We start from the raw sequence: 458251 nt of genomic DNA on the forward strand, positions 1-458251 counted from the left end.
TCAAGCCGCGAAAGGCGATATAGACAAGTGGTGGCAGGCAGGCGGCGAGAACCGGCAGGACATAACGCACGGCATTGACGCCATACCCCCAGCGCAGGCCGACAAGAACCGATTGCGCCGCACAAAGCGCGATCAGGGCCAGAAAGGCGCGGTTCGTCCGCACATCGTCTCCGCTTCGGAAAAAGACGATGAACATGACGACCAGCAGAAGCGCCACGACGAATGGCAGGGGAATGAAAAGCACGAAAGAATATCCCGGATCGACGATCTATTGCCCTGTCATGGACCAAATCGCGTTTCGGTACGACCTCAAACGTGATCAAGGACGCATTTATACGTCCAAAAGAGAGAACGGGAGCATCCACCTTGTCAAACGGAGAAGCTCTCATGACACTGAAAAACACCCTCGTCGCACTTCTGGTATGCGCGGCGTTTTCCTCGCAGGCATTGGCTGCTGATGACGTTGGACTTCTGAACGTCCCGGTGTCCTCCAAGGCGCGCAACACGGACCTTGATGTGACAATTTGGTATCCGGCCAAAAGCGGGACCGGCACGCCCGCTCTTTCTGGCGATAACCGCATATTTCAGGGGATGGCAGTGCGGAAGGACGCGTCCATCAAGGACGGACATTTCCCACTCGTGCTGATCTCCCATGGTTCCGGCTCGCGCGCGGAGGCCATGGCGTGGATTGCGGCGAAGCTCGCTAGCGAAGGCTTCATCGTTGCTGGAACCAACCATCCCGGCACGACCAGCGGCTATTCCACACCTGCGGACACGCCGAAAATCTGGGAACGGACAGACGATCTTTCCTCGATTCTCACGGCGCTGACGACGCAAGGCAAATGGTCGAGCGTCATTGATGCGCAGAGGATCGGCGTCCTTGGGTTTTCGCTGGGCGGCAGCGCGGCAATGGAGATTTCGGGCGCACGCGCCGATCTCAACGCGTATAGGCGCTACTGCGAGGATTATGCGGCGATGATGGATTGCCAATGGTTCGCCGGCGGCCGGGGTTATGTCAATAACGAGCCGGTCAGCGTGCCGAAGCTCGACTTCAGAACCATCGATAAGACGCAGTTCGAGCAGCAGAACCGCGATCCCCGCATCCGTTCCGCAGTGCTCGTCGATCCCGGCCTGGCGCTCGCCTTCCAGCTGGAGGGCCTGAAACAAATCGATATTCCACTGACCTTCATTAATCTCGGCGGCAAAGGGAAAATACCGCCGGCTGTGCTGGCTGACAAACTCGCAGCCGAGGTGCCCGGTTCAACCTATCAGCAGGTGGATGAGGCAAACCATTTCAGCTTTCTGCCCCTTTGCAAGCCGGAAGCCGATGCGTTTCTCAAATCCGTCGGTGAGCGCGATCCGATCTGCGAACCGGCCGGGGCGCGCGACCGTGCAGATATTCATGCTGAACTGGAAAAGATGATTGTTGCCGCCTTCAACCGCACGCTGAAGCCAGGGCAATAGGCAGCCTAAACGCTCTGGCCGATCCGCTTGTAAAAAAGGGTCGTGCCGCAATAACGCCCATCGGGAAACAGGGCGTAGTCAGGAATGACGCCGACCCGCTCCCACCCGAGACGGGGATAGATCGCCTCCGCATCGCTGCCCGTGGCCGTATCCAGCACCAGAAGGGTGCGGCCACGCTTCGCCGCCTCTTCTTCCACCTTCTGCATGAGTTCGCGGGCAAGTCCGAGACCGCGCGCCGAGGGATGCACGAGAAGCTTCATCAGATCGCCGCGATGCGGCTGGTTGGGTTTGGAAGCGAGGCCCACCTGTACGGTGCCCACCACCATGCCATCCACTTCCGCCACCACATGAATTGTGCCGCCTAGTCCCACGGCAGCTGCCACATCCCGCCAAAATGACTCGGCGTCCCGTGGGGAAAAGGGCAACATGAAACCAACGGATGCGCCGCCGTTCACGCAGGTGGAGAGGACTTCGCAGAGTTCCGGCAGGACGTCGAGCGTCTCTTGCCCGTTCAACACGCGGATTGTGGCCATAAAAACTCCTGTCAGGAAAAATCAGCGCTGTCTTTGATCCAGCACGACGGCATAACGGGCGGGTTTTTCGGAAGGATTGTGAAAGACATGCCCTTCTCCAACCGGCATGAAAAGGCAATCTCCGGGTTCCATCAGATGCACGACACCGCCGCTCGTCATCTCCAGAACGCCTTCGAAGAGCCAGACATATTGCGTCATGCCCCGGCTTGCCGCATGCGGCGGAAAACCGACACGCGTGCCTGCTGGAAATTCGACTTCAACGATATCAACGTCAGACCCCATACGTGGCGGGGAGATGGCGCGGCGTACATAGCCCGTCTCCGGATCTTTCCAGAGCTGCTGATCGCGCTTTCTCACCAGGGGGGAAACAACCTCTTCGTCTTCGGCGAAGAAACCGGAGAGCGACAGGCCAAGTGCTGCGCAGATGCGGGCGAGCAGCGACGCCGTGGGGCTCGCCTCTCCACGTTCGATACGGGAAATCATGGCTCGGCTGACGCCGGATTCGGACGCTAGCCTGTCCAGCGTCAGGCCGTTTTCAGCCCGCAACGTTTTGATCCGCTCGCCGATCGAGCGGTCGAGAATATGATCTTCGTTTTCCATCATATGAGAATTGCATTCTCATATGATGGAGTCAATATCCATGATAGTGGAAATTGTGACCGTCTTCGCCGCCGGTTGCTCCGCGACAAATAGACGTGTCAAGCGCCGACCTGGGCAATCCAATCGTTGAGGTTATAGTAGTTCGTTACTCGGCTAACTTTTCCGTCCTTCAGGTCGAAAAAGGCACCGGCTGGCAGGACGTATTTTTGGCCATTAGCCTCGGGCAACCCTTCGTCGGTCTTGAGATATTGGCCGTTCACGACGAATTCGGCGGATGCGCGTTTGCCGTCATCGCTCGCCATGATCACCATATCGGTGAGGTTTTCCCTATAGCAGCGGTTCATGTGGTCCATGAAGGAGGCAAAGGCGGCCTTGCCGGTCTGGCGCTCGCCCTGATTGATGTCATGCACCACTTCATCGTGAAGCAGCGCCAGGAAGGCATCCATGTCCTGACGGTTGAAGGCATCGTAGTAGGCGCGGATGGTCTCGGCAGCGGTCATCGTCTTCTCCGTTCATGCTTGCGCGGGTGTTCCATGACGGTATAACCAGTGCAACCGAGAGTGAAAATGCCCATGACCGTCGAAATCAAGTCTCTTTCCGGCATCGACGCCGCGCATCATTTCGATGACCTCGCGCGCCTGCGGATCACCGTCTTCCGTGCCTTCCCCTATCTCTATGACGGCTCGCTGGACTATGAGCGAAAATATCTCGCGACCTATGCCGATACGGACGGCGCGGTCTTCGTGCTGGCGCTCGATGACGGCAATGTGGTCGGCATGTCGACCGGCATGCCGATGGCGGCAGAGACCGAAGAGGTGAAGGCGCCCTTCGTCAAGGCGGGTTACGATCCGGACCGGATATTTTACTTCGGTGAAAGCGTGCTGCTGCCCGGCTATCGTGGTCACGGGATAGGAGTGCGCTTCTTCGGGGAGCGGGAGGCGCATGCAAAGAGGCTCGGCTTTGATCGCTGCACCTTCTGTGCGGTCGAGCGGCCCGCCGACCATCCGCGTCGCCCAGCGGATTACGTGCCGCTCAATGCCTTCTGGGAAAAGCGCGGCTATCGCCATCACCCAGAATTGCGCACCAGCTTCACATGGCAGGACCTCGACGAGGGCAGCGAAAGCGCAAAACCGCTGTCCTTCTGGATGAAGAACATTGCCGGAGACGGAAACGAATGACCCGGTTAGCCGCCAGCCAATATGCCATCGAACTGATCGAAACATGGGAGGCCTATGCCGCGCATCTTTCCGCCATCGTCCGCGAGGCCAAGGGTAAGCGCGCGGAACTGCTGCTGCTGCCGGAATATTCGGCGATGGCGCTGACCGGGCAATTGTCACCCGATGCGCGCTCCGATCTGCACCGTTCCATCGAAGACATACAGCCGCTCATCCCCTCCTGGGTGGAGCTTTGCGAAGAGCTGGCGCGGCAACATCAAATCCTCTTCCAGCCGGGCAGCGCCCCCGTGAAGGATCCGGACGGCAAGTTCCGCAACCGCGCATGGCTGTTTGGCCCGGATGGCCTGATCGGATATCAGGACAAGCAGATCATGACCCGCTTCGAGCGGGAGCAATGGAACATTCATGCCGGCGTGGAGGGCCTGAAAGCCTTCGAGACCCCGATCGGCAGGCTCGGCATCCTTATCTGTTACGACAATGAGTTTCCGATGCTGGGCCGCAGGCTGGCGGAGCTCGGCGTCGAACTTGTTCTCGCCCCCAGCTGCACCGACACGCTGGCGGGCGCCTACCGGGTTCGCATCGGCGCGCAGGCACGGGCGCTGGAAAATCAATATGCCATCCTCTCCTCCCCTACTGCGGGCGAGGCCCCATGGTCTCCCGCCGTCGATGAAAATTGCGGCCGCGCCGCCCTTTATGTGCCGTCAGACTATGGCATGCCGGCATCCGGCATCATTGCGGAAAGCGAGTACGATGCGGTCACACAAAGCACGTTGCTGATCGCAGATATCGATCTTGCCGCCGTTGCAAGGCTGCGCACCGAAGGACAGGTGGCCACCCGGCGTGACTGGCCGGAGCAATTTGCGATCTGAAAGCCCATTTTAAAGGGCTTTTAACCAAATTCCCGCTTTGCGGCATGACAAGCCCCTGCTATAGCGCGGGACATGAGCACAAATTCGACCCGCACGCCCCTGGACCATATCCGCAACTTCTCGATCGTTGCCCACATCGATCATGGCAAATCGACGCTGGCCGACCGGTTGATCCAGTCGACGGGCGGCCTTGCCGAACGCGACATGTCGGAACAGGTTCTCGATTCGATGGATATCGAGCGCGAGCGCGGCATCACCATCAAGGCACAGACCGTGCGCCTGCATTACAAGGCGAATGATGGCGAAACCTATGTGCTGAACCTCATCGACACGCCCGGCCACGTCGATTTTGCCTACGAAGTGTCCCGCTCGCTCTCGGCCTGCGAAGGCTCGCTGCTGGTGGTCGATGCGTCGCAGGGCGTGGAAGCCCAGACGCTCGCCAACGTCTATCAGGCGATCGACAATAATCACGAACTGGTCACGGTGCTCAACAAGATCGACCTGCCGGCGGCCGAACCCGACCGTATCAAGGAGCAGATCGAGGAAGTGATCGGCATCGATGCTTCCGACGCCGTGATGATTTCAGCCAAGACCGGCCTTGGCATTCCCGATGTTCTGGAAGCCATCGTCCACCGCCTGCCGCCGCCGAAGAGCGATGTCGGCGAAAACGGGCCGCTGAAGGCACTGCTGGTGGACAGCTGGTACGACACCTATCTCGGCGTCATGGTTCTGGTGCGTGTCATCGATGGCGTGCTGAGCAAGGGCCAGCAGATCCGCATGATGGGCTCCGGCGCGAAATACGGCATTGAGCGCGTCGGTGTGCTGACCCCGAAGATGGTCACTGTCGATAGCCTCGGCCCCGGCGAGATCGGCTTTATTACCGCGTCGATCAAGGAAGTGGCCGATACGCGCGTCGGCGATACCATCACCGACGACAAGCGCCCGACAGCGCAGGCCCTGCCCGGCTTCAAGCCCGCGCAGCCCGTGGTGTTCTGCGGTCTCTTCCCGGTCGATGCAGCCGACTTCGAGGATTTGCGCGCGGCAGTGGGCAAGCTCCGCCTCAACGACGCCTCCTTCTCCTTCGAAATGGAATCGTCGGCCGCTCTCGGTTTCGGTTTCCGCTGCGGCTTCCTCGGCCTGCTGCATCTCGAAATCATTCAGGAACGCCTCGAGCGCGAGTTCAATCTCGATCTCGTCGCCACCGCCCCTTCGGTTGTCTATGAAATGACGCTGACCGATGGCACGGAAAAGGAACTGCACAACCCGGCCGACATGCCCGACGTTGTGAAGATCAAGGAAATCCGCGAGCCGTGGATCAAGGCGACGATCATGACGCCGGACGAATATCTCGGCGGCATCCTGAAACTCTGTCAGGACCGGCGCGGCCTGCAGACGGAGCTGACCTATGTCGGCAACCGTGCAATGATCACCTATGAACTGCCGCTCAACGAAGTGGTGTTCGATTTCTACGACCGGCTGAAATCCATCTCCAAGGGTTACGCTTCGTTCGATTACAACATCATCGACTATCGCGCTGGCGATCTCGTCAAGATGTCGATCCTCGTCAATGGCGATCCGGTGGATGCGCTCTCCATGCTGGTGCACCGTTCGGCGGCCGACCGGCGCGGGCGCGGCATGTGCGAAAAGCTGAAGGAACTCATTCCGCCGCACATGTTCCAGATTCCGATCCAGGCGGCCATTGGCGGCAAGGTCATCGCCCGCGAAACCGTGCGCGCGCTGCGCAAGGACGTGACGGCGAAATGCTATGGCGGCGACGCGACGCGCAAACGCAAGCTTCTGGACAAGCAGAAGGAAGGCAAGAAGCGCATGCGCCAGTTCGGCAAGGTGGAAATTCCGCAGGAAGCCTTTATCGCCGCGCTGAAGATGAACGACGAATAAGCGGCAAAATCATATTGCCATCGCTATTGAAGGGAGGCCCATAGCCTCCCTTTTGCGTTTAGGGTCACGCGTGCAACTTGGCACCCTTGGTGATCTTGTCGACGATCTTCCTGTCGGCCCTCAGCGCCATGCCGACCACCTTGGCATCATCAGGAGAAAATTCCGAAAATATCTGGCGGTTGGCGACATCGTGCCCGGTGGCGAACATTTCCTCGATATAAAGCGATGTCGTGACGTCGCGCTCGAGGGATCGCTGGTGGATTTTGCGCAACGCCTCCTGATCCGTAGCCATGACGACAATCGGCTGAATGGACAGGGGATTATAGACGTTGCCCGCCCCGTCGCGGTATGGTTCGCCGATGATCTCTCGTGCCTGGGCGACGATCCCGGACATGAGAAATGCGGTAACGTTCAGTTTTTGCCACACGGCAAGGTCATCGCGAAGGATGACGGCGATCTTGGTATCAAACATGCGAACTCAATCTGGCTGTGGTTACGAAAGAGAAACGATCCTAGCGCCTCGGGGCGTCGGCGATCTTGAACGTTCGTGCAAATTCGAAGGGATCGTGCAGGCGCCCTCCAGCGAAGGCATAGAACGCATCGAAGCGCGCTTTCATGGCAACGCCTATGCGCCGCACCGTCATGATACCTATGCGCTGGGTGTCACGCTTTCCGGCGTCCAGACCTTTTCCTATCGGGGGAAATCGCATTTCAGCATGCCCGGAAAGGTAATCGTGCTGCATCCGGACGAAGTTCACGATGGCGGCGCAGGCACCGATGAAGGGCTGCGCTACCGTATGCTTTATCTTCCGCCCGAAAAAACGACTGAGGCGGGATATAATGCGCTGCCCTTCGCCCAAAATCCCGTCATCGAAGATGAGGAATTCCGGCGATGCCTCATTGAGGCGCTTGGCAATCTGGAAGGCGAGCCGGACAATCTGCTTCTTACCGACTGGCAGTCAAGACTGGCGGACTTGCTCTGGAAACATTCAAACGGAAGCGCCAGAACCATCAAACGGATCGACCGTATCGCCGTTTTACGGTGCCGGGACTATCTGCTGGAGAATAGCGCCGGCACCGTCGGCTCTGAAGAGCTGGAACGGATAAGTGGGCTCGACCGCTTCACGCTCTTTCGGCACTTTCGTTTCCTGTTCGGCACAAGCCCGCACCGCTATCTCATCATGCGCCGACTGCAAAAATGCAAGGACATGATGCGTGCGGGTGCGGGGCTTGCGGAAACGGCATTTGCCTGCGGTTTTGCGGATCAGGCGCATTTTACCCGACACTTCAAAAATGCCTTTGGCATGCCGCCGGGACGCTGGCTCAACCTTGTTTCGAATTGATTACTCCGGAAACAGGATCGACCGGTGAGCCGCAGCACCCGCCATGGCGCCGTCTCCCACCGAAAGGGCGACCGAGCCGGCAGGCCTTGCCACGTCACCGCAGGCGAAAATACCGGGGGCGGTGGTCTGTTTCATCGGGTCTGTCACGATGCTTGATCCCATGGGCCCTTCCTCCACAGCGCAGCCAAGTTTTTCCAGCCAGTTCGAGGCGATACGCAATTTCGGCTGGGTGAAAAGGCCAGCCAATGCGATGCTGCGTCCATCCGCCAGAACGACATCCGCATGCCCCGTAATTTCCCGGATGCGGGTTGTTTCCACCCGCACGCCGCGCTTTGACAACAATGCGTTCTGGTCCGCATCCGGCTCGAAGACACCGTTGGTGAAAAAGGTCGTCTCGCCCCAGTCGGGCAGCATCAATGCGTGGTGAATGGCCAAAGGTGAAGCGGCGATGACGCCGATCTTTCCCTGATTGAGCTCGTAACCATGGCAATAGGGGCAATGGAAGACCGAAGAGCCCCAACGCTCTTTCAGCCCGGCAATTGCAGGCAATTCATCGGCGACGCCCATAGCGAGGATGAGCCGGTCCGCAGTCTCACGACGGCCGCCATCGATCTCGATTACAAAATCGCCGAAGGAGCCTTCGGCATCGGTCACCCTGCCCTCAGCCCAATCTATGGTCGGGTAACGTTCGATCTGGCGGCGCGCCTCGGTGATAATTTCACCCGGCGCCTTGCCATCCTGACCGAGAAAACCGTGGGAATGGCTGGCGAAACGGTTTCTCCGTTCACCTGCGTCCACCACCAGAATGTTTTTTCTGGCGCGTCCAAGCTGCAGGGCGGCTGAGAGGCCGGCATAGCTGCCGCCGATAATGATGACGTCGAATTTCATGATGCACCCATCGTTTCAGGAGGGAGGCGGAAGTGCCCGTTCATTTCACGATACTTATATTGTTACGTGATTTTTCGGAGTCAATAGTCACGCAACTTATATTGTTACGTCACATCGAAAATGATATCGTCGTTGTAAACAAGCGGGTTTGGACAATGAGACACGACACGCGCCTTTCACGGGTGCTGCATATTCTGATCCATATGGAAAATCACAAGGGTGCAGCGACTTCCGAGAGCATCGCAGCGATGCTTCAGACCAATCCGGTGGTGGTGCGCAGGACAATGGCGGGCTTGCGAGAGCATGGTTATGTCTCGTCGGAAAAAGGCCATGGCGGTGGGTGGGTGCTGGCGCGGCCGCTCAGCGAAATCACGCTGCTCGATATTTACCGGGCGCTTGGCGCGCCGGAACTGTTCTCGATCGGGTTGGCTGGCGACAACCCGAACTGCGTTATCGAACAGGCTGTCAATGCAGCACTTTTTGATGCCATGAAAGAAGCGGAAAACATTCTGCTGTCCCGTTTCGGAGGCATTGCCCTTTCGCAGCTGGCGCAAGAGTCCATCAGCCGCTGGTCCAGGGTTTCCAACCTCCCTTCCGCGATGGAACAGCTTTAGGGGGCGGGAAAGGGGCCATCTCGCAAAGAAAAACCGCCTGCCCTGAGGCAGACGGTTTTATTGTATGAGTAGGCTCGTTACGGCTGGGTCTGCGTGCCGCCCGTATTCGGGCTTGCCGGTGCAGTATCGTTCGCAGGCGGTGTTGCCGGAGCGGTCGGAGCCATGGGGGCCGGTGCCTGATCCGTTGCCGCAGGCGGCGTGGTGGAGGATGTCGTGGCCGGATCGGTGGTCGGGCCGCTCATCTGCGACCAGGCGAAAACGCCCACCAATACGACGACGATGATCGCCAACCACGGCACCCAGGACGACGACGTGCGGGCACGCGGTTCATTGCTGATATTCACTTCCGGACGAAGATCGCGGTCCGGACGCGGGTTGTTGGGATCGAATGTCATGGTGTTTCCTCCTCTTCATTCTGCGGAGAAAACGGCGTTCACGAGATTTTGTTCCGATTTGGCCCAGAGCGCTTACGACAGACGAGGCTCAACCGCCTGCTGAAGCGCCTCCGCCAGCACCGTCATGACCTGCGGACCTGCCATTTGCGACACGTTGAAACGCATGAAACCGGACGCGCTCTGCGAGGAACTGAACACATTGCCGGGGGCCAGCACCACCTGCCGCGAAAGGGCGCGGCGCGCCACATCGGCGGCATCAACCCCGTCCGGCAGGCGGCACCACAAAAACATGCCCGCCTGCGGTTCGATCCACGGCACACATCCAACCGACCTGAGACGCGCCGCCACCTCCGGCATCGCCGCTGCAAGACGCTGCCTGAGCGCCTCGACATGTTTGCGGTAGCTGCCATCGGTCAAAAGCGAGAGGATGAGCGCCGCCGAAAAATGCGTTCCGCCAAAAGTGGTGGCGATCTTGAGATCGGTTAGAGGGTCTACCCATGCCATGGGTGCTGCGATGAAACCGCACCGTACGGAGGCCGACAGGGTTTTTGAAAAACTGCCTATCTGGACGACGCGGTTCAGACCGTCAAAGGCAGCCAGCCGGGGCGCTGCCTGGGTTTCGAAATCGGCAAAAATATCATCCTCGATGATGGTCAGCCCCACCTGCTCTGCGAGCATCAGCAGGCGATGGGCGGAAACGGCGGAAAGCCTTGCGCCTGTCGGATTATGAATTGCGGAATTGGTGATATAAAGCCGGGGCTGATGGTCTTTCAGCGCCTGCTCGAAGAGTTCCAGGTCCGGTCCGGTCGGCGTATAGGGAACACCGACGATCTTTACCCTGTGCGCCCGCAAGAGGGCGTGGAAATTGAAATAACACGGGTCGTCGACAACAACCGTATCGCCCGGTTGCAGCAGGAAACGGCACAAAAGATCGATCGCCTGCGTGCCGGAGTCGGTGAGCATGATCTGGTTGAGGCCCGCCTGTACCCCGTGTTCGGCCAACCTGCGCGAGAGAAGCTGGCGCAGCGGCAACAGCCCCATCGGGCCGCCATAATCCGTCAACAGGGCTGCGTCGGCGCGGGTAAGCCCGCGCATGGCTCGCCTCAACGCCTCCTGCGGCATCCACGATGTGGGAAGCCAGCCGCAACCGGGTTTGGCGAGAACGGAACTTTCATCCAGCGCCTGCCGTGAAACCCACAAAGGATCCACAGCCCTGTCCAGCTGCGGTTCGATATCGGCAAGCGACAGGGGCGCAAGCGGACCCGAAACGAAAAAACCGGAGCCGGGGCGCGAGCTTATCGTGCCATCGGCCACCAGCCGATCGTAGGCCTCGACAATGGTGGAGGTGGAAACCTGCATGGTCTTCGCCAGCGCCCTGACCGATGGCAGGCGCGCGCCCGGCACGAGGCTGCGCGAGGCGATGCGTTGCCGCACACTTGCCATCACCTTTTCTATGCGCGTGCCCGCAGCAATCGGTCCGTCCACACTTCCTCCAACTGTACCGCTTGCGATACCATAACAGTTTATTGAAATTGTATATGATTGTCGCTGTTCCCGCCAGCCATTCCGGATCAAGAAAGGCAAAACGCAGGAGTTGACGATGGACAAGACGACGAGCGGCTGGCTGAGCGGCCTGACAGGCGTGGTGATATTCAGCGGTTCGCTGCCCGCGACGCGCATTGCGGTAACGGGTTTCGATCCGGTTTTCCTGACTGTCGCCCGCGCCAGCATTGCCGGCCTGCTGGCGCTGGCGCTGCTGTTTCTGTTCCGGCAAAGGCGCCCGGCGCGCGATGACCTGACATCGCTTTTCATCGTCTCACTGGGTGTTGTGGTGGGCTTCCCGCTACTGACAGCGCTGGCGCTACGGCATGTTACCTCGGCGCATTCCATCGTTTTTGTGGGGCTCTTGCCGCTCGCAACGGCAATCTTCGCGGTGCTGCGCGGCGGAGAACGCCCACGCCCGGTGTTTTGGCTCTTTTCCTGCCTTGGAAGCGCGCTTGTTGCGGGGTTTTCCCTGTCGAATTCGTTGGCCGCCGGTGTCGAGGCCTCGCTTGCCGGCGACCTGCTGATGCTCGGGGCAATCATCGTCTGCGGGCTTGGCTATGCGGAAGGTGCTGCCCTTTCCCGCAAGCTGGGCGGCTGGCAGGTCATTTCCTGGGCGCTGGTTCTTTCCCTGCCGGTCATGCTGCCGCTTGCTTTCTTTACCGGGCCGGAAACGCTTGCCGGCATCGAGCCGCAGGCCTGGGCCGGCCTTGCCTATGTTTCCCTGTTCAGCATGCTGATCGGCTTCATCTTCTGGTATCGCGGACTGGCGCTTGGCGGCATCGCCGCCGTGGGCCAGCTGCAATTGCTTCAGCCCTTCTTCGGGCTGGCACTTGCCGCAACCCTGCTGCATGAGGAGGTGAGCCCGGCCATGATCGCCATTACGCTTGTGGTGGTTCTCTGTGTTGCAGGCGCGCGGAAATTCGCACGCTGACGGCTACCATCGTCAGCTCGAACGATGTCAGCTCGAACGACGCTCCACCCAGCGATGCCACGCGTCCTCGCTGCCGTTGAAGACGTTGAGATCGATGCGGCCATCGACGCCATGCGACAGGCCGGAACCGGAATATTGCCAGAACAGCCACTTGCGGCCGGGATACACCACGGACGGATGCTGGGCAACGGCGCGCAGCCAGAAGGGATAATCCTGGAATTCGCCCTTGAGGTTGTCCTTGTAAAAATCGGGCGCCGTATAAATGATCGGCCGCTGGCCGTAATGGCGCTCGAGCTTGTCCATGAAGACGCGCATCTTTTCCAGAACGCGCTCACGCGAATGGCGCATCTTGCAGCTCGATTCGCCGTTATATTCCACATCAATGACAGGCGGCAGCGCATCTGGATCGCGCGGTACATTACGAATGAACCAGTCCGCCTGTTCGCTGGCGCTACGGCACCAGTAGAAGAAGTGGTAAGCACCGCGGCGAATACCCGCTTCCTTCGCGCGCTGCCAGTTGGTGCGGAACATCGGATCGAGATGATCGCCGCCATCCGTCGCCTTGATGAAGGCGAAATTGGCGCCGCGCGTGCGCAGCTGTGGCCAATTAATATTGGCCTGCCAACGGGATACGTCCACCCCGTGGACCTGAAAATGACGCGGCTGGACCCTGCCGAAATTGATCGGCTTGGCATCGCTGAAGCTGGAGCGGAAAATGCGTGAACGAACCTGCGCGCCGGCGCTCGCCGCCGGCGCCGCAGCCATGGCCAACTGGACCGGACGCTCCATCTGGTTGATCGTGGGGCGCTCCGCCGGCCGCACCATTCCCGCCGCCTGTGACGGAACCGGCAAACGGATTTCAGGTGCATTCTGCGTTAACGACGCCCTGGGGGTGACAGCGGAAAAGGCCTTGGGTTCGTCAGGCACCGGCCCGCCCCATGCCAGAACTTCCTGCCGTGGCTGGGCGGCGATGGCCTGGGTACCGACGCCTGCCTGCGGCACCGGCGCGGATGGCGTGACCGAACTCGTCGTTTCCTTTGAAGGCAAGCCCGCCATCAGGCTTTCCGGCCCGGAACTGGACGTGCAGCCTCCAAGCAGGAAGCAACCGAAGAAGAGTGCTGGCACAGCCGATGAACGCATGAGAACCCGTACGCAAAACAAATCGGGGGCGCTCTGATGCCGCCCGGAGACCTCGAAATACAAATGCTAACGGAAGATTATCAAAAAAGACTGAATCTTATCTTTACGTCGGCACCCGCCAATGCGCCCGTCATTTCTGGCAGGCGAAACGGATCGAATTCTCGCGCGGCGGCGCGGTTCAGGCCGTCATGGCGGTCAGATCGACAGTGTCGGCGCCGGGGGAATTTCTCTTGATCGATTCGATCGCATGGATGGCCGAAGCTTTTGCCTTGTATCCTTCCGACGAGAACATTGTTTCCCCGTTGGATGCCTTGAAGCGGAACCGGTATTCGCCGGCCTTGTCCTGGTAGATTTCAAATTTGTACATGATGTTTGCGTCTCCTTTCGCGCCGTAGTCCATCAGCCGCAACTCTGTTCGGCCTCGATCACTTTCGCAACGGAAAATCGGCGATCTGAATGAGCCGTACCCAGGCTCGAGCGATTTCCAGTCCGGCTGCATCCGCCATTTCTGCGCGCGGGCCACGATGGTCACGATAATTCCCCAGCCAGCCCGGGGACATTCTTTCGACGGAAGCAGGAAACGCCTGGCACCAGCCATCAACCACGGTAGTCGAGGCCTCGAAATGGAATTGCGTGCCATAGACTGCCCGGCCGATGCGAAAGGCCTGATTTCGTGTCGCGCCATTGGTCGCAAGCCGCGTGGCGTCCGGCGGAAGCGTAAATGTATCGCAATGCCACTGAAAAATAGGGAAGGTCTTTTCCAGCCCGGCCAATAGCGGATCGGACACGCCCTCTTCCGTCAGGGAGACATCCTGCCAGCCGAATTCCGGCGGACCTGAGAGAATATTCTCTCCGCCATAGGCGCGCGCCAGCAACTGGCTGCCGAGGCACACACCCAAGACCGCCTTGCCAGCATCGCCAAAGGCTTTCATGAGAAGGGCGAGATCGGCAAGATAGGGATAAAGCGCATCGTCAAGCGCGTTCTGTTCGCCGCCCAGAACGACAAGCGCATCATGGTCGGCGGCATCCCTTGGGAGAGGCTCACCCGCATAGGCGCGGATGACATGGATTTCCGCCGCCGCTTCTTGCAGCGCGACACCGAGCTGCCCATGCGGCGTACCCGCCATATTTTCTATAATTGCGACGCGCATGAAACCTCGTGGAGACGGCATGGATTCAACCGGCCAAAAGTGCCGATCAAATCCAGCTTCACCACGAGAAAAATCGATTTTCAAGAGCCGCAGCAACGTCCTTGTGACAATAGGTGGATTCTGAAGCGATACGCCCTAGAATTCACGCGCCAGCTTGGCGTCTACCGAATGCCGGTTGCCGCCGCGAACGGCGAAGAACAGGAAAATCGCGGCCCACAGAATCGATTTTTCCGCGCCGCCCAGACCTTCCGCCTTTACGATGCCGTGAAAATAAACCGTTACCAGAAGAACGATCATGGCAGCAAAGGACGCAGGCCGTGTAAACAGGCCGATAGCGACCAGAATTCCTCCGAAAAATTCCGTGGCAGCAAGCAGCGGCGACCAGAAGACGCCTGGATAAAAGCCGAGGCTCTCCACCATGCCGACTGCGCCAAAAGGATTGACGATCTTGCCGAACCCATGGGTAACGAGAAGAAGTCCTGCCGTGACGCGCAGGATCGTCTCCACCAGATCATGCGTCGCATTATAAAGCGGTGCGACCGCCGGAACGAAAAGACGCTGACGATTATTCTCGAACTGGGCCATAGGATCTCCACGTTGCAGCCTTCGACAGCTTCTCTGTTCGCAAAGCCGCATGGTAAGAACAAGGGTGCACCCGATAAAAACATGAGTGCTATAGTTGACATTATCGTGAGCATTTTTCCTGCCGGGCAGCGAAGGAGACGTGAGGATGACCGAAACCAAACCCCGCATAACCATCCGCTATTGCACACAATGCAACTGGCTGCTTCGGGCAGGGTGGATGGCGCAGGAAATCCTGCAGACCTTCGCTTCTGATGTCGGCGAAGTCAGCCTCGTTCCCTCAACCGGCGGTCTGTTCGAGATCACCGTTAACGGCACGACCATATGGGAACGCAAACGCGATGGCGGTTTTCCCGGCCCAAAAGAACTCAAACAAAGAATCCGTGACATCATCGACCCGGAACGCGACCTCGGCCATGTGGACAGAACGAAGCACGAAGGCCTCGACACCTGACCCGGCGACATGTTTCAACAAGGCCAACCAAGTTTTTTCCCTTTAAAATCAATGATCATCATAAAAGTTCAAAAAGTCTGTTGACACCGGGCGGCTGCCCTCGTACATCGCTCTCCGTCGCCCAGATGGCGGAATTGGTAGACGCGCCAGCTTCAGGTGCTGGTACTCGCAAGGGTGTGGAGGTTCGAGTCCTCTTCTGGGCACCATTCCATTTTTGATCTTAGCCAGATCAAATACTTAGCCGAAAAATAGCAACATATAGCCGACCGGAAAACGCCGGGAAGCGTGTTGCTTTTTCGCCTTCCCACCGATGGGAAAACCCGAAAGAAGGCCGCTCCCGTGTTACCGGAAGGCTGCCATACTGTCAGAATCTATGATTGATGTTACGGCGTTACGGCTGAGCGTCCTTGTCGCCGCTATTTTGCGAATGCTGTTCGCAATTCGGCGTACAGGACAGAACGGTTCGCTCCGTCTGGCGGAAAACACGCACCGTATTGCCCTCGTCGATGGAGACGAGAATCCGTTCGTCCACGATAGGATTGCCATCGGCATCCAGAAGCACGAGATTGGTCGTGCCAAAACTGCGGCCTGTCAGAACAATCGTGGTGGAATCGGCAACCGTGGCGTCTGCGACCTTGGAATTGCCGACGATAACCTTGCTCACGGGACGATCGAGGCGGAGGACGCGGGCGTGATTCATCGACACGCGTAATGAATCTTCCTGAGCGAAAACAGGCAGCGCCGCTGCTCCAAGAATAGCGGACAAGCCGACCACGATTTTCGCCAGTTTTCCGGATGTCACGCTTTTGGCCCTTGCTCATTATCCGCACAATTTCTTGCGCTAGAGAATGCGTGGTTTTAGTGAATGAAGCGTTAAATGGCTGAAATCCTCTAAGCAGACGATGGCCGTGTGTAACAAGATGATATTTTCATGTCTCTTGACACGCTCCAAAAATGAACATGTGCGCCCCTGTGAAACGACACTTTCAGGGAAGGGATAACCGGACAGGCTCAAAATACATTTGTTTATCAGTAAATATAAAAATACAGAAATTACTTTTCTTGTTTGTTTACCAAGAGAAACTCATCCTGCCGTTTACTTTGAATTAATCGTTTTTTTTAAGCGCTTGGAAATCGCTCGGCTGTAGTTTGAAGGCAACCGAACAACGGAAAACAGTTGTCGGCGTGCTGAACCAAACAAGATTTAGGAGAGACCTCATGACCAAGATTTTCGCTCGTTTCCTCAAGGACGAATCCGGTGCGACCGCCATCGAATACGGCTTGATCGCTGCCCTCATTTCTGTTGCCATTATTGGCGGCGCCAAGACCTTGGGCACCAGCCTCAGCACCCAGTTCACGAACCTCGGCAGCTACATGAACGTGGCGAAAAACCCGTAACTTTAGCTAGCGATTGAATTTGATTGTGTTGCGCCGGCAATCGCTGACGCAACACAATTTTTACTCATAGGTAGATTTAAGAACTATGACGGTTGCGGCGATATTCCTCATTCTTCCTCTTTGTCTCAGCTTCGCCGCGCTGAACGACCTCCTCACCATGACGATCCCGAACAGGATACCGCTCATCCTGTTCTTTTCGTTTATGATCGTCGCGCCCCTTTCAGGCATGGACTGGCAAACTTTTGCCCTCAGTCTCGTCGCTGGCGCTGCAGTTTTTTTCGCCTGTTTTGCACTCTTCGCCGCCAATGTCATGGGCGGGGGGGATGCCAAGCTTTTGACTGCCGCGGCGGTCTGGTATGGCTTTAATACTTACGTCATCGAATTTCTGCTCGCGGTTACCTTTATGGGTGGCGCGTTGACGATAGGCATTCTTCTCTTGCGGACACGCTCCCAGGAAATCATGGCGGCAGGAATTCCGGTACCGGATTCTCTGCTTGTGGCAAAAAAAATCCCTTACGGTATTGGTATAGCAATCGCCGGACTTCTAACCTACGGCGAAACGCCACTGGTTAAGGCCGCCATTGCAAGCCTTTCCTAAATAACCTCTTGCATTAAGCATCTATTAACCACACACTTCAGTACAATATTAACCATAAATATACCAATCGCGCGCCATCCTGACGGGAGCAGAATCTGATTCCTTCAAGGATCGAGCATGAAACCGTCGCGTATTGTCATTCTTTCCGTTGCCCTGGTGGCCGCCGGTCTGGCCGGCCTTGTCGCCATGCAGATTTCCGGCGCAAAACAGGTCATCGAAAAAGCGGAAACGATCATCCAGAAAGAACCGACGGTCAACGTTCTCGTCTCTTCGGTCAACCTGCCCGTCGGCAGCCGCCTGAACGACAGCTCCGTGCGCTGGACACCCTGGCCACAGGGCAATGTGGTCGACAGTTTCATCACGGAAGCGAAAAGGCCTGACGCCATCACCGAACTCGCGGGCGCTGTCGTCCGGCTGCCTCTCTTCGAAGGCGAACCGATCCGGCCGGAAAAAGTGGTCGATTCCAGCACGCGCATCATGTCCTCCCTTCTGCCGGCCGGAAAACGCGCCGTCGCCACCGAGATTTCCGTCTCGACAGGTGCAGGCGGTTTCGTGCTGCCGAACGACCGGGTCGATGTGATCATGGTCCGCAAGGGCGAAAACAATAACTTTCTGACCGAAAATGTTTTGAACAATGTTCGTGTCCTGGCGATCGATCAGCAGATCAAGGAAGGCGAGGACGGAACGTCGGCGGTTGTCGGCGCAACCGCTACACTCGAACTGACCCCTGAACAGGCGAAGATCATCACAGTGGCGCAACAGATGGCGGATCGTCTCACGCTCGCCTTGCGCTCCGTCGCCGATGCACAGGAAAACGATACGCTTTCGGCCGGCCATCTTCTCAGCGGAAGCTCCGGGCAGCCGGAAATTCAGGTAATCAAATCCGGCTCGATCGTGAAGAGCGGTCAAGGAGCTTCACAATGACCGGGGGGCTCATGACAAACCGTCTCAAACAACACCTGCGTTCATCGATGGCGGGTGGGCTCGCATTCTGCCTTGCCTTTTCAGGCATCCCCGGCCAGCACTCCCCCAAATTTCTGCGTTTCAGCGAAGCAGAGGCGCAAAGCGCAAGCGTCGTGCGGATCACCGAAAGCGGTGCTGGCACTCGCAAACGCTTGAAACTGGGTTTAAACAAGGCCCTGGTTATCGACCTGCCTGAAGATGCTCACGATATCCTTGTTGCCGATCCGAGCCTTGCCGATGCCGTGACCCGCACGTCCAGACGAATCTATCTCTTCGGTAAAACGGTCGGTCAGACCAATATTTTCATTTTCGGTGACGGCGGCAGGGAAATCGTCAGCCTCGATCTGGAGGTGGAGCGCGATATTTCCGGGCTTGAGGCCAATATTCGCCGCTTCATTCCCGAGTCTGACATCAAGGTGGAAATCGTTTCGGACAATATCGTTCTGACGGGATCGGTGCGCACACCGCAGGACTCCGCACGCGCCGTGCAACTGGCGGACGCCTTTCTAAAGGGCGGTGAGGCCACCACACGCAACATATCGCTGACGGGCGGCGACAATGGTGGCGATGCGGCGATTTTTGCCGAGCGCCGGCAAGTATCGCAAATCGTCAATATGTTGACGATTGAGGGTGAAGATCAGGTGACGCTGAAGGTCACCGTTGCCGAAGTCAGCAGACAGGTTCTGAAGCAACTCGGCTTCAGTGGCAGCGCGTTCGACGGCACAAACGGCATTACATTCCAGAACCCATCGAACTTGGGGAATGCCGCTGGCTTGACAAATAGTCTTGGCGGCGTCCTTCCGCTCGCTTCGAAATCGATCGGCGGAATGGTCTTGAGCACATATATCAATGCCATGGAGCAGGCTGGCGTCATGCGCACGCTTGCAGAACCCAGCCTTACAGCCATTTCCGGAGAGCAGGCAAAGTTCTACGTGGGCGGAGAGTTCCGTCTCGCTGGCGTGCAAGAAGTTGATGTTGACAAAGACACCGGGCGTCCAACGGTGACTCGGGAAACAAGTAGTGTCGACTACGGGATTGAACTTAATTTCAAACCAGTGGTGCTTTCTCCCGGGCGCATCAGTCTAAAAATAGAGACGAATGTGTCGGAACCGACTTATGAAGGCAATGCCGTCACCGGCAATAGCACGCGCGGCATTCCAGGCAGCACCTATATGTCGATCCGGAAGCGCGAGGCGTCCACGAGCGTCGAGCTACCATCCGGTGGCTCGATCGTCATCGCCGGCCTCGTTCAAGATAACATCCGTCAGGCGATGTCCGGGCTACCTGGAATGTCTAAAATTCCTATCTTCGGTACGCTTTTCCGCAGCAAGGACTTCCTGCGCAACGAAACGGAACTGGTCATCATCGCGACGCCCTATCTGGTACGGCCCGTCGCGCGCAACCAGATCGCCCGGCCGGATGACAACTTCAACCCGGAAAACGATGCCGCCATGTATTTCATGAACCGCGTCAACAAGGTCTATGGCCGCAAGGACCAGGTCCAGGCGGCGCCATACCAAGGCTCCGTGGGGTTCATCTACAAATGACGACGAGTTCCGCCAATTCCCAACCCGATCTCGCAGCAAGTCCGGACCGCGCAGGTGACATCATGCACGCAAACACTCACCGCCCTTTCGCAAAACAGATCGGCCTTGCGGCTGTCGTCGCTGTTGTCGCGGGGTTGCTACAGGGCTGCGCCCGTGACCCCATGACGACCAACGCGATCCCCGATGACTATCGCACCCGCCACCCGATTACGCTGTCCGAAGCCGAGCACTCGCTCGACATACCCGTTTCTGCCGGCGATAGCCGCTTGACCACTGCGATGGCAGACAATGTTCGTGGCTTTGCCCAGAATTATGCATCCATGTCGACGGGCATAGTCAATATTCAAATACCTTCCGGCTCCGCCAACTCCGCGGCGGCATCACGAATGGCAAAACAGATTCGCTCAGCGCTTTCGGGTGCGGGTGTGGCGCCAGGAAAAATCATGCAGACGAACTATGCCGCCTCCCCGAATGGCGACGCCGCGCCCATCCGCCTGAGCTATGTTGCGGTTACCGCCATGACTGGCCAGTGCGGCCAATGGCCCGAGGACCTCTCGGATAATACCTTCGCCAACAAGAACTGGTACAATTTCGGATGCGCGTCCCAGAGCAATCTCGCAGCGCAGATCGCCAATCCCATGGATCTCGTCGGCCCGCGCGGCATGAGCCCGATTGATGCCGAACGCCGGGCGGTGGTCATCGATACCTATCGCAGCGGTACTTCGACGGCACCGACAAACTGATGCAGATCCACGATTTCTCACGGCAGGAAAGACGATGAGCGCTGTAGAATACGATATCAAGCCAAGCGGCGGCACAGAAGCCGAACCGCCCGTGCGCGCTTCGGATATGGACCACCTGCGGCCCCTGCCCCGCATTTCCGTTCACGCTTTCTGCGTCAGCGACAATATGCAAGGTGTCATGGACGCATTGTCCAGCGACCGGCGCATGAGCAAGGTAACCCTGCGGGTGACCAAAGGTGACATCAATGCGGCAGCCACGATGTTTTCCACGTCACCCACACCCAATCTCATCATTCTCGAAACAGCAAGCTCACCCGCCTCACTGCTGGACGATCTCGCGCCTTTGGCGGAGGTTTGCGATCCCTCCACGCGTGTCATCATCGTCGGCCGGCACAATGACATAACGCTCTATCGCGATCTCATCCGCAACGGCATCTCCGAATATCTCGTCGCTCCAATCAATATGGCCGATCTCCTGGGTTCGATCGCCGCGATCTTCGTCGATCCGGAAGCGGAGCCGCTTGGCCGTAACATCGCCTTCATTGGCGCCAAGGGCGGTGTGGGCTCGTCCACCATCGCGCACAATTGCGCCTTTGGTATTTCCAGTCTTTTTTCCACGGAAACCATTCTGGCTGATATGGACCTTGCCTACGGAACGGCGAATATCGATTTCGATCAGGACCCTGCCCAAGGCATGGCTGAAGCGGTCTTTTCGCCGGAGCGGCTGGACGAGGTTTTTCTCGACCGTCTCTTGACGAAATGTTCCGATCATCTGTCGCTTCTGGCAGCGCCGTCTCTTCTCGACCGCACCTACGATCTCGATCGTCAAGCCTTTCTGCCGATCCTCGAGGTTTTGCAGCGCAGCGCCCCGGTTGCGGTTCTCGATCTTCCCCACCAATGGTGCGACTGGACGCGGGCAGTCCTTGCGGAAGCCGATGAGGTGGTCATAACGGCCGTTCCCGATCTCGCAAACCTGCGCAATACGAAAAATCTCTTCGACGCGCTGATAAAGCTGAGACCCAACGATAAATTGCCGCATCTCGTTCTCAATCAGGTCGGCATGCCCAAACGTCCGGAAATCGCGCCGGCGGATTTCCTTGAGCCGCTTGAAATCGAACCGATCGCGATCATCCCGTTCGACGCATCATTATTCGGAAATGCCGCCAATAGCGGCCGAATGATCAGCGAGATGGATGAAAAATCGCAAATAGCGGAAACCTTCTCGCAAATCGCCCACACCATCACAGGCCGCTCCGTGCTGCGCAAAAGCAGGCGCGGCGGTCTCGAAAAACTGAAGAATATTCTCAAGCGCAAGTAGGTCTTTTGCCTGCGCCCTTAGACGGAAACGCCGATGTTCGGAAAACGCGGGCCTGAGGGCCCAGCCAGAAGCACGAAGCCGGAACCTGTTGCACCTGTACATATGCAGGCGGTGACGGCGCCTGAACCTCGTTCTGCTGCGATTGACACTCTTGAACCCGGCCAATCGCCGGCAATGCGTCAGGCGACCGCAAGCGTACCGCCGGCACAGAAAAAACGCGCCCGCACGGAAGATTACTACAATACCAAGAGCCAGGTATTTTCCGCACTTATCGATACGATCGACCTTTCGCAACTCGCCAAGCTCGACGCGGAGAGCGCACGCGAGGAAATTCGCGATATCGTCAACGATATTATCACGATCAAGAATTTCGCCATGTCGATCGCCGAGCAGGAAGAGCTGCTCGAAGATATCTGCAATGACGTTCTTGGTTACGGGCCGCTGGAGCCTCTCCTCGCTCGCGATGATATCGCCGATATCATGGTCAACGGTTCCGGCCAGACCTTCATCGAAGTCGGCGGTAAAACCATCGAATCCGATATTCGTTTTCGTGACAATGCGCAGTTGCTTTCCATCTGCCAGCGCATCGTCAGCCAGGTCGGCCGACGGGTGGATGAGTCGAGCCCGATATGCGACGCGCGCCTACCGGACGGATCGCGTGTCAACGTCATCGCGCCGCCGCTCGCCATCGACGGTCCGGCGTTGACGATCCGAAAATTCAAGAAGGACAAGCTGACACTCGACCAGCTGGTGCGTTTCGGAGCGATTACGCCGGAAGGCGCGACATTGCTCAAAATTATCGGTCGCGTCCGCTGTAATGTCGTCATTTCGGGCGGCACCGGCTCGGGCAAGACCACGCTTCTCAATTGCCTGACGAGCTTCATCGACAGGGATGAACGTGTCATCACCTGCGAAGACACCGCCGAACTGCAGCTGCAGCAACCGCATGTGGTGAGGCTCGAAACACGTCCGCCGAATATCGAAGGAGAAGGCGAGATCACCATGCGCGATCTCGTCAAGAACTGCCTTCGCATGCGGCCCGAACGCATCATCGTCGGCGAAGTGCGCGGACCGGAAGTTTTCGACCTTCTCCAGGCCATGAACACCGGTCACGACGGTTCGATGGGAACGCTGCACGCCAATACGCCGCGCGAATGCCTCAGCCGTATCGAATCGATGATCGCCATGGGCGGCTTCACCCTGCCGGCCAAGACCGTGCGTGAAATCATCTCAGGCTCGATCAATGTCGTCATTCAGGCGGCGCGTCTGCGCGACGGCTCGCGCCGGATAACGCAGATCACGGAAGTGATCGGCATGGAAGGCGATGTCATCGTCACCCAGGATCTGATGCGATACGAGATCGAAGGCGAGGATGCGCAGGGCAGGCTGATCGGCAGACACGTATCGACCGGTATCAGCAAGCCCAACTTCTGGGATCGTGCACGCTATTACGGCGAAGAAAAACGCCTGGCGGCCGCGCTCGATGAGATGGAAAAGACATCCTAAGGGAAAGCGACTGCCATGGACCCGACAATAGTGTTACTGGCCGTACTCGTCGCCATCTCGGCAGGAGCACTCGCTTATGCGTTTCTTTTCCAGCAGATAGAGGTCGAAAAAAAGACCACCAGTCGTTTCAAGCGGGTGCGGGCCGCAGAGACGGATCACGCAAATATCAAAGCTGCGCGCGATCGGGTTCAGGAGCTCAGCAAGCGCCGCAAGTCCATGCAGGACAGCCTGCGGGACATGGAGAAGAAACAAAATGAAAAGGCGAAAAAAACAAAGAATGTCAGCCTGCGCGATAAACTGATGCAGGCTGGGCTGGTAATTTCCGTTCGGCAGTTCCACCTTCTGAGCCTTGGCGCGGCAGCTTGCGCCGCTTTTATTGCACTTATCTACGGTCTGTCGTTAATGACAGTTCTCTTCGTCGCCGCTGTTGCGGCCTTGGGATTGCCACGCTGGGTATTGGCTTTTCTCCTCAAGCGACGGCAGAAAAAATTCCTCGAGGAATTCCCCAATGCGCTTGATGTCATGTGCCGCTCGATCAAGTCGGGTTTGCCGTTGAACGACGCGGTACGCCTGATCGCGTCAGATGGTCAGGAGCCGGTAAAGACAGAGTTTCAGCGAGTTGTCGATGCGCAGCAGGTTGGCATCGGGATTCCCCAAGGGATAGAGCGTATGATGCTGACCATGCCGCTTTTCGAAGTGAGTTTCTTCAGCATTGTCATCAATATCCAGGCACAGGCAGGCGGCAATCTGTCGGAGGCGTTATCCAACCTTTCGAAGGTGTTGCGCGACCGAAAAAAAATGCGCGCAAAAGTGAACGCCCTATCCATGGAGGCAAAAGCGTCTGCCGTCATTATCGGCGCATTGCCTTTCATCGTTATGCTGCTGGTGCACTTTACGTCACCTGACTATCTTTCAGTCCTATTCACGGATATGCGCGGGCACATCATTCTGGGTGCATCTGGACTATGGATGCTCATAGGAATTTTCATCATGCGTCAAATGATCAATTTCGATATTTGAGGGTCATCAATGACAAGGAATCTCCTTTCAGACCTGACAAATCCGCAGACCATTATTGCGATTCTGGTAACAGTGGCAGTTTTCGCCACTCTTTATACGCTCATTACGCCTTTCTTCGAGCGAAAAGACTTTGCCAAGCGCATGAAAGCCGTATCGTCGGAGCGAGAACTCATTCGCAGCCGCGAGCGCGAGCGACTTGCGACAGCAACCAGAGACGGCAAGACCTCCCTGCGAGGCAACAACAATAAGTCCGCACGTCGAATCGTCGAAAAATTCAACCTCCGGGAAGCACTTGCCGACAAGAACACAATGAACAAGCTGCGAGCAGCCGGTTTTCGTTCGCAAAATGCGCTTAATACATTTCTCGCCGCCCGGTTCATCTTTCCGTTCATTTTCCTGGCCGTGGCATTCACCTGGGTTTTTATTCTTGGAAACCTGGCTGATCAGGCTTTTGTCGTTCGGCTGATGGCGGTGCTTCTTTTCGGCTATGTCGGCTTTTACGCCCCCAATATCTATGTTTCGAACCGCATGACCAAGCGACAGGCATCGATCAAACGGGCATGGCCGGATGCGCTTGACCTGATGCTGATCTGCATCGAATCCGGTGTATCGATGGAAGCCGCCATGCGCCGCGTAGCGGAAGAGATGGGCGAGCAGTCACCTGAACTCGCAGAAGAAATGATTCTGACGACAGCGGAACTGTCCTTCCTTCAGGACAGGCGTGTCGCTCTTGAGAATTTTGGTATGCGCACACAACTGGACGGTGTCAAAAGCGTGGTGCAGGCCCTTATCCAGGCGGAGCGATACGGCACCCCCCTCGCCCAGGCCCTGCGCGTTCTCGCGCAGGAAGGCCGGGACGAGCGAATGAATGAAGCCGAGAAAAAGGCCGCAGCGTTGCCGCCCAAACTGACTGTACCGATGATAATATTCTTCCTGCCGGTTCTCATCGCCGTCATCCTCGGGCCTGCCGGCATTCGTGTCGCCGACACATTCTGACGACGAAACATCAGGGCGCGGCCCCTCTATGACTGCAAAAGCGTATCAACCGGCCGGCTTACCGTCCTTTTTCGCCAGTTGCTGCCAGGAGTTCTGCTGTGAAAGCATTGCGCGCAGATAGGTGAGATTTGCCTGCGCCTGTTGTGGCGAGAGTTCCTGAACCGCGATGCGCTCGGCTTCGGCAAAGCGGCCCTGTAGACCGACCACGAGCGCGAGGTTCTGGCGAACGCGGCTATCGGCGCCCGGCTGGGCGATGGCGGATTGCAGATATGTTTCGGCAGTGCGCGGATCGCTCGACAGGACGTAAGACATGCCGAGGTTGGACAATACACTCGGGTCGTTCGGCTTCAGGTCAAGCGCCTGCCTGTAGCGGGAACGCGCCTCGTTCGAGCGTCCAAGCTGATCGAGCACGGCGCCCTCGGCGGAATAAAGCCGCCAGTCGGGCCGGTCCGGCGTCTGTGCCCGCTGGATGGTCGAAAGCGCCTGTTCCAGCTGGCCGGCAGCCGCCTGCGATTTGCCATAGGCGGCAAGCACATCACGGTCGGCCGGATTGGCGATGGCGATCTGCTGCATGACGGCGAGAGCCTGTGTGTTCTTGCCGGTCATCATCAGCACGCTGGCGTAATTCATGCCCACCGATTTGTCCTTGGGATTGCGTTCATAGGCTTTGCCGGCGGTCTCTTCCGCCTGCCGAAGCTGCTCCATGTTCAGATGGTCGTAAGAACGCGTGGCCGCGGGAATGGAGCCGGTGGACATGCGATCGGGCTTGTTGGCGCCCGCGCATCCTGAAACCGCAAGAACCAATGCGGCAAGACATGCTCCCCGCAGCAACCCTGTCCGGCCTGTCTCGCCCAAAGAAAATGCAGTCATGGCAGCGCCCCCGCCCGAGAATGATCGATCTTGCGCCCGACACACGACAGACTCACATGACGCAACTTTCGCTTAAGCAATAATCTGTTAACCCTAACAGAGCGTTAATCGCACCGATTCTCGACATTTACGGAAGCATATAATGGCGCCCTATCAGTTCATCGAACGCCCGACCCCCTTCAGCTCCAAGGCCGGCAGCACATTGCCGGTTTTCGCCGTCACGCCGGCCCATATCGAACAGGGCGCCATCGACCCTGTCGCTCTGGATTGGGCGAAGAAGGCGGGGTTCAAGGCGGAGGCGGGCGCTATCCTCCTCGTTCCTTCCGCCGATGGTTCGCTGGGCGGCGTGCTTCTCGGCCTCGGCGGCAATCCCTCGGAAATCCCCTTCATCACCGGGAAACTCGCCCGTGAACTGCCGGAAGGCGAATGGCACATCGAAACCGCACCCCTGACGGCCAATCGGCTCGCTCTCGGTTTCGGCCTCGGCAGCTACCGCTTCGACAAATACAAGACCACCAAGGCGAACGGGGCAAAGCTCCTTATTCCGCAGGATGCGGAAGACGGCGAGATCAAGCGCGTTCTGGCCGGCGTTTTCCTTGCGCGCGATCTCATCAATGTTCCGGCCAACGATATGGGACCGGATGAGCTCGAGATTGCCTTCCGCGCGCTTGCCGCCCATTACAAGGCAAAGGTGAAGGTCACTACCGGCGATGATCTGCTCAAGGAAAACTTACCCCTGATCCATGCTGTCGGTCGGGCCAGCGAAAGCGCGCCGCGGCTTCTGGAAATGAACTGGGGCAAGAAGGGCAATCCGCGCCTCACCTTTGTCGGCAAAGGCGTCTGCTTCGATACCGGCGGCCTCGATATCAAACCCGCCGCCTCCATGGCGCTGATGAAGAAGGATATGGGAGGCGCCGCCAATGTCCTCGGCCTTGCGCTGATGATCATGGATGCGAAACTGCCTGTCGATCTGCGCGTTCTCGTGCCGGCGGTCGAGAACTCCATTTCCGCCAATGCCTTCCGCCCCGGCGATATCTATAAGAGCCGCAAGGGGCTGACGGTACAGATCGACAATACCGACGCCGAAGGTCGTCTCGTTCTGGCGGATGCGCTCGCTTATGCGGACGAAGATGCGCCGGACCTGATGATCGACATGGCGACGCTGACGGGTGCGGCGCGTGTGGCGCTCGGCCCGGATCTGCCGCCCTTCTACACCGATGACGAGGATCTGGCGCATGATATCGCGGAAGCCAGCATCGATACGGACGATCCGTTGTGGCGCATGCCGCTCTACATGGGCTACGACAAGGATATACGCTCGCGCGCAGCCGATATCACCAATGCGCCTTCGGGCGGCATGGGCGGATCGATCACCGCCGCCCTGTTCCTGAAACGTTTTGTCACCAATACCAGGCGCTGGGCGCATTTCGATATTTACGGCTGGTCTCTGAGCGAAAGGCATCACTCATCGATCGGCGGCGAGGCGCAGGGCATCCGCGCACTCTTCCATTATATTGCACACCAGTTTGCGAAGTAATCTGCTGATAGGTCAGGCTTCCACGGGCGCTTCCTCAACCGGAGCGCCCGTTTTCAATTCGGAGCATTCCGGACGGAAAACCGGGCTCCAAGTTTCCTGGAAAAGCTTTAAACCAGCACCTTCTGTTCCTTATGGTCCTCTTCACCGAAGAACTTCAGGTACCGTTGCACCTCGCCCGGATCACCGGTCGCCTTTTGCGGGTTGTCCGAGAGCTTCACCGCCGGCCGGCCATTGGCGTCGCTGACCTTGCAGACGATGGAAATCGGCTTGAGGCTGGCGATGGTTTTTGGCGCGCAACCGGCAAAATCATTGGTGAGGTTGGTGCCCCAGCCGAAGCTCATGCGAACCCGGCCTTCGAAATGCCTGTAGGTATCGATGATGGCGTCGACATCGAGACCGTCGGAGAAGATCAACATCTTCTTGCGCGGATCGCGGCCCATCTTCTGCCACCACTCGATGATCTTTTCGCCGCCTTCGATCGGCGGGGCGCTGTCGGGACGGAAACCCGTCCAGTCTGCCACCCATTCCGGCGCGTTGCGCAGGAAAGCCGCCGTGCCGAACGCATCCGGCAGCACGATCAGCAGGTTGCCGCCATAAAGCCGGTTCCAGTCCTTCAGGACCTGATAGGGAGCGGCGGCCAGTTCCTCATTCGTCTGCGCCAGCGCCGCGACGACCATCGGTAGTTCATGCGCGTTCGTGCCAACGGCTTCGAGATCGGAATCCATGGCGAGCAGGACATTGCTCGTACCGGTAAAGGCAGGACCGATGCCTTCCTTCAGCGCTTCCACGCACCAGCGTTGCCAAAGGAAACTGTGGCGGCGGCGAGTACCGAAATCGGAAATGCGCAGGCCCGGCAGTTCCCGCAGCCGCTCGACCTTCTCCCACATCTTGGCCTTGGCGCGGGCATAGAGCACATCGAGCGTGAAATAACCGAGCGAACGCATGGCGCTGCGCGAGCGCAACTCGTTGATGATGGCGAGCGCCGGGATTTCCCAGAGCGTCGTGTCCATCCAGCGGCCATGAAAATTCAGCTCATATTGCCCGTCGCGCTTGAAAAGCTCGTATTCCGGCAATTGATAGCTCGACAGCCAGGAGAGGAATTCCGGCTCGAAAATCTGCGAGCGGCCGTAAAACGTATTACCCGCAAGCCAGATATTTTCCTTCTTGGAGAGACGCAGGGTACGCGCATGATCGAGCTGCTCGCGCAGTTCCATCTCGTCGATCTCTTCCGCCAGCCGTACCGTCTTCGTGCGGTTGATCAGGGAAAACGTCGCGTCGACTTCCGGATAGAGTTTCCAGATCATCTGCAACATCAATAGCTTGTAAAAATCCGTGTCGATCAGGCTGCGGACGATCGGGTCTAGCTTCCAGGTATGATTGTGGACACGGGTGGCTATATCGGTCTTCGTCATACTTGCATTCCCCAATATCGGCCAAAGGTCAGAATAGCCGATGTCACTCCGCACCCTGGCAGGTATCAACCTGTCATGCGGAAGATTTATCTGAAAAAGCGACAACAAGTCCAGAGCACCCGCCTGGCAAATGCCTGCCACCACAGCTCACGCATCGATTTTCCGAAGACCACAAAGGGGTTTTCGGTCCGGCGTTCAAACCATGCGGCTTCAGAAGGTCGGGTCGACGGGGTTTATGCCGGGATACCAGTCCTTGGAGACCGGATTTCTGCCGCCGAAACTGGAAATGCCGTTTTCGTCGGTACAGCGATACCCCTGAACGGGAAGCCCACGGCTGCCGAAAACATCCCGGTAAGGACCTCGGGAATATCCGGTCACACCCAATGCGCTATGGCAGTTGTAACGGACCTTTGGCTGCAGCGTTCGCGGGTCCTTGACGCCCGGCAGGTTTGCATAGGCATCCGGTGCGGGGGCAAAACCATTCTGAAAAACGGTCTGCGCCTGCGCAGGGGCGCTCAGCAAAATCGCTGTGACGATCGTTGCCAGTCGTGTTGCCGTTCTCGTCTTCATCGTTGCCAGTCCCATACCATCATCCAACCGATGTAGGCGTCGGAAACTCTCCCACAAAGGGCCCGGCAGGCACAATTTCGTGAAAGCCGCCTTCTCAATCCTCCAGCCGGCGGAAAGCCGTCGGCTTTTCGTAAAGCCAGCCGATGCGCTGGATGGCCGCATCGAGATTTTCGCGTGCAACATTCATCGTATGGCCATTGGCATGCAGCAAGGTTTCCTCGCTTTCCATGAGGCCGACATGGCCCTTCCAGAAGACGAGATCGCCGCGGCGCAATTCATCCCGCTCGATTTCCACACCGAGCGACTTCACCTGCATGTCGGTATCGCGCAGAACCCGCCGGCCCGTCATGGCCATGGAAAGCTGCACGAGGCCGGAACAATCGATACCGAAGCCGGAGCGTCCGCCCCAGAGATAGGGCGTTTCGATAAAGCGCAGCGCCACCGCCACATAATCTTCGTCAAGCGCCGCGTCGACGGCCTGGCAATGAGCGGCGATGATGCCTTCGCCTTTTTCGGTCAGCAGGTAACGGGTACCGCGTGTCTCCGCCTCGCCTACAATCTGGATCAGGCTACCCATGGACAGTGCTGCGACCGGCGGTTTGCGCAACTCAGCGGCTGGATAGAGAAAAGTGCGCGGCGCAGTCACCCGATGGGTGGCGACAACGACATCGCCAATCGCCTTTTCCGGCACATAGCCGGCATAACCATCCGCATCCGCCTGCACCCATGCCCAGCCGTTCGCCCGGTCGAAAACACGGATGGTTTCGCCAGACAGCAGCTCGGTATCGATGCCGACGGCAAGGTCCGGCGTCGGCCGCAGGCCAATAACCGGCACCGCGATCTGGGCAGGCGAGCCGCTGACAAAACGTTCGGCCTGCACCACGCCCCGCAGCTTTTCATCGGCGAGATCGGAGCGGAAGACATTCAGGCGGCGGTCGAGCATCATGGGTTTCACATCCAGGGGTTAGATCTTGCGTGCCTGATCAATAATCAGGTCGCCGAATTTTTCCAGATAAAGCGCACCAGCCACCGTACGTTTTATCACGACATTGCGCTTGTCCCGCTCATCCCGAACCCGATCGACGAGTCCGAGAGCGCCGAGGCTGTCGAGCGCGCGGGTAATGACCGGTTTGGTGACTCCCATCGTTGCCGCAAGACCCCTGACGGTGTGTGGTGGCGTGACGAGATAAATCTGCAGCAGGATGGCGGTTTGACGCAAGGTCAAATCCGGCTGATCGTCAATGACCTGCGTCGTGGACACACGATGCCAGAGGCCAAGCGCCTCCGAGGGCGACAATTGTGCAGGCAAACCTTGCCCCTCCAGTCGTTTTCTTACCTTTTTCATTCAAGAGAACGGAAAACTCAAGAACCATCCCGCACAAACAGAACCGCCGCACGGCGCAGATCAGAAAGATCGCGCGGCGCGGCGGTATTTGTTGACCCGTTTTCGGGCCATGATGTCCCCTCTGGACTTGCAGGATAAGAAGCAGGAAGCGTGCCAGTTTTGATGCAACGCACAAATATTCGTAAAAACAGCAACTTAAGGGAAAAATTCGTCTTTTGGCGAAATTTTCCGCAAAGGATAAACAGCAATAAAAATAGGCAAAAATAACTCAATGCATAAAAATTGCCTTCCGCCGCGACAGCGGAAGGCAAGGATACGCGGATCAGATCTCCGCGCCACGCGCGGCATCGACCGCATCGGCATTCTGTCGCCGGTTATAGCGGATCGACGACCAGAGCGAGATGCCGATCAGGCCCGCGCCGCCAAGGCCCGTGATGACCTCCGGAATATGCACCATGGTCTGCACGTACATGATGACGGACAGGATGAGGATCGCATAAAAGGCGCCGTGCTCCAGATAGCGATATTCGGCCAGGGTTCCCTTCTCGACCAGCATAATGGTCATCGAGCGCACATACATGGCACCGATGCCGAGGCCGATGGCGATAATGAAGAGGTTCTGCGTCAGCGCGAAAGCGCCGATCACGCCGTCGAAGGAGAAGCTGGCATCCAGCACTTCGAGGTAAAGAAACGCACCGAAGCCGCCTTTTGCAGCGCCCTCCAGCATTTCCTGGCTGCGGTCGAGAATACCGCCGACAACTTCCACCAGCAGGAAGGTCAGAAGACCCCAGATCGCCGAATGGAAGAAGGTGTTGGCGGCGACCGGACCAAGTTCAGGATTGTCGCTTGCGCCGATGATGCGGGAAAAGATCAGCATGACGACCAGCACGAAGGCAATCTCGATGCCCTTGACGGAGGAATAGATTGCAGCCTTTTCCTCGATCCAGCGTACCCAGTGCACATCCTTTTCGTGGTCGAAGAAGAAGTTGAGGCCGACCATCATCAGGAAGGTGCCGCCGAAAGCAGCAATCGGCAGATGGGCGTCACGCATGATTTCCGCATAACGTTCCGGCTGTGTGGCCGCCATGACGAGAGCTGTCCAGGGGCCGACATTGGCCGCGACGACCACGATGAGCAGCGGGAAGACGATACGCATGCCGAAAACGGCAATCAGAATACCCCATGTCAGGAAGCGATGCTGCCAGACCGGTGTCATATCCTTCAGCTTGTTGGCGTTAACGATGGCGTTGTCGAAGGAAAGTGAGATTTCAAGCACCGCCAGAACGACACAGATGAAAAAGATCGTCGCCGTGCCGCCCACCGTTCCCGTCATTTCCCAACCGAGATAACCGCCGAGGATCAGGCCGACAATGGTGACGATAAAAGCCCACTTGAAGTAGGTAAGCGTGTTTTTCTGGGCAGCGCTCATGTCCGGTCGCCTCCAATGACGAGGACGTTCACGGACCGACGAGAGGCGTCAGGCCGCACGCAGAAAGCACGCGCGCGAAGCACATTCAGGTTTTTCATAGTTTTTAATCCGCCGGCCAATTTTTGCAGGCGGTACCGACATCGCGAGAGCGCCGTAAAACTCTCGCCAGAGGGGCCCGGCACCTTTGTTTCCTCTGCCCTTGCGAGACAAATCATCGCAGGGCCCCTTCTTACTTCCTGAAGATCACGCCTTCGTCAAGTCCCGTGATTGTGACCACGGCGAACTGGAAAGATCAAACCTGCTCCGCAGCCAGTCCTTCGGCGGTTTCACGGCGTCGCTTGAGTGTATTTTCGCGGAAGAAAATATAAAGTCCGGAAAGAACAATCAGGCCTGCACCGACAACGATACTGGTCTGCGGCACATCGTTGAAGAACAGCCAGCCGAAGATCACCGCCCAGAGCAGCAGCGTATATTGCAGCGGTGCGACGGTTGCAGCATCGGCGAGTTTAAGTGCCCGGTTGACCAGCACATGCGCTGTCATGGCGACGACGCCAAGCAGGCCGAGGAAGGCGAGATCGAAACCGGACTGAACCGGCAGCCACCCCGATGGCGTAAGGAATACCGCGACAATGCCCGCAAGCGCCGCACCGATGATCTGCCAGAAGGCAAGCACGGTATCCGGCGTATTGCGCAGCTGGCGGCCAGACAACATCATGAAAGCGAAAGCGGCGCTGCCGAGGATCGAAAACAATGCTGCGGAGGTGAGGCTTGCCGAACTGGGCTTGAGCGCGATGAGAACGCCGACAAAACCGATGGCGATGGCCGTCCAGCGACGCCAGCCCACTTTTTCTCCGAGCAGAAACGGTGAGAGCGCCGCCACATAAATGGGGGCGGCCAGCCAATAGGTCATGACATCGGCGAGCGGCAGGGCCGCGACCGCGAAATAGAAACAGAAAAGCTCTGCGGTGGAAAAGAAAACGCGCGCAAACTGAAGGCCGGGACGCTCAATTCTGACAAGGCCGGAGAGGCCGGCACGCCAGACGATCGGAACGAGGATAATAAGCGCCGCCGCGCTGCGAATAAGGATCACCTGACCCTGGCTATAGGTGGCGACGAGCCACTTCCCCATGGCGTCGTTCAGTGCGAAAAGCAGCATTCCAAGCAGCATGACGGCCACGCCGAGGCCAGTCGGCGAAAGCTTACGTAGTATAGACATGTCAGTTCCGATCTCTCCCAATGGCTGCATTGGTCGTCCAGCCAGCTATCCTTTGTCAAGCCCCGAACAGCCAGGCCCGAACAATTAATAGTACTAATAATATCGACATGTGGGATGTCAGGTGAATATCCGCCGTTCTTCGGCCACGAGTTCCTGGAGAAAATCGACCACTGTGCGGACGCGGACAAGTTGACGGGCGGATTCGTGATAGGCTGTCCAATAGGACCGGCTGATGGTGAGTTGCGGCATGATGCGCAAAAGCTCGGGATATTGCCCCGCGATGTAATTATGCAGGATACCGATACCCGCACCGGAGCGCACTGCCTCGGTCTGACCGGTGGCGCTCGATATTTCAAAGGCGGCGTCCCAGTCGCGCATGATCTCACCGGTAAAGTTCAGTGAAGGCGAAAAGATCAGGTCCTCTACATAACCGATCCGCCGGTGGCGCTTCAGTGCCTCGACATCATCAGGCGTTCCGTAATCGGCCAGATAATCCGCCGAGGCATAGAGGCCCAGCGAATAATCGGTGAGCTTCGAAAACATCAGCCTGCCCTGCTCCGGCCTTTCGATGGTGATGGCTATATCGGCCTCGCGCTGCGACAGGGAGAAAGAGCGCGGCACCGGCACGAGCTGGATTTTAAGATCGGGATAACGCGCCGTCAGCCGGCCGAGCCGCGGCGCGAGGAAGGAAACGCCGAGACCATCCGGCGCGCCGATGCGCACCGTTCCCGCCACCGCCGTATCGACGCGGCCGAGATTTGCCTGGGCATTCAGCATTTCGGTTTCCATGCGCTCGGCCCCGGCAAGAAGGCGCTGGCCCTCTTCCGTCAACTCGCAGCCATTGGTGCTTCTCAGGAAGAGCTGTGTGCCGATGGCCGCTTCCAACGCGGAAATACGGCGGCTGAGGGTGGCGTGGTTCACACCGAGCTTTCTCGCCGCCGAAAGAAACTGGCCGCTTCGCGCCACGCTTAGAAACAAACGCACATCATCCCAGTTCATGGCACCCTCCTTATGTCTATTTTTGCACAATGGATGCTTATTTCAGGCGATTGATTTGTGCAAATCGAAAGGTAATGCTGCGCCATCACATTCTGGAGGAAAACCCATGAAGGAAATCGGTCATTTCATTAATGGCAAGCATGTGCCCGGCACCAGCGGTCGCACATCGAATGTCTACAACCCGGCCACCGGCGAAGTCCAGGCGACTGTCGCGCTTGCGAGCGATGCCGAGCTTCGCGCCGCCGTCGAAAGCGCCAAGGCGGCACAGCCAAAATGGGCCGCCACCAATCCGCAGCGCCGCGCCCGCGTTTTCTTTAAATTCGTCGAGCTTCTGAACCGCGACATGAATGAGCTGGCGGTGCTGCTTTCCAGCGAGCACGGCAAGACCGTCGAGGATTCCAAGGGCGATATCGTCCGCGGCCTCGAAGTGTGCGAATTCGTCTGCGGCATTCCGCATCTGCAGAAGGGTGAATTCACCGAAGGTGCTGGCCCTGCGATTGACATGTATTCGATCCGCCAGCCGGTCGGCATCGGTGCGGGCATCACCCCGTTCAACTTCCCCGGCATGATCCCGATGTGGATGTTCGCCCCGGCGATCGCCTGCGGCAACGCCTTCATCCTCAAGCCTTCCGAGCGCGACCCGTCCCTGCCAATCCGCCTTGCCGAACTGATGATCGAAGCCGGTCTTCCGGCTGGCATCCTGAACGTCGTCAACGGCGACAAGGGCGCGGTCGACGCCATCCTGACCGATCCCGATATCGGCGCGGTCTCCTTCGTCGGTTCGACGCCGATCGCCCGCTATGTTTACGGCACTGCCGCCATGAACGGCAAGCGCGCGCAGTGCTTCGGCGGTGCGAAGAACCACATGATCATCATGCCGGATGCCGATCTCGACCAGGCGGTAAACGCCTTGATGGGCGCAGGTTACGGTTCCGCCGGCGAGCGTTGCATGGCGGTTTCCGTTGCGGTTCCGGTTGGCGAAGAAACGGCAAATCGCCTCGTTGAAAAGCTCATCCCGCAGATCGAGGCGCTGAAGATCGGTCCCTATACCGATGACAAGGCCGATATGGGTCCGCTCGTCACCAAGGAAGCCCAGACGCGCGTCAAGGGTCTGATCGACAGCGGTGTCGAACAGGGCGCAAAGCTACTGGTCGATGGCCGCGACTTCAAGCTGCAGGGTTATGAAGACGGCTATTTCGTCGGTGGCTGCCTGTTCGACCATGTCACTCCTGACATGGACATCTACAAGACGGAAATCTTCGGACCGGTTCTCTCCGTCGTGCGCGCCAAGAACTACGAAGACGCGCTGGAATTGCCGATGAAGCACGAATATGGCAACGGCGTCGCGATCTACACCCGTGACGGCGATGCCGCCCGCGACTTCGCAAGCCGCATCAATATCGGCATGATCGGCATCAACGTTCCGATCCCCGTTCCGCTCGCCTATCATTCCTTCGGCGGCTGGAAGGCTTCGAGCTTCGGCGACCTCAACCAGCACGGCACGGATTCGATCAAGTTCTGGACGAAAACCAAGACGATCACCTCACGCTGGCCGTCGGGTATCAAGTCGGGCGCAGAATTCGTCATGCCGACAATGAAGTAACCCGAGAAGCAGGTAGACAAACAAAGCCCCGCTGCAAAAACAGCGGGGCTTTTTATTAGATTTCGGCAGAACGGTAAGGGTTGCGCCGGGATTAGTTGGTCGGGCCGTCGTTGAAACCCACTTCATCAACCAGTTCGGACGCCTGCTTGCGATGGGCGGCTATGTCCGTCAGCGGCAGCTTGTCCGGATTGATGGGGCCGAAGCCCTTCACAACATCGGATGGCTCCGCACCGGGCAGCACCGGATATTCAAAGACCTGCCTGGCGTAGATTTCCTGCGCCTCCCGCGAGGCCAGGAATTCCATCAGCTTCAGCGCATTGTCTTTGTTGGGGGCGTATTTCGTCAGAGCCATGCCGGAGATATTCACATGCGTGCCGCGATCGCCCGCATTTGGGAAAATCACCCGCACCGATCCGGCCCATTCCTTTTCTTCCGGCTCGCGATCATTGGTCAGCATCAGGCCGACATAATAGGTGTTGCCGAGCGCGATATCGCATTCACCGGAAAAGATCGATTTCGCCTGGCTGCGGTCGGTTCCATCAGGCTTGCGAGCAAGATTGTTCTTCAGGCCGGTCAGCCATGTGCGGGTATAATCGACGCCGTGATGGGCGATCATCGAGGCGATCAGCGCGATATTATAGGAATGCTGGCCGTCGCGAATGCAGATCTTGCCCTTCCATTTCGGATCGGCAAGCTCCTCATAGGTAATCTCCTTCTGGGTCACCCTTTCCTTCGACGCATAGACCACCCGGCCGCGCGTGGTGAGCCCAAACCATTCGCCCTCGGGATCGCGCAGATTGGCGGGGATATCCTTTTCGATGACGGGATCGTTGAGGACCGGCTGGGTAACCTTGCCCTCCTTCGCCTCGACGAGACGGGCGATATCGACCGTCAGCAACACATCCGCAGGTGAATTGACGCCCTCGGCCTGAATGCGTTCCACCAGCCCCTTGTCGAGAAAAAGCACATTCGCCTCTATCCCGGTTTCCTTCGTGAAAGCATCGAGCAGCGGCTGGATCAATTCAGGCTGGCGATAGGAATAGACGTTAACCTCCCCCTCCGCCAAAGCGCCGGGCGCGGCGACAAGGATCGTCAACCCTGAAAAAACGGCAGCGGAAAAGTATGATTTCAAGCTTGCCATTATGAACGCCTCCATTACATTCGGATTCTTGACTTGTTTGTTCATGAATCATCCGGACGGTCAACAACGCTGTTCGAGAAATATCGGATGGGTACCAGTTTTTTCAGTTTCTGGAATTGTTCTAAACTGAAAAAGAGACTATATAACTCCACATTGAGAGTTAGGAGACCAGCATGCGCTTGACCAAACAGACCAACTATGCCGTTCGCATGTTGATGTATTGCGCCGCAAATGACGGCCATCTGAGCCGCATTCCCGAGATTGCCAGGGCCTATGGCGTTTCGGAGCTGTTCCTGTTCAAAATCCTGCAGCCGCTCAACAAGGCAGGTCTGGTGGAGACCGTGCGCGGCCGCAACGGCGGCGTGCGTCTTGGCAAACCCGCCGACAAGATCAGCCTGTTCGACGTGGTGAAGGTTACTGAAGACAGCTTCGCCATGGCCGAGTGCTTTGAGGATGGTGCGGTGGAATGTCCGCTTGTAGATAGCTGCGGCCTCAACTCGGCGCTTCGCAAGGCACTTAATGCCTTTTTTGACGTTCTGGCGGAATACTCAATCGATGATCTCGTCAAGGCGCGGCCCCAGATCAACTTCCTCCTGGGCCTGGACACGGAAATGCCGAAGGTCGCTCCCCTTCCGGCTGCCTAATCATCCCATTGTCCCATCGGGAATCGCCATAGCCCGTGCCCTATAGGCCACGGGCTTTTCTTATGTAAATAAGCAAGAAATGTAATATTTCTGGTCCTGCGTGTTGACGTCATGAACGGAAGCGGCGCATTTGGTCGCGAGCTTTTTCAAGCAAACACTCAGCGTCGCAATGATCATCAAGCCTGAACTCCATACATTCGCGCTCACCGCGCTCGTCGGCAGCATTGGTGCGCTGCTCGCCAGTCTCATCGATATCCCGGCGCCTTTTCTTTCCGGCCCGGCGCTTGCCGTGACGATTACGGGACTGGCCGGTGTAAGGCTTGGTATTCCCGCCTTTATCCGCAACGCCTGTTTCGTCGTCGTCGGCATTTCGATGGGAACGAGCGTGACGCCGTCCGTGATCGACGCCGCAAAGACCTGGCCCCTGAGTTTCGTCGTCGTGCTCGCCGCCGTCGTCATCATGCTCTATGTCGCCTACTGGATTCTGCATTACGGCTTCGGTTACGACCGGACGACAGCGATGCTAGGCGCCTCTCCCGGTCATCTCAGCTATATCATCAGCCTCGGCGCCGAAACGAAAAGCGACCTTGCGACCGTCAGCATCGTGCAAAGCGTGCGGGTGCTGGCGCTGACGCTTTCCGTGCCGCTGATCGTCGAATATTTCGATCTTGTCAGCAGGGAACCGCTCGTGGCCAACCCGCCAATGGGCCTTTTTACGCTGGCGCTGACCATCGGTGCATCGCTTCTGACCGGCTGGCTCTTCCTGCGCTGGAAGTTTCCGGCCGCCCTGCTGCTTGGCGGTGTCGCCATTTCCATAGGCACCCATATTACCGGCCTTACCGAAGGCGGTGTTCCCACCTGGCTCAGCCTGCCCGTCTATGTGCTTATCGGCTGCCTGATCGGCACGCGCTTTTCGAATGTCTCACTGATGGACGTGCGGAAAGGCTTTCTGGCGGGCTTCGTCGTCACCATCGCCGTGATGGTTATCGCTGGCAGCATTGCCTGGATGATTTCCGGTGTGACCGGCGTTCCTCTCAATGCCGTCATGATCGCCTATTCGCCGGGCGGTCTGGAAACCATGGCGGCGATGGCGGTGATGATGCATGCCGATACCGCCTATGTCGGTTCCCATCACGTCATCCGGCTCTTGTTTCTGTCCGTTCTCATGCCGCTCGTCATGGGCAGGGATGCGCGCAAACGTGACGGCGAAACCTGACTATCGGCGTCCAGCCGCAGCCATTGACGCAAAAAAAGCAGATGGCATGCAACCATTTTTCCTTCCGGCTGTTTATGTTGGGCCGCAATTGCGGCGGCGATCTTTTCGCCTGTTCGCAGGCTGACCCACCGGAGGAACATTCATGAACCGCTTGATGACGTTGACGGGCGCCGGACTTGCGCTTGCCCTTTCTGTTTCCATCGCGCAGGCGCAGGTGGTCGTGTCGTCCAAGATCGACACGGAAGGCGGTGTTCTCGGAAACATCATCCTCGCCGTCCTCAATCAGAACAAGATCGAAACGACGGATCGCATCCAGCTCGGCGCGACGCCGGTTGTGCGAAAAGCGATCACAGCCGGCGAGATCGACATTTATCCGGAATATACCGGCAACGCCGCCTTCTTTTTCTCCAAGGCGGACGATCCGCTCTGGAAAGATGCAGCCAAGGCCTATGAAGAAGCAAAAACACTCGACTTCGACGCCAACAAGATCGTCTGGCTGACACCATCTCCGGCCAACAACACCTGGGCTATTGCGCTGCGCAAGGATGTCGCCGACAAGAACAATCTCAAGACGCTTTCCGACTTCGGCAAATATGTTGCCGATGGTGGCGAGGTGGTCCTTGCCGCTTCTTCCGAATTCGTCAATTCCGCCGCTGCGCTGCCTGCATTTCAGACCACCTATGGCTTCACCATGAAGCCTGACCAGTTGATCACGCTTTCCGGCGGCGACACTGCGGCCACGATCGCCGCCGCCGCCAACCAGACGAACAACGCCAATGCTGCCATGGTCTATGGCACGGATGGCGGCATCGCGCCTTCAGGTCTCGTGGTGCTGGAGGATGACAAACATGTGCAGCCGGTCTATCAGCCAGCGCCGATCATTCGCGAAGAGGCTTTGAAAAAGCACCCGAATATCGAAGAGTTGCTGAAACCCGTGTTCGAAAAACTCGATCTGGCAACCCTGCAGGACCTGAATGCGCGCGTGCAGGTGGGGGGTGAACAGGCCAAGACCGTAGCCATCGACTTCCTGACAAAGAACGGCTTCGTCAAGTAACCGCTCGCGACGCCGGAGCGGGTTGCGGGAGCCGGTACGTTCCCATGATCCGGTCCGAATCCAGAGTAGGCGAGACAAAAGGCAGGGGAGCAGGATTTGACGAAGTGGCCTGACAAAGTGGGCGTGGTGATTTCGTCCCTGCTTCTTTATGCTCTTTTTGCGTCGCCTTTCATGACATTGCGTGCCAACCGGATCGTTCAGGGCGAGACACGCACGGTCTTCGAAGCGCTTCCGGGTTCAGCTGCAACTCTTCTCGTCACCATCGTTCTTGTTACAGTCTTCATCGCCTTTTTCCGCTTTCCCACGCGATTGAAACTCGCAGCCGCGCTGGTCGGTCTTGCGGCACTGGCGGTTTTCATCGGGCAGGCGGCATCTTTTCTCACGCCAGAGGGTAACAGTTTTGCCCGCGTTTCGCCCGCAAGCGGCTTCTGGTTGATGTTTGCCGGTCTGGCTCTGCTCGCTACGGATTGTATTGCGCGTCTTGAGCCGAAGCCCGCTGCCCGGATTTTGTTGCTGCTGGCGGCCATCGCCGCACTCGCGGCCGTGCTGACAAGCGGCCTCTGGAACGACCTCTCCATCATAAAGGAATATACCGGCCGGGCCGATACGTTCTGGACCGAGGCTTTGCGGCACGTGGAACTTGCCATAGGCTCGCTGATCGCGGCGACCGTAGTGGGTATTCCCCTGGGGATACTCTGTTACAGGGTCGAGTGGTTGCGCGCGGGTGTACTGAATGGCCTCAATATCGTCCAGACCATCCCTTCCATCGCCCTTTTCGGCCTTTTGATCGCCCCGCTGGGGTGGATCGCAGCCACTGTGCCGGGCGCCGCGAAAATCGGCATCGCCGGCATCGGCATGGCGCCCGCTTTCGTGGCGTTGTTTCTCTATTCGCTGCTGCCGGTCGTTTCCAACACTGTGGTCGGTCTTTCCGGCGTTTCGCAGGCGGTCCGGGAAGCGGCGCGCGGGCTTGGCATGACGTCGGTGCAACGGCTGCTGCGGGTGGAATTTCCGCTGGCCATGCCGGTCATCCTCACCGGCATCCGCATCGTACTGGTGCAGAATATCGGCCTGGCGACGATAGCCGCCCTGATCGGCGGCGGCGGTTTTGGCGTTTTCGTATTTCAGGGCATCGGGCAGACAGCGATGGACCTCGTGCTGCTCGGCACCGTACCGACCGTCCTTCTTGGCTTTGCCGCAGCAATAACACTCGACGCCCTCATCGACAGCAATCTCTTCAGCGCAGGCGGAAGGCAAAAGGCATGATCGAAATCGACACCATCACGAAACGATATAGCGATGCAGCCGTCGTTGATCAGGTATCGTTGACTGTCGCGCCGCGCACCGTCACCGTCATCGTCGGCACCTCCGGCTCGGGAAAAACCACCCTGCTGCGCATGATAAACCGGCTGGTGGAGCCCACCTCCGGCACGATCCGTATCGACGGTGAGGATGTCAGCGCCATACCCGGCTTCAAGCTGCGCCGCCAGATCGGCTACGCCATTCAGGGCCATGGCCTTTTTCCGCACCGGACGGTGGCCGAAAATATTGCGACTGTTCCGCAGTTGATCGGCTGGGATCGCAAGCGGATCGATGCGAAGATCGACGCGCTGATGCAGCTCTTCCAGCTCGATCCCGCGCTTTATGCCAACCGTTTCCCGCATGAACTCTCAGGCGGTCAGCAGCAGCGTGTCGGCGTCGCGCGTGCGCTGGCCGCCGAACCGAACATTCTCCTGATGGACGAACCCTTCGGCGCGCTGGACCCGGTGATCCGCGCCAAGGCCCAGAACGATCTTCTCGACATCCAGAAAAAGCTCGGCGTGACCGTCGTTCTCGTCACACACGATATGGACGAGGCTTTTCATCTGGCGGATCGTATCGCCGTGATGGACAAAGGCCGTATCGTCCAAGACTGCCCGCCGGCCGAATTGGTGCTGAAACCGGCGACGGATTTCGTGCGCACCATGATCGGTGAAAACGAACGGGCGCTGAAACTGCTATCCGTTCTCTCCGTTGCCGATGTCGTGGAGCCGGGAAATGCTAAGGGCGAACCGCTCACCGAACATACAAGCCAGCGCGACGCCCTGTCGGCGATGTTATGGGCGGGTTGCGATGCCTTGCCGGTCGTCGGGGACGATGGGCAACCCGCCGGCCGGGTGCGGCGTGACGTTCTCCTCCAGCGCGCCGCCGGAGCCTTATGAAAAACGCATTATCCTTCTTTGCTCTCGGGCTACTGCTACTGGCGCTGATCATCTTTCTGGCAGCGCCGCAGGTCTTCGCACCGGTGTTCCGCCCTCTCGTGCAGGCCAATGCACCCGCAATCTACACGCAGGCCAATCTGCTTTCCCTCACCCTGTCGCATCTAACTATCGTGGCGATTGCCACGGGCTTGGCCACGCTCACGGCGGGGGCCCTTGCGGTTCTCGTCACCCGGCCTTTCGGGGCGGATTTCCTGCCGCTGTCGCGCAGCATCGTTAATATCGGCCAGACCTTTCCGCCCGTGGCGGTGCTGGCGCTGGCCGTGCCGATGATCGGTTTTGGCGAAAAACCGACGCTCATTGCCCTGTTTCTCTACGCGCTTTTGCCGGTATTCGAAAATTCGCTGACGGGTCTTACGACCCTGCCCGCCACGGTGATGGACGCCGCGAGAGGAAGCGGCATGACCGGCTGGCAACGCCTTGTCAAAGTGGAGTTGCCGCTTGCCCTTCCAGCCATTCTCGCCGGCATCCGGCTTTCGGCGGTCATCAGCCTTTCGACCGCGACCATCGGCTCGACAGTCGCGGCGCGCACCCTCGGCGAAGTGATCATTGCTGGCCTGCAATCCAACAATCTGGCCTTCATTCTTCAGGGCGGGCTGATCGTTGCGGCGCTGGCGATCCTGATTCACGCGGCCTTTTCCGCCATGGAAAAGACTGCGGCGCGCAAAACCGGGCACTGACACAGTGCAAGCCCCCGCATTTTTATATTCCCGATGCCTGCCGCACATGATAGGGGCTGACGGTCGAAACAGAAACATTCGAGGTGCGGGTGACACAGGCAATTGTCGTGATGGGAGTGAGCGGCTCCGGCAAGTCCACAGTCGCGGAAGCAGTGGCGGAGAAACTGGGCATTGCCTTCATAGAGGGCGACAAGCTGCACCCGAAATCCAATGTCGAAAAAATGTCCGAAGGTATTCCGCTGACGGACGAAGACCGTTGGCCCTGGCTCGATCTGATCGGCGCGGAACTGCGCAAGGGCAGCGAAAGCGACGGTGTCGTCGTTTCCTGCTCGGCGCTTAAGAAAATCTATCGCGACCGCCTTCGCAAGGCCACCGGCGGCCCGCTGGCTTTCGTTTATCTGGATGGCAGCCTGGAGCTTCTCAGCCAGCGCATGGGTGAGCGCAAGGGCCATTTCATGCCGCTTTCGCTGCTGCAGACCCAGCTTGCCACGCTGGAAGTGCCGACCGGCGAACCGGGCGTCGTGACCGTCAGCATCGATGCCACACCGGAGGATATTGCGAATGACGCACTTTCCGGTTTGAAGACGGTAACGTTCTAAAATCCGAGCCTGTCGCGCAGGCCGTACCACCATGCGCCAAGCACGGTCAGCGGCACCCGGAATGTCTTACCCCCGGGGAACGGATAGTTCGGCAGCGAGCTCCAGACATCGAAACGTTCGGCGTGGCCGGCAACGGCCTCGCCCAATATCTTGCCGAGCAGATGGGTTGTCGTAACACCGTGGCCGCTATCGCCATGCGAAAAATAGATATTGTCGGACAGCCTGCCCATATGCGGGATGCGCGTGAGCGTCAGCGCAAAATTGCCGCTCCAGGCAAAGTCGATCTTCGTCTTTTCCAGTTGCGGAAAGGTCTTCAGCATATTCGGCCGGATCACACCCGTCAGATCGGCAGGATCGCTGCCGCCATAGCCGATGCCGCCGCCATAGAGCAGGCGATTGTCGGAGGTGCGGCGGTAATAATCGAGAATGTAATTGGCGTCCTCGACGCAATAATTGGCGGGCAGAAGCTCCTCGATCAGATCGGCATCAAGCGGCTCCGTTGCCATGACCTGGCTTGAGACGGGCATCATCCGCTCGCCGATTTCCGGCAGCAAGGTGCCGAGATAGGCGTTGCCGCAGACGAGAACATATTTCGCCTTCACGCTGCCCGTTGCCGTGCGCACGATGGGATTGACGCCCTGCTCTACCGCGATGACACGCGAATTTTCGAATATGCGGGCTCCAAGGCTTTCGGCAGCCGCCGCCTCGCCCTGCACCAGATTGAGCGGGTGGATATGGCCACCGAAGCGGTCGATCATGCCGCCAGCATAACGGTCGGTCTTCACATAGTGGCCGACATCCGCCCTGGAGACCATTTCGAGACCGCCATGACCGTGTTTTTCCCAATGGGCTTTGTGAGCTTCCATCTCGCGGATTTGTTTCGGTGTGAAGGCGGCGAAGAAACCGCCATCGACGAGATCGCAATCGATGGCGTAGTTGGCGATGCGGTTGCGGATGATCGCGCCGCCTTCAAGCGACATTTCGCCGAGTTTCACCGCCTTGTCATGCCCATAGCGACCGGCAATGGTTTCGAGATCGCGACTATAGCCGTTGACGATCTGACCGCCATTGCGCCCCGAAGCGCCGAAGCCGACGCGGACACCTTCCAGGACGATGACGGAATAGCCGCGTTCACTGAGTTCCAGCGCGGCGGAAATGCCGGTGAAGCCGCCACCGATGATGCAGACATCGGCGTCCAGCGCGCCTTCGAGTGTCGGCCGCACGGTTTTGACATTGGCGGAGGCCGCATACCATGACGATGTGTGGCCGGGATTGGGAATATTCGTTACCTCAGCCATTTCACACCGTCCTGATATAGGCGTCATATTCGACGTCGGTTACACGCAGGGAAAATTCGGAAAGCTCCTGCTGTTTGCAGGCGGAAAACAGCGTGCGGTACTTCTGGCCGAGCGTCGCATAGGCAAAGCTCGAGCGCGTGAAGCGCTGCAACGCGTAGTCCCAGTTGGTGGGCAGCGGCTCGTGATTGATCGCGTGGCTGTCGCCGGCAATCGCGCCGCCCGGCTGGCGCTTCTCCTTCATGCCTGCCAATGCGGCGCTCAGGATCATCGCGACAACGAGATAGGGGTTGGTATCAGCGCCCGCGACCCGATGTTCGATACGCGTCGCCGTCTTGCTGGCAACGATGACACGCACCGCCGCCGAGCGGTTGTCGATGCCCCAGGAGGCGTAGGTCGGCGCATGTTCGCTGGGGGTCAGGCGGCGGTAGGAATTGGCATGGGGGGCGAAGATCGCCATGCTTTCACCCATGTTTTCCAAGAGGCCGCCGACCGAATGCATCAAAGCATCCGACGGGCCGTTCTCCCCGGCGTATATGTTCCTGCCGTCCCTGTCGAGAACGGAAAAATGCACGTGCATGCCGTTGCCGGCCTGCAACCCGTAAGGCTTGGCCATGAAGGTGGCGTCGAGGTCATGCCGCCGCGCCACGCCCTTGACGATGCGTTTCAGGAAGACGGCGAAATCGGCCGCCTGCAATGCATCAGGCACATGGTTGAGGTTGATCTCATATTGCCCGGGGCCGTTTTCCCGCAGCGTCGTATCGGCAAGGACGCCCTGTGCGCGGCAGGCCGTGGCAATATCATGGAAAACATCCTCGAAATCCTGTAATTCGGAAATCGACAGAACCTGTGTCTGGCCCGTGTGCCATCGGCCCTCGCGGCTGCGCGGCGGGCGGACAGGATCGAGCGCGGAGCGGACAGGATCGATCAGGTAAAATTCAAGTTCGGTCGCCACGACCGGCGTGAGGCCCGCCTTTTTATAGGCGCTTAGAACCTGCGCCAGAACATGGCGCGGATCGCCATAAAAGCCGGTCCCATCCGGATTTTTCATTGCCAGCAGAACCTGTGCCGTTGGTCGGCCAAGCCATGTTACCCGCGACAGCGTGCCTGGAACGGGGAAACAAAAACCGTCTGGATCGCCCGTGCCTTCCGCAAGACCTGCAGCATGCACATCTCGACCCCAGATATCCAGCGCATAGACCGACCGGGGAATGGCCATTCCTTTCTCAAGAACGTCAATTGCCCGTTCGCGCGGAATCCACTTGCCGCGCGGCACGCCGTTCGCATCTATGACGAAAGCTTCGAGAATTTCGATATCGGGATTATCGGCGAAAAATTTCTTTGCGTTTTCAATATCATCCATCATGCACCAGCAAGCCGTTTCCATCTCGTTTCATGCGCAGCGAGTTGCGCTAACGAAAGTCGTCCTGCTGCTGATAGATGAGAAACCTCGCCACCATGATGACGTTTCGCCCCTTTTCCCTTTGCACGCGACCATGTTACGTGGCCTGTCCCCGGAAGGCCAGCGGATTTAGCTATCAGGGATTGAACCTTTCCGGGCGATAGGCGTCGATGGCGATAACCGACGTTTCGCCAAGCATGGTTTCCGCCAGCACACGGCCGGTGATCGGCCCAAGTGTGAGGCCATGGTGGGCGTGCCCGAAAGCAAACCACAATGTTTTATGGCGCGGCGCCTTGCCGATGATCGGCATCATATCCGGCGTACAGGGCCGCGCTCCCATCCACGGTTCCGCATCCAGCCGGCCGCCGAGAGGAAAGACGGTACGTGCCACCCGCTCCGCCCGCTCGATCTGCACGGGAGATTTCTGCGCATCGCGTTCGGCGAATTCCGCGCCCGTCGTCAGGCGGATACCCTTGCGCATCGGCGCGAGGAAATAACCGCGCTCGGCGTCGATCAGCCAGTTATTGAGCTTCGCGCCCTCCTGTGGCGCATAATGCATGTGGTAACCGCGTTTCACACCGAGTGGAAAGCGGTAACCCAGCCGTTCCGTAACGGTATCCGCCCAGGGGCCTAGCGCCACCACGGCATGTTCGGCCTCGACCGCGCCGGTTTCGGTGCGCACCGTCCAACCGCTCACCGTCTGGCTGAGGGTGGAGGCATCACCACGGACGAAACTTCCGCCAAGGCTCTCGAACAGCCGAACATAAGCGAGCGTCAGCGCATGCGGATCACGCACCGACCAGGGATCGTTCCATTTCAGGCCGCCGACGAAATCATGGCTGAGATGCGGTTCGGCTGCGGCAAGCTCCTCGGCGTCGAGTTTCGTATGGGAAATACCGTGGTCGCGCGCCAGACGCTCGGCGAAAGCAAAATCTGCATCCCGCCTTACGGCGGTCCTGTAGGCCTCCATCCAGCCGTTCTTGACGATCAGATCACCGGCTTTCGCTTCCTCGATCAGGATGTTGTGTTCCGAAACCGAATGCTCGATCAGCGGCGCATAGGCGCGGGCAATTGCCGCGTGGCGCGAGGCTGCGGAATTATACCAGTAGCGGCCGAGAAACGGCACGATCTTCGGCAGGGCGGAGAGGTGATAGCGAGCATCGATGCTGTTGTTCAGGGAATAGCGCAGCAGAAGGGCGAGATCCTGCGGGAAGGCATAAGGTACGACGCCTTCTCTCTGGATCAGCCCGGCATTGCCGAAGGAGGTCTCCTCACCCGGCCCGCGCCGGTCGACCAGCACCACCGACTTACCCCTGCGGGCCAGTTGCAGGGCGATGGAGACCCCGATGATCCCCGCACCCAAAACGATCACATCCGCTGCCATGGCAATCAATCCGTTTCCGCGTCACTGCCCCTCAACATGGGTCGGCATTTTCCGCGAAGCAACAGAAAAATCATCGTCTTAATGGAAAGGTGACGCGTCTTACTGGCTGACCGCTTTCGTTTTCACCGCCTCAATGTTGAAGGCGGCAGCCAGCAGCGCTTTGGTGTAGTCCTGCTGCGGATTGGCGAAAATCTCCGCCGCCGGGCCGCTCTCCACCACCTTGCCGTGGCGCATGACGATCAGGTCGTTGGCGAGCGCCTTCACCACCTTCAGGTCGTGGCTGATGAAAAGGTAGGCGAGTTCGTGCTTCGCCTGCAGATCGCGCAGCAGATCGACCACCTGCGCCTGCACGCTCATGTCGAGCGCGGAGGTCGGCTCGTCCAGCATGACGAAACGCGGTTTCAGCACCATGGCGCGGGCAATGGCGATACGCTGGCGCTGGCCGCCGGAAAATTCATGCGGATACCGCCAGCGGGTGGCCGGATCGAGACCGACCTCTTCCAGCGCTGTGGCGACACGCTTATCGCGCTCATCGGCAGACAGAGACCGTTCATGCACCTTCAAGCCCTCGGCGACGATCTCGCCGACAGACATGCGCGGGCTGAGAGACCCATAAGGATCCTGAAACACCACCTGCAACCGGTTTCTGAGCGGTTTCATCATTTCATAGGAATAGTGGTCGATCGACTGGCCGATGAAGCTGATACGACCCTCAGATGCGATCAACCGCGAGAGCGCCAGCCCGAGCGTCGTCTTGCCGGAGCCGGATTCGCCCACAACGCCCACAGTCTGGCCGGCGCGAAGGGTGATATCTATGCCGTCCACCGCCTTCACATGATCCACCACCCGGCGCATCAGCCCCGCCTTGATGGGGAACCAGACCTTGATACCGTCACCCTGCATGACCACCGGTTTGGTTGCGTCAGAATGGGGAGGCTCGCCCTTTGGCTCTGCCGCCAGAAGATGGCGCGTATAGGCGTGTTGCGGATCGGTAAACACCTGCTCCACCGTACCGGTCTCGACGATCTTGCCCTTGGTCATGACGCAGACGCGATCGGCAAATTTGCGGACGATGCCGAGATCGTGGGTGATGAACAGCATGGACATGCCGTGCTGCGTTTTCAGATCACCAAGCAGTTCCAATATCTGCGCCTGCACCGTCACATCGAGCGCAGTGGTCGGCTCGTCGGCGATCAGCAGTTTCGGCCGGTTGGCGAGCGCCATGGCAATCATCACGCGCTGTCGCTGACCACCGGACAATTCATGCGGATAAGCCTTCAGGCGCTTTTCCGGTTCGCGGATGCCGACCTGTAATAACAGTTCCAGCGTGCGCGCCCGCGCCTCCGCCCCGGTGATCGCCTGATGCAGTTCCAGTATCTCGCCGATCTGCCGCTCGATGGTGTGGAGCGGGTTGAGCGAGGTCATCGGCTCCTGAAAAATCATGGTGACGTCGTTGCCGCGCACGGCGCGCAGCGCGCGCTCCGGCAAAGTCAGCATATCCTTGCCGTCGAACAGGATTTTTCCCGAAGGATGGCTCGCTGCCGGATAGGGCAGCAATTTGAGAATGGAATTTGCCGTGACCGATTTGCCGGAACCGGACTCGCCGACGAGGGCGACGACCTCGCCCGGCATCAGATCGAAAGAGACATGATCGACGGCGATGCTCGTCGCGCCGCCCTGATGGAAGGCAACGGAGAGATCACGGACGGAGAGAAGCGGCTGGATATTTGTTTCCGTCATGGCGATCACCGGAACGTCTTGCGTGGATCGAAAGCGTCGCGCACCGCTTCACCCACGAAGATCAACAGCGAGAGCATGATGGACATGGTGAAAAACGCAGTAAGGCCGAGCCAGGGGGCCTGAAGGTTGTTCTTGCCTTGCGCGATCATCTCGCCCAGCGACGGCGACCCCGGCGGCATACCGAAGCCGAGGAAGTCGAGCGAGGTGAGCGTCGTGATCGACCCTGAGAGAATGAATGGCAGGAATGTCAGCGTCGCTACCATGGCGTTGGGCAGAAGATGGCGGAACATGATCGTCCAGTTGCCGACCCCAAGCGCGCGGGCGGCGCGGACATATTCGAAGTTTCTGGCGCGCAGGAATTCCGCGCGCACGATGCCGACGAAGCCGACCCATGAGAAGAGCAGCATGATGCCGAGCAGCACGAAGAAGCCCGGCGGCAGAATGGCTGCGATAATCAGCAGGATGTAGAGCACCGGCATGGACGACCAGATTTCAATGAAACGCTGCAAAAGCAGGTCCGTCCAGCCGCCGAAATAGCCTTGAATAGCGCCGGCGGTGACGCCGACAATGGCGGAAGCGATGGTCAGCGTCAGACCGAACAGCACGGAAATGCGGAACCCGTAGATCATTCGCGCGGTGACGTCGCGCGCCTGATTGTCGGTTCCGAGCCAGTTGAGATTGCCAAGCGTGCAGCCGGGATCGGCATCGCCCTGCGGGTAAGCCGAGCAGCGATCCTTTTTATCCATCAGCCAGAAGGGCGCAGTCGGCGCCGAATGGGGAATATTGGAATTGACCGTCTGATAGGAATAGCGAATCGGCGGCCAGATCATCCAGCCATTGGCGTTGATCTCATCCTGAATGAAGGAGGATTTGTAATCGGTCTGAGCCAGGAACCCGCCGAATTTTTCTTCCGGATAATCGACCATGACCGGCACCAGCAACTCGCCCTTGTAGGAAGCGAGAATGGGTTTGTCATTGGCGATGAATTCCGCAATGAGGCTCAGAAAAAACAGGACCAGGAACAGCCAGAAGGACCAGTAACCGCGCCGGTTTGCCTTGAAATTCTGCCAGCGGCGCTTGGTCGTGGGCGAAAACCACGGGCGCTTCGGCTTTGCCCGCATTTCCGCTTCGGCGGTATGGACAAGTGTCATCACACATCCCTCCGCTCGAAATCGATGCGCGGATCGATCCATGTATAGATCAGGTCGGAAATGAGGCCGACGACGAGGCCCATCAGCGAGAAGATGAAGAGCGTGCCGAAGACGATCGGGTAATCGCGATTGACGACCGAGAGATAACCGAGGCGACCGAGACCGTCGAGCGAGAAGATATTCTCGATCAGCAGCGATCCGGTGAAGAAGGCCGAGATGAAGGCGCCCGGAAAACCGGCGATCACGATCAGCATCGCATTGCGGAAGACATGCCCATAAAGAACCCTGCGTTCGGTGAGGCCCTTGGCGCGAGCGGTGATGACATATTGCTTCTTGATCTCGTCGATGAAGGAGTTCTTGGTCAGCAACGTCGTTGTCGCGAATGCCGAGAGCGACAGCGCGATCAGCGGCAGGGTCAGGTGCCAGAAATAGTCGATGATCTTCTGCCACCAGTTCAGTTCAGCAAAATTATCGGACACAAGGCCGCGCAGTGGGAACCAGTCGAAGAAGGACCCGCCGGCGAAGAGGACGATGAGCAGGATGCCGAAGAGGAAGCTTGGCACGGCATAACCGACGATGACAACGCCTGACGTCCAGACGTCGAAGGTCGAGCCGTCGGATACGGCCTTCTTGATGCCGAGCGGAATGGATATCATGTAAGAAATGATCAGAATCCAGAAGCCGAGCGAGGCCGAGACCGGCAGCTTGTCAATGATGAGATCGATCACCGAGGAATTGCGGAAGAAGCTGTCGCCGAAATCGAAGCGGATATAGTTCCACATCATTTCGAGGAAACGGGTGAGCGGCGGCTTGTCGAAGCCGAACTGTTTTTCGAGCTTGGCGATCAGTTCCGGATCGAGACCCTGCGCACCACGGTATTTCGAACCGCTGTCATCGAAACCGCCGGACTGGCCCATAAGATCGCCGCCGCCCGATAGCCGGTCGGAGGCGCTGTCGCCCTGCCCCGTCAATTGCGCGACGACCTGCTCCACCGGCCCGCCCGGCGCGAACTGGATGACGAGAAACGAAATGCCCATGATGCCGATGATGGTCGGGATCATCAGCGCCAGACGTCTGAGGATATAGGCGCCCATCAGCCTCTGCTCCCGGCCGATACGTCAGCGGTTTTCGTTTCTTTCAAAACCTGTCCCTTCCTGAAAGCGCTGCCTGCGCTTTGAGCGATTCGTCTCGCCCTATGTGAATCAAGCCTTCGCCATGAAAGCAAGGCCGGCGTCAGTTTCCGGCCTGGCTGGACCACCATGCCTCGGGAAAACCGACGCCATATTGGGGCAGGTTTTCCGGACGGACGAGCGTGTTCCAATAAGCGATGAACATCTCGCCGCGGTAAAATTGCGGGATGACGTAACTGTTTGCCAGAAGCACCCGGTCGAGCGCGCGTGCGGCGGCCACCTGTTCATCCCGGTTGGGCGCGAATATGACCTTCCTGACCAACGCATCGACGGCCGGGTTCTTGATGCCAGCAATATTGTTGGACCCTTGCCGGTCGGCGGCCGCCGAGCCCCAGAAATCCGCCTGTTCGTTTCCGGGGTTGGCCGAGGTCGCCCAGAGCTTGACGATGACGTCATAATCGAAGCTGCGGGTGCGGTTGGTATATTGCGAGGCGTCGACCGTGCGGATCGTCGCATTGATACCGATTTTCTTCAGATTCTGGACATAGGGAAGAATGGTTCTTTCCATGCCGGAGGAATCGATCAGAAACTCCATATCGAGCGGCTGTCCGGTTTTCGCATTGACCATGCGGTTGCCGCGCAGCTCGTAGCCGGCTTCCTTCATCAGCTTGACCGCCTCGCGCAGATTGTCGCGCTGCTTGGCCGGATCACCCGCGACCGGATTGCGATATTCGGTTGTGAAAACCTCCGGCGGAACCTGATCCTTCAGTTCCTGAAGAATTTCCAGCTCGCGACCGGTCGGCAGGCCGGAAGAGGCCAGTTCACTGCCCATGAAGAAGCTGTTGATGCGCTGGAACTGGCCGTAAGCCAGCGTCCGGTTCAACTCCTCGAAATCGAAAGCATAATTGAGCGCCTTGCGCAGTTTCGGGTTCTGGAACTTCTCCCTGCGCATGTTCGGCACGAAGGCCTGCATGATACCGACGGAGCGATAGATGTTCGGCAGCTCTTCCTTCTTGACGCGGCCTTCCTTGACGGCCGGAAAATCATAACCCGTAACCCATCGGCTGGAGGAAGCTTCCTGACGGAAATCGACGGTGCCGGACTTGAAGGCCTGGAATTCCACATCCTGATCGGCAAAGAAGGTGTAGGCGATGGTTTTGAAATTGTTCATCCCCACATTCACATTGACGTCCTTGCCCCAGTAGTCGTCGCGGCGTTCATAAGCGATTGTCGAACCGGGAGAGACTGAGGCAATCTTGTAGGGGCCGGAACCCATCACCGGTTCCAGCGTGCCGCGCGATATGTCGCGCGGCTTGCCATCCGCGCCGACGGCTTCCCACCAGTGCTTGGGAACGATCAGCAATTGCCCGACGATCTGCGGCAATTCGCGATTGTTCTTCTCGTCGAAAGTGAAGGTAATGTCCCTTTCGCCGCTCACCTCCGCCTTGGTGACATGGGTGTAATAGGTCGCGAGCTGCGGGCTCAAATCCTTGGCTTTTTCGAAGCTGAAGACGACATCCTCCGGCGTCACCGGCTTGCCATCGGCCCATTTGGCCTCTGCACGCAGCCGGAAGGTGGCTTTCGAAATATCGTCTGGATAGCTTACTCCCTCGGCAAGAAGACCGTAGGAGGCCGACAGCTCCTCTTCGGTCGACTTCATCAATGTATCGAAAACCAGCGAAAGGCCGGTCGCCGCCTCGCCCTTGGCGAGCAGCGGATTGAGGGTATCGAAGGTGCCCGCCGTCGACAGGCGAAGGGTGCCGCCTTTCGGCGCCTTGGTATTCACATAGTCGAAATGATCGAAGCCATCGGGATGTTTCAGTTCCCCGACCGTCGAAATCCCCTTCCGCCATACATCGGTCGATTGTGCGGAGGCCGCCGCCGGTATCAGCAGGGCGGATGCCGCAAGAGCAATGAGGAGACGGGATTTCAGTGGTGCCAATATCATTGGGGGAATGTCCCTGTTTTCGCGTTTGTTGAAGAGAGCATAAAACAAAGATTGGCAAAAAACAGATGTACTGGCTCACAAGCTCTTTATCGGCGTCTTTATCCTTCCGCTTTGCAAGATGCAGGGCGAAACATGGTTTCAACAAAATCCCGTTCCAGTTTATCTTGAGGGGAAGAGAATCATCTGATCGGACGGGCAAGACTTTATGACGGCGGGATCATCGAGAGTTTTCAAGGCGGCCTTGCTGGCGATTTCGGTCGTCTCCGCGTTGCAGTTGCAGATCGAAACTGCAGCGGCCGAGGACAGGCCGGCGAAAGAGGTGTTCGGGCACATGGCCCTGCCTTCCGCCACAGGCTCGCAGCCGATCGGCTCCTATGCCAAGGGCTGTCAGTCCGGCGCCATCGCCATGCCGACGGACGGTCCCGGCTGGCAGGCCATGCGCCTTTCCCGCAACCGGCGCTGGGGCCAGCCGCAGATGATTTCGTTCCTCGAGCAATTTTCGCAGGACGCCCAGAAGATCGGCTGGCCGGGCCTGCTGCTGGGCGATATTTCCCAGCCGCGCGGCGGGCCGATGCTGACCGGCCATGCGTCGCACCAGATCGGCCTCGATGTCGACATCTGGTGGCGGCCGATGCCGACCCCGCGGCTGAGCGTGGAGCAGCGCGAAACGGTGCCTTTCATCTCCATGCTGGACAAGAGCAAGTTCCTGACGGTCGATGACCGCAAGTGGTCACCCCTCAATGCCCGGTTGGTGATGATGGCGGCAAGCTATCCGCAGGTGGAGCGTGTCTTCGTCAACCCGGCCATCAAGCAGAAACTCTGCCAGACATGGACCGGCGACCGCACCTTCATGGGCAAGATCAGGCCGATCTACGGCCATGACGAGCATTTCCACATCCGTCTCGAATGCCCGCCCGGCGCGCCCAACTGCAAGCCGCAGGCGGCCGTGGGCAAAGGCGACGGCTGCGACAAGTCGCTTGCCTGGTGGTTCAGCAAGGAACCATGGGCGCCGCCGAAAAAGGACCCCAACGCCAAGCCGGTGAAACCGCGCCCGGTCTTGGTTTCCGATCTGCCCTCGGCCTGCGCCGCCGTGGCTGCCGCTCCTTCCGCCAACCCCGAAGGCATTGCGGCTCAGGTCTATTCGCCTGCTCCAGCAACGCGCCAGCAAAGCGTGGAACAGGTCATTCAGGCAGCCCCCGCCCTACAGCCGCCTTCGGATATTCCGCTTCCTACCCAGCGCCCGACATTGAACTGAAACAGAAATGAGGCATTCAACAGCTTCCCTTTTCAAATGGCGGCAAGCTGTTATAGAAGGCTTCAAATCGATTTAATTCTTGATTGAACGGGCTGGGACCATGGAAGAACAACGCTGTATCGCGCTCATCGCTCACGACGAGAAAAAAGACGATATGGCGGATTTCGCCCGTCATCACCAGAAAGCGCTTGCCGGTTTCAGGATCGTCGCCACCGGCACCACCGGCGGAAGGGTACAGGAAGCGTGTCCGGGTCTTGAAGTCATCCGCCTCAAGAGCGGTCCGCTTGGCGGCGACCAGCAGATCGGCGCGATGATCGCCACAGGCGAGGTGGATATGCTGATCTTCTTCACCGACCCGCTGACGGCCATGCCGCATGATGTTGACGTGAAGGCGCTGACGCGGCTTGCTACGGTTTACGATATTCCCATGGCGCTCAACCGCGCTACCGCAGAAAATCTCATCGACTTCCACGTCGCCAACTGAACCTCCCAACATGGAACAGGCAATGCCGAAGACGTCCGATACCGAATATCTGTCCTTTCCAATCCTTCTTGGCGACATCGGCGGCACCAATGCCCGCTTTTCCATCCTGATCGATTCCTTTGCCGAACCGGTGCACCTCACCACGGTAAAGACGGCGGAATATCCTGCTATCGACGACGCCATCCAGCAGGCGGTTCTGGACAAGACCTCGCTTCAGCCGGTCTCGACGATTCTCGCGATTGCCGGCCCCATCGAAGGTGACGAGATTCCCCTCACCAACTGCCATTGGGTCGTCAAGCCGAAGGACATGCTCGCCAATCTCGGCCTGAAGGATGTCATCGTCATCAATGATTTCGAGGCGCAGGCTCTGGCGATCGCGGCCCTTGACGACGATAACCGCGACGCCATCGGCTCCGGCAAGGAAGACGTTTTGGCGTCGAGGGTCGTTCTTGGACCGGGAACGGGGCTCGGCGTTGCCGGGCTGGTCTATGCCCGCCACATGTGGTTCCCGGTGCCTGGCGAAGGCGGGCATATCGATATCGGCCCGAGAAGCGCGCGCGACTATGCGGTTTTCCCGCATATCGAAACCATCGAGGGCCGCGTCGCCGGCGAACAGATCCTGTGCGGACGCGGGCTGGTCAATCTTTATCGCGCCATCTGCAAAGCCGATGGCATCGAGCCTGTCTTTTCCGATCCGGCCGACATTACCTCGCAGGGGCTTTCGGGTCAGAACGCGCAGGCAAAAGAAACGCTGTCGCTGTTCAGCACCTACCTCGGCCGCGTGGCGGGCGACCTTGCGCTGATCTTCATGGCCAAGGGCGGCGTCTATCTGGCCGGCGGCATTTCGCAGAAGATCATTCCTGCGCTGAAGAGTCCGGAATTCCGGGCGGCCTTCCAAGACAAGGCGCCGCACAGCGCCCTGATGCGGACCATTCCGACATTCGTCGTCACCCATCCCCAAGCGGCCCTTTCCGGCCTCGCCACCTATGCGAGAACGCCTGCCGATTTCGGTCTGGCGCTGGACGGGCGGCGCTGGAGAGCCTGATCGGCTCTTCCCATGTGATGCTTGCGAAGCGGGCGGGCGATCTTTAACGTCGCTGCTGCAAACATCAATCGACCGATACCGGCGGGTTCCGATCCGCCTGACATGAAAAGCGAGTGAAAACATGGGCAGCAGCGGCATGAAACTGGTGGTGGTCGGCGCGGCGGGCCGCATGGGACAGGCACTGATCCGCCTCATTCACCAGACACCCGGCGTTCAGCTGCATGCCGCAGTGGCGCGTGAAGGTTCGGCTTTTGTTGGCCGCGATGCCGGTGAGATCTCCGGTCTCGGCCCCATCGGCGTCGAAATCACCAGCGATCCCTTACAGGCATTTCTGCATGCCGAAGGGGTGATCGATTTCACCTCACCGGCAACCAGCGTCACCTTTGCCGGCCTCGCCGCGCAGGCCCGCATCGTGCACGTCATCGGCACGACCGGCTGCTCGCCGCAAGACGAGGAAAAGTTCAAGGCAGCGTCGCGCCATGCGCGCATCGTCAAGTCGGGGAATATGAGCCTCGGCGTCAACCTGCTCAGCGTTCTCACCCAGCAGGCGGCGCAGGCGCTGGATGCGCAGAACTGGGATATCGAGATTCTGGAAATGCACCACAAGCACAAGGTGGATGCGCCTTCGGGCACCGCACTTCTGCTTGGCGAAGCGGCGGCGGCCGGCCGCAAGGTCGATCTTACCGCCTCTTCCGTGCGCGTGCGCGACGGACACACGGGCGCGCGTGAGACCGGCACCATCGGTTTTGCCACGTTGCGTGGCGGCTCGGTGATCGGTGAACATTCGGTGATTTTTGCTGGCGAAGGCGAGCGCGTCGAGCTTTCCCATTATGCCGGCGACCGCTCCATTTTCGCGCGCGGTGCGATTACGGCGGCTGTCTGGGCCTTCGACAGGAAGCCCGGTTTCTATTCCATGCTGGATGTGCTCGGCCTTTCGCAGGCGGAATAAAACCGTACCCTAATTCTCCACCGTGAATTCGACCGTATCCGCAGAAAATCGGCTGACGGCATATTGCACAGGTACGCCATCCATATCGGCATTCAATGCCTGAGTGACAAGCAGGATGGCCCCGGGCGACAGTTCGAGATCGACCAGATCCTGCGTATCCGCGTGGATAGCAGAAATGACGGTGGAGATGCGCACATAGTCCGCCACGCCAAGTATCTTGAAAGCGGCGGTGATCGATCCGCTTTGCTGGTATGCTTCGCCTATTCCGGCAAAACGATCAGCCGGGAACCATGTGGTCGAACGGGATACAGGGCGGGTGTCCGCCTTGCGCAGGGTTTCCAGACGTATGAGCGGCGTACCGGCAGTCAGTTGCAGCCGCGCTGCCAGATCGGCACTGGCCGGTTCGGTCGTGTGGGAAAGAAGTAGCGCCTCCATTTCCTTCACCTGATCGCCGATGCCTGCCGTGAAGCGCGTGCGCAGCGAAATCGGAAAACTCAGACGCTCCTTGCGGGCGATCATCGTGCCGCGCCCCTGCATCGGCTCGAGAATGCCTTCGCTCGCCAGTGCGGCGATCGCACTCCGGACGGTATGGCGGTTGACGCCGAATTTTTCGGCCAGCGTCATCTCCGGCGGCAACATGCCGGTTTCGTCGTGATCGCCGGCCGCAATCTCGCCCCTGATCCGGTCGGCGATCTGCCGCCAGAGCGCTACGCCGTTCTTTCTTTTCATCGCTGCTGCAGGGCTCATGTCACACGCTTGTCATTCATCGACGTTAATTGTAACTTATATTGTATAGTTGTCTATATCAATAGACATTAGAGGTCAAGCGATGAATAACGAAGCTGCGAATATACATGCGGAGAGGAAGCGAGTGGCGGCGCTTCTTGCCCGCGCCACCGTTCAGGAACTTGAAACGGTCTGGAGCCGGCAGAATGCCAGCCCGCAGACGGAAAACGTGCGGGGGCCGGAAACCGGGCTCGTCATGGTCAAGGGCCGTATCGGCGGCGGCGGTGCGCCTTTTAATCTCGGCGAAACCACCGTCACCCGCGCAACCGTCAAGCTTGCCTCGGGAACCGTCGGTCATGCGCATGTTCTCGGCACCGGCCGCAAGAAGGCCTGGTATGCGGCCGTTTTCGACGCGCTCTGGCAGGAAAGCCCAACCCGGGACTTCATCGAGACCGAGCTTCTTTCACCGGTCGAAAAAAGACTGAGCGAGGAAAAGGAACGGAAAACAAGGGAAACCGCCGCCACGCGGGTCGATTTCTTCACCATGGTTAGAGGAGAGGATTGATGGGTGTGAAAGCCGAAGCATTGACGGGCGGCTTTTCCAGCGCCGTGTTCGATTCCCAGCGTATTTTCAAGAAGCTGATGGACGGCATGGCCCGTCCCGGCACACCGCAGACAATCGAAACGGCTGTCGCCCCGCCACTGCCGCTTGCCGCTGCCACCGGTGCGGTTCTGCTGGCGCTTTGCGACCACGATACGCCGGTCTGGCTGAGCGGCGCGTTGCGCAAGACCGCGGTGCCGGGCTGGATCGGATTTCATACCGGCGCAGTTGCGACAGACGAAAAGAGCGTGGCGCATTTCGCCGTCATCGAAGCGGGCAGCGCCGTCGCGTCCTTCGGCCTTTTTGCCCAGGGCAGCCAGGAGTATCCCGACCGCTCCACGACGCTCATCATCGAGTTGCCTGATCTGGATGGAGGGCGGAAACTGCTGCTCTCCGGCCCCGGTATTCGCCACGTCAACATCATCAGCCCCACTGGCCTGCCGGACATATTCCCGAGGCTGTGGGCGGAGAACAACGCCGTCTTCCCGCGCGGCGTCGACGTCATCCTGACATCCGCCGACAGATTTGTCTGCCTGCCGCGCACGACGCGCATTCAACCTGTGGAGGCATAAGATGTATGTTGCTGTCAAAGGCGGGGAAACCGCCATCGCCAACGCCCACCGGCTTCTGGCCGACAAGCGGCGCGGAGACCGCGCCCTGCCCGCCATGACCGTTGCGCAGATCGTTTCGCAGCTATCGCTCGCCGTCGACCGGGTGATGGCGGAAGCCTCGCTCTACGATCCGTCGCTTGCAGCCCTTGCCGTCAAGCAGGCGCGCGGTGACATGATCGAAGCCATCTTCCTGCTGCGCGCCTATCGCACCACGCTGCCGCGCTTCGGCTATTCGGTGCCGGTGGATACCGCTGACATGACGGTGCAGCGGCGCGTTTCCGCCACCTACAAGGATCTGCCCGGCGGGCAATTGCTGGGGCCGACCTTCGATTACACCCACCGGCTGCTTGATCCCTCCCTCCTCGAAGACGGGGTCGTCGAAACCGCTACCCAGCGTGAAGGCGAGCCGGAATATGTCATGCGCGTTTCCGATATCCTCGCTCAGGAGGGGCTGATCGAAAGCGACGGCGACATGCCGGACGATCATATTGCCGGCGACCTGACACGGGAACCGATGGAGTTTCCGATGCCGCGTGACCTGCGCCTGCAATCGCTGGCGCGTGGCGATGAGGGTTTCCTTCTGGCGCTCGCCTATTCGACCCAGCGCGGGTACGGCCGCACACACCCCTTCGTCGGCGAAATCCGTATTGGCGAAGTAGAGGTCGAGCTTGATGTGCCGGAACTCGGCTTCTCCGTCTCGCTTGGCGATATCCAGGTCACCGAATGCCAGATGGTCAATCAGTTCAAGGGATCGGCGAAGGCACCGCCGCAATTCACCCGCGGCTACGGTCTGGTCTTCGGTCAGAGCGAACGCAAGGCGATGGCAATGTCGCTGGTTGATCGCGCGCTGCGCGCCGGCGAATTCGGCGAAGATGTCGTCGCGCCGGCACAGGACGAGGAGTTCGTCATTTCACACGCCGACAATGTGCAGGCGACGGGTTTCGTCGAGCATCTGAAATTGCCGCACTACGTGGATTTTCAGGCCGAACTCGGTCTGGTGCGAAAGATGCGCGCCGATTTCGAGGCGATCAACGCCAATGGCGCGGAATGGATGAGCGATGCGGCCGAATAGCTCAGCGGCTGCGCTGCTCGCCAAACCAGTAGGCGCAAAAGACGGTCGATGCTGCAAACACAGCAAAGAACACGGCTGCAAGAATTCCAATCTCCATGAGCTTGTACTCCTTTTTTCACAAGGCTAACGCGCAATGCTTGAAGAAGTTTCATTTGACGACGGGCTGGCTGCCTACAACTTCGCCTATCTGGACGAACAGACCAAGCGAATGATCCGCCGGGCGATCCTGAAGGCCATCGCCATTCCCGGTTATCAGGTTCCCTTCGCTTCCCGCGAAATGCCCATGCCTTATGGCTGGGGCACCGGCGGTGTGCAGGTGACCGCCTCTATCCTCGGTCCTGATGATGTGCTGAAGGTGATCGACCAGGGCGCGGACGACACGACCAACGCCGTTTCCATCCGTGCCTTCTTCCAGAAGGTCGCGAATGTGGCGGTCACTACCCGCACGAAGGATGCAACGATCATCCAGACGCGGCACCGCATTCCGGAAGAGGAGCTGCATTCGGGCCAGGTGCTCGTTTATCAGGTTCCGATCCCCGAGCCCCTGCGCTTTCTCGAACCGCGCGAGACAGAAACCCGTGTCATGCACGCGCTCGAAGAATATGGCCTGATGCACGTCAAGCTTTACGAGGATATTGCCCGCAACGGCCGCATCTCCACCACCTATGCCTATCCGGTGAAGGTGGCCGGGCGTTACGTGATGGATCCGTCGCCGACCCCTAAATTCGACAATCCGAAAATGCATCTCTCGGACGCCCTGCAGCTGTTCGGCGCAGGGCGCGAAAAGCGCATCTATGCCGTGCCGCCCTATACCGATGTCGTCAGCCTCGATTTCGAAGATCACCCTTTTGAAATCCAGCGTTTCGACAAGCCCTGCGCGCTGTGCGGGGCGGAGAATGTCTATCTGGACGAGGTGGTGCTGGACGACAGGGGCGGACGCATGTTCGTCTGCTCCGATACCGACCATTGCGAGGACCGCCGCGCCCATGGCCACAAGGGCCATCTGCTGGCAGAAGTGAAGGAGGCCGCAGAATGAGCGACGCATCGCTTCTGAAAGTCCGGGACGTTTCCAAATATTATGGCGACCGCGCCGGCTGCCGCAACGTGTCCTTCGACCTCTATCCGGGCGAGGTTCTGGCAATCGTCGGTGAGTCCGGTTCCGGCAAGACCACCCTCCTCAACTGCATTTCCACCCGGCTGATGCCGACGGCGGGCAGCGTGGAATATCGCATGCGCGACGGCACGGTGCGTGACCTCTATCATATGGGTGAGGCCGAACGGCGTTTCCTGATGCGGACGGACTGGGGTTTCGTGCACCAGAACCCGGCAGATGGGCTGCGCATGGCGGTTTCCGCCGGCGCCAATGTCGGCGAGCGGCTGATGGCCGTCGGCAACAGGCATTATGGCAATATAAGGCAATCGGCCAGCGAATGGCTGGAGCGGGTGGAAATCGGCACCGACCGTATCGACGATCAGCCGCGCGCCTTTTCCGGCGGCATGCGCCAGCGCCTGCAGATCGCCCGCAACCTCGTCACATCGCCGCGCCTCGTCTTCATGGACGAACCGACCGGCGGCCTCGATGTCTCGGTACAGGCACGTCTGCTCGATCTGGTTCGCGGCCTCGTCAACGATCTCGGTCTTGCGGTCGTCGTCGTCACCCATGATCTCGCGGTGGCGCGACTTCTCTCTCACCGCATGATGGTGATGAAGGGCGGCGACGTCATCGAACATGGCCTCACCGACCGGGTGCTGGACGATCCGCGCGAGCCCTACACGCAATTGCTTGTTTCCTCCATCTTGCAGGTTTGATGCCATGACGACGCCTCTCATCGTTTCGGAAGTCTTCAAAAGCTTCACCATGCATCTTCGCGACGGTATCGAGCTGCCAGTCGTTCGCGATGTCAATTTCTCCGTCTCTAGCGGCGAATGCGTCGTGCTCGGCGGCCCTTCGGGCATCGGCAAAAGCTCGATCCTGAAAATGCTCTATGGCAACTACGCCATCGACAGCGGACAGATTCTCGTTCGTCATGAGGGCCAGGTCGTCGATATCGGCAATGCCTCGCCGCGCACGATCCTCGATATCCGCCACCGCACGATTGGTTATGTCAGCCAGTTCCTGCGCACCGTGCCGCGCGTTCCAGCGATAGACGTCGTCGCCGAGCCGCTTTTTGCCCGCAAGGTTGCGGTCGAGGAGGCGCGAGAGCAGGCAGCGGCGCTGCTTTCGAAGCTCAACCTGCCGAAGGAATTATGGTCGCTGCCGCCGGCAACCTTTTCCGGCGGTGAGCAGCAGCGTGTGAATATCGCACGCGGTTTCATCACCGATCACGCCATCCTGCTTCTCGACGAACCCACCGCCTCACTGGATGCCGCCAATCGGCGGGTCGTCGTTGAGATGATCGCCGAAAAGAAGCGCAAGGGGACCGCCTTGCTTGGCATTTTCCATGACGAAGAAGTGCGCGAAGCCGTGGCCGACCGCATTCTCGACGTTTCGCGATTCTCGCCCCGGAAGGCAGCGGCATGAGCGTCAAGGTCGGTCTCGAACCCGTCATCCACGAAAGTGCCCGCGTCACCAATTCCTCGATCGGCCGCTATACCGAAATTTCGGAGCGCTGCCGCCTTGAGGAGGTCGAGATGGGCGATTACTCCTATGTCATGCAGGATGGCGCGATCTAGTGCGCCACCATCGGCAAATTCGTCAACATCGCCGCTTCCGTCCGCATCAACGCCACCAATCATCCGATGCAGCGGGCGACATTGCACCATTTCACCTATCGCGCCCGCAGCTACTGGGACGACGCCGAAGATGAAACGGATTTCTTCGCCGCCCGGCGTGCCAAACGGGTGGTGATCGGCCACGATGTCTGGATCGGCCACGGTGCGACCATCCTGCCCGGCGTCACGGTGGGGAACGGTGCAGTCGTCGGGGCCGGGGCGGTCGTTTCCAAAGATGTTGCGCCCTACACCATCGTCGGCGGCGTGCCCGCCCGGCTGATCCGCGAGCGTTTTACCGCGGAGCTTGGCAAGCGCATGGATGAACTGAATTGGTGGGATTGGGACCATGCGAGGCTGCGCAGCGCGCTGGATGATTTCCGCACACTCGCCGCCGAGGATTTCGTGGCGAAATATGGCGGGTAAACTCCCGCCTATACCGAAGCAATTGCAGTCCCGGGGTCATGTCCCGGGATTTCTGTTTGTCGGCTCCCGATATGCCACGCGGGATTTCCACCGCATGACAAGCCAGAAGAAAGGTTTGTCGGCGAACCCACGGGTGTCGTATCTGCGAATTATGTAATATTTTCTTCATCAAACTGACACTCACGCTTCACGCACCGCTGTTACGTCGAACCCCGTCAAAAGAAGATTGGACGGGGAAATGAGCTTTCACCTGAAGCAAGTCACGCGCCGTTTCGGCAACCACACTGCGGTCGATTCCGTAAATGTCGAGATACCGCAGGGTCAGATGGTCGGCGTGATAGGGCGCTCGGGTGCGGGAAAATCGACGCTGCTGCGCATGATCAACCGTCTCATCGATCCCTCCTCCGGTTCCATTCATTTCAACGACACGGAAGTCTCGTCATTGAAGGGTGCGGCGCTCCGCAACTGGCAGCGCGACTGCGCCATGATCTTCCAGCAGTTCAATCTGGTGCCCCGCCTCGATGTGCTCACCAACGTCATGCTCGGCCGCCTCAACCACCGTTCAACGGCGCTCAGCCTTTTTAACATCTTCACCCATGAGGAGCGGCTGATGGCTATCGCCGCGCTCGAGCGGCTCGGCATCGAACATGTGGCCATGCAGGCGGCAGGCACGCTTTCCGGCGGCCAGCAGCAGCGCGTCGCCATTGCGCGTGCGTTGATGCAGTCTCCAAAGATGGTCCTGGCCGATGAACCGATCGCCTCCCTCGACCCCCTCAATGCCAAGATCGTGATGGACGCGCTGCGCGACATCAACGAGCGCGAAGGCATCACCGTCATCACCAACCTTCACACGCTGGATACGGCGCGCAATTATTGCGAACGCATCATCGGCATGTCGCAGGGCCGCGTCGTCTTCGATGGAACGCCCGCCGAGCTCACTGCTGCCGCCGTCACCGAAATCTACGGAACCGATTCGCAAGGCTCCGGCATCGACGAGACCATGACCTCGACCAGCATCAATATTCCCGGCGCGCAGCTTGCCGCGCGTCCGGTGCAGCAATCTGCCGGTCCCGAACCGCTCGCTCTCGCCGGGCTCTGAGGAACCGCTCAGCATCGTTTGCGCCCGCGTCAAGGGCCAATATTTCACAACAAACTCCGGCTCGCCGGGAAACAGGAGAAAGTCCATGTTGAAGAAAGTCCTTCTTTCGGCAGTCGCCCTTGGCGTTCTGGCCGGTTCCGCCATGGCTCAGGACGTCAAGGTTCTGCGCATCGGTCTCGACGGCTCCGAAAACGAAGCCGACCAAATCCGCAACACCAAGTGCGTTGCCGATGGCCTCAAGGCTGCAACCGGCGTTTCCGAAGTTCAGGTTTTCCCGTCGCCGGACTATAACGGCGTTATCCAGGGCCTGCTCGGCGGCACCATCGACATCGCTTCCATGGGCGCATCCTCCTACGCCAAGATCGCTCTGGCCGACCCGAAGGCTGTCGACCCGATCCTGACCACGGCCGGCGCTGACGGTTCGACCGGTTATTACACGATCATGGTTGCCCGTAAGGACAGCGGCATCAAGACGCTGGCAGACGCCAAGGGCAAGAAGATCGGCTTCGCCGACCCGGACTCCACCTCCGGCTTCCTCGTTCCGAACGTGGCCATCCCGAAGGAAACCGGTGTTCCGGTCAAGGAATACTTCTCCGAAACCGGCTTCGGCGGCGGCCATGAGAACCTCGTTCTCGCCGTTCTCGACAAGAAGTTCGACGTTGGCACCACCTTCGGTTCGGGCGTTGGCAAGTGGGAAGAAGGCTACACCGCCGGCAATCTCTACCAGATGGTCAAGAAGGGCAACCTCGACATGGACGATATCGTCGAAGTCTGGAAGTCGCCGCTGATCCCGAACGGTCCGCTGATGGTTACGAACAAGCTCGGCGACGCGATGAAGCAGAAGGTCGAAGACTTCTTCATGGAACTGCCGAAGAAGGATCTCGCATGCTTCCAGGGCTTCACCCAGGGCAAGAACACCGCCTACATCAAGGTCGATCCGTCCTTCTACCAGACGATCATCGACGCCCGTAAGTCCGTTATCGGCGGCTGATCCTGCGATCATATCCGGAAGCGGCGGTGCCCCACGGCGCCGCCGCTTTTGCCAATAAAGGAAAAGCGGCATGGCGACCACACTGCACAATGGTACCCTCTCACCCGAGGGGTTGAGCGCATCGTCCAGGACGGTCATGCGCCATTATCAACAGCAGCTTGCGACACGACGAATCTATACCGTCATTTCGCTCGTGATCTTTCTCGTCATCCTCGCCGCCTCCCTGAATTTCGCCAATGCGGCCAATTCAGGCAAGTTTTTCGAGCGCCTGCCCTATTTCTTCGATTTCATGAAGACCTTCGTGCCTGACAGTCCGCTGGAAATCTTCCGGGCGATGTTCGACCTGCCGTCGCCCTATGCGGATGGTTCGCTGAAATATAACTACGTCGCGGATCGCGTTTACATCACCGATGGTTTCTACATCCCGCACTTCATCTACCAGCTGATCATCACGCTCAATATTGCGCTGGTCTCGACAATCATCGGCACGAGTTTCGCCTTCGTGCTCTGCTTCTTCGCCTCCACCAATCTCGTCGGCGCCGGGCTCGTGCGCTGGGTGGTTCGCCGGATTATGGAAGTGCTGCGCGCCTTTCCGGAAATCGTCGTCGCCGGGCTGCTGACCGCCATCCTCTCGATCGGACCGATCGCCGCCATCATTGCGATTTCGGTCCATACGATCGGTGCGCTGGGCAAGCTCTTCTTCGAAGTGGTGGAAAATGCCGACATGAAGCCGGATGAAGGCTTGCGTGCCGCCGGTGCCAACTGGCTGGAACGGGTGCGTTTCGCCATCGTGCCGCAGGTTCTGCCCAATTTCGTCTCCTATGCGCTGCTGCGCGCCGAAATCAACGTGCGCGCTTCCACCATCATCGGCGCTGTCGGCGGCGGTGGCATCGGCGAAGTCTTCCGCCTGTCGATCGGTAACGATCACGCGTCAAAGACCTATGCCATCATCATCCTTCTGCTGATCACCATCATTGCCGTCGACCAGTTTTCCAGCTGGCTGCGCCGCAGGCTGATCGGCCAACAATCCTTCGAATTCGGACGGGGAGCGGCCTGATGTCGTCCAGCTTCATTCTCAACACCGCCGACCGCGAAAGGCTGACGGCTGCATATCCCGGCGTATTCAACCGCAGTTTCATGCAACGGTATGGCCTGCTCGTCGGCCTTGTTGCCGTCACCGCCTATCTCATTGGCTGCTTTTTCTTCTTCAATGTCGGACCGGCCTTCATGCAGGGGCGGTGGGATCGCGCTTCGAGCTATATTCAGGACTGGTACTCCTGGCGCGCCCAGCCGCGCCTGCGTTTCGAAGACGGCAAGGTTGAACCGCAATGGTCGAGCCGCGGACAATATCCGGTTGATGCAAAGATCGACTGGCTGCAGCCCCTGCCGGGTGGCGGTTACAGCGTCGTTTATAGGGGTATGGAAAACCGCCTCGACGTGACCCCGACTCAAGTGGATGTCTATATCGACGGCAGGAACTATCCAATTGTCATCAACGACGACGGGGCTGTCGCACCACAGGGGATACCCGACGAAATCCAGCAGGACGGCAAGAAGGTTCTCGTGCATTACGGTTTTGCCGGTCAGGCGGAAATCCGTACCAGCCAGGTCTATGTGCAGCGCCGTTTCCTTGGATGGGCGAATTTCCTGTTCGACACCAAATCGGAATTCTGGGGCAAGGGTTATGGTGAGCTTGCCGCCCTTGCGCTCTGGGGAGAGCGGCTCGATCCCGCACGCTCCAATATCGGACATATGGTCGATGATTTCCTCGACAACAGCGTCTGGCAGCATGCCGATATTCTGTCCAAGCTGATGCAGACGCTGGTCATGGCCTTTGTGGGCACGCTGTTCGGCACGCTCGTCGCCCTGCCGCTCGCCTTCATCGCCGCCCGCAACATCACCGCCAACAGGGCAGCAAACTGGGGCATGAAGCGTCTGTTCGACTTCCTGCGTTCCATCGACATGCTGATCTGGGCGCTGTTCTTCACCCGCAGCTTCGGTCCCGGACCGATCCCCGGCATTGCCGCGATCTTCTTCACCGATACCGGAGCGCTCGGCAAGGTCTATGCCGAGGCACTGGAAAATGTCGACGACAAGCAGCGCGAGGGCGTCAAGTCGGTCGGCGCATCCCCGATTGCAGTTAACCGCTTCGGTGTGTTGCCGCAGGTGTTACCGGTCTTTATTTCCCAATCACTGTATTTCTGGGAGAGCAACACCCGCTCCGCCACGATCATCGGCGCCGTGGGCGCCGGCGGCATCGGCCTGAAACTGCTAGAGGCGATGGGTACGAATGCCGACTGGGACAAGGTCGCTTATATGGTCCTGCTCATCCTCTTTGTCGTTTTCCTCTTCGACCACATCTCCAATTCTCTACGTTCGCGGCTGATCGGCAAAACACAACACTAAGTCTGAAGGGATGGAATGGCGAACGTCGTAACGATGTTCGTCCTCTCCGCGGAACACCCGCACAGTCCCGATTTATGCCAGTCGTCATCATCTCCGTCTGTGTCTTCAGCACATTCCGAAGCCTGCCGCATTTCCAATACGCTTTTTTCCCTCCGCATCATCATTCTGTCACGGAAACCAATTACCTCGCACTCCTGACCTTGCGGGAAGCTGGCGAGTCACGCCAAATAGCTTCTCATCCCTGGTCTCCCATGACACTAAAGAGTGCTTGCCGTGCGCTATGCCATCTATTTCTCTCCGGCTAAAGATCACCCGCTGACTGAGACAGCATCACGTTGGCTTGGCCGCAATGCATTTTCCGGCACGTTGCATGACGACAACGACGACTATGCCGACATGACGGAAGAGCCCCGCCGTTACGGTTTCCACGCGACCCTGAAGGCTCCTTTCGAACTTGCCGAAAAATATAGCGAGGCGGATCTGCTCTCGGCCTTCGGAGATTTCGCAGCCAGCCAGTCCGCCTTCGAAATTCCGCGCGTCGTCGTCGGTGCGCTTGGCCCCTTTTTCGCATTGGTCCCGGACCGCACCTATCAACCGCTGCAGGATTTTGCCGCCGAGATCGTCGATTATTTCGACCGGTTTCGCGCGCCCCTGTCCGAGACAGATATTGCCCGTCGGCGGCCACAGATGCTGACTGAGAGCCAGCGGCAAAATCTGTCTCTTTGGGGTTATCCGCATGTCATGGATGATTTCCGTTTTCACATGACGCTGACCGGCCGCATCGGCGAGAGCGAGCAGCCCGCCATGCGCGAGGTGCTTTCGGCGCGGTTTTCCGAATTCACCGATCGACCTCTCAGCATTTCCGGCCTTGCCTTGTTCATTGAAGAAACGCGCGGCGCGCCATTTACCGTTCATAGCTGGCGCCCCCTTGGCCAGCCTCCAAAGAAAGATGCGACCCCATGACCGAGCACGCCCTTTCCAATGCCCGTATCGTTCTGGAAGACGATATTATTCTGGGCTCCGTCCTGATCCGTGACGGCAAGATCGCCGATATCAGCGCAGGCGCCTCCAAAACCGGCGAAGACCTGGAAGGTGATTATTTGATCCCGGGTCTGGTGGAACTGCATACCGACCATCTCGAGCAACATTATTCGCCGCGCCCCGGGGTAATCTGGGACAAAATCGCCGCCATTCAGGCCCATGATGCACAGGTGGCAGCTTCCGGCATCACCACCGTATTCGACTGCCTGCGGCTCGGTTCAGATGAAGACGGCGGCTTCAAGAAGGGTGAAATGCGCGAAATGGCTGACGCCATCGAGGCCGCGGCCGATCAGAATCGCCTTCGTTCGGATCATCTGCTGCATCTGCGCTGTGAGGTCGCCTCCTCGGATGTACTAGAACATTTCGAAGACTTCGAAACCGATCCGCGCGTGCGGCTGATTTCCCTGATGGACCATTCCCCGGGGCAGCGCCAGTTCCAGTCGATGGATCAATATATATTCTATTACCAGAAGAAGCGCGGGCTGAGCGACGAGGCTTTCGCCGAGTTCGTGCGGCGTCGGCAGGCGGCGTCGGCCGAATATTCCGCCAAGCACCGCGATTATCTGGCCGCCCGCTGCGCCGAGCGCGGCATTACCGTAGCAAGCCATGACGACGCCACCGAAGCGCATGTCGGCGAGGCTATCGGCCACGGCGTGAAACTGGCGGAATTCCCCACCAGCGTCGAAGCCGCAAAAGCCTCGCACAGCGCCGGCATGAGCGTGCTGATGGGCGCCCCGAACATCGTTCGCGGTAAGTCCCACTCCGGCAACATAGCCGCCCGCGATCTTGCCGAGATCGGCGTTCTGGATGTTCTTTCTTCCGACTACGTGCCCTTCAGCCTACTCTTTGCGCCATTCCTGCTCGCCGATCAGGTGGAAGCCATCAGCCTGCCGGAAGCGCTGCGCATGGTCACCGCCACGCCGGCGCGCACCGTCGGCCTTCTTGATCGCGGTCGTATCGCGACGGGATTGCGGGCCGATCTGGTCCGGGTTCACCGCGAGGACGGTGTGCCGGTCGCCCGTTCCGTCTGGCGTCAGGGCAAGCGCGTGGCATGAACAATGATGGGCAGGATAATCGGCGCGAGCAATCGCCGGGTACGATGATCGTGGTTGTCGGCCCCAGTGGGGCCGGCAAGGATACGCTGATGGAGTACGCGGCAGCGCGATTGTGTGGACGGCCGGGCTTTCATTTCACCCGCCGCGTCATTACCCGCAGCGGCGATGCCGGAGGTGAAAACCACGATGCCGTTTCGATGCACGAGTTCAACCGGTTGGAAGATGCGGGCGCCTTCGCGGTATCCTGGCAGGCGCATGGGCTGAAATATGGCATCCCGGCCGCTGTCTACCATCATCTCAATGTGGGAGACGTGGTCATCGCCAACGGTTCACGTTCCGCCCTGCCGCAATTCGGAACCGCCTTTTCCCGTCTTAAGGTCGTGAATATCGTTGCCCGGCCGGATGTGCTGGCAAGGCGGCTGGAGCAGCGCGGGCGGGAAAGCCGGGACGATATTCTCCGGCGGCTGGAACGCAGCTCGCTGAACGTCAATGGAGATTTCGACGTTACGACCGTCGATAATAGCGGCGCTATCGAAGATGCCGGCCAAGCCATCATGCAGGTGCTGGAGCAAAGCGCAGACACCAATCGCACTTAAAATCCCGAAGCCGGGCTGCTCGACAAACGCTCTCTCAAAGCTTACCATCAGGCGACAATTTCCAAACATGGTACGCCAAGGCGAGGGATGCCCGAAAAGAGGGTCAGTGACGAGATAACTGTGGTGGCCGGTCTGGCTGCCGGCGTCAGCAATTATGCCCGGTCCCGGGGCATCGATATCGTGCCGATATGTGCGGCTTTGGACATTGATCCAGCCACATTCAGCAGCCTGACGGAACGCATCAGCCTCGATAGATTTTCCCGCCTGCTCGAAACCTGCGCACTGATTTCCGGCGACGACGCCTTCGGTCTGCAATGCGCCTCCACCTTTCCGGCGGGTGCATCCGGCGCGTTCGGATATGGGCTGATCAGCGCACCGACGGTACGAGCGTTCCTGCGTTTTCTTCAGGACCATGTTTATTACGCCACCAACAACAGCAATTTCACCATGGTAACGGATGCCACGCAGGTAACCCTGTCATGGTCTTTCGCGCCGGTTATCGCCAAACGCGATCAATATGTGGATTTGTCCCTTGCCATCCTGGTGCAGCGTCTGCGTGATATTCTCGGAGACCGTATCAACCAGATAGAGATCGGTCTGGAGCGGCCGAAACCGAATAATATTCAGCTATTTAAAGAAAGAATGACCAGGCGCGTCAGTTTTTCCCAACCGATCCATACCATGCGTCTTCCGATATCGCTTCTCGATGTGGTCAATCCGGCTGCGGATGAGCGGCTGTTCGAGTTGATGAACCTGCAATGCCGCATGTTGCGACCGGAAACATCGGCGGATGCGACCCATTTCATTGATCAGGTAAAGCGGTACATGCAGATGCGCCTCTCGGATACCGAGCTTTCACTCGGTGAGATCGCTCCTTATTTCAACCTGTCGGAACGCAGTTTTCAACGGCGGCTCGCAGAGCTCGGCACCAATCTCAACGAGATAAAGGACGCCATTCGCAAAAATGCCGGTTTCAAGCTTCTCGTGGAAAGCGATCTTCCCGTCTCCGACATTAGTTACAGGCTCGGTTATTCGACGCCCGGTGCGTTTTCGCGTTCCGTCTCCCGCTGGTTCGGGGCGACCCCGACGGATATTCGCAAGAAACACGCGCATCATTCCGCCGGATAATACATGTTGACGGCATCAATATTTCGCAATGACGCATTAAGTTTAAGAAATATTTCGGCGACCATCGCAATATGTGCCGAAACATAACAGTAAAACGGAAAACTTGGCGCGCGATGTTATTCTATCGGTGAGGCATATCACCTATTAGAGCGCCGCATATCCCCAAGGCGTGACGAAAACATTCCAGGGCCTTGAAGCTGCATTTTCCGCAAGATCGATTTTGTCTCTGGCGATATCGGTGTCGCAGTTCCTCTCAATGCTCAAAAATAGAGCGTCCGCGCCGGGATCGGCTGGCTGGGAAGCCAGCTTTTACTGCGTAATTCCCAATTCCGGATGAAACCTATTGGCGAATTTAGCGTTTCTGTTCGCGTGTAGACAGAGCGGTAAACGAGCTGGTTTCGGGGAATGAATCATTGCCTGATCGTGCGCCGGAAAGGCCAATCTATTTTGAGGCTGAAAGAAAATGTCTTCAAATACACCGCATGAACATCGCCAAACGCGTGAAATTATCCTTTCGGAGCGTGAGCGGCATTATCTGGGTCTGGTCGCGAGGGGCAAGCATCCCTCCCATGTCGCCTTGATGACGGGTGCTGACGAGGCGGACGTAAAGGATACTCTTGAGCGCGTGCGACACAGGCTGGGTGCGGCCAATCTGCTGAACGCCGTCAGCATCGCATTGCTGCGCGGCCTGATCGAGCAAGAGGCATAGTCGCCGTTTATATTCAAGCTTACGCGAAACGTCTCCTTCCGTAAGCTGAAAACCGAATGAGCAGCTTTCTGCGTCAAAATCCTTCCATATCAGTGGCGGGATGGCGGACCAAAGCGGACCGGACATGATGCCCGGCCCTATCGACGCGAATGTAAAGCAGCCATGTACGGTTTGCCCGGCGGGTCATATTCGACCCGCCGGGTTTTTATCATCACATCAGAGCGATTGAATTTCGGCCAGAATATCGCTTTCGATCACGATGCCGCTTTCCAGTGCCTGTTTGCGAATCCCCTGACTGCGGCGGCCGGGCAGACGCACATTTTCCTGCTTTTCTATCTCGCCGGCGATAAGCGCCAGCCGCTCGGTAAAGGTCGCGCCGCCTGACGATACCGGGTCTATGGCGATGATCGTGTGGCCAAGAGAGGGTGGCGCTCCCTTGTCGTCCAGAAGCGAAGAAGCCTGGAATGCGAAGTTCCCGCCGGTAATCGCGGCGGCCATGATCTCCACCATCAATGCCAGCGCAGCGCCCTTGGCCTCGCCCGCGGGCACCATGGTTCCCTCTATTGCCTCTTCGGGATCGGTCGTCGGCCGGCCGTTTCGGTCGAGCGCCCAGTCGCCGGGTATCGTTTCACCCTTCTGGCGGGCGGCCATGATCTTCCCGCGAGCGACCTTGGAGAGCGCGAGATCGATGACCAGCGGATCGGCGCCGCTGACGGGCGTGGCGAAGGCGATTGGATTGGTTCCATAAAGCGGTTTGTTGCCGCCCCAGGGCGCCATGGATGCCGGCGCGTTGGCGAACATGAGTGCAACAAGGCCCATTTCGGCGATCCGCTCGACGGTCAGCGCCATAACGCCTGCATGATGGGAGCGGTGGATTGCGGCAAGCGCAATGCCCTGCTGCCGGGCCATTTCAGGCAATTCCTCGAGAGCGCAATCGATCGCCGGATAGGCATAACCGTGGTTGGCGTCAACCGAGAGTACGCCCGGCTTCACGCGGGTCGCTGCCGGACGCGCCTCGCCATCGACCTTTCCAACCCGCGCCTGCCGGACATAAACGGGGATGCGGCGAAAACCGTGACCACCTTGACCGGCCGCCTCGGAGGCGACGAGTGCCATTGCCACCGAACGGGCGTTTTGCGGCAGAACGCCGTTGCGCTCAAAGATAGAGGATACGAGATCCTCCGCCTCTGCGATTGAGAATTTCATTCCGGAATGCCTCTGCTCGTAAAGTCTCCAAGACCTACACCATCGAAAACATTCGCGAAATGTTATTCGCGCGCAAACCGCGCCGTACGCGCGGAATAGCGGGTGCGCCCCAAGCGGGACGGCCTAGCGGATGCTGATCGGCAGTGTGATCGTTTTGTTTGCGTCCGGAGGTGGAGCAGGCACAGGTGATGCGCTCTGAATCCATGCCGCAATCTGCTGGTCGATAGAGGAATCTCCCGTAGACTGCACAACGCTGACACCGCTGATGGCGCCAGCATCGTTGACCCGGAAGCGAACCGTCGCGGTCATAGCATCACTACGCAGAGACCGGGGCTTGCGCCGTTGAATATGCGAGCGGACCTTCGACCCCCATTTCGCCGGTGAGGCGGACGATGACGAGAAGAAGCCGGCGTTGCTGCGCGATGCCGCCGTCCGGTCGGACTGCTGCGCTTCAGCTTTTGCCGTTTCGCGAAAGTCCGAGGCCTGCTGCCGTTTGGGACGCTGGCGCTCGACCTTCTTTTTCTCTTCCGGCTCTTTCTTTTCCACCTTCTTTTCAACAGGTGACGGCGGAGGACGCATGACGGGCAGAGGAACCTCGATATTGTCGAGTTCCGCCATCATCTGCTCCTGAACGGGATCGACCGGCTCGACGGGTTCGGGAATTTCCTGCGGTTCGACGATCTCCTCGACGGGCGGTTCGGGCAACTGCACCGGCTCTGGCGGCGGCGTTTCCGCAACCGGCTCCGGTGGCGGCGGCTCTTCCGGAGCGGCTTCCTCCACCGGTTCGATGCTGTCGCTCTTTACCTCTTCGGCGTCTTCGACATCCTGCGCCTGCGTCGTTTCTTCGGTGTGGACGGCTTCCGGTATCGCCGCCATTTCGATCATGATTGCGGCAGGCGGTGGCCCACCGGCATCCACCTCCTCGGGCTCCTGCATCAGATAATAGGCAAAACCGGCGTGAACGCCCAGCATGAGCAGCGCCGCGGCGGACCACAGCGTCACTTCCCCGAGACGGGAATGGCGGGCCTGCGGGTAGCCGTTTTCACTCATGGCGCGGTTCCCGGCGCTGCGGGTTGGCCAACGGTAGCGGGCTGCGATGCGGCAGCCGCGTTTTCCAGCCCTACAAGGGCGATCTTCAGATAGCCGGCATCTCTCAGCAGGTTCATGATTTCCATGAAGTGGCCGTAGTCGACGGCCTTGTCGGCCCGCAGAAAGATGCGCGTATCCTTCTTGCCGCCCGTCTGCCGGTCGATGGCGGCGGCCAATTCTTCGCGGGCAACCGCATCATTTCCCAGATTGAGCGACAGATCGTCCTTGACGGTCAGATAAAGCGGCTCTTCCGGGCGCTCCGCCGGTTTGGCAGTGGATGCCGGCAGATCGACATTCACATCGACGGTGGCGAGCGGCGCCGCCACCATGAAGATGATGAGCAAAACCAGCATCACGTCAATAAAGGGCGTGACATTGATCTCGTGGTTTTCGGAGAGATCGTCTCCGTTATTTTCGCGAATACCGCCAGCCATGGCTGATCACCGTCCAACCAGCGATACTGCAGGCTTGCTGGCGCTGCCCGGCGGAATGCGGCGGAAATCGAGGTCGCGGCTGACAAGGCGCTCCACGCCGGCTGCGGCATCCGCCAGCAGGTGGCGGTAACCGGTGATCGAGCGGGCGAAGACATTGTAGATGACGACAGCCGGAATAGCGGCGACAAGGCCGATGGCGGTGGCGAGCAGCGCTTCGGCAATGCCCGGCGCGACGACGGCAAGATTGGTCGTCTGCGATTCCGAAATGCTGATGAAGGAGTTCATGATGCCCCAGACGGTGCCGAACAGACCGACGAAGGGAGCAGTTGAACCGATGGTCGCCAGAACACCCGTCCCGCGCGACATGCGGCGGCCCGCATGGGTTTCGATACGCGAGAGCGCCGAAGAGACACGTTCCTTGATACCGCCGCCATCAGTATGGTCGACCACCGCATCGGAAAGCTGCATTTCATGGGTTGCCATGCGCAGCATCAAGGCTGCCGGACCGCCCTTCTTTTCAACCGCTTCGGTGGCCTCAGTCAGGGTTTTTGCCTTGCGAATGACCTTGAGCGTCGAGCCGGCGCGCACCCGCGCACCCGCAAGCTCGATAGACTTCGCGACCCAGACCGTCCAGGTGACCAGCGATGCGAAGGCAAGACCGATCATGACACCCTTCACGACCCAGTCGGCCGCCATAAACATGCCCCAGGGAGAAAGGTTGTGCGGGATATCCGCTCGATGTTCAGCGCTCGCGGGTTCGGTGCCGAGAGGCTCTATCGGGGTCGCGGCTTCATTCGGCGCGGTCGTCTGGCCCGTCTGTGCGGGTTGCTCGGTTTGCGCCGGCTGCGGCGCTAGGCCTTCGGCTCCCGGTGCGGTATTCGTCGCAGGCTGAGCGGGTGCAGACTGGACTGCTGCGGGCTGAGTTGACTGAGGCTGCGAGGGTGCGGTGACAGCCGGCTGTCCCGGCGCCGTCGCGGAAGGCTGGACTGGCGCGGCGGCCGGAGCGCTCGGCGTTACAGGAGTTGTCGGCTGAACCGCTTCTGTATGCGGTGCGGGCTGTGCCTGGGTTTCCGATGCCGTCTGAGCGAAAACCGCGCCGGCATTCAAGCCGGCCAGCAAGGTGACAGCCATGGCAAGCGAGATATGCCTAGTTGTGTTTGCCTTGTTGAAGGATGCGGAAGAAGTTGAGGTCTCAGCTGACATAATTTTATCCCGGATTTCCGTCGATGAACTCATCCGCAGATTGACCGGTTGTTGAAAACCGGGGCCTTGAACGGATGCCGTCGTGAAAGCTTGACGTTCCGATAATAAACCTGAGTTCCTTTGACAACTATTATATTGTCAAAAGACGACTCGTAAACTCTTCTTTACAAAAAATTGACCGATCGACGGCTTTCAGCTGTTCTGCGAGGGCGAAAACTGTGCGACGAGCGCATGGCGGTCACCAGGATAGGTGACACGGACGCGGGTGACATAATCCGCCCCATGCCACGTCCGTCGATCGATGACCAGACAGGCAGCACCGGAGGCAATACCAAGCGCCGCCGCATTTTTACGGTCGGCCGAAACAGCGCTGATACGGTGTTCGGCAGCGCTCCAGGGCACCATTTTCAGCAGCCACGTCCCCGGCCCGATCTGTGAAAAATCCGCAGCTTCCGCATCCGGAACGGCGGTAACATTGATGATGCGTTCCTCAAGGCAAAAGGGAACGCCGCCAGCGAAATGCGTGCAGGTGAGTTCCAGGATCTGGGCGTCGGCAGCAAGCGCCATGGCCGCACCGTCTTTTTCCCCCGCAGGACGCAGCCGTCGTTTGTCGAGATGGTAACTGTAGACGAGACCCAGCGCCTGCACCTCCCGTTCAATATCGTGGATTTCCAGAACGGCGGATTGCGCATGGGGTTGGCGAACGAAAGTGCCAAGCCGGCGACGTCTTTCGATGAGTCCGCGCTGCACCAATTCACCGAGAGCCTTGTTCACCGTCATGCGTGAACAGGCATATTGCCGGGTCATCTCATGTTCGAAGGGAATGCGATAACCCGGCGGCCATTCGCCCGACATGATGTGGCGCTCGACATCATTGCGGATGCGCTCATGCAACGATTTTTCTTGAAGATCGGCGCCAGCACTTCTCATCCCGATGCCTTTATCCTCCCCTTTCGCCTATCCATGGGCCGCAGCGGCAATCGCCTCACTGCGGATTTCCTCCGTAAGCTTCGCGCGCAGCTGCGAAAATTCCGGACTGGCCTTGATGGTGTAGTGACGCGGATGCGGCAGGTCGACCGGCGTGATCGACTTGATGCGACCCGGCCTTGCGGACATGGTCACCACACGCGACGCCATGAAGACCGCCTCTTCGATATCATGGGTGACGAAAATGACTGTCTTCTGCTCACGCTCCCATATGCCGAGCAGCAACTCCTGCATCAGGCCGCGTGTCTGGTTGTCGAGAGCGCCGAAAGGCTCATCGAGCAGCAGAATTTTCGGGCCGTTCGCGAGCGCACGGGCAATGGCCGTTCTTTGCTGCATGCCGCCAGACAATTGTTTCGGCCAATGATTTTCGAAACCGCGCAGGCCGACCTTGTCGATATAGCTATCGACGATCTCCCATTTTTCCGTCTCGGCCACGCCGCGTTCGCGCAGGCCGAAGGCGACGTTTTCGCGGATCGTCAGCCAGGGAAACAGGGTGTAGGACTGGAACACCATGCCGCGATCCGCCCCCGGGCCCGTCACCGCCTTGCCGGACAGCAGGACTTCGCCGGTTGTCGGACGGTCGAGACCGGCGATGATGCGCAGCAAGGTGGATTTTCCGCATCCCGACGGGCCGAGGATGGTGACGAAATCATTGCGGGGGATTTCCAGATCGGTGGGCTGCAAGGCCAGTGTCGGCTGCCCGCCCTGCACGCCCGGAAAGGTGCGGCTGACGCCCTTGATAACGAGCTCGTTCATCAGGCAAGCCTCCAGGCGAAAAGCTTCCGGTTCAACGATTTGAACGCGAAATCCGAAATAAGACCGATAATGCCGATGACGATGATGCCGAAGATGATCTGCCCGGTCGCCATCAGCGCCTGGCTGTTGATGATCATATAACCGATGCCCGAGGAGGCGCCGATCAGTTCCGCGACAATGACATAGGTCCAGGCCCAGCCGAGAACGAGACGGAGGATTTCCGCGATATCGGGCGCGTTGGCAGGAATGAGAACACGGCGAACAACACCCCGATCCTTCGCACCCAGCGTATAGGCGGCCTCCACCAGATCACGCCGCGTGCCGGCGACAGCCACGGCCACCATCAGGATGATCTGGAAAACCGCGCCAATGAAGATCACCAGCAGCTTCTGCATCTCGCCGATGCCGGCCCAGAGAATGAGGAGCGGCACGAAAGCGGAAGCAGGCAGATAGCGCGCGAAGGAGACGAAAGGTTCCAGTAGCGCCTCAATAGGCTTATAGGCCCCCATGGCGATGCCGACCGGCACCGCGACGACCGAGGCCAGCACAAAACCGCCCACCACGCGCCAGATCGTCATGCCTATATCACTGGCAAACCCCTGGTCGGTGAGGAGGTAGATGCCGTCCTTCAGCATGGTGATGGGGTCAGCCAGAAAGGTCGGCGATACGAAACCGCCCAGCGTGGCAAAGCCCCAGGCGAAAAAAAAAGCACGAAGAACAGGATGCCGAGAGCAATTCTCGTGCTGTTCCTGATGGGTTGAAGAGGTTGCATCTGTCGCCTGTCCGGAAAACCGGCGCGGCACCTTTGCCGCGCCATTAGAACGCCATGCGCGTTTCGTGACGCACAATCGACGCACTCGCCTGTCTTTGGCTGCTATATTCCCTGCAGGGAATGCGGCCGCCTTTTCTGTTACTTGATGAAGGACGTATCCGCGAGTGTCGAAAGATCGGGTTTCGACTTTATCACGCCGATTTCCAGCAGCAGATCCGCCGATTTTTCCGAGAATGTCTTGAATTCACCCTCGAAAAACTTCTGGTTGGCGGCCTTGTCCTGCCATTCCAGGAACTTTGCCGAAGCGGCAAAGGCCTCGCCGGTCTGCTTCACATCCGCCCCCATCGTCGCATAGGACTTTTCGGGATCGGCCTTGATGAGCTCGAGGGCCTGGAAATAGCTGTCCGCCAGGGCTTTCGCCGCCTGCGGATTGGCCTTCAAGAAATCCGGGGTGCAACCGAACGTATCCATGACGGCGGGATAATCCAGCGTCGTGGCAAGGATTTTACCCTTGTCAGGGGCGGCGCGGACAGTGGACAGATAGGGCTCGTAGGTCATGGCCGCGTCATTTTGACCGGCAACGAACGCCTGCGCGGCCGGCCCCGGTTCGAGGTTGACGACCTTGACGTCCTTCAGGGTGAGGCCGTTTTCCTTGAGGATCCAGGCAAGGAAGAAATAAGGCGAAGTGCCCGGCGCGGAAGCGGCAACCGTCTTGCCTTTCAGGTCTTCGACCTTTGCCACATCACTGCGCACGGCGATGCCATCGGCGCCATGCGATTTATCCATCTGGAAAATCTGGGTAGATTTCACGCCATTGGCGTTCCAGGCAATCCATGTTTCCACTGTGGTGGCTGCGCACTGGATGTCACCGGAAGCAAGAGCAAGATGGCGGCTCGCCTGCGGTATTTTCTTGATATCGACCTTGAGGCCATTCTTTTCGAAAATGCCGGCCTGTTTAGCGAGCGTCAGCGGCGCAAAACCGGTCCAGCCGGACATCCCGATCGTTACCGACGTCTCGGCATAGGCGGAAGCGGATGAAAAGAGCGCGGCGACTGTGGCGAGAACCCATGTTTTCTTCATGATCTGAACCCCTTTTGATTTATTTTTGTGCGATGTTGTTTTTCGCTTTATTTGAGGCATGGTAGGCAGGGATTTTGTATTTGTCTAGACAAAATAGAGGTTCCCGAGCGCCTCCAGAACGATTGCAAATGTACCGTCCGGCATTTTAGACATAGGATAACACGGCCCCACCCACAGGCCCGCCGTTTTTCCATATCGAGCTCTCCATGACCAGACAAAGACGCCGCAGTATCATCAGGGCAAGGCGAACCGGAACCGGAATTGCGCTGGTTGCCGCCATTTCCTTCATCGCGGGCATGACGGATGCGGTGGGCCTGCATATTTCAGGTGACTTCGTGTCGTTCATGACCGGTAACACCACGCGCGCCGCAGTCTCGATGGAGGCTGGCCTCTATTCTCATGCCGCGAAGCTGCTTTTCGCAATCGTTGCCTTCGTGGCGGGCAATGCCGGCGGCATCGTGGTGGCGCATAAGTTCGACCGGCGCATCTTCGCCGTTCTGATGGCGGTGGGATTGCTGGTAACAATTGCCGCGCTGCTCGGCGGCGAGACGTCCGCTCTTGCGCAGTTTTACCTCGTCGTTTTCGCCATGGGCATGGTCAACGCCGCCGTTGAGCACATTGAGGGACTGCCGATCGGGCTCACCTATGTGACCGGCGCGCTTTCCCGCTTCGGCCGCGGCATCGGCCGTTTTCTTCTCGGCGAGCGGAGCCTCGACTGGGGCATTCAGATCGTGCCATGGCTTGGCATGATATGCGGCGCGATCTGCGGCGCCGTTCTCGCCGCCACGCTGCAATCGAATGCCCTTTGGGTGGTTGCGGCCACGGTTTTCACCGTCGCCATCGCCACCTTCATCATTCCGCGCTCGCTTCGCCAGCGCTACAATCAAAGGGTCAAAATCCGGCGAATTACGCCCTGAAAATCGTCGTCGTCACTTTCGCGAGATGGTGACGAATTTCGTGCCGCGGACCCGCACCGTCATCAGGCAGGGTTCCTTGTCGGTACGCTCGCAATAACGCGGATGCATCTTCAGCACGAAAACCATGTTGCCGAACCGCTTGATGAAATCATAACCGTAAATCCGGGCCGTCGCGATCATCAGATAGCCGCCCTCTTTCACCTGGACATAGAAATTATAGGGGCATCCCTCGTCGTCGCAGGCGCGGCCTTTTTCGCCGTCGCAATCCAGGACGCCGTGATTGACGACGGCGTCCATCAGGCCGTCATTGTTGATATCCAGCCGCGTGACGAAGTCATCACCGAAGGCCGCCGCCTTGCATTCGTTGCGGAAATGATCTTTCTCGTAAATCTCCGGATCGTTCACCAGCTGCTGCTGCGCCGCGAGCGCCACCGGGAACATCAAGAGAACCAGCGCCTGAAGAGCGGCAACGAGAGCGATTCGCACGGCATTTTCCTTTGCATCCGTTTGAGTTATGGATGTTGCGATCATCCGGGCGGCCAGCCTAGAGTTTAGTGCTTGCGCGACACTGACGTGTTCGCTGCCCGTGTTCCGGGAGGAACCTTTTCATGACACTTCTCGGTTTTCTCGATTATGCCGGCGTCGCCGTGTTTGCCGCAACCGGCGCACTCGCCGCCTCGCGCAAACAGCTGGACCTGATCGGCTTCCTGTTTTTCGCAGCAGCAACCGGCATCGGCGGCGGTACGGTGCGCGATCTGGTACTGGGCAGAACGCCAGTATTCTGGGTGATAAACCCCACCTATATTCTCGTCTGCGTCTCGGTCGCGGTTCTGCTGTTCTTCACCGCGCATCTTTTCGAATCCCGTTATCGCGTACTGATCTGGCTCGATGCCCTCGGCCTGTCCGCCTATTGCGTCATGGGAGCAGCCAAGGGCCTTGCCGCGAGCGGCTCGGCAACCGTCGCCATCGTCACAGGCGTGCTGACGGCGACATTCGGAGGGGTGCTGCGCGATATTATGGCCGGGGAGCCTTCCGTTCTGTTGCGCCCGGAAATCTATATCACCTGCGCGCTTCTGGGTTCCTCCACCTTCATTATCGTCTATTTCTTCGGCGCACCGCTTTATGCCGCATCCGCCGCGGGTTTCCTGACAGCCTTATCCGTGCGCTCCGGTGCGTTGCTGTTCGGCTGGACTTTCCCACCCTATAAGGCCAAGCCCGGCAGACGGCCGGAAGACGTGATGAAGTGACCTGTCGAAAGAGACGCTGAAAACAGAAATGGCGCCCTTCGGCGCCATTTTCATATCCGTCATCAGATAGAAGCGTCAGCCGCGCTTGCGGCGAAGGCGGATCACCACGTCCACATGGGCGATTTCCATGCCCGCGGGCGCTTCCGGCAGATTGTCGATCTGAAGATTGTTGACGGGAATATCGAGAACCTCGTTCTCACCTTCCACGAAGAAGTGATGGTGATCCGAGACGTTAGTATCGAAGTAGGTGCGCGCACCTTCGACGGCCAGAACTCGGATCAGGCCGGCTTCGGTAAACTGGTGCAGCGTGTTGTAGACCGTGGCGAGAGAAACGGGCACGCCAGCGGTGACCGCCTCGTCATGCAGCTCCTCGACCGTCAGATGGCGATCACCCTTTGCGAAGAGAAGATCGCCCAAAGCAACGCGCTGGCGCGTGGGCCGCAGCCCCGAGCGCCGCAGCCTCGTTCCGATATCCAATGTGGCGTCAAATGCCATGCCATCCCATTCCAAACAGGGGTATGAAACCCGTCAATTGCAATAGCATATATCTTTTGCAGGGATTGCTTTCAATAGTTTCAGCGCCGCTGCGTGTCGCAAATGGCTGCAAACCGGCCATTCCTGCAAATTTCCTCTGGTTCCAGCCGGATGGTTCCTGTATGCGGACGGCATATTGAGGTAATGACTTCGGCAAAGAAGGTTCTGAAGACAAAGAATGGGGGCGAAACCGCCTCTGCCCTTGCAGCGCTTCATTTTGAACCTAACTTGCTCTAGTGAAGTCGATCAACACCAGTGATTGGGGAAGTGAAAGCGGTATGGCAACGAGGCAATCAAGTTACAATTACGAGGAGATCCTGTCCTGCGGTCGCGGCGAATTGTTCGGCCCGGGAAATGCACAGCTCCCATTGCCCCCCATGCTCATGGTCCATCGCATCACCGAAATTTCCGAAACCGGTGGCGCGTTCGATAAAGGTTTCATCCGCGCCGAATACGATGTCAGCCCCGACGACTGGTATTTCCCCTGCCATTTCCAGGGCAACCCGATCATGCCGGGCTGCCTCGGCCTTGACGGCATGTGGCAGCTGACCGGCTTCTTCCTCGGCTGGCTTGGCGAAGAAGGCCGCGGCATGGCGCTTTCCACCGGCGAAGTGAAATTCAAGGGCATGGTTCGCCCTCACACCAAGCTCCTGCAATATGGTATTGATTTCAAGCGCGTGATGCGCGGCCGTCTGGTGCTTGGCACCGCCGATGGCTGGCTGAAGGCGGATGGTGAAACCATTTATCAGGCATCGGATCTGCGGGTCGGCCTGTCCAAGGAAAAGTCTGCCTGAGGCAGACGAAATAATCGAGACAAACGCCGGACGGCCTTAAGTCGCCCAGCCGAAATCTAAAGAAAAGGTCCCTTTGATGAGACGAGTTGTTGTCACCGGCCTCGGTATTGTTTCCTCCATCGGCGGTGATGCCGCTGAGGTCACCGCGTCGCTGCGCAATGCCAAATCCGGCATTTCTTTTTCGCCGGATTTTGCCGAACACGGTTTCAAGTGCCAGGTCTGGGGCAAGCCGTCTCTAGACCCCACCGATCTGGTCGATCGTCGCGCCATGCGCTTCCTGTCGCAAGGCGGCGCTTGGAACCACGTCGCCATGAAGCAGGCAATCGCCGATTCCGGTCTCGAGGAGAGCGACATCAGCGGCAATGAGCGCACCGGCATCATCATGGGTTCGGGCGGTCCTTCCACCCGCACCATCGTTGAGGCCGCCGATATCACGCTGAAGAACAACAGCCCGAAGCGCATCGGTCCCTTTGCCGTGCCGAAGGCCATGTCCTCCACCGCTTCGGCCACGCTCGCGACCTGGTTCAAGATCCACGGTGTCAACTACTCCATCTCTTCGGCCTGCTCCACCTCGGCGCACTGCATCGGCAACGCCGCCGAAATGATCCAGTGGGGCAAGCAGGACGTGATGTTCGCCGGCGGCCACGAGGATCTCGACTGGTCGATGTCGAACCTTTTCGACGCCATGGGCGCGATGTCGTCCAAATACAACGAAACACCCGACGTCGCCTCGCGCGCCTATGACGTCAACCGCGACGGCTTCGTCATCGCCGGCGGTGCGGGCGTTCTGGTTCTGGAAGAGCTGGAGCATGCGAAGGCACGCGGTGCAAAAATCTATGCCGAAATTGTCGGTTATGGCGCGACCTCGGACGGTTACGACATGGTTGCCCCGTCAGGCGAAGGTGCGATCCGCTGCATGCGGCAGGCGCTTGCCACCGTGAAGGGCGACATTGACTACATCAATACCCACGGCACCTCGACGCCGGTCGGCGACAGCAAGGAAATCGGCGCGATCCGCGAAGTTTTCGGCGACAAGATCCCCCACATCCAGTCGACCAAGTCTCTCACCGGCCATTCGCTGGGTGCGGCCGGCGTGCAGGAATCGATCTACGGCCTCTTGATGATGCAGGAACGCTTCATCGGCGAGAGCGCGCATATTTCCGAGCTCGATCCGGAATTTGCGGGCGTTCCGATCGTTCGCAGCCGCATCGACAACGCCAAGATCGACACCATCCTCTCCAATTCCTTCGGCTTCGGCGGCACCAACGCCACGCTCGTCTTCCAGCGTCATAACGGATAATTGCCCATGAACGGCATCATGCAGGGTAAACGCGGCCTCATCATGGGCGTCGCAAACAATCATTCGATCGCCTGGGGTATCTCCAAGGCGCTTGCAGCACAGGGCGCGGAGCTGGCTTTCACCTATCAGGGGGAAGCGCTCGGCAAGCGTGTGAAACCGCTCGCCGCCGAACTCGGTTCCGATTTCATCGTGCCATGCGATGTCGAGGATATCGCCTCGGTCGACGCCTTGTTCGCGACCATCCGCGAAAAATGGGGCTCGCTGGATTTCATCGTCCATGCCATCGGCTTTTCCGACAAGAACGAGCTGAAAGGCCTCTACGCGGATACGACGCGCGAGAATTTCAGCCGCACCATGGTCATCTCCTGCTTCTCCTTCACGGAAATCGCCAAGCGCGCTGCTGAGTTGATGACCAATGGTGGCTCCATGCTGACGCTGACCTATAATGGTTCGCAGCGCGTCATTCCGAACTACAATGTCATGGGCGTCGCCAAGGCGGCTCTCGAGGCGTCCGTGCGTTATCTCGCCGCCGATTACGGCCCGCGCGATATCCGCGTCAACGCCATTTCGGCCGGCCCGGTCCGCACGCTGGCAGGTGCCGGCATCTCGGATGCACGCGCTATCTACGCGTGGAACCAGAAAAATGCACCGCTGCGGCGGACGGCTGACATCGACGATATCGGCGGGTCCGCACTTTATCTGCTGTCCAGCCTGTCGCGCGGCGTGACCGGCGAATGTCATTACGTGGATTGCGGTTACAATATCACCTCGACACCCACGCTTGAGGTTCTCTCCAAGGCAGACGCGGAATAAGCCTACCTTTCGCAATCAACAAAGCCCGGCCCTGTGCCGGGCTTTTTATGCGCCGTATCGATTTTGGAAATCACTAAAGTATAGTTTATCGAAGTAACTGATTTTAAACATCGGGTGGTTATGGTCCGCAACAAATTCAACGGTTGCGCTCGCCGCATATTCTTAGAGATCGATATCGCCTCATGCGACTGGCCAGACTGAAGCCATTGCTGGAAAAATTGGGAGTCTCGCGCGACGGGACAGCGGCTATCGAATTCGCGATACTCGCAATACCCTATTTCCTCGTCGTCTTTGCGATCATCGAGACCTTCGTCGCCTTGATGGCGGAACAGGTCGTCGCCAACGCCACCGAGACCATGGCGCGGCGTTTGCGCACAGGGCAAATCAGCAGCTCGATTTCGAAAGAGGATTTCCGCAAGAGTTTCTGCGACGAAGTTTCAGTGATGATTACCTGCTCGGATGAGATCGATAAAGAACAGAAGCTCTATATCGACCTTCGCTCCTTTGCCGCCTTCAAGGATATTCCGACCACGATACCGCTGAAGGCCTATGGCGAATATTACGATCTCGATACCGCTCAATTCGGCTTCACGCCGGGCGGGCCGGAAACCATCAACATGTTGCGTGTCTATTATCGCTGGCGTGTCGTTGCCGATATCATCCGGCCATATCTCACAAAAATACGTCCGGCCGATGGATCGATGCCCTCACATTTCCTCATCGTCGCGACAAATGCGTTCATGAATGAGAAATACATCACAGGCGGGGGCTCATGATTGCAGGGCTGGTGTCCGTTGCGGCAAACGGCAAACGACGCCTGGTGGCGCTCGTTTCACGCTTTGCCAAAGATCGCCGTGGCGTGGGCGCGGTGGAGTTCGCGATCCTCTTTCCGATATTGCTTGCGCTTTATCTAACCTCTTTCGAATTAACGATCGGATACAATACCTACAAGCGGGCAAGCACCGCCGCAGCCTCCATCAATGATCTGATATCGAAAACAGGTTCCGTCGATAAGACCTATCTCACGGGCATGCAGGACGTCGCAGCCGCCGTGTTTGCGCCCTACAGCACCAAGGGTCTGCAGCTGAAGATCAGCGGCATCAAGATCGACGCGCAAAAACAGGCGAAAATCACCTGGTCCTGGGATGAGAAAAATCAGAGACCCTATGCGGTGGGTTCACCGGTCGCCGTTCCGACGCGCCTGCTGGTGGAAAACAGCTTTCTCATCCACGTCGAACTTTCCATACCGCATGAATTGTTGATGTTCATGCCCGACATTGCCTCGTCCGGAGTAAAGTCGATCACGATCGGGCGGGAGTATTTCTTCAAGCAGCGCGACGCCGAGACCGTCTGCACCAATTGCTGAACCAATCGGTGCGTCAAGGCGGTCCCGTCATGGCAGTAGTCAGTAGACGTCGCGCAGATAACGTTTTTCGCGCTTCAGCCGGTTCACATACTCGCTTGCCGCCTCGGCGGAGATGCCGGCCTCTTCGCTGACGATGCCACGCAAGGCATCGTCGACATCCTTCGCCATACGGGTCGCGTCGCCACAGACATAGAAAAAAGCACCCTCTTCAAGCCATTGATAGAGCGCCTTACCGTTCTGCCGCATGCGGGTCTGGACATAGATCTTTTCCGCCTGATCTCGTGAAAAGGCGAGGTCGAGACGGGTCAGAACGCCATCGCGACTCATGTCGCCAAGCTCGTTTTCATAGACGAAATCCGACTGCCGGTGCTGATCACCGAAAAACAGCCAGTTTTTGCCCTTTGCGCCTCTGGCTTGCCGTTCCTGCAAAAATGCCCGGAATGGCGCGATGCCCGTGCCCGGCCCTACCATGATAACAGGCGCATCATTGTCCTGCGGCACACGAAACGCCTTGTTCGGCGAGACGAAAATCCCGGCACTCTGCCCGGCCTCCACGCGGTCGGCGAGATAGGTGGAGCACACGCCCCCACGCTCACGGCCCTCGGCGCGATAACGCACGCTGGCGATGGTCAGATGCACGCTGTTTTTTGCAACCAGCGGGCTGGAGGAGATGGAATAGGCGCGATGTTGCAGCGGCTTCAGGAATGTCACGAATTCAGCAACATCAAATAGCGGCTTTTCGGCGAGATTGATGAGGTCGAGAATATCCTTGCTCCAGAGAAAGGCGGCGAGCTGCTCCCTATCTCCGTTTGCAAGAACATGGCTGAGTTCGTCATGCCCAGCCCGCTTGCCGATCTCGGCGACGAGTTCGCGCGAGGGCGTCGATATCTCGAACCTGTTGAGAAGCGCATCGCCGACCGGACCGTCCAGCCCGGCGATTTGGCTGTCCGCAGCCGCTTCGAAGTGTTGCAGCAGCGCGCCGACCAGTTTCGGATCGTTCAGGGGCACGACGCCAAGAGCGTCACCCGCCTCATAGTCCAGACCGCTTTCGCCGAGGTCGAATTCGTAGTGGCGAATTTCCTTGGACGAGCCGGTACCGGACAGGCGACGATTGACGCTTACTTCAGCCGAATAGGGATTTTTGCGGCTCCAGCCCTGTTTTGCCCGCACGGGCGGCTCGGCGACATCGGGCATGGTGACAGATGCCGCATTGCCGCCATCGACAGCAACCGCGAGCGGCAGCGTCTCGCCGATCCATGCGGCGGCGGCGTCCTCGAAGTCGATATCGCAGTCGATACGCGTCTTCATACGCTTGCCACCGAGTTGTTCGAACCGCGTATCGATCAGCTTGCCCGCCTGGCAGAAGCCGTCATAGCCGGTATCGCCGAGCGCGAGGACGGCAAAATTCATCCCGTCCAGACGCGGCGCGCTGTCAGCGGTGAGCGCTTCCCAGAAAAGCTGAGCATTGTCAGGCATTTCACCTTCGCCATATGTCGAGGTGACGACAATGACGCGCTTCATGGCGCCGAGACCGTCCATCGAGACATCGTCCAACGCCGTCACCACCGGCTGCATGCCCTGCGCGCGGGCGGCGGCGGCGATATCCATCGCCAGCGCCTCAGCATTGCCGGTCTGGGTGCCGAAAAGAATATTCAGCATATTGGCCTTGGCATTCGGAGCGGCCGCAGCAACAGATGTCTCCATGCCGATGGCTGCACGGGAATGGAGCCCCGCCAGAAAACCGGAAAGCCATGCGCGCTGATCACCGTTGAAGGGCGCGTCTTCGGGAATATAAGGTATCTTCATCATGCTGCCCTATGGCTGGATGCGATGGCGAGGTCGGGAATGGCGCGGGCTGCGAAAAGCTCCTCAAAGCCCGGCAGACGGCCGATCTTCTCGATGTTTTTTCGGTTCTGCTGAATGATCCAGCCATAGGTGCCGGGGCTGTCCACCGACAAGGTGTTCCTGCGCGCCAGCGCCTGCTTGTAATCGTCGAGACGTTTGGCGGCGATCATCACCGCGAGCTGTTCATCGTTATGGTCTGAAAGCGCCTCGCGGGCATATTTCAGCAGCCGCTGCATCAGCGCATAGTCTTCCGTAAGAATGAGATTGCGCACGGCTTTTTCAATAGCCGGGTCGGAAGGACCCGGCGCCGTCGGCACCCGCTGGAGGGCGATGGCCTGCGCCATGCTCAACACCGTGTAGTTATTGAGAAGCGCATACATCTCCTCCGTATCCGTCTCGCCATAACCCGGCACCCTTCCGTTCAGGACGGCCTTGCGGTCGCGATAGGCGAGCTTGAACTTGCGCAGTTGATGGGCGGTAAGCGCGGATGCCAATTCCTCCAGCAGTTCCTTGCGGGGCTTCGCCTTCAGAATTTCGTCGCTATCCTGATAAAGCAGCAGGGCGCGTGGCATGCCATAGACGAAATTATGCTGTTCGCTTTCCCAGTTTTCCAGAAGCCATGCCACCTTGGCCGAGCCGGTCTCCGCGACATGCCAGGCCAGAAGCTGGTGCACAGCCTGATGATGGATCGCGGCCTGCTCATCCTCACCGGTGATCGAGCCGAGCAGGATGGAATCATGGCTGATCTTCTTTGGCAGATCGCCATAGGGATCATATTGATAAACGAAACCGCCGCTCATGCCGTTGCCGAAACCCTTGCCGAAGCTGCCAAGGTTCAGCACCGCGCCGTTGGTCATATATTCGCAGGCGAAATCACCCACGCCTTCGACGACAGCGGTGGCGCCGGAGTTACGCACTGCGAAACGGTCTCCCGCCTGCCCTTCCACGAAGGTGCGGCCGCCGGTGGCGCCGAACAACGCGAAATTGCCGACCAGCACATTACCGCCCGCCTCTTCGGATCCGCCGCCGGGTGAGCGCACGACGATGGTGCCGCCGCAGGCGCTTTTGCCGACACCGTCATTGCAGGTGCCGGTATGAACCATGACCATGCCGTCATTGCAGAAGGCGCCGAAGGACTGACCGGCCGAACCCGACGTCTCGATACGCACCGAACCCGCCTCCAGGAACCGGCGGCCACGGCTGTCCCGCTTCACGGCCGGAAGCGCATCCGCCTCTTCGTCGGAAAGCTCGTGGTTCAGCATGCGTTCAATATCGACGGCGAGCTGGCCGCCGACGCTCTTGTTGCAATTATTCAGGAAGCGATTGCCGCCCAGCTCGATTTTTTCCCGCTTGCTGTCCACCAGAGCCGAGCGCACGAGTTCGATGAAGGCATCGTCCAGCCCAAAATCCTTTTCCATATAGACAGGGCTGTCGATCTTCACCTCTTCGACCACGGCAAGCATTGCCCGGAGGTCAAGCTGGCCGACGCTTGCCGGGTGATCGAGGAGGTGAAGAAGATCGGAACGTCCGCGTGCTTCCCGCAGCGAGCGCAGCCCGAGTGCGGCCAGAATCTCACGCGTTTCATGGGCGATATTCATGAGATATTGCGCCAGCGCGCGCGGATCGCCGTTGAAAGCCTCCTGATTGGTGGTGAGACCGGCCGGGCACTTGATGTTGCAGTTCTTCGCCATGACGCATTTCAGCATCATCAGCGCCGTCGTGCCGAACTCGAAACTGTCACCGCCGAGCAGCGCCGATTTTACCACGTCGCTCGCCGTCTGGTGCGCGCCGGAGCAACGCAGCAGCACCTTGGCGCGAAGACCCGTGGCGCAAAGCGCCTGATGAACTTCCGCGATACCGATTTCCGCCGCGCGGCCGGTATATTTGAGGCTGGTGACGGCCGCCGCCCCCGTGCCGCCGGTATTGCCGGCGACATTGATGACATCGGCCCCAGCCTTGGCGACGCCGACCGCGATAGTGCCTATCCCTTCCGACGAGACGAGCTTGACGATGACGCGCACGCGCGCCGCCTTGGCGTCATGGATGAGCTGGGCCAGATCCTCGATGGAATAGGTATCGTGATGCGGCGGCGGCGAGACAAGCTCGACGCCCGGCGTGCCGCCACGCGCGGCGGCGATTTCCACCGTCACCTTGGGAGACGGCAACTGCCCGCCCTCGCCTGGCTTTGCGCCCTGACCGATCTTGATCTCGATCTCTTCCAGCATCGGATCGGCAAGATAACCGGCCCAGACACCGAAGCGGCCGGAGGCGAACTGCTTGATGCGCGAGGCACGGATGGTGCCGTAACGGGAAATATGCTCACCGCCTTCACCCGAATTCGACATACCGCCGACCATGTTGGTGCCATGGGCGACCGCCTCATGGGCGGCTGCGACCAGCGCGCCGTGACTCATGGCGCCCGATGCCAGCGTCCTGGTGATCTCGCTCGCCTTTTGCACTGCCTCGAGCGCAATGCTGTCAGGTGCGGTGCGGATCAGCGACAGATAGGTGAAAGCTTCGCCCTTCGCCTGAACCAGAAGCGCGCCGCCCTCCAGCCAATGGCCGGCAATATCCTCACCGAAACGGTCGAGCAGCGACTGACCGAGTGCGGCAAGCCGGGCAAGCTCATGACCGTGCGGGCCGGTCAATTGCAGCCGGAACGCACCTTCGCCTGCATTTTCGCAGAGCAATCCGCGCACCATGAAGCTGTTGTTGCCACGTCTGGAAAAGCGCCCCATTTCGCGGCGGAAGTCCTCGGCCGAACCGGCAAAGGTCACATCGGCCGGCAATTCAAGAACATCACGAAGGGCTGCCGGACGGCGGGCCCTTTCTTCCGCCATCATGCGGGCAAACGCGCGGTAACCGGGCGTTACCTCGAATGCGTCGATCGCCTCCGGGGTCAGCCGGTCGAAGCTGTTGTGATAATAGGCCGCATCGTTGAGACCGAAGGCATCTTCCAGCCGGTTAAGCGGCAGCAGACGCAAGGCGTCCTCATTTTCGGTTCCCTTGTCGAAACCGATCTTTTCCTCGGTCATATCCACGAAACCGCGTACCGCCGTCGTGCCATAGGAATGGCCAGCACCTTCCGCACGCTCCTTGAAGAGACCGAGCAGCGGAATGTCGTTTTCACCCTTCACCGACAATGCTTTTCGATGCCAGTCGGCCACCGCCTGCGCGATGACGGCGAAGGTGACGCCGCCGACCGGGGTCTTCACATTGGGGAAATAACGCTTCAGGACGGGATCGTTGGTATCGAGGAAATTCGGCTCGAAGAACTCACCGCCGATGTAGCTTTCCGCCGTGCACAGGCCGACTTTGCCCATGGTCTTCATCAGCGACTTTTCAGCCGCCTTGGCGAAGCGCTTGAACGCCTTGTCAGCCTCGGCGCCGAATTTTTCTTCCGCACGGAACTGCACGCCGAGCGGATAGACCGCCGAAGCACCGAAACCGAGGCCGGCTGCGATATGATGGGAGGACGAAAACTGCCCGCTTTCGACGATCAGGGAAACGCGCAGCCGCAGGCCTTCCTCAATCAGCCGCTGGTTGATGGCGGAGACGACCATAATCATCGGCAAAGCTGCGCGGCCCGCCGAAACATGCCGGTCGGTGATGATGGCGATGCCGCCTTCCTCCGCCGCGAAAGCCACAACTTCAGCGCAGAGCCCGTCGATTGCCTGCCGTAGCGCGGCTTCGTTGGCCTCCGCAACATCCAAGACCGGCGAATAGAGCATTTCGAAACGGCGAAGAGGGGTCTCCGACTGCTCGCGGATGCGCAACATATCGAGATGGGTCAGGATCGGGGAGTGCACGACGATCTGGCGGGCCTTCTTCGCACCGCTGTTCGGCTTCGCACCGAGGGCGACACGCAACGTCATGCCATCGGCCTCACGAATACTGTCGAGCGGCGGATTGGTGACCTGCGCGAAACGCTGTGAAAAATACTTCGCGACGCCGCCTTCCTGATCGGACAGCGCGTTGATGGCATTGCCATATCCCATCGCCGAAATTTTTTCCGCGCCGGAGGCCAGCATCGGGTCCATCAGGAACTTGAAGCTTTCTTGATTATGCGAATAGGCGACATAACGCTGGTGCCGTTCCAGATCGCCATTGTAACGTAGTGGCGAGCCCTGCTTTTCGGCGGGCACTTCCGGCAGATCGTCCAGCAAGACACGGGCTTCGCGCAGCAGAGATGAATAATCGCGGCGTGAGGCGAGAAGCTCCAACGCCTCGACGGTGGAAAAGGCACGCCGCTCGGCGTGGTCGTAATAAAGCATGCCGCCCGCCTCGATACGACCGCGGCGGATGACGCTTTCCGCCGGAAAGGCGATCTGCCCCGCCTCCGACATGACGCAGAGATAATCTTCCGTCTCGACGGTGCGTAAAGGGCGCAGGCCGAGGCGATCGAGACGGGCGCCGATGATGTTGCCGTCGCCGAAGATCAGCGCGGCCGGACCGTCATTCTTCTCCTCATAGAGCGAGAAATATTCCAGCATCGCCTTGACTCCCGGCGAGAGAGTATCGTCGTTTTCCCACGCCGGCGGCATCATCGAGACCACGGCAGTGACGAGGTCTAGACCATCCTCCATCACCCGCGCCTGCAATGTCTGGTCCAGACGGCAGCTGTCCGACTGGCCCTTCGGCCTGACGATGCTGGCATTCTTCGCCAGCGCCACGGCCGCTTCAGACAGCCGGTTCTTCTTGTCGGTGTTGAGCTCACCATTATGCGCCATCAGGCGAAAGGGCTGCGCCATGGAGGGATGCGGATCGGTATTGGTGGAAAACCGCGTGTGGAAATACATCGTATGCACTTCATGGCGCGGATCGGTGAGGTCGCAGAAATAAGGCATGACCTCGTGCGAGTTCAGACGCCCTTTGAGCACCTGCGTGCGCGCGCTGAGCGACAGTGGGTAAAAACCGGCGAGATCAGGCACGGTATAGGCCAGCGCTTCGATGGCGAGCAGCGCCTTGTGGATACGCCAGTCGAATTCGGCAGGGGTGCCGCATTCGGCCGGAGCCGAAAAGACCCATTGCCGGATCGGCAACTGGTAACGGATGGCGGCAGGGCGGATGGCCGCGTCATTCACCGGCACGTCGCGGACGATGAGATTCGAAAACCCCTGCTGCTGCAGGGCGCTGCCGATAATGCCAACCGCCTGTTCATGGAAAGACGGGTTCTGCGGCAGGAAAAAATTGCCGACGCCAAACCGGCCGGCCTGCAAGGTATCGTTGCCCGTCAGCTTCTGGAAAAAGGAGAGCGACAGATCCATCGACACGCCCGCACCGTCACCGACTCCTTCCGCCGACATGCCGCCGCGATGCGGCACGGCACAGAGAGCCTCGTGGCCGCGCTTCAGCACCTCATGTGTCTGCACGCCGTCCTTGCGGGTGATGAAACCGACGCCACAGCTGCTTTTTTCAAAAGCCGCATCGTAAAGGCCGAATTTTTGCTCCGTCACGCTCAAGGCACTCTCCTCTCGTTGCGCGTTTCGCGCGGCATCGCCGTCTTTCCCGAAACCCGGCGCGTCAGCCGGCACTCTGCGGGCGGAGCCGCAGGCGACCTGGCTGCTCCTCTTCTTCTGCTTATCGGCGCTTAATGGCGCGAACGGTCGTTTTGCGGCCGACAAACGGCGTGGCGGCGTTGGCCGCTTTCTCGCAAATAATGATCGTCGTCGTTCGCATCGCGTTCCCTGATGGCCGGCTTTCCGGCGGTGAGGCACACTGAATTACGTCAGTATTGCTTACATAATATTTCATGATCGACTGAGTCAAGATTAAAATCGACCTGGCGCAATAAAAAAACAAAAACGCCGCGAAATCCGACAGGATTCCGCGGCGCGATGGGTGCAGGGATTTTTAAATTGCCCAGATCACTCCGATGGCATGTCCAGCGTGCGGCTGAACCAGAGGGCGATCAGCGTGCAGAGCGCACCCGACATCAGGTAAATGCCGACGGCGAAAAGACCGAATTTGGACGAAAATCCGAGCGCGACGAGCGGTGCGAAACCGGCGCCGATCAGCCAGGAAATATCCGAGGTGAGCGATGCGCCGGTATAGCGGTACTCACGGCTGAAGCGGGAAGCAAGCGCGCCGCCCGCCTGACCGAAGGACAGGCCAAGCAGAGAAAAGCCGATCAGGACGAAGAGATAGCGGCCAATATCGCCCGAACTCAGGAGAACGGGTGCCACGAGGCTGAAGAGCCCGATCAGCACGGCCGCAACAGCCAGAAGCTTCCGCCGGCCGATCCGGTCGGCCAGAATGCCCGAAACCACGATCATGCCGCCGGCGATGATGGCGCTGACGAATTGCACGAACAGGAAGTCCGACACACGCTGGCTGGTGTTGAGCGAAACCCAGCTCAGCGGAAAGACCGTGACGAGATGGAAGAGCGCAAAGCTCGCCAGCGGCACGAAGGCACCCGTGACCACCACCGGAAACTGTGAACGTAGCATCTTGAACATGGGGCGCGGTTCCAGTTCGTGCTGCTCCAGCATGGCCTGGAATTCCGGCGTCACGATCATGCGAAGGCGGGCAAAGAGCGCGAGAACATTCAGCGCTAGCGCCACGAAGAACGGGAAACGCCAGCCCCAGGCGAGGAATTCCGCATTGGAAAGCTGCGTCACGAAGACGATGAAGAAGGCGCTGGCGAGACCGAACCCCATGGCCGCACCGATCTGCGGCATCATGGCGTACCATCCGCGCTGCTTCTGCGGTGCATTCATGGCGAGCAACGAGACGAGACCGTCCCATGCGCCGCCCAGACCAAGACCCTGGCCGATTCGGAATACAGCCAGCATGACCGGCGCGAGCATGCCCGCTTCCGCATAGGACGGAAGAAAGCTGATCGCCATCGTGGAACCACAGAGAGTGAAGAGGGCAGCCATCAACTTAACGGCGCGCCCGAACTTTCGGTCTATCTGGAGGAAGATCAGCGAACCGATCGGCCTTGCGATAAAGGCCAATGAGAAAACCGCGAAGGAATAGAGCGTGGCCGTTAGCGGATCGACGAAGGAAAAGAAGACGTGGGGGAAAACGAGCGCGGAGGCGATGGCGTAGATGAAAAAGTCAAAAAACTCCGTCATTCTCGCGAGAATGACTGCAATCGTGATGCGATCCGGATCGACCTTGACGGGACCGGCCCCGTGTCCGTTCGCTTCCGGCGCCTGCCCAAAGGATGGAGCAGCATTCGTATAACTCATAATATCCCTCCTGCGTCATGGACGAACCATTTCCTGTAACGCGCCGGCTCCTCATCCGTTACGTTACGATGCGACGGATTGTCACACGCACCCTACGTAACGTCAATTGAAGTTTGGCAATAAAGGGTTGCCCAGTCAGCCGACCATGCGATAATGCACGGGCTCCGTCCTAAACGCAGCACTGCCCGAGACATGGTGCATCGCGAAGGTTTCGCTGCACCGCGACAATATACCTCATTCTAAAAATGATGTTCGGCAATTATTCGCGGCATAATCCAAACTGTACGAGTTCAAAGAACGTGCGCACGATCAAAAAAATCCTATCCGCCCTTCTGGCAATCCCGGCTCTGCTGCTGCTCAGCGGCTGCAACCTCGTCGTCATGAACCCTTCGGGCGACATCGCGATCCAGCAGCGCGATCTTATCATCACGTCCACGGTTCTGATGCTGCTGATCATCGTCCCGGTCATTGCCCTGACGCTGTTCTTCGCATGGAAGTATCGCGAATCAGGGAAGGCTGAGGATTACGATCCCGAGTGGCACCACTCCACCCGCCTGGAAATGGTGATCTGGTCGGCTCCGGTCGCCATCATCCTGATGCTCGGCACCGTGACCTGGATTTCCACGCACCGTCTCGACCCCTATCGCCCGCTGGAGCGTATCGACGAGAACCGCCAGGTGACCGCCGAAACCAAGCCTATCACGGTAGAAGTGGTGGCCATGGACTGGAAGTGGCTGTTCTTCTATCCCGAACTCGGCATTGGCAGCGTCAATGAATTCGCCGCTCCGGTCGATGTTCCCATCAATTTCAAGATCACCGGCACGACGGCGATGAACTCCTTCTTCGTTCCCGCGCTCGCCGGCCAGATCTACGCCATGGGCGGCATGCAGACGAAGCTGCACGCGGTCATCAACAAGGAAGGCGTTTATGACGGCTTCTCGGCCAATTTCTCGGGCCCAGGTTTCTCGCACATGCGCTTCAAATTCCATGGCCTGAGCCAGCAGGGCTTCGATCAGTGGGTGGCGAAGGCGAAAGAAAGCGGCAAGGGCTTCGGCCGTCAGGAATATCTGGAATTCGCCAAGCCTTCCGAACGCGAACCAGTACAATATTTCGCTTCGGTCGATCCCGAACTCTACAGCGCCATCCTCAACCGCTGCGTCGAGCCGAACAAGCTCTGCATGCGTGACATGATGCATATCGACGCCAATGGCGGCGGCGGCAAGGAAGGCATCGACATCGCCAAGGCGCTGAATTCCGTCGTCTGCACGCCGCTTGCGCCCTTTGGCGTCGCCAGCGGCCCCCAATCCACTCCGGCTGCGCTCGAAGGCCAGACTTTCGAACCTGCGGCGCTGCCGGAAACGAAACAAGTCGCTGGCTGACGGATACGTCCCGGCATTATGCGGCGCGGCCAATGGCTGCGCCGATCTTATGTCTTAGAATCGCAAGAGGCTAAAAATGATCGTCAATTCCGATCAAACGTCGTTCCTGTTCGGGAAGCTGACATGGGAGTCCATCCCGCTTCACGAGCCCATTCTTGTCGCGACCTTCGCGGCCGTGGCTCTGGGCGGTATCGCCGTCGTCGGCGCCCTCACCTATTTCCGCCTCTGGGGCTATCTCTGGAACGAATGGTTCACGAGCATCGATCACAAGAAGATCGGTATCATGTACATCATTCTGGCGCTGGTCATGCTGCTGCGCGGTTTCGCCGATGCGATCATGATGCGCGTCCAGCAGGCGATCGCGTCGGGCGGATCGGAGGGTTACCTTCCGCCGCACCATTACGATCAGATCTTCACGGCCCACGGCGTCATCATGATCTTCTTCATGGCCATGCCGATGATCACGGGTCTGATGAACTTCGTCGTACCGCTACAGATCGGCGCCCGCGACGTTTCGTTCCCCTTCCTCAACAACTTCTCCTTCTGGATGACCACGGCCGGCGCCGTCATCACCATGATCTCGCTGTTCATCGGTGAATATGCGCAGACCGGCTGGCTGGCCTATCCGCCGCTCTCCGGCATCGATGGAAGCCCCGGGGTCGGGGTCGATTATTATATCTGGGGTCTGCAGATCGCCGGTGTGGGAACGACGCTATCGGGCATCAACCTGATCGTGACGATCATCAAGATGCGCGCGCCTGGCATGACCATGATGCGCCTGCCGATCTTCGTGTGGACATCGCTGTGTTCGAACATCCTGATCGTGGCCTCCTTCCCGATCCTGACCGGCACGCTGGCACTTCTCACCCTCGACCGTTACGTTGGCACGAATTTCTTCACCAACGATCTCGGCGGCAATCCGATGATGTATGTCAATCTCATCTGGATCTGGGGCCATCCCGAAGTCTATATTCTGGTGCTGCCCGCCTTCGGCGTCTTCTCGGAAATCGTCTCGACCTTCTCCAACAAGCGCCTTTTCGGTTATGCCTCGATGGTCTACGCCACGGGCGTCATCACCATCCTCGCTTATATCGTGTGGCTGCACCACTTCTTCACAATGGGTTCCGGTGCAAGCGTCAACGCTTTCTTCGGCATCACCACGATGATCATCTCGATCCCGACGGGCGCGAAGATTTTCAACTGGCTCTTCACCATGTATAAGGGCCGCATCAAGTTCGACGTTCCGATGCTCTGGACGATCGGCTTCATGATCACCTTCGTCATCGGCGGCATGACCGGCGTTCTTCTTGCCGTTCCGCCGGCGGATTTCGTCCTGCACAACTCGCTGTTCCTCATCGCCCACTTCCACAACACCATCATCGGTGGCGTCGTGTTCGGTGTGCTTGCGGGCATCGTTTACTGGTTCCCGAAAGCCTTCGGTTACCGGCTCGATCCGTTCTGGGGCAAGCTGTCCTTCTGGTTCTGGTTCATCGGCTTCTATTTCGCCTTCATGCCGCTCTACATTCTCGGCCTGATGGGCATCACCCGCCGTCTCAGCCAGTTCGAGGACAATTCGCTACAGATCTGGTTCGTCATCGCCGCCTTCGGCGCCTTCCTGATCGCGCTCGGCATCGCCTCCTTCGTCATCCAGCTCATCGTCAGCTTCCTCAATCGCGAAAAGCTGCGTGACGTGACCGGCGACCCCTATAACGGCCGTACGCTGGAATGGTCGACGTCTTCGCCGCCGCCCGCCTACAACTTCGCCTTCACGCCGGTCATTCACGACGTGGATGCCTGGGCGGATATGAAGAAGCGCGGTTACAGCCGTCCCAAGGAAGGTTTCATTCCGATCCATATGCCGAAGAACACCGGCGCGGGCGTCATCATCAGCGCCATCAGCGTCGTCCTCGGCTTCGCCCTGGTGTGGCATATCTGGTGGCTTGCCGCGCTTTCGATGCTCGCCATCATTGCAGTCTCGATTGCCCACACCTTCAACTACAACCGCGAATACTACATTCCGGCTTCCGACGTTTCGACTGTCGAGGCTGAGCGTACAAAGCTGCTTGCAGAACAGGCGTAACGAATATGGCTCATGCACCTGCACAAAGCGCCAGCGGCGCTGAACCACCGGTCTTTTACCTGAAGGAAGACCACCACCCGGAGAACGGCACGTCGCTGGGCTTCTGGCTCTACCTGATGAGCGACTGCCTCATCTTCGCGACGCTGTTTGCCACCTATGCCGTTGTCGGCCGCAGCTATGCGGCCGGTCCTTCGGGTGCGGACCTGTTTGATCTCAAGCTGGTCGCCATCAATACCGGCTTCCTGCTTTTCTCCTCCATCACCTATGGCTTTGCCATGCTGGAAATGGAAAAGCAGAAGGTAAAAACAACGCTGATATGGCTTGGCGTGACCGGCCTGTTCGGCCTCGCCTTCCTTGCCGTCGAACTTTACGAGTTCCACCACCTGATCGCGGAAGGTGCGGGCCCGCAGCGTTCGGCGTTCCTGTCGGCCTTCTTCGCGCTGGTCGGCACGCACGGCCTGCACGTCACCTTCGGCATCATCTGGCTCGTCACGCTGATGTTCCAGGTCGGCAAACATGGCCTCATCGCGGCGAACAAGCGCCGCCTGATGTGCCTGTCGATGTTCTGGCACTTCCTTGACGTCATCTGGATCGGCGTCTTCTCCTTCGTTTACCTCATGGGAGTTCTTTGATGAGTTCCGAAGCACAGGCACATCACGACGCGCATGGCGACGACCATCATCACCATGATGGTGCGAGCCACGGCACCTTCAAGAGCTACATGATCGGCTTCGTGCTGTCGGTCATCCTGACGGCGATCCCCTTCTGGCTGGTCATGGGCGACGTTCTTGAAAACAAGACCCTGCTGGTCATCGCCATCATGGGTCTCGGCGTCATCCAGATCTTCGTTCACATGATCTACTTCCTGCACATGGACACCAAGTCAGAAGGCGGCTGGACCTTCATGGCGCTGATCTTCACCGTCGTGGTGCTCCTGATCACGCTCTCCGGCTCGCTCTGGGTCATGTACAACATGAACAAGAACATGATGCCGCTGCACATTGAGGATGTGAAGAACCTGCCCTGAGCTGCCATAAATCAGCGGCCTGCCGGAAGCCCGGCAGGCCGCTTTCCGCGCCAACACATAACCCCATGAATCGGCGCGATTTATGGGGTTATTTGCTGGAGCAAGCGCATGCGGGTGCAAAGAGCCCCGCCGGAGCAGACGATCTCTCTGCCGGTGACGCTTTGCAAGGACCGTGACATGAGTGAAATCGCACCCCAAAATCGGCGCATCCGCCCTGCGGCAATTGTCGTCCTGTTTTTGACCATTGCCCTGACGGGCTGCCTGCTGGCGCTTGGAACATGGCAGGTTCAGCGCCTTTTCTGGAAACTCGACCTGATCCAACGCGTTGACGCCCGCGCCCATGCCGAGCCCGTCGATGCCCCTGCCGCCAGCGAGTGGCCAGCCCTCGGTAACCCCTCGGATTACGAATATCGTCGTGTGAAACTGACCGGCACCCTGCTGAATGATAGGGAAGTCCAGGTCTACACGGTCACCGATCTCGGGCCCGGTTACTGGGTGATGACCCCGCTTCGGCGCGACGATGGTTCAAGCATCATCATCAATCGTGGTTTCGTGCCGTCCGACCGGCGCGATCCATCTTCACGCACGGAAGGCGAACCCACCGGAAACGTCGAGATCGTCGGGCTGATGCGCGCGCCGGAAACCGGCGGGCTTTTCCTGAGAACCAACGACCCGGCAAATGGCCGCTGGTATTCCCGCAATATTCCAGAGATCACACAGGCTTCCGGGCTGTCAGACGTTGCGCCCTTTTATGTCGATGCGGATGCGACACCCAATCCTGGTGGCCTGCCGGTTGGTGGCAAGACCATGCTGACTTTCCCCAACAACCACCTCTCTTACGCCATCACGTGGTATATTCTGGCGGCGATGGTGGTTGCTGCGGGCTGGTATGTGATGCGCAACCTCAACGCACCGAAATCGAAAGGGGATGCTGATTGAACCGCTGTTTTACCGGATGGTTCATAAAAGCGCTTCCTTCTTCACGTTTTGCTGATCTATAACGACAGTTCGGCCTGACATTGCCCGTCGGCGCATTTTGTTTCGGTGAGTTATGGCAAGAGCATTTCTTCTCGTTCTGGATTCCTTCGGTGTCGGCGGCGCGCCTGACGCGGAGCGTTATGGCGATCTTGGTGCAAATACGCTCGGTCATATCGCGGAATTCTGCGCGGCAGGTGCGGCGGATAGAGCCGGGCTTCGGGCCGGTCCGCTGAAGCTGCCGAACATGTGTTCGCTCGGCCTCCTGGAGATCGCAAGGCAGGCAAGCGGCGACATTCCCGCCGGCATGGAACCGCCGGAGCGGATTTTCGGGCTGCACGGCTCGGCCAGCGAAATCTCCAAGGGCAAGGACACACCTTCAGGCCATTGGGAGATCGCCGGTACACCCGTGACGTTCGACTGGGGTTATTTCCCGACGGAGGGCGACGCCTTTTCCCCGGAGCTGGTTGAGGCGATCTGCAAGGAGGCCGATATTCCCGGAATCCTCGGCAATTGCCATGCGTCCGGTACCGAGATCATCGCTGCGCTCGGTGACGAACATATCAGAGGCGGCAAGCCGATCTGCTACACCTCTTCCGATTCCGTGTTCCAGATTGCCGCGCATGAAACCCACTTTGGTCTGGATCGGCTTATCTCGCTCTGCGTGACGGTGCGCAAACTGCTCGATCCGCTGAATATAGGCCGCGTCATCGCCCGCCCCTTCATCGGCGAGACGGTCGCCACCTTCGAACGCACCGGCAACCGCCGCGACTTCTCGGTCCTGCCGCCGGAGCCGACCCTGCTCGACCGGCTGGTGGACGCGGGGCGCAAGGTGCATGCGATCGGCAAGATCGGCGACATCTATGCCCATCAGGGTGTGACGCGCGTCATCAAGGCGAATGGCAACGCCGCCTTGATGGATGCGACGCTGCAGGCCATCGACGAGGCTGAAAACGGCGATCTCGTCTTCACCAATTTCGTCGATTTCGACATGCTTTACGGCCACCGCCGAGACGTTGCCGGTTATGCGGCGGCGCTTGAGGCCTTCGATGCGCGTATTCCGGAAATCCATCGCAAGATGGCACCTGGCGATATAGCGCTTCTCACTGCCGACCATGGCTGCGATCCCACCTGGCGGGGCACGGACCATACACGCGAAAGGGTGCCGATCATGGCATTCGGACCTGGCATCCGATCCCGCGATGTCGGTATTCGTTCAAGCTACGCGGATATCGGCGAGAGTATCGCCCACCATCTTGGCATAGAGGCCGGTTCACACGGCAGGAGCTTCATTTGACATCGCATTTGCTGAAAGCGGAAATTCACTGCCACCTCGAAGGTGCGGCACCGCCTGCCCTTGTTGCGAAACAGGCGGAAAAATACGGCATAGACACCAGCGGCTTTTTGCGCGACGGCCAATATGTATGGTCGGATTTTGCGGAATTCATCCAGTGCTACGATGCGGTGGCGCAGGTGTTCAAGTCCGACGAGGACTATGCGGTCCTGACGGAAACCTATCTGACGGAACTGGCACAAGCCAATACGATCTACAGCGAATTGATCATCTCGCCGGATCATGGCGACCGCATCGGTCTTGGCGCCGACGCCTATCTTGCCGGCATTGCCGAGGGCATCCGTATCGCCAAGGAAAAGACCGGCATCGAAACCCGCATCATCGTCACCGGGGAGCGGCATTTCGGCCCGGAGCGGGTGATCGCAGCAGCCGAATATGCGGCGCGCGCCCGACATCCGCTGGTAACCGGCTTCAACATGGCGGGCGAAGAGCGTATGGGCCGGGTTGCCGACTACGCCCGCGCCTTCGATATCGCCCGTGATGCCGGACTTGGGCTGACGATCCACGCCGGTGAGGTCTGCGGTCCGGAAAGCGTTGCCGACGCACTCGATCTCGTCAAACCGTCGCGTATCGGCCACGGCGTGCGTGCCATCGAAGATACCGCACTCATCTACCGGCTCGTCGAGACGGGAACGGTTCTCGAAGTCTGCCCCGGCTCGAATATCGCGCTCGGCGTCTATCCCGATTTCGCCAGCCACCCGTTGAAAGCCCTGAGCGATGCCGGAGTGCGCGTCTGCATCAGTTCCGACGATCCGCCGTTCTTCTTCACCTCGCTTGCGCGAGAATATGCGCTCGCTGCGGAGGCTTTCGGGTTCAGCGATAGCGAGATCAACCGCATGACCCGTACCGCGCTGGAATGCGCCTTCGTGGACGAGGCAACGCGCGAGCGACTGCTTGCTAGACTGGGTAATGCCTGAGACGGTTGTTGGCAGGGTAAAACCGCGAAGAAGGCTTGCGAAAAACGTGCTTTCGGTGAATTACAGGGCATAAGATAAAAAGGAAGGCCAGTTTCATGGACGGCGTCACAGTCATCGAACATCCGCTGGTGCGGCACAAACTTACCATCATGCGCAAGAAGGAAACTTCCACGGCCGGCTTCCGCCGTCTGCTGAGGGAAATTTCGACGCTGCTCTGCTATGAAGTGACGCGTGATCTTGAAATGACGATGGAGACCATCGATACGCCGCTCGAGACCATTCAGGCACCCGTTCTCGAAGGCAAGAAGCTGGTTTTCGCTTCCATCCTGCGCGCCGGCAACGGGCTTCTGGAAGGCATGCTGGAGCTGGTTCCATCTGCGCGCGTTGCCCATGTCGGCGTCTATCGTGACCACGATACGCTCGAAGCCGTCGAATATTATTTCAAGGCACCCGAAAGCCTCGATGCCCGTCTGGTCATCGTTGTCGATCCGATGCTGGCGACCGGCAACTCTTCCATCGCAGCCGTTGAAAAACTCAAAGAGCGTGGCGCGAAGAACATCCGCTTCCTGTGTCTGCTGGCGGCTCCCGAAGGCATCAAGAATTTCCGCGAAGCGCATCCCGATGTGCCGATCTATACCGCCGCCATCGACAGGCATCTGAACGAAAAAGGCTATATCGTTCCCGGCCTCGGCGATGCCGGCGACCGCATGTACGGTACCAAATAACACCGTTCATCATTACTTAACCGTTTGAGCCATTCGCCGCACGCAACGCGGCGGATGGCTTTTTCTTTTAAGATTTCAGCATGTTTTGCGTCTATTCTCGGCAAGGATAACCCCGCCCTTTGAGGAGAAACGACTTGCTGGCGCGCGCGATTTTCCTGCTTGTTGGCATTTCCCTCGGCGCAACGCAAATTCCGGCGCTGGTGGAAAAATTTCAGCCGCGCCCGGAAGCAGGCGTCGAGAAAGCGGAAGCCAGACCCGAGGCGGCCAAACCGGAGTCCGTTTCCCTTGGCGGCGTCAATCTGAAAGCCGATGCTCGCGGCCACTTCAATGCCGCCTTCCGCATCAACGGCAAATCCTTTGACGGCCTTGTCGATACCGGCGCTTCCATGGTCGCCATCAACGAGACGATTGCGCGCCGACTCGGTTACGGGGTCAATAGCCTCGATTTTAAGTATGCGATTTCAACGGCCAACGGCCAGACCATGGCCGCCTATGTGAAGCTCGACCGGGTGGAAATCGGCGCTATCCGGGTTCAGAATGTCGACGCCATGGTGCTGAAGGACAATGCGCTTAGCAACATGCTGATCGGCATGAGCTTCCTCAAGCAATTGTCATCATTCAAGGTATCGGGCGGCGAAATGCGGCTGGTCAGGTGATCCTCTCAAGAACCACGTTGCCGATCTCTGTCGCAGCGTCATCAATCCCGTAACAAACCGCAATCATTTCGGCGGCGTGTTCCGCTTCTTCTTTCGAGGCAGCATGGACTATCGCGACAGGCTCGCCCTTTTCCACTTTTGTGCCGAGCGGCAGGATGTCAGAAATACCGACCGCAGCGTCAACGGTATCCGACGGCTTTCTTCTACCGCCGCCAAGCTCCACAACCACCATACCGAGATCGCGGGTCGCGCAGGATGAGAGCCAACCGCTGCGCGGAGCCGAGACCGGGAGAGTGACCGGCGCGGACGGCAGGTAATGGGACGGGCGTACAACGAAATCCGAAGGCCCGCCGAGTGCTGAAACCATCCGCGCAAAGACCTCCATGGCCCGGCCGGAGGAAAGAGCGGCCAGCGCCAGCGCCTCGCCTTCATCAAGCGTAGCCGCGCTCCCGGCCTGCGCCAGCATTTCCGCCGCGAAGGCGAGCACGACCTTTTCGAGACGGGTTCCCGCTTTGCGACCAGCCAGAAAATCCAGGCAATTAACGATCTCGACCGCATTACCGGCTGCATCGCCAAGCGGCTGGTTCATGTCGGTTACCAGCGCCGTCGTCGGCAGGCCCGCGCCATTCGCCACATCGACCAACGCGCGAGCCAGATTGCGGGCATCCTCCACATTCTGCATGAAGGCGCCGTTGCCCACCTTCACATCCAGAACCAGCGTCTGCAACCCGGCCGCAAGCTTTTTCGACAGGATGGAGGCCGTGATCAGCGGTATGGAATCCACCGTCGCGGTCACATCGCGAATGGCGTAAAGACGTTTGTCGGCGGGAGCGAGATCACCCGTTTGGCCGATGATGGCGCAGCCGGCCGTCTTTACCGTCCGGCGAAACAACATCTCGTCCGGCGTGACGTTGTAACCGGGGATCGCTTCCAGCTTGTCCAGCGTGCCGCCGGTATGGCCAAGGCCCCTGCCGGAAATCATCGGCACGGCAAGACCGCAGGCGGCAACGATGGGCGCGAGCATCAGGGAGACATTATCGCCGATGCCGCCGGTGGAGTGCTTGTCCGCCACCGGCCTGCCGAGATCGCTCCAGGACAGGACCTCACCGCTGTCGCGCATCGCCAGTGTCAGCGCCACCATCTCATCCCGGCTCATGCCGCGGAAGAACACCGCCATGGCAAAGGCAGCCGCCTGCCCTTCCGAGATGCCGTCTTTTGAAAGCGCCTCTATGAAAGCGGCAATCTCCCGAGGCTCAAGTAACAGGCCATCGCGTTTGCGCCGGATGATTTCCTGCGGGATCAAGCTCAATACCCGCTGGCGGCCCTGGCGGGCTCGCCGCCGGCCAGCACGTTCAGCACATCATCGAGGACACCCGACGCGCCGAAACGGAAGGTGGACGGCATGGCCCAGTTGGGCGCCATGATGGTTTCCGCAAGCCTCAAGTAAAGCGTGGCGTCCTCCACCGTGCCGATGCCGCCGGCGGGCTTGAAACCCACCTTCTGCCGGCTGTCGCGGATCGCCTGCAACATGATGTCGGCGGCCTCCAGCGTGGCATTGATGGCAACCTTGCCAGTCGAGGTCTTGATGAAATCGGCCCCTTCGGCAATGGCGAGTTCGGATGCGCGACGGATCAGCGCCTTGTCCTTCAACTCGCCGGTTTCAAGAATAACCTTGAGCAACACAGGTGCCGCGCAGGCCTTGCGAACGGCAGCCACCATGTTCGAAACCGCCGTTTCATCGCCTGCTATGAACTTTCGATAGGGAATGACCAGATCGATTTCGTCAGCGCCGTCGCGGATCGCCGCCTCGGTTTCCGCAACCACAGCCGCGATGTCGAGATCGCCCGAAGGAAAATTGACGACCGTGGCGATGCGGATCGCATGGTCTTTTCCGAAAGCAGCACGGGCCTGCGCCACGAAGCGCGGCCAGATGCAGATTGCGGCCGTATTGCCGTATTCCGTATGGGCCCGCTGGCACAGAGCGGCGATCTGCTCGGGCGTGCAATCTTCCTTGAGATTGGTCAGGTCCAGCAAGGACAAAGTGAGGGCAGCCGCTTCGCGCGGACGCTGGAGTTCCATGGTCACGCTCCTCCTGCGATCATTTCCTTTAGGATGGCGGCAAGCCTCTTGCCACCCACGGGAGCCATATCCTTCGTTTCTTCATGGCTCAGTTCCGCACCGGTCATGCCGGCACCGTAATTGGTAATAACCGATGCGGCGGCAACGCGCATCCCGAAAAAGCGGGCAAGGATGACTTCCGGCACGGTGGACATGCCGACGGCATCAGCCCCCAGCAGCCGCGCCATGCGGATTTCCGCCGGCGTTTCGAAGCTCGGGCCGGAAAACCACATATAGACGCCGCCAAACAATGGCACCGTCGCGCGGATGGCGGCGTTGCGCATGGCAAGCATCAGATCAGGATCGTAAGCAGTGGTCATGCCGACGAAGCGACGGTCGCTTTCTTCACCGATCAGCGGGTTCATGCCGGAATAATTGATGTGATCGGTGATCTGCATGACTGAACCGGGCGGCATATCCTGCCTGACCGAGCCTGCCGAATTGGTGAGGATGAGCGACTGCACGCCGAGACCAGCCAGCGCTTCGATGACAACCCGCATCGCGGACGGATCGCCCTTTTCGTAAAAGTGCACCCGACCGGAGAGCATCATGACCGGCTCACCACCGAGATAACCGGCCACCAGCTCACCCGCATGGCCGGAAACACCGCTTGCGGGAAAACCGGGAAGCTCGGCATAGGGCACGCGGATCGGATCGCTGACCTCTTCCACCAAAGAACCCAAACCCGAGCCGAGGACGATGGCTACGCGCGGCATTAGGCCGTTCAGGCGCTCCACCAGAATATCGATCAGCGTATCCGGCATCAGGGCAGCTCTGTCTTGAAGCTGAAGGGCAAAAGCTCTTCCATGGTCATGACCTTCTGGACGCCAGTTTCGTCGCACAGATAGACTCGCGTTTCCGGCGTGGCAAATTCGGCGATCTTCTGCCGGCATCCGCCGCAAGGCGGGCAGAGAGCCAGCTTTTCAGCAATGACAGCGATCTCGCTGATCTTCTTTGCCCCACCCATGATCATGGCGCTGATCGCAGAAGGTTCGGCGCACCAGCCCTGCGGAAAAGAGAGGTTCTCGATATTGGCGCCCTTGTAAATCTTCCCGTCCTCCGCGCGGATCGCCGCGCCGACCGGAAATTTGGAATAAGGCGCGTGCGCAAAGGCCATGGCCTCCACCGCCGCCTCGAACAGCGCATGGGATTTTGGATCGGAGGACATGGATTTAACGCTCCTTTGCATAGGCAACGCCACCGGCCTTGGGGGGCTTGGCGACGCCGATGAAACCGGCAAGCAGAATGCAGGTCAGAATATAGGGCATGGCCTGGAAAATCTGCACCGGCACTTCGCCGATACCGGGCACGGATTTGCCCTGCATGAAGTTAGCGAAGGCGTCCAGAAAACCGAACAGCAGGCAGGCGAACATGACCGGCACCGGCTTCCATTTCGCGAAGATCAGCGCTGCCAGCGCGATATAGCCCTTGCCCGCCGACATGTTGGCGATGAAGGCCGCCGATTGCGCAACGGCAAGATAGGCACCTGAGAAACCGCAGAGAAAGCCGGCGACGATGACCGCGCGGTAACGCATCCACGTCACCGAAATGCCCGCCGTATCGACGGCACCCGGGTTTTCACCGACAGCGCGCAGTCGCAGGCCGAAACGGGTGCGGTAAAGCACCCACCAGGACAGCGGTACCGCCAGAAATGCCAGATAGGTGAGGATATTGTTGCCGGAAATGACATTGGCATAAAGCGGGCCGATGAAGGGCACCTCACGCATCGCATCCGCGCCGGGCAGGATGATCGGCGCAAAACGGCCCTCTGCCGACAATTGCGGCGTGCGGCCGCCCTGCCCGAACCAGGCCTGCCCCAGAACAACCGTCAGGCCGGCTGCGATGAAATTCAGCGCCACGCCGGATACGATCTGGTTGCCACGGTTAGTGATGACGGCAAAACCATGGGTCAGCGAGAACAGAATGGAGATGGTGATGCCCGCCAGCAGACCGGCCCAGGGATTGGCCGTGATATAGGCCACACAGGCGGAAGCGAAGGCCGCCGCCAGCATCTTGCCTTCAAGGCCGATATCGAACACGCCGGCGCGCTCGGAAAAGAGCCCGGCGAGCGCGGTGAAGAGAAGCGGGATAGTGAGACGGACGGTCGAGCCGAGGATGCTGACCAGCATATCGAAAAAATCCATATCAACTCACCCCTTTGCCAAACGCTGGTAGATGCGCACAACCGCCGGCCGGTACATATATTCCAATGCGCCTGCGAAAAGGATCACCAGACCCTGGATGACAACGATCATCTCACGGGTGATGTTCGGCATCTCGAAAGAAAGATCCGCACCGCCCTGATAGAGAATACCGAACAGCAATGCCGAAAAGATGATGCCAAGCGGATGGCTTCGCCCCATCAGCGACACAGCGATACCGACGAAACCCGCACCGCCGACGAATTCCACCTGCAGGCGGGCGGAAGCGCCCATGACCGGGTTCAGCGCCATCATGCCCGCCAGACCGCCGGAAATCAGCATGGCGATGATGACAGTGCGCGCATAGGGAATGCCGGCATAGACAGCGGCCGACGGGCTGATGCCGAGCGTGCGCATCTCATAACCGAGCTTGGTGCGCCAGATCAGAACCCAGACAAGGAAACACATGACCAGCGCGATGATGAAGGAGACGTTGAATGGCGCCGGCCCGAGCTTGAGGCCGAACAGCGCCATCAGCCAGTCAAGCTTCGGCAATTGCCCGCCCGGCAGAAAGGTGCGTGTTTCCGGCGCCATTTTGCCCGGCACGATCAGCACATTCACCAGCAGATAGACCATCAGCGCAGCCGCGATGAAGTTGAACATGATGGTGGTGATGACAACGTGGCTGCCGCGTTTCGCCTGCAGCCAAGCCGGAATGAAGGCCCAGGCCGCGCCGAAAACCGCAGCGCCGATGACGGCGAAAGGCATCGTCACATACCACGGCACGTAACGATCAAGCGCCAGAGCCACCAGCGCAGCGCCCAGCCCGCCAATATAGGCCTGACCTTCGGAGCCGATATTGAACAGGCCGGCATGGAAAGCCACGGCGACGGAGAGACCGGTGAAGATGAAGCTCGTCGTGTAGAACAGCGTGAAGCCGATGGCGTCGCCGCGGCCGAGCGCTCCTTCGATGAGAAGGCGGAGCGCCGCCAGCGGGTTTTCCCCGATCGACCAGACAACGAGGCCGGAAATCAGGAAGGCGGTGACGACGTTCAGCAACGGCAACAGGCCATAGCTGATCCAGTTTGGTAAGGGAACGGAAGCGGTGCTCATTCATGCCTCATGCGGCGATGCCGGCCATCATCAGGCCCAGCGTCTGTTCTTCGGCTTCCGCCGTTTTCTCTCCAACGATACGGCCGGCGAACATGACCATGATCCGGTCCGAAAGGGAACGGATTTCATCGAGTTCGACCGAAACCAGCAAAATCGCCTTGCCGGCATCGCGCATTTCGATAATGCGGCGATGGATGAACTCGATGGCGCCAATGTCCACGCCGCGGGTCGGCTGGCCGATGATCAGCATCTTCGGGTCGCGTTCGATTTCGCGGGCGACGACGATCTTCTGCTGATTGCCGCCGGAAAAATTGGCGGTCTTCAGCTGCGGGTTCGGCGGGCGGATATCGTATTTCTCGATCTTTTCGACCGCATCCTTGCGGATCGCCTCGGGGTTGAGGAAGGGCCCTTTGCCGTATCGCTCATCATGGTGATAACCGAGGATGGAGTTTTCATATTCCTCGAATTTCAGCACCAGCCCCATATGGTGGCGGTCCTCCGGGATATGCGCGAGGCCGAGCCTGCGCAAAATTGCCGGATCGGGGCGGTCCACCTTCCGGCCATCCACCCATATCTCGCCCGAATAGGGCTTGCGGATCCCGGCTATGGCTTCGAGCAATTCCGACTGACCATTGCCCGCCACACCGGCAATGCCGACGATTTCACCGGCGCGGACATCAAGAGAGACATCATCCACCATGGTGACGCCACGGTTGTCCTTGACAGTCAGATTGCGGATGGAGAGCAGAACATCGCCCGGCGTCGTCTCACCCTTCTCCACCCGGAGCAGCACGCGGCGACCGACCATCAGCTCAGCCAGTTCCTCGACGCTGGTTTCGGACGTCTTGCGGGTTGCCACCATTTCGCCGCGGCGCATGACGGAGACGGAATCCGTGATCGCCATGATCTCGCGCAGCTTGTGGGTGATGAGAATGACGGTCTTGCCCTGCTCACGCAGAACGCCGAGGATCTTGAACAGGTGATCCGCCTCAGCCGGCGTCAGAACGCCGGTCGGCTCATCGAGGATCAGGATTTCGGCGCCGCGATACATGGCCTTGAGGATTTCGACGCGCTGTTGCAGGCCGACCGGCAGTTCCTCGATCACCGCATCCGGATCGACTTCCAGCCCGTAATCGTCCTCGAGGCGCTTTAGCTCCCTGCGGGCCGCCGCCCGCCCCTTGGCAAGCGATGCGCCGCCTTCTGCACCGAGCATGACGTTTTCCAGCACGGTGAAATTTTCCACGAGCATGAAGTGCTGATGCACCATGCCGATGCCGGCATTGATGGCCGCCTGGCTGTCACGGATCGCGACGGGCGCGCCATTCACCCGGATTTCACCGGCATCCGCCTGGTAAAAACCGTAAAGGATCGACATCAGGGTCGACTTCCCGGCACCGTTTTCCCCGATGATGCCGTGTATCGTACCCTTGGCAACGGTCAGGTTGATATTCTTATTGGCGTGAACGGCACCGAATTTCTTGTCGATGCCCACGAGTTCGATTGCTGGGTCCATACTCAAACCGAAACCTCTCCGAAGGCTGGATATGAAAAGGGCGCAAGGTGAAAAAACACCATGCGCCCCAGACACATATCATATCATTTCGGGCAGGAATTGTCCGCCATATAGTCATGGACCTTGACGGCGCCGGAGATGATATCGGCCTTCGCCTTGTCCACGGCGGCGGTCATTTCCGGCGTGATGAGCGCCTTGTTGTTGTCGTCGAGGGCATAGGCCACGCCATCTTCCTTGACGCCGAGCGCAACTATGCCGGGGGTGAACTTGTCGTCCTTGGCATCCTTGTAGGCGTTATAGACAGCCAGATCGACCCGCTTGACCATCGAGGTCAGAACGGAACCCGGATGCAGATGGTTCTGGTTGGAGTCAACGCCGATGGAGAGCTTCTTGTTATCGGCGGCAGTCTGCAGAACGCCGAGACCAGTCGCACCGGCTGCCGCATAGATCACGTCAGCGCCCTGATCGATCTGGTTCTTGGTGAGTTCACCGCCGCGCACCGGATCGTTCCAGGCTGCACCTGTCGTTCCGGTCATGTTCTGGAAGACTTCGATCTTGTCGTTTGCCGCCTTGGCACCCTGGGCGTAACCACAGGCGAACTTGCGGATCAGCGGAATATCCATGCCGCCGATGAAGCCGACCTTGCCGGTCTTGGAGGCCATGCCGGCCAGAAGACCGACGAGGTAGGAACCTTCATGCTCCTTGTAGACCACGGAGCGGACATTCGGCAGCTCAACGACGGAATCGACGATCACGAACTTGGTGTCGGGGAATTCGGCTGCGACCTTTTCCATGGCCGAGGTCCAGGCGAAAGAAACGGCCACGACCGGGTTGAAGCCCTTGCTGGCGAAGTTGCGGATGGCCTGTTCGCCCTGCGTGTCGCTGGTCGGTTCGAAGTCACGGAAATCGATGCCCGTTTCCGCCTTGAACTTTTCAGCGCCGGCCGCAGCGGCCTCGTTGAACGACTTGTCGAACTTGCCGCCCGTGCCATAGACCAGCGCCGGCTTGATATCGGCAGCCAGCGCGGAAGCCGACATTGCGGCAAGCGCAAAAAGCGTCAGAAGGGATTTTTTCATTGTGCAGCCCTGTTGTTGCAATTGATATTTTAAGGGTCCTCCCGCAATCCCGTTTACCGGGAATGTCTGCGGAACCGCCAGCCGTTATCCCGGCTGTGCTTGCCTCATATCCTTGCATGGCTCAATGAAAAATTCATCCGGTTTTTTTGACCCGGTGGAAAAACTTTATTCTGGCGCTTTTTTGGTCTTTCCACCGGAGCGACTTGCAAAAAAACTAGTCGATATTGCAGCTTACGCCGGTTCCCCTCAGGCCGCAGTAGCCACCGGGGTTCTTGGCAAGATATTGCTGGTGATAGTCCTCGGCGTAATAAAACGTTTCAAGCGGCCCGATCTCGGTGGTGATGGTAGCGCCATGACCGGCATCGTTGAGGGCCTCCTGAAAGGCATCCCGCCCCTTCTGTGCCTGCTGCAACTGCCCTTCCGTCGTCGCGTAGATGGCGGAACGGTAGGTCGTGCCGACATCGTTGCCCTGCCGCATCCCTTGAGTCGGATCATGCTCCTCGAAGAATATCTTCAGCAGGCCCGAAAGCGAGATAACCGCCGGATCGTATACAACCTTGACCACTTCGGCGTGGCCCGTCTGGCCGGTCGTCGTCTCCTGATAGGTGGGGTTGCGGGTGAAGCCGCCGGCATAACCAACCGCCGTCACCCAGACACCCGGCGTTTTCCAAAACAACCGTTCCGCACCCCAAAAGCAGCCCATGCCGAGATAAATGGTTTCAAGTCCCTCAGGATAAGGCCCCTTCAAGGGCCGGCCATTGACGAAATGGGCTTCCGGCACCGCAAGCGCCTCTTCACGGCCGGGCAAGGCGGTTTCTTCTGTCGGCATCGTGGTTTTTTTTGAAAGCGTATCGAACAGGAACATTCGGTCCTCCATGCGGCAAGTCCGCCGCTTTTCGTGGTTCACGTCTGCGGGCGCATCCTTTCGACAGACACAAAGTCAGGCCGATAAACGCCTCATCGCCTTGTGTTTCCTGTAACCCGCCATCCAGCAGAGCAGCGAAAGCGCCAGGGAAACGGCAAATGCGGGCACCGCCGACAGGGCATTTTCAATGAAGCGCCACGCTTCAGGGTGAATATAGTGAGCCATGGCCGCTTCCACCATGGTGCGGGAAGCAGGAAGAAGATAGTTCCAGACGGACAGGACGCCAGCGATGTTGACCGAGGATGTGGAAACCGAACGGATCGAATCGAGCACGCCCAGAAAAACCGCCGCAACGAGGAAAAGAAAGCTCAAAAACCGCAAAAAAGCTTTCATCAGAGACACCTCGCTTACGATCTGTCGGTCAGACAGACATATTTTCAAATCTATAATGCATCGATAAAGGCGGGAAAACCGGTTTGCAATCGCATCGGAACACAGGAAATTGCCGACATTTCAAAAAACTGTCAGATTCGTGTTGATCCCTGCGAATTCATCGGTATATATCGCGCCGTTCCAGTGATTTGCATTCTTCAAAACATGCAGATTTGAAAAAGGACAGGTGGCCGAGTGGTTTAAGGCGCACGCCTGGAACGCGTGTGTGCGTGAAAGCGTACCGTGGGTTCGAATCCCACCCTGTCCGCCATTTCACCCCATGTCCAGACCGGAGACATAGGTAACAGTTTGTACCTAAGACATAGGTGACAATCTCGTGCCGAACGGATTGTCGATTGTTTGCAGCGTTCTCTGTTCCAGGTCGATATATCCTAGATCGTAATGCATGAAGCTGACGAGCCAAATGCCGTCTTCCACCTCCTTTAATCCCAGTTTCTGTCCGGCCAGTACGGTCGATATATTGATCTTCTTGCGAAAGAGGCAGGCGCGTCCGCAATTGGTGACGATGATGTCTCGATCATGGAAGGGATAATCGATCTCCGGCAGGCCAAGGTAGGGGCGCAAAGAGGCGGTATAGAGATCAGCAGGCACTTTCATGCTGATCGCCTCATGCGGCCTCTCGCCATTGAATTCGCTGACGAATGCATCAAAGCGTACCTGTTGCTGGAGAAGGCTACGTTCGGGTGGGCGAGTTGCCTCCTTCTTCAATGTCAGATGCATACGCTCATGCCGGCCGTTCTGCTGTGGATGGCCCGGTTTGATGCGCTCGATCGCTATCCCAAGCCTCAACCAGAAAACCGACAGCTTCGACAGATTGTACAGCCCGTTTGGTGAGGCAAAAGGTAGCCCGTTGTCCGAGCGTATCGCCTGAGGCAGGCCATGTTCGGCAAACAGGCGGCGGAAGGCTTCGATCACGGCTTGCTCTCGTGTCGATTCGAAGGCTTCGCAAGCCAATAGATAGCGGGATGCCTGATCGGTTACGGTCAAAGGGTAACAATAACGGCCATCCCCAAGTTTGAACTCGCCCTTGAAGTCGGCGCACCACAGATCGTTGGCATTGACGGCTTGCGACAGCGTGGTGCCCATGGCCTTGTTTGCCCGGTTCCTCTTGCGGGCCTGGCGCACAAGGCCATGGCGGTCGAGCACCGCATGTACGGTGCTGCTCGCCGGAATACGGACGTCGCCAGCGAGCTTTTTCACCAGCAGTTCGCGGATCTTGCGCGCACCCCAATGAGGCTTCTCCTTTTTGAGGCGCACGATCATTGCCTCGACGGGATCGGGGAGTTGGTTGGCGTAGCGCACCGGACGCCGGGAGCGGTCCGTCAGAGCTTCAAGCCCGTCGTCCTTGTAGCGATAGAATATCTTGTAGCCGGTCTTGCGCGATATGCCGAAGTCCCGGCACACCTCGCTCATTCCTTCGCCCTCCAGCAAACGGGCGACAAAGCGTAGACGTTCTTCCATAACCGAAGTCTCTCTCCACGGCATCAACACCTCCCGCAAAGCGAAAAGTGTTACCCATGTCTCCGGTACAAAACGTCACCTATCTCTCAAGTCGGACAACAAGCACTTACCGTTGAAAATCAGCCCAAAATCAGTAAAACAACCCTCACACATGTTTCGCACAGTTTGAGAGGGTAAGATGACCTCGCATACCGTCTTCGGTGACAAGGTTCGCGTCTAACGCCGCGCCAACAGTTCACTGTGGCAATGCTCCATTTGCCTTGAGGGCAAGGAGTGGCGAGTCAGCACCAAAACCGACAGTTTGTCTCTGGCCAAAGAGTTTGCCGAGGACTGGTATCTGGCCTGCCGCACTCTGGATGACTATCCCTACCGATAGACGTAGATGTACCGGGCGATATTGTCGTAAAAGCTGAAAAGATAAGCGGGAACCCGACTGAAACGGCGGAACTTGCTGCCTCTGTATTCGTCGCGCGTGCCGACCAGCGTATCCGGGTCGCCAAATGGCAGGAAATCCTTATCGGTGATGTAAACCTTGGTGCCGTAACCCCAGCCGCATTCGAGAGCCCGGTCGAATGGCAGCGTCATCCTCCGCGCCGTCTTGAGGAAACGCTCCGCAGCCCTGCGGGAGATGATGTAGCAGGCAGATGAGCCCTGCGGACCATAGATGCATCGGCCAAACACATCACCAAGGGCACTGCTTTTGCGGCCCTTGAAGCCCTTTCTACGGTGGTTGGTCAGCTTTATGATCGCGTCGTCAGGCATCACCGCAACCATGGCCTTGACCCGTTCCGAGAAATCCGGCGTGAAAGCGACATCATCTTCGACGATCACGGCGACGGGCGCATCGGTCGCGAGGAAGATTTCAAGGGCTTTGATATGGCTGGCGTAACAGCCATATTCTCCCGGCAGGGCGTGACGGCCGTTGCGCAGCTCGAAGCCGCGCCGGTCGAAATCCCGCCAGTCATCAGGGGAAATGGTCTTACCGTCCACCCCTTCCACCGGCCGCAGGTCGAGACCGAGGCCGGAGGCGCCTTCCAGCATCTTCTCTAGCCGCGCCCAGGCGCGGGCAATCGAAACAATATAGATCGGGAAAGTCGAGGCAGGCTGCATTTGCAAGGCACCATAAGCGGGACAGAACGAACCGCCTCCTACAGCAAGCCGTACCGTCCGTCCATGCGGCTGCGATCTCTAGTCTTATCGGAAGGTGCGCCGAATGGCCGTATTGCCGAAAAAACGAGCGGGATTATTTGCGCGCGGCAGTACGGCGGCAACGCCAGTTCCAGTCTCTCGGCTCACCCGTGTCCATATGGACCGACTCGGTGTGGCAATAGGTGCCGACGCCGCCGCGTTCCGGCAGGGAACGCAGATAGGTCGCAAGCTCCCATTTGGAGACGCCCTTGATCTGGATATCGGCGGCATCGCAGGTATAGTGCTTGGAGCCCCGCCTTATGCCCTTCGGCGGACGATAACCCGAGGTGACGATCGCCGGTCTGTTGTAGTGGCGCTCCACATCCTTGATCATCCGCACCAGTTCCGGCTTGAAACAGCCGACTTCGACACGGTCCGTCTGCAGGAAAAGCCCGTTCGGGGCGACGCGGGTGAGGCCGGAGAGTGAAGCGAGTTTCATCAGGCCTGTCGGCTGGTCATCCTCTTCATCGAGATGGGCATCGTCGAATTCGTCGGACATCACCGAGCGGCCGGAAAGCGCAATGCCCATCGTCCCGTCCGTAGCTCCGGGAAGCGCAGCGACCTGCGTATTGCCCGCAGTCCCGCTTTCAATCATTTTCGGCAGACGTTTCTTGGCCGCACCGGCAAAAAATGCCGCAAGCGTCATGCCCTGCCCATCGGCTCCCTGCTTCTCGCCGGTCGCTCCGGCGCTGGCGGCTGGTTGCGCGGCAGCCGCCGCGAGCTGTCCAGATGCCGATTGCGGAAGGGGTACGGGAGCCGGCTGAAGATTTTCGCTGTGCTGCTCCGCCGACGCCTGTCCGGCTGGCGGGACCTGAGCCGGCGCCGCCGCCGGTTGCGGCTGTGCGGCCTGCACCGGCGCCGAATAGACGCTGCTGACGGCGGGAGTGATTCTCTGGGAAGGAACACCCGTAGCGACGGCGACGCCCGGTGCCCCTGCGGCACCGGCGGGCGCTGCTGCGGCGGAGGCGGTCGAATAAATGCTTGCCGTACCTGCCGAGATCGCCGTTGGCTGCGTCGTCAACCCGGCGATATCGGGGGCGGCGCCATAGGCCTGCGCCGGGCCGCCCGCTGCCTGAGGCTGGACCGGCGCGGCCGCTCCAGCCGCCGACGCCACGGCCGGATCCACATAATGTCCCGGTTGCGCGCCGGCCGCCGCAGCTGAAGCGGCGGTCTGCGGCTTCTGTTGTGTGGAAATTTCCGGCTTTTTGGTCGTGCCGGCCATCTCGTCGTCGGTCACCGCCGAAACGCATCCGGAAAGCCCAAACAGTGAAACCGCGATGACAAGACGCTGACGAAGCAGACGTCCTTTCGCGCTCTCGACAGTTTTCATGGGTGGCCTCCGTATCTTGCATTTCCAACAGCAACACGGGAACGGGCGCGTGTGCTTCCCCAAAACGGGACTGGCCGTTTTGATTCGCGGACTATGCCTCATCCCCTCGGGACAAGGCAAGAGCACCCGAAAACGCCGCTGCTCACCGGAAAATCCCTACCAGGAACCGGTATTCTGCATAGATATCCAGGGCTCAGCTGGTGCGAGGCTTTCGCCCTTCTGCAAAATCTCGAACGAAATACCATCCGGCGAGCGCACGAAGGCCATGTGCCCGTCACGCGGCGGCCGGTTGATGACGATGCCGTTCTGCTGCAGATGCGCGCAGAAATCGTAGATATTGTCGACCTCGTAAGCCAGATGGCCGAAGTTGCGGCCGCCGGTATAATCTTCGGTATCCCAATTATAGGTGAGTTCTAGGCAGGGAGCCTTGTTTTCCTTCGCCGCAGCAATGTCATCGCGCGCCGCAAGAAACACCAGAGTGAACCGACCTTTTTCGTTCTCGATTCGGCGTATTTCCGTAAGGCCGAGCAGACCGACATAGAATTTCAGTGATTCGCCAAGGTCTTTGACGCGAACCATTGTGTGCAGATACCGCATTTTCTTCCTCTCCATTACACGGGTCCGGAGCCGTCAAACGCGTGACGGCAAGCCCCGGACAAGGACGGCGACATAAAAGCAGCTGCGTAAATCAAAAACTAGGGCTTGCGTGAAACCGTTACCAAGATGTTAATCTGGCGCACAGGAATCAGTTGACCGATGTATGGCGCGTAATTGAGGGGTTGGCAGGATATGGCTGATAGGATGTCATCGAAAACGATAGTCGATGTCGAGGACCTTTCGGGCGATGCCGTGGACCTGACCGAAATTACCGGCGTGGTGAAGTGGTTCGACGTCGCCAAGGGTTTCGGCTTCATCGTGCCCGACAATGGCACACAGGATGTGCTGCTGCACGTCTCCTGCCTACGCCGTGACGGTTACCAGACAATTCTTGAAGGCACGCGCATCGTTGCCCTCATACAGCGGCGCGACCGCGGTTTTCAGGCATTCCGTATTCTCTCCATGGACCAGTCGACCGCTGTCCATCCCTCGCAGATGCCGCCGGTGCGCACCCATGTGCAGGTAACGCCGTCCAGCGGGCTGGAGCGCGCCATCGTCAAGTGGTTCAATCGCACCAAGGGCTTCGGCTTCCTGACGCGCGGCGAAGGAACGGAAGATATTTTCGTGCATATGGAAACGCTGCGCCGTTTCGGCCTGACGGAGCTTCGCCCCGGCCAGGTGGTGCTGGTGCGTTACGGCGATGGCGACAAGGGCCTGATGGCGGCGGAAATCCACCCCGACAACCCGGTTTCCATCGGGATGTCGCATTGATGTCCGCCCTGCCCCATATGGTGAAAAGCGCCGTTATGGCGCTTCTTTTTTTTACGCTGGCCGCCGCAGCGCAGGCCCAGCAACAGCAGACATTCACGTCCGAACCGCTGCAGATTGAGACCGCCGGGGGAAAGAGCCACGATTTCACTGCCGAACTGGCGCTGAACAATGCCCAGCGCGAACAGGGGCTGATGTTCCGCAAGAGCATGCCGCTTGAAAACGGAATGTTGTTCGATTTCGGCGAAGCGCGTGATGTGGCCATGTGGATGCGGAACACGCTTATTCCGCTCGACATGCTTTTTATCGGCCGTGACGGCCGTATTACCCATATTCACGAAAACGCGGTTCCGCATTCGGAGGCAATCATCAGCTCCCGCGGGCCAGTAAAATTTGTGCTTGAACTCAATGGCGGCACTGCGAAGCACTATGGCATCAAGCCGGGTGATATGGTTCGCAGCGCGCAAATCGGCAACCGGAAATGACATTGCCACGTCATTGCGTTAGAATGAGCCGGACGAGGTTTCGCCCGGCTGGCGCAATGGTCAGTAGACCGGCTCGATATGGCTCAGAATCCGGCAATTGGAAATGGAAGAGGCAAGGTTGATGGCGATGTCGATTGCCTCTACCGAATCGGCCGTACCTTCCAGATAGATCACATCATTTTCGACAGTTGCCGAAATCCGCGACTTCTCTAACCCGGATTCGAAAGCCAGAGCCGACGTGATTGCCTGACATACGCCGGCCATGCGGTCCCCGAAGAAGCTTTCCTGAATGCCTGACAAATTGAACATATGCGTTCTCCTTCTTATGGACATAACAACGCCCTGATGGCGGTTTTGTTCATCTCCGGTTCATCTGTTTGTTCATCTTCCATTCATCTTGGAAAATTGGAACCCCCTGACCGATCACATTTTTGGTGATCGGGAACCATTTCGTGAGGCAGGCATTTCGCGCATAGGAGAGAGAACGACCTCCAAGACAGCTAAAACAGGGAGGAAAATGATATGCTGATTAACAGAACAGAGCCGTGTCACCACGCCTCGTGGATGAAACCGGTGGCGATTCACCTGCCGCTGTGCGTCGCCGTAGAAATCTACAGCCCGCTGGTGGCGCTGGACATGCTGATGTACCGCTGGCCCGAGGAACACGGGCCGGAATATGAAGAGGCGCGCAGGAACTGCCTCGATGCCATCGCGGGCAGATGCGACATCGAGAAAGCACGGGAATCGTTTCTCGTCGCAAGCAGTCATGCTCATATCCTGAACGTCCACTAAAATTTATCGACTGTCATGACGATTGCGCCCTTCCATGCGGAGGGCTTTTCTTTTGCGCACGCCGCTTCTGCGGCGCCTTGATGCACGGCGTTGCCTCCGCACAAGCCGACGATGACATGTAACTGTCACGCAAACGTTATAATCGGCAGAGACGAATTCCATGGAATCGATTGGCGCGCAGACCGCCGAAGCTTGGGAGTGGAACTGGCCAGCATGGAAACTGTCTTTGCCCTTTGCGCAATTCTGCTCCTCGGCTTCAATCTTCTCAGCATCGTTCTGGCCGGCTGGCGACTGACGAGACCCGACGCGGAAAACGATCTTGTCCGGCAAACACCGGCTGTCTCGCTTGTGGTGCCGCTGCGCGGTGTGGAAAACTTCACGTCGCTGACCCTGTCGCGCGCCTTCGAACTCAACTGGCCCAATTATGAGCTGCTGTTTTGCGTCGCCGATGAATTCGATCCCGTGATCGAGGAAGTTCGCACCGCGCAAGCCGCCTTTCCATCGGTTTCCATGCAATTGCTCATTGGCGATGACCGTATCAGCGCCAATCCGAAACTGAACAATTGCGTCAAGGGCTGGCGCGCCGCCAAACATGAATGGGTGATTCTCGCCGATTCGAACGTGCTGATGCCAAAATCCTATATAGCCACCATGATGTCGGCCTGGCGGCCGGACAGCGGGCTGGTCTGCTCGCCGCCGCTCGGCTCCCGTCCGGCCGGTTTCTGGGCCAATGTGGAATGCGCCTTCCTGAATGGCTCGCAGGGACGCTGGCAATATGCGGCGGAAGCGATCGGCATGGGTTTCGCGCAGGGCAAATCGATGTTGTGGAACAAGCCGTTTCTCGAAGACCACGGCGGCATTCGCGCCCTTGCCGCAGAAATCGCCGAGGACGCCGCCTCGACGAAGCTGGTGCGAAACGCCGGCCGCAAGGTGCATCTGGTCAGCGCCCCGTTCGAGCAGCCGCTCGGCCAGCGCCATGCCGGCGAGATCTGGTCGCGCCAGACCCGCTGGGCTCGGTTGCGACGCGTGACCTTCCCGCAATATTTCGCGCCGGAAATCTTCACCGGGGCGCTTCCCCCGCTCCTCTTCGCGCTTGCCGCCGCGGCGATGATGGATGTAAACCTCGCCGCAACTGCCTTTGCCGTCCTCGCCCTCATGTACGTGCCGGAACTTGCGCTCGCGGCCCTAAACCGATGGCCGGTATCGCTCCACACACTGCCGGCGATGATCGCCCGCGACATGATCATGCCCATCGTCTGGGCGCGAAGCTGGATCGGCAGCGCGGTGGCATGGCGCGGCAATGTCATGACAATCGGCACGGCAGAAAGCACCCTGGCCGGTCCGTCAACGGAATAAATCACAGCTATTTGGAAGACGTTACGCCGGAAAGCTGATGTTTTGCTTTAAAATGGTCGGAGTGGAGAGATTCGAACTCCCGACCCTCTGGTCCCAAACCAGATGCGCTACCAGACTGCGCTACACTCCGCCGAGGCGATGGCTGGGGGAATACACGGTTCACCCAGACTGCGCAACAGGGAAATTCATCTTTGTTCACTCTCGGCTTTGGCGAGCAAAACGTAACATCGAAACGACAGAGTGCGATCTGGCTGCTGGGGGATAATCGTCTTGACTCTCACCTGAAGTCAGTCCATTTCAAATTCAACGTTCCTGACACGATTTGGTTATTCTATTCAGGTACGTGATGAACAATTCGGGGTGTTGCGCCCCACTGTCCAACCGGAGCAGTTTCGACATGTCTGCGAAGATTTACCGCCCTGCAAAAACCGCCATGCAATCCGGCAAGGCGAAGACCAATGTCTGGGTTCTGGAATTCGACGCCGAGGTTCCGCGCAAGATCGATCCGATCATGGGTTATACCTCCAGTTCCGACATGAAGCAGCAGGTGAAGCTGAATTTCGAGACGCAGGAACAGGCCGAAGCCTATGCACAGCGCAAGGGCATCGAATACCGCGTCATCCAGCCGAAGGAAGCGACCCGCAAGGTGGTTTCCTACACCGACAATTTCCGTTTCAACCGCACCCAGCCCTGGACGCACTGAAACACGACGATCAAAGTTTTTTTGCCGGAGTATCGATTGCCCGGCATAACGGCCCCTTAGCTCAACTGGATAGAGCAACTGCCTTCTAAGCAGTAGGTCGCAGGTTCGAGTCCTGCAGGGGTCGCCACCTTCCATTTGTCCAGACCGGAGACATAGGTAACAGTTTGTACCTAAGACATAGGTGACAATCTCGTGCCGAACGGATTGTCGATTGTTTGCAGCGTTCTCTGTTCCAGGTCGATATATCCTAGATCGTAATGCATGAAGCTGACGAGCCAAATGCCGTCTTCCACCTCCTTTAATCCCAGTTTCTGTCCGGCCAGTACGGTCGATATATTGATCTTCTTGCGAAAGAGGCAGGCGCGTCCGCAATTGGTGACGATGATGTCTCGATCATGGAAGGGATAATCGATCTCCGGCAGGCCAAGGTAGGGGCGCAAAGAGGCGGTATAGAGATCAGCAGGCACTTTCATGCTGATCGCCTCATGCGGCCTCTCGCCATTGAATTCGCTGACGAATGCATCAAAGCGTACCTGTTGCTGGAGAAGGCTACGTTCGGGTGGGCGAGTTGCCTCCTTCTTCAATGTCAGATGCATACGCTCATGCCGGCCGTTCTGCTGTGGATGGCCCGGTTTGATGCGCTCGATCGCTATCCCAAGCCTCAACCAGAAAACCGACAGCTTCGACAGATTGTACAGCCCGTTTGGTGAGGCAAAAGGTAGCCCGTTGTCCGAGCGTATCGCCTGAGGCAGGCCATGTTCGGCAAACAGGCGGCGGAAGGCTTCGATCACGGCTTGCTCTCGTGTCGATTCGAAGGCTTCGCAAGCCAATAGATAGCGGGATGCCTGATCGGTTACGGTCAAAGGGTAACAATAACGGCCATCCCCAAGTTTGAACTCGCCCTTGAAGTCGGCGCACCACAGATCGTTGGCATTGACGGCTTGCGACAGCGTGGTGCCCATGGCCTTGTTTGCCCGGTTCCTCTTGCGGGCCTGGCGCACAAGGCCATGGCGGTCGAGCACCGCATGTACGGTGCTGCTCGCCGGAATACGGACGTCGCCAGCGAGCTTTTTCACCAGCAGTTCGCGGATCTTGCGCGCACCCCAATGAGGCTTCTCCTTTTTGAGGCGCACGATCATTGCCTCGACGGGATCGGGGAGTTGGTTGGCGTAGCGCACCGGACGCCGGGAGCGGTCCGTCAGAGCTTCAAGCCCGTCGTCCTTGTAGCGATAGAATATCTTGTAGCCGGTCTTGCGCGATATGCCGAAGTCCCGGCACACCTCGCTCATTCCTTCGCCCTCCAGCAAACGGGCGACAAAGCGTAGACGTTCTTCCATAACCGAAGTCTCTCTCCACGGCATCAACACCTCCCGCAAAGCGAAAAGTGTTACCCATGTCTCCGGTACAAAACGTCACCTATCTCTCAAGTCGGACATTTGACGATTGCGGCTCAGCCAGCCGAGGGAATCCAGATCGCGGAGCTGTCGTCGCCGTAAGGTATCGCATCGCCCTCCAGCGCGCAGATGCCGATCCAGGCGCACACCACGGCGTCCATCATGTCTTCGAAGGCCTTCATCTCCCAAGCGCGAGCATTCGCCTGCGGAACGATCAATGCATCGGCAACGCCCGCGATACGCTCATCGAGATGAGCGACAATGAAACGCCATACGTCGATGAGTTTGGCGCGCCGGACAGGAATGGGATCTGATCGCCAGTAGTTACCGATTTTCGAGTGTTTATAGGGAAGCCGCTTCTCGGATTTCGTTAATTCGACCAGTGCCGGGTGTGGATAGACCTCGAGCAGTCCCCGCCCGGAAATTTCCCTAGTCAACAATGGATAACCCGCGCTTTCAAATGCGAGCTTGAGATCGTCGCTGATCTTGCCCGGCCTCAGTGCATTTGGGGTGTGGGTGCTGCAATAACGCGCGCCGTAAGCCGATGACACACGATTATCCGACACTCTGCGGGCCCTGATCGGGGCATTGGAGAGCGGCATATCAATCGCGATGAGATTGACGTTGCATCCGGCAAGCGATTCCGCGGCATTCAGAAGCGCTGTCGCCTGCGCAACCGAACCCCGGGGACGATCAGTGCGGGCGGATGTTTCCAGTAGAAGTGCGAGAAAATGATCATAGGACGAGGCGGCAGCCCGCAGGCGCCAGTGAAGGCCGTCCTTGATGACCAGCGCCACGCCGCTCGGCTCGGTCGCCGTCCATGCGGCGTCAATCCCCAATATGGCGCTCACACCATCGCCCCCAGCGTACCCGCCGCAAGCAGCCGAGCCCTACCCCCGCCCCATCAGCGTAAAATACCCCCAAGCAGCCACAAAAAACGCGATGACAACAACAATCGTCAGCGTCTTCTTCGTTTTCGGCCCCATCGGCTGACGCGGTTTTTTCGGCGGCGCCGGTTTGCGGAACTTCACCACGTTGTCGTTCATTCTATCATCGTCCTGAATGTCGCTGCTGAAACCTTTGCCGTCTCTGTGGCATCGGTCTTTTCAATACCTATCTCTAGCAGACCAGAACTATCATAAATATTACCAAGTTTTCACTTCACCCTAGAGGCAAGCTATGTCACTTCCCACAATCGGAAGAATACACAGCGACGGACGGATGGACAAACCGCAGAGTGGAAACAACCCTCTGTGGTATTTTGAATTTTGCGGGTGACGAGAATGAATGACGCCAACGGCAATGGCCGCGATACACCAGACACCCAGCCCGATCTGCGTGAGATTCTGGGAACGAACAGAAACGGCCGAAAGAAGAAATCGCGCCGGTTTCTTTATATCGCGGCGGCCATCGTGCTGATTGGCGGCGGTCTTGGTTATTATTACCAGTCGCGCGCGGCGGGTGTTGCCTATAACTACACCACGGAACCTGCGCGTCAGGGCGATCTGTCCGTCATCGTCACCTCCACCGGCTCGGTTCAGCCGACGGATCAGGTCGATATATCGAGTGAATTGTCGGGCACGGTGCGCAAGGTCAATGTCACCTATAATAGCCCGGTAAAGGCAGGAGACGTTCTGGCGGAGCTGGATACCAACAAGCTGGAGGCCGACGTCCAGAGCGCCCGCGCCAAGCTGGCCTCCGCCAAGGCCAATGTGCTGAAGGCGCGCGCCGATCTCGGCTCGGCCAAGACATCCATGGAGCGCCTGCGGTCGCTGGTGCAGAATCGGGTGTCCAGCCAGCAGGATCTGGATGCCGCACAATTCACCCACGATGCCGCCGCTGCCACGCTGGAGGTGAACGAGGCAACCGTGCTTTCGGCGGAAGCCGATCTGCGGCTCGCCGAGGTCAATCTCGGCAAGGCCAAGATCGTCTCGCCCATCGATGGCGTGATCCTCACCCGCAGTGTCGATCCCGGCGCCACCGTCGCCTCCTCGCTCAACGCCCCTGTGCTCTTCACCATCGCCGGCGATCTGCGTCATATGGAATTGCAGGTTTCGGTGGATGAGGCCGATGTCGGCAAGGTGGAGACCGGGCAGAAAGCCACCTTCAATGTCGATGCCTATCCCGACCGCAGCTTCCCGGCCGAGATCGAGACTGTCCGCTTCGCCTCTGAAACCGTTTCCAACGTGGTGACATACAAGGGCATATTGACGGTCGATAATGAAGAACTGCTGCTGCGCCCGGGCATGACGGCGACCGCCAATATCGTCGTCGAAGAGATCAAGGATGCGCTGCTGGTGCCGAATTCAGCGCTGCGTTATACCCCGCCGCGCGAATCCGCCTCCCGTGGCGGCGGGTTGATGGGCCTGTTCCGCCCGCCCCGCATGGGCCGTTCGCAGAACCGCGACGCCGGCCAGGCGGCGCGGGGCAAAAGAACCGTCTGGGTGCTGCGCAACAACGCGCCCGTCTCCGTCGCCATTGAAACCGGCTCCACCGATGGCCAGCATACGGTTGTAAAATCGGGTGAGCTGAAAGCCGATGACCAGGTGATTACCGACGCTACGGCCCGCAACGCCGGCTGACGGGGAGAACCGCATGCAACAGCCGCCGCTCATCGAATTCCGTGATGTCGTCAAGCAATATGGCCGGGGCGAAGCGACCATCCGCGCGCTCGATGGTGTCAGCCTTTCCATTCGTGAAAGGGAATTCGTCGCCATCATGGGGCCGTCAGGCTCGGGCAAATCCACCTCGATGAACATCATCGGCTGTCTGGATGTGCCCACGGCTGGCGAATATCTGTTTCAGGGCGTGCCGACCAGCGGCTTCGACAATGAACATCTGACGCTGCTGCGCCGGCACATGCTGGGTTTCGTCTTTCAGGGCTTCAATCTTCTCTCCCGCACCTCGGCGGTGGAAAATGTCGAGCTGCCGCTGGTTTATCGCGGCATGAAGGCCTCAGAGCGGCGCGCCCGCGCCATGGAGGCGCTGGCGCAGGTGGGTCTTAAGGGTCGCGAGGATCACACCACGCAGGAGCTTTCCGGCGGCCAGCAGCAGCGTGTGGCCATTGCGCGCGCCATCGTCACCCGCCCTGCCCTGCTTCTGGCCGACGAACCGACAGGTAACCTCGACACGAAGACCAGCAACGAGATCATGGAGCTGATCACCGCGCTCAATCGCGACAGGGGTATCACGGTCGTCATGGTCACCCATGAAGAGGACATCGCCGCCCACGCCGGACGCCTGCTGCGCTTCGTTGATGGCCACCTCGCCTCCGACAGCGCGGTCGACAACAAGGAGACCGCCGATGTTCTTTGAAACGTCGCGTCTTGCGCTGCGCGCCATCAGCCGCAACCTGCTTCGCTCCTTCCTCACCGTGCTCGGCGTCGTCATCGGTGTCGCCGCCGTCATCGCCATGGTCACCATCGGCAACGGCACCACGGAACAGGTGAAATCGGAACTGTCGCGGCTCGGCACCAACATGCTGTTCGTCCGCCCTGGCCAGTTCGGCCCCGGCCGCGCCAGCACCGAGGCCAAGCGCTTCGATGACCGCGATGTCGAAGCCATCCGCAATCAGATATCGGGCATCCGCGCCGTTGCCCCGCAGAACCGCAGTTCCGCCGCAACCGTCATTTTCGGCGGCAAGAACCACCAGACGAGCGTCATCGGCACCACCAATGACTATCTGATCGCGCAGGACTGGACCATCGCGCTCGGCCGCGACTTCCAGCCGGCCGAAGATCGAGGCGGCCAGATCGGCTGCATCATCGGCGAAACGGTGCGTCAGGAACTCTTCGGCGCGGAAAACCCTGTCGGGCAGACGATCCGCGTCAGCAACATCTCCTGCCCCGTCATCGGTGTTCTCGCCCGAAAAGGCCAGTCCGGCCTCGGAGACGATCAGGACGACACCATCATCATGCCGCTGAAAATCCACCAGCGGCGCATCGGCGGCACCACCACCATTTCCTCGATCATGGTTTCGGCGCAGGATGGCGTTTCCACCGCCAAGGTGCAGAGCGACCTGCAGAACCTGCTACGCGAGCGCCGCCGCATCAGCATCGGCCGCGAAGATGACTTCACCGTCAACGACATGACGCAGATCGCCTCGGCCATGACAGGCACGACGACGCTGCTGACCGGGCTTCTGGGTGCAGTCGCCGCCGTCAGCCTGCTGGTCGGCGGAATCGGCATCATGAACATCATGCTGGTGTCGGTAACCGAGCGCACCCGCGAAATCGGCATTCGTCTCGCCATCGGCGCGCTGGAAAAACAGGTGCTGACGCAGTTTCTGGTGGAAGCCGTCATGCTCTCGGCCTTCGGCGGCCTTGTCGGCATTCTCACGGGTCTCGGCCTTGCTTATGGCGTCGTCAGCTTCCTCAACGTGCCCTTCGTTACCAGCCCGTCGATCATCTTCCTCGCCTTCGCTTTTTCAGCGGCCATCGGGGTGATTTTCGGCTATTTCCCGGCGCGGCGGGCAGCGAGTTTGAGCCCGATCGAGGCGCTGCGGCACGAGTGAGACGAGCCGTCGAGACTGCAACGGCCTCTACGGAAAAGGTTCATGATTGACGGAGAGTTTCGATGTTCAAATCGGTATCGGACAGCGCCGCTGCCGCAGACGGCGGTTCGCTTGCGCTCTTCGTGGAACGAATTGACGGACAAACGGAACTGTTTGTGATCAATCGCTCCCTCGCATCACGCGGAACACCCGACTACAACAAAGTCAGTTCCAGCCTTCGACCACTTGCCGAGGAAGATTGCGGGAAGATCGCAGCAGCTCTCGAGCCGCTTTTGACAACGACGCTGTCGATTCATCCGCTGGCGGATTTTATCGATACGCTGAAACAGCAATCATCCCAATGATTGGAAAAATGGCGCAGCCAATCAAACGCTGGCCTCGGCCTCGCGCTGCTTCGCCAGAGCCGCGAGATCCGCGGGCTTCAGTTCCACCGATTCGCCGCAGCCGCAGGCGGAAGTCTGGTTCGGGTTGTTGAAAGTGAAGCCGGATCGCATCTTGGTCACCTCGAAGTCCATCTGGGTGCCGAGCAGATAAAGCACGGCGGAAGGCTGAACCCACACCTTTGCCCCGTCGAATTCGACCAGATCGTCCTTCGCATCCGCTTCGGTCACGAGGTCGATGGTATATTCCATGCCTGCGCAGCCGCCCTTCTTGATGCCGACTCGCACGCCCTTGGCGTCCGGGCCGGAATTTTCGACGATTGCTTTAACGCGCGAGGCGGCAGCCCCGGTCATGGTCATAACTGCGAAGCCCATGGGCCCATTCTCCTTCGACAATCGAGTTCAAGGCTCGATGCTTATGGAATTCAATTTAAGTTCGCCTGACGATGTCATCAAGGGATGACTTCAGTCAAAATCAAATCAGTACCAGCCGACAGCAACCTGCGCTTCTTCCGACATCCGGTCCGGCGTCCACGGCGGGTCAAAGGTCATTTCGACCGTAACGCCGGAAACACCCTCGACGGCGCCGACCGCGTTTTCCACCCAACCGGGCATTTCGCCCGCCACCGGGCAACCGGGTGCCGTCAGCGTCATGACGATCTTGACCATCCGGTCGTCCTCGATGTCGATCTTGTAGATCAGGCCGAGTTCGAAAATATCGGCTGGAATTTCCGGGTCGTAGACGGTTTTCAACGCCGAGATCACGTCGTCGCTGAGACGCGCCAGCTCGTCAGGCGGAATGGAAGACGGCTTTGCCGCTTCTTCGGTCGCATCGGATGTCTTTGCAGTGGCTTCCGCAGTCATGGTCTGATCCTCAATCCTGATCTCATTCATGCCGATATCAGGCGAAAAATTTGCGCGCATATTCCAGCGCCTCAACAAGAGAGTCTACTTCGGCGCGGGTATTGTAAAGGCCGAACGACGCCCGGCATGTGGAGGTGACGCCGAAGCGTTTCAAGAGCGGCATGGCGCAATGCGTGCCGGCACGCACGGCAACGCCGCGCCGGTCGATCACCATCGAGACATCATGGGCGTGAATGCCCTCTAGCTCGAAAGAGAAGATACCGCCCTTGTCAGGCGCATTGCCGATGATGCGCAGAGAGTTGACCTCGCGCAACCGCTCGGCGGCGTAGGCGGCAAGATCGGCCTCGTGGGCCGCAATCGCGGCGCGGCCGAGATTATCCATATAATCGAGCGCATAACCGAGCCCGATCGCCTGCACGATGGGCGGCGTGCCGGCTTCGAAACGATGCGGCGGCTCGTTATAGGTGACATTTTCTTCGGAAACGTCGAGGATCATCTCGCCGCCGCCCTGGAAAGGCCGCATCTCGCGCAAGCGGTCGGCCTTGCCATAGAGCACGCCGATGCCTGAGGGACCGTAGAGCTTGTGGCCGGTCATCACATACCAGTCGCAATCGATGTCACGAACATCGACCGGCATGTGAACGGCACCCTGCGAACCATCGATCAACACCGGAATGCCGCGCTCATGGGCGATGCGGCAGATTTCCTTGACCGGCATGATGGTGCCGAGCGCATTTGACATATGCGTGATAGCGACGAGCTTGGTGCGCTCCGTCAGGCTTTTTTCGAAAGCCTCGATATGAAACGCGCCATCATCGTCAACAGGCACCCACACGAGCTTGGCGCCTTGCCGCTCGCGAATGAAGTGCCACGGCACGATATTGGAGTGGTGCTCCATGATCGAGATGACGATCTCGTCGCCCTCGCCGATCTTGGGCATGCCGTAGCCATAGGCAACCGTATTGATCGCCTCGGTGGAGGATTTGGTGAAGACGATCTCGTCCACCGAACCGGCATTGAGGAACCGGCGCACCTTTTCGCGCGCCGCCTCATAGGCGTCGGTTGCGGCATTGGAGAGAAAATGCAGGCCGCGATGCACATTGGCGTATTCGTTCGCATAAGCATGCGAAACGGCGTCGATCACCACCTGCGGTTTTTGAGCGGACGCGCCGTTGTCGAGATAGGTGAGCGGCTTGCCATAGACCTCGCGCGACAGGATCGGGAAATCCTTCCGCACGGCTTCGATGTCATAAGGGGCCGCCAATGCGGCGCGTTCGCTCTCAGGCATGATGTTCCAGCCAGCCGGAGATGATCGTCTCCAGCGCCTCTACCAGATTTTCTTCTTCCAGTTCCTCGACGATCTCGGCAACGAAGGCGTTGACGAGCATCGCCCGTGCCTTCGCCCGCGGCACGCCGCGCGCCATCAGGTAATAGAGATGATTGTCGCTGATATCGGCAACCGTCGCGCCATGGCCGCACTGAACGTCATCGGCAAAGATTTCCAGTTCCGGCTTTGCCGAGAACTCGCCATCGTCGGACATCAGCAGCGTATTGCAGGCCATCTTCGCGTCGGTCTTCTGGGCATCGGGCGCCACCCGGATCATGCCCTGGAAAATGCCCTTGGCACGGTCGAACACCACGTTGCGGAATACTTCCGTCGAGGTCGTGTTCGGCACGTTGTGGCCGAGAACCATCGTCACGTCGGTATGGGTTTCGCCGCCCAGGAGGTTGACGCCGCGAACGATGAGGTCAGTGCCCTCGCCTTCCACATCGATGCGCAGTTCCTGGCGCACCAGCTTGCCACCGGCATTGACAATGAACAGGCGAATCTTGGCGTCCGCGCCGATTTTCATGCGCAGCTGGCCAAGATGGATATCGGCCGCCCCCTGTTGCTGCAGGATGATCCAGGTCACTTCCGCGCCATCCTCGACAACGATATCGCTGACCGAGGACACGAGAGCCGCATCAGAAGTCACCGAAAGGTGACGCTCGATGACGGTTGCCTTGGAACCCTTGCCGAAACGGACCGGGAAGCGGCTGTGAACCTGGCCTGCGCCATGGACCGCCTGCAATTCGATCGGCTTCTCGATATCGGCATCGGCCGGTATATCGAGCACCAGGCCATCGCGCACGAAGCTGCCATTGATGCGGCCAATCGCGTCATCCTTGCTGGCTTCAGCAAGGCCGGCGGCGGCGGAACCATCGAGCAGGCTTTCGGCAAAGCGCGACACGCGAACATCTTCAATCTTGCCGATATCGGCCGTGCCATGCTGCACATAGGCAACCAGCGAGCCGGCAACCGTCGGCGCCAGCTTCTCGATAACAGGCGCCGGCTGGTCTTCCGGAACGGCGCGCAGCAGGCTCTTCAGATCGGTATAGTGCCACGCCTCGATGCGGCGGGTCGGAAGACCGCCGGTTTTGAGATCATCGAACAGCACGTCACGCGCGGCAACCACGGCACCATCGCCCGGCAATTCGCTGAACTTGGCGGTGTAGGCGTCGACCAGCGCGGTTTCCGCTGGCGTCAGCCGGTTGGTAGCTTGAATGTTCATGGACATCACCTCCTGGCCTTTGACTTAGGCCGCTTCACCGATGATGTCGGCGTAACCGTTGTTTTCCAGCTCCAGCGCCAGCGCCTTGTCACCCGAGCGGATGATCTTGCCCTTGTAGAGAACGTGAACGCTGTCAGGCACGATGTAATCGAGCAGGCGCTGATAGTGGGTGATGACGACGGTGGCGCGATCCGGCGACTTCAGCGCGTTGACGCCATCAGCCACGATCTTCAGCGCGTCGATGTCGAGACCGCTATCGGTTTCGTCGAGAACGCAGAGTTTCGGCTCAAGCAGCGCCATCTGCAGGATTTCGGCGCGCTTCTTCTCACCACCAGAGAAACCGACATTCAGCGGACGCTTCAGCATCTCCATGTCGATCTTCAGGTCGCCGGCCGCTTCCTTGACGCGGCGGATGAAGTCCGGCGTCGTCAACTCGGACTCGCCACGCGCCTTGCGCTGCTCGTTCATCGCAACCTTCAGGAACTGCATGGTGGCGACGCCGGGAATTTCGACCGGATACTGGAAGGCCAGGAAAATGCCCTTGGCGGCGCGCTCGGCGGCGTCCAGTTCCAGAATGCTCTCGCCGTTATAGAGAATGTCACCGGAGGTGACTTCGTAATCTTCGCGGCCCGACAGGATGTAGGACAGCGTCGACTTGCCGGAACCGTTCGGCCCCATTATGGCGGCGACTTCACCGGCGGCAACCTTCAGGTTGAGGCCCTTGATGATCTCGGTTTCGGTATCGGCGATCTTTGCGTGCAGGTCGATGATTTCAAGCATGTTCAATTCTCTCGATCTTGTTTTCTCTCTCTGGAAGAGAAACGTTCAAATGTCTCAGGTCTCAGCGCATCGGTCAGCCAAAATATTACCGCCAAACCGATACCGCTGCCTATCAGAAGAGGCCCGGCGAAAGTCCAACCCGCCAGCAGCCCGCCAACTCCCACAAAGATGCCGCACATCGCTACGAACATGCAAAGCAGTATGAAGAGCGCAAGACCGCCAAGCCGGGCTGTCCCCATCAGCCGACCGAACCTTCCAGCGAAATGCCGATCAGCTTCTGCGCTTCCACGGCAAATTCCATCGGCAGTTCCTGAATGACTTCCTTCACGAAGCCGTTGACGATCAGCGCGATGGCCGCTTCCTCAGGAATGCCGCGCTGCAGGCAATAGAACAGCTGGTCTTCGGAAATCTTCGACGTCGTCGCCTCGTGCTCGAAATGCGCAGACGAGTTCTTCGCCTCGATGTAAGGCACGGTGTGTGCGCCGCACTTGTCGCCGATCAAAAGCGAGTCGCACTGCGTGAAGTTGCGCGTGTTGGTCGCCTTGCGGTGGGCAGAGACCTGACCGCGATAGACGTTTTCCGAAAAACCGGCGGCGATACCCTTGGCGATGATGCGGCTCGACGTGTTCTTGCCGAGATGGATCATCTTGGTGCCACTATCGATCTGCTGATGGCCGTTGGAGACCGCGATCGAATAGAATTCGCCACGGCTGTCATCGCCGCGCAGGATGCAGGACGGATATTTCCAGGTGATGGCCGAACCGGTTTCCACCTGCGTCCACGAAATCTTCGAGCGGTCGCCACGGCAATCGCCGCGCTTGGTCACGAAGTTGTAGATGCCGCCCTTGCCTTCCTTGTCGCCCGGATACCAGTTCTGGACGGTGGAATATTTGATTTCGGCATCGTCGAGCGCCACCAGTTCGACAACGGCAGCGTGAAGCTGGTTCTCGTCGCGCTGGGGAGCCGTGCAGCCTTCCAGATAGGAGACGTAAGCCCCCTCTTCAGCGATGATCAGCGTGCGCTCGAACTGGCCGGTGTTCTTCTCATTGATGCGGAAATAGGTGGAAAGCTCCATCGGGCACCGCACGCCCTTCGGCACGAACACGAAGGAACCGTCGGTGAAGACAGCCGAGTTCAGCGTGGCGTAGAAATTGTCCGTCGTGGGAACAACCGAACCGAGATATTTCTTCACCAGTTCCGGATGCTCGCGCACGGCCTCGGAAATCGACATGAAGATCACGCCGGCCTTCGCCAGTTCCGCCTTGAAGGTGGTGACGACGGAGACACTGTCGAACACGGCATCCACGGCAACCTGACGCTTTTCGACGCCAGCGAGGATTTCCTGTTCTTTCAGCGGAATACCGAGCTTTTCATAGACCTTCAGCAGCTCCGGGTCGACTTCATCGAGCGACTTCGGGCCGGGGGTGCTTTTCGGCGCGGCATAATAATAGAGATCGTTGAAGTCGATCTTGGGGTAGCTGACGCGCGCCCAGGTCGGCTCTTCCATCGTCAGCCAGCGCTTGTAAGCCTCAAGACGCCATTCCAGCATCCATTCCGGCTCCTGCTTCTTGGCCGAGATGAAACGGATCACCTCTTCCGAAAGGCCCTTCGGGGCCTTGTCGACTTCGATTTCGGTTTCGAAGCCGTATTTATACTGGTCCACATCGATCTGGCGGACCTGATCGATCGTTTCCTGAACCGCTGCCATGTCGTTCTCCAATCTCGCCGGAGCCAAGGTCCGGTGGCTTGTCAACGTATCAAGGCGGAAAGCCGCCTTATTCATCTTCGGGCAAATCGTTCCGAGCCGTTAAACGGGGCGGAGCTTATACCCATGTAAGTGCGGGATGGCGCTTTTCACACATCCCGGCAAGCGGAAAATTGCTATTCCGCAATTCTTTGCCGCATTTTAAGCGGCCTGACCGGAAAGCCTGCGCCGCCCGGCAATTTTCGTGAACGCCGCAAGCGTTCTGTCTATATCCGCCTCGTCAGTCGCGTGACCGAGGGAAATCCTGAGCGCGCCGAGCTTGGGATCATGCCCCATCGCGCTCAGCACATGGCTTTCGCCCACCTTGCCGGAGGAGCAGGCCGAACCGGCAGAGAGCGCGATGCCTTCTATGTCGAAGGCGATCTGTCCCGTTTCCGCTTTGAGGCCCGGCAGGGTGAAGAAGGTCGTATTCCCCACGCGGGCGACATCGGCACCATGGATGATGACGTCGGGCGCATTGACCCGCATGCCGTTTTCCAGCTTTGCCCGCAGCGCGCCAAGACGCGCCGCTTCGTCCGCCAGCTTCTCGGCAGCCACGACGGCCGCTGCACCAAAACCGATGACCGACAGGGTATTTTCCGTACCCGAGCGATGGCCCTTCTCCTGACCGCCGCCATGGATCAGCGGTTTCGGCATCATCACCTCGCCGCGCGAAATGAGAGCGCCGGCACCCTTCGGGCCACCGAGCTTGTGAGACGAGAGAACGAGGAAATCCGCATCGAGAGCATTGATATCGAGCGGAATGCGGCCCGCCGCCTGCACGGCATCGACCACCATCAATCCGCCTGCCGCATGCACAAGCCGCGCGGCTTCCGCCACAGGCTGGAGAATGCCGGTCTCATTATTGACCAGCATGCAGGCGACCATCGGCAGACCAGTGGACTTGTCATGCGACGACAGCAGCACCTCAAGCGCCGCGAGATCGACGACACCCGCTGACGTGACGGGAATTTCCGTAACGTCAGCCTTGCCGAACCGGCCGCCTTCCCGGAAAGCGGGATGCTCGATGGCAGACGCGTAAAGGCGGCCATAACGCACAGGCGCGCGCCCCATTTTGAAATCCGGCGTCAAAACCAGATTGGCCGCTTCTGTCGCACCGCTGGTGAAGGTGGCATGCGACGCCTGCGCGCCGGCAAGGGCGGCAACATCGCGACGGGCAGCCTCCACGGCGGCGCGGGCAGCGCGCCCTTCCCGATGCACGGAAGACGGGTTGCCGGCAATTTCCAGCGCAGAGACAAGAACATCCCGCACGGCGGGCAGAAGCGGCGCCGTGGCGTTCCAGTCCATATATGTGCGCGTTAAACCCGTCATAGCGGAAAAGCTTCGCTCAATCTTATATGCGCCAAAACGCATTTTTCTTGAAATTACAGTTGCGCTTGCCTTATGACACGACCCGAGTGCTTAAGCACACGCAAAGTTTCGAATTATTCTAAACTGCGTTCTAGAAAAGATGACACAGTTCGTCAAGTCTTCTCATCGGAAGAATGCGGTTGGAGAATGAAAAAACACGACCGGAGTACCAATGCCCGAAGTCATTTTTAACGGCCCTGCGGGTCGCCTCGAAGGCCGTTATCAACCATCCAAGGAAAAGAGCGCGCCGATTGCGATCATCCTTCATCCGCACCCGCAGTTCGGCGGCACGATGAACAACCAGATCGTCTATCAGCTCTTCTATCTTTTCCAGAAGCGCGGCTTCACGACGCTCCGGTTCAACTTCCGTTCCATCGGTCGCAGCCAGGGCGAATTCGACCACGGTGCCGGCGAGCTGTCTGACGCCGCCTCGGCGCTCGACTGGGTGCAGAGCCTGCATCCCGATTCCAAGAGCTGCTGGGTTGCCGGTTATTCCTTCGGCGCCTGGATCGGCATGCAGCTTTTGATGCGCCGCCCGGAAATCGAAGGCTTCATGTCGATTGCGCCGCAGCCCAATACCTACGACTTCTCCTTCCTCGCCCCCTGCCCGTCTTCGGGCCTCATCATCAATGGCGACGCCGACAAGGTCGCGCCTGAGAAAGATGTGAACGGCCTGGTCGAAAAACTGAAGACCCAGAAGGGCATCCTCATCACCCACCGCACGCTTCCCGGAGCCAACCACTTCTTCAACGGCAAGGTGGATGAGCTGATGGGCGAATGCGAGGACTATCTTGATCGTCGCCTCAACGGCGAACTGGTGCCGGAGCCGGCGGCGAAGCGCATTCGGTGATTGGCGGCGCATTTCTAGCGCACGTCTTGATTTATCGCTAATGATCGACGGTGGGTGTGGCTCCCCCCCTCTGCCCTGCCGGGCATCTCCCCCTCAAGGGGGGAGATCAGCCAGACGCCTGCTCCTCGCCCAAGCTTATACGTTAAAGATGGCCGGAAGGTCGCCACGATTCTATCTCCCCCTTGAGGGGGAGATGCCCGGCAGGGCAGAGGGGGGTAAGCCACACCCGCCGTCGATCACTACGCCCGCACCCAAACCCCACCCGTCACCGGCTCGCTCACCCCCGTAGTCCCGGGATATGTCAGCGGCAAACCCTTGAGCGAACGCACGGCCAGATAGGCCCAGGCCTCCGCCTCCATCGCCCCGCCATCAAAACCCGCCTCCTCCGCCGCGATCACCCGCGCACCCGACTTTGCTGCAAGCTCGGCAAATTCTCCCATGATCACCGGGTTGAGCCGTCCACCACCGCAAACCACATAGGTTTTCGCCGCCTCCGGCAGATAGCTCGCCGATTTCAGAATGGCAGCACCTGTCAGATGCGCCAGCGTCCGTGCCCCATCCGCCAAGGAGACCTCCCCCTTTTGCGGCGGCACAAAATCACCGCGATCAAGCGAACGACGGATATTGGCCGAAAAAAACGGGCTTTCCATATAACGCGCCACCAACGAGCCAACGACGCTGCCACCCGCCGCCGTCCTGCCGCCCTTGTCGAAGGCTTTGCCGGTATGCGCCTCGATCCACTGGTCGATCAGCATATTGCCCGGACCGCTGTCGAAGGCCGCAAGCCGCCTACCCTCGCCAATATAGGTCAGATTGGAGATCCCCCCAATATTGACGAAGACGGCGGGCGTTTCGAAGCCTTCAGGCAGGTTGGCGGAAAGTGCCATATGGTAGGCAGGGATCAGCGGCGCACCCTGCCCGCCATGCACCATGTCGTTGGCACGCATGTCATAAACCACATCGATACCGGTTTCCTCAGCCAGAAGCGCGCCGTCGCCGATCTGCACGGTCAGCGCCTCATCCGGCCGGTGCAGCACCGTCTGGCCATGAAAACCGATGACATCGATATCACCGGGCTGGAGCCGGTGACGATGGAGAAAGGATTTCACCGCCGCCGCATGGGCAAGCGTCAGCTTGCGCTCAGCCTCCGCCAGATCGCCGGGACGTTCGCGCCGCTCGCGAATGGATTTGGCCGTCGTGAGTGCCTTCTGCCAGATGGCACGCAGGCCCGGATCATAAGGGAAATAACCGCTCGGCCCATGCCGCACCACGCTCTCGCCATCCGTGCGCAAAAGGGCGATATCGATGCCGTCCATCGATGTGCCGCTCATCAGCCCGATTGCCGTTTTGACCTCGCCCACCTGCCGCTCCCCTGCAATCTCGAATCATGCTTACCTTGAATCCCGATATTCATGGCCGAAACGGGTGCACATTTCAAAAAACAATGATAAAGCCGCGACGTTCATTGGTTCTCGATGACGACAAAGATCAAACCAGAAAGTCAAAGGTTATGTCCAGGTTCAAGTCCGATTTCCTCCGCACGCTCGATGAGCGCGGCTTCATTCACCAGATCTCCGATGAGGCAGGTCTCGACGAACTGTTCGCCAAGGAAACCGTGACCGCCTATATCGGCTATGACCCGACGGCTTCCAGTTTGCATGTCGGCCACCTTACCCAGATCATGATGCTGCACTGGATGCAGAAGACCGGCCATCAGCCGATTTCCCTGATGGGCGGCGGCACCGGCATGGTGGGTGATCCGTCTTTCAAGGAAGAGGCCCGCAAGCTGATGACGATCGACATGATCGAGGACAACATCACCTCGCTCAAGCATGTCTTCGCCAATTACCTCGACTACGACCGCGCCAATAATCCGGCGCTGATGATCAACAATGCCGACTGGCTGCGTGGTCTGAACTATCTCGAATTCCTGCGCGATGTCGGTCGCCACTTCTCGGTCAACCGCATGCTGTCCTTCGACAGCGTGAAGACGCGTCTCGACCGCGAGCAGTCGCTGTCCTTCCTCGAATTCAACTACATGATCCTGCAGGCCTACGACTTTGTGGAGCTGAACCAGCGCACCGGCTGCCGCCTGCAGATGGGCGGCTCTGACCAGTGGGGCAACATTATCAACGGCATCGACCTCGGTCACCGCATGGGAACACCGCAGCTTTACGCGCTGACCTCGCCGCTGCTCACCACCTCTTCGGGTGCCAAGATGGGCAAGTCGGCCTCGGGCGCCGTGTGGCTGAACAAGGACCTGCTGCCGGTCTATGATTTCTGGCAATACTGGCGCAACACGGAAGATGCGGATGTCGTGCGCTTCGCCAAGCTGTTCACCACCCTGCCGATGGACGAAATCGCTCGCATCGCGGCGCTTGGCGGGTCTGAGATCAACGAAGCGAAGAAGATCCTCGCAACCGAGGTGACGGCGATCCTGCATGGCCGCGCCGCTGCGGAAGAAGCGGCCGAAACGGCGCGCAAGACCTTCGAGGAAGGCGCGCTCGCCGAAAACCTGCCCTCCATCGAGGTTCCGGCATCCGAACTCGAAGCCGGCGTTGGCGTCCTCTCCCTCATCGTCCGTGCCGGCCTTGCCGGCTCGAATGGCGAAGCTCGCCGCCACGTTCAGGGCGGTGCGGTGAAGATCAACGATCAGGGCATTTCCGACGAGCGTCAGATGGTCGGCACCGGCGAAGTGACCGGCGACGGCGTCATCAAGCTATCGGTTGGCAAGAAAAAGCACGTTCTGGTTCGCCCGGCGTAAACCAGCACCAAACCCGCATCAAGGGCCGCGAAAGCGGCCCTTTTTATTGGAACTCGAAGATTTGCCGGAAGACGCCCGGTGCAATCAGCGACAGCGGATTGATCGTCAGCTTCGGCTGGTCCGTCTGGCCGGAAAGCTTGAAGGTGATGCCGAGCAGGCCGCGGTCGCGGCCGTTGCCGAGGAAGATGCCGATGAAGGGCAACTCGCCGAACAGCCGGTTCAGCCCATAGGCGGGCATGAAGGTGCCGGTCATGTCCATGCGGCCATTCTGATCCTTCAGCAACCCCTGGAAGGTTGCGCCGATCTGCTCGCCGCGCACGACGCCGTTTTCCACCGCCACCGAACCGTTGACATAAACGAGCCGGGCAAACCCGCGCTGGAACTTTTCCGAGCTCACGTCGATATTGCGGCGCACTGCATTGTTGAGGCTCCTGCCGTCCTCGCCCGTCGGCGTGGCGACGATGTCCTGAAGCTTGGCTTCGTTGACGACGGCAAAATTGCGCAGGTCGAGCGATCCGCTCCAGTCGCTGCCATTGGAGGTCGTCAGCGCAAGGTTGAGAAGGCCGCCGCGAATGCGGCTGTAGATATTGGCGAAACGGGCGAGCGACCCCGCGTCGCTGCTGGTCAGCGTCACGGTTCCCGTCGCCCCGCGATTGACGGTCTGCGCCACGACCGCCTGGCCGTTGCCGGTGACGCCACGGAAATCGATGGAGCGGACCTTGCCGTCCCGCACGCTGACATCGGAACTGACATTGGCAAGAATTTCGTCGTTGAACCCGTAGACCTTGTCGAATTGCGTCTTGATGGCAAGGGATGGCTGTGCACGCGACGTTCCGTCGCCGCCACCGGAAGAGCTGCGAAGCTTCGAGAGGAAAGGCCTGAGATCGGCGGATTTTCCCGAGGCATTGATGATATAGCCGTTCTTCGAAGCGGCGACCGAAACGGCGTAATTATCCGAGGGCGAGAGCTGCACGCGGCTGAGATCGGCCGAAATCAGCCCGTTCTTGCTAAAGGCGATATCGCCGGCGGCGCCGAAGCCGTCGCCATCGAGCGAGAAGTCGCTGATCGTCGTGCGCCCGTCTCCCGTTTCCATGGTGAAGGCGGCGCTGGCGGGAATGCCGATGCCCTTGCTCCAGCCGAGCCCGGGCAGAATGATCGACGCCTTGGTCAGATCGAGCCGGATATCCTGGCGTTTCGGGTCGGCGCCGTCGATTTCAATCGCCGTTGTGCCGCCAAGAACCGTGGAGAGTTCCGGAGCGAGCTTGGCAACCTGCGTTTCGTTCAGGCTAGCCTTCAACGACAGCGTCGGCGCGATATCGCTGTTCTTGCGCACCGGCTCCGTCATCACGATGTCCATCGGCACATCGTCCACCCGACCCTTGCCCTCCAGTTTGAGCTGGTGGTCGTTCAGCGACATGAAACCATCAAGCGCGGTCACCTTGTGGCCGGCGAAGGGCTTGGTCAGCGCCAGGTTCTTCAGGTCGAGATCGGCCGTCCACACTGGCGGGGGCGGGTTCTGGCTGGAGAGCATGCCAACGGTCAGCTTCGCACTGACCTTGACGTCGCCGGTGAAATCCTCTGGCTTGAACTGCGTATCCTTGAGCGCATTGATGGGCTTGAGCGTCGCAAGCTCCGCCACGGCATCGGCCGCACCGGACACGTTCAGTTCAAGATTTCCGAGCAGCGGCTTCTCATACACATCTGAAATGAGAAAGCGGCTGTTCTCCAATGAAAGCGTCCGGTTGGAGGGGAAATAGGATGTACCCTCCTTGATATCGACGACCATCTTGCCGCCGACGAGGTCGAAATGCGCATCGACATCCCGCAGCGGCGGAATGTCGCCCGTCGTGTTGAGGCGCGTCTCGTCAATATCGAAGCGGATTTGCATTTCGCTTTCGCCAAGCACCAGCGGGCAGCCGGGGCCGCACATCCGTCCCTGCGGGATGAAGATTGCGATTGACCCATTGGTGACGGTGCCGCCGTAAAGATTGGAGACCACCCAGTCGCGCGGCTTGTGCGCCATCCAGAACGGCCAAAGCTGCTTGACGGCCGTCGCCTCCATCTTCGGAATCTGGCCGCCAAAGCTGATTTCCGGCGACCCCTCGCCAAACCGGATTTTCAGCGACCCCGCCATATCTCCGAGCGGGCCGCTGACGTAAAGCGAGGGAACGTCAAGCTGCTTCGCGGCCGTTGTAAAATGACCGTCCGCTTTCAGGTTGAAAGAAACGGGTGCTTCACCCGAGGCTTCGGAGGAAGCGACGCCGTTGTCTACTCTCAGTGAAAGGCCGAAACCCTCTTCCGTATCGCTGATTTCACCGCTGACGGGAATAATCGTCCGCCCGAGTTCCAACCGCGAATTGTCGATGACCACGCTGTTTTTTGCAAAATCATAACGCGCATGCACCGTGCCGGTTGTGAACGGCTGGGACTCGCCGCCAATCATAAGCGTTCCATTGCCAAGGCCGAGCGAAACGTCCAGACGTGGTTCCTGGGCCGCCGTGGCACGCCGCGCGACGATATTCACGCCTGTCTTGACGTTCAGGCCCTCATGGAGATTTCCTTCCGGATCGAATTTTTCCAGGAACGGGCCGATATCGAAACCATCGATGCGGGCGTCAAAACCGTAGATCACGCCGCCCGCGCCTGAGGTTCTGAGCGACACGCTGGCGATTTCCCCGTTAAACAGGGTTTCTCCATCAAGCGTATATCCGCCCTGCTGATCCGGTGTCAGCGACAGTTCCCGCACCTCGATGGTGCGCGGCTTGCCCTGTTCGCTGGGCGGCAGGTGAACCGAAACGCTGGAAATATCGATTTCCTCGGTGCCGCTGCTGAGAAACGCCTGGGCAAGCTTGTCGAGTTGCCCGAACGCCATCTGCAATTGTTGCGGCACGGCGTCGAGCTTGATGCTGGCGAGATCGAAACCGTTGCCTTTCGGCAAAAGCGCCGTATCGAGTTCCATCCCGTCGGCCTCGAGGCTCTGCACCGACACATGGCCCGCCAGAAGCGCAAGCGGGTCGAGCGCCATGCCAATCGCCCGCGCCCGGCTCAGATGCTGGCCGGATTCCTTCTCGATGATATCCACGTCCTCGGCCACCAGCGCCAGCCTCAGCCCGGTGGAAAACCGGATCGCCGAGGAGCCGATCCGCGCGCTGTAATGGGGACCGAGTGCCTTTTCCAGCGCCTGCTGCGCCTGGCTCGAAAGCGTCTTATCGATGGAACCGGTCTCGACCGACAGAATGATGCCGCCGATGGACAGGAAAGCCAGCACGAAAAGGGCCGCAAAAATCTTGCAGAAAGCGCGCGCCATGGAGCGCGGCGGCGGGCAATGCACGATGATCGGGTCTTCGGCCTGAGCCGAAGGAAGCTCGTGCAGCGCAACCATATCGCGCTTGCCGAACGTAACCTTTTCACCCCTTATTTCAGCCATACGCCCGTGTTTGCCTCTAAGTAGCTTTTGTTTCGCCGCAACACTGGACGACGCGCGGTTTCGCTATATATCGAATGTGGCGACTTTCCCTCAACATCCCGGCGAAAGAAAGGTAGAATATGACAGACTTGACGATTGGCAGCCCCGCCCCCGACTTCACCTTGCCCCGTAACGGTGAAGGGACGGTGACATTGTCGAAACTGCAAGGCAAGGCGGTCATTCTTTATTTCTACCCGAAGGACGATACTTCCGGCTGCACCGCAGAAGCCATCGACTTCAGCGCGCTGGGCGGCGAATTCGAGGCCGCCAACGCCGTCGTTATCGGCATTTCGCCCGACAGCGTCAAAAGCCACGACAAGTTCGCGGCAAAACATTCCCTTTCCGTCATGCTCGCTTCCGACGAGGAGAGGAAGGTTCTGGAGGCCTACGGCGTCTGGAAGGAAAAAAGCATGTATGGGAAAAAATACATGGGTGTCGAACGCACCACCTTCCTTGTGGCTCCGGATGGAAAAATCGCGGAAATCTGGAACAAGGTGAAGGTCGCGGGCCATGCACAGGCCGTTCTCGAGGCTGCAAAAAAGCTCTGAGGGCCGTCCAGCCGTGACGCTCCGGGCCAGAATCATCTCCCTGCGCGGCGGCGCCACGGAAGCTATCGTCAGTGCCGATCTCGACCGAAAAACCGAACTCGCGCAGGAAACGGCAACGCGCTGGTTCGAGCGCCGGCTGTCATTGCGCTCCCCGCTCGATCCGCCGCTGCCCGAGCGGCCGGGAAGGCCTGCGAAGCCGGAACTCGTTCCACCGACCGCGGTGGAGCGCCGTTCGCTGCACAGCGTCAAGGGTCGCATCGCCCTCTTGCACGCCATCGCCCATATCGAACTCAATGCCGTCGATCTCGCGCTCGATATCGTCGCCCGTTATGCCGGCGAGCCGGTGCCGCACTCCTTTTTCGACGGCTGGATGCAGGTCGCCTTCGAGGAAGCGAAGCATTTCCGGCTGGTTCGGGACCGGTTACGAAGCCTCGGGGCCGATTATGGTGACTTGCCCGCCCATGACGGGCTGTGGCAGGCTGCGCATTCCACCCGCAACGATCTGACCGCGAGGCTTGCGGTCGTGCCGCTCATCCTGGAGGCGCGTGGGCTTGATGTCACCCCTTCCCTGCAGGCCAAGATGCGCGAGACCGGCGATCTAGAAAGCGCTGCGGTTCTTGACGTGATCTACAATGACGAGAAGGGCCACGTCGCCATCGGCGCGAAATGGTTCCGTTTCTTGTGCGCGCGTGAAAAGAAGGACCCGGCGGCAACCTTCAGGCAACTGGTCCGCGCCAATTTCCGCGGCCCCCTGAAACCGCCTTTCAACGACCTCGCCCGCGCCGAGGCCGGCCTGACGCCATCCTTTTACCGCTCGCTGACATCCGTCAGCCGATAGCCGACACGGCTAAAACCTCTCCGGCAAAACTTCGTTAACCTTAACGAATTATGATTTCCGTTAAGAAATCGGCCAGTCCGGAGAGAGATTGTGACTGATACGGCGGAAAACCGGGTATTCGGCAAAAAGCGTGAGCCCCACGTGCTCATTCTCGCGCGCGGCGAAAGCGTGCGGCACATGACCATTCGGCCGTGGATGGCGGCGCTTGCCGGCTGCGCGATCGGGCTTTTTTCGCTCGGATATCTCGGCGCCACAGGCTATCTCATTTTGCGTGACGACCTGATCGGCGCGACCATGGCGCGCCAGACCCGCATGCAAAACGACTATGAAGACCGCATCGCGGCGCTCAGAGCCCAGGTGGACCGTGTCACCTCCCGGCAATTGCTCGATCAGCAGGTTGTTGAAAAGAAAGTGGAAAAGCTGCTGGAGCAGCAGGCGGCGCTGGCCTCGCGGCACGGTCGCATGAGCGAATTGCTTGAGCGCGCCGAAAATTCCGGCATTGCCGCCTCCCCTATCGCGCCCTCGTCTCTTTCGAACGCCATGGCGCCGGAAAAACGCGCCGACCTCTCCGGCGGCCTCTCGGCCATTGAAAAGCTGATGACCCCACGCAGGCCGCAGGCGGAAAAGCCGGCCACATCCGACAGACACGCCGCCTATGTGCCGGAAGCCGGCGAAACGCCATCCGACCGGGCCGACCGGGTGTTTTCCAAGGTGACGCTGTCGCTGAAGAATATCGAACACCAGCAGATATCGCGGATCGCCAGACTGACCAGCGACGCCGAGGACAAGGCGAATGCGATGCAGGACATCATCCGGCAGGCGGGCCTGAAAATCGAAGAAAACGGCAACGACGACATTGGCGGCCCCTATGCGGATCCCGAGCGCGGCGAAACCGATCCCTTCAACCTGTCGCTTACCAATCTCGACAATGCGCTGAACCGGCTCGACATCGTCAAGGAAACCGCGACCAACCTGCCCTTCGGCAACCCGGCCCCCGGCCGGGCGATCACCAGCCGATTCGGCAACAGGATGGATCCGTTTCTCGGCCGCCCGGCCCTTCATACCGGCATCGATTTTCGTGCAGAAACCGGCGCTGACGTCAAATCCACCGGCGCGGGCAGGGTGACGGTGGCGGAAAATTCCGGCGGCTATGGTAATATGGTCGAGATCGATCACGGCCAGGGCGTCTCGACGCGATTCGGCCATCTTTCCGCAATTCTGGTGAAAGTCGGCGACAGGGTCGAAACCGGCGATATCATCGGCCGCGCCGGCAGCACCGGCCGCTCCACCGGCCCGCATGTACATTATGAGGTACGCCGCAACGATGTGCCCGTTGATCCCATGCGGTTCCTGATCGCGGGAACGGAACTCAAAACCTACCTGAAATAGCAGCCCGATTTTAACGCTTCTTTTGCTATTTTAACGATAAACCGCACAAATATGCGCCCAAGGCTTAAAAGCCCAGCCCGAGGCATCACGTTTCGCGTGCTTTTCCCGTTGTTTCCTTGACTTTCCGGCAATTTGGGCCTATCCCCGCGCCAAGTCTTTGCAAGTGCCAGAGCGCACGCAGGTATATCGTACCGAACCAGAACGGAAAAAGTTCTTCCTTTGACAACATTCTCTGATCTTGGCCTGAGCCAAAAAGTTCTTTCCGCTATTGCAGATGCCGGCTACACGACGCCGACACCCATTCAGGCTGGCGCCATTCCGCCGGCGCTGGAAAAGCGTGATATCTGCGGTATCGCACAGACCGGCACGGGCAAAACCGCGTCCTTCGTTCTGCCGATGCTTACCCTGCTCGAGAAGGGCCGCGCCCGCGCAAGAATGCCGCGCACGCTGATCCTCGAGCCGACCCGTGAGCTTGCAGCACAGGTGGCGGAGAACTTCGAGAAATACGGCAAGAATCACAAGCTGAACGTGGCCCTTCTCATCGGCGGCGTTTCCTTCGAAGACCAGGACCGCAAGCTTGAGCGCGGCGCCGATGTTCTCATCTGCACCCCCGGCCGTCTTCTCGACCATTGCGAACGCGGCAAGCTTTTGATGACCGGCGTGGAAATCCTCGTCATCGATGAAGCCGACCGCATGCTGGACATGGGCTTCATTCCCGATATCGAGCGCATCGCCAAGATGATCCCCTTTACCCGGCAGACGCTGTTCTTTTCGGCCACCATGCCCCCGGAAATCCAGAAGCTGGCTGATCGCTTCCTGCAGAACCCCGTCCGTGTCGAGGTTGCCAAGCCCTCCTCCACGGCAAAGACCGTTGCCCAGCGCATCGTCGCCGCGCACAACAAGGACTATGAAAAGCGCGCTGTGCTGCGCGATCTCGTCCGCGCCGAAGAAGCCGAACTGAAGAACGCCATCATCTTCTGCAACCGCAAGAAGGATGTGGCCGACCTGTTCCGCTCGCTCGACCGTCACGGCTTTTCCGTCGGCGCGCTGCATGGCGACATGGACCAGCGTTCGCGCACCACGATGCTGCAGAGCTTCAAGGACGGCAACCTGAAGCTGCTCGTCGCCTCTGACGTCGCCGCACGCGGCCTCGACATCCCCGATGTCAGCCACGTCTTCAACTTCGATATTCCCATTCATTCGGAAGACTATGTCCACCGCATCGGCCGCACCGGTCGCGCCGGCCGCTCGGGCAAGGCCTTCACCATCGTCACCAGAAACGACACCAAATATCTCGACGCGATCGAAAAGCTGATCGGCGAAAAGATCGAGTGGCAGAACGGTGACCTCTCCACCCTTCCCGCGCCGATGGAAAGCTTTGAAAGCAACTCCGGCCGCCGGGGCAAGGAACGGGGCGGCAGGGGCCGCGACCGCAACCGTCGCGACGCAGCGCCGGTCGACAACATCAATCAGGGTGCACAATCCGCTGCGGACGCTGATGTCGCGGCTCATGGAGACGACAAGGTGAGAGCAGAACGTAAATCGGAAAAGACCCCGCGCAATTCCGACCGCAACAGCCGCAACCCGTTGCACGCCAATGACGACAACCGCGACCGCCGCCGCCATTATCGCGACCACGACGATGGCCCGACACCGGTTGGTTTCGGCGACGACATCCCCGCTTTCATGCTGATTGTCGCCAACGCCAAGGGCTGACCGCGGGAATGGGCAGCATGACATCGACCACCAGGCCCGGCCTTGATTTTCCGGGCGTCGGCGTCGGCCTTGTCATATTGCGCGACGAACGCATACTTTTATGCCGGCGCTTGAAGGCGCCGGAAGCCGGATACTGGAACATTCCGGGCGGCAAGGTCGATCACCTTGAAACATCCCTCGCCGCTGCACGCCGCGAGGCCGAAGAAGAGACCGGGCTCAAGATCGGCGACGTCGAACTCCTCTGCCATAGCGAATTCATCGATACGGAAGACCGTCACCACTGGGTTTCGCTGATCTTCGTCACCCGCGATGCGCAGGGTGAGCCGGCACTGACCGAACCCGACAAGCTTTCCGCCATCGGCTGGTTCGATCCGGATAAGCTTCCCGAACCCATCTCCGCCTTCGCCAGGGACGCCTTGGCCGCCCTGAAAAAAGGCCAGCCAGAAAACTGAGCCCGCCGCCTGTTGGGCGAGGCCAGTCAAAGCGCATCGTCAAACAGCCGCGCGAATGACGCGCGAGAGCCGGTATCGCCGTCTCCGCGCTATATTTTTTCAACAAACGGCAGACGGAAGCACGCCTTGGCGTAAGGCTTTCCGAATTCAATTTAAAATTGCTGAATTTAGCCCCACATAAAAAACCGCCCCAGTTTCCTGAAGCGGTTTATACGTAATGAAAAAAATACAATATATGAAGCAATATAGTCTGGCAGTGCTTACAATCGGAACACTTTCCGAGGCCGGTTAAGGCCAATTTCAGTCGTCCCCTGAAACAATTACATTTAAGCTAATCATTTACTTTGCGTCAAGCAAATCTTCTCGCAATTGCGAAAAAACCGGAAAAACAAACCTGCCAATGAGGTGAAGCTTTATATATTTCTAATATATATCAGATATTTACGGAGATGAGAACAAAATGTGCATTTTTGTGGGCTGCACTATAAAAGGCACAACCAAGATGCACAGGTTCTAAATTTCATATCTACTCCACAAATATGATAGTTTTATAAAGTAAAACGGTCGCTCCTCCGCACAGAGTTTATTCCTGTAGCAATCAGAGTAAATCGAGGATGATCCACGGAAAATTAACGACTATGGCTGCTTCGGTTTGCAAGACGCAGAACAACTAAAACTTGATATTTCTATAGGTGACTAAAACATGAAGGTTCACGCTGAAATCCACGACCAGACTTCAGGCGATTTTCTGCTGTTGAGTGGGCATTTCACGATGCAATAAAATCATACTAAGCGCATACCTTGCTGCACCTAATACGGCGACATGATGAATCGGGCAAAAAAAATGATAATCCCCCACATGACGATAGAGACGACTAAAACCAGCAAATGAGGCCTGCGCGTAAAGTAAAGTACGAATGCTTTTGCAATTTTCTCCATATTTTCCGATGACGACACATTCATATTAGTGCGCGGCCACCCCTCCTTCGCGACAGAAAACCTGATCAGTCACGCCTTTCTTCTCGCGGCTTTATCTCAGGAGAGATCGCCACCATTGCCATCATGATTATCGCGAACAACAATATGAATGGGCACAAAACGAGCACCGCAAGGCCCTTGACGATCATACCGGGCACCTTGAGAATTTGCTTCGGCCTCTCAACGCACATCGTGACCGCCTTTTTGGAAATTTATATATTTAAATATTGTCATCGCCCCCCTCAAAACCGCATCGCCTTCAAGACCGCTGAGGAGTCATGAAGCATCTATGGCGCGATATGTGGGTCAGTGCAGGGAGCACGAAGCATGCGCCTATCTTGCTGATACCTTTAACACAGTGCTAAATAACCTTCTAAAACAGGTGCGTCCCGGCAGACGCCCTTCAAACTGGTGATATACGAACACAGAGAGGATTAAATCACATTTGGATTTTTGTAAACTCCATTTGTGATTTAATTTGAGAGAATTTGGCTAGGAAAGAAGTCGAGTCCAAGACAGACCTTGGAAGACGCCTCAGAGCTGTGAGGGCAGCTTTCGATATCGATGACCGGAATGTCTTTGCGAGCCGGCTTTCGATCAGTAAAAGCGGACTGGCTCATTATGAGCGGGGCGAACGCGTGCCCGACGCCGAACTGCTTAGCGCCTATCACCGTGAATTCGGCGTCAACATATCCTGGCTCGTCACGGGGCAAGGCGATATGTTCGAGACCGGGCAATCAACAAACACGGAGCATGGCTCACATCAGCTTCTGGTCGATCTGATCAATCCGCTCGGGAGGCTGATAAACAAAGTTTACCGTGACCAGCAAGTCAGGATAACCGACGATCAGCGCTTCGCGGAGCTGACGAGATGGCATAACAATCTGACGAGCCGCGCCGGCCCCTCTTTCGAATGGAACGATCTGATGTCGCAGTTGCCCTGGGTGGAGCAAAGCCTTGCGGAGGAACTGCGTTCGAAACGAGCGGACGCCGAAGGCAATAAAAGATCGACAGGTTGATTTATTGGTGGCAGGGCGCGACGCGCGTGCAATGTGATAGTTTTCCGGGAATGACCGTGAAGCGCATATTTTTCCTTTGGAAAACCGGTTGTTGCCGATAAACATCAAGCCGAGACAACAGGATTTCCATCGCGTCATGCTTTCACTTCGCCTGCTAACGATCATCGCCGGTTTTGCCCTTGCGGGCTCAGCAAGCGCGGCATCGATTGGCATCGTTGCTCCCCAGAGCGGTCCTTACGAACTTCTGGGACAGCAGATACGGCAGGGGGCGAAAGCGGCGGCCGCCAAGCTCGGCCTTGATGTCGTCGAAATCCATGAAAGCTGCGAAGACGGCAGCGGCGGCGCTATTGCCGACGGCCTTGTAGCCGCCAAGGTCAGCACCGCGATTGGGTTTTTATGCACGGAAACGCTTCAGGGCGTTCTGCCGCCCTTGAAGGCGGCCGCCATACCCGCCATCACGCTTTCCAGCCGCGCACCGATCCTGATGGAAGACGCCCTGAAATACGGCTGGCCGCTCTTTCGTCTCGCCCCGTCCGACAGGGCCGAATCGGACAGGATCGCGGAGATCATGCTGCGCGACTGGAAGGGACATTCCATCGGGCTTGTGGATGACGGCACGATCTACAGCCGCGAGCTGGTCGACCGCATCCGCTCTTCGCTCGAGGAAAACGGTCTCAAACCCACCTTTGCCGACACGATGCGACCCAATCAGGAACAGCAGGTGGCGCTGGTGCGCCGACTGGCGCGCACTGGCGTCTCCCATGTCTTCGTCGGTGCTGAGCGCAACGACGTGGCCATCATCGCCAGAGATGCCGGGTCGGAAAACCTTCCTTTGACAATCATGGGCGGCGACGCCATGAACGCCGCCAACAACCCGGTTCCCCTCGCCGCGAATGTGTTGGCGGTCACCCGCCCGGCCTATGATACCCTGCCATCGGCTCAGGCCGTCGCCGGCGAACTGCGCGGCGCCGGCATCGAGCCGGAAGGTTATGTCCTGCCGGCCTATGCGGCTGCGGAACTGACTGCCGCCCTTGCGGAAGCCACGCAGGCGCAGTCGAAACCCGCGCCGGAGATACTGGCGGGCGGCGCCGTGTTCAGGACAGTCATCGGCGAGCTCGGCTTCAACCCCTCGCATGACCTTTCGGACAATCCTTACCGCCTGCAGCGATGGAACGGCCAGCGCTTCGAACCGGCGGACAAGGCGGAAAGACCATAGGCGAAACCCGCGCGGCCGAAATTTCGAGGAAACGTAGCTTAAAACCCCCGGCAACCGCGATGCCAGCCGTTCCAAACCCGGATACTTGGTGTTAAAGGCAGCTTACGCAACGCGTCGAGAGGAGTTTGCCCCATGTCCCTGCCCATCCGCATAGCCCCGTCCATTCTGGCTGCAAATTTCGCCAAGCTCGGACAGGAAGTCGCCGATGTCACGGAAGCGGGCGCGGACTGGATTCATCTCGATGTCATGGACGGCCACTTCGTCCCCAACATCTCCTTTGGCCCTGACGTCATCAAGGCGCTTCGCCCGCACAGCAATGCCTTCTTCGATTGCCACCTGATGATTGCGCCCGTCGATCCTTATCTCGAAGCCTTCGCCAAGGCGGGCTGCGATAGCATCACCGTGCATGCGGAGGCCGGGCCACATCTTCACCGTTCTCTCCAGACCATTCGCGGACTTGGCCTGAAGGCCGGCGTCACGCTCAATCCGGCAACGCCGCTTTCCGTCATCGAAAACGTGCTGGATGATGTCGACCTCGTGCTGATCATGAGCGTCAATCCCGGCTTCGGCGGTCAGAAATTCATTCCCGCCATGCTCGACAAGATTCGTGCAGCAAAGGCGATGATCGGTGAACGGCCGATCGAACTGGAGGTGGATGGCGGCGTGACAGCGCAGACAGCAGGTGACATCATCGCCGCCGGCGCCAATGCGCTCGTCGCCGGCTCGGCGGTCTTCAAAGGCGATGGCGTCGATGACTATCGCAAAACGGTCGCCCTGCTGCGCACGGCAGCCGAAGCCGGACGGACGTAAACCACCACGGCTGAATGCGGCACAACGAGGCATCGGGGGATTGTCATGGAAAGCGGCATGAAGAGCTTCCGTGGCAAGGCTCTTCCAACTCTGTTGATTTTGCTCGGCGCGCTTGGCTGGGGCGTCTGCTCGACCGCTTCCGCCGGCATTGGCCTCTATGTCCGAAACAGGCTGGAAACGGACCACGCCGCCGATATCATCACGCTTTTTTTCGTGGGCGGCTTTTTCGGCTGGCTACTGGCGCTCGCCGCATTGCGCTTTCTCCCCGCCTCGACATCCCGGCCATTACGTTTTGCGGCCGCTTGTCTCGCCATCGTTTTTTTCACGCTGGCCGTTGCGGCAGGATTGTTCGCATTCGAATACCGCATCTTTTATGCGCAATGGCACGCACCGGCTTTTTCACGCATCTGGTTTTTCCAACAACTCTTCACGTCGCTCGGCGCGGTCTATCAATTCGCAATTCTCGGTCTTGGGCTTTATTTTCCTTTTTCCATTGTTCCGCTCTTGGCCGCTGGCGCAATCCTCTGCCGGCCTGCGCGACGAGCGGCATAGCCATGCAGCTTGATAGATTGAGATTAGCGGAACACTTTGCTAAACGGGCAGCAAATTTCCTCCACTAAGAAAGTCATTGCCATGATCCCTCGTTACTCCCGGCCGGAAATGGTCGCCATCTGGTCGCCGGAAACAAAGTTCCGCATCTGGTTCGAGATCGAGGCACATGCCTGTGACGCGCTGGCCGAACTCGGCGTTATCCCGAAATCGGCGGCCCAGACCATTTGGGAAAAGGGCGGCAGCGCGACCTTCGATGTCGCGCGCATCGACGAGATCGAGGCCGTGACCAAACACGACGTCATCGCCTTCCTCACCCATCTTGCTGAATTTGTCGGCCCCGACAGCCGTTTCGTGCATCAGGGCATGACCTCGTCGGACGTGCTTGACACCACGCTCAACATCCAGCTCGTGCGCGCCGCCGATCTGCTGCTCGCTGACATGGACCGGGTGCTCACAGCGCTGAAGACCCGCGCCTTCGAACACAAGAACACGGTGCGCATCGGCCGCAGCCACGGCATCCATGCCGAGCCGACCACCATGGGCCTGACCTTCGCGCGTTTCTACGCCGAGATGCACCGCAATCGCGAGCGCCTCGTCAACGCCCGTGCGGAAATCGCCACCGGCGCAATCTCCGGCGCCGTCGGTACTTTCGCCAATATCGACCCGCGCGTCGAAGAACATGTCTGCGAAAAGCTCGGCCTCATCCCCGAGCCGGTCTCCACGCAGGTCATCCCGCGCGATCGCCACGCCATGTTCTTCGCGACGCTCGGTGTCATCGCCTCGTCGATCGAAAACGTCGCCATCGAAATCCGCCACATGCAGCGCACCGAAGTTCTGGAAGCGGAAGAGTTTTTCTCGCCCGGCCAGAAGGGTTCCTCGGCCATGCCGCACAAGCGCAACCCGGTTCTGACCGAAAACCTCACCGGCCTTGCCCGTCTGGTGCGCATGTCGGTCGTCCCGGCCATGGAAAACGTGGCGCTGTGGCACGAACGCGACATCAGCCACTCCTCTGTGGAGCGCGCCATCGGCCCAGACACGACCGTCACGCTGGATTTCGCGCTGAACCGTCTCGCCGGCGTCATCGAAAAGCTGGTGATCTACCCGGACAACATGTTGAAGAACATGAACAAGTTCCGCGGCCTCGTGCATTCGCAGCGCGTTCTGCTGGCGCTGACGCAGGCTGGCGTCTCCCGTGAAGACGCTTACCGTCTGGTGCAGCGCAACGCCATGAAGGTGTGGGAACAGGGTGCCGACTTCCTTGAGGAACTGCTGGGCGACGAGGAGGTGCGCGCCGCACTGTCCGAAGAGGTGATCCGCGAAAAGTTCGACCTCGGCTACCACACCAAACACGTCGACACGATCTTCACCCGTGTCTTCGGCGAGGCCTGAGAGAACTCCCTGAAGTTAATGCCGCCGCGGCCTTGATCGCGGCGGCATCACAACACAGATATGGGCGCATGAAAGTTTCAGAAACAGATATCCTGATCGTCCCCGGTTATACCAATTCCGGCCCCGACCACTGGCAGAGCCGCTGGGAGCGCAAGCTTTCCACCGCCCGCCGCGTCGAGCAGGCCGAATGGTCCAAACCCGTGAAGGAAGACTGGGTCGCCCGGCTGGTGGAAGAGGTCAACGCTTCCACCAAGCCCGTTGTGCTCGTCGCCCATTCGCTCGGCGTACCGACCGTGATCCACGCCTTGCCGGAAATCGGCAAGAAGGTGTCCGGCGCGCTGTTTGTCGCGCCGCCCGATGTCGCCAATCCCGATATCCGGCCAAAACACCTGATGACCTTCGGGCCTTACCCGCGCGACCCGCTGCCTTTCCCGGCGATCACCATCGCCAGCCGCAACGACCCTTTCGGCTCCTATGAACATGCCGATGACATCGCCGCCGCCTGGGGCTCGCTTTTGATCGACGCCGGCATGTCCGGCCACATCAACGCGGAGTCCGGCCATGGTCCGTGGCCGGAAGGCGGCATGGTCTTCGCGCAGTTCCTGAGCCGGCTGAAGGCAGTCGAGCCCTGATTGGTGGCAGCCATGCAGGCCGCCGCCTTCTCTATCGGCTCCGCAAGCCGATTTTTCAGGCAAAGCCGTTTCCCGGCCTGTCACAAGAATTGAAGGGAAATATGCGAGCCGCATTGTAGAATGCACGCTTTTCCTTTATGGGACCGCTTCAAAGACCAAACGCAACGCCACCAGAATCGGCGTCAACCAAGAGACCTGCAATTATGAACCGTCGCCGCCGTATTTACGAAGGCAAGGCCAAGATCCTCTACGAGGGTCCGGAGCCAGGCACGCTTATCCAGTTCTTCAAGGACGATGCGACCGCCTTCAACAAGAAGAAGCATGAAGTCATCGACGGCAAGGGTGTGCTGAACAACCGTATCTGCGAATACGTCTTCACGCATCTGAACAAGATCGGCATTCCCACGCACTTCATCCGCCGCCTCAACATGCGCGAGCAGCTGATCAAGGAAGTGGAGATGATCCCGCTCGAAGTCGTCGTGCGCAATGTCGCCGCCGGCTCTCTGTCGAAGCGCCTCGGCATTGAGGAAGGCGTGGTTCTGCCGCGCTCCATCATCGAATTCTATTACAAGTCGGATGAGCTTGAAGACCCGATGGTCTCCGAAGAGCACATCACGGCTTTCGGATGGGCCAACCCTGCCGAGCTCGACGATATCATGGCGCTCGCCATCCGCGTCAACGACTTCCTCTCCGGTCTCTTCCTGGGCGTCGGCATCCAGCTCGTCGATTTCAAGATCGAATGCGGTCGGCTGTTTGAAGGCGACATGATGCGCATCATCCTCGCCGACGAGATTTCGCCGGACAGCTGCCGCCTGTGGGACATCGAGACCCAGAAAAAGATGGACAAGGACCTGTTCCGCCGCGATATGGGCGGGCTTGTGGAAGCCTATTCCGAGGTCGCGCGCCGTCTCGGCATCATCAATGAAAACGAACCGATCCGCGGCACCGGCCCCGTTCTGGTAAAGTAGTATCGGCCTCGTAAAGTTATATTGGCCTCGTAGGGTAAATCAGGAGAAGATCAGGTGATCAAGGCACGGGTGACTGTTACGCTGAAGAACGGCGTTCTCGATCCGCAGGGCAAGGCAATCGAAGGCGCGCTCGGCAGCCTCGGTTTCGGTGGCGTCGGCCATGTCCGTCAGGGCAAGGTCTTCGATCTGGAGCTGGAAGGCGCCGATAAGGCCAAGGCCGAAACCGACCTGAAGGCAATGTGCGAAAAGCTTCTGGCCAATACGGTCATCGAAAACTACGCCATCGCCATTCTCTAAGCTCCAGGAGCCGCCGTCCATGAAATCCGCTGTCGTCCAACTTCCCGGCCTCAATCGCGACCGCGACATGATCGCGGCTCTGACGAAAATCTCCGGTCAGGCGCCCGTCACCATCTGGCAGACGGAAACGGATATTCCCGATGTCGACCTGATCGTCATTCCGGGCGGCTTCTCCTACGGCGACTATCTGCGCTGCGGCGCGATTGCCGCCCGCATGCCGGTCATGCAGGCCATTCGCGAAAAAGCGGAAAAGGGCGTGAAGGTTCTAGGCGTCTGCAACGGCTTCCAGATTCTGGTCGAGGCGGGCATGCTGCCGGGTGCTTTGATGCGCAACGCCTCGCTGAAATTCGTCTGCCGTGAAGTGAAGCTCGAAGTCGCCAATAACGACACGGACTTCACCCGCGCCTACGACAAGGGCCAGATCCTGCGCTGCCCCGTCGCCCATCACGATGGCAACTACTTCCTTGATGCGGATGAGCTGAAGTCCGTAGAAGGCAATGGTCAGGTCGTGTTCCGTTATGCCGAGGGCACCAACCCCAACGGTTCGCTGAACGACATTGCCGGCGTCATCAATACCAAGGGCAATGTCCTCGGCATGATGCCGCATCCAGAAAACCTGATCGAAGCCGCCCATGGCGGCAATGACGGCCGCGGCCTCTTCGCTTCGGCGCTGGGCGTCATCGCAGCCTGATAGACAAAGGCGGGTTTCAAGCCCGCCTTTTTTGATGCCGGTTTCCGGCTATGTTTCGGCTTCTCTTCTGGATGACCTGATGCCCCGTCTTTTTCCACACGATGCCTGCAAAGCCGCCGGATTGATCCTTGCGGCAGTGGCGCTTGCCGCCTGCCAGCCGAAACCGCAACCTTCCTCCTCCATCTCCCGCGCGGCCCTGCCGACCATGGAACGCATTGCGCTTGGCGCGAATGTCTGCTGGTTCAAATCGGGCGACGCGGCCTTCAAGGCCTATCGACTGGCGCCGGAACTCAACTCCTTCTCCGGCCGTCCGCGCATCCTGCTCGTGCCGCGCAACAGCCCGGAATCGCGCCCCATGCTGGTGGTTCAGGCCGAAGGTAACCCGGCAAAGCTCGATGCATTCGGCCCTGTCATGAACGAACCCATGTCCGGCCGCATCGCAACCGACGTCAAACGCTGGGCGAACGGCGGCAAGGGCTGCTGATCGGCAAGCGCGGAAACGGGCCCTCGGCAATCCACTAAAAAAACCCGCCAACGCCGGTTGGGATTGGCGTGGCGGGCTGCCGAATGGCTGCTTGGCACCGGGGAAAGAAGGCGCCGCTCTCCGACAAAATCAAAGCGGCCGCGGCGGCCAGGAAAGGAGTCGGGATTTCGCTGCTTCCGTCAAGGCTTCATCACGCGTAACGCCAATATCCTCCAGCAGATCGTCCGACAGTTCGCGCAAGGCGAGCCGTCCCCGTCGTTTCTGCTGCCAACGGGCCATGCCCGCAATCAGACGACCAATAAGCGTGCGGGCGATCTTGGCCGGAAAGGGCGCCGGTGCGACCATGTCGCCGGCATCGCGGAACACGCGTTCCCGTTCGTAGCCATCAGGATAGAGTGTATCCGCTGTCGAAAGGTATTGATTCATCTTGCGCATATTGCACCTATTGTCTCCGTGCGTTTAAGGTCATTCAATGCAGACAATAAATACAATTGACTTGGCGACAGATACAATGCATAAATTGTCACCATGACAAATTGGCTTCCCGACATTACCGAGGGCGACGGCCCGATTTACCTGCGCCTCGCCGACAGTATTGAAGGCGCGATTTCCGATGGCACCTTGCAGGCCGGCTCGAAATTGCCACCGCAGCGCAATCTTGCCTACGATCTCGGCGTGACAATCGGCACAATCAGCCGCGCCTATGCGCTCATCCACGAGCGAGGCCTCGTCAGCGGCGAAGTCGGCCGCGGCACTTATGTCAATGAGCGGAAGACGCCGGCACCCTCCTCGCCAATGGAACAGGCTGCCCCAGCCTTCGGCGGCACCCGGCATGCCATTGAGGCCACCGGCGAATATCGCCTGAACACCACAGCTGCCCCGGATGTCGGCCAGAGCGTGGTGATCGCTCGTCATATAGAGGCGCTGACGCGCGAGCATGGCTATGACATCACCAATTATGCCCGGACCTTCCCGGATAACTGGTGTAAAGCGGGGGCTCGCTGGCTTTCACAGAATGGCTGGTCGCCGCAACCGGAAAACATCGTCTCGACGCTCGGCGCCCATGCGGCGGTGATGAGTGTTGTAACGGCGATGACCGCGCCGGGCGACCGTATCGTCTTCGAACAGGTCACCTATTCCCATATCAGCCGTAGCGCCGCCCTTGCAGGACGACGGGTAACGTTGGTCGATGCGGATGAAAACGGCATCATTCCCGAGGATTTTGAGCGGGTCTGCGCCCAGCAGCATCCCAAGATGATCTTTCTGATGTCGGCCGGCCAGAACCCGACCTGCGCCACCCTTCCGGAAGACCGCCGCCGCGCGATTGCGGACATCGCCCGCCGATATGGTGTCTGGATCGTCGAGGACAATCTTTATGGCGCGATGACGCGCGAGGCGATCCCGCTGATCGCCGAGTTCGCACCCGATATCACCTTTGTGGTTGGCGGCCTGTCGAAATCCGTCGCCGCCGGCGTGCGCGGCGGCTGGGTCGCCTGTCCCGCACAATATTCCTCACGCATCCGCATTTCCCACTCGATGCTGACCGGCGGCCTGCCCTTCATGCTGGCCGAACTGAATGCACGCCTCGTCAATAGCGGCGACGCAGACGATATCCGCAAAGATTGTATAACCGAGATCAATCAACGCGAGGCAATCGCCAGACAGGTATTTACCGGGCTGGATTTCAACTCCCTGCCCGATATCGCCTTCCTGTGGCTGAGGCTGCCCGAACCCTGGCTTTCCGGCACCTTCCGCAATGCGGCGATGAAGGAAGGGGTGCTGATCGATGACGAGGACGAATTCAAGGCCGGGCGGACGGACAAGGTTTTCCACCGCGTTCGCATCAGTTTTTCCGGGCCTTCCACCCGCAAGGAGCTGACCCATGCCTTCGGCATCCTCCGCCATCTGCTGGATAACGGCTCCGCCGGCTATGAAAGCGTGGCGTAAACACCGGCGCACAGAGTCTTTCCTGCAACACCCTGCCTAATTCAGTAACTGATCATTTACCGCACCGCCAAACCTGCCATCCTTTGCAGAATTCACAGCGAGGAATGATTCGATGGCAGCAGTCGGATTGAAAAATGCCAGGGTGTTCTTCTTGCTAGCGACGATGTTTGCAGCATACCTCCTCCTCAGCGTAGTGCCGGCCACCGCCGCGGACGGCGCTGTCTTTGATGAATTGCGGTTTGGGATTACCACTTCACTCTCAAATCGTGATGGCGGCGGCGAAGATGGCGTATTCCCGGCCTTCACCGCCTATTTTGATCCCTTCGCCGGCGCCTCGGCCGTCACACTTGGTGAAAAGCTTGCCCGGCCCCGCCTGCATCTGGGCGCGGAAATCAGCACAGAGGGTGAAGCGAACACCGTTTATGGCGGCGTCAACTGGACCTTCGACCTCAATCCGAAAATTTTCGTCGACCTCGGCTTTGGCGGCCTGTGGCACGATGGCAAACTGAGAAACGGCCCGGGCGAAACGGGAGCGGAATTCGGTTGCCACCTGCTTTTCCATGAATATGCCGCCATCGGATATCGCTTCGACAACAGCTGGAATATTTCGACCCAGATCGAACACGCCTCCCACGCCAATCTATGCGACGGCCCCAATGACGGGCTCACCCGCGTCGGCCTGATTGTCGGATACAAGTTCTGAAGAAGCCAACAAAGCGGCGTTTTGCGGGTAAAACAGCGCATTTTCCTGTCGCACCTTTGAGCCTCTTGCGCTAAAGAACCGGAAACTTTCCTCGGCTCGAACCGCGTGAGACCTATGTCGATTTCAAACTCCATCAAGATCACCCCGGAACTCGTTGCATCCCACGGGCTGAAGCCCGACGAATACCAGCGTATCCTCGACCTGATCGGACGGGAGCCTAGCTTTACCGAGCTTGGCATCTTCTCGGCCATGTGGAACGAGCACTGCTCCTACAAGTCCTCCAAGAAGTGGCTGAAGACCCTGCCGACCAAGGGACCGCGCGTCATTCAGGGTCCGGGTGAAAATGCCGGCGTTGTCGATATCGACGATGGCGACTGCGTCGTCTTCAAGATGGAAAGCCACAACCACCCGTCCTACATCGAGCCCTATCAGGGCGCAGCGACCGGCGTCGGCGGTATCCTGCGTGACGTCTTCACCATGGGCGCCCGCCCGATTGCCGCCATGAACGCCCTGCGTTTCGGCGCGCCGGATCATCCGAAGACCCGCCACCTCGTGGCCGGCGTCGTCGCCGGTGTCGGCGGTTACGGTAATTCCTTCGGCGTGCCGACGGTTGGCGGCGAAGTGGAATTCGATCCGCGTTATAACGGCAACATCCTCGTCAATGCCTTTGCCGCCGGTCTTGCCAAATCCAACGCGATCTTCCTCTCGGAAGCCAAGGGCGTCGGCCTGCCGGTCGTTTATCTTGGTGCAAAAACCGGCCGCGACGGCGTCGGCGGTGCGACCATGGCGTCCGCCGAATTCGACGAATCCATCGAAGAAAAGCGCCCGACCGTTCAGGTCGGCGATCCCTTCACCGAAAAGTGCCTGCTGGAAGCCTGCCTTGAGCTGATGAAAACAGGTGCGGTCATCGCCATTCAGGACATGGGCGCCGCCGGCCTCACCTGCTCGGCCGTCGAGATGGGCGCCAAGGGCGATCTCGGCATCGAGCTTGACTTGAACGCCGTACCGGTGCGCGAAGAGCGCATGACGGCTTACGAAATGATGCTCTCGGAAAGCCAGGAGCGCATGCTCATGGTTCTCGAACCTTCCAAGGAAGAAGTCGCCAAGGCGATCTTCGTCAAGTGGGGTCTGGACTTCGCCATCGTCGGCAAGACTACCGACGACCTGCGCTTCCGCGTGCTGCACAATGGTGAGGAAGTCGCCAACCTGCCGATCAAGGAACTGGGCGATCAGGCTCCGGAATATGACCGCCCGTGGACGCCTGCCAAGGTGCCTGCGCCGCTTTCGGAAAACGACGTCCCCGCCGCCGATATCGCCGATGCGCTGGTATCGCTGGTCGGTTCGGCCAACAACTCCTCGCGCCGCTGGGTCTACGAACAGTATGACACGCTGATCCAGGGCAATTCCCTGCAGCTTCCCGGCGGCGACGCGGGCGTGGTTCGCGTCGAAGGTCACGATAAGAAGGCGCTCGCCTTCTCCTCCGACGTCACACCGCGTTATGTCGAGGCCGATCCCTTCGAAGGCGGCAAGCAGGCCGTTGCCGAATGCTGGCGCAACATCACCGCAACCGGCGCTCTGCCGCTCGCGGCCACCGACAACCTGAACTTCGGCAACCCGGAAAAGCCCGAGATCATGAGCCAGCTGGTCCATGCTATCAAGGGCATCGGCGAAGCCTGCCGGGTACTGGAATTCCCGATCGTTTCCGGCAACGTCTCGCTCTATAACGAAACCAACGGTCAGGCGATCCTGCCCACCCCCACCATCGGCGGCGTTGGCCTCCTGAAGGATTGGGGCCGCATGGCGCGCATCCGTTTCGCCGCCGCTGACGAAGTGGTGCTGCTTGTCGGCGCTCCTGCCGGCCTCGGCACCCACATCGCCCAGTCGGTTTATATGCGTGACGTCCACGGCCGCATCGATGGCCCTGCGCCGCATGTCGATCTGGCCGCCGAAAAGAGGAACGGCGATTTCGTTCGCAGCCTGATCACCGATGGTCTTGCCACCGCCGTTCACGATTGCTCCTCGGGCGGTCTCGCGCTTGCGGTTGCCGAAATGGCGATCTCGTCGGGCATCGGCGCGACCATCGACGCGGTCGAAGGTCACAATCCGGTTCTCACCTTCTATGGTGAAGATCAGGGCCGCTACGTCATGACGGTCAAAAAGGCCGATCTCGACGAGGTGCAGACAGCGGCGAAGGCAGCGGGCGTTTCCTGCCCGGTCATCGGTGTTACCGGCGGTGCGAGCGTAAAGCTGGGCACGGCGCGGGCAGTCGAGATTAAAGAATTGCACTTGGCCTATGAATCGTGGTTCCCTCAATTCATGGATGGCGAAACTTTGCTCGCCGCAGAATGAATTAAGGAGAAACACCATGCCCATGAAACCCGGCGACATTGAAGACATGATTAAGGCGGGAATTCCCGGGGCAAAGGTCACGATCCGCGATCTGGCCGGTGACGGCGACCACTACGCGGCAGAAGTCGTTGCGGATGCGTTCAAGGGCAAGACCCGCGTGCAGCAGCACCAGATGGTCTATGACGCACTGAAGGGCAATATGGGCGGCGTTCTGCATGCCCTTGCCCTGCAGACCTCCGCTCCCGAATGATTGCGCCCGTGAAAGCGGCTCCGGTAACAATCCGTCTCTGTCCCATCTGCGGCAGGGCGTGAAATCTGCTGAATAAATCAAAGGCCCGCGTGAGACTCTCACGCGGGCCTTTTTCATGTCCGATATAAGGATCGGATGCCGCTTACAGAACAGGCGGCGTCTGCGAATCCAGATCGGCGAAGGAGGCGGCCGGCAAAGGGCCTGCCGTCAGCAGGGTAAAATCGTAACCGGATCTGCGATCCGGCCCCAGAACATATTGCCGGTGCATGCGCAGGAAGTTGCGCTTGTTCTTCTTATAGCGCTCCGGCGAAAGCGAATGCTTGAAGCGGATCGGCACGATCTTCGGCTGCGGCGCATCGCCATGACCGGTCAGGGTAACCGTATTGCAGCGATAAAGATGGATCGGATCGGTGAGACACTGGATGTCGAACCATGTCACCTCGGCGTGACGCGCTATTATGCCTACGCTTTGACGAAGACGTTCAGCGCTCGCCAGGAACGCGCATTGCAAAGCCGCGCCGCCCAGCGTCGCGAAAGACAGTGTCCGGCCATCCAGCGCATCCGGTTTCTGCTCCAGCACGCGGCCGATCGTGGCAAGCGCAAGGCTGGCGCCCATGCTATGGGAAACCACCAGAACCTCATCCGAAGGCTGCTCCAGCGCCGTCAGAACAAGTGCTGCCCTCTCCTCGATCCAGTCGCGGGCAATCGGCTCATCACGGCCGACCGCAAGCGCGAATCGCCAGTCTGCATAAAGATGCAGCGTGTGAAACCGCTCCGCAAACGGCAGGAAAGCCTTCACGAAAAACAGGGCGGCGGCGGGAAGGCTGATCGCAAAGAGCCAGAGCGGTAAAGCGAAAAGCCAGGGCGAAAGGGCGATAGTCGCCGCAAGCGCGCCACCGACAAGCATCAGCAGGAACGGGAAGATGAAGAACAGGCCAAAACGCCAGGCATGGCGGAAATAACGCGCCGCACCGCCCTCACTGACAATGCCCGCCCCGGCCTTGAAGCCCAGCCAGATCTGCCGCCAGACCGGCGCATCGCGCAATTGCGATATAACCGCATTATGGTCGTAAACGAAAATGTCGGAGCGCGTCCGCCAGTCGCCCGCCGCGGCCTCCACCGTGAAAGTCTCGCCCCCGGGCGCATTTTCCAGCGGCCCCACCGTGTAATCCACATCCCAGGTTTTGCCGGCGAGCGCCGCCGCCCGCTGGTAACGCAGATGATGGGCGGCCGCATCGAGCGGATCGAAACCGGGAAAATAAAGAACAAGTCGTGACTTGACGGCTGGCATGCATAGACCTTCAGGCTGGAGACACCCGAAAGGATCGCTTGATACAGTGGGCGATGCACGTATAGTAAAAAACGCGACAGAAATATGATTTATTTATCGGTGAGGGAAATTTGTCTGGCATCGTCGATCAATTGCTCAACGGCGTCGTCAAAGGCGCTCTCGCCGAAGCGCTGACCAAATCCGGCATCCGCAAGACACGCCGCACGCGCCGGACGAAAAGTACCGGCTCTGCGGCCGGCGGTATCCTCGGTTCCGTGCTGGAAGCCGCAATCAAGGCCGCCGTCAAACCGAAACCCGCCCGGAAACAGGTCAGCAAAAAGCGCACCGCGGCTGCCCGCAGCCGGCAGCGGTATAAATAAAAAGCCGCAGCCCGGATTTCCCCCGTCACGCCATGCCATCGAGACGCATTTTTTACGCTCCCCCGGGTGGAAATCACGGCGCGACATGTTATTTAGAGGCTAACAGAAAGCAGCGGCCTTGAACCGCATGTGAAAGGAATAGGCCTATGAGCGGCATTCACGACATGATCGACAGCGAAGTGAAGAGCAACGACATCGTTCTTTTCATGAAGGGCACCCCGCAATTTCCGCAATGCGGTTTTTCCGGCCAGGTGGTACAGATTCTCGATTATCTCGGCGTCGACTACAAGGGCGTCAACGTGCTTGCCGATGCGGACATCCGTCAGGGCATCAAGGACTATTCCAACTGGCCGACCATCCCGCAGCTCTACGTCAAGGGCGAATTCGTCGGCGGCTGTGACATCGTAAGAGAGATGTTCCAGTCGGGCGAGTTGCAGAGCCACTTCCAAGAACAGGGTATCAGCGTCCGCGGCGCGGCCTGATTTCGGCCGGTTCATCCGGCCCACCCTGATTGTCAGAAATTTATGCCAGGCGTTGCTTCATGCAACGCCTTTGCCGTTCTTTTTGGGGCAATCCTGTGACAGAACTTTCACAATCCACCGCTTCGCGCGCAGGCTCGATGGGGCGTACGGAATTCATTGCGCTGGCAGCCATGCTGATGGCAATGAATGCGCTCGCCATCGACATCATGCTACCCGGTCTTCAGGAAATCGGCGCCTCGCTGGGCGTGGAAAATGAGAACCATCGCCAGTACGTCATCTCCACCTATCTTCTCGGCTTGGGCATAGCCCAGCTCGTCTACGGACCGATCTCGGACCGTTTCGGACGTCGCAAGCCAATGCTTTTCGGCCTTGCGATCTACATCGTTTCAGCCGTTGCCGTCGTCTTCGTGCCGTCCTTTGCGGGCCTGCTGTTCCTGCGCTTCATTCAGGGCATCGGTTCGGCAGCAACGCGCGTCATCACCATCTCGATCGTGCGCGATATCTATGGCGGCCGCCAGATGGCGGAAGTCATGTCGCTGATCATGATGGTCTTCATGGTTGTTCCGGTCATCGCGCCCGGCACCGGTCAGATCGTGCTTTTTTTCGGCAACTGGCACCTGATCTTCGCCTTCATGGCCGGAATTGCTGCCATCGTGACGGCCTGGATGTATTTCCGCCTGCCGGAAACCCTGCATCCTGATGACGTCAGGCCTTTCACGGCTCGTTCGATCCTTGGCGGCTTCAAGATCGTGCTCACCAACCGTATCGCGCTCTGTTATACGCTTTCCAGCACCTTCATCTTCGGCGCGCTGTTCGGCTTCATCAACTCGGCTGAGCAGGTCTACAAGGGCATATACGGCCTTGGCGCATGGTTTGCGGCGGCCTTTGCGGGCGTTGCCCTGTTCATGGCCTTCTCATCCTTCATCAACGCCAGGCTGGTCGGCCGGTTCGGCATGCGCAAGCTGTCGCACGGCTCGCTGCTGGGCTTCATCGCCATCACCTTCGTCTGGCTGGTGGTGCAGGTGCTGGGGCCGGAGCCGATGCCTTTCGCCATCTTCATCGTGTTCTTTGCGCTTGCCATGTTCCAGTTCGGCTGGATCGGCTCGAACTTCAACTCGCTCGCCATGGAGCCGCTCGGCCATGTCGCCGGCACCGCCTCTTCCGTTATCGGTTTCATGGGAACCGTGGGCGGTTCGCTGATCGGTGCGGCCATCGGCCAGGCGTTTAACGGCACTGCGCTGCCCATGGTGGCAGGCTTTTTCGTGGTCTCCATCATCGGCCTGATCTTCGTGCTGATCGGCGAAAAGGGCATGCTGTTTCAGGCGCATAACAAGCCGACACGGTAACACCGGTTGAAAAAGAAAAGGGCGCGGAATTCTGTTCCGCGCCCTTTTTATTTGATTGACGGCTGGCGTAACACTCAGCGTCGGCCAGTTTCAGCACCCATTCCCCACTCTTGGCGTCATCCTCGGGCCTGACCCGAGGATCCATCGCTTCAACCGCCTGTGGATCCTCGCCTCAAGGGCGAGGATGACGGAGGTGAGGTAGATGATGTCCACCATCAAGCCGCAACCTTGTCACGCCACCTCAAACCGTAAAAATCTTCTCCCGCAGCAGCTCCCATGTCTGCTGGTCAGGCGCAAGCAGCAGCCCGCCATCCACATGGCTCGGCAGATAGGGCGAGCCGTCGAGGCGCGCCGCATAGGCGCCCGCTTCCTGCGACAGCAGCGTGCCGGCCAGATGGTCCCAGGGCATCAGCTTGTTGTACATCAGGAAATGCATGTGGCCGCCGCAGAACAGGCGATATTCGTGCGCAGCACAACGGTAGCTGGTGAAGAGCCGCACATCCGCCAGATTCATCAGGATCTTGCGCCGTGTTTCCACCTCGAAATAGCCGGTATTGGCGATGCCGACCATCTGCGACAGTTCCGGCGCCGGCACGACCGACATCTGCGTCTGCGAACCATCGGCGCTGCACAGCCATGCGCCGGAGCCCTTTTCGGCAATCGCCCAGTCGTTGCCCATGGGGTCGAAGATCAGCCCCGCAACGGTCTCGCCCTTGGAAATGACGCTCATCATCACGCCGAAGAGCGGCAGGCCGGAAGCGAAGTTATAGGTGCCGTCGATGGGATCGACCACCACGGCAAGATCGGCATCGGCAAGCTTGCCGAGCAGCGAGGCATCCGCCGCCACCGCCTCTTCACCGATGAACAGGGCGTCAGGCATGATCTCCTGAACGCGGGCGCGGATCAACCGCTCGGCGGCCTCGTCGCCCTCGGTGACGAGGTCTATCGCCTCGGTCTTCATCCGTACATCGCCTTCGCCCAGATTGCGGAACCTTGGTAAGATTTCCACTGCCGCCGCCTCCTGAAGCGCATTGGCAAGAGAGGCGATGTCGAGTTCGAGAGCCATGGGCGATATCCTTCTATTTGGGCGTGATGTTATAAGGCGACGATTTCCCGTCGCAGCATCTTCCAGCTTTCCTTGTCGGGGGCGGATAGGATGCCGCCCTCCATTTGTCCCGGCCGATAAGGCGTATTGTCGAAACGGGCCGTGTAGCCACCCGCCTCCTGATGAATGAGCACGCCGGCGAGATGATCCCACGGCATCAGCTTTTCATGGCCGATGAAATGCAGCTTGCCGGCCGAGGCGAGCCAATATTCATGTGCCGAGCAGTTGAGCGACAGTGCCATCTTGATCTTGGCCATATTGGCGGCAATCACCGGCCGGCGATCCTGATGGCTGTGGCCCCAGGAAAAGATGCCGACCATATCGGACAATGGCGCGGGATCGGCAACACTGAGCTTCGCCTGCGAACCGTTCCTGCGGTTGAGAAACGCGCCCTCGCCTTTCAGGGCAACGATGGTATCGCCCATGACAGGATCGTGGATGATGCCCGCCACCGTCTCGCCCTTGACGGTGACCGCAAGCAGCGTGCCGAAAGCGGGAAAACCGGAAGCGTAATTGAAAGTGCCGTCGATGGGATCGATCACGAAGGCAAGCGGCGCATCGGCAAGGGCTGGAATGACGGATTGGTCCGTCTCATAGGCCTCTTCGCCGACGATATGGGCCTTCGGAAATCGCTGAAGGAGAGCAGCGGTGATCGCCTTTTCCGCCAGAACATCGGCCTCGGTGACCAGATCGACGGCCGAGGTCTTTTCGGAGATCGCACCGGCGCTCAGGTTTCGGAAGCGGGGAAGAATTTCATTTGCGCCGGCAGCGGCAACGGTGGAAATAAGAAAATCGATATCTTTGTCGGAAAGGGTCATCGGGCGGGGCGCTTCTTCATAAGGGGGAGTTGGCCTCCCTACGCTCTTCAGGTGACGCCCCGGTGACAGAAAGCGCCGAAAAATCAAAAAGCTTGGGATCGAGCAGATGCGACGGATTGACATGGGCAAGCGCCCTCAGCATCACGTCCTTGCGGCCCGGCATACGCCGCTCGATGTCGGCCAGCATCTCCTTCATGGCATTGCGCTGAAGCCCGTCCTGCGAGCCGCAGAGGTCGCAGGGAATAATCGGGAATTCCATCGCCGCCGCGAATTTCGCCATATCTTCCTCGGCGCAATAGGCGAGCGGGCGCATGACCATCAGGTCGCCCTCGTCATTCAAAAGCTTCGCCGGCATGCCGGCCAGACGGCCGCCATGGAAGAAGTTCATGAAGAAGGTTTCGAGAATATCCTCGCGGTGATGGCCGAGCAGCAGCGCGTCGCAGCCCTCCTCCCGCGCGATGCGGTAGAGATTGCCGCGCCTGAGCCGCGAACAGAGCGAACAGTAGGTACCGCCGGACGGCACCTTTTCCTTCACCACGGAATAGGTGTCGCGATATTCGATGCGATGGGGCACACCGATCTTCGCCAGATATTCCGGCAGGACATGCTTTGGAAAATTCGGCTGGCCCTGATCGAGATTGCAGGCGACCAGTTCCACCGGCAAAAGGCCGCGCCATTTGAGATCGAGCAGCAGCGCCAGAAGACCGTAACTGTCCTTGCCGCCGGAAAGGCCGACCAGCCAGCGCGTCTGGCCCTTCAGCATGTCAAAATCTTCAAAGGCCTGGCGCACATTACGCAGCAGCCGTTTGCGCAGCTTGTTGAACGAGACCGAGCGCGGCGCATTGTCGAACAGCGGGTGCGAGTTACCGCTCTCTTCCGGCGGTTCCTGATCTGCCCCGACCTTCTCCGCGATGTCATCGATCCTGGTGAGAATGTTCATCATCCGCTCGCTCCGGCACGACTGCCGTTCTTCATGTTGGCAATGCCCCCATCCGCTGGCAATATCAAGCCCCGAATACCGACCAGCCGGTTTTCGTTGCCAGCAATTCCAGCGCCTGTGACCCGAGCGCCGAGTTTCCGACCTTGTTGAGACCCGGCGACCAGACGGCGATCGACGCCTTGCCCGGCGCCACCGCCATGATGCCGCCGCCGACACCGCTCTTGCCCGGCAGGCCGACGTGATAGGCGAAATCGCCCGATCCGTCATAGTGGCCGCAGGTCAGCATCAGCGCATTGATACGCCGCGCCCGCCGGTCCGACACGACTGTATGCCCCGTCAGCGGGTTGCGGCCACGATTGGCAAGAAACAGCCCGGCGCGGGAAAGCTGAGCGCAGGTCATGGAAAGCGCGCACTGGTGGAAATAAACGCCGAGCGTATATTCCACGGGATGGTGCAGATTGCCGAAGGAGCGCATGAAATTGGCGAGCGCAAAATTGCGGAACCCCGTCGCCTGCTCGGATTTCGCCACCGTGTCGTCAATGCTGATCGTATCGTCATCTGCGAGGTAACGAACGAAACGCAGAAGCTCGCCGATAGCCTCGCGCGGCTGGTGGCCGGCAAGCACGATATCGGTCACCACGATGGCGCCGGCATTGACGAAGGGATTGCGTGGGATTCCGTGCTCGTGCTCCAGCTGGACGATGGAGTTGAAGGAAGAGCCTGAAGGCTCGCGCCCTACCCGGTTCCACACCGTCTCACCGGCCTTGCCGAGCGCCAGCGTCAGCATGAAGACCTTGGAGATACTCTGGATCGAAAACGGCGTTAGCGCATTGCCGGCCGTATAGGTCGTCCCATCGACGGTGGTGATGGCGATGCCGAACTGGTTGGGATCGACCTTGGCGAGCTCGGGAATGTAATCGGCTACCTTCCCCTCGCCCAGTCTCGGCAGCATATTGTCATAGATGGAATCGACGATAGCCTGAATGTCCTGCATGCAAAGCCTTCCCCAGCCAACAAAAAAGCCGCCCCGAAGGGCGGCTTTCTCAATACTGAAACGCGTCGATTAACGCGAGTAGAATTCGACGACCAGATGCGGTTCCATGACGACCGGGTACGGAACGTCGGAGAGCGAAGGAACGCGAGCATAGGTCGCAACCATCTTGTTGTGATCAACTTCGATGTAGTCCGGAACGTCGCGCTCTGCGAGCTGAACGGCTTCGAGAACCGTAACCAGCTGCTTGGACTTCTGGCGAACTTCGATGACGTCGCCCGGCTTGCAGCGGTAGGAACCGATGTTGACGCGAACGCCGTTAACCGTGACGTGGCCATGGTTGATGAACTGGCGCGATGCGAAAACGGTCGGAACGAACTTGGCGCGGTAGACGATGGCGTCCAGACGCGACTCGAGCAGGCCGATCAGGTTTTCGGAAGTGTCACCCTTGCGACGGTTTGCTTCGTCGAAAGTGGCGCGGAACTGCTTTTCGCGCAGTTCGCCGTAATAGCCCTTGAGCTTCTGCTTGGCGCGCAGCTGCGTGCCGAAGTCGCTCATCTTGCCCTTGCGGCGCTGGCCGTGCTGGCCCGGGCCGTATTCGCGGCGGTTAACCGGGGACTTCGGACGGCCCCAGATGTTTTCGCCCATGCGGCGGTCAATTTTATACTTAGCCGATTCGCGCTTGCTCATCGTATTTCCTTCTCAAAAGGTTATACCGATCTGTTGCCAGACCGGTTTAAGGAAACACGCCCTCCTCTGAGGCCCGTTTCAGGGCCTCTGACAGGCTTCTCACATGCAAATGGAGAAACCACGGGACATGTCGGTGATATTGACCGCCGAACGTCAGTTCTTAAACTGCAGGGCAGTCAACAAAACACACCGGACATCACTGCCCGGCGTTGGGGCGGCTTCTACAGAGCTTTCACGGTTTTGTCAAACAAGCCCTTTCGCTTTTTTATGAAGTCTCCTCTTGAAAAGCGACAGTGCCCACCCATCTCTTCGTCGTGATCAGAACTCGGGCCCCTCTGGCGTGTTACCGGACAACACGTGATGTCGAGTTTGTTAAGGTTGGGGCCACGTATATTTTTGACGCACGTTCCCCATCCGTAAAGCCAACCTCGTCCGGCTAAAGGTTGACTGATGGACTTTCTTCTATCGGATTTTCTCGGCACCCCCACATGGATGTGGGCGGTCTTCATTTCTCTCGTGCTTGGCCTGCTCGCGCTCGATCTCGGCGTGCTGCACAAGAACTCCAAGGAAATCGGCGTTCGTGAAAGCCTGCTGATGTCGGGCTTTTATATCGTCATCGGCTTGGCCTTTGGCGGCTGGATCTGGTATCAATCCGGCGAACAGTCGGCGATGGAATATGTCACCGGCTTCGTTGTCGAAAAAAGCCTGGCGATGGACAATATCTTCATCATTGCCATGATCTTCTCCTATTTCGCCATTCCCCGCCAATATCAGCACCGCGTGCTGCTCTGGGGCATCCTCGGCGTCATCATCCTGCGCGGCATCATGATTGCCGGCGGTGCTGCCATCGTCGAAAACTTCCACTGGGTGCTTTATCTCTTTGCGGCCTTCCTCGTCTTCACGGGCCTCAAGATGCTGTTTTCGTCCGACCATGATGAATCGGATATCGGCAATAACCGCATCCTGAAATTCCTGCGCAGCCACCTTCCGGTGACAAACAGGCTGCATGGCGAGAAATTCTTCGTCAAGGAAACCGATGAGGCCACCGGCAAGCTGAAAACCTTCGTGACGCCGCTCTTCCTGGCGCTCATCATGGTCGAAATCGCCGACCTCATCTTCGCGGTCGATTCGATCCCGGCGATCTTCGCGATCACCACCGATCCGTTTATCGTCTATACCTCGAACATCTTCGCGATCCTCGGCCTGCGCGCGCTCTATTTCGCACTCGCCGCCCTGATCCACCGCTTCGCTTATCTGAAATACGCGCTGGCTGCGGTTCTGGTCTTTGTCGGTTCGAAGATTTTCGTGGCAGACATGCTCGGCATCGCCAAGATCCCGCCCGCCCTCTCTCTCGGCGTCACCGTCGCCATCCTCGCAACCGGCATTATCGGTTCGCTGATCGCGACGCGGAAGGAAGAAAAGGCCATCGAGTAAAGCTTCCAACGGCAAGCGGCAGGGAAACCTGCCGCAACCTCACTCTGCTGCCAGTCTGGCATCATCCTCAGCCGCATCCGCATCGCCGGGTGCGGTCTTCGCGTCGAGATCGGGAAATGCCACGATGCGCTTGCCGGAAAAATCGGCATGCACCACCACAAGCTCCTTCTCCTCGAAATAACCGAGGAGCCGCCTTGCGCGGCGGGCGGAATGGGTGCCGTAGGCGCGAGCGATGCGGGCATCCGATGGGCAAGGCTCTTCACCCAGTGCCGCCTTGACCAGCAGCAGGAAGACCCCCTGCAGATCGTCGGAGACCGACATCGACAATTCCAGCGCTTTCTCCCAGCCTTCGCTTGCCGCCATCGCCGCATCCACGCCGGAGCGGGCAATCGCCACCTGTCGGCGGAATTCGGGAAGCGTCATCGGCGTGCCGGGAATGCGGCGCATGCGGGCGCGAACTAGAAAATCCTGATAAAGCACGGCATCCGTGCGATAGGCCGATTGCGGATCATCGAGAATTTCGACGAGAACCGCCCCGATCTTTTCCTCGCGCTCCTCCGGTGTCATCTCCGGCTGGCCTGCACGCGGCGACTGCTCCGGTGAAGGGCCAACGGCAGCGGGCGTGGAGCGGGAGAGCTCTGCCAGAATATCCGTGGTCGGACGCGGCGCGGGGGGTGTACGGCGCACGGCTGCGCGCGTGAACTCTTCCGGATCAGGCGTGAAGATAAGGTCTTCGACATCCTGCGGGGCATCCGGTAGCGGCATCAGCTTCGGTGAAGAGGACCGCGCCGAGGTTTCCACCGCCCCGATGACGATTGGCAGCGGACGGCGCGACAGCGCCGGCCCGAGCGCCACGAAATTGCCACGCTGGAGATCACGGAACATTTCCGCCTGGCGACGGTCCATGCCGAGCAGATCGGCGGCACGCGCCATGTCGATATCGAGGAAGGTTCGGCCCATCAGGAAGTTCGAGGCTTCCGCCGCGACGTTCTTGGCGAGCTTCGCCAGACGCTGCGTGGCAATGACGCCGGCAAGCCCGCGTTTACGCCCACGGCACATCAGATTGGTCATGGCGCCCAGCGACGCCTTGCGCGCATCCTCGGTCACCTCGCCCGCGACGGAGGGCGCAAACATCTGCGCCTCGTCTACCACGACAAGCACGGGATACCAGAATTCACGGTCCGCATCGAACAGGCCATTGAGGAAGGCGGCGGCGGCCCGCATCTGTTGCTCGATATCCAGCCCTTCCAGTGTCAGCACGCAGGAGACACGGTGCTGGCGGATGCGGTTGGCAATACCTGCCAGCTCGGCTTCCGTGCGCTCGCCATCGACCACCACATGGCCGAACCTGTCGGAAAGCGTGACGAAATCGCCCTCGGGATCGATAATGACCTGCTGCACCCATGGCGCCGATTGCTCCAGCAGCCGCCGCAGCAGATGCGACTTGCCGGAACCGGAATTGCCCTGCACCAGCAAACGCGTCGCAAGCAATTCCTCGATATCGAGCTTGGCCTGCTGCCCGCCCGATAGGGTCCCCATGTCGATACCGACCTGCAATGTTCCATTCCTCGTGCTGCATCTCAACCGGCCGATTCCCTGAAGGACGGCCGAACGTACTCTTTACCAAAAAATCGGCTCTTGCGTCTCATCCGTGCCGATAATGCACAGGCAATTCACGCTCAGCCCTGCGGAGACCTGACCCAGAAGCGTGCAATGCCGATGCGCCGACCGAAGACGTTAAGTGCCAGCCCGAGAATGACCAGCGCCGCACCGATGATTTCGAAAACGGTGATATGTTCTGCAAAAGCCAGATAGGCGCTGATGAACCCGACAACAGGCACCAGCAGCGAAAACGGCGCCACCGTTCCGGCGGGATACCGCAGAAGCAGATAACTCCAGATGCCCGCGCCGACGATGGTTGCACCATAGGCCATATAGATCACCACGAGAGCCATGGTCGGCGTCGCATTGATCACTCCTTCGGCAATCGCTTCCGGCCCTTCCACGACCAGTGAAAGCAGGATCAGCGGCAGAACGGGCACAAGGCTGGTCCAGGCAATGAAGGACACCGCATTGACTTGCCCGATGCGGCGATTGACGATGTTACCGCAGGCCCACGCAATCGCGGAACCGACGCCCATCAGAAGCGGCACCAACCCTGCCGCCGTCATGCGCTCCACACCGATGACCGCCAGCCCGCCAAAAGCGATGAGTGCGCCAAGAATCTGCGACGGCAACGGCCGTTCGCCCAGAAACACCACGGCAAGCGCCAGCGTGAAGAAAGCCTGCGACTGCATGACCAGCGACGCAAGACCGGCCGGCAGGCCGAGCTTGATGGCGGGATAAAGCAGGCCGAATTGCACGAAACCCATCGCCATGCCGTAAACGACCATATGTCGCCACGGCACATTGGGTTTCGGCAGGAAGAACACCAGAGGCACCGCCGCAACAAGATAACGCACCCCCGTCAGAAACAGGGGCGGCATGTCCGTAACCCCGATCTTGATGGCAACGAAGTTGAAGCCCCACAAAAACACGGTGATCAGGGCGAGGAATATATGCGGCAATGCCATTTTGTTATGTCCGAATGTCAGGCGATCAGCAGGCGTCAGGCCGAAACCGCCCTCTTCCAGCCGAAGGTAATAAGGCCGGCGCCGATCAGGAGCCCGCCGCCCGTACGGTTGACGATACGCTGAACCTTCGGCTTGCGGATCGTATTACGAGCGGCGCTTGCCAGAAGTCCATAAAGCGCTGCATTGACAGTAGCAAGCACCAGGAATGTGACTTCAAAAATCAGTACCTGCGGCCAGAAGGGTAATGTCGGCACCAGAAACTGCGGCAGGAAGGCCACGAAAAACACGATGCTCTTCGGGTTCAAGGCCGTGACGATATAGGCGTGCAGGAAGATTTTAAGCGGCCTTTCGCGTCCCGTCACGCCCGTGTTTTCCGCCGCGTCACCAACCGGCGAACGCCACAGCTTGATGCCGAGATAGATGAGGTAAGCCGCACCGATCCATTTCAGACCGGTGAAAAGTGCAGCCGACGTGGCAAGCAGCGCGCCAAGGCCCAGCATCGAGGCCGTCATGGCGGTGAAATCGCCGAGCGCCACGCCCGTCACCGTCGCCGTGCTGGCCTTGCGGCCGTGGCCCAGCGCATAAGAAATCACCAAAAGGATCGTCGGTCCCGGAATGGCGAGCATGATGGCAGATGCGGCCACGAAGGCCAGCCAGTTTTCTATCGGCATGATGAGTCTCCTGTCTCATATTGGGGGAGCAAGCCACGGAAAAAACTCCGCATCAAGCAGGATTTTTCGCAGATCGCGCCGCGGCCGCCTGCATTTCGTGGTTTGCCAGCGGGCGTAATTCGACGACGAAGCCTCCCCGACATTTCTTTGCCGGAGAGGCCTTTGCCAATCAAAACCGGGGCGCCCAGTAAGGAACCTCCCAATCCCGCCGCCGCTTCACCCGCGACGGGTCAAGGCCGATATCGACCAGAAGGCGCTCTGGCAGATCGGCAGGATCGTTTGGCGGCGCGCGTGGCACGACGGCCGCGAAGACGACCGTCTTCAGGGTCTTCCAGACACCGAATGTGGCAAACAGACGGTCCACCGCATCCGGCAGCGCGTGTGCTACCAATGGTTGATCATTTTGCATGGGAAATCCATCCCGGCGCGGCAAGGCGGCCAGGTCCTTTATCGATGGAAAACGACAGGACGAAACGACGGACGCAGCACGCATGCCACGCGGACGCGCAAGTCACATGTCGGACGAAGTGAAAATGCCAAACGGCTGGGGAATCAGGCCATAAGCCTTATCGGAGGGAGATGCCTCGCACCACATAACCGCCGACAATCACGCCAAGGAGGCCTGACATGCCATTAAGGCGCATATTCATGTCATTGCTCATTCCACGCCTCCAGTTCTTGCGGTTACAGACAAGATGCATCTTACACAGGAAAACAGACGCGACAAGAGGTCGCAATCTCGAATTGCAAAAGACGAATAGTGGCGATGCAAAAATGCAACAGGCGATCAGGTAGCGGAAACGCTGAGACCGAAACCCTGCATTAGCCGCCGCGTGGCGAAATCCGGCTTGCCTGACGTGAAGACGGCAAAGTCGAAACCGTCGGGATGCTCGGCATCCTGTGGCAGCGGCACCAGATGGCGGGCCCGCCTCGCAATCGCCTCGGCAGGATCAAGCCAGTCCACCGGCCATGGCGCAAGCCGGCGAAACACATTGGCCATGAAGGGATAATGCGTGCAGGCAAGAACGACGATATCGGTGCGCTTGCCATCGCTGGCAATGAAGCAGGGTTCGATTTCGGCCAGCACCGCCTCGTCGGACACGGGTTCACCCCTGATCCAGCTTTCCGCCATGCGCGCCAGATTTTCCGACCCCACAAGACGCACATGGCATTGGGTGGCAAAGGACTGGATGAGATCGCGCGTATAGGCCCGTTTGACGGTGCCGGGCGTCGCCAGCACGGAGACGAGGCCGGAGCGGGTCCGCTCCGCCGCCGGCTTGATGGCGGGAACGGTGCCGACGAAGGTCATGTCCGGAAAGCGGGCGCGAAGATCGGCACCCGCAAGCGTGAAGGCGGTGTTGCAGGCGATGATGCAGACTTCGGGGCTGTAATCCTGCAGCAGCGTCTCGAAGAGCGAGAGAATACGGGCTTTCAGCGCCTCCTCTTCCCAGCCGCCATAGGGAAAACCCGCATCGTCAGCCACATAGATGAAGCCGCGCTCGGGCATCAGCACCCGCGCCTCGCGCAGAACCGTCAGCCCACCAATGCCGGAATCGAATACCAGCACCGGTTTCAGCACATCGGCTGGCACCTCACTCGTCTTCAGCATTCTCCCCTGCCCCCTCGGCCGACGGCCGCGCTGCCCGGCCTCCCTGCTTTGGCCACTGCCGGGGGAAGCGATCGAGCGAATTGATCACGCCGCGGAAAACGCTGATCTCCTGCTCGGAAAAACCGCGTCGCGACAGCACGGCGCGCAGATTGTCGACCATTTTCGGCTTTTTTTCAGCCGGATGGAAATAACCCCGCGCATCCAGCGCTTCCTCGATATGTTCGAACAGGCCGAAAACCTGCTCCTTGGTCGAAGGCCGCTGCTCGACGGACTGGAACAGCGTCTCTCCCAGATCGTCCATGCCTGACTTCATCCACTCATAGGACATCAGAAGCACAGCCTGCGCGATGTTCAGCGAGGCGAAGGCGGGATTGACCGGGAAGGTCACGATCTCGTCGGCCAGCGCCACTTCCTCGTTCGTCAGCCCCCAGCGCTCGCGCCCGAACAGGATGCCTGTCTTTTCGCCAGCCTTGAATTTTGCCCTGAGCGTGTCGGCGGCAGTAACGGGCGCACGCACCGGCTTGAACCCGTAACGCTCGCGCGCCGTTGTGGCATAAACGAAATTCAGATCCTTGATCGCCTCTTCCAGCGTCTCGAACACCTTGGTGCCGTCAATGACGTGATCGGCCTTGGAGGCCGCGGCGCGCGCCTTCTCGCTCGGCCAGCCGTCACGCGGATTGACCAGCCGCAATTCGGCCAGGCCGAAATTGGCCATAGCCCGCGCCACCATGCCGATATTTTCGCCAAGCTGCGGTTCGACGAGAATGATCGCCGGGCCTTCCGCCACAAGTTCGAGATCGCTGTTTGTGCCTGCCATCGTCTTTTGTCCGTTTGTTGAAGCGTCGCATCGATTTTCAGCCCGACGCGCTAAAGCGCGCTTCACTGGCACAGATCGACGCCAAAATCAAAGCCGGCGCGGAGAAAGCCCGGACCCGCCCCGCTGGCAAAGACGCCCCTTATTGCTCTCCCTTGATGATCGTTGCCATCTCTTCGCGCAGCGAATCCCTGCCCTCATCGCCAACGCGATGAATATCGCTGATAACAGGACGGCCGTCCTCCTCGACGACGTCGAAATGAACTTCGTCAACCGTCGCCTTCATCTCCGCCTCATCCATGCAGGCCCAGAGCTTGAATTTCGCCGTCACGTCCGTCACGCCGTCCTTGACCGCGCCCGGCGTCACGGAAACATCGGCCAGCGGGCAGCCATCCTGCGAGTTCGTCACGACATCGTAACCGAAGGGATCGCCGGTCTCACCGCTTTCGGCCTCGTAAGCCGGCTTTTTGGACGCTTCGCGATATTGCGCGACGAAATCCTTGCTGAACAGGCTGGTCAGCATGTCCTCGTCGAAAATGTATTTCCAGTTTTCCGCATCGCCGGACCAGTTCTTCACGGTGATATCCATCACCTTCTGAACGGGATCGGCCGGCCCGGCGGCGAGCGCGCTGTGCGAAAAGAGGACGGCGGCAGTCAGAAGCAGAATTTTCCGCATGGTGTTATCCCGGTAGAGGCCCAGAGACGGGCGAAGCGATTCGCCTGACTGTATTCCGGCGTTATGGTTTGGCAATGCGTAAAGCGTTATTGCGCTGCGCCAAAAAAGCGCCCCCAATGGCTTTGCCTCAGGCGCGCGCGATGCTATAGCCGCACCGGATATTTTTCCGGATACCGGCGCCATCCGGCGCCACAGCTTCGAAGGTGAGGAATTCATGGCAAAGATCAAGGTAGCCAATCCGGTCGTCGATCTCGACGGCGACGAAATGACCCGTATCATCTGGCAGCTGATCAAGGACAAGCTGATCCTGCCTTACCTCGATCTCGACATCGAATATTACGATCTCTCGGTTGAAAACCGCGACGCCACCAACGACCAGGTCACCGTTGATGCGGCACACGCCATCAAGAAGCATGGCGTCGGCATCAAATGCGCCACCATCACCCCCGATGAGCAGCGCGTCGAGGAATTCGGCCTGAAGCAGATGTGGAAGAGCCCGAACGGCACCATCCGCAACATTCTGGGCGGCGTCATCTTCCGCGAGCCGATCATCTGCAAGAACGTTCCGCGCCTCGTTCCCGGCTGGACGAAGCCGATCGTGGTCGGTCGTCACGCTTTCGGCGACCAGTACAAGGCAACCGATTTCAAGTTCCCCGGCAAGGGCAAGCTGACCATCAAGTTCGTCGGTGAAGACGGCCAGGTCATCGAAAAAGACGTCTTCGACGCGCCGAGCGCCGGCGTGGCGCTTGCCATGTACAACCTCGACGAATCCATCCGCGAATTCGCCCGCGCCTCCATGAACTATGGCCTGATGCGCAAGTGGCCGGTTTACCTCTCCACGAAGAACACCATCCTCAAGGCCTATGACGGCCGCTTCAAGGATATCTTCGAGGAAGTGTACCAGACCGAGTTCAAGGCGCAGTTCGACGAAGCCGGCATCACCTATGAGCACCGCCTCATCGACGACATGGTCGCTTCCGCGCTGAAGTGGTCCGGCGGCTACATCTGGGCCTGCAAGAACTATGACGGCGACGTTCAGTCCGACACGGTCGCGCAGGGCTTCGGCTCGCTCGGCCTGATGACCTCGGTTCTGCTGTCGCCTGATGGCCGCACGGTCGAAGCCGAAGCTGCGCACGGCACTGTCACGCGCCACTACCGCCAGCACCAGAAGGGTCAGGAAACCTCCACCAACTCGATCGCTTCGATCTTCGCCTGGACCCGTGGCCTCGCCCACCGCGCCAAGCTGGACGACAATGCGGAACTGGCAAAGTTCGCGGCAACGCTCGAAACCGTCTGCGTCGATACCGTCGAAAGCGGCTTCATGACCAAGGACCTGGCGCTGCTCATCGGACCGGACCAGCCCTGGCTTTCCACCACCGCTTTCCTCGACAAGATCGACGAAAACCTCAAGAAGGCGATGGCGGTTTAAGCCTGCTTTCCCCCAGACTTCAAAACCCGGCCTCAGCGCCGGGTTTTTTATTTGCACGGTATAGAAGAAACGTCAGTCCAGTAGAAACGAAATGGACAACTAGATAGCGAACAAACATCATCGAGTGCCAGAGGCGCCGAAATAGGAGAAAGAAGTCCGGCGCAATACCAGGTTTCTTTTTTGTTCACGGCACCTTGATTAGCCGTTGCACTAGGCGCAAAATTTGATTCCGCGTGCTTAGGGCCAGCACAACAATAAAACTAAGATAAACAGCATCTACTTGCACATAACTTGCCCGGCACAGTCAACCATTCACAGTAACATCCATGCGGCCCCAGGGAACATGCGAGGGATGTTGCGGACATAAAATGCGAAGCGCAGGCATGAAATTCTGTTGGGTTTTACACGATGCTTCGACGATTTTGCTTGGGGAGGCAAAAGCATGAGTGAACTGATCTTCTACACCAATCCCATGTCGCGCGGGCGCATTGCGCGATGGATGCTCGAGGAAGTGGGCGTTCCCTATAAGACCGAAATACTTGGGTTCGAAACCTCGATGAAATCGCCCGCCTACCGGCTGATAAACCCGATGGCGAAGGTGCCGGCGATCAAGCACGGCGATACCATCGTCACCGAGGCGGCGGCGATCTGCGCTTATCTGGCTGACGCCTTTCCGGGCGCAAACCTTGCCCCGACGCCGAAGGCGCGCGGCCTTTATTACCGCTGGATGTTTTTCGCCGCCGGCCCCCTGGAAATGGCGGCAAGCATGAAGGCCATGGGTTTTGAAGTGTCCAAGGAGAAGTTGCGCATGGCCGGCTGCGGCAGCTATGCGGATGTGATGAATACGCTCGAACGCGCGGTCAGTGAAAACCGCTTCATCGCCGGCGATCTCTTTACCGCCGCGGATGTCTATGTCGGCGCGCATGTCGGTTGGGGGCTGCATTTCGGCACGATCGAAAAACGCCCGGCCTTTCTGGAATACATGGCGCATCTCACTGACCGACCGGCCTTCAAGCGCGCCGCCCAGCTTGACGAAGAGGCAGCGAAGGACTTGCAGGCGACGGGATAAGACGGGAAAGCCCGCATAGGCCACTATTGTGCGCCGGACGGCTTGACACCGTAATTAAAAAGGCGGGGTAAAAGCCCCGCCCTCTTCAATTTTCTCGCATCAGGCAGCCAGTGCCGCCGCCACCGCTTCGATGGCCTCCTGCGCCTTGGCGCCGTCAGGGCCGCCGGCTTGCGCCATATCCGGGCGTCCGCCGCCACCCTTGCCGCCGAGGGCGGCGGAAGCGGTGCGGACGATATCAACAGCGCTGAAACGGCCCGTCAGATCTTCGGTCACGGCCGCAACAGCACTTGCCTTGCCGTCTTCGGAAACGGCAATCAGCAGCACGACGCCGGAGCCGAGATTAGCCTTGGCCTCATCGGCAAGACCCTTCAAATCCTTGGCATCGATGCCGGACATGGATTTTGCCAAGAAGTTGACGCCCGCGACCTGCTTGACGTCGCTTGCGCCGGCATCCGCCGAGCCGCCGCCCATGGCGAGTTTGCGGCGGGCATCGGCAAGCTCACGCTCAAGCTTCTTGCGCTCGTCCAGCAGGCCTTCAACGCGCGACAGAACATCGCCCGGCTGAACTTTCAGCGATGAGGCCAGCGCCTTCACTCGCTCATCCTGTTCAGAAAGATAGGCAAGCGCGCCCTGCCCCGTGACAGCCTCGAGACGACGAACGCCAGCACCGACGGCGCTTTCACCGAGGATGCGGATGAGACCGATCTGGCCGGTCGCGCCCACATGCGTACCGCCGCAGAGTTCGACCGAATAAGGACGGTTGGCTTTTGCGCCATGCAGGCCAGTGCCCATCGAAACGACACGAACTTCATCACCGTATTTCTCGCCGAACAACGCCATAGCGCCCTCGGCAATGGCGTCATCGACGCTCATCAGACGGGTGACGACTGGCGAGTTCTGCAACACGATTTCGTTGGCCATTTCTTCGACGACCTTCAACTCCTCGGCCGACATCGGCTTCGGATGCGAGACGTCAAAGCGCAGGCGCTCGGGCGCGACCAGCGACCCCTTCTGCGCAACATGGGTGCCGAGCACTTCGCGCAGCGCCTCATGCAGCAGGTGAGTGGCGGAATGGTTGGCACGCAAGCGCGAGCGGCGATCATGATCGACCGTCAGCTGAACGGCGTCGCCCACTTTCAGGCCACCCTTGGAAACGGTGCCCATGTGGACGAAGAGGCCTTCGCCCCGCTTCTGGGTATCGGAAACGGCAAAGGCGCCAGTATCGCCGGTGATAACGCCGGTATCGCCCATCTGGCCGCCGGACTCGCCATAAAACGGCGTCTGGTTGACGACGACCTGAACGGCCTCACCATCCGCAGCGCTTTCGACAGCCTTGCCGTCCTTGACGATCGCCTGCACAACACCCTCTGCCGTTTCCGTGTCGTAACCGAGAAACTCGGTGGCGCCGAGCTTTTCCTTGAGCTCGAACCAGATTGTCTCAGTCGCCTTGTCGCCGGAGCCGGCCCAATGCGAGCGGGCTTCCGCTTTCTGACGCTCCATCGCATCCGTGAAGCCGGAAATATCGACGCCGATTTCGCGGGCGCGCAGCGCGTCCTGCGTCAGATCGAGCGGGAAGCCGTAGGTGTCATAGAGCTTGAAGGCGGTTTCGCCATCCAGCATGTCGCCCTTGTGCAACGTCGAAGTGGCATCGGACAGCAGCGACAGGCCGCGCTCCAGCGTCTTGCGGAAACGGGTTTCCTCAAGCTTCAGCGTTTCGGAGATCAGCGCCTCGGCGCGAACCAGTTCCGGGTAGGCGCGGCCCATCTGCTGCACCAGCGACGGCAGCAACCTGTAGATCAGCGGCTCGCGCGCGCCGAGAAGTTCGGCATGGCGCATGGCGCGGCGCATGATACGGCGCAGAACATAACCGCGCCCTTCATTGGACGGCAGCACGCCATCGGCAATAAGGAAGGCGGACGAGCGCAGATGGTCGGCGATGACGCGGTGGCTGGCGCGCTTTTCGCCTTCGGCGGGAACGCCGGTCGCTTCGACGGAAGCGGCGATCAGTGCACGGAACAGGTCCGTATCGTAATTGTCATGCTTGCCCTGCAGCAGCGCAGAAATACGCTCCAGCCCCATGCCGGTGTCGATCGACGGGCGCGGCAGGTCGATGCGCTCTTCCTTCGTCACCTGCTCATATTGCATGAAGACGAGGTTCCAGATTTCGATGAAGCGATCGCCATCCTCATCCGGCGAGCCGGGCGGGCCGCCCCAGATATGATCGCCGTGATCATAGAAGATTTCCGAACAGGGGCCGCACGGACCGGTATCGCCCATCGCCCAGAAATTGTCGCTGGTCGGGATGCGGATGATGCGGTCGTCGGAGAAACCGGCAATCTTCTTCCAGAGGTTAAAGGCCTCGTCGTCGGTGTGATAGACCGTGACCAGCAGACGGTTGCGGTCGATGCCGTATTCCTTGGTGATCAGGTTCCAGGCATGCGTGATCGCCTCTTCCTTGAAATAATCGCCGAAGGAGAAATTGCCGAGCATTTCGAAGAAAGTGTGGTGGCGGGCAGTATAACCGACATTGTCGAGGTCATTATGCTTGCCGCCAGCGCGCACGCATTTCTGCGCGGATGCCGCGGTGGAATAGGGACGGCTTTCAAGACCGGTAAAGACGTTCTTGAACTGCACCATGCCGGCATTGGTGAACATCAGCGTCGGATCGTTGCGCGGCACCAGCGGGCTGGAGGGCACAATCTCATGTCCGTTCTTCTTGAAGTAGTCGAGGAAGGTCGACCGAATTTCATTTACACCGCTCATGCCCACACACCGCTCACAACTGGAGTCCATCACCGCCATCGGCAACGATGGCTATATTGCAAAATCAATGGCTTTTATCGTCCGTATCCAGCCCTGTCCAGCCATGGAGACCGGTGAAGGCGCACCGACAAACAAAAAGGGCCACACGACAGAAATCGCACGGCCCATTTTGTTCAATCAATTCACATCAAGACAGGCGAACCTGCATCGGATTCCTGAAACTCAACGACAGGATCAACCCTCGTCACCGTCGCCGTCATCGCCGGCATCAGGACCGCCATTCTGCAGGAAACGATCCGCAATCAGGCCGGCATTCTGGCGCAGCGCCAGTTCGATCTCGTTTGCCGTATCCGGATTGTCGCGCAGGAAGGTTTTGGCGTTTTCACGCCCCTGCCCCAGACGCTGGCTGTTATAGGAGAACCATGCGCCGGATTTCTCAACGATGCCGGCCTTCACGCCGAGATCGACCAACTCACCGGTCTTGGAAACGCCTTCGCCATACATGATGTCGAATTCCACCTGCTTGAAGGGCGGCGCCATCTTGTTCTTGACGACCTTGACGCGCGTCTGGTTGCCGACAACCTCTTCACGTTCCTTGACCGCGCCGATACGGCGGATGTCGAGACGCACCGAGGCGTAGAACTTGAGAGCGTTACCGCCGGTCGTCGTTTCCGGCGAACCGAACATGACGCCGATCTTCATACGGATCTGGTTGATGAAGATGACCATGCACTTCGACTTGGAGATCGAAGCCGTCAGCTTGCGCAGCGCCTGGCTCATCAGACGCGCCTGAAGACCCGGCAGGCTGTCGCCCATCTCGCCTTCGATTTCCGCCCGCGGCGTCAGCGCCGCAACGGAGTCGACCACAAGAACGTCCACCGCGCCGGAGCGCACCAGCGTATCGGTGATCTCAAGCGCCTGCTCGCCCGTATCCGGCTGCGAGATCAACAGGCTCTGCAAATCCACGCCAAGCTTGCGGGCATAGACCGGATCGAGCGCATGTTCGGCATCGACGAAGGCGCAGATGCCGCCCTTCTTCTGGGCTTCCGCGATTGTCTGCAACGCCAGCGTCGTTTTACCCGAGCTTTCCGGACCGTAAATTTCAACGATGCGCCCCTTCGGCAGACCGCCGATGCCGAGCGCGATATCCAGGCTGAGCGAACCCGTCGAAACGGTCTCCACCTCAACCACATTTTCATTGGAACCGAGCTTCATGATCGATCCCTTGCCGAACGACCGTTCGATCTGGGAGAGCGCCGCTTCCAGTGCCTTACTTTTATCCACCGATTTATCCTCTACGAGACGCAAAGAATTTTGTGCCATCCGAACCACCTTTAGGTTATTGAAGCCGCACAGGCAATGAAGCAGTATGGAAACGGTATGTACTCTATTTGTTCTCATTTCACAAGGCTGAGCCAGCATATTGAAAACAAATAGTGATAAGTCGTTTGTTCTGCTTTCGTTTTTCTGTGCGCGGCCCATAGCCGCAAACCGGAGGCGAGGTCAGGAAGACGTCAGTTTAGGCCGAATCGTCCGGTCTTTCCATCCGCCAGAGAGGGAAACGCAAGCGTGAAGAAAATACTCGTTCTGGGCGGCGCGCATATCGACAGACGCGGCATGATCGAGACTGAAACGGCACCGGGCGCCAGCAACCCCGGCTCGTGGATGGAAGAGGCGGGCGGCGGCGGTTTAAACGCCGCGCGCAATCTTTCCCGGCTCGGCTTTCAGGTCCGCATCATCGCGCCGCGCGGCGGCGACGTGACGGGCGAAGCGGTGGCGGAGGCCGCACGTCAGGCGGGCGTGGAAGACACGCCGTTCACCTTCCTCGACCGGCGCACGCCGAGCTACACAGCCATTCTGGAGCGCGATGGCAACCTCGTCATCGCGCTTGCCGATATGGATCTCTACAAACTCTTCACCCCGCGCCGCCTCAAGATACGCGCCGTGCGCGAGGCGATAACGACGAGCGATATCCTGCTTTGCGACGCCAACCTGCCCGAGGATACGCTGACGGCGCTTGGCCTCATCGCTCGCACCTGTGAGAAGCCGCTGGCGGCCATAGCCATTTCGCCGGCCAAGGCTGTGAAGCTGAAGGCGGCGCTCGGCGATATCGACATCCTCTTCATGAACGAAGCGGAAGCCCGCGCGCTGACCGGCGAGACGGCACAGAATGTCCGTGACTGGCCGGATATATTGCGCAAGGCCGGGCTTTCCGGCGGTGTCGTCACCCGCGGCGCAAGCGAAGTCGTGGCCTTCAACGGGACGGGAAAAGCAATCCTCCACCCACCCCTTATCCGCGAGGTGAAGGATGTCACCGGCGCCGGTGATGCCATGGCCTCCGGTTATCTCGCCGCCATTGCCGAGGGAGAAACAATCTCGGAGGCATTGAGACGGGGGGCCGCGGCAGCCGCCATTACCGTGCAGTCACCCTTCGCCACCTCGCAGGACCTATCAAAAGACAGTGTGGACGCCATGTTAGGGCTTGTTCCCCAGGCTGAAATGCTGGCATGAACCCGCTTTTAAAAACTGGAACAGATGAAATGACCCGCCCCATCTCCCCGCTCCTGCCCATCGTCTATTCTCAGGAAGTCGCCGCCGCCAAGCAGCGCGGCGCGCCGATCGTCGCGCTCGAATCGACCATCATCACCCACGGCATGCCTTACCCCGGCAATATCGAAATGGCGGAAAGCGTCGAACAGATCATCCGCGATCAGGGTGCGGTTCCGGCCACCATCGCCGTCATTCACGGCACCCTCCATATCGGCCTTGAGAAAGACCAGCTCGAGGCGCTGGCGAAGACCACCGACGCCATGAAGGTCTCGCGCGCCGATATCGCCTTTGCGATCGCCGAGCGCCGGACAGGCGCGACCACGGTTGCAGCGACCATGATCGCCGCCGCTCGCGCCGGCATTCGCGTTTTTGCCACCGGCGGCATCGGCGGCGTGCACAAGGGTGCTGAAGAGACCTTCGACATCTCCGCCGACCTGACCGAGCTTGCCAAGACCGGCGTGATCGTCGTGTGCGCTGGTGCCAAGGCTATCCTCGACATCCCGAAGACGCTTGAAGTCCTCGAAACCAACGGCGTGCCGGTCGTAACCTTCGGCTCGGAAGAATTCCCGGCTTTCTGGTCGCGCTCCTCCGGCCTGCCGAGCCCGCTCTCGCTCAACAGCCCCGCAGCCATTGCCAATTTCCAGGCGACCCGCGAACAGCTGGGTATCGATGGCGGAATGCTGGTGGCCAATCCCGTGCCGGAAGAGGATGAAATTCCGCGCGAGGAGATGGAAATCTACATCAACCGTGCCATATCCCACGCCGAACGCGACGAAGTGACCGGCAAGGAAGTTACCCCCTACCTGCTTGGCGACATCTTCCGCCTGACGGATGGCCGCAGCCTGGAAACCAATATCGCGCTGGTGCGCAACAATGCGCAGCTTGCTGCGGAAATCGCCGTGGCGTTGAGCTGAGGCCATTTCTGCCCTCTTCGTTCCGTTTGACAGCAGAGAGGCTTCGTCAAAATAAAGAAGAGTCGCGAGCTTTTGACTTCCCGGAAGTCGCAGGTCGCAAACTTCCCCTCCGTCATGCTCGGGCCTGTCCCGGGCATCTGCGACGCCTCGCCCGGTGAGACGTGATTGGATCCTCGGGACGAGCCCGAGGATGACGTCGAGTTGCAGGAAAGACCCGTCACGACAACAAAAAGGCCCGGAGAGCTTACGCCTTCCGGGCCCTTTTTTTCATCAGAACCCAATCAGTTCTGAGCGACCGGCTTCACCAGCGGCGTCACGCGGCGGATGGTGACGCGGCGGTTCTGCTGTTCCGGGCCGAGCGTCTGGACCTTCAGGTAGCGCTCGCCGTAGCCCTGCGTCGCGAGGTTTTCCGGCGGAATGCCGTAGACATCGGTCAGCACATTGGCGACGGAGGCGGCGCGCTCGTCGGACAGAACGAGGTTGCTTTCATCCGAACCGACGGCATCGGTATGACCTTCGATCAGGAAGGTTTCACCCGGATTTTTATCCAGCGCCTTGTTGATTGCATCCGCCACCTTGCGCAGCGAACGGGCTTGCGCCATCGGAATTTCGGCGCTGCCGGTGGCGAAGGTGATGGTATCGAGGTCGATACGGCGCACCTTGTCGCGGATACGGGCCGAGTATCGCACTTCATCCAGCGAATAGACCCGCTCCACCGGCTCGACCGGCGGCTGTTCCAGGAAGCGATAATAATCGCGGTCCGGATCGCTCGAGGTGTCGATGATGTAGTCCGTCACGGGAATGCGCAGGCGCATCGGCGGCAGGTCGAGGCCCGGATCGCGATAGACGTAGTCGCGGTCGGGATCTTCCATCAGTTCCGGCGCATAGAACAGCACATATTCGCGGCCGCGATCGTCGATGCGCGAGCGCTGGATCACGTCACCATAACGGTTGCGGATCGTCACCACCTGCGTTCCGTCACGGCGCTCCACGGTTTCGCGGACACGGCCGCCAGGCAGACGCTCGTAATAGGGCTCGCCACCATCGCGGATGAAGCGCTGGTTGTCGTCGCCGCGCACCACGACGCGGTCGCCGAATTGCAGGATGATCGGCGCATTGCGGTCGCGATCACGCGGGCGGCCTTCGCGTGGCTGCCATTCGCGCACGCCTTCCGGCCGCTCATATTGCGGGCGACGGTCGACACGCTCGCCCTGCTGCGAGGTGATGGCCTCCATCTTGACGGGCGGCGGCGGAGCCTTGCCTTCAGCCGCGCCGGCGCGCTGCGCCTCCGCGTCGGAGGTCGGAACCTTCACGTCACCCGCCTGTTCGCGTTCACGGCGGCGCTCCTCGCGGGTCTGGCGATTGCCGGAACGTTCCACTTCCTTGTCGCTGTCGAGAACGGCGGCGCCCTTATCGACCGGCAGAATGACGGTATCGGCGGTCTTGGACGGGTCCTTGGCGATTGCCTTGGCCTTGTCCAGCTCTTCCTTCGTCATCGGCGGCGCTTCCGTTTGTGGAATAGCGACCTGATTGGGAACGGCTTCTCCGGCCGGCGCCTGTCCGGTTGTCGCACCGCTTGGCGGCGGCGTCGGTGTGCCCGGCAGTGGGGCTGCGGGTTCACCCTTAACCGGTGGCTGCTCTGAAGGCTGCTGGCCGGGAGCGGGGTTGGGCTGTGCTTCGGGAGCAGGCGGGCGTGCGGGCGTGGGCGCCTCTGTCGGAACCGGTGCTTCTTTCGCAGCCGGCTCGGGCGCTGCGGGTTTCTTCTCGGGCACGGGTTTTTCGGCCGGTGCCGCTTTCTGCTCCGGTGCTTTTTCTTCTACCGGCTTCTTCTCGGGCGCGGGCTTGGCAGGCTGCTCGGAATTTTCAGGCCGCGCGGCAGGCTGCTGCTCGGCGGCCGGTTCCTTCGCTGGCTCCCTGCGCGGGCGCTCGGGTCGCTGCTCGCCATCTGCCGCCGGCTGTTCAGCGCGGGCGGGCTTGCGCGGGCGTTCCTGCGGCTGCTGTTCGGCAGGCGCTGCTTCCGGGGCTGCTTCGCGCTGGCGGGCCGGGCGCTGTTCGCCCTCGCCCTGCGGTTCCTTCGCGCGCTCAGGCGTGCGGGGACGCTCCTGCGGCTGCTCGGCAGGTGCCGGTTCGGGACGCGCCTCACGCTGCTGCGGTTCTGGAGGCGCCTCGCGCTTGGGCTCGGGGCGAGGTTCGGCCGGGGCCGCCTCGCGCTTTGGTTCCGGCTCGCGCTGGGGCTCCGGGGCGCGTTCCTCACGCTTGGGCTCGGCCTGGGGCTGCGCCTCCTCCGCCTGCTGACGCTTCTTCTTGAGTTCCTCTTCCGGGTTTTCCTGTGCCGGCTCCGCCTGCGCCAGAATGATCTGTCCGGGCGCTACCTGCGAGATCGGCGCCTGCGCGCGGGACGCACCGGCAAAGCCCGCCGCTGCTGGCTCGACCGCGATCGCGAGAGACATGAGCGGAAAAACCACCCCGGTCAGCAATGTGTTTTTCTTCTTCAGCATCAGTGCTTCCTCATCTGCCGTCATTTATGGGTCGCAAATTATGCGACGTCGTGGGCCCGGCTTGGCACGCAGGCGCTGTTCAACGCCTAACACACGCTCCGGTTCCCATGATGACCAGATGCTTCTGTACCGGAAATGAACAGATCAAGGCCTTTTCGTGGAAGCTCTGCGGCACAAACGCGATCACTAATATTGCAGTTGCATTTTTTGACCAACCGGATGAATAATCCCAATCGCGCTCAGGCGGCAGGCGGTACACCGCTGCGCCCGGCGCCCATGGCGTCCGCACTGAAAACAACAACAGACCGCGGATGAACGACCAAAAGAGAGGATCGAAATGCCTATTTCCACCCGTCTGCTCGCAGCCGTATCGATTGCCGCCATCTCGCTGTTTTCGGGCGCTGCGCTTGCGCAGGACAAGATCGTCATCGGCACGGAAGGCGCCTACCCGCCCTTCAACAATCTCGAAGCCGACGGCACACTGACCGGCTTCGACATCGACATCGCCAAGGCTCTGTGTGAGCAAATGAAGGCCGAGTGCACCTTCGTCACCAATGACTGGGACGGCATCATTCCCGCCCTTCAGGCCAAGAAGTTCGACGCCATCATCGCGTCCATGTCGATCACGCCCGAGCGTCTCGAGAAGGTCGACTTCTCCAAGAAATATTACAACACCCCGCCGGCCATCGCCGTGCCGAAGGATTCTCCGATCAAGTCCGTCGATGATCTGAAGGGCAAGGCGCTCGGCGCGCAGGGTTCCACCACCCACTCCAACTATGCAGAAAAGCATTTCCCGGATGCCGACGTGAAGATGTATCCGACCGCCGACGAATATAAGCTCGACATCGCCAATGGCCGTATCGACGCCGTCATCGACGATATCGTCGTGCTGTCGGAATGGCTGAAGACGGATGCGGGCGCCTGCTGCAAAATCCTGACGCCGCTTCCGGTCGATGTCGAGATCAACGGCAATGGTGCGGGCGTCGCCGTCCGCAAGGGTGACACGGCGCTCGCCGACAAGTTCACCGCCGCCATCGCCGCCATTCGTGCCAGCGGCAAGTATCAGGAGATCAACAAAAAATACTTCGATTTCGACGTTTACGGCGAGTAAGCCCGTCCGGCCTGTTGAAATCTCGTGGCGGAAGGGTTGCCCTTCCGCCATTTTTGTTTGAAAACGTCACAATAACAATCACGGCGGCTTAAGACCGCAGGGGAAAATTGGCATGAGCGGAGCATTTTCCGCCATAGGTGCGTTCTGGACCTATGTCTCAACACTTCTCGATCCCTTTTGCGGGCCGGTCGGTCTCTTCTCGCTTTTCGGAAACGGCACTCTAGTCGCCTGCGGCGATGCGGGCTGGGGCGATGAAATCGCCTTCGGCGTCAAGGTCACCATCTCGCTGGCGCTTGCCACCCTGCCCGTGGGGCTGCTGATCGGTTTTCTCATCGCGCTCGCCGCACAATCGGAAGAAAAATCGCTGCGGCTGGCGACCGGCATCTACACCACCATCTTCCGCGGCCTGCCGGAACTGCTGACGCTCTTCATCGTCTATTACGGCATCCAGATGCTGCTGCAATCGGCGGCCGGTTATGTCGGCTTCACCGGTCCGATCGAGATCAACGCCTTCGTGGCCGGCATGGTGGCGCTCTCGGTGGTGTTTTCGTCCTATGCGTCTGAAGTGCTGCTCTCCGCCTTCAAGGCCATACCGAAGGGACAATATGAGGCGGGTGCGGCGCTGGGGCTTTCGCGGGGCCGCACAATGGTGCTCATCATCATTCCGCAACTTGTCCGCATCGCCCTGCCCGGCATGACCAATCTCTGGGTCATCCTGCTCAAAGACACGTCCTACGTGTCGATCATCGGCCTTGCCGATATCGTTCGCCAGACGGGCATCGCCGCCCGCGTCAGCAAGGAAGCCTTCTTCTTCTACAGCATCGCCTGCCTGCTCTACCTCATCCTCGCGCTGCTATCCTCCATTGGCATAGGCTTCATCGATCGCTGGTCGCGCAAGTCGGAGGCGAGCAGATGAGCCATATTCAGGAACTCATCCCGCCCCGCCCCGCCCCGGCCGTCGCGGACAAGCCGCTCAATATTTCGCGCATCGTCGGCGTCGCCGTCATCACGCTCTGGCTGTTGCTCGCCGCCGCGCTGATCTTCGCCATGATCGAGGGCTGGGACTGGGACAAATTCCAGCGCTACGGACCGCGCTATATCGACGGTCTCATCACCACCATCACCCTCGTCGGCAGCTCGATCATTCTCGGCGCCATTCTTTCCGTGCCGATCGCCTTCGGCCGCATGTCGGAAAACCGCATCGTCGGCGCACTGGCCTATGCCTATGTCTATGTCTTCCGCAGCACGCCGCTACTGGCGCAGCTTTTCCTGATCTATTACGGCCTCGGCAGTTTCCGCCAGGGGCTGGAAACCGTCGGCCTGTGGTGGTTCTTCCGGGAGGCCTGGTATTGCGGCCTGTTGTCGCTCACACTCAATACCGCCGCCTATCAGGCGGAAATCCTGCGCGGCGCGATCTGCAGCGTACCGCGCGGCCAGCATGAGGGCGCCGCCTCGCTCGGCCTGTCGAAACTCGTCACTTTCCGCAAGATCATCCTGCCGCAGGCGCTCATCGTGGCGCTGCGTCCCTATGGCAACGAGATCATCCTGATGATCAAGGGTTCGGCCGTGGTCTCGATCGTCACGGTCTTCGACCTGATGGGCCAGACCCGTTACGCCTTCTCCCGCACCTTCGACTATCAGGCCTACCTCTGGGCCGCGATCTTCTACCTGGCGATCGTCGAAACGCTGCGGCATGTCTGGGCATGGCTGGAAGCACGCCTGACCCGTCACCTCAAGCGCTAGCCGCAAAGTTGGCAGCACTCATCAGGAGAGGCTGCCAACACTCTGAAAAATATAACAAATTTGTGACGTATCCATGTCTTTGGCAAGCTTGGGTTAACCATGACGTGTTCCCATATTCGATACAGCGACAACGCTGTGATCGGCAATCATGGAAACGGGAACCGCCGTCATGAACAAGGACATGGAAATGATGCTGAGGGGCTACGGCCTCACCACCGCCCAGATATTTTATCGCCTGCCGGATCATCCGCTGGTTCTCCAGACCTATGTCTGGCAGGACTATGATCTTGCCCCAGATTTCCCCGAAATGCATGGCTTCCTCCAATTCTGGAAGGAAAAGCTCGACGGACCGCTGCACTCCGTCCGCTACGTGCACCGGCAGGTAATCTCGGCGCAGGAATGGCGCGCGCTCAAAGGGGAGTTCATCATCCACTGAGCCGTCGCACCACATAAACATTGCGCCCGTCCCCGATGCGGCTTACAGCAAACCTCAACTGAAGATGCTGACGGATAAGGCACGATGACGAAGAACCAGAAAATCGACGAAGAGGCGCTTGCCGAGGCCTATAACCGTGCGCTCGCGCTTGAAAAAGCCGGCGATGTGGACGCGGCGGTCAAGGCCTATGAAGAGGTTCTGGCCATCGATCCGGACGATCACGGCGGCGCGGCCGTGCGCATCGCCGCCATGGGCCGGGGCGAAACCCCGCCGAAAGCGCCTGACGCCTATGTCGAAACCCTGTTCGACCAGCACGCCGAAGCTTTCGAGGACATTCTTGTCGAGCAGCTCGGTTACGCCGTGCCGATGATGGTGCGCCAGCGGCTGCAGACGCTGAACCTCGGTCCCTTCAAGCGCCTGCTCGATCTCGGCTGCGGCACCGGCCTCACCGGCGAAGCGTTGCGCGATATGGCAGACGACATCACCGGCATCGATATTTCCGAAAACATGGTCGAAATCGCCCACGAGAAAGACCTCTACGAGACGCTCTACGTCGCCGAAGCCGAGGATTTTCTTGAAGACAATGACGACGAACCTTTCGACATCATCACTGCCACCGATGTGCTGCCCTATCTCGGCGCGCTGGAGCCACTGTTTTTCGGCGCCGCCGAAAACCTCAACGCCGGTGGCCTGCTGATCTTCTCGTCGGAAACCCTGCCCGAAGATACCCTGGCCGGACGTCCCTATATGGTCGGCCCGCACCAGCGTTTCGCCCATGCGGAAACCTATGTTCGGGAAAGACTGGCCGCGACCGGTTTCGAGGTCGTTGAAGTGACCGACATCAACGTGCGCATGCAGGACGGCAATCCGACGCCCGGCCATCTGATTATCGCCAAGCTCAAAGGCTGAGGCAGCGTCGCGGCATCTTTCTTCTCTCCGCCGGGGAGAAGAAACAAGCGGCGGACGCTTGTTTCAACGCCACGTCTGCTTCTTTGCTGAATCAATATCTCATCAAGACCACCCAGCGGCTTGAAGAGATTCGATTTTCCGTCACCGAAACCCGCAAAACAAAAAATGCCCTCCCCGACTACCGGAAAGGGCATTGCTCCAAAACCGGATTGGCGGCGGATCACTCCTCGCCGGATTTTGGATTGTCCAGCAGCATGTAATCGAGCGGCAGCTCGGTCGTATATTTGATCTGCTCCATCGCGAAGGCGGAGGAGACATCGCGAATTTCGATCTTGGCGATCATGCGCTTATAGAAGGCGTCATAGGCCGCAATATCGGGCACTACCACGCGCAGCAGATAATCGACATCGCCGCTCATGCGGTAAAATTCGACGACTTCCGGAAACTCGGAAACCACCTCGGAGAAACGCTTCAGCCACTCAATGGAATGGGAGGCTGTGCGGATGGAAACAAATACCGTGACCTTGGTGTTGACCTTGACCGGATCGAGCAAGGCCACGCGCCGGCGGATGACGCCGTCTTCCTCCATCTTCTGGATACGCCGCCAACAGGGCGTCGTGGAAAGACCGACCTTTTTCGCCAGATCGGCAACGGCCAGCGTGGAATCCTCTTGCAGAATGCGCAAAATCTTACGGTCAAGGCGATCCAATGCGTCTATCCTCCTGAATTAATTTCCTTTCAATACACTAATTTTCGCAAAAAAACAGAAAATTGTTTCACTAAAGCCGCATTTCCACATATTGCCGCAGAACTGGCAGCAGTTCCGACGTGAACCACGGGTTCTTCTTCAGCCAGCCGGTATTGCGCCAGCTTGGATGCGGCAAGGGAAGAATTCCGGGACCGGAATTCGCGTGGAGATAGCTGCGCCAGTCCTGCACCGTTTCCGTCATGGTCTTGCGCCGCCTTTCCCCCAGGTGAAACGCCTGCGCATATTGGCCGACAGCGAGGATCAGCTCCACCTGCGGCATCGCCGCCATTACCCGCTCACGCCATTGCGGCGCACATTCGCGCCGGGGCGGCAGGTCGCTGCCCTTCTCGTCATAACCGGGAAAACAAAAGCCCATGGGCACGATGGCGAAACGATCCGGATCGTAGAACGTCTGCCGATCGACGTTCAGCCACAGGCGCAGCCTGTCGCCCGAGGCGTCGTTGAACGGCAGCCCTGTTTCATGTACGCGAAGCCCCGGCGCCTGCCCTGCAATCAGGATGCGCGCCTTGGTCGACATGACGACCACCGGCCTGGGTTCGTGCGGCAGGCGATCGGCCATTCCCTTGAGCGGCTTGTCGCGACAGAGCCGACAGCGCGCGATTTCGCCGCGTAATCCGTCCAGCCCGTCATCACGCACCGGCGCCAGCTCAACCATGATCCCACCCCAGAAGATGACGGACAATTGTGAGAAAACCCCAAGGCGGCGTTTCCAGATCCGCGCCGCGATGCTCCCGTCGCCATTGCGACGGTTTTTCGAATTCTCCCGCCCAGATTCCGCGTTCCCGCCTGCGCGCCGCCGCCTGCTCGCTGGAGAACTGGAAATAACCGGATGCGACGGCAAAACCCGCCGACACCATTTCCGACGAGACATCCCTGCCGCCGGCGGAACAATAAACCAGCCGCCGCCCGTAACTGTCCCTGGAACTGCCGGAACAGGAAAAGTCGGCCACCCCGGCCAGCCTTTGCAGGACACGACGCGCCTCCTCGCCGCACGGCCAGCTTTCGCTGCCACGCAGGCATGTCTGCGCAAGCTCGGGCGCATCGATGCCAAGCAGCCGGAAACGTTCCTCACCCATCGAGAGCGTATCGCCGTCGATCACGAAGAAGCGGCCGTTATAGGTCTCGCTGTTGATCTGGTCGAGCTTGGCGGCAATCAGAATGCCGAGAAAAACCGTGGCGACAAAAAGTCCGCCATCGCGAAATGCAGAAAAACGCCTGCTCTTGCCTCCATTTCGTCTCATGTAACAACAAACCCTTGTCAGAAATGGCAAACAAATCCTTTCCCAGCAGCATCTTCTTAAGATTTTGCGCGTAGTCTGCAAGGGTTCATGTCACCCTGCGTTGTAACAATGAGTAAAAGCGTCAGCACGTCCACCGACAAGATCATCGTCGACCGGTCGAAAAAACACCGCAACAAGGCGGTTTTCGACACGGTGAAGACGACGCGTGAACGCCTGCAACAAGGGGCCGGCGCAAGCGACGCCTATGAACGCGAAATGCTGACCATGCACATCGCCGAAACCCTGCAGGGCGCGATGATCATGCCGCTTTTCATCGTGCTCGCCTCCATCATCGGCCTTTACATCACCCGCGACATCAGTCTGATCATCTGGTCGTTGATGGCGCTGAGCTTCCACGCTTTCTCTCTACTCTTGGCCAAGCGTGCGGCAAAACAGGAAATCACGGCCGACAATCTTAAGCGCTGGAAAAGCCTCTTCCTCGGCATGCAGATCCTCATCGGCTGCGCCTGGGCGATGTTTGCGCTGACCGAACCGGTTCGCAACGACCCGACGCTCGTCCTTTTCTTCAAGGGCTCGACGCTGCTGATCGCGCTTTCGCTCACCGCCATGGCCAATTTCATGCTGCGGCGGGCGACCTTCATGACCTTTTTGCCGGTGCTTGCGGCTCTCTGCATGACTTCGGCAATCTCGCGCAATCCTTTCGATGTCGGTCTCGCGCTGATGTTCGGCATGGCCATCCTCTTCTGTCATCGCATCACCAGCCGGCTTTACCAGACCAGCATCAAGCTCCTGTCGTCTCAGACGGAGAAAGACGACCTGATCGCCGAACTCGAAGTCGCCAATTCGATGTCCGACGAGGCGCGACGACGTGCGGAAGAAGCCAATCTGGCGAAATCGCGCTTTCTCGCCTCCATGTCGCATGAGCTCAGAACCCCGCTCAACGCCATTCTCGGCTTCTCCGAGGTCATGTCTTCAGAGGTGCTCGGTCCGCTCAACAATCCGCTCTACAAGGAATATTCCGGCGATATCCACCGCTCCGGCCAGCATCTGCTCGACCTCATCAACGAAATCCTCGACCTGTCGCGCATAGAGGCCGGCCGTTACGATCTCAACGAAGAGTCCATCTCCATGCTGGAAATCGCCGAGGACTGCATCGGCATGATCCAGCTGCGCGCCCGCGCCAAGAATATCCGGATTTCCCAGCAGTTCGAAAGCAGCCTGCCGCAGGTCTGGGCCGACGAGAAATCCATCCGTCAGGTCATTCTCAACCTGCTCTCCAATGCGGTGAAATTCACCCCGCAGGGCGGCGAGATTCTGGTGAAGGCCGGCTGGACGGCGGGCGGCGGGCAATATGTTTCGATCAGGGATAACGGCCCCGGCATTCCCGAAGATGAAATTCCGGTGGTGCTGTCCGCCTTCGGTCAAGGATCGATTGCGATCAAGAGCGCGGAACAGGGAACCGGCCTTGGCCTGCCCATCGTCCAGGCCATCCTCGCCAAGCATGATGGCCAGTTCATCCTGAAATCGAAGTTGCGCGAAGGCACCGAAGGGATCGCCATCCTGCCGGCAAAACGTGTGTTGCAGAGCCTGCCGGCCGTGGAAGAAACCCACGCCATCCAGCCGCGCCGCCGGTCCTTCGCATAAGGCTGAAGAGACCTTAGAAGAACAGCGTCGTCACCAGCGAATACAGCACGAAAAATCCGTTCGCCATCAACAGGCAGAAGACGGCAAAGGAGCCAAGGTCCTTGGCATGCCGTCCAACGGAGGAGATTTCCGGCGAAATGCGGTCCACCAGCTCCTCGATCGCCGTATTCAACGCCTCCACCGAAAACAGCAGCAGCATCAGCACCGTGAAAACAAGAAGATGCGCAAAGGGTGAGCCGACCGCAAGAAGCAGGGCAAGCCCGACGCCGAAGGCGAGAACCTCATGGCGAAACGCTGCCTCCTGCCACAGACGGCCAAGCCCCTGCACGGAATAACGCGCGGCGGCAAAAAGATGCCGCCAGCCTTTTTCCTTGCGAAAGACGGGTTCCGGTTTCGGGCTTTGCGGCGTCGCGTCCATCTTCGGCCTCAGTGGTCGGTGCGGGAGCTGATACGGGTGTCCACACCCGCCGCTTCGAACGTCGCCATGCCGGAATGGCAGGCGGCGGCGGCCTTGACGATACCGGCGGCAAGCGCTGCCCCCGTGCCTTCACCGAGACGCATACCAAGCGCCAGGAGCGGCGTCTTGCCGAGCTTTTCGACGGCGGCCAGATGGCCGGGCTCGCCCGAGACATGGCCGATCAGGCAATGGTCGAGCGCCGAAGAATTGGCCGCCTTCAGGAGAGCGGCAGCGGCCGTCGCCACATAACCGTCGATCAGCACGGGAATGCGCTGCACGCGGGCGGCAAGGATCGCGCCGGCAATCGCCGCAATCTCACGCCCGCCGAGGCGGCGCATGATTTCGAGCGGATCGGACAGATGGTCCTTGTGGAACTCCACCGCTGCCTTCACCGCCGCGATCTTGCGGGCCATGACTTCGCCTTCCGAGCCGGTGCCGGGGCCGGTCCATTCTTCCGCCGTGCCGCCGTAGAGCGCCAGATTGATGGCGGCGGCAATCGTCGTGTTGCCGATACCCATTTCGCCGACGCAGAGAAGATCGGTGCCGCCGGCAATCGCCTCCATGCCAAAGGCCATGGTGGCGGCACAGTCGCGCTCCGAAAGCGCCGGCTCGCAGGTAATGTCGCCGGTCGGATAATCCAGCGCCAGATCGAAAATCTTCAGGCCAAGATCGTTTGCAACGCAGATCTGGTTGATTGCCGCACCGCCTGCCGCAAAATTCTCCACCATCTGCTGGGTGACGGATGTCGGATAGGGCGTAACGCCGTGCCGGGTCACGCCATGATTGCCGGCGAAAATCGCCACCAGCGGACGGGTGACGGCTGGCGAACGGCCGGACCATGCCGCGAGCCACATGGCGATTTCTTCCAGACGTCCGAGCGAACCGGCAGGCTTGGTCAGCTGCGCATTGCGCTCCTTGGCCGCCACAAGCGCATGGGTATCCGGGCCGGGAAGCTCGCGCAGCAGCGCGCGAAAATCGTCGAAGGGCAATCCGCTCATGCTCATGATATCTGTCTCTCTCATCGCCGGGTTGGCTTTCGCATCGGCTCATGCGTCCGGAACTTGTGTTTTCCGGCAAATCGGTCTTTGTTGCGCCTCTCATAATCGCGGATGCGCCGCGGAACAACCGGAAATGCAGCGCGACTGCAACGGAGAGAGCATGAAGGCCGGGGATTTTATAACAGATGTCATGCATTCCGTTGCCTTTCTCAGCCGCCTGCCGGTTCCCTCGCGGTTTTTCGACAATGCCGACGGCGTGTCGATGCGCCGCACCGCCCGCGCCTTTCCCGCCGCCGGCCTGCTGATCGCCCTGCCCGCCGCTTTCCTGGTGGTGGTTTTCGCCGGTTTCGACGCGTCACCGCAGCTCACGGGCTGGCTTGCCATCGGCCTGACAGCGCTCATCACAGGCGCATTGCATGAGGACGGGCTGGCCGACACGGCTGACGGTTTCGGCAGCGGCAAGGACAAGGCCCGCACACTTGAGATCATGAAAGACAGCCGCATTGGCAGCTATGGCACCATCGCCATGGTCCTGTCCTTCGCGCTGCGCGCCACGGCACTCGCATCGCTGGTCGAGACCCTGCCGGGAAAAACCGCCGCCGCCTGCCTGATTGCCGCACTCGTCCTCAGCCGCGCCCCGATGGTGTGGCACTGGCAGTCCCTGCCCGCTGCCAAAACCTCCGGCATCGCCGTCGGTGCCGGCCAGCCGGGAACAAACGAGCGCAACATTGCGCTTGTGATCGGGCTGCTGCTTTTCACACTCTTCACGCTGCACGCCCTGCCTCTTCTGTCGATTGCCCTTGTGCTGGCGGCAGCCTTTCTGGCGGCGGCGTTTTTCGGCAGGCTCTGCGACAGCAAGATCGGCGGCCATACCGGCGACACCATCGGCGCCTGCCAGCAGATCACGGAGATCGTGATTCTCGTCGCCCTTGCCCTTGCAGCGTGACGGCCTGATATAAATCATCATGGAAACACCCTGCATTCATATCTGCCGCCTCGATGAAACCGTGAGCCTCTGCATCGGCTGCGGCCGTACGCTGGATGAAATCGGCGGCTGGGCGGGATATAGCGATGAGAAGAGGCGCGAAATCATGGCGTTGCTGCCGCAAAGACTGGCAAACCTGCCCAAGACCGCCAAGGAGACACATACCGCATGAACAGGCTGACCATCGTTCTCATTCTGCTGGCCGTCGGCCTTGGCCTGCTTCTCATCAATCACGACGGCGGCCGGACACTCGGCATCGACAATGATCAATTCGCCCACGTGCTTTATCTTCTGCCGATTGCCGGCCTGTTATCCGCCGGCATTCTGGCGGGAAGACGCGGCAGCCTCAGTACCGTCATCCGCCAGCTCGCTGTCTGGCTCGTCATCATTCTCGGCCTCGTCTCGCTCTATCTCTATCGCTACGATCTGCAATCCTTCGGCGACCGGCTGCTCGGCGGCCTGATGCCCGGTCGTGCCGTGGTGGTGACGACATCAGGCGGTGAACAGGAGATCGTGCTGCATAAATCGATGAGCGGCCATTTCGAGGCGAATGTCACCGTCGAGGGCAAGACGATCCATATGCTGGTCGATACCGGCGCAAGCTCGGTGGTCCTCGCCAATGCGGATGCGGCAGCAATCGGCATCGACACCACAAACCTCCGCTATACCGTACCTGTCATGACCGCGAATGGCCGCACGGCGGCTGCCCCCGTTACGCTCTCCGAAATCGGCATAGGCCCCATAGCCAGACGCAACATCCCCGCCCTCGTCGCGCAGGATGGCCAATTGGGCCAGAGCCTGCTCGGCATGAGCTTCCTGTCGACGCTCGGCTCACTGCAGATGCAGACCGATGAATTGCGTTTGCGGGATCGGTAAGCTTCTCTCGGAGAAGGCTCTTATCTTGCGATCAAACGCTTTCATCACAATATATGTGAAGTAACGAGGAAAAGGTTGGCCGACACTGACCCGCTGAAACCGGCGGCTTACTCGCAAATTTTGTCACTTCGGCAAATTATTGACATGCCACACTGATCATGAGACAAGATTACATATTCAACGCGGGAGTTCTCAACATGATCGGTCCAGATCCTATCCTACTTTGATCTAAGCGTGCTTCCACTGTAAGAAGCGAAGCGTCGAACTATGGTTTCGGCGCTTTTTGTTTTTTTGAGATGCCCGGCGAACGGATTTTTCGCTTTAGTTTGTATCCCCTGTATTTTCCTTCCATCGTCTGCAAAAGATTCTCGCCGGTTTTCTTTGCCTCTTCCGCGTGTTCGTAGAGGCTGCGAATGGCACTTTCTCGACCTTCGAGTGAAATATTGGTGAAACTCTTCCGGTATATTCCATCTATCTTGGCGCGAATTTTATCCAGAACACCATAGAAATAGACGACATCGCCAATATACTCTCTTCCAGTGGCCGATATTGAATCGATATTCTTCAGATAGAAATGGGTGTGTCGTGCATCTGTAATGTGCGGAACGAAATCTTTGTTTTCCATGATACGCTCCCTGAAAGTCACATAGGAAATAGGCGCGGCAAGGAAGATCGCCATATCGGCTGTATTAAAGTCGAGCTCAGCATAGAGAGACCTAATAAATTTCTCTTTTTCTCGGAACTTTTTCCAGAATCCTACCCCCACCGCTACAAACTGTCCAAGTATCCACAGTGTAAAAGCAGTGGACGCCGCGACCACCGCGGCGAGCAATTGCGGACTTTCAGATATTTGCTGCGTTGCTGACATGCAACAATCCTTTTAAATATAAATTATATTTACTTTTAATAAACGAAATATAAAAATCACAAACATCAAAATTAACAATATAAATATAACAATTCAAATGGCGGGCAACGATTTTTTAAACCAATATCGGGCCTGTTTCGACGGAAATATTGGCCAGGAACTCGACCTGAACCACGCTGAAATAAAATGCTCGCAGGAACCATTTTCCGAGAGATTTCTTTCTGTGCGATTCTTGTTCGACGAACCATCGCCCCTTGATTCTTCCCCATTGGATAAATTATGTTGGTTCCGTTCTCAGGGCGGGGTGCAATTCCCCACCGGCGGTATCGGGATTTTTCCCGGAGCCCGCGAGCGCTTCCGGTCTCCAAAGCCGGAAGGTCAGCAGATCCGGTGAGAGGCCGGAGCCGACGGTATAGTCCGGATGGAAGAGGACAAGGCATAGGACGCACGCGCGTGAGCGGGCTTCGCATTGCATTGTTCGCCCAAGGGATATTTGGCGCTTCTCGAAGCGCGAAAATGCCGCAAAACGGCATAACCCTTGAAAGGCTTGAAAGAAAATGACCATTGCTAGAATTGAAGACGCCATCGAAGCCATTTCCCGTGGCGAGATGGTGATTGTCGTTGACGACGAAGACCGCGAAAATGAAGGCGATATCATCGCCGCCTCCGACAGCATCACCCCACAACAGATCGCCTTCATGATGAACCATGCGCGCGGGTTGATCTGCGTCGCCATGCCGGGCGAGCGTCTCGATGCGCTCGACATTCCGCTGATGGTGTCGCGCAATACCGAATCCCTCAAGACGGCCTTCACCGTCTCGGTGGACTATATTCCAGGCACCACGACCGGCATTTCCGCCGCCGACCGGGCAAAGACTGTTCGCGCGCTGGTCTCCGAGGAATCGCGCCCGGAAGATTTCGCCCGTCCCGGCCACATCTTCCCGCTGCGTGCCAACCCTCAGGGCGTCCTTGGCCGCACCGGTCATACCGAAGCCGCCGTGGACCTCTGCCGCCTCGCCGGAAAATACCCCTCCGGCACCATCTGCGAAGTCGCCAATGACGACGGAACGATGGCCCGCCTCCCCCAGCTCAAGGTTTTCGCCGAACGCCACGGCCTGCTCGTCGTGACCATCAAGGACCTTGTCTCTTACCTCAAGGGCGAGGTTGTCGAGGAAGTGGCGCAGAAGCAGGTTGCGTGAGCTGCTGCTCGTGTTGTGGGTACGAAAACGCCCGGCGCAAGCCGGGCGTGAAATGGGTAACTGAAGTGCTGAAACCTCCCAGCTCCGTCATCCTCGGGCTTGACCCGAGGATGACGTGGAGTGTGGTGAACCGTCGGTTGGCACGGACGTCAATGTTTATCAGACCAGGAAGCTCAATACTTCCGCGTCGAAAACCCTACCAGCAGCAGAAACCGCCATCCACCAGCAGATCCACGCCCGTCACGAAACTAGCCGCATCTGACAGCAGGAAGATCGCCGGACCGACCATCTCATCCACGCCCGCCATGCGCTGCATTGGCGTTTGCTCTTCGAACAGCTTGGTCTGGTGCACCATTTCCGGCCGCGTGTTCATCGGCGTCGCCGTGTAGCCCGGCGAGATGGTGTTGACGCGGATGCCGCGCCCCACCCACTCCATCGCCATTGATTTCGACATGTGGATGACGCCTGCCTTCGAGGCATTGTAATGGCACTGCATCAGCCCGCGATTGACGATGACGCCCGACATGGAGGCAATGTTGACGATTGCGCCGCGGCCGTTTTTCAGCATGGCATTGGCTTCCGCCTGGCAGGAGAGGAAAACGCCCTTCAGGTTGATATCCATCATCGTCTGGAACTGGCTTTCTTCCATCTCCTCGGCCGGATTGGCATTGGCGATGCCGGCCGCATTGACGGCGAGCGAAAGTGCGCCGAGTTCTGCCTCCGTGCGGGCAACCGCTTCAGTCAGCGCCTGCTTGCTGGTGACATCGGCAGCAATCTGGATCGACTTGCGCCCGGCCTTGGCGATGAAATCAGCCGTCTGCGCCAGACCGTCATCGGTACGGCGATCGAGCAGCGCGACATTGGCGCCCGACTGGGCAAGCCCCATGGCAATACGCTGGCCGATGCCCGAGCCGGCGCCGGTGACAAGCGCCACCTGACCGGAAAGATCGAACAATTTCGGCGCGTTGAGGGTGATGGTGGACATTTTTATTTCCTTCTTCAGATCGTCGCCAGTTCCATGACCGAGACATCGTTTGCTTCGTCGCGGTTGAGGATGCCGGCCTGTTTTCCCTGCGCGAGCACGAGAATGCGGTTCGAAACGCCCAGCACCTCTTCCAGATCGGAGCTGACGACGATGACGGCCACGCCGTCTTTCGCCAGACCGACAATGATATCGTAGATTCCCGCGCGCGCGCCGACATCGATCCCGCGCGTCGGCTCGTCCAGCACCACCACGCGCGGATTTCGGGCAAGCCATTTGGCGATGACCACCTTCTGCTGGTTGCCGCCGGAAAGATCGGAGGCAGGCTGTTCGCTACGGCCCTTGACCCCAAATCTGGCGATGGCCTCTTTTGTAAAGGCGCGCTTGATGCGCGGCGTGATCCAGCCGGTGCCGACACGGTCGAGATTGGCATAGATCAGGTTTTCACCGATCTCGTGCTCCACCACCAGCCCCTGCAACTTGCGGTCTTCGGGCACCATGACGATGCCCTTGGCGATAGCGTCTGCCGGGCTTTTCAGCGTCAGCACCTTTCCGTCAAGCAGGACCTCACCTGCAAAAGTCGGATCGGCACCGGAAATGGCCCGCACCAACTCGGTGCGTCCCGCGCCGATCAAACCGGCAATACCAAGGATTTCACCGGCGCGGACGCTGAAGCTGATGTCGCGGAAAGCATTGTCCGCGCCAGTCAACCGTTTCACTTCCAGCACCGTCTTGTCCTGCGGCTCCGGCAGCGCCGGGAACAGGCGTTCCAGCGAGCGGCCGACCATGCTTTCAACAATGGTGCGCACCGGCGTCGCGCTGTCGGCAAATTCATGCACCCGCTCGCCGTCGCGCAACACGACGATACGGTCGGTAATCTGTTTGATCTCTTCCATGCGGTGGGAAATATAGATGATGCCCACGCCCTCGGCGCGCAGCTTGCGCACCTGCTCGAACAGCGCCTGCGTTTCCGCACCGCCAAGTGCGGCCGTCGGCTCGTCGAGGATCAGGAGTTTAGCATCCAGCGCCAGCGCCTTGGCGATTTCGATCAGTTGCTGGTTCGCGGTCGAGAGACCCGCCACCTTGCGGGTTGCGGGAATGTGGAGGTTGAGGCGCGCCAGCTGCTGCTGGGCTCTGCGCACCATCTCGGCGCGGTCGACAACCCCGTTTTTCATCGGCCAGCGGCCAATGAAGACGTTTTCGGCGATGGAAAGCTCCGGCAGAAGCTTCAATTCCTGATGAATGAGGACGACACCCTTGTCGATCGCCTCGCGTGGCGACGACGGCGCAAAGGGCTCACCGAGCCACGTCATCTTGCCCTCGGACGGCTCGCGCGAACCGGCGATGATGCCGGACAGCGTGGACTTGCCCGCACCGTTTTCACCCAGCAACGCGACCACCTCGCCCGGATAGACGTCGAGATCGACGGCTTTCAGAACCTCGAGCGGACCGTAACGTTTGCTGATGCCACGGAGCGAAAGAACCGGCTCGCGCATGACGGGACCTCCCAGGACATAATCGCAGTGGCGATACACCACGGCTCCGTGTCCGAAATTGCGTAAAGACAAACCAATGAATGCCCCGCGCATCCAGTCGGACGCGCGGGGCATAGGGATCAAGGATGGTTGGCGATGAAGCCTTCGACATTTTCCTTGGTGGTCAGCGTCGCATCGGAGAGCTGCACCGCCGGAACCTTCTCGCCGCCGACGATCTTGACCGCCATGTCAACAGCCATGCGGCCCATCTTCTGGGTCTGCTGTGTCGCGGTCACGTCGAACACACCGTTCTTCAGCGCCTCAAGCGCGGCCGTGTCACCATCGAAGCCACCGACGACGATCTTCTGCGAAGGGTTGGCGACCTTGATCGCCTGTGCCGCGCCGAGCGCCAGACCGTCCGCCTGCGCAAAGACGATCGAGACATCAGGATTGGCCTGCAGCATGTTCTGCATGATCTGGAAGCCTTCGTCCTGGCTCCACATGTTGGACCACTGTTCGGCAACGATCTTCACGCCGGAATTGGCCTTTACCGATTCCATGCAGCCCTTGGTGCGGTCGACTTCCGGTGTCGTGCCCTTCTGGCCGTGAATGATGACCATCTTGCCCGAACCGCCAGCCTGCTTGATGATGTAATCGCAAACCGCCTTGGCGGAAGCGACGGAATCGGTGGCGAGGAAGGTATCGCCCGGCGCGCCATCGGCATTGCGGTCGATATTGATGACCGGAACGCCGGCGGCTTTGGCAAGCTTCACCGGAACGGTCGCGGCGGCGGCACCGGCCGGGATATAGATCAGCGCGTCGATATTCTGGGTCAGCAGATCCTGGATCTGGTTGACCTGCGTCGGGCCGTCGCCCTTGGCGTCGACGGTAACGACGGCAATGCCGCGCGTCTTGGCTTCGGCTTCGACGGCCTGCTTGATCTGGTTGAAGAAGTTCGCCTGCAGATTGGCGACGGCAAGGCCGATCTTCTTGACTTCTGCGGCATTGGCAGAGCCGAGCGACAGGGCGAGAAGTGCGGCGGATGTCAGCAGAATGCGTGAAAATTTCATGATTATTCCTCCATTTGTTGATTTTTGACCTTCGGGCAGATCAAACCTCCTCCCCTCCGGCCGTTTTTTCACGCCTCCCATGCCGGGAGGGTCGTTTATTGCGCGGACGGCTCAGCACCGTCCGCAGGCAAATTCAGCTTCTGCGGCGACGCAATGTTTCAGCACCCACGGCCAGCACGATGACCACACCGATGATGACCTGCTGGAGAAAGGGAGAGACGTTGAGCAGGTTGAGGCCGTTGCGCAGCACGCCGATGATCAGCACGCCGATCAGAGTTCCGCCGATGCCGCCCGCACCGCCCGAAAGCGAGGTTCCACCGATGACAACGGCCGCAATCGTATCCAGCTCGTAACCGAAGCCGCTGGAGGGCTGAACCGAGTCGAGACGTGCGGCAAGAACGATGCCGGCAAGACCGGCAAGAACCGCGCAGGCGACATAAACGCAGATCGTCACTAGCGGCACGTTGATGCCGGCAAGACGCGCCACTTCCGGATTACCGCCCACCGCATAGACGGTACGGCCCTCGGAGCGAAAACGCAGGAAAGCCCAGGAAACCAGCACCACGATCAGCATCAGTAGCACGGTCGCGGTCAGCACGCCGAAATGGCGCTCAATCGCCAGCATCATGAACCAGTCGGGAAACCCGACGATCTGCTGTCCGTCCGTGATCATGTTGGCGAGACCGCGCGCCACAGACATCATGGCCAGCGTGGCAATGAACGCCGGCACCCGAAAGGCCGTAACCAGAATACCGACAACAAGGCCGCAGGCGGCAGAGGCGATCAGCGCCAGCACGATGGCCATGCCCATCGGCATGCCCGCGACATTGGCCGTCCAGCCCATGATCATCATCGACAGCGCCAGCACCGAGCCGACGGACAGATCGATGCCGCCGAGCAGGATCACGAAGGTCATGCCAACGGCCATGATGCCGAGAACGGTGATCTGGTCGAGAATGTTGAGACCATTTCTGAGCGAGAGGAAATTCTCGCTGGCGAAGGTCAGAAACACGCAGAGCAGCAGCAGGCCCAAAAGAGGTCCGGTCGCGCCGCTCAGCCAGGCAAGCGGGCTCCTAGTATGCGTGACCCCCTCGTTGCGTTCAATCGCGGACATGGCTCCTCCCGGTGACTGCCTTGCACTTTTTAAACCGATTAGAATAATTATTCATGACCGGTGAAACATGCATAAGCCAGTTCCGCGAAGCTTGTCAATAGGGTGTTAATGGCAGAAGGGACCCTGCGGAGGATGGCAAGGCGGTCGACTTACGTTCCTGTCCTCATTCCTGTGCCTGTCACAGGAAACCAGCCGACGCGCGTCTACGCGGCGGAAGGAGTCCTTTCGACCCCAGGACTTTGGCTGGCGGAATCCCTGTTACAAATACGGGGATGAGGACGCCGCGAATATCCTTCCGTAAGAAAAATTCTGCGACACCGGAACAGAACGGCTCGACCGAAACAAGACAATCCACAATTCCGGCTTGACAGAAACGTCATCTCTGCAATTATATAAACATCTGTATAAATATTCACACGCATGTTTTGAAGAGGATTCCATGCAGCCCCAGGAGCTAGAGCGCATTGCGCGCCAGATTCGCCTTCGCGACGTACAGGCTGTTTTTGAAGCGGGTGCGGGCCATGTCGGCGGCGAAATGTCGGCTATCGACATCATGACAGCCCTTTATTTCCGCGTCCTGCGCATCTGGCCGGATGATCCGAAGAACCCTACCCGCGACCGTTTCGTGCTTTCCAAGGGCCATACGGCCTGTGCGCTTTATGTGACACTGGCCAAGCGCGGCTTCATTCCGGAAGAGGAAATTTCGACCTTCCTGCAGCCGAATTCGCGCCTCAACGGCCATCCGAACTGCAACAAGGTGCCGGGTGTGGAAACCAATACCGGCCCGCTCGGCCATGGATTGCCTGTTGCCGTCGGCATGGCCAAGGCGGCCAAGCTTTCCGGTGCGGACTATCACACCTATGTCATGACCGGCGACGGCGAGATGCAGGAAGGCTCCAACTGGGAAGCCATCATGTCCGCAGCGCAGTTCGGCCTGAACAATCTGACGCTGATCGTCGACCACAACCGCTTCCAGCAGGGTGCGGCGCTCTCGGAAACCAATGATGTCGCGCCGCTCCGCCCGAAGCTCGAGGCTTTCGGCTGGGAAGTGAGCGAAATCAACGGCAACGCCATGGCGGACGTCGTGCCGGCGCTGGAGCATCGCGGCGACCGCCCGCATTGCATCGTCGCCCACACCAACAAGGGTCACGGCATTTCCTTCATGCAGGACCGCGTCGACTGGCACCATAAGGTTCCGAGCAGGGAACAATATGAAATCGCCGTCAAAGAACTTTCGGAGACATTGTGATGAACGCGCCCGTAACCGCCGCCAAGCTTTATGACTGCCGCGACGCTTTCGCCGAGACACTGGAAGCGCTGGCTACCAACAATGACAAGGTCGTCGCCGTTTGCAACGATTCGGTCGGCTCTTCGAAGCTCGGCGGCTTCAAGTCGAAATTCCCCGAACGCCTCGTCAATGTCGGCATTGCCGAACAGAATATGGTCGGCGTTGGCGCCGGCCTCGCCAATGGCGGCCAGCTGCCCTTCGTCTGCGGCGCATCCTGCTTCCTCACCGGCCGCGCGCTGGAGCAAATCAAGGCGGACCTTGCCTATTCGAACGCTAATGTGAAGCTGGTCGGCATCTCCTCCGGCATGGCCTATGGCGAACTCGGCCCGACGCATCATTCCATCGAGGACTTCGCCTGGACCCGCGTTCTGCCGAACCTGCCGGTAATCGCCCCCTGCGACCGTATCGAAACGGCAGCCGCCGTCAAATGGGCGGCGGACTATGCCGGCCCCTGCTTCCTGCGCCTGTCGCGTGTCGGCGTGCCGGACCTGCTGCCGGAAGGTCACGTCTTCGAACTCGGCCGCGCCAACCTGTTGCGCGAGGGTTCCGACCTGACGCTGATTGCCAACGGCACGCTGACGCACCGTATCGTCAAGGCCGCCGACATTCTGGCCAGCCGCGGTGTCAAGGTGCGCGTACTGAACATGGCAACGGTGCGTCCCATTGATGAGGCGGCCATCGTAGCAGCAGCAAAGGAAACCGGCGCGATCCTGACGGCCGAGGAACATTCGATCTTCGGCGGCCTCGGTTCAGCCGTCGCCGAAGTCGTGGTCGATCATGCACCTGTGCCGATGAAGCGTCTCGGCGTTCCCGGCGTCTTCGCCCATACCGGTTCAGCCGAATGGCTGCTCGATGAATTCGGCATGGCACCGTCCGCCATTGCCGATGCCGCTGAAGCGCTGATCAAGAGAAAATAAGGTCTCCTCCCAGAGTCGTCGCGTGTCTTCGGATGCGCGGCGACGCCCTTTCTGCAATATCGTCGTTGAATCGCCGCAAGGCAGAAACGAAAAACTGCCGACGAAAGACCCATCATGCGCGCTATTTTGTCCATCGATCAGGGCACCACCAATTCCAAGGCCATTCTTGTTTCAGAAACCGGCGAATTGCTGGCGCGCGGCTCATCGCCCGTCGGCATCACCTATCCGCAGCCCGGCTGGGTGGAACAGGAACCGCAGCGCATCTGGGCCTCGGTCTGTGAAGCGATCTCCGCCTGCCTTGCCGCCGCACACTCTGGCGTCGATGTCGTAGCCATCGCCATTTCCAACCAGCGCGAATCCGTGACCATCTGGGACGGCGAAACCGGCGAGCCGCTCGGACCAGTGCTCAGCTGGCAATGCCGCCGCACGGCGCAGGACTGCGCCGAACTGATCGAAAAGGGCCATTCCAAGCGTGTGATGGCGCTGACCGGCCTGCCGATTGACCCGATGTTTCCGGGCGCAAAAATGCGCTGGCTGCTGGAGCGCGCGCCGCAAGGCCGCCAGCTCCGCCTCGGCACCATCGATAGCTGGCTCATCCATCGCTTCACAGGCGGCAAGGTCCATGCCTGCGATGCCTCCAACGCCGCCCGCAGCCAGGTGCTCGATCTCAACCGCCAGGTCTGGAGCGAGGAGCTTTGCGAGCTCTTTGGCATCGACATCAACACACTGCCAGACCTGCGCGACAGCAGCGGCGATTTTGGCGTCACATCAGGCGTTCCCGGCATCAAGGACGGTACGCCGATCCTCGCCGCCATCGGTGACAGCCACGCCGCCCTCTTCGGCCATGGCGCGTTTAACCCCGGCGACGGCAAGGTGACCTTCGGCACCGGCTCCTCCGTCATGACGACGCTTCCGCATTTCATCGCGCCCGAACGCGGCATCACCACGACCGTCGCATGGCGGCTTGGCGGCAAACCAACCTTCGCCTTCGAAGGCAATATTCTCGTCTCGGCCGCCTCCTTGCCCTGGATGACGGATATCCTCGGCCTGCCCGATGTCGCGGCCCTTGTCGAGCTTGCCGCCACTGCCGAGCCAAACGGCCCCGGTTTCGTGCCGGCCTTCGTGGGTCTCGGTGCGCCCTATTGGGATACGAATGCACGTGGGCTTTTCTCTCAGATCAATTTCAGCACCACCCGCGCCCAGATGGCCCGCGCCGTCACCGATTCCATCGCCTTTCAGGTCCACGACGTATTCGCCGCCATGCGCGCGCAATCGCCTTCGGGCTTTGGACGGCTGTTCGTGGATGGCGGGCCGAGCCAGAACCGTTTCCTGATGCAGTGCGTCGCCAATATGCTGGAACACCCGGTCATCCAGCGCGATGCGCCGGAAGCCTCCGCGCTGGGTGCGGCCTATCTCGCCGGCCTCGCCCTCGGTTTCTGGAGCGATCTTACGGCCATCGCCGCCCTTGCCAGCCAAGGCAACACGCTCGCGCCGGCAAACGGCGAAAGCCGGCAGCGGCTTGGTATCTGGCGCGATGCGATTGCCCGCTCGACCTTGCCTGTAACCTCGGGTAATGGTGAATAAAAATTCACCCTGGAGGGCTTATGGGCAGGCTAAACGAACTTCGAATGATTTCCCGCGTGGCGCAGATGTATTTCAGCGAGCATAAACGTCAGGCGGAAATCGCCCAGCATCTCAACCTTTCCCAAGCCACCGTCTCGCGCATGCTGAAGCGTGCGGAGGCGGAAGGCATCGTCCGCACCAGCATCATTCCCCCACCCGGCACCTATAGCGATCTGGAGGCGCAGCTGCGCGAACGTTTCGACCTGCCGGAGGCCATCGTTGTCGATTGCAGCGAGGATCGTGACGGCGCCATCATGGCCCGCATCGGTGAAGCGGCCGCGCACTTTCTCGAAGTGACGCTGTCGCAGAACGAGATCATCGGCGTTTCCAGCTGGAGCCAGACGATCTTCAAGATGGTGGAAAACATCCACCCGCTTAAAGGCGCCAAGGCGCGTTATATCGTCCAGACGCTGGGCGGCATGGGCGATCCCTCGGTCCAGACTCATGCGACCCAGATCACCACCCGGCTGGCGCGGCTGACGGAGGCCGAACCAAAGCTGCTGCCAGTACCCGGCGTCGCCACTTCGCGGGAAGCCAAGCTTCTGATGCTCGCAGACCCCTTCGTGCGCGAAACCATCGATCTCTTCGGGTCCATCACTCTCGCCATCGTCGGCGTCGGCGCGGTGGAGCCATCGGAACTTCTCGCCCGCTCCGGCAACATCTTTTCCGCCAAGGAACTGGCCGATCTCGCCCAGGCAGGCGCCGTGGGCGACATATCTCTACGATTCTTCGACAGGCAAGGCAAACCGGTAAAGACGCCGCTCGATGACCGGGTCATCGGCCTGCCGCTGGAAAACCTCTCGAACGTCGACCGTGTCATTGCGCTCGCCGGCGGCTCGAAGAAGACAGAGGCCATTGCCGGGGCGCTCAGAACCGGTGTGATCGATGTGCTCGTCACCGACAAATTCACTGCCGAACGACTGGTCGGTCAGGAAACATAGCCAAGTTCCCATAAAGGAGGAGACATGAGGCGCTTTGAAGGTCAATCCGTATTCGTGACCGGAGGCAACAAGGGCATCGGTTACGGCATAGCCCGCCGTTTTGCCGATGAAGGCGCAAAAGTCGCCATCGCCTCAGTCGACAAGGACACGCATGACGCCGCCAGAAAACTGGCGGACGAAACCGGCACCGTTACCCATGGCGTCATCCTCGATGTGCGCGACGCGGCAGCGGTGCGCGAGGCCTATGGCGCCGCCGAAGAGGCGATCGGCCCGCTTTCCATTTCCGTCCAGAATGCCGGCGTCATCACCATTTCGAAAATCGAAGAGCTGACGCAGGAACAGTGGGACTTCAATCTTGACGTCAACACCAAGGGCGCGTTCCTCTGCTGCCAGGAAGCGATCCGCCGCTTCCGCGCAAGCGGCACCAAAGGCCGCCTCGTCAACACCGCCTCGGGCCAGGCGCGTCAGGGATTCATCTATACACCGCACTATGCCGCCTCAAAATTCGGCGTTGTGGGCCTGACGCAAAGTCTTGCCAAGGAGCTCGCGCCTGAGGGCATTACCGTCAACGCCATCTGCCCCGGCATCATCCACACCGAAATGTGGGACTATAACGACCGCGTCTGGGGCCAGATGCTGGGTGAGTACAAGCCCGGCGAACTGATGGCCGAATGGGTGCGCAACATCCCCATGCGCCGCGCTGGAACGCCCGCCGAAGTGGCCGCACTGGTGGCGTTTCTGGCTTCCGACGATGCGGCTTATATCACCGGCCAGACGATCAATGTCGATGGTGGGTTGATTATGTCGTAAAGGGGCTTGCTAAAGCCTCTCCTCCGTCATCCTCGGGCTTGTCCCGAGGATCTAATCACGTCCAATAAAATCAATCGGTTGCAGATCCTCGGGACAAGCCCGAGGATGACGTAGCGTGTGAGGGGAAGCTTTCCGCTATCTCTAACGATTGAGCCGTCAGTTGCGCAGCCTATACCCCGTCTTGAACATCCAGCTAACAACACCGAGGCACAGCGCCAGAAACAGCGTGATCATCGCAAGGCTGATGGCGGGATTGACGTCGGCGATCTCATAAAAACTCCAGCGGAAACCGCTGATGAGATAAAGCACCGGATTGAAATGGCTGACCGTCTGCCAGAAGGGCGGCAGCATGTCGATGGAATAGAAGCTGCCGCCAAGGAAAGTCAAAGGCGGCACCACCAGCATGGGAATAAGGTTCAGCTGCTCGAAATTCGTCGCCCAGATGCCGATGATGAAGCCGAACAGGCTGAAACTGACAGCCGTCAGCACGAAAAACAGCACCATCATGAACGGATGAGCAATCGTGATATCCACGAAGAAGGTGGCTGTTATCAGAATGATCGTCCCGATCATCAGGCCCTTGGTCGCCGCCGCCCCGACATAGCCGGCGACAATTTCCGTCATCGATACGGGCGCGGACAATATCTCATAGACCGTGCCGGTGAATTTCGGGAAATAAATGCCGAAGGACCCGTTGCCGATACATTGCGTCAGCAACGTCAGCATGATGAGACCGGGCGTTATGAAGGCGCCATAGGAAACTCCGCCAACTTCCTGAATCCGCGAACCGATCGCGGTTCCGAAGACGATGAAATAAAGGGAGGTGGAAATGACGGGCGAGACCACGCTTTGCAGCAGGGTGCGACGCGTGCGCGCCATTTCGAACAGATAGATGGCCTTGATGGCTTCGAAATTCATTTCTGGCCTCCCACCAGCGAAACGAAAATATCCTCAAGCGAACTCTGCCGCGTGGAAATATCCCTGAAATGGATGTTGGCGGCGAAAAGGGCATTCAGAACATCCGCGATGCGGACCTGCTCGCCATTATCCTCGATTTCATAGGTGATGGTGGAGCGGTCATCGGAAAGCGTCAGACCGAAGGGCGCAAGACTGTCAGGCAATTGCTCCACGGGCTGGGCAAGCTCCAGGAAAAGCTGCTTGCGGCCGAGCTTTTTCATCAGCGCCGTCTTTTCTTCCACCAGCAGCAATTCGCCGCCATTGATGACGCCCACCCGGTCGGCGATTTCTTCCGCCTCTTCGATGTAATGTGTGGTGAGGATGATGGTGACGCCTTTGGCGCGCAGCTCGGAAACCACATTCCACATGTCGCGGCGCAGCGCCACATCCACACCGGCCGTCGGCTCGTCAAGGAACAGAACCTTCGGCTCATGCGCCAGCGCCTTGGCGATCAGCACGCGCCGTTTCATACCGCCGGAAAGCTCCCGCAGCATATTGTCCTTCTTGTTCCAGAGCGACAAGGATTTCAGGATACGCTCGATCAGCTCCGGGTTCTTCTTCTGCCCGTGCAGGCCGCGCGAGAAGCTGACGGTGTTCCACACCGTCTCGAACTGGTCTGTGGTCAGCTCCTGCGGCACGAGGCCGATCAGGGCGCGAGTCTGGCGAAAATCCTTCACCACATCGTGCCCGCCGACAAGCACCGAACCTTCACCCGGATTGACGAGACCGCAGACAATCGAGATCAATGTCGTCTTGCCAGCACCGTTCGGACCGAGAAGAGCGAGGATTTCCCCCTGTTTGATATCGAGGCTGACACCTTTGAGCGCCTGAAAGCCGTTTGCGTAGGATTTTGTCAGATTCCGTATCGAAACAATGGCATTCATGGCGAATTCTTTCGAAAAACCGAGTAAGATGATCGCCATATAGACCGCAGAGGTTGCAAATGCCACCCCAGCGGACCGAACACTGCGTTCGGCAGAGACGGAAAATCAGCTGTAGATGCTATAGAAAAACTGCGCTGCGACGAAGACCAGAAATACCCCGAAGGCCCGCTCCAGCTGCTTTTTGCTGAGCGCATGGGCGAGCCTAGCGCCATAGGGCGCAACGACAAGCGTGATGGGGATCAGCAGCACCACGGCGATCCAGTTGATGAAACCGGTGGAAAACGGCGGCAGGCCCGCATCACCCCAGCCAGCCCAGATGTAACCCAGAAGCCCCGGCAGCGAAATCAGCACGCCGACACCGGAAGAGGTGGCGACCGCCTGATGGATCGTGCGTCCGTAAAGCGTCATGAAGGTATTGTTCATCACCCCGCCGCCCACGCCCATCAGGCCGGAAAAGAGCCCGATGCCGGTTCCAACAAGAAAACGGCCCGGATTTTTCGGCAGGTCGGAGCCGAGATGCCAGCTCGCCCGGTTGAAGATCATCCGGAAGGCGAGCACCAGCGCGATGAAGGCGAAGATCAGCCGCAGCGCGACGCTCGAGGCATGGGCAGCAACCACGGATGCGAGGATGGCGCCGAGCGGCACGGCGACAATCCAGCCCTTCAGCAGATCGACATCGACCGCGCCCTTTTGACGATGCGCCAGGAACGAACGAATGGAAGTGGGCACGATGATGGCAAGCGACGTGCCAAGCGACAGATGCATGCGCACCGCCTCCGGCACATCCAGCAGCCCAAAGACCTGGTAGAAGACGGGCACCAGCACCGCGCCGCCACCAATGCCGAATAGCCCCGCCAGAAGACCGGCGACCACACCCGCTGCCGCAAGCGCCGCAGCAAAGACCATCAGCTCTGAAACAGGGGGCATAAAGGCAGGCTCCCGAAGGCCATTGTCACAAACATGTGACCCTCATAGCGTATCTGAAAGGTGCGGCAAGCCATGTTGGCCGCAGGTCAGTACGGTGCGATGTCTTTTGCCGCTATCCGCGCCGGATGGACCACTCTATGGGATCGTTTTCCCATTGCATGCCTTTGCAAAGACGCCGATATCCCCCCCCCGATAAGGCTGTCTTTTTCAACCGGCCTTCGGGCCGGTCTTTTTTTGGGGTGTGACGGGCGATTATCGAGTTAGCGGGCAGAGAAGCATCCTCAACCGTCGTCATTACGGCCTTATCCAAAAATCCGCCGCCTATGTCATCGGCGGCAGCCCGATAACAAGCCGCATTCCGTATTCGACGTCATCCTCGGCCTTGTGCCAAGGATCTGCCAACATATCGCCAATAACGACGTTGCAGTTACTCGGTACAGGCCCGAGCATGACGGCGGAGACGCTTTCAAACTCAGCCGTTAACGTCCACCAGCGCGGCCTAATCGCAATGCCTGTAACCTGACTTGCGCGTGCGCAAGTCGAAATGAAAATGGTTCCAGTGGTTGGGATCGCTGCCCGGTCCGAGAACGGTGGAGAAATATTTGCAGCTATCGGACCTCACCGCCTTCAGCAGCGCTTTTTCGCGGAAGGCGAAGAAGCTTTTCTTGCGAACATCGATTTCCTTGCCGTTCTTCAGCGTGATGGTGCCGATATCGATGGCATTACCGCGTGCATGTTCTGACCACGGGTTGCTGGAGCGCGAATTCATCTTGCGGCAGGAATAACCGCCCATCGGCGTGATGCGGCCGACACCGGAGAGGTAACGGAAGCGCGAGGACGGCACGAGCTCGAACTTCACCCATTTCGCAAAGGCAAGCGTGACCTGGCAATTGAGCTTTACTGCCGGCCGGACGGCGACACCACTGGCGAGGCCACTGAGTTCGATCGGATAGTCGATACCGCAGGTCGGACCGTCAGCAATACGCGCGACATCACGGAAAGCGACGCCGAGACGGCGAAGTTCGGAGCGGCAGGCAACTTCGGAAGGCGGCATGACGCCGGGCGGCATGGACCGGTTGCTTTGCAGCCCGCCGCCCGCCATCGGATTATCAGGCATCAGCATGGCCACTTCTTCCACCGGCTGGCGACGGGAAGAGGAGCCGAGCGGCGGCGGTGGGACGAGCCGCGATTGGCTGGCCCGTTGCGTCTGGCGGGCCGGAGAGACGGCCACGGGATTATCCGTACCGATACCATCCACCACCGGCTGCGCTGAAGCGCCTTCGGCGATATCCGCATCCTGTTCTTCGGCAAGTCCGCGAACCGGCTCCACGCCCAGCATGGAATCCATATTCACGCCGCCTTCACCTTCGGCGATCTGGTTGCTGGCCATCTGCTGCGCCGGCATCGCCTGGTCCTGCATGGTCTGCGCCGGCGCAGTTGTATGGCCGCTGGCCGCCATGCGCGCCTGATGCTGGGAATCGAGTGTGGAATAACCCTGCCCACCCTGCGGCGATTGCAGCAGGGGATCCTGCGAAGCGTAAGGCTCCGGCATCGGCTGTGAGACGGCGGCAGGATAATCGGTACCCTGCCCGGCCCGCTGGGCCTGATACACCGCACCAGCCGGCGCGCTGTAACCTTGCTGCCGCGAGGAACGGATGGCGCTGACGCGCGTGGTACCGTCCACCTCCGCCGGCGGCACGAGGCCCTCCGCCGAACACGACACCATGACCGTGGAAATCATCAGCAACGTCACAAGACGACGCGGAAGGGAAACATACGCCATACGAGAACCTGTACCTTCAGCGGCCGCAATTCGCGGCAATACAGGACAAATTTTAAAGAAATGAGGTAAACGAAACCTTATTGGTTGCCGGAAATAACGAATGGCTGGTTCTGAAGGCTCAAAACAAAAAGGCGCGGCCAGGACCGCGCCTTTCAATCAGATCTAGATGCCTGACATTACGCGGCCCGCGAAACCTCCCGCCCCGCACCATGTCCAAGTTCGAAACGCGAAAGCAGCGAGCGCAGCTGGCGGCTTTCCTCGGCGAGCGTCTGGCTGGCCGCCGTCGTTTCTTCCACCATGGCGGCATTCTGCTGTGTCATCTGGTCCATGTGGTTGACGGAGGTGTTGATCTCCTGCAGGCCCGTTGCCTGCTCGCGCGCGGCCGTGGCTATGGAGTTCACATGGCCGTCGACACGGTTGACCAGCGCCACGATCTCCTCTAGCGCATCGCCCGTCGAGCGCACGAGTGCGACACCGCCGCCGACTTCTTCGGCCGAACGGTTGATAAGGGTCTTGATTTCCTTCGCCGCATTGGCGGAGCGTTGCGCCAGTTCGCGAACCTCCTGCGCCACCACGGCAAAACCACGCCCGGCCTCGCCGGCACGCGCCGCCTCCACACCGGCATTCAGCGCCAGAAGATTGGTCTGAAAGGCTATTTCGTCGATGACCGAGATGATCTGGCCGATGCGTTTCGAAGATTCCTCGATACGGCCCATGGCGTCGACGGCATTGCGCACGATCTCGCCCGAGCGGCCGGCGCTGGTTTTCGTGTCCTGCACCATTTGCCGGGCCTCGTTGGCACGCTCGGAAGCGGTGCGCACCGTGGCGGTGATCTCGTCCAGAGCCGCCGCTGTCTCCTCCAGCGCCGCCGCCTGCTGTTCGGTCCGGCGGGAAAGATTGCCGGTCGCACCGCTGATGTCGGAGGCGCTGTCATTGACCACATGCCCGGTTCTGGCGATCGCCTCGATCGCACCGTGCAACGCACCGACGGCACGATTGAAGTCCATGCGCAGCTTTTCGTAATCCTCGCCAATATCTCTGAGTGAGACGGTCAGATCGCCATTGGCAAGCGCTTCGAGCGCATTGCCCAATTGCTCCATGGCATGCGCCTGCCGTTCGGATGCGGAGCGCAGAACCATCTCGTTACCATGCCGCTCCTCCTCCAGCGCCCGCTGCTGATCCGCCTCCCGCGCCTGCAGCGCGCTGCGCTCATTGACGCTGTCGCGCAGTACCAGCAGCGTCTTGGCAATCGCGCCGATTTCATTGCGACGGTCGGCGAACTGGATATCCGCCGCGCCGTCACCGTCGGCAATCCGCCGCATGCTTTGGCGGATGAGGTCGATCGGCCGCATTACGCTCCGCACGACGGCTGCGGCCACGCCGACAACCAGAAGGCCGGCCACGACACAAAGACCGCCATTAAAATAGAGGTCGCGCCAGAACACCGCTTCAAGATCATCAACATAAACACCGGTGCCGACAATCCAGCCCCAGGGAGCAAAACCGGCGACATGGGAAAATTTCTCGACCGGCTCCGGCGCACCGGGCTTCGGCCAGTAATAATCGACAAAGCCCTTGCCGCCCGCCTTGACCGTGTTCACGAACTCGACAAACAGCGCCTTGCCGTTCGGGTCCTTGTTGGCGGTAAGGTCCGTGCCGTTCATCTCGGGTTTGATCGGATGCATCACCATTTTGGGATGCATGTCGTTGATCCAGAAATAGCCGCTGCCATTGCCATAGCGCATCGCTGCAATGGTCGTCTTGGCCTGCTGTTGCGCCGCCTCCCGCGTCAGGCTTCCGGCCTGCTCCAGCCGATAATATTGATCGAGAATGGCAACAGCGGTTTCGTTCATCGCCGCAAGCCCAGCTTTCCGTTCGCCCTCCATTTTGTGGTAGCTTTCAAACAGGCTGAATGTCAGGGCCGTAGCCAATATTGCCAGAAACAATGCGACGAGCGCATAAAGGCGCGCAGATATTGTTACGTTTTTCATGTTCCCCCTCAACGTCGCTGATGCACTTCGACCAGTCGATGTTAAAGGCGAAAAATTTATTATTATTAAACACACACATTATACGTCGGTATTATTCTTATAGTCACATAATCCTTGGCGCCATCATGCCGGACAGGCACAGCAAGCGTGAATTTTCAAACCAGCTGGCGGCATTTAAAGACACCGTTAACCGTGTAACTCCTATCCTCTTTGACCGAAATTACTTTACAGAGAGGCGCGCGATGGCCCGGCCGAATTTTCGCTATACGCATTATGACCTGAAGGAATTGCGGGCAGGCACCATCCTTGAAATATCCCTGTCCGCCGTCAACAATGTCCGGCTGATGACGGGCGCCAATTTTCAGCGTTTCACCGAATTGCTCGATTTCAAATATCTCGGCGGCGTCGCGAAAAAATCGCCGATCCGCATCGCCGTTCCCGAGACATTGCACTGGCATCTGGTGATCGATGCCGAAGGCCATAGCGGCCTGGCGGAATCCTCGGTCAAGATGCTGCCCGCGCAGCCCCAGGCGGCGCCACATCGCAAGGCGTCCTGATCGCATTTACAAACAATCAGTTACGTCCATTTTCCGACTCAATCTACCAGCGACTTGAATCTCTTTCTCAAGATCGCCCGCGGCGCACTTTCCGGCCGGGACGCCGCAAACCCTAGCGCGTCGCGCGCTCGCGACGCAGCTTCGCCCACCAGTCGAGGCGCTTGCGGATTTCCCTTTCGAAGCCTCGATCCGGCGGATCGTAAAAGGTCGTGCGCCCCATCTTCTCCGGGAAGTAATCCTGCCCCGAAAAAGCATCCGGCTCATCATGGTCGTAACGGTAACCATCGCCATAACCCTCGCCCTTCATGAGCTTGGTTGGCGCGTTCAGAATATGTTTCGGCGGCACCAGCGAGCCGTTTTCCTTGGCCGCCCGCATGGCCGACTTGAAGGCGGTATAAACGGCGTTCGATTTCGGCGCGGTCGCGAGATAGACGCAAGCCTGCGCCAGCGCCAACTCACCCTCGGGTGAGCCGAGATAGTCATAGGCGTCCTTGGCGGCGTTGCAGACGGTCAAAGCCTGCGGATCGGCAAGGCCGATATCCTCAACGGCCATACGGACCAGCCGCCGCCCAAGATAAAGCGGGTCCTCGCCGGCATCGAACATGCGCGCGAGATAATAAAGTGCCGCATCCGGATCCGAACCGCGCACCGACTTATGCAGCGCGGAGATGAGATTGTAATGGCCGTCCTGGCTCTTGTCGTAAACGGGCGCACGGCGCTGCACGATGCGCGTCAGCCCTTCGGTATCGAAGGTCTCGTCCTTGCGCGCCGCGCGCCAGACCTCCTCGGCAAGCGTCAGCACGGCGCGGCCATCGCCGTCGGCCATGCGGATCAGGCTGGCCCGTGCCTCTTCCGTCAACGGCAGGGACTTGCCCTCCGCCTCCTCGGCGCGCTTGAGAAGCTCGCTCAGGCTATCCTCGTCATGCGAGCGGAATGTCAACACACGCGCCCGCGACAACAGAGCGGCATTGAGTTCGAAAGACGGGTTTTCGGTGGTGGCGCCCACCAGAATAATGGTACCGTCCTCCATGACAGGCAGAAAACTGTCCTGCTGGGCGCGGTTGAAGCGATGAATCTCGTCTACGAAAAGCAGCGTCTGCCGGCCATTCATCCGCCGTGTGCGCGCCGCCTCGAAAACCTTCTTGAGATCGGCGACACCGGAAAAGATCGCCGAGATTTGCTCGAAAGCCAGCCCCGCTTCGCCGGAAAGCAACCGGGCAACCGTGGTCTTGCCGGTGCCGGGCGGCCCCCAGAAGATCATCGACCCCAGTGAGCCGCTATCGATCATGCGGCGCAGCACGCCCTCCTCACCCGTCAGATGCGGCTGCCCGCTCACCTCCGCCAGCGTCTTGGGACGCAGACGATCGGCAAGAGGCCGCCGGTTGGCGACCTCGACGGGCACTTGCGGGGCGAAGAGATCGTCGCTCATCGCAGGAACTGCCGGATGCGCTGCCCGTCACGCAGGATTTCCACCCGCCAGAAGCCGGGATTGTCGTCCAGCGCCTTCTCGACAGCGGCGGTGGTGCCGATATCCGCGCCGTTCAGCGACAGGATCACGTCTTTCGGCTGGAAACCGACACGATAAGCCGGGGAACCGCGCTTCACATCGGTAATGACAACGCCGGTCACCTGCGACGGCATACGCAATTCATCGGCAAGCTTTGGCGAAAGATTGGCGACAGTCGCGCCGGCGAAGGGATTGCGCCCCTCAATCAGCCGTTCATCGCGCGGTGCGGTTTCCGGCGCGGTATCGAGCGCGATGGTCACCTTCTTCTCTTTCCCCTTGTCCATGACGGTCAGTTCGGCGGATTTGCCGATGCCGGCGGTCGTCAGGCGATAACCCAGCGCATCCGGATGCTCCACCTCGAAGCCGTTGACGGCGGTAACCACCTGCCCCGGCTCAATGCCCGCCTTCTCCGCCGGCCCACCCTTGATGACGCTGACGACCAGCGCGCCACGGGCGCGATGCAGACCAAGCGCCTCGGCGACATCCGATGTCACCGGATCGAAAGTTGCGCCGATATAGGGCCGCTGGAAGCTTGCATCGCCACGCTCGGCGGCAGCGACGAAAACTCGGACAAGATTGGCGGGAATGGCGAAACCGATGCCGTTCGAGCCGCCGCCCTTGGAGAAGATGGCCGTGTTGATGCCAATCAGCTCACCCGCCATGTTCATCAACGCACCGCCGGAGTTGCCGGGGTTGATGGAGGCGTCGGTCTGAATGAAGAAACCGAAATCGCCCTGCGTCACCTGGTTACGCGCAAGGCCGGAAACGATGCCGCTCGTCACCGTCTGGCCGACACCGAAGGGATTGCCGATGGCGAGCACCAGATCACCGACCTCGATCTTGTCAGAATTTCCGAGCGACAGTACCGGGAACTGCTCCTTCGCATCGATCTGCAGAACGGCGAGATCGACGCGATCATCCTTTAGCAGCACCTTTGACGAAAATTCACGCCCATCCGCCAGCGCCACCTTGATGTCATCGGCGCCGTCGATGACGTGATTGTTGGTCACCACGAGGCCGCTGGCGGTCACGATGACGCCGGAGCCGAGCGATGACTGCTTCTCCGTACGGTTCGGCATCTGCTGGCCGAAGAACTGTTCGAAGAAAGGATCACCAGCAAACGGCGACAGACGCCGTTGCACGACGCGTTCGGCATAAACATTCACCACCGCGCCTGCGGTGCGCTTGACCAGCGGCGCGAAAGAAAGCTGCATTTCCGTGTGGCTCGACGGCACGGTCCTGTTATCCTGCGCCGCAGCACCCACGGGCAGGAGAATGAGCGCGGCGAGAAAGCCGGTGGACAGATACTTCAACACGCTTCGCATGTGATTCCTCATCGTCATCAGTATGATGGAGTTATAACGTCAAAGCCTGTAAAGCAAAGAGCGGCAAGATGATGGCCGTCCCTTTTCAGGCATGGTATCGGCGGGCGACATTGGAACCAACAGCGCCCCTTTTCGGTTTCACCGGCACCTGACTGCCCTTTAAAAGAGACGACCCATGCATCTGAAACCGATCCTCCTTGCCTGCGGCATCCTTTTCACTTCCTCCCTCGTTTCACCGGCCAGCGCGGCAAGCTTCGATTGCGCCAAGCCCGATCTGGCGGCGGATGAAAAAGCGATCTGTGACAACCGCGCGCTGAACGACCAGGATGTGAAGATGGCCACCACCTTCGACATTCTGACCCAGTTGATGGCGATGGGCGCGCGCGACACTTTGCGCGACGAGCAGAGCCAATGGCTGAAGAAACGCCAGGAATGCGCAGCCGATGTGGCCTGCCTGACGCGTTCTTACGAGGAACGTATGAAGCGCCTCGGGGAAGCCTTCCAGAGCATCAATCGACCGCTCTAACCGTTAGCCTGCCTTCAGACCGCACGAATGATGTTTTCCAGGAGGCCATGCAGCTGGTCGCGATAGCCGGTTCTGGCGGAAGGCGCGTCCTCCCGCGAGGTCATGACCACGGAAAGTCGTCTGGCGGGCACGATATAGAGCATCTGCCCGCCATAACCCCAGGCGTAATAGACAATCTCCCCCGCCATCTCCTTGATGAACCAGCAATACCCATAACCATCGCCATTGAAGACGGAATTGGTGCGCTGCTGCCAGGACTGGCTGATCCATTCGTGTGAGATGAGCCGCTCACCATCAGGCGTCACGCCGCCAAGACGATAAAGCTCGCCAAAGGCCAGCAGGGAACGCGCCGTCATCGCCATCTGGTTGCCACCGAGATAGATGCCCTGCGGATCGCGCTCCCACCCGCCGATCGCGAACCCCTCAAGTGGCCGGAACCAGTCTCGGGCGAGAGAAAGCGTCGAGCGGCCGGAAGCCTTGGTCAATATCGCCGAGAGCAGATGTGTTGATGCCGTGGAATAGAGCATGCCGCCGCCGGGCTCCCCGGCAAAACCGGAACCCAGCGCCATCCTCACCCAGTTGCGGCTGGCGACCCAGCGGCCGTAATTCGGACCGGACATGCGCTCCAGACCGGATTGCATGGACAGGAGATGACCAATGGTGATCCGCTCCAGCCGTGGATCGGGGTTAGGAGGAAAATCTCCGCGCAGTATGGTCGCGACCGGCTGATCGGCGCCCGACAGAATCTTGCGGTCGATCGCCATGCCGACCAGCGCCGAGATCACCGATTTCGAGGCCGACTTGATATTGGTGGAGCCGTTGAGGCTGGCGCCGTGATAGGCACGGCTTGCCACCTCCTCGCCATCGATGCTGACGATGACCGCCTTGAGGCTGGAAAGCGCACCCGCATCCCGTAGCAATGGGTCGAATCGGCCGGCATTGCCAGAGGTTTGCGCGCGGGTAAGCCGGGCAAAAGGAAGAGAAGCAATAAGGGTGAGTGCGGTTCGTCTTTTCATAGGTCTGATTTAAGGTCTGCGGAAAGGTCGACCAGACCTGTCACCACATTGTGACCCGGACTGCCGCGCAGCGTTACCGCGCCATGGCGTCAACACGATAATTCTTTTGATTGTCATCGACTTGGCCATCTTTCCGGAATCGGTCTGGCAAAGACTTGAATCGATATGTGAGACAGAGACGCTATCGGCGGATGCAACACCTATCCTTTTTGTTTCCCGGCGTTTTTCATGATGTGACATATCCGCCTCCATGGGTGCTAGGTTGACGCAAAATCAAACGCGAATTTGCTCCGCCATGAAAATTACGCAACACCACATCTCTTCCCTTTTCGATGAGCGATATATCGAACGCGGAAATCAGTATTTTGAAGCCGGGATGGTCGAATTCGTCTCGATCAAACATGATGAGATCATAGCCCGCTGCATGGGAACGCGGCGCTACAAGGTGGAATTGTGGTTCGACGGAACGCGTCTCTCCGGCAAGTGCTGGTGCCCGGCCTTTGCAGAATTCGGTCCCTGCAAGCACATGGCCGCTGTGGCATTGGCGGTTCAACGGGGGAGCAAAAGTTATGCACCAAGCCCGATCTATCAGGCGCAAACCGCTGAACTCGACGCTGTTGAGCGGCGGCTAAACCGAATGCGTAAAGCAGAATTGATCGAACTCATCTGGCATCTTGCGAACGACGAGAACGAGATCTTGTATTTTCTCGATGGTGATGAAACGAAGCGAATTTGAATTGCGGGTAGCGAACGTATCGGCACTTCGTGCAAAATAGAAAACCGCCCGGCATCACCGGACGGTTTTGTTTCCTTCACAATCAGTCTGTTACTCCGGCAGAATCCGCACTGCACCTTTGTCCGCGCTCGACGCAAAGGCCGCATAGGCCTTCAGTGCAGTCGTGACATTGCGCTTGCGTGGTGCTTCCGGCTTCCAGCCCTTTTCTTCCTGCTCGGCACGGCGCGATGCCAGTTCGGCATCCGGTACGCTGAGGTTGATCGTGCGGTTCGGAATGTCGATCTCGATCAGGTCGCCCTGACGCACGAGGCCGATGGCGCCGCCCTGTGCCGCTTCCGGCGAGGCATGGCCGATGGAGAGGCCCGAAGTACCGCCGGAGAAACGACCGTCGGTGATGAGCGCGCAGGCTTTGCCGAGGCCTTTGGATTTCAGGTAGCTGGTCGGATAGAGCATTTCCTGCATGCCCGGCCCGCCCTTCGGCCCTTCATAGCGGATGACAACGACGTCGCCCGCCTTGACCTCGTTGCCGAGAATGCCCTTCACGGCCGCGTCCTGGCTCTCGTAAACGACCGCCGGACCGGTGAATTTCAGAATGGATTCGTCCACACCCGCCGTCTTTACGATGCAGCCGTCGAGCGCGATGTTGCCGTAAAGCACGGCAAGGCCGCCATCCTTGGAGAAGGGCTTCTCGACCGAGCGGATGACGCCGTTGTCGCTGTCGGTATCCAGATCGTCCCAGCGAGAGGACTGGCTGAAGGCAACCTGCGTCGGTACGCCGCCGGGGGCAGCCTTGAAGAATTCACGCACCGTCTCGCTGTTGGTGCGGGTAATGTCCCAGCGGTCGATGGCGTCGCCCAGCGTCGCTTCGTGCACCGTATAGGTATCGCGATTGATGAGACCGCCGCGCTCCAGCTCACCGAGAATACGCATGATGCCGCCGGCGCGGTGTACGTCTTCCATGTGCACGTCCTGCTTGGCGGGCGCGACCTTGGAAAGGCAGGGAACCTTGCGGGAAAGACGGTCGATGTCTTCCATGCCGAAATCGACGCCGCCTTCATGGGCAGCCGCCAGAATATGCAGAACCGTATTGGTGGAGCCGCCCATGGCGATATCAAGCGACATGGCGTTCTCAAACGCCGCCTTGTTGGCGATGGTGCGCGGCAGAACGGTCTCGTCCTCCTGCTCGTAGTAACGGCGCGCCAGATCGACGATCAGATGGCCGGCTTCGACGAACAGGCGCTTGCGATCCGAGTGAGTGGCAAGCGTCGAACCGTTGCCTGGCAATGACAGGCCGAGCGCCTCGGTCAGACAGTTCATCGAGTTGGCGGTGAACATGCCGGAGCAGGAACCACAGGTCGGGCAGGCAGAGCGCTCGATGACCTTGACGTCCTCATCGGAAATCTTGTCGTCGGCAGCCGCCACCATCGCATCGACCAGATCGAGCGCGACCGTCTTGCCGTGCAGAACGACCTTGCCCGCTTCCATCGGGCCGCCGGACACGAAAACGGCGGGGATGTTGAGGCGCATGGCAGCATTCAGCATGCCGGGGGTGATCTTGTCGCAGTTGGAAATGCACACCATCGCATCGGCGCAATGGGCATTGACCATATATTCCACCGAGTCGGCGATGATCTCGCGCGACGGCAGCGAGTAGAGCATGCCGTCATGGCCCATGGCGATACCGTCATCGACCGCGATGGTGTTGAATTCCTTGGCGACACCGCCCGCCGCCTCGATTTCGCGGGCGACGAGCTGGCCGAGATCCTTCAGATGCACATGGCCCGGCACGAACTGCGTGAAGGAATTGACGACAGCAATGATCGGCTTGCCGAAATCGCTGTCCTTCATGCCGGTGGCGCGCCAAAGGCCGCGCGCGCCCGCCATGTTGCGGCCGTGGGTTGTCGTTCTGGAGCGATAGGCTGGCATGGTGTTTTCCTCGATCTCTTGGGCAAAGACGCGTCTTCCGCAGCGCGGTCAAAACGGCCTCTGCCCTAATTTGCGGTTTTTCTAGCGCAAACCGTGAGCCCTGTCACTGTCACCTTGAGGCAAAACAGTACGGTTCGGTACGGTACGCCTTCTCTTCAGCGTGCTATCGGGCCGCGCCTTTCATCACAAATGCGCGATTTTCGCCGCTCCACCGTTGTTTTTCCGCAGATCGCTGAAACATAACTGTGCAGCGGCCGTATTGGCTATCATAGTCGATTTATCGCCGATGCACCCGGCTTTTGTGGAGGTTCCAATGCCCGCCTATCGTCCGCCCATCATCTCGGCAAATGAAATCACGCCGAAGAATATCTACCTGTCCAGACGTGGCTTCCTCGGCACGGCGGCGGGGCTGGCGGCAATCGGGCTGGCCGGGCGTGAGGCTGTTGCCGCGCCGCTTTCCGCAAAACCCGGCGCCTACAAGCTCGATGAGAAGCTCACCCCGCTCGACGCCGTCACCAGCTATAATAATTTCTACGAGTTCGGCGTCGGAAAATCCGACCCGAAGGAAAATTCCGGCAAGTTCAAGCCGACCCCCTGGACTGTGAAGGTGGATGGCCTCGTTTCCAAACCGCAGGAATTCGGCATTGAAGACCTCATGAAATATCCTCTCGAAGAGCGCACCTATCGCATGCGCTGTGTCGAGGGCTGGTCGATGGTCATTCCGTGGATCGGCTTCCCGCTCGCCGCCCTTCTCGACAAGGTGGAGCCGCTTGGCAGCGCGAAATACGTGTCCTTCGAGACGGTTGTGCGGCCGGAGGAAATGCCCGGCCAGAGCGGCTTGTTCCAGCCTCTTTCATGGCCCTATGTCGAGGGCCTGCGTCTCGATGAAGCGCGCCATCCGCTCACCATCCTCGCCGTTGGGCTTTATGGCGAAACCCTGCCGAACCAGAACGGCGCGCCGATCCGCCTCGTGGTCCCGTGGAAATATGGTTTCAAGGGCATCAAATCCATCGTCCGTATTTCGCTTGTCGAGAAACAGCCGGAAACGACGTGGAAAAACTCCAATGCCCGCGAATATGGCTTCTATTCCAACGTCAATCCGCATGTGGACCATCCCCGCTGGAGCCAGGCGACGGAACAACGCATCGGCGAAGGCGGCTTTTTCGGCACGCAGAACCGCCCGACCCTGATGTTCAACGGTTACGACGAGGTGGCAAGCCTCTATGCCGGCATGGACCTGAAAGCGAATTACTGACCATGGCCTTAGCGCTGCCTCTTCCCTCGCTGCCGAAGCGTTACCAACCGGCAGCCATCTGGGCGCTGTATATCGCCGGCCTTTCTCCCGGTGTCTGGTATTTCTATCTCGCCGCAACCGGCGGCCTCGGCTTTAATCCGGTCAAGGAATTCGAGCACCTGCTCGGCATCTGGGCGCTGCGCTTCCTGTGTATCGGCTTACTGGTGACGCCGATGCGCGATCTCTTCAACATCAACCTCATCGCCTATCGTCGCGCTCTGGGGCTGATCGCCTTTTATTATGTGCTCGCCCATTTCACCGTCTATCTGGTGCTGGATCGCGGCTTGATCCTCAGCTCCATCGCAGGCGATATCCTGAAACGCCCCTATATCATGCTCGGCATGGCCGGCCTTCTCATGCTCATTCCTCTGGCGCTCACCTCCAACCGCTGGTCGATCCGCAAACTCGGCAGCCGCTGGAACACGCTGCACAAGCTTGTCTACCTCGTCCTCATCGTCGGCGTGCTGCATTTCGTGCTGGCGCGAAAATCGATCACGCTGGAGCCGGTGTTTTATATCACGACGATGGTGGTGCTGTTGGGGTATCGGCTGGTGCGGCCGACGATCATGGCTCGGAAACGCAGCAGGAAGGCCGCTGGTAGGCCCGTGCATCAATAGTCCAAAATTTAAGGGGGCTCATGGCGAATGGAGTTGCGTGGGGCCTGCCCCCCTCTGCCCTGCCGGGCATCTCCCCCTCAAGGGGGGAGATCCGCAAGACGCTCTACCGCCACTTCATCCGTAACGGTTGAGATACTAGAGACTTTGCGGTGTCTCGATCTCCCCCTTGAGGGGGAGATGCCCGGCAGGGCAGAGGGGGGTCAGCCGCACGCACCGCCCTCAATGCAAAAAACCGCAAAACAAAAAAAGCCGGGCGATCTCTCGCCCGGCTTTTTAACTCGCGACGCCGGAAAGGCGTCAGATATTATGCAGCTTCGGCAGCAGCAGCTTCTGCAGCAACGCGAGCCTTGTCGGCTGCGCCCTTGGCGTCAACGTCGCGCTCGACGAATTCGATGACGGCGAGAGCGGCATTGTCGCCCTGGCGGAAGCCGGCTTTCATGATACGCAGGTAGCCGCCATTGCGGTTTGCGTAGCGAGCTGCGATCGCGTCGAACAGCTTGCGAACAGCGTCCTGATCCTTGATCTGCGAGATCGCCTGACGACGAGCGTGCAGGTCGCCGCGCTTGCCGAGAGTGACGAGCTTCTCAACGATCGGGCGAATTTCCTTCGCCTTCGGAAGCGTGGTGACGATCTGCTCATGGGTGATGAGCGAAGCAGCCATGTTGGCAAACATTGCCTTGCGGTGGCTGGCGGTTCTATTGAGCTTGCGGCCTGAATTACCGTGGCGCATTGCTATTCTCCTTCTACGCAGGTTCCTTCTCTAAGGCCTGCCGTTTCCTGGCACATGCAGATGACTTATCTGCTGTTTGACGGGGAAAGGCAGTCTTTGAGGTCTGCCTTCTTGTTTGTTAGTACTGGTCTTCGTAACGCTTTGCGAGATCTTCGATGTTCTCAGGCGGCCATGCCGGCACTTCCATACCGAGGTGCAGACCCATGGAAGCGAGAACTTCCTTGATTTCGTTAAGCGACTTGCGACCGAAGTTCGGCGTGCGAAGCATTTCGGCCTCGGTCTTCTGGATCAGGTCGCCGATATAAACGATGTTGTCGTTCTTCAGGCAATTTGCCGAACGAACCGACAGCTCGAGCTCGTCGACCTTCTTGAGAAGCGCCGGGTTGAACGCAAGTTCGGTAACCGATTCTTCTTCTGCTTCCTTCTGCGGCTCGTCGAAGTTGACGAAGACGCCCAGCTGGTCCTGAAGAATGCGAGCGGCGAAGGCAACGGCGTCTTCGCCGGAAACCGAACCGTTGGTCTCGATCGTCATGATCAGCTTGTCGTAGTCGAGAACCTGACCTTCACGGGTGTTTTCCACCTTGTAGGACACTTTCTTGACCGGAGAATAGAGGCTGTCCACCGGAATGAGGCCGATAGGGGCATCTTCCGCGCGGTTGCGCTCAGCCGGTACGTAACCTTTGCCGTTGTTGACGGTGAATTCCATGCGGATTTCAGCGCCATCGTCCAGCGTGCAGATCACGTGGTCGGGGTTCAGGATTTCGATGTCGCCAACCGTCTGGATGTCACCAGCGGTAACGGCACCCGGACCCTGCTTGCGCACGACCATGCGCTTGGAATCATCGCCGTCCATCTTGATGGCGATTTCCTTGATGTTGAGCACGATATCCGTCACATCTTCCCGAACACCGGGGATGGAGGAGAATTCGTGCAGGACACCGTCGATCTGCACGGCCGTTACAGCGGCGCCACGCAGAGAAGACAACAGAACGCGACGCAGCGCGTTGCCGAGGGTAAGACCGAAACCACGCTCCAGCGGCTCGGCAACCAGCGTTGCCTTGGTGCGGCTGGACGAGGTGAACTCGACCTTGTTCGGCTTGATAAGTTCCTGCCAGTTCTTCTGAATCATCTTTAAACCTTCCGTTCGCCGCCACCATCCAATCGTGACGGACCGAGCATGAAAACACCGAGAGGAACCAAATTCAGGGGTTCATCGGTGGGTTCTTGAGCGCAAGTCCGTCGATCGAAATCGACGCGCACACGCCAGATACACGAAAATTCCGCCAGACCGAAGGAAAGGCGGAATTTCCGAACCACGGTCGCGTCAGACGCGGCGCTTCTTGCGCGGACGGCAACCGTTGTGCGGGATCGGCGTCACGTCGCGAATGGAGGTGATCATGAAACCGGCAGCCTGCAGAGCGCGAAGTGCCGATTCACGGCCGGAACCCGGACCGCAAACTTCAACTTCAAGCGACTTCATGCCGTGTTCCTGAGCCTTCTTCGCGCAATCTTCAGCAGCGATCTGGGCAGCGAACGGGGTCGACTTGCGCGAACCCTTGAAGCCCTTGGCACCAGCGGACGACCAGGCAATAGCATTGCCCTGTGCGTCGGTGATGGTGATCATCGTGTTGTTGAAGGTCGAGTTGACGTGCGCGACGCCAGACGTGATATTTTTGCGTTCGCGACGACGGACGCGTGCGGCTTCCTTGGCCATTTTATACCTTTCATTGATCTCTTCACCGCCGTAACACCAGCGGCTACACCGGCGATCAGCCCTTCTGGAGCCTTACGCCAAACTCAGAAAGGCTGGCGCGGACTGCACCAGCCTCCCCTTTCCGGAGAACCGGAAAATTACTTCTTCTTACCAGCGATAGCCTTCGCCGGACCCTTGCGGGTGCGGGCGTTGGTGTGCGTGCGCTGACCGCGGACCGGAAGGCCACGACGGTGACGCAGGCCGCGGTAGCAACCGAGGTCCATCAGACGCTTGATGTTCATCGAGGTCTCACGACGCAGGTCGCCTTCGACCTGGTAGTCGCGGTCGATGGCTTCACGGATCTGAAGAACTTCAGCATCCGTCAGCTGATGAACGCGCTTCTCAGCCGGAAGACCGACCTTGTCCATGATTTCCTGCGCGAATTTCGGACCGATCCCGTGAATGTAGGTCAGCGCAATAACAACGCGCTTCGCAGTCGGGATGTTGACGCCAGCGATACGTGCCACGTCTCTTCTCCTTGGTTCCAGTTGCCATCCGGCAAGTGGTGATTCCATTTGAGCGGCCGAAAGACCGCCAGTTCAAATTGGTGTCCGTGACAAGTCAAAACGACTGAACCCGGATCTCCCTTCCCTAAGGGAAATCCGCGCCAGTCGCTTGGGATGTCGCGAGTTGGCGCGGTGTTTAACGGAATCAGCGCAAAAAAGCAACCGGCTCCGCCAAGATTCTTTTACGATCCAGAGGATCAGCCGCCTTTCGGAAATGGAAGATGGGCAAGAACGTAACGGCCCTCACCCATTCATTCTCTCGATCAGGCAGAGGCTTTCTCGAGAACGCGCTCGATGGCCTCAGTGACGGCATCGACATCAGCCATCCCATCCAGCGCCACAAGCTCGCCCTGCTCGCTGTAATAGGCAGACAGCGGCGCGGTCTTCTCGCGATATTCCGTAAGACGCTTGCGGAAAGCTTCCGGATTGTCATCCGAACGGACAGTGCCGCCAGCCGCGATGGTCTCAGCGACGCGGTTTTCGATTCGGCGAATCAACGCCTCTTCGTCCACCTTGAGTTCGATGACGGCGTCGAGAACCAGGTTCTTCTTGCGCATGTTGTCGGCAAGCGCCTTCGCCTGCGGAACGGTGCGCGGATAACCGTCGAGAATGAAACCCTTGGCACAGTCAGCAGCTTCGATACGTTCGGAAACGATCTGATTGACGATATCGTCGGATACCAGCCCGCCGGCGTCCATAACGGCCTTGGCGCGCTTACCGATTTCGGTGCCCGCGCTGACCGCAGCGCGCAGCATGTCACCGGTTGAAAGCTGCGGGATCCCGTACTTGTCAGTCAGCCGCTTGGCCTGGGTTCCCTTGCCCGCACCCGGCGGACCCAAAAATATCAGTCTCATCGTCCCCTCTTTCCTCCACGCAACTTCGACTTCTTGATCAGACCTTCATACTGCTGGGCGATCAGGTGACCCTGAATCTGCGCAACAGTATCCAGAGTTACACTGACAACGATCAAAAGCGAAGTACCACCAAGGGCTAATGGAATGCCCGTACGTGCTATAAGTGTCTCAGGAAGGATACAGACGAAGACCAGATAAATCGCGCCGACCACAGTGATGCGGGTCAGAACGTAATCAATGTACTCCGCGGTGCGCTCGCCCGGACGGATGCCCGGAATGAAGCCGCCATGCTTCTTGAGATTGTCAGCCGTATCCTTCGGATTGAACACGATCGCCGTGTAGAAGAAGGCGAAGAAAGCAATCAGCAAGCCATAGAGCGCCATGAACAGCGGCTGGCCATGCTGCAGCGACGCGATGATCGCGGTCGCCCAGGTCGGTAGGTTGGTGTTACCGGCAAAGCCTGCAGCCGTCGCCGGCAGGAGCAGCAGCGACGATGCGAAGATCGCGGGAATGACGCCGGCGGTGTTGAGCTTCAGCGGCAGATGCGAGGTATCGCCCTGGAACATCCGGTTGCCGACCTGGCGCTTCGGATATTGTATCAGCAGGCGACGCTGGGCGCGCTCCACGAAGACGATCAGCGCGATGACGCCGATGGCGACGATGACGACCATGAGAATGAGCGGCGTCGACAGCGCACCGGTACGGCCAAGTTCAAGCGTGCCGGCAAGCGCCTTGGGCAGACCCGCGGCAATACCCGCGAAGATGATCAGCGAAATACCGTTGCCGATACCGCGCGACGTGATCTGCTCGCCAAGCCACATCAGGAACATCGTGCCGCCGAGCAGCGTGATGACGGTGGAAATGCGGAAGAACATGCCCGGATCGACCACGAGGCCATTGCCGCTTTCAAGGCCGACCGCAATGCCATAGGCCTGCAGCGTACCGAGCAGCACCGTGCCGTAGCGGGTATACTGGTTGATGATCTTGCGGCCGGCTTCGCCTTCCTTCTTCAACGCTTCGAGCGAGGGCACGACCGAGGTCATGAGCTGCACGATGATCGAAGCGGAGATGTAAGGCATGATGCCGAGGGCGAAAATCGCCATGCGCTCGACAGCGCCACCCGCAAACATGTTGAAAAGACCGAGAATACCGTTGGCTTGGCCACGGAAGGCCTGCGCATAGGCTTCGGGGTTCAGGCCCGGAAGCGGAATATGGGTGCCGAGACGGTAGACGAGAAGTGCGGCAAGAGTAAACCAGAGACGCTTTTTCAGATCCTCCGCCTTAGCGAAGGTCGAAAAATTCAGGTTCGAAGCCAGTTGTTCCGCTGCTGAAGCCATAAATTTCTCCGAATGACCCTTGCCAGCCAGCAATACCGGCCAATGCGGAAAGGTCTAAAAGATACTGGTCAAAACCGGGCTTCGGACGAATGCAGCTCTTGGCCGCCATCATGCCTCACCCTGTTTTTTATGTCCTATCCCCTCCCCTACGGAAGTTCAAGAACTGTGAGGCTCTCCCTGCGGCACTTTCTGCCGCAAGCGGGGCCTAGAAAGCACACCGCGAGAGATTGCCCTGATGCTCTATAAATCGATTTAGATCGAAAGCAACAGCGGCCAGGGAGCGCAAACGCCCGGAGCGACATGCGCACCGGGCGTCTGAAGTTTATATATTACTCGGCGGCTTCCGCTGCAACAGCGAGAAGCTTGATCGAGCCGCCAGCCTTTTCGATCTTTTCGATCGCAGGCTTGGAAGCGCCGGCAACTTCGAAAGCGACCTTTGCCTTCAGCTCGCCGTCGGCGAGAATGCGTACGCCGTCCTTGGCGCGGCGGATAACGCCAGCAGCCTTGAGAGCAGCGGCATCGATCGTTGCGGAAGCGTCAAGCTTCTTGGCGTCGATGGCGGTCTGAATGCGGCCGAGCGACACAACAGCATATTCGGAACCGAAAATGTTGTTAAAGCCGCGCTTCGGCAGACGACGGTAGATGGGCATCTGACCGCCTTCGAAGCCGTTGATCGCGACGCCCGAACGAGCCTTCTGACCCTTCACACCGCGACCACCGGTCTTGCCCTTGCCGGAACCGATACCGCGACCTACGCGGATACGATCCTTGGAGGCGCCTTCGTTGTCTCTGATTTCATTGAGTTTCATGATAGGTTACTCCGTCTCACTTCTCGTCAACGACGCGAACGAGATGCTGGACCGCACGGATCATGCCGCGAACCGCAGGAGTGTCTTCCAGGGTGCGCTGACGATGCATCTTGTTGAGACCCAGACCGACCAGCGTCTGACGCTGGATTGCCGGGCGGCGAATAGGGCTGCCGATCTGTTCGACCGTAACAGTCTTCTTGGCTTCAGTAGTCTTCTTGGCCATGATCCAGCTCCTTATTCTTCAGAAGCGTTGCCGGAAGCGGCACGGCGAGCCTGAAGGGTCGCATACTTCAGACCGCGCTGTGCAGCGATGTCCTTCGGATGAACCTGATGCTTCAGAGCGTCGAACGTAGCGCGAACCATGTTGTACGGGTTCGACGAACCGGTCGACTTTGCAACAACGTCATGAACGCCGAGCGTTTCGAAAACGGCGCGCATCGGACCACCGGCGATGATACCGGTACCGGCCTTGGCCGAACGCAGCAGAACCTTGCCTGCGCCGTGACGGCCATTGACGTCGTGATGCAGCGTGCGGCCATCCCGCAGCGGAACGAAGATCAGATCGCGCTTTGCGCTTTCCGTTGCCTTGCGGATCGCTTCCGGAACTTCACGAGCCTTGCCGTGACCGAAGCCAACGCGGCCCTTCTGGTCGCCAACGACGACGAGAGCGGCGAAGCCGAAGCGACGGCCACCCTTAACAACCTTTGCAACGCGGTTGATCGCGACCAGCTTGTCGACGAATTCGCTATCGCGCTCTTCACGGTTCTGGCGGTCGTCGCGAGAACCTCTTTTTTCCTGTGCCATTGTCCTTGTCCTTTTTCTTTTACGGGTGGAACGGCAAACGAAAAGACCAGCGGCCTCGAGAACGAGATCCGCATGGTCCGGTGAAATTCCGCCCGGATCGATGCCCGGGCGGAAAAAACTTAGAAGTTCAGACCGCCTTCGCGGGCAGCTTCAGCCACGGCCTTGATGCGGCCATGATAGATGAACGCGCCACGGTCGAATACGACATCCTTGACGCCAGCCTTGACGCCACGCTCGGCAACCAGCTTGCCGACAACAGCCGCTGCTGCAACGTCGGCGCCGGTCTTGAGCGAACCGCGCAGATCAGCTTCGAGCGTGGAGGCAGACGCAAGCGTCTTGCCAGCAACGTCATCGATGATCTGGGCATAGATGTTCTTCGACGAGCGATGAACCGACAGGCGCGGACGGCCGTTGGCAACCGCCTTGATCTGGCGGCGCACACGGCTCGCGCGACGTGCAAGTGCTTCTTTCCTGCTAGCCATTTCGCGTGATCCTTACTTCTTCTTGCCTTCTTTGCGGACAATACGCTCTTCAGCGTACTTCACGCCCTTGCCCTTGTAGGGCTCGGGACCGCGGTATTCACGGATTTCCGCGGCTACCTGGCCAACCTGCTGCTTGTTGATGCCGGAAACGATGATTTCCGTCGGCTTCGGGACGGCAATGGTGATGCCGACCGGAGGCTCGTAAACAACGTCATGGGAAAAGCCGAGAGCCAGCTGCAGGTTCTTGCCCTGCATGGCGGCACGGTAACCAACGCCGTTGATTTCGAGCTTGCGCTCATAGCCGTCCTTAACACCCTTGAAGATGTTCTCGATCATCGTGCGGGACATGCCCCACTTCGAACGAGCTTCCTTGGTGCCGTTAGCCGGCGTTACGGAAACGCCGTTATCTTCGAGCTTCAGCTGAATGTCGTCGTTAGCGACGAAAAACAGTTCACCCTTCGGGCCCTTAGCAGTAACCTTCTGGCCGTCGACATTGGCCGTCACACCTGCTGGAACCGGAACGGGCTTTTTACCGATACGAGACATTATTCAATCCTGTCTGTTCGTTATGGAGATCCTGCTCGGGTCTTAGAAGACCGAGCAAAGAACCTCGCCACCAACGTTCTGTTCGCGAGCCTGGTGATCGGCCATCACGCCCTTCGGGGTCGAAAGGATGGTGATGCCGAGGCCGTTCGCGACCTGCGGAATGGACTTTACCGAGACATAAACCCGGCGGCCCGGCTTGGAAACGCGGCCGATCTCACGGATCACCGACGCACCTTCGTAGTACTTCAGCTCGATGGTGAACTCGGACTTGCCGTTTTCAAAATCGACCTTGGAATAACCGCGAATGTAGCCTTCAGACTGCAGCACGTCGAGAACGCGTGCGCGCAGGCTGGAAGCAGGCGTGCTTACCGAAGACTTACGGCGAGCAGCACCATTGCGGATGCGGGTGAGCATATCACCCAAAGGATCAGTCATGGTCATGTGCCCGTCTCCTTACCAGCTCGACTTGACAATGCCCGGCACCTTGCCGGAATTGCCCAGCTCACGAAGCGCGATACGCGACATCTTGAGCTTGCGATAGAACGCGCGCGGACGGCCCGTTACTTCGCAGCGGTTGCGGATACGCGTCTTCGAGCCGTCACGCGGCAGCGAAGCGAGCTTCAGAGTGGCCTTGAACCGGTCTTCGATCGGAAGGGACTGGTTCATCACGATCGCCTTGAGAGCAGCGCGCTTGGCAGCCTGCTGGGCGACCGACTTGCGGCGGCGCTTGTTCTTTTCAACTGCGCTTGTTTTCGCCATATCGGAGTTCCTTTTCTACGCTCGTCGTTACGGTTAGTGACGGAACGGGAAGTTGAACTCTGTCAGCAGAGCCCGAGCTTCGTCGTCCGACGTCGCCGTCGTGCAAACGATGATGTCCATGCCCCACATCTGATCAACCTTATCGTAGTTGATCTCAGGGAACACAATGTGTTCCTTGATGCCCATGGCGAAGTTGCCACGGCCGTCAAAGCTCTTCGGGTTCAGACCCCGGAAGTCGCGAACGCGCGGCAGCGCGATGTTGACCAGACGATCAAGGAATTCGTACATGCGGGCGCCACGAAGGGTAACCTTCGCACCGATCGGCATGCCTTCGCGAACCTTGAAACCAGCGATCGAGTTGCGAGCGCGGGTAACGACCGGCTTCTGGCCGGCAATCGCAGCCAGATCACCGGCAGCGATCGTGGGCTTCTTGGAATCGGCAGTCGCTTCGCCAACGCCCATGTTGATCACGATCTTTTCAAGCTTCGGGATCATCATGACGTTTGCGTAGGAGAACTTCTCCTGCATGGCGCCACGGATACGGGAAACGTATTCCGTCTTGAGACGCGGCTCGTACTTATCAGCCATCGATCACTTCTCCCGAACGCTTGGCCACGCGGACCTTCTTGCCATCCACAACAGAGAAGCCAACGCGGGTCGGCTTGCCATCCTTGTCGACGATGGCGATGTTGGAGATGTGCAAGGATGCTTCCTTGTTGATGATGCCGGCTTCCTGAGCCTGGGTCTGGCGCTGGTGACGCTTCACCATGTTCACGCCACGCACAACGGCACGGTCTTCTTTCGGCATTACCTGGATTACTTCGCCGGTACGGCCCTTGTCCTTACCGGTCAATACGACAACCTTGTCGCCTTTACGAATTTTCTGCATCGCATACGCTCCTTACAGTACTTCCGGAGCCAGCGAGATGATCTTCATGTGGTTCTTGGCGCGAAGTTCGCGCGGAACCGGTCCGAAGATACGGGTGCCGATGGGCTCTTTCTTGTTGTCGATAAGAACGGCTGCGTTGTTATCGAAACGGATGACGCTGCCGTCAGCGCGGCGGATGTCCTTGGCGGTGCGCACGACAACCGCCTTCATCACGTCGCCCTTCTTGACGCGGCCGCGCGGAATAGCTTCCTTGATGGAAACGACAATAATGTCGCCAACAGAAGCATATTTGCGCTTCGAGCCGCCCAGCACCTTGATGCACATGACACGACGTGCGCCGGAATTATCCGCCACGTCGAGGTTTGTTTGCATCTGAATCATGTCAGGTCGCCTTCTTGTTGTTACCGGAACGGTTGGGCAAACTCTCCCGAGCGAGCCCCCTGCCCCAGCTTATGAATGTCTCTTTTTTTGCGCGGAAAAATCGTGACAGGGTGGTTTCCCGAAGGACCTTCCGTGCGCATCAAAGCAAAAGACGCCCGGGTCACGAGCGTCCTTGCGCTGCTTCATACAGGAATTCGCGCCAAGTGCAAGACACAAGGCGCGATTCTGATGAAATTAAGCCTGGGCGGAAACGACCGTCCAGCGCTTGTCCTTGGAGATCGGTGCGCATTCCTCGATGGAAACGACATCGCCGACCTTATACTGATTGTTTTCGTCGTGTGCCTTGTACTTCTTCGAACGACGAACGGTCTTTTGCATGAGCGGGTGAGCGAATCGACGCTCAACCCGGACCACGACAGTCTTCTCGTTCTTGTCGGACACAACGACGCCCTGCAGAATGCGTTTCGGCATATTATTCTTCCTTAGGCCTTGGCTTCTGCCGCCTTCTGGCGGGCAATGGTTTTGACGCGGGCGATGTCCTTGCGGACTTCGTTGATGCGCGAGGACTTCTCCAGCTGGCCAGTCGCCTTCTGGAAGCGCAGGTTGAACTGCTCCTTCTTCAGATCGGCGAGCTTGTCCTTGAGCTGGTCGGCGCTGAGGCCGCGAACTTCATCGGCTTTCATGTGCCTTGCTCCTTACTCTGCGATGCGCTGTACGAAGCGCGTCTTGACCGAGAGCTTGGCAGCGCCGAGACGAAGCGCCTCGCGGGCGATCTCCTCGGTAACACCGTCGATCTCGAACATCATACGACCGGGCTTGACCTTGCATGCCCAGTAATCGACCGAACCCTTGCCCTTACCCATACGAACTTCGGTCGGCTTTGCCGTAACCGGAACGTCGGGGAATACGCGGATCCACACGCGACCTGCGCGCTTCATGTAACGCGTGATCGCGCGGCGGGCCGCTTCGATCTCGCGTGCATTCACGCGGTTCGGTTCCTGCGACTTCAAGCCGAATTCACCGAATGCCAGGTCAAAGCCGCCCTTGGCGACGCCCTTGATGCGTCCCTTGAACTGCTTACGGTACTTAGTACGCTTTGGCTGCAACATTTTCTTACTTCTCCGAGCTTATCTTTCGCCAGCGTCAATCAAGCGTTTTCGCGACGACGATCGCCACGATCGCCACGCTCACGGCTTGCAGGGCCCTGTGCGTCGCCTTCGAGACCGCGACGCTCAGAAGCCATCGGATCGTGCTCAAGGATTTCGCCCTTGAAGATCCAGACCTTGATGCCGCAAATGCCGAATGCGGTTTCAGCTTCAGCCGTGCCGTAGTCGATGTCTGCACGCAGCGTGTGCAGCGGAACGCGACCTTCGCGGTACCATTCGGTACGAGCGATTTCAGCACCGCCGAGACGGCCGCCGCAGGTGATCTTGATGCCTTCGGCGCCAAGACGCATTGCGGACTGAACAGCACGCTTCATCGCACGGCGGAAAGCCACGCGGCGCTCGAGCTGCTGAGCGATCGACTGGGCAACCAGCGTCGCATCGATTTCCGGCTTGCGCACTTCAACGATGTTGAGGTGCGTTTCGGAGTTGGTCATCTCGGAAAGCTTCTTGCGAAGCTTCTCGATGTCTGCACCCTTCTTGCCGATGATCAGACCCGGACGAGCCGAGTGGATCGTGACGCGGCACTTCTTGTGCGGACGCTCGATGACGACCTTTGCGATACCGGCCTGCTTGAGTTCCTTGATCAGGTAAGCCCGGATCTTGAGGTCTTCATGCAGCAGCTTGCCGTATTCTGCGGTGTCAGCGTACCAGCGGCTATCCCAGGTACGGTTGATGCCGAGGCGGAAGCCGATCGGATTGATTTTCTGACCCATTATGCGGCCTCCCCTTTTTCCTCGACTTCACGAACAACGATCGTGAGGTGAGAGAACGGCTTTTCGATGCGGGAAGCACGACCACGGCCACGAGCGTGGAAACGCTTCATGGTGATGGACTTGCCAACATAGGCCTCGGCGACGACGAGAGCGTCGACGTCGAGGTCGTGGTTGTTTTCCGCATTGGCAATTGCAGATTCCAGCGTCTTCTTGACGGTGCCTGCAATGCGCTTGCGGGAGAATTCGAGCTCGGCGAGAGCGCGATCAACCTTCTTGCCACGGATAAGAGCGGCAACCAGGTTCAGTTTCTGGGGGCTGACGCGGAGCGTACGGGCAACGGCCTGAGCCTCGTTGTCCTTCAGCCGGCGTTCGGTCTTAGCCTTCGCCATGATTACTTCCTCTTTGCCTTCTTGTCCGCGCCGTGACCGTAATAGGTACGGGTCGGAGAGAATTCACCGAACTTGTGTCCGACCATGTCTTCGTTGACCGAGACGGGCACATGCTTGCTGCCGTTGTAGACGCCAAACGTCAGACCGACGAACTGCGGCAGGATCGTGGAGCGACGGCTCCAGATCTTGATTACTTCATTACGTCCGCTCTCGCGCACCTTCTCAGCCTTGGTGAGAAGATAGCCGTCAACAAACGGACCTTTCCATACTGAACGAGCCATGAGTGACTACCTCTCTTACTTCTTACGCTGATGGCGCGAGCGCATGATGAACTTGTCGGTCGACTTGTTCGAACGGGTGCGCTTGCCCTTCGTGGGCTTGCCCCACGGAGTAACCGGGTGGCGACCACCCGACGTGCGACCTTCACCACCACCGTGCGGGTGGTCGACCGGGTTCATAACGACGCCGCGAACGTGCGGACGCTTGCCGCGCCAACGCGAACGACCGGCCTTGCCGTCGTTGATGTTGCCGTGGTCTGCGTTCGAAACAGCACCGATCGATGCGAGGCAGGAGCCGTGCACCAGGCGCTGTTCGCCCGAGTTGAGACGCAGGATGGCCATACCGGCATCGCGGCCGACGAGCTGGACATACGTACCGGCGGAGCGGGCGATCTGACCGCCCTTGCCCGGCTTCATCTCGACGTTGTGGATGATCGAACCGACCGGAATGTACTGAAGCGGCATGGTGTTGCCGGGCTTCACGTCCACTGCCTTGTCGGAGGCGATCACCTTGTCACCAGCAGCAAGACGCTGTGGCGCGAGAATGTAAGCCTGTTCGCCGTCGGTATACGTAACCAGCGCGATGAACGCGGTGCGGTTGGGGTCGTATTCCAAACGTTCAACGGTGCCTTCAACGTCAAACTTGCGACGCTTGAAGTCAACCAGACGGTAGGTCCGCTTGTGACCGCCACCCTGGAAACGGACGGTGATCCGGCCCTGGTTGTTACGGCCACCCTTGGAGCTGAGGCCCTGGGTGAGAGCCTTTACCGGCTTGCCCTTGTAGAGCGAAGCGCGGTCCACGATAACCAGCTGACGCTGGCTCGGCGTGGTCGGATTGAAACTTTTCAATGCCATATTCTTGTTCCCTTTTGGGTCTTTGCCCGCTTGGGCCTAACCTTTAGAGTCCGGTGGACACGTCGATGGATTGACCTTCGGCGAGCGTAACGACGGCTTTCTTGACGTCCTTCAGCTTACCGGCGAACCCACGGAAACGACGGGTCTTACCCTTGCGGATAAGCGTGTTCACAGCCGTGACTTTGACGCCGAAGAGAGCTTCCACGGCAGCCTTGATTTCAGGCTTGGAAGCATCCTTGGCGACGTTGAATACGACCTGGTTCTGTTCGGATACCAGCGTCGACTTTTCCGTGATCGAAGGAGATACGATCACATCGTAGTGGCGAAGATCCGTCATTTGAACCGCTCCTCCAGAGCCTCTACAGCAGCCTTGGAAAGCACCAGCTTGCCACGGCGCAGGATGTCGTAAACATTGATGCCCTGCACCGGCAGAACGTCCACATTCGGGATGTTCTGAGCAGCGAGCTTGAAGTTGCCATCAAGTTCGGCGCCGCCGATTACGAGAGCGTTGGTCAGGCCAAGCGAAGCGAAGCTGCCCAGCAGAGCCTTGGTCTTTGCTTCGGACGCGACGAGCTGATCGACGATGATCAGTTCTTCAGCCTTCAGCTTTGCAGACAGGGCGTGACGCAGGGCGAGCGCACGAACCTTCTTGGGAAGGTCATGTGCGTGGCTGCGAACGACCGGGCCGTGGGCCTTGCCGCCGCCGCGGAACTGCGGTGCGCGAGCCGAATGGTGACGAGCGCGGCCCGTACCCTTCTGCTTGTACATCTTCGCGCCGGTGCGGGAAACTTCCGACCGGTTCTTGGATTTGTGCGTTCCCTGCTGCTTCTTTGCAAGCTGCCAGCGAACCATGCGGGCCAGGATGTCCTGGCGGGGGTCGAGGCCGAAGATCTCATCCGACAGAGAAACCTTGCCGGCGTCTTTTCCCTCGAGGGTCTTGACGTTCAATTCCATGATAAGGCTCCCTTACTTCGCAGCCGACTTGACGGCGTCGCGGACGATGATCCAGGAACCCTTCGAGCCGGGAACTGCACCCTTCACGAGGATGAGGCCACGGTCTTCATCAGTCGAAACGACTTCGAGGTTCTGGGTCGTAACGCGGGTCTGGCCCATATGACCAGCCATGCGCTTGCCCTTCCAGACGCGGCCCGGATCCTGGTTGGAACCGGTCGAACCGTGTGCACGGTGCGAGATCGAGTTACCGTGCGAAGCGCGACCACCACCGAAGTTGTGACGCTTCATAGCACCGGCGAAACCCTTACCGATCGTGGTTCCGGTGACATCGACCAACTGGCCGGACTGAAAATGATTTGCGGTCAGTGTTGCACCGATGTCGATCAGGTTCTCGGGGGAAACCCGGAACTCGACGAGCTTTGCTTTCGGTTCGACATTGGCAGCGGCAAAGTGACCGCGAAGAGCCTTCGTCGTGTTCTTGACCTTGGACTGGCCGGCACCGAGCTGAACTGCGGTGTAGCCATTCTTGTCTTCCGTGCGCTGGGCAACGACTTGTACGTTATCCAGTCGCAATACTGTTACAGGGATATGTTCACCTGCGTCGTTATAGACGCGTGTCATACCCACTTTCTGTGCAATCACACCTGAACGCATTGGTTCATCCTCTTGCGAGCCTTGAAGGGAAAACCCTCTCTGGCCTTTGTTAAGGAGTGCCCTTCGACATCTCACGATGTTTCCGGTCTCCGGTTTGGAAGTCGTTGGATTGCTCCACGTACCTTCCTTGTTATTGGCCCTCACCCAAGAGTGAGGTCCGGCCTTGTTATTTCAGCCCTCACCTTAGACGGTTCGGGCCGGGTCTTAGAGCTTGATTTCCACGTCAACGCCAGCAGCGAGGTCGAGCTTCATCAGAGCATCGACAGTCTGCGGGGTGGGATCAACGATATCGAGAAGACGCTTGTGCGTCCGCATTTCGAACTGTTCACGGCTCTTCTTGTCAACGTGAGGAGAGCGGTTGACGGTAAACTTTTCGATGCGGGTGGGGAGCGGAACCGGGCCGCGAACGCTGGCGCCGGTGCGCTTTGCGGTCGACACGATTTCACGGGTAGAGGCATCGAGGATCCGGTGATCGAACGCCTTGAGGCGGATACGGATATTCTGGCCGTTCATTCGTCTTGTCCTTGTTCTTTGTTATTCGTTTCCGCACGCGGAAACACATGAACTTCTATTGATCGTGGCGCCGCAGATTTTCAAAAATCGAGAGGGATGCGCGTCACACCCCAATCATTTCGGTAGTCTGTATTGCTAAAAAAACCGCGTTTCGCAATCGCTTACGAATCCAGCGGTGATTGTGAGTGCGCGTTTACGCGCTTTCACCGAATTTTTCAAGCACTAAAAATGCAACGCCGCCAGGCTTTTTACCAAAAGTCCGGCGGCGGTGTTGTTCACACCGCCGCCAGTCAGAATTTCAAAGGTCGAAATTACTCGACGATCGAGGCAACGATGCCGGCGCCAACGGTACGGCCGCCTTCGCGGATAGCGAAGCGCAGCTTTTCTTCCATCGCGATCGGAACGATCAGCTCGACGTCAACGGTGACGTTGTCGCCAGGCATAACCATTTCCGTGCCTTCAGGAAGCGTAACGATGCCCGTCACGTCCGTCGTGCGGAAGTAGAACTGCGGACGGTAGTTCGTGAAGAACGGCGTATGACGGCCGCCCTCTTCCTTCGTCAGGATGTAGGCTTCAGCCTTGAACTTCTTGTGCGGCTTGACCGAACCCGGCTTGCACAGGATCTGACCACGCTCGACGCCGTCACGGTTAACACCGCGAACCAGTGCGCCGATGTTGTCGCCGGCCTGGCCCTGGTCGAGCAGCTTGCGGAACATTTCAACGCCGGTAACCGTCGTCTTCGACGTCGGACGGATGCCGACGATTTCGACTTCTTCACCAACCTTGACGATACCGCGCTCAACGCGACCCGTCACAACCGTACCACGACCCGAGATCGAGAACACGTCTTCGATCGGCATCAGGAACGGCTGGTCGATCGGACGCTCAGGCGTCGGGATGTAGGCGTCAACCGCTGCCATCAGCTCGCGGATCGCGTCTTCACCGATCTTCTTGTCGCTGTCTTCAAGAGCAGCAAGCGCCGAACCCTTGATGATCGGGATATCGTCGCCCGGGAAGTCGTAGGACGACAGAAGTTCACGAACTTCAAGCTCGACGAGCTCCAGAAGCTCGGCGTCGTCAACCTGGTCGACCTTGTTCAGGAACACGACGATCGCAGGAACGCCAACCTGACGGGCAAGCAGGATGTGCTCGCGGGTCTGCGGCATCGGGCCGTCAGCAGCCGAGCAAACCAGGATCGCGCCGTCCATCTGCGCTGCACCCGTGATCATGTTCTTCACGTAGTCGGCGTGGCCGGGGCAGTCAACGTGAGCGTAGTGACGGTTCGGCGTCTCATACTCAACGTGCGCCGTCGAAATCGTGATACCACGCGCCTTTTCTTCAGGAGCGGCGTCGATCTGGTCATACGCCTTGAACTCGCCGAAGAACTTCGTGATTGCCGCCGTCAGCGACGTCTTGCCATGGTCAACGTGACCGATCGTGCCAATGTTGACGTGCGGCTTCGTCCGCTCAAACTTGCTCTTTGCCATTAGTGGCTCTCCATTCTTGTCCCTTGACGGGAATAATCTTCAAAATTCGGTGGGGCGTACCCCGATCACTTCTGACCGGAGTACTTAGCCTGGATTTCCTGCGCCACGTTCGACGGAACCGGCGAATAGTGGTCGAACGTCATCGAGTACTGCGCGCGACCCTGCGACATGGAGCGCAGGTTGTCGACGTACTTGAACATGTTCGCGAGCGGAACATGCGCGTTGATGACGACGGCGATACCACGGCTTTCCTGGCCCTGGATCTGACCACGACGGGAGTTCAGGTCGCCGATAACGTCGCCGACATAGTCTTCCGGCGTTACGACTTCGACCTTCATCATCGGCTCGAGAAGCTGTGCGCCAGCCTTCTTCGCTGCTTCACGGAAGCAGGCGCGCGATGCGATTTCGAAGGCGAGAACCGACGAGTCGACATCGTGGAATGCACCGTCAACCAGCGTCGCCTTGACGCCGAGCATCGGGAAGCCAGCCAGCGGACCGGAAGACAGAACGCTTTCGATACCCTTCTGAACGCCCGGGATGTATTCCTTCGGAACAGCACCGCCGACGATCTTCGACTCGAACTTGAAGTCTTCGCCTTCGGGGTTCGGTTCGAAGATGATCTTCACGCGGGCGAACTGGCCGGTACCACCGGACTGCTTCTTGTGCGTGTAGTCTTCTTCGTGCTGACGGGTGATCGTTTCGCGGTAGGCAACCTGCGGCGCACCGACGGTAGCTTCAACCTTGAACTCGCGACGCATACGGTCGACGATGATGTCGAGGTGAAGCTCGCCCATGCCGGCAATGATGGTCTGGCCGGATTCGTCGTCGGTCTTGACGCGGAAGGACGGATCTTCTGCAGCCAGACGGTTGAGCGCGAGGCCCATCTTTTCCTGGTCGCCCTTGGTCTTCGGCTCGATCGCGATCTGGATGACCGGCTCGGGGAATTCCATGCGCTCGAGGATAACCGGCTTCAGCGGATCGCAGAGCGTGTCACCCGTGGTGGTTTCCTTCAGACCGGCCAGAGCAACGATGTCGCCTGCATAGGCTTCTTCGATGTCTTCACGGCTGTTGGAGTGCATCTGCAGCATACGGCCGACGCGCTCGCGCTTGTCCTTGACCGTGTTCATGACCGACGTGCCCTTTTCGAGCTTGCCGGAGTAGATGCGTGCGAAGGTGAGCGAACCGACGAAGGGGTCGTTCATGATCTTGAAGGCCAGCATGGACAGCGGCTCGGAATCGTCAGCGTGACGCTCGATTTCGGCTTCCGTCTTGGCGTCGATGCCCTTGATCGCCGGAATATCCAGCGGCGAAGGCAGGTAGTCGACGACGGCGTCGAGCAGCGGCTGAACGCCCTTGTTCTTGAACGCGGTACCGCAGAACATCGGGTGGAACTTCACGTCGATGGTGCCGCGGCGAACCAGTTCACGAATCTTGTCGTTATCCGGATAGTTACCTTCGAGGTAGGCTTCCATCGCTTCTTCGTCGATCTCAACAACAGTTTCGATCAGCTTTTCGCGATATTCTTCCGCCTTGGCCTTCATGTCCTCGGGGATTTCGACGACGTCCCACTGAGCGCCGAGCGATTCGTCGCGCCATACGAGAGCATTCATTTCGACCAGGTCGATGACGCCCTTGAACTCGGTCTCAGCGCCGATCGGCAGCTGCATGACGACGGCGGTAGCGCCGAGACGGGTCTTGATCATTTCTACCGAGCGGTAGAAGTCAGCACCGGTCTTGTCCATCTTGTTGCAGAAGATCATGCGCGGAACATGATACTTCTCAGCCTGACGCCAGACGGTTTCCGTCTGCGGCTCAACACCGGCGTTGGCGTCGAGCAGAGCGATCGCGCCGTCGAGAACGCGCAGCGAACGCTCGACTTCGATGGTGAAGTCAACGTGGCCGGGGGTGTCGATGATGTTGAAGCGGCGGGTCTTGCCGTCACGGCCCTTCCAGAAGGTCGTGGTCGCAGCAGACGTGATGGTGATACCACGCTCCTGCTCCTGCTCCATCCAGTCCATCGTGGCTGCGCCATCGTGAACTTCGCCGATCTTGTGCGACTTACCGGTGTAATAAAGAATACGCTCGGTGGTCGTCGTCTTGCCGGCGTCGATATGCGCCATGATACCGAAATTGCGGTAGTCTTCGATTTTATATTCGCGAGCCATAATGGACTGCCTTTCGATATGCGACCGGTTAAGATTACCAGCGGTAATGCGAGAATGCGCGGTTGGCGTCGGCCATCTTGTGCGTGTCTTCGCGCTTCTTGACAGCGGAACCGCGGTTGTTCGCAGCGTCCATGAGTTCGCCGGAAAGGCGATCGACCATGGTCGTTTCGTTGCGCTTGCGGGCAGCCGTGATCAGCCAGCGGATAGCGAGGGCCTGACGGCGCTCGGGGCGAACGTCGACCGGGACCTGGTAGGTTGCACCACCAACGCGGCGCGAACGCACTTCAACGTGCGGAGCGACGTTGTCGAGGGCGGAGTGGAACACGCCGAGCGGCTCCTGCTTCGTCTTGCCCTGAACGACGTCGAATGCGCCGTAAACGATGCTTTCTGCGACCGACTTCTTGCCGTGAAGCATGATGGCGTTCATGAACTTGGTGACGACCAGATCGCCGAACTTCGGGTCCGGGTTGATCTCACGCTTTTCTGCACTGTGGCGACGGGACATATTCTTTGTCTCTCAATGTTATTGACGCTAAACCACGCGGAGAACCTCGCGCAGCGCCGGAATTTGTTTAAACCGAATTACTTCGGACGCTTCGCACCGTACTTGGAGCGGCGCTGCTTGCGGTTCTTGACGCCCTGGGTATCGAGAACACCGCGGATGATGTGGTAACGCACACCCGGCAAGTCCTTTACGCGGCCGCCGCGGATCATGACCACGGAGTGTTCCTGAAGGTTGTGACCTTCGCCCGGAATGTAGCCGATAACTTCAAAGCCGTTGGTGAGACGGATCTTGGCAACCTTACGCAGAGCCGAGTTCGGCTTCTTCGGGGTCGTCGTGTAAACGCGGGTGCAAACACCACGCTTCTGCGGGTTTTCCTGAAGAGCAGGAACCTTGTTGCGCTTTACCTGTGCCTGGCGAGGCTTGCGGATCAGCTGGTTTACGGTAGGCATATAACCATCCCTTGCAAAAACTACTTTAGCCACCCTCACGGGTGGCGGCTATGCCGTTGCCGGCGACGATGCACGCATATATCCTCATGCGCAAAACGTGGCCCGATCCGTTTTCACGGATGGACCACCAAGAGCAGAGGACACCGGATGAGGCGTCTTGCGTGCAACATTCGTGTCTTCTACGTGCAATGGAGACCCGTTTGAGATGATGTTCGGGAAAAAGCTTACCGAACGGCCAGCACCCACAGAGGCTCCGATGGCGGGCGTACTACTGTTTTAGCCAGCTTTCGTCAAGGGTGAATCCACATTTTGCGCCGCCACCCCTGGCCGCAAAGCCCACGCCCGGGGCATTTCCAACGCGCTTTAACATAAGTCTGCGCAGAAGGCAGCGATTTTAACCTCCGCGCTTTGGCTTTTCATAAAATCCGTCTATTGATTCCCTCAGGGCGGGCCGGATCGGTCTCGCCACCCGCGGGACCGATTCCATCGGCCCGCATGACAGCAACGATAGATCAAGGAACGCGTCATGAGCACCCTCCCCGACAACGACAACGGACGCGACGAGCCGATGGTCTTCATCGTCATCGGCAAGGCATATGAGACCGACAACTCCGAGGGTATCGACATTCACGTCATCCTCAGGGCGCCGGACGACGATACCGCCGTGCGCGAAACGCTGAACGCGCTTTCCGAGGAAGGCTTCATCGAAGCCGATCTCGACCAGATCGGCATGCTGACCGATATCCCGGATGAAGAGCCGCACGCCTCCGCCTATCAGGGAGCTCTCGAAGGCGAAGTCGCCATCATCCGCTTCGCCTGAGGTTCAAGCCATGGCGGTTAGACGTATCGTCGCCAATATAGCAACGCCAGAGCCCGCGCGGGCTCAGGCGTTCTACGGTGACATTCTCGGCATGCCCGTCGCCATGGATCATGGCTGGATCGTCACCCATACGAGCCCACTCGAAGCGCGGGCTCAGGTGAGTTTCGCACGCGAAGGTGGCTCCGGCACGGATGTGCCGGACCTCTCCATCGAGGTCGACGATTTCGACGAGGTCCACGCCCGAATCCTGACGGCCGAGTTGCCGATCGAATACGGCCCCGCAGTCGAGGCGTGGGGTGTACGGCGCCTGTTCGTGCGCGATCCCTTCGGCAAGCTCATCAATATATTAAGTCACTCATAGATTATATACTTTGGATACAATAGTATTAATTCTTTATACATTGAACATCTGGCCCGCATCAGCCTAGAATAGTTCCGACGCAAATTTTCGGTGGCGGGTTGGATACTATATCGTCGGCAGACATCATCGATAACATTTATGAAGCGGCGCTTTTTCCTGACCGCTGGATGCAGGTTCTGGTAGCTGTTTGCCGCCATCTGAATTTCTGGGGCGGCGCGATTACCTGGGGCAAGGGAGAAGACCAGGTCTGGCTTTACACGCCCAGCTTTCAGGAACTGATGAAGGACTTCGTGGCGGGCGGCTGGAACCATCGCAATGATCGCCTCAGCCGCATCGCGCGGGAAGGCCAATTCTCTTTCGCGCAGGATTTGGACGTCTTCAACCATGAGGAATGGGCCGAGTTGCCGATCGTTCGTGACTTTCTCGTGCCCCGCGGTCTGGGCTACGGCGCAGCAACGCAGGTCGCTCCACCCGGCCATCCGGAAATGACAGTGCTGTTTGAACGCAGGCTCGACGCAGGCGTCATCACGCCTGAGACCATGGCTGCACTCGGCGGACTGAGGCCGCATATCGCCCGCAGCCTCACCCTCGCAACACAGTTGCAGCGTCAGAAGGCTGATGCGATGACCTTTGGTCTCAACGCCATTGGCGCGCCGGCCGCCGTGCTGCAGACGAGCGGCCGCATCCTCTCGGCCAACGATCTGTTCCTGTCATTACAGAAATGCTTTTCCGCCCGCACGCGCGAGAGGATCTCCATTGCCGATGAGGGAGTGAACCGACTGCTCTACAAGGCACTCTCCGGGCAAGACGCCGGCTCCTTCCCTCTCCCCGCCAGCGCTGACGGCGCCTGCATTCTTCACCTCATACCGCTGCGCAAGAGCGCACTGGATTTTTCACCCAACGGCAACGCCATCGTGCTCGTATCGCAACCGACGGGTGCCATTGCCGATGCTAACACATTGCTGAAGGGTCTCTACGATCTCACCAATGGCGAAGCGCGGGTAGCGCTGGAAATCATGAAGGGGCTTTCGCTTCCAGCCGTGGCGAAGCAACTGAAAGTCTCCCACGAAACCGTTCGAAGCAACGCCAAGTCGATCTATGCAAAGACCGGCAGCACCGGCAAGACCGATCTCGTTCGCCGGCTTTCCGTTCTCACCCGCTATAACATCCCCGGGCAGGGCTAACCCATCGCGCCGGGATGAATATCCGAGTTCACTGACGAGGGATGACCAACCCCGAATTCCGCAAAACAAAAAACGCCCGGATTGCTCCGGGCGTCTTGCTCTGAATTTCGGAGGGGCTTCGCAAAGCCCCTGCCCTTCCCGCCTTATTCGGCGGCCGGAGCCTGGTCCGTCATGTCCTGCAGCATCTGGTTCGCAGAGCCTGCGCCCGTACCCTTGCGGCGTTCCTCGAGAATGAGGTCGTCGCGCGAGGTGGCGATGCGGCGGATCTGCGTCATGGTGCCGCCGGTACCGGCCGGGATGAGACGGCCGACGATGACGTTTTCCTTGAGGCCCTGCAGCGTGTCCGTCTTGCCGGCAATCGCAGCTTCCGTGAGAACCTTGGTGGTCTCCTGGAAGGATGCGGCCGAGATGAAGGACGGCGTCTGCAGCGAAGCCTTGGTGATGCCGAGCAGAACCGGCTCGCCATACGCAGGCTTCTTGCCCTCTTCGATCAGACGGTCGTTCATGTCTTCCATCTCGATACGGTCGACATTGTCGCCAACGATATACTGGCTGTCACCAGCATCGGTGATCTCAACCTTCTGCAGCATCTGGCGAACGATCACCTCGATGTGCTTGTCGTTGATCACAACGCCCTGCAGTCGGTAGACTTCCTGGATTTCGTTCACGAGGTAGGAAGCCAGAGCCTCCACACCCTTGATCGCCAGAATGTCGTGCGGTGCCGGGTTACCGTCGAGGATGTATTCACCCTTTTCGATATAGTCGCCTTCCTGAAGGTGGAAGGGCTTGCCCTTCGGGATCAGGTATTCGACTGGCTCGACGCCGTCTTCCGCAGGTTCGATCATCACGCGACGCTTGTTCTTGTAGTCGCGGCCGAGGCGGATCGTACCATCGATCTCTGCGATGATGGCGTGGTCCTTCGGACGACGGGCTTCGAACAGTTCGGCAACGCGCGGCAGACCACCGGTGATGTCCTTCGTCTTGGCGCTTTCCAGCGGCGAACGTGCAAGCACGTCGCCCTGGGAGACCTTCGCACCCGGCTCGACCGACAGGATGGCGTCAACCGAAAGCTGGAAGCGGGCTTCGCCACCACGGGCAAGCTTCGCAACAGCACCGGACGCGTCCTTGATGACGATCGCAGGCTTGAGATCCGAACCGCGCGGCGTCGAACGCCAGTCAATGACCTGACGCTTGGTGATGCCGGTGGATTCGTCGGTCGCTTCCAGAACGGAGAGGCCGTCGACGAGGTCTTCGAAGTGAACGGTACCTTCCACTTCCGTCATCATCGGACGGGTATAGGGGTCCCACTCTGCAAGACGCTGGCCACGCTTTACCTTGTCGCCATCGTCCACGAAGATCTTCGAACCGTAAGCGACACGCTGCGTGGACCGTTCCGCGCCGCGCTCGTCAAGGATCGTAACGGACATGTTACGGCCCATGGCGATGAGAACGCCTTCGGAGTTCCGCAGGATGTTGCGGTTCTTGATCTGGATCGTGCCTTCATACGACGCTTCGAGGAACGACTGGTCGACCACGTTTGCCGTACCGCCAAGGTGGAAGGTACGCATGGTGAGCTGCGTGCCCGGTTCACCGATCGACTGCGCGGCGATGACGCCAACGGCTTCGCCCATGTTGACAGGCGTACCGCGTGCAAGGTCACGACCGTAGCAGACGCCGCAGACGCCGATCTGCACTTCGCAGGTAAGCGCAGAGCGGATGCGGACGGACTGGATGCCGGCCTTTTCGATGGTCGCAACGTCCGCTTCGTCGATCAGAGTCCCAGCCTTGACGATGTTTTCGCCGGTGACCGGGTTGTCGATATCGTCCAGAGCCGTACGACCGAGGATACGTGCGCCGAGCGAAGCAACGACCTGACCGGCATCGACGATGGCCGTCATGGTGAGGCCCTTGTCGGTGCCGCAATCCCTGGAGTTGACGATGCAATCCTGCGCGACATCGACGAGACGACGGGTAAGGTAACCCGAGTTCGCCGTCTTCAAGGCGGTGTCTGCGAGACCCTTACGGGCACCGTGGGTCGAGTTGAAGTACTCGTTAACGGTCAGACCTTCCTTAAAGTTCGAGATGATCGGCGTCTCGATGATTTCACCCGAGGGCTTGGCCATCAGGCCGCGCATGCCGCCCAGCTGACGCATCTGGTTCGGAGAACCACGAGCACCCGAGTGGGACATCATGTAGATGGAGTTCATCGGCTTCTGGCGGCCCGTTTCCGGATCGAACTCGACAGCCTTGATGCGCGCCATCATTTCTTCAGCGACCTTTTCGGTCGCCTTGCCCCAGGCGTCGACAACCTTGTTGTACTTTTCGCCCTGGGTGATGAGACCATCATTGTACTGCTGTTCGTATTCCTTCACGAGAGCTTCGGTGTCACCGACGATCTTCACCTTGCTGTCCGGAATGACCATGTCGTCCTTGCCGAACGAAATGCCGGCGCGGCAGGCGTGGCTGAAGCCGAGCTGCATGATGCGGTCGCAGAAGATGACCGTGTCTTTCTGGCCGCAATGACGGTAGACCGTGTCGATCATCTTGGAGATGTTCTTCTTGGTCATTTCCTGGTTGCAGACGTCGAAAGGCACGTTGACGTTCTTCGGCAGAAGTTCGCCGATGAGCATACGGCCAGGGGTCGTCTCATGGATCTTCGAAACCGGCTTGCCATCGGCATCCACGGTCTTGAAGCGTCCACGAATCTTGGCATGCAACGTCACGACCTTGTTTTCAAGCGCGTGATGCAGCTCACCGATGTCGGAGAAGGCCATGCCTTCGCCCGGCTCGTTCTGGTTCATGATCGACAGGTAGTACAGGCCGAGAACCATGTCCTGCGAAGGAACGATGATCGGGTGGCCGTTTGCCGGATGCAGGATGTTGTTGGTCGACATCATCAGCACGCGCGCTTCCAGCTGGGCTTCCAGCGAAAGCGGAACGTGAACAGCCATCTGGTCACCGTCGAAGTCGGCGTTGAAGGCCGTGCAGACGAGCGGGTGCAGCTGGATGGCCTTGCCTTCGACCAGCATCGGTTCGAAAGCCTGGATGCCCAGACGGTGCAGCGTCGGTGCGCGGTTCAGCAGAACCGGATGTTCGCGGATCACCTCGTCGAGGATATCCCAGACCTCGGGCTTTTCCTTTTCAACCAGCTTCTTGGCCTGCTTGACGGTCGAGGAGTAACCCTTGGCGTCGAGGCGGGCGTAGATGAACGGCTTGAACAGTTCGAGCGCCATCTTCTTCGGCAGGCCGCACTGGTGCAGCTTCAGTTCCGGACCGGTCACGATGACCGAACGGCCGGAATAGTCGACGCGCTTGCCGAGAAGGTTCTGGCGGAAGCGGCCCTGCTTGCCCTTGAGCATGTCGGAGAGCGACTTCAGCGGACGCTTGTTGGCACCCGTGATGACGCGACCGCGACGGCCGTTATCGAACAACGCATCGACGGATTCCTGCAACATACGCTTTTCGTTGCGGATGATGATGCCAGGCGCACGAAGCTCGATCAGGCGCTTCAGACGGTTGTTACGGTTGATGACGCGGCGATAGAGATCGTTGAGGTCGGACGTCGCGAAACGGCCGCCATCCAGCGGAACCAGCGGACGCAGGTCCGGCGGGATCACGGGAACGACCTTCATGATCATCCATTCCGGGCGGTTGCCGGATTCCATGAAGTTCTCGACGATCTTCAGGCGCTTCATCAGCTTCTTCTGCTTGAGATCGGACGTGGTCTCAGCAAGTTCGGCACGCAGGTCGCCGGCGATCTTTTCCAGATTCATCGAAGCCAGCATCTCGTAGATGGCTTCAGCGCCGATCATGGCGGTGAACTGGTCTTCGCCGAACTCGTCGACGGCAATCATGTACTCTTCTTCAGACAGAAGCTGGTTCTGCTTGAGCGAGGTAAGACCGGGTTCGGTGACGATGTAGTTCTCGAAATAGAGAACGCGTTCGACATCCTTCAGCGTCATGTCGAGCAGGGTCGAGATACGCGAAGGAAGCGACTTCAGAAACCAGATGTGGGCAACCGGCGCTGCGAGCTCGATATGGCCCATGCGCTCACGGCGAACGCGCGACAGCGTCACTTCGACGCCGCACTTTTCGCAGATGATGCCCTTGTACTTCATGCGCTTGTACTTGCCGCACAGGCACTCATAGTCCTTGATCGGTCCGAAGATACGCGCACAGAAAAGACCGTCACGCTCAGGCTTGAACGTACGGTAGTTGATGGTTTCCGGCTTCTTGATCTCGCCGTAGGACCACGACAGGATTTTTTCCGGCGAAGCGATCGAAATCCGGATGGAATCGAAATGCTGCGCAGGCACCTGAGGATTGAAAAGATTCATGACCTCTTGGTTCATGCCTTGTCTCCTTGAGAGGCTAGCTGCTGCCCCTGTTTGCATCCGGACCGGCTTCTTCCCGGGTCGCCGTCCAGAGCTTTAAATACGGATTAACCGCATAATGCGGCGAAAGTGTCCCGAACCGGCCAATACCGTCCGGGAAACCGGCAGGCGCCCTTGCAGGCGCCCGCCTCTATCGTCTTATTCCGCCGCGTCGGGCAGCTGGTCTTCGGGCTGGTTCTCGATCTTCGAGTTTTCCAGTTCGACCGAAAGACCCAGCGACCGCATTTCCTTGACGAGAACGTTGAAGCTCTCCGGAATACCGGCCTCGAAGGTGTCGTCGCCACGGACGATCGCTTCGTAGACCTTGGTGCGGCCCGCCACGTCGTCCGACTTGACGGTGAGCATTTCCTGCAGCGTGTAAGCCGCGCCGTATGCTTCCAGAGCCCAGACTTCCATTTCCCCGAAGCGCTGACCGCCGAACTGCGCCTTTCCGCCCAGCGGCTGCTGGGTAACGAGCGAGTAAGGACCGATCGAACGAGCGTGGATCTTGTCGTCAACAAGGTGGTTCAGCTTGATCATGTACATGTAGCCGACGGTGACCTTACGGTCGAACGGCTCACCGGTACGACCGTCATAAAGAACGGACTGACCGGATTCATGCAGACCTGCCTTCTTCAGCATCGCGGCGACGTCAGGCTCATGCGCACCGTCGAAGACCGGGGTCGCGATGGAAACACCGCGCTTGGCTTCTTCGGCAAGCTTGACAAGCGAGTCGTCATCGAAACTCTGAACCTCGTCATTGGCTTCAGACGCGTAGATTTCCGTCAGCTCGCTGCGAAGCTCGCTGATGTCCATCGTCTTGCGATACTCTTCGAGCATCTCGCCGATCTTCTTGCCCATGCCTGCGCATGCCCATGCGAGATGGGTTTCGAGGATCTGGCCGACGTTCATGCGCGAAGGCACGCCGAGCGGGTTCAAGCAGATGTCGACATGCGTGCCGTCTTCGAGGAACGGCATGTCCTCGACCGGAACGATGCGCGAGACAACGCCCTTGTTGCCGTGACGGCCGGCCATCTTGTCGCCCGGCTGGATCTTGCGCTTAACGGCAACGAAGACCTTGACCATCTTCATGACGCCCGGAGGCATTTCATCGCCACGCTGGACCTTTTCGACCTTGTCCATGAAGCGCTGTTCAAGGCGCGACTTGGATTCGTCGTACTGGCCGCGAAGCGCTTCCAGCTCGGACTGAGCCTTCTCGTCTTCGACAGCGAACATCCACCACTGCGAGCGGGGATATTCGGAGACGACGGCGTTGGAGAGCTCGACGCCCTTCTTGAAGCCCTTCGGACCGGCAATCGAAACCTGACCACGCAGCATGTCGATCAGACGGCCATAGACGTTACGGTCGAGGATCGCCTGCTCGTCGTCGCGGTCCTTCGCCAGACGCTCGATCTCTTCGCGCTCGATAGCCATCGCGCGCTCGTCCTTCTCCACACCGTGACGGTTGAAGACGCGGACTTCCACGACCGTACCGAACGTGCCCGGAGGCATGCGCATGGAGGTGTCGCGAACGTCGGAAGCCTTTTCACCGAAGATGGCGCGCAGAAGCTTTTCTTCCGGCGTCATCGGGCTTTCGCCCTTCGGCGTGATCTTGCCGACGAGGATGTCGCCCGGCTGAACTTCCGCACCGATGTACACGATACCGGCTTCGTCGAGGTTCTTCAGCGCTTCTTCCGAAACGTTCGGAATGTCGCGCGTGATTTCTTCCGGACCAAGCTTCGTGTCGCGCGCCATCACTTCGAATTCTTCGATGTGGATGGAGGTGAACACGTCGTCGGAAACGATACGCTCCGACATCAGGATCGAGTCTTCGTAGTTGTAGCCGTTCCAGGGCATGAACGCGACGAGCGCGTTGCGGCCGAGAGCCAGATCGCCGAGGTCGGTCGACGGACCGTCCGCGATGATATCGCCCTTGGAGATGATGTCGCCGACGGAAACCAGCGGACGCTGGTTGACGCAGGTGTTCTGGTTCGAACGCTGGAACTTCTGCAGACGATAGATGTCAACACCGGACTTGCCGGCATCGAGGTCTTCCGTGGCGCGGATAACGATACGGGTCGCATCCACCTGATCGACGACACCGCCGCGACGGGACGCAATGGCAGCGCCGGAGTCACGGGCGACGATCGGCTCCATGCCGGTACCGACGAACGGCGCCTCGGCGCGCAGAAGCGGAACGGCCTGACGCTGCATGTTCGAGCCCATGAGAGCGCGGTTGGCGTCGTCGTTTTCCAGGAACGGAATGAGCGCCGCTGCGACCGAAACGAGCTGCTTCGGCGAAACGTCCATCAGGTTGATGTTGTCACGCGGTGCGAGCATAACTTCGCCCGAGTGACGGCAGACGACGAACTCTTCCGAGAACGAACCGTCTTCATTGAGCGGCGCGTTGGCCTGCGCGACGTAATACTTGGCCTCTTCCATCGCGGAGAGGTAGATCACGTCATTGGTCACCTTACCTTCGACGATCTTGCGGTACGGGCTTTCGATGAAGCCGTACTTGTTGACGCGGGCGAAGGTTGCAAGCGAGTTGATCAGACCGATGTTCGGGCCTTCCGGCGTTTCGATCGGGCAAATACGGCCGTAATGGGTCGGGTGAACGTCGCGGACTTCGAAGCCAGCGCGCTCGCGGGTCAGACCACCCGGTCCAAGAGCCGAAAGACGGCGCTTGTGGGTGATTTCCGAAAGCGGGTTCACCTGGTCCATGAACTGCGAAAGCTGCGAGGAACCGAAGAATTCGCGAACAGCGGCGGCAGCCGGCTTCGCGTTGATCAGGTCCTGCGGCATCACGGTGTCGATTTCGATCGAGGACATACGTTCCTTGATCGCACGTTCCATGCGCAGAAGGCCCAGACGATACTGGTTTTCCATCAGTTCGCCGACAGAGCGAACACGGCGGTTGCCGAGGTTGTCGATGTCGTCGATTTCGCCCTTGCCGTCGCGCAGTTCGACCAGCATCTTGACAACCGCGAGGATGTCTTCCTTGCGCAGCGTGCGCACGGTGTCTTCCGCATCGAGGTCGAGGCGCATGTTCATCTTGACGCGGCCAACGGCCGACAGATCGTAACGTTCAGCATCGAAGAACAGCGAGTTGAACATCGCTTCGGCCGATTCCATGGTCGGCGGCTCACCCGGACGCATGACGCGGTAGATGTCGAACAGGGCTTCCTGACGGTTCTCGTTCTTGTCGGCAGACAGCGTGTTGCGGATATAGGCACCAACATTGACGTGGTCGATGTTGAGGACTGGAATCTCGTCGAAGCCCGACTGCAGGATGAGACCGAGGGTCTTCTCGTCGATTTCGTCGCCGGCTTCGAGATAGATTTCACCCGTCTCGTAGTTGACGATGTCTTCGGCCAGATAGTTGCCATAAAGGTCTTCGTCGGTCGCCTTCAGCGCCTTGAGGCCCTTCTCCGTCAGCTGGCGGATCAGGCGCGGGGTCAGCTTCTTGCCGCCTTCGACCACGACTTCGCCGGTATCGGCGTCGATCATGTCGGTAATGACCTTGGCGTTCTTCAGCGTCTCGGGCTGGAAGGGAATGCGCCAGCCGTCGCCGTCGCGCTCATAGGAAGCCTTGGTGTAGAAGGTCGACAGAATGTCTTCGCCGTCCATGCCAAGCGCCATCAGCAGCGAGGTCGCGGGGATCTTGCGGCGGCGGTCGATACGCGCATAGACGATGTCCTTGGCGTCGAACTCGATGTCGAGCCAGGAACCGCGATACGGGATGACGCGGGCAGCAAACAGCAGCTTGCCGGAAGAATGGCTCTTGCCCTTGTCGTGATCGAAGAACACGCCCGGCGAACGGTGCATCTGCGAAACGATGACGCGCTCGGTGCCGTTGACGATGAACGTACCGTTATTGGTCATGAGCGGCATATCGCCCATGTAGACGGACTGTTCCTTGATGTCCTTGATGGACTTCGCGCCCGTATCTTCATCGATATCGAACACGATGAGACGCAGCGTCACCTTGAGCGGCGCTGCATAGGTCAGATCGCGCTGACGGCATTCCTCGACGTCGAACTTCGGCGCTTCGAATTCGTAGGACACGAATTCAAGCATGGACGCGCCCGAGAAATCGGTGATCGGGAATACGGATTTGAATACGGCATTCAATCCCTCGTCGGGACGGCCACCCTTGGGCTCGTCAACCATGAGAAACTGGTCATACGAAGCCTTCTGAACCTCGATGAGGTTCGGCATTTCCGCTACTTCTGGAATTTTGCCGAAAAACTTGCGTACGCGCCTGCGACCGTTAAACGAAAGGGTCTGAGCCATCGTCGCTCCTTTAAAATTGCATCCGGGCCTGCAACGGACGGGAACCGATGGCCAGTCGATCCCGTCAAGCAATGGGTATCATCAATCTCGTTCCACATCCCGGATCGATCAGGCCGGATTGCCTAGATGAGCCGGTTCGGAACCATTCTCTTGAAGAACCCATTACCCAAAAGCCATTTTCACGCGGCTTTTGGGTAATGAGTTTTAAAAACGATGACGACGGAAAGGGACATAAAGCCCCTTCCCGCCAGCAATCGCAAGATTACTTAACGTCAACCTTGGCGCCTGCGTCCTCAAGCTTCTTCTTGAGATCAGCAGCTTCAGCCTTGGAAACAGCTTCCTTGACCGGCTTCGGAGCGCCTTCGACGAGGTCCTTGGCTTCCTTGAGGCCGAGGCCGGTGATGCCGCGAACTTCCTTGATGACGTTGATCTTGTTGGCGCCAGCGTCAACCAGGATAACGTCGAACTCGGTCTTTTCTTCTTCAACAGCAGCAGCAACGCCAGCACCGCCAGCAGCAGCAACAGCTACCGGAGCAGCAGCGGAAACGCCCCACTTTTCTTCAAGAAGCTTCGACAGTTCTGCAGCTTCCAGAACGGTCAGCGAGGAGAGGTCTTCTACGATCTTTGCGAGATCAGCCATTTTGATAGTTCCTTTTGTTCAGTTCGAACCAGTTTGAATATTTACAGCGAAAAACCGCCTTAAGCGGCTTCGTCCTTCTTGGCGTAAGCCGAGAACACGCGGGCAAGCTGGCTTGCCGGTGCTGCAACAACCGTTGCGACGCGAGTTGCCGGGGCATTGAGAAGGCCCAGCAGCTTTGCACGCAGCTCGTCGAGCGAAGGCAGGGTCGCAAGCGACTTGACTGCTTCGGCGTTGAGCGTGGTTGCGCCCATGGCGCCGCCCAAAACAACGACCTTGTCGTTGGTCTTGGCGAAATCCATGACGACTTTCGGAGCGATCATCGGGTCAGTGCTGTATGCAATCAGCGTCTGTCCCTTGAAGAGATTGGTCATCCCTTCCGACTCCGTACCCTGAAGAGCGATCTTGGCCAGGCGGTTCTTCGCGACCTTGACGGTGCCTCCGGCAGCGCGCATCTTCGAACGGAAGTCGTTCATCTGCGCAACGGTGACACCAGCATAGTGGGCCACGACAACCGAACCGGAAGCCTTGAAGACTTCGTTCAGCTCCGTGACGAATTCGCGTTTTTCCGCTCTTTCCACTGTCTGTCTCCAGTAGACGGGACCACATGATTGTGAACCCGTCGGGTTTGCCTTTGCCCCAAGGGACCTTTTTACAAAGATCCCGAGCGACGCTCGAGGATCCTGTCCCCCGCTCTGTCGCCGCAAACGGCTTCAGGCACAGGCACACCAGGTTCGAACCGGACAGTCAGGCATCGAAAGATGCCTCAAATCCAGCCTCACCCGTCTCATGCAGGCTAAATGATTAAGGCCAAATCCCGAAAGACAAGGCCACCCGCAATCTCGGACAGGAGTTCCGGGTTTCCCCGGAAATCTCCGGCTCCCTGGGAGCCGGAAATTCTTTTATTCACACTCCCCTGGGGAGCGCGAGAATTTATTAAGCGGTGACCGACGAAGGGTCGATCTTGACGCCCGGACCCATGGTCGAGGAAATCGCCACGCGCTTGACGTAGTTACCCTTGGCACCAGCCGGCTTTGCCTTGATGACGGCATCGGCAAAAGCCTTGATGTTTTCTTCAAGAGCCTTGGCGTCGAACGAAGCCTTGCCAACGCCAGCGTGTACGATACCGGCCTTTTCTACGCGGAATTCGACAGCGCCGCCCTTGGATGCCTTGACGGCACCGGCAACGTCCATGGTCACGGTTCCGACCTTCGGGTTCGGCATCATGCCACGCGGGCCGAGTACCTTGCCGAGACGGCCGACGAGCGGCATCATGTCCGGGGTCGCGATGCAGCGATCGAAGTCGATCTTGCCGCCCTGAACGATTTCAACCAGCTCTTCTGCACCAACAACGTCAGCACCAGCAGCCGTAGCTTCATCGGCCTTGGCGCCACGTGCGAAGACGGCGACGCGAACGTCACGGCCGGTGCCGTTCGGCAGGTTGACAACGCCACGAACCATCTGGTCCGCATGGCGCGGGTCAACGCCGAGGTTCATCGAAACTTCAACGGTTTCGTCGAACTTGGCGACTGCACGTTCCTTGACCATCGAAATGGCGTCGGTGAGAACGTAGAGCTTGTTGGAATCCACGCCTTCGCGGATCTTCTGAATGCGCTTTGCTACCTTGGCCATGATCAACCTACCACTTCCAGGCCCATGGCGCGGGCAGAGCCCTCAACCATCGCCATTGCGCCTTCGATGTCGGCTGCGTTCAGATCCTTCATCTTGGCTTCAGCGATCGTCTTGACCTGAGCCTTGGTGATGGAGCCGACCTTGGCGCCCTTGCCGGGCGTCTTGGAACCGGAGGTGATCTTAGCTTCCTTCTTCAGCCAATACGTCATCGGCGGCTGCTTCATAACGAAGGTGAAGGACTTGTCCTGGTAGTAGGTGATGACGACCGGAATCGGCATACCCTTTTCCATTTCCTGCGTGGCGGCATTGAACGCCTTGCAGAATTCCATGATGTTAATGCCACGCTGACCAAGTGCCGGACCGATCGGCGGGGACGGATTGGCCGCCCCGGCCTTTACCTGCAACTTGAGCTGGCCTGCAACTTTCTTAGCCATATCTCTCTGCCTTTCAATTCAAACCGGTTACCCGGCTTCTCTCAAGCCGGATTGCTCCGGCGGCTGCGGTTGCGTGGTGCGGCGCCCTGCCCCGGCTTAAAGAGCCAGTTAGCCTTCCACGCGCTTGGGGCTTCACCCCGCCAATCAGACCTTTTCGACCTGATTGTATTCCAGCTCGACCGGTGTCGCGCGGCCGAAAATCGAAACTTCCACCTTCAGGCGCGAACGCTCTTCGTCGACATCCTGCACCACGCCGTTGAACGACGCGAAAGGACCGTCGGAAACGCGAACCTGCTCGCCGATCTCGAACGAAACCGAAGACTTCGGACGCTCGACACCTTCCTGAACCTGACCGAGGATACGCTCGGCTTCATAATCGGGAATCGGAACAGGCTTGCTGTCCGAACCGAGGAAACCGGTAACCTTCGGCGTGTTCTTGATGAGGTGATAGGCCTCATCCGTCAGGTTGGCGCGCACAAGCACGTAACCTGGAAAAAACTTGCGCTCGCTATCGACTTTGCGGCCGCGACGCACCTCGACCACCTTTTCGGTCGGCACGAGGATTTTCTCGAAAAGATGATCCAGACCCTTCTGACGGGCTTTTTCCTCGATCGACTCCGCGACCTTCTTTTCAAAATTCGAATATGCGTGAACGATATACCAGCGCGCTGCCATTTTTATTCTCCGTTCGATCCTTCTACCGGGCCCTTGAGCGTGCCGTTACCGGCCCACACTCAGCACCAGGCTGAGCAGCCAGCCGATGAGCTGGTCCGCAGCAAAGAAGAACAGAGCCGCAAAAATGACCATCACCAGCACCATAGCCGTCGAAATCATGGTCTCGCGGCGCGACGGCCAAGTGATCTTTGACGCTTCGGCGCGAACCTGCTGCAGAAACGTAAACGGATTGGTTTTGGATGCCATTGACTGCCCACGCAATTACGGCGCGTAAAGCCGATACTAATCAGCCCCACGCACCGCGTGTCTGTTTTGACCCTACATAAACACCGATTCCACTTTTAACAAGAGGAAATCGACATTCGGCGAAATTCGCCGGTAAACCGGCCCCATCTGCCATGCAGCGAAAACCGCGCTTGCGAATGGAAAGTGGCAGGGGCAGAGGGGCTCGAACCCCCGACCTGCGGTTTTGGAGACCGCCGCTCTACCAACTGAGCTATACCCCTTCATCACCTGAACCGGCCGCGAAATCGCTTGGCCAATTCGGTATGCGCTCCTTTAAGGTGCAGGGGAAAGAATGGCAAGTGTGTTTTTTGTTTTTTCCACTCCGCCCCCGAAAATCGTGCACCCGTCAGGGTTTGACGTATTTCCGCCAGTCATGTTCTTCCCTGAAACCCAGAACTTCGCGAATCTTGCGGTTGGAGATCAATCCCTCATGGTCCCCGATATCGCGACGAAATTGCACGCCAGGGAAATATGTCCGCGCAAGCTCTCGCGTGGGAACCGTCGCCGTCGCACTATCATTGACGGCGTTGAAGACCTGATAGCCGAGACCGTCCTTCTCGACGCACAAATGACAGATCTGACCGAGATCACGCGCGTCGATGTAACCCCAGGCATTGCGTTTACGCGTCTCAGGACGGGCAAAGAAGTCGGGAAATTTCTCATATTCATGGGGTTCGATGACATTACCGATTCGCAGCGCGTAAATGTCGTATCCGCTTCGCTCTGCAAAGGCCCGCGCGGTCTTTTCATTCACCACTTTCGACAGTCCGTATGAATCCATCGGATCGACGTCGTAGTCCTCCTCAAGCGGGAAATGATGGAAATCCTTATCGCCTTCGGCAAAGCAGACGCCATAGGTGGTCTCGCTCGATGCGATGACGATCTTGCGAATACCAAGCTTCACCGCGGCTTCGATAACATTGTAGGTTCCCATCGTATTGATGCGGAACGTCTCGTTATCAGGCTTTATCAAAATGCGGGGAACGGCGGCAAAATGGATCACCGCGTCATAGGGCAGAACGCCCTTCCCGCCTTCAAGCTCGGCAAAGTTGCTATGCATCGACAAGGCATTAAAGACCTGCCCGCTGTCGCTGATATCGACGATGAGATTGGTCACGCCCGGCCTGTCGAGGGGCACGAGATCGATGTTGTGAACCTCATACCCTTTGTCGATAAGCCAAGGAATTACATGCCTTCCCGCCTTGCCGGAACCGCCGGTAAATAGAATGCGCTTTTTCATGATACTCCTCATTGTCTCCCCGGCAATGACGTAGCAGCCCGGAGAGAAGAACGAAAGCTATTCTCTCCTCTGAGCCGTGCGGCACAAAACAAAAAACCCCGCTGTCTCCAGCGGGGTTTTCTCAAATCCCTTACGGGAAAAGATTACTCGACGATCGAAGCCACGATGCCGGCGCCGCGCGCAAATCGCGCTTGCGCGCCATTTGCACATCTTAATTGCCGTCGGCAGGCTTACGGCATCGTTAGCGATCGTTATTCAACGATCGAGGCAACGATGCCGGCGCCGACGGTACGGCCGCCTTCGCGGATAGCGAAGCGCAGCTTTTCTTCCATCGCGATCGGAACGATCAGCTCGACGTCAACGGTGACGTTGTCGCCAGGCATAACCATTTCCGTGCCTTCAGGAAGCGTAACGATGCCCGTCACGTCCGTCGTGCGGAAGTAGAACTGCGGACGGTAGTTCGTGAAGAACGGCGTATGACGGCCGCCCTCTTCCTTCGTCAGGATGTAGGCTTCAGCCTTGAACTTCTTGTGCGGCTTGACCGAACCCGGCTTGCACAGGATCTGACCACGCTCGACGCCGTCACGGTTAACACCGCGAACCAGTGCGCCGATGTTGTCGCCGGCCTGGCCCTGGTCGAGCAGCTTGCGGAACATTTCAACGCCGGTAACCGTCGTCTTCGACGTCGGACGGATGCCGACGATTTCGACTTCTTCACCAACCTTGACGATACCGCGCTCAACGCGACCCGTCACAACCGTACCACGACCCGAGATCGAGAACACGTCTTCGATCGGCATCAGGAACGGCTGGTCGATCGGACGCTCAGGCGTCGGGATGTAGGCGTCAACCGCTGCCATCAGCTCGCGGATCGCGTCTTCACCGATCTTCTTGTCGCTGTCTTCAAGAGCAGCAAGCGCCGAACCCTTGATGATCGGGATATCGTCGCCCGGGAAGTCGTAGGACGACAGAAGTTCACGAACTTCAAGCTCGACGAGCTCCAGAAGCTCGGCGTCGTCAACCTGGTCGACCTTGTTCAGGAACACGACGATCGCAGGAACGCCAACCTGACGGGCAAGCAGGATGTGCTCGCGGGTCTGCGGCATCGGGCCGTCAGCAGCCGAGCAAACCAGGATCGCGCCGTCCATCTGCGCTGCACCCGTGATCATGTTCTTCACGTAGTCGGCGTGGCCGGGGCAGTCAACGTGAGCGTAGTGACGGTTCGGCGTCTCATACTCAACGTGCGCCGTCGAAATCGTGATACCACGCGCCTTTTCTTCAGGAGCGGCGTCGATCTGGTCATACGCCTTGAACTCGCCGAAGAACTTCGTGATTGCCGCCGTCAGCGACGTCTTGCCATGGTCAACGTGACCGATCGTGCCAATGTTGACGTGCGGCTTCGTCCGCTCAAACTTGCTCTTTGCCATGTGAATTGCTTCCTGTGAACGTGAAGTAGTTTCCCCGGCGCACCGGTTTGGTGTCGCCGTTTAAGGCTTTGTAAGCGAATGCGCAAGACTTAATTGTGAAAGCGTCTTCGCGCGCGCCCAAAGCGTGCCTTGAGGCCCGTATATGGTATCTGATCTGCGACATTCAAACCGTCGCGAGGACGAAGCCAGTGCCGACCCGGCGGCTCCCTTCTACGGAATAGTCGATCACTAAATAAGATATTTCCATCACAACTTCTTTACCTGCACCGGCATGATGGCTTAAGGACATGTCATCGCCGGGGAGAGACGGGCGACTGGAATCCGTCGCGGGCGCGCCATCAACGCCATACCTCGATCCGTCGCCTCCTTCGCGACCTCTGCACCGCCTCAGGACCATCCCATGGAAATCTTCACAGCCGCCGGCTTCACGGCATTCCTACAGGTTATCGCAATCGACCTCGTGCTGGCGGGCGACAACGCCATCGTCATCGGCCTTGCCGCAGCCGGTCTGCCCGCTCACCTTCGCCGCAAGGCGATCCTGGTGGGCATCATCGCCGCCACGGTTCTTCGCATCGGTTTTGCCGCCGTCACCGTGCAGCTTCTCGCCATTGTCGGCCTGCAATTGTTCGGTGGCCTGCTGCTTGCCTGGGTGTGCTGGAAGATGTGGGTCGAACTGCGTGAGGCCGCAGGTTCCATCGAAGACGAGGTGACGGACGAAGAGGCCGACCTGACCAAGGGTCATAAGACTTTTCTCCAGGCCGCGACCCAGATCGTCATCGCCGATGTTTCCATGTCGCTGGACAATGTCCTTGCCGTCGCCGGCGCTGCGCAGGAACATGTGACGGTGCTTATCATCGGCCTCGTCGTTTCAATTGCGCTCATGGGCCTTGCCGCCAACTTCGTCGCCAAGCTGCTGCACCGCTATCGCTGGATTTCCTATCTCGGCCTAATGGTCATCATCTATGTGGCCCTTAACATGCTGTATCACGGTACGCTCGAGGTTCTGCCCCATCTCCAGACCTATCTGAGTTGAAACAGCCACCAGAAACGCTTCTACAGAAGGCCCGGAAACACCCGTTTCCGGGCCTTTTCCATGACTTGCGCCCATGAAGCCGCCTCACTGTCGCGGGACAGGAAGAATCAATCGAAGCACTTGCTGCAACATCGGGAGAGAACAGGAAAATCGTGAATTTTCGCCGATGGATTCTGGCAATTGAGGTCAGGCACGGGCAAGCCTAGGGAGCTAATCAATAAGTCATAATAATAAAAAGAAAGGTAAAGCTGCCAATGGCTTATGACTGGAGCGGCGGACGTACCCGCCGCCTTCGCAGGGTGAGGCTCGGCGTTGTCGCCAGTTCTCTCATCCTGCTGGCGCTTCTTGCGTCGCTCGTTCTTGGCTGAACGCGCCGCGCGCGCACTTCCACGCTGACCGGCGGCATGGCAAGGTTGTCACAAACCGCCCTGCCGCCGCTCCTTTGCGGAAACGAGCAAACGTTTAGGGTTTTTTGGTCTCGATGCAATGAACCGGCTGCTTCATCTGCGGATCGGCCATCAGATCGTAAAGATCCGCCTCATCACCCTTCGACCACCAGACATACATGCCGCCCTGATATTTCGCTCCCGAGCCGGAAATGACATTTGCGGCAACGGTGACGCCATCCTTCAGCCCCAGCCGAACGAGGCTGATCTCACCGGCATTGAAATAGACGGCCTCCACCTTGTCGGCAGCGCATTGGTAGACGGTCTCAACCTTTTCGACCGTCGTGTCTTTCGGAAGCGGAATCACCAGGTCTTCAGCCATGGCGCCGGTCGCAATCGACGTGGAGAAAACTGCAAGGCATGTCGCGGCAACGGATTTTTTCATGATGACCCTTTCCTGATTTCACCGAACCATAGGGTCACGCCAGCAAAGCCGAAATGGGGCGGCCGTCTCTCAACACCTCAAATTTTTTGGGAATATCGGCCTCATAGGCGAACCTGGGGCTTCTCACCAAACAAGCCTTGCGGCGGCTTCATTCAGGCCGGTAAGCCTGGTAGAAACTATCGAAACAGCCAATAAACCACGCCAAGGATCACCGTCCACATCAACAGCGATATGGCCAGCACGGTGAGATAGTTTCGAAATCGTCTGGTCATCAGCCCACATTGCCAGCGAACCGTCATCGGACAGCCGCAGCCGTTGAATTGCTGGCTGCGGATCGACCCGCAGCATCAGATCTTTCTATCAAGAGACTGAATCGCAAGCCATTCGCAGATTTTACCCGCCCGAAAACGGGGTTGCTCCCAGCCACGGATTTCCCACCGTCAAGGACGGACTGATCCGCGACAAGTCTTGATCGCGGACAAGATGCGATATCCGCATCTGCCGGCCAATGGCGGCAGGGAAAAAGGCCCAAGGGAAACGATCGCGACCCAACGACTAACGCGTTATCCGAAGCCGTGTCGGATAACGCGCCAATGCCGGCGGTACTTGGCCAGCCGCCCGCCTGTCTCAGCTCTTCAGGGCCGTGTTGCACAGGCTCCAGTAGCCGCCGCCCTTCTGGATCCATTTCAGATCGCCGAGCGTGCCGTCATTCTTGTTCTTGTGGTAAGAGTCGGCACAGGTTTTCAGGCGTGCCTTTGCGGGCGTCTCGCTTGAATATTTCTTATCGACCGCACGCGGAAAAGCGACGCCCCTGGGAGCTTTTATCGTCGCTTTTTCGGGCTCTTTTTCTGTCGTGGCCGCGACCTGCTTGTCGTCGGCCGCATCCTCGGCTGCCGCCTCGCTGCCGCAGAACTTGGCGCGATAGTCGTTCCACTTGACGTCCTTGGCAGACCCGTCGGCTTTCGCCGCCTGATATTTCGCGCTGCACTCCTTCATGGTGAGTGCGGCTGCGGGGGAGACAAACGCCGCCGATGTCAGCAGCGCAAAGGATGAGAGAATGACAACCCTGTTAAACATTGAAGGCTCCCGTTTGCATGATTGCCGGGCGACTATCCGACCGGATTTTGCGCTTGTCAACGAGCCGTGCGGCACGGATACAAAGTCCGGTTGAACCGGCATAAAACGCGCTCATCGCGGACAGCGTTTTCCCGATGAAGCCGACGTCGCAGAATCACGTCTTCGTGTGACGTCAAGCCTCCAGCGGAACGAATTTCCTAAGTTTTCGTTAGCATACCGAACGAATAACGAGGATTTATCGATGTTGAGGATGCCGAAGACCATCTCCGCGCTCGCTCTTGGCGTCGCGATATCTGCCGCTGCGGTCGTTCCCGCCAACGCGCTGAGCCTCATACCGCCGGCCTACAAAGTTCAGGCACAGGCTTCAGATGAGCGAGGCTATCCCGCCTCTGCCTTTGCAGCGGGCAAAGGTGAAGAGGCCGTGTCCAACGGCTACGCCTTGTCGCCAGCCGAGATCAACCATATAAAATGGTGTGCGGCGCGTTACACGTCCTATCACCCCACGGATAACAGCTATATGGCGCCTGCCGGGACACGAACGCAATGCCGCTCGCCCTATTGAAAAGACCGAGGCCTGGGCTGGATCTCCAGCCGGGCCGATGCGGGGAAGATAAAATTTACCTTAAATTCTATTGATCTGAACCTTTATCCCTGCAAGCCGTTCATGCAGCTGCCAACGGGGAAAACGCGATGTTATGGAATCTGGAAAAGCTGGAGCAGGAGCGACTTGACCTGATCGAGGTGATTTCCGCCCTGCGCCGTGTTGAGCGTCTGTCGCAAACGGACCGGACCTCGGTCTTTGAGGAAATTACGGCCCATATGGGACGGTTGAGCGAGCTGGACGCGGAAAAACTGCGAATCCAGTCTGCCCTTGAGGCATACTGAAGACGATTGAGCATGGCCAAAACCCACAGATGCAGTCAGACCCCATCGCAAAGCGCAGGCGGAACGCCATCCCACAGTTGAAAAGTGTCAACAGTCGAAAAGTGCCCAAAGACGGGCGCATGTTTCCGCCGAAAAAAACAGGGCGACGAAATAAGCGGAAAAGAAGATCGAGTGATGATGGGAAGAGCGCTGGAGCGGGTAGCGGGAATCGAACCCGCGTATTCAGCTTGGAAGGCTGCTGCTCTACCATTGAGCTATACCCGCGGTGGTGATTTCGATCCGTGCAGAATGGTGGAGGGAGTTGGATTTGAACCAACGTAGGCGTAGCCAACGGATTTACAGTCCGTCCCCTTTAACCACTCGGGCATCCCTCCAGCTTTCTGCTAGGATCGAGCGACCAAGCTCTTCAGATTTCGCTGCGGCGAAGCGCCGTTGCGTCGTCTGTGGCGCGTATATGACGGCCTCGTTCGTTTCTGTCAACACGCCCATTCACGAATTTTCGGGAAAAAATTCAAACCTCTTTACCGCCCTGTGGATTATCGCGGGGGCTGGTGCGCGCCTCGTCCCGGAGATATAAGGCGCCATGAGCAAAGACGATCCCAAGAACAAATCCACCCGCGACACGCACTATGCCAACCTGCGCCGCGCCGTGCGCGACGCCAAGCGCGAGCGCGGCGAGATTCCCACCCCGCAGCAGCCGAAGCGCAAGAACCGCGGCGCAGACGACTGGAAGCCGCCGCAGCTTGCGCCCGACCAGGTGCATCTTTACGGCCTGCATACCGTGCGTGCGGCACTCGCCAATCCCGAACGGCAGATCGTCAAGCTCTCCGTCACCCAGAACGCCTTTGCGCGGCTGGATATCGGCGAGGCGGATGCCCAGCCCTTCCCGGTCGAGATGGTCTCCCCTCAGGATATCGACCGTGTGCTCGGCCCCGAGGCCATCCACCAGGGCGTGATGCTGGAAACCCGGCCGCTGCCGGTCAAGCGTCTCGGCGCGCTGAAGGACAGCCCGCTCATCCTCGTGCTCGATCAGGTCACCGATCCGCACAATGTCGGCGCCATCATGCGCTCGGCGGTCGCCTTCAACGCCGGCGCCGTCATCACTACCATGCGCCACAGCCCGACCGAGTCGGGCGTGCTGGCGAAATCGGCCTCCGGCGCGCTGGAACTCATTCCCTATATCCAGATCACCAATCTGGCCGATGCGCTGGGCGAACTTCACAAGCTCGGCTTCTTCTCCGTCGGCCTGGACTCCGAAGGCCCCGCCCCTATCGAACAGACCTTCAGCGGTGATAAAATCGCGCTGGTACTGGGCGCCGAGGGCAAGGGCCTGCGCCAGAAAACGCGCGAAACCGTCTTGGCGCTCGCCCGGCTCGATATGCCCGGCGAGATCAAATCGCTCAACGTTTCGAATGCGGCAGCCATCGCCCTTTATGCAACGCAGCAATTTCTGGGCAAAGCGTCGTCCTGACGCTTTCCCTTCCTTGCGAAATCGCAAAGCGCAACGCATGCTGCGCCTTTGTCATTCGCATGGAGCACATCTCAACATGACCGACCAGACCATCAAACCGACCGGCGAGCTGACGCTCAGAACGCTTGCCATGCCGGCCGACGCCAATCCGGCCGGCGATATTTTCGGCGGCTGGGTCATGTCGCAGATGGACTTGGCGAGCGGCATCCGCGCCGCGGAGCGTTCCCGCTGTCGCGTGGTCACAGCGGCGGTCAAGGAAATGGCCTTCGAGCTGCCGGTGAAGATCGGCGATACCCTGTCGATCTATACCGATATCGCCCGCGTTGGCCGCACCTCCATCACGCTGACGGTGGAAGCCTGGGCGCAGCGGTCGCGTTATGACAAGCTGGAAAAAGTCACCGCCGGAACCTTCATCATGGTGGCGATGGACGAGAACGGACAACCCACTCCCATTCCGGCAGCGGAATGATTGGCGGAGCGGCGCTGGGTCCAGCGCCGCTCCGCATGCTCGGCAAGCGCGCCAGCAGCCTGCCGTCATTGTGTCGCGGTGACATTTCTCCGCAAATGTGACATTGCGACTGCATGGGATTCATTCGCAGGATCATGCAAGACAGAAGTTCGGCTGGCGCCATCGCCATGCTGGCGGTTTTGCTTTTCCTTTTGCAGGGTCTCGCCAACGGTCTGACCAGCGGCAACATGGCGATGGCCGCGCTCGCAGCGGATGAAGTCATCTGCTCCAGCCATATGCCGGAAGGCGGCTCCGGCAAACAGAACCCGGCCGGCAAGATAGGCGACGATTGCTGCGGCACGCTCTGCCGTCTGGCTTCGGCCACGGCCGCCGCTCTTCCGGTTATTCCCATCGAGCGCGCGGACAATATTCTCCCCGCGGTCGAAGTCGCCTTCCTGAACGTCGACGCGGCGTTGCCGCCATCGCCGCCCAATCTGGAATCGCGCCCACGCGCACCTCCCTCCGCTCCGCAGCGCTAGAACACTGTCCGGCCTGCCGGAAAATCAATTCTCTTGCGGAGACATCCATGTCCGTTACGACCTCTTTCGAAGGCGAGCGTGCGCCTGCGCATTCCTCGTCCATAAATCTTTACCGCGCCGTATGGCGCTGGCATTTTTATGCCGGTCTTCTCGTCCTGCCCTTCATGATATCGCTCGCCGTCACCGGTGCGCTTTATCTCTTCCGGGATGAGTTCGATAATCTCATCCATGCGGACCTGAAGCGTATGGAGGTGGTGCAAAACGCGCCGAAAGCCCTGCCTTCCGAGATCGTGGCCGCAGCGCTTGCGGTCGTTCCCGGCACAGCCGTCAAATATACCACCCCCGCCGATCCGGGCGCGTCGACGGAAATCACCGTCAATACGGCGGATGGAAAGCGGGCCGTCTATGTCAACACCTATACCGGAGAGGTGGCCGGTTCCCTCCCGGATCGTGGCACCGTCATGTGGACAATCCGCTATCTCCACAGCCTCAAATATTTCGGTACCTATGCCCGCTATCTGATCGAAATCGCCGCCGGCTGGTCCATCCTTCTTGTCGCTACCGGCATCTATCTCTGGTGGCCGCGAAAGCAGACCGGCGGTGTCGTGACCGTGCGCGGCACACCGAAAAAACGGGTATTCTGGCGCGATACCCATGCCGTCACCGGCATTTTCGTCGGTTTTTTCATCGTTTTCCTTGCGGTCACCGGCATGCCCTGGTCGGGCGTCTGGGGCGCCAAGGTCAATGAATGGGCGAATGGTAGCAACTTCGGATATCCGGCGGGCATTCGCACCGATGTTCCGATGTCGGGAGACCATCTCGACCACGTCGCGAAGACGAGCTGGTCGCTGGAGCAGGCGAAAATACCGGAATCCACCCATTCCGCCGCAGGCCAGCCAATCGGGATCGACGAGGCGATAGCACGTTTCGACGCGCTCGGCCTTGCCGCCGGTTACGCTGTCGCCCTGCCGGGAAAACCGACGGGCGTCTATAGCGGCTCCGTCTATCCCGACGATCTGGCGCAGCAACGTGTCATCCATCTCGATCAATATAGCGCCAAACCGCTGATCGATATGAGCTACGCCGATTACGGCCCGCTCGGCAAGGCGCTGGAATGGGGCATCAACGTGCATCTGGGCCAGCAATATGGCCTTGCCAACCAGATCGTACTTCTGGCGGCCTGTATCGGCATTGTGCTGCTTGCCGTGTCTGCCGGCGTCATGTGGTGGAAACGCCGTCCGAAAGGGTCACTCGGCGTGCCGCCTTTGCCGCAGGAAAAACGCGTCCTGTACGGTCTGCTCGCCATACTCGCCATCGGCGGCGTCATTTTCCCGCTGGTGGGCGCGAGCCTGCTGACCATGCTGGTGCTGGATTTGATCGTACAGTCGCGCCAGAAACGACGTGCAATCTGAAAATGAAAACAGCCGGGCGAAAATCCCGGCTGTTCCCCTGCTATTGGCAATGCGACCGCGAAGGCCCTCAGAACATTGTATTATTGTTCGCCGCTGTTTCCGGAACACGCTGGATCACGTCCCAATGCTCGGTGATCTTGCCATCGGTGACGCGGAAGATATCGACGATGGCCCTGCCGCGATCGCCTTCATTTTCCGTCGAATGGATGTGCAGATAGACCAGATCGCCATCCGTGGCGCTACGCACGATCCGCGCTTTCGACTGCGGGTTTTCCTTGAAGAAGCCGGTAAAATAATTAACAAACGGCGCCTTGCCATCCGGCACCATCGGGTTGTGCTGCTTGTAGCTGTCGACAAGGACGGCAGCTCCCTTCTCCACTTCATGCTTGTTGAAGACCGTGTCGTAAAACTCGATCACCAGCTTGCGGTTGGCCTCTTCCTGCGCGAAATCCCGCGTTGCGGTTTGCGCCAGAACCGGTGCGGCCAGCAGCGCGGGTGCAAGGGCAAGGGTGGCGACGGCAAGACGACGTGTCACAAAATTCATGGGCGATACCTCTCAATAACCGACGGTGAAACGCTGGCGGGAATGCTGCGGCTTCTCGATTTCATCGACAAGCGCGATGGCGTAGTCTTCGAAGGAAATGCGGCTGCCCTGCTCGTTGCTCAGAAGCGTATCCTTGCCGATCCGGAATTTGCCGGTTCTTTCGCCCGGCACGAATTCGGCCGGAGGCGACAGGAAGGTCCAGTCGAGCTGCTTTTCCTGTTTCAGCCGATCCAGGAATTCCGCGCCCTTCGTTGCCTCGGCCTTGTAGGCGGCCGGGAAATCCGGCAGGTCGACCACTCGCTGGCCGGGAGCTATTTCAAGGCTTCCGGCGCCACCGACCACGAGATAACGGGAAACGCCAGAGGCGCGGACGGCCTCGATCAGCGTCGCGGGATCGCTGGCGGTAAAGTGTACCGAACTGATCACGGCATCGTGACCCCTCAGCAGCTCCGAAAGCGCTGCCTGATCGAAGACATCGCCCTTTTTTGCCACCACATTTGGCAGGGCGGCGATCTTTTCGGGGTTACGGGCGATCGCCGTGACCTGGTGTCCACGGTCGGAAAGTTCCTTCAGGATACGGGATCCGGCATTGCCGGAAGCGCCGATGAGTGCGATTTTAGCCATGGCTTGTTTCCTCTGCTGTTATCGTCATTAGTCTAAATAATAGACCGTAGAGCAAAGCTATGGTATCGCGAGGTTTGCCGCAAGAAGTCAGGGGCCGGTGATCTGGTCACACGGCGATGACCTTGAAGGTACCCAAAAACGGGCAAGGGGGTAAGGACAATGCCGGATACGCAGACCAGGGAAATCTTCGCTTTCGAACAGCCCTGCCCCATCCGCGACGTGCTGGACCGCATCGGCGATCAATGGAGCCTGCTGGTTCTCGAAGCCCTCCAGGGCGGCGTTCTGCGCTTCAACGAGCTGAACCGGAGGATCGATGATATTTCCAAGCAGATGCTGTCACGCACGCTGAAGCGGCTGGAGGAAGACGGCTTCATTCGCCGCACGCTCTATGCGCAGGTACCGCCGCGCGTGGAATATGAGCTGACCAATCTCGGCCGCTCGTTTCTGGTGCCGATGCAATTGCTGGTGCAATGGGCCGATGAGAACCATGTCCGCATCTGCAAGGCGCGTTTGGAATATTCGGAAAGCGACAATCGCGGCTGAGGCACGTCTCCAGCCGCCACGCAACGCATCCATTCGAATTTCGTTCCGCCGCTTCGTTTCCTTTTTGTACTCATTTTTTCACCGCCTCCCCTTTTCTTTGCGCGTGACTCCCTCCATATTTCGCCGATGGCCAGATCACCGAAAAACACCACCTCCTCGCGTCAAGGCTTCGAGGAAGCTCCACAATCGTCGTTCGAAGGCGCGCCGCTCAGCGGCAGCGTCGCCGATTGGGTAAAGCAGCTCGAGGCGGAAGCCGAAGCGGGCTCGGTGGAAACCCAGCGAGAAATCGCCTCGAAAGCCGGCAAGCACCGCAAGAAGATCGAGATCGAAGCGCGCAAGGAAGCGGAAAAAGCGGCCAGCAAAACGGCTAAAAACACCACGGCTTCCAAGACAGCGCGCGGCGTTTCCATCGGCGCGTCGAGCGACCCGAAAACCCGCGCTGCGGCAGGTCTTAACCCGGTAGCAGGCATGGATGTCTCTCTGGAGGAGGCCGCCAACCTCGCGCCGGGCGCCGTCACCGCAACCGTGGATGCATTGTCGAAGCTGATCGAGAGCGGCAATCCGCTGTTCAAGGACGGCAAGCTGTGGACGCCGCATCGGCCGGCCCGTCCGCCGAAATCCGAAGGCGGCGTCGCCATCCGCATGGCCTCGGACTACCAGCCCGCCGGCGACCAGCCGACCGCCATTGCCGACCTCGTGGAAGGCATCAATTCCGGTGAGCGCAGCCAGGTCCTGCTCGGCGTTACGGGCTCGGGCAAGACCTTCACCATGGCCAAGGTGATCGAGGCCACACAGCGCCCGGCTGTCATCCTTGCCCCCAACAAGACGCTGGCCGCACAGCTCTATTCGGAGTTCAAGAATTTCTTCCCCGACAATGCGGTGGAATATTTCGTCTCCTATTATGATTATTACCAGCCGGAAGCCTATGTGCCGCGCTCCGACACCTTCATCGAGAAGGAATCCTCGATCAACGAACAGATCGACCGGATGCGCCACTCCGCCACCCGCTCGCTGCTGGAGCGCGATGACTGCATCATCGTCGCTTCCGTTTCCTGCATCTACGGTATCGGCTCGGTGGAAACCTACACCGCCATGACCTTCCAGATGCAGGTGGGCGACCGGCTGGACCAGCGCCAGCTACTGGCCGACCTTGTGGCCCAGCAATACAAGCGCCGCGACATGGATTTTCAGCGCGGCTCCTTCCGCGTGCGCGGCGATACCATCGAAATCTTTCCCGCCCACCTAGAGGATGCCGCATGGCGCATCTCGATGTTTGGCGACGAGATCGATTCCATCACCGAATTCGACCCGCTGACCGGCCAGAAGACCGGCGACCTGCAATCGGTCAAGATTTACGCCAATTCGCACTATGTCACGCCCCGCCCGACGCTGAATGGCGCGATCAAGTCGATCAAGGAAGAGTTGAAGGGCCGCCTCGCCGAGCTTGAGAAAGCCGGACGCCTGCTGGAAGCCCAGCGGCTGGAGCAGCGCACCCGCTACGATATCGAAATGCTGGAAGCCACCGGCTCCTGCGCCGGCATCGAAAACTATTCGCGTTATCTCACCGGCCGCAACCCCGGAGAGCCGCCGCCGACGCTGTTCGAATATATCCCTGACAACGCCCTGCTGTTCATCGACGAAAGCCATGTCTCCGTCAGCCAGATCGGCGGCATGTATCGCGGCGACTTCAGACGCAAGGCGACGCTGGCCGAATATGGCTTCCGCCTGCCCTCCTGCATGGACAACCGCCCGCTACGTTTCGAGGAATGGGACGCGATGCGTCCGCTCACCGTCGCGGTTTCTGCTACCCCCGGCTCATGGGAGATGGAACAGTCCGGCGGCGTCTTCGCCGAACAGGTCATCCGCCCGACCGGCCTGATCGACCCGCCGGTGGAGGTGCGCTCCGCCCGCAGCCAGGTGGACGATGTTCTCGGCGAAATCCGCGAGACCGCCGCCAAGGGCTACCGCACGCTCTGCACCGTGCTGACCAAACGCATGGCCGAGGATTTGACCGAATATCTGCACGAACAGGGCGTCCGCGTCCGTTACATGCACTCTGATATCGACACGCTGGAGCGCATCGAGATCATCCGCGACCTGCGCCTTGGCGCTTTCGACGTGCTTGTCGGTATCAACCTCTTGCGCGAGGGTCTCGATATCCCGGAATGCGGTTTCGTGGCCATCCTCGATGCCGACAAGGAGGGTTTCCTGCGCTCGGAAACCTCGCTGATCCAGACCATCGGCCGCGCCGCCCGCAACGTCGACGGCAAGGTCATCCTTTATGCCGACAACATCACCGGCTCGATGAAGCGGGCGATGGAGGAAACCGCCCGCCGCCGCGAGAAGCAGATGGCCTATAATGCCGAACACGGCATCACGCCGGAATCGGTGAAGGCGAAGATTTCCGATATTCTTGATTCAGTTTATGAGCGCGACCACGTAAGGGCCGATATTTCCGGAACTTCGGGCAAGGGCTTCGCCGATGGCGGCCATCTGGTCGGCAACAATCTGCAGGCCCATCTCAACGCGCTGGAAAAATCCATGCGCGACGCCGCCGCCGATCTCGACTTCGAAAAAGCCGCCCGCCTGCGCGACGAAATCAAACGCCTCAAGGCCGCCGAACTCGCCACCATGGACGATCCCATGGCCAAGGAAGAGGCCAAATCGCTCGAGGGTGGCGGCAAGTCCCAGAAAAACGGAACGAGCGCCCGCCACGAGTCGATCTCCCCCCTTGAGGGGGAGATGTCCGGCAGGACAGAGGGGGGTAACGCCGCGAACGAAAGCAGCAACTCCCTCTTCGCCAAGCCCTCTCTGGACGAAATGGGCCCCGGCTCGGACGCCGGAAAGCCGCTGTTCCGCAGGAACACGCTGGACGAGATGACGGTGGGAAGAACCGAAAAGCCCGTACGCGGCGCGGTGCCCGACAAGCCCGAAACCGAGGCCGGAAAACGCTTCTCACCGCTTATGGAGGGCCAGCCGGAACGGACCACGGACGATCCAAGACCGCTGGTCCGCGGCAAGATCGGTGCGGGTTCCTATGAGGATGCCGGGGAGCAGAAGCGCAAGAGCCGAACCAAGGGCAAGACGGGCCGGCCGGGGCGGTAAGGTGTATGCGAAGGTTGCAAGGATGCAGTTAACGACGCTGGAGGTGGGAAGGAATATGCATCGACATTACCTTGCCGCATCGTTCCTTCTCCTGTTCGGTAACTCAGCGCTTGCCGGCCAGATCGAAGACGCCACCTTCCACAGCGCGGCCCTGAACGCGCCGCTTCCCGTCAATATCTACCGCCCGGATGGTGTACCGCCCGAAAACGGCTGGCCGGTGCTTTATCTCCTGCACGGTCATGATGGCGACCAGAACAGCTGGCGCGATCTCGGCAATATCGAAAAAACGCTCGACACCCTCATCGCAGCCGGCACCATCCGGCCGCTGGTTGTCGTCATGCCCGGTGTCAAGAACAGCTGGTATGTGGATTCCGCCGCTGTTGGCGGCCCCGGCGACTACGAAACCGCCCTGACCGGCGACCTGCGCCACCAGATCGAAAAAACCCTGCCGGTGCGCAAGGATCCTCAAGGCCGTGCCATTGCCGGCCTTTCCATGGGCGGTTTCGGCGCCCTGCATCTGGCCTATGGCCATGAGGACCTCTATGGCGCCGTCGCCAGCCTGTCCGGCGCCATCTGGCAGAACGTCCCCGTCTCCGATCTCGACAAGACGCCCGCCGAATTGAAGCTCATTCAGGACAGCGCCTTTTTCCATCAGGTCGACCGCACCACAATCACCAGCGGCATCGTGCTGCCGTCCACCGGCGACCATTTCTCCGGGGCCTTCGGCACGCCTTTCGATGCGAGGCTCTTTAACGAGAAAAACGTCTTCACCCTCGTCGCCCAGCATGTCGCCGAAAACGAGGATCTGCCCGCCACCTATTTGACCGTCGGCGATGATGACGGCTTCTTCCTCTGGCGCGGCGCCATCGCCCTGCACGAGACGCTGCAGGCCGACAAGCGCAAATCCGAGCTGCGGGTGACCGACGGCGATCACGTCTGGTCGGTGTGGAAGGTTTCGATCATCGATGCACTGAAGTTTATCGATGGGGAGTGGGACAAGACTGCGGATATCGCCGGGGATTGAGGTGCGACCCACCCTCTCAAACGAGACAGATCGATCATCTCATGGGCCGCTTCTTCCCGCTCTTTTCCGCAAGGTTCAACGCCACCGCAGCCCGTATCAACCCCGCCAACGCCTCCTCATTCACGACATCCCCGTCGTGAAAATCAATCGCCCGCCGCGTATTGCCTTCCAGGCTGGAATTGAACAGGCTGGCCGGGTCTTCAAGCGAAGCGCCCTTCATAAATGTCATCTTCACGGCGCTCTTGTAAGTTTCACCCGTGCAGAGGATTCCGGCATGTGACCAGACCGGCACGCCGCGCCATTTCACTTCCTCAATCACCCCTGGATCGGCCTTCAGGATCACCGCACGGATGCGTGAGAGTGTATCGCCGCGCCAGTCGGCCAGTTCCGCAATTTTTCGGTCGATGAGGTCGGAGGCCGCGATCTCCTCCGCGTCTTTTTCCGTAACCTTTTTTGCCATGATGCCCTCCTGATTTCGCCGCGAGGCCACTCCCGACCTGCTGTGCCTCTGTTCCGGCTTTCAACATAGACGAAATTTTCCTGTCCTCCCATGAGGAACCAAATCCGCCACCCATCGTTTCCTCCCCGAACGCAACGTTCAGCATACAAAGGGAAGAAACATCATGAAAATCAATGTCATCGCTCTCGCTGCGGCAGCAGCGCTCTCCTCTTCCGTGGCTTTTGCCCAGACGGCCACGACTGCTCCTGCTGCCGGCGCGGACGCCGCTTTGTCCGGCCCCGGTATTACCATGGGCACCAAGGCCAGCGCCCCGCTGAAGTTCGTCAACGTTCAGAAGACCGACCTTACCGCCTCCCAGCTCGATGGCATGGACATCTATAACGCCCAGAACGAAAACATCGGTGAAATCGAAGATGTCGTCATCGGCGACGGCAAGTCGGTGATCGGTCTGGTCGCCAGCGTCGGCGGCTTCCTCGGCATCGACAAGAGCTATGTGGTCCTCGACCCGGCTTCCGTCGCTGTTCACAACGACAACGGTACCTGGAAGGCCTATGTCGACACCACAAAGGAATCGCTTCAGAACGCTCCGAAGCTCGATTACGACAAGCTGGACGACTGATTACCCCTGCAGTCCGCAAGCTTGTCCCCCCGCGCACTGTCGCGGGGGTTTTCATATGTGGCGAGTTATCGGAAAACCCGGCGCTCGCCGCCGGACGGCACTTGCCTGACGGCGCGCCTCTCGCCTATCTTCGGCGCGCAAATCACCAAGGATCGTTGCGTGCCCGCCAATAGCCTCTTTTCCTTTGCCATCAGCACCACCATCGCGCTCTGCGCCCTGCCGCTGTCAGCGCAGGCGGCCGACTGGAAACCGGCCGAGCAGATAAAAACCTATGCCATCAGCGGCAATACGGGCGGTGCGCTTTATCAGTCGATCGGCGAGCGCGGTCCGACCGCCGGCGTGCAGGCCATTGCCCACACCACTTTCAAGCTGACATGGCGGCGGGACTATCGTCCGCAGCCGGATGGCGCCTGCGTGCTGGCCACCGCGAGGCCCAATCTCACCATCATCTACACCTGGCCGAAAGCGCCCGCCAATCTGCCGCCCGCCGTCGCCGCCAGCTGGAGGAGCTTCATTTCCGGCGTGGAGACCCACGAGCGCGTCCATGGTGACCACATTCTCGACATGGTGAAAAAGATCGAAGCCTTCAGCATAGGGCTGCGGGCGGAGAACGATCCAAAATGCCAGAAGGTGCGCGCCGTTCTGCAACAACGCCTGGGTGAGCTTTCCAACGAGCAGCGCCAGCGCGGCCGCGATTTCGACCGGGACGAGCTTTCTCCCGGCGGGCGGGTGCATCAACTCATCCTCACCCTCGTCAACGGCCCCTGAACGGCCCCTGAACGGTCGTCTATTCGGCCGCCTCGCCTTTCAGCAAGGGCTCGGCCAGCGTCACGCTTTCCAGCTCGTAGGAATAACCTTCAAGCATCGTATAGGCTTGCTCGATCGCCTCGATCTGGATTTCGGCATTGCGGATGGCTTCGGCGATGGACTGGCTGCGGGCGCGCAGCATGGAACTCAGCACATCGGTTTCCGGCTTGCGGCCCAGACGGTCCATATGTTTGCGAACCCGGGTACGATGCCGTTCCAGCTCGAGAATATGGAAACGGCTTTTCAGAATATCGTCGGTCAGCTTGCGGCGCATGGCGGCCACGGGGTCGAAACTGCCGGGTTCGCGCTCATCCAGAATGAATTCATTCACCAGCGTTTCCAGCATCAGCAGGCCCTTGAGGTCCTTGGCGTCGGCAAGCTGCGGATCGTAGCCAGTATCGTCGAATACCTTGCGGCGCACCGGATCCTTCAGCAGCTCATAGGCCGTCTGCAGGCGCGCGAATTGCTCGCCATCGCCACCGCTGTCGGGATGGGCGGCCTTGGCCACCTTGCGGTAGGCCGACTTGATCGCCGCCTCGTCGGCATCGCGCTCCACGCCAAGCAAAACATAGGGATCAATCACAAAAACACCTTCAAACGCAAACTGTTACCCGCACGCCAACACCGCTCCCGTCTGGCACGCGGGCGGATCATAGGCCAATTCCGCCCGGCGCGGCACCCCGCCCCTGCGGTTAAACCGGCAAAGCCTACACAAAGCCTCGCGGCACGCCGCATCGCAACGGACGGAAAAGCCCTTGATGCCGAAATTTGTCCGACCCAAGGCGACTATAATGACAGGCGGGACAAAATTGTGGAAAGCCGTGCAAAACATGCCACACGGTTTTGCACAGCGCCTGCCGCAACCGGCCGGAAAACACCACCGGGAGAAGCGTAACAGGCGCGTTTTCAGGGGGTTATGGTGGAAAGACGCCAACGGGTGTAAGCTTGGCTTTTGGATTGGGAGGGAGGACGATCCGATGCCGCAAACGATTACCCAGACCGTCACGGACTATGTCCATGCCATGGCCTATGCGGATGAGAGCCTGATGCGCGACGTTTTCGATCCGCGCGCCAGCATCGTCGGAACCTTCGAAGGCGAAATCGAATGGTTGTCCCTGGAGGATTTTGTCGACCAGTTGCACAAAAGCGAACGCGGCCTGCCCGATCACGATCCCGCTTTTGAAATCATGGGCATCGACAAGGAAGGCGACAGCGCTTCTGTGAAGCTGACGACCCGTTTCGACGGTATGGATTTTTACGAATATCTCTCCCTGCTGGAACGCGACGGCAACTGGTTTATCGTACACAAGCTCTATCACATAAAGCCGTAGGCCTCGTCGAAACCGCCACCCCGCATTGTGCGCTTGCGCATTCTACTTGCAGCCGCGGCTCGCGATCCGGTTATTCTGCCGCTGAATGAACTAGAACAGGTCGCTGTAGATCGCCGTTATCCAGAGGGCGTTAAAGAAGAGCCAGATAACACCGAGCCACATGATTTTGCGGCTGCTATCGGTTCTCATCGCCACGACAGCAATCAGCAGACCGCCGACTATCCTTGCCAGATACCATGGCCCAAGCTGTTCGAAATGCTCCCTGCCCTTGATGTAGGTGTCCACCAGATCGAAGACGAACGAGGCGGCAAACAGGGCAAAGAACGCATGTCGCCTGCGCACGAAAAAACTTTCCCGTTCGGACAATTCCTGAATGTGATCGGGATAAAGCAGCGTCGACATCAAAAAGAAAAGCGACGTGTAGACCAGAACGAAGATGTATATCCAGAAATTCCAGTTCTGGATGAGCCGCAGCGCAAACTCCCACCACCAGAAATGGACAGCTCCAAGAAGAAGGGCAATCGACCATACGATCTGCGCATGCATACGGTCGGTTTTCTGCGGCTCTTGCAGCCTTCTGGAAAGTCCGGACAACACCCTGGTAATGGCCAGACCGAGGATGAGGCTTACCAATATCCGCAAATGACCATATGCATCCATTGAAAGCGCCCGCTGTTGCTCAACTTATCCGCCGAACAATATGCTTAAACCTTCGGGCTTTACAACTCTGGCGGACGCCCCACCCTTGCCGATCTCGCCTTATAGTGGGAAGGAGCGGCCTCCTGAAGCGAAAGTCCCGCGGGACTGGCAGGACGGAAGCCGCAAAGCCCGCCCGTCACGCGGCGCGTTCAAGCAAATAGATTTCAAGATAAAGGGATTGATTTTACTGGTGCCCCCGGCAGGGTTCGAACCCGCGACCCCTTGATTACAAATCCCATCGCATAATCAAGGATTTCAGGCGGGCGGCACCATGTTGGCTGTAAAATGCAGCCCATAAACGCCCAATATTTCCAGTTACGTCAACATCGAATTGTGAAATGAAATTCACAGAAAACGGCATCTGTGGATAAGCCGTTGACTCCCTCCCCGCCGATCCCATAATCAGCACCAGCGCTGGGCGGTGCGCTCCATGTCATGCGGCAAAACGAAACTCTGTCACCGGAGGGAAAGCCCGTGCGCACCGGAACCTTTGGATATCTCTACATTCAAGCCTACTCGATCACGGCCTTATTGCACGCCGTGTAATCGCAGCGCCGAAGTGGACCTATCAAAGATCAATCCGAATGAGAGTTATTTGAACCGCAGATTCGTCTGTAATCGATGTGGGAGACGAGGAGATTCCAAACTCAGCCCGCCCTACACCAACATGAGCAGGCCTTTTGAAGACCCGGAGGTGATTGCCGAGATGGAGCGCCGGAAGGTCGAGCTTATGGAGAGATACGGTTATGATGACCAGACCAATAAGGTCGGCCACGGCATTCATGAAAACCACTGATGCGATCATCCGGGCTGCATGAAGTGGAGAGGCTTTGGCTTCAGTCTTCCTAAGGCCGGCAATTCATCCTGATATTGCTTGGAAAACTATCCCAGGCGGAACACGTCTAAGGGGAATTAGCTTCCATTTCACTCAAGAACTATCCGCCGTGAGGCTCATTTACAACTTTCGAATATAAATTGCACGTTGTTGATGCGTCCAATCTGGAACTAAAAAAGAAATTGATTTAATGGGCTCCAAACATCACCTGCCAGCATCCTCGTACCGAGGCTGCCAGTGCAGAATATTTGGAGTCCGAGAATTGATTAACCAGTTCGTGTACAATGAAATCGACGCTTTATCGCTTTCTCGTCCAGATATTGAAGTCGCAGCAACCCCTCACTTTGCGCAGTGCGCCGAGGACGTCATCGTCCTTTCAATATTGCGCGCACTTGCGCAGCGCGAATCGTTCGATCTTAGCTCTCAACGATACTTGGAGATCGGGGCCAATCACCCGGTAGCAACTAGCGCGACCTATTTACTCCGAAAAGAAGCGTCCATGAGTGGCGTCCTCATCGAAGGCAATCCGTCTTTGATTGCCGAGCTGGAGAGGGCTAGGAGCGGCGATGTTGTCGTTAATCGCGCTGTGACGGCGAGATATGAGTCAGAGGTCAAGCTTTTCATTTCCAATCAAAGCGAGTTGTCATCGCTGTCGAAAGACTTTGTGGAAGATTGGCAAGAAGGAAGGGTTGGGCTCAAGGAAGTAGTCAGCATCCCAGCCATTCAAATAAATCAGATCTTTGAGAATTATTTCTCTGAGGTCCTGCCGCTATACATGTCTATCGATGTTGAGGGCATGGACTTGGAATTGCTGCAGGCGCTCGACTGGCATAGATGGCGTCCAGCCGTTGTGCAGGCTGAGCCGTCCGAACACTTCATCACCGATAATGCGGCGCAGATCACAGAATTCATGATTAGCGTTGGCTATACGCTGCTCGCTAAAACGAACGTCAACCTTGTATTTGTTGATAAGGCCAGAATTTTCTCAAAGCCAAACAACACAGAAGCTGCCCAGATTACATCCCGCAACTCATCTTCCTCACTGACCCCATCTATAGGTGTGGTCATGAGAACAAAGGATAGGGCGGTCTTGTTGCGCAGAGCTTTAGAGAGCGTAAAAAATCAGACATATCAGAACTGGCGGCTGGTCATCGTGAATGATGGAGGTGAAACAACTGACGTTGATTGGCTTGTCGAAAAGATATTCGCCGGCGACGACAGAGTCACGGTGGTTCATCACGATAGATCCAAAGGGATGGAGGCCGCATCTAATGCTGGCATCGCGACCCTGAGCACCGATTATGTTCTTATCCACGACGACGATGACAGTCTGGCTCCTGAATTTATGTCTTCCATGAGTGCCACTATTGTCGCAAAAAAAGCGATATTCCCTTCGATCAAGGGCGTAGTGTGCAGGCTCAATACGGTCTATGAGACAGTAACTGGCCACGAAATAACAATCGAGCGCATAGAGCCGTTTAAGTCATGGCATTCTGACGGTCTTGATGAGGGCTTTCTAAGCGTTCAGAAAATGATGGTCAGAAATCAATTCCCTCCGATCGCGTTTATGTTCGAGCTGGCGGCGGCCCGCGAACTTGGCCTATTTGATGAAAGCTTGCCTGTACTGGGAGACTGGGACTTTCACTCTCGTTTTGTTCTCAAGCACGATGTCTGGATTTTACCCGAGTATCTCAGTTTTTACCATCACCGCGTGTCCGCCACAGGTGCGATGGGAAATACGGTGCACGCTGGAGCTAGCCGTCACCGACTGTATTCGCAAAAAATTCGAAATGAGCTGATCAGAAAATCAGCCGGACCCGACGGCTCAAACCGGTTCTTGCTTACAATCCCGATGGAACTGCAAGAGCAGTCACAAGATCAATACGGTGGCGTATTAAGTCGTCTTCACACGCTGGAATCGATGGTTTCCCAGAAAGCTTCACGCCCGAAATGGCGCAAGAAGCTGTCTTCGACATTCAGGAAAGTCAGAAATTTCGTACTGAGACGGGGCAACTGAAATGACCTATGACATTGTTACATTCGACATTTTTGACACTCTGGTGCACCGGAGATTACGAGCCCCCGTGGACGTCTTTGAAGCGGTGCGGCAGTCCGCGCTTCAGACGCGGATTGCGCTGCTGAATCACGACATCATCTCCTCGTTTACCCATCATCGGATCAGGGCAGAAGCCGAGGCGAGAGAGATCATCGCATCAAAAACTTCGGGCGAAGGCGAGATTAGCTTCGATGAAATCTACGACAGATACCAGGAGATAACCGGCTGCTCTGCCGACGTTCGGCAAATGCTGCAATCGACAGAGCTCGCCCTTGAAAAAAGGTTCCTTTTTTCGAGTCCGAGAGGGATGGCGGCATTCAATGATCTAAGACAAAAATCCGAAAAAATTGCTTTCATATCGGATATGTATTTGCCAAGTGCGTGGCTCACTCAGACCTTAGAGGAAAAAGGTTTCGATGGCGCAGCCTCGATACCGACATTTGTTTCGGGCGAACACCGCAAGAGTAAGCATAGCGGTGCGCTCTACAAGGAAGTCGCGCTGGCTCTTGGCGTTCCTTTCTCGGAGAGGTGGATGCATGTCGGAGACAATGTCCACGCTGACATCACCAAAGCTAAAGAGCACGGCCTGAGCACCACGCACGCAGATTGGGCGAGAATTGACAACCGTCGACAGGTATCGGCGTTTCCGCAGCGCGAGTATCTGGCCCGTAGCATTATCGATTCAATTAATCTTTCTCAACTTAGCCACTTGGTTCCCGAGGGCGAGTACGAAGGGATTGGCTATAAGAGTTTTGGCCCGCTAATTTTCGGCTACATCGTATGGCTGATGTCCAAAGTGAGGGAAGCCAAGCTCGATCATTTAGTGTTTGTGGCCCGAGATGGATGGCTCCCTCGACAGTTGTTCGACGACTTGAAGCAGACTGCTGGCCTCAATCACACAACGACGTCGTATATCCACTTCTCGCGTAGGGCCGGGTACCAGATTGGCCTCCGAGAATGGGATATCAGCCAAGCCTGGGCAGCCTTCACAGGAAAAGTGTCGAAACCAATGGGCGAGTGCTTGGAAACCATAGGCTACGATGCAAAAGCTCTAGCCCCAACGCTCGAGCGCTTCGGGTTCGACGAAACCACAGTCGTTGACGAACCGAAAAGAGTGGCAGCTCATTCGCTAGTGACTACTACATTCCAGCACGGTTTGAGCAGGTCGTGTGCAAACAGGCGTCAGTTTAAGAAATACTTTGAGAGCCATTTCCAAAAGAGCAAGAAGACCGGCATTGTTGACATAGGGTGGAATGGAAACATTCAGCGCTACATAGTGTCAACGATCGCCCCAGAGATATCGAAGGAAGAGGTGATTGGTCTCTATATTGGCCTGCATTCATCTGCGACGCCAAATCGAGACATCGGCCTCAATATGTCCGGCTGGATGTCGAACTACGGCACGAACCAATTTGTCGAACAGTACCTTCAGTCTGGCGGCGTCGAGCTGCTTGAGTTCGCGTTAACTGCCGACCACGGGACCACTCTTGGATATCGTGAGGATGAAGACGGCACAATCGTGCCAGTACTAGAGCCGCTGTTGGATGAAGAAGCAGACTACCGCGAAAAGGCGATGAAGGTCCAGGAAGGCGTGCGGAAATTCGTCTCTGACCACGCCTATCTGTTGGAGATCTTCAGCCCAGAGATACTGTCGTCGACGGCATGGGTTTCACCGTTCGAAAGGTTGGTGACAGATCCTTCGCCAGATGAAATGAGGCTATTAGCTGGTTTATCTCATTCGGACACGGCGGGCGCTACGTCTTCACGGCTGACACTCGCCGCCAGACAGGACGATAAAACACGCAAATCGAAACGTAGATTGGCTCGCGCAAGACAAGATGCCTTTTGGAAAGCGGCATTCGACAAACTGAATAGCTAGTAGCACGATGCACCGCACCGGGTTTGCCGGAGGCCATTTGGTTTGAGTTATGCGGCCATGGCTGGTTCGTCCAGCATGGCGTAGTAGCGTTCTTCAGCCTCGGCTGGCGGTATGTTTCCGATGGGCTCCAGAAGTCGTCGGTGGTTGAACCAGTCGACCCATTCCAGAGTTGCGAATTCCACCGCTTCGAAGTTCCTCCATGGTCCGCGCCGATGAATGACCTCGGCCTTGTAGAGACCGTTGATCGTTTCGGCGAGGGCATTATCATAACTGTCGCCGACACTCCCGACAGAAGGCTCGATGCCAGCTTCTGCCAGCCGCTCGGAGTACCGGATGGACACGTATTGAACGCCCCTGTCCGAATGGTGCACGAGCCCACCGCCATGAACGGGACGCCGATCATGAAGTGCCTGTTCAAGGGCATCGAGGACAAAGCTCGCATGTGCCGTCCGACTCGCCCGCCAGCCAACGATGCGCCGGGCAAAGACGTCGATCACAAAGGCCACGTAGACGAAACCCTGCTAGGTCGCGACATAGGTGAAGTCCGAAACCCACAGCCTGTTTGGTGCTGGGGCTTTGAACTGGCGGTTTACCCGGTCAAGCGGGCTCGGGGCTGCCTTGTCCGAGAATGTCGTGCGGACCGGCTTTCCTCGAATGATCCCCTGTAGGCTCATCGACCTCATAAGCCGAGCGACCGTGCAGCGGGCGATGTCGTAGCCTTCTCGCTGCAATTGCCGCCAGACTTTACGCACGCCGTAGACCTGGAAGTTCTCATTGAACACCCGGCGTATCTCGATCTTCATGCCGATATCGCTGCGGGCGCGAACCGACAGGCGGTCCACATCCAGGCGCTTGGCGACGTTCTCGTAGTAGGTTGATGGGGCAATCGGCAAAAGCTTGCAGATCGGCTCGACCCCGAACACGCTACGGTGTTCGTCAATGAACGAGATCATCGTTTGAAGGGGCGGTCGAGCTCCGCCATCGCGAAATAAGCAGACGCCTTGCGCAAAATCTCATTGGCCTGACGAAGCTCGCGGTTCTCCCGCTCAAGAGCCTTCATCTTCTCGGCCGCGTCGCTCGGCAAGCCTGCTCGTTTGCCGCTGTCGACCTCGGTCTTCTTCACCCATTCATGCAGAGTGGCTGGCGAGCAACCGATCTTGCCCGCAATAGATGAAACGGCTGCCCACCGCGACGGGTGCTCTGCCTCGCGATCAAGCACCATACGGATGGCGCGTTGGCGGACTTCAGGTGAAAACTTGTTCGTTGTCTTGCTCATATCGGCTCCACTCTCTCAGAAGTTGGAGCCTCCGGCAAACCCGGGGCGGTTCACCCGAGCGTTATAGAAAACACCCGAGATCACATCTTTGGACGTCTGGTATACGCCAGCCTCCGGGTCTTTGCAGACGTCAGTGTAGACGGTTGTTTGACCGCTGATGCGATATTCGAAGATGACTTCTATAATCGAAGGGTCTTCCGACGGATCCCAGGCGAACCGGAGAACTGGCGTCTGGAACCCTTCGGCGCCCTCGATCATGCCCGTTTCGATGCCGAAGTTCTGGACCGTGGTCAGGATCGATGGATTGACAGGAGGCGTCGGCGGGATAACCACCGGCCCGGGATCAATCCTGCCATCGTCGTAGATTTCGGCACTGACCTCTGAGAGCCTCAGCGTGATATTGAAACTCTCGTCACACTGCCATTCCGAGATCATCCATGTGCGACCGTTCCAGACGATCCATTCGCCCTCCTGCACCTTCAGGCTGACGCGCAGGCTGACAGGCAAGGAAGCCGTGCCGCCCATGCGGTTCTGCCGATACCGGATCGTCAGAAGGTATTGAGCGATATCGGGGTCGGTGACCTGAAGGAAGTCATTGTTGGTCTGCCTATTACGACCGTCGGCGGCCACATCTGCATTCGAATAGACCGGCTTCAGACTCTGCGGGTTCCACTGATCCTCGATAGAAAGGAACTGACCTGATAGGTGGTTGTAGCGCTCGAAAGCAGATTTGCGGAACTGGTATTCACTGTCGCGGCCTATATCGAGATCATCCTTGGTGATCCCAAGAACCGGGATTTGCGGTGTGCCAGCTATGACACCGGACAAGCCGCGACGGTTCAGGCCATAGCCTGCCATCGCATCTTCGAACTCTTTCAGAACCTCTGTGTGATCATCAGCACCACTGACCCAGACGCCGCACTCATATGTCGGCTTTCCGGCTTTAATCGTGTCGCAGACGTTCATCGCCACCTACAGGCGAGGATACGAGGCCGGTCTGGCAGCGGCCACGGCTTCCTGCGACCCCGTCGCCTATCTTCGACATGGGGAACAGACCTTTGTCCAGAATGTGCCGTTCGGCGCGATGTGGATCAGCGATAAGGATGATCCTCGCGCGTTCCCCGTTTATGACCGCCCACAGGAACCCGCACCATCCGTGGCCGTGAAGGCGGAACAGCCGGAAGGAACCGTGGGAGAGATGACACCCGGCAGGGCTATCTATTTCCTCGAACGGTTTAAGCGCGAAGAAAAGATGCTTGGACCGCATGAGCAATGGGCGCTCGACTTCTCCATCGCGGCCCTCTCCGCACAGGTGCAGGACGCGGGCTGCGAAATCTGCAACGGTACAGGCAAGGAAGCTCGCCACCAGATTTGCCGTGATTGCGATGAGACCGAACCGTCCGTGACCGTGAAGGCTTTGGAGCTGAATGGTGTGCCCGATGCTCTCGCCTACGGCAAAGGTGTATGGCGGACATGCACAGGTTGCCATGAGAGCAACGAAGGATATCCGACGGGCCCGTTTAGCGACACGCTGAAATGCCATCTCGGCGGTGGCTGTTTTGAATGCGGCGGCATTGGCGCGGTTTGGGACACGACCGACTACGAGGACATGGGCAACTATATCGCCCTTTCCGCACAGGTGCAGGACGTGGCGGAACGTCAGCCCCGCGTTGAAGCCGGCAGTAAGCTTTTGGATATCTCTCAACGCCTCATCAAATGGGACACGGATTTTCCCGTCAACTGCTGAAACGGTTACGCCGGCCTGAAGGAGCTGGATAAGATCATAGCCGATGCGAAGGTCGCCGTTCACCAGGCGGGCGCGTCCTACGACGATGAATTTGGAACTAATCATCCTCCCGCAAAGGAGGGCCACAGCGATGAACGCTGACCAACTCCACATTCTTCAGCATTCTCTCGGCCTCGACGAATATGGGCGAGGCACGTTCTATCGCAACCACTTCGTGACCGGTGAGGGCAGCGCGGATCATTCCAACTGCGTGGCGCTGGTTGAGGCCGGCTATATGGGCGTTCGGAAGCGCCATCCCCTTGCTGGTGGCGATGACGCTTTCTGGGTCACGGAAGCCGGGAAGCGCGCGGTTCGCGAGCATAGCCCGACGCCACCAAAGCTCACGCGCGGGCAGCAGCGATACCGGGATTGGCTCGACTGCGACGGGAGCATGTCCTTTATCGAATATGTGAAATTGAAGTCCGCCCAGCGCCGTCAGGCAGGTGGTGCGGCATGAGCCCAACGCGACCAGCAATGCGGTGGCACGGCGGCAAGTGGCTGCTTGCTCCATGGATCATCAGTCATTTTCCTGATCACCGCACATATGTCGAGCCTTTTGGCGGCGCCGCATCAGTGCTGCTGCGAAAACACAAATCATATGCCGAAGTATACAACGACCTCGATGACGAGGCCGTAAACCTGTTTCGCGTTATGCGATCCGACCGCGCAGGCGAACTCGTTGAAGCGCTTCGGCTTACTCCATTCGCTCGCACAGAGTTCGCGCTTGCGTATGAAAAGCACGACGATCCGGTAGAACGGGCTCGTCGCCTGGTGACGAGGTCATTCCTTGGCTTCGGTGGTGATGCCGTCAAAAACAGGACCACGGGCTTTCGCAACGATAGCAACCGAAGTGGTGGGCCGCCGGCGAAAGACTGGGAGAATTATCCCGATTGTCTGCCTGCGCTGATCGAGCGGTTGCGTGGCGTCGTCATCGAGAGCAGGCCAGCCGAATACGTCATCGGGAAATTCGACGGTCCTGAGACGCTTTTTTACGTCGATCCACCCTATGTCCACAGCAGCCGTGACCTGGGCGGGAACGGCAAACTACCTCGACACACGTACGAATTTGAGATGACCGATCATGACCACGTTCGGCTGCTTGAGCAGTTGCGCGCAGTAGAGGGTATGGTGGTTCTCTCCGGCTATGCCTCCGAGCTTTATGACGACGCGCTTTCTGACTGGAAGCGGGTGACACGCACAACGCTGGCGGACGGCGCCCGCACTCGCACAGAGGTTCTTTGGGTTAACCCGGCCGGCAGAGATCGTCTCGACGCTATCCAGATCCCACTGCTCATTGAAGGTGTCGCATGACTGACCTTGTCGCAAAAACGAAGCCCATCAAGCTAACATCGATGGACATCCGAAACGGGATGTCAAAGCGCTGGGCGGAACCTGAATATGCCATCATGTGGGAAGTTGCCGACGCGACTGGATCGGGATCTCGCCGTTATGCGGACGCCGTCATCATGTCGCTTTGGCCGTCTCGCGGTCTGGAGTTGCACGGCGTAGAGATCAAAGTCACCCGTTCCGATTGGAAGCGTGAGGCCGCAGATCCGAGAAAAGCGGAATCGGTCGCGCAATACTGCGATCGCTGGTTGATACACACCGCGCCTGGCGTCGTGGATGATCTGTCCGATCTACCGCCCCAGTGGGGGTTGCGCGAATTCGATGGCCGGTCATGGAAAACGATCCGCGAGGCAGAGAAGAACAGCCCAGCTCCGATATCGCGCGGCTTCCTTGCAAGCATTTTGCGTCGAGCCGATGGCGCGATGCGACTTCTTGTCAACGAGGCGACGAAAGAGGCGCGGGCGCGGGTTGAAGAAGAAATCGCGAGAAACCGTGAGCGCTATAGCGACGAGCTGGAACGGGCGGTTCAGAATAGAACCGCCACGCTGAGGCTGCATCGAAAAATATCGAACTTTTCGCCGCTGCCTTTGGTGTCGATCCGACCAACGCATGGCGGGATGATTTCACTCGGCTTGGTAGGGCTGCTAAAGCGCTCAGCGAATGCAATGTGACAGGCTATGGCCACAAGCCACTTGCCCAACGTCTGCGCGCTGCTGCCGACGAGATCGACGCAATTGACGCGATGATCGCGCCCTGTGGAAACAATGTGGACAACCTTCCATGAGCAGAGCCCGCACTTACACAAAATCCGAAATTGCGGATGCTGCGTCAGCTGCAGCAGCGCACAATGTCCGGGTCATCATGCACCCGTCAGGCGAGATCGAGTTCGCCCCCAAGAGTTTCGCTGTTGTCGATCGTGAAGATGATGCCGGTGAGAAGGCTTAGAGGGACTGGGAAAATGGAAGGAAAGCTGGTGGGCGTGCACGAGGTTAAAGCCAAACTCGCTGATGGCTCGACGGTCACGTACTACTACGCATGGCGCGGAAAAGGCGCGCCGCGCATGACTTCGAAGCCCGGCACGAAGGCTTTCACTGCCGAGTTTATCCGGCTGACAAAACATAGGGAAAAGTTCACCTATCAGGGTACAGTCGGATCCTTGATCGCCGACTTCCGCGCGACCGCGAAATACAAAAAACTCGCGGTCACTACCCGGAAAGACTATGAACGCATGAAGCAGGAAACGCTTCATCGAGTGGCGAGCACCATGAAGGACGCCCCTCGCTCTGCTGACATGCATCTGGGGCTGCTGGCGCGCGTATTCGCATGGGCCAAGGATAATGAAATCATCCTTCGCAATCCTCTTGAACGCGTCGAGCATCTTCACGAGGGCACCAGGCGCGATTGTGTTTGGACCATGGACCAGATCAACACGGTGCTGACTAAAGCGGCGCCACACATCAGAAACGTGGCGTGCATCGCCCTGTGGACCATGCAGAGGCAGGCTGACATCCTCACGATGCCCATGATCGCGTTCGATGGACAACGCGTCTCGATCAAGCAGGGAAAGACGGGTGCGCGCGTGCGCATTACAGCCGCCCCTGCAATCCTGCCGATATTGCAGGACGCCAAAGACAGCGGCCGCCAGCGCGTGCTGGTAAACTCCTTCGGCCAGAACTGGACGGCCAGCGGTTTCAAGTCATCCTGGCGCAAAGAGATGGCGCGACTGAAGATCAAGGGCGTCACGTTCCACGACCTGCGGGGCACGGCCATTACCTACGCATACGCGCACTTGAACCGCTCGCATGAGGATAAGGTACAGCTAATTGCGGAGATCTCGGGCCATTCTCGGGAGGAGGCTGAAGGGATTATTCGGCGTCATTATCTTGCCGGACAGGAGGTCATTGACGCCATCAGCAAGGGAACGCGCTAGCAACAAAATGTAAAACGCGCGGCAGGCTGTAAAATGGATGTTGTTGAGATTTCGCGTAAATACTTGATTCAAAAGCGAAAAACTGGTGCCCCCGGCAGGGTTCGAACCCGCGACCCCCTGATTACAAATCAGGTGCTCTACCAACTGAGCTACAAGGGCAAGCCAGTGCCTTGCCAACTATCAGATTCTGACTTGGTGTAAAGCAAAAACTGACGCCATGGCATCGACAGACCGCTTTTCCACACCGTTGCCAGCCGGTCTGTGTGCATGATCGCGATTGTAGCAAAGGGCCCGGAAAATAAGCGAAGTATTTACGCAGCGCTACTAGAATGGCGATGAAACATGACCATTCCAGTGAGAACAACGCATCATATGCGCGCGAGCATACAGAAAATCCAGCTGACAGGCACGATCATCATCGCCGTAAGCTCAATCCTGCTGGCAACCCTTGCCGCGCTGCCCAGCGTCTACAATTATATACGTTATCGCACCAATGCCGCGCAGCTCACCCGCTTTGAAACCGCTCTCCAGTCCGCATGGCTGGTATCGGCAGAGCGAGGCCCCGCCAATAATCTGATGGGCGCATCCGTGCCGGATGAGGGGCTGATCGAAGGGCTTGCGACCGCGCGCAAGGCAACGGACGACAAGCTGTCGGAGCTGGAGAAATCCTTCACCGAAGATATCAGAACGCAGCCCGAACTGGCGAAGTCACTTGCTGAAACCCGCCAGGCTCTCAAACAATCGCGAGAACTGGTCGATCAGGTCGCCGCGCTCTCCCCTGACATACGCAACCACGGCGCGATGTCCAACGCGATTTCATCGATGTTCAGGGCGGCGGACAGCGTCAACCTGCTGCGCGGCAGGGCCGCACGCGCCATCATCAAGGCAACGCCCGACGTGGCGATCGACATCGCACTGACGGGTACGGCGGGCGTGATGCGGGACCGGATCGGTCGCCTCGGCTCTTATGTCATCATGAGTCTCAAGGCGAACAGGCAGGAAAAGCTCCGTTATCGCGCCAAGTTCGACACCGAGATGCAGAGCCTGCTGTCGCTGAAAGCATCGCTGACCAATTATACCGCCGCCTATCTGTCGACGCCGCGACTGGACGCGGCATTGCGCGATCTTGAAACCCAATATTTCAGTCAGGCTTTGCTTTACGCGCAGAATACGATCGTGATGGCCGTGCCATCCGCCCAGCCAAGCGCTCTTGAATTCTCCAGAAACTATATTGCAGGCATGCGGTCGTCCGACACGTTGCGCGACCTCATTCTGTCCGAAACGCGCGCGCGGATCGAAAGGAAAAAGCACGAGGCCCTGATCTACGGCGGAACGTCGCTCTTTCTCGCCGGCATTGCTGTGCTGGTGCTGTTGCGGCTGACATCGGTTTACAAAACCGCGCTGTTCCGGCCGATGCAATCCGTTCAGGCGCAGATCGCCGCCATCGCCGGCGGTGATCTTTCCGAGGGCAATCATGAGGACAGGGTTGCTCCGGAAGTGAAGAAGATGTTCGAGGAACTGGATTTCCTGCGCGAACAGCTTCGCCAGAAGGGCGAAATGGAAAACCAGCAGCGTGCGCTGGCCGAACAGTTGCGCACCCTTTCCGAAACCGATGCGCTGACGGGCGTTTTTAACCGCCGCGCACTCGAAAAGGCGGTTCGCTCCATATTGACGGGCGAGGAGCAATGTCAGTCGCTCGGCGTGATGATTGTCGATATCGACCATTTCAAATCGATCAACGACCGTTACGGCCATGCCATGGGTGACATCGCGCTTCAGAAGACCGCGAGCCTGTTGCGCAGCGCCTTGCGCAATGATGATATTCTCGCCCGATATGGCGGCGAGGAATTCGTCGTCGTGTTGCAGAATGTCAGCCACGCCACGGCGACGGCGACGGCCGACCGTCTTCGCCGCCTGATCGAATCCCAGACCATCGACGCGCAAAGCGGCCTGTCACTGACGGCAAGTTTCGGCGTGGTCTGGCAGGAAGCACGCGCGATCAACAGTTGGGACGAGTTGATCGCCATCGCCGACGACCGGCTTTACGAAGCCAAGCGCGCGGGCCGCAACCGGGTCTGGGCAACCTATTTTCCAAAGGTCGCGAACGGCTAGGAGCATCGCCTAGATCAAATCCAGCGTCATGACCACGGGGCAATGATCGGAAGCCTTCGGGCGATCCCAGCCGGTGCGGGGATAACGTTCGACCTCTTGTCCCGGCGGGAATATCGTCCGGAAAGGCTGTCCATTGCGAATGATGTCGGGAACATGGGTGGCGTTCGTTTCCGCCAGGCGTGGCGACAGCCAGATATAGTCGAGCTGGCACAGATGCTGTTCCTGCGGCCCGCGTGAATGGTAGAGCGTCCAGCGATCCATGACGTCACGGCGCGTCATCGGATTGACCACGAAACCATCGGCGGTGAAGATATCGAGCGCGCTGCGCTCCTCCTCGACGGGCTCGAAGCTGTAGCCGCTGCGCCTGTCGCCGGAAATCGCGACACGCTCTTGATAATCATTCATATCGCCGCAGATCGCGAAATTCTTGTTGCGGGTATTGCCCACACCCCAGCGGTTTTCGATGATGCGGCGAACGGCCATGGCCTCCGCCTCGCGGATCGGCATGGTGGCGATCCGCGCGTCCACTGCGTCGCGGGCATTGGTCATGGATTTGAAATGCGTGACGTAGAGCGTCAGCGGTTTGCCGCCGATCCGGAGGTCAATTTCCAGGCAATCCCGTTTGAAAATCTTGTCATCGATCTGGTTGGTCGCGGCGAGCGCAGGATTGAAGAGATCGAGATTGCGATAGGTGAGCGCGGCATGGCTCTTGATGTCGACCACCTCGATCTTGTCACCGTCGCGCGTCTCTTCGCGCATGACGACGGCCACATCGATGCCGCGGCCGTCATTGCCCTCAACCAGATATTTCTGCAGGTAGCCATTGCCGACCATACGATAGAGATAACCATATTCGAAGGCCTGCAACGCGGCCATGTTGTCCACTTCCTGCAGACAGAGAATATCCGCATCCGCATCCGCAATGGCGAGCGCCGAAAGCTGGCGCGTATCGTCGGTGGAAGCCACCATCCGCGCGCTTTCCAGCGCCTGATAGGTCGCCTCATCCCTGATATCGAAGAGCTGGATCGCCCTGTCGCGCCGCGTCTGGTTGCGAAAACCGGTGAAATCGAAACGGGTGAGGAGATTTTCGATGTTGAAAGTGGCAAGCCGAAGCGACATGTTTCATTCCTATTGCTGGACGGAAAGCTTAGCCGCTCCCGTTCGACCTCGCCAGTGATTTGGGGCATGGCGCGCTGTACCGGATTAGCCAAAGCGCGACGTCGGTTTTGGTGAGCCGCGTGCCGATGCTCCCCCACGTCATTCCTGTGCTTGTCACAGGAATCCAGTCGACGCGCGTCTGCGCGGCGGGGAGGACTCTTTTCAGCACAAGGACTTGGGCTGGCTGGATCCCTGTGACAAGCACAGGGATGAGGAAGGCATCCTTTTTAGTTAAAGCCGCCAGCCCACACGAATGGCAACCGGAAGGCTATCACCGACAGCAACCGCCTCGCGCGAATAGGCCCGGAGCGCCTGCCCATCCGGCAGATCGAGACGAAGGGCATACCGCTCCCCCTCGTAGAGAACCGAGGTGACGGTGCAATCGATACCCTCGGCATCCCGCAACACATCCTGCGGCCGCACGAGAATATCCGCCAGCGGTAATTGCGCGCCGCTCTCCATCGCGGCCCGAAGCCCGGCCCAGTCGAGATCGCGCGATGCTCCGTCCGGCACCGGCAGGCGGAGGATAGCACCCTGCCCCACCAGCGAGCCGACGAGCCTGCCTTCAGGCCGCGCATAAAGCTCCGCCGGCGGCGCAATCTGCAGCAGCTTGCCCTGCGACATGACGGCGACATCGGTCGCCAGCGCCATGGCTTCCGCCTGATCATGGGTGACATAGATCATCGTCGCGCCGGAACGGATGTGAAACTCGCGGAATGTCTCCTCCATCTCCTGCCGCAGATGCCGGTCGAGATTGGCGAGCGGCTCATCGAGCAGCACCACGTCAGGCTCGGTAACGAGGCAACGGGCGAGCGCCACACGCTGCCGCTGGCCGCCGGACAATTCGGCGGGACGGCGCTCCGCAAAACTCTCGAGGCGGACAGCGGCCAGCGCCTGGCGCACCTTCTCACGATATTTCTCGCCCGAAATACCACGCACCTTCAGGGGATAACCGGCATTGTCGGCAACCGACATATGCGGCCACAGCGCATAGGACTGGAACACCATCGCCATATTGCGACGCTCCGGCGGTACCATGCTGCCGGCATCGGCCAGCACCCGCTCGCCGAGCAGGATGGAACCGTCGGTCGGTTGTTCGAAACCGGCGATCATGCGCAGCACGGTCGTCTTGCCGCAGCCGGAAGGCCCGAGCAGCGCCAGGAAGCCGCCGTCACGCACCGTCAGCGACACATCGTCCACGGCGGGCTTGGCGCCTGCCCCAAAGTTTTTCGACAGGCGGTTGAGGATCAGTTTCGCCAAGGGACGACTCCTTTCGGCAGATAGCGCCCCAGAATTTCCAGCAGAGCCATGAGGAAAATCACCATGATGACGACAAGCACCGAAAGTGCCGAGGCAAGATCGAAGCTGCCGCTGTCATCGAGATTGTAAATGAGCACGCCGAGCGTCTGGGTACCGGCCGACCACAGCAGCGCCGAAACCGTCAGCTCATTGCAGGCGATCAGGAAAACAAGGATGACCGATGCCCCCGCCGCAGGCCCGACCAGCGGCAGGATGATATCCTTCAGCCGCCGCCAGAAACCGGCGCCGGAGAGCCTTGCTGCCTCTTCCAGCGACGGATCGAATTGCAGGAAGGCGCTGACCATGGGTTTCAGGCTGACGGCGAAGAAGGAGGAGAAATAGGCGAGCAGAATGATCCAGATCGTGCCGTAGAGCGTGATGCCGACAAGCGGGATGGGAGCGGCGAAAAGCAGCACGAAGGAGACGGAAATCACCACCCCCGGCAACGCATAGGGAATATCCACCAGCGCCGAAAGCAGGAACATGAAACGGCTTTTGCCGCGCACCAGGAAATAAGCCGTCAGCACCGTCACCGCAAGGAGACATAAGGATGTCGCCGTCGCCAGAAACAGCGAATTGCGGAACGCCGTGCGGGTCACGCTCTGCCGATAGAGCAACTCCTCATAGGCATGCAGCGTCGCCGTCTTGAGGCTGAGCGGCACGCCATAGGCGGGCGCAAGCGAGCTTGCCACCAACGCCGTCAGCGGCGCCACCAGCATGAAGAACAGCACAAGCCACAGGGCAAGCTCCGCTGGCACCCGCCACAGCCCAAGCCGGAATGTCGCCGCCTTGCCGGAAAGACCGATGATGCGATAGTCCCTGCCCTTCATCGCCCGTTCCTGAAGCGCAAGCCCGGCGACGGAGATGATGGCGATCATGGTGGAGAGAATGGCGATATCGCCGAATGTGCTGGTGCCGAAACTGGCAAAACGGCTGTAAATCAAGGTCGGCAAAGTGAAGATCGAGGCGGGGATGCCAAGGATCGCCGGAATGCCGAAATTGCCGACATTGGAGACGAAGGAGATCGCCGCCCCGGCGATCAATCCCGGCGTCGACAGCGGCAGGATAATATCGAACAGCACCCGGTGCGGCGAAGCGCCGGAGAGCTTGGCAGCCTCGATGCCGTCCTGCGGCAAAGCCAGCAGACCGGCGCGCAGCGACAGATAGACGAGCGGCGCATGCTGCACACCGAGCAGAAGCGCGATGCCCGTAACCGAATAAAGCGGCTGCGGCGAACCCAGTGCCGGCGCAAGGCCGATGGCCTTCAACAGCGTGCTCGACGGGCCGGTCATGCCGATCCACGACAGCGCCGTCACCTGCGGCGGGATCATCATCGGCAGCATGAACAGGAAACTTAAGATCGACTTGCCGCGGATGTCGCAGAGCGTCAGCGCAAGCGCAAAGGCGCCGCCGATGGCGAGCGAAATCAGCATGCCGAAAACCGAGGTGGAGAGCGTATTCAGCGACGCGCCCCAAAGAGCGGGATCGGCCAGAAGCCGCCATATATCACCATTCAGCGACGAGATAACGCCGGTATAGGCGAGCCGCCCGAGCGGCAGGGCGCTCAGCGCGAAAACGACACTCACTACAAAAGGAAACAGCCAGCGCGGCTGGCTGCTTCCATAGGCATTGGAACGGGTCATTCCGCTATATCAGCCCTTGGAGCCGAAAATGTCGGAGAAAGTCTTCAGGTCCTGTTCGGAGTTCTTCAGCGCGTCAGCGGCGTTGAGCGGCAGAACCTTGATCTTGTCGCGAGCCGGAAAGCCTTCCGGCATGCCGGCATCGGCGCGCACCGGGATATAGCCGAGCTTGACGAAGCCCTGCTGGCCCTTTTCGGACAGCACGTAATCAACGAATTTCTTGGCCGCTTCTTCGTGCTTGGTGCCCTTGATGATCGCGACCGGCTCGGTGACAGCCGAAACGCCCTCTTCCGGGAAGACGAACTCGACCGGCGCGCCCTTGGCCTTTTCGCGGATCGGCATGTAATCGACCACCACGCCATAGGCCTTTTCGCCTGACGCAACGGACTTCAGAACCGCGCCATTGCCGCCGCCGGCGATGGCTTCATTGGCCTTAAGCTGCTTGTAATAATCCCAGCCGAGACCGTTTGCGGCGGCAAGCGTCTGCGCATGGATCAGCGCTGCACCCGAGGTAAGCGGGCTCGGCATGGTGACGAGACCCTTGGCTTCCGCCTTGGCCAGATCCTTCCAGCTCGTCGGTTTCATCGCGGCGGCGGTGTTGTACATGATGCCGGTCGTAATAAGCTTGGTGGAATAATAGAAGCCGTCCGCATCATACAGCGAAGCATCGATATTCTTGGCTTCGGGAGACTTGTGGGCCAGAAGCTGGCCGGCCTGCTTCATGCGCTCCAGCGTCACGGTGTCGGCGATCAGAAGCACGTCGGCAACCGGATTGCCGGCATTGATCTCGGCCATCAGCTTGGCCATGATCTTCGGCGTTCCGTCACGCACCCATTCGACGTCGAGACCGGGGTTGGCAGCCTTGAAACCATCAACGGTCGCCTGCGCGTCCTCGTTGGGCTGGCTGGTGTAGAGCACCAGATCGGCGGCATTGGCGGCGGTGGCGATGAAGCCGAGCGATACGATGGCGGTGAAAGCGGAAAGCAGCGTTTTCATGGGTCCAGTCCCTGTTGTTTCGTGGGACCGCTAAAACATGATTGCATAACATGTATGTGACAGGCAGGATTTTTGGGGTGTGATCTCTTGGGGCCGTCAGGATTGAGAGTAACATTGCCCCTCAACACTCGCGGTTTACCCCCCTCTGCCCTGCCGGGCATCTCCCCCTCAAGGGGGGAGATCGATCTGTGGCTAGGCCTCGCCCATCTCGACGCTTGAGAGGGGAGTAACGGTAGAGCGTCTTGCTGATCTCCCCCCTTGAGGGGGAGATGCCCGGCAGGGCAGAGGGGGGTAAGCCACACCCTCCACCTTTCAAGGCCTCATCGCCAGCCCCCTCAAATCACCGGAACCGCCTCACCCGTCTCCGCCTGAGCCGTCGCGATCAACCGCCCGAGCCGCTTCATGCCTTCCTCGATCATCGCCTCATTGGCGCAGGAGAAGCTGATGCGAAGCGTGTTCGTGCCGGAGCCATCCGCAAAGAAGGCGCGACCGGGAACGAAGGCGACCTTTTCCGTGGCAATGGATTTGGCCAGCAGCGCCGCGCCATCCATCCCTTCCGGTAACGTCACCCAGATGAACATGCCGCCTTCCGGCTTCGTCCAGCTGGTGGTCTTCGGCATGTACTTCTCGAGTGCTGCCAGCATCGCATCACGTCGTGCGCTGTAAGCAGCCTTGATCTTGGCCACCTGCTTGTCGAAGCCGCGCGAGGCGACGCGTTCGATGGCGATCTGGTTGATGGTCGAGGAATGCAGGTCGGCGGCCTGCTTCATCAGCACCAGCTTGCGGATGACAGGCGCGGAAGCGACGATGTAACCGACGCGAAGGCCAGGTGCGAGCGTCTTCGAAAAGCTGCCGCAATAGATGGTGCGGGTGTTCTCGATGCCGCCAGAGCGGGCGATATCAAGCGCCATGATCGGCGGAACAGCTTCACCATCGTAACGCAGCGACTGATAGGCGGCGTCTTCGATGACGGCGATATCCAACTCGTCAGCCAGTGCCAGAACCTTTTCGCGGCCCGCGAGATCGACGGTTTCGCCGGTCGGATTGGAGAAATCGGCCGAGAGATAGGCGAATTTCACCGCGCCGCCGAGCTTGGCCGCCGTTTCGCGGTAAGCCTCAGGCGTACGGTTACCGCCGGGGTTCAGCTGGTCGTAATTAGGCTCATAGGCGTTGAAGGCGGAAAGCGCGCCGAGATAGGTCGGCCAGGTCACCAGCGCCGTATCCTTCGGCGACAGGAACAACTTGCCGAGATAATCGAGACCCTGCTGCGAACCGGAAACGATAAAGACGTTGTCGGCGGTGCATTCGATGCCGATCTTGTCCATCTCGCCCGCCAGCCACTCGCGCAGCGGCTTGTAACCCTCGCTTACCGAATATTGCAGCGCCGAGTTGACCTGCGAACCGGAAAAAATTTCCGCGTAAGCCTGCTGAAACTCCTCTGCGGGGAAAAGGGCCGGGTCCGGAATGCCGCCGGCAAAGGAGATGATATCAGGCTGTTCGAGCAGCTTCAGCAGCTCACGGATTTCAGACGCTTTCATGCGCGAAGAGCGCGTGGCGAAAATTTGTTCCCAATCAAGCATGGGTACGTTTCCTCTTGTGTCGTTTTTATGCGTGCATCTTTACAGAAATGTCGATATGTCAGCAATACTGACTTATCAGTTTTTCGAATTATTTCTGCCTCCCTGCACATTGCCCGCAACCGACCTGCATCGACGCCCAGATTTGCGGACAAAGCCAAATACACCCTTGCGCAAAGCTTCACAATCACACCTTTGCGATTGACGCGGCATGGTTTTCCGGTTGGATTGCGCGCGCGCCGCAACCCGGCGAGAGCATCATGGGAGTTTAACGACATGCTGAAAAATATCGACCCGGCGCTGAACGCCGATGTTCTGCACGCGCTGCGCGCCATGGGCCATGGCGATACGCTGGTGATCTCGGACACTAATTTCCCTTCCGATTCGGTGGCCCGCCAGACCACCGTCGGCAAGGTGCTGCATATCGACAACGTCTCGGCCGCCCGCGCCATGAAGGCTATCCTGTCCGTTCTACCGCTCGACACGCCGCTGCAGCCCTCGGTCGGCCGCATGGAAGTGATGGGCGCGCCCGATCAGCTGGAACCGGTACAGGCCGAAGTGCAGAAGGAAATCGACGCGGCGGAAGGAAAACCCGCCCCCATGTACGGAATCGAACGTTTTGCCTTCTACGAAAAAGCCAAGCAGGCCTATTGCGTCATTACCACTGGCGAGACCCGGTTCTACGGCTGCTTCCTGCTGACGAAGGGTGTCATCCCGCCGGCAAAATAAGCCGGAGGCAGGAAATTTCGCTAGCCGCCGACCTTCATGACAATTTCAAGTTGTTGTGGCAAAAACTTCCACTAGGCTTGAAAACCCAACCGGAGGTGTGCGGATCATGACCCAATATGTCCTGGCGTTCTGGAATGTCGAAAACCTGTTTGCGCCGGAGGGTTATCCGGCGCGCGAGCCGTGGATTGCCGAGCGGCTGAAGAACGATCTGAAAGGCTGGACCGAGGATCTGTTCAAGACCAAGGTCAAACAGCTCGGCATCATCATCCGGCAGATCGGCGGTGCCGGGCCAGATCTGCTCGGCGTCTGCGAGGTCGAGAACCGTTTCGTCCTAGAGACGCTGGCAGAACATCTGAACGATCTCATGCCTGAGCGCGCCTATCGCGTCGTGCACGCAGATTCCAGCAAAGACCAGCGCGGCATCGACACCGCCTTCATCTATGACAGCAAAAAGCTGCTGATCAACGAAAACGAGATTTTCAGCCATTTCGTGATGCGCCGCACCGGCACGCGCGACATTACCCAATGCACCTTCATCACCAAGGGCGGACGCCAGCTCATTGCGCTTTCCAATCACTGGCCGTCGCGCTCGGGTGGCGCGGTCGAAAGCGCCGGTTTTCGAATGACCGCCGGCGAAACGCTCGGCTACTGGCACCAGCGTATTCGCGAGGAAAAAGGAAACGACATCGCCGTTATCGCTTTCGGCGACTTCAACGACGACCCGTCCGATGCCTCGCTGCGCTATCACGCCAATTCCACCCGCGAGCGCGACGATGTCGAAAATTCGCAATCGGCCATGTTCTACAATCTTGCCTGGAATTATTTGCGCCAGCCCGTGGTGGATTCAGTCGGCACGGCAAGGACGATCTATGGCACGCTCTATTTCAATGGCGACGCCAATATCTTCGACCAGATCCTCGTTTCCCGATCACTTCTGAGCGGCAGCAGCGGCTTCAGCGTGCGTGAGGAAACCGCGAAAGTCGAAGCCATCGCCGCCATGGTCAGCCATAGCAAGAACGAGGGGCCTATCCGCTTCGGCCTGTCGAAGGGCGATGCGGTCAAAAACGTCAATCTCGGCGGATTTTCCGATCACTTTCCCGCTTCCGTTATCGTCGAGGAAGACGACGCCATCATGTGAGAGCACATCGAAAACAAAAGGCCGGAGCTTTCGCCCCGGCCTCCAAAGTTTCCACCAAGCGATGGAGCTTAGTTGACGGCCTTGTCCACCAGCTTGTTCTTGCCGATCCAGGGCATCATGCCGCGCAGCTTTGCGCCGACTTCTTCGATCTGGTGAACGTCGTTCATGCGGCGGATACCCTTGAAGCGGGCCGCACCCGAGCGGTATTCCTGCATCCAGTCCGAGGTGAACTTGCCGGTCTGGATGTCGTGCAGGACGCGCTTCATTTCAGCCTTGGTTTCAGCGGTGATGATGCGCGGACCGGTGACGTATTCGCCCCACTCGGCCGTGTTGGAGATCGAGTAGTTCATGTTGGCGATGCCGCCTTCATAGATCAGGTCGACGATCAGCTTCACTTCGTGCAGGCACTCGAAATAGGCCATTTCCGGTGCGTAACCGGCTTCGACCAGGGTTTCGAAACCGGCGCGGATGAGCTCTACGAGACCGCCGCACAGAACGACCTGTTCGCCAAAGAGGTCGGTTTCGCACTCTTCCTTGAAGTTGGTTTCGATGATGCCCGAACGGCCACCGCCAACGCCGCAGGCGTAGGAGAGCGCGAGTTCAAGCGCGTTGCCGGAAGCGTTCTGATGAACGGCAACGAGGCAGGGAACGCCGCCGCCCTTCTGGTATTCGCCGCGAACCGTGTGGCCGGGGCCCTTCGGTGCGATCATGACGACGTCGAGCGATGCCTTCGGCTCGATGAGGCCAAAGTGAACGTTAAGGCCGTGTGCGAAAGCAATCGCCGCACCGTCACGGATGTTGCCGGCAATGTCGGCCTTGTAGATGTCGGCCTGCAATTCGTCAGGCGTCGCCATCATCAGGAGGTCGCCCCACTTGGCGGCTTCGGCGACGGTCATGACCTTGAAGCCGTCGGCTTCGGCCTTCTTGACGGTCGGCGAACCGGCCTTCAGAGCGATGACGACGTTCTTGGCGCCGGAATCCTTGAGGTTCAGCGCATGTGCACGGCCCTGGGAGCCGTAACCGACGATGACGACATTCTTGGACTTGATGAGATTGAGATCGGCATCACGATCATAATAAACGCGCATTTGATGGTCCTTCCCTAATGCTTGTCTCTCAGTTGTCTGAACCGGAACCTCAGGCGAGTTTGCCGCTGAGTTCCGAATGTACCTTTTCCGTCCCGTAAAGCGTCAGAAAGGCGACGACCGCCTTTTTTGCCCGGGCGGAAAAATCCTTGTCCGGCGCCTCGCCCAGAAGCATGCGCACATGCAGATCCGAGACGATGAGGCCGTAAAAACTGCGATATGCCTCCTCGGCATCATCAAAACGCAGATAGCCGGAACGGCGACCCGCTTCGATCAGTCCACGCGCCCGCCGGTCGATCTGGCGACGGCCGCGTTCGAGCAGCAGATCGCCGAGCTTGGAGCCGTCACGGCTCGCCTGGCCAACGGCGAGGCGGTTCAGCGCCAGCGACACGTCGCCCGCCAGAACGTCGAGCAGATCATGCGCGAATACCTCGAGGTGATCGGCAAGCTGCGGCGCGGAGACGCGGTCGCCCGCCTTCTCGAAGGTACGAACCTTGCTCTGCTGGAAGGTGATCATCGCTGCCAGCAGGCCATCGCGATCGCCGAACCACTTGTAGAGGCTTTCCTTGGAACAGTTGGCCGCACGCGCCAGCCCGGATGTGGTGAGCGCTTTCTCGCCGCCCTCGACCAATAGACGCAATGCCTGGTCCAGAACGGCGTTCTGGCGCGGCGAAAATTCCTGCGCTGTGATCGGGTCGGAAGCCAAGTCTTTTCATCTCCAGGGGCTCAATTAATGTACCGTACGGTACGGTTCGAGCGCCATTTAAGCGGAGGCTGCGTTGGGGTCAAGCGGATTCTTCAGGGGAGGACGAGAATTGACGCGGTGCGGCGGAGTGTGAAAGGGAGCTTGCGGGGAACTTCAGGGGGTTATACGTTGGCTAGCAAATAGACGGCGCGTGGAGCTTTACCCCCTCTGCCCTGCCGGGCATCTCCCCCTCAAGGGGGGAGATCGGCAAGGGTCCCTTTTGTCGCTTCATTCCCAAGCTTCGAGATGGGCGAGACCTTGCCGCAGATCGATCTCCCCCCTTGAGGGGGAGATGCCCGGCAGGGCAGAGGGGGGGTAACGCCGCGCTCCGTAGGCAATGGAAAACCTTCCCAAAGAACCAATCTACCCGGCCGCGCTGATCTCCCGCGATGCATCAATATCCCGCGACGGCGACAATCCGTAGAAACGGCTATATTCACGACTGAACTGCGAAGGGCTCTGGTAGCCGACGCGATGGCCGGCGGTGCCGGCATCCAGCCGCTCCAGCAGCATCAGCCGCCGCGCCTCATGCAGGCGAAGCTGCTTCTGATACTGAACCGGCGTCATGGCCGTGATCGTCTTGAAGTGATGGTGGAAGGACGAGACGCTCATGCCGACCTGTTCGGCCAGTTCTTCGATCCGTAACTGTCGCGCGAAATTCTCGCGCAGCCAGGCGATGGCGCGGGCGATGCGATTGCCATGGCTGCCGGACGCGATGACGTTCATCAGCTGCCCGCCGGCCGGTCCGGTCAGGATGCGATAAAGTATCTCCTGTTCGATCAGCGGCGCCATGGCGGCGATGTCGGCCGGACGATCAAGCAAACGCAGGAGCCGTATGGCGGCATCGAGAAGCTCGGGTGTTGCCCTGTTGACGACGATGCCGCGCTGCGCATTCGTCGGCTCCACCGCAGGATCGATCGGTACACGCCGCATGAGATCGACCAGCTTCTCACTATCGACGGCAAGCGAGATGCAGAAATGCGGCACTTCCCTGCTCGCCTCCACCACGCGCCATGCAACGGGCAGATCAAGCGAGGTCAGAAGATAATCCCCCGCGCCGTAGTTGATGGTGTCCGTTCCGAGTTGAACGCTTTTCGACCCCTGGATCACCATGGCGAGACAGGGACGATAGCTGCCGTGGCAGGGAGCGCTCGGCGTCGTGCGCCGGCTGATGCCCAGCGATTCTATCGCCGTGCGCACCTCGCCGTCCTCCGTGACGTGCCGCGCGGCGATGGAGGCGATCTCCCGATAGACATTGAACGGCAAAGACATGGGAAAATCCCTTAACTGAAGGAAGAGATATATTGGATGTTGCTTATCTAGAAAGCCACCCGACATCCGCAAAGAGCACACGGGGCATTTTTTGCAGGATCGTGCAAAAAGCTCGGAGGATCGCTCTAACGCCGCCTCACGCTTCCATCGCATATTCCGCCGTCCCCAACCCCTCGATAAGGATATTCAGATGGCCATTGCTAGAGGTTATGCTGCGACCGATGCGTCGAAGCCGCTTACCCCGTTCACCTTCGAACGCCGCGAGCCAAACGATGACGACGTCGTCATCGATATCAAATATGCCGGCATCTGCCACTCGGACATCCACACCGTCCGCAACGAATGGAAAAACGCCGTCTATCCGATCGTTCCCGGCCACGAAATCGCCGGCGTCGTCCGCGCCGTCGGCTCCAAGGTCACGAAGTTCAAGGTCGGCGACCATGTCGGCGTCGGATGTTTCGTCGATTCCTGCGTCGGCTGCGCCACGCGCGATCTCGACAACGAGCAATATATGCCCGGTCTCGTCGGAACCTATAACTCCGTCGATAGAGACGGCAAGACCGCGACCCAGGGCGGCTATTCCGACCATATCGTCGTCCGGGAAGACTACGTCCTTTCCATCCCGGAAAACCTTCCGCTGGATGCCTCTGCGCCGCTTCTCTGCGCCGGCATCACGCTCTATTCGCCGCTGCATCACTGGAATGCCGGCCCCGGCAAAAAGGTCGCCATCGTCGGCATGGGTGGTCTCGGCCATATGGGCGTGAAGATCGGTTCGGCTATGGGCGCGGATATCACCGTTCTCTCCCAGTCCCTGTCGAAGAAGGAAGACGGTCTGAAGCTCGGCGCGAAGGAATATTACGCCACCAGCGATGCCTCGACCTTCGAGAAGCTCGCCGGCACCTTCGACCTGATTCTCTGCACCGTTTCCGCCGAAATCGACTGGAACGCCTACCTCAACCTGCTGAAGGTCAACGGCACGATGGTTCTGCTCGGCGTGCCGGAACATGCGATCCCGGTCCACGCATTCTCGGTCATTCCCGGCCGTCGTTCGCTCGCCGGCTCGATGATCGGCTCGATCAAGGAAACCCAGGAGATGCTGGATTTCTGCGGCAAGCACAACATCGTCTCCGAGATCGAAAAGATCGACATCAAGGACGTCAATGAAGCCTATGAGCGCGTGCTGAAGAGCGACGTGCGTTACCGCTTCGTCATCGATATGGCCTCGCTCGACGCGTGATACGCCTAGAGACGACCAAATGAACAAGGGCGGGAAGTCATGCTTCCCGCCCTTGTTGTTTTTAGGCGTCAGGCCTCGTCCTTCAGCGTCTCTTTCTGGGTAATCAGCCGCGCACTGTGTTGGCCGCTCAGGTAAATCCACAGCCAGCTCCAGGCCACGGCCAGCCGCGAGCGCGTTCCGATCAGGAAGTAGATGTGGGCAAGCCCCCATATCCACCAGGCCAGCACGCCCTTCAGCTTGAACCGGCCAAAATCGATCACCGCCGCGCGTTTGCCGATGGTGGCGAGATTACCCTGATGGCTGTAGCGGAAGGGCGATGGTGACGGCTTGCCCTCCAGCCGTGCCTTGATGACCTTTGCCACATAGGCGCCCTGCTGCTTTGCCGCGGGCGCAATGCCCGGCACCGGCTTGCCGTTTTCCTGATTGACGGCGGCGGTATCGCCGATGACGAAGATATCAGCATCGTCTTCGAGATGAAGCTGCGGCCCGACCATGACACGCCCTGCCCTGTCGCCGGCGGCATTCAGCCACTTGGCGGCCGGAGATGCCTGCACACCGGCGGCCCAGACGACGGTGCGGCACGGATAATAGGTCTCGCCCACCGTCACGCCCTCATCCGTGCAGGCCGTCACCGGCGTGCCGAGCAGAACCTCGACGCCGAGCTTCTCAAGCGCTTGCCTCGCATAGGTCGAAAGATCCTCCGTAAAGACCGGCAGAACGCGCGGTCCCGCCTCCACAAGCAGAACACGGGCCTTTGTCGTATCGACATTGCGGAATTCCGCCGGCAGCGCCCTGTGGGCGAGTTCGGCGATCATGCCCGCCATTTCCACGCCGGTCGGGCCGGCCCCGATGATGACGAAGGTCAGAAGCGCCTGCCGCTCCTCTTCACTGGTGGCAAGTTCGGCCCTTTCGAAGGCCAGAAGCAGTCGGCGGCGGATCGTGGTTGCGTCTTCCAGCGTCTTGAGGCCGGGGGCCGAACGTTCCCACTCGTCACGGCCGAAATAGGCGTGACGTGCGCCGGTGGCCAACACCAGCGTATCGAAGCCGATTACCTGGCCGGAATTCAATTGCACGGTCCGCGCCGCCCGGTCCACGCCGGTCACCTCCGCAAGCAGGGTCGTCACCTCCTTGCGGTCGCGGTAAAGATGGCGGATCGGCCAGGCGATTTCCGATGTCGCCAGCGCCGTCGTCGCAACCTGATACAGCAGGGGCTGGAACAGGTGGTGATTGCGACGGTCGATCAATGTGATGCGGACAGGGAGCCCCTCCAGCCCGTGCACCAGTTGTAAACCGCCGAAGCCTCCACCCACGACGACAACATGATGTTCTTGCATATGTCTCTGCCTTCCAAAATCTGCGCACGGAGCATGCGCAAGGCAAAGCATAGGCGAAAAAATTGACTTTGGTTATGAATTAGGCTGACCGCAGGCCTGACAAAAACGCCGGACAGTTTCAGCCATGCCATATTCCATGGCATCTGCCGTCAGCCCGTGGCCGATGGAAACCTCGGCGAGATTGGGAATGCGTTTCATCAGCTTGGGCAGGTTCGCAACCGTCAGATCATGGCCGGCATTGACGGCTAGCCCGAGTGCTGCGGCATGATCCGCCGTCTGCCCGAGCTTCTCGACGAGCACATCAGCCTTTTGCGGATCGTCAAAACAGCCGCCATAAGGACCGGTGTATAGCTCGATGCGGGAGGCCCCCGTCTCGGCCGCCAGTTCCACCGGCTCGCGCTCACCATCGCCATCGGCAAAAAGCGAGACGCGCATGCCGCCGGACTTCAGGCGTCCCACCACGTCTTTCAGGAAAACGCCGCGCTTGCGGAAATCCCAGCCGTGGTCGGACGTCGCCTGCGACGGGTCGTCAGGCACAAGCGTCACCTGTTCCGGCTGGGTTTCCTCGCAAAGAACGAGGAAATCCTCGGTCGGATAACCTTCGATGTTGAATTCCGCGCCGGGAAAACTGTCGTCGATCAGGGCGCGCAGCACCGGCAGATCGGAAAAGCGGATATGGCGCTGATCCGGTCGCGGGTGTACAGTCAGCCCGCTTGCCCCCGCCGCCAGTGCAATATGCCCGAAATGCGCGACATCCGGCCATGGAAGATCGCGACGGTTGCGTAACATCGCAATTGCGTTCAGATTGACAGAAAGTTTTGCGGGCATGGCATCGAGGCTCCGGTTCGGAATTGACATCCTGTTTCACGCAGGTTGAGGCCGATCGCAAGGAGGCCGGCAAAATTTTTATTACTGCGGGAACGAAAACAGACAATACACGTTACGGTTCTGATGTAGCGTTTGGCATGAGGTTTTGATCGAAAAACATGCCCGTCTTGGGGGAACAAGTAACGGGCACCTTAAAAAGGCAGGCACGCTGTCAAAGAGCGCGAAGGGGGAGACAATGCAGGATGGCCGGATGCCGTTCGAAAGTCACGGCGACGAGGACAAACCCAATCTAAGGATCAGCAGCTTTCTACCGGATATAAGCCTGCCCTCCTCCCTGCCCGCAGAACCCGTGCCCATCGCCGACATGGCCAACATCTTCGGGGTGACCCACCGAACGCTGCATTTTTACGAAGAAAAGGCGCTGCTGACCTCGAAGCGCATCGGCCAGATGCGGGTCTATACCCACCGCAACGTCCAGCGCATGGCCGTCATTAACGTCTGTCGCGAAGTCGGCATATCCGTCGCAGCGATTACCGAGATCATGGAAAAACTCGCCCGTTCGCTCTCGCAGGAAGAGGCCGACGACATATTTCACGCCGCGTTGCGGCAGCGGAAGAGGGAATTGACCGCCGAGCTTTCCACCCTTCAGCGCCAGGCCCAGCAGATCGAGGAACTGCTGGTCGCCGACACGGACGCGGACGGCATGGACGGCGCGGAACGGGCGCCGGCAAAGGACATCGCACTCACCGACACCGAACGAAAATGCCTGGAACTAATGGCGGAGGGTTACGCCCCGGTGAGGCTCGCCCGCGCTCTTGGTCTTTCGGGCAGCGATCTCCATGTTCTCGAGGCGACGATCATCGGCAAGTTCAATGCCAGCAACCGCTTTCAGGCGGTCGCCAAGGCGGTTCTGCTCGGCGTCATCCGCGCCTGATCAACGCACGATCGTCAGGGTCTCCGCCGCGCGGGTAATGGCGGTATAGAGCCACCTTTCGCGCGAGTCCCGGAACGCATAGCTCTCGTCGAAGAGAACCACATTGTTCCACTGCGAACCCTGCGCCTTGTGCACGGTCAGCGCATAGCCGAAATCGAATTCATCATAACGCTTGCGCGTGGACCACGGAATTTCGGTCTCCACATCCTCGAAGGCCGCCTTCAGCAATTTGATCTTGGCAGCACCACGATCCATATCGTCGTCTTCGGGCCGGATCATCAGGTTGATGCCGGGTTTCACCGTCTCGCGCGAAGAGCTCATTACCTGCCATAGCGAGCCGTTGAGCAGCCCCTTGGCGGGATCGTTCCGGAGGCAGACCAGCTTGTCGCCGGATTGCGGATAATCGGCGGTAAAGCCCTTCAGCTCGCGAAGCCGCTGATTGTAGCGACGGCGGGTGCGGTTGGTTCCGACCAGCACCTGATCGGCATCGAGCACCAGCGACTGCGTCACCTCTGACTTGGAGATCACCTGCGCGGAACCATAGTCACCGCGCATGATCTCCCGGCCTTCCCGCACATCCATGGCAAGATGGATGATGGGATTGTCCTTGGCCTGGCGGTGGATTTCCGACAGCAGATAATCCGGCTCCTGTTCGGTAAAGAAGCCGCCGCCCGAAACCGGCGGCAACTGGCCGGGATCGCCGAGCACGAGGATCGGGGTGCCGAAACTCATCAGATCCCTGCCGAGCTGCTCGTCCACCATCGAACATTCATCGATGATGATCAGCGCCGCCTTGGCGAGCGGGCTTTGCCGGTTGATGGAGAACATCGGCGCAATCGAGGTCTTGCCGGTTTCCTCGTCTTCGACAGTTTCTTCGCCGCGCGGGCGGTAGATCAGCGAATGGATGGTGCGGGCGTTGGTGGCGCCACGCGAACGCAGCACCTGCGCGGCTTTGCCAGTGAAGGCCGCAAACAGCACCTCGCCATCGACATTTTCCGCAAAATGCTTGGCAAGCGTCGTCTTGCCCGTCCCGGCATAACCGAACAGCCGGAAAACCGGCGTCCGGCCTTCCTTCAGCCAGCGGGAAACAGCCTTCAGCGCTTCGTCCTGTTGCGGTGAAAATAACATGCGCCCTCATCGCAGGATTCGAGCGTCATGCGCAACAGAAAAAGAACGAAAGATGAATCATCTCGCCAATATGAAGGCTCAATTGATCGCCTGTCGCTCGACAAGCTGCGCCAGCTGCTCCGCAACCGTGTTCCATCCGTCGAAGAAGCCCATCTCCGCGTGCCTGTCACGATCCCCAGGGTTATTGTGCATGGCATAGGCCACATATTCCATGCCATCAGGATGATCGCGAAATGTCATCACGGCGGTGAGGAACGGCTGGGCGGAGGGGCGAAAACCTGCGGTCAGCGCATCGGTGAAGATGAGACGCTGCTCATGATCCACCGCCAGAAAACAGCCGCTGACATGCTGGCCAAATTCCTTGCCGTCTTCGCTGTAGCGCGTCTCGAAAGCGCCGCCGGGATAAAGCTCCATACGGTCGACACGGCATTGGCCGGGATGCGGCACCCACCATTGTTCGAGGCTGGCCTTGTCCGTCCAGGCATTCCAGACGAGCCGGCGCGGCGCCCTGATGATGCGTGAAATCTTCAGGTCAAGATCGGGATTGAAAGTCTCGGTCATTGCTCATTCTCCCCTTTGCTGGACACCCTGTCCTGTTGCGCCATGACGAATTGTTCGAGCCGGTCGGTGCGGCCTTCCCAGATGGCGCGTTGTTGCGACAACCAGCCATCGAGCATGGAAAACCTCTGTTTCTCCAGCGCGCAGAACCGGACACGCCCCTGCTTGCGCGTCACGATCAGCCCCGCCTCCTCCAGCTGGCGAATATGTTTCATGAAGGAAGGCAGAGCCATGTCGAAGGGCTCGGCCAGCGTTCCGACGCTCGCCTCCCCGCCGCCCAGCCTCAGGATCACTGCTCTGCGGGTCGGATCGGCAAGAGATTGGAAGATGTCGTCGAGCGCGCCTGAATAGTTTTCCATAAGGCTAACTATCATATCAAAATAGTTAGCTCAATGGATAAGTTTAAAAATCGCAAAAATTCGTTGCCGCAGGGAATAATCCGTGGGGCTGCGGTGTCTCTTGATGTGCTGGCGGCTTGAGCCCGCCCGAACCAAGGAGGATATACCCATGAAGATCCGCTTTATCGTTCCCGCCCTCGTTCTGGCTTTTGCCGGAACGGCCTATGCCGCCCCTATGGTCGAAACCGTCAAGACCGCCAAGGGCGATGTGCTGGCGGGCGAAAAAGGCATGACGCTCTACACTTTCAAGAACGACAAGAAGGGCGTATCCAATTGTTATGACAAATGCGCGGTGAACTGGCCGCCATTTTTCGCAGCCGCCAGCGACAAGGCCGAGGGCGCCTATTCCCTCGTGAAGCGCAAGGACGGCAAAATGCAATGGGCGAAGGATGGCATGCCGCTTTATTACTGGGTCAAGGACATGAAAAAAGGCGACGCCACCGGCGACGGTGTGAACGGTGTATGGGATGCCGCAAAACCCTGACGGCATGAAGGACGAAAAGCGGGGGAGTAATTCCCCCGCAGCCGGCAGCTTCGAAACGGAGATGCTGGCGCTGATACCCATGCTGCGCCGTTATTCCCGCAGCCTTTCCCGTTCCGATGCCGATGGTGAGGACCTCTTGCAGGACTGCGTGGAAAAGGCGCTGGCCAATAAAAGGCAATGGCGTGGAACGGCTTTGAAAACATGGGCTTACACGATAATGACGAATCTTTATCGCAACCGCCACCGCGCAGAGAAACGCCACCCGTCCGAAAGCCTGGACGGCCATGAGAGCATCGCTGGCGCGGAGACGTTCTCCGACACGCTGGAGAACGACCGGCTGCACAGCGCACTCGCCCTTCTTTCGCCGGACATGCGCGCCGTGCTGATGCTGGTGACGGTGGAGGGCTACAGCTATCAGGAGGCGGCAGAGACATTGTCGATCCCGCTCGGCACCGTCATGTCCAGACTGTCCCGCGCCCGCGAAACCCTTCGCCAGCATCTTGCGGCGGATAATATCATACCCCTGCGGAGACCACGATGAAACGGCCGGACGCCATAACCGAAGACGATCTGCACGCCTATGTCGACGGACTTCTTTCCGACGACGAACGCGCGGCTGTCGAGGCCTGGCTGGCTGAAAGACCGGAGGAGCAGGCCCGCGTGGAGGCATGGAAAAAACAGGCCGACATTTTGCGCAATGCCTTCGCTTCCTATGCCGCCGCACATCCGCATGACGCATCGCTACTCAGCCCGCAAAAGAAGGATCGCGCATGGCGGCTGAAACCGGCCCTCCTCCAGACGGCTGCGGCCTTGCTGATCTTCCTGGCGGGCGCTGCAGCCGGCAGACTGCTGCCCCCATCTTTTTCGACGCCACAGGACGTGACCCTGGCGTCGCTGAGGACAGATATTCCGGCACAGGCGAAATCCGCTTATCTCATCTATGCAAGCGAGGTGCGTCACCCCGTCGAAGTCGGCGCCGGAGAACGCCAGCATCTTGCAACATGGCTCGGCAAACGGCTCGGTTATCCCTTTGCCATCCCCGACCTGTCGAAGATCGGATACGACCTCGTCGGCGGGCGTCTCATCCCCGTCAGCGGCAAGCCGGGCGCGATGCTGATGTATCAGGACAAGACCGGCCGCCGGGTGACCGTGCTGATCGGCCACAACGAGGAAAACCGCACCACCAGCTTCCGCATGGCCAGCGCCGATGGCGTCGAGACCTTCTACTGGATCGACAATGAGCTGGGTTATGCCGTTTCCGCCGAACTGTCGCGCGACGAGGTGCAGGCAATCGCCGAGGAATGTTACCGGCAGTTTCCGACGTGAGGTCTGTTATTTCAGCATTGGCCAGAGGCTGATGACGAGCAGGACAGCCATGGTGATGTTGAACCATTTAAGCCGAACCGGAACCGACAGCCAGTCGCGCAGCACAGAGCCGAAACCGGCCCAGATGGATACGCTGGGAAGATTGACTGCGGCGAAAGCCACGCCAACTAGAAGCACGGTAAGGAAATATTGCCGCTCATCCGTATAGGTCGCCATCGCCGCAACCGCCATCACCCAGGCCTTGGGATTGACCCACTGAAAGGCGGCCGCGGCGAGAAAACTCATCGGCTCGGATGCGGATGAACCTTCGCTGAGGCTGCGGGAGGTGCCGATCTTCCACGCAATCCAGACGAGATAGAGCCCGCCCGCGAATTTCAGCCCCGTGTACAACGCGGGCACGGAATGCAGCAACGCGCCGAGACCGAAGCCGACCCCGATCAGCAGCGACAGAAACCCTGCGCCAATGCCCAGCATATGCGGGATGGTGCGGCGGAAACCGAAATTCACGCCTGACGCAAACAGCATCATATTGTTCGGGCCGGGCGTGATGGAGGTGGTGAAGGCAAACAGCACCAGCGCGATGAAAGTTTCGACAGTCATGACCTCTCCTTGAGCCAAATCCTATCTGCCAGGCCATCGTCAGGCCACCCCGCCGGATCGATGGACGAAGTCAAATTTTTTGATGGATCGATCATGTTGGCCATGGGTTTGAGAAGTCGACACAAGGGACTATTGTCCAATCGACAACCGCTGGAGCAAAACCATGCATGAAGATATTCCTGCCGTCACCCTGCCCTCCGGAAAAGAGGTTCCAGCCCTCGGCCTCGGCACCTGGAACATGGGCGAGACGAGGTCATCGGCAGACGACGAGGTTAAAAGCATCCGCAAAGCACTTGATCTCGGCATGACGCTGGTCGATACCGCGGAAATGTATGCGGACGGCCGGTCGGAAGAAGTGGTCGGAACGGCAATCGCCGGCCGCCGCGACGAGGTGTTTCTGGTCAGCAAGGTCTATCCGTGGAACGCCAGCGCCAGAGGCACTGCGGAAGCCTGCGAGCGCAGCCTCACAAGGCTCGGCACCGATCACATCGACCTCTACCTGCTGCACTGGCGCGGCGAACACCCGCTTGCAGAAACCGTGGCGGCTTTCGAAAGGCTGAAAAGCGATGGCAAGATCGGCAATTGGGGGGTTTCCAATTTCGACACCGACGATATGGAAGAGCTTTTCGCGGTTCCCGAGGGCAAAAACTGCGCCGCCAATGAGGTGCTCTACAACCTCTCCCGGCGCGGGCCGGAATTTTCCCTTCTGCCCTGGTGCCAGCAGCACGGCGTGCCGCTAATGGCCTATTCCCCCATCGAGCAGGGTCGTATCCTGAAGAACCACGAACTCATCCGCATCGCCAAAGCCTATCAGGCGACACCGGCGCAATTGGCTCTGGCCTTTCTTTTGGACAGGGACGGTGTCATCGCCATTCCCAAATCCGCCAGCGTGTCCCGTATCACGGAAAATCGCGGCGCCACCGATCTTGAAATAACCGAGGAAGACTGGACCGCCCTCGACGCCGCCTTCCCGCCGCCGACGCGCAAGACGGCGCTGGAAATGCTGTGACGCAACAGGGCGTTAGCAGGCATTTCGGAATCAGGCTCTGAAGCGGTTGAATCGGAATGTGAGAACCGGGAACCGCCAGCTTTCGAAACCGCAATAACGGCGCGGCAAGCCGCGCCGTCGGTCAAATAGTACCCGGGGCTTTATGACGGTATGCGGGGTTCGTATTCCTCTTTCAACGCCAGCCACGTATCCCAGAAAGGTGCCGGTTCCTTTTCCTGAAGACGGGCGGCGAGAATATCGAGATGCACATGCCAGCCGGCGCTGACATCGAGCTTGGTCTTCCTGCCAACCAGCCGGCGATGAGTAAGCGTCAGAAGCACATCCTTGCCCAGAGCCTGAAGCTCGATTGACACCTCTCCGCCCTCGCCCCAACTGAAGACAAGGCGATGCGGTGGAACGACGGTAATGATGCGGGACGCCATCTTTTCCTCTTCGGAAAAGCCTTCCGGGCGATGGCCCGGCGGGTCGGAAAGCTCATCGTTACGCCAGACGAGTTCGAACGGCGCATCTGGCGCAAGCCGCATTTCACCGGAAGCCAGCCAGCGGCGGCGAAGCTCGCTTTGTGTCAGATAGGCCCATACCCGCTCGATCGGCCCCGGTAGCAGCCGTTCGATCTTTAAGGTGGTCGGCTCGACGAGACGGCCATAGGTTTCAGGCATTGCAATATCAGCCATTGTCATTTCCTCCATCTGCAGGGATTTTTCCCTGATCTTCCTCCCTGAGCATCTGCTCAAGAATATCGAGGCGGCTGCCCCAGAACTGCCGGTAGAAATCCAGCCATTCATACGCTTCTTCCAGCCGTTCCGGCGCAAGGCGGCAGACATGGATACGCCCCCTCACCTCGCGGCGGATGAGACCCGCGTTTTCCAGCGCCTTGATGTGCTTTGAAGCCGCAGCGAGCGATATCTCGAACGGCTGAGCCAACTGGCTCACCGTTCGCTCGCCACGCGAAAGATCGCGCAACATCGTGCGTCGCGTTGCGTCGCCAAGGGCGTGAAAGACAGTGTCGAGATGTGAAGCGGATAATTCAACCATGTTGTTGAATATAGTGCCTTAGCCGAGAAAGTCAACCATATGGTTGAATATCAATCCGCGAAACGAATTCCATAAAAAAACCCGCGGCAAACCGCGGGTCAGACTGCTGACAAAGGTTAAATATCTCTCATCCGTCATCCTCGCCCTTGAGGCGAGGATCCACAGCCGTTGAAGGCATGGATCCTCGGGTCAAGCCCGAGGATGACGTCGGTTTAGCGAGAAGCCTGTCGCAAGATTGCGTCGCTCACATCCCCTGCGAACCGCGGTTCATCGCGGCAATACCCGTGCGGCAAATCTCGATCAGGCCGAGCGGCTTGATGATGGCCACGAACTGATCGATCTTCGAAGACTTGCCGGTGATCTCGAAGATGAAATGCTCCACCGTCGCATCCACCACCTTGGCCTGAAACGCATCGGCAAGCCGCAGCGCTTCGGCGCGGACTTCGCCCGTGCCGGCAACCTTGATCAGCGCCACTTCGCGCTCGATCGGCCGTTCCTGCCCGAGTTCGCGGGCACGGACGGTGAGATCGAGAACCCGGTGCACCGGAACGATGCGTTCCAGCTGCGCCTTGATCTGCTCCAGCACGATGGGCGTGCCGCGCGTGACGATGGTGATGCGCGACAGATGTGCCTCATGTTCCGTTTCCGAAACCGTCAGGCTTTCGATATTGTAGCCGCGGCCTGAAAACAGGCCGATGACCCGGGCGAGGACGCCCGGCTCGTTGCTGACGAGAACCGACAGCGTGTGATTTTCGACGGCGGCCGTTTCCTTCTGGATGAAATAGGCCGAGCCGGTGGGTTGTAGGTGTGCGTTCATGTCCTTTTCCTCTCCCGGCTCAGACTAGCTGACGGCCCTTGGCATCAATGGCGTTGGCAACGGCTTCATCCGTCGCCTCATCCGGCAACAGCATCTCGTTATGGGCTTTACCAGACGGGATCATCGGGAAGCAATTGGCAAGATTGGCGACGCGGCAATCGAAGATGACAGGCTTGTTGACCGCAATCATCTCGGCAATCTTGTCGTCCAGTTCCTTCGGATCGTCGCAATACATGCCAACCGCGCCATAGGCTTCCGCCAGCTTGACGAAGTCAGGCATGGCTTCGGTATAGGAGTTGGACAGGCGGTTGCCGTGCAGCAGCTGCTGCCATTGCCGCACCATGCCCATATACTGGTTGTTGAGAATGAAGATCTTCACCGGCAGACCATACTGGATGGCGCAGGACATTTCCTGAATGCACATCTGGATCGAGGCGTCACCGGCAATGTCGATGACCAATGCTTCGGAATGCGCGACCTGCACGCCGATGGCCGCCGGCAGGCCATAACCCATCGTGCCGAGGCCGCCCGAAGTCATCCAGTGGTTCGGCTCCTCGAAGCCGAAGAACTGCGCGGCCCACATCTGGTGCTGGCCAACTTCTGTCGTGATGTAGGTGTCGCGACCCTTCGACGCTTCGTAAAGCCGCTGCAAGGCATATTGCGGCATGATGACATCGTTGGAATTCTTATAGGCGAAGGAGTTGCGGGCACGCCAGCGCTCGATCTGTGACCACCACTCTGCGGTCTGCGTCTTCTCCGGCTTCTTCGGCAGAGCACGCCACAGGCGCACCATATCTTCCAGGACATGGCCGACATCGCCGATAACAGGCACATCGACACGAACGGTCTTGTTGATCGAAGACGGATCGATATCGATATGGATCTTCTTGGAATTCGGCGAAAACGCATTGATGCGTCCGGTAATACGGTCGTCGAAACGCGCGCCGATGCAGACCATGACATCGCAATCATGCATCGTCATATTGGCTTCGTAGGAACCGTGCATGCCCAGCATGCCGAGCCAGTTCTTGCCGGACGCCGGATAGGCGCCAAGGCCCATCAGCGTCGACGTGATCGGGAAACCGGTCAGCTCGACCAGTTCGCGCAGCAGGCGGGTTGCCTCCGGACCGGAATTGATGACGCCACCGCCGGTATAGAAAACCGGCTTCTTTGCCTTGGACATCAACTCGATGGCGGCATGGATGGCGTTGAGGTCGCCCTGAACCTTCGGCTTGTAGCTCTTCTGCTGAACGGCGGCGGAAGGCGGCGTATAGGTGCCGGTGGCGAACTGGATGTCCTTCGGAATATCGACAACGACAGGACCCGGGCGGCCAGTCTGCGCAATGCGGAAGGCCTCGTGAATGATGCCGGCCAGCTCGTTGACGTCCTTGACCAGCCAGTTGTGCTTGGTGCAGGGGCGCGTGATGCCGACGGTGTCGCATTCCTGGAACGCGTCCGAGCCTATGAGCGTGGTGGGAACCTGGCCGGACAGGCAGACGAGCGGGATGGAATCCATCAGCGCATCCTGCAGCGGGGTGACCGCATTGGTGGCGCCAGGGCCGGAGGTAACGAGCATGACGCCGACCTTGCCGGTGGAGCGGGCATACCCTTCGGCCGCGTGGCCGGCACCCTGCTCATGACGCACGAGAATGTGCTGAATGTCTTCCTGCTGGAAAATCTCGTCATAAATCGGAAGAACGGCACCGCCGGGATAACCGAAGATGTGCTCGACGCCGTTATCCTTCAGCGCCTGCAGAACGATCTCCGCACCGGTCATGCGATTGCTGTTTTCCGTATTGTCCTTATCCGTCATTGCCTGTTTCCATCCCGCTTTGGCTTTGGATATCGAGGAGCCCGAGGGCCTGTTTGAAGACATAAAAAAAGGCCCCTAGAGGAGCCTCGTTCAGCGCATGGGTGCTTTCGCCGGATGGTTACACCATCCTGCCCATGCGCCGTCCCACCACGATAAGTACGTTAAGATTTTTCATGGGCCGGAGTGTTAGCCACAAACGCCCCAGCCGTCAACGCATATTGCAGGAAAAAATCACCGCCGCCTTCTTTTATTGCCCGAAAGCGGACTTTGGCGAAATTTTCGAACGCGGCCAATACACCTGTTGTTAAGCATAATCTTTTAGTCTCGAGAGCGCAGATGCTGCCCGAACCAACGCGATCATCCGCATGTACCGGGAAAAAATGTGAATAACGACACGTCTCATAACGCGTCCCGCATGGACGAAAACGAACGGCGATCCGGCGAGCAGCCGGCAAACCGCATGCTCGGCCGCGTCATCGCCTGCAACGGTGCGCACGCCACAATTGCGGCCGAAACCGAACCGGGCACCACCGATGCGTCGCAGCTCTGGTCTGTCGGCCGCCTGATATCCATCGAAATGGGAACGAGCCGTGTCGCGGCCCTCGTCTTTGCCATGCGCACCGGTGAAGAATACTGGGCGGCGGACAGGCCGAACAGGCTGCTGATCGACGTTGAGCTGGTGGGCGAGGTCTATCGCACCGAGGACGGCAGCGAGCGCTTTTCCACCGGCATCTCCCGTTACCCTTATCTCGGCGCGGTGGCGCATCGCATCCGCACCAGCGATCTTGCCAAGATTTACGACAGCGGCAAGCGTGATGGCTGCGTCATCGGCAGGCTGACTCAGGACGATACGATCAACGCCACCATCAGCATTCCGCAGATGCTCGCCAAACATTTCGCCGTCGTCGGATCGACGGGCGTGGGCAAGACCACCGCCGTTTCGCTGCTTCTGAACAAGGCAATCGAGACCGACCCGAAATTACGCGTCCTCATTCTCGATCCGCATAATGAATTCGCGGCCGCTTTTCCCGATCATGCCGTCGTCATCGATACCGACACGCTGGACCTTCCCTTCTGGCTGATGCGCCTTGAAGAATTTGCGGAAGTGATTTTCCGCGGACGTAAACCCATGCCGGAAGAAATGGATGTCCTTCGCGACCTCGTTCCGGAAGCGAAAAAAGCGTTTCGCGGCACCGAGGGTTCCGCCGTGCGCCGCACATCTGACAAGAGCGCGATCACACCGGATACGCCGGTGCCCTACCGCATCGCCGATCTTCTCGCCCTCATCGACGAGCGTATCGGTCGACTGGAAGGGCGCAGCGAAAAACCCGCGCTGCGCTCTCTGAAAGGCCGTATCCTCTCGGCCATCAACGACACACGCTATAATTTCATGTTCTCCAGCAATACGATCAGCGACACCATTCTGGAGACGGTGGCGCATATTTTCCGTATTCCCGGGGAAGGCAAGCCGATTTCAGTATTCCAGCTTTCCGGCATCCCCTCCGAAGTGGTGAATTCGGTGGTCTCCGTCCTCTGCCGCATGTCCTTCGAACTGGCGGTGCTGGCGCGCGGCTCGCTGCATATGCTTGTCGTCTGCGAGGAAGCGCACCGTTATGTGCCCGCCGACCCCGAGCGCGGCTTTTTCCCTACCCGGCAATCCATCGCTCAGATCGCCAAGGAAGGCCGCAAATACGGCATTTCGCTCGGCGTCATCAGCCAGCGGCCAAGCGAGCTGGACCAGACCATCCTGTCGCAATGTTCGACCGTTTTCGCCATGCGGCTGTCGAACGAGATCGACCAGAAGATCATTCTCTCCGCCGTACCGAACGCATCGACCTCGACCACCAGCTTTCTGTCTTCCATCGGCAATGGCGAAGCCATCGCCTTCGGCGAGGCCGTGAATGTGCCGATGCGCATGCGTTTCGACCGCGTGGCCACCGCGAAATTGCCGAAAGCGAGCGGCACCATCAACCATACGAACCATGAAACCCCTGACACGGTCGATCTGAACAATATCGTCACCCGCATGCGCGCCACGCCGAAACCCGTCATCACCGGTTTCCAGCAAAGCGTCGAAGCGGCTTTCTCCGATCTCCCCGAACCGGCCCCGCCAAGCCGGGCAACGGACGAGATCGACAGCTGGAAGCGTGAACTGGGAACGCCCGCAGCTGAGGGGTATGAGCCCTATCGCCCGGACATGCTGCCCGGGCGGGCGCTGTCTGCGCCACCCTCCAACGCTTCGACGGACCCCACTTCCGGCGCAGTCAACGAGTTGCGCAAGGCCGGTTTCCAGATGCAGGCCCAGAATGGCCCGTCGCCCGGCGAGACGCGCCCTTCGCTGCGCGAAAGCCTGTTGAAGAAGCCGCTCGGCAGCCTCTACCGCAAGGACTAGGCCCGTTTCAGGGCTGGATTCGCGTCCAGTCGTCGCCCATCTGGTTACGGAACCAGGTCATCTGCCGTTTGGCATATTGCCGGGTCGCGGCCGCCGATTTTTCGATCACCTCCGCCTGGCTCATGCGTCCCGCCAGCATATCGGCTATCTGAGAAACGCCGATCGCCTTCATCGCCGTTGCATCCGGTGCAAGATCAAGCGCGAGAAGCGCCTGCACCTCTTCCACCGCACCGCTGTCCACCATCATCTCGAAACGGCGGTTGATGCGGTCATGCAGCACCGGCCTCTCCGGCAGGACGACGAATTTCTGCGCCCGGTCGGGATCGACGATCATCGGGCCGCTGGCGCGTTGAAAATCCCGGATCGACTTTCCGGTCGCCTTGATAACCTCCAGCGCTCGGACGATACGCTGGCCATCTCCCGGCTGCAGCAAATCCGCCATGGCCGGATCGTGCCGTGCGAGTTCGGCATGGAGCGCAGCCGCCCCCTCCCCGATCAGCCGGGCACGCAAGCCATCGCGGATATCATCGGGAATGGCGGGCATGTCGGAAAGCCCACCCGTCAGCGCCTTGAAATAAAGCCCCGTACCGCCGACGATGACGGGCAAACGCCCCTGCTCGCGCAAATCTGCAAGCAGGCAGGAAATCTCCCGCAGCCATTCGCCGGTTGAGTAGAGGCAGCTCGCTGGCACGTGGCCGTAGAGAAGATGCGGTATGCCTTCCATCTCCTCTTCGGACGGTCGTGCCGTCAGCACCCGCAACGTGTCGTAAACCTGCATGCTGTCGGCATTGATGACAACGCCGTCCCGCTCCCGCGCCAAACGAAGCGCAAGCGCGGACTTGCCGCTTGCCGTTGGGCCGGTTATCAGGATCGCATCAAAATTCTCATCAAGGTTTTTCATCATGGCTCTCGTTGCCACGCTTATCGCCAATCCGTCAAATCCCGTTCTGACACCGGCCCTCGGCGAAGCGGCCGCGAAGGCCGTCAACGCATCGGGCCTCTACTGGCTAGCCGATGGCATTGCCTGCGATATCGCCCTGCCCTCCGGCACCGCCGCCGAACAGGCACGCAGCGCTCTTGCCGCCGCGCTTGCCGGAAAACCGATCGATGTCGCCATCCAGGAACAGGATCAGCGGCGCAAGAAGCTTTTGATCGCCGACATGGATTCGACCATGATCGGCCAGGAATGCATCGACGAACTGGCGGCCGAAGTCGGTCTGAAGGACAAGGTCTCCGCCATCACCGCCCGCGCCATGAACGGCGAGATCGCTTTTGAGCCGGCTCTGCGTGAGCGCGTGGCGCTGCTGAGGGGCCTGCCGGTCTCCGTCATCGATGACGTCATCGAAAAGCGCATCACGCTGACACCGGGCGGCAGGGAACTGATCGCCACCATGAAGGCGAAAGGTTATTATACCGCCCTCGTTTCCGGCGGCTTCACCGTTTTCACCGGTCGCGTCGCCGCCATGCTCGGTTTTGACGAGAACCGCGCCAATCTGCTCGGCGAAGCCAATGGCGAGCTTGATGGCACTGTTGCCGAACCCATTCTCGGCAAACAGGCCAAGGTGGATGCGCTGAACGACATTGCCGCAAAGCTTGGCATTTCCCCTGATGAGGCGATGGCGGTCGGCGATGGCGCCAACGATCTCGGCATGCTGCATGTGGCGGGTTCAGGCGTTGCCCTCCACGCCAAGCCGGCCGTCGCCGCCGAAGCGCAGATGCGTATCGACCATGGCGACCTGACAGCGCTCCTCTACATCCAGGGCTATCGCAAGACGGATTTTGTCATTCCATGATCATTCGTGAGACACAAAGGCTCATTCTGCGCGAGTGGAAGGAGAGCGACCGCGACCTGTTCCGCGAAATCAATGCGGATGAAAAGGTCATGGAATTTTTCCCCTTCCGCCGCAGCCATGCGGAAGCCGACGCGGTGCTGGAAACCATCAACGGCATGATCCGCGGCAGCGGCTATGGTTTTTATGCGATGGAACTGCGCGAAACCGGAGAGGTCATGGGCTTCTGTGGCATATCGCCCGTCATGAACCTCGATCCGCCCTTCCCGCTCGGCACCATGGAAATCGGCTGGCGGCTCGCCACCCGCTTCTGGGGGAATGGTTATGTCACCGAAGCCGCGCAATCGCTGCTCGTCATGGCCTTCGACGAAAAGGAAACGCCGGAAATCGTCTCCTTTGCCGTCCACGATAACCACCGTTCGACGGCAGTGATGGAGCGCATCGGCCTCAAACGTGACCCGTCCCGCGATTTCGACCATCCGCGCGTGCCGGAAGATACCCACCCACATCTGCGACCGCACGTCACCTACGCGCTGACGCTGGAGGAATGGCGGGCGCGATAGGACGCCTGCCCGCCAGTTCCGAAGGTCACTTCACCGCCGCATTGCCGCCATCGGCAAACAGCGCCGCTCCGGCGACGAAGCTTGCCATCGGGCTTGCGAGGAAAAGAGCGGCCTGCGCGATTTCCTCCGGCTCGGCAATGCGTTTCATCGCATGCAGCCCGGCGGCCCAGTCCTTTTGCGCCTGATCACCGGCCATGGGCGTGTCGACACCGCCGGGCAACAGCGCATTGGCGCGAATGCCGCTCACGGCATAATCGGCGGTAATGCCTTTCACCAGACCCATCAGACCCGCCTTCGCAGCGCCATAGGCGGACATGCCGGGGATGCCGACGCTAGTGCCGACGAAGCTTGAGGTGAAGACGATGGATCCGCCGCCTCGCTGCAACATCGCGGGAAGTTGATAGCGCGCCCCCAGAAAGGCGGACGTCAGGTTGACGTTGAGGACATAGGCCCATTCGTCAGGCGAAATCTCCGCCATCGGCTTCGCCGCACCAACGCCGCCCGCATTGTTGACGGCGATATCGACCCCGCCGAACACGCTTGTAGCCGCATCTGTCAGCCGCGCATGGGTTTCCGCAACACCGGCGTCACCGGCAACTGCGTGTACACGGCCACCGGCTCCACTGATCTCGCCAGCAACCTCCTCCAGCGCCTTCTCGCCACGCGCATTGATGACGACGGCAGCGCCGTGAGCGGCAAACAGCGTCGCCGTCGCGCGACCGATGCCGGATGACGCGCCGATGATGATGGCAACTTTATTGTCGAGTAGTTTCATATCCTTGGCCTCCGTTGAATGGAGGCCAAGGGATAGGGAGATGACGAGGTTGCAGCCACCCGATTCCTGCCGGAGCGGGTGAAAAAGCGGCTTATTCCAGCGGCAGCGCCACGACACGCAGATTGCCCTGCGCATCCGCCACCATCATATGCGCATTTTTGCGGCCTTCGGATTTCAGCCCATTGACACGGACCAGCACATCGCCCGGAACTTCCATGAAATCCTGACCGACTTCAACGATCACATCGCCGGCCTTCATGCCCTTCTGTTCGGCCGGGGAACCGGGATCGACGCTGGCCACCAGCACGCCTTCCACGCTTTCGGCAATGCCCTTTTCGGTACGCAACTCGTTGCTCAGCACCACGAGGTTCATGCCGAGCACGCTCTGCGGTGCTTCACGCACTTCCGGCGTCTGGTCCTGTGCCTGATCGTCGCCACCGTCATTGTCTTCGGGCACAACCATGCCACCGTCGCCGTCTTCGCTCTGCTGCTCGTCGGTCGAGGCCTTTTCGTCGGCCGTATCCTGCAATTGACCAAGCTTGACCTTCACGGTCTCTTCCTTGCCGTCGCGATAGACAACAACATCGACTTCCTTGCCAACCGGGCTTTCTGCCACGATGCGCAGGAGATCACGCATCTCATTGATGTCCTTGCCGTCGAATTTCAGGACGACATCGCCAGCCTGGATTGGGCCGTTCTCCACCGGTCCGCCCTTGGCTACGCCTGAAATAAGCGCACCCTTGGCGCTATCCATGCCAAGGCTCGCGGCCACATCATCAGTGACCGGCTGAACGCGAACGCCGAGCCAGCCGCGGCGGGTCTCGCCGAATTCGATGAGCTGCTGCACGATATTCTGCGCAAGCTCCGTCGGCACGGCAAAACCGATACCGATCGAACCGCCGCTCGGTGAAATGATCGCCGTATTGATGCCGATGACCTCGCCCTTCATGTTGAAAAGCGGACCGCCGGAGTTACCCTTGTTGATCGCCGCATCCGTCTGGATGAAATTGTCATAGGGGCCGGCATTGATGTTGCGGCCGCGTGCGGAAATGACGCCCACGGTCAGCGAACCACCGAGGCCGAAGGGGTTGCCGACGGCCATCACCCAGTCGCCGATGCGCATGCTGCGCGAATCACCGAACTTGACGGCTTTCAAAGGCGCTTTCGGCTCCACTTTCAAGACGGAAAGGTCGGTCTTGGTGTCTGTGCCAACAAGCGTCGCCTTGAGTTTCGAACCATTCGGGAAAATCACCTCGATGGCGTCGGCACCCTCGATGACGTGGTTGTTGGTGACAACGTAGCCCGCCGGATCGATGACGAAACCCGAACCCAGCGAACTCACCTTTTCACCGCCCTCGGGCTTCTGGCTGTCGAAATAGTCCTTGAAGAATTCCTGGAAGGGCGAGCCCTCCGGCAGACGCGGCGGAACCGGGCCTTTGCCCGTGGTCTTGACGTTCTGCGATGTGGAAATATTCACCACCGCATCGAGCAGCGGCTCGGCGAGATCGGCCACCGATTCCGGCCCGTGGCTCTGCGCTCTTGCCGCAACCGGCGCCGAAAGGCTGCCCGCCACAAGCGCGATGCCCGCAACGGCGGCGATGCTGCTGCGAAAAGGCGAAAGAAGGGTCACGGCCATAAGCGTCCTCGCGTTTCAAATCGTCATGCCCTGCTTATATCGTCAAAGCATAAGGCGGAATGATGAAGTGTAAAAATACCTTTTCGTGAACAGGCGGGAACGCCTTGCCCTTAGCCACAGCATTGGCACGAAAACGGACCAAAAAGAAAGGGCCGGTAAAAACCGGCCCCTCCAAAATCAATTGATCCGTTATCAGTTCGCCGGCGCTGGCGCAGGGGCGGCGGGAGCGGCAGGTGCCGCACCGTCGATATTGTTGAAATAACGGAAGAAGGTCGAATCCGGGGACAGGACCAGCGTCGTGCCGGTGCCGTTCAACGCATTGGCGTAGGCAGACATGGAGCGATAGAACTCGAAGAAGCTAGGATCGCGCTGGAAAGCCTCGCCGAACACCTTGTTGCGTTCGGCATCGCCTTCACCGCGCAGCACTTCGGACTGACGGCGGGCGTCCGACTCGAATTCGACGACCTGACGGTCGGCGATGGCACGGCGGCGCTGTGCTTCTTCGTTACCGCGGGCGCGGATCAGTTCGGCTTCAGCCAAACGTTCCGATTTCATGCGCTCGAAGGTCTGCTGCGAGACTTCCTGCGTGAGGTCCGTGCGACGGATGCGGACATCGACGATGCTGATGCCGAGCGATTCCGCATCGGGGCGCAGATCGTCACGCACTTCCTGCATCATCGATGCACGCGCATCCGAAAGCGCCGATTCGAAGCCGCGCAGACCGTAGACCCGGCGCAGCGACGCATCGAGACGGGTGCGCAGGCGCGATTCCGCCGACATCTGGTCACCCGAGACCGTCTGCCGGAAGCGGCGTGCATCCGTGATGCGATAGACCACAAAGGCGTCAACCTCGTAGAATTTGCCGCCGGAAACCTGAACACGGATATTGTCGTGATCGAAGCGCAGCGCCCGGTTCTCGACATATTGCACCCGGTCGGCATCCATGAAGGCGAAGGGCAGCTTGAAATACAGGCCAGGTGACGTTTTCACGTCCTGGATTTGACCGAAGCGGACGACGATGGCCTGCTGGCGCTCGTTGACCACGAAGATCGACGAATAACCGAGGAAAAGCAGGACGGCGAGACCGACAAGAACGGCCGTAAGACGGTTACCCATATCAGTTGCCTCCCTGCTGTGCTGCGCCCGGATTGTTGCGCATGATCTCGTTCAGAGGCAGATAAGGCACCACGCCCTGTTTCTCGTCGATGATGATCTTGTTGGAGCCCTTCAGAACCTGCTCCATCGTTTCCAGGAACATACGCTGACGGGTCACGTCAGGCGCCGTGCGATACTGGTCATAGATGGAAATGAAGCGCTGCGCCTCACCCTGTGCCTCGTTGACGACGCGCGATTTGTAAGCGTTCGCCTCTTCGAGGATCTGCGCGGCCTGACCGCGGGCGGCACCGAGCTTCTGGTTGGCGTATTGGTTGGCTTCCTGAACGAAACGGTCTTCGTCCTGTTCGGCACGCTGCACTTCGTCGAAGGCATCGGCCACTTCGCGCGGCGGCGCCGCATCTTCAATGGCAACGGCATTGATGGAGATGCCGGCACCATAACCGTCCATGGTGGACTGGATGATGCTGCGCACGTCAGAAGCGATTGCCTGGCGGTTGTCGCGGAAAATGTCCTGTGCCGGACGACGACCGACGACTTCGCGCATGGCGCTCTCGGAAACCTGCTGCAGCGTTTCGGCCGGGCTGTCGACGTTGAAGAGATAGGATTTCGGATCTGAAACCGTATAGAGCACTGAGAACTGCACGTTGACGATGTTCTGGTCGCCCGTCAGCATCACGCCGCTCGACGAAGACGACGAGGCGCGCGAGCCGATATTCTGCTGCTGTTCCGTGACCTTGACGATTTCCACCGTCTCGATCGGCCACAGATGGAAATGCAGGCCGGGCATCGAGATTTCGTCCTTGGGACGTCCAAAACGCAGTTCCACACCGCGCTCATCCGGCTGGACGGTATAGATGGACTGGATGCCGAGAAAAACCAGCACGACGAGAACCACAATGGCGATTGCGCCGCCGTTGAAGCCGCCGGGCAACACATTCTTGAAACGGTCTTGGCTGCGCCGGATGATCTCTTCGAGATCGGGCGGGCCGCCATTGCCGCCGCCGCCGCCGCGAGGCCGGTTAGGCCCCTGCCCCCAAGGGCCGCCGCCGCCGCCCTGGTTGTTTCCTCCACCGCCGCCGCCCCAAGGGCCGCCGCCGCCATTCTGATTGCTCCAGGGCATCAATACCTCTTTATAAAAGCCTCTCCCGGTTCCGTTCGAAAGCGATTGCTCGCGTGCGGCGGGAATATGGACCCGTTATAGGAAGGAGAAGCGTCCGTTTCAACGCAGAGGTGGTAACTAAATACCCGATCCGGGTAAATAGTTCACTTTGCCGCGGCTCTTCGCACATAAGTGGTAAACAGAACCGGATAATTGTCCTTTTCCCCCGCAGGAGCGGGGATTTCCTCGGTTTTCTCAAAAACGGCGGGATCGATTTCCGGAAAAAAAGTGTCGCCATCGAGTTTTACCGCCACATGGGTGACGGAAAGTTGATCGGCAAAGGGCATGGCCTGACGGTAAATCTCACCGCCGCCGGCGACAAAAACCTCGTCCACGCCCAGTTCCGAAGCCTTCGTCTTTGCAAGCCTGACGGCCTCATCCAGCGACGAGACGACATCGACACCTTGTGGTCGGTAATCGGCATTGCGGCTGACGATGATATGCGGGCGGCCCGGCAATGGACGCTCGCCGACGGATAAAAACGTCTTGCGCCCCATGATGAGCGGCTTGCCCATCGTCGTCGCCTTGAAGCGCTTGAGGTCGGTGGAGAGTTTCCATGGCATGTCGAGGTCGCGGCCAATGACGCCGTTTTCGGATACCGCGACGATGATGGTGACGCGCGGCTCGCTCATACCGCGATCGGCGCCTTGATGCTTGAATCGGCCTCGTAGTTTTCCAGCGTAAAGTCCTCGAACTTAAAGGCGAAAAGGTCCTTCACATCCGGATTGAGTCGCATCGTCGGCAACGCCTTGGGCGTACGCGTCATCTGCAGCCTCGCCTGTTCGAAATGATTGGCATAGATATGCGCATCGCCGAGCGTATGGACGAAATCGCCCGGCTTCAGGCCGGTGACCTGCGCCACCATCAGCGTCAGCAGCGCATAGGACGCGATGTTGAACGGCACGCCGAGGAAAATGTCGGCCGAACGCTGATAAAGCTGGCAGGACAGCTTTCCATCGGAAACATAGAACTGGAACAGGCAATGGCAGGGCGGCAGCGCCATGTCGTCCACCAACGCCGGGTTCCAGGCCGAAACGATGTGACGGCGGGAGTTCGGATTGGTTTTCAGAGCCTCGATCAGAAGCGCGATCTGGTCGATATGGCGCCCGTCAGGCGCCGGCCAGGAGCGCCACTGCGCGCCATAGACCGGACCGAGATCGCCGTTTTCGTCAGCCCATTCATCCCAGATGGAAACGCCGTTTTCCTTGAGATAGGCGATATTGGTGTCGCCCTTCAAAAACCACAGCAGTTCATGAATGATGGAGCGCAGATGCAGTTTCTTGGTGGTGAGAACCGGAAAACCTTGCGCAAGATCAAAACGCATCTGGTAACCGAACACCGAGCGCGTGCCCGTGCCGGTGCGGTCTCCACGGTCGGAGCCGGTTTCCATCACATGCCGGAGAAGATCGAGATATTGTTTCATACGTTCTGCCGCCGATTCCCTGATATCGAGGGAATATAATAGCACAGGGCGGCAGAACCAATCATCGGGGAAACGCTTATCCCCGCCTTTCAGGAAAAATCAGAGGGATTGCAGTTTCCCGAGTTCCTTGGCGACCAGATAATAAAAGGTCACGCGCGACTTGGAGCGGTCCGCAGCCATGGCCTTGGCGACAGCATCGATTGCCTGATCGGCCGTACCGTCGGTCACGCCGAGCTTCTTGCCGCACCAGCTCGCCTTCACCCGTGCAAGCTCTTCCGGATCGGAAGCGGACACCAGCGAGGAATCCCGATTGCGCAGGGCAATACCGAGATGCTTGACGATCTTGCCGACCACGGCTTCGTCGGCTGCTGCGTCGTATTTCTTCACATCTGCGAGATAGTCAGTCATGTCCACTCCTTCGTGTGTCCCCGGCGCCACGTTGCTTCTGCTGACCGGTTGCATGGAGAATGGGACAGCAATCTCTCGTCGTCAAGAATTGTCTAAAGTGCGGGCGGCAATCACGAAACCTTTTCATGGAATTGTCATCACCCCCCTTTTCTCAGGCGGTCGAAACGCCTATATGAGCCTTGCCGGGGCAACCCGGCTATGGCGATAAACGGTCGGTGTAATAAACCTATTGGACCCGGGGGCGGTACCCGGCGCCTCCACCAAAAACCGGCGGACTTTCATGAAATGAAGGCCGGCTTTTGATGGGGGCGAAATAGGATCGACAAGGGCGTAAAGATCGAACTTTTGCTCGGCATGATACCGCCGTTATCGGGTCACAAGTGTAGTTGCAAACGACAACAACGCTAAGGAATATGCTCTCGCTGCCTAATGGCGGTGCGGGAATTCCGCTCTAAAGTCCTTACGGTTAGCCCCGTAAGGCGGGGTTCGGAGGTACCTGGCAACAGAAACCTCCACCTTCTCCATTTTGCCTGAATTGGTTATATGATAGCTGACTTGCGAACGGCGTCGGCTTTTCCGTTGCTGCCGTTCGGGACATTGCGTATACTTGGGCAACGCGTAAGCGTCAGGATCGGAAATGGTCCCGACTCAATGATTACGCGAAGATTCAAAGTGTTACAGCGTCCTTGGCGCGCAGGCCGCGCCGCACATGAAAAGACGTTCGAATAAGGGAAAGACAGGACCGCATGGGGCAGGATCATATCCGTTACGACATTCTCGCACAGGATGCCCTTCGCGGCGTTATTCGTAAGGTTTTGGGTGAAGTGGCCGCAACCGGCCGTCTGCCCGGCGACCACCACTTCTTCATCACCTTCCTGACCGGTGCGCCGGGCGTGCGGATTTCCCAGCACCTCAAGGCGAAATATGCCGAGCAGATGACTATCGTTATCCAGCATCAGTTCTGGGACCTGAAAGTCACCGAAACCGGCTTCGAAATCGGCCTGTCCTTCTCGGATACGCCGGAAAAACTGGTCGTTCCCTATAACGCCATTCGCGGTTTCTACGATCCTTCCGTCAATTTCGAGCTAGAATTCGACGTGCCTCTGGCCGAAGAGGCGGAAATCGAAGACGCGGAGATCACCGCTTATCCCGTTTCCCATGAAGCAAAGCCCGCTGCCGCTTCCGAGACGCCCAAATCCGGCGAGGAAAAGAAGGAAGGCTCGGTCGTTTCGCTGGATGCCTTCCGCAAAAAGCAATAACGGCTTTTACGCCGAGCTTACGAAACCCGAGGAGACATATCCCCATGGCGGCCGATATCGTCAATCTGCGACAGTTTCGGAAACAGAAAGCCCGTAGCGAAAAAGAAAAGCAGGCGGAACAGAACCGCCTGTCCTTCGGCCGCACCAAGACCGAAAAAAATCTCACCTCGGCCCTGAACGAAAAGGCCGAAAGGGCGCTCGATCAGGGGCGGCTCGAAAAAAACGATGACGGGACCGGCAAAGACTGACAGGTCGGCCGACCGTCGCGGATTTCGGGACTATCGGACAAGAATCGAAAAACAGGGACTTGCCGGGGAGACATGATTGAGACCTCCAACCGGTTTCACCGGAGACCGATCTGATGATCCGCAAGCACTCCGCGACGTTGCACGGTCACCGCACCAGCATTTCACTCGAGGACGCCTTCTGGGACGAGCTGAAAACCATTGCGGAAAGACGCAAGATCAGTTTCGCGGCGCTGCTCGCCGAAATAGACGACAACCGCTCCGCCGACAGCAATTTGTCCTCGTCACTGCGGGTTTATGTGCTGAACTGGCTAAAAACCCGCTGAGGTTTTCCGGCGTGAGTAAAGACACGCAATCGATCACGACCTGTGGATGCCTCTATCCGGATTTGTCCCCCGGACTACAAAAATTACTGCCAAAAACTCGTAACGCCGTGAAAGCATTCATTAAACATTGGCGGCCTAGTGTGCGCTGCAAGGCATTTCCCGTATTGCGTAGCCTTGCATTCAAATACCGTTTTTCCAGACTTTTCTCATCCACCACGAAGCCTTCCCGGGTTCCCGCCGTAAGGGAGCGAGTTTGCCGAGAAATTCTCGACTCATGCTCGAGGATGATGCAACGTTCCGGGATCGGTTTCCCCACTTTCTCAATGTGAAGGCAGATAGCCTTCCCCTGCCCACAAGCTTACGGCGTGGCGGGAGCGTTTTCAGGCGCCAGTTGCCGGATCGCGTTTTCCGTCGGAGGCACCACCAGAACCGGCGCGGATTGCCGCTCGGGCGTCGGCTGTGGCTCCTGTTCCTGTTCCTGCTGCTGCTGTTGCAACCGCTCCTGCTGTTCCTTTTCCTGACGCAGACGTTCTTCGGCCGCAGCCTTCAAACGTGCCTCTTCTTCGGCCTTGGCCCTGGCCTCCGCCTCGGCCCGTTCTTTCTCGGCCTGCCGCTCGGCCGCCTGAGAGCGATAAAGCGCCACTTCGCGGCGCAGGCGCTGCTTTTCGAGAACGCTGGCCTGCATGGCCTCAACCCGGCGGCGCTCCTTTTCGAAAGCCCGGAGAGAAAGATAATTGCTGAGCGCCGCAACATCGGTCGTCAAAGCAGGGGCTGCAAGCGGACCGTTATAATTCAAGCGCACCGAAGGCTCGGCCCCCGCAACCGTTTCTGTACCGGGATTGAACAGGAGATCGAGGTCGCCGTTCACCGTCGAAGCCGCAAGATCGACGGTCGCATCGGCCGTCAGCGTTACCGGATCGATCCCCGCACGCAAATTCTTGAAATGAAGCGCGCCGCCATTCAGCGAGAACGGCAAGGCCACATCGCCAAGCCCGATTTCACCCTGCCACAGGTTTTGGTCCACCAGCGGCCGCACCTTGGGCGCGTCGATCGGCTGCTGCAAACCATCGGCCGCCTGCAGGATCGGCGGCAAGGCTCCGGGATTAAGCCCCTTCAACACGAGCCCGCTGGCCCTGATTTCACCCGAGCCACCCGCCGATCTCAGCATTTCACCAACGCTTTTGCCGGTCGATTCGGCTGTGAGATCAATAGCAACCCGGCCTGTCGCAACAGGACCGTTGGCATTGGTCCACAGGATCGGCTCCGGATTGGCGTCGGTCACCGCGATCTTCGTGCGGAAAATGCCCGCACCCTCGCCCGTCGACATGGCAAGCCGTCCCGTAAGTTTGCCGCCCATGAAGGTGCCGGCAACATCGTCGAGCGAGAGGCTGCCCGCATCATGCGTGACCTTGGCCGAAACACCCGTGATCGTGCCGAAAGGGCCGGCCTCGAAGCTTTCCGCTTTCAAGGCAAGCGAAGCCTTGAGCTGCGGGAAAGCGGCCATGGCCAGCGGCTTGGCGTTGAGCGCCCCGGTTTCCGGATCGATCACCGGCCCATAGATCGCGTCACCCAGCCAGGCGAGATCGGCCGTTCTGACCGCAAGATCGCCGGTGACGGGATAGGGCGCGGCGCGCTGGAAAGAGAGGTTGCCCGAGAACGGATTTCCGCCTGCCTGCCCGCCTATAGAGGAAAGCACGATCTTTTGCCCATCCACCGCCACTTTGGCATTTGCCTTCAACGCCAAGCCGCCACCAAGCTGCGGCAGACCGACGGCGTTCATGATGAGATAGGGCTCGATGTCAGCGCTTTCGAGCGCCACGTCGGCGGTGCCCTCACCGAAATTGGCGGACGAAACGGCAAATGAACCGTTCATCGAAAAATGCGTGCGCTCCGTCGAGAAGCGCAGTTCCGTCTGGGCGGGCGAGCCGAGCGTACCGTTGAGCTTGATGGATAGAAGGCCCTCGCCATCCGCATCGAAGGGCAGCGGATCGAGCCCCGCCTGGCCGAACAGGATAGCCGTCGACTGGTTCTTCAGAACCGCTTCCAGCGACATGGCGGTATCATCGGTGATCGACAGAAAATCCGGCATCTTGGCCACAGCCGACAGCCGGCTGCCATTGACGGTGCCGGAAACGGCGACATTGGCGCCGCCTTTTTCGCTATTGACCGAAACATCCATTGAGAGATCGGAATTGGCGTACCAAGGCGCGCTCGCCGCCAGACGGCTGAGGAATGGATGGTTCGGCAATTTCTGCTGCAGCATGGTGAAGAACGGCTGCATATCCGCCGCATGCAGGTTCACCGTGCCCTTGCCCGCATATTTCAGCAGCGAGCCCTGCAGCTCGCCCTTTGCCCTGACCTCCGCACCGGCGATGTCTCCGGCCGTCATGTTTTCCAGCGAGAGAACGCCCCCCGCCATGGTGAAGGCGGTCTCGACATGATTGGCGGTTACACCAGCCATGTTGAACCGGTCAGCCTTGAATTTCGCCGTAATGCGGTGGTCGAGAACGGAACTGCCAACCTGGTCGCCAAGCGCCAGACTGCCGAGCGCCTTCAGCGCATCGAGATCGATTTCGTTGCCGGCAAGATCAATGGAAAGATTGGAGGTCTTGCCGTCGGAGCGGCGCTCCAGCGCGCCCCTCAGCGACGCATCGCCGACTGCAAGCTCCAGATTGTCGAAACGCTGGTTGAGCGTGGTCAGCGAGACATCGGCGGAAAAGCCGGCGGCATTGAGCTGGCGGATCGCCGGATCGACGGAACCGGAAAGCCAGTTCGCCAGACCCGAAGGCTGGTTGGAGGCAAGCAGCAGATTGCCGTTGAAAGCGGGGCCGCCGAGAAGCGTCAACGATCCCTTGGCCTCGAGCTGCGTCCGGCCCGGCAGGGTTGCCACGGCATTCACAACCTGCCAGCCGCTGCCGTCCGGGCGCACATCCAGCCTGATGTCGCGAATGGTTGTGTCATCGGAAACCAGCGCCGGAAGGCTGATGCTGGCCTTGCCCGGCACCGGCGGCACCGGAATGCGGGCCACCATGGCCGCAAAGGCCTCGATGCGCTGTCGCACCGAGACGGTGGGCTGGCGTGAGGTCTTGCCCGTCTGCAAGACCGGCGGCGCGAAACGGGCGACATCGATCTGCTGGCCATCGGCCGTCAGCAGGAATTCCGGCTTGGCGCCGGTATCGAGCATCGCCTCACCGGTCACCACATAGGGATTCTCGCTGCCGCCGAGTTCCATACGGTAGCTCGGTATGCGCACGCTTTCATTGGTCAGTTCGAAATTGCCGCGGGTGCGCGGCGAGGAAAACAGCGATTGTCCGGCCTGCTGCTTCTGCTTTTCGTCCTCGCGGAAACTGAAGGAGAAAGAGCCGCTATAGGCTGGTTTTCCCGCCGTTGCGGCAATCGCGCCGTCGAGATCGACCTCGACCGGATGTTCGTCTGGCGACAGCCTTACCCTGAGCCCCATTCGGCCGGCGGCATAATCCGGCTCGCTGCTGGAGAGCGAGAAAGAACCCGGATGCCCGTCGACGGCGGCGCGTCCCTCCGCCTTCCACGGCCCGGCCAGCGAATTGGCGGACATATCGGCGTTGAGGCCGGTCACGACACGGTTGCGGCCGGATTGCTCGTCGATGAATTCTATCTGCCCGCCTTCGATCTGTACGCTTTCCAGAACCACGGTGCGGGCGGGAATTTCCGCCCGGCTGCCACGCATCCAGTCCAGCGTGCCGTCTTTCAGCAGCCTTATCTTGGCCTTGGGTTCCTCGATCCGCATATCGAAGATACGCGCCTCGCCGGAAAGGAAAGGCGCAAGCTCCGCATCCATGGAAAAACGGGCCACCTGAATGAGCGGCGATCCATCCGCATCCGTTCCGGCGCGCACATCATGCAATGTTACCGAAGGGAAAGGCAGGATACGGGCTTCGACGCGCCCATGGACCACCACCTTCTTGCCGAGAATACGGCTTGCCTGGTCCTCGAAATCGCGGCGGAAATCCGTCCAGTCGACGAAATAGGGAATAAGCAGCGCCGAAAAAAGCACCACGGCCAGCAGTCCGCCCAGAAAAACCAGAATACGTCCGAGCACTGACCTGCATCTCCCTTCGCGAACGCTGCAAACCTATCCTTTTTTGCCTTAACGGCAAGCAGCCATTTGTACCAATCAAATATGAGAATGATCAGACAAGACGGAACAACTTGCCCGGATTGAAGATATTATCGGGATCGAGCGACGTTTTGATGGCACGCATCAGATCCAGTGCATTTCCCGCTTCTTCGGCCAGAAAACTCATCTTGCCCTGGCCGATGCCGTGTTCTCCGGTGCAGGTGCCGTCCATGGCGATAGCCCGGCGGTTGAGGCGGGCGACAAAGGCCTCGGTTTTCGCCACGCTTTCCGCGTCCTTGCCATCAAAGAGGATGAGGACGTGGAAGTTCCCGTCGCCCGCATGGCCGACGATGGGTGCGAGAAAGCCGTTTTCCTTGATATCCTGCTGCGTTTCCACCACGCAGTCCGCCAGCCGCGAAATCGGCACGCAGACATCGGTGGACAAACCGTCGAGATGTGGCGCGAGCGCCCGCGAAGCCCAATAGGCATCATGCCGGGCCTTCCACAGCTTGTTGCGCTCGGCCGCATCGCTGGTCCAGCGGAAATCGACGCTACCGCATTCCGCCGCGATCTCTGCAAATTGCTGCGATTGCAGGGCCGCCGTCTCTTCGGTGCCGTGGAACTCCACGAACAGCGTCGGTTTTTCCGCGTAGTTCAGGCCGGAATAGGCGTTGCAGGCCCGCACCTGCACTTCGTCCAGCAATTCGATGCGCGCAACCGGAACACCCATCTGGATCGTCATGATAACGGCGTCACAGGCCGCCTGAATACTGTCGAAGGTGCAGACGCCACCGGCGATCTTTTCCGGGATGCCCTGCAACCGCAGCGTAACCGAGGTCAGAACCCCAAGCGTGCCCTCGGCGCCGACGAAAAGCCGCGTCAGATCGTAACCCGCAGACGACTTGCGGGCGCGCCGTGCCGTGCGGATTTCCTCGCCATTGGCAACAACGGCGGTAACGGCCAGCACATTGTCCTTCATCGTGCCGTAACGCACCGCATTGGTGCCCGACGCCCGCGTCGAGGCCATGCCGCCGATAGAAGCATTGGCACCCGGATCGATCGGAAAAAACAGGCCGGTATCACGCAGATAGACATTGAGGTCCTCGCGCGTCACGCCCGGTTCCACCGTCACGTCAAGATCTTCGGCGTTTACCTCAATGATGCGATTCATCCGGCTGAAATCGATGCATATTCCGCCGTCAGGCGCATTGACCTGCCCTTCCAGCGAAGAGCCAGTTCCGAAAGGAATGACCGGCACCTTATAGTGCGCGCAGGCTTTCACCACGGCCTTCACGTCATCGGCGTTCTCGGCAAAAACGACACCATCAGGCGCCTGCAAGGTCAGATAGGTGGTGGTATGGCCATGCTGCTCGCGAAACGCCTGCCCGGTCTGGAGCTTGTCACCCAGTTGCTGCTTCAGTACCGCCAGTGCCAGGGCAATGCCCTCGTCGTTGCGTTTTCCCGCCACCACATCTTTCAGCGCCATCGTCCGTCTCCACCGCAACATCTGCCCGTAACGGATTCGATCCGTTACGAAATTTCGTCAGGTGGTATGGGATAAGGTTAAGGCTTTGTCCAGCATCGCAATTGCGCCGGACGGTAATTGGCGGCACCCATTTACTCCGCAGCAAGCAGCGGCTTGTCCTCTTCCAGCGCCTTCCGACGTGCTGCAAGTTCCAGTTCGCGGTGGAGGCGGATTTCCTCATCCGCCTGCGGCTTGGCGAAACGGGCAATCAGCAGGTAGGATACCGGGGTGATGTAAAGCGTCACCAGCGTCGCAAAACCCAGACCGCCGACGATGACCCAGCCGAGTGCGATGCGCGCTTCCGCCCCCGCACCCTGCGCCAGCACCAGCGGCACGCCACCCAAAATGGTCGCGATCATTGTCATCATGACCGGGCGCAGGCGGATGCTGGTGGCTTTTTCGATGGCTTCGCGCACGGTGGCGCCCTGGTCACGCAGATGGTTGGCGAATTCGACGATGAGAATGCCGTTCTTGGCCATGACGCCGACGAGCAGCACGAGACCGATCTGACTATAGACGTTGAGGCTCGATCCGGTGACCAGCAGCGCGATGACAGCGCAGGCAAGACCCAGCGGCACCGTGGACATGATGATGATCGAACTCAGCACACTTTCGAACTGCGCGGCCAGTACGAGGAAGATGATGGCGATAGCGAAACCGAAGGTCAGCAGCATGCCGCTCGAATTTTCCTCAAGCGTCGCCGCCTCGCCGAGCGGCAGCAGACGCGCGCCTGGCGGCATCACGGATTGCGCAAGTTCGTTGACTTTTTGCAGCGCCTCGCCAAGCGAAACGCCGTCCTTCAGGTTGGCGGTAAAGCCGACGGAAGGAAGCTGCTGCTCGCGGTTGAGCTGCGGCGCAACCGCATTTTCCTTCAGCGTGGCGATCACCGACATCGGCACGATCTTGCCGTCGCCGGTTTTCAGAAAGACGTTTTCGAGATCGGTAGGGTCGTTGATCGGCCGCGTGGAAGACAGGAGGCGCACGGGGATCGCGTCGCCATCCACGAAGACATCCACAATCGAACGGCCTTCCAGCAGAGATTGCATCGCCCGTGACAGGCCGGTGATGTCGATGCCGAGATCGGACGCGCGCTCGCGGTCGATGGAGACGGATATCTGCGCCTGATTGGGCTCATTGTCGAAACGCGGCGTTACGAAAAGGCCGCTCTCTTCCATCGAAAGCAACAGCTTCTGCGTCGCCTCTGTCAGCGCTGCGTAATTGCTGCCGACCATCGCCATCTGCAGGCCGTTGCCGGCACCACGAATGCGCAGGCTGTTCGGCTGCATGGCATTGCCGCGCAAAGCCGGAACCCTGTTGGCGGCGGAGGTCACGTCAGCGGCAATCTGGTTCTGCGTACGCTCACGATCGGCCCAGGGCGCCAGCGTCAGCACCATGAAACCGGTATTGGAGGAACCGTTCATGCCGGTGATCGAATAGATATTGCGGATTTCCCCACTATCGCGCAGCGGCTGCAGATTTTCCTCGATCCGCTGCAACTGGTCGCGTGTATATTCGAGACTGACGCCCTGCGGCGCCGTGACCCGCATCATGATCGAAGAGCGGTCCTCGCGCGGCGTCAATTCGTTCTGGATCATGCCGAAGGCGATCCACGACAGGGCGGAAAAACCGAGTGCCACGACGATGACGATCAGCGGATTGTTGAGGCAGGCCGCAAGGGTCATCCGGTAGGTGGAGGCAAAGACATTGCCGAACCATGCCAAAGGCCCCGTCGGTTCCTTCAACCCCTCTTTCAGCATGCGTGAGGCGAGCATCGGACAGAGCGTCAGCGCCACGATGGAGGAAAGGCCGACGGCGAAGGCCAGGACGAAACCGAATTCGCGGAAAAGGCCGCCAAGCTGACCGGGCAGAAACGACAGCGGAATGAAGACGGCGGCAAGCGTCGCCGTCGTTGCCAGAACGGCAAAGAACACCTCCTGCGTGCCCAGAACGGCGGCGGCACGCGGCCCCATGCCTTCCGTCCGGCGGCGCACGATATTTTCCAGCACCACAATGGCGTCGTCCACCACCAGACCCGTCGCCAGAACGATGGCGAGAAGCGTCAGGATATTGACCGAGAAACCAACCATATAGATGGCGACGATAGTGCCGATCAGCGCCACCGGCATGGTGATCGCGGGAATGAGCGTTGCGCGCCAGTCACGCAGGAAGAGATAAAGCACCACCACGACAATGATCGCCGAGAGCCCAAGCGCCAGCTCGACTTCATGCAAGGCGCCCTGGATGAAAACGGCGTCATCGCTGGTGACGACGATGCGCGTGCCTTCAGGCAGGTTAGGCGTCATGGCGTCGACGGCCGCCTTGACACCGGATGAAATATTGAGCGTGTTGGACTGCGCCTGGCGGATGACGCCGAGGCCGACGCCCTGCACGCCGTTGGAACGCAAAGAGGTGGACTGGTCGTCCGCCCCCAGCATAACGGTTGCGACATCCCTGAGGCGGATATTGTTCTTGATGAGAAGATTGGAGAAGTCTTCAGGCGTCGTCAGGCTGGCCGTGGCGCGCACGACGATGTCCTGCGTCGTGCTTTTCAGCGATCCCGCCGGCACATCGAGGGCGGCGTTGGCAAGCGCGTTGGAAACATCCGTCACAGTCAGACCCCGGCTCGCCAATGCCGCCTGATTGAGATCCACCCGGAAAACCTTTTCCTGATCGCCGTAAAGCTCCACATCCGCCACGCCATCGACAGCGGCCAGACGGTCGATGATCTCGTCATCCACCAGCTTGGTCAGGTCTTCCATGCTGAGCGTGGACGAGGTGACGGCGAGACGCATGATCGGCTGGCTGTCGGAATCGGCCTTGATGATCTGCGGTTCGTCGGCATCGTCTGGCAACTGGTTGGTGACGCGGCCGATGGCGTCGCGCACATCGTTGGCGGCGACGGCCAGATCGACATTGTCGCCGAATTCCATCGTCACCCGGCTGGTGCCGAATTGCGAATTGGAGGAGATGGACTTCACGCCGCTGACCCGCGCCACAGCACCTTCAATGGTCTGCGTCACTTCCTGATCGATAGTCTCGGGCGCCGCCCCCTCATAGGTGGTCCTGACACTGATGATTGGCCGGTCGACATCCGGCAATTCGCGGACTTCGACGCCAACCAGAGCTGCGAGACCGGCAACGACCAGCAGCGTGTTGAGAACCGCTGCCAGGATCGGCCGGCGCACAAACAATGCCGTGAAGGTGAGCTTGGAATCCTTAACCGGGGGCGGCTGGGTCGTCATTGGCTGGCAACCTCCTCGGGCTTGGGCTGATTACCGACGCGGACCGCGCCCCCTTCGCGCACGCGCTGCAGGCCCTCAATCACGACAGGCTCGCCATCCGCCAGCTCCGCCTTGACCAGAACGGCATCAGGATTGCGCTGCACGATCTGCACCCGCACCTTGTTCGATTTATTATCGGCCACACGCCAGACATAGGAGCCTTGCGCATCCCACTGCACGGCCAGCGGGTCGACCGAGGCATAGGTTTCCCCGGCAAACCGCATGGTGACGCCGAAGGACATGCCTGCCCTCAGCTCGTCCTTCTCATTGCCGAACTTCGCCCGGATGCGGATTGTGCGGCTCGCCTCGTCGACGCGGTTGTCGACGGCCTCGACCTCACCCTTGAAGGTCTCACCCGGCCGGGAAATCGACGTCGCCTCTACCGGCATGCCGACCTCGATCGCGGTTGCGAACCGCTCGGGAGCCCAGAAATTGACGAGAATTTCGGACCGGTCGTCGATGCTGACGATGGTTGACTGCGTGGTGACGTTATCGCCTATATTGGCGGCGACGATACCCGCCACACCCTCTATCGGCGCAACGATGTCGCGGCGCTTGAGATTGAGTTCGGCAGTGCTCAAGGCAAGCTTGGCGGCTTCCTCGGCAATCTGCGCATCCAGCACATCGAGGCGGGAAACGGATTTCAGGTTCTTGTAGGAATTGGATTTTTCAACGGCGCTGCGCAGCGCCACCTGCGCCTTGTCGCGCTCGATCACCTGCTCTTCATCGTCGAGCCTTGCCAGCACCTGCCCTTTCACGACACGCGCGCCGGACGATGTGCGAATTTCGGAAAGCGTGCCGGAAGCCTGCGGCATGACGACAACCGACTGGATCGCCTCGCCATTGCCGATGGCGTTCAAACGGTCATTGACCGTGCCTTTCTTCACCGGGGCCGTCACCACCAGTGTGGCGTTGCCGTTGCGGCGCGCACCGCCGGCATTCTGCCCTGTGGACGCACCGGCCGCCGGGCCGCCGGTTGCGGCGACTTCAATCGCCCCGGCAGGCGTTTTGCCAAGCCCCATGCTGGCGAGCAGATTGCGGGCTTCGGGCGAATAGAAGCCCCAGAGACAGAGCCCCGCTCCGACCACGGCAACACTGACACCCACCTGTTTCCACACCCGCATATACTTCTCCGGTTGATCCACGCAGCATAAAGCATTCCCGCGAACACTCGTTCCGGGACAGAAACACTATTCCCGCTTGGCTAAGGCAAGGCAACGCACAAATCCGTTCCTTACGTAATTGTAATTTGGGCGCAAATGCCGCCCGGAGCAGCCAATCCGCAATCCATCCGTGCATTCCTGTCGCAAATATCCGCCATTGGGCTAATCTGCCTCCGAGACGCCATAACCGGAGTAAGCGATGAGCACCGTAACGAAGACCGAAAACCCGGAAACCGATCCTCGCGTCAAAGCGGTGTTCGATGACATCCGCGCCACCCGCAAATCGGATTTCATCAACAATATGTGGCTCTACCTCGCCTTCGATGCCGATCTGCTTGAAAAGACATGGGGTGAGGTCAAGGCGGTGATGGCGACACCTTCGGCGCTCGATCCCGTCGTGAAGGAAATGCTTTACATTGCAGTTTCCGTCACCAATGGCTGTTCCTATTGCGCCCATTCCCACACGGCAGCCGCCAAAGCCAGGGGCATGACGACAGATCAGCATGCCGATTTACTGCGCGTCATCGCGCTTGCCGCCAAGACCAACCAGCTTGCGGTCGCGCTGCAAGTGCCCGTTGACGCCGCTTTCGACGCCGACAGACAGGCGTGATGCGAAAAAATGCCTTGGAATGGGCGTTTTGACTGATGATACCGGAATAAAAGCAGAACACGGTTCTGGCCTTTATATCCCGAATCACTACATTGGGCCGCATGAGCAACAGTTTTGACGATATGCCGTTCTTCGATGAGGAACCCGCCGCACCGCGCAGGGCAACGAACAACGCCGGTGCGGAAAGCGGCGGCGGGCTTGGCATTGCCGCCCGCGCCATGGCGGCGCGCGATCAGACGCGTGCTGCACCCGACTATCTTTCCGGCCTCAACCCGGAACAGCGCGATGCCGTGGAAACGCTGGACGGACCCGTTCTCGTCCTCGCCGGCGCCGGCACCGGCAAGACCCGCGTTCTAACCACCCGCATCGCCCATATTCTCGCGACCGGCCGGGCCTATCCGAGCCAGATTCTTGCCGTGACCTTTACCAACAAGGCTGCCCGCGAGATGAAGGAACGTATCGGCGTTCTCGTCGGTGGCGCGGTCGAGGGCATGCCCTGGCTCGGCACGTTCCACTCCATCGGCGTCAAGCTGTTGCGGCGTCACGCCGAACTCGTCGGCCTGAAATCGGATTTCACCATCCTCGATACGGACGACGTGGTGCGGCTGATCAAGCAGCTCATTCAGGCCGAAGGTCTTGATGACAAGCGCTGGCCGGCAAAACAGTTTGCCGGCATGATCGACGGCTGGAAGAACAAGGGCCTGACGCCGCCGGATATTCCTGAAGGGGACAGCCGCGCCTTCGCAAATGGCAAAGGTCGTGAACTTTACACCGCCTATCAGAACCGGTTGAAAACACTGAACGCCTGCGACTTCGGCGATCTCCTGATGCACCCGATCAGTATCTTCCGCCGCCACACCGATATTCTGAAGGAGTATCACCAGAAATTCCGTTACATTCTGGTGGACGAATATCAGGACACCAATACGGCGCAATATATGTGGCTCAGGCTTCTCGCCCAGCGCGCCAAGGGCGAGCCGCAGAATGTCTGCTGCGTGGGTGACGACGACCAGTCGATCTATGGCTGGCGCGGTGCGGAAGTGGACAATATCCTGCGTTTCGACAAGGATTTTCCCGGCGCCAAGGTGATCAAGCTCGAGCGCAACTACCGTTCCACCGAGCATATTCTCGGCGCTGCCGGCCATCTGATCGCCCACAACGAGGGCCGTCTCGGCAAGACGCTGTTTACTGAGCGCAGCAGCCCTGACGATGAAAAGGTCGTGGTGCACGCAGCCTGGGATTCCGAAGAGGAAGCCCGCGCGGTGGGCGAGGAAATCGAACAGCTACAGCGCAAGAACCACAAGCTGAACGACATGGCCATCCTCGTTCGCGCTTCCTTCCAGATGCGCGAATTCGAAGACCGTTTCGTCACGCTCGGCCTCAATTACCGCGTCATCGGCGGCCCGCGCTTTTATGAGCGTCTCGAAATCCGCGATGCCATGGCCTATTTCCGCCTCGTCTGCCAGCCGGCCGACGATCTGGCCTTCGAGCGGATCGTCAACACGCCGAAACGCGGCCTTGGTGACACGACCATCCGCAACCTGCACGACTATGCCCGCGCCCGCGATATTCCGATGCTGGCGGCCGCGGCCGATATCATCGAAACCGACGAGCTGAAGCCGAAGGCGCGCAAGGCGCTGTTCGATGTGGTGCAGGATTTCCGCCGCTGGCAGGGCCTCTTGGAAAACACCGAACACACCACGCTTGCCGAGCAGATTCTCGACGAAAGCGGCTATACCGCCATGTGGCAGGCCGACAAGACGGCAGAAGCCCCCGGACGCCTTGAGAACCTGAAGGAACTCATCCGCTCGATGGAAGCCTTTGAAAGCATGCGCGGATTCCTCGAGCATGTCGCACTCGTGATGGATGCCGAGCAAAACGAAAATCTCGATGCCGTCTCCATCATGACGCTGCACTCCGCCAAGGGTCTGGAATTCGACACCGTCTTCCTGCCCGGCTGGGAAGAAGGCCTGTTCCCGCACCAGCGGGCGCTGGACGAAGGCGGGCGCTCCGGTCTTGAGGAAGAACGTCGTCTTGCCTATGTCGGTATCACCCGTGCCAAGAAACTCTGCCATATCTGGTTCGTGTCGAACCGGCGCATTCACGGGCTGTGGCAATCCACCCTGCCCTCACGTTTCCTCGATGAATTGCCGCCCGCCCATGTGGATGTCGCGGCATCCGATAGCAATTACGGCGGTTATGGCGGACGTGGCGGCTACGGCCAGTCGCGCTTCGACAAGGCCGATCCCTTCACTAACAACTACTCCACCCCCGGCTGGAAGCGCGCGCAGCAGAACCGCAGCGACGCCACCCGCGACAATTGGGGCACACGCTCCGGCCATGCGGTGGAACGCATCGGTTACGGCGAAAGCGGCCCGCGCACCCGCACTATAGATGGCGAACTGGTGGCCAAATCCGTGGCTGACAAGCCCTCGAAATTCTTCGTCGGCGACCGCGTTTTCCACATCAAGTTCGGCAATGGCAATATTTCCGCCATCGAGGGCAACAAGCTGACCATCGACTTCGACCGCGCCGGCCAGAAGCGCGTGCTGGATGGATTTGTGGAAAAGGTTTGATTCGACAACCATGAATGCCCGCGGACCGCTTTTTCCATAGCCCACATCATTCTGTTGCAATAAAGGAGTTGCGATGGAGACATGAAAACCGGGCGAGGACTGCTTTGCATATATTACCAAAAAGCCAGCGCACGCTTGCGGTTTTCCTGATCAATATGGACAGCGCCACAAAGCGCCTTGCCGACATGAACGCCCGCCTCGACGCCATGGGGCTGAAAGCGGAGCGTGTGCCCGGCGTCAATGGCAGGGAACTGAATTACCCCATCCCGGAATTCAGTGAGCTCTCCTACATGCTGATGCATGGCCGCCGCACCTCGCCGCCGGAAATCGGCTGTTATCTCAGCCATGTCGCCTGCGCCAATAAATTCATGGCGGGCGATGCCGATATCGCGCTCATCCTTGAGGATGACGTGGTCTTCGACGATGATTTTCTCAACGCCATCGACGAGGCGGTGTTGAACGGCGGTGAGTGGGATTTGCTACGGCTCACGACGGTCAGCAATGGCCGGAAATTTCCGTTCCGCCCGCTTTCCAACGGTCGCTCTCTCGCCATTGCGCTCACACGGGAAAAAGGATCGGGAGCCTATCTCGTCAACCGCCGCGCCGGAAAATGGATATCGAAGCTGATCCCCATGCGGCTCGCCTATGACATCGCATTCGATCTGGAATATCTAGCGGGGCTGAAGGCGGCCTTCCTCTACCCGCTCTGCGCGACGCAGGATGCGGACGGGGAGAGCCAAATCCAGAATAATCTGCGCATCTACCGCCTGCCGCGCTGGCGCTATTTCACCGTTTTGCCCTATCGCGCCTATCTGGAAACCAGCCGATTCCTGTTGCGCGGCATTCGCTTCGCCGTCGCCAAGGCGCGCGTTGCACTTGAAGGCAGAAAGCGAAAGACCTTACCCGCCGGCCATTGACCCGCCGGATCAGGCCTCTCCGGGCGTGAAGCCGATGAGATAAACCGCCGCGACCACGGCTGCGAGAATAAAAAGCGAAATGACGAAAATCGTCATCCTGTTCAATGGTTTGCGTGTCGTTTTCTTCATGCCGGAATAATGCGGAAGACGAAGGCTGGTTCCATCACAGCTCTTGCCTTTGGCACGGCGAGCCTTAGACGGCCGATTCCGGGTTTGGTAATCTGTGTGACAGGTAGTCATGCATTTGGGCCATCGCCTCCTCTCTCGACAGCCCTCCAGATTGCAGACCAGACCGCAGCCATAGCCCGTCGATCAGCGTGGTGATGCCCAGCGCGACGGGCTCACAGTCCTCTTGCGGCAAGAGATGCCTTAGTGCGGAGAGCAGATTCGAGCGCATGCGCGCATGGATCACCTTCTGGATGCGCGCAAGCTGCGGCTCGCGGGGAATCTCAGCGCACAGTGAAAGCCAGGCATGGCAGATCGATGGCTGGAAAAAGCTCTCGTCGAAATTGCCTTCGATAATCGCGTCAAGTCTTTCACGAGGACTGGAGGCGCGTTTGAGGCGTGCAACGACGACCTCCGCCAACTTCAAATTGGCCTCCCGCATCGCATGTTCGAACAGTTCCTGCTTGCTGGCGAAATAATGCAGCACGATTCCTTTGGAGGCGCCGGCTTGTGCCGCGACCCTCTCGAGCGTCGCCCCCGCCATCCCCTCTTTCTGCAGCACTTCAAACGCCGCGCGTCTCAGTTCGGCGCGGCGAATATCGCTTATTTTAGTGAGTCGCATTTCGATCTCCTTGCAAAAGCACATTGACAAATTTTCCGGAAAGATCAATTATTGTCCCACCGGTCAATTTAGTAACCGCTAAGATAAAAGGTTGCCTCATGAGAAGATGGGTGGAGTTTTTTTCGGCGGCGGCATTTATTGCGGCGGGACAAAGCGCCGCTTTCGCGGCTGATCCGCAAGCCTGCAAAATCGTGCGCATGGCCGAACCAGGGTGGAATGACCTCGCCTTCACGACCGGTATAGCCACTACGCTTTTGAAGGCTTTGGGTTACGAGCCGCAAAGCCAGTTGCTCGGAATTGACGTCATCTACACCAGTCTGAAGACCAGGGACCTCGACGTTTTCCTCGGTTACTGGGATCCGGCGATGGTCAATTATTACAAGCCCTACAAGGAAGATGGATCGGTCGAAAAAGTCCGCACCAACCTCGTGGGCGCCAAGTACACCTTCGCCGTGCCGGCCTATGCCTGGGAGGCCGGCGTCAGGGACTTCACCGACCTGCAGAAATTTGCCGACAAGTTCGACAGAAAACTCTACGGCATCGAACCCGGTTCGAACCAGTTGATGCTGGACGCCGTCAACGATCCGTCGCTCGGCCTCAAAGACTGGGAGGTCGTTGAATCCAGCGAACAGGGCATGCTTTCCCAGGTAGCGCGCTTTAGCCGCAACAAGTCTTTCATCGTCTTCCAGGGCTGGGCGCCGCACCCGATGAACAGCAAATTCGACATGAAATATCTGACGGGCGGCGACAAATTCTATGGACCCAACTTTGGTGCGGCCACCGTCGATACCCAGGTCCGCAAAGGGTATACGCAGGAATGCACCAACGTAGCCAAGCTGCTCCAAAACCTGGAATTTGATGTCGAATACGAAAATAAGGGCATGGACCTGATCATGAACGGCGGCCTGTCGCCGGAGGACGCGGCGGCACAGGCGCTCAAGGCGGAACCGCAACGGCTTGAGACATGGTTGAAAGACGTGTCTACCTTTGACGGTCAGAACGGTCTTGCAGCCGTCAAGGGGGGTCTCGGCCTATGACGTCGGTTTATCTTGACGATTGGGAAAAGCGCAAACGTTACATAGAGTTGCCGCGCAAGCGCCGACTGTCCTTTATAGACACCGGCGGCCCCGGCCCGGTGCTGTTGATGCTGCACGGGTTTTCCGACACCAGCCGCAGCTTTTCTGTCCTCGAACCGTATTTCCAGGAATACCGGCTGATTGCTCCTGACCTACCCGGCCACGGTGCATCCTCCTTGGGTCACGGTTTTCACGTCTCGGACTTCGCGGAAACGATAGATCACTTCCTGACGCTCATGGGCATCTCGCGCTTCTTTCTGCTTGGCCATTCCATGGGTGCGATGACGTCAATCGAACTGGCCTCCCGGCGGCCCCATTCCGTCCGCGCGCTCACTCTGATCTCGGGCACGCTGGAACCCGACTTCGGTGCCGAAAGCAGGCTTTCCAGGGATATTCTTGCGCTGCGCGATCCAATCAAGCCGGCCGACGGTTTCCTAAGTGACTGGTATTCCTGCTGCCATCCCGTCAGCGACGAATTCCTCTCCTTCATGAAGCGGGACGCGGCAAATATGCCCGCATCGACATGGCATGGCGTTTTGAAGGCCTTCGGAGAAACGAACCTGCACCACAGCGCATCCAAAATAAATGCACCGATACTTTGCCTTTCCGGTTCTGAAGACCCTCTGTTCGACGAAACCCATCAGCGGCAACTCACCGAGGCGTTTCCCACCGCGCAAAGCGTGACGCTACCGGGCCATGGCCACAATCCACATTGGGAAGACCCGAAATGTGTTTCCACATTGATTACAGAGTTCCTCGCCGAAGTGATGACAGACGCCATCCCGGTTCGCAGCGTTGAGGCATCCGCTCGAGGGAGCTGACGCTCTCCGTATGAATTCAGGAAACATGGAGAATTCGATTTCGCTTGCGGCGCCGATGCGATAACGCTTCCGAGCGTGAACAAAATTCGGCCGGCCATGACAAACACGACGCATCCTCGCCTCAACCCGCTACATCTCACCGCCGCCTTCGCAAGCGGCTGTCTTTTGACATTGATGGTGCATTTCAACGGTCAGCTTGCCCATTACGGCAATGCGCTGTTTTCGTCCTGGACAGCGCATGGCACCGGCACGGTGGCAGCGCTGATCTATCTCGCCATCATGCGTCCGAAGAAAGACGCCGGCGTGGCAGAAAAACCGAAAGCGCCGTTATGGGCCTATTGCGGCGGGGTCGTGGGTGCGGCCATCGTCATTCTCACCTCCACCGCCGTCAATTCGCCTTTGGCGCTCTCCGGCACCATTGCGCTCGGGCTTGGCGGACAGGTGATTTTCAGCCTGCTGGCTGATCTCTTCGGCCTGTTCGGCCTGCCCAAAAGAAAGCCGGACCTGCGGGACATGGCGGCGGTGGCGCTCATTCTCTGCGGCAGCGCGCTTATCATCCTTGTCGGGAGAACGACATGATCGCCTGGATCGCCATGGCTTTTACCGGAGGCGTCTTCGTGGCGCTGAGCCGCCAGATCAACGGCCGCCTCAGCCTGTCAAACTCGCCGCTCATCGCGTCGTTCTGGAACCATATCGTCGGTTTCGCCGTGCTGACGGTCATCGGCCTCGTCGTCGGCGGCCTCATTCCGCCGGGCGCGGCCGATGCGCCCTGGCTTGCCTTTATCGGCGGGCCTATCGGCGTCGTCTTCATCGCTTCGGGAAGCTGGCTCATTCCGCGCATCGGTGCGGTCAATACCGCCCTTCTGGTCATCAGCGGCCAGATGGTTTCAGGCGTGGTTCTCGATCTTTTCGGCGACCATCCGCCGAAACTCTGGGCAAGCGCACTCGGCATCCTGCTCATCATCGCCGGTATGGTGCTGACACAGCGGCGCGGCCGCTAGAGCATTTCCAACAGAAGTCGCAACGGCTCTACGCCCGGAGAATGCACAGAATCAGGAAAGCTCAGGAATCGCTGTCGCGCGAGAACATGCCGAGCAATGTCTTGCCGCCGCTTTTACCGCCGCTGCTCGCAAGTGTCGGGCGGTTGCCGTTCAACTTCGGCACCACGACCATGCGCTTGACTTCGCCACGCTTGAAGGCCGCCAGAAAGCGCGGGTAATCGCGAAATACCACGCAGCCATTCGATTCGCCGCGTTTCGCCAGCATGTAGGTATGCGCCAGAAGACCGTCACGGCCATGCGGGTTAACACCGTTTTCGGGCGTCAGGCGAATGGCTTCAACGCCGTGGAACCGCGCCTCGCGCATCGTCAGACGATAGCTGGAAGGCGGCGTCGAGCCGCGCATCTTCACATGCACGTAATCGGGATTGTCGCGCATCTTGCCAATGCCGGAATGCGCTTCGAGCTTCTCGCCATTCGGCATATGCACGATACCGGAGGAAATATCGTAGATCGCCGTGCCGTTGCCGCGATCCGGCCACGGAACCGCATCCATCTTGCTCGGTTCACGTATCGGATTGTCAGGCTTCGCAAAAGCGAGCATGGCGCCGGTGCTCTGCTTCGGCGGCGCAGGTGCCCTCAGGGGAACCGGCGCATCGAAAGCCGGTGCCGAAGCAACGGCCGGACCATGTTCATCGGTCTTGGACGGTGCCGCGGGACGCGGTGACGGTTCAACGGTCTGAGCCGTCGCAACCTCGGGACGGAAGCTCGGCAGCGGCACATCATCGGGCAGCAGGCTGCTTGCCTCTTCCTCGATCTGCGGCCGCGCCAGCGCCACTTCAAATGCCGGATGCTGCGGAACGGCGCCCTGATAGGCAACCTCGGAGGTGCGACCCAGCGCCGAATCGACGATCGCCGACGGCTTGAGCGCGGCAAGCTGCGTCACCGTCGCCTGCCCTTTTGCATTGGCAGCCGCGCCAAAGCGCTCGCCGAATTCCTTCGCACCGATCTCGGGCAGGATGCCGGCGAGGCGAACCGCCTTCTGCTGGCCATGGCTGTGGTCGCTCAAACGGGAAAACTTGCGCACGTGAATATCCCGCCCGGCCGCGTGGGCAATTGCCGTCTCAGTGGAAGCGAATCGCGTCACCAGCGTCTTTTCAAACTGCCCGACACCATGCGAAGCGGCAGCCATGCTGTGCAGCGAGGCGAAGGCGGCAAAGGCGAAAAGGCTGGCAAAGGCGCCGCCGCCGAGAAGAGCGGACATTCGGCCGAACGAAAAGGATTTGCCTCTTTTGACGGAATACGAACCGGCAAGACCGGCGCCATTATAGGCCGCAGCAGAAAACGCCATGATACTCGTTACTCGAACCGTTCACGCACACCCGGCCGACGCCGGAGGGATTTTTGGACATCCGAAGGGCGGGCAAACACCACGCCGGTTTCGGAACTGACTGGTTCGAAGCATGACGAATTATGGTAACCAAAGTGTTTACGAGTCCCTGCAAAAATATTTCGTTAAGGTCTGCACATTGGAAGGCGAAGGCAAAACAATGACTTGCGCGGGTACTACGTGCATCCGCACGGCATCGTCCCGGAAAATGCCCCTCAAAAGGGGCGTCATCGGCCCAAAAAATTTCCGCCGCCGCATTGTCAGGTAAGTTCCGACTTGGCCAGAAATTTGCTGCAAATGCGGCAGGACTGCGACAAGGCAAACAGCTGGCCGACGCACTTGTGCCGGCCGGATGGGTCGAAAGGGACTTGATCCGTCAAAGCCGGCTTGGCATCCTGCCCTGAAAAGGGAGGCACATCATGAAGGCGCTGCTGCTCATCGATATCCAGAACGGTTTTTGCCCGGGCGGAAATCTGGCCGTTGCCGATGGCGACAGGGTCGTACCCATCGCCAATGCCCTGATCGACAATGGCGGCTACGATCTCATCGTCGCCTCACAGGACTGGCACCCGGAAAATCACGGCAGCTTCGCGTCTCAGCATCCCGGCAAGAAACCCTTCGACATGGGTGAACTCTCCGGCAAACCGCAGATGATGTGGCCGGACCATTGCGTGCAGGGCACGCCGGATGCAGAATTCCACCCTGACCTCAAAACGGACGCCTTCGATTATATTCAGCAGAAGGGCGAAAACCCCGCCGTCGACAGCTATTCCGCCTTTCGCGACAATGATCAGGGGGCGACGACGGGACTGGCCGATTATCTGAGCCGTCAGGGTGTCACACAACTCGACGTCTGCGGCCTTGCCACCGATTATTGCGTCAGTTTTTCGGTGCTCGATGCCCTCGACATGCTGCCTGGTGTGAATGTCCGTTTTATAGAAGATGCCAGCCGCGGCATCGATCCGCAGGGCATCAAGGCCGCGATTTCGACGATGCGGGAAAAAGGCGCGGCCATTCTCAAAAGCCGCGACATTTTGCGGGACTAGGGCCCGTCGGGTTCAAAAACCGAACGCTACCGGACAGGGCGGATCCCTTACTCCCCCTCCCGCCTGTGACGAGCACAGGGATGAGGAAGGAGAGCGCCATTAGCGCGGCTTCGGCTTCTCCAGCACGTCGATATCGCCTGCCGCATCCTCAAGGCGTCTCAGGATCGCGGCATGTGCATCCCTAAGCCCCTCATTATAAAAAACATGCCCCAGCTCCTCGGCCAGAAAATCCACAAAGATTTCCGCCTGCAGCTGGCCGATCTCGGCTTCGGTCTCCCGGGCGAGATAAGCCCTGATGCGTGCGGCCAGATCGGCCTTGTCCTGCTTTTCCAGCATCGATCTTCCATCGTCTGACTATTGAGGGATACGGCAGGAAGGCGGTGAATCCGTCCGTCCGGCACCGGCCATATCGGGCGTTACCGTAACGGAAGCTTCAAGTTAATCAATCGATCCATTCATGCAATTCGTTTGCCAGCCGGACGGGACGGCGATAGAGCGGCGACAAGGAGTTTCCAGACATGTTCAATGCAGATTTTCGGGAGGGATTGAAGAGCGGTTTCCCGATCGCCCTCTCCGCCGCCCCTTTCGGTGCGCTGTTTGGCGCGGTCGCAGTCGATAACGGGCTCAGCGTCACCGAAGCCACGATCATGAGCGGCACCGTCTATGCGGGCGCGAGCCAGCTCGTCGGTATCGAATTGTTCGGCCAGAAGGTTGCCCCCTGGCTGATCGTTCTATCTGTCTTCGCCGTCAATTTCCGCCATATCCTCTATTCCGCCGCCATTGCCCGGATGATCTCGAACTGGTCTTTCCTGCAAAAAGCTGCGGGCTTCTTCGTGCTGGTCGATCCGCAATTCGCCGAATCGGTCAGAAAATACGAAAATACCGGCACGGTCGGCTTTTCCTGGTACATGGGCTTTGCAGCGCCGGTCTATGTGCTGTGGCTGGCCATGACCATTCTCGGCGCATCGCTCGGCAATATGGTCGGCGATCCGAAAGCCATCGGTCTCGATGTGCTGCTGCCGATCTATTTCATGGGCATGGTCTTGAGCTTCCGCCAGCGGGAGAATTTCTACCCTGTCATGCTGGCAAGCGCTGTTGGCGCAACGGTTGCCTTTCACATCGTCGGCTCGCCGTGGCATGTGAGCCTCGGCGCGGTCGCCGGAATTCTCGTCGCGGTCCTTTATCCGCCGAAACCGAACAGCGCGGCGAATTCTGAAAGCGGGGTGGAAACGCCATGAGCGACATGCTGCACACAGATACGCTGATCCTGATCGCGCTCGCCGCCATCGCCACCTATCTCACCCGCATCGGCGGTTATGTGCTGATGACACGGATGAAATCCATCCCGCCGCGCATGGAGGCGGGATTGAACGCAGTTCCCGTGGCGGTTTTGACCACGCTCGTCGCACCCGCCTTTTTCGAAGGCGGATACGAGGTGAAGATCGGCATGGTGGCAGCGCTTCTGGTCTGCCTGCGCTTTCCCGGTCTGACGATGCTCGCCATCGGCTGGGCCATCGTCATCGCCATCAGGCACTTCTCGCTGTTTTAACCGACCCGCTCCAACGGCTTCGTCGCGGCAACGAGCCACGCCTTCACCTCTTCATCGGTGATGAGCGGCGAGAGCTTCTCCAGAACCTCGGCGTGGTAGGCGTTCAGCCAGCCGAGTTCCTCGTCAGTCAGTAGGGACACGACGACAAGCCTGTTGTCGATAGGGCACCAGGTCAGCGTCTCGAAGGAGAACATCGGCTGGTCACCGCCGGCCACCTCTTCCGCCTCACGCACATAGACGAGGTTCTCGATGCGGATGCCGAAAGCGCCGGGACGGTAGTAACCCGGCTCGTTGGACAGGATCATGCCGGGCAGCAGCTCCTGCGTCGAAAGCCTTGCAATGCGCTGCGGCCCCTCATGCACGGAGAGATAGGAGCCGACACCGTGGCCGGTGCCGTGGGCATAATCTACCCCCGCCTTCCAGAGCGCGATGCGCGCCAGCGGATCGAGGTCGCAGCCGCGCGTTCCCTTCGGAAACCGTGCGGTGCTGATACCGATCATGCCCTTCAGCACCAGTGTGAAGAATCGCTTCTGCTCTTCCGGGACGGCGCCGATTGCAATGGTACGGGTGATATCAGTGGTGCCGTTGACATATTGGGCGCCAGAATCGACGAGGAACATCTCCCCCTCCGCAAGTGTGCGGTCGGTATCGGTGGTGACGCGGTAATGGATGATGGCGGCATGTTCGCCGGCGCCTGAAATCGTATCGAAAGACACGTCCTTCAGCGGGTTTTGCAGCCCCTGCCCCACCTTGACCCGAGCGGCTTCCAGCGCCTTGACGGCGGCGATTTCGGTGACGCTGCCCGGCTGCTGGCGGTCCAGCCAGCAGAGATATTCGACCATGGCCGCGCCGTCCTGCACGTGGGCGGCTGCCGAGCCGGCCAGCTCCGCCTTGTTCTTGCGCGCGCGCGGCAGGCGAACGGGATCGGCCTCCTCGATCAGAGAGCCGCCCGCCGCCGTGATTGCGCCGGTCAGCGCCACCGGGGTCAGGTCCGCATCCACCATGACGCGGCCCTTGGCGCTTGCAATGGCATGCAGACGGTCAGCGATCTTCGACGGCGGCAATTGTGTCGCCAGTTGCGCCAGATAGGCCTCGGTCTCGATGCCCGTCTTGCGCTTGTCGAGAAAAATATCCGCCCTGCCGTCGGCATAGATGATGGCGCGGGCGAGCGGATGCGGCGTGTGCGGCACGTCGTTGCCGCGAAGATTGAAAATCCAGGCGATGGAGGATGGATCGGTAACCAGCAGGGCGTCCGCGCCCTTTGCCGAGACCGTCTCCGCCAGCGAGGCGATCTTTTCTTTCGCCAGCCTGCCAGTAAAGGCCTCTGGCTGGACAACGACGGGCTCCAGCGGCTCGGAGGGACGGTCCTGCCAAAGGGCATCGAGCGGATTCTTTTCCAGGAGAACGACCGAACCGCCCCTGCCGGCAAGCGCCTTTTCCAGCCGCTTCAACTCCGCGCCGGTGTGCAGCCACGGATCGATGCCGAGCCGGAAACCTTGTGGAGCATGTTCGGCGAGCCAGACGGAGGGCGGCGCGCCAACCAGATCGCCGCCGCTGAAGATCGATTGATCGACCTGCGACTTGAGCTGCGTCGTATAACGGCCATCGACAAAAACCACCGCCTCCGTGCGCGTCACCAGCGCAATGCCGGCGGAACCAGTAAAGCCGGTAAGCCAGGACAGGCGCTCGGCACACTCCGGCACATATTCCCCCTGATATTCATCGGCGCGCGGCACCAGAACACCGTCGATGCCAAGGGCATCGAAACCGGCGCGCAGCGCCTCGACGCGGGCCTTGCCAAATTGCGGCGCGGATTTGTTTTCGAAGGTCTGGAACATGGGCGTCTTTCGGGAACTGTCATGAGAAAAGCAGCAAGGTTGCGCCGTCAAATCATTGGCGCGCAACGACAATGCCACGCGGACAAAGCCGGTTTCAAGCCATATATGACAGATCGGATTGCGGCGACAAATTGTGCATATTTCGCGAAATAAGTAATACTCTAGGCGAAGCGACATGCATCAAACGCATATCTAACCTGACATATCCCCTCTAACTAAACAAAAACACATCGCTTATCTTCAGATCAACACAGCGAGAGAGACACTCTCCTGGCAAACAAGGATTTGAAGCAATGGCAAAATCTTTCCTCCGCACCGCCTTCGATCGCGTTGTTGAAGCACGCGAGCGTCAGGTCAGCCGCCATGTCAACGCCGCCCTTCTGAACCTCGACGACAAGTCGCTGGAAGCGCTCGGCATGAACCGCGCCGATCTGCGTCGCAAGGCAAAGTCCAGCTACGTATTCTGATGACATCAGGCGCGGCGATCCTCCCTCCACCGCGCCGAACAGGAATACGTCGACCCGCTTGAGCAAGCTCCTCCCATGCTCGCGGGTTTCCAGGCGGCGCGAAAGCGCCGCCTTTTCTTTTGCCCGAAAGGATGCTGCTGAAGCTTCAGTCCTTGCGCAGATGCAGCGTCACCCAGCCATTGCGCCAGATGGTACGGACATGGGAAAGCCTTGCGCCATTGTATGCGGAAAGCACCTTCCAGCGCTGCGATGCGAGAATGCCCGACAGGATGACGGTGCCGCCTGGCGCCAGATGCGTGACGAGCTGCGGCGCCATCTTGATGAGCGGCCGCGCCAGAATATTGGCGATGATGAGATCGAACGGACCATGCTTGCGGAAGGCATCCGAGTGGAAACCCGGTGCGGTCTCCAGCGCCATCCCGGACACGATGCCGTTCAGCCGCACATTTTCCTTCGCCACCTTGACGGCGATGGGGTCTATATCCGTCGCAAGCACGGGAATGGGACGCATCTTGCGCACAGCAATTGCCAGAACGCCGCTGCCAGTGCCGAGATCCAGCGCATTGCGCACGGTCCGCGCCCGCAGAACCTCCTCAATCATCTCAAGGCAACCTGCCGTCGTGCCGTGGTGGCCTGTGCCAAAAGCCTGGCCCGCCTCTATTTCAATCGCCAGATCGTTCGCCTGCACCTTGTCGCGATCATGCGCGCCATGCACGATGAAGCGCCCCGCCCGAACCGGCTTCAGCCCCTCGAGAGACTTGGCGATCCAGTCGACATCGGGAACGGTCTCCTTCTCGATGACGAGACCGGGAAATGCGGGAGCAAGCAGCGCGCTGACGCGCTCGCGGAACTCCTCTTCCTGATCGGCCATCAGATAAACCGAAGCTTCCCAGATATCGCGCTTCTCATCCACCTCGGTGGTGGCGATCGCGACATCCTCCTCGCCGAAATAGTCCGACATGAGATCGAGGATTTCACCCGCCTGGATTTCGGTCGTGGTGACGTAAAGTCGGATTTCGCTCACGGCGGGCTGCTTTCTCTGGCTAATAGTTCTGCGTCTGCCTTTGCCACAAAACCGCAGTCAGTCCAATAAGCTGCGCGTAATTAAACCTTCGTACCCTTCAGAAGATTCTGAAGTTTCTGCTCGGCGACGTCGGGGTTTTCGCCATAAGCGATCGTCCCGGCAAACCGGCCATTGGCATCGAGCAGAATGACGGACGCCGTGTGATCCATGGTGTAATCGCCATTCGGATCCTTCTCGTCCACCGGCACCTTCTTGGCATAGATGCGGTAGCCCTTCAGAGTCTCGGCAATCTTGTCGGCCGGGCCAGTGATGCCGGTGATCCGCTTCGAGACATTGGAGACATATTGCTGCATGATCTCAGGTGTATCGCGCTCGGGATCGACGGAGACGAAATAGGCCTGCAGCCTGTCGCCGGCCGGGTCCACCTTCTCCATCCAGCCGTTCAGTTCGAAAAGGGTTGTCGGGCAGACTTCCGGGCAATGGGTGAAGCCGAAGAACAGCGCTGTCGGCTTTCCCTGGAACGCCTTTTCGGTGATCGGCTGGCCATTTTGCGCCGTGAGTTGGAAGGGCACGCCATAGGCCGTCTCGACCATCTGCTCCCGGGTTTTCGTCATTTCGATCGTCAACCAGCTGACGACGCCGGCGAGAACGAGCACGACGGCCCACAATACGATGCGAATATTTCTCATTGTCCAATCCTACCCCGAAAGCCGGCGGCATGTCGCTGGCCCTGACAGACAGATAACGAAAGGCGACCGGGACGGCAAATCAACTGGGCGTATTTGCGGGAACCGCGCTGATTTGTCACAAATCCGCAGCCGGAAAGCACGTCACAGACACCAGGCGATGCCGCTCTGCACCGTGGAAAGGAAAATATCCGTGCCGTGCCGCACCCAGCCGTCAAAGGCAAGAAGCACGACGGCAAGCGAGGCCAAAGCGGCAAGACTAGCCAGAATAAACTTCAGCGGCTGGGAAACGAGCGCGTTCATATGCCGATCATAACCTGTTTTCGTGGGCGCGAAAACCGCCAAAATACTGGGTTTTGCCGGCGGGGCAGCCGCAATTGTTAGGGAAAGTTTAAAATCTTGCTGTGCATTATGACCGTAGCGGTTTTCAAGCCTCGACATGATGTCTCCCGGTCAATTCTCCGGCCACCGCATAAAGCTCAATCCTGCGCGGGCCTGTTAGAGAGCCATCAGAGGAAACCTGCCGTCATGTCCAACGCCATAAAGCAATCCGGCGCATATCTCGAAATCGTTTCCTTCCACCTGAGCGATCAGGAATTCTGCATCGACATCATGGCGATCCGCGAAATCCGCGGCTGGGCGCCGGTTACCCCGATGCCGCACACCCCGCCCTATGTTCTCGGCCTCATCAACCTGCGCGGCGCCGTCATTCCCGTCATCGACATGGCCGGCCGCCTCGGCATGAAAATGACCGAACCGTCCGAGCGCTCCGCTATCATCGTCACCGATATCGGCGGCAAGCTGGTCGGCCTTCTGGTGGAACAGGTCTCCGACATGATGACCATCCGCTCCGAAGACCTGCAGCCCGCGCCCGATATCATTCCGGAAGAGCAGCGCAGCTTCTGCCGCGGCATCGTGGCGCTGGAAAAGAGCATGGTCTGCTTCCTCAACCTCGACACCGTGATTGCGGACGAGTTGGCACGCGAAGCAGCCTGATCCAGGCATCTATAGCGCAATTGCGAGGGCGAGCCTTACGGCTTGCCCTTTTGCCATGTGACCTGCTGGTTATAGAGCGGCACCGTGGAAATCGCCATCTTGGCCGAACCGTCGGTCAGCTCCCGCGCATGCACCAGATAGATCAGTGTGTCATTCCCCTTGTCATAGACGCGGCTGACGACGAGCTTCTTCCAAACCAGCGACATGCCCTGCCGGAACACCTCTTCTCCGCCCTTCGACAGATCGATGTCGCCGATCTCAACCGGTCCCGTCTGGCTGCAGGAAATGGCGTTGTTGGAAGGGTCTTCGAACCAGTTTCCGTTCTTCAACCGGTCGATCACACCGCGGTCGAAATAGGTAACGTGGCAGGTCACACCCTTGATCTTCGGATCGGCAATCGCCTCGATGACGATGTCGTTGCCAATCCAGTCGACACCGACCTCACCGACCACCTGCGAATGCGCCGCTGTCACTGGAAGCAACGCCAGAAAGCCCGCAAACAAACCCGACAGAGTTTTCTTCGTCATCGCATCTTCTCCGTTACGCTGCTTCAAACATAGGTGGAAGCCGCCGTTACGCAACCCGGGAGACGGTGCGTTTTTTCATGCTGCAGGGCTGGTAGCCGGTGGCGGTGAGACGCCCCGCGACCATGCCGATCTTTTCCGGAAGATCGCGAACATGGGCAACGCGAAGCGCCTTGGCGGCGGCAATAGACGCGGCCGCGCAGACGACGGCGTCTTCGGCGGCATTGTGATGCACGAAACGCAGCTGGAGATGGTGGGCGATGACATTCAGCTTGTGCGACGCCAGATTGGGCCAGACATGCCGGGCGATCTTGACGCTGCATAGATAAGAAAGATCGGGATAGGACTGCCGGTATTTATCGAAGGACGCCCGCATGACGCTGAAATCGAAGGCGGCATTATGGGCGATCATGGTGGCGCCGTAGAAGTCGTCGATGAACTCCTCCATCACCTCAGGGAATTCCGGCGCGTCCTCGACATCGGCAGGGCGAATCCCGTGTACGGCAATGTTGAAGGACGAAAACCGCATGTCCTTCGGCCGGATGAGACGCTCCTCGACGCGAACGATCTCGCCGTCCTCTATCCACGCAAGCCCGACGGAGCAGGCGCTGCCCCGTTCCTCATTGGCGGTCTCGAAATCGATGGCGATTGTTTTCAAGAGTGATTCCCGTTGTTTCATTCCGGCATAAACCGGATTGACGTCAAAGAGAACCGGCCTCGGCTGACCGCGCTTCCAAAAGCATCCAGTCGATGAGCGTCACCAGATCGGGATTATCGAGCATACGCCTGGGATAAACGAGGAAATAGGCAAGCGTACTGGCCATATCCTTGCCGAAGGGCGCGATCAATGCACCTTCCGCAAGCTCGCGGGAAACCAGCGAGCGCCGGGTCAGTGCAATACCATGCCCGGCCTTGGCCGCATCCAGCGCGCCGTTGCTGTCGATGAAGACGGTGCCGCCGGAGGCATCCACGTCCGATGCTCCCGCCGCCTCCAGCCAGCGCCGCCATTCATTGCGGTTCTCATCGTGCAGGAGCGGAATGGATTTCAGGTCCCCCGCTTCCTGAAGCGGTCCATATTTTTCCAGGAGTTGCGGCGCACACACCGGCAGGGTGCTGTCATCAATGAAGCGGATGCTCTCCAGCCCTTCATACCGACCGAACCCGTGCCGTACCGCAAGATCGACATCGTCCCTCGAAAAATCCACCAATCGGTTCGTCACGCTGATGCGGACATCCACCTGCGGGTATTGCTGCTGAAAAGCGGGCAGTCGCGGCATCAGCCACTGCACGGCGAAAGTCGGCGTGCAGCTCAGCGTGAGCACCGTGATTTCGGAACGCGCCGTCAGTTCCGCCGTCGCCTCGCGCATCATCCGGAAGGCGGTGCGAAGCGCGCCGTAATAACGCTCCCCCTCACGCGTCAGCTGAATGCTGCGCGGCTTGCGGAAAAACAATTGCACGCCAAGCCGCGCCTCCAGCTCCCGGATTTGCAGGCTGACCGCGCCGGGCGTGACGTTCAGCTCGTTGGAGGCGAGCGTGACACTGCGATACCGCGCTGCGGCCTCGAAGGCCTGCAACCCTTTCAACGAAGGAAGTTCGGCTACCATGATTTAGGTCACCTCAATTATCGCACGAGAAACAATCGTTTGAAAAAACCATAAAACAAGGAGTAGATAGACGCAATAAGACCTGAAACGCATTAAAAACCACTCATCTTCGACTTGAGGTAAACTCAATCAATATCGGGTGGATGGCGGCCATCCCGCCTGCGATCATGTCCATATTCAAGCTTTGGGAGACGACGATGGCGATACAGAAACAGATGGATGCCGGTGAATGGGCGATGCTTGTCGCGCTTTCGCTTCTGTGGGGCGGATCGTTCTTTTTCATCGGTGTTGCGGTCAAGGAATTGCCGCCCGTCACCATCGTCACGCTGCGTGTCAGCCTGGCGGCGATCGCGCTTCTGATCGTCTGCCGCATCATGGGCCTTCACCTGCCGCGTGAATGGGCGGTGTGGCGTGCCTTTTTCGGCATGGGCCTGCTCAACAACATCATCCCCTTCTGCCTGATCGTCTGGGGCCAGACCCAGATCGCCAGCGGGCTTGCCTCGATCCTCAACGCCACGACGCCGCTCTTCACCGTCATCGTCGCCCATTTTTTGACCGCCGACGAGAAGATGACCGGCAACAAGCTGACCGGGGTCGTGATCGGCTTTGCCGGCGTGGCGACCATGATCGGCCCGGCCGCCTTCACCGGCTCATCCGGCCTCTGGGGCCAGATCGCCATTCTCGGCGCCGCCGTTTCCTATTCCTTCGCGGGCATCTTCGGTCGCCGTTTCAAGGCCATGGGCGTACCGCCGCTGATGACCGCCACTGGCCAGATCTCCTCCTCAACACTGATGCTCATCCCGGCCGCCCTCCTTATCGATAAACCATGGATGCTGGCCATGCCGGGCCTCGGAACGTGGGGCGCGCTTGTCGGCATCGCCCTCCTGTCGACAGCGCTCGCCTACCTGATCTTCTTCCGCATCCTCGCCAGCGCCGGCGCCACCAACCTCGCTCTCGTCACCTTCCTCATTCCCGTCAGCGCCATCCTGCTCGGCTCGCTCCTCCTCGGCGAGCAACTGGAAATAAAGCACTTCGTTGGCATGGCGATGATCGCCGCCGGTCTTGCGGCGATCGACGGCAGGCTGCCGGCAAAACTCCGAAGACTGTTGCGCAACGCGCCCGCTTGACAGGAACACGGGGCAAAAGCATTCTGCACGCATGATCGCAACGAAGCAGAATACCACCCCTCGCCATACCATCACCGGCCATTCGGCAGGGAAAGGTGTGTCGTCGCGTTAAGCGATCCATTTTTACCCTGCCAAGAGAGCAGGGTTCGCAAACCTGCTCCCCACACGCCCCAATACGCCCAAGGAGACAGGCATGCAGAACTTGAAATTTGCCGATAATGAAGATTCGCAATTCAGCTTGAACGAAGTCATCCTGCGTGCGGCGCGCCTGGACGATGCCGAAGCCTTGACCGAAATGTTCAACCTGCCTGGCGTCCGTCACGGCACGCTTCGACAACCGTTTCAGTCCGTTGAAAAGACACGGAAAGCGATGGAGAACCGTGGCCCGAACGATATCGCCATCGTTGCCGAATGGCGAGGAAAGATCGTTGCCAATGCTGGACTGTTTCGCAGGGCGGGAAGGCAGTCCCACATTGCCGATCTTGTGATCAGTGTTCACGACGATTTTGCCGGTAAAGGAGTGGGATCACACCTTCTCGCAGCGCTGATAGATACCGCCGACAATTGGCACGACATCAAGCGGATCGAACTCAATGTTTTCACCGACAATCTCCCGGCAATCAGGCTTTACGAGAAATTCGGCTTCGAACGCGAAGGCACCCTTCGCAACGACGCCTATCGTGACGGAAAATATGTCGATGCTCACGTGATGGCGCGTCTTCGATAGTTCCGGTCAGTTGTCCAGGTGATCCGAAAACACCTCCCGAATGGTCCGCCGCGACCATTCGGCCATTTTGTCGTTACATCCGCGCTCCGCATCCAGCACGATCAAAGCCTTCCACAGCGCCCAGCCGCGCCCGCGCTGCCATGTGGCCTCATCCAACTCCAGCGCCTTACGAAAAACGGCGCGGCTTTCCGCATCGAGCACATTCCACGCGAGGATGAGATCGGAAGACGGATCGCCGACGCCGGAACTGCCGAAATCGATGACGGCTGAAAGCCGGCCGTCCTTCACCAGCAGATTGCCCCCGGCAATGTCTCCATGCACCCACACTCCCTGCTTCCGCCAGTGGCTCGAAAGTGCAAGCTGCCATATCTCCATGGCCAGCGCCTGATCCACCTCGTCCGCAAGCCGCGCCGCCGAAGCCTTCGCCTCCCCGTCATAGACCGAAAGCGAGCCGCCGCGATGGAAATTATGCGCGCCTGCGGGTGGGCCATCCGAAGCATCCACCCCGTGCAATGCCCTTATAAACGCGGCAACATCGATGGCGATGGTAGAAAGATCAACACGATCCAGATACCTGGCGAGCGGTTCGCCCTCAAGCCAGCGATAGACGGACCAGTGGAACGGATAACCCTGTCCCGGCTGCCCGAGCGCCAATGGCGCAGGGATCGAAAAGGGTAGGAGCGGCGCAAGCGCCGGCAGCCACCGGTGCTCCTTCTCGACCTGCGCAACATACCGGGCGGCACTTGGCATGCGGATCAGCATCTCATCGCCAAGACGGAAGCTGCGATTGTCCCAGCCGCTCAGTTCCACCGGCCGGATATTTAACCCCGCCCAGTGCGGAAACTGGCAGGCGATCAGCGCCCGGACCTGTTCTGTGCTGACGACAATACGGTCATCCATGCTGCGCTCTCCGTGTCAGGTGCAAAGCTCTAGCGGCAGAGAACAACATTGCGATGACGGAACCTCAACCGCCGATCAATGCCAGCCACTCATCCTCGTCCATGGTCTGCACGCCCAGTTCCGTCGCCTTGGCAAGCTTGGAACCGGCCCCCGGCCCCGCCACCAGAATATCGGTCTTTTTCGACACCGACCCCGCGACTTTCGCACCAAGACTTTCAGCGCGGGCCTTCGCCTCGTCACGGGTGAATTTTTCGAGCGAGCCGGTGAAGACCACAGTCTTGCCCGCTACCGGGCTGCCATCGGTCGAGGGCTTTTCGGCCTCCTTCGGGCGAAGCTCCCGTATCAGCCGGTCGATGACATCGAGATTGCGCGGCTCTTTGTAGAACTCGATGATGGCGCGCGCCACCACCTCGCCGATGCCATCGATGCTGTTGAGTTCAGCCCAGGCGTCACTTGCAGGATCAGCCGCCGCCTTCATCGCCTCCTCGAAATGCTCATAAGTGCTGTAAGAGCGCGCCAGAAGCTTCGCCGTGGTCTCGCCCACATGACGGATGCCAAGAGCGAAAATCAGCCGGTGCAGATCGATCTCGCGGCGGGCATCGATGGCGTCGAACAGCTTCTTGACGCTGACCTTGCCGAAGCCGTCGATATTTTCGAGCTTGGTCAGATGAGACGCCTCCTGTCGCGCCTTCAGCGTGAAAATGTCAGGCGCTGTCTTGATCGAGAGTGCAGGATCGTCGCTTTCGAAGAAGAAATCGATCTGCTTCGTGCCGAGCCCCTCAATGTCGAAGGCATTGCGCGAAACGAAATGTTTGAGATGCTCCACCGCCTGCGCCCGGCAGACGAAACCGCCGGTGCAGCGCGTGACCGAATCGAGCTTGCCGGTCTTTTCATTGCGCTCCCGTACCGCATGGCTGCCACAGACGGGGCATTTCTCCGGGAAGGCATATTTCACCGACTCAGTCGGACGCTTTTCCAGAAGCACATCCAGCACCTGCGGAATGACATCGCCGGCGCGCTGCACAATGACCGTGTCGCCGATGCGGATATCGTGGTCTTCCGGGCGGATGCGCTCGCCGCTATTGCCGATACCTTCGATATAATCGGCATTGTGCAACGTCGCATTGGTAACGACGACACCGCCAACGGTGATCGGTGTGAGCCGCGCCACCGGCGTCAAGGCGCCAGTGCGCCCCACCTGTATCTCGATATTCTCAACGGTGGTGAAGGCCTGCTCGGCCGGGAACTTATGCGCGGTGGCCCAGCGCGGGCTGCGCGAGCGGAAACCAAGCCGTTCCTGCAGATCGAGTCGGTCGACCTTATAGACGACGCCGTCGATATCGTAATCCAGATCGGGCCGCGCAACGCCGATTTCGTTATAATGTTCAAGCAATTGCTGGGCCGAGGTGAATCGCTTCATCAACGGATTGACCGGGAAACCCCACTCGCGGAACTTCTCAACAATGCCGTATTGCGTATCGGCGAGCCGCGCCGGCTGGCCGCCATTCGAAACCTCGCCCAGCGCATAGGCGAAGAACCGCAGCTTGCGTTTCGCCGTGACATTGGCGTCGAGCTGGCGCAGCGAACCGGATGCCGTGTTGCGCGGGTTCACATAGGTCTGCTTGCCTTCGGCCTCCATCTGGGCATTGAGCGCCAGAAAGTCGCTCTTGGCCATATAGACCTCGCCGCGTACTTCCACCACATCGGGCGCATCGGCGGGCAGTTCGTCCGGAATTTCCTTGATGGTCCTGATATTGGCGGTGACATTTTCACCGGTCGTGCCGTCTCCTCGCGTCGCCGCGGTCTTCAGCCTGCGGTTCTCGTAGCGGATCGACATGGAAAGCCCGTCGATCTTCGGCTCGGCGGTAAAGGCGATGGAATCGTCCGGCAGATGCCCGAGGAAGCGATAGACGGAACTGACGAAATCCCGCAGATCCTCTTCCGAAAAGGTATTGTCGAGCGACAGCATCGGCCGCGCATGCACGATGGGCGCAAAGGTCGGAAGCGGCGCGAAGCCGACTTTTCTCGACGGGCTGTCGGCCCGCACCAGCGCCGGGAAAGCCGCTTCGATGGCGTCATTACGACGCTTCAGCGCATCATATTCGGCGTCCGTAATCTCCGGCGCATCCTTGCCGTGGTAAAGCGCATCATGCCGCGCAAGCTCAGCCGCCAGAAATGCAAGCTCGGAAGAGGCTTCAAGCTCGGTGAGGTTTTCGACGGATTTCTGGTCTTGCGACATGACGGCCTCTTTTCGGAATTACCGAACGCTTTTAGCCGAAATAACAAACATTAAAAACAGTTTTGCCGTTGGACTCACAGGCCGCATCCGCTTGCGCAAGGCAACGGGTCGCCGTCAGTCCTTGGCCGCCAGCAGGCGAGCCGCCGCAGCCCTAGCCTCGTCCGTCACCGATGCGCCGGCCAGCATGCGGGCGATCTCCTCGGTGCGGTGCTTCGGCTCCATGGTGGCCACGCGCGTCGCGATACGCTCGCTGCCGTCGCCGGATGGACCCTTGGAAATGAGAAGATGAGTGGCCGCCCGCGCCGCCACCTGCGGCGCATGGGTGACGGACAGGACCTGCACGGTTTTCGACAGGCGGCGCAGCCGCTGGCCGATGGCATCCGCCACCGCACCGCCAACGCCCGTATCGATTTCGTCGAACACCAGGGTCGGCGCCGAACCACGATCCGCCAGCGCCACTTTCAGCGCCAGCAGGAAGCGGGACAATTCGCCGCCCGAGGCCACTTTCATAATCGGGCCGGGGCGTGTGCCCGGATTGGTCTGGACGTGGAATTCCACCGTGTCTATACCGTCCGCCGTCGCTTGTTCGGGATCGGAGGTCACCTCGACGGTAAACCGCGCCCGTTCCAGCTTCAGCGCCGGCAGTTCTGCCATCACCGCGTTGGAAAGCGCTTCCGCCGCGTTGCGGCGTTTGTCGGAAAGCGATTGTGCGGCACGGTCGAAATCGGCCTTCACCACGCCGAGATTGGCCTCAAGCTTGCCGAGCTTTTCTTCGCCGGCATCGAGATCGGCGAGATCGGCCACCATTTTTTCGGCGAGAGCCGGCAGATCGGGTACGGCGACATTGTATTTGCGCCCGGCGGCACGCAGCGCGAACAGCCGCTCCTCCACCCGCTCCAGCTCACGCGGATCGAATTCGGTGCGGCGCAGGGCCGCCTCCACTTCCATCTGTGCGTTGGAGAGACTGTCCAGCGCGGCATCCAGCAATTGTACGGTGTCTTCCAGCAATCCCGGCGCTTCGTGGCTCTTGCGCTCCAGACGCCGCATCATCGACGCGATGACAGGCACAGGCGACGCATTGCCGTTCAGGAACTCGCTGGCCTCCGCGATGTCGCCGGCAATGCGTTCGGATTTCTGCATCACCGCCCGGCGCTCGGCCAACTCCTCCTCTTCGCCGTCGCGCGGCGAGAGCGTCTCCAGTTCCTCGACGGACGAGCGAAGGTAATCCGCCTCGCGCGCCGCCGCCTCCACCTTGGCGCGGTGCGTCTTCAGCGCACGTTCGGCGTCCTTAAAGGTGCGGTATAGGCCCTGAACAGCGCGAGCCTCATCGCTCAGCCCAGCAAAGGCGTCCAGCAGCGTTCGGTGCGCATCGGTATCGACAAGCGCGCGATCATCATGCTGACCATGAATTTCCACCAGCAATTGCCCGAGCTGGCGCATCATTTGCACGCTCACGGCCTGATCGTTGACATAGGCCTTGGTTCGCCCGTCGGCAGATTGCACACGACGAAAAATAAGGTCGCCATCGTCATCAAGGCCGTTTTCGCGCAGGAGAAGCCGGGTGGGATGATCGTTCGGGACTTCGAAGGTGGCCGTCACCTGCCCCTTGTCCTCGCCGTGCCGCACAAGGCCGCCATCGCCGCGGCCACCAAGCGCCAGCGAAAGACTATCGAGAAGAATGGATTTGCCCGCACCCGTCTCGCCCGTCAACACGGAAAGGCCCGCCTCGAAACCGAGGTCGAGCCTTTCGATGAGAACGATATCGCGAATCGAGAGCTGGACCAGCATGGCCTATGCCCCGTCTCAAGCGCCGATGAGCTTCTTGCCGGCGCGCGAAATCCAGGACCCCTTGTTTTCACGCGGCTCCAGCCCCTGACCCTTCAGCAGCTTGTAGGAATCCGCATACCATTGGCTGTCGGGATAATTGTTACCGAGAACGGCAGCCGCGGTCTGCGCTTCGTCCACCAGGCCCATGGCGTAATAGGCTTCGGTCAGACGCGCCAGCGCTTCCTCGATCTGGTTGGTGTTCTGGTACTGCTCGACGACGATGCGGAAACGCGAAACGGCGGCGAGATATTCCTTGCGCTCAAGATAATAACGGCCGACCTGCATTTCGCGGCCGGCGAGCTGGTCGCGGGCAAAACGGATCTTGGCCTGTGCGTCGGCGACATATTCCGAATCGGGATAGTCATTGACGACCTTGTTCATCGCCTCGACGGTGCGCTGTGCTGCGCGCTGGTCCTGTGTGACATCGGAAATCTGCTTCGAATAGGCAAGGCCGATCATGTACTGAACATAAGCGGCATCTTTCGCGCGCGGATATTGCCGCAGGAACCGGCTGCCAGTGGTAATCGCCACATCGTTCTTGTTGGTGCGTGTGGCGATAAAAGTCTGCATCACCAGCGCCTTCTGGCCCCATTCGGTGAACGGATATTGCTTGTCGATCGCCTCGAACTTGCGTGAGGCTTCTGTCATGTTGCCAGCGTTCATGTTGGCAAGCCCCTGCTTGTACAGAACGTCAGGCGGATCGGTCTCGACGCCGAGCTTGGTGATGTCGATATCCGGATCGGACTGGCAGGCCGTGATGGCGACACTCGCGCCGACCAACATCAACGAAACGGCGATCCCCCGCATCGTACCCTTCATTGCACCAGACCCTACATGCTTCATTCGACAGTTCCCACTTCCCGCGCAAATACATAAGCATCGGCTTTGCAATGGCGTTCTAGCCATAAAAGCATCCGCAGGGCAACGCAATGATGACGCATTAACGCATTTTTATGGCATCCACCCATGCAATCGCATGAATATCAGACGATATAACGCAACTTCTTGTTCGCATCACGAAAAAGCCGCCCCAAAGGGAGCGGCTTTTTCTGTCAATTGATAGCCTGCGAAGGAACTCAAGCAGACCAGGGTGCGAATTCCGGCATGTTGACAGCAACGAATTCGCGGGCGCGAACCATCTGGTTGCGGGCTGCCGGCGCTTCGACGATTTCATAGGCCGTGCGGTCGCTCAAAAGCGCCTTCAGCGCATTCGCATTGACCTTGTGGCCGCCGCGGTAGGAGCGGTAGCAGCCGATGAACTGCGCACCGGCAAGCGCCAGATCGCCCACGGCGTCCAGCGTCTTGTGACGGACGAATTCGTCCTTGGCGTAACGCAGGCCTTCCATGTTGATGACGCTGTTGTCATCGGAAATGACGACCGAGTTCTCAAGCGAAGAGCCGAGCGCATAACCGGCGGCCCACAGGCGCTCCACGTCACGCATGAAACCGAAGGTACGGGCACGCGACAGTTCGTTCTTGAACGTTTCCGCCGTCAGGTCGCCCTTCCAGGACTGCTTGCCGATCAGCGGCGTGTCGAAATCGATATCCACCTCGAAGCGCGTACCGTCGTAAGGACGGAATTCCGCCCAGGAGGCGCCCGAATCGATACGTACCGGCTTCGTGACGCGGATGTAGCGGCGCTTCACGCCGAGGTTCTTGATGCCGACGGATTCGATCGCCTCGATGAAAGGCGCCGAGCTGCCGTCCATGATCGGAACTTCCGGACCGTCGACCTCGATGATGAGGTTGTCGAGGCCCATGGCGTAAATGGCGGCCATGACATGCTCGATCGTCGCGACAGACTGCGTCAGCGAGCGGCCGAGCACCGTGCAAAGATCGGTGTTACCGACATTGGCGGACACCGCCTTCAGTTCTGTAACGTTGCCATTGTCATGAAGGCGATTGAAAACGATGCCCGTTCCAGCTTCTGCGGGCTGGAACGTCATCGAGACCGGATTGCCGGAATGCACGCCAATGCCTTTAAGCTGAACAGCATGTGCGATAGTTGTCTGAAATCCGAGCAGTCCGATGGTCATGCGAATATGCCTTGTTTTGCAAACCGCGCCGCTTGGGCCAGCGCCGTTCAAAGTTTTCAAGCCGGCTTTTAACGACCGGCAAAGTCAATCTGTTCCTTTACCCAGCCTCATACATACGCACATGTAGGTGCCACGACAAATCACTGTTCGTTTCGGATTGTTACATGCACAAGCCGTTGAAAATACGAATTAATTTAGTGTTAACAACGTGAAATAAACAAAACGCCCGGATCGTGTGATCCGGGCGTTTCAAGGGGATTATGGAATCGCCTTTAGTTGGACTGGCGACGCAGGAAGGCCGGGATTTCCAGCTGGTCATCATCGTGATGACTGGAGGAGGCAGGCGTTGTGCGGCCGTGGTCGTCAAGCTGGCCACGACGCGGTGCGTAGAGGCTTGCTTCCGGCGAAAGCGGCGCGCGGCGCTGCTGCGGAGCCATGCTCGGTGCGTCCATCATGTCGGAGGGAACTTCTTCTTCTTCGCGGCGACCAAGCGAGTTGGTGATGCGCTTCAGAAGACCCATCGGGCCACGCTCTTCCTGGGCGGCAGGAGCGGCATGGGTGCGATGTTCCATCTCGGCCTTGACGACCGGCGGGAAGTCTTCGACCTTCGGCATGCGAACCGGCTCGGGCTGGCGCGCAACCGGTGCGGGCTCCTGATAGACGGGCACCTGCGGCTGCTGCATGCGCGGCGCCGGAGCGGAAACCTGTTCCGGAGCATGATAGGCCGGAGCCTGGGCTACCGGAGCCGGAGCCGCCTGCTGAACCGGACGGAGAGCCGCCGGCGCTTCAGCCGGAGAAGATGCAAACAGCTTGCTCTGCGGACGGAAGTCCTGTGCCGGCTGCTGGTGTGCGGCGAAACCGAGTTCACGTTCCATTTCGGCTTCTGCCGAACGGATGGTCTGCGCGATCGGGTCTACGGCCTTCGGTGCCTGCGAGACTGCGGCAGGCTGGACTGCGGCCGGAGCGGGAGCAACGGCCGCGGAAGGACGGATAAGCGGCTTTGCAGCGGCGGCTGCGGCGCGCATTTCGGCAACGTTCTGCTCGCCGACGCCTGCAACGCGGTCAATGCCGGTTGCGACGACGGAGACGCGGATGAGACCTTCCAGCGCTTCGTCGAATGTTGCGCCGAGGATGATGTTCGCATCCGGATCGACTTCTTCGCGGATACGGGTCGCCGCTTCGTCGACTTCGAACAGGGTAAGATCGCGACCACCGGTGATGGAGATCAAGAGGCCCTGTGCGCCCTTCATCGAGGTTTCGTCGAGCAGCGGGTTGGCGATCGCCGCTTCCGCAGCCTGCATCGCACGGCCCGGACCGGAAGCCTCGCCGGTGCCCATCATCGCGCGGCCCATCTCGCGCATGACCGAACGGACGTCGGCGAAGTCGAGGTTGATGAGACCTTCCTTCACCATCAGGTCAGTAATGCAGGCAACGCCGGAATAGAGAACCTGGTCGGCCATGGCGAAGGCGTCCGCAAAGGTCGTCTTGTCATTGGCAATACGGAAGAGGTTCTGGTTCGGAATGACGATCAGCGTATCGACGGACTTCTGCAGTTCCTCGATGCCCTGTTCGGCAAGACGCATGCGGCGGCCGCCTTCGAAGTGGAAAGGCTTGGTGACGACGCCGACCGTCAGGATGCCCTTGTTGCGGGCAGCCTGTGCGACGACGGGAGCAGCGCCCGTGCCGGTGCCGCCGCCCATACCGGCGGTGACGAAGCACATATGGGTGCCGTTCAGGTGATCGATGATCTCGTCGATGCATTCTTCAGCGGCAGCGCGACCGACTTCCGGCTGCGAACCGGCGCCGAGACCCTCGGTGACGTTGACGCCGAGCTGAATGACCCGATCTGCCTTCGTCATGGTCAGCGCCTGCGCATCCGTGTTGGCGACGACGAAGTCGACGCCCTGGAGGCCGGCCGTGATCATGTTGTTGACAGCGTTACCACCGCCACCGCCGACACCGAAGACGGTGATGCGTGGCTTCAGCTCTGTGATATCAGGCTTCTGCAGCTGTATCGTCATTTTAACATTCCTTCTTTCTCTGGCCGCATCGCCCCGCTGGCCGATTCTTGAAACTCAACTCTGAAACCTCCGGCTTGCGCCACGAGGCCACTCAAAAACTCTCTTTCAGCCATTGCCCCACCCGGGCTATCCGGCCGCTACCGTTGCCGAACGGCGAGAACATTCCGCCTTGCGCCGCATGAATTTCGATATCCGCCACCTGCGGATAGATCATCAGTCCGCACGCCGTCGAAAAGGCAGGGCCCTTTGCCGCGACCGGAAGACCGGCCACACCCATGGGGCGGCCGATACGAACGTTGCGGGCAAGGATGCGCCGCGCCGTTTCCGGCAGACCCGTCAGCTGGCTTGCGCCGCCGGTCAGGACGACGCGCTTGCCGACAATCGGGCTGAAGCCGGACTTCTGGATACGATCACGGATCAATTCCAGCGTCTCTTCGATACGCGCCCGCACGATGCGGGTAACAAGTGCTCTTGAAACTTGCGATGGTTGATCGCGATCATCTTCGCCAATCGGCGGGATCGAAATCATGTCGCGCTCATCCGCGCCATTCAGCAAAGCCGAACCATGCACCACCTTCAGTCTCTCCGCATCTTCGATTCGTGTCGAGAGGCCTCGTGCAAGATCTGTCGTAACGTGATGGCCGCCAAGCCCGATTGCGTCGGTATGAATGAGCCGGCCTTCGGCGAAAACCGAGATCGTCGTAGTGCCGCCGCCCATGTCGATGGCCGCACAGCCGAGTTCAACTTCGTCATCCACCAGTGCCGCAAGACCGCTGGCATAGGGTGTCGCCACCATGCCCTCGACCGAAAGATGCGCGCGATTGACGCAAAGCTCGAGGTTCTTCAGCGCCGTGCGTTCGACAGTCACCACATGCATGTCGACACCGAGAAGATCGCCATACATGGAGAGCGGATCACGAATGCCGCGCTCGCCATCCAGCGAATAACCTGTTGGCAGCGAATGCAGGATCGCCCGGTCCTGACGCATGGATTGCTGGCTTGCCGCCACCAGAACCTTGCGCAGATCGCTTGCCTCCACTTCCTGGCCGCCGAGATCGATGCTCGCCGTATAGATGTCGCTCGCCAGCCGGCCTGCGGAAACATTGACGATCAGGCTGTCGACGGTCAGACCCGCCATGCGCTCGGCCGCGTCGACCGAAAGACGGATGACGCCTTCGAGCGCGTCAAGATCGGCGATCACGCCGGACTTTACGCCGCGCGAGCGCTGATGGCCGATACCGATGATTTCGACCTTATGGGTGCGACCCGGCAGGATTTCGCTTTCCTGGCGCGGCGTAAGCCGGCCGATCATGCACACGACCTTGGTCGAGCCGATGTCGAGCACCGAAACGATGTGGCTGCGCTTGGAAGACAATGGCTTCAGGCGAGGCAGGCCGAAATGGGAAGAACCGAAAAAGCTCATGTGTTCTTCTCCGCCTTCTTGAGAGCCTTGGTGCGCGCGTCGACAGCGGCCTGGCGGCGCTCGGCAGCGCCCTCGGTCAGCTGGATCGTGGTGCGGTCCGACAGCCGCAGATCGACGGCGGCGACATCGCGCGACAGCACCTTTTCCTCGAGATCGAGCCGCGCCAGCAATTGCAGCGCCTGCGGCAGGTTTTCTTCCGGCAGCTTAACGACGATGCCGTTATCGAGATGCAGATCCCAGCGGCGGCCGGCAATGCGGACATAGGCGCGAACGCGGTTGCGGATTTCCGGCCAGTCGGCCAGTTGCGCGACAAAACCGGCAGCACCCGTTTCCGCGTCGCGGCCGACGAAGAGCGGCAGGGAGGCGAATTTATTGTCCCGCAACGGCGCAATCACGCTGCCATTTTTTTCGATCAACGACAGTTCTGTTCCGTGCTGCCAGATGCCGAAGGCCTGACGCTCCTTCAGCCGGACTTCCACGGTCTTGGGATACACCTTGCGGATATCGACATCTTCCACCCAGGGAAGCTGCACCAGCTTGCGGCGCGCCGCATCGATATCAAGCGCAATCAGCGAGGTGCTGCCGTCGAGGCCGAGAAGCTGGAATACATCGATTTCGGAGGTCTGCCGGTTGCCGGAGACCTTCACATCCTCGACTGCGAAACCGGCAGCCGAGGTCGTCGTCTGGGTGACGATATTGGTGTGGCCACCGAGCGACATGCCGTAAAGCCCGATCACCGCGTAAAAGGCGAAAGCCGAAATCGTGCCGGTATGGGCGGGAATGTGAATGCGTCCGGTCGCAAGGCTGACACCGAAACGCACGAAGCGGCGCAGCGGACGCGGCAGCACCCTGCGATCGTCGGCATTGGCCGCCGCCGCATATTGCTCGCGCTGTTTTGCCGTCGACTTTTTGCCGGTCACCGCAAACACGAAGCGTCCTCCACCATCCAGCTGACAAGGTTACCAAAGGAGCGGCCAGCATGGGCCGCCATTTCCGGCACCAGGGAGGTCGGCGTCATGCCCGGCTGCGTATTCACTTCAAGCCAGATAACTTCGCCATCTTCTGAGAAACGGTCGTCGTAACGAAAGTCTGAACGGCTTACGCCACGGCATCCGATCGCCCGATGCGCCATAACCGCCAGTGTTTGAATTTTTTGGTAAATTTTCGGTGAAATTTCTGCGGGAATGACATGTTTCGAGCCACCAGCCGCATATTTCGCATCATAATCATAGAAATTGTGACCGAGCGGCACCACTTCGGTGACGCCCAGCGCCTCGCCGTCGAGTACACCGCAGGTCAATTCCCGGCCGTGAATATAGCGCTCGACCATGACCTGATCGCCGTAACGCCATTCCGACGAGGTGAGGATTTGCGGCGGATGCGACTGGTCTTCCTTGACGATCACGACACCGAAGCTCGAACCTTCGCGCACCGGCTTCACGACGTAGGGCGGCGCAAGCGGATGTTCGCTGGTGAAATCGAAGCGGTTCATGACGCGCTCGGCAGCCACCGGGATGCCGGCAGCCGCGGCAACTTTCTTGGCCTGCGCCTTGTCCATGGCGAGCGCGGAAGCCAGCACGCCGGAATGCGTATAGGGAATCGCGAGATATTCGAGGATACCCTGAATGGTGCCGTCTTCGCCGAAGGGACCGTGCAGTGCATTGAAGGCGACGTCCGGGCGCAGCTCGTCGAGTACGGCGGCGATATCGCGCCCCACATCGACCCGGGTGACCTTGTAGCCCTCGTCTTCCAGAGCCTGCGCGCAAGCGTTGCCCGACGACAGGCTGACCGGCCGCTCCGACGAAAATCCACCCAAAAGAACAGCTACGTGCTTGCCGCTCATCGAACCCTCTGACACCAACTCTCCGTTACGAACCACGCCCCGAACCGACCGGATTTGACGAACGGTGATTCTGGCACATGATCCTTGAGATCAGTTAAACGCCATTAAGGTTAATGAATCGTTTACTTTCGTTAACCGCCGCGTCCAACGTGCCGAGTTTCGTTAAAGAATCAGCACCGATCCGGATTCCCTCCTTGGAATCAGAGAGTTGCACGGATTGCAACATACAGGTTTTCAATGATCGAAAATAAAACGGCAGCCGCACGGCTCCTGCTCCGCGATAAAGGCAAGGTCGAAACGTTAACAGACGGGATTATTCCCCAGGGAAAATTATCTGGCGTTTCAGCGTTTTAAAACCGCGGCCTGAATCAGTCTCTCAATCGCCAAAGCATCCTCGAGAGGTATAACCACACGTGTCGCGCTGATAGATCACAATATCTGCATTATTTCTTTTTTAGCATTCCCTGAGCACAAAAATTACGTTAACGCAGTCATCGCCTCCCAAGGCATGACATTGAAATCATTCAAAATGGAACCAATACCATGACCGACGCGATATCTACGGTATCGCCGACGGCTGACAATTCGAACGTTGTAAAGACAAATTCGCCTGCACGAGTTCTCACTGCCAGTCTGGTCGGCACGACCATCGAGTTTTTCGACTTCTACGTTTACGCCACGGCCGCAGTGCTCGTGTTCCCCACCTTGTTCTTCCCGAACAGTGACCCGATGACGGCGCTTCTGGCGTCCTTCGCCACCTTCTCCATCGCCTTTTTCGCCCGCCCGCTGGGCGCTGTGGTCTTCGGCCACTATGGCGACCGTGTCGGCCGCAAGACCACCCTTGTCGCCGCTCTACTCACGATGGGCGTCTCCACCGTCGTGATCGGCCTCCTGCCATCCTATGAGACCGCCGGCGTTCTGGCCCCGCTGCTGCTCGCGCTTTGCCGCTTCGGCCAGGGTTTCGGCCTCGGTGGCGAATGGGGCGGCGCCGTCCTGCTCGCCACGGAAAACGCACCTCCGGGTAAGCGTAGCTGGTACGGCATGTTCCCGCAGCTCGGCGCACCCGTTGGCCTGTTCCTTTCGTCCGGCGTGTTCTGGATCCTGCTGCACTTCATGTCTCAGGAAGCGCTTTTGAGCTGGGGCTGGCGCATTCCCTTCGTCGCCTCGATCATCCTGATCGCGGTCGGCATGTGGGTTCGCCTGTCGATCACCGAAACGCCCGACTTCCAGAAGGCAATCGAAAAGGAAGAGCGCGTGGCCGTGCCGGTTGCGGAACTGTTCCGCAACCACAAGCGCAGCCTCGTGCTCGGCACCTTCGTGGCGCTGGCCACCTTCGTGCTCTTCTACATCGGCACCGCCTATCTGCTGTCCTACAACGTCAAGGTTCTGAAAATCCCGTTCCTCGACGCGCTGGAAGTGCAGATCCTCGGTTCCATCGTTTTCGGCATCTTCATTCCGATCGCCGGCAAGCTCGCCGAAAAATTCGGTCGTCGTGAAATCCTGATCATCACGACGGTGCTGATCGGCCTGTTCTCCTTCCTGCTGCCCGGCCTGATGTCCGGTGGCGAAGGCTCGATCTTCGTCTTTGCTGCTCTGGCGATGATGCTGATGGGCATGACCTACGGCCTGATTGGAACAGCGCTTGCCGCGCCCTTCCCGACCCGGGTGCGCTACACCGGCTCGTCCATCACCTTCAACATGGCCGGCATTTTCGGCGCATCGCTGGCGCCTTACATCGCCACATGGCTGCAGGTGAATTACGGCATGGGTTATGTCGGTTACTATCTCTGTGTATCGGCGCTCATCACGCTCGCCTGCATCCTTATGTCCCGCAAGGACGAAGTCTGATCTGAGATGCTCAACGACAAAAGCCCGCGAAACCTTCGTTTCGCGGGCTTTTGTCTGTCAATTTCTGCTTAAGCCACCGACTGACGCCGCTCGACATGGCCCACCATGCAGACGCGATTGCGTCCGCCATCCTTTGCCCGATAAAGCGCAAGATCGGCATTGTGCATGACCTTGTCGAAAATTTCGGCGTCGCCGCGAAAAGCGACACCAATCGAAATCGTCACCGTGATCCGAAGGCCTTGATGCTCCACCGGCGTCGCCGCGACGGCTGCGCGCACCCTCTCGCACATCTGCAGGAAGGCCAGCCGGTTGGTCTCCTGGACGACCACAAATTCCTCGCCGCCCAGGCGCGCGACATGCGCTGGAGGATCGAAATGCTCCCTTATCCGGCGCGCAACACTTGAAATGACGAGATCGCCGACGAGATGGCTGTGCCTGTCATTCACCGATTTGAAATGATCGATATCGAGAAAGGCGACGCAGTAGTCGCTGCCGAGTTTATCACATGCCGCATAAAGGCCGAGCCGGTTGCTGAGGCCAGTCAGGGCGTCCGTATGGCTCAGATGCAGAAAGCGCTCGTGGGATTGCACGAGAATTTGCACTTCCCTCGCATTCAGCCAGCAGACCAGCAATGTCACCGTAAACGCCACAGCCCCGCCAAGTGTCACAGCCAACATGATCCCGTTGAAGAGATCGGTCACGAGCCCGAACTGCGCAAGAAGCGTCAGGCCACCCGTGCACATCAGAATAACAATGAGCGTGACGAGACACGCAACACGAATGGAGAATTCCATCGGCTGGAGCCGCCGCCGACCCTCGAGCGTCGCGACCGAAAAACTCATCATCTCGATCGTTTTTTTCCAAAGACCCAACATCATGCTCAAGGGCACCTAGATCACATATTTCTGTTAGCACTACCTAATAAAAAACAATATAAAATTCAAAAACCGAGACCTCGCCCAGGCCGATCAAGTATTTAACCTAAAAGATATAGTAAAAAACATTGATCGACCGTTACGATACACGCAACAGTCGATCAAAAGCAAATTTTCTTGTAATATGCAGTATTCACCGAGGTTTATGCCCCGAGGAACGGCTCCACTTCACGACCCGGCATGAAGAGGCCGAGGCGCTTGATTTCCCATTCCAGCCGGATGCCCGACTTCTCGAACACGCGCTTGCGGATGGTTTCGCCGAGATATTCCAGATCGTAACCGGTCGCATGGCCGGTATTGATCATGAAATTGCAATGCAGCGACGACATCTGCGCGCCGCCAATAACCAGACCGCGACCGCCCGCCTCATCGATCAGTTCCCACGCGGAATGACCTTCGGGATTCTTGAAGGTGGAACCACCGGTCTGTTCGCGGATCGGCTGCACTGTTTCGCGGTGGTGGCGCACAGCATCCATATCGGCGCGGATTTTCGCCTTGTCTTCCGGATAACCCTCAAACAACGCGCCGGTAAAGATCAGGTCCTTGTCGGCGTCGGAATGGCGATAGCTATAGCCCATATCCGCGTTGGAAAGCACATGCTGGTTGCCCTGACGGTCGACCGCATAGACCTCCACAACACGTTCGCGCGTCTCGCCGCCATTGGCGCCGGCATTCATGCGCAGCGCACCACCGATGGAGCCGGGAATGCCATAATAGAAATGGAAGCCGCCAATGCCATTGTCCATGGCCATGGCCGCAATATGCTTGTCCGGGCAGATCGCGCCCGCCTTGATGCGGTTTTCACCGGCAAGCTCCACCTGGCCGAACCCCTTGGCCGACAGACGGACGACAACGCCCGGAATGCCGCCATCACGCACCAGAAGGTTCGAGCCGACGCCGACCACGGTCAAGGGCACGTCTTCCGGCAGAATTTTCAGGAAGGCGATCAGATCGTCCGTATCGTGCGGCTGGAACATGACTTCAGCAAGACCGCCGGCTCTGAACCACGTCACGCGGTCCATGGGCGCATCCGGTGTCAGACGTCCCCGCAATTCCTTTACCCCGTCGCCGAGCCTCCCCAGCAATTTAACCCCATCGACCTGTCTCATTCAGACTTTCCTGATATGCTCTTCAATTCCGAAGGCAGTACTGCTGCCCATTGCGTGATATTTCCAGCCCCCAAGAGAACCACGAAATCACCCGGATTCGCAATGCCTGTCACCACTGAGGCGAGATCTTCCCGTTTCTCGAGAAAACGGGCGTCCCGGTGGCCGGCGGCCTTGATGGCCGAAACCAGCGCTTCCGAGCTTGCGCCCTCGATCGGATCTTCGCCCGCGGCATAGACCGGAGCAAGGATAATCGTGTCGGCATCGTTAAAACAATGCGCGAAATCGTCGAACAGGCTGGAAAGGCGGCTGTATCGGTGCGGCTGGTGCACGGCGATGATACGGCCCTTGCACGCCTCCCGCGCCGCCTTCAGCACAGCTTTGATCTCCACCGGATGGTGACCGTAGTCGTCAAAAACCTGCACCCCATTGGCTTCGCCCGTCAGCGTGAAGCGCCGCTTGACGCCGCCGAAGGAGGCAAGGCCCTTCTTGATGTCGGCTTCCGAAATGCCGAGACGATTGGCAACGGCAATCGCCGCCGTCGCATTCGACACATTATGGCGGCCGGGCATCGGCAGGACGAGGTCCTTGAAGGAGAAAATCTTACCGGTGCGGCGACGGCGGATTTCCACGTCGAACACCGAGCGCGTGCCGTCGATGCGCACATTCGAAAAACGCACGTCGGCCTGCGGGTTTTCGCCGTAGGTGATGACTTTGCGGTCCTCGATCCGGCCGACCAGCGCCTGCACTTCGGGATGATCGAGGCACATGACACCGAAACCGTAGAACGGCACGTTCTCGACGAACTGTCGGAAAGCCGCGCGCACGGCATCGAAATTTCCATAATGATCCAGATGCTCGGGATCGATATTGGTGATGACGGCCACATCGGCGGGGAGTTTCAGGAAGGTGCCGTCGGATTCGTCCGCTTCCACCACCATCCACTCACCCTCGCCCATGCGGGCATTGGTGCCATAGGCATTGATGATACCGCCATTGATAACGGTCGGATCGAGATTGCCAGCTTCCAGCAGCGTCGCGACCATGGAGGTGGTCGTGGTCTTGCCATGGGTGCCGCCAATGGCGATGGCATTACGGAAACGCATCAGTTCGGCCAGCATTTCGGCCCGGCGAACGATCGGCAGATGCTTTTCACGCGCCGCGATCAGTTCCGGATTGTTCTTCTTGATGGCGGTGGAAACGACCACCACCTCGGCATCGCCGATATTGTCAGCCGTGTGACCGACAAAAACCTCGATGCCCTTGTCGCGCAGGCGCTGCACATTGGCGCTTTCGGCCTGATCCGACCCTTGCACGCGATGGCCGAGATTGTGAAGCACTTCGGCAATGCCGCTCATGCCGATCCCGCCTATGCCGATGAAATGCACAAGGCCTATGGCTTTCGGCATCTTCATGCCCCAACTCCTTCATTCTTCTTCTTGAATTCCTGTACGGACCGGCCTTCGGCAATCGCCTCCACCAGATCGGCCAGCACATCCGCCGCGTGGGGCTTGCCGGTCGCCTTGGCCGCTGCTGCCGTTGCCGAAAGACGATCCGGCTCGGCAAGCGCCGACGACAGCAGGCTGGAAAGCTTCTGCGGCGACAGGTCCGCCTGCTTGATGACGCTTGCCCCGCCCGCCGCCGAAAGTGCGGCCGCATTGGCCGCCTGATCATGGTCCAGCGCATGGGGATAGGGCACTAGAATCGATGGTCGGCCGATCACCGAAAGCTCCGATACCGTCGAGGCGCCCGAGCGACTGATGACGAGATCGGCCTCACCGATGCGCGAGGCCATGTCGCCGAAGAAGGGCGAAACGTCAGCCTTCACACCGAGCTTCTGATAGGAGGCGATGACGCTGTCCTTGTCTTCGGGGCGCGCCTGCTGGGTCACGACGATACGTTTGCGCTGCTCATCCTTCATCAGGCAGATCGCCGCCGGAACGGCGCTGGAAAAGAACTGCGCGCCCTGGCTGCCGCCGAAAACCACAAGCTGGAAAGTCTCGTCCGTCTGTGAGGGCGTATAGGGTATCTCCGATGCCGCCAGCACCGCCGGGCGCACCGGATTGCCTGTTGCCACCGTCTTGTCGGAATATTGGCCGTTGGCGGGCGGCAGGAAACCGCCGGCAATCGCCTTCACGCGTCCGGCGAGCGCCTTGTTGGCGCGGCCCATCACCGCATTCTGCTCGTGAATGATCGAGGGAACGCCAAGTCCGGTGGAGGCCAGAAGCGGCGGCACGGTCGGATAACCGCCGAAACCGACAACCGCGACCGGCTTCAGTTTCGTCACCAGCCGGCGGGCGGCACGCAGGCCCACCCATAGCTTCCAGAGCGAACGCACGACCGAAATCGGGTTCTTCGACCCGATGGTGGCCGATGGCACCACATGAATTTCATCCGCCGGAAACTTGCCGGCATAACGTTCTGCGCGGCTGTCGGTGACGAGATGCACCTGATAACCGCGCGCCTTCAGCGTATGCGCCAAGGCCTCTGCCGGAAACACATGGCCGCCGGTTCCCCCGGCGGCAAGCAGAACAATACCCTTGCTCATGATCGTTTACTCCGCAGGAACGCCGGAACCGACACGGAAGAAGCTGCGCTCCTGCGCCCGCTTTTCAGGTCTGTGGCGTGTCAGCGCCAGAAGGAAACCGGCGGTCACGCAGATCGCCATCATCGACGAACCACCATAGGAAATCAGCGGCAAAGTCATACCCTTGGCGGGCATCAGCTCCAGATTGACGCCGATATTGATCATCGATTGCATGCCGATCTGCAGCACAAGGCCGGCCACGGCAAAGCGGCAGAAATCGTCCTTCTCCTTGAAGGCGTGCGACAGGCCACGCAGCACGATGAAGGCAAAGATGGCGACGAGAAACATGCAGAAAACGATGCCGAATTCTTCCGCCGCCACCGAGAAGATGAAGTCGGTATGGCTATCGGGAATGATGCGCTTGACGATGCCCTCGCCCGGTCCGCGCCCGAACCAGTCACCGCGGATGATCGCTTCGCGCGCCGTGTCCACCTGGAACGTGTCGCCCTCTCCCGTCCAGAATCGGTCGATACGGCCCGCGACGTGCGGCAACATGAGATAGGCTGTAATAATGCCGCCGACACCGAGGCCGCCGAGCATGATGATCCAGAACCACGGCACGCCCGCCATGAAGAACATGCCGCCCCAGACCACCGATGTCAGGATCGTCTGACCGAAGTCCGGCTGGGCGATCAGAAGTGCAGCTACGATGCCGAAAGTGATGATGGCGAAGAGATTGCCGGGAATTTCCGGATGGCGCGCCCGCTCCGCAAAGAGCCAGGCGCAGACGATGACGAAGGCCGGCTTCATGAATTCCGAAGGCTGGATCGAGAAGCTGCCGATGGAAATCCAGCGCCTCGCGCCCTTGACCTCGATGCCGAAGAACAGCGCGAAGATCATCATCAGCAGCGACGCGATCAGCATGATGACCGCCACACGGCGCACCTGGCGCGGTGACAGGAAGGAAAGGCCGACCATGATCGCCAGCGACGGCACCATAAACATCGCCTGACGCTCAACGAAGAAGAAGCTGTTGAGACCGATGCGCTCGGCAACCGCCGGCGACGCCGCAAAGGATAGCATCAGCCCGATGCCCATCAGCGCGATGAACGCCGCCAGAAAGAAACGGTCGATGGTCCAGAACCATTCCGCGACCGGACCGCGATCAACTCGGCTTACCATGGCCTCAGCCCCCTTTTCCAGAGTGAACGAGCATCGTCATGCCATCGAGCGCCGCAACCTGCGCGACAAACGAATCACCTCTGATTTCAAAGTTCTTATATTGATCGAAGCTTGCGCAAGCCGGAGATAACATCACGATATTGCCGGCTGTCGCGTCTTTTTCCGCATCCGCCGCCGCATGCTGCACCGCCTTGTCCAGCGTGCCGGATATTTCGTACGGCACCGCTTCGCCGAGCGTCGCTGCAAATTCCGCCGCCGCCTCGCCGATCAGATAGGCCTTGGCGATGCGCGGAAACAGGGGCGCAAGGCTGGCAATACCGCCGGCCTTCGGCAGACCGCCCGCAATCCAGTAGATGCGTTCATAGCTCGACAAGGCCGGTGCTGCCGCATCGGCATTGGTGGCCTTGCTGTCATTGACGAAAGTGACATTGCCGCGCCGGCCCACCGGCTGCATGCGATGTTTTAGGCCGGGGAAGGACTTGAGACCGGCACGAACCTCATCTTCGGAAACACCGACTGCAAGGCAGGCCGCAATTGCCGCCGCCGCATTCTGCGCATTGTGGCTGCCGCGCAGGGTCTGGATACCATCAAGATAGACCAGCAACGAAGACGTGCCGCCATGAGCACGTAAGATGCGGCTGCCTTCGGCATAAAGACCTTCGGAAACGACATTGCGCTTGGAAATGCGCTCGACCTTCACACCAGCACGCTCGATACGGTCGGCAATCAGCGTCGAATAGCTGTCGTCAACACCGACGATGGCAGTGCCGCTGCCGGCAACCAGCCGTTCCTTGACGTCGGCATAGTGCTGCATCGTACCGTGCCGGTCGAGATGATCAGGCGTCAGATTGAGCAGGATACCGGCGGTCGGATTGATCGTCGGCGCCAGATCGATCTGATAGGACGAGCATTCCACCACGTAGAAACGTTGTGCCTTTGGCGGATCGAGGCTCAGCACCGCCGTACCGATATTGCCGCCGAGCTGCGTATCGCGACCGGCCGATTTCAGAATATGTGCGATCAGCGCCGTGGTGGTCGACTTGCCGTTGGTGCCGGTAATCGCGATGAAGGGACAATCCGGCGCATGAGCGCGACGCTCACGGACGAATAGCTCGATATCACCGATGATCTCGACGCCGGCAGCTTTCGCAATATCCACTGACCAGTGTGGCTTCGGATGAGTGAGCGGCACGCCCGGTGCCAGCACGAAGGAGGAGAAACTCGACCAGTCTATCGTTCGAAGATCCGCCGTCTTGATGCCCTCGGCCTGCGCCTTGGCGACGCTGTCGGGATTGTCGTCGAAAGCCACGACATCAGCACCGCCGGCTACCAGCGCCCGCGCGGTGACGAGGCCCGAACCGCCAAGCCCGAAGAGAGCGACCTTCTTACCCCTAAACGACGTGACCGGGATCATCGCTCACCTCAGCTTCAGGGTGGCGAGGCCGAGCAGCGCAAGGCCCACGGAGATGATCCAGAAACGGATGACCACCTGGCTTTCCGTCCAGCCTTTTTTCTCGAAATGGTGATGGATCGGCGCCATCAGGAAAACGCGTCTGCCGGTGCGCTTGAACCAGAAGACCTGGATGATGACCGACAGCGTTTCCATGACGAACAGACCACCGACGATGATCATGACGATCTCGTGCTTGGTGGCGACGGCGATGGAGCCGATGAGACCGCCAAGCGCCAAAGAACCCGTATCACCCATGAAAATGGCGGCGGGCGGCGCATTGAACCAGAGGAAGCCGAGGCCCGCGCCGATGACGGCACCGACGATGACGGCGAGTTCACCCGTGCCGGGCACGAAATTGATCTGCAGGTAATTGGCAAAAACCGCGTTACCGGCGAGATAGGCGATCACGCCGAAGGTGGCGGCAGCGATCATGACCGGCACGATGGCGAGACCATCGAGACCATCGGTGAGGTTCACCGCATTGCCCGCGCCGACGATGACGAAAGCACCGAACAGCACGAAGAAATAACCGAGATTGATCACGAATTCCTTGAAGAAGGGAAAGGCGATGGAGCTGCCGAGCGTGCCGCCATGCGGTGCGGAGGCAAGCGCCATCTTCATCATGAAGAACACGGCAATCGCCGCGATCAGGAATTCGATGCCGAGACGGGCCTTGCCGGAGAAACCCTTGTCGCTCTGCTTCGTCACTTTCAGATAATCGTCGTAAAAGCCGATGGCGCCGAACCCGAGCGTCACCATCAGAACGGCAACGACATAGACATTCGACAGGTCACCCCAGAGCAGCGAACCGCCGAGAATGCCGGCGAGGATCATCAAGCCACCCATGGTCGGCGTGCCGGCCTTCTTGAAATGCGTCTGCGGTCCGTCGGCGCGGATCGGCTGGCCCTTGCCCTGGCGCACGCGCAGCGAGTTGATGATCGCCGGTCCGAACAGGAAGACGATCAACGCAGAGGTGAACATTGCAGCACCCGCCCGGAAGGTGATGTACCGGAACAGGTTGAAGATTTGAATTTTATCCGACAGTTCGACGAGCCAGATCAGCATAATTGCCCTTTCAAAAGGCTATTTCAGACTTGGCGTTCCGTCTCGGGGAATGCCGGATACTTGTCAAGCAGAGCGGCGACAATCTTGCCGAAACCGAGCCCAAGTGACGATTTTACCATCAGCGCGTCTCCCGGTTGCACCCATTGCAGGGCGAAATCGGTGAGCTCGGCCGTCGTCGGGAACCAGATGACGGTGACGCTGTCCGGCAACGCGTCGCGCAATGCGGCCATCGCCTCTCCCGCAAGCCAGACATGTTCGATGCCGGCCGCGAGCAATGGTCCGGCCAGTTCCTCATGCAGCTGCGCCGAAAACTCGCCCATCTCCAGCATGTCGCCTAAAACAGCAACGCGACGACCATGGCCCTGCGTCGGCGTTTCCGCCAGCACGGCAATCGACGCCCGCATGGAGGCGGGATTGGCGTTATAGCTTTCATCGATCAGCAGGAAGGAGCCGCCGTTGATCTGAAGGTGGTGACGCTGGCCGCGCCCCTTCACGGCCTCAAGCGATCCAAGCACCTCGAAGGCGCGATCAAGATTGGCGCCCGTGATCGCCACGGCGCCGAGCACCGCCATCGCATTGTCTGCAATATGCCGGCCGGGAATGTTGAGATGCAGCTCGCTGGTTTCACCATTGAGGATCGCCCAGATCGTCGAGCCCGTTGTCGTGCTCTCGAAGTCTGCAAGGCGGAAATCGGCCTTGGCGTGCTGGCCGAAGGTGAGGATATGTTCGATACCCTGTTCCTGCGCCGCCTCTTCCAGCTGTTCGAACTGGGCGTTATCGCGGTTGAGGATGACCGAACCACCTTCTTCCACGCCTTCGAAAATCTCCGCCTTGGCGGCGGCGATCTCTTCGATATTCTTGAAATTGCCGAGATGGGCTGCCGCGATGGTGGTGATGATCGCCACATGCGGGCGCACCATCTTCACCAGCGGCCGGATTTCGCCGGAATGGTTCATGCCGATTTCGAACACGCCGAATTCCGTATCGGCAGGCATGCGTGCGAGCGTCAGCGGCACGCCCCAATGGTTGTTGAAGGACGCCACCGCCGCATGCACCCGCCCCGAAGGGGCCAGAGCCTGCCGCAGCATTTCCTTGGTCGTTGTCTTGCCCACCGAACCGGTCACCGCGATGATGCGCGCCGACGTTCTTTCGCGCGCGGCAAGGGCAAGCTTGCCAAGGGCTGCGAGCACATCTTCCACCACGATCATCGGCACGGTCAGACGACCGAGCGCCGGCAGCTTGGCTTCGGCAACGACCAGAAGTCCTGCCCCATTCGCAACCGCGAAACTCGTATAGTCGTGACCGTCCACCCGATCACCCTTGATGGCGAAGAACGCTTCGCCCGATTTGACCGTCCGGCTGTCGATGGAAATGCCGGTGATTCCGGTCGGCAGGTTGCCCACGGGGCGTCCTGCCGTGATGGCGATCATGTCGGCGACTGTCCATAACCAGCTCAAATCTTCGATCCTTCCAGCCCTGCCAGTGCAGCGCGCACCTGTTCATGATCGGAAAAAGGCAGCGTTACGGAACCGACGATCTGCCCCTCTTCATGCCCCTTGCCTGCGACGATCAGCGTATCGCCATGCGAAAGCAGCGACACCGCATGGCGGATAGCGTCCGCCCTGTCGCCGATTTCCAATGCGCCGGGTGCTGCCGCCATGACTTCGGAACGGATCGTTGCAGCATCTTCCGAACGCGGATTGTCGTCGGTGACAATGACGATGTCGGAAAGCCGCGTCGCCACCTCGCCCATGATCGGTCGCTTGCCCTTGTCGCGGTCACCGCCGCAGCCGAAAACGGTGATGATGCGGCCGGAGGTGAAGGGCCGCACCGAGGTCAGCACGTTCTCCAGCGCATCGGGCTTATGAGCGTAATCCACATAGGCAAGCGCGCCGTTCTTCGTCTGGCCCACGAGTTCCAAACGACCGGCGGCGCCGATCAGCTTTTCAAGCGCCTTCAGCGCCGTTGCCGCGGGAACACCCGTGGACATGGCGAGACCGGCGGCGACCAGCGCGTTGGCCACCTGGAAATCACCCGCGAGCGGGATGTCGACTTCATGGATCACACCGTCATGATGCACTTCGACCATCTGCTTGTGGCGGAAATGCTCGACCCGCTTCAAAGTGAGATACTGGCCGTTGCGACCGACGGTGCGGACATCGAGACCTGCTTCCTGCGCTGCCCGGATCGCCTTGTCCGACCATGGGTCGTCGGCGAAGATCACGGCGGGAGCCCCTTTTTCCATCAGCGTATCGAAAAGCCGCATCTTCGCGGCCATGTAATCCTCGACGGTCGGATGGTAATCCATGTGATCGCGGCCAAGATTGGTGAAGCCGGCGGCAAATAGGTGGACGCCATCAAGGCGGCGCTGGTCAAGACCGTGGCTGGACGCTTCCATCGCAGCATGGGTGACGCCCTCGTCCGCAAGCTCGGCCAGAAGCGCATGCAGCGTCACCGGATCGGGCGTCGTCAGCGCGCCGTAATCCTCGCGGCCAGGAGCAATGACGCCGGTCGTGCCGATCTGGGCTGCGGCATGGCCGGCGAAAGCCCAGATTTGCCGTACAAAGGAAGCAACCGAGGTCTTTCCTGCGGTACCGGTAACGGCGACCATTATTTCCGGTTGTTTTCCATAAAAGCGGGAAGCGGCATGGGAGAGATAAAGGCGTGGGTCGGTTACGATCAGAACCGGCACGTCGGCTTCCACCGCGTGCCCGGAAACAACGGCAACGACCCCCTTGGCAACCGCGTCCTTCACATAGGTCGTACCATCGGCCTTGGTGCCAGAAACCGCAACGAACAGGCTGCCCGGCGCAGCCTTGCGGCTGTCTGCGGTGATCCCCCCGATTTCAATCGCCCCGATCTTAGACAGGAGCAATTCCTTCAATTCCGGAAACGCATTTCCGGATATATCTCGCAAATTCATCGACTGTGTCCGTCTTGTCCCCCCGGCGCGAATCGCCGGAACATCATAAGCTAACAATCAATAAGACACGAGCAAGGCCGAGCCATCCTTGCCGAACTTCGGCTTCACGCCCAGTACGGCCGCCGTGCGACTGATGATATCGTGCACCATCGGGGCTGCAGACGTGCCGGCGAGCGCCGCGCCATTGCCCTTGTCCGTCTTCGGCTCGTCGATGAACGACAGCACGACATATTGCGGATCGTCCATTGGAAAGGCCGACAGGAAGGCGTTGAAGTTCTTGTCGTGCACGTAGCGGCCGTTGACGACCTTGTCGGCCGTACCGGTCTTGCCGCCGACGTTGAAACCATCGACACGCGCATTGCGGCCGGAACCGTTGACGCCGTTCCATTCGAAGAGGAAGCGCATATCCTTGCTGGCGCCAGGCTTCAACACCTGCTTTGCCACCTGATCCGCCTGTTCACGGGTGCGCGGCAGGAAGGTCGGTTCGATCAGTTTACCGCCATTGACGAGTGCCGCACCGGCAACCGCCGTCTGCAACGGCGTCGTGGAAACGCCATGGCCGAAGGAAATGGTGATGGAATTGATCTTCTTCCATTCGCGCGGCTGCGATGGCATCGCCACTTCTGGCAGTTCGGTGTGCATGCGGGTGAGAAGACCAAGCCGCGTCAGGAATTCCTTGTGACCTTCGGTGCCAACAGTGTCGGCGATTTTCGCCGTACCGATGTTGGATGAATACTGAAAGATTTCCGGCACCGAGAGCATGCGGCCCTTGCCGTGGAAGTCCTTGATGGTGAAGCCGCCGATGCGGATCGGATAACGCGCATCGAAAGTGTCACCGAGATGGACACGGCCCGAATCGAGGCCCATGGCAATGGTGAAGGACTTGAAGGTGGAACCCATCTCGAACGTGCCGTTCGACATGCGGTTGAGCCAGCCTTCCTTGGCGCCTTCGGCCGGGTTGTTCGGATCGTAGTCCGGCACGGAGGCCATGGCGAGAACCTCGCCAGTATGCACATCCAGAACCACAGCGCCTGCGCCGATCGCACGAAATTTGGCAATGGCGGCGGTTACAACTTCACGCACGATGGACTGCACGCGCAGATCTATCGAAAGCTTCACCGGCTCCAGCGGCTGGTCGCTGGTCATGCCGAGCGCCGTCAGATCGGCCAGGCCCTGGCTATCGACGTAACGTTCCATGCCGGCAACGCCGCGATTGTCGATATTGACGTGGCCGACGACATGGGCGGCGGTCGGCCCGCCGGGATAAAAACGGCGCTTTTCCGGGCGGAAGCCGATGCCGGGAATGCCGAGCGCAAGGATCTGGCTCTGCTGCTTCGGCGTCAGTTGGCGGCGCAGCCACTGGAAACGCGAGTTGGAGGTAAGCTTCTGATAGGTGCTGCGCTGGTCGAGATCCGGCAGGACGGTGCGCAGCTTCTCGATGGCCTCGTCGATATCGACAATGCGATGCGGCTCGGCAAACAGCGAGACGGTGCGAATATCGGTGGCCAGCACCTCGCCGTTGCGGTCGAGAAGATCGGGACGCGACGCCATCAGCCGGTCTGCGGGCGCGATGCTCGATACCGTTTCCTGTTCCGCCATGCCATATTGCACGAGACGGCCGCCGACGACGGCGTAAAATGCGACGAAACCAAAAATGAGAAGGCCGACGCGGCTTTTTGCCTGCGCCGCGCGCTTCTTGCGCGCGCCTTCAAACGCCGCATGGTCGGTATGGATACCGGTGGTGCTGGCTGAAAAATGAGCCTTGCTCTTCAAAACCATGACGCGGGAGAGAAAAGACATCAGCGGTTCACCGATCCTGTTATGGTTTCATCCATATCGCCGGATTCATCGCCGGCGGCGGAAGCGACCGGCACAGGCGCCGGCGCCGGACGTGAAACGCGCGCACGGGGCGTGGGCACTGGAACGCCGTTTACGGCAATCTGGCCTGCGGGCGGCGATTTGGGCTTGGAAGCGCTACCCAGCGTGGCCCCCGGCTTCGAGCCGTTGACAGCGGCGGCGATGACATCCTCGACGCTCATTCCTTCAGGCTCGGGCGGCTGCGGCAATTGCGAGCGCAGCATCGGCAGTTCACGCGGCTGTGCCAATTGCGTCGGCAGGGTCGGCGAAAGACCAAGTTCGTCCTGATAGGCATTCACGAGCCGGTGCAAACGGTTCGGCTGCGTCAGCAGCGCCCAGTCGGCCCGCAGGAGATCGATCGTATCTTTCTCAAGCTTGATCTCGGCCTCCAGCTTGCGGACCTCTTCAAGCTTCAGATCGGCCTTGTGCTTGATCGAATAGGTCACGACCGCCGCAGCGACCATGACCCCCATCAAGATGACATCGAAAGTGCGCAGCATATCAGCCTCCCATCTTTTCAAGGCTGGCGAGATCGGGAAGCTCGAAAATCGAGAAATCTGCAGCACGCGCCGGTGCCGTGGTGCGCAGGCCCGCACGAAGCTTGGCCGAACGGGCCCGCGGATTAAGCTCCGCCTCCTCGTCGCTGGCGGCGATCATCGGCTTGCCGATATTCTCGAAAATGGCGGGCTTGTCCTCCACCATCGGCAGATGCCTCGAACCGGCGGCCTTGCCCGAACGGTCGGAGAAGAATTTTTTGACGATACGGTCTTCCAAAGAATGGAAGGTAACGACGACCAGCCGGCCGCCGGGCTTCAGAACCTGCTCGGCGGCAAACAAGGCCTGCGCCAGTTCGCCCAGCTCGTCATTGACGAAAACACGCAGCGCCTGGAACACCCGCGTTGCCGGATGAATCTTGTCTTTGGCTTTCCGCGGCGTGACGATCTCGATCAGGCCCGCCAGGTCGCGGGTGGTGCGGAAGGGCTCTTCCGCCCGCTTCTTCTCGATGGCGCGGGCGATGCGACCCGGCTGCTTTTCTTCACCGAGAAAACCGAAAATGCGAATGAGATCGCCGACCTTCGCACGATTGACGACATCGGCGGCCGAAACGCCGGAACCCGACATGCGCATGTCGAGAGGGCCGTTCTTCTGAAAGGAGAAACCGCGTTCGGCCTCATCGATCTGCATGGAGGACACGCCAATATCGAGAACGACGCCATCGAGGCCGCTTTCGGGCGCATGTTTTGCGAGATCGGAAAATTGCGATTGAATAAGCGAAAGCCTGCCGCCATTGGCCGCGACCATCGCCTGGCCACCGGCGATCGCGGTGGGATCACGGTCCAGCGCGATGACATTTGCGCCCTGATCGAGAATGGCCTGGGTGTAGCCACCGGCACCGAAAGTGCCATCCAGAATGACCTTGCCGGGGGCGGGTTCAAGCGCGGTGATGACTTCGCGAAGCAGCACAGGAATATGGCGCTGAGGTCCGCCATCGGCATCAGAAGATCGTCCGCCAGAATTCGCCGCCATTGACTGTCCCCGTCCTAGGCGGGGCGAGCAGCCGAAAAACCGCGCCCCGCTCTTGCTTCCGCCTGCGCCGCCAAAAACGCATCCGGTTGCCAAAGCTGAAAATGATCCGCCCGCCCGACGAAGGTGACCTCGGTGGAGATGCCGGTAAATTCCCGCACAAAATCCGTCACCATCAATCGACCTTCCTGGTCGAGCTTCATGAAAACACCGCCGCCGTGAACCAGCAGCGACATTGCGTTTGCCTGCGGCGAGAAGGCATCCATGGACGCAATCTGCCGCTCGTAGCGCTCCAGCAGATCCGGACCGCCGACGCTGATTGCCGGAAACGCAAAATCCTGGAGACAATAAAGCTCCTGAATGCCGCGCTTCACCAGCACCGAACGAAACGGAGACGGAACCGAAACGCGCCCCTTGGCGTCGATCCTGTTCGTCACGTTCGATAAAAAGCGGTCCATTACTCAACTCGCCAAAACCGCATGCCCCAAAGCGATTCATCCGCTCCGCAGCCGACACCGGTACGCACGACACATCGCCAAGCGCCAGGGCGACATGCCCTGCAGCAGCCCCTTGCAGGCTCCTCGAACGTTTCAGCGATTGCGGGTCAAAAACACGACCCAATGTGGTGTGCATTTGGGATACCATGGGACACTATGGGCGTCAATGGGATGAAGCCGGCACGATACCGACTTCGCATCGGAAATTCATAAGCCGTTAAGTTTAACGAATGGTTTACTTTGTGCGCGAAGACGGCGGTTTACCGGCACAAAAATTGTCTTAAACCGATAATTTTCCGGTTTAAAAACAATATGATGATGAGATTTTCTAGAAGTTTCACGTCGAAGACGGAAAAGGAAAATTCGCCAGTTGGCCTGTAAGCCGGGTTCTGTATGGCTCCGGTTTGACCCGGAACGTGGCAGCCATTCATCTGGGACGGCATTTGCATGCCGCCTCGCGCAACCCACCCGGATGACGGGCCTGGAAACCGGCTGTGAACGGGCTTTCGCCCATCCCGTGTCATCCCTATTCGGTCTTGCTCCCGGTGGGGTTTACCTTGCCGCCGCTGTTACCAGAAGCGCGGTGGGCTCTTACCCCACCCTTTCACCCTTACCATGCGGGTGCATGGCGGTTTGCTCTCTGTGGCACTTTCCCTGGGGTCGCCCCCGCCGGACGTTATCCGGCACCGTATTTCCGTGGAGCCCGGACTTTCCTCACCTTACCGTCTTTCGACATTGGTAAAGCGCGGCTGCCCGGCCAACTGGCTTGGGCTGCATAACCATGTTCTGCAGCGAAAGCCACCGAAAAGCGACGGCCAAGATCAAAGAAATGCGGGTTTGAAATCCGTCGAGAAGGCGCCGTCGGCGATTTGCCCGTCCCGCAGCAGCAGGGCACCTAGCCGCCCGATCTCATCGGAACTCTTGGCCGCCGTGCCGTTACCGCCGGTCAGAACCGCAATGTGCGGTGACGCCGTGAAGCCGATGGCCGGATAGCCGCTCTGCGTTTTGGAGACGACGCAGGCGGCCATCGAGATGCGCGAGAGATCGATGGAAGGCACCAGCGATCCGACGATGTCAGAGAGATGATCCCGCACGCTTTCACGTCCGCCGGAGCGGAACCATTCCCGGATTTCCGGGTCGCTGCCGAGCCTCTTGTCGTCGGGATCGCCGCCGATCTTCAGGTAGAATTTGCCATCGGGATAACGCACCGGCGGCAGAAGATAGATATGTTTCGTGGTATCACGCGGCTCATAGATCAGCGATGGCATGTCCGCATATTGCGCAAGGTCACCCTCGTCTATCTCGAAGAAAGCGACGGTACGTGCATAGACATTAAGTGCCACCGACTGCGGCAGCAGATCTTCCATGATCGAGAAGCCGCCAGTCGCCACCAGCACCCGGTCTGCGGTATAAACCGCGCCCGAAGCCGTCTGAACCGATGCCCGGCCACCCTCTTCCCGCGTCGAAACGACGATATCGTCGATAAGCGTGATACCTGCCTTTTCAGCAAGAATAGTTTGCGCCTTCACCAACGCCCGTGGATTGACGTATCCGGCATTGTTCCTCTCGAACACTCCCTCGCAACCCGGCTCGAAGGTGAAATAGGGAAATCGGTTTTCAAGGCTTTGACCGTCCAGCAGTTCCGTAGAAACGTCGAGCCGCGCCGCCGCCTTGCAGACATCGTCAACAAAGGGATTGTCACCGCCCCGCTCCGGCCCCACCATCAGGCAGCCGACCGGCGCGTAAAACTCGACACCGCTGCGTGCGGCAATATCGGCATAACGCGCAATGGAACGGTTGGCGAGCAAGGCCCAGTCGGCATCGCCATCGATGGTGCGGGTAATCCGCGCTTCATCGTAGTGGCTGGCGAAGACGCCTTGATGGGTTTTGATATCGGCAGGCTCAACGGGACCGATCAGCGCCACACCCTCCGCCGTTTCCGCCAGATGGCGGGCAGCGGCGGCCCCCATCATGCCTCGACCGACGACGATATAATTGAAATGTCCCGACATGCCGCCCTCTTTTCCCTTTCCGTTCAGCCGCATTCTTGTAGCTGTTTGCCCGGGGAATGTCAGACGAAAATCGGCGACATTTCGGCAGCGAATTCATCCTCGGTGAGCTGGCCATTGAGAACCAGCTGCGCGCCCAGTCGCCCGATCTCGTCCGAAGACTTGGCGGAGACGAAATTGCCGCCGGTCAGAACCGCGATATTGGAGGACTGCGTATAGCCGATATAGGGGTAGCCGCTACGGGTGATGGAGGCGACACAGGAGCCTGACGTGACCGGGCAACCGGCAAGTTCCGGCATCAAGGATAAAGCCCGCTTTCTCAGAAACTCCACCTCATCAGGCGTCCCGTCCGAATGGAACCAGTCCATCGCGTCAGTGAGCGTTTCAAGCCTGCCCTTCTCGCTCTCCCCGCCAATCTTCAGATAGACCTTGCCATCGGGATAACGCACCGGCGGCAGGATATAGACGATGTCGTCCTCTGTTTCCGCGAGCACGATGGTGGAAGGCATCGCCCCAAACAACGCCTGATGCGCCTCATCCAGCTCGAAAAAGACGATGGTGCGGCCCGTGGCCGCCATATCGACGGGAGAAGGCAGAAGTTCCGCCATGTTGGTGAAACCGCCGGCCGCCACGATGACCTTTTCAGCGGTATGGACGGCCCCGTCGCGGGTCGAAACCTCTACGCCATGAGAGGTGTCGCGAATATGCGCTGCCGTCTGGCGCAGCAGTTTCGCACCCTGCATCTCGGCAATGGCGCACTGCGCCTTCACCAGGGCGCGTGGATTGACGTGGCCGGCATTCTGCGCCTCGAAATAACCGTCGTGATCCGCCGGCAGGGAGAACATCGGAAACCGGCCAGCCAGCTCATCAGTGCCGAGTGTCTTCACACCAAGACCGAGACGGTCCGCCGAGGAAAGGGCGCGCGAGACATAATCTCCCGCAAGACCCTTACCGTTGCCGGTGAACAGACAGCCTGCTTCGGTAAAAAAGCGAATGCCGCTTTTGGCCTCGATCTCCGCATAACGGCGGATGGAGCGTTGCGCCAGCTCCGCCCAGACCGGATCGCCGTCAAACCCGCGGGTGATGCGCGCCTCATCGTAATGACTTGAAAATACACCCTGATGCGTCTTGCGGTCGGCAGGTTCGTCCGGCCCGATCAGCGCCACGCCATCCGTTTGCACGGAGAGATGCCGCGCCGCGGCCGCTCCCATCATTCCGGCCCCGACCACGATATATTTGAAATCCGGCATGTCATGCTCCGTATCAGCTTTGCCTCTGACTACAGCATGCCGGGCCGAACCGGAATCGCTTTTCGCAATTTAACAAGCAATGCAAACCGGCCTCAGCCGGCCAGCAACGCCTGCACCTTGCCACAATAGCGCTTGGAGACTGGGTTCATGCGGGTGGCGCCATGGCCGGCATTGTAACGCAGGATCGTGCCGCACACTTGACCGCCGCCCAGCTGATGCGCCGTCGCCAGATATTGCATGCCCCAGCGGATATTGGTCTCGGGATCGTAAAGCGCCTTGGTCGTGCCGCGATAGCCCATCATCCGCGCCGTAGCCGGCTTGATCTGCATCAGCCCGACCTCGCCCGCGCTGCCGCGGGCCTTGGGGTTGAACTTGCTTTCCACCGAAACGACGGCATGCGCCAGGTTGGTGGGAACGCCGTAACGCTTGGCATATTTGACGATCAGATCGGAATAGCCGTTCTTGAGAGTGGAAGGCAGGTTTTTTTCCGGAATGGGATAACCGGGCTTGCGGAAGAAGGTCTCCAGCGTCACGGTTTTGGTCTTGACGTCCTCGTCTTTGGCAAAAGCAATCCCCGCCTGCGAAGCGAGCATAACAACACTCGCCACGACAGCAACAACAACCCTGTTCATATGTAGAAAAAGTCTCCAGATCGGATGACCGGAACAATGAAGCGACACAAATAGTCTGCGCCCGGAAAGTCGATCTCGACCTTCCGCTGTCCGGTCTCCTTGATTGATATTGACGGCAGGCTCCCCTGAAGAACGACACCGCATGCAGTGACGTTCTTAAACTTCCTCAATGCGGATTAACTGTGGCACAAGAAAAAAAGCGACTTGAACTCGCGGAAAAAGCGGGAATGCTTTTCCAGAATTGGCGATTAAGCGCCCGAAAATCTCGGCAGGCTGGCGATCAGCCGGTGCAGCGTATCGATGGTGGAGAAATCCGCGATACCATCCACCAAAGCAGGGCGGAAATGCCGCTGGAAAGCAGCCACGGCGCCTTCGGTTTTTTCGCAATAAGCGCCTGTAATTTCAACGCCATAACCATAAATAGACAGCATCGACTGCAGCGCTTCGACCGGCTGGCCATGATCGCCGCGCTGAAAAAAGCGGCCGCCACGGATCGGAGCAGGCTCCACCCAATGGCCGACACCGTGCTGCGACAGGATGTCCCACGGAAATTTTTCACCCGGATCGACCTTGCGGATCGGTGCAACATCCGAATGCGCCAGCACCCTTTCTGGGGCGATAGACCAGCGCTGGCCGCAATCGCGACACAATTCGATGACGGCAGCCACCTGCTCTTTCGGAAATTCCGGCAGGCCGCCGGGATGGCCCTGATTGGCGATCTCGATACCAATGGAGCGGGAATTGATGTCCTGATCCCCCGCCCATATGCTTTTGCCCGCATGCCAGGCACGGCGGGTTTCCGGCACGAGCTGGATGACGCGCCCGTCCTCGAAGACGAAATAATGGCTTGAGACCTGGCTTTCGAGATTGCAGAGCCACGACAGTGCGCCGTCGGCCGTCGTCATGCCGGTATAATGCAACAGGATAATATCGGGGCCGGCTACATCAAGCCTTTCACCATGGTTAGGCGAAGGCGCAACGGTTGCGCCCCCGAAATCCGGGATAAAATCCGGCAGACATTCACTCATGCGACGCGGCGTTCTTTCTCGATGGCCGCATAAGCGGCGTTGAGAGCCGCCATACGCTCATTCGCGGCCGCATGCAATTCCATGGGAACGCCGCGGGCAATGAGCTTGTCAGGATGGTGTTCGGCAACCAGCGTTCGGTACCGCTTGCGGATATCCAGAAAATCGTCCGAAGGCGAAACGCCGAGCACGCGATAAGGGTCGCGCCCGTCCATATGGACATGCCGCGCCATGATCGTTTCGAAGTGATCTTCGGTGATACGGAAGATTTCCGCGATCCGACCCAGGAAGGCGAGTTCCCGCTCGTGGATCAGCCCATCGGCCTTGGCGATGTGGAACAGGCCGTCGATGACGCTTTCCAGCATCTCGCAATTGGCGTGCCCGGAGCCGCAAAGACCAGCAAGCCGCTCCGCATAGGCCTCGTAACCGGCAACGTCCTGGCGGGCGAGATTATAAAGACGGGCGACGTTCTTGGCTTCTTCTTCCGGAAAATCGAAGATTTGCCGGAAGGCGCGCACTTCCGCGTCGTTGACGACACCGTCGGCCTTCGCCATTTTGGCGGAGAGCGCGATGATGGCCACGGAAAAGGAAACCTTGCGGCGGGTTTCCGGGTCACCTTCGAAAAGGGTGCGGATGGCTTCCACCACGCGCCCGAGCGCACCGCTTGCCGCGTCGCCGATTGCGCCGAGCAGCCGTTCCCACAGGGATGAAATTTGCAGACAGGCGAAATCGAACATCATGCAACAAGCATGACGGGATATTGCCGCGAATGCAATATGCCTAGCGGGCCGGCGGCATTAACTTTTATTCATCTTTGCGACAGTTTTGCTTCAGGAACAAGAGTACGGCAGACGACGGAACCATGGTTTTCCACAGAGGGCGGAAAGCCGGCCGCCGGCGATGCCGATTGAAACGATTATATTACGCCACTTTGCTCAAGCCGCTGAAAAACCGCGAGAAATCGGCGTTCTTCTTCATAAATTCACTTTACACCAACACGCGGCTGTCGCATCCATTTGCCAGACATGTCTTTGGGTATATGTGAAAAGGAGAGCCATGATGGCCAAACAGAAAGTCGCAATGCTGACCGCGGGTGGCCTTGCGCCCTGTCTCTCTTCGGCCGTGGGCGGCCTGATCGAGCGTTACAGCGACATCGCGCCCGAGATCGACATCATCGCTTACCGCTCCGGTTACCAGGGCGTGCTTCTGGGTGACCGCATCGAGATCACCAAGGATATGCGGGAAAAGGCACATCTGCTCCACCGCTACGGCGGCTCGCCGATCGGCAACAGCCGTGTGAAGCTCACCAATGCCGCCGATTGCGCCAAGCGCGGTCTGGTCAAGGAAGGCGACAATCCGCTGCGCGTCGCCGCTGACCGGCTGGCGGCTGACGGCGTCACCATTCTCCACACGATCGGTGGCGACGACACCAATACGACAGCGGCCGATCTTGCCGCCTATCTCGGCGCTAACGGCTATGACCTCACCGTTGTCGGCCTGCCGAAGACGGTGGATAACGACGTGGTGCCGATCAAGCAGTCGCTCGGCGCCTGGACGGCCGCTGAAGTCGGCGCTTCCTTCTTCGACAATGTCAGCAACGAGCAGAGCGCTGCACCCAAGACCTTCGTCATCCATGAAGTCATGGGCCGCCATTGCGGCTGGCTGACGGCCGCCACCGCGCGCGCCTATATCCAGAAGACCAGCGGCAATGAATATGTCGAAGGCCTGATGATGAACACGCAGATGAAGAACATCGACGGCATCTACCTGCCTGAAATGGCCTTCGACATCGAGGCGGAGGCCAAGCGCCTGAAGGAAATCATGGACAAAAACGGCTATGTCACGCTGTTCGTTTCCGAAGGTGCGGGCCTCGATTCCATCGTCGCCGAACGCGAAGCCTCCGGCGAGGCTGTCAAGCGCGACGCTTTCGGCCATGTGAAGATCGACACCATCAATGTTGGCGGCTGGTTCCAGAAGCAGTTCGCCAGCCTCATCGGTGCGGAACGCTCCATGGTGCAGAAATCGGGCTATTTCGCCCGCTCCGCCGCCGCCAATGGCGACGACCTGCGCCTCATTCAGGGCATGGTCGATCTCGCCGTCGAAAGCGCGCTCAACAAGGTCTCCGGCGTCACCGGCCATGACGAAGACCAGAATGGCAAATTGCGGACCATCGAGTTTCCGCGTATCAAGGGCGGAAAGCATTTCGACCTCTCTGCAAAATGGTTTACCGAAGTGATGGAACACGTCGGTCAGCCGTTCACAGCGGCCTGATTTTACGATAGGCTAAAATAATACGGCGACAGGGAGGGCAAGGAGGAAGAGAATGTCTGGACAGGCCTGGCTGATTTTTTGTGCAGCATGTGCCGTTGTGTTCGCACTCCCCTCTCCCCTTGTATTCTCTGTCGCCTCCTATGCCGCCATTCGCGGCAAAAAGACGATCTTCGCGTCCGTCAGCGGCGGCGCGCTCGGCATCGTCACGGCCATGACGATTTCCGCCATTCCGGTGGCCGGTCTCGTCTATCTGCCGCAATCCTTCGTGGAAATCGTGCAATGGGCCGGCATCGGCTGGCTGATGCTGTTTCTCCTGTGGACCTTCGCCACGCCTGCCGCCCAGGCCGCCAATGCCGATAATGACAATCTGCCCGGCAAATCCTGGAGCGGCATTTTCCGCGATTGTTACGCCATTGCCGCCCTGCGCCCGCGCTACTTCGCTTTATTTCTGGCGCTGTTGCCGCAATTCGTGTCCACTTCCGGCAATGCAATTGAAACGTTCGCCATGGCGCAGGCCGCCATTCTTCTTCAGGCGTTGGTGATTCTGACCGCGCAGGCGCTGTTTGCCGGGCCTACTCTGGCGATGGTGCGCCGCATGTCGGGCGATAAGAAAATCCGGCCGAAATACCGCACCCACTTTATTTCCGGCCGCGCCGTCAGTGCCGGATACAGGCGCATCGCGGCCTGAAAAACCGCCCGAAAGCCGGGGAGAAACGCACCGGCTTGCCGCTATCCTTACAATAGGTTAATGAAGGCTCGACGGGACACTGCCTGCTTCGCTCGACGCGGGGGTATCGAAAGACAGGCATAACGAAGGCGGCAACATGCGAAATTCCGGCAAATTCCGCGGAAGAAGTGCACTTCTTCTGTCTTCCACCGTGGGTCTGGCACTGGCATTGAGCGCATGTACCAGCGTCGAATATACCGCAAAGGAAGGGCCGAACGGCCCGACGATCGCGACAGTCAATCCCGCGGAAACATCGCCGCAGCCGGCGACGGCCGAAGCAGCAACGGGCGTGACCCCGGCAGCAGCAGCAACGGTTAAGACCGCCGAAACCGCAACCTCTTCCCAGCCTGCGGCACTTCCCACCGCCGTCGCCGTCAAGGGCGGACGCGTGGCGCTGCCGCCGGCTTCTGAAATTGCTGCGGCCGCAGCCATCGCCGCCCAGATGCAACCGCAGCAGAACGAAGTCGCCCAAGCGAGTGTGACGACATCTGCGCCGACCACGGCCACGGCACTCGCACCGACAAGCGCCACTCCGGCGGCCGCAGCCATCGAAACGGCCGACATGGCGGCCAAGCCGGCTGCCCACAATGCCGCTGCCGATCTGCCGCAGGTGGTTGCCGTCAAGGGCAGCTTCCCGCCCGCGCCGCCGCCGCCCGGTTCGCCCTCCATCGGCACTGAACTGACGGCCGAACGCAAAGTCATTCCGCTGCCAAAGCCGGACAGCACGGTTCTGGCCTATGCCGCCGGCCCGACCAACGCCGCGCTTGCCGCTATCCGCCAGAACGAATCGATGGCGGCCCCGGTCGGACGCGAAAAGCTCAGCGGCCTTATTACCAAATACGCCACCATGTACGATGTGCCGGAAGATCTGGTTCACCGAGTGGTGCGGCGTGAAAGCATGTATAATCCCGGCGCCTATAGCAGCGGCAATTTCGGCCTGATGCAGATCAGGCATGCCACGGCCCGCTCCATGGGCTTCGATGGTCCCGCTTCCGGCCTGCTCGATGCCGAAACCAACCTCAAATACGCCGTCAAATATCTGCGCGGCGCATGGGTTGTGGCGGGTAACGACCGCGATAACGCGGTCCGGCTTTACGCGCGCGGTTATTACTACGACGCCAAGCGCAAGGGCATGCTGCACGTTCTGCGCAAGTGATGGCCTCCGGCTGCATTGGGAATGCAGTCTGGATTCGTGGCAACTTAGACGCCGATCGTTTCACAGCGTCTTTTCGTCTCATTGTTTTCACCCACAGCCCCTGTCATCAAACTGTAGTGTGACGGCTGTAGACGCCTCTCAATCGACTGAGAGGTGAACATATGACGAGTGCGGCACCCAAGACCGGCTTCAGCAAGAACACGAAACTGAAGTCTGCATTGCTCCAGCACAAGGCACTCTCCAAAAGCGGTCTGTCCGAGCGGTTCTTCGGCGTCCTCTTTTCCGGCCTCGTCTATCCGCAGATATGGGAAGACCCGGAAATCGACATGGAGGCCATGGAGCTTGGCGAAGGCCACCGCATCGTCACCATCGGCTCGGGCGGCTGCAACATGCTGGCCTACCTCTCCCGCAATCCGGCCAGCATCGATGTCGTGGACCTCAACCCGCACCACATTGCGCTGAACAAGCTGAAGCTCGCCGCCTTCCGCCATCTGCCCGCCCATCAGGACGTGGTGCGCCACTTCGGCCGCGCCAACCACCGCAGCAACAGCATCGGTTATGACCGCTTCATCGCCGAGCATCTCGACGCCACGACCAAGGCATACTGGTCGAAGCGCACCCTTTCCGGCCGCCGCCGCATCTCTGTCTTCGACAGGAATATCTATCGCACCGGCCTGCTCGGCCGCTTCATCGGCGCCGGTCATTTCATGGCCCGGCTGCACGGCGTGAAGCTCACCGAAATGGCCAAGACCCGAACGCTGGACGAACAGCGCCAGTTTTTCGACAGCAAGGTCGCACCCCTTTTCGACAAGCCGGTGGTGCGCTGGCTGACGAAGCGCAAAAGCTCGCTCTTCGGCCTCGGCATTCCGCCGCGCCAATATGACGAGCTGGCCAGCCTTTCCGCCGATGGCACGGTTGCGTCCGTGCTCAAGGAGCGGCTGGAAAAGCTCGCCTGCAACTTCCCGCTCAGCGACAATTATTTCGCCTGGCAGGCCTTCGCGCGCCGTTATCCCGAACCGCATGAGGGTGCCCTGCCCGCCTATCTCAAGTCGGAATATTACGAAACGATCCGCAACAACACCGCACGCGTTGCCGTGCACCACGCCACCTATACCGAGCTTCTCTCCAAAAAGCCGGCATGCGCCGTCGACCGCTATATCCTCCTCGATGCGCAGGACTGGATGACGGACACGCAGCTCAACGAATTATGGTCGCAGATCAGCCGCACCGCGGCATCCGGCGCGCGCGTCATCTTCCGCACCGCTGCCGAAAAGAGCGTCATCGAAGGCCGGCTTTCGCCTGACATCCGCAACCAGTGGGTCTATCTCGAAGAGCGCTCCAACGCGCTCAACGCCATGGACCGCTCGGCCATTTATGGCGGCTTCCACATCTACCAGAGGGTTATGGCATGAAAACCATCGGCGAGAATGTGGGCCTTGCAGACAGCGCACATGCGGGCCTGATGGACCGCATGTATCGCCACCAGCGGCATATCTACGATATCACCCGCAAATATTACCTTCTCGGCCGCGACAGAACCATTTCCGGCCTCGACGTGCCGAAAGGTGGCACCTTGCTGGAAGTTGGCTGCGGCACCGGCCGCAACCTGCTGCTGGCCAGCCGCAAATTTCCGCAGGCGAAACTGTTCGGCCTCGACATTTCCGCCGAAATGCTGCTGACCGCAGCCGAAAATTTCGCCGGCAAGGCGGAACGCCCCATTCTGCGCGTGGCAGATGCCACTGCCTTCCGCGCCTCGGAATTCGGCCAACCCGACGGCTTCGACCGCGTCATGATCCCCTATGCGCTGTCGATGATACCGGATTGGGAAAAGGCGATCGAACAGGCGCTCACGGCGCTGAAGCCCGGCGGCTCACTGCATATTGTCGATTTCGGCCAGCAGGAACAATTGCCGAAGTGGTTCCGCACCCTTCTGCAAGCCTGGCTCACCCGTTTCCACGTCACGCCCCGCGCCAATCTTCGCTATTTTCTGGCCAATATGGCCGGCCGTTTTGACGGCAATCTCGAATTCGAGGAAATCGCCCGGGGTTATGCCTGGCGGGCTGTCATCACGCTCCCGGTTGCCGAAGCGCAGCAGCCGAAAAACCACCGCATCTTGGCCGACGCCTGATTCCCGACGGATTGCAAAACCCGCATGCGCGCATGCGACGTCGCCTTCAAGGTTTCGCCGGGCGAGGTTTCAGCAGTAAAAATCGCAAATCGCTGCAAATCCAGCGGCTTGCGAGATGCAAAAAGCACCTAGCCCCTTGCCATAACCGCTTGTTTACCATGTTATGCGTAAATTGAGAGATATGGCGCGCCGTTTTGCGGCCGCGGGATGGGCAACACTTTCATCAGGGTTTCAATGCGGCTGCGTTTATCGGCACTATTGTCGGCTTTGCTGTTGATCGGCGGCTGCACCTCCACCAGTTACGACCTGCTGGAAACCGCATCCGTTTCCAGGCCGAAATTTTCCGATACCGACCCGCAGGATTTCGGCGTCAACAACCCGCACCGCCACGAGGTACACGGCATCGACGTGTCCAAATGGAATGGCGACGTTGACTGGCAAACCGTGCGCAAATCCGGCGTCTCCTTCGTCTTCATCAAGGCGACGGAAGGGTCGGACCGTATCGATCCGAAATTCGGCGACCATTGGCGCAGCGCGGCGGCGGCCGATATTCTGCACGCGCCCTACCATTTCTATTATTTCTGCTCCACAGCGGACGCCCAGGCCGACTGGTTCATTCGCAACGTTCCGAAGGACGCCGTCACCCTGCCCCCGGTTCTCGACGTGGAGTGGAATCCTTCCTCCCCCACCTGCAAGACCCGCCCTGCCCCGGGTATCGTGCGCGCCGAAATGCAACGTTTCCTCGACCGCATCGAAGCCCACTACGGCAAGCGCCCGATCATCTATACCTCAGTCGACTTTCACCGCGACAATCTCGTCGGCCAGTTCAAGGACTACCATTTCTGGGTGCGTTCCGTTGCCGCCCATCCGGCCAAGATTTACGAAGATCGCAAATGGGCCTTCTGGCAATATACCGCAACCGGCGTCGTGCCCGGCGTGAACGGTCCCACTGACATCAATGTCTTCGCCGGAAGTGAGAAAAACTGGCGAAAATGGATTGCTTCCGCCAAATAACACGGCCAAGAAGCAACACTTTTGAAAAATCGGCGTTGTTCAGCCACGTCAGATCGCCCGATCCGTTTTTTTGTCGCAAACATATGGGTAAAGCGGGCTAACAACCTATCGAGGAAATTCCCATGCCCACGTTCCGGTCGCGCAGCATCGTTTTTGCCGCCGCTTTGTCGCTTCTTTCTACCGGCTCCGCACTCGCAACGCCGCCTGTCGCCTCGCCTGACGATCCCAAGCAGGTTGCCTGCGGCGGCGATCTCGGTGCATTTCTCGAAGGCGTTAAAGCCGATGCGCTTGCCAAGGGCATCCCGGCCGACGCAATCCAGAAGGCGCTCGCCGGCGCGCAGATCGACCCGAAGGTGCTCTCGCGTGACCGTGCACAGGGCGTCTTCCGCCAGACTTTCCTGGAGTTTTCCCAGCGCACCGTCAGCCAGGCGCGCCTCGATATTGGCCGCAAGAAACTGCAGGAACTCTCCTCCACCTTCGCCCGCGCCGACAGTGAATACGGTGTACCGGCAGGTGTCATCGCCGCCTTCTGGGCGATGGAAACCGATTTCGGCGCCGTCCAGGGCGATTTCAACACCCGCAACGCGCTGGTAACCCTGTCGCATGATTGCCGCCGCCCGGAACTTTTCCGCCCGCAATTGCTGGCGCTGATCGAAATGGTCCAGCACGGCGATCTCGACCCAGCCACCAATACGGGCGCATGGGCCGGTGAAATCGGCCAGGTACAGATGCTGCCCAAGGACATCATCGCTTTCGGCGTCGATGGTGATGGCGACGGCCACATCAACGTCAAGAGCAGCGCGCCCGACGCCATCCTGACTGCGGCCAAATTCATCCAGCATCTCGGTTTCAAGAAGGGCGAACCCTGGATTCAGGAAGTTTCCCTGCCTGAAAACCTGCCCTGGGAAAAATCCGGCCTCGGCGGCACGCTGACCGCCGGTGAGTGGTTCGCGCTCGGCGTCACCCCGCGTGACGGCAACAAGAACTTCGCTTCCCTTCCCGCCGCGCTCATCATGCCGCAGGGGCGCAAGGGTCCGACTTTCATTACCTATCCTAATTTCAACGTCTATCTGGAATGGAACCAGTCGTTCATCTACACGACCTCGGCCGCCTATTTCGCCACACGCTTGATGGGCTCCCCCGTCTATAACAAGGGCAACCCGGAGCCCGGTTTCGATGATGCGACCATGAAGCAGCTTCAGACCAAGCTCGAAGCGCGCGGACATAATGTCGGCAAGGTGGACGGCATTCTCGGTTCCGGCACCCGCGTCGCCATCCAGAAAGAGCAGCAGCGTCTCGGACTGCCCGCCGATGGCTGGCCTTCTGCCGCACTTCTGCAGGCGCTTTAATCAATCTTAACGACGCCTTCCGGCCCTTCATCTGTCGGACGGAATCAAGGCAGAAATCATTAATCTCGACCTGATGACTGGGGATAACACCCCGGTCATTTACTTTTTTTAAACTTATGAAGCACTGCGTGATAGAGAAATAATCTTTTATTTTCAATAAATTACAGAAAACGCTTTTTTACGGCATGCCAGGCCTTGCTGCACTGCATCACAAAAACCGCTTTCCAACCGCCACAAAACGGTCATATTATCAAACCTGTCAACAACAGGAGGCACCCATGGGACTTACAAAATCTCTCAATGCCTTGGCAGTCGGTTTGGCGTTTTTGTTCGTAGCGATGATGCTTTTCATCTGACGAGACGTGAAGACCAAACGCAGATAAAAACCGTAGATGACACGAGTTTAAAAAGCGCAGGCCCTAAGGGACCTGCGCTTTTTTCATTTCGGTAATCTGCTGTGTAAAATCACGCGGCGCTGCGGCGCAGACGCTCCAGCCCGAGATTTTCAAGCACCGCGTCAACCAGCGGCGCGCGGTTCATGGTGTAGAGATGGAACTCATTGACGCCACGACGCTGAAGATCGGCAATCTGTTCGGCGGCAACCTCCGCGGCCACGCGGGCGCGACCTTCCAGATCGTCGTCATAGCCTTCGAAACGCTCATCCAGAAAACCGGGAATGCTGGTGCCGCAGCGGCCGGCGAAACGCTTGAGTTGGGTGAGATTCTGGATCGGCATAATGCCCGGAACCACCGGAATGGTGATGCCCGCCGCCGTGACCCGCTCCATGTAACGTTCGAACACGTCATTATCGAAGAAGAACTGCGTCAGCGCCCGCGTCGCACCATTGTCGGCCTTGCGCTTCAACATGTCGATATCGATAGCCTCGCTTGCGCTTTCCGGATGTTTTTCCGGATAGGCCGAAACGGAAATCTCGAAATCGGCAATTTCACGCAGCCCCTTCACCAGAGCGGCAGCATTCTCATACCCTTCCGGATGCGGCTGGTAAGCCGTGCCGATGCCGGTGGAGGGATCGCCGCGAAGCGCCACGAAATGGCGAACGCCAGCATTGCGGAACTCTTCTACGACCTGATGCACCTCATCCCGGCTCGCATCCACGCACGTCAGATGCGCGGCAGTCGGCAGATGGCCGTCGGCGATCATACGGCGTACCGCGTCCAGCGTCGGCGCTTTTGTGGAGCCGCCGGCACCATAGGTGACGGAAACGAAATCCGGATTCCACTTCTTCAGCTCGTCGACCGTTTCCCAAAGCTGGGATTCCATCTCGGCGTTCTTGGGAGGAAAAAATTCGAAAGACAACCGGATGTCGCCATCACGGCGTGCGGTTTCTGACCTCAACATATCATGCCCTCCCGGAGCGAAGTAAAACCGCCTCTTGCGCCACATCGTCTGCCATCAGCAGCCGCTGGTCGCGGGCAACCCATATCGTGACGTCCAAAGCCTCGTCGGACGCTTTTTCAGAATGAAGATCGACGGCGCGCTCCAACGAAAGCCCGGCCTTCTTCAACCATTCTTCCATCAGCGGATGCGAGAAACCGAGCCGCACATGCGCGTGTTCATCACGCAGATATTCGAAGGAATGCGGCGCAAGGTCGATGACGATCAGCCGACCGCCGGGACGCAGCATGCGTGCAGCTTCCGAAAGCGCGATTTCCGGCTGGTCGAGGAAATGCAGGACCTGATGGATAACGATCAGATCGAAATCCTGTCCCTCGAGCGGCAGATTGAGAATGTCGCCATGACGAACGGAGGCATTGACCACGCCCGCCTTGTCGAGATTGGCGCGCGCCACCGACAGCATGTCGCGGCTGGCATCCACACCGATCGCGCGGCGATAGATCCCGCTCAGAAGCTGCAGGATACGGCCGGTGCCGGTGCCAAGATCGAGAAGCGAATCGATCGGCGTGGTGCCCACCAGCTTCAGGAGCGCGCCTTCCACGGCCTCGTCGCTGACATGCAGACGGCGCAGCTCGTCCCATGCGGAAGCGTTGCGGCTGAAATAGTCCTGCGCCCGCTCCGCCCGCACCCGCTTGACGGTGGCAAGCCGTTCGCTGTCGCGCTGGAGAACCGCGTCAGACGGCGACGCGGCGCCAAGCAGCTGCCGAACGACGCCCGCAGGCTCACCATCCTGCCGCAGACGGAAATAGGCCCATGCGCCTTCCTGATAACGCTCGATCAGCCCCTCTTCCGTCAAAAGTTTGAGGTGACGGGAGATGCGCGGCTGCGACTGGCCGAGGATTTCGGTAAGGTCGGTAACCGTCAGATCGCCGGCCGAAAGAAGCGCCAGCAAGCGAAAACGCGTCGTCTCACCCGCCGCCTTCAGGAGATCCACCAATTTGTCCAGACCGAACGCCACTCTGCCGCGCCTCGCAAGCTAATCAAGATATAAAGATATCTTTATGTCGATGTGACGTTCGATGCAAGCGTAAAGTGTCTCGGGACGCGATCATGTCCACTTATTACACGAAAAAAGGCCCGCTTTACGGCGGGCCTTTCTGGAGCGATGCTGAAAAGGATCAGCGCGTCAGGCGCTTGTAGCTCACGCGGCCGGGCTTGATGCTTTCCGGGCCGAGACGGCGGACCTTGTCCTTTTCGTAGTCTTCGAAGTTGCCTTCGAACCATTCCACATGGCTGTCACCCTCGAAAGCGAGGATGTGGGTGGCAAGGCGGTCGAGGAACATGCGGTCGTGGCTGATGATAACGGCGCAGCCGGCGAAGGCTTCCAGCGCTTCTTCAAGCGCCGCCAGCGTTTCGGTGTCAAGGTCGTTGGTCGGTTCGTCGAGCAGCAGCACGTTGCCGCCGGCCTTCAGCATCTTGGCGAGGTGAACGCGGTTACGCTGACCGCCCGAAAGATTGCCGACCTTCTGCTGCTGATCGCCGCCCTTGAAGTTGAAGGCGCCGCAATAGGCGCGCGAATTCACTTCGAACTTGCCGAGCTTGATGATGTCGTTGCCGCCGGAGATTTCTTCCCACACGGTCTTGTCACCCGCCAGCGCGTCGCGGCTCTGGTCGACGTAACCGAGCTGAACGGTGTCACCAACGGTCACGGAACCGCTATCAGGCTTTTCCTGACCGGTGATCATCTTGAACAGCGTCGTCTTACCCGCACCGTTCGGACCGATGACGCCGACGATGCCACCGGGCGGCAGCTTGAAGGACAGGTTTTCAATCAGCACGCGGTCGCCATAGGACTTGGTGAGGTTGTCGGCTTCGATGACGACGCGACCGAGACGCTCTGCAACCGGAATGACGATCTGCGCATCGCCGGGACGGCGGTTTTCCGCTGCTTCCACCAGTTCGTCATAGGCCTTGATACGCGCCTTGGATTTCGTCTGGCGGGCCTTGGGGCTGGATGCGATCCATTCCTGCTCGCGGCTGATGGCCTTCTGACGCGATGCATCTTCGCGGGCTTCCTGCTGCATGCGCTTGGCTTTCGCCTGCAGGTAAGCGGAGTAGTTGCCTTCGTAAGGAATGCCGCGACCACGATCGAGCTCGAGAATCCAGCCCGTGACATTGTCGAGGAAGTAGCGGTCGTGGGTGATCATCATCACGGCGCCGGGATAGTCGCGCAGGTGCTTTTCGAGCCAGGCGATGGTTTCAGCGTCCAGATGGTTCGTCGGTTCGTCGAGCAGCAGCAGGTCCGGCTGCGACAGCAGCAGACGGCACAGTGCCACACGGCGACGCTCACCACCGGAAAGGCCGGTCACGGGCGAATCGCCGGGCGGGCAACGCAGGGCATCCATGGCCATTTCGACCTGATTTTCCAGATCCCAGAGGTTCTGGCTGTCGATCATGTCCTGAAGCTTTGCGCCCTCATCCGCCGTTTCGTCGGAATAGTTCATCATCAATTCGTTGTAGCGGTCGACGATCGCCGTCTTGTGCGCCACGCCTTCCATGACGTTTTCCATCACGGTCTTGTTTTCGTCGAGCTTCGGCTCCTGCTCGAGATAACCGAGGGTCGCACCTTCGGCGAGCCAGGCTTCACCGGTATATTCCTTGTCGAGGCCGGCCATGATTTTCAGAACGGTCGACTTACCGGCACCGTTCGGGCCGAGGATACCGATCTTGGCATCGGGGTAGAAGGAGAGATGGACGTTCTCCAGAACCTTCTTCGCGCCATAGGACTTGTTCAGCCCAGCCATGTGATAGATGAATTGACGTGCCATTGTAGCGAATGCTCCACATCGGATTTTTAAGAGTACGTATCGGGAAATTTGCCGCTATGTAGGGTAAATAGGACCTTGGGGCAACCTCTGGCACGATTATGACCCCATGATTATGACAAGCTGCGCGATGAGGCGATGGGTGCTGCCATGAATGAGACGACCGATAACTTCGCCTTCAGCCAGATTGAGAGGCTGGAAGCCCCTTCCGGCGCATCGATCGCCTTCCGTCATCAACCTTCCGCTCTATCCCCCGCCCGTGGCGTGCTGATGATCTGCCACGGCCTTGTCGAGCACGCCGGCCGCTACCGCCGTTTTGCCGATGTCATGGCGAAACAGGGTTTCGAGGTCTATGCCCATGACCATCGCGGCCATGGCCGCACGAGAGCGGCGGATGCGCCTCTCGGTCGCTTCGCCTGGAAGGACGGTGCGGAAAAGGTGGTTGCCGATGTCATGGCGATGCGCATGATGATCGGGGAAAGACATCCCGGCCTGGCAACCATCCTGTTCGGCCACTCCATGGGCGGCCTTGTGGCGCTCAACGCTGCCGTTAGCCACCCCGATGCCTTCGATGGCCTGTCGATCTGGAACTCCAATCTCAATCCCGGCGTCATGGGCCGCATCGCGCAGGTCGTGCTCCGGCTTGAAAAGATGCTGAAGGGATCGGACGTGCCGAGCGCCATCCTGCCGAAGGCGACCTTCCGCGCCTGGAATGCAAAAATGCCGGAAAGGCGCACCCATGCCGACTGGCTGAGCCACGACAAGGCGGCTGTCAATGCCTATGTGGAGGACCCGCTCTGCCAGTTCGAGGCCAGCGTTTCGCTCTGGCAGGATGTCTTCGAACTCTCCTATCGCGCACCAAAACTCATCGAGCGCCTGCCAAAAACGCTGCCGCTGTTACTGGTAAGCGGCGATCAGGATGCCGCCACGAATGATGGCAGGGAAATTGTGTGGCTAGCCGAGCGTTTCCGCCAGGCGGGCTTCAGTCATGTCGAACACACAATCTACAAGGGCATGCGGCACGAGACGCTGAACGAGATCGGCTGGCAGGCCGCGGCGGCGGATTTCGCCGCCTGGTGCGGACGGGTCGTTAAAGACTGAAGGCGCCTTTGCCGAAACGGAATAAGTCCATGAGATAAAATCACATGCGGCGCGGCAGGCAGCGGTCTATAAACCGGCAAGCAGAAAATCCCGGGGGACAGATGACCGACATGCCGAACAGGAAACCGCCGCTCGCAGGCATCCGTGTCATTGAACTCGCGCGTGTTCTGGCAGGTCCCTGGGCGGGGCAGATGCTGGCCGACATGGGCGCTGACGTCATCAAGGTCGAGAACCCCGAGGGTGGCGACGATACCCGCGCATGGGGACCACCCTTCGTTGAGGGTGCTGACGGAGAGAACCTCTCTGCGGCCTACTACCACGCCACCAATCGCGGCAAACGCTCCATCGTCGCCGATCTGAAGACCCCAGAGGGCTGCGAACTGGTGCGCCGGCTGGTCCGCACCGCCGATGTCGTCATCGAAAACTTCAAGCGCGGCGGGCTTGCCAAATACGGCCTCGATTACGAGAGCCTGAAGGTGCTCAATCCGAAGCTGATCTATTGCTCCATCACCGGCTTCGGCCAGACCGGACCCTATGCCGATTTTGCCGGATACGACTATATCGTGCAGGGCATGTCCGGTTTCATGTCGATAACGGGCGAGCCCGATGGCCAGCCGATGAAGGCCGGCGTGGCTGTTGCCGATATATTCACGGGCATCTATTCCGTGTCAGCCATTCAGGCCGCCCTCATCCACGCCATGCGCTCAGGCGAAGGCCAGCATATCGACATGGCGCTTCTCGATGTGCAATCGGCCGTGCTGGCCAACCAGAACATGAATTATCTGATCTCCGGCAAGCCGCCCGTCCGGCTCGGCAACGCCCATCCGAATATTTCCCCCTATGAGGTGGTGCCGACGGCCGATGGTTTCCTGATCCTCGCAGTCGGCAATGACGGCCAGTTCCGCCGCCTCTGCACCATTCTCGGCATTGGCGCGATTGCCGATGACGAACGTTATGCGACAAACAAGGCCCGCGTGGCGCACAAAGCGGAAGTCCGGCGGATCGTTTCCACCGAAACGCTGAAATGGAATAAGCGCGATCTTCTGAGCGCCTGCGAGAAAAACGCCGTGCCGGCCGGGCCGATCAACTCCATCGAGGAGATGTTCGCCGATCCGCAAGTTCAGGCACGCGGCCTCCGCGTCGATCTGGAAGCGGAAGACGGCACCGTCATCCCAGGGGTACGCACACCGATTATAATGTCACAGACGCCGCTGCGTTACGAACGCCCGAGCCCGAAGCTAGGCGAACATCAGGCGCAGGTGCTGGCCGAACTGGAAAACATCGAAAGGACCACCACGCCATGAAAAGAACCGGCGGAGAACTGATCGTCGAAGCGCTGAAGGCCAATGGCGTCTCCCGCGTGTCCTGCGTTCCGGGCGAAAGCTATCTGGCAGTGCTGGATGCGCTTTATGAAAGCGGCATTGAAACCGTGGTCTGCCGCCAGGAAGGCGGCGCCGCCATGATGGCCGACACCTGGGGCCGGCTGACCGGCGAACCCGGCATCTGCATGGTGACGCGCGGTCCGGGTGCAACCAATGCCTCGGCCGGCCTGCACATCGCAAGGCAGGATTCCATTCCGATGATCCTGTTCATCGGCCAGGTCCAGCGCGAAGCGCGCGAGCGCGAGGCCTTTCAGGAAGTGGAATATCGCCGCGCCTTTACAGAATTTGCAAAATGGGTCGGCGAGATCGACGATGCCCGCCGCATCCCTGAATTCGTCACCCGCGCCTTTGCCGTCGCCACCTCCGGCCGCCCCGGCCCCGTGGTGCTGACGCTGCCGGAAGACATGCTGGTGGAAGAGGTCGAGGCACCGCAGGCAAAGCCCTATACGCCCGTGGAAGCGCACCCGGGCGCGTCGCAGATCGCGACCTTCGCGAAAATGCTCGGCGAGGCAAAGCGGCCCATCTTCATTATCGGCGGCACCCGTTGGTCCGAGGAGAGCGTGGCGAGCTTCAGGGCATTTGCCGAAAACCACAAACTGCCGGTCGGCTGTTCCTTCCGCCGCCAGATGCTGTTCGATCATCTGAGCCCATCCTATGCCGGCGATGTCGGCATCGGCATCAATCCCGCCCTGGCGAAGGAGATCAAGGAATCCGATCTGGTGGTGCTGCTCGGCGGTCGCCTCTCGGAAATGCCCTCCTCCGGTTATACGCTCATCGACATCCCCTACCCGTCGCAGAAGCTGATCCATATTTATCCCGAAGCCGAAGAACTTGGCCGCGTCTACCGCCCCGATCTGGCGATCTGCGCCGCCCCAGATGATTTCGCCGCCGCCCTCGCCTCGCTCACCCTTTCCGGCAACGCCGCATGGGCCGAGCGCACTACCGCCATGCACGCAGCTTATCTCACCTGGTCGACACCACCGCAGACCGGGCCCGGTCCGGTGCAGATGGGCCTGATCATGGACTGGATCGAGGCCAACGTGGCTGAGGACGCAATCTTCACCAATGGTGCCGGCAACTATGCCACATGGGTCCATCGCTTCCACCGCTTTCGCCGCTACAACACGCAATCGGCCCCGACATCAGGCTCCATGGGTTACGGCCTGCCGGCGGCGGTGGCCGCCAAGCATCTGTTCCCGGAGCGCGAGGTAATCTGCTTTGCCGGCGACGGCTGCTTCATGATGCACGGGCAGGAATTCATCACTGCCGTACGCTATGGCCTGCCGATCATCACCGTGCTCGTCAACAATGGCACCTATGGCACGATCCGCATGCATCAGGAGCGGGAATATCCCGGCCGTGTCAGCGGCACCGATCTCGTCAATCCGGATTTCAACGCTTTTGCCAAGGCCTATGGCGGCCACGGCGAAACGGTGGAAAGAACGCAAGACTTCGCCGCCGCCTTCGAGCGGGCGCGGGCCAGCGGCAAACCGGCCATCATCGAGGTGAAGCTGGATGCGGAAGCGATCACGCCGACGCGTACCCTGACGCAGATCCGGACCGGAAGCTGATATTACGCATGGACACGGCTCCGGCATGGTGTAAATCCTGACGCTCGCACGACGTCATCCTCGGGCCTGTCCCGAGGATCCAATCACGTATCGTAAAGTTCATCGGTTGCAGATGCTCGGGACAGGCCCGAGCATGACGAAGGAGGGGTCTCACACTTCTTTCAGCAGCCCTTTGGATCAGGAAACGACATGCCGGATGTTGCCCCTCCCGTCATCACCCCGCGCGGCGCAAAAATCGAGCCCTCGGCCGGCGCACCTTTCGAGGCCGTGCGCGTGGCCCGGGATGTGCTGCACACTTCCCGCACGGCAGCACTTGCGACCCTCGATCCGGTCAGCGGTTATCCCTATACAACCGCCACCAATATCGGCGTCGAGCCGGATGGCACGCCATTCTTCTTCGCGGCGGGCCTGACGCTGCACGCCCGCAACATGGAGGCCGACCCACGCATCTCACTGACGCTCGCTCCCTTCGGCAAGGGCGATGCGCTGACATTGCCGCGGCTGACACTGGTGGGCAGGGCGGAGCAAATCAGCCCGGATGAAGTGCCGCTTGCGAGACAGCGCTATATTACCCGTTACCCCAAGGCGAAACTTTATCTGTCCCTTCCCGACACAAGGCTCTACCGGCTGCGGACGGAAGGCGTGCAGATCAATGGCGGCCCGGCGCGAAATGCCAGCACCATCACACCCGGCGATCTGCGCACCGATCTGTCAGGAGCAGAAGAACTGATGGCTGTAGCGGAAAGCGAAGCGATCCGCCTCAACGCAATCAAGGGCGAAGCGGCTCGGCTTGCCGTTCTCGCTGGTGCCAAAACCGGACGATGGAAAATCACCTCCATCGATCCTGACGGCATCGATCTGGCTTCGGCCAGCGATCTGGCCCGGCTTTGGTTTGCGGAGCGGGTGACAACGTTGAAGCAGTTTGAGAAACAATTGACTCAACCCGCAAGCTGAACCCACCAAGGGCTTCAAAACAAACGAATACAGGCGACTCGTCGCAGGTTCAGCCTCGACCGGCATCATATACATGGTGTCTCGAACGGCCCTGTCACCGCGCCATCGTTTCCATGCGGAAGAAAACGACAAACATGTTGACCTCTTCTTTCATAAATAATATGCATGCACATGCAAATAAATAGTCGGCACGTCGAGACGATCATTTGTGACCCTGGCATGCTCAATCGACCACTCATCGGTTGGGAGACAGGGCCAATCCTTCAAACAATCATCCTAACGGAGAACGACAATGCATTGGATGTATCTGGCAATCGCAGTGATCTTTGAAATCGCGGTCGCAATATCGGCAGGAAATGCCAAGGGTTTCTCTCATCCCTGGTGGACTGCCGCGACGTTGGTCAGCGGCGCAATCGCGACAGTTTTCCTTAGTTTTGCGCTTCTCACTTTCGACGTTGGTGTTGGCTACGCCATTTGGACCTCTACAGCAGGCGTCGGCATTGTCGTTCTGGGCGCGATTTTTTTCGAACAAAGATTGGACTGGAGGAAAATCGCTGGGATCGCCCTGGTAATCGGCGGGGTCATCGGACTTCGGCTCAGCGGCGCGGCATAAAAATAGAGCGACAACATCTGACGTCAGAACACCAGATCAGAAAGGATATGGATATGACAACGAACGCGAATACGGGGCGCGCGTGGTTCATGCTGCTGCTCGCCGGTCTCTTCGAAATCGGTTACGCGCTCAGCGTGAGCGGGAGCAGGGCTTTCACGATACCGAGTTGGTCCATCGCCGCCGCAATCTTCTTCCTGCTGACACTTTATTTTCTCAGCGTGTCCCTCAAGACCATCGACGTCGGGCTTGGCTACGCGGTTTGGGCAGGCATTGGCGCGGTCGGGGCGGCCGTCTGCGGTAGTCTCCTACTGGATCAGCCGTTGACTCTCACCCAGTCGTTCTGGCTGGCGATTATCATCGCCGGGGTCGTGTGGCTGAAGCTCGCCGACAGCGTCAAACTCCCCAAGGGAGAGACCGGGCTGTCATAGCGCCGTCCGCTTGAAGATGTTATTGTATGAGCATACATATGGGTTAGTATTTCCTTCCTCCAGGAGCTTGCCCATATGTCCTCCAAACACGATGCGTGGCTGAAACTTGCCCAAGCCGTCGGCAACGTCGAAGTCGACCTCGGAAAAACGATGCAAACCGCCTGCGGACTTGGCTTATCGGAATATCGTGCGCTGGAGGCGCTTTCCCGCTCACCCACCGGTGAATTGCGGATGCAGGATCTTGCCTCGCATCTTTGCCTCAACCAGAGTTCGGTTTCCAGGCTCGTGGAACGTCTGGAACGGACAGGCCTCACGGTCCGGGATCTTTGTCCGGACGACAAGCGCGGTGTGTATACCGTTTTGACCGATAGTGGGCGTACGCGCATCGATAGCGCCCGCACCTTTTATAAAACAGCACTGGATGCTGCAATAAAACAGCATGGCTGCGAAAAGGCGCTTGCAGCGCAATTCACTCCTTCAGCCCAAGCGTAGACGACCACCCGGTTCCGGCATCAAATGACTTTGCTTCCGACAGCATCGCCTCGACAAAAAGGCCGGGCCGCATTCCGCGACCCGGCCTTTCCTTAAAAAATCAAACCATTGCTCAGAGAGCAGCGGTCACGATGAACTCAACCTTGTAGTCCGGCGTCGCCAATGGTGCGCCGCTAGTGGCGCGGGCCGGAGGGTTTGCCGGGTCGATCCAGCCTTCCCAGACAGCGTTCATTTCGCCGAAGGTGGACATGTCGGAGAGGTAGATGATGGTCTGCAGGATCTTCGACTTGTCGGAACCGGCAGCGGCCAGCAGGCGGTCGACTTCAGCGAGAGCGGACTTGCTCTGTTCCGTAACGCTCGTGCCTTCGCCAACCTGGCCGGCCAGATAAACGGTGTTGCCGTGAACGACGGCGCCGCTCATGCGCTTGCCCGGTTCGATACGCTTGATGGTCATGGAAAACTCCTGTTGATTGGCATTAAAAATCGAAGATGCGCGGAAAATCAGCCGCGCAGGTGATGGGTCTTTTCGTAAATCGCCGTCGAGCGCGCGCCAGAGCGGCAATAGCCGAGCATCGGGCGCTGCAATTCGTCCAGCGCATCCACCATGCCGGCAACGGCATCGGCGTCGACGCCATAGCGGCCGACCGGCACATGCATGATGGTGAGGCCAAGCTGCTCGGCACGCTCGGCAATATCGGCAAAAAGCGGCTGGCCGTCTTCTTCGCCGTCAGGGCGATGGCAGACGATCGACTTGAAGCCGAGCGCCTTGACCTCGTCAAGATCAGCGACGCTGATCTGTCCCGTTACCGAATATTCGTCGTCAATGCGCCTGATATCCATGTCATGCCTCCGCTGGCCGTCACCCTTGAAATCCGCATCCGATGTAAGCGGTCAAAACCGCGGCGTCAATGACGGGCGATCTTCATTCGGTACGGCTCAGAGGATGGAAAAGTGCAGGCCGAAGGAACGGCTTTCGCCCGGCTGGAGAATATTGAACTCGCCGGCAGCCTCAAGCTCGCTCCGCCCGACCCAGCGATGCGAAACCGGCTCGATGCCGAGCACATTGGCCGGCGCCTGCTGATTGCGCCACATCTGCAGATAGGGCAGCGTTTCCGTACGGAAACGCACGGTCAGCGTCTTCCCGCCGATGGCCGCGACCGGACCGAGCTTCAGTTCCGCCCAGTCATCATTGCCGGCAGAAACGCAGAAAACGCTGCCCGGCTCTTCGCCGAAACGCCAGCCATGGCCCCCGCCATGCAGCATCGCGCCCTCAAGCCGCACGGCATCGTCGAACAGCCGCGCGCCGATATTCATGTGATACATCAGGAACACCGGGATCGGCCGCCCGGAAGTGTTGACGATCCGGTCGTCGAGACTGACTTCACCGCTCTCACCATCGATGCGCCACGTCCGCTCCAAGAGCGCAGTGCAACCATCGGCAAGCTTCACGGGAACCTCGACACGCGCCAGCGCATTGGTCTCATGAACGTCGAAGGCGATGATGGTCGCGGGATGCGAGGACAAGGAGCCATGCAATGGATACCGGCGTCCTTCGACGTCACCCTCGATAGGCTCGGGATGGCGGATATGATCAGGACCGCAGGTGAAGAGAAACCCTTCGAGCGAATGATCGATGCGCGCATCGCCATCGTCGGGAATGGCGCGGCCCGGTGCTATGTCGATGCCGTCAACGACGCAAGCGCCGATATCGAAAACGGAGGTTTCATCGAGGAAAATGCGTGGCGATTTGCCGGCCTGAAATGAACGCAAGACAACCTCCCTGTGGCAGCAAAAACGCATGGTTCACGGAAACGCTACTAACCGTGACGGAAATTAAGATTGCATTAACCGCGAATTCACCTTTTTCACAATAGGGTCAAGATTGCGGTGTGTTTATCGGTGAACAAGCAAGGGATAGCAGAATCGTGAAACAGTTTCTTAACGCAGCTCTGGGTTTGACGGTCGCCGTGGCGTCGGTTTTCACCCCGCTACAGGCTGGCGCGCAGCAGCGTTATGGTTATGAGCAGCCGGTTCTGGTGACGCCGGACGGTCGCGTGCTCGATTTCGTTCCCGAACGCGGCGATATCGTCATCAGCCGCGACGCGATGGGACGCACGGTGTTTTACGACCAGTATGGCAATCTCCTCGCCACCGAAATGCCCTCCGGCTACCAGCAGCGGCAACAGGCGCGCCAGCGCGACACCACCTATTATCCGCCCGCCCCCGGCGGACGGTATCGTGAGCCGCAACGCGACTACGGCTATCAGGACAATGGCAGCGTGCGCGATTACCGCGAATATCGCGGCGACGGCTCCGACGAGAATTTCTACACCGGCTCCGTTCCCGCACCCGGTGCGGTTGAAAGCGGCCCGCTCGGCCAGCCGATGCCGGGCGAAAGCACCACGGCCGCGGTTCCGCAGCCGGAGCACCTGATCGAGCGCCACACGCCGGTGACAACGCCAGTCAATCGCTCGCGCCAGGAAATCGTCGCGCTCCAGACCTTCCTCGACCGTGAAGGCATCTCGCCCGGCGTTATCGACGGTAAGATGGGCGACAACGTCAACAAGGCGATTGCCGCCTGGCAGGACATGACCGGCGAAAAGCTCGATCCGAACAATTCCGACGATATTCTGGAGCGCCTGCGCGCTTCCGGCGGTATGCCTATTGTCGACTACACCATCACCGCCGCCGACGCCGCCGGCCCCTATGTCGCCTCCATCCCGGACGACTATGCCGAGAAATCGCAGCTGCCTGCCCTCTCCTTCACCTCGACTTCGGAAGCGCTCGCCGAACGCTTCCACATGGATGAGAACTACCTGAAGGAGCTGAACCCCGGCATCGATTTCTCCGTACCCGGCACCATTATCAAGGTCGTCAATCCGGGCGAGACGAAAAAGGGGCAGGTTGCCCGCATCGTTGCCCATAAGGGCATCAAGCAGGTCTTCGCCTATGGTCAGGACGGTAATCTGATTGCCGCCTATCCCGCCACCATCGGCTCCACGGATACGCCTTCACCGAGCGGCACTCACACGGTCGAGCGCGTCGCGCTCAATCCGGGCTACACCTATAATCCGAAGATCAACTTCAAACAGGGCCAGAACGACAAGATCCTGCAGATCCCGCCGGGTCCGAACGGCCCGGTCGGTACGGTCTGGATTGCCCTGTCTAAGCCGACCTACGGTATTCACGGCACCCCGGAACCGTCCAAGATCGGCAAGACCAACAGCCACGGCTGTATCCGCCTGACCAACTGGGATGCGACCGAACTGGCGAAAATGGTCCGCCCCGGCGTCGTGGTCGAATTCGCCGAATAATCGAGCGCAAGAAAACAGAAAGCCCGGCGGTGTGATCCGCCGGGCTTTTCTCGTTATGGGTGTTTCAGTCGCGCTTTTCCGTCAGGAAATACAGGAGCGCCGCTACCGGCAAGGCGAAGCCGATCCACGAGGCGGCCTGCCATTCACCGACGGCATAGGCCCAGCCACCCACGGCGGAGCCGATGGCACCACCCATGAAGAACGTCGCCATATAGATGCCGTTCAGGCGGCTGCGGAATTCCGCCCCCAGCGTGAAGATCGCCCGCTGGCCAAGCACCAGATTGGTGGTGACACCGAAATCGAGAACGATGGCTGCGACGACCAGAATGGCGAGCGCCAGATGCGAGGCTTCGGGTGCAAGATGCGTGACGGCGAAGGAGAGCGCCACCGCCGCCAAGGCAAAGAAGGTGGCCGCACGCGTCCAGCCACGATCCGCCATCCGCCCGGCGATCGGCGCGGCCACGGTGCCCGCCGCACCGGCCAGTGCGAAGAGCGCAATCTCACCCTGGCTGAGATTGAAGTGCGGTCCGCTCAGATAAAGCGGCGTCGTGGTCCAGAACAGGCTGAAGGCGGCAAACAGAAAGGCGTGATAGATCGCCCGCCGCCGCAGGATCGGCGTGTGAAGCGCCAGCCTGCCCATCGAAGCCATCAATGCGCCGTAGCTCAGGCGCGCATCGGGCACACGGGCGGGCAGAAGCCGGAAAAGCACCACAGCAAGAAGCGCCATGACGGCCGCCGAGGTCAGAAAGACGCCACGCCAGGACACCACTTCCGACAGCAGGCTGGAGACCGGCCGCGCCAGCATGATGCCGGCCATCAGCCCGCTCATGACATTGCCGACCACCCGGCCGCGAATGGCATGCGGCGCCATGTGAGCGGCATAGGGAACGATGACCTGCACCGCCACGGAACTGACGCCAACCAGAAAGGCGGCAATCAGAAACGGCGCCGCATGCGGGGCAAACGCCGCGGCAGCGAGCGACAGCACGGCCATCGAGACGGAACTGACCACCAGCTTGCGATTTTCGATGAGATCACCGAGCGGCACGACGAACAGCAGGCCGATACCATAACCGATCTGCGTCAGCGTCACGATCAGGCCAGTAGCACCGGCGGAAAGACCAAGCTCCGCTCCGATGATGCCTGCTAGCGGCTGTCCATAATAAAGATTGGCTGCAATCAGCCCGCAGGCTGTCGCCAGCAAAAACGTCAGAGCCGGGGAAATGGATGTTGCCTCAACATCATCCCCATCGATTACACGCGTCGTCATCATTTTCTCCAATATGGAAACGAATGTTTCCTAAATAGTCACAAAATCAATCGGCAAGCTTCATGGCTATATCCACCACGGCCACCATGTCTTTGAGGCTGCGCCCGGTTTTTCCCACCACGCGCATGCCGTACATTATGCATAGCATCGCCCGGGCGAGATCATCCGGGTCGGCCTTCGACTGCACTGAACCATCCTTCTGCCCTTCGGTGATGATGCGGGCGACGATCCGTTCCCTCGCCTTCACGGCCCGCTCGACCACGACGGCAATGTCGTCATCCAGGGCGGCCAGATCGGCAGCGGCACCAACCACCAGACACCCGTCCGAACCTACACCGCCATGGGATCGTTCGGCATAAAACATCAGCCCCGCCCTCAAACGCTCATAACCGGTCTCGAAGCCGGCCACTGCCGCTTCGAAACGCTCGGTCTGCACGATCCTGTAGCGCTCCATCGTGGCGATGAAGACAGCCTTCTTGTCCTTGAATGCCTTGTAGAGACTGCCCTGCGCCAGTTCCATCGCATCGGTGAGATCACCGACCGAGGTCGCGTGATAGCCGCGCCGCGAGAAGACCCGGATCGCGCCGTCAAGCGCACGATCGAGATCGAACTCGCGCGGCCTGCCGCGGTGGCGCTGTTCCGGGGAATTGGACTGGCTGAAATTGCTCATGAGCGAAATATAGGAAACGATCATTTCCAAATCAAGCGAAAAATTTCGCGCCGTGAGGAGGCCATAGGAAGCGCCTCTTAACGGCGCCTCTCCTCCGCATTTTGCGGGAAGCCAATTTCATCCAAAGTCGCATTCTCCCTGCAACGAGCGGGGAATCGCAAAACCGAGTCAGGCAGCCCTGCGGGTCACCAAACGCGCCAGATGCGCAACGCGCCTTGGAAGTCTTTTCGGCAGGAGGCTGATGACTTCCTCGGCAAAGGCCGCCGCATTTTCGACCGCCTTGTCGATGTTGCTGACCTTCTTGCCATCCAGACAGAGAAGCGTGCCGCCATAATCGAAAATATCACGATAGGCCGCCCGCTCGACGATCGCCGTATTGAGCATGGACACGTTCTTCTTCGAAAGCAGCATCTTGACGAGCAGCAGCGAACGGGTCGCAACCATGGCATTGACCCGCGTCAGCACGATGGAATGGGCGATCTCCTTGCCCATCCTGCGGTTCAGGAATTCGATGTGATCGAGCACTTCCGCAGCACCCCGGGCATCCATGGCCGAGCCCTGAACCGGGATCAGCACATGATCGGAGATACCAAGCGCCATGGTCAGAAGCGGCGTTTTCGCGCCTGGCAAATCGATGATGAAACAGTCGGTATTGGCCCGGTTCTCGCGAATGTGCGCCTCAAGCGAAGCCATCGTCACATGCGAGATCACCGCCAGATTTTCTACGGAACCGGACAGATCGTACCACCGGGAAATCCACAATTGCGGATCGGCATCCAGAACCGTCACGCGATGGCCGCTGCGGGCCAGTTCGGTTGCCAGAAGCAGCACGGCCGTGGTTTTCCCGGCACCGCCCTTGGTATTGGCAAAAGTGATGACTGACATGATACCCCCTGTTGGTCAGAGCCGTTTCATGCTCATTCACGCACCGACGTCTTCATGGTGCTTTCCATAATCTTAACGAACAGGGTTAATAAAAGGCTAAGAACGGTTATCCGGCGCAACAAAAAGCCCGCGGTTGCTATCGCGGGCTTCATGAATTACAGGCAGTATCTTGGCTGTCCTAATGCAGGACACGACATTGCCGCTCATTTCTTCTCCCCGCCGGGGAGAAGGTGGCCCGAAGGGTCGGATGAGGGGGACGGCTCTTCGTAATCTCTACCCTCGCCCCCTCGTCCCGCTGCCGCGACCTTCTCCCGGCGGGGAGAAGAAACACGCGGCACCCGCTCGACCCTTAAAAGCCCGGCGAATGCTAAGTCTTTATTCAGAAGCAGTCCTCGAACAACTTCTTCGTATTCTCGAGCGTCATCGGCACCGGATTGCCACCGCAGCTCGGATCCTTGATCGCTTCCGCCGCCAGTTCGTCGATGCGATCCGGCTTGATGCCCATGGCGGTCAAGTTTTCCGGCACGCCGAGTTCCCTGCGAAGCTCCAGCACATAATCATAGAAGCCGTCGAAGCCGCCGGAAATGCCGAGATAGGCGGCCGCGCGGGCAATCTTGTCTTCGATGGCCGGGCGGTTGAACCGCAGCACCGCCGGCATGACGACGGCATTGGTCATGCCGTGATGAGTGTTGTAGACAGCGCCGATCGGGTGCGAGAGCGAGTGGATGGCGCCGAGGCCCTTCTGGAAGGCAACCGCCCCCATCGCCGCCGCCGCCATCATATTGGTGCGCGCCTCGATATCCGTGCCGTCCTTATAGGCGCGCGGCAGGAATTCCTTGACGAGCCGCAGCCCCTCCAGCGCCACGCCGGCGCTCATCGGATGATAGAACGGCGAGGAATAGGCTTCCAGGCAATGGGCGAAGGCATCCATGCCGGTGCCCGCCGTGATGACCTTCGGCATGCCGACCGTCAGTTCCGGATCGCAGATGACGACACCCGGCAAGAGCTTCGGATGGAAGATGATCTTTTTTACATGGGTCTGCGAATTGGTGATGACGCTGGCGCGGCCGACTTCCGAACCCGTGCCCGCCGTCGTCGGAACGGCAACGATAGGCGCAATCTTGGAAGCGTCCGCCCGGGTCCACCAGTCACCGATATCCTCGAAATCCCAGACCGGGCGCGTCTGCCCGGCCATGAAGGCGATGGTCTTGCCGAGATCGAGGCCCGAGCCGCCACCGAAAGCCACGACACCGTCGTGACCGCCATCCCGATAGGCCTTCACGCCGGCTTCCATGTTGATTTCGTTCGGGTTTGGATCGACCTCGGCAAAGATCGCCCGGCCGAGACCCGCCTCTTCCAGCACGTCGAGCGCATGCGCGGTGATCGCCATATTGGCAAGGCCGCGATCCGTCACGAGAAGCGGCTTCCTGATGCCGAGCGTCTTGCAGGCTTCCGCCAGTTCCTTGATCCGGCCACGGCCAAGCTTGACGGCGGTGGGGTAGCTCCAGTTGGCGACGATATTCATTTCGTGACTTTCTTCAGATGGTAGGATTTCGGACGGGTCAGGTTCTGGAAACCGAGGACGGAAAGTGAACCGCCACGGCCGGTTTCCTTGACGCCGGTCCAGCAAAGGGCGGGATCGAGATAATCCGCGCGGTTCATGAACACGGTGCCGGTTTCGATCTCGCGGCCGATGCGTCCCGCGCGGGCGGCATCCTGCGTCCAGAGCGAGGCGGTCAACCCGTATTTGCTGTCATTCATCAGCGCGATGGCTTCGTCGTCATTCTTCACCTTCATGATCCCAACGGCCGGGCCGAAAGTTTCTTCGGTCATGAATTCCATGGAATGATCGACATTGACGAGCACTTGCGGCGCGACATAAGCGCTCTCGCCGTCATCGGCCGGGAAAAGCTTCGGATCGACCAGCGCCTTGGCGCCCTTGGCAATGGCGTCGGCAATCTGCGCCCGCACCACCTTGGCAAAACGCTTGTTGGCCATCGGCCCCAGCGTGGTTTCTTGCTCCAGCGGATTGCCGAGCTTGTAGTTGGACACCCACGCCACGGACTTCTCGACAAAGGCGTCATAGAGGTTTTCGTTGACGTAGATACGCTCGATACCGCAGCAGCATTGACCGGAATTATAGGTCGCACCATCCATCAACGTATCGACGGCGGCATCGAGGTCGGCATCCTCCATCACGTAGCTGGGATCCTTGCCGCCGAGTTCAAGCCCGAGACCGGTGAAGGTGCCGGCAGCGGCGCGTTCGATGGCACGGCCGCCTTCCACCGAACCGGTGAAATTGACGAAGTTGAACAGGCCCTCGGAAATCAGCGCCGAGGTCGTACCGTGGTCGAGGAAGACATTGATGAAGACATCGTCAGGCACACCGGCCTCCACAAAGGCCCGCACCATGCGCTCGCCCACCAGCAACGTCTGCGCCGCGTGCTTGATGACAACCGTATTGCCAGCCATCAGGGCAGGCGCGACGGTGTTGATCGCCGTCATGTAGGGATAGTTCCACGGCGCGATGACGAAGACGACGCCATGCGCCTCACGCTCGATGCGGCGTTCGAAATTGCCGCTTTCCTCTATGACGAGCGGCGCCAGCGCATCGGCGGCAATAGAGGCGACATAGTTGGAGCGCTCGTTAAAGCCCTTGAATTCGCCGCCATAACGAACCGGACGGCCCATCATATGCGCCAGTTCCGGCACGACGTCATCAACCATTTCGTTGAGTCGCGCGACACCCTTCAGAACCAGCTGAACGCGGTCCTCAAGCGGGCGTCGAGCCCAGTCTTTCTGCGCCTTGCGCGCTTTCGAAACGGCGGCCCGCGCCGCCTCCAGCGACATCGCCTTCCGTTCGGCATAAACCGAGCCGTCGATGGGCGAGATATTCTGGATCATGGTCATGATGTTTTCCCGTAATGATTAGGCTCGTTCGAAACCGCGCGCCACTTCCCAGTCGGTCACGCGGCGGTCGTATTCTTCCTGTTCCCACGCCCCGGCGCGGACGTAATGATCGATCACATCGTCGCCAAAGGCGTTGCGCAGCATTGTCGATCCGTCCAAAAAGGCGGTGGCGTCACGCAATGTCTTGGGTATCTCGCGCACGTCCTTGCCGCCATAGGCGTCGCCGACAAAAGCGGGCTCAAGTTCGAGTTTATTTTCGATGCCGTCAATGCCCGCCGCAAGCAAAGCCGCCATGGCGAGATAGGGATTGAGATCGGAACCGCCGACGCGGCATTCGATGCGGATGCCCTTCGTTCCCTCGCCGCAGAGACGATATCCGGCGGTACGGTTGTCGAGGCTCCAGATCGCCTTGGTGGGCGCAAAGGTGCCGGCCATGAAACGTTTGTAGGAATTGATGTAGGGCGCCAGGAAATAGGTGATCTCGCTGGCATGGGCGAGAAGCCCGGCAACATAGTGCCGCATCAACTGCGACATGCCATGCTCGGCGTCCTTGTCGAGGAAAGCGGGTTTGCCATCCAGGCTCCACAGCGACTGGTGGATGTGAGAAGAACTTCCGGCAGCATTGTAGTTCCACTTGGCAAGGAACGTCACCGCCTTGCCCTTCGACCAGGCGATCTCCTTGGTGGCGTTCTTGATGATGGCGTGCCGGTCGGCCATAGTCAGCGCCTCGGCATAACGCACATTGATTTCCGCCTGGCCGGCAGAGGCCTCACCCTTGGAATTCTCGACCGGAATTCCCGCACCCTGCAGGCCCTTGCGCAACGCCCGCATGACGTCTTCTTCCTTGGTCGTCTGGAAGATATGGTAGTCCTCATTATAACCGCTGGCGAGGTTCAGGTCTTTATAACCGCTGGCGCGCGCCGCGTCGAAAGTCTGGTCGAACAAGAAGAATTCCAGTTCCGTCGCCATAAAGGCCTTCAGCCCCATCGCCTCAAGCCGCGCCACCTGCTTTTTCAACAGCGCGCGCGGCGAATGCGGCACTTCTTCATGGGTGTGATGATCGAGCACGTCGCACAGCACCAGCGCCGTGCCTTCCAGCCATGGCACACGCCGCAACGTCGAGAGATCGGGTTTCAGAACGTAGTCGCCGTAACCCTTTTCCCAGCTGGAGGATTTATAGCCGGGAACGGTTTCCATCTCCATGTCGGTGGCAAGCACGTAATTACAGCTATGGGTTTCCTCAAAGGCGCTTTCGACGAAGAACTCGGCCTGAAACCGCTTGCCCATCAGACGCCCCTGCATGTCGACAAGGCAGGCCAGAACCGTGTCGATGCGCCCCTCAGCGACATCCATCTTAAGCGCGTCGAATGTATAGCTCGTCATTTTATCCGTTCCCTTTATTGTCGTGACCGGGCGGCCGTATAAGGCCGCCCGTTTGTTTGAGCATCAGGCCTTTGCAGCCGCCGCTGCCATGGCAGCCTGCTTGTGCTCCAGCGCGAATTCCTCCTCCGGCGACAGGATGAGGCGATGACGACCGACGAGGCCGAAATAGGCAATCGCCACAGCAAACCAGACGGCAACCCAGAGCACGCCCTTCGTGAAGTTCGGATCCTGGATCTGGTAAAGCAGCGTGACGATGGCGATGATGATCGTCAGCACCGCACCCGGAATACCGAAGGGCGACCGGAACGGCCGCTCGATATGCGGCAGGTTCTTGCGCAGAAGAATGAAGGAAATCGCCTGCATGATATAGGAGAACATCGCGCCAAACACGGCCATGTTCAGAAGCACGCTGCCGATGATGCTGCCGCCCTGCTCCGCACCCAGCGAGAACCAGATGACCAGCATGACCGCGAGTCCGACTATGGCGCCGGTGATATTGGCCACGTATGGCGTGCGGTATTTCGAGTGGGTGATGGACAGCACGGTCGGGAAATAACCCGCACGCGACAACGAATAAATCTGGCGGCCCTGCGCATAAAGGATCGTATGGAAGCTGGCGATAAGGCCCGTCAGAGCCACGAGACCGAGCACCACCACGCCGCCATCGCCATAGATCGCCTTGAAACCGTCCAAAAGCGGCTCAAGCGACGAACTGAGATGGAAGGCGCCGACGCCCGGCAGCGACGGGTTGAGCAGCACGATCATGAAGGCCGAAACCATCAGCGTAACCATACCAAGGATGATTCCCTTCGGCATGTCGCGTTTCGGATCGACGGATTCCTCAGCCGCCAGCGGCAACTGCTCGATGGCGAGAAACAGCCAGACCGCGAAAGGCAAAGTGGCGAGAACGCCTGAAAAACCGAAGGGGAAGAAGGAACCGCCACCCTCCGGCAGTTCCACCGCCTTGCCGTCAGGTCCGACACCGATGTTGAGCGCAAAACGCGAAAAATCGATGTTGGGAATGGCGCTGATCCAGAAGAACACCAGAACGGCAAGCGAAATCAGCGTGATGACCAGTGTCACCTTGAAGGAAAGCTCAAGTCCGAAGACGTTGAGCCCGAGGAAAATCGCATAAAAAACGATCCACACGAAAGGTGAATAGGCCGGATCGAGGCCGAGAATGGAGTTCACATAGGCCGTGATGAAGGTGACGACGACCGCCGGCGTCAGCACATATTCGACATTTTCGCAAAGCCCGGTGATGAAGCCGCCCCATGGCCCCATGGCCGTGCGGGCGAAGGAATAGGCCGCACCCGTATGCGGCAGGGCCGGGCTCATTTCGGCAATCGAAAATGTCAGCCCGAGATACATGATGGCGATGATGATGCCTGCCACCAGCATGCCGCCCCAGCCGCCGGTGGAAAAGCCGAAATTCCATCCGGAAAAATGCCCGGAAATGACCGCGCCGACGCCAAGCGCCCAGAGCGACCATACGCCCGCATAGCGGGATAGTCCGCGTTTTTCGAAATAGGATGCATCAGCCTTCTTGTAGCTGACGCCTGACGATGAACTGTCCATGCCCTTCTCTCCTGAATAAGAAAAAAACAAGCCAGTCAGCCATTATTGGCCGATTGTGCCCCAGTTTCCGGCTTCACCCGGGTGTCTCCCGCGATTGGCCGCACGCACTTGCTGTTCCCTTGCCGCTTTGTTTTTTCGGCTGCATGGCCGGTTTTTATAAAATGGCGGCAGTCTTATCTATCGGCCGGCCCCGGTGTTTTCACCATCGGCCGGCCATAGCTCCCTCACTCATCGATTGATGAGAGCGCCTTCCCCATAAGCTCATGGAGAAACCCGGCGATTTCCGCCTGTTCTCCTTCACTGCTGATGAGATCGTTGCGGATCTCGATCATGACGTTCAAAAGCCCGTCCGGCAGCGCATGCAGTCGCAGCGTATGCGTCACGCCGTCTTCCGGGCCATAGGGATCGTTGCGATTGACCGTGAGCGAGCAGCCTTCCGCGCCCGCCAGCATCGCATCCGCAAGACGGCTGTCGGCATCGTGCAGGATGCCGATCTCAACCTTTCGGAACCGGCCGTGATAAACCGGCGTGAAACTGTGGATGGTCACCACCACCACTTTACGGCCGGCCGCCTGCCGCGCGGCGATGATCTCGCTCACCCGGTCATGAAACGGCACATAAAGCGCGGAGGTGCGGGCGAACCGCTCCGCTTCGCTGAGATCGAAATTGCCGGGAATATCGTAAATCTCGCTTTTCACCGGCATGGCGGAAGGCGATTCGGGCGGCCGGTTGCAATCATAGACGAGGCGCGAAAACCGCTGGTAGACAAGCGTGGCGTCAAACTTTTCCGAAAGCAGCCGGGCAACTGCCAGAGCGCCCGGATCCCAGGCCACATGGCTCGAAAGCACCTCCGGCGAAAGGCCCAATGTTCCGTATTTTTGTGGCATGGCAGCGGACGCATGTTCGCAGACGAGGAGGACGTCGCCCTTCGCCGCCGCATTCTCGATGCCGACGGCCTGCCCTTCCGCTTCTGTGAAAAACCGTGACCGCACCGTCATGCACGAACCCCGCCCGGAAACCCCGTCGCTCCGTCAATGTCGAAAAGAATTCTTCACATTATCGCGAGTGTCAAATGGAATTTTGAAATTTTCTCTTCATTTTCCCATTGACTCGATAGCGGGCGCGGATGTTTATTTTAGCCATGTACCGGCAGAAGACCGGAAGGGGAAAAATTTGCGCAGCACGACGGCGACCGTGTCGGATGTCATCCATGCCCATTACGACGCACTGACCCGTTCGGAAAAACGGCTGGCAGAGAGCCTGCTCGGCAACTACCCCGTTTCCGGCCTCGGCAGCATCACCACCATTGCGGAAAATGCCGGTGTTTCCACACCGACGGTGGCGCGCATGGTGCAGAAGCTCGGATATAAGGGCTATCCCGAATTTCAGGCGCATCTGCATCAGGAGCTGGAGGCGACGATCTCCGGCCCCGTCGCCAAACATGACCGCTGGGCAACCAATGCGCCGGGCCTGCACATTCTCAACCGTTTCGCCGATGCCATCACCGGCAATCTGCGCGACACGCTGAGCGATCTCGACACCGCCGTCTTCGACAATGCCGCAGCGCTGCTCTCCGACCGCAAGCGCAGCATCTATTTCGTCGGCGGGCGCATTACCGGTGCGATCGCCGAATATTTCTTCACCCACATGCAGGTGATCCGGCCGAAAACGACGCTGATGTCGTCCAATTCCAGCGCCTGGCCGCAATATATGTTGAACATGAGCGCCGGCGACGTGCTGGTTATTTTCGACATCCGCCGCTACGAGCACGACATGACGACGCTGGCCGAAGTGGCCAAGGCGAACGGTGTGCAGATCATTCTCTTCACCGATCAATGGACATCGCCGGTGGCGCGCCACGCGTTGCACATTTTCCGCGTCAGGATCGAAGCGCCCTCAGCATGGGATTCCTCGGTCGTCACGCTGTTTGTGGTCGAAGCGCTGATCGAAGCGGTCCAGAACCGCGCCTGGGATGAAACCAGGGAACGCATGAATGCACTGGAAGGCCTGTTCGAACAGACCCGGTTGTTCCGCAGGCCGGACAAAACATGAAACTACATAGCCGGCAACTTGCTTGACGCGGATGCCGCACGCTGATTGGATACCTGTCATCGCTGCCAGCACGATAAAACAGGATAAAAACCACGCTGGGGAACACATTTGGCCACCACGGATAATGAAAGGATACTCCCGCAATTGCAGGAAAAAAAGCCTGACGATGGCGGAAAAGGGGCGTAAAGTGACGGAATCCGGATAAATAGATTGCAATCCAGCCGTCACATTAGCTTCATCGAGAATCCGTATCAGCGTCCGCAATATGAGAACACGAAGAGGAGAAAAAAGTGATCTCTCACTGCCGCCGACTGCTTGCTACGACCACTGCGCTGGTCATCGCGTCCACCGCCATCGCCGCCGCTGAGCCGAGCGCCGAATTGATCGCCGCCGCCAAGAAGGAAGGCATGCTGACAACGATCGCGCTGCCGCACGACTGGTGCGGTTACGGCGACGTGATTGCCGCCTTCAAGGCGAAATATCCGGAAATCACCGTCAACGAACTGAACCCCGACGCCGGCTCCGCCGATGAAGTGGAAGCGGTGAAGGCCAACAAGGACAATAAGGGCCCGCAGGCGCCTGACGTCATCGATGTCGGCCTCGCCTTCGGCCCGCAGATGAAGGCCGAAGGCCTGCTGCAGCCCTACAAGGTCTCCACCTGGGACGAAATTCCCGACAACGTCAAGGATCCTGAAGGCTATTGGTACGGCGACTATTACGGCGTGATGTCCTTCTTCGTGAACAAGGACCTCGTCAATAACGCTCCGAAGGACTGGGCCGACCTGCAGAAGCCGGAATATTCCGGGCAGGTAGCGCTCGCGGGCGATCCGCGCGCTTCCAACCAGGCCATCCTCGGCGTTCTGGCCGCCGGTCTTTCCACCGGCGCAAAGTCTGGCAAGGAAGCCGGTGAAGCCGGCCTGAAGTATTTCGCCGACCTCAACAAGGCAGGCAACTTCCTTCCGGTCATCGGCAAGGCTGGCACGCTGGCGCAGGGCGCGACCCCGATCATCGTCGCTTGGGATTATAACGCCCTTTCCTGGAAGAAGACGCTGAATGACAACCCGCCAACGGAAGTTGTCGTTCCTGAGAAGGGTGTTCTGGCCGGCGTCTACGTTCAGGGCATTTCCGCTTACGCGCCGCATCCGAACGCTGCAAAGCTGTGGATGGAGCATCTCTATTCCGACGACGGTCAGCTCGGCTGGCTGAAGGGTTATTGCCACCCGATCCGCTTCAACGCCATGGTCAAGGCCGGCAAGGTTCCGCAGGAACTGATCGACAGCCTGCCGCCGGCAGCAGCCTATGAAAAGGCCATCTTCCCGACACTCGAGGAAGTCGACGCCAACAAGGCTGCCGTGACCGGCGGCTGGGACAGCGTTGTCGGCGCGAACGTGAAGTAAACTGTTGAAAATGCACCCCGGCCGACCAAAAGCCGGGGTGCTTCTTTTATGATGTAGACTTTTATATACAGACCGTTTGAAAACGGCGTTTGGGGACAAGCATGCCATCAACCAACACCGGCGGACCATCCGACGCGGGCAGAAAGCTGCCGCTGCACTGGATTGGCGTTCTTCCTTTTGCCGTTTTTGTTCTGCTGTTTTTGATCCTCCCGACGATGAAGATCGTCATTGGCGCATTCCAGCATGCAGATGGCAGCTTCACGCTGGACAATATCGGTGGGCTTTTCACCTCCTCCATTCTGGCGGCCTACTGGATTTCGATCAAGATCAGCCTCGCTTCGGCGGCACTGGGTTGCCTGATCGGTTTTGCCGTCGCCGCCGCCGTGGTGCTGGGCGGCCTGCCGCAAGGCATTCGCGGACCGCTTCTGACCTTTTCCGGCGTTGCCTCGCAATTCGCCGGCGTGCCGCTCGCCTTCGCCTTCATCGCCACGCTCGGGCCGGTCGGTCTCCTTACCGTTTTCCTCAAGACGCAGATCGGCATCGATCTGAGGCTCCTCGGTTTCAACATCCTGTCCTTCTGGGGCCTCACCGTCACCTATCTGTTTTTCCAGATACCGCTGATGATCCTCATCATCACACCTGCGTTGGACGGACTGAAACGCGAATGGCGCGAGGCTGCGGAAATCCTCGGCGCAACAGGCCTGCAATATTGGCGCATGGTGGCTTTCCCCATCCTTTTGCCGTCACTGCTTGGGACCATGTCGCTGCTTTTCGCCAACGCCTTCGGCGCCGTCGCAACCGCTATTGCGCTGACCGGCTCCTCGCTCAATATCGTGCCGATCCTGCTTTTCGCACAGATCCGCGGCGACGTTCTTGGCAATCCGCATCTTGGTTACGCGCTCGCCTTTGGCATGATCGTCGTGACCGGCATCGCCAATGCACTTTATATCTGGCTGCGCGCCCGCAGTGAAAGGTGGCTGAAATGAAGCGTTTCTTCGCCTGGGGCGCGCTAGTCTTCGGCCTGCTCTATTTCGCCCTGCCGCTGATCGGCATGACCAACTTCTCGCTAAAAATGCGGCGCGCCGAATATTCCTTCGACGCCTATGCAAAAGTGCTGGGCGATCCGCGCTTTCAGGAGACTTTCAGCTATTCGGTGGTGATGGCGCTGTTCACCATCGTCTTCGGGGTTCTGCTGGTGGTGCCCACCGCCTATTGGGTGCGTCTGAAACTGCCAGGCCTGCGGCCCTATATCGAATTCATCACGCTTCTGCCGCTGGTCATCCCGGCAATCGTCATCGTCTTTGGTTACATCCGGCTTTACAACACCTCCAGCTGGCTGCCGCTGACGGGAACAAGTTTCGGCACCAACCTGCTTTTGATGTTCGGTTATGCGACGCTTGCCCTGCCCTATATGTACCGCGCCGTCGATACCGGTCTCAGGACCATCGATGTGGCGACGCTGACCGAAGCGGCGCAGAGCCTCGGCGCGGGATGGACCACCATCCTGTCGCGCATCATTCTGCCCAATGTACTGGTCGCCGTGCTGTCGGGCGCCTTCCTGACCTTCGCCATCGTCATCGGTGAATTCACCATGGCGGCCCTTTTGAACCGCCCGGCCTTCGGCCCCTACATGCAGCTGCTCGGCGCCAACCGCGCCTATGAACCGGCCGCACTTGCCGTGATTTCCTTCGGCATCACCTGGGGTTGCCTGGGCCTGATCCAACTCGTTTCACGCTATCAGAAGGGCGCGCCTCCCAAGGCCTGAGGACACTATTTCATGAGCTTTTTGACACTTAGCAACATCAAGAAATCCTTCGGCTCCGTACAGGTCGTGCATGATTTCAACATGGCCATCGAAAAGGGCGAGTTCGTCTCCTTCCTCGGGCCATCGGGCTGCGGCAAGACAACCGTTTTGCGCATGATCGCCGGTTTCGAAACGCCGAGTGGCGGATCGATCGTCATCAACGGCAAGGACCAGACGGCGTTGCGCCCCAATCAGCGTAATATCGGCATGGTGTTCCAGGCCTATGCGCTGTTCCCGAACATGAATGTCTTCGAAAACGTCGCCTTCGGGCTCAAAGTCGCTGGCAAACCGAAAGCCGAGATCGATGCGCGCGTGAAGGAAATGCTCCAGCTCATCCATCTGGAGCATCTGGCGGACCGTTATCCCTATCAGATGTCGGGCGGCCAGCAGCAGCGCGTGGCGCTCGCACGCGCGCTCGCCCCGAAGCCGGAAGTGCTTCTGCTGGACGAACCGCTCTCCGCGCTCGACGCCAAGATTCGCGTGTCGCTGCGCGAGGAAATCCGCCAGATCCACCAGAAACTCGGCATCACCACCATTTTCGTCACCCACGATCAGGAAGAGGCCCTGTCGATTTCCGACCGCATCGTCGTCATGAATGGCGGCCGCGCCGACCAGATCGGCTCCCCCTTCGATATCTACAACAAGCCCGCGACCCGCTTCGTCGCCTCTTTCGTCGGCACGTTGAACCTCATCGACGCCACCGTCGTGGATGCCTCTGCCAACGTCATCCGCGTCGGTGATCAGCAGATCACCCTGCCCCAGCCGGTGGAAGCGACCAATGGCGAAAAGATCACGCTGGCATTGCGCCCCGAAGCCGGGGCGCTCGGCGCGAACGCCAAGGGTGATGTCGCGATATCAGGCAACGTCACCTCCAGCCAGTTCCTCGGCTCCGTCATCCGTACCCGTCTCGATCTCGGGGGCTCAACCCTGTCTTTCGACATGTTCAACGATCCCAGCACGGCGCCCCCGGCGATTGGCGAGCAAGTAACGCTGAAATTTGCGGCCAATGATCTGATGGTGATCAAAGATTAAATCGCTTTCCTCCGCCAGGGGAAAACGTTAAGCAGGCCCCATATCGATCGGAAATGAAGATGTGAGGCTGCTATGCGTGCGCTGTTCTATGAACGTTTTGGCGAAACCCCTGTTGTTGCCTCGCTTCCCGATCCCGAGCCGACAGAAAACGGCGTTGTCATCGCCGTGAAGGCGACCGGCCTCTGCCGCAGCGACTGGCACGGCTGGATGGGGCATGACCCGGATATCCACCTGCCGCATGTTCCCGGCCACGAATTCGCAGGTGTGATCGCCGCCGTCGGCAGACACGTCACCCGCTTCAAGACCGGCGACCGCGTCACCGTGCCCTTCGTCTCCGGCTGCGGCCATTGCCATGAGTGCCGCTCCGGCAACCAGCAGGTCTGCGAAGCGCAGTTCCAGCCGGGCTTCACCCATTGGGGTTCCTTCGCCGAATATGTCGCCATCGACTTTGCCGATCAGAACCTCGTCCACCTCCCGGAATCGATGAGTTACGCCACTGCCGCGGGCCTTGGCTGTCGTTTCGCCACCTCGTTCCGCGCCGTGACCGATCAGGGACGCTTGAAGGGTGGTGAGTGGCTGGCGGTGCACGGCTGCGGCGGTGTCGGCCTTTCCGCCATCATGATCGGTGCTGGCCTCGGCGCACAGGTTGTCGCCATCGATATTGCCGAAGACAAACTCGAACTTGCCCGGCAGCTGGGCGCGACCGCCACCATCAACAGCCGCGCGGTTGCCGATGTTGCCGAGGCGGTTCGCGAGGTGACGGGCGGCGGTGCACATGTCTCTGTCGATGCGCTTGGCCACCCGCAGACCTGCTGCAACTCCATCAGCAACCTGCGTCGGCGCGGCCGTCACGTGCAGGTGGGGCTGATGCTGGCCGATCACGCCATGCCCGCGATCCCCATGGCCCGGGTGATTGCGCATGAGCTGGAGATCTATGGCAGCCACGGCATGCAGGCGTGGCGTTATGAGGACATGCTGGCGATGATCGAAAACGGCAGGCTCGCGCCGGAAAAACTGATCGGCCGCCACATCACGCTTTCCGAGGCCGCAACCGCCCTGCCCGCCATGGACAATTTCAGGGAAAGCGGCATCAGCATCATCGACCGGTTCGAATAGCGCAGGCTCCTGAGACCGCCTGAGGTTTAGGGGTTTTGCACCGCTCAGGCGCTCCTGCGTCCGAATGTCCGGACCGCAGTGGTTCCTCGGGTAGACGCATGGGCCGGCGATACTGCCGGGATACGCGCTGCGTGATCCGTCTGGCTATCGCTCCATTGGCGGTTTACCAGCTGTTTCTTGCGGACCTCCAGCGGGTCGGGGGTCTCCTCCTCCTCCCGCGTACTTCCCGCAACTGCGGAGATCGTCGCCAGTCGCGAAATCCATCGCACTAGCTGCATGCTCTTGTGGACAAGCACAAAGATACCAACAATTGCGACCGCTATGATAATCACGAGGTTCCAAGGCGTTTCGCCGCCCCTCGCCGCCCGCTCCATGCGGTCTTTTGTCGTCGGATCAAAACCAAGCGTCGCCTTCAGCCTGGCTATATCCGCATCGCTAAGCCTGCTGTACCGCTCGCCACGATACAGCACATAACCGCTCCTATCCCCGCTGTTGAGATAACCGATGTCGAATGCTTCCCCATCGCGAAGAAAAGGCTCGTTATCCGGCAGATCATAAACGAGATCGATTGTCTCGCCGCCTCCGAATCCGGGGACGGCAAAAAACCGGGACTTCCGCGCCTCAGTTTCGCTTACGAATATCGCGGAAAATAGAAACCCGACCGAAAAAAGCACAATATGCTTCATTCATTCTCTCCAATAACAACGAGAATGACAACAATTGGCATTACTGAATTAATTTGAAGTTTATACTTACTATAACATCTTAAATTTAAGATATATATTGTTTATATCTAATATTGATCGATTATTTCACCAAGAATAAATTGCACTAATTTATAATAAACTGAACTTCTAACGATGCGGCATGACGTATCTCCGCCGACGCCGCAAACCATTGGCGCGAACAGCGCCCCACGTTAAGCCGCAATCACACGCAATTGCTTTGAGCATAACGCCGCGATGATGCGACACAGCGCAACGTCGGCGAACATGACGGATTAGATACAAGGAACGCGACATGCTGTTTCTCGATAGCGTAACCATGAAAGAGACCCCGGACGGAAGAGACGACTATCCCTTCTCCGTTCCAGCGCTGCGCCATCTGGAACGCCTCGAATTCAAGACGCCGATCACCTTTTTTGCCGGCAACAACGGCTCTGGCAAATCGACGCTGCTGGAAGGGCTGGCAGCGGGAATGACGGCCTATGCCATCGGCAATCACGGCCAGGTTGCCGGCGACCTCTACCTTCAGCATGCCGAGACCGTGGCGAAGTCCTTCTATTTCGCCCGCAAGAAATATCCGAAAATCCGCATGTTCATGCGCGCGGAAGACGTGCTTGGTTATATCCGCCGGCAGAACGAGGACGCACTGGACGATTTTCGCTGGGAGCGGGAAAAGGCTCTCAAGAAGGGCGAAGACTTTCCTGAAGAAACCCCGGATACGTTTCGCAGGATCGTCAGGAACAATGTCATCGACCGGCGTTCGCATGGCGAAGGATTTCTCGATATCATGCAACAGCGGCTGCATGGCGCCGGCCTCTATTTTCTCGACGAACCGGAAAGCCCGCTTTCGCCGCAAAAGCAGCTAGAGCTGGCGGCGATCATCCGCAACGCGGCCGATAGCGGCGGACAATTAATCATCGCCACCCATTCACCCGTGCTATTGGCCATTCCAGAGGCCACGATTTACTATTTCGACGCAGACGGCATCACCGAGCGCCTTTATGACGAGCTGGAAAACATCAGTTTCCTGCGCCGCTTTCTTGATCGACCCGCGAAATACCTGAGCGATTGAGCGTCGATTAGGCTTGAAATCGCGCCCCGCTTGCCGCATGCCCATAAGTAATACGTAATTTAGAAAAGAAGCAGCCTCATGTCTCCCACCACCACACCGGCGGCAGCCCGGCCCCTCAACGGTCAGGATTACAAAACTCTTGGCCTTTCGGCCCTCGGCGGCGCGCTGGAATTTTACGACTTCATCATTTTCGTATTTTTCGCCACCGTCATCGGCCACCTGTTCTTCCCGCCGGAAATGCCGGACTGGCTGGTGATGATCCAGACTTTCGGCATCTTTGCCGCCGGTTATCTGGTCCGTCCGCTGGGCGGCATCGTGCTGGCGCATTATGGCGACCGTTACGGCCGCAAGCGCGTCTTTGCCTTCTCCATCCTGCTGATGGCGCTCTCGACGCTGGGCATGGCGCTGATGCCGACCTATGCAACCATCGGCGTGGCGGCTCCCATCCTGCTCATCATCCTGCGCATGCTGCAGGGTGCTGCCATCGGTGGCGAAGTGCCGGGCGCATGGACCTTCGTTGCCGAACACGTGCCCTTCCGCCGCGTCGGGCTCGCCTGCGGTTTTCTGACATCCGGCCTCTCCTTCGGCATCATGCTGGGATCGCTGATCGCCTTTGCCATCAACTCGCTCTTCACACCGGAAGACGTGGCCGGTTACGCCTGGCGCATACCATTTCTGCTCGGCGGCATTTTCGGCCTGATCGCAGTTTATCTGCGTCGCTGGCTGGAAGAAACGCCGATCTTCATGGAAATGAAAAAGTCGAAATCGCTGACGGACAAGCTGCCGCTCGGGCTGGTACTGAAGCACCATATGCGCGGCGTCATCATCTCCGCCCTGCTGACCTGGGTTCTGTCAGCGGCCATCGTCGTCACCACGCTGATGACCGCCACCTTCCTGCAGAAGCTTTACGGTTACACCCCGACGCAGGCGCTGGCCGGCACCAGCTTCGGCACGCTGTTCCTGATCTTCGGCGTCATCATCGCAGGCGCGCTGATCGACCGGCTCGGCTCCGGCCTCTTCTTCATGGGCGCCAGTATTTTCTTCGGCATCGCCACCTTCACCTTCTACAGCTATGCCGGCACATCGCTTCAAACCATGTTCGTGCTGTATGGCGTCATGGGCCTGTCGGTCGGCATGGCGGGTGCGGTGCCCTATGTCATGGTCCGCGCCTTCCCGGCCTCGGTCCGCTTCTCCGGCCTCTCCTTCGCCTATAACGTCTCCTATGCCGTCTTCGGCGGGCTGACGCCGATTGGCGTGACGACCGCGCTTGCGATCAACCCGATGGCCCATGCCTGGTATCTGGTCTTCATCGCCGTCCTCGCCTTCGCGATCGGGCTCTATCTTTACCTGCGCGGCAGCGAGGTCGAGAGCCATGTCGGTATAGAGGAACTGGCGGCGTTACGGTCTTAAACACCGACTGAATGCAAAAAGCGCGGGCAAGACCCGCGCTTTTTTATTGAATGGCAGCACACCGGAACATCAGGCCGCGCTGTCGATTTCCTCCGCGCCGTTCGTCGGCACGTAGTTGAGGACAGGACCGAGCCAGCGCTCCACCTCTTCCACCGGCATATCCTTGCGGCGCGCATAATCGAGAACCTGATCGCGCTCCACCTTGGCAACGCCGAAATAATAGCTCTCGGGATGGCCGATATATATACCCGAGACGGAGGAGCCGGGCCACATGGCGTAGCTTTCCGTCAGTTCCACACCCGCCGCATTGGTGGCGTCGAGCAGGGCAAACAGTGTCTTCTTTTCGGTATGGTCAGGCTGGGCCGGATAGCCGGGCGCCGGGCGAATACCGGCATAGGCCTCGCCAATCAGCTCATCGCCGTTGAAGTTTTCCTGCGGGGCATAACCCCAGAATTCCTTGCGCACCCGCTCATGCATACGCTCGGCAAAGGCTTCCGCAAAACGGTCGGCCAGCGCCTTGACGAGGATGGACGAATAATCGTCATTCGCCCGCTCGAAACGCTCGGCAATCGCCACTTCCTCGATACCCGCCGTCACCACGAAACCGCCGACATAATCGGCAACGCCGCTATCGACAGGCGCGACGAAATCGGACAGCGCCACATTGGGGCGGCCATCGCGCTTGGAAAGCTGCTGGCGCAGCGTGAAGAAGGTCGCCAACTCTTCGCCGCGGCTTTCATCCGTGAACAGGCGGATATCGTCGCCCACGGCGTTGGCCGGCCAGAAGCCGATCACCGCCCGCGGCCGGAACCAGTTCTCCTCAATGATCTTCTTCAGCATCGCCTGCGCATCGCTGTAAAGCTGCCGCGCCGCCTCGCCCTGTTTTTCGTCATTGAGAATGGCCGGGAAGCGGCCCTTCAGCTCCCAGGTCTGGAAGAACGGCGTCCAGTCGATGTAACGGGAAAGCTCTTCAAGGTCGTAAGTCTCGAACACCCTGGTGCCGAAAAATTGCGGCTTGACGGCGCTATAGGCCGACCAGTCAATCTTGTGCGCGTTCTCGCGGGCGCGGGAAAGCGGCAGACGCTGCTTTTCGCGCTCATTGCGGGCGTGCGCTTCCGCCACCTTGGCATATTCGCTGCGAATACCGTCGATATAAGCCGGCTTCTGCTCTGCGGAAAGAAGCGCCGACACGACGCCCACCGCACGCGAGGCGTCGGTGACATAGATCGCCTGCCCCTGCTCGTAGCGCGGATGGATTTTTACCGCGGTATGCACGCGGCTGGTTGTTGCGCCGCCGATCAGGAGCGGGATGTCGAAACCCTGCCGCTCCATTTCGGCCGCCACATGCACCATCTCGTCTAGCGACGGGGTTATGAGGCCGGAAAGGCCGATCACATCCACCTTTTCGGCAATCGCCGTCTCGAGGATTTTCGTCGTCGGCACCATGACGCCGAGATCGATGATCTCGTAATTGTTGCAGGCCAGCACGACGCCGACAATGTTTTTGCCGATATCGTGCACGTCACCCTTCACGGTCGCCATCAGCACCTTGCCGGCGGCACTGCGCTCGGCACCGCCATTCAGGCGCTTTTCCTCTTCCATGTAAGGCAGCAGCACGGCCACCGCCTGCTTCATCACGCGCGCGGATTTCACCACCTGCGGCAGGAACATCTTGCCGGACCCGAACAGGTCACCGACCACATTCATGCCGGCCATCAGCGGCCCCTCGATGACATGCAGCGGACGCTCCGCCTTCTGGCGCGCCTCTTCCGTATCGGCCTCGATATAGTCGGTGATGCCGTTGACCAGCGCATGTTCCAGCCGCTTCTCGACGGGGAGTTCACGCCAGGAGAGATCCTGCACCTTGGCTTGTTTTTCACCAGTACCTCGAAAACGCTCGGCCACTTCAAGCAGCCGCTCGGTCGCGTCGTCGCGGCGGTTCAGCACCACGTCTTCGCAGGCCTCGCGCAGTTCCGCGTCGATGTTGTCGTAAACCGCAAGCTGGCCGGCATTGACGATGCCCATATCCATGCCGACCTGGATGGCGTGGTAGAGGAACACGGCATGCATCGCCTCACGCACCGGTTCATTGCCACGGAAGGAGAAGGAGAGGTTGGAAACACCGCCGGAAATATGCGTGAGCGGCATGGTTTCGCGGATAGTCTTGGTGGCCTCGATGAAGTCCACGCCGTAATTATTGTGCTCTTCGATACCGGTCGCAACCGCAAACACGTTCGGATCGAAGATGATGTCTTCCGGCGAAAGGCCCGCCTTTTCGGTCAGGAGCTTGTAGGCGCGCGCGCAGATTTCCACCTTGCGCTGATAGGTATCCGCCTGCCCGACCTCATCGAAAGCCATGACCACGACCGCCGCACCGTAATTGTGGACAAGCCGCGCCTGCTGGAGAAACTTCTCCTCGCCTTCCTTCAGCGAAATCGAATTGACGATCGACTTGCCCTGAACGCATTTCAGGCCGGCCTCGATGATCTCGAACTTCGAACTATCGATCATCACAGGCACGCGGGCGATATCCGGCTCGGCGGCGATGAGGTTCAGGAACTCCACCATCGCCTTTTGCGAGTCAATCAGGCCCTCATCCATGTTGATGTCGATGATTTGCGCACCGTTTTCCACCTGATCGCGGGCAACAGCGAGCGCCGCCGTGTAATCGCCGGCGGTGATGAGCTTGCGAAAGCGGGCAGAGCCGGTGACGTTGGTGCGCTCGCCCACGTTGACGAAGGGAATGTCCTTGGTCAGCACGAAGGGCTCGAGACCCGAAAGCGACATGAAAGGCTTGTGCTCGGGAATGGGGCGCGGCTTGTAATCCTTGACGGCTTCGGCAATCGCCCGGATATGCTCGGGCGTCGAACCGCAGCAACCGCCGACGATGTTGACGAGGCCGTCGCGGGCAAAACCCTGCACTTGGCGCGCCATCATCTCAGGCGTTTCGTCATATTGGCCGAATTCATTCGGCAGGCCTGCATTGGGATAGGCGCAGACGAAGGTATCGGCCACGTCAGACAATTCCTGCAGATGCGGACGCATGGCATCCGCACCCAGCGCGCAGTTCAGCCCGATGGTGAAGGGATTGGCATGGCGCACCGAATTCCAGAAGGCAGACGGCGTCTGGCCGGACAGCGTGCGGCCGGAAAGGTCGGTAATCGTGCCTGAGATCATCACCGGCAGGCGGATGCCCTTGGCCTCGAAACGCTCCTCGCAGGCGAAGATCGCTGCCTTGGCGTTCAACGTATCGAAGATCGTCTCGATGAGGATGATGTCGGCACCGCCATCGATCAGACCGTCGATCTGCTCGCCATAGGCGATACGCAGATCGTCGAAACTGACGGCGCGGTAACCGGGATTGTTGACGTCAGGCGAAATGGAGGCCGTGCGGTTGGTGGGGCCGATGGCGCCCGCCACGAAACGGCGGCGGCCATCTTCCCGCTCGGCGCGCTGGGCGGCGCGGCGGACAATCGCTGCGCCCTCGCGGTTGAGGTCGTAGACGGCATTCTCCATCTCGTAATCGGCCTGGGCGATGCGCGTTGACGAAAACGTGTTGGTTTCGAGAATATCCGCGCCCGCCATGGCGTAGCGATAGTGGATGTCTTCGATGGCATCCGGCTGGGTCAGGATCAGAAGGTCGTTATTGCCCTTCTGGTGACAGGCACAGCCGATAAAACGATCGCCACGAAAATGATCCTCGTCAAAACCCAGCCCCTGGATCTGCGTGCCCATGGCACCATCGAGAATGAGGATGCGTTCGCTGGCGGCATCGCGCAACGCCTTGAAAATTTCCGCGCCGTCACGCTTTGCCCCTTCAGGGCCGAACAGATCGTCAAACACGGGCACACTCCTCATTTCGATTTGCAAGATCGCAAGTCGTCAAGTCACATAAAGATATGTTTATGTCAATATATCTTCAAGGGACAGGCATGGCTTTGCGCAGTAGCAGCACGTTACGAAATATCGCTGACAGATGACAGGTTTATACGGCAAGGATATAAGCCGAAGCAGCAAACCGCATGGAGGACGAGAATGCCCGAGGACGATCACAACAGCCGCAACTGGAACACACTGCCCTGGCATCGCCAATGGCTGGCAAAACAGGCTGAGGGACTTTTCGATTTCTTCCAGTATCGTGCCCTCAATCCTGCCGGCGGCTTCTTCGATCTCGACGCGAAGGGTGCGCCGCTGCAGCCAAACGACCCCGTGCGCGGCATTCACGCATCCGCCCGCATGGTGCATTGTTTCTCCATCGGCCATCTGCTCGGGCGTCCAGGCTGCGGCGATATCGTCGATCACGGCATGACCTATCTCTGGAACAGGCATCGCGACGGCGAACATGGCGGTTATTTCTGGCAGGTGAACGATGCCGGCCCAGTGGACGCCACCAAGCAGGGTTATGGCCATGCCTTTGTGCTTCTGGCCGCCTCTTCCGCGAAAACCGTCGGCCACCCTCTCGCAGACAAGATGCTGGCCGACATTACCGAGGTGCTCGAAACCCGGTTCTGGGAGGAAAAACACGGCGCCATCGCCGAGGAATTCCATCGCGACTGGTCGCCCATCGAGAATTACCGCGGCCAGAACTCCAACATGCACCTGACCGAAGCGCTGATGGCCGCCTATGAGGTGACCGGCGACAATAGCTACCTCAGCAAGGCGGAGCGCATCGCCGATCTCGTTATCCGCCGCCGCGCCGGCGAGCTGGATTTCCGCGTGCCGGAGCATTTCGATGAGAACTGGACGCTCGATAAGGAATATCGCGGCAACGAAATGTTCCGCCCCTCCGGCTCCACCCCCGGCCACTGGCTGGAATGGGCGCGTCTCATCCTGCAATTATGGGTGCTGGGAGAACGCCGCCATGACTGGATGCCGGTGGCCGCAAAATCGCTGTTCGTGCAATCCATGGCGCTCGGCTGGGATCGGGAAAAGGGTGGCTTTTTTTATACGCTCGACTGGAACGACAATCCCGACAAGCGGGCAAAGCTCTGGTGGCCCATGTCCGAGGCGGCGGGCGCTGCCCACTTCCTCAACGAGAACCTGCCGGCGGACGACTTCTATGAAGACAGCTACCGCCGCATCTGGAGCACGATCGCCAACAACTTCATCGACCATGAGAATGGCGGCTGGCATGAGGAACTGACGGAAGATCTGGTTCCCGCCCACACGCTGTTCCCCGGCAAGGGCGATATCTACCACGCGCTGCAGGCCTGCCTCATCCCGCTTTTCCCGGCGACGGGAAGCCTGACGAAGGTGATCAGGGAAAGCGGCGGGGATTATTAAGGCGTTGCCCAACCGTCCGTCGTGCCGGCCTTAAGCCGGCATCCAGCCACGGTGCCTCTGCGCCGTAAAAGAGTCTTTCTCGATCTACAGCGGCATCTCAAAACCCGATGGTTTCCTCGAAATCATCCCAGGACTGGTACATTTCATAGCGACCGACACCGGGGATCGGCACATGCCCGTAATAGGGTGAAAGCTGAAACTCGGCGGCCGCCTCGCTCTTGCCGGCGACGGCCGCCACGTAGATGGCGGAGGCAAGCCCGGTGCGGTTCGCGCCGTGTTCGCAATGGATGAGAACGGGCTTTTCCGCATTGCGCAGCACCGCCGCCAGCGTTTCTGAATCCTCCACCGACACCTTTTCGCTTGAACTCAGCGGATAATCGACAAGCCGGATACTGTTGTTTTTCGCCGCAAGGCTTTCGGCCTCGTACCATCCCTCACGCTTTTCATCGCGCAGGTTGATGATCGTCTTGATGCCATAAGCCTTGGCATAGGCCGCGATGTCCTTGCCGCTCGGCTGGGCCGAACGGTAAAGCTCTCCAGGAATGACTTCGTGAAAATTTCCGGTGAGCTGGCCGATGCCCATATGTGCGCCCGCCAGAACCGGCAGGGCGACAAGGCCAATGGCGGTTATTTTCAGAAACTTCAGAACAATACGCAAAACATCAACCCGCGACATTCATCGAATGGAGGGGAGATGGCATCGCAAATGGACGAAAACAAGTCGGCGGCTGTTCCAGCCGGTTTCGTTGCGGAGGAGGAGAATTCGCCTATCCGCCCGGATCTGCCGTGATGCCCGGACTTTCCGCCTTCGCTCCTCGGCGAGACAATTTTCAAAATGCCGTGATAACCGCAGCCGCGTGAGCCGCTCATTCGAATTCTGCGGAAATGACGGTAACGCGCCACTCCAGCCGTTGCGGCTCTACGCTTTCATTGTTGCGCATACGGAACGCCCGGCAGGCCGAAAAAGTCTCCCCGGCCTCGATGCGCCTTTCGCTCACCTGATAGGGATCGAAGGAAACGGAGGCGCGGAAGGCCGGTTCAAACCCTTCAAGCGTATAGGTGAGCCGCTGGACCGCGACGTCATTGTCATTGCGGAAGCTGAGGCGGATCGGCAATGCCGCATCCGGGCAGACCGAATCGAATGCCGCGCTCGCGACGATATGGTCGAGCCGCTGGTTGCCGCGCCGCCAGTCATAAATCACAAAAGCGGCTGTGGCCGTCCAGATCAGCAGCAGGCAGATGACAACGGATTTGAGATGCCGCGGAAACGCAATGAGGGTGAGAAGAAGAATGGCGCTGAGAACGGCTCCGACAATCACGTCGCCCCTCCTCCGCTAAAATAAAGCCTCATGCGATCTCATCCTCCCATGCCCTTCCCATCCGCATCAATCCCCCTCACCGGGAGGCCGCAATGATGCAGTATCAACCGCAGCTTATGCCGCCGGCAATCCAACGCAAAGCGCCGGCATCGTCTTCCACAACTCTATGGTCGCTCCCCCCGCTGTCAAGACAACCAAGCGTGACATCGACCGTCCACCGTACCGGACCTTTGCCCAAACGGCGAAGGGAACCAAACTCGGCTGAAGACGTTCGCCGCATCAGAACAGCATGGCGGGGCGATAAAAAGCCGCGATCCACGGCCGTACGGGCAGCAACGCCGGGGGACACGAGCGCCTCCTGGAACCACTGAACCGCGGCCCATATTAAAAGCAGCTAATCTATGCTAAGGATGTCTGTCAGCTCAGGGAGAAAAACGATGAAAACGCTGATCGTAACGTCACTCATGGCCCTGTCGGCCAGCACCGCAATGGCCGCGGATGCCGTCTACGAGACGCCCGCACCTCCGGTGGCGCAGGAAACCCTGCCGGTCTTCACCTGGTCTGGCCCCTATCTTGGTATTCAAGGCGGCGCGGGCTGGGCAAATGGTGATTTTTCGGCGGGCGGCCCGGTCGCCTCGGATGATTTCAACGGCGGCATTCTGGGCGCCTTCGTTGGTTACAACTACCAGTTCGACAATAATCTGGTCCTCGGCATCGAAGGTGATGTCGATTATAACTGGAACGACAATGACTATGTTGGCGTCAAGATCGGCACCGACTGGCAGGGTTCCGTTCGCGGCCGTGTCGGTTATGCCTTCGACCATGCCCTGCTTTATGCCACCGCCGGCTGGACCGCGACACGCGGTTTCATCGAAACGCCCGGAGCCGGCAAGGACAGCACCACCTTCAACGGCTACACCGTCGGCGCGGGCCTGGACTATGCCTTCACGGACAATGTGTTCGGCAGGCTGGAATATCGCTACAACGACTATAGCGACAAGGACATCTTCGGCATCAATACCGATGTCGACCAGCACACTGTCAAGGTCGGTCTCGGCGTGAAGTTCTAATCGCGACCGGTCGATTTCGCTAAAAGGCCCGGCCATCCGCCGGGCTTATTTGTTGCTGAAAGCCTGCATCGGCCGCGATCTTCGCCGCCTGGGTTCAGGGAAATATGAACCGTGCAGAAATGAAATGTTCACAGGCCGTTCACCCGTCCCGTGCCATCATCCGGGCATAATGAGCCTCTATCTCCGCAGGCAGGCTTATGGAGTAGCCCCGATGAAAAAGATAATTCTTTCCACTGTTGCCGCGCTGATCGCCACGGGCAGCATTTTTGCATCCTATGGCACTGCCGCCGCGCAGGACTATCCCTATCGCCCGCGCTATGACCGCGGCGGCCCACCCCCACCGCCCTACCGCGAACACCGCCGCCACAATGACGGCGCAGCGATTGCCGGCGGCCTTGCCGCAGGCGTCATCGGCGGCCTGATCGGCGGCGCCATCGCCAACAGCAATAACGGCCCGCGCTACTACGAACCGCCACCGCCGCCCCGCCCCCGCTGCTGGTTCGAAGACCGCCGCGTGCCCAATTCCTATGATGGTGGCTGGCATACGGAAAGTATGCGGGTTTGTAACTGACATTGAAGCTTTTCTCGATCCGGCTTGCCCCATCGGCACGCCGGATCGACGCAGATGCATTCATTCCACTTCCGGAATTTGCCACCAGCATAGCAGAGATCACGCCTCAGACGTGACAGACGCGCGCGCTCGAAGAGCAGCGAAACATCCCAAGCAATTGATGTTGAAAGAAAATGGTGGGCCCGGAGGGACTCGAACCCCCAACCAAGCGGTTATGAGCCGCCGGCTCTAACCATTGAGCTACAGGCCCCTTTCGGAAAATCAGTCCGAAGCACCGGTTCGCAATGGCTCGAATCCGGTGGGTCACGCTCTAACGTAATTTTTTGAGCCCGACAAGCCAATGATGCTTTCGCAAAGCAGCGCCGCCGTATTAGCTACACAATCTAGGGCAATACCCTTCAAAGGGACACAATCAACGAGGAAACACCATGAAGACAAAAACGGCTCGCCTTTTCGCACTCACCGCAATGACCGCAGCAGCCATGATGCCGCTCGCCGCCCAGGTTTCTGCGCAGGAAGCTTCCCCGCGCGAAGCCACCATCAGTGTTTCCGGTGAAGGCCAGTCGGCCATTGTCCCCGACATGGCGATCCTGTCCTTCAGTGTCATCAAGCAGGCGGAGACCGCGGCTGCGGCGCTGACCGAAAACTCCAAGGCGCTTGCCGATGTTCTAAAGGCGCTGAAAGAGGCCGCCATCGAGGACCGCGACCTGCAGACCAGCAACTTTTCGGTGCAACCGCTCTATAAGCACTATGAACCCAAGGACGGCGTCTATGTCGCGCCCGAGATCACCGGCTATCAGGTGTCCAACGGCCTGACCGTGCGGGTGCGCGACCTGAAAAAGCTCGGCGCGATCCTCGATACCTCCGTCAAGCTCGGCATCAACCAGGGCGGCGACATCACCTTCACCAATGACAAGCCGGAAGCGACGGTGACCGAGGCCCGCAAGCAGGCCGTCGCCGATGCTCTCGCCAAGGCGAAGACGCTGACGGAAGCGGCGGGCGTGAAGCTTGGCCGCGTCATTCAGATCAGCGAGAACTCGCAGCGCCCGATGCCGGTACCGGCGGGCATGATGCGTGCTTCGATGATGAAGGAAGCCGACAGCGTGCCGATCGCTTCGGGCGAGAACAGCTACAGCGTGGTGGTCAACGTCACTTTCGCTCTCGAGCAGTAAGATCGGCGGCGGGCGGCACTCCTGTGCCGCTCTTCGCCATCCGAAGTTTGGCCATTGGCATGATACAAAACGAAATGCCCCTCGCCTGCCTTTTTGGACAAGCGAGGGGCATTTTTTAATCGTTCCGCCGGACGGGGGTATCAGCAGATCGATAAGGCTATACGCCGTTAGCGCCGGATCACCGGGCAACCGCGCTCATTGGCGAAAACGATGCGATCACGGCCGCGACGGTCGAAGCCTGCCACCACGACACGGCGCGGCGACACATCAACCACGCGGGCGCGGCGAAGACCCATGCGGCCTGCCTTTTCTTCCGCAAGCCAGGGCGAGCAGCCACGGCGCGGGCGATCCGGACGACCCCAGCCGGGGCGATGGCCATAACCATCCTGAACCTGAACCCTGAACTGAACGTCCGAGCCTGCGGAAGCCGCTGGCGCAGTAACGGAAATTCCACCGAGGGCGATGAGGGCAGCCAGGCCGGCTTTTGCGAAGGTGCTGAACATGAACTCACTCCGTTTGTTTCTTTGCCGACAGGGGAACATCCCCCGGCGATTGACGAGACCCTAGACCCGCCCGCCTGAATATTAACAGAACCGAATGTTCAGCAGGCGTTCAGGGTGCTTAACGCGAAGCATGGCGCTCTGGATCCGTATCTCAGGACGAGATATGCAGCACGATTTCGCGGCGATGCGGCTGGTCACGATGTTCAAAAAGATAAAGGCCCTGCCAAGTGCCGAGCACGAGCCTGCCGTCGCTGATCGGTACGCCAATGGAAACCGTGGTGAGCGCTGATTTGATATGGGCGGGCATATCGTCGGGACCTTCGAGCGTATGGATGATCCAGCGCATGGAGGGATCGTCGGAAGGCGGGACGAGGCGGGAGAAAAACGCCGTGAGATCGCGCCGCACATCGGGATCGGCATTTTCCTGAATGAGCAGCGAGCAGGATGTGTGCCGGACGAAGATCGTCAGCAAGCCTTCTTCCACGCCGGCGTGGCTGACGAACGCCTTGGCCTCGGATGTGAATTCATAAAGTCCCTGCCCCCGGGTGGCGACGATGATTTTTCTCTGCGGCACATTTTTTCCTTCACTGAGCTGGAACAAAATTGGCGATGCCAACGTTTCAGCATGTCAATTTGTATCCGATGACGTAAGGGATACGACAATAGCGTGACGACGGCCCATAAAGCAGAACGGAACACCGGTGTCACAGTTGCAAAAAACGGGGAAGGGTTGGCACTGTCAGAATGAATTATCCAGGCTTACCCTTTTCTTTACGAACACAATGGTCCTCGTCCAAGACAGACACAGGGTGCGAAAGACTGATTCATGGCACCCAGTGATTATCATGTCGATCTGACCAATTGCGACCGCGAACCCATCCACATCCCAGGCTATATTCAACCGCATGGCTGCCTCATCGCCTGCGATAACGCCATGCGCATGGTGCTGCGGCATTCTGAAAACTGCCGCGAAATGCTGGGCGTCGAAGGCGACATCAACGGCAAAACCGCCGAGGAGGTGCTCGGCAAAAAACTTGTCCACGATCTCCGCAATGCGCTCACCGTCACCGGCAGAACCACGCGTCCCGCCATGCTGCCCGCCGTGGAAATGAGCGACGGTCGCGGCTTCGACATTTCGCTCCACCGCTACAAATCCACCACGATCATCGAATTCGAACCCTCCCGCAACGAGACGCAGCCGCTCGGCACCGCGCGCAAGATGGTGGACCGCATCCGCGAAGCGGACAGCGTCGAAAGCCTGATCTCCAGAACGACGCGGCTGATAAAGGCGACGCTCGGCTATGACCGGGTGATGATCTACCGCTTCGAGGAGGATGGCGCAGGCAAGGTCTTGTCGGAAGCGAAGCAGCCGGAGCTGGAAAGCTTTCTCGGGCAATATTTCCCCGCCAGCGACATTCCGCAGCAGGCCCGCGCGCTTTATCTCAAGAATACGCTGCGCATTATCTCGGATGCCAGCGGCGCCCGTGTTCCCGTCCTGCCGGTTGTCGATGCCTCCGGCGAGCCGCTCGATATGTCCTTCGCGCATCTGCGCAGCGTCTCGCCCATCCATTGCGAATATCTTCGCAACATGGGTGTTGCTGCTTCCATGTCGATTTCCGTGATTGTCGACGGTGCGCTGTGGGGCTTGATCGCCTGCCACCATTATTCGCCGCGCGTGCTGACGATGCCAGTCCGGATCGCTGCGGAAATGTTCGGGGAATTTTTCTCCATGCATTTGCAGGTTCTAAAGCAGAAGCGCAGGCTCGATACCGTCAACCATGCCCATGCCGCTCTTGACCGCTTCCTTCAGCTTGCCGCCCATCACGCCAACATTGAAGAACTGCTGGTCGACAGCTTTCAGGATTTTGCCGATCTGATGCCCTGCGACGGCGTTGGGCTCTGGGTCGATAACAACTGGCACGGCCATGGCGCAACGCCGCCGCATAATGCCATTCCAAGGCTGGCGCGTTTTGTCGCTTCGGCTTCGGAAGGCAAGGTCTGGGCGACGCACGCCCTCTCGCAGGCCATACCGGAAGCGGAAATCTACGCCGGCACCGCGGCGGGAATGCTCGCTATCCCGCTGTCGCAGGTCAAGAACGACTATCTCCTGTTTTTCCGCAAGGAGATCGTGCAAAATCTGAACTGGGCCGGCAATCCTGAAAAATCCTATGAGACCGGCCCGATGGGCGACCGCCTTACCCCGCGCAAGAGCTTTGCGATCTGGAAAGAGACGGTCCGCTTGCAGGCGCAGCCCTGGTCGGAAGCCGACCGGGAGATCGCGGAAGCGGCGAGAATTGCGCTGGTCGAGGTCGCATTCCATCACAGCGAGCTGATGGCGGGCGAGAGGGAACGCGCGGAAGTGCGTCAGCGCATGCTGAACGAGGAGCTCAACCACCGCGTCAAGAATGTTCTGGCCATCATCAAATCGCTGGTCGGCAATCCCTCGCAGGAGGGCAAGACCTTGCAGGAATATGTGACCGCCCTGAAGGGCCGCATTCAGGCATTGTCCTTTGCCCATGACCAGATCATTCGCGGCGAAGGCGGCGGCGCGCTGCGCGATCTTCTGGATGCCGAACTGTCGCCGCATCGCTCTCCGGAAACGACGGTGAAGCTTGAAGGCCCCCAGGTCACACTCGATTCCCGCGCTTTCTCGGTGATGGCGCTGGTTCTGCACGAACTGGCGACGAATGCCGCCAAATACGGCGCGCTTTCGCAAAATGGCGGGCAATTGCATGTGCGCTGGGACATCAACGAGAACCGCGATTGCGAGATCGAGTGGCGTGAAATCCTGCCGACCAAACTGCCGACGCCATCGCGCGCCGGTTTCGGTACGGCACTCATCAGCCGCAGTATTCCTTATGACCTCGGTGGGCGCAGCACCATGCGCTATCTGCCGGATGGGCTGGAGGCGGAAATTTTCCTGCCCTCCCGTCACGTCTCGTCGGCCACGGCAAGTACCGACACGCGAACCGAACTTGAAATTGCGCCGCAGCCCAGACGCTATAACCGGGAGGAGCCATTGAAAGTCTTACTCGTCGAAGACCAGATGCTGATCGCCATGGATGTCGAGAACATGCTGGAAGATAATGGCATCAAGGCAATCGAAACCGCAACCTCGTCGGCGATGGCAATTGAAAAGCTGAAGAGCTATGTGCCTGATGTGGCTATTCTCGACATCAATCTCGGCTCGGACACCTCAATTCCCGTCGCCCGCGAACTGCACCGCCGTGGCATTCCGTTCATGTTCGCCACCGGTTATGCGGATGGCAGCATGGTGCCGGATGAATTCGGCGCCGTCCCGGTGATCCGCAAGCCCTATGACGAGGATGCGCTGATGGCGGGCATTGGGCTGCTGGTGGGGGATGCGGAGCGGGTGTAGGAGATTGATACGAACCAGCCCTACTGAAATCTTGTAAAGCCGCGCTTTTTCGCGTCTTCCGGGCTGACCTCATTCCCAATTTTAAACCGGAATTCCGTCACCGTGTAATTTTCCAGATCGACTTCACACTGGAACGAAACGTCATGCCAGCCATTGCCCGTGTTGAACGCGCCGCCGGAAGCATCGATTGAGTTACCGGAAATCCTGCCGCCCGTGTCCGAATAGGGGATCATGCCCCTGGCGGCAAATCCTGCGCTCTGAATCTGGGCCAGGGCTTCGGTGCTGCAAAGCTGAACGACGCGGCGACGTGGTGGCAGATCGCCAAACATCTGACGTCTCTGGGCCGGTGACAGCATGGACGAAGACAGGAGGTTTTTGGCCGCCGGAAGTTTTACGGGTTTCTTTTCCGTCACTTCCGCCGGCTTTTCTTCAGTTGGCTTGGCCTGCGGTACAGGCGGTTGATCGGGCTGCGTTTCTTCCTTCACGGGTGAAACCGCGATTTCCCCCTGTGCGGCGGAAGCCTCAAGATCGCTGTTGGCGGCAGGAGCTGCGGGCTTTTCCTCAGCCGTTTTTTCAGGCTGGCTTGCAGGCTCTTCGGAAGGCTCGGTCTTTTCCGCTTCCTCCGTCTTGCCCGGCTTGTCCTCGGGATCCGCCCGCGTTTCCTCAGGCCGCATGGCGATGGCCGGTAGCGTCGCCTGTGGCGGCGGCAAAGTTTTCGCGTCTTCTGCCGGAGGAGCTGGCGGCGGAGGTGGCGGAGGTTCTGGCTTTTCCTCTTTAGCCTTCTCTTCACCCGGCGAAGGGGCCTCTTCCGCCTTTTTTTCCTCGGGCGGCGGCACGAGTTCGACGCTGACGCTCTCCGGCTCCTGCGGTTCGGCTATCCGCTCCGGCAATTCAAAAAAGAACAGTGCGACAACGGCCAGATGCAGCAGCACGGAGATGGGCACTGCCCATCCCTTCCCTTTCCACCTGCTTGCCGAAACCTGTTGCATCAATCGAACCAAATCGAAACCGAGCATTTCCGGCAAAGCGGAAAGCGATATGTTTCACACATAGGGCTTGTCGCAGAGTTCGCCAGTGCGGGAAACAAAAAACCCGGCCAGAGGTGACTGACCGGGTTCAATTTTAAAAGAAATAAACAGCTTAGCTGTCGAGGAAGCTCCGGAGCTTTCGCGAACGGCTCGGATGCTTCAGCTTGCGCAGCGCCTTCGCCTCGATCTGGCGGATACGTTCGCGCGTCACCGAGAACTGCTGGCCGACTTCTTCCAACGTATGGTCGGTGTTCATGCCGATGCCGAAACGCATGCGCAGAACACGTTCTTCACGCGGCGTCAGCGAAGCGAGAACGCGGGTGGTCGTCTCGCGCAGGTTCGCCTGAATGGCGGCGTCGATCGGCAGCAGCGCGTTCTTATCCTCGATGAAGTCACCGAGATGCGAATCCTCTTCGTCACCCACGGGGGTTTCGAGCGAAATCGGCTCCTTGGCGATCTTCAGAACCTTGCGCACCTTTTCAAGCGGCATGGCGAGCTTCTCGGCCAG

Annotated in this window: 447 protein-coding genes, 9 tRNA genes, 2 other RNA genes, 3 pseudogenes, 1 riboswitch and 1 other annotated feature (2 of these 463 only partly in view); of the genes and pseudogenes, 206 read left to right on the forward strand and 255 right to left on the reverse strand. The window is 59.2% G+C overall.

Annotated elements, in window-relative coordinates; translation table 11 throughout:
• Window positions 1–244, reverse strand: partial view of a helix-turn-helix domain-containing protein gene (locus tag O9X91_RS02705; protein WP_269833579.1) — the 5' end (the start) only. The gene continues 851 nt to the left of window position 1, outside the view; the window shows 244 of its 1095 coding nt (coding positions 1–244); its start codon is at window positions 242–244; its stop codon lies beyond the left edge, outside the window.
• 143 nt (window positions 245–387) lie between these two features.
• Here O9X91_RS02705 and O9X91_RS02710 point away from each other — a divergent pair, with 143 nt between their 5' ends.
• Window positions 388–1464 (forward strand): alpha/beta hydrolase family protein, encoded by a 1077-nt coding sequence (locus O9X91_RS02710; protein WP_269833580.1) that lies wholly within the window; start codon window positions 388–390, stop codon window positions 1462–1464.
• 5 nt (window positions 1465–1469) lie between these two features.
• Here O9X91_RS02710 and O9X91_RS02715 read toward each other — a convergent pair whose 3' ends face one another.
• The 3 genes from O9X91_RS02715 to O9X91_RS02725 form a co-directional block, all read right to left on the reverse strand.
• Window positions 1470–1997 carry a GNAT family N-acetyltransferase gene (locus O9X91_RS02715; protein ID WP_077984485.1) on the reverse strand — a complete coding sequence of 176 codons (528 nt, stop codon included), beginning with the start codon at window positions 1995–1997 and terminating at the stop codon, window positions 1470–1472.
• Window positions 1998–2018: 21 nt separating this feature from the next.
• Window positions 2019–2600, reverse strand: a complete 582-nt coding sequence (locus O9X91_RS02720) for a helix-turn-helix domain-containing protein (protein ID WP_077984486.1) — start codon at window positions 2598–2600, stop codon at window positions 2019–2021.
• Between the two features lie 95 nt (window positions 2601–2695).
• The gene (locus tag O9X91_RS02725) at window positions 2696–3097 is read right to left on the reverse strand and encodes a ketosteroid isomerase-related protein (protein ID WP_142913747.1); all 402 of its coding nucleotides are present in this window, start codon (window positions 3095–3097) and stop codon (window positions 2696–2698) included.
• 72 nt (window positions 3098–3169) lie between these two features.
• Here O9X91_RS02725 and O9X91_RS02730 point away from each other — a divergent pair, with 72 nt between their 5' ends.
• Genes O9X91_RS02730 through lepA form a run of 3 tightly spaced genes read left to right on the forward strand, consistent with a single transcriptional unit; the run spans window position 3170 to window position 6540 of the window.
• Window positions 3170–3775: a GNAT family N-acetyltransferase gene (locus tag O9X91_RS02730; protein ID WP_269833581.1), complete on the forward strand. Its 606-nt coding sequence runs from the start codon at window positions 3170–3172 to the stop codon at window positions 3773–3775.
• A complete protein-coding gene (locus tag O9X91_RS02735; RefSeq protein ID WP_142913749.1) occupies window positions 3772–4641 on the forward strand; it encodes a carbon-nitrogen hydrolase family protein in 870 nt (289 codons plus the stop codon). The genes O9X91_RS02730 and O9X91_RS02735 overlap by 4 nt, the downstream gene beginning before the upstream one ends.
• Before the next feature lie 60 nt (window positions 4642–4701).
• Window positions 4702–6540, forward strand: a complete 1839-nt coding sequence (gene lepA, locus O9X91_RS02740) for a translation elongation factor 4 (protein WP_162520589.1) — start codon at window positions 4702–4704, stop codon at window positions 6538–6540.
• Between the two features lie 64 nt (window positions 6541–6604).
• Here lepA and O9X91_RS02745 read toward each other — a convergent pair whose 3' ends face one another.
• Window positions 6605–7012, reverse strand: a complete 408-nt coding sequence (locus tag O9X91_RS02745; protein WP_142913750.1) for a DUF2000 family protein — start codon at window positions 7010–7012, stop codon at window positions 6605–6607.
• A 94-nt stretch (window positions 7013–7106) separates the two neighbouring features.
• On the opposite strand from O9X91_RS02745, the gene O9X91_RS02750 reads away from it, so the two are divergent.
• Window positions 7107–7883, forward strand: coding sequence for an AraC family transcriptional regulator (locus O9X91_RS02750; RefSeq protein WP_162520574.1), 777 nt, complete (start codon window positions 7107–7109; stop codon window positions 7881–7883).
• On the opposite strand, the gene O9X91_RS02755 is transcribed toward O9X91_RS02750, so the two are convergent.
• Window positions 7884–8771 (reverse strand): NAD(P)/FAD-dependent oxidoreductase, encoded by an 888-nt coding sequence (locus tag O9X91_RS02755; RefSeq protein WP_142913752.1) that lies wholly within the window; start codon window positions 8769–8771, stop codon window positions 7884–7886. It lies immediately after the preceding gene.
• Window positions 8772–8926: 155 nt separating this feature from the next.
• Here O9X91_RS02755 and O9X91_RS02760 point away from each other — a divergent pair, with 155 nt between their 5' ends.
• Window positions 8927–9385 carry an Rrf2 family transcriptional regulator gene (locus O9X91_RS02760; RefSeq protein WP_269833602.1) on the forward strand — a complete coding sequence of 153 codons (459 nt, stop codon included), beginning with the start codon at window positions 8927–8929 and terminating at the stop codon, window positions 9383–9385.
• Window positions 9386–9462: 77 nt separating this feature from the next.
• On the opposite strand, the gene O9X91_RS02765 is transcribed toward O9X91_RS02760, so the two are convergent.
• Both O9X91_RS02765 and O9X91_RS02770 read right to left on the reverse strand, forming a co-directional pair.
• Window positions 9463–9780 (reverse strand): hypothetical protein, encoded by a 318-nt coding sequence (locus O9X91_RS02765; RefSeq protein WP_080791645.1) that lies wholly within the window; start codon window positions 9778–9780, stop codon window positions 9463–9465.
• 72 nt (window positions 9781–9852) lie between these two features.
• Window positions 9853–11265, reverse strand: a complete 1413-nt coding sequence (locus O9X91_RS02770; protein WP_269833582.1) for an aminotransferase-like domain-containing protein — start codon at window positions 11263–11265, stop codon at window positions 9853–9855.
• 115 nt (window positions 11266–11380) lie between these two features.
• Here O9X91_RS02770 and O9X91_RS02775 point away from each other — a divergent pair, with 115 nt between their 5' ends.
• Entirely contained in the window at window positions 11381–12256 is an 876-nt protein-coding gene (locus O9X91_RS02775; RefSeq protein ID WP_137409598.1) for a DMT family transporter, read from the forward strand.
• Window positions 12257–12283: 27 nt separating this feature from the next.
• Here O9X91_RS02775 and O9X91_RS02780 read toward each other — a convergent pair whose 3' ends face one another.
• The 4 genes from O9X91_RS02780 to O9X91_RS02795 form a co-directional block, all read right to left on the reverse strand.
• Window positions 12284–13396, reverse strand: coding sequence for a glycoside hydrolase family 25 protein (locus tag O9X91_RS02780; RefSeq protein WP_269824861.1), 1113 nt, complete (start codon window positions 13394–13396; stop codon window positions 12284–12286).
• A 178-nt stretch (window positions 13397–13574) separates the two neighbouring features.
• Window positions 13575–13763: a YegP family protein gene (locus tag O9X91_RS02785; RefSeq protein WP_059759498.1), complete on the reverse strand. Its 189-nt coding sequence runs from the start codon at window positions 13761–13763 to the stop codon at window positions 13575–13577.
• Between the two features lie 58 nt (window positions 13764–13821).
• Window positions 13822–14547, reverse strand: coding sequence for a type 1 glutamine amidotransferase (locus O9X91_RS02790; protein WP_162520576.1), 726 nt, complete (start codon window positions 14545–14547; stop codon window positions 13822–13824).
• A gap of 135 nt (window positions 14548–14682) precedes the next feature.
• Window positions 14683–15132, reverse strand: a complete 450-nt coding sequence (locus tag O9X91_RS02795) for a DoxX family protein (protein WP_142913755.1) — start codon at window positions 15130–15132, stop codon at window positions 14683–14685.
• Between the two features lie 145 nt (window positions 15133–15277).
• Between O9X91_RS02795 and O9X91_RS02800 the strand changes: the two genes are divergently transcribed.
• Window positions 15278–15583 (forward strand): Rdx family protein, encoded by a 306-nt coding sequence (locus O9X91_RS02800; protein WP_077984498.1) that lies wholly within the window; start codon window positions 15278–15280, stop codon window positions 15581–15583.
• Window positions 15584–15702: 119 nt separating this feature from the next.
• A tRNA-Leu gene (locus O9X91_RS02805) sits at window positions 15703–15789 on the forward strand.
• Window positions 15790–15974: 185 nt separating this feature from the next.
• Here the strand turns inward: O9X91_RS02805 and O9X91_RS02810 are convergent.
• A complete protein-coding gene (locus tag O9X91_RS02810) occupies window positions 15975–16358 on the reverse strand; it encodes a pilus assembly protein N-terminal domain-containing protein (RefSeq protein ID WP_142913796.1) in 384 nt (127 codons plus the stop codon).
• A gap of 443 nt (window positions 16359–16801) precedes the next feature.
• On the opposite strand from O9X91_RS02810, the gene O9X91_RS02815 reads away from it, so the two are divergent.
• The 9 genes from O9X91_RS02815 to O9X91_RS02855 all read left to right on the forward strand — a co-directional run bounded on the left by O9X91_RS02815 (window position 16802) and on the right by O9X91_RS02855 (window position 25672).
• Window positions 16802–16981: a Flp family type IVb pilin gene (locus O9X91_RS02815; protein ID WP_142913756.1), complete on the forward strand. Its 180-nt coding sequence runs from the start codon at window positions 16802–16804 to the stop codon at window positions 16979–16981.
• Between the two features lie 85 nt (window positions 16982–17066).
• Complete coding sequence (locus tag O9X91_RS02820; protein WP_142913757.1) at window positions 17067–17579, forward strand: A24 family peptidase; 513 nt, start codon at window positions 17067–17069, stop codon at window positions 17577–17579.
• Window positions 17580–17696: 117 nt separating this feature from the next.
• Window positions 17697–18503, forward strand: coding sequence for a Flp pilus assembly protein CpaB (gene cpaB, locus O9X91_RS02825; RefSeq protein ID WP_142913758.1), 807 nt, complete (start codon window positions 17697–17699; stop codon window positions 18501–18503).
• Between the two features lie 11 nt (window positions 18504–18514).
• Window positions 18515–20089, forward strand: coding sequence for a type II and III secretion system protein family protein (locus O9X91_RS02830; RefSeq protein ID WP_416172079.1), 1575 nt, complete (start codon window positions 18515–18517; stop codon window positions 20087–20089).
• A 62-nt stretch (window positions 20090–20151) separates the two neighbouring features.
• Complete coding sequence (locus O9X91_RS02835; protein WP_077984609.1) at window positions 20152–20832, forward strand: CpaD family pilus assembly protein; 681 nt, start codon at window positions 20152–20154, stop codon at window positions 20830–20832.
• Between the two features lie 34 nt (window positions 20833–20866).
• Complete coding sequence (locus O9X91_RS02840) at window positions 20867–22150, forward strand: CpaE/TadZ family protein (protein WP_269833584.1); 1284 nt, start codon at window positions 20867–20869, stop codon at window positions 22148–22150.
• Window positions 22151–22183: 33 nt separating this feature from the next.
• The gene (locus O9X91_RS02845) at window positions 22184–23656 is read left to right on the forward strand and encodes a TadA family conjugal transfer-associated ATPase (RefSeq protein ID WP_269833585.1); all 1473 of its coding nucleotides are present in this window, start codon (window positions 22184–22186) and stop codon (window positions 23654–23656) included.
• A 15-nt stretch (window positions 23657–23671) separates the two neighbouring features.
• Entirely contained in the window at window positions 23672–24676 is a 1005-nt protein-coding gene (locus tag O9X91_RS02850; protein ID WP_077984505.1) for a type II secretion system F family protein, read from the forward strand.
• Between the two features lie 9 nt (window positions 24677–24685).
• Window positions 24686–25672 (forward strand): type II secretion system F family protein, encoded by a 987-nt coding sequence (locus O9X91_RS02855; protein WP_077984506.1) that lies wholly within the window; start codon window positions 24686–24688, stop codon window positions 25670–25672.
• A gap of 45 nt (window positions 25673–25717) precedes the next feature.
• Here O9X91_RS02855 and O9X91_RS02860 read toward each other — a convergent pair whose 3' ends face one another.
• Window positions 25718–26428, reverse strand: a complete 711-nt coding sequence (locus O9X91_RS02860; protein ID WP_162520590.1) for a tetratricopeptide repeat protein — start codon at window positions 26426–26428, stop codon at window positions 25718–25720.
• Between the two features lie 256 nt (window positions 26429–26684).
• On the opposite strand from O9X91_RS02860, the gene O9X91_RS02865 reads away from it, so the two are divergent.
• A complete protein-coding gene (locus O9X91_RS02865) occupies window positions 26685–28079 on the forward strand; it encodes a leucyl aminopeptidase family protein (protein WP_142913759.1) in 1395 nt (464 codons plus the stop codon).
• Window positions 28080–28186: 107 nt separating this feature from the next.
• On the opposite strand, the gene pncB is transcribed toward O9X91_RS02865, so the two are convergent.
• From pncB to O9X91_RS02905, 8 genes are all read right to left on the reverse strand, one after another.
• Entirely contained in the window at window positions 28187–29491 is a 1305-nt protein-coding gene (gene pncB, locus O9X91_RS02870) for a nicotinate phosphoribosyltransferase (protein ID WP_077984509.1), read from the reverse strand.
• A 210-nt stretch (window positions 29492–29701) separates the two neighbouring features.
• Window positions 29702–30061 carry a hypothetical protein gene (locus O9X91_RS02875; protein WP_077984610.1) on the reverse strand — a complete coding sequence of 120 codons (360 nt, stop codon included), beginning with the start codon at window positions 30059–30061 and terminating at the stop codon, window positions 29702–29704.
• A 94-nt stretch (window positions 30062–30155) separates the two neighbouring features.
• Window positions 30156–31007 (reverse strand): C40 family peptidase, encoded by an 852-nt coding sequence (locus O9X91_RS02880; protein ID WP_142913760.1) that lies wholly within the window; start codon window positions 31005–31007, stop codon window positions 30156–30158.
• 18 nt (window positions 31008–31025) lie between these two features.
• The gene (locus O9X91_RS02885; RefSeq protein ID WP_077984611.1) at window positions 31026–31370 is read right to left on the reverse strand and encodes a MarR family winged helix-turn-helix transcriptional regulator; all 345 of its coding nucleotides are present in this window, start codon (window positions 31368–31370) and stop codon (window positions 31026–31028) included.
• A 53-nt stretch (window positions 31371–31423) separates the two neighbouring features.
• The gene (locus O9X91_RS02890; RefSeq protein WP_142913761.1) at window positions 31424–31717 is read right to left on the reverse strand and encodes a hypothetical protein; all 294 of its coding nucleotides are present in this window, start codon (window positions 31715–31717) and stop codon (window positions 31424–31426) included.
• 11 nt (window positions 31718–31728) lie between these two features.
• Window positions 31729–32835: a DUF475 domain-containing protein gene (locus tag O9X91_RS02895; protein WP_137409587.1), complete on the reverse strand. Its 1107-nt coding sequence runs from the start codon at window positions 32833–32835 to the stop codon at window positions 31729–31731.
• Between the two features lie 292 nt (window positions 32836–33127).
• On the reverse strand, window positions 33128–34051 hold the full coding sequence (locus O9X91_RS02900) for a DMT family transporter (protein WP_193559328.1): 924 nt from the start codon (window positions 34049–34051) through the stop codon (window positions 33128–33130).
• A gap of 117 nt (window positions 34052–34168) precedes the next feature.
• On the reverse strand, window positions 34169–35050 hold the full coding sequence (locus tag O9X91_RS02905; RefSeq protein WP_077984612.1) for a LysR family transcriptional regulator: 882 nt from the start codon (window positions 35048–35050) through the stop codon (window positions 34169–34171).
• A gap of 106 nt (window positions 35051–35156) precedes the next feature.
• Between O9X91_RS02905 and O9X91_RS02910 the strand changes: the two genes are divergently transcribed.
• Window positions 35157–36653, forward strand: coding sequence for a CoA-acylating methylmalonate-semialdehyde dehydrogenase (locus O9X91_RS02910; protein ID WP_077984513.1), 1497 nt, complete (start codon window positions 35157–35159; stop codon window positions 36651–36653).
• Between the two features lie 91 nt (window positions 36654–36744).
• Here the strand turns inward: O9X91_RS02910 and O9X91_RS02915 are convergent, their stop codons facing one another.
• Window positions 36745–37794, reverse strand: a complete 1050-nt coding sequence (locus tag O9X91_RS02915) for a Fe(3+) ABC transporter substrate-binding protein (protein WP_244614279.1) — start codon at window positions 37792–37794, stop codon at window positions 36745–36747.
• Between the two features lie 173 nt (window positions 37795–37967).
• On the opposite strand from O9X91_RS02915, the gene rirA reads away from it, so the two are divergent.
• The 7 genes from rirA (at window position 37968) to O9X91_RS02950 (ending at window position 44242) form a co-directional block, all read left to right on the forward strand.
• On the forward strand, window positions 37968–38438 hold the full coding sequence (gene rirA / locus O9X91_RS02920; protein ID WP_077984514.1) for an iron-responsive transcriptional regulator RirA: 471 nt from the start codon (window positions 37968–37970) through the stop codon (window positions 38436–38438).
• 169 nt (window positions 38439–38607) lie between these two features.
• Window positions 38608–39654 (forward strand): AbrB family transcriptional regulator, encoded by a 1047-nt coding sequence (locus O9X91_RS02925; protein ID WP_077984515.1) that lies wholly within the window; start codon window positions 38608–38610, stop codon window positions 39652–39654.
• 142 nt (window positions 39655–39796) lie between these two features.
• Window positions 39797–40708, forward strand: a complete 912-nt coding sequence (osmF, locus tag O9X91_RS02930) for a glycine betaine ABC transporter substrate-binding protein OsmF (protein WP_137409585.1) — start codon at window positions 39797–39799, stop codon at window positions 40706–40708.
• A 96-nt stretch (window positions 40709–40804) separates the two neighbouring features.
• On the forward strand, window positions 40805–41971 hold the full coding sequence (locus O9X91_RS02935) for an ABC transporter permease (protein ID WP_269826174.1): 1167 nt from the start codon (window positions 40805–40807) through the stop codon (window positions 41969–41971).
• A complete protein-coding gene (locus tag O9X91_RS02940) occupies window positions 41968–42906 on the forward strand; it encodes an ABC transporter ATP-binding protein (RefSeq protein WP_269826175.1) in 939 nt (312 codons plus the stop codon). Before O9X91_RS02935 ends, O9X91_RS02940 begins: the two co-directional genes overlap by 4 nt.
• Window positions 42903–43643, forward strand: coding sequence for an ABC transporter permease (locus tag O9X91_RS02945; protein WP_137409584.1), 741 nt, complete (start codon window positions 42903–42905; stop codon window positions 43641–43643). Before O9X91_RS02940 ends, O9X91_RS02945 begins: the two co-directional genes overlap by 4 nt.
• Before the next feature lie 110 nt (window positions 43644–43753).
• Window positions 43754–44242 carry a gluconokinase gene (locus O9X91_RS02950; RefSeq protein WP_170985560.1) on the forward strand — a complete coding sequence of 163 codons (489 nt, stop codon included), beginning with the start codon at window positions 43754–43756 and terminating at the stop codon, window positions 44240–44242.
• On the opposite strand, the gene O9X91_RS02955 is transcribed toward O9X91_RS02950, so the two are convergent.
• From O9X91_RS02955 to O9X91_RS02985, 7 genes are all read right to left on the reverse strand, one after another.
• Window positions 44239–45540: an NAD(P)/FAD-dependent oxidoreductase gene (locus tag O9X91_RS02955; RefSeq protein WP_162520579.1), complete on the reverse strand. Its 1302-nt coding sequence runs from the start codon at window positions 45538–45540 to the stop codon at window positions 44239–44241. The genes O9X91_RS02950 and O9X91_RS02955 overlap by 4 nt on opposite strands.
• Before the next feature lies 1 nt (window position 45541).
• On the reverse strand, window positions 45542–46903 hold the full coding sequence (locus tag O9X91_RS02960) for a glutamine synthetase family protein (RefSeq protein ID WP_165691302.1): 1362 nt from the start codon (window positions 46901–46903) through the stop codon (window positions 45542–45544).
• Window positions 46904–47075: 172 nt separating this feature from the next.
• Window positions 47076–48323, reverse strand: coding sequence for an NAD(P)/FAD-dependent oxidoreductase (locus tag O9X91_RS02965; RefSeq protein ID WP_269833587.1), 1248 nt, complete (start codon window positions 48321–48323; stop codon window positions 47076–47078).
• Between the two features lie 99 nt (window positions 48324–48422).
• The gene (locus O9X91_RS02970; protein ID WP_142913764.1) at window positions 48423–50063 is read right to left on the reverse strand and encodes an ABC transporter ATP-binding protein; all 1641 of its coding nucleotides are present in this window, start codon (window positions 50061–50063) and stop codon (window positions 48423–48425) included.
• A gap of 5 nt (window positions 50064–50068) precedes the next feature.
• Window positions 50069–51214, reverse strand: a complete 1146-nt coding sequence (locus O9X91_RS02975; RefSeq protein ID WP_142913765.1) for an ABC transporter permease — start codon at window positions 51212–51214, stop codon at window positions 50069–50071.
• Window positions 51214–52308 carry a microcin C ABC transporter permease YejB gene (locus O9X91_RS02980; RefSeq protein ID WP_077984523.1) on the reverse strand — a complete coding sequence of 365 codons (1095 nt, stop codon included), beginning with the start codon at window positions 52306–52308 and terminating at the stop codon, window positions 51214–51216. The genes O9X91_RS02975 and O9X91_RS02980 overlap by 1 nt, the downstream gene beginning before the upstream one ends.
• A 139-nt stretch (window positions 52309–52447) precedes the next feature.
• Window positions 52448–54292, reverse strand: coding sequence for an extracellular solute-binding protein (locus tag O9X91_RS02985; RefSeq protein ID WP_269833588.1), 1845 nt, complete (start codon window positions 54290–54292; stop codon window positions 52448–52450).
• A gap of 205 nt (window positions 54293–54497) precedes the next feature.
• On the opposite strand from O9X91_RS02985, the gene mepA reads away from it, so the two are divergent.
• The 4 genes from mepA (at window position 54498) to dapB (ending at window position 58025) form a co-directional block, all read left to right on the forward strand.
• The gene (gene mepA / locus O9X91_RS02990) at window positions 54498–55547 is read left to right on the forward strand and encodes a penicillin-insensitive murein endopeptidase (protein WP_269834279.1); all 1050 of its coding nucleotides are present in this window, start codon (window positions 54498–54500) and stop codon (window positions 55545–55547) included.
• Window positions 55548–55647: 100 nt separating this feature from the next.
• A complete protein-coding gene (locus O9X91_RS02995; RefSeq protein WP_020812947.1) occupies window positions 55648–56031 on the forward strand; it encodes a methylglyoxal synthase in 384 nt (127 codons plus the stop codon).
• Between the two features lie 22 nt (window positions 56032–56053).
• Entirely contained in the window at window positions 56054–57076 is a 1023-nt protein-coding gene (locus tag O9X91_RS03000) for a glucokinase (RefSeq protein ID WP_269833590.1), read from the forward strand.
• 121 nt (window positions 57077–57197) lie between these two features.
• Entirely contained in the window at window positions 57198–58025 is an 828-nt protein-coding gene (dapB, locus tag O9X91_RS03005; RefSeq protein ID WP_269826180.1) for a 4-hydroxy-tetrahydrodipicolinate reductase, read from the forward strand.
• Window positions 58026–58034: 9 nt separating this feature from the next.
• Here dapB and phnF read toward each other — a convergent pair whose 3' ends face one another.
• Complete coding sequence (gene phnF / locus O9X91_RS03010) at window positions 58035–58772, reverse strand: phosphonate metabolism transcriptional regulator PhnF (RefSeq protein WP_077984527.1); 738 nt, start codon at window positions 58770–58772, stop codon at window positions 58035–58037.
• An 82-nt stretch (window positions 58773–58854) separates the two neighbouring features.
• Here phnF and phnG point away from each other — a divergent pair, with 82 nt between their 5' ends.
• From phnG to O9X91_RS03090, 16 genes and pseudogenes are all read left to right on the forward strand, one after another.
• Complete coding sequence (phnG, locus tag O9X91_RS03015) at window positions 58855–59316, forward strand: phosphonate C-P lyase system protein PhnG (protein ID WP_142913769.1); 462 nt, start codon at window positions 58855–58857, stop codon at window positions 59314–59316.
• A complete protein-coding gene (gene phnH / locus O9X91_RS03020; protein ID WP_269833591.1) occupies window positions 59316–59924 on the forward strand; it encodes a phosphonate C-P lyase system protein PhnH in 609 nt (202 codons plus the stop codon). Before phnG ends, phnH begins: the two co-directional genes overlap by 1 nt.
• A 1-nt stretch (window position 59925) precedes the next feature.
• Window positions 59926–61035 carry a carbon-phosphorus lyase complex subunit gene (locus O9X91_RS03025; protein WP_269833592.1) on the forward strand — a complete coding sequence of 370 codons (1110 nt, stop codon included), beginning with the start codon at window positions 59926–59928 and terminating at the stop codon, window positions 61033–61035.
• Between the two features lie 133 nt (window positions 61036–61168).
• Window positions 61169–62071, forward strand: coding sequence for an alpha-D-ribose 1-methylphosphonate 5-phosphate C-P-lyase PhnJ (locus tag O9X91_RS03030; protein WP_269833593.1), 903 nt, complete (start codon window positions 61169–61171; stop codon window positions 62069–62071).
• Complete coding sequence (phnK, locus tag O9X91_RS03035; protein WP_137409577.1) at window positions 62068–62844, forward strand: phosphonate C-P lyase system protein PhnK; 777 nt, start codon at window positions 62068–62070, stop codon at window positions 62842–62844. The genes O9X91_RS03030 and phnK overlap by 4 nt, the downstream gene beginning before the upstream one ends.
• 4 nt (window positions 62845–62848) lie before the next feature.
• Entirely contained in the window at window positions 62849–63556 is a 708-nt protein-coding gene (gene phnL / locus O9X91_RS03040; protein ID WP_269833594.1) for a phosphonate C-P lyase system protein PhnL, read from the forward strand.
• A pseudogene (locus tag O9X91_RS03045) lies at window positions 63553–64170 on the forward strand (DapH/DapD/GlmU-related protein). Before phnL ends, O9X91_RS03045 begins: the two are co-directional and overlap by 4 nt.
• A 238-nt stretch (window positions 64171–64408) precedes the next feature.
• The gene (gene phnC, locus O9X91_RS03050) at window positions 64409–65269 is read left to right on the forward strand and encodes a phosphonate ABC transporter ATP-binding protein (RefSeq protein ID WP_269833595.1); all 861 of its coding nucleotides are present in this window, start codon (window positions 64409–64411) and stop codon (window positions 65267–65269) included.
• Between the two features lie 85 nt (window positions 65270–65354).
• Complete coding sequence (phnD, locus tag O9X91_RS03055) at window positions 65355–66260, forward strand: phosphonate ABC transporter substrate-binding protein (RefSeq protein WP_065114564.1); 906 nt, start codon at window positions 65355–65357, stop codon at window positions 66258–66260.
• Between the two features lie 70 nt (window positions 66261–66330).
• Window positions 66331–67317 carry a phosphonate ABC transporter, permease protein PhnE gene (gene phnE / locus O9X91_RS03060; protein ID WP_142913774.1) on the forward strand — a complete coding sequence of 329 codons (987 nt, stop codon included), beginning with the start codon at window positions 66331–66333 and terminating at the stop codon, window positions 67315–67317.
• Window positions 67317–68666, forward strand: coding sequence for a phosphonate ABC transporter, permease protein PhnE (gene phnE, locus O9X91_RS03065; RefSeq protein WP_142913775.1), 1350 nt, complete (start codon window positions 67317–67319; stop codon window positions 68664–68666). The genes phnE (O9X91_RS03060) and phnE (O9X91_RS03065) overlap by 1 nt, the downstream gene beginning before the upstream one ends.
• Before the next feature lie 264 nt (window positions 68667–68930).
• Window positions 68931–69629, forward strand: coding sequence for a DUF1045 domain-containing protein (locus O9X91_RS03070; protein WP_162520583.1), 699 nt, complete (start codon window positions 68931–68933; stop codon window positions 69627–69629).
• The gene (locus O9X91_RS03075; protein WP_077984538.1) at window positions 69626–70762 is read left to right on the forward strand and encodes an alpha-D-ribose 1-methylphosphonate 5-triphosphate diphosphatase; all 1137 of its coding nucleotides are present in this window, start codon (window positions 69626–69628) and stop codon (window positions 70760–70762) included. Before O9X91_RS03070 ends, O9X91_RS03075 begins: the two co-directional genes overlap by 4 nt.
• Window positions 70759–71358, forward strand: a complete 600-nt coding sequence (gene phnN, locus O9X91_RS03080; protein ID WP_162520584.1) for a phosphonate metabolism protein/1,5-bisphosphokinase (PRPP-forming) PhnN — start codon at window positions 70759–70761, stop codon at window positions 71356–71358. The genes O9X91_RS03075 and phnN overlap by 4 nt, the downstream gene beginning before the upstream one ends.
• An 87-nt stretch (window positions 71359–71445) precedes the next feature.
• On the forward strand, window positions 71446–72486 hold the full coding sequence (locus tag O9X91_RS03085; protein WP_269826182.1) for an AraC family transcriptional regulator: 1041 nt from the start codon (window positions 71446–71448) through the stop codon (window positions 72484–72486).
• 463 nt (window positions 72487–72949) lie between these two features.
• A complete protein-coding gene (locus O9X91_RS03090; protein WP_077984540.1) occupies window positions 72950–73195 on the forward strand; it encodes a helix-turn-helix domain-containing protein in 246 nt (81 codons plus the stop codon).
• A 216-nt stretch (window positions 73196–73411) separates the two neighbouring features.
• Here the strand turns inward: O9X91_RS03090 and O9X91_RS03095 are convergent, their stop codons facing one another.
• From O9X91_RS03095 to O9X91_RS03130, 8 genes and pseudogenes are all read right to left on the reverse strand, one after another.
• A complete protein-coding gene (locus O9X91_RS03095) occupies window positions 73412–74401 on the reverse strand; it encodes an Ldh family oxidoreductase (RefSeq protein ID WP_269833596.1) in 990 nt (329 codons plus the stop codon).
• Between the two features lie 123 nt (window positions 74402–74524).
• The gene (locus O9X91_RS03100; protein WP_191217297.1) at window positions 74525–75451 is read right to left on the reverse strand and encodes a TonB family protein; all 927 of its coding nucleotides are present in this window, start codon (window positions 75449–75451) and stop codon (window positions 74525–74527) included.
• Window positions 75448–75924, reverse strand: coding sequence for a TonB system transport protein ExbD (gene exbD / locus O9X91_RS03105; RefSeq protein ID WP_077984543.1), 477 nt, complete (start codon window positions 75922–75924; stop codon window positions 75448–75450). Before exbD ends, O9X91_RS03100 begins: the two co-directional genes overlap by 4 nt.
• Before the next feature lie 6 nt (window positions 75925–75930).
• The gene (exbB, locus tag O9X91_RS03110) at window positions 75931–77127 is read right to left on the reverse strand and encodes a tonB-system energizer ExbB (RefSeq protein WP_162520585.1); all 1197 of its coding nucleotides are present in this window, start codon (window positions 77125–77127) and stop codon (window positions 75931–75933) included.
• Between the two features lie 192 nt (window positions 77128–77319).
• Window positions 77320–78057: a histidine utilization repressor gene (gene hutC, locus O9X91_RS03115; protein WP_077984544.1), complete on the reverse strand. Its 738-nt coding sequence runs from the start codon at window positions 78055–78057 to the stop codon at window positions 77320–77322.
• Window positions 78058–78084: 27 nt separating this feature from the next.
• Entirely contained in the window at window positions 78085–78870 is a 786-nt protein-coding gene (locus O9X91_RS03120; protein ID WP_142913779.1) for an ABC transporter ATP-binding protein, read from the reverse strand.
• Window positions 78870–79642, reverse strand: a pseudogene (locus tag O9X91_RS03125) (ABC transporter permease). Before O9X91_RS03125 ends, O9X91_RS03120 begins: the two are co-directional and overlap by 1 nt.
• A gap of 138 nt (window positions 79643–79780) precedes the next feature.
• Window positions 79781–80722, reverse strand: a complete 942-nt coding sequence (locus O9X91_RS03130; RefSeq protein ID WP_162520586.1) for an ABC transporter substrate-binding protein — start codon at window positions 80720–80722, stop codon at window positions 79781–79783.
• 206 nt (window positions 80723–80928) lie between these two features.
• Between O9X91_RS03130 and O9X91_RS03135 the strand changes: the two genes are divergently transcribed.
• Window positions 80929–81639 carry a YoaK family protein gene (locus O9X91_RS03135; protein WP_137409569.1) on the forward strand — a complete coding sequence of 237 codons (711 nt, stop codon included), beginning with the start codon at window positions 80929–80931 and terminating at the stop codon, window positions 81637–81639.
• Window positions 81640–81651: 12 nt separating this feature from the next.
• On the opposite strand, the gene O9X91_RS03140 is transcribed toward O9X91_RS03135, so the two are convergent.
• The gene (locus tag O9X91_RS03140; protein ID WP_142913781.1) at window positions 81652–82170 is read right to left on the reverse strand and encodes a hypothetical protein; all 519 of its coding nucleotides are present in this window, start codon (window positions 82168–82170) and stop codon (window positions 81652–81654) included.
• A gap of 77 nt (window positions 82171–82247) precedes the next feature.
• On the opposite strand from O9X91_RS03140, the gene O9X91_RS03145 reads away from it, so the two are divergent.
• Entirely contained in the window at window positions 82248–82886 is a 639-nt protein-coding gene (locus O9X91_RS03145) for a trimeric intracellular cation channel family protein (protein WP_077984550.1), read from the forward strand.
• Between the two features lie 75 nt (window positions 82887–82961).
• On the opposite strand, the gene irrA is transcribed toward O9X91_RS03145, so the two are convergent.
• The gene (gene irrA / locus O9X91_RS03150; RefSeq protein ID WP_142913782.1) at window positions 82962–83381 is read right to left on the reverse strand and encodes an iron response transcriptional regulator IrrA; all 420 of its coding nucleotides are present in this window, start codon (window positions 83379–83381) and stop codon (window positions 82962–82964) included.
• 317 nt (window positions 83382–83698) lie between these two features.
• Between irrA and fabA the strand changes: the two genes are divergently transcribed.
• The 5 genes from fabA (at window position 83699) to O9X91_RS03175 (ending at window position 87693) form a co-directional block, all read left to right on the forward strand.
• A complete protein-coding gene (fabA, locus tag O9X91_RS03155; protein ID WP_077984552.1) occupies window positions 83699–84214 on the forward strand; it encodes a 3-hydroxyacyl-[acyl-carrier-protein] dehydratase FabA in 516 nt (171 codons plus the stop codon).
• Between the two features lie 76 nt (window positions 84215–84290).
• The gene (gene fabB, locus O9X91_RS03160; RefSeq protein ID WP_137409567.1) at window positions 84291–85514 is read left to right on the forward strand and encodes a beta-ketoacyl-ACP synthase I; all 1224 of its coding nucleotides are present in this window, start codon (window positions 84291–84293) and stop codon (window positions 85512–85514) included.
• 6 nt (window positions 85515–85520) lie between these two features.
• Window positions 85521–86327: an enoyl-ACP reductase FabI gene (fabI, locus tag O9X91_RS03165; protein ID WP_077984554.1), complete on the forward strand. Its 807-nt coding sequence runs from the start codon at window positions 85521–85523 to the stop codon at window positions 86325–86327.
• A gap of 182 nt (window positions 86328–86509) precedes the next feature.
• Window positions 86510–87103, forward strand: coding sequence for a TadE/TadG family type IV pilus assembly protein (locus tag O9X91_RS03170; protein WP_077984555.1), 594 nt, complete (start codon window positions 86510–86512; stop codon window positions 87101–87103).
• On the forward strand, window positions 87100–87693 hold the full coding sequence (locus tag O9X91_RS03175; protein ID WP_269833597.1) for a TadE/TadG family type IV pilus assembly protein: 594 nt from the start codon (window positions 87100–87102) through the stop codon (window positions 87691–87693). Before O9X91_RS03170 ends, O9X91_RS03175 begins: the two co-directional genes overlap by 4 nt.
• 39 nt (window positions 87694–87732) lie before the next feature.
• Here O9X91_RS03175 and O9X91_RS03180 read toward each other — a convergent pair whose 3' ends face one another.
• The 3 genes from O9X91_RS03180 to O9X91_RS03190 form a co-directional block, all read right to left on the reverse strand.
• Window positions 87733–89502 (reverse strand): sulfite reductase subunit alpha, encoded by a 1770-nt coding sequence (locus O9X91_RS03180; protein WP_269833598.1) that lies wholly within the window; start codon window positions 89500–89502, stop codon window positions 87733–87735.
• Window positions 89499–95000 (reverse strand): glutamate synthase-related protein, encoded by a 5502-nt coding sequence (locus O9X91_RS03185; protein ID WP_269833599.1) that lies wholly within the window; start codon window positions 94998–95000, stop codon window positions 89499–89501. The genes O9X91_RS03180 and O9X91_RS03185 overlap by 4 nt, the downstream gene beginning before the upstream one ends.
• A 405-nt stretch (window positions 95001–95405) precedes the next feature.
• A complete protein-coding gene (locus O9X91_RS03190; RefSeq protein ID WP_077984559.1) occupies window positions 95406–96734 on the reverse strand; it encodes an MFS transporter in 1329 nt (442 codons plus the stop codon).
• 248 nt (window positions 96735–96982) lie between these two features.
• On the opposite strand from O9X91_RS03190, the gene cyoA reads away from it, so the two are divergent.
• The 9 genes from cyoA to O9X91_RS03235 all read left to right on the forward strand — a co-directional run bounded on the left by cyoA (window position 96983) and on the right by O9X91_RS03235 (window position 105847).
• Complete coding sequence (gene cyoA / locus O9X91_RS03195; RefSeq protein ID WP_269824906.1) at window positions 96983–98113, forward strand: ubiquinol oxidase subunit II; 1131 nt, start codon at window positions 96983–96985, stop codon at window positions 98111–98113.
• 76 nt (window positions 98114–98189) lie between these two features.
• Window positions 98190–100193 (forward strand): cytochrome o ubiquinol oxidase subunit I, encoded by a 2004-nt coding sequence (cyoB, locus tag O9X91_RS03200; protein ID WP_269833600.1) that lies wholly within the window; start codon window positions 98190–98192, stop codon window positions 100191–100193.
• A 5-nt stretch (window positions 100194–100198) separates the two neighbouring features.
• Window positions 100199–100825: a cytochrome o ubiquinol oxidase subunit III gene (gene cyoC, locus O9X91_RS03205; protein ID WP_173987824.1), complete on the forward strand. Its 627-nt coding sequence runs from the start codon at window positions 100199–100201 to the stop codon at window positions 100823–100825.
• A complete protein-coding gene (gene cyoD, locus O9X91_RS03210) occupies window positions 100825–101220 on the forward strand; it encodes a cytochrome o ubiquinol oxidase subunit IV (RefSeq protein WP_269826189.1) in 396 nt (131 codons plus the stop codon). The genes cyoC and cyoD overlap by 1 nt, the downstream gene beginning before the upstream one ends.
• A gap of 177 nt (window positions 101221–101397) precedes the next feature.
• Window positions 101398–102159: an SURF1 family protein gene (locus O9X91_RS03215; RefSeq protein ID WP_162520592.1), complete on the forward strand. Its 762-nt coding sequence runs from the start codon at window positions 101398–101400 to the stop codon at window positions 102157–102159.
• Between the two features lie 112 nt (window positions 102160–102271).
• Window positions 102272–103492 carry a phosphopentomutase gene (locus O9X91_RS03220; protein WP_142913790.1) on the forward strand — a complete coding sequence of 407 codons (1221 nt, stop codon included), beginning with the start codon at window positions 102272–102274 and terminating at the stop codon, window positions 103490–103492.
• Window positions 103489–104466 (forward strand): adenosine deaminase, encoded by a 978-nt coding sequence (locus O9X91_RS03225; protein ID WP_142913791.1) that lies wholly within the window; start codon window positions 103489–103491, stop codon window positions 104464–104466. Before O9X91_RS03220 ends, O9X91_RS03225 begins: the two co-directional genes overlap by 4 nt.
• A 95-nt stretch (window positions 104467–104561) precedes the next feature.
• Window positions 104562–105191: a uracil phosphoribosyltransferase gene (upp, locus tag O9X91_RS03230; RefSeq protein WP_004439188.1), complete on the forward strand. Its 630-nt coding sequence runs from the start codon at window positions 104562–104564 to the stop codon at window positions 105189–105191.
• A 134-nt stretch (window positions 105192–105325) separates the two neighbouring features.
• Window positions 105326–105847 (forward strand): TIGR02281 family clan AA aspartic protease, encoded by a 522-nt coding sequence (locus O9X91_RS03235; RefSeq protein ID WP_162520587.1) that lies wholly within the window; start codon window positions 105326–105328, stop codon window positions 105845–105847.
• Here O9X91_RS03235 and deoA read toward each other — a convergent pair.
• The 10 genes from deoA to O9X91_RS03285 all read right to left on the reverse strand — a co-directional run bounded on the left by deoA (window position 105840) and on the right by O9X91_RS03285 (window position 115066).
• A complete protein-coding gene (gene deoA, locus O9X91_RS03240) occupies window positions 105840–107156 on the reverse strand; it encodes a thymidine phosphorylase (protein WP_269833601.1) in 1317 nt (438 codons plus the stop codon). The genes O9X91_RS03235 and deoA overlap by 8 nt on opposite strands.
• Complete coding sequence (gene deoC / locus O9X91_RS03245; RefSeq protein ID WP_077984568.1) at window positions 107153–107926, reverse strand: deoxyribose-phosphate aldolase; 774 nt, start codon at window positions 107924–107926, stop codon at window positions 107153–107155. Before deoC ends, deoA begins: the two co-directional genes overlap by 4 nt.
• Before the next feature lie 2 nt (window positions 107927–107928).
• The gene (locus O9X91_RS03250; protein WP_137409555.1) at window positions 107929–108729 is read right to left on the reverse strand and encodes a purine-nucleoside phosphorylase; all 801 of its coding nucleotides are present in this window, start codon (window positions 108727–108729) and stop codon (window positions 107929–107931) included.
• Entirely contained in the window at window positions 108729–109133 is a 405-nt protein-coding gene (locus O9X91_RS03255) for a cytidine deaminase (RefSeq protein WP_077984570.1), read from the reverse strand. Before O9X91_RS03255 ends, O9X91_RS03250 begins: the two co-directional genes overlap by 1 nt.
• Window positions 109134–109137: 4 nt before the next feature.
• Window positions 109138–110109 (reverse strand): ABC transporter permease, encoded by a 972-nt coding sequence (locus O9X91_RS03260; RefSeq protein WP_077984571.1) that lies wholly within the window; start codon window positions 110107–110109, stop codon window positions 109138–109140.
• Window positions 110110–110115: 6 nt separating this feature from the next.
• Window positions 110116–111219: an ABC transporter permease gene (locus tag O9X91_RS03265; RefSeq protein WP_077984572.1), complete on the reverse strand. Its 1104-nt coding sequence runs from the start codon at window positions 111217–111219 to the stop codon at window positions 110116–110118.
• A gap of 7 nt (window positions 111220–111226) precedes the next feature.
• Window positions 111227–112732: an ABC transporter ATP-binding protein gene (locus O9X91_RS03270; RefSeq protein WP_137410933.1), complete on the reverse strand. Its 1506-nt coding sequence runs from the start codon at window positions 112730–112732 to the stop codon at window positions 111227–111229.
• Between the two features lie 83 nt (window positions 112733–112815).
• The gene (locus O9X91_RS03275; RefSeq protein ID WP_077984574.1) at window positions 112816–113808 is read right to left on the reverse strand and encodes a BMP family lipoprotein; all 993 of its coding nucleotides are present in this window, start codon (window positions 113806–113808) and stop codon (window positions 112816–112818) included.
• 214 nt (window positions 113809–114022) lie between these two features.
• Window positions 114023–114673: a peptide-methionine (S)-S-oxide reductase MsrA gene (gene msrA, locus O9X91_RS03280; RefSeq protein ID WP_077984576.1), complete on the reverse strand. Its 651-nt coding sequence runs from the start codon at window positions 114671–114673 to the stop codon at window positions 114023–114025.
• Window positions 114674–114748: 75 nt separating this feature from the next.
• Window positions 114749–115066, reverse strand: coding sequence for a hypothetical protein (locus tag O9X91_RS03285; RefSeq protein WP_142913793.1), 318 nt, complete (start codon window positions 115064–115066; stop codon window positions 114749–114751).
• Window positions 115067–115286: 220 nt separating this feature from the next.
• On the opposite strand from O9X91_RS03285, the gene O9X91_RS03290 reads away from it, so the two are divergent.
• Window positions 115287–115376: transfer RNA gene (locus tag O9X91_RS03290), tRNA-Ser, on the forward strand.
• A gap of 44 nt (window positions 115377–115420) precedes the next feature.
• Here O9X91_RS03290 and O9X91_RS03295 read toward each other — a convergent pair.
• The 4 genes from O9X91_RS03295 to O9X91_RS03310 form a co-directional block, all read right to left on the reverse strand.
• Window positions 115421–116611, reverse strand: coding sequence for an IS481 family transposase (locus O9X91_RS03295; protein WP_269834263.1), 1191 nt, complete (start codon window positions 116609–116611; stop codon window positions 115421–115423).
• Window positions 116612–116953: 342 nt separating this feature from the next.
• Window positions 116954–117697 (reverse strand): glycosyltransferase family 25 protein, encoded by a 744-nt coding sequence (locus O9X91_RS03300; RefSeq protein WP_142914249.1) that lies wholly within the window; start codon window positions 117695–117697, stop codon window positions 116954–116956.
• Window positions 117698–117830: 133 nt separating this feature from the next.
• Window positions 117831–119105: a YcbK family protein gene (locus O9X91_RS03305; protein WP_269834247.1), complete on the reverse strand. Its 1275-nt coding sequence runs from the start codon at window positions 119103–119105 to the stop codon at window positions 117831–117833.
• A gap of 156 nt (window positions 119106–119261) precedes the next feature.
• The gene (locus O9X91_RS03310; protein WP_269834246.1) at window positions 119262–119702 is read right to left on the reverse strand and encodes a VOC family protein; all 441 of its coding nucleotides are present in this window, start codon (window positions 119700–119702) and stop codon (window positions 119262–119264) included.
• Window positions 119703–119894: 192 nt separating this feature from the next.
• Between O9X91_RS03310 and O9X91_RS03315 the strand changes: the two genes are divergently transcribed.
• Both O9X91_RS03315 and O9X91_RS03320 read left to right on the forward strand, forming a co-directional pair.
• Window positions 119895–120473, forward strand: coding sequence for a cold-shock protein (locus O9X91_RS03315; protein WP_077982058.1), 579 nt, complete (start codon window positions 119895–119897; stop codon window positions 120471–120473).
• On the forward strand, window positions 120473–120955 hold the full coding sequence (locus tag O9X91_RS03320; RefSeq protein ID WP_269834280.1) for a DUF192 domain-containing protein: 483 nt from the start codon (window positions 120473–120475) through the stop codon (window positions 120953–120955). Before O9X91_RS03315 ends, O9X91_RS03320 begins: the two co-directional genes overlap by 1 nt.
• Window positions 120956–121015: 60 nt before the next feature.
• Here the strand turns inward: O9X91_RS03320 and O9X91_RS03325 are convergent, their stop codons facing one another.
• Window positions 121016–121264 (reverse strand): BON domain-containing protein, encoded by a 249-nt coding sequence (locus O9X91_RS03325; RefSeq protein WP_077982057.1) that lies wholly within the window; start codon window positions 121262–121264, stop codon window positions 121016–121018.
• 213 nt (window positions 121265–121477) lie between these two features.
• Here O9X91_RS03325 and O9X91_RS03330 point away from each other — a divergent pair, with 213 nt between their 5' ends.
• The gene (locus tag O9X91_RS03330) at window positions 121478–121747 is read left to right on the forward strand and encodes a DUF982 domain-containing protein (protein WP_035262940.1); all 270 of its coding nucleotides are present in this window, start codon (window positions 121478–121480) and stop codon (window positions 121745–121747) included.
• A gap of 213 nt (window positions 121748–121960) precedes the next feature.
• A complete protein-coding gene (locus O9X91_RS03335; protein WP_269834244.1) occupies window positions 121961–123103 on the forward strand; it encodes a ceramide glucosyltransferase in 1143 nt (380 codons plus the stop codon).
• 53 nt (window positions 123104–123156) lie between these two features.
• On the opposite strand, the gene O9X91_RS03340 is transcribed toward O9X91_RS03335, so the two are convergent.
• A tRNA-Pro gene (locus tag O9X91_RS03340) sits at window positions 123157–123233 on the reverse strand.
• A 267-nt stretch (window positions 123234–123500) separates the two neighbouring features.
• Here O9X91_RS03340 and O9X91_RS03345 point away from each other — a divergent pair.
• Entirely contained in the window at window positions 123501–123806 is a 306-nt protein-coding gene (locus tag O9X91_RS03345; protein ID WP_077982056.1) for an ETC complex I subunit, read from the forward strand.
• Window positions 123807–123856: 50 nt separating this feature from the next.
• Window positions 123857–123933 (forward strand) — tRNA-Arg (locus O9X91_RS03350).
• A 43-nt stretch (window positions 123934–123976) separates the two neighbouring features.
• Here O9X91_RS03350 and O9X91_RS03355 read toward each other — a convergent pair.
• The 3 genes from O9X91_RS03355 to O9X91_RS03365 all read right to left on the reverse strand — a co-directional run bounded on the left by O9X91_RS03355 (window position 123977) and on the right by O9X91_RS03365 (window position 126246).
• Window positions 123977–125167: an IS481 family transposase gene (locus O9X91_RS03355; protein ID WP_269834263.1), complete on the reverse strand. Its 1191-nt coding sequence runs from the start codon at window positions 125165–125167 to the stop codon at window positions 123977–123979.
• Window positions 125168–125256: 89 nt separating this feature from the next.
• Window positions 125257–126051, reverse strand: a complete 795-nt coding sequence (locus O9X91_RS03360) for a DUF429 domain-containing protein (protein WP_244614310.1) — start codon at window positions 126049–126051, stop codon at window positions 125257–125259.
• A gap of 39 nt (window positions 126052–126090) precedes the next feature.
• Window positions 126091–126246: a hypothetical protein gene (locus O9X91_RS03365; protein ID WP_142914307.1), complete on the reverse strand. Its 156-nt coding sequence runs from the start codon at window positions 126244–126246 to the stop codon at window positions 126091–126093.
• A gap of 237 nt (window positions 126247–126483) precedes the next feature.
• Here O9X91_RS03365 and O9X91_RS03370 point away from each other — a divergent pair, with 237 nt between their 5' ends.
• The 4 genes from O9X91_RS03370 to O9X91_RS03385 all read left to right on the forward strand — a co-directional run bounded on the left by O9X91_RS03370 (window position 126484) and on the right by O9X91_RS03385 (window position 130057).
• On the forward strand, window positions 126484–127782 hold the full coding sequence (locus O9X91_RS03370; RefSeq protein ID WP_142914306.1) for an efflux RND transporter periplasmic adaptor subunit: 1299 nt from the start codon (window positions 126484–126486) through the stop codon (window positions 127780–127782).
• 13 nt (window positions 127783–127795) lie between these two features.
• On the forward strand, window positions 127796–128515 hold the full coding sequence (locus O9X91_RS03375) for an ABC transporter ATP-binding protein (protein WP_142914305.1): 720 nt from the start codon (window positions 127796–127798) through the stop codon (window positions 128513–128515).
• Window positions 128505–129713: an ABC transporter permease gene (locus tag O9X91_RS03380; RefSeq protein WP_142914304.1), complete on the forward strand. Its 1209-nt coding sequence runs from the start codon at window positions 128505–128507 to the stop codon at window positions 129711–129713. The genes O9X91_RS03375 and O9X91_RS03380 overlap by 11 nt, the downstream gene beginning before the upstream one ends.
• A 62-nt stretch (window positions 129714–129775) precedes the next feature.
• Window positions 129776–130057 (forward strand): hypothetical protein, encoded by a 282-nt coding sequence (locus tag O9X91_RS03385; RefSeq protein WP_142914303.1) that lies wholly within the window; start codon window positions 129776–129778, stop codon window positions 130055–130057.
• A 21-nt stretch (window positions 130058–130078) separates the two neighbouring features.
• On the opposite strand, the gene sufA is transcribed toward O9X91_RS03385, so the two are convergent.
• From sufA to O9X91_RS03420, 7 genes are all read right to left on the reverse strand, one after another.
• Window positions 130079–130468 carry a Fe-S cluster assembly scaffold SufA gene (gene sufA, locus O9X91_RS03390; protein ID WP_142914302.1) on the reverse strand — a complete coding sequence of 130 codons (390 nt, stop codon included), beginning with the start codon at window positions 130466–130468 and terminating at the stop codon, window positions 130079–130081.
• Between the two features lie 105 nt (window positions 130469–130573).
• Window positions 130574–130957, reverse strand: coding sequence for an SUF system Fe-S cluster assembly protein (locus O9X91_RS03395; protein ID WP_077982880.1), 384 nt, complete (start codon window positions 130955–130957; stop codon window positions 130574–130576).
• Between the two features lie 37 nt (window positions 130958–130994).
• On the reverse strand, window positions 130995–132245 hold the full coding sequence (locus tag O9X91_RS03400) for a cysteine desulfurase (RefSeq protein WP_142914301.1): 1251 nt from the start codon (window positions 132243–132245) through the stop codon (window positions 130995–130997).
• On the reverse strand, window positions 132238–133509 hold the full coding sequence (gene sufD, locus O9X91_RS03405) for a Fe-S cluster assembly protein SufD (RefSeq protein WP_137410588.1): 1272 nt from the start codon (window positions 133507–133509) through the stop codon (window positions 132238–132240). The genes O9X91_RS03400 and sufD overlap by 8 nt, the downstream gene beginning before the upstream one ends.
• Before the next feature lie 24 nt (window positions 133510–133533).
• Entirely contained in the window at window positions 133534–134289 is a 756-nt protein-coding gene (sufC, locus tag O9X91_RS03410; protein WP_003522658.1) for a Fe-S cluster assembly ATPase SufC, read from the reverse strand.
• Between the two features lie 238 nt (window positions 134290–134527).
• Window positions 134528–135997: a Fe-S cluster assembly protein SufB gene (sufB, locus tag O9X91_RS03415; protein WP_142914300.1), complete on the reverse strand. Its 1470-nt coding sequence runs from the start codon at window positions 135995–135997 to the stop codon at window positions 134528–134530.
• A 198-nt stretch (window positions 135998–136195) separates the two neighbouring features.
• Entirely contained in the window at window positions 136196–137365 is a 1170-nt protein-coding gene (locus O9X91_RS03420) for a cysteine desulfurase family protein (RefSeq protein ID WP_269834025.1), read from the reverse strand.
• 211 nt (window positions 137366–137576) lie between these two features.
• On the opposite strand from O9X91_RS03420, the gene O9X91_RS03425 reads away from it, so the two are divergent.
• Window positions 137577–138254, forward strand: a complete 678-nt coding sequence (locus tag O9X91_RS03425) for an alpha/beta hydrolase (RefSeq protein ID WP_003495402.1) — start codon at window positions 137577–137579, stop codon at window positions 138252–138254.
• Between the two features lie 239 nt (window positions 138255–138493).
• Here O9X91_RS03425 and O9X91_RS03430 read toward each other — a convergent pair whose 3' ends face one another.
• Window positions 138494–139615 carry an anhydro-N-acetylmuramic acid kinase gene (locus O9X91_RS03430; protein WP_269834026.1) on the reverse strand — a complete coding sequence of 374 codons (1122 nt, stop codon included), beginning with the start codon at window positions 139613–139615 and terminating at the stop codon, window positions 138494–138496.
• 149 nt (window positions 139616–139764) lie between these two features.
• On the opposite strand from O9X91_RS03430, the gene tyrS reads away from it, so the two are divergent.
• Window positions 139765–141018 (forward strand): tyrosine--tRNA ligase, encoded by a 1254-nt coding sequence (gene tyrS / locus O9X91_RS03435; RefSeq protein WP_142914297.1) that lies wholly within the window; start codon window positions 139765–139767, stop codon window positions 141016–141018.
• A gap of 43 nt (window positions 141019–141061) precedes the next feature.
• On the opposite strand, the gene O9X91_RS03440 is transcribed toward tyrS, so the two are convergent.
• Window positions 141062–144445, reverse strand: a complete 3384-nt coding sequence (locus tag O9X91_RS03440) for a YhdP family protein (RefSeq protein ID WP_269834027.1) — start codon at window positions 144443–144445, stop codon at window positions 141062–141064.
• Between the two features lie 119 nt (window positions 144446–144564).
• Between O9X91_RS03440 and bcp the strand changes: the two genes are divergently transcribed.
• From bcp to O9X91_RS03515, 15 genes are all read left to right on the forward strand, one after another.
• Window positions 144565–145032 carry a thioredoxin-dependent thiol peroxidase gene (gene bcp / locus O9X91_RS03445; RefSeq protein ID WP_137410594.1) on the forward strand — a complete coding sequence of 156 codons (468 nt, stop codon included), beginning with the start codon at window positions 144565–144567 and terminating at the stop codon, window positions 145030–145032.
• A 13-nt stretch (window positions 145033–145045) separates the two neighbouring features.
• Entirely contained in the window at window positions 145046–145870 is an 825-nt protein-coding gene (locus tag O9X91_RS03450; protein WP_142911448.1) for a ferritin-like domain-containing protein, read from the forward strand.
• A gap of 90 nt (window positions 145871–145960) precedes the next feature.
• Entirely contained in the window at window positions 145961–147259 is a 1299-nt protein-coding gene (locus O9X91_RS03455; protein WP_137410596.1) for a M23 family metallopeptidase, read from the forward strand.
• A 219-nt stretch (window positions 147260–147478) separates the two neighbouring features.
• On the forward strand, window positions 147479–148975 hold the full coding sequence (locus O9X91_RS03460; protein WP_077982041.1) for a DEAD/DEAH box helicase: 1497 nt from the start codon (window positions 147479–147481) through the stop codon (window positions 148973–148975).
• Between the two features lie 8 nt (window positions 148976–148983).
• Complete coding sequence (locus O9X91_RS03465; protein WP_269834028.1) at window positions 148984–149427, forward strand: NUDIX domain-containing protein; 444 nt, start codon at window positions 148984–148986, stop codon at window positions 149425–149427.
• A 1466-nt stretch (window positions 149428–150893) separates the two neighbouring features.
• Window positions 150894–151424: a helix-turn-helix domain-containing protein gene (locus tag O9X91_RS03470; protein ID WP_269834029.1), complete on the forward strand. Its 531-nt coding sequence runs from the start codon at window positions 150894–150896 to the stop codon at window positions 151422–151424.
• 136 nt (window positions 151425–151560) lie between these two features.
• Window positions 151561–152640, forward strand: coding sequence for an ABC transporter substrate-binding protein (locus O9X91_RS03475; protein WP_244634916.1), 1080 nt, complete (start codon window positions 151561–151563; stop codon window positions 152638–152640).
• A 132-nt stretch (window positions 152641–152772) separates the two neighbouring features.
• Window positions 152773–153450, forward strand: a complete 678-nt coding sequence (gene rpe, locus O9X91_RS03480) for a ribulose-phosphate 3-epimerase (protein WP_142911452.1) — start codon at window positions 152773–152775, stop codon at window positions 153448–153450.
• Between the two features lie 45 nt (window positions 153451–153495).
• On the forward strand, window positions 153496–154002 hold the full coding sequence (locus tag O9X91_RS03485; RefSeq protein ID WP_269834030.1) for a hypothetical protein: 507 nt from the start codon (window positions 153496–153498) through the stop codon (window positions 154000–154002).
• Window positions 154003–154083: 81 nt separating this feature from the next.
• Complete coding sequence (gene purB / locus O9X91_RS03490; protein WP_142911453.1) at window positions 154084–155391, forward strand: adenylosuccinate lyase; 1308 nt, start codon at window positions 154084–154086, stop codon at window positions 155389–155391.
• Window positions 155392–155459: 68 nt separating this feature from the next.
• On the forward strand, window positions 155460–156023 hold the full coding sequence (locus O9X91_RS03495) for an alpha/beta hydrolase (RefSeq protein WP_269834031.1): 564 nt from the start codon (window positions 155460–155462) through the stop codon (window positions 156021–156023).
• Window positions 156024–156226: 203 nt separating this feature from the next.
• A complete protein-coding gene (gene purC, locus O9X91_RS03500; protein WP_077982034.1) occupies window positions 156227–156991 on the forward strand; it encodes a phosphoribosylaminoimidazolesuccinocarboxamide synthase in 765 nt (254 codons plus the stop codon).
• Between the two features lie 54 nt (window positions 156992–157045).
• Window positions 157046–157288: a phosphoribosylformylglycinamidine synthase subunit PurS gene (gene purS / locus O9X91_RS03505; protein WP_003507918.1), complete on the forward strand. Its 243-nt coding sequence runs from the start codon at window positions 157046–157048 to the stop codon at window positions 157286–157288.
• A gap of 19 nt (window positions 157289–157307) precedes the next feature.
• On the forward strand, window positions 157308–157979 hold the full coding sequence (gene purQ / locus O9X91_RS03510; protein WP_137410602.1) for a phosphoribosylformylglycinamidine synthase subunit PurQ: 672 nt from the start codon (window positions 157308–157310) through the stop codon (window positions 157977–157979).
• 79 nt (window positions 157980–158058) lie between these two features.
• A complete protein-coding gene (locus tag O9X91_RS03515; protein ID WP_142911455.1) occupies window positions 158059–158463 on the forward strand; it encodes a hypothetical protein in 405 nt (134 codons plus the stop codon).
• 129 nt (window positions 158464–158592) lie between these two features.
• Here the strand turns inward: O9X91_RS03515 and O9X91_RS03520 are convergent, their stop codons facing one another.
• A complete protein-coding gene (locus tag O9X91_RS03520; protein WP_137410603.1) occupies window positions 158593–158898 on the reverse strand; it encodes a DUF1127 domain-containing protein in 306 nt (101 codons plus the stop codon).
• A gap of 93 nt (window positions 158899–158991) precedes the next feature.
• Here O9X91_RS03520 and O9X91_RS03525 point away from each other — a divergent pair, with 93 nt between their 5' ends.
• The 4 genes from O9X91_RS03525 to O9X91_RS03540 all read left to right on the forward strand — a co-directional run bounded on the left by O9X91_RS03525 (window position 158992) and on the right by O9X91_RS03540 (window position 163712).
• Complete coding sequence (locus O9X91_RS03525) at window positions 158992–160410, forward strand: aminotransferase-like domain-containing protein (RefSeq protein ID WP_173989357.1); 1419 nt, start codon at window positions 158992–158994, stop codon at window positions 160408–160410.
• Window positions 160411–160522: 112 nt separating this feature from the next.
• Window positions 160523–161113: an acyloxyacyl hydrolase gene (locus O9X91_RS03530; protein WP_269834032.1), complete on the forward strand. Its 591-nt coding sequence runs from the start codon at window positions 160523–160525 to the stop codon at window positions 161111–161113.
• A 114-nt stretch (window positions 161114–161227) separates the two neighbouring features.
• Window positions 161228–163462 carry a phosphoribosylformylglycinamidine synthase subunit PurL gene (gene purL / locus O9X91_RS03535; RefSeq protein WP_142911458.1) on the forward strand — a complete coding sequence of 745 codons (2235 nt, stop codon included), beginning with the start codon at window positions 161228–161230 and terminating at the stop codon, window positions 163460–163462.
• A gap of 16 nt (window positions 163463–163478) precedes the next feature.
• The gene (locus tag O9X91_RS03540; protein WP_003516012.1) at window positions 163479–163712 is read left to right on the forward strand and encodes a BolA family protein; all 234 of its coding nucleotides are present in this window, start codon (window positions 163479–163481) and stop codon (window positions 163710–163712) included.
• A gap of 142 nt (window positions 163713–163854) precedes the next feature.
• On the opposite strand, the gene O9X91_RS03545 is transcribed toward O9X91_RS03540, so the two are convergent.
• On the reverse strand, window positions 163855–165003 hold the full coding sequence (locus O9X91_RS03545; protein ID WP_077982028.1) for a hypothetical protein: 1149 nt from the start codon (window positions 165001–165003) through the stop codon (window positions 163855–163857).
• Between the two features lie 110 nt (window positions 165004–165113).
• On the opposite strand from O9X91_RS03545, the gene O9X91_RS03550 reads away from it, so the two are divergent.
• From O9X91_RS03550 to O9X91_RS03560, 3 genes are all read left to right on the forward strand, one after another.
• Window positions 165114–165362, forward strand: coding sequence for a hypothetical protein (locus tag O9X91_RS03550; protein ID WP_269834033.1), 249 nt, complete (start codon window positions 165114–165116; stop codon window positions 165360–165362).
• A 146-nt stretch (window positions 165363–165508) separates the two neighbouring features.
• Window positions 165509–165844: a Grx4 family monothiol glutaredoxin gene (grxD, locus tag O9X91_RS03555; protein ID WP_142911461.1), complete on the forward strand. Its 336-nt coding sequence runs from the start codon at window positions 165509–165511 to the stop codon at window positions 165842–165844.
• A gap of 137 nt (window positions 165845–165981) precedes the next feature.
• A complete protein-coding gene (locus O9X91_RS03560; RefSeq protein ID WP_142911821.1) occupies window positions 165982–167190 on the forward strand; it encodes a multidrug effflux MFS transporter in 1209 nt (402 codons plus the stop codon).
• Window positions 167191–167431: 241 nt separating this feature from the next.
• Here the strand turns inward: O9X91_RS03560 and O9X91_RS03565 are convergent, their stop codons facing one another.
• The 5 genes from O9X91_RS03565 to rpsD form a co-directional block, all read right to left on the reverse strand.
• Complete coding sequence (locus tag O9X91_RS03565) at window positions 167432–168256, reverse strand: inositol monophosphatase family protein (protein WP_077982025.1); 825 nt, start codon at window positions 168254–168256, stop codon at window positions 167432–167434.
• 29 nt (window positions 168257–168285) lie between these two features.
• The gene (locus O9X91_RS03570; protein WP_269834034.1) at window positions 168286–169113 is read right to left on the reverse strand and encodes an inositol monophosphatase family protein; all 828 of its coding nucleotides are present in this window, start codon (window positions 169111–169113) and stop codon (window positions 168286–168288) included.
• Window positions 169114–169129: 16 nt separating this feature from the next.
• A complete protein-coding gene (gene ttcA, locus O9X91_RS03575; RefSeq protein WP_406568440.1) occupies window positions 169130–170056 on the reverse strand; it encodes a tRNA 2-thiocytidine(32) synthetase TtcA in 927 nt (308 codons plus the stop codon).
• Window positions 170057–170117: 61 nt separating this feature from the next.
• Window positions 170118–171047, reverse strand: coding sequence for a glutaminase (locus tag O9X91_RS03580; protein ID WP_137410607.1), 930 nt, complete (start codon window positions 171045–171047; stop codon window positions 170118–170120).
• A 69-nt stretch (window positions 171048–171116) separates the two neighbouring features.
• Window positions 171117–171734: a 30S ribosomal protein S4 gene (rpsD, locus tag O9X91_RS03585; RefSeq protein ID WP_004442465.1), complete on the reverse strand. Its 618-nt coding sequence runs from the start codon at window positions 171732–171734 to the stop codon at window positions 171117–171119.
• Between the two features lie 450 nt (window positions 171735–172184).
• Here rpsD and O9X91_RS03590 point away from each other — a divergent pair, with 450 nt between their 5' ends.
• On the forward strand, window positions 172185–173168 hold the full coding sequence (locus tag O9X91_RS03590) for a TerC family protein (protein WP_142911464.1): 984 nt from the start codon (window positions 172185–172187) through the stop codon (window positions 173166–173168).
• Between the two features lie 39 nt (window positions 173169–173207).
• Here O9X91_RS03590 and O9X91_RS03595 read toward each other — a convergent pair whose 3' ends face one another.
• The 7 genes from O9X91_RS03595 to O9X91_RS03625 form a co-directional block, all read right to left on the reverse strand.
• A complete protein-coding gene (locus tag O9X91_RS03595) occupies window positions 173208–174725 on the reverse strand; it encodes a helicase HerA domain-containing protein (RefSeq protein WP_162520291.1) in 1518 nt (505 codons plus the stop codon).
• 122 nt (window positions 174726–174847) lie between these two features.
• Window positions 174848–175741 carry an EamA family transporter gene (locus tag O9X91_RS03600; RefSeq protein ID WP_077982020.1) on the reverse strand — a complete coding sequence of 298 codons (894 nt, stop codon included), beginning with the start codon at window positions 175739–175741 and terminating at the stop codon, window positions 174848–174850.
• A gap of 35 nt (window positions 175742–175776) precedes the next feature.
• Window positions 175777–176412 (reverse strand): LysE family translocator, encoded by a 636-nt coding sequence (locus O9X91_RS03605; protein ID WP_142911466.1) that lies wholly within the window; start codon window positions 176410–176412, stop codon window positions 175777–175779.
• A 169-nt stretch (window positions 176413–176581) separates the two neighbouring features.
• Window positions 176582–176821, reverse strand: coding sequence for a hypothetical protein (locus O9X91_RS03610; protein WP_142911467.1), 240 nt, complete (start codon window positions 176819–176821; stop codon window positions 176582–176584).
• Between the two features lie 378 nt (window positions 176822–177199).
• Window positions 177200–178021, reverse strand: a complete 822-nt coding sequence (gene murI / locus O9X91_RS03615; RefSeq protein WP_142911469.1) for a glutamate racemase — start codon at window positions 178019–178021, stop codon at window positions 177200–177202.
• Window positions 178005–178838, reverse strand: coding sequence for an RNA methyltransferase (locus tag O9X91_RS03620; protein ID WP_142911470.1), 834 nt, complete (start codon window positions 178836–178838; stop codon window positions 178005–178007). Before O9X91_RS03620 ends, murI begins: the two co-directional genes overlap by 17 nt.
• 139 nt (window positions 178839–178977) lie before the next feature.
• Window positions 178978–179511: a hypothetical protein gene (locus tag O9X91_RS03625; RefSeq protein ID WP_162520292.1), complete on the reverse strand. Its 534-nt coding sequence runs from the start codon at window positions 179509–179511 to the stop codon at window positions 178978–178980.
• A 214-nt stretch (window positions 179512–179725) separates the two neighbouring features.
• On the opposite strand from O9X91_RS03625, the gene O9X91_RS03630 reads away from it, so the two are divergent.
• Together O9X91_RS03630 and O9X91_RS03635 are read left to right on the forward strand one after the other, a co-directional pair.
• Entirely contained in the window at window positions 179726–180940 is a 1215-nt protein-coding gene (locus tag O9X91_RS03630) for an NADP-dependent isocitrate dehydrogenase (protein WP_137410614.1), read from the forward strand.
• 442 nt (window positions 180941–181382) lie between these two features.
• Complete coding sequence (locus O9X91_RS03635) at window positions 181383–182009, forward strand: glutathione S-transferase family protein (protein WP_077982014.1); 627 nt, start codon at window positions 181383–181385, stop codon at window positions 182007–182009.
• A gap of 99 nt (window positions 182010–182108) precedes the next feature.
• Here the strand turns inward: O9X91_RS03635 and alaS are convergent, their stop codons facing one another.
• Both alaS and recA read right to left on the reverse strand, forming a co-directional pair.
• Window positions 182109–184772, reverse strand: coding sequence for an alanine--tRNA ligase (gene alaS, locus O9X91_RS03640; protein ID WP_142911471.1), 2664 nt, complete (start codon window positions 184770–184772; stop codon window positions 182109–182111).
• A 234-nt stretch (window positions 184773–185006) separates the two neighbouring features.
• The gene (gene recA, locus O9X91_RS03645) at window positions 185007–186095 is read right to left on the reverse strand and encodes a recombinase RecA (RefSeq protein WP_269827070.1); all 1089 of its coding nucleotides are present in this window, start codon (window positions 186093–186095) and stop codon (window positions 185007–185009) included.
• 246 nt (window positions 186096–186341) lie between these two features.
• Here recA and O9X91_RS03650 point away from each other — a divergent pair, with 246 nt between their 5' ends.
• Both O9X91_RS03650 and O9X91_RS03655 read left to right on the forward strand, forming a co-directional pair.
• Complete coding sequence (locus tag O9X91_RS03650) at window positions 186342–187283, forward strand: carbohydrate kinase family protein (RefSeq protein ID WP_269834035.1); 942 nt, start codon at window positions 186342–186344, stop codon at window positions 187281–187283.
• A 29-nt stretch (window positions 187284–187312) separates the two neighbouring features.
• Window positions 187313–188236 carry a pseudouridine-5'-phosphate glycosidase gene (locus tag O9X91_RS03655; protein ID WP_077983800.1) on the forward strand — a complete coding sequence of 308 codons (924 nt, stop codon included), beginning with the start codon at window positions 187313–187315 and terminating at the stop codon, window positions 188234–188236.
• Window positions 188237–188517: 281 nt separating this feature from the next.
• Here the strand turns inward: O9X91_RS03655 and O9X91_RS03660 are convergent, their stop codons facing one another.
• Window positions 188518–190734, reverse strand: coding sequence for an OmpA family protein (locus tag O9X91_RS03660; protein ID WP_137410617.1), 2217 nt, complete (start codon window positions 190732–190734; stop codon window positions 188518–188520).
• A gap of 337 nt (window positions 190735–191071) precedes the next feature.
• Here O9X91_RS03660 and O9X91_RS03665 point away from each other — a divergent pair, with 337 nt between their 5' ends.
• From O9X91_RS03665 to O9X91_RS03685, 5 genes are all read left to right on the forward strand, one after another.
• Window positions 191072–191845, forward strand: coding sequence for an ABC transporter substrate-binding protein (locus tag O9X91_RS03665; protein ID WP_077983801.1), 774 nt, complete (start codon window positions 191072–191074; stop codon window positions 191843–191845).
• A gap of 112 nt (window positions 191846–191957) precedes the next feature.
• Entirely contained in the window at window positions 191958–192761 is an 804-nt protein-coding gene (locus O9X91_RS03670) for an ABC transporter permease (protein WP_077983802.1), read from the forward strand.
• The gene (locus O9X91_RS03675) at window positions 192758–193588 is read left to right on the forward strand and encodes an ABC transporter permease (protein ID WP_269834036.1); all 831 of its coding nucleotides are present in this window, start codon (window positions 192758–192760) and stop codon (window positions 193586–193588) included. Before O9X91_RS03670 ends, O9X91_RS03675 begins: the two co-directional genes overlap by 4 nt.
• A 169-nt stretch (window positions 193589–193757) precedes the next feature.
• Entirely contained in the window at window positions 193758–194024 is a 267-nt protein-coding gene (locus tag O9X91_RS03680) for an usg protein (protein ID WP_077983841.1), read from the forward strand.
• 84 nt (window positions 194025–194108) lie between these two features.
• A complete protein-coding gene (locus O9X91_RS03685; RefSeq protein WP_077983804.1) occupies window positions 194109–194933 on the forward strand; it encodes a class I SAM-dependent methyltransferase in 825 nt (274 codons plus the stop codon).
• Between the two features lie 220 nt (window positions 194934–195153).
• Here the strand turns inward: O9X91_RS03685 and O9X91_RS03690 are convergent, their stop codons facing one another.
• The 3 genes from O9X91_RS03690 to O9X91_RS03700 all read right to left on the reverse strand — a co-directional run bounded on the left by O9X91_RS03690 (window position 195154) and on the right by O9X91_RS03700 (window position 196943).
• The gene (locus tag O9X91_RS03690; RefSeq protein WP_003507846.1) at window positions 195154–195642 is read right to left on the reverse strand and encodes an Lrp/AsnC family transcriptional regulator; all 489 of its coding nucleotides are present in this window, start codon (window positions 195640–195642) and stop codon (window positions 195154–195156) included.
• Window positions 195643–195712: 70 nt separating this feature from the next.
• A complete protein-coding gene (locus O9X91_RS03695) occupies window positions 195713–196357 on the reverse strand; it encodes a uracil-DNA glycosylase family protein (RefSeq protein ID WP_162520293.1) in 645 nt (214 codons plus the stop codon).
• Window positions 196350–196943 carry a thermonuclease family protein gene (locus O9X91_RS03700; protein WP_142911478.1) on the reverse strand — a complete coding sequence of 198 codons (594 nt, stop codon included), beginning with the start codon at window positions 196941–196943 and terminating at the stop codon, window positions 196350–196352. The genes O9X91_RS03695 and O9X91_RS03700 overlap by 8 nt, the downstream gene beginning before the upstream one ends.
• Before the next feature lie 108 nt (window positions 196944–197051).
• Between O9X91_RS03700 and pdhS2 the strand changes: the two genes are divergently transcribed.
• On the forward strand, window positions 197052–198587 hold the full coding sequence (pdhS2, locus tag O9X91_RS03705; RefSeq protein ID WP_077983806.1) for a two-component system sensor histidine kinase PdhS2: 1536 nt from the start codon (window positions 197052–197054) through the stop codon (window positions 198585–198587).
• Between the two features lie 13 nt (window positions 198588–198600).
• Here the strand turns inward: pdhS2 and O9X91_RS03710 are convergent, their stop codons facing one another.
• Both O9X91_RS03710 and cobT read right to left on the reverse strand, forming a co-directional pair.
• Complete coding sequence (locus O9X91_RS03710; protein ID WP_080790424.1) at window positions 198601–199005, reverse strand: diacylglycerol kinase; 405 nt, start codon at window positions 199003–199005, stop codon at window positions 198601–198603.
• An 8-nt stretch (window positions 199006–199013) separates the two neighbouring features.
• The gene (cobT, locus tag O9X91_RS03715) at window positions 199014–200048 is read right to left on the reverse strand and encodes a nicotinate-nucleotide--dimethylbenzimidazole phosphoribosyltransferase (RefSeq protein ID WP_137410621.1); all 1035 of its coding nucleotides are present in this window, start codon (window positions 200046–200048) and stop codon (window positions 199014–199016) included.
• Window positions 200049–200202: 154 nt separating this feature from the next.
• On the opposite strand from cobT, the gene O9X91_RS03720 reads away from it, so the two are divergent.
• The 3 genes from O9X91_RS03720 to O9X91_RS03730 are packed head-to-tail and all read left to right on the forward strand — an operon-like array spanning window position 200203 to window position 201903.
• A complete protein-coding gene (locus O9X91_RS03720; protein WP_142911479.1) occupies window positions 200203–200988 on the forward strand; it encodes an adenosylcobinamide-GDP ribazoletransferase in 786 nt (261 codons plus the stop codon).
• A 19-nt stretch (window positions 200989–201007) separates the two neighbouring features.
• Window positions 201008–201199: a DUF1289 domain-containing protein gene (locus O9X91_RS03725; protein ID WP_137410623.1), complete on the forward strand. Its 192-nt coding sequence runs from the start codon at window positions 201008–201010 to the stop codon at window positions 201197–201199.
• Window positions 201196–201903, forward strand: a complete 708-nt coding sequence (locus O9X91_RS03730) for a TIGR02281 family clan AA aspartic protease (RefSeq protein ID WP_142911480.1) — start codon at window positions 201196–201198, stop codon at window positions 201901–201903. The genes O9X91_RS03725 and O9X91_RS03730 overlap by 4 nt, the downstream gene beginning before the upstream one ends.
• A gap of 265 nt (window positions 201904–202168) precedes the next feature.
• On the opposite strand, the gene O9X91_RS03735 is transcribed toward O9X91_RS03730, so the two are convergent.
• Complete coding sequence (locus O9X91_RS03735) at window positions 202169–202771, reverse strand: hypothetical protein (RefSeq protein WP_142911481.1); 603 nt, start codon at window positions 202769–202771, stop codon at window positions 202169–202171.
• Between the two features lie 286 nt (window positions 202772–203057).
• A riboswitch (FMN riboswitch) is annotated at window positions 203058–203208 on the forward strand.
• Between the two features lie 120 nt (window positions 203209–203328).
• Here O9X91_RS03735 and ribB point away from each other — a divergent pair.
• Window positions 203329–203970: a 3,4-dihydroxy-2-butanone-4-phosphate synthase gene (gene ribB, locus O9X91_RS03740; RefSeq protein ID WP_142911482.1), complete on the forward strand. Its 642-nt coding sequence runs from the start codon at window positions 203329–203331 to the stop codon at window positions 203968–203970.
• A gap of 196 nt (window positions 203971–204166) precedes the next feature.
• Here the strand turns inward: ribB and O9X91_RS03745 are convergent, their stop codons facing one another.
• The 4 genes from O9X91_RS03745 to O9X91_RS03760 all read right to left on the reverse strand — a co-directional run bounded on the left by O9X91_RS03745 (window position 204167) and on the right by O9X91_RS03760 (window position 208611).
• Window positions 204167–204955, reverse strand: a complete 789-nt coding sequence (locus O9X91_RS03745) for an SDR family oxidoreductase (protein WP_065115987.1) — start codon at window positions 204953–204955, stop codon at window positions 204167–204169.
• A gap of 14 nt (window positions 204956–204969) precedes the next feature.
• Window positions 204970–206448, reverse strand: coding sequence for a sugar ABC transporter ATP-binding protein (locus tag O9X91_RS03750; protein WP_142911483.1), 1479 nt, complete (start codon window positions 206446–206448; stop codon window positions 204970–204972).
• A 119-nt stretch (window positions 206449–206567) separates the two neighbouring features.
• On the reverse strand, window positions 206568–207497 hold the full coding sequence (locus O9X91_RS03755; RefSeq protein ID WP_077983815.1) for a sugar ABC transporter substrate-binding protein: 930 nt from the start codon (window positions 207495–207497) through the stop codon (window positions 206568–206570).
• Window positions 207498–207630: 133 nt separating this feature from the next.
• Complete coding sequence (locus tag O9X91_RS03760) at window positions 207631–208611, reverse strand: ABC transporter permease (RefSeq protein ID WP_077983816.1); 981 nt, start codon at window positions 208609–208611, stop codon at window positions 207631–207633.
• Between the two features lie 439 nt (window positions 208612–209050).
• Here O9X91_RS03760 and O9X91_RS03765 point away from each other — a divergent pair, with 439 nt between their 5' ends.
• The 5 genes from O9X91_RS03765 (at window position 209051) to O9X91_RS03785 (ending at window position 214190) form a co-directional block, all read left to right on the forward strand.
• A complete protein-coding gene (locus O9X91_RS03765; RefSeq protein WP_137410625.1) occupies window positions 209051–209860 on the forward strand; it encodes a transketolase in 810 nt (269 codons plus the stop codon).
• Window positions 209860–210816, forward strand: a complete 957-nt coding sequence (locus O9X91_RS03770; RefSeq protein ID WP_077983818.1) for a transketolase family protein — start codon at window positions 209860–209862, stop codon at window positions 210814–210816. Before O9X91_RS03765 ends, O9X91_RS03770 begins: the two co-directional genes overlap by 1 nt.
• A gap of 114 nt (window positions 210817–210930) precedes the next feature.
• On the forward strand, window positions 210931–212400 hold the full coding sequence (locus O9X91_RS03775; protein ID WP_269834037.1) for an FGGY family carbohydrate kinase: 1470 nt from the start codon (window positions 210931–210933) through the stop codon (window positions 212398–212400).
• A gap of 20 nt (window positions 212401–212420) precedes the next feature.
• Window positions 212421–213380 (forward strand): sugar-binding transcriptional regulator, encoded by a 960-nt coding sequence (locus O9X91_RS03780; RefSeq protein ID WP_162520294.1) that lies wholly within the window; start codon window positions 212421–212423, stop codon window positions 213378–213380.
• 24 nt (window positions 213381–213404) lie between these two features.
• Window positions 213405–214190, forward strand: coding sequence for an SDR family oxidoreductase (locus O9X91_RS03785; protein WP_077983821.1), 786 nt, complete (start codon window positions 213405–213407; stop codon window positions 214188–214190).
• Between the two features lie 156 nt (window positions 214191–214346).
• Here the strand turns inward: O9X91_RS03785 and O9X91_RS03790 are convergent, their stop codons facing one another.
• The 5 genes from O9X91_RS03790 to O9X91_RS03810 all read right to left on the reverse strand — a co-directional run bounded on the left by O9X91_RS03790 (window position 214347) and on the right by O9X91_RS03810 (window position 220732).
• A complete protein-coding gene (locus O9X91_RS03790; RefSeq protein WP_080790418.1) occupies window positions 214347–215108 on the reverse strand; it encodes an ABC transporter permease in 762 nt (253 codons plus the stop codon).
• The gene (locus tag O9X91_RS03795; RefSeq protein WP_077983844.1) at window positions 215105–216031 is read right to left on the reverse strand and encodes an ABC transporter ATP-binding protein; all 927 of its coding nucleotides are present in this window, start codon (window positions 216029–216031) and stop codon (window positions 215105–215107) included. Before O9X91_RS03795 ends, O9X91_RS03790 begins: the two co-directional genes overlap by 4 nt.
• Before the next feature lie 105 nt (window positions 216032–216136).
• Window positions 216137–216958: a sulfite exporter TauE/SafE family protein gene (locus O9X91_RS03800; protein ID WP_137410627.1), complete on the reverse strand. Its 822-nt coding sequence runs from the start codon at window positions 216956–216958 to the stop codon at window positions 216137–216139.
• Window positions 216959–217457: 499 nt separating this feature from the next.
• Window positions 217458–218741, reverse strand: coding sequence for an extensin-like domain-containing protein (locus O9X91_RS03805; protein WP_269834038.1), 1284 nt, complete (start codon window positions 218739–218741; stop codon window positions 217458–217460).
• A gap of 176 nt (window positions 218742–218917) precedes the next feature.
• Window positions 218918–220732, reverse strand: coding sequence for a methyl-accepting chemotaxis protein (locus tag O9X91_RS03810; protein ID WP_269827079.1), 1815 nt, complete (start codon window positions 220730–220732; stop codon window positions 218918–218920).
• Between the two features lie 242 nt (window positions 220733–220974).
• On the opposite strand from O9X91_RS03810, the gene O9X91_RS03815 reads away from it, so the two are divergent.
• Entirely contained in the window at window positions 220975–221289 is a 315-nt protein-coding gene (locus tag O9X91_RS03815; protein ID WP_080790415.1) for a DUF1883 domain-containing protein, read from the forward strand.
• 112 nt (window positions 221290–221401) lie between these two features.
• Here O9X91_RS03815 and O9X91_RS03820 read toward each other — a convergent pair whose 3' ends face one another.
• Together O9X91_RS03820 and O9X91_RS03825 are read right to left on the reverse strand one after the other, a co-directional pair.
• Entirely contained in the window at window positions 221402–222718 is a 1317-nt protein-coding gene (locus O9X91_RS03820) for a replication-associated recombination protein A (protein ID WP_077983826.1), read from the reverse strand.
• Entirely contained in the window at window positions 222715–224121 is a 1407-nt protein-coding gene (locus O9X91_RS03825; RefSeq protein ID WP_269834039.1) for a DegQ family serine endoprotease, read from the reverse strand. Before O9X91_RS03825 ends, O9X91_RS03820 begins: the two co-directional genes overlap by 4 nt.
• Before the next feature lie 175 nt (window positions 224122–224296).
• Here O9X91_RS03825 and O9X91_RS03830 point away from each other — a divergent pair, with 175 nt between their 5' ends.
• On the forward strand, window positions 224297–224647 hold the full coding sequence (locus O9X91_RS03830; RefSeq protein WP_142911488.1) for a lysozyme inhibitor LprI family protein: 351 nt from the start codon (window positions 224297–224299) through the stop codon (window positions 224645–224647).
• A gap of 14 nt (window positions 224648–224661) precedes the next feature.
• Here the strand turns inward: O9X91_RS03830 and O9X91_RS03835 are convergent, their stop codons facing one another.
• The gene (locus O9X91_RS03835) at window positions 224662–225663 is read right to left on the reverse strand and encodes a serine hydrolase domain-containing protein (RefSeq protein WP_142911489.1); all 1002 of its coding nucleotides are present in this window, start codon (window positions 225661–225663) and stop codon (window positions 224662–224664) included.
• A gap of 295 nt (window positions 225664–225958) precedes the next feature.
• Here O9X91_RS03835 and O9X91_RS03840 point away from each other — a divergent pair, with 295 nt between their 5' ends.
• Window positions 225959–226399: an SWIM zinc finger family protein gene (locus O9X91_RS03840; protein WP_161596337.1), complete on the forward strand. Its 441-nt coding sequence runs from the start codon at window positions 225959–225961 to the stop codon at window positions 226397–226399.
• A 90-nt stretch (window positions 226400–226489) separates the two neighbouring features.
• Here the strand turns inward: O9X91_RS03840 and ilvD are convergent, their stop codons facing one another.
• Window positions 226490–228325 carry a dihydroxy-acid dehydratase gene (gene ilvD / locus O9X91_RS03845; protein ID WP_077983831.1) on the reverse strand — a complete coding sequence of 612 codons (1836 nt, stop codon included), beginning with the start codon at window positions 228323–228325 and terminating at the stop codon, window positions 226490–226492.
• 313 nt (window positions 228326–228638) lie between these two features.
• Here ilvD and msrP point away from each other — a divergent pair, with 313 nt between their 5' ends.
• Together msrP and msrQ are read left to right on the forward strand one after the other, a co-directional pair.
• Window positions 228639–229580 (forward strand): protein-methionine-sulfoxide reductase catalytic subunit MsrP, encoded by a 942-nt coding sequence (gene msrP, locus O9X91_RS03850; RefSeq protein WP_142911490.1) that lies wholly within the window; start codon window positions 228639–228641, stop codon window positions 229578–229580.
• Between the two features lie 2 nt (window positions 229581–229582).
• A complete protein-coding gene (msrQ, locus tag O9X91_RS03855) occupies window positions 229583–230236 on the forward strand; it encodes a protein-methionine-sulfoxide reductase heme-binding subunit MsrQ (protein ID WP_137410635.1) in 654 nt (217 codons plus the stop codon).
• A 304-nt stretch (window positions 230237–230540) separates the two neighbouring features.
• Here msrQ and rplQ read toward each other — a convergent pair whose 3' ends face one another.
• The 32 genes from rplQ to rpsL all read right to left on the reverse strand — a co-directional run bounded on the left by rplQ (window position 230541) and on the right by rpsL (window position 250214).
• A complete protein-coding gene (gene rplQ / locus O9X91_RS03860; RefSeq protein WP_003521014.1) occupies window positions 230541–230966 on the reverse strand; it encodes a 50S ribosomal protein L17 in 426 nt (141 codons plus the stop codon).
• Window positions 230967–231084: 118 nt separating this feature from the next.
• Complete coding sequence (locus O9X91_RS03865) at window positions 231085–232095, reverse strand: DNA-directed RNA polymerase subunit alpha (protein ID WP_003495228.1); 1011 nt, start codon at window positions 232093–232095, stop codon at window positions 231085–231087.
• 195 nt (window positions 232096–232290) lie between these two features.
• Window positions 232291–232680, reverse strand: a complete 390-nt coding sequence (rpsK, locus tag O9X91_RS03870) for a 30S ribosomal protein S11 (protein WP_003495225.1) — start codon at window positions 232678–232680, stop codon at window positions 232291–232293.
• Between the two features lie 137 nt (window positions 232681–232817).
• Window positions 232818–233186 (reverse strand): 30S ribosomal protein S13, encoded by a 369-nt coding sequence (gene rpsM, locus O9X91_RS03875; RefSeq protein WP_035263425.1) that lies wholly within the window; start codon window positions 233184–233186, stop codon window positions 232818–232820.
• 302 nt (window positions 233187–233488) lie between these two features.
• Window positions 233489–234079 carry an adenylate kinase gene (locus O9X91_RS03880; protein WP_142911491.1) on the reverse strand — a complete coding sequence of 197 codons (591 nt, stop codon included), beginning with the start codon at window positions 234077–234079 and terminating at the stop codon, window positions 233489–233491.
• On the reverse strand, window positions 234076–235416 hold the full coding sequence (secY, locus tag O9X91_RS03885; protein ID WP_142911492.1) for a preprotein translocase subunit SecY: 1341 nt from the start codon (window positions 235414–235416) through the stop codon (window positions 234076–234078). The genes O9X91_RS03880 and secY overlap by 4 nt, the downstream gene beginning before the upstream one ends.
• Window positions 235361–235528 (reverse strand): hypothetical protein, encoded by a 168-nt coding sequence (locus O9X91_RS03890; RefSeq protein WP_155737506.1) that lies wholly within the window; start codon window positions 235526–235528, stop codon window positions 235361–235363. The genes secY and O9X91_RS03890 overlap by 56 nt, the downstream gene beginning before the upstream one ends.
• A gap of 217 nt (window positions 235529–235745) precedes the next feature.
• Window positions 235746–236225 carry a 50S ribosomal protein L15 gene (rplO, locus tag O9X91_RS03895; protein ID WP_077983835.1) on the reverse strand — a complete coding sequence of 160 codons (480 nt, stop codon included), beginning with the start codon at window positions 236223–236225 and terminating at the stop codon, window positions 235746–235748.
• Window positions 236226–236241: 16 nt separating this feature from the next.
• Complete coding sequence (gene rpmD / locus O9X91_RS03900; RefSeq protein WP_003495212.1) at window positions 236242–236448, reverse strand: 50S ribosomal protein L30; 207 nt, start codon at window positions 236446–236448, stop codon at window positions 236242–236244.
• A gap of 11 nt (window positions 236449–236459) precedes the next feature.
• On the reverse strand, window positions 236460–237029 hold the full coding sequence (gene rpsE / locus O9X91_RS03905) for a 30S ribosomal protein S5 (protein ID WP_003495208.1): 570 nt from the start codon (window positions 237027–237029) through the stop codon (window positions 236460–236462).
• 119 nt (window positions 237030–237148) lie between these two features.
• Entirely contained in the window at window positions 237149–237511 is a 363-nt protein-coding gene (gene rplR / locus O9X91_RS03910; protein ID WP_003516127.1) for a 50S ribosomal protein L18, read from the reverse strand.
• A gap of 12 nt (window positions 237512–237523) precedes the next feature.
• The gene (gene rplF / locus O9X91_RS03915) at window positions 237524–238057 is read right to left on the reverse strand and encodes a 50S ribosomal protein L6 (RefSeq protein ID WP_003495204.1); all 534 of its coding nucleotides are present in this window, start codon (window positions 238055–238057) and stop codon (window positions 237524–237526) included.
• Between the two features lie 42 nt (window positions 238058–238099).
• Entirely contained in the window at window positions 238100–238498 is a 399-nt protein-coding gene (gene rpsH / locus O9X91_RS03920) for a 30S ribosomal protein S8 (protein ID WP_004442588.1), read from the reverse strand.
• Window positions 238499–238510: 12 nt separating this feature from the next.
• On the reverse strand, window positions 238511–238816 hold the full coding sequence (gene rpsN / locus O9X91_RS03925) for a 30S ribosomal protein S14 (protein ID WP_003507785.1): 306 nt from the start codon (window positions 238814–238816) through the stop codon (window positions 238511–238513).
• 33 nt (window positions 238817–238849) lie between these two features.
• A complete protein-coding gene (gene rplE, locus O9X91_RS03930) occupies window positions 238850–239404 on the reverse strand; it encodes a 50S ribosomal protein L5 (RefSeq protein ID WP_003495201.1) in 555 nt (184 codons plus the stop codon).
• Window positions 239397–239705, reverse strand: coding sequence for a 50S ribosomal protein L24 (gene rplX / locus O9X91_RS03935; protein WP_003495200.1), 309 nt, complete (start codon window positions 239703–239705; stop codon window positions 239397–239399). Before rplX ends, rplE begins: the two co-directional genes overlap by 8 nt.
• Before the next feature lie 12 nt (window positions 239706–239717).
• Window positions 239718–240086 carry a 50S ribosomal protein L14 gene (gene rplN / locus O9X91_RS03940; protein WP_003495199.1) on the reverse strand — a complete coding sequence of 123 codons (369 nt, stop codon included), beginning with the start codon at window positions 240084–240086 and terminating at the stop codon, window positions 239718–239720.
• A gap of 234 nt (window positions 240087–240320) precedes the next feature.
• Window positions 240321–240557: a 30S ribosomal protein S17 gene (gene rpsQ / locus O9X91_RS03945; RefSeq protein WP_077983837.1), complete on the reverse strand. Its 237-nt coding sequence runs from the start codon at window positions 240555–240557 to the stop codon at window positions 240321–240323.
• Between the two features lie 11 nt (window positions 240558–240568).
• On the reverse strand, window positions 240569–240769 hold the full coding sequence (gene rpmC, locus O9X91_RS03950; RefSeq protein ID WP_003495193.1) for a 50S ribosomal protein L29: 201 nt from the start codon (window positions 240767–240769) through the stop codon (window positions 240569–240571).
• 12 nt (window positions 240770–240781) lie between these two features.
• Window positions 240782–241195, reverse strand: a complete 414-nt coding sequence (rplP, locus tag O9X91_RS03955; RefSeq protein WP_003507774.1) for a 50S ribosomal protein L16 — start codon at window positions 241193–241195, stop codon at window positions 240782–240784.
• 38 nt (window positions 241196–241233) lie between these two features.
• Window positions 241234–241965, reverse strand: a complete 732-nt coding sequence (gene rpsC / locus O9X91_RS03960) for a 30S ribosomal protein S3 (RefSeq protein WP_004442600.1) — start codon at window positions 241963–241965, stop codon at window positions 241234–241236.
• Window positions 241965–242354 (reverse strand): 50S ribosomal protein L22, encoded by a 390-nt coding sequence (rplV, locus tag O9X91_RS03965; RefSeq protein ID WP_065113658.1) that lies wholly within the window; start codon window positions 242352–242354, stop codon window positions 241965–241967. The genes rpsC and rplV overlap by 1 nt, the downstream gene beginning before the upstream one ends.
• 2 nt (window positions 242355–242356) lie before the next feature.
• Window positions 242357–242635, reverse strand: a complete 279-nt coding sequence (rpsS, locus tag O9X91_RS03970; RefSeq protein ID WP_003507772.1) for a 30S ribosomal protein S19 — start codon at window positions 242633–242635, stop codon at window positions 242357–242359.
• 15 nt (window positions 242636–242650) lie between these two features.
• A complete protein-coding gene (gene rplB / locus O9X91_RS03975; RefSeq protein WP_077983838.1) occupies window positions 242651–243487 on the reverse strand; it encodes a 50S ribosomal protein L2 in 837 nt (278 codons plus the stop codon).
• Window positions 243488–243530: 43 nt separating this feature from the next.
• Complete coding sequence (locus O9X91_RS03980) at window positions 243531–243824, reverse strand: 50S ribosomal protein L23 (RefSeq protein ID WP_063948592.1); 294 nt, start codon at window positions 243822–243824, stop codon at window positions 243531–243533.
• Window positions 243821–244441 (reverse strand): 50S ribosomal protein L4, encoded by a 621-nt coding sequence (gene rplD / locus O9X91_RS03985; RefSeq protein WP_003495173.1) that lies wholly within the window; start codon window positions 244439–244441, stop codon window positions 243821–243823. The genes O9X91_RS03980 and rplD overlap by 4 nt, the downstream gene beginning before the upstream one ends.
• Window positions 244442–244453: 12 nt before the next feature.
• Entirely contained in the window at window positions 244454–245095 is a 642-nt protein-coding gene (rplC, locus tag O9X91_RS03990) for a 50S ribosomal protein L3 (RefSeq protein WP_077983839.1), read from the reverse strand.
• A gap of 204 nt (window positions 245096–245299) precedes the next feature.
• The gene (gene rpsJ, locus O9X91_RS03995; RefSeq protein WP_003507767.1) at window positions 245300–245608 is read right to left on the reverse strand and encodes a 30S ribosomal protein S10; all 309 of its coding nucleotides are present in this window, start codon (window positions 245606–245608) and stop codon (window positions 245300–245302) included.
• Between the two features lie 311 nt (window positions 245609–245919).
• On the reverse strand, window positions 245920–247095 hold the full coding sequence (tuf, locus tag O9X91_RS04000) for an elongation factor Tu (RefSeq protein WP_065113659.1): 1176 nt from the start codon (window positions 247093–247095) through the stop codon (window positions 245920–245922).
• Window positions 247096–247160: 65 nt separating this feature from the next.
• Entirely contained in the window at window positions 247161–249260 is a 2100-nt protein-coding gene (gene fusA / locus O9X91_RS04005; protein WP_065113660.1) for an elongation factor G, read from the reverse strand.
• A gap of 34 nt (window positions 249261–249294) precedes the next feature.
• The gene (rpsG, locus tag O9X91_RS04010; protein WP_003507761.1) at window positions 249295–249765 is read right to left on the reverse strand and encodes a 30S ribosomal protein S7; all 471 of its coding nucleotides are present in this window, start codon (window positions 249763–249765) and stop codon (window positions 249295–249297) included.
• A 77-nt stretch (window positions 249766–249842) separates the two neighbouring features.
• Window positions 249843–250214, reverse strand: coding sequence for a 30S ribosomal protein S12 (gene rpsL / locus O9X91_RS04015; protein WP_003507760.1), 372 nt, complete (start codon window positions 250212–250214; stop codon window positions 249843–249845).
• Between the two features lie 526 nt (window positions 250215–250740).
• Here rpsL and O9X91_RS04020 point away from each other — a divergent pair.
• The 3 genes from O9X91_RS04020 to O9X91_RS04030 all read left to right on the forward strand — a co-directional run bounded on the left by O9X91_RS04020 (window position 250741) and on the right by O9X91_RS04030 (window position 252579).
• The gene (locus O9X91_RS04020) at window positions 250741–251034 is read left to right on the forward strand and encodes a transcriptional regulator (RefSeq protein ID WP_065655890.1); all 294 of its coding nucleotides are present in this window, start codon (window positions 250741–250743) and stop codon (window positions 251032–251034) included.
• Window positions 251035–251044: 10 nt separating this feature from the next.
• Complete coding sequence (locus O9X91_RS04025; RefSeq protein ID WP_269834229.1) at window positions 251045–251395, forward strand: VOC family protein; 351 nt, start codon at window positions 251045–251047, stop codon at window positions 251393–251395.
• Between the two features lie 98 nt (window positions 251396–251493).
• On the forward strand, window positions 251494–252579 hold the full coding sequence (locus O9X91_RS04030; RefSeq protein WP_269834228.1) for a helix-turn-helix transcriptional regulator: 1086 nt from the start codon (window positions 251494–251496) through the stop codon (window positions 252577–252579).
• Between the two features lie 143 nt (window positions 252580–252722).
• Here O9X91_RS04030 and rpoC read toward each other — a convergent pair whose 3' ends face one another.
• The 11 genes from rpoC to tuf (O9X91_RS04085) all read right to left on the reverse strand — a co-directional run bounded on the left by rpoC (window position 252723) and on the right by tuf (O9X91_RS04085) (window position 267578).
• Entirely contained in the window at window positions 252723–256931 is a 4209-nt protein-coding gene (rpoC, locus tag O9X91_RS04035) for a DNA-directed RNA polymerase subunit beta' (protein ID WP_077981785.1), read from the reverse strand.
• 180 nt (window positions 256932–257111) lie between these two features.
• A complete protein-coding gene (gene rpoB, locus O9X91_RS04040; protein ID WP_142911495.1) occupies window positions 257112–261248 on the reverse strand; it encodes a DNA-directed RNA polymerase subunit beta in 4137 nt (1378 codons plus the stop codon).
• 262 nt (window positions 261249–261510) lie between these two features.
• On the reverse strand, window positions 261511–261888 hold the full coding sequence (rplL, locus tag O9X91_RS04045) for a 50S ribosomal protein L7/L12 (protein ID WP_077981787.1): 378 nt from the start codon (window positions 261886–261888) through the stop codon (window positions 261511–261513).
• A 59-nt stretch (window positions 261889–261947) separates the two neighbouring features.
• Window positions 261948–262466, reverse strand: coding sequence for a 50S ribosomal protein L10 (gene rplJ / locus O9X91_RS04050; RefSeq protein WP_004442637.1), 519 nt, complete (start codon window positions 262464–262466; stop codon window positions 261948–261950).
• A 355-nt stretch (window positions 262467–262821) separates the two neighbouring features.
• The gene (rplA, locus tag O9X91_RS04055) at window positions 262822–263517 is read right to left on the reverse strand and encodes a 50S ribosomal protein L1 (RefSeq protein WP_077981788.1); all 696 of its coding nucleotides are present in this window, start codon (window positions 263515–263517) and stop codon (window positions 262822–262824) included.
• A 2-nt stretch (window positions 263518–263519) separates the two neighbouring features.
• Entirely contained in the window at window positions 263520–263951 is a 432-nt protein-coding gene (rplK, locus tag O9X91_RS04060; protein WP_003523723.1) for a 50S ribosomal protein L11, read from the reverse strand.
• A gap of 144 nt (window positions 263952–264095) precedes the next feature.
• Window positions 264096–264626, reverse strand: coding sequence for a transcription termination/antitermination protein NusG (gene nusG, locus O9X91_RS04065; RefSeq protein ID WP_003523721.1), 531 nt, complete (start codon window positions 264624–264626; stop codon window positions 264096–264098).
• Between the two features lie 45 nt (window positions 264627–264671).
• Window positions 264672–264872 (reverse strand): preprotein translocase subunit SecE, encoded by a 201-nt coding sequence (gene secE / locus O9X91_RS04070; protein WP_042618546.1) that lies wholly within the window; start codon window positions 264870–264872, stop codon window positions 264672–264674.
• A 184-nt stretch (window positions 264873–265056) separates the two neighbouring features.
• A tRNA-Trp gene (locus O9X91_RS04075) sits at window positions 265057–265132 on the reverse strand.
• A 125-nt stretch (window positions 265133–265257) separates the two neighbouring features.
• Window positions 265258–266151, reverse strand: coding sequence for an NAD-dependent epimerase/dehydratase family protein (locus tag O9X91_RS04080; RefSeq protein WP_077981789.1), 894 nt, complete (start codon window positions 266149–266151; stop codon window positions 265258–265260).
• Between the two features lie 251 nt (window positions 266152–266402).
• A complete protein-coding gene (tuf, locus tag O9X91_RS04085) occupies window positions 266403–267578 on the reverse strand; it encodes an elongation factor Tu (RefSeq protein WP_065113659.1) in 1176 nt (391 codons plus the stop codon).
• Between the two features lie 400 nt (window positions 267579–267978).
• Here tuf (O9X91_RS04085) and O9X91_RS04090 point away from each other — a divergent pair, with 400 nt between their 5' ends.
• Window positions 267979–268611 (forward strand): TerC family protein, encoded by a 633-nt coding sequence (locus O9X91_RS04090; RefSeq protein WP_269826356.1) that lies wholly within the window; start codon window positions 267979–267981, stop codon window positions 268609–268611.
• Window positions 268612–269073: 462 nt separating this feature from the next.
• Here the strand turns inward: O9X91_RS04090 and O9X91_RS04095 are convergent, their stop codons facing one another.
• The 3 genes from O9X91_RS04095 to O9X91_RS04105 form a co-directional block, all read right to left on the reverse strand.
• The gene (locus O9X91_RS04095; protein ID WP_077981758.1) at window positions 269074–269442 is read right to left on the reverse strand and encodes an MliC family protein; all 369 of its coding nucleotides are present in this window, start codon (window positions 269440–269442) and stop codon (window positions 269074–269076) included.
• A gap of 123 nt (window positions 269443–269565) precedes the next feature.
• Window positions 269566–269790, reverse strand: a complete 225-nt coding sequence (locus O9X91_RS04100) for a hypothetical protein (protein ID WP_269833462.1) — start codon at window positions 269788–269790, stop codon at window positions 269566–269568.
• Between the two features lie 279 nt (window positions 269791–270069).
• On the reverse strand, window positions 270070–270519 hold the full coding sequence (locus tag O9X91_RS04105; RefSeq protein WP_149147271.1) for a hypothetical protein: 450 nt from the start codon (window positions 270517–270519) through the stop codon (window positions 270070–270072).
• A 241-nt stretch (window positions 270520–270760) separates the two neighbouring features.
• Here O9X91_RS04105 and O9X91_RS04110 point away from each other — a divergent pair, with 241 nt between their 5' ends.
• A complete protein-coding gene (locus O9X91_RS04110; RefSeq protein WP_077981756.1) occupies window positions 270761–271081 on the forward strand; it encodes a BA14K family protein in 321 nt (106 codons plus the stop codon).
• A gap of 128 nt (window positions 271082–271209) precedes the next feature.
• Complete coding sequence (locus O9X91_RS04115) at window positions 271210–271404, forward strand: hypothetical protein (protein WP_137410638.1); 195 nt, start codon at window positions 271210–271212, stop codon at window positions 271402–271404.
• 190 nt (window positions 271405–271594) lie between these two features.
• On the opposite strand, the gene O9X91_RS04120 is transcribed toward O9X91_RS04115, so the two are convergent.
• Together O9X91_RS04120 and O9X91_RS04125 are read right to left on the reverse strand one after the other, a co-directional pair.
• Window positions 271595–271668 (reverse strand) — tRNA-Gly (locus O9X91_RS04120).
• Between the two features lie 25 nt (window positions 271669–271693).
• Window positions 271694–271778 (reverse strand) — tRNA-Tyr (locus O9X91_RS04125).
• A gap of 209 nt (window positions 271779–271987) precedes the next feature.
• On the opposite strand from O9X91_RS04125, the gene O9X91_RS04130 reads away from it, so the two are divergent.
• The 4 genes from O9X91_RS04130 to O9X91_RS04145 all read left to right on the forward strand — a co-directional run bounded on the left by O9X91_RS04130 (window position 271988) and on the right by O9X91_RS04145 (window position 275274).
• On the forward strand, window positions 271988–272875 hold the full coding sequence (locus O9X91_RS04130; RefSeq protein WP_142911500.1) for a TrmH family RNA methyltransferase: 888 nt from the start codon (window positions 271988–271990) through the stop codon (window positions 272873–272875).
• A gap of 76 nt (window positions 272876–272951) precedes the next feature.
• The gene (locus O9X91_RS04135; protein WP_077981754.1) at window positions 272952–273344 is read left to right on the forward strand and encodes an acyl-CoA thioesterase; all 393 of its coding nucleotides are present in this window, start codon (window positions 272952–272954) and stop codon (window positions 273342–273344) included.
• Between the two features lie 113 nt (window positions 273345–273457).
• The gene (locus O9X91_RS04140; protein WP_142911501.1) at window positions 273458–273862 is read left to right on the forward strand and encodes a DUF2946 family protein; all 405 of its coding nucleotides are present in this window, start codon (window positions 273458–273460) and stop codon (window positions 273860–273862) included.
• A gap of 47 nt (window positions 273863–273909) precedes the next feature.
• Window positions 273910–275274: a PepSY-associated TM helix domain-containing protein gene (locus O9X91_RS04145; RefSeq protein ID WP_142911502.1), complete on the forward strand. Its 1365-nt coding sequence runs from the start codon at window positions 273910–273912 to the stop codon at window positions 275272–275274.
• Between the two features lie 67 nt (window positions 275275–275341).
• Here the strand turns inward: O9X91_RS04145 and O9X91_RS04150 are convergent, their stop codons facing one another.
• Both O9X91_RS04150 and O9X91_RS04155 read right to left on the reverse strand, forming a co-directional pair.
• A complete protein-coding gene (locus O9X91_RS04150; RefSeq protein ID WP_142911503.1) occupies window positions 275342–275818 on the reverse strand; it encodes a nuclear transport factor 2 family protein in 477 nt (158 codons plus the stop codon).
• 12 nt (window positions 275819–275830) lie between these two features.
• Window positions 275831–276442, reverse strand: a complete 612-nt coding sequence (locus O9X91_RS04155) for an NAD(P)-dependent oxidoreductase (protein WP_142911504.1) — start codon at window positions 276440–276442, stop codon at window positions 275831–275833.
• A gap of 159 nt (window positions 276443–276601) precedes the next feature.
• Between O9X91_RS04155 and O9X91_RS04160 the strand changes: the two genes are divergently transcribed.
• The 3 genes from O9X91_RS04160 to O9X91_RS04170 all read left to right on the forward strand — a co-directional run bounded on the left by O9X91_RS04160 (window position 276602) and on the right by O9X91_RS04170 (window position 281114).
• Window positions 276602–276985: a winged helix-turn-helix transcriptional regulator gene (locus O9X91_RS04160; protein WP_142911505.1), complete on the forward strand. Its 384-nt coding sequence runs from the start codon at window positions 276602–276604 to the stop codon at window positions 276983–276985.
• A gap of 126 nt (window positions 276986–277111) precedes the next feature.
• Window positions 277112–280090 (forward strand): excinuclease ABC subunit UvrB, encoded by a 2979-nt coding sequence (uvrB, locus tag O9X91_RS04165; protein WP_142911506.1) that lies wholly within the window; start codon window positions 277112–277114, stop codon window positions 280088–280090.
• Between the two features lie 55 nt (window positions 280091–280145).
• Window positions 280146–281114, forward strand: coding sequence for an alpha/beta hydrolase (locus tag O9X91_RS04170; RefSeq protein ID WP_142911507.1), 969 nt, complete (start codon window positions 280146–280148; stop codon window positions 281112–281114).
• Window positions 281115–281148: 34 nt separating this feature from the next.
• On the opposite strand, the gene O9X91_RS04175 is transcribed toward O9X91_RS04170, so the two are convergent.
• The gene (locus O9X91_RS04175) at window positions 281149–281574 is read right to left on the reverse strand and encodes a DUF1801 domain-containing protein (protein ID WP_142911508.1); all 426 of its coding nucleotides are present in this window, start codon (window positions 281572–281574) and stop codon (window positions 281149–281151) included.
• Window positions 281575–281737: 163 nt separating this feature from the next.
• Between O9X91_RS04175 and O9X91_RS04180 the strand changes: the two genes are divergently transcribed.
• Together O9X91_RS04180 and O9X91_RS04185 are read left to right on the forward strand one after the other, a co-directional pair.
• Window positions 281738–282193, forward strand: coding sequence for a PRC-barrel domain-containing protein (locus O9X91_RS04180; protein ID WP_077981745.1), 456 nt, complete (start codon window positions 281738–281740; stop codon window positions 282191–282193).
• Window positions 282194–282352: 159 nt separating this feature from the next.
• The gene (locus O9X91_RS04185; RefSeq protein ID WP_142911823.1) at window positions 282353–282961 is read left to right on the forward strand and encodes a DUF922 domain-containing Zn-dependent protease; all 609 of its coding nucleotides are present in this window, start codon (window positions 282353–282355) and stop codon (window positions 282959–282961) included.
• Window positions 282962–282980: 19 nt separating this feature from the next.
• Here the strand turns inward: O9X91_RS04185 and O9X91_RS04190 are convergent, their stop codons facing one another.
• The gene (locus O9X91_RS04190) at window positions 282981–283583 is read right to left on the reverse strand and encodes a J domain-containing protein (RefSeq protein ID WP_077981744.1); all 603 of its coding nucleotides are present in this window, start codon (window positions 283581–283583) and stop codon (window positions 282981–282983) included.
• Between the two features lie 394 nt (window positions 283584–283977).
• Between O9X91_RS04190 and O9X91_RS04195 the strand changes: the two genes are divergently transcribed.
• Window positions 283978–284331: a nuclear transport factor 2 family protein gene (locus O9X91_RS04195; RefSeq protein ID WP_142911510.1), complete on the forward strand. Its 354-nt coding sequence runs from the start codon at window positions 283978–283980 to the stop codon at window positions 284329–284331.
• Between the two features lie 90 nt (window positions 284332–284421).
• Here O9X91_RS04195 and O9X91_RS04200 read toward each other — a convergent pair whose 3' ends face one another.
• Entirely contained in the window at window positions 284422–284991 is a 570-nt protein-coding gene (locus O9X91_RS04200; protein ID WP_077981742.1) for a hypothetical protein, read from the reverse strand.
• A gap of 634 nt (window positions 284992–285625) precedes the next feature.
• Here O9X91_RS04200 and O9X91_RS04205 point away from each other — a divergent pair.
• From O9X91_RS04205 to O9X91_RS04215, 3 genes are all read left to right on the forward strand, one after another.
• Complete coding sequence (locus O9X91_RS04205; protein WP_142911511.1) at window positions 285626–285826, forward strand: hypothetical protein; 201 nt, start codon at window positions 285626–285628, stop codon at window positions 285824–285826.
• A 301-nt stretch (window positions 285827–286127) separates the two neighbouring features.
• Window positions 286128–287882 (forward strand): glycosyltransferase, encoded by a 1755-nt coding sequence (locus O9X91_RS04210; RefSeq protein WP_161596339.1) that lies wholly within the window; start codon window positions 286128–286130, stop codon window positions 287880–287882.
• Between the two features lies 1 nt (window position 287883).
• A complete protein-coding gene (locus O9X91_RS04215; RefSeq protein ID WP_142911513.1) occupies window positions 287884–289800 on the forward strand; it encodes an HAD family hydrolase in 1917 nt (638 codons plus the stop codon).
• 47 nt (window positions 289801–289847) lie between these two features.
• Here O9X91_RS04215 and O9X91_RS04220 read toward each other — a convergent pair.
• Window positions 289848–291076, reverse strand: a pseudogene (locus O9X91_RS04220) (IS3 family transposase).
• Window positions 290679–290795, reverse strand: a sequence feature (AL1L pseudoknot). Its footprint overlaps the pseudogene before it by 117 nt.
• 15 nt (window positions 291077–291091) lie before the next feature.
• Window positions 291092–292042 (reverse strand): hypothetical protein, encoded by a 951-nt coding sequence (locus O9X91_RS04225; protein WP_269833460.1) that lies wholly within the window; start codon window positions 292040–292042, stop codon window positions 291092–291094.
• Here O9X91_RS04225 and O9X91_RS04230 point away from each other — a divergent pair.
• The 5 genes from O9X91_RS04230 (at window position 292026) to O9X91_RS04250 (ending at window position 296139) form a co-directional block, all read left to right on the forward strand.
• Window positions 292026–292823: a hypothetical protein gene (locus O9X91_RS04230; RefSeq protein WP_269834281.1), complete on the forward strand. Its 798-nt coding sequence runs from the start codon at window positions 292026–292028 to the stop codon at window positions 292821–292823. The two genes, O9X91_RS04225 and O9X91_RS04230, sit on opposite strands and share 17 nt — an antisense overlap.
• A 130-nt stretch (window positions 292824–292953) precedes the next feature.
• The gene (locus tag O9X91_RS04235) at window positions 292954–293319 is read left to right on the forward strand and encodes a hypothetical protein (RefSeq protein ID WP_269833458.1); all 366 of its coding nucleotides are present in this window, start codon (window positions 292954–292956) and stop codon (window positions 293317–293319) included.
• Window positions 293316–294173, forward strand: coding sequence for a DNA adenine methylase (locus O9X91_RS04240; protein ID WP_269834282.1), 858 nt, complete (start codon window positions 293316–293318; stop codon window positions 294171–294173). The genes O9X91_RS04235 and O9X91_RS04240 overlap by 4 nt, the downstream gene beginning before the upstream one ends.
• A complete protein-coding gene (locus O9X91_RS04245) occupies window positions 294170–294880 on the forward strand; it encodes a hypothetical protein (protein ID WP_269833456.1) in 711 nt (236 codons plus the stop codon). The genes O9X91_RS04240 and O9X91_RS04245 overlap by 4 nt, the downstream gene beginning before the upstream one ends.
• Before the next feature lie 245 nt (window positions 294881–295125).
• Window positions 295126–296139 carry a site-specific integrase gene (locus O9X91_RS04250; protein ID WP_269834293.1) on the forward strand — a complete coding sequence of 338 codons (1014 nt, stop codon included), beginning with the start codon at window positions 295126–295128 and terminating at the stop codon, window positions 296137–296139.
• An 83-nt stretch (window positions 296140–296222) separates the two neighbouring features.
• On the opposite strand, the gene O9X91_RS04255 is transcribed toward O9X91_RS04250, so the two are convergent.
• Window positions 296223–296298 (reverse strand) — tRNA-Thr (locus O9X91_RS04255).
• 213 nt (window positions 296299–296511) lie between these two features.
• Between O9X91_RS04255 and O9X91_RS04260 the strand changes: the two genes are divergently transcribed.
• Window positions 296512–298251: a GGDEF domain-containing protein gene (locus O9X91_RS04260; RefSeq protein WP_142911825.1), complete on the forward strand. Its 1740-nt coding sequence runs from the start codon at window positions 296512–296514 to the stop codon at window positions 298249–298251.
• Between the two features lie 9 nt (window positions 298252–298260).
• Here O9X91_RS04260 and O9X91_RS04265 read toward each other — a convergent pair whose 3' ends face one another.
• From O9X91_RS04265 to O9X91_RS04285, 5 genes are all read right to left on the reverse strand, one after another.
• Complete coding sequence (locus O9X91_RS04265) at window positions 298261–299370, reverse strand: endonuclease/exonuclease/phosphatase family protein (protein ID WP_142911576.1); 1110 nt, start codon at window positions 299368–299370, stop codon at window positions 298261–298263.
• A gap of 270 nt (window positions 299371–299640) precedes the next feature.
• Complete coding sequence (locus tag O9X91_RS04270; RefSeq protein WP_269833431.1) at window positions 299641–300669, reverse strand: ABC transporter ATP-binding protein; 1029 nt, start codon at window positions 300667–300669, stop codon at window positions 299641–299643.
• Window positions 300657–302351 carry an ABC transporter permease gene (locus tag O9X91_RS04275; RefSeq protein WP_269833430.1) on the reverse strand — a complete coding sequence of 565 codons (1695 nt, stop codon included), beginning with the start codon at window positions 302349–302351 and terminating at the stop codon, window positions 300657–300659. The genes O9X91_RS04270 and O9X91_RS04275 overlap by 13 nt, the downstream gene beginning before the upstream one ends.
• Window positions 302352–302360: 9 nt before the next feature.
• Complete coding sequence (locus tag O9X91_RS04280) at window positions 302361–303344, reverse strand: ABC transporter substrate-binding protein (protein ID WP_077981738.1); 984 nt, start codon at window positions 303342–303344, stop codon at window positions 302361–302363.
• Window positions 303345–303679: 335 nt separating this feature from the next.
• A complete protein-coding gene (locus O9X91_RS04285) occupies window positions 303680–304924 on the reverse strand; it encodes an aminotransferase-like domain-containing protein (RefSeq protein WP_142911580.1) in 1245 nt (414 codons plus the stop codon).
• A gap of 273 nt (window positions 304925–305197) precedes the next feature.
• On the opposite strand from O9X91_RS04285, the gene O9X91_RS04290 reads away from it, so the two are divergent.
• Both O9X91_RS04290 and O9X91_RS04295 read left to right on the forward strand, forming a co-directional pair.
• Complete coding sequence (locus tag O9X91_RS04290; RefSeq protein WP_077981780.1) at window positions 305198–305650, forward strand: RbsD/FucU family protein; 453 nt, start codon at window positions 305198–305200, stop codon at window positions 305648–305650.
• A gap of 106 nt (window positions 305651–305756) precedes the next feature.
• Window positions 305757–306788, forward strand: coding sequence for an endonuclease/exonuclease/phosphatase family protein (locus tag O9X91_RS04295; RefSeq protein WP_269833429.1), 1032 nt, complete (start codon window positions 305757–305759; stop codon window positions 306786–306788).
• Between the two features lie 68 nt (window positions 306789–306856).
• On the opposite strand, the gene ilvC is transcribed toward O9X91_RS04295, so the two are convergent.
• The 3 genes from ilvC to O9X91_RS04310 form a co-directional block, all read right to left on the reverse strand.
• The gene (gene ilvC, locus O9X91_RS04300) at window positions 306857–307876 is read right to left on the reverse strand and encodes a ketol-acid reductoisomerase (protein ID WP_077981734.1); all 1020 of its coding nucleotides are present in this window, start codon (window positions 307874–307876) and stop codon (window positions 306857–306859) included.
• Between the two features lie 49 nt (window positions 307877–307925).
• A complete protein-coding gene (locus O9X91_RS04305; RefSeq protein WP_077981733.1) occupies window positions 307926–308579 on the reverse strand; it encodes a TetR/AcrR family transcriptional regulator in 654 nt (217 codons plus the stop codon).
• A gap of 402 nt (window positions 308580–308981) precedes the next feature.
• A complete protein-coding gene (locus tag O9X91_RS04310) occupies window positions 308982–309890 on the reverse strand; it encodes an AraC family transcriptional regulator (protein WP_077981732.1) in 909 nt (302 codons plus the stop codon).
• 190 nt (window positions 309891–310080) lie between these two features.
• On the opposite strand from O9X91_RS04310, the gene O9X91_RS04315 reads away from it, so the two are divergent.
• The gene (locus O9X91_RS04315) at window positions 310081–311127 is read left to right on the forward strand and encodes an NAD(P)-dependent alcohol dehydrogenase (RefSeq protein WP_077981731.1); all 1047 of its coding nucleotides are present in this window, start codon (window positions 310081–310083) and stop codon (window positions 311125–311127) included.
• Window positions 311128–311195: 68 nt separating this feature from the next.
• On the opposite strand, the gene O9X91_RS04320 is transcribed toward O9X91_RS04315, so the two are convergent.
• Window positions 311196–312461: an NAD(P)/FAD-dependent oxidoreductase gene (locus O9X91_RS04320; protein ID WP_142911582.1), complete on the reverse strand. Its 1266-nt coding sequence runs from the start codon at window positions 312459–312461 to the stop codon at window positions 311196–311198.
• 72 nt (window positions 312462–312533) lie between these two features.
• Window positions 312534–313289 (reverse strand): pyridoxine 5'-phosphate synthase, encoded by a 756-nt coding sequence (locus O9X91_RS04325; protein ID WP_142911583.1) that lies wholly within the window; start codon window positions 313287–313289, stop codon window positions 312534–312536.
• A gap of 235 nt (window positions 313290–313524) precedes the next feature.
• Here O9X91_RS04325 and O9X91_RS04330 point away from each other — a divergent pair, with 235 nt between their 5' ends.
• Window positions 313525–314223, forward strand: coding sequence for a MerR family transcriptional regulator (locus O9X91_RS04330; RefSeq protein WP_137410655.1), 699 nt, complete (start codon window positions 313525–313527; stop codon window positions 314221–314223).
• On the opposite strand, the gene O9X91_RS04335 is transcribed toward O9X91_RS04330, so the two are convergent.
• The 3 genes from O9X91_RS04335 to O9X91_RS04345 form a co-directional block, all read right to left on the reverse strand.
• Window positions 314224–315351: an ATP-dependent DNA helicase gene (locus O9X91_RS04335; RefSeq protein ID WP_077981728.1), complete on the reverse strand. Its 1128-nt coding sequence runs from the start codon at window positions 315349–315351 to the stop codon at window positions 314224–314226. It lies immediately after the preceding gene.
• A 78-nt stretch (window positions 315352–315429) separates the two neighbouring features.
• Window positions 315430–315912, reverse strand: a complete 483-nt coding sequence (locus O9X91_RS04340) for an SRPBCC family protein (protein WP_142911584.1) — start codon at window positions 315910–315912, stop codon at window positions 315430–315432.
• Window positions 315909–316268, reverse strand: coding sequence for an ArsR/SmtB family transcription factor (locus tag O9X91_RS04345; RefSeq protein WP_162520295.1), 360 nt, complete (start codon window positions 316266–316268; stop codon window positions 315909–315911). Before O9X91_RS04345 ends, O9X91_RS04340 begins: the two co-directional genes overlap by 4 nt.
• Before the next feature lie 148 nt (window positions 316269–316416).
• Here O9X91_RS04345 and O9X91_RS04350 point away from each other — a divergent pair, with 148 nt between their 5' ends.
• Genes O9X91_RS04350 through O9X91_RS04360 form a run of 3 tightly spaced genes read left to right on the forward strand, consistent with a single transcriptional unit; the run spans window position 316417 to window position 318117 of the window.
• Window positions 316417–316791: a COG4315 family predicted lipoprotein gene (locus tag O9X91_RS04350; RefSeq protein ID WP_162520296.1), complete on the forward strand. Its 375-nt coding sequence runs from the start codon at window positions 316417–316419 to the stop codon at window positions 316789–316791.
• Complete coding sequence (locus O9X91_RS04355) at window positions 316775–317332, forward strand: RNA polymerase sigma factor (protein WP_162520297.1); 558 nt, start codon at window positions 316775–316777, stop codon at window positions 317330–317332. Before O9X91_RS04350 ends, O9X91_RS04355 begins: the two co-directional genes overlap by 17 nt.
• The gene (locus O9X91_RS04360; RefSeq protein ID WP_142911586.1) at window positions 317329–318117 is read left to right on the forward strand and encodes an anti-sigma factor family protein; all 789 of its coding nucleotides are present in this window, start codon (window positions 317329–317331) and stop codon (window positions 318115–318117) included. Before O9X91_RS04355 ends, O9X91_RS04360 begins: the two co-directional genes overlap by 4 nt.
• A 6-nt stretch (window positions 318118–318123) precedes the next feature.
• Here the strand turns inward: O9X91_RS04360 and O9X91_RS04365 are convergent, their stop codons facing one another.
• The gene (locus O9X91_RS04365) at window positions 318124–318717 is read right to left on the reverse strand and encodes a LysE family translocator (RefSeq protein WP_142911587.1); all 594 of its coding nucleotides are present in this window, start codon (window positions 318715–318717) and stop codon (window positions 318124–318126) included.
• A 163-nt stretch (window positions 318718–318880) separates the two neighbouring features.
• On the opposite strand from O9X91_RS04365, the gene O9X91_RS04370 reads away from it, so the two are divergent.
• Window positions 318881–319726, forward strand: coding sequence for an aldo/keto reductase (locus tag O9X91_RS04370; protein WP_142911588.1), 846 nt, complete (start codon window positions 318881–318883; stop codon window positions 319724–319726).
• 140 nt (window positions 319727–319866) lie between these two features.
• On the opposite strand, the gene O9X91_RS04375 is transcribed toward O9X91_RS04370, so the two are convergent.
• From O9X91_RS04375 to O9X91_RS04390, 4 genes are all read right to left on the reverse strand, one after another.
• Window positions 319867–320400 carry an SRPBCC family protein gene (locus tag O9X91_RS04375; RefSeq protein WP_077981720.1) on the reverse strand — a complete coding sequence of 178 codons (534 nt, stop codon included), beginning with the start codon at window positions 320398–320400 and terminating at the stop codon, window positions 319867–319869.
• The gene (locus tag O9X91_RS04380) at window positions 320393–320761 is read right to left on the reverse strand and encodes an ArsR/SmtB family transcription factor (protein WP_077981776.1); all 369 of its coding nucleotides are present in this window, start codon (window positions 320759–320761) and stop codon (window positions 320393–320395) included. Before O9X91_RS04380 ends, O9X91_RS04375 begins: the two co-directional genes overlap by 8 nt.
• Before the next feature lie 244 nt (window positions 320762–321005).
• Complete coding sequence (gene ilvN, locus O9X91_RS04385; protein WP_003507555.1) at window positions 321006–321578, reverse strand: acetolactate synthase small subunit; 573 nt, start codon at window positions 321576–321578, stop codon at window positions 321006–321008.
• Between the two features lie 19 nt (window positions 321579–321597).
• On the reverse strand, window positions 321598–323391 hold the full coding sequence (locus O9X91_RS04390; protein WP_142911589.1) for an acetolactate synthase 3 large subunit: 1794 nt from the start codon (window positions 323389–323391) through the stop codon (window positions 321598–321600).
• Window positions 323392–323773: 382 nt separating this feature from the next.
• On the opposite strand from O9X91_RS04390, the gene O9X91_RS04395 reads away from it, so the two are divergent.
• Window positions 323774–325783 carry an ATP-binding protein gene (locus O9X91_RS04395; protein ID WP_142911590.1) on the forward strand — a complete coding sequence of 670 codons (2010 nt, stop codon included), beginning with the start codon at window positions 323774–323776 and terminating at the stop codon, window positions 325781–325783.
• 7 nt (window positions 325784–325790) lie between these two features.
• On the opposite strand, the gene miaA is transcribed toward O9X91_RS04395, so the two are convergent.
• Window positions 325791–326687, reverse strand: a complete 897-nt coding sequence (gene miaA / locus O9X91_RS04400) for a tRNA (adenosine(37)-N6)-dimethylallyltransferase MiaA (protein WP_269833428.1) — start codon at window positions 326685–326687, stop codon at window positions 325791–325793.
• Here miaA and serB point away from each other — a divergent pair.
• Together serB and O9X91_RS04410 are read left to right on the forward strand one after the other, a co-directional pair.
• The gene (gene serB, locus O9X91_RS04405) at window positions 326686–327576 is read left to right on the forward strand and encodes a phosphoserine phosphatase SerB (RefSeq protein ID WP_269833427.1); all 891 of its coding nucleotides are present in this window, start codon (window positions 326686–326688) and stop codon (window positions 327574–327576) included. The genes miaA and serB overlap by 2 nt on opposite strands.
• Window positions 327573–328136 carry a GNAT family N-acetyltransferase gene (locus tag O9X91_RS04410; protein ID WP_269833426.1) on the forward strand — a complete coding sequence of 188 codons (564 nt, stop codon included), beginning with the start codon at window positions 327573–327575 and terminating at the stop codon, window positions 328134–328136. The genes serB and O9X91_RS04410 overlap by 4 nt, the downstream gene beginning before the upstream one ends.
• 25 nt (window positions 328137–328161) lie before the next feature.
• On the opposite strand, the gene O9X91_RS04415 is transcribed toward O9X91_RS04410, so the two are convergent.
• The 7 genes from O9X91_RS04415 to O9X91_RS04445 form a co-directional block, all read right to left on the reverse strand.
• Window positions 328162–328911 carry an SDR family oxidoreductase gene (locus tag O9X91_RS04415; protein WP_269833425.1) on the reverse strand — a complete coding sequence of 250 codons (750 nt, stop codon included), beginning with the start codon at window positions 328909–328911 and terminating at the stop codon, window positions 328162–328164.
• Between the two features lie 91 nt (window positions 328912–329002).
• Window positions 329003–330547, reverse strand: a complete 1545-nt coding sequence (locus O9X91_RS04420; RefSeq protein WP_269833424.1) for a Do family serine endopeptidase — start codon at window positions 330545–330547, stop codon at window positions 329003–329005.
• A gap of 192 nt (window positions 330548–330739) precedes the next feature.
• Window positions 330740–331663 (reverse strand): protease modulator HflC, encoded by a 924-nt coding sequence (hflC, locus tag O9X91_RS04425; RefSeq protein WP_077981712.1) that lies wholly within the window; start codon window positions 331661–331663, stop codon window positions 330740–330742.
• Between the two features lies 1 nt (window position 331664).
• The gene (gene hflK / locus O9X91_RS04430) at window positions 331665–332783 is read right to left on the reverse strand and encodes an FtsH protease activity modulator HflK (protein WP_077981711.1); all 1119 of its coding nucleotides are present in this window, start codon (window positions 332781–332783) and stop codon (window positions 331665–331667) included.
• Window positions 332784–332926: 143 nt separating this feature from the next.
• Window positions 332927–333454, reverse strand: a complete 528-nt coding sequence (locus tag O9X91_RS04435; protein WP_137410668.1) for a dihydrofolate reductase — start codon at window positions 333452–333454, stop codon at window positions 332927–332929.
• A complete protein-coding gene (locus O9X91_RS04440) occupies window positions 333451–334245 on the reverse strand; it encodes a thymidylate synthase (RefSeq protein WP_077981709.1) in 795 nt (264 codons plus the stop codon). The genes O9X91_RS04435 and O9X91_RS04440 overlap by 4 nt, the downstream gene beginning before the upstream one ends.
• Window positions 334246–334344: 99 nt before the next feature.
• The gene (locus tag O9X91_RS04445) at window positions 334345–334653 is read right to left on the reverse strand and encodes a DUF2853 family protein (RefSeq protein WP_003522365.1); all 309 of its coding nucleotides are present in this window, start codon (window positions 334651–334653) and stop codon (window positions 334345–334347) included.
• 142 nt (window positions 334654–334795) lie between these two features.
• Here O9X91_RS04445 and ssrA point away from each other — a divergent pair.
• The 4 genes from ssrA (at window position 334796) to O9X91_RS04465 (ending at window position 336483) form a co-directional block, all read left to right on the forward strand.
• Window positions 334796–335170: a transfer-messenger RNA gene (ssrA, locus tag O9X91_RS04450) on the forward strand.
• A 229-nt stretch (window positions 335171–335399) separates the two neighbouring features.
• Window positions 335400–335912 (forward strand): SspB family protein, encoded by a 513-nt coding sequence (locus O9X91_RS04455; protein ID WP_077981708.1) that lies wholly within the window; start codon window positions 335400–335402, stop codon window positions 335910–335912.
• A 44-nt stretch (window positions 335913–335956) separates the two neighbouring features.
• Window positions 335957–336160 carry a DUF4169 family protein gene (locus tag O9X91_RS04460; RefSeq protein WP_077981707.1) on the forward strand — a complete coding sequence of 68 codons (204 nt, stop codon included), beginning with the start codon at window positions 335957–335959 and terminating at the stop codon, window positions 336158–336160.
• A 113-nt stretch (window positions 336161–336273) separates the two neighbouring features.
• Window positions 336274–336483 (forward strand): ribbon-helix-helix domain-containing protein, encoded by a 210-nt coding sequence (locus O9X91_RS04465; protein WP_003522362.1) that lies wholly within the window; start codon window positions 336274–336276, stop codon window positions 336481–336483.
• Window positions 336484–336841: 358 nt separating this feature from the next.
• Here O9X91_RS04465 and O9X91_RS04470 read toward each other — a convergent pair whose 3' ends face one another.
• The 4 genes from O9X91_RS04470 to O9X91_RS04485 all read right to left on the reverse strand — a co-directional run bounded on the left by O9X91_RS04470 (window position 336842) and on the right by O9X91_RS04485 (window position 346509).
• Window positions 336842–340561, reverse strand: a complete 3720-nt coding sequence (locus O9X91_RS04470; RefSeq protein WP_142911596.1) for an AsmA family protein — start codon at window positions 340559–340561, stop codon at window positions 336842–336844.
• Between the two features lie 91 nt (window positions 340562–340652).
• Window positions 340653–342065, reverse strand: a complete 1413-nt coding sequence (locus O9X91_RS04475; RefSeq protein ID WP_269833423.1) for an FAD-binding oxidoreductase — start codon at window positions 342063–342065, stop codon at window positions 340653–340655.
• Between the two features lie 131 nt (window positions 342066–342196).
• Window positions 342197–345346, reverse strand: coding sequence for an efflux RND transporter permease subunit (locus tag O9X91_RS04480; protein WP_269826318.1), 3150 nt, complete (start codon window positions 345344–345346; stop codon window positions 342197–342199).
• On the reverse strand, window positions 345343–346509 hold the full coding sequence (locus O9X91_RS04485; protein ID WP_269833422.1) for an efflux RND transporter periplasmic adaptor subunit: 1167 nt from the start codon (window positions 346507–346509) through the stop codon (window positions 345343–345345). Before O9X91_RS04485 ends, O9X91_RS04480 begins: the two co-directional genes overlap by 4 nt.
• 238 nt (window positions 346510–346747) lie before the next feature.
• Here O9X91_RS04485 and O9X91_RS04490 point away from each other — a divergent pair, with 238 nt between their 5' ends.
• The 3 genes from O9X91_RS04490 to O9X91_RS04500 all read left to right on the forward strand — a co-directional run bounded on the left by O9X91_RS04490 (window position 346748) and on the right by O9X91_RS04500 (window position 350651).
• Entirely contained in the window at window positions 346748–347158 is a 411-nt protein-coding gene (locus O9X91_RS04490; RefSeq protein ID WP_077981702.1) for a carboxymuconolactone decarboxylase family protein, read from the forward strand.
• A gap of 101 nt (window positions 347159–347259) precedes the next feature.
• Complete coding sequence (locus O9X91_RS04495; RefSeq protein ID WP_077981701.1) at window positions 347260–349734, forward strand: ATP-dependent helicase; 2475 nt, start codon at window positions 347260–347262, stop codon at window positions 349732–349734.
• A gap of 104 nt (window positions 349735–349838) precedes the next feature.
• Window positions 349839–350651 carry a glycosyltransferase family 25 protein gene (locus tag O9X91_RS04500; RefSeq protein ID WP_269833421.1) on the forward strand — a complete coding sequence of 271 codons (813 nt, stop codon included), beginning with the start codon at window positions 349839–349841 and terminating at the stop codon, window positions 350649–350651.
• Window positions 350652–350844: 193 nt separating this feature from the next.
• On the opposite strand, the gene betI is transcribed toward O9X91_RS04500, so the two are convergent.
• Window positions 350845–351438: a choline-binding transcriptional repressor BetI gene (betI, locus tag O9X91_RS04505; RefSeq protein WP_077981774.1), complete on the reverse strand. Its 594-nt coding sequence runs from the start codon at window positions 351436–351438 to the stop codon at window positions 350845–350847.
• Between the two features lie 98 nt (window positions 351439–351536).
• Here betI and O9X91_RS04510 point away from each other — a divergent pair, with 98 nt between their 5' ends.
• From O9X91_RS04510 to O9X91_RS04525, 4 genes are all read left to right on the forward strand, one after another.
• Window positions 351537–352475, forward strand: a complete 939-nt coding sequence (locus O9X91_RS04510) for a choline ABC transporter substrate-binding protein (RefSeq protein WP_269826314.1) — start codon at window positions 351537–351539, stop codon at window positions 352473–352475.
• On the forward strand, window positions 352472–353335 hold the full coding sequence (locus tag O9X91_RS04515) for an alpha/beta fold hydrolase (protein ID WP_142911603.1): 864 nt from the start codon (window positions 352472–352474) through the stop codon (window positions 353333–353335). Before O9X91_RS04510 ends, O9X91_RS04515 begins: the two co-directional genes overlap by 4 nt.
• 96 nt (window positions 353336–353431) lie before the next feature.
• Window positions 353432–353914 (forward strand): DMT family transporter, encoded by a 483-nt coding sequence (locus tag O9X91_RS04520; protein ID WP_077981772.1) that lies wholly within the window; start codon window positions 353432–353434, stop codon window positions 353912–353914.
• Complete coding sequence (locus O9X91_RS04525; protein ID WP_137410678.1) at window positions 353911–354336, forward strand: DMT family transporter; 426 nt, start codon at window positions 353911–353913, stop codon at window positions 354334–354336. The genes O9X91_RS04520 and O9X91_RS04525 overlap by 4 nt, the downstream gene beginning before the upstream one ends.
• Window positions 354337–354397: 61 nt before the next feature.
• On the opposite strand, the gene O9X91_RS04530 is transcribed toward O9X91_RS04525, so the two are convergent.
• Window positions 354398–355684 (reverse strand): DUF2778 domain-containing protein, encoded by a 1287-nt coding sequence (locus tag O9X91_RS04530; RefSeq protein ID WP_269833420.1) that lies wholly within the window; start codon window positions 355682–355684, stop codon window positions 354398–354400.
• A gap of 458 nt (window positions 355685–356142) precedes the next feature.
• Between O9X91_RS04530 and pncA the strand changes: the two genes are divergently transcribed.
• Window positions 356143–356769: a bifunctional nicotinamidase/pyrazinamidase gene (pncA, locus tag O9X91_RS04535; protein WP_003522349.1), complete on the forward strand. Its 627-nt coding sequence runs from the start codon at window positions 356143–356145 to the stop codon at window positions 356767–356769.
• A 99-nt stretch (window positions 356770–356868) separates the two neighbouring features.
• Here pncA and O9X91_RS04540 read toward each other — a convergent pair whose 3' ends face one another.
• Entirely contained in the window at window positions 356869–357105 is a 237-nt protein-coding gene (locus O9X91_RS04540; protein ID WP_077981696.1) for a DUF2164 domain-containing protein, read from the reverse strand.
• Window positions 357106–357287: 182 nt separating this feature from the next.
• Here O9X91_RS04540 and O9X91_RS04545 point away from each other — a divergent pair, with 182 nt between their 5' ends.
• Window positions 357288–358007, forward strand: a complete 720-nt coding sequence (locus O9X91_RS04545) for an AzlC family ABC transporter permease (RefSeq protein WP_137410681.1) — start codon at window positions 357288–357290, stop codon at window positions 358005–358007.
• Window positions 358004–358318: an AzlD family protein gene (locus O9X91_RS04550; RefSeq protein WP_080816506.1), complete on the forward strand. Its 315-nt coding sequence runs from the start codon at window positions 358004–358006 to the stop codon at window positions 358316–358318. The genes O9X91_RS04545 and O9X91_RS04550 overlap by 4 nt, the downstream gene beginning before the upstream one ends.
• On the opposite strand, the gene O9X91_RS04555 is transcribed toward O9X91_RS04550, so the two are convergent.
• Entirely contained in the window at window positions 358315–360156 is a 1842-nt protein-coding gene (locus O9X91_RS04555) for an aminopeptidase P family protein (protein WP_142911606.1), read from the reverse strand. The genes O9X91_RS04550 and O9X91_RS04555 overlap by 4 nt on opposite strands.
• 293 nt (window positions 360157–360449) lie before the next feature.
• On the opposite strand from O9X91_RS04555, the gene O9X91_RS04560 reads away from it, so the two are divergent.
• The gene (locus tag O9X91_RS04560) at window positions 360450–360623 is read left to right on the forward strand and encodes a hypothetical protein (RefSeq protein ID WP_003522343.1); all 174 of its coding nucleotides are present in this window, start codon (window positions 360450–360452) and stop codon (window positions 360621–360623) included.
• A gap of 145 nt (window positions 360624–360768) precedes the next feature.
• Here O9X91_RS04560 and O9X91_RS04565 read toward each other — a convergent pair whose 3' ends face one another.
• The 3 genes from O9X91_RS04565 to O9X91_RS04575 all read right to left on the reverse strand — a co-directional run bounded on the left by O9X91_RS04565 (window position 360769) and on the right by O9X91_RS04575 (window position 362636).
• Window positions 360769–361647: a 50S ribosomal protein L11 methyltransferase gene (locus O9X91_RS04565; protein ID WP_077981692.1), complete on the reverse strand. Its 879-nt coding sequence runs from the start codon at window positions 361645–361647 to the stop codon at window positions 360769–360771.
• Window positions 361648–361727: 80 nt separating this feature from the next.
• A complete protein-coding gene (gene sco, locus O9X91_RS04570; protein WP_142911607.1) occupies window positions 361728–362336 on the reverse strand; it encodes a cytochrome oxidase assembly protein Sco in 609 nt (202 codons plus the stop codon).
• 141 nt (window positions 362337–362477) lie between these two features.
• The gene (locus tag O9X91_RS04575; protein ID WP_244614207.1) at window positions 362478–362636 is read right to left on the reverse strand and encodes a hypothetical protein; all 159 of its coding nucleotides are present in this window, start codon (window positions 362634–362636) and stop codon (window positions 362478–362480) included.
• Between the two features lie 225 nt (window positions 362637–362861).
• On the opposite strand from O9X91_RS04575, the gene O9X91_RS04580 reads away from it, so the two are divergent.
• Entirely contained in the window at window positions 362862–363329 is a 468-nt protein-coding gene (locus O9X91_RS04580) for a chemotaxis protein CheW (protein ID WP_004430791.1), read from the forward strand.
• Window positions 363330–363364: 35 nt separating this feature from the next.
• Here the strand turns inward: O9X91_RS04580 and O9X91_RS04585 are convergent, their stop codons facing one another.
• From O9X91_RS04585 to gcvA, 3 genes are read right to left on the reverse strand one after another with little or no spacing between them, the layout of a single operon-like run.
• On the reverse strand, window positions 363365–363856 hold the full coding sequence (locus O9X91_RS04585; protein WP_077981689.1) for a CreA family protein: 492 nt from the start codon (window positions 363854–363856) through the stop codon (window positions 363365–363367).
• Between the two features lie 46 nt (window positions 363857–363902).
• Complete coding sequence (locus O9X91_RS04590) at window positions 363903–364511, reverse strand: 3'-5' exonuclease (RefSeq protein ID WP_173989688.1); 609 nt, start codon at window positions 364509–364511, stop codon at window positions 363903–363905.
• Between the two features lie 43 nt (window positions 364512–364554).
• Window positions 364555–365457, reverse strand: coding sequence for a transcriptional regulator GcvA (gene gcvA / locus O9X91_RS04595; RefSeq protein ID WP_077981688.1), 903 nt, complete (start codon window positions 365455–365457; stop codon window positions 364555–364557).
• A 197-nt stretch (window positions 365458–365654) separates the two neighbouring features.
• Between gcvA and O9X91_RS04600 the strand changes: the two genes are divergently transcribed.
• Both O9X91_RS04600 and O9X91_RS04605 read left to right on the forward strand, forming a co-directional pair.
• Window positions 365655–366584, forward strand: a complete 930-nt coding sequence (locus tag O9X91_RS04600) for a DMT family transporter (RefSeq protein WP_269833419.1) — start codon at window positions 365655–365657, stop codon at window positions 366582–366584.
• Between the two features lie 193 nt (window positions 366585–366777).
• Window positions 366778–367311, forward strand: a complete 534-nt coding sequence (locus O9X91_RS04605; protein WP_269833418.1) for a GNAT family N-acetyltransferase — start codon at window positions 366778–366780, stop codon at window positions 367309–367311.
• 6 nt (window positions 367312–367317) lie between these two features.
• On the opposite strand, the gene O9X91_RS04610 is transcribed toward O9X91_RS04605, so the two are convergent.
• From O9X91_RS04610 to O9X91_RS04650, 9 genes are all read right to left on the reverse strand, one after another.
• Complete coding sequence (locus O9X91_RS04610) at window positions 367318–368211, reverse strand: aminoglycoside phosphotransferase family protein (protein WP_269833417.1); 894 nt, start codon at window positions 368209–368211, stop codon at window positions 367318–367320.
• A 64-nt stretch (window positions 368212–368275) separates the two neighbouring features.
• On the reverse strand, window positions 368276–370450 hold the full coding sequence (gene ligA / locus O9X91_RS04615) for an NAD-dependent DNA ligase LigA (protein ID WP_142911611.1): 2175 nt from the start codon (window positions 370448–370450) through the stop codon (window positions 368276–368278).
• Window positions 370451–370564: 114 nt separating this feature from the next.
• On the reverse strand, window positions 370565–372238 hold the full coding sequence (recN, locus tag O9X91_RS04620) for a DNA repair protein RecN (protein ID WP_269833416.1): 1674 nt from the start codon (window positions 372236–372238) through the stop codon (window positions 370565–370567).
• Between the two features lie 15 nt (window positions 372239–372253).
• Window positions 372254–373120 (reverse strand): outer membrane protein assembly factor BamD, encoded by an 867-nt coding sequence (locus tag O9X91_RS04625; RefSeq protein ID WP_077981683.1) that lies wholly within the window; start codon window positions 373118–373120, stop codon window positions 372254–372256.
• 233 nt (window positions 373121–373353) lie between these two features.
• Entirely contained in the window at window positions 373354–374313 is a 960-nt protein-coding gene (gene lpxC / locus O9X91_RS04630) for a UDP-3-O-acyl-N-acetylglucosamine deacetylase (RefSeq protein WP_142911613.1), read from the reverse strand.
• Between the two features lie 272 nt (window positions 374314–374585).
• Window positions 374586–376334, reverse strand: coding sequence for a cell division protein FtsZ (gene ftsZ / locus O9X91_RS04635; RefSeq protein ID WP_142911614.1), 1749 nt, complete (start codon window positions 376332–376334; stop codon window positions 374586–374588).
• Between the two features lie 91 nt (window positions 376335–376425).
• Window positions 376426–377757 (reverse strand): cell division protein FtsA, encoded by a 1332-nt coding sequence (gene ftsA, locus O9X91_RS04640; protein ID WP_004442783.1) that lies wholly within the window; start codon window positions 377755–377757, stop codon window positions 376426–376428.
• On the reverse strand, window positions 377754–378686 hold the full coding sequence (locus tag O9X91_RS04645; RefSeq protein WP_162520299.1) for a cell division protein FtsQ/DivIB: 933 nt from the start codon (window positions 378684–378686) through the stop codon (window positions 377754–377756). Before O9X91_RS04645 ends, ftsA begins: the two co-directional genes overlap by 4 nt.
• Window positions 378674–379600 carry a D-alanine--D-alanine ligase gene (locus tag O9X91_RS04650; RefSeq protein WP_137410690.1) on the reverse strand — a complete coding sequence of 309 codons (927 nt, stop codon included), beginning with the start codon at window positions 379598–379600 and terminating at the stop codon, window positions 378674–378676. Before O9X91_RS04650 ends, O9X91_RS04645 begins: the two co-directional genes overlap by 13 nt.
• A gap of 543 nt (window positions 379601–380143) precedes the next feature.
• Here O9X91_RS04650 and O9X91_RS04655 point away from each other — a divergent pair.
• On the forward strand, window positions 380144–381448 hold the full coding sequence (locus tag O9X91_RS04655) for an MFS transporter (protein WP_077981678.1): 1305 nt from the start codon (window positions 380144–380146) through the stop codon (window positions 381446–381448).
• A 68-nt stretch (window positions 381449–381516) separates the two neighbouring features.
• On the opposite strand, the gene O9X91_RS04660 is transcribed toward O9X91_RS04655, so the two are convergent.
• From O9X91_RS04660 to O9X91_RS04750, 19 genes are all read right to left on the reverse strand, one after another.
• On the reverse strand, window positions 381517–382326 hold the full coding sequence (locus tag O9X91_RS04660; RefSeq protein WP_269833415.1) for a GGDEF domain-containing protein: 810 nt from the start codon (window positions 382324–382326) through the stop codon (window positions 381517–381519).
• Between the two features lie 200 nt (window positions 382327–382526).
• On the reverse strand, window positions 382527–383492 hold the full coding sequence (gene murB / locus O9X91_RS04665; RefSeq protein WP_269833414.1) for a UDP-N-acetylmuramate dehydrogenase: 966 nt from the start codon (window positions 383490–383492) through the stop codon (window positions 382527–382529).
• Complete coding sequence (gene murC, locus O9X91_RS04670; protein WP_077981675.1) at window positions 383489–384904, reverse strand: UDP-N-acetylmuramate--L-alanine ligase; 1416 nt, start codon at window positions 384902–384904, stop codon at window positions 383489–383491. Before murC ends, murB begins: the two co-directional genes overlap by 4 nt.
• Window positions 384901–386037, reverse strand: a complete 1137-nt coding sequence (gene murG / locus O9X91_RS04675; protein ID WP_269833413.1) for an undecaprenyldiphospho-muramoylpentapeptide beta-N-acetylglucosaminyltransferase — start codon at window positions 386035–386037, stop codon at window positions 384901–384903. Before murG ends, murC begins: the two co-directional genes overlap by 4 nt.
• Before the next feature lie 6 nt (window positions 386038–386043).
• A complete protein-coding gene (ftsW, locus tag O9X91_RS04680) occupies window positions 386044–387198 on the reverse strand; it encodes a putative lipid II flippase FtsW (RefSeq protein WP_191217554.1) in 1155 nt (384 codons plus the stop codon).
• 4 nt (window positions 387199–387202) lie between these two features.
• Window positions 387203–388612, reverse strand: coding sequence for a UDP-N-acetylmuramoyl-L-alanine--D-glutamate ligase (murD, locus tag O9X91_RS04685; protein ID WP_269833412.1), 1410 nt, complete (start codon window positions 388610–388612; stop codon window positions 387203–387205).
• Between the two features lie 3 nt (window positions 388613–388615).
• Complete coding sequence (gene mraY, locus O9X91_RS04690) at window positions 388616–389716, reverse strand: phospho-N-acetylmuramoyl-pentapeptide-transferase (RefSeq protein WP_142911620.1); 1101 nt, start codon at window positions 389714–389716, stop codon at window positions 388616–388618.
• Window positions 389717–389739: 23 nt separating this feature from the next.
• Window positions 389740–391173, reverse strand: a complete 1434-nt coding sequence (locus O9X91_RS04695; protein ID WP_077981671.1) for a UDP-N-acetylmuramoylalanyl-D-glutamyl-2,6-diaminopimelate--D-alanyl-D-alanine ligase — start codon at window positions 391171–391173, stop codon at window positions 389740–389742.
• Complete coding sequence (locus O9X91_RS04700) at window positions 391170–392639, reverse strand: UDP-N-acetylmuramoyl-L-alanyl-D-glutamate--2,6-diaminopimelate ligase (RefSeq protein ID WP_142911622.1); 1470 nt, start codon at window positions 392637–392639, stop codon at window positions 391170–391172. Before O9X91_RS04700 ends, O9X91_RS04695 begins: the two co-directional genes overlap by 4 nt.
• Before the next feature lie 57 nt (window positions 392640–392696).
• The gene (locus O9X91_RS04705) at window positions 392697–394439 is read right to left on the reverse strand and encodes a peptidoglycan D,D-transpeptidase FtsI family protein (protein ID WP_077981669.1); all 1743 of its coding nucleotides are present in this window, start codon (window positions 394437–394439) and stop codon (window positions 392697–392699) included.
• Entirely contained in the window at window positions 394439–394996 is a 558-nt protein-coding gene (ftsL, locus tag O9X91_RS04710; protein WP_142911623.1) for a cell division protein FtsL, read from the reverse strand. Before ftsL ends, O9X91_RS04705 begins: the two co-directional genes overlap by 1 nt.
• 1 nt (window position 394997) lies before the next feature.
• Window positions 394998–396023 carry a 16S rRNA (cytosine(1402)-N(4))-methyltransferase RsmH gene (gene rsmH, locus O9X91_RS04715; protein WP_077981667.1) on the reverse strand — a complete coding sequence of 342 codons (1026 nt, stop codon included), beginning with the start codon at window positions 396021–396023 and terminating at the stop codon, window positions 394998–395000.
• 14 nt (window positions 396024–396037) lie between these two features.
• Window positions 396038–396478 carry a division/cell wall cluster transcriptional repressor MraZ gene (gene mraZ / locus O9X91_RS04720; RefSeq protein ID WP_077981666.1) on the reverse strand — a complete coding sequence of 147 codons (441 nt, stop codon included), beginning with the start codon at window positions 396476–396478 and terminating at the stop codon, window positions 396038–396040.
• A gap of 401 nt (window positions 396479–396879) precedes the next feature.
• Window positions 396880–397282: RNase P RNA component class A (gene rnpB, locus O9X91_RS04725), an RNA gene on the reverse strand.
• Window positions 397283–397338: 56 nt separating this feature from the next.
• Window positions 397339–398529 (reverse strand): FAD-dependent oxidoreductase, encoded by a 1191-nt coding sequence (locus tag O9X91_RS04730; protein WP_142911624.1) that lies wholly within the window; start codon window positions 398527–398529, stop codon window positions 397339–397341.
• A gap of 59 nt (window positions 398530–398588) precedes the next feature.
• The gene (locus O9X91_RS04735; RefSeq protein ID WP_269833411.1) at window positions 398589–399776 is read right to left on the reverse strand and encodes an NAD(P)/FAD-dependent oxidoreductase; all 1188 of its coding nucleotides are present in this window, start codon (window positions 399774–399776) and stop codon (window positions 398589–398591) included.
• 92 nt (window positions 399777–399868) lie between these two features.
• On the reverse strand, window positions 399869–400408 hold the full coding sequence (locus O9X91_RS04740) for a lytic transglycosylase domain-containing protein (RefSeq protein WP_269823659.1): 540 nt from the start codon (window positions 400406–400408) through the stop codon (window positions 399869–399871).
• A gap of 248 nt (window positions 400409–400656) precedes the next feature.
• Entirely contained in the window at window positions 400657–401436 is a 780-nt protein-coding gene (locus tag O9X91_RS04745; RefSeq protein WP_137410699.1) for an N-acetylmuramoyl-L-alanine amidase, read from the reverse strand.
• Window positions 401433–402173: a J domain-containing protein gene (locus O9X91_RS04750; RefSeq protein WP_269833410.1), complete on the reverse strand. Its 741-nt coding sequence runs from the start codon at window positions 402171–402173 to the stop codon at window positions 401433–401435. Before O9X91_RS04750 ends, O9X91_RS04745 begins: the two co-directional genes overlap by 4 nt.
• A 319-nt stretch (window positions 402174–402492) precedes the next feature.
• On the opposite strand from O9X91_RS04750, the gene O9X91_RS04755 reads away from it, so the two are divergent.
• From O9X91_RS04755 to O9X91_RS04785, 7 genes are all read left to right on the forward strand, one after another.
• Window positions 402493–403704 (forward strand): pyrophosphate--fructose-6-phosphate 1-phosphotransferase, encoded by a 1212-nt coding sequence (locus O9X91_RS04755; RefSeq protein ID WP_191217547.1) that lies wholly within the window; start codon window positions 402493–402495, stop codon window positions 403702–403704.
• 52 nt (window positions 403705–403756) lie between these two features.
• Window positions 403757–404392: a LysE family translocator gene (locus O9X91_RS04760; protein WP_269823662.1), complete on the forward strand. Its 636-nt coding sequence runs from the start codon at window positions 403757–403759 to the stop codon at window positions 404390–404392.
• A 136-nt stretch (window positions 404393–404528) separates the two neighbouring features.
• Entirely contained in the window at window positions 404529–405587 is a 1059-nt protein-coding gene (locus O9X91_RS04765; protein WP_269833409.1) for a transglycosylase SLT domain-containing protein, read from the forward strand.
• Window positions 405588–405748: 161 nt separating this feature from the next.
• The gene (locus tag O9X91_RS04770) at window positions 405749–406999 is read left to right on the forward strand and encodes a BtaA family protein (RefSeq protein WP_142911630.1); all 1251 of its coding nucleotides are present in this window, start codon (window positions 405749–405751) and stop codon (window positions 406997–406999) included.
• Entirely contained in the window at window positions 406996–407715 is a 720-nt protein-coding gene (locus O9X91_RS04775; RefSeq protein ID WP_162520300.1) for a class I SAM-dependent methyltransferase, read from the forward strand. Before O9X91_RS04770 ends, O9X91_RS04775 begins: the two co-directional genes overlap by 4 nt.
• A gap of 234 nt (window positions 407716–407949) precedes the next feature.
• Entirely contained in the window at window positions 407950–408729 is a 780-nt protein-coding gene (locus O9X91_RS04780) for a glycoside hydrolase family 25 protein (protein ID WP_137410703.1), read from the forward strand.
• A 122-nt stretch (window positions 408730–408851) separates the two neighbouring features.
• A complete protein-coding gene (locus O9X91_RS04785; RefSeq protein ID WP_269833408.1) occupies window positions 408852–410078 on the forward strand; it encodes a lytic murein transglycosylase in 1227 nt (408 codons plus the stop codon).
• Between the two features lie 465 nt (window positions 410079–410543).
• Here the strand turns inward: O9X91_RS04785 and metF are convergent, their stop codons facing one another.
• The 3 genes from metF to ettA all read right to left on the reverse strand — a co-directional run bounded on the left by metF (window position 410544) and on the right by ettA (window position 414262).
• On the reverse strand, window positions 410544–411437 hold the full coding sequence (gene metF, locus O9X91_RS04790) for a methylenetetrahydrofolate reductase [NAD(P)H] (protein WP_162520301.1): 894 nt from the start codon (window positions 411435–411437) through the stop codon (window positions 410544–410546).
• A gap of 1 nt (window position 411438) precedes the next feature.
• On the reverse strand, window positions 411439–412452 hold the full coding sequence (locus tag O9X91_RS04795) for an ArsR/SmtB family transcription factor (RefSeq protein WP_077981657.1): 1014 nt from the start codon (window positions 412450–412452) through the stop codon (window positions 411439–411441).
• Window positions 412453–412612: 160 nt separating this feature from the next.
• Window positions 412613–414262 (reverse strand): energy-dependent translational throttle protein EttA, encoded by a 1650-nt coding sequence (gene ettA, locus O9X91_RS04800; protein WP_077981656.1) that lies wholly within the window; start codon window positions 414260–414262, stop codon window positions 412613–412615.
• A gap of 147 nt (window positions 414263–414409) precedes the next feature.
• Between ettA and O9X91_RS04805 the strand changes: the two genes are divergently transcribed.
• From O9X91_RS04805 to O9X91_RS04835, 7 genes are all read left to right on the forward strand, one after another.
• On the forward strand, window positions 414410–415360 hold the full coding sequence (locus O9X91_RS04805) for an alpha/beta fold hydrolase (RefSeq protein WP_142911632.1): 951 nt from the start codon (window positions 414410–414412) through the stop codon (window positions 415358–415360).
• Between the two features lie 101 nt (window positions 415361–415461).
• Entirely contained in the window at window positions 415462–416664 is a 1203-nt protein-coding gene (caiB, locus tag O9X91_RS04810; RefSeq protein WP_142911633.1) for a succinate--glutarate CoA-transferase, read from the forward strand.
• The gene (locus tag O9X91_RS04815) at window positions 416661–418313 is read left to right on the forward strand and encodes a thiamine pyrophosphate-binding protein (protein ID WP_269833407.1); all 1653 of its coding nucleotides are present in this window, start codon (window positions 416661–416663) and stop codon (window positions 418311–418313) included. The genes caiB and O9X91_RS04815 overlap by 4 nt, the downstream gene beginning before the upstream one ends.
• Window positions 418314–418502: 189 nt before the next feature.
• Window positions 418503–419267: a HugZ family pyridoxamine 5'-phosphate oxidase gene (locus tag O9X91_RS04820; protein ID WP_077981653.1), complete on the forward strand. Its 765-nt coding sequence runs from the start codon at window positions 418503–418505 to the stop codon at window positions 419265–419267.
• Window positions 419268–419559: 292 nt separating this feature from the next.
• On the forward strand, window positions 419560–419880 hold the full coding sequence (locus O9X91_RS04825; protein WP_077981763.1) for a DMT family transporter: 321 nt from the start codon (window positions 419560–419562) through the stop codon (window positions 419878–419880).
• Between the two features lie 53 nt (window positions 419881–419933).
• Entirely contained in the window at window positions 419934–420308 is a 375-nt protein-coding gene (locus O9X91_RS04830) for a DMT family transporter (protein WP_089153205.1), read from the forward strand.
• A gap of 75 nt (window positions 420309–420383) precedes the next feature.
• Complete coding sequence (locus tag O9X91_RS04835) at window positions 420384–420800, forward strand: MarR family winged helix-turn-helix transcriptional regulator (protein WP_077981651.1); 417 nt, start codon at window positions 420384–420386, stop codon at window positions 420798–420800.
• Window positions 420801–420912: 112 nt separating this feature from the next.
• Here the strand turns inward: O9X91_RS04835 and O9X91_RS04840 are convergent, their stop codons facing one another.
• The 3 genes from O9X91_RS04840 to O9X91_RS04850 all read right to left on the reverse strand — a co-directional run bounded on the left by O9X91_RS04840 (window position 420913) and on the right by O9X91_RS04850 (window position 422570).
• Window positions 420913–421254: a RidA family protein gene (locus tag O9X91_RS04840; protein WP_003494829.1), complete on the reverse strand. Its 342-nt coding sequence runs from the start codon at window positions 421252–421254 to the stop codon at window positions 420913–420915.
• 47 nt (window positions 421255–421301) lie between these two features.
• Entirely contained in the window at window positions 421302–421640 is a 339-nt protein-coding gene (locus tag O9X91_RS04845; RefSeq protein ID WP_046798035.1) for a protein tyrosine phosphatase family protein, read from the reverse strand.
• Window positions 421641–421736: 96 nt separating this feature from the next.
• Window positions 421737–422570, reverse strand: a complete 834-nt coding sequence (locus tag O9X91_RS04850; RefSeq protein ID WP_142911635.1) for an aldose 1-epimerase family protein — start codon at window positions 422568–422570, stop codon at window positions 421737–421739.
• Between the two features lie 155 nt (window positions 422571–422725).
• Here O9X91_RS04850 and O9X91_RS04855 point away from each other — a divergent pair, with 155 nt between their 5' ends.
• Complete coding sequence (locus O9X91_RS04855) at window positions 422726–424114, forward strand: L,D-transpeptidase family protein (RefSeq protein WP_137410710.1); 1389 nt, start codon at window positions 422726–422728, stop codon at window positions 424112–424114.
• Between the two features lie 64 nt (window positions 424115–424178).
• On the opposite strand, the gene O9X91_RS04860 is transcribed toward O9X91_RS04855, so the two are convergent.
• The 8 genes from O9X91_RS04860 to O9X91_RS04895 form a co-directional block, all read right to left on the reverse strand.
• Window positions 424179–425384: an MFS transporter gene (locus O9X91_RS04860; RefSeq protein ID WP_193559306.1), complete on the reverse strand. Its 1206-nt coding sequence runs from the start codon at window positions 425382–425384 to the stop codon at window positions 424179–424181.
• Between the two features lie 46 nt (window positions 425385–425430).
• Window positions 425431–426078: a TetR/AcrR family transcriptional regulator gene (locus O9X91_RS04865; protein WP_142911637.1), complete on the reverse strand. Its 648-nt coding sequence runs from the start codon at window positions 426076–426078 to the stop codon at window positions 425431–425433.
• A 144-nt stretch (window positions 426079–426222) separates the two neighbouring features.
• Complete coding sequence (locus O9X91_RS04870; RefSeq protein WP_142911638.1) at window positions 426223–426939, reverse strand: ParA family protein; 717 nt, start codon at window positions 426937–426939, stop codon at window positions 426223–426225.
• 379 nt (window positions 426940–427318) lie between these two features.
• A complete protein-coding gene (locus O9X91_RS04875; protein WP_142911639.1) occupies window positions 427319–428464 on the reverse strand; it encodes an iron-containing alcohol dehydrogenase in 1146 nt (381 codons plus the stop codon).
• Complete coding sequence (locus O9X91_RS04880; protein ID WP_142911640.1) at window positions 428461–429849, reverse strand: aldehyde dehydrogenase family protein; 1389 nt, start codon at window positions 429847–429849, stop codon at window positions 428461–428463. The genes O9X91_RS04875 and O9X91_RS04880 overlap by 4 nt, the downstream gene beginning before the upstream one ends.
• An 18-nt stretch (window positions 429850–429867) precedes the next feature.
• Window positions 429868–431232 carry a glutamine synthetase family protein gene (locus tag O9X91_RS04885; protein ID WP_142911641.1) on the reverse strand — a complete coding sequence of 455 codons (1365 nt, stop codon included), beginning with the start codon at window positions 431230–431232 and terminating at the stop codon, window positions 429868–429870.
• Window positions 431233–431295: 63 nt separating this feature from the next.
• Entirely contained in the window at window positions 431296–432810 is a 1515-nt protein-coding gene (locus O9X91_RS04890; protein WP_142911642.1) for an amino acid permease, read from the reverse strand.
• Between the two features lie 224 nt (window positions 432811–433034).
• Window positions 433035–433808: an N-formylglutamate amidohydrolase gene (locus O9X91_RS04895; protein WP_142911643.1), complete on the reverse strand. Its 774-nt coding sequence runs from the start codon at window positions 433806–433808 to the stop codon at window positions 433035–433037.
• 175 nt (window positions 433809–433983) lie between these two features.
• On the opposite strand from O9X91_RS04895, the gene O9X91_RS04900 reads away from it, so the two are divergent.
• The 6 genes from O9X91_RS04900 to O9X91_RS04925 all read left to right on the forward strand — a co-directional run bounded on the left by O9X91_RS04900 (window position 433984) and on the right by O9X91_RS04925 (window position 440211).
• A complete protein-coding gene (locus tag O9X91_RS04900) occupies window positions 433984–434862 on the forward strand; it encodes a MurR/RpiR family transcriptional regulator (RefSeq protein ID WP_142911644.1) in 879 nt (292 codons plus the stop codon).
• Between the two features lie 290 nt (window positions 434863–435152).
• Window positions 435153–436259 (forward strand): ABC transporter substrate-binding protein, encoded by a 1107-nt coding sequence (locus tag O9X91_RS04905; protein WP_077981643.1) that lies wholly within the window; start codon window positions 435153–435155, stop codon window positions 436257–436259.
• Between the two features lie 101 nt (window positions 436260–436360).
• Window positions 436361–437245: an ABC transporter permease gene (locus O9X91_RS04910; protein WP_077981642.1), complete on the forward strand. Its 885-nt coding sequence runs from the start codon at window positions 436361–436363 to the stop codon at window positions 437243–437245.
• Window positions 437242–438024 (forward strand): ABC transporter permease, encoded by a 783-nt coding sequence (locus O9X91_RS04915; protein WP_077981641.1) that lies wholly within the window; start codon window positions 437242–437244, stop codon window positions 438022–438024. The genes O9X91_RS04910 and O9X91_RS04915 overlap by 4 nt, the downstream gene beginning before the upstream one ends.
• A 12-nt stretch (window positions 438025–438036) precedes the next feature.
• The gene (locus O9X91_RS04920; protein WP_269834283.1) at window positions 438037–439095 is read left to right on the forward strand and encodes an ABC transporter ATP-binding protein; all 1059 of its coding nucleotides are present in this window, start codon (window positions 438037–438039) and stop codon (window positions 439093–439095) included.
• Window positions 439096–439167: 72 nt separating this feature from the next.
• On the forward strand, window positions 439168–440211 hold the full coding sequence (locus tag O9X91_RS04925; protein WP_142911646.1) for a zinc-dependent alcohol dehydrogenase family protein: 1044 nt from the start codon (window positions 439168–439170) through the stop codon (window positions 440209–440211).
• Window positions 440212–440255: 44 nt separating this feature from the next.
• On the opposite strand, the gene O9X91_RS04930 is transcribed toward O9X91_RS04925, so the two are convergent.
• Window positions 440256–440885, reverse strand: coding sequence for a hypothetical protein (locus tag O9X91_RS04930; protein WP_269833406.1), 630 nt, complete (start codon window positions 440883–440885; stop codon window positions 440256–440258).
• A gap of 346 nt (window positions 440886–441231) precedes the next feature.
• Between O9X91_RS04930 and O9X91_RS04935 the strand changes: the two genes are divergently transcribed.
• Both O9X91_RS04935 and O9X91_RS04940 read left to right on the forward strand, forming a co-directional pair.
• Complete coding sequence (locus O9X91_RS04935) at window positions 441232–442008, forward strand: AAA family ATPase (RefSeq protein WP_142911648.1); 777 nt, start codon at window positions 441232–441234, stop codon at window positions 442006–442008.
• A 78-nt stretch (window positions 442009–442086) separates the two neighbouring features.
• Window positions 442087–443418, forward strand: coding sequence for an MFS transporter (locus tag O9X91_RS04940; protein ID WP_142911649.1), 1332 nt, complete (start codon window positions 442087–442089; stop codon window positions 443416–443418).
• Window positions 443419–443487: 69 nt separating this feature from the next.
• Here the strand turns inward: O9X91_RS04940 and metH are convergent, their stop codons facing one another.
• Entirely contained in the window at window positions 443488–447261 is a 3774-nt protein-coding gene (metH, locus tag O9X91_RS04945; RefSeq protein WP_142911650.1) for a methionine synthase, read from the reverse strand.
• 192 nt (window positions 447262–447453) lie between these two features.
• On the opposite strand from metH, the gene O9X91_RS04950 reads away from it, so the two are divergent.
• Window positions 447454–448701: an AGE family epimerase/isomerase gene (locus tag O9X91_RS04950; protein WP_137410726.1), complete on the forward strand. Its 1248-nt coding sequence runs from the start codon at window positions 447454–447456 to the stop codon at window positions 448699–448701.
• 97 nt (window positions 448702–448798) lie between these two features.
• Here the strand turns inward: O9X91_RS04950 and O9X91_RS04955 are convergent, their stop codons facing one another.
• Window positions 448799–449359, reverse strand: coding sequence for a dual specificity protein phosphatase family protein (locus O9X91_RS04955; protein WP_142911651.1), 561 nt, complete (start codon window positions 449357–449359; stop codon window positions 448799–448801).
• Window positions 449360–449567: 208 nt separating this feature from the next.
• Window positions 449568–450020, reverse strand: a complete 453-nt coding sequence (locus O9X91_RS04960; RefSeq protein ID WP_142911652.1) for a hypothetical protein — start codon at window positions 450018–450020, stop codon at window positions 449568–449570.
• 437 nt (window positions 450021–450457) lie between these two features.
• On the opposite strand from O9X91_RS04960, the gene O9X91_RS04965 reads away from it, so the two are divergent.
• The gene (locus O9X91_RS04965) at window positions 450458–451090 is read left to right on the forward strand and encodes an outer membrane protein (protein WP_142911653.1); all 633 of its coding nucleotides are present in this window, start codon (window positions 450458–450460) and stop codon (window positions 451088–451090) included.
• 211 nt (window positions 451091–451301) lie between these two features.
• Window positions 451302–451661, forward strand: coding sequence for a hypothetical protein (locus tag O9X91_RS04970; RefSeq protein ID WP_162520302.1), 360 nt, complete (start codon window positions 451302–451304; stop codon window positions 451659–451661).
• A 174-nt stretch (window positions 451662–451835) separates the two neighbouring features.
• Here the strand turns inward: O9X91_RS04970 and O9X91_RS04975 are convergent.
• Window positions 451836–451911: transfer RNA gene (locus tag O9X91_RS04975), tRNA-Ile, on the reverse strand.
• A 178-nt stretch (window positions 451912–452089) separates the two neighbouring features.
• Between O9X91_RS04975 and O9X91_RS04980 the strand changes: the two genes are divergently transcribed.
• A complete protein-coding gene (locus tag O9X91_RS04980) occupies window positions 452090–452833 on the forward strand; it encodes an SIMPL domain-containing protein (protein ID WP_142911704.1) in 744 nt (247 codons plus the stop codon).
• Window positions 452834–453000: 167 nt separating this feature from the next.
• Here the strand turns inward: O9X91_RS04980 and O9X91_RS04985 are convergent, their stop codons facing one another.
• Complete coding sequence (locus O9X91_RS04985; RefSeq protein WP_137410730.1) at window positions 453001–453336, reverse strand: hypothetical protein; 336 nt, start codon at window positions 453334–453336, stop codon at window positions 453001–453003.
• Window positions 453337–453487: 151 nt separating this feature from the next.
• Window positions 453488–453910: a secondary thiamine-phosphate synthase enzyme YjbQ gene (locus O9X91_RS04990; RefSeq protein ID WP_142911705.1), complete on the reverse strand. Its 423-nt coding sequence runs from the start codon at window positions 453908–453910 to the stop codon at window positions 453488–453490.
• Window positions 453911–454162: 252 nt separating this feature from the next.
• Here O9X91_RS04990 and O9X91_RS04995 point away from each other — a divergent pair, with 252 nt between their 5' ends.
• Window positions 454163–456715 carry an HWE histidine kinase domain-containing protein gene (locus O9X91_RS04995; RefSeq protein ID WP_269833378.1) on the forward strand — a complete coding sequence of 851 codons (2553 nt, stop codon included), beginning with the start codon at window positions 454163–454165 and terminating at the stop codon, window positions 456713–456715.
• Window positions 456716–456735: 20 nt separating this feature from the next.
• Here O9X91_RS04995 and O9X91_RS05000 read toward each other — a convergent pair whose 3' ends face one another.
• Window positions 456736–457659: a DUF930 domain-containing protein gene (locus O9X91_RS05000; RefSeq protein WP_269826270.1), complete on the reverse strand. Its 924-nt coding sequence runs from the start codon at window positions 457657–457659 to the stop codon at window positions 456736–456738.
• A 196-nt stretch (window positions 457660–457855) separates the two neighbouring features.
• Window positions 457856–458251 carry the end of an RNA polymerase sigma factor RpoD gene (gene rpoD / locus O9X91_RS05005; RefSeq protein WP_077983090.1) on the reverse strand. 1659 nt of this gene lie beyond the right edge of the window, so only the last 396 of its 2055 coding nucleotides appear in the window; the start codon falls outside the window, past its right edge; its stop codon occupies window positions 457856–457858.

It is taken from the genome of Agrobacterium salinitolerans, assembly GCF_027498475.1.
GTDB lineage: Bacteria > Pseudomonadota > Alphaproteobacteria > Rhizobiales > Rhizobiaceae > Agrobacterium > Agrobacterium salinitolerans.

Coding starts and splice junctions, on each gene's coding strand:
- O9X91_RS02710 (WP_269833580.1), top strand. CDS start 388: ATGACACTGAAAAACACCCTCGTCGCACTTCTGGTATGCGCGGCGTTT.
- O9X91_RS02715 (WP_077984485.1), bottom strand. CDS start 1,997: ATGGCCACAATCCGCGTGTTGAACGGGCAAGAGACGCTCGACGTCCTG.
- O9X91_RS02720 (WP_077984486.1), bottom strand. CDS start 2,600: ATGATGGAAAACGAAGATCATATTCTCGACCGCTCGATCGGCGAGCGG.
- O9X91_RS02725 (WP_142913747.1), bottom strand. CDS start 3,097: ATGACCGCTGCCGAGACCATCCGCGCCTACTACGATGCCTTCAACCGT.
- O9X91_RS02730 (WP_269833581.1), top strand. CDS start 3,170: ATGACCGTCGAAATCAAGTCTCTTTCCGGCATCGACGCCGCGCATCAT.
- O9X91_RS02735 (WP_142913749.1), top strand. CDS start 3,772: ATGACCCGGTTAGCCGCCAGCCAATATGCCATCGAACTGATCGAAACA.
- O9X91_RS02745 (WP_142913750.1), bottom strand. CDS start 7,012: ATGTTTGATACCAAGATCGCCGTCATCCTTCGCGATGACCTTGCCGTG.
- O9X91_RS02755 (WP_142913752.1), bottom strand. CDS start 8,771: ATGAAATTCGACGTCATCATTATCGGCGGCAGCTATGCCGGCCTCTCA.
- O9X91_RS02760 (WP_269833602.1), top strand. CDS start 8,927: ATGAGACACGACACGCGCCTTTCACGGGTGCTGCATATTCTGATCCAT.
- O9X91_RS02765 (WP_080791645.1), bottom strand. CDS start 9,780: ATGACATTCGATCCCAACAACCCGCGTCCGGACCGCGATCTTCGTCCG.
- O9X91_RS02775 (WP_137409598.1), top strand. CDS start 11,381: ATGGACAAGACGACGAGCGGCTGGCTGAGCGGCCTGACAGGCGTGGTG.
- O9X91_RS02780 (WP_269824861.1), bottom strand. CDS start 13,396: ATGCGTTCATCGGCTGTGCCAGCACTCTTCTTCGGTTGCTTCCTGCTT.
- O9X91_RS02785 (WP_059759498.1), bottom strand. CDS start 13,763: ATGTACAAATTTGAAATCTACCAGGACAAGGCCGGCGAATACCGGTTC.
- O9X91_RS02790 (WP_162520576.1), bottom strand. CDS start 14,547: ATGCGCGTCGCAATTATAGAAAATATGGCGGGTACGCCGCATGGGCAG.
- O9X91_RS02795 (WP_142913755.1), bottom strand. CDS start 15,132: ATGGCCCAGTTCGAGAATAATCGTCAGCGTCTTTTCGTTCCGGCGGTC.
- O9X91_RS02800 (WP_077984498.1), top strand. CDS start 15,278: ATGACCGAAACCAAACCCCGCATAACCATCCGCTATTGCACACAATGC.
- O9X91_RS02815 (WP_142913756.1), top strand. CDS start 16,802: ATGACCAAGATTTTCGCTCGTTTCCTCAAGGACGAATCCGGTGCGACC.
- O9X91_RS02820 (WP_142913757.1), top strand. CDS start 17,067: ATGACGGTTGCGGCGATATTCCTCATTCTTCCTCTTTGTCTCAGCTTC.
- cpaB (WP_142913758.1), top strand. CDS start 17,697: ATGAAACCGTCGCGTATTGTCATTCTTTCCGTTGCCCTGGTGGCCGCC.
- O9X91_RS02830 (WP_416172079.1), top strand. CDS start 18,515: ATGACAAACCGTCTCAAACAACACCTGCGTTCATCGATGGCGGGTGGG.
- O9X91_RS02835 (WP_077984609.1), top strand. CDS start 20,152: ATGCACGCAAACACTCACCGCCCTTTCGCAAAACAGATCGGCCTTGCG.
- O9X91_RS02840 (WP_269833584.1), top strand. CDS start 20,867: ATGAGCGCTGTAGAATACGATATCAAGCCAAGCGGCGGCACAGAAGCC.
- O9X91_RS02845 (WP_269833585.1), top strand. CDS start 22,184: ATGTTCGGAAAACGCGGGCCTGAGGGCCCAGCCAGAAGCACGAAGCCG.
- O9X91_RS02850 (WP_077984505.1), top strand. CDS start 23,672: ATGGACCCGACAATAGTGTTACTGGCCGTACTCGTCGCCATCTCGGCA.
- O9X91_RS02855 (WP_077984506.1), top strand. CDS start 24,686: ATGACAAGGAATCTCCTTTCAGACCTGACAAATCCGCAGACCATTATT.
- O9X91_RS02860 (WP_162520590.1), bottom strand. CDS start 26,428: ATGTCCACCGGCTCCATTCCCGCGGCCACGCGTTCTTACGACCATCTG.
- O9X91_RS02865 (WP_142913759.1), top strand. CDS start 26,685: ATGGCGCCCTATCAGTTCATCGAACGCCCGACCCCCTTCAGCTCCAAG.
- pncB (WP_077984509.1), bottom strand. CDS start 29,491: ATGACGAAGACCGATATAGCCACCCGTGTCCACAATCATACCTGGAAG.
- O9X91_RS02875 (WP_077984610.1), bottom strand. CDS start 30,061: ATGAAGACGAGAACGGCAACACGACTGGCAACGATCGTCACAGCGATT.
- O9X91_RS02880 (WP_142913760.1), bottom strand. CDS start 31,007: ATGATGCTCGACCGCCGCCTGAATGTCTTCCGCTCCGATCTCGCCGAT.
- O9X91_RS02895 (WP_137409587.1), bottom strand. CDS start 32,835: ATGAGCGCTGCCCAGAAAAACACGCTTACCTACTTCAAGTGGGCTTTT.
- O9X91_RS02900 (WP_193559328.1), bottom strand. CDS start 34,051: ATGTCTATACTACGTAAGCTTTCGCCGACTGGCCTCGGCGTGGCCGTC.
- O9X91_RS02905 (WP_077984612.1), bottom strand. CDS start 35,050: ATGAACTGGGATGATGTGCGTTTGTTTCTAAGCGTGGCGCGAAGCGGC.
- O9X91_RS02910 (WP_077984513.1), top strand. CDS start 35,157: ATGAAGGAAATCGGTCATTTCATTAATGGCAAGCATGTGCCCGGCACC.
- O9X91_RS02915 (WP_244614279.1), bottom strand. CDS start 37,794: ATGGCAAGCTTGAAATCATACTTTTCCGCTGCCGTTTTTTCAGGGTTG.
- rirA (WP_077984514.1), top strand. CDS start 37,968: ATGCGCTTGACCAAACAGACCAACTATGCCGTTCGCATGTTGATGTAT.
- O9X91_RS02925 (WP_077984515.1), top strand. CDS start 38,608: ATGATCATCAAGCCTGAACTCCATACATTCGCGCTCACCGCGCTCGTC.
- osmF (WP_137409585.1), top strand. CDS start 39,797: ATGAACCGCTTGATGACGTTGACGGGCGCCGGACTTGCGCTTGCCCTT.
- O9X91_RS02940 (WP_269826175.1), top strand. CDS start 41,968: ATGATCGAAATCGACACCATCACGAAACGATATAGCGATGCAGCCGTC.
- O9X91_RS02945 (WP_137409584.1), top strand. CDS start 42,903: ATGAAAAACGCATTATCCTTCTTTGCTCTCGGGCTACTGCTACTGGCG.
- O9X91_RS02950 (WP_170985560.1), top strand. CDS start 43,754: ATGGGAGTGAGCGGCTCCGGCAAGTCCACAGTCGCGGAAGCAGTGGCG.
- O9X91_RS02955 (WP_162520579.1), bottom strand. CDS start 45,540: ATGGCTGAGGTAACGAATATTCCCAATCCCGGCCACACATCGTCATGG.
- O9X91_RS02960 (WP_165691302.1), bottom strand. CDS start 46,903: ATGATGGATGATATTGAAAACGCAAAGAAATTTTTCGCCGATAATCCC.
- O9X91_RS02965 (WP_269833587.1), bottom strand. CDS start 48,323: ATGGCAGCGGATGTGATCGTTTTGGGTGCGGGGATCATCGGGGTCTCC.
- O9X91_RS02970 (WP_142913764.1), bottom strand. CDS start 50,063: ATGACGGAAACAAATATCCAGCCGCTTCTCTCCGTCCGTGATCTCTCC.
- O9X91_RS02975 (WP_142913765.1), bottom strand. CDS start 51,214: ATGACACTTGTCCATACCGCCGAAGCGGAAATGCGGGCAAAGCCGAAG.
- O9X91_RS02980 (WP_077984523.1), bottom strand. CDS start 52,308: ATGGGCGCCTATATCCTCAGACGTCTGGCGCTGATGATCCCGACCATC.
- O9X91_RS02985 (WP_269833588.1), bottom strand. CDS start 54,292: ATGATATTGGCACCACTGAAATCCCGTCTCCTCATTGCTCTTGCGGCA.
- mepA (WP_269834279.1), top strand. CDS start 54,498: ATGACGGCGGGATCATCGAGAGTTTTCAAGGCGGCCTTGCTGGCGATT.
- O9X91_RS02995 (WP_020812947.1), top strand. CDS start 55,648: ATGGAAGAACAACGCTGTATCGCGCTCATCGCTCACGACGAGAAAAAA.
- O9X91_RS03000 (WP_269833590.1), top strand. CDS start 56,054: ATGCCGAAGACGTCCGATACCGAATATCTGTCCTTTCCAATCCTTCTT.
- dapB (WP_269826180.1), top strand. CDS start 57,198: ATGGGCAGCAGCGGCATGAAACTGGTGGTGGTCGGCGCGGCGGGCCGC.
- phnF (WP_077984527.1), bottom strand. CDS start 58,772: ATGAGCCCTGCAGCAGCGATGAAAAGAAAGAACGGCGTAGCGCTCTGG.
- phnG (WP_142913769.1), top strand. CDS start 58,855: ATGAATAACGAAGCTGCGAATATACATGCGGAGAGGAAGCGAGTGGCG.
- phnH (WP_269833591.1), top strand. CDS start 59,316: ATGGGTGTGAAAGCCGAAGCATTGACGGGCGGCTTTTCCAGCGCCGTG.
- O9X91_RS03025 (WP_269833592.1), top strand. CDS start 59,926: ATGTATGTTGCTGTCAAAGGCGGGGAAACCGCCATCGCCAACGCCCAC.
- O9X91_RS03030 (WP_269833593.1), top strand. CDS start 61,169: ATGCTTGAAGAAGTTTCATTTGACGACGGGCTGGCTGCCTACAACTTC.
- phnK (WP_137409577.1), top strand. CDS start 62,068: ATGAGCGACGCATCGCTTCTGAAAGTCCGGGACGTTTCCAAATATTAT.
- phnL (WP_269833594.1), top strand. CDS start 62,849: ATGACGACGCCTCTCATCGTTTCGGAAGTCTTCAAAAGCTTCACCATG.
- phnC (WP_269833595.1), top strand. CDS start 64,409: ATGAGCTTTCACCTGAAGCAAGTCACGCGCCGTTTCGGCAACCACACT.
- phnD (WP_065114564.1), top strand. CDS start 65,355: ATGTTGAAGAAAGTCCTTCTTTCGGCAGTCGCCCTTGGCGTTCTGGCC.
- phnE (WP_142913774.1), top strand. CDS start 66,331: ATGGCGACCACACTGCACAATGGTACCCTCTCACCCGAGGGGTTGAGC.
- phnE (WP_142913775.1), top strand. CDS start 67,317: ATGTCGTCCAGCTTCATTCTCAACACCGCCGACCGCGAAAGGCTGACG.
- O9X91_RS03075 (WP_077984538.1), top strand. CDS start 69,626: ATGACCGAGCACGCCCTTTCCAATGCCCGTATCGTTCTGGAAGACGAT.
- phnN (WP_162520584.1), top strand. CDS start 70,759: ATGAACAATGATGGGCAGGATAATCGGCGCGAGCAATCGCCGGGTACG.
- O9X91_RS03085 (WP_269826182.1), top strand. CDS start 71,446: ATGCCCGAAAAGAGGGTCAGTGACGAGATAACTGTGGTGGCCGGTCTG.
- O9X91_RS03090 (WP_077984540.1), top strand. CDS start 72,950: ATGTCTTCAAATACACCGCATGAACATCGCCAAACGCGTGAAATTATC.
- O9X91_RS03095 (WP_269833596.1), bottom strand. CDS start 74,401: ATGAAATTCTCAATCGCAGAGGCGGAGGATCTCGTATCCTCTATCTTT.
- O9X91_RS03100 (WP_191217297.1), bottom strand. CDS start 75,451: ATGAGTGAAAACGGCTACCCGCAGGCCCGCCATTCCCGTCTCGGGGAA.
- exbD (WP_077984543.1), bottom strand. CDS start 75,924: ATGGCTGGCGGTATTCGCGAAAATAACGGAGACGATCTCTCCGAAAAC.
- exbB (WP_162520585.1), bottom strand. CDS start 77,127: ATGTCAGCTGAGACCTCAACTTCTTCCGCATCCTTCAACAAGGCAAAC.
- hutC (WP_077984544.1), bottom strand. CDS start 78,057: ATGAGAAGTGCTGGCGCCGATCTTCAAGAAAAATCGTTGCATGAGCGC.
- O9X91_RS03120 (WP_142913779.1), bottom strand. CDS start 78,870: ATGAACGAGCTCGTTATCAAGGGCGTCAGCCGCACCTTTCCGGGCGTG.
- O9X91_RS03130 (WP_162520586.1), bottom strand. CDS start 80,722: ATGAAGAAAACATGGGTTCTCGCCACAGTCGCCGCGCTCTTTTCATCC.
- O9X91_RS03135 (WP_137409569.1), top strand. CDS start 80,929: ATGACCAGACAAAGACGCCGCAGTATCATCAGGGCAAGGCGAACCGGA.
- O9X91_RS03140 (WP_142913781.1), bottom strand. CDS start 82,170: ATGATCGCAACATCCATAACTCAAACGGATGCAAAGGAAAATGCCGTG.
- O9X91_RS03145 (WP_077984550.1), top strand. CDS start 82,248: ATGACACTTCTCGGTTTTCTCGATTATGCCGGCGTCGCCGTGTTTGCC.
- irrA (WP_142913782.1), bottom strand. CDS start 83,381: ATGGCATTTGACGCCACATTGGATATCGGAACGAGGCTGCGGCGCTCG.
- fabA (WP_077984552.1), top strand. CDS start 83,699: ATGGCAACGAGGCAATCAAGTTACAATTACGAGGAGATCCTGTCCTGC.
- fabB (WP_137409567.1), top strand. CDS start 84,291: ATGAGACGAGTTGTTGTCACCGGCCTCGGTATTGTTTCCTCCATCGGC.
- fabI (WP_077984554.1), top strand. CDS start 85,521: ATGAACGGCATCATGCAGGGTAAACGCGGCCTCATCATGGGCGTCGCA.
- O9X91_RS03170 (WP_077984555.1), top strand. CDS start 86,510: ATGCGACTGGCCAGACTGAAGCCATTGCTGGAAAAATTGGGAGTCTCG.
- O9X91_RS03175 (WP_269833597.1), top strand. CDS start 87,100: ATGATTGCAGGGCTGGTGTCCGTTGCGGCAAACGGCAAACGACGCCTG.
- O9X91_RS03180 (WP_269833598.1), bottom strand. CDS start 89,502: ATGATGAAGATACCTTATATTCCCGAAGACGCGCCCTTCAACGGTGAT.
- O9X91_RS03190 (WP_077984559.1), bottom strand. CDS start 96,734: ATGAGTTATACGAATGCTGCTCCATCCTTTGGGCAGGCGCCGGAAGCG.
- cyoA (WP_269824906.1), top strand. CDS start 96,983: ATGTTCGGCAATTATTCGCGGCATAATCCAAACTGTACGAGTTCAAAG.
- cyoB (WP_269833600.1), top strand. CDS start 98,190: ATGATCGTCAATTCCGATCAAACGTCGTTCCTGTTCGGGAAGCTGACA.
- cyoC (WP_173987824.1), top strand. CDS start 100,199: ATGGCTCATGCACCTGCACAAAGCGCCAGCGGCGCTGAACCACCGGTC.
- cyoD (WP_269826189.1), top strand. CDS start 100,825: ATGAGTTCCGAAGCACAGGCACATCACGACGCGCATGGCGACGACCAT.
- O9X91_RS03215 (WP_162520592.1), top strand. CDS start 101,398: ATGAGTGAAATCGCACCCCAAAATCGGCGCATCCGCCCTGCGGCAATT.
- O9X91_RS03220 (WP_142913790.1), top strand. CDS start 102,272: ATGGCAAGAGCATTTCTTCTCGTTCTGGATTCCTTCGGTGTCGGCGGC.
- upp (WP_004439188.1), top strand. CDS start 104,562: ATGGACGGCGTCACAGTCATCGAACATCCGCTGGTGCGGCACAAACTT.
- deoC (WP_077984568.1), bottom strand. CDS start 107,926: ATGGAACTCCAGCGTCCGCGCGAAGCGGCTGCCCTCACTTTGTCCTTG.
- O9X91_RS03250 (WP_137409555.1), bottom strand. CDS start 108,729: ATGCCGGATACGCTGATCGATATTCTGGTGGAGCGCCTGAACGGCCTA.
- O9X91_RS03255 (WP_077984570.1), bottom strand. CDS start 109,133: ATGTCCTCCGATCCAAAATCCCATGCGCTGTTCGAGGCGGCGGTGGAG.
- O9X91_RS03260 (WP_077984571.1), bottom strand. CDS start 110,109: ATGGATTTTTTCGATATGCTGGTCAGCATCCTCGGCTCGACCGTCCGT.
- O9X91_RS03265 (WP_077984572.1), bottom strand. CDS start 111,219: ATGAGCACCGCTTCCGTTCCCTTACCAAACTGGATCAGCTATGGCCTG.
- O9X91_RS03270 (WP_137410933.1), bottom strand. CDS start 112,732: ATGGACCCAGCAATCGAACTCGTGGGCATCGACAAGAAATTCGGTGCC.
- O9X91_RS03275 (WP_077984574.1), bottom strand. CDS start 113,808: ATGAAAAAATCCCTTCTGACGCTTTTTGCGCTTGCCGCAATGTCGGCT.
- msrA (WP_077984576.1), bottom strand. CDS start 114,673: ATGTTCCTGTTCGATACGCTTTCAAAAAAAACCACGATGCCGACAGAA.
- O9X91_RS03285 (WP_142913793.1), bottom strand. CDS start 115,066: ATGAAAGCTTTTTTGCGGTTTTTGAGCTTTCTTTTCCTCGTTGCGGCG.
- O9X91_RS03295 (WP_269834263.1), bottom strand. CDS start 116,611: ATGCCGTGGAGAGAGACTTCGGTTATGGAAGAACGTCTACGCTTTGTC.
- O9X91_RS03300 (WP_142914249.1), bottom strand. CDS start 117,697: ATGCAGCCTGCCTCGACTTTCCCGATCTATATTGTTTCGATTGCCCGC.
- O9X91_RS03305 (WP_269834247.1), bottom strand. CDS start 119,105: ATGAAAACTGTCGAGAGCGCGAAAGGACGTCTGCTTCGTCAGCGTCTT.
- O9X91_RS03310 (WP_269834246.1), bottom strand. CDS start 119,702: ATGCGGTATCTGCACACAATGGTTCGCGTCAAAGACCTTGGCGAATCA.
- O9X91_RS03315 (WP_077982058.1), top strand. CDS start 119,895: ATGGCTGATAGGATGTCATCGAAAACGATAGTCGATGTCGAGGACCTT.
- O9X91_RS03320 (WP_269834280.1), top strand. CDS start 120,473: ATGTCCGCCCTGCCCCATATGGTGAAAAGCGCCGTTATGGCGCTTCTT.
- O9X91_RS03325 (WP_077982057.1), bottom strand. CDS start 121,264: ATGTTCAATTTGTCAGGCATTCAGGAAAGCTTCTTCGGGGACCGCATG.
- O9X91_RS03330 (WP_035262940.1), top strand. CDS start 121,478: ATGCTGATTAACAGAACAGAGCCGTGTCACCACGCCTCGTGGATGAAA.
- O9X91_RS03335 (WP_269834244.1), top strand. CDS start 121,961: ATGGAAACTGTCTTTGCCCTTTGCGCAATTCTGCTCCTCGGCTTCAAT.
- O9X91_RS03345 (WP_077982056.1), top strand. CDS start 123,501: ATGTCTGCGAAGATTTACCGCCCTGCAAAAACCGCCATGCAATCCGGC.
- O9X91_RS03355 (WP_269834263.1), bottom strand. CDS start 125,167: ATGCCGTGGAGAGAGACTTCGGTTATGGAAGAACGTCTACGCTTTGTC.
- O9X91_RS03365 (WP_142914307.1), bottom strand. CDS start 126,246: ATGAACGACAACGTGGTGAAGTTCCGCAAACCGGCGCCGCCGAAAAAA.
- O9X91_RS03370 (WP_142914306.1), top strand. CDS start 126,484: ATGAATGACGCCAACGGCAATGGCCGCGATACACCAGACACCCAGCCC.
- O9X91_RS03375 (WP_142914305.1), top strand. CDS start 127,796: ATGCAACAGCCGCCGCTCATCGAATTCCGTGATGTCGTCAAGCAATAT.
- O9X91_RS03380 (WP_142914304.1), top strand. CDS start 128,505: ATGTTCTTTGAAACGTCGCGTCTTGCGCTGCGCGCCATCAGCCGCAAC.
- O9X91_RS03385 (WP_142914303.1), top strand. CDS start 129,776: ATGTTCAAATCGGTATCGGACAGCGCCGCTGCCGCAGACGGCGGTTCG.
- sufA (WP_142914302.1), bottom strand. CDS start 130,468: ATGGGCTTCGCAGTTATGACCATGACCGGGGCTGCCGCCTCGCGCGTT.
- O9X91_RS03395 (WP_077982880.1), bottom strand. CDS start 130,957: ATGACTGCGGAAGCCACTGCAAAGACATCCGATGCGACCGAAGAAGCG.
- O9X91_RS03400 (WP_142914301.1), bottom strand. CDS start 132,245: ATGCCTGAGAGCGAACGCGCCGCATTGGCGGCCCCTTATGACATCGAA.
- sufD (WP_137410588.1), bottom strand. CDS start 133,509: ATGAACATTCAAGCTACCAACCGGCTGACGCCAGCGGAAACCGCGCTG.
- sufC (WP_003522658.1), bottom strand. CDS start 134,289: ATGCTTGAAATCATCGACCTGCACGCAAAGATCGCCGATACCGAAACC.
- sufB (WP_142914300.1), bottom strand. CDS start 135,997: ATGGCAGCGGTTCAGGAAACGATCGATCAGGTCCGCCAGATCGATGTG.
- O9X91_RS03420 (WP_269834025.1), bottom strand. CDS start 137,365: ATGACGGGTTTAACGCGCACATATATGGACTGGAACGCCACGGCGCCG.
- O9X91_RS03425 (WP_003495402.1), top strand. CDS start 137,577: ATGCCCGAAGTCATTTTTAACGGCCCTGCGGGTCGCCTCGAAGGCCGT.
- tyrS (WP_142914297.1), top strand. CDS start 139,765: ATGTCCAGGTTCAAGTCCGATTTCCTCCGCACGCTCGATGAGCGCGGC.
- O9X91_RS03440 (WP_269834027.1), bottom strand. CDS start 144,445: ATGGCTGAAATAAGGGGTGAAAAGGTTACGTTCGGCAAGCGCGATATG.
- bcp (WP_137410594.1), top strand. CDS start 144,565: ATGACAGACTTGACGATTGGCAGCCCCGCCCCCGACTTCACCTTGCCC.
- O9X91_RS03465 (WP_269834028.1), top strand. CDS start 148,984: ATGGGCAGCATGACATCGACCACCAGGCCCGGCCTTGATTTTCCGGGC.
- O9X91_RS03475 (WP_244634916.1), top strand. CDS start 151,561: ATGCTTTCACTTCGCCTGCTAACGATCATCGCCGGTTTTGCCCTTGCG.
- rpe (WP_142911452.1), top strand. CDS start 152,773: ATGTCCCTGCCCATCCGCATAGCCCCGTCCATTCTGGCTGCAAATTTC.
- O9X91_RS03485 (WP_269834030.1), top strand. CDS start 153,496: ATGGAAAGCGGCATGAAGAGCTTCCGTGGCAAGGCTCTTCCAACTCTG.
- purB (WP_142911453.1), top strand. CDS start 154,084: ATGATCCCTCGTTACTCCCGGCCGGAAATGGTCGCCATCTGGTCGCCG.
- O9X91_RS03495 (WP_269834031.1), top strand. CDS start 155,460: ATGAAAGTTTCAGAAACAGATATCCTGATCGTCCCCGGTTATACCAAT.
- purC (WP_077982034.1), top strand. CDS start 156,227: ATGAACCGTCGCCGCCGTATTTACGAAGGCAAGGCCAAGATCCTCTAC.
- purQ (WP_137410602.1), top strand. CDS start 157,308: ATGAAATCCGCTGTCGTCCAACTTCCCGGCCTCAATCGCGACCGCGAC.
- O9X91_RS03515 (WP_142911455.1), top strand. CDS start 158,059: ATGCCCCGTCTTTTTCCACACGATGCCTGCAAAGCCGCCGGATTGATC.
- O9X91_RS03520 (WP_137410603.1), bottom strand. CDS start 158,898: ATGCGCAAGATGAATCAATACCTTTCGACAGCGGATACACTCTATCCT.
- O9X91_RS03525 (WP_173989357.1), top strand. CDS start 158,992: ATGACAAATTGGCTTCCCGACATTACCGAGGGCGACGGCCCGATTTAC.
- O9X91_RS03530 (WP_269834032.1), top strand. CDS start 160,523: ATGGCAGCAGTCGGATTGAAAAATGCCAGGGTGTTCTTCTTGCTAGCG.
- purL (WP_142911458.1), top strand. CDS start 161,228: ATGTCGATTTCAAACTCCATCAAGATCACCCCGGAACTCGTTGCATCC.
- O9X91_RS03540 (WP_003516012.1), top strand. CDS start 163,479: ATGCCCATGAAACCCGGCGACATTGAAGACATGATTAAGGCGGGAATT.
- O9X91_RS03545 (WP_077982028.1), bottom strand. CDS start 165,003: ATGCCAGCCGTCAAGTCACGACTTGTTCTTTATTTTCCCGGTTTCGAT.
- grxD (WP_142911461.1), top strand. CDS start 165,509: ATGAGCGGCATTCACGACATGATCGACAGCGAAGTGAAGAGCAACGAC.
- O9X91_RS03560 (WP_142911821.1), top strand. CDS start 165,982: ATGGGGCGTACGGAATTCATTGCGCTGGCAGCCATGCTGATGGCAATG.
- O9X91_RS03565 (WP_077982025.1), bottom strand. CDS start 168,256: ATGGCTCTCGAACTCGACATCGCCTCTCTTGCCAATGCGCTTCAGGAG.
- O9X91_RS03570 (WP_269834034.1), bottom strand. CDS start 169,113: ATGACCCTTTCCGACAAAGATATCGATTTTCTTATTTCCACCGTTGCC.
- ttcA (WP_406568440.1), bottom strand. CDS start 170,056: ATGATGAACATTCTCACCAGGATCGATGACATCGCGGAGAAGGTCGGG.
- O9X91_RS03580 (WP_137410607.1), bottom strand. CDS start 171,047: ATGCAGGACATTCAGGCTATCGTCGATTCCATCTATGACAATATGCTG.
- rpsD (WP_004442465.1), bottom strand. CDS start 171,734: ATGAGCAAGCGCGAATCGGCTAAGTATAAAATTGACCGCCGCATGGGC.
- O9X91_RS03590 (WP_142911464.1), top strand. CDS start 172,185: ATGGACTTTCTTCTATCGGATTTTCTCGGCACCCCCACATGGATGTGG.
- O9X91_RS03600 (WP_077982020.1), bottom strand. CDS start 175,741: ATGGCATTGCCGCATATATTCCTCGCCCTGATCACCGTGTTTTTGTGG.
- O9X91_RS03605 (WP_142911466.1), bottom strand. CDS start 176,412: ATGCCGATAGAAAACTGGCTGGCCTTCGTGGCCGCATCTGCCATCATG.
- O9X91_RS03610 (WP_142911467.1), bottom strand. CDS start 176,821: ATGCAAAATGATCAACCATTGGTAGCACACGCGCTGCCGGATGCGGTG.
- murI (WP_142911469.1), bottom strand. CDS start 178,021: ATGCTGAAGACGAGTGAGGTGCCAGCCGATGTGCTGAAACCGGTGCTG.
- O9X91_RS03620 (WP_142911470.1), bottom strand. CDS start 178,838: ATGGCAGGCACAAACAGCGATCTCGAACTTGTGGCGGAAGGCCCGGCG.
- O9X91_RS03625 (WP_162520292.1), bottom strand. CDS start 179,511: ATGCGGAAAATTCTGCTTCTGACTGCCGCCGTCCTCTTTTCGCACAGC.
- O9X91_RS03630 (WP_137410614.1), top strand. CDS start 179,726: ATGGCAAAGATCAAGGTAGCCAATCCGGTCGTCGATCTCGACGGCGAC.
- O9X91_RS03635 (WP_077982014.1), top strand. CDS start 181,383: ATGAGTGAACTGATCTTCTACACCAATCCCATGTCGCGCGGGCGCATT.
- alaS (WP_142911471.1), bottom strand. CDS start 184,772: ATGAGCGGTGTAAATGAAATTCGGTCGACCTTCCTCGACTACTTCAAG.
- recA (WP_269827070.1), bottom strand. CDS start 186,095: ATGGCACAAAATTCTTTGCGTCTCGTAGAGGATAAATCGGTGGATAAA.
- O9X91_RS03655 (WP_077983800.1), top strand. CDS start 187,313: ATGACCCGCCCCATCTCCCCGCTCCTGCCCATCGTCTATTCTCAGGAA.
- O9X91_RS03660 (WP_137410617.1), bottom strand. CDS start 190,734: ATGCTGAAGAAGAAAAACACATTGCTGACCGGGGTGGTTTTTCCGCTC.
- O9X91_RS03665 (WP_077983801.1), top strand. CDS start 191,072: ATGCCTATTTCCACCCGTCTGCTCGCAGCCGTATCGATTGCCGCCATC.
- O9X91_RS03670 (WP_077983802.1), top strand. CDS start 191,958: ATGAGCGGAGCATTTTCCGCCATAGGTGCGTTCTGGACCTATGTCTCA.
- O9X91_RS03675 (WP_269834036.1), top strand. CDS start 192,758: ATGAGCCATATTCAGGAACTCATCCCGCCCCGCCCCGCCCCGGCCGTC.
- O9X91_RS03680 (WP_077983841.1), top strand. CDS start 193,758: ATGAACAAGGACATGGAAATGATGCTGAGGGGCTACGGCCTCACCACC.
- O9X91_RS03685 (WP_077983804.1), top strand. CDS start 194,109: ATGACGAAGAACCAGAAAATCGACGAAGAGGCGCTTGCCGAGGCCTAT.
- O9X91_RS03695 (WP_162520293.1), bottom strand. CDS start 196,357: ATGGTTGAGCTGGCGCCGGTGCGTGATGACGGGCTGGACGGATTACGC.
- O9X91_RS03700 (WP_142911478.1), bottom strand. CDS start 196,943: ATGAGACGAAATGGAGGCAAGAGCAGGCGTTTTTCTGCATTTCGCGAT.
- pdhS2 (WP_077983806.1), top strand. CDS start 197,052: ATGAGTAAAAGCGTCAGCACGTCCACCGACAAGATCATCGTCGACCGG.
- O9X91_RS03710 (WP_080790424.1), bottom strand. CDS start 199,005: ATGGACGCGACGCCGCAAAGCCCGAAACCGGAACCCGTCTTTCGCAAG.
- cobT (WP_137410621.1), bottom strand. CDS start 200,048: ATGAGCATGAGCGGATTGCCCTTCGACGATTTTCGCGCGCTGCTGCGC.
- O9X91_RS03720 (WP_142911479.1), top strand. CDS start 200,203: ATGAAGGCCGGGGATTTTATAACAGATGTCATGCATTCCGTTGCCTTT.
- O9X91_RS03725 (WP_137410623.1), top strand. CDS start 201,008: ATGGAAACACCCTGCATTCATATCTGCCGCCTCGATGAAACCGTGAGC.
- O9X91_RS03730 (WP_142911480.1), top strand. CDS start 201,196: ATGAACAGGCTGACCATCGTTCTCATTCTGCTGGCCGTCGGCCTTGGC.
- O9X91_RS03735 (WP_142911481.1), bottom strand. CDS start 202,771: ATGTCAGCAACGCAGCAAATATCTGAAAGTCCGCAATTGCTCGCCGCG.
- ribB (WP_142911482.1), top strand. CDS start 203,329: ATGACCATTGCTAGAATTGAAGACGCCATCGAAGCCATTTCCCGTGGC.
- O9X91_RS03745 (WP_065115987.1), bottom strand. CDS start 204,955: ATGTCCACCATCACCCTCAACGCGCCGAAATTGTTCGATCTTTCCGGT.
- O9X91_RS03750 (WP_142911483.1), bottom strand. CDS start 206,448: ATGCGCGAGCCGGTTCTTTCGCTCCGTGGCATCAGCAAACGTTACGGT.
- O9X91_RS03755 (WP_077983815.1), bottom strand. CDS start 207,497: ATGAAATTTTCACGCATTCTGCTGACATCCGCCGCACTTCTCGCCCTG.
- O9X91_RS03760 (WP_077983816.1), bottom strand. CDS start 208,611: ATGTCCGCGATTGAACGCAACGAGGGGGTCACGCATACTAGGAGCCCG.
- O9X91_RS03765 (WP_137410625.1), top strand. CDS start 209,051: ATGCAGCCCCAGGAGCTAGAGCGCATTGCGCGCCAGATTCGCCTTCGC.
- O9X91_RS03770 (WP_077983818.1), top strand. CDS start 209,860: ATGAACGCGCCCGTAACCGCCGCCAAGCTTTATGACTGCCGCGACGCT.
- O9X91_RS03775 (WP_269834037.1), top strand. CDS start 210,931: ATGCGCGCTATTTTGTCCATCGATCAGGGCACCACCAATTCCAAGGCC.
- O9X91_RS03780 (WP_162520294.1), top strand. CDS start 212,421: ATGGGCAGGCTAAACGAACTTCGAATGATTTCCCGCGTGGCGCAGATG.
- O9X91_RS03785 (WP_077983821.1), top strand. CDS start 213,405: ATGAGGCGCTTTGAAGGTCAATCCGTATTCGTGACCGGAGGCAACAAG.
- O9X91_RS03790 (WP_080790418.1), bottom strand. CDS start 215,108: ATGAATTTCGAAGCCATCAAGGCCATCTATCTGTTCGAAATGGCGCGC.
- O9X91_RS03795 (WP_077983844.1), bottom strand. CDS start 216,031: ATGAATGCCATTGTTTCGATACGGAATCTGACAAAATCCTACGCAAAC.
- O9X91_RS03800 (WP_137410627.1), bottom strand. CDS start 216,958: ATGCCCCCTGTTTCAGAGCTGATGGTCTTTGCTGCGGCGCTTGCGGCA.
- O9X91_RS03805 (WP_269834038.1), bottom strand. CDS start 218,741: ATGGCGTATGTTTCCCTTCCGCGTCGTCTTGTGACGTTGCTGATGATT.
- O9X91_RS03810 (WP_269827079.1), bottom strand. CDS start 220,732: ATGAAAAACGTAACAATATCTGCGCGCCTTTATGCGCTCGTCGCATTG.
- O9X91_RS03815 (WP_080790415.1), top strand. CDS start 220,975: ATGGCCCGGCCGAATTTTCGCTATACGCATTATGACCTGAAGGAATTG.
- O9X91_RS03820 (WP_077983826.1), bottom strand. CDS start 222,718: ATGAGCGACGATCTCTTCGCCCCGCAAGTGCCCGTCGAGGTCGCCAAC.
- O9X91_RS03825 (WP_269834039.1), bottom strand. CDS start 224,121: ATGCGAAGCGTGTTGAAGTATCTGTCCACCGGCTTTCTCGCCGCGCTC.
- O9X91_RS03830 (WP_142911488.1), top strand. CDS start 224,297: ATGCATCTGAAACCGATCCTCCTTGCCTGCGGCATCCTTTTCACTTCC.
- O9X91_RS03835 (WP_142911489.1), bottom strand. CDS start 225,663: ATGAAAAGACGAACCGCACTCACCCTTATTGCTTCTCTTCCTTTTGCC.
- O9X91_RS03840 (WP_161596337.1), top strand. CDS start 225,959: ATGAAAATTACGCAACACCACATCTCTTCCCTTTTCGATGAGCGATAT.
- ilvD (WP_077983831.1), bottom strand. CDS start 228,325: ATGCCAGCCTATCGCTCCAGAACGACAACCCACGGCCGCAACATGGCG.
- msrP (WP_142911490.1), top strand. CDS start 228,639: ATGCCCGCCTATCGTCCGCCCATCATCTCGGCAAATGAAATCACGCCG.
- msrQ (WP_137410635.1), top strand. CDS start 229,583: ATGGCCTTAGCGCTGCCTCTTCCCTCGCTGCCGAAGCGTTACCAACCG.
- rplQ (WP_003521014.1), bottom strand. CDS start 230,966: ATGCGCCACGGTAATTCAGGCCGCAAGCTCAATAGAACCGCCAGCCAC.
- O9X91_RS03865 (WP_003495228.1), bottom strand. CDS start 232,095: ATGATTCAGAAGAACTGGCAGGAACTTATCAAGCCGAACAAGGTCGAG.
- rpsK (WP_003495225.1), bottom strand. CDS start 232,680: ATGGCCAAGGAAGCCGCACGCGTCCGTCGTCGCGAACGCAAAAATATC.
- O9X91_RS03880 (WP_142911491.1), bottom strand. CDS start 234,079: ATGAGACTGATATTTTTGGGTCCGCCGGGTGCGGGCAAGGGAACCCAG.
- secY (WP_142911492.1), bottom strand. CDS start 235,416: ATGGCTTCAGCAGCGGAACAACTGGCTTCGAACCTGAATTTTTCGACC.
- O9X91_RS03890 (WP_155737506.1), bottom strand. CDS start 235,528: ATGATGGCGGCCAAGAGCTGCATTCGTCCGAAGCCCGGTTTTGACCAG.
- rplO (WP_077983835.1), bottom strand. CDS start 236,225: ATGAAACTCAATGAAATCAGAGACAACGAAGGCGCCTCCAAGGATCGT.
- rpmD (WP_003495212.1), bottom strand. CDS start 236,448: ATGGCCAAGAAGACTACTGAAGCCAAGAAGACTGTTACGGTCGAACAG.
- rpsE (WP_003495208.1), bottom strand. CDS start 237,029: ATGGCACAGGAAAAAAGAGGTTCTCGCGACGACCGCCAGAACCGTGAA.
- rplR (WP_003516127.1), bottom strand. CDS start 237,511: ATGGCTAGCAGGAAAGAAGCACTTGCACGTCGCGCGAGCCGTGTGCGC.
- rplF (WP_003495204.1), bottom strand. CDS start 238,057: ATGTCTCGTATCGGTAAAAAGCCCGTTCCGGTTCCAGCAGGTGTGACG.
- rpsH (WP_004442588.1), bottom strand. CDS start 238,498: ATGACCATGACTGATCCTTTGGGTGATATGCTCACCCGCATCCGCAAT.
- rpsN (WP_003507785.1), bottom strand. CDS start 238,816: ATGGCGAAAACAAGCGCAGTTGAAAAGAACAAGCGCCGCCGCAAGTCG.
- rplE (WP_003495201.1), bottom strand. CDS start 239,404: ATGGCTGATAAGTACGAGCCGCGTCTCAAGACGGAATACGTTTCCCGT.
- rplX (WP_003495200.1), bottom strand. CDS start 239,705: ATGCAGAAAATTCGTAAAGGCGACAAGGTTGTCGTATTGACCGGTAAG.
- rplN (WP_003495199.1), bottom strand. CDS start 240,086: ATGATTCAGATGCAAACAAACCTCGACGTGGCGGATAATTCCGGCGCA.
- rpsQ (WP_077983837.1), bottom strand. CDS start 240,557: ATGCCGAAACGCATTCTGCAGGGCGTCGTTGTGTCCGACAAGAACGAG.
- rpmC (WP_003495193.1), bottom strand. CDS start 240,769: ATGAAAGCCGATGAAGTTCGCGGCCTCAGCGCCGACCAGCTCAAGGAC.
- rplP (WP_003507774.1), bottom strand. CDS start 241,195: ATGTTGCAGCCAAAGCGTACTAAGTACCGTAAGCAGTTCAAGGGACGC.
- rpsC (WP_004442600.1), bottom strand. CDS start 241,965: ATGGGTCAGAAAATCAATCCGATCGGCTTCCGCCTCGGCATCAACCGT.
- rplV (WP_065113658.1), bottom strand. CDS start 242,354: ATGGCGAAGGCTAAGACCGAACGCCGGCTGAAGGACAACGAGGCTCAG.
- rpsS (WP_003507772.1), bottom strand. CDS start 242,635: ATGGCTCGTTCAGTATGGAAAGGTCCGTTTGTTGACGGCTATCTTCTC.
- rplB (WP_077983838.1), bottom strand. CDS start 243,487: ATGGCATTGAAAAGTTTCAATCCGACCACGCCGAGCCAGCGTCAGCTG.
- O9X91_RS03980 (WP_063948592.1), bottom strand. CDS start 243,824: ATGACGGATCTTCGCCACTACGATGTGATCGTATCTCCTTCGATCACG.
- rplD (WP_003495173.1), bottom strand. CDS start 244,441: ATGGAATTGAACGTCAAGACCCTCGAGGGAAAAGACGCCGGCAAGGTT.
- rplC (WP_077983839.1), bottom strand. CDS start 245,095: ATGCGTTCAGGTGTGATTGCACAGAAAGTGGGTATGACACGCGTCTAT.
- rpsJ (WP_003507767.1), bottom strand. CDS start 245,608: ATGAACGGCCAGAATATCCGTATCCGCCTCAAGGCGTTCGATCACCGG.
- tuf (WP_065113659.1), bottom strand. CDS start 247,095: ATGGCAAAGAGCAAGTTTGAGCGGACGAAGCCGCACGTCAACATTGGC.
- fusA (WP_065113660.1), bottom strand. CDS start 249,260: ATGGCTCGCGAATATAAAATCGAAGACTACCGCAATTTCGGTATCATG.
- rpsG (WP_003507761.1), bottom strand. CDS start 249,765: ATGTCCCGTCGCCACAGTGCAGAAAAGCGTGAGATCAACCCGGACCCG.
- rpsL (WP_003507760.1), bottom strand. CDS start 250,214: ATGCCTACCGTAAACCAGCTGATCCGCAAGCCTCGCCAGGCACAGGTA.
- O9X91_RS04020 (WP_065655890.1), top strand. CDS start 250,741: ATGAGCACCCTCCCCGACAACGACAACGGACGCGACGAGCCGATGGTC.
- O9X91_RS04025 (WP_269834229.1), top strand. CDS start 251,045: ATGGCGGTTAGACGTATCGTCGCCAATATAGCAACGCCAGAGCCCGCG.
- rpoC (WP_077981785.1), bottom strand. CDS start 256,931: ATGAACCAAGAGGTCATGAATCTTTTCAATCCTCAGGTGCCTGCGCAG.
- rpoB (WP_142911495.1), bottom strand. CDS start 261,248: ATGGCTCAGACCCTTTCGTTTAACGGTCGCAGGCGCGTACGCAAGTTT.
- rplL (WP_077981787.1), bottom strand. CDS start 261,888: ATGGCTGATCTCGCAAAGATCGTAGAAGACCTCTCCTCGCTGACCGTT.
- rplA (WP_077981788.1), bottom strand. CDS start 263,517: ATGGCCAAGGTAGCAAAGCGCATTCAGAAGATCCGCGAAGGCGTGGAT.
- rplK (WP_003523723.1), bottom strand. CDS start 263,951: ATGGCTAAGAAAGTTGCAGGCCAGCTCAAGTTGCAGGTAAAGGCCGGG.
- nusG (WP_003523721.1), bottom strand. CDS start 264,626: ATGGCAGCGCGCTGGTATATCGTTCACGCATATTCGAATTTTGAAAAG.
- secE (WP_042618546.1), bottom strand. CDS start 264,872: ATGGCATCCAAAACCAATCCGTTTACGTTTCTGCAGCAGGTTCGCGCC.
- O9X91_RS04080 (WP_077981789.1), bottom strand. CDS start 266,151: ATGAAAAAGCGCATTCTATTTACCGGCGGTTCCGGCAAGGCGGGAAGG.
- tuf (WP_065113659.1), bottom strand. CDS start 267,578: ATGGCAAAGAGCAAGTTTGAGCGGACGAAGCCGCACGTCAACATTGGC.
- O9X91_RS04090 (WP_269826356.1), top strand. CDS start 267,979: ATGGAAATCTTCACAGCCGCCGGCTTCACGGCATTCCTACAGGTTATC.
- O9X91_RS04095 (WP_077981758.1), bottom strand. CDS start 269,442: ATGAAAAAATCCGTTGCCGCGACATGCCTTGCAGTTTTCTCCACGTCG.
- O9X91_RS04100 (WP_269833462.1), bottom strand. CDS start 269,790: ATGCTGCGGGTCGATCCGCAGCCAGCAATTCAACGGCTGCGGCTGTCC.
- O9X91_RS04105 (WP_149147271.1), bottom strand. CDS start 270,519: ATGTTTAACAGGGTTGTCATTCTCTCATCCTTTGCGCTGCTGACATCG.
- O9X91_RS04110 (WP_077981756.1), top strand. CDS start 270,761: ATGTTGAGGATGCCGAAGACCATCTCCGCGCTCGCTCTTGGCGTCGCG.
- O9X91_RS04115 (WP_137410638.1), top strand. CDS start 271,210: ATGTTATGGAATCTGGAAAAGCTGGAGCAGGAGCGACTTGACCTGATC.
- O9X91_RS04130 (WP_142911500.1), top strand. CDS start 271,988: ATGAGCAAAGACGATCCCAAGAACAAATCCACCCGCGACACGCACTAT.
- O9X91_RS04135 (WP_077981754.1), top strand. CDS start 272,952: ATGACCGACCAGACCATCAAACCGACCGGCGAGCTGACGCTCAGAACG.
- O9X91_RS04140 (WP_142911501.1), top strand. CDS start 273,458: ATGGGATTCATTCGCAGGATCATGCAAGACAGAAGTTCGGCTGGCGCC.
- O9X91_RS04145 (WP_142911502.1), top strand. CDS start 273,910: ATGTCCGTTACGACCTCTTTCGAAGGCGAGCGTGCGCCTGCGCATTCC.
- O9X91_RS04150 (WP_142911503.1), bottom strand. CDS start 275,818: ATGAATTTTGTGACACGTCGTCTTGCCGTCGCCACCCTTGCCCTTGCA.
- O9X91_RS04155 (WP_142911504.1), bottom strand. CDS start 276,442: ATGGCTAAAATCGCACTCATCGGCGCTTCCGGCAATGCCGGATCCCGT.
- O9X91_RS04160 (WP_142911505.1), top strand. CDS start 276,602: ATGCCGGATACGCAGACCAGGGAAATCTTCGCTTTCGAACAGCCCTGC.
- uvrB (WP_142911506.1), top strand. CDS start 277,112: ATGGCCAGATCACCGAAAAACACCACCTCCTCGCGTCAAGGCTTCGAG.
- O9X91_RS04170 (WP_142911507.1), top strand. CDS start 280,146: ATGCATCGACATTACCTTGCCGCATCGTTCCTTCTCCTGTTCGGTAAC.
- O9X91_RS04175 (WP_142911508.1), bottom strand. CDS start 281,574: ATGGCAAAAAAGGTTACGGAAAAAGACGCGGAGGAGATCGCGGCCTCC.
- O9X91_RS04180 (WP_077981745.1), top strand. CDS start 281,738: ATGAAAATCAATGTCATCGCTCTCGCTGCGGCAGCAGCGCTCTCCTCT.
- O9X91_RS04195 (WP_142911510.1), top strand. CDS start 283,978: ATGCCGCAAACGATTACCCAGACCGTCACGGACTATGTCCATGCCATG.
- O9X91_RS04200 (WP_077981742.1), bottom strand. CDS start 284,991: ATGGATGCATATGGTCATTTGCGGATATTGGTAAGCCTCATCCTCGGT.
- O9X91_RS04215 (WP_142911513.1), top strand. CDS start 287,884: ATGACCTATGACATTGTTACATTCGACATTTTTGACACTCTGGTGCAC.
- O9X91_RS04225 (WP_269833460.1), bottom strand. CDS start 292,042: ATGAACGTCTGCGACACGATTAAAGCCGGAAAGCCGACATATGAGTGC.
- O9X91_RS04235 (WP_269833458.1), top strand. CDS start 292,954: ATGAACGCTGACCAACTCCACATTCTTCAGCATTCTCTCGGCCTCGAC.
- O9X91_RS04240 (WP_269834282.1), top strand. CDS start 293,316: ATGAGCCCAACGCGACCAGCAATGCGGTGGCACGGCGGCAAGTGGCTG.
- O9X91_RS04245 (WP_269833456.1), top strand. CDS start 294,170: ATGACTGACCTTGTCGCAAAAACGAAGCCCATCAAGCTAACATCGATG.
- O9X91_RS04260 (WP_142911825.1), top strand. CDS start 296,512: ATGCGCGCGAGCATACAGAAAATCCAGCTGACAGGCACGATCATCATC.
- O9X91_RS04265 (WP_142911576.1), bottom strand. CDS start 299,370: ATGTCGCTTCGGCTTGCCACTTTCAACATCGAAAATCTCCTCACCCGT.
- O9X91_RS04275 (WP_269833430.1), bottom strand. CDS start 302,351: ATGACCCGTTCCAATGCCTATGGAAGCAGCCAGCCGCGCTGGCTGTTT.
- O9X91_RS04280 (WP_077981738.1), bottom strand. CDS start 303,344: ATGAAAACGCTGCTTTCCGCTTTCACCGCCATCGTATCGCTCGGCTTC.
- O9X91_RS04285 (WP_142911580.1), bottom strand. CDS start 304,924: ATGCTTGATTGGGAACAAATTTTCGCCACGCGCTCTTCGCGCATGAAA.
- O9X91_RS04290 (WP_077981780.1), top strand. CDS start 305,198: ATGCTGAAAAATATCGACCCGGCGCTGAACGCCGATGTTCTGCACGCG.
- O9X91_RS04295 (WP_269833429.1), top strand. CDS start 305,757: ATGACCCAATATGTCCTGGCGTTCTGGAATGTCGAAAACCTGTTTGCG.
- ilvC (WP_077981734.1), bottom strand. CDS start 307,876: ATGCGCGTTTATTATGATCGTGATGCCGATCTCAATCTCATCAAGTCC.
- O9X91_RS04310 (WP_077981732.1), bottom strand. CDS start 309,890: ATGTCTTTGCCGTTCAATGTCTATCGGGAGATCGCCTCCATCGCCGCG.
- O9X91_RS04315 (WP_077981731.1), top strand. CDS start 310,081: ATGGCCATTGCTAGAGGTTATGCTGCGACCGATGCGTCGAAGCCGCTT.
- O9X91_RS04320 (WP_142911582.1), bottom strand. CDS start 312,461: ATGCAAGAACATCATGTTGTCGTCGTGGGTGGAGGCTTCGGCGGTTTA.
- O9X91_RS04325 (WP_142911583.1), bottom strand. CDS start 313,289: ATGCCCGCAAAACTTTCTGTCAATCTGAACGCAATTGCGATGTTACGC.
- O9X91_RS04330 (WP_137410655.1), top strand. CDS start 313,525: ATGCAGGATGGCCGGATGCCGTTCGAAAGTCACGGCGACGAGGACAAA.
- O9X91_RS04335 (WP_077981728.1), bottom strand. CDS start 315,351: ATGTTATTTTCACCGCAACAGGACGAAGCGCTGAAGGCTGTTTCCCGC.
- O9X91_RS04340 (WP_142911584.1), bottom strand. CDS start 315,912: ATGACCGAGACTTTCAATCCCGATCTTGACCTGAAGATTTCACGCATC.
- O9X91_RS04345 (WP_162520295.1), bottom strand. CDS start 316,268: ATGGAAAACTATTCAGGCGCGCTCGACGACATCTTCCAATCTCTTGCC.
- O9X91_RS04350 (WP_162520296.1), top strand. CDS start 316,417: ATGAAGATCCGCTTTATCGTTCCCGCCCTCGTTCTGGCTTTTGCCGGA.
- O9X91_RS04355 (WP_162520297.1), top strand. CDS start 316,775: ATGCCGCAAAACCCTGACGGCATGAAGGACGAAAAGCGGGGGAGTAAT.
- O9X91_RS04360 (WP_142911586.1), top strand. CDS start 317,329: ATGAAACGGCCGGACGCCATAACCGAAGACGATCTGCACGCCTATGTC.
- O9X91_RS04365 (WP_142911587.1), bottom strand. CDS start 318,717: ATGACTGTCGAAACTTTCATCGCGCTGGTGCTGTTTGCCTTCACCACC.
- O9X91_RS04370 (WP_142911588.1), top strand. CDS start 318,881: ATGCATGAAGATATTCCTGCCGTCACCCTGCCCTCCGGAAAAGAGGTT.
- O9X91_RS04375 (WP_077981720.1), bottom strand. CDS start 320,400: ATGGCTGATATTGCAATGCCTGAAACCTATGGCCGTCTCGTCGAGCCG.
- O9X91_RS04380 (WP_077981776.1), bottom strand. CDS start 320,761: ATGGTTGAATTATCCGCTTCACATCTCGACACTGTCTTTCACGCCCTT.
- ilvN (WP_003507555.1), bottom strand. CDS start 321,578: ATGAACGCACACCTACAACCCACCGGCTCGGCCTATTTCATCCAGAAG.
- O9X91_RS04390 (WP_142911589.1), bottom strand. CDS start 323,391: ATGACGGATAAGGACAATACGGAAAACAGCAATCGCATGACCGGTGCG.
- serB (WP_269833427.1), top strand. CDS start 326,686: ATGGCTCTCGTTGCCACGCTTATCGCCAATCCGTCAAATCCCGTTCTG.
- miaA (WP_269833428.1), bottom strand. CDS start 326,687: ATGATGAAAAACCTTGATGAGAATTTTGATGCGATCCTGATAACCGGC.
- O9X91_RS04410 (WP_269833426.1), top strand. CDS start 327,573: ATGATCATTCGTGAGACACAAAGGCTCATTCTGCGCGAGTGGAAGGAG.
- O9X91_RS04415 (WP_269833425.1), bottom strand. CDS start 328,911: ATGAAACTACTCGACAATAAAGTTGCCATCATCATCGGCGCGTCATCC.
- O9X91_RS04420 (WP_269833424.1), bottom strand. CDS start 330,547: ATGGCCGTGACCCTTCTTTCGCCTTTTCGCAGCAGCATCGCCGCCGTT.
- hflC (WP_077981712.1), bottom strand. CDS start 331,663: ATGGGTAACCGTCTTACGGCCGTTCTTGTCGGTCTCGCCGTCCTGCTT.
- hflK (WP_077981711.1), bottom strand. CDS start 332,783: ATGCCCTGGAGCAATCAGAATGGCGGCGGCGGCCCTTGGGGCGGCGGC.
- O9X91_RS04435 (WP_137410668.1), bottom strand. CDS start 333,454: ATGAGCGAGCCGCGCGTCACCATCATCGTCGCGGTATCCGAAAACGGC.
- O9X91_RS04440 (WP_077981709.1), bottom strand. CDS start 334,245: ATGAAACAATATCTCGATCTTCTCCGGCATGTGATGGAAACCGGCTCC.
- O9X91_RS04445 (WP_003522365.1), bottom strand. CDS start 334,653: ATGACTGACTATCTCGCAGATGTGAAGAAATACGACGCAGCAGCCGAC.
- O9X91_RS04455 (WP_077981708.1), top strand. CDS start 335,400: ATGGGGCAGGATCATATCCGTTACGACATTCTCGCACAGGATGCCCTT.
- O9X91_RS04460 (WP_077981707.1), top strand. CDS start 335,957: ATGGCGGCCGATATCGTCAATCTGCGACAGTTTCGGAAACAGAAAGCC.
- O9X91_RS04465 (WP_003522362.1), top strand. CDS start 336,274: ATGATCCGCAAGCACTCCGCGACGTTGCACGGTCACCGCACCAGCATT.
- O9X91_RS04475 (WP_269833423.1), bottom strand. CDS start 342,065: ATGGCGCTGAAAGATGTGGTGGCGGGAAAACGCAACGACGAGGGCATT.
- O9X91_RS04480 (WP_269826318.1), bottom strand. CDS start 345,346: ATGACGACCCAGCCGCCCCCGGTTAAGGATTCCAAGCTCACCTTCACG.
- O9X91_RS04485 (WP_269833422.1), bottom strand. CDS start 346,509: ATGCGGGTGTGGAAACAGGTGGGTGTCAGTGTTGCCGTGGTCGGAGCG.
- O9X91_RS04490 (WP_077981702.1), top strand. CDS start 346,748: ATGAGCACCGTAACGAAGACCGAAAACCCGGAAACCGATCCTCGCGTC.
- O9X91_RS04495 (WP_077981701.1), top strand. CDS start 347,260: ATGAGCAACAGTTTTGACGATATGCCGTTCTTCGATGAGGAACCCGCC.
- betI (WP_077981774.1), bottom strand. CDS start 351,438: ATGCGACTCACTAAAATAAGCGATATTCGCCGCGCCGAACTGAGACGC.
- O9X91_RS04510 (WP_269826314.1), top strand. CDS start 351,537: ATGAGAAGATGGGTGGAGTTTTTTTCGGCGGCGGCATTTATTGCGGCG.
- O9X91_RS04515 (WP_142911603.1), top strand. CDS start 352,472: ATGACGTCGGTTTATCTTGACGATTGGGAAAAGCGCAAACGTTACATA.
- O9X91_RS04520 (WP_077981772.1), top strand. CDS start 353,432: ATGACAAACACGACGCATCCTCGCCTCAACCCGCTACATCTCACCGCC.
- O9X91_RS04525 (WP_137410678.1), top strand. CDS start 353,911: ATGATCGCCTGGATCGCCATGGCTTTTACCGGAGGCGTCTTCGTGGCG.
- O9X91_RS04530 (WP_269833420.1), bottom strand. CDS start 355,684: ATGGCGTTTTCTGCTGCGGCCTATAATGGCGCCGGTCTTGCCGGTTCG.
- pncA (WP_003522349.1), top strand. CDS start 356,143: ATGAAGGCGCTGCTGCTCATCGATATCCAGAACGGTTTTTGCCCGGGC.
- O9X91_RS04540 (WP_077981696.1), bottom strand. CDS start 357,105: ATGCTGGAAAAGCAGGACAAGGCCGATCTGGCCGCACGCATCAGGGCT.
- O9X91_RS04545 (WP_137410681.1), top strand. CDS start 357,288: ATGTTCAATGCAGATTTTCGGGAGGGATTGAAGAGCGGTTTCCCGATC.
- O9X91_RS04550 (WP_080816506.1), top strand. CDS start 358,004: ATGAGCGACATGCTGCACACAGATACGCTGATCCTGATCGCGCTCGCC.
- O9X91_RS04555 (WP_142911606.1), bottom strand. CDS start 360,156: ATGTTCCAGACCTTCGAAAACAAATCCGCGCCGCAATTTGGCAAGGCC.
- O9X91_RS04560 (WP_003522343.1), top strand. CDS start 360,450: ATGGCAAAATCTTTCCTCCGCACCGCCTTCGATCGCGTTGTTGAAGCA.
- sco (WP_142911607.1), bottom strand. CDS start 362,336: ATGAGAAATATTCGCATCGTATTGTGGGCCGTCGTGCTCGTTCTCGCC.
- O9X91_RS04575 (WP_244614207.1), bottom strand. CDS start 362,636: ATGAACGCGCTCGTTTCCCAGCCGCTGAAGTTTATTCTGGCTAGTCTT.
- O9X91_RS04580 (WP_004430791.1), top strand. CDS start 362,862: ATGTCCAACGCCATAAAGCAATCCGGCGCATATCTCGAAATCGTTTCC.
- O9X91_RS04585 (WP_077981689.1), bottom strand. CDS start 363,856: ATGACGAAGAAAACTCTGTCGGGTTTGTTTGCGGGCTTTCTGGCGTTG.
- gcvA (WP_077981688.1), bottom strand. CDS start 365,457: ATGGTAGCCGAACTTCCTTCGTTGAAAGGGTTGCAGGCCTTCGAGGCC.
- O9X91_RS04600 (WP_269833419.1), top strand. CDS start 365,655: ATGGCGATACAGAAACAGATGGATGCCGGTGAATGGGCGATGCTTGTC.
- O9X91_RS04605 (WP_269833418.1), top strand. CDS start 366,778: ATGCAGAACTTGAAATTTGCCGATAATGAAGATTCGCAATTCAGCTTG.
- O9X91_RS04610 (WP_269833417.1), bottom strand. CDS start 368,211: ATGGATGACCGTATTGTCGTCAGCACAGAACAGGTCCGGGCGCTGATC.
- ligA (WP_142911611.1), bottom strand. CDS start 370,450: ATGTCGCAAGACCAGAAATCCGTCGAAAACCTCACCGAGCTTGAAGCC.
- recN (WP_269833416.1), bottom strand. CDS start 372,238: ATGCTGGTCCAGCTCTCGATTCGCGATATCGTTCTCATCGAAAGGCTC.
- O9X91_RS04625 (WP_077981683.1), bottom strand. CDS start 373,120: ATGAAGCATGTAGGGTCTGGTGCAATGAAGGGTACGATGCGGGGGATC.
- lpxC (WP_142911613.1), bottom strand. CDS start 374,313: ATGACCATCGGACTGCTCGGATTTCAGACAACTATCGCACATGCTGTT.
- ftsZ (WP_142911614.1), bottom strand. CDS start 376,334: ATGACGATACAGCTGCAGAAGCCTGATATCACAGAGCTGAAGCCACGC.
- ftsA (WP_004442783.1), bottom strand. CDS start 377,757: ATGAGCTTTTTCGGTTCTTCCCATTTCGGCCTGCCTCGCCTGAAGCCA.
- O9X91_RS04650 (WP_137410690.1), bottom strand. CDS start 379,600: ATGAGCGGCAAGCACGTAGCTGTTCTTTTGGGTGGATTTTCGTCGGAG.
- O9X91_RS04655 (WP_077981678.1), top strand. CDS start 380,144: ATGACCGACGCGATATCTACGGTATCGCCGACGGCTGACAATTCGAAC.
- O9X91_RS04660 (WP_269833415.1), bottom strand. CDS start 382,326: ATGATGTTGGGTCTTTGGAAAAAAACGATCGAGATGATGAGTTTTTCG.
- murB (WP_269833414.1), bottom strand. CDS start 383,492: ATGAGACAGGTCGATGGGGTTAAATTGCTGGGGAGGCTCGGCGACGGG.
- murC (WP_077981675.1), bottom strand. CDS start 384,904: ATGAAGATGCCGAAAGCCATAGGCCTTGTGCATTTCATCGGCATAGGC.
- murG (WP_269833413.1), bottom strand. CDS start 386,037: ATGAGCAAGGGTATTGTTCTGCTTGCCGCCGGGGGAACCGGCGGCCAT.
- ftsW (WP_191217554.1), bottom strand. CDS start 387,198: ATGGTAAGCCGAGTTGATCGCGGTCCGGTCGCGGAATGGTTCTGGACC.
- murD (WP_269833412.1), bottom strand. CDS start 388,612: ATGATCCCGGTCACGTCGTTTAGGGGTAAGAAGGTCGCTCTCTTCGGG.
- mraY (WP_142911620.1), bottom strand. CDS start 389,716: ATGCTGATCTGGCTCGTCGAACTGTCGGATAAAATTCAAATCTTCAAC.
- O9X91_RS04700 (WP_142911622.1), bottom strand. CDS start 392,639: ATGAATTTGCGAGATATATCCGGAAATGCGTTTCCGGAATTGAAGGAA.
- O9X91_RS04705 (WP_077981669.1), bottom strand. CDS start 394,439: ATGTCTTTTCTCTCCCGCGTCATGGTTTTGAAGAGCAAGGCTCATTTT.
- ftsL (WP_142911623.1), bottom strand. CDS start 394,996: ATGCTGCGCACTTTCGATGTCATCTTGATGGGGGTCATGGTCGCTGCG.
- rsmH (WP_077981667.1), bottom strand. CDS start 396,023: ATGGCGGCGAATTCTGGCGGACGATCTTCTGATGCCGATGGCGGACCT.
- mraZ (WP_077981666.1), bottom strand. CDS start 396,478: ATGGACCGCTTTTTATCGAACGTGACGAACAGGATCGACGCCAAGGGG.
- O9X91_RS04730 (WP_142911624.1), bottom strand. CDS start 398,529: ATGTCGGGACATTTCAATTATATCGTCGTCGGTCGAGGCATGATGGGG.
- O9X91_RS04735 (WP_269833411.1), bottom strand. CDS start 399,776: ATGCCGGATTTCAAATATATCGTGGTCGGGGCCGGAATGATGGGAGCG.
- O9X91_RS04740 (WP_269823659.1), bottom strand. CDS start 400,408: ATGAACAGGGTTGTTGTTGCTGTCGTGGCGAGTGTTGTTATGCTCGCT.
- O9X91_RS04745 (WP_137410699.1), bottom strand. CDS start 401,436: ATGAGTGAATGTCTGCCGGATTTTATCCCGGATTTCGGGGGCGCAACC.
- O9X91_RS04750 (WP_269833410.1), bottom strand. CDS start 402,173: ATGATGTTCGATTTCGCCTGTCTGCAAATTTCATCCCTGTGGGAACGG.
- O9X91_RS04755 (WP_191217547.1), top strand. CDS start 402,493: ATGGCCAAACAGAAAGTCGCAATGCTGACCGCGGGTGGCCTTGCGCCC.
- O9X91_RS04760 (WP_269823662.1), top strand. CDS start 403,757: ATGTCTGGACAGGCCTGGCTGATTTTTTGTGCAGCATGTGCCGTTGTG.
- O9X91_RS04765 (WP_269833409.1), top strand. CDS start 404,529: ATGCGAAATTCCGGCAAATTCCGCGGAAGAAGTGCACTTCTTCTGTCT.
- O9X91_RS04770 (WP_142911630.1), top strand. CDS start 405,749: ATGACGAGTGCGGCACCCAAGACCGGCTTCAGCAAGAACACGAAACTG.
- O9X91_RS04775 (WP_162520300.1), top strand. CDS start 406,996: ATGAAAACCATCGGCGAGAATGTGGGCCTTGCAGACAGCGCACATGCG.
- O9X91_RS04780 (WP_137410703.1), top strand. CDS start 407,950: ATGCGGCTGCGTTTATCGGCACTATTGTCGGCTTTGCTGTTGATCGGC.
- O9X91_RS04785 (WP_269833408.1), top strand. CDS start 408,852: ATGCCCACGTTCCGGTCGCGCAGCATCGTTTTTGCCGCCGCTTTGTCG.
- metF (WP_162520301.1), bottom strand. CDS start 411,437: ATGTTGAGGTCAGAAACCGCACGCCGTGATGGCGACATCCGGTTGTCT.
- ettA (WP_077981656.1), bottom strand. CDS start 414,262: ATGGCACGTCAATTCATCTATCACATGGCTGGGCTGAACAAGTCCTAT.
- O9X91_RS04805 (WP_142911632.1), top strand. CDS start 414,410: ATGAATGAGACGACCGATAACTTCGCCTTCAGCCAGATTGAGAGGCTG.
- caiB (WP_142911633.1), top strand. CDS start 415,462: ATGACCGACATGCCGAACAGGAAACCGCCGCTCGCAGGCATCCGTGTC.
- O9X91_RS04815 (WP_269833407.1), top strand. CDS start 416,661: ATGAAAAGAACCGGCGGAGAACTGATCGTCGAAGCGCTGAAGGCCAAT.
- O9X91_RS04820 (WP_077981653.1), top strand. CDS start 418,503: ATGCCGGATGTTGCCCCTCCCGTCATCACCCCGCGCGGCGCAAAAATC.
- O9X91_RS04825 (WP_077981763.1), top strand. CDS start 419,560: ATGCATTGGATGTATCTGGCAATCGCAGTGATCTTTGAAATCGCGGTC.
- O9X91_RS04830 (WP_089153205.1), top strand. CDS start 419,934: ATGACAACGAACGCGAATACGGGGCGCGCGTGGTTCATGCTGCTGCTC.
- O9X91_RS04835 (WP_077981651.1), top strand. CDS start 420,384: ATGTCCTCCAAACACGATGCGTGGCTGAAACTTGCCCAAGCCGTCGGC.
- O9X91_RS04840 (WP_003494829.1), bottom strand. CDS start 421,254: ATGACCATCAAGCGTATCGAACCGGGCAAGCGCATGAGCGGCGCCGTC.
- O9X91_RS04845 (WP_046798035.1), bottom strand. CDS start 421,640: ATGGATATCAGGCGCATTGACGACGAATATTCGGTAACGGGACAGATC.
- O9X91_RS04860 (WP_193559306.1), bottom strand. CDS start 425,384: ATGACGACGCGTGTAATCGATGGGGATGATGTTGAGGCAACATCCATT.
- O9X91_RS04865 (WP_142911637.1), bottom strand. CDS start 426,078: ATGATCGTTTCCTATATTTCGCTCATGAGCAATTTCAGCCAGTCCAAT.
- O9X91_RS04870 (WP_142911638.1), bottom strand. CDS start 426,939: ATGTCAGTCATCACTTTTGCCAATACCAAGGGCGGTGCCGGGAAAACC.
- O9X91_RS04875 (WP_142911639.1), bottom strand. CDS start 428,464: ATGAATATCGTCGCCAACTGGAGCTACCCCACCGCCGTCAAGCTTGGC.
- O9X91_RS04880 (WP_142911640.1), bottom strand. CDS start 429,849: ATGACCATGATCCAGAATATCTCGCCCATCGACGGCTCGGTTTATGCC.
- O9X91_RS04885 (WP_142911641.1), bottom strand. CDS start 431,232: ATGACGAGCTATACATTCGACGCGCTTAAGATGGATGTCGCTGAGGGG.
- O9X91_RS04890 (WP_142911642.1), bottom strand. CDS start 432,810: ATGGACAGTTCATCGTCAGGCGTCAGCTACAAGAAGGCTGATGCATCC.
- O9X91_RS04895 (WP_142911643.1), bottom strand. CDS start 433,808: ATGACGGTGCGGTCACGGTTTTTCACAGAAGCGGAAGGGCAGGCCGTC.
- O9X91_RS04910 (WP_077981642.1), top strand. CDS start 436,361: ATGCCATCAACCAACACCGGCGGACCATCCGACGCGGGCAGAAAGCTG.
- O9X91_RS04915 (WP_077981641.1), top strand. CDS start 437,242: ATGAAGCGTTTCTTCGCCTGGGGCGCGCTAGTCTTCGGCCTGCTCTAT.
- O9X91_RS04920 (WP_269834283.1), top strand. CDS start 438,037: ATGAGCTTTTTGACACTTAGCAACATCAAGAAATCCTTCGGCTCCGTA.
- O9X91_RS04925 (WP_142911646.1), top strand. CDS start 439,168: ATGCGTGCGCTGTTCTATGAACGTTTTGGCGAAACCCCTGTTGTTGCC.
- O9X91_RS04935 (WP_142911648.1), top strand. CDS start 441,232: ATGCTGTTTCTCGATAGCGTAACCATGAAAGAGACCCCGGACGGAAGA.
- O9X91_RS04940 (WP_142911649.1), top strand. CDS start 442,087: ATGTCTCCCACCACCACACCGGCGGCAGCCCGGCCCCTCAACGGTCAG.
- O9X91_RS04950 (WP_137410726.1), top strand. CDS start 447,454: ATGCCCGAGGACGATCACAACAGCCGCAACTGGAACACACTGCCCTGG.
- O9X91_RS04965 (WP_142911653.1), top strand. CDS start 450,458: ATGAAAACGCTGATCGTAACGTCACTCATGGCCCTGTCGGCCAGCACC.
- O9X91_RS04970 (WP_162520302.1), top strand. CDS start 451,302: ATGAAAAAGATAATTCTTTCCACTGTTGCCGCGCTGATCGCCACGGGC.
- O9X91_RS04980 (WP_142911704.1), top strand. CDS start 452,090: ATGAAGACAAAAACGGCTCGCCTTTTCGCACTCACCGCAATGACCGCA.
- O9X91_RS04985 (WP_137410730.1), bottom strand. CDS start 453,336: ATGTTCAGCACCTTCGCAAAAGCCGGCCTGGCTGCCCTCATCGCCCTC.
- O9X91_RS04995 (WP_269833378.1), top strand. CDS start 454,163: ATGGCACCCAGTGATTATCATGTCGATCTGACCAATTGCGACCGCGAA.